Consider the following 372073-nt stretch of genomic DNA (forward strand, 5'->3'; position numbering starts at 1 on the left):
CTGAGGTGGAAGCGTGGTGACACGTGGAGCTGACAGATACTAATAGATCGAGGACTTAACCTATATTCTAATGTGAAGCATGAACATTGTTATCTAGTTTTGAGAGAACATTTTTTGAAATATCTCTTGATTTATTTGTAATACATAGTATAATATCTTTTGTCACTAAATTGTCTGGTGATGATGGCGAAGAGGTCACACCCGTTCCCATACCGAACACGGAAGTTAAGCTCTTCAGCGCCGATGGTAGTTGGGGGTTTCCCCCTGTGAGAGTAGGACATCGCCAGGCTTTCTTCATTCCGCAGTAGCTCAGTGGTAGAGCTATCGGCTGTTAACCGATCGGTCGTAGGTTCGAATCCTACCTGCGGAGCCAATTTGGAGAGCTGTCCGAGTGGCCGAAGGAGCACGATTGGAAATCGTGTAGGCGGTAACCCCGTCTCAAGGGTTCGAATCCCTTGCTCTCCGCCACAATTTACATAATAAAGGGCCCGTTGGTCAAGCGGTTAAGACACCGCCCTTTCACGGCGGTAACACGGGTTCGAATCCCGTACGGGTCACCATTTTTATAGAAATACATACCAGCATTTTATTCGGAGGATTAGCTCAGCTGGGAGAGCATCTGCCTTACAAGCAGAGGGTCGGCGGTTCGAGCCCGTCATCCTCCACCATATCTTTTATATCGTCGCGGGGTGGAGCAGTTCGGTAGCTCGTCGGGCTCATAACCCGAAGGTCGCAGGTTCAAATCCTGCCCCCGCAACCAAATTTCTCTTTATTGGTCCGGTAGTTCAGTTGGTTAGAATGCCTGCCTGTCACGCAGGAGGTCGCGGGTTCGAGTCCCGTCCGGACCGCCATTTTTTAAAAAGAATACTTGGCTCGGTAGCTCAGTTGGTAGAGCAACGGACTGAAAATCCGTGTGTCGGCGGTTCGATTCCGTCCCGAGCCACCACTATTTGCCGGTGTAGCTCAATTGGTAGAGCAACTGACTTGTAATCAGTAGGTTGGGGGTTCAAGTCCTCTTGCCGGCACTGTTTTTCAAATGTGGAGGGGTAGCGAAGTGGCTAAACGCGGCGGACTGTAAATCCGCTCCCTCCGGGTTCGGCGGTTCGAATCCGCCCCCCTCCACCATTTTTATTTTCATAGGGGCATAGTTTAACGGTAGAACAGAGGTCTCCAAAACCTCCGGTGTGGGTTCGATTCCTACTGCCCCTGCCAATTATATGATTCATAACATCTATGGCGGTTGTGGCGAAGTGGTTAACGCACCAGATTGTGGCTCTGGCACTCGTGGGTTCGATTCCCATCAATCGCCCCATTTTATTATTGGGCTATAGCCAAGCGGTAAGGCAACGGACTTTGACTCCGTCATGCGTTGGTTCGAATCCAGCTAGCCCAGTTGATATGCGGAAGTAGTTCAGTGGTAGAACACCACCTTGCCAAGGTGGGGGTCGCGGGTTCGAATCCCGTCTTCCGCTCCAATTATGGCGGCATAGCCAAGTGGTAAGGCAGAGGTCTGCAAAACCTTTATCCCCGGTTCAAATCCGGGTGTCGCCTTTTTTGAAAAGACTGCCGGGGTGGTGGAATTGGCAGACACACAGGACTTAAAATCCTGCGGTAGGTGACTACCGTGCCGGTTCAAGTCCGGCCCTCGGCACCATTTTTTATTTATTATAAGTTGCGCTCTTTAATGATCATGCCGGTGTGGCGGAATTGGCAGACGCGCACGACTCAAAATCGTGTTCCTCACGGAGTGCCGGTTCGACCCCGGCCACCGGTATCTAGTTTAAGATATTCTTTATTATCGTCAATTACAGAAGAATTAAGGAATATTAACGTTTAAAACGTCTTTCTACAAATTGTAGGAGGGCGTTTTTTATTTGTTGTTTAGCTGATTTTTCACACGGAAAAATTACTTCAAATCGTGTTCAAAGGAGATTGACTTTTACTTTATTGATGGTTACCTTATGATTAAACTAAAGGGGCAGGACAATTGAAGATGGATTGGATAAATTGTACATAAGAGGTGTTGTAATGATTACGGTTAAAAATGCTGAAAGTTATCTTAAAGATAGCATCGGTGAAGATACCGATGAGATAAATAAGGTTTGGGAAACATTTAAGGCTTTTTCAAAGGAGACCGTTGAGGGCGAAGAAGATAAAGAAATTTTATTTCAGTGTGGTGTCTATGATTTTACAGGAGAGGAACTATTTCATCTTGATTTTGTACGTCAGTTTACAATTTATGAAGAAGATGATTATTCTCATATGGAACAACTGCACTGTGAATTTTTATTTAAACCAACAAGCGAGTTAAAAAAGTTAAAGGTGGTAGAAGAATGGTCAATGGATTATGACGATATAGATCATTTTTTTCATCATATTGAGAGTATTCATGAATTTAAAATTCCTTTGACTTTAAAGCCGATTAAATCAGCAATATATCAAGAAGAACTTTAATTCTTATTTCATTAACGGCTGCTTTACTTTCAGAAGGTATACCTTGCCTTTTTGAAATCATTTATCACGGAGTGCCGGTTCGACCCCGGTCACCGGTATCTATTAAAAGTTTGGTTTTTACCATGAATCTAACGTTTCACCCTCGTGGTGAAACGTTTTTTTGTGGTTTAAATGAGTTATTTAGATGAAAATAGAATCCTATTAGAACAGAATGAGCATGTACTACTTTTAACAGAATAAACTTTAGATGATTTGCAACATTTGGTACGATACATTTAACCATATAAGGAATCAAAATGGAGTAGCGCATTCACATAAAACAGTGAATTACCTTTGTGTAACTAAATGAATATTTGTGGGTACATACACATCTTTAGCTTGCATCATCATTGTGACCCAGTTTGGGGGAGAATTTATGAAAAAACAAAATGACCATGAAGAGTTATTGACAGGTGGAAATGTCTCCAACGTATATCGTTCAGGAGATACGGTTCGCAGAGAGGTAAAGTCAGACAATATGAATATACAAAAGCTGCTAAAGCATTTAGAAAAAAAGAATTTCTCCTATGCTCCAACGTTTTTAGGGGTTGATGAAAAAGGTAGAGAGATCTTGTCCTTCATTGAAGGTGTAGCCGGTCATGATCCCTTAAAAGAATACATGTGCTCTCACAATGCTTTAAAAGAAATAGCGAGAATGCTTAGACTGTATCATGATGCTGTTAGTGATTTTCCCATTTCAGACGATTGGGAACGAATGGACAATACGCCTAACAACATAGAGGTTGTGTGCCATAATGATTTTGCGATGTACAATATTATTTTCAAAAATAAAAAGCCAGTGGGAATCATTGATTTTGATGTAGCTGCCCCTGGTCCAAGGCTTTGGGATATTGCATATACCCTTTATACATGTGTGCCTCTCAGTAGACTTTTTCGCACTGAAACAGGGGAGGTCGTGAATTATCATTCATTAGAGCATGCAGCCCATATAAAGTATAGAGTCAAACTGTTTTTTGAAGCTTATGGTGAGGACATAGCAGAAGATTATGTGGATATGGTGCTGCTGCGTTTAGAAGGTTTATGTCAATACATGAAGCGAAAAGCGAGTGAAGGGGATAGAGCTTTTCAAAAAATGATTCATGAGGGGCACTTTGAACATTATCAAAAAGACATACAATTCATTCATGAGCACAGAAAAGAATGGGTTTGAGGATGCCAAGGGTTTTATAAAAGAAAAAGGACAACTCATCTTTTTACTAGTTTCATGTGGATGTTACAATTGGTTATAATAGTTCAATAAAATGAATGTAAAGAGGCGGAGTTGTTATCTTGCAAACGAAGACGATATTACAGACTATTATTGAAGATGAGCGATCACATGATTATCCGCTTTTTAGACAGTACTGTGTCAGGAAAGAACAGGGTCTGCGTAAAGATGCGTTAAAGGTTCTTCAGTCTTTTGTTGAAGAGATGAATAAGAACGAATTTACAGCACGGCGTTCATTTGTTGCTTGGCTGTTTGATTACATTGAACGTTTTGAGGATGGTCATCATTTGCTTGTGTATCCATTGGTAAATGGGGTGATCCACCCTGTTCTTCAAGAGTGGGAAAATATTGATCCAATGGATGCCAGACCGTATCGATGGCAAGGCTTGTTTGTGCATCAGGAGGAAGGGCTGCCCTATTTATTGAAGGCATTAGAGATGGGAGGCAGCAAAGAGCAGCGAGTGATTGTCCAAATTTGCGAAACCTATTTCTCGGCTTTGTGGTATTCGTTCCATCATATACATGAAGATCTTTATTTAAGCACCTATGAGAAAGATCATGAGCGAATTCAAGGGATTCAAGATGTCATGAAACTGATCGAAGATAAAAAGGTTCAAACCAATGTTGAAAAACTAGCAGTCTACTATAACCAGCTTTTATCGGACTGGAAGGAATTTCAGCAGACGGAGACAAGAGGCTTTGTGAAATGGTGTGCGGATCGTAAGAAGCCCTATGAGTGGGTACAGACATTTTACTATCACTAATAGTTGTTTTTCATAAGAAAAAGGCAGGGGTCAACTCTGCCTTTTTTATTTATGCCATATTCTTTCTATTTCTACATGGCCTGGTTTAAAATATTTCAGGATGTAGACATCTGGATTGCTTAGTTGTTCCCACTCCTTGAATCCAATTGCAGAATCGGCGTGTTTTAGAAGCAGGCTCATAATATTGCCATGAGTGGCGAATAAAGTATGATCTCTTCCTAATTTTATTTGTTCATAGAGTGCCTCTACAATACGATTCATCGCTTCTTGGCTCGATTCTCCGCCTTCACAGGTCATATGCAAGTCCGAAAAACTGAGCTTTAGTTTTTCATACCAATCTTCCATTGGTTGACTGCTTAACCTACGTTCAGAGAGACGCTTGTCAATTTGTACCTTGATCTGTTTGACATGAGCAAGAGGCTCAGCGGTTTGGATCGCTCGTTTATAAGGACTTGAGATGATCTGATTGAGCTGAATGCCGGAAAAAAGCTGTGCGAGTTCATGCGATTGTGTGATGCCTTGAGGCGTTAAAGACGCATCCTCGGATTGTCCATCTGCTTGACAGTGTCTGACGAAATAATATGTCTTCATAGGGGGTACACCTTCCTCTAAGTATAAAAAAATCATCCAATATTGGATGAGGGTTCACGAAAGTTTAGGTTCTATTTGTTCGTGTCTGCTTCTTTGTATGGATCTATGAGTTTGGAGGTTAGGTCTAAGTTGAACAAAAAATCATCTATGGTGTCTGTGCCAAAGGGAAGGGTGGAAAAATTAATTGGGATGCTGTCTTCTTGCGTTTCTGAAGTAATCGGCTGTTTGTGCTGCTTTTTTCTCCAGTTCTTAAACAAGCGCATGTGAGGCCCCCTTTTCTATAAAAAGATGGATTTATACATAATATACGGGGAGAGTTGTCCGAGCGTCAATTGTTTTCTTCAAAAGGATTTATTACATTTGTACGGAAAGAGCCACAGCTAAGTGCGGATCTTTCCGTGTTTTGACATGGCACGGTGTATGGCTTGTTGTACCTTTCGTTCGCATCTGATGTTGTATGGCTTCTTATGGAGTTTACTCGTCTTAAATTGACCAATTACACGGCGGACTCCTTGATCATAAATGATCAGCTCTCTGCTCGTTTGATCATTTAATAACGCTTGAAACCAGCTGTATTTTTTTAGCTGTGTTGCATTCCGTGATATATCTTCTTCATCTACCTGTAGAAAAGGGATATACAGAGCAAGATTGAAGATGTCTAAAATGAATCCCATATCACTGGCCCCCTTCATATCGTTTATTACGTTTAGAAAGGGGAATGGTTCCTTTCAATTGGTTTTAAAAACAATCCCAGTGCATGAACCATTCTTTATTGTCTTTGTCGTAATAGAAATACATCGTGCCGTTATCACCAATCATGAACCGAGGTTTTTCTTCAGAGGCGATTTGCAGCATGAATTCTCCTGACATCTGGTGGGGAGGAGATTGGATGTAAGCTCCGTATCCACCGATTTTTGTGAACGAGTAGTTTGAGTAATGCTCGAAGAAATGATCTGTCGCTTCTTCACTTTCATTAACCTCTGATAAGTCAACGTATGACCAAGCTTCCTCCCAGCATGGATAATCCGGTTGTTCCCCTTCGAGCCACTCTATCTGAAAAGGTTTCATTCCTTTCACGTCTTCAGGGGTCTCAGCGATTTCTAATCCTTCCATTGATGAATATTCAATGAGTTTCCAGCCCTCACCGTTTTTGGCGATATCAATCGGAAGGGTTTTCTTGTTGATGAAAATTTGAATCATCTTACATTCATCAAAGCCGTTCATTCCCCCTGGTACTTCGGGTAAATACATTTGTAAAATGGGAATCATAGCTCCATCTTGATCTGCCGGCCACCCTTTATCACGTTGGATGAAAAAATGGCCAGCAAACCAGCTGTACTTAGATGGATCAGGACGAAATCCGCCTATTTTGGCTACAATAGGTGTTTTTCCTAGTTGATTTAATTCGTCAAAAGCTTTGATCTTCATTTATCCATCCCCCATTCTTTAGCCAGCAATGTGTGCATCTTGAAACGTTCCATTCATATTGCCAGAGACAATGATGACATGTCCCCAAAATAAATCTCCGTCATGATAGTAGGCTTCGAATTCTCCATTTGGATAAGCATGGAGGCTTTCAAGAGAGATGCGGCTGATAAATTGATCCGGTGTGATCTCTTCTGAATGTTCAGCGGAGTCGTCTTGTTCCTGCCAATCTTTTGCTAGTTCAATCAGCTGATTTGCTGCATATGACTTCATGGAGGCATCCCATGTTGTCTGCTCTTCTACGAGTTGTCTAGCCGTTTTCAGAGAGTCATTCATTTCTTCCTCTTCTTCAAGATTGAAGTAAAGAAGGCACTCCTCATTGCCCCACTTGATGGTTGTTTCAAATAAGTCTAGTCCTTTCACTAATTCAAAGGTACCCAGCTTGTCATCATGGTAAAAGATAGGTTGTTGAGCTTCTTCTAATATTTCTTGAAGTTCTTTATCTTCAGTATCTGTATCAACAAGTGAAACGAGCATAAATTCATCTTCACCTTTACGTACTTGAAGTGTGACGATAGATTCTTTATGTAATTGCGCTTGTTTTTCTCGTAATCCCTTTTCATCTGTTAACCAGCACAGTCTCACTTTTTCGGTTATGATACGGTCTTTTTCCTTCCATGCAATGAGCGGGATTGAAGCAGTCCAAAGAGTTTCTTTTCCCGCTTTTCCTGCGCCGACTCCAGAAGGTCCTGTAACAGCCATGATGTCTATCACTTCTTCTGAGAATCTTTGTTCAAATATGTTGATTTGTTTGTTTGATTTCATAGGATGTCCCCCAGCTTGATTTATTTGATGGAGCTATACCTTTATCACACCTTACATTGGCAGAGGAAATCAAGCTTTTTTTGTTTAAAACTGTTTTTTAGGTTTGTGGCAACAGAGAGGATACATGGATTGCTGGAGGTTGAGTCACAATAAAAAAGCAAATCGGTTCGGATTTTGTATAAATTTGGCTAAGTGAGTCGAAAAGCCTAGGTGATTCTTCCTTTTCTTTATAATTACTTTGACACGATTAGATGAAAAAAGTAAAGTAGTACTGAGTGATTTACAAAACCTTCATCATTCTCTGAAACATGAAGTGGCAGTAAATTTAATGTAAATGGATATTTTTCCTTTTATTTACTCGTATTTTTTTTGAAACTTATGATGCTTCTTATTCGTTATATTAAAGGAGCACATGTAACCTGCGGAGAAAAGAGCATCGGAATGCTTGGTGCAGAAGATTTACATTTGCAAAATCAATGTAAATTTTTTATGATTTCATTTATATCAGATCGAAAATAAGAAAGAAGAGGTTTTATGAAAAAAATATTTGCGAACAAATATAGCTTTTTTGTTTTGGCTGTCCTTTTATTTTGGGCAAAATCGTACACAGCCTACAAAATGGACTTTAATTTAGGAGTGAAGGGATCTTTTCAAGAGGGTCTTCTCTTATTAAATCCATTCAGTTCAGCCATCGTGTTTTTAGGACTTGCTCTCTTTTTGAAGGGGCGTAAATCGGCCATTGTTTTAATTGTCATTGATTTTATTATGACCGCACTTTTATATGCGAATGTAGCGTACTATCGTTTCTTTGATGATTTTTTAACATTCCCGACAATGAAACAAGCCGGTAATCTTGGGGGAGGTATGACTGGCGGTGTGTTAGCAAGTATTAAGCCGCATGACCTTTTGTACTTCCTTGATATCATCATTTTAATTGCCATTGTCATTTGGAGACCAGAAGTGAAGAAGTTCCAAATGAAAAAAACTTTCGCACTGCTGATTGTGGCTGCAGGTGTTGGACTGTTCTTCGTTAACCTACACTTAGCTGAAAAAGATCGTCCAGAATTATTGACGAGAACATTTGATCATAAGTATATTGTGAAATATTTAGGTGTTTATAACTATGCGATTTATGACGGCGTGCAAACTGCACAAAATGCAACGCAGGTAGCAAATGCGAGTAGTGATGATTTAACGGATGTCGTGAACTATACGACTTCTCACTATGCGAAACCAAATGCAGAATACTTTGGTCAAGCTAAAGGGAAAAACATCATCAAAATCCATTTAGAAAGCTTCCAGTCATTTTTAATTGACTACAAGTTAAATGGAGAAGAAGTGACGCCGTTTTTAAACAAACTAGCTCATGGAAAAGAAGATTTTACGTATTTTGATAACTTCTTCCACCAGACTGGTCAAGGGAAGACTTCTGATGCTGAGCTCATGATGGATAATAGTATGTTTGGCTTACCAGAGGGTGCAGCGTTTGTGACAAAAGGTGAAAATACCTTCCAATCACTTCCTGCCATCTTAGATCAAAAAGCAGGCTATACGAGTGCAGTGCTTCACGGGGATTATAAATCTTTCTGGAACCGTGACACGATTTATAAACATATGGGAATTGATCAATTCTTCGATGCATCTTATTACAACATGGATGAAGAAAACCTTGTAAACATGGGTCTGAAGGATAAACCATTCTTTAAAGAATCAATCCCAATGTTAGAATCAATGAAAAAGCCATTTTATGCACACTTAATGACATTGACCAACCATTATCCATTTAATTTAGATGAGAAAGATGCGACAATCGCTAAGGCAACAACTGGCGATAAAACAGTGGATAATTATTTCCAAACAGCGAGATACTTGGATGAGTCATTAGAACAATTCTTTAAGGACTTGAAAAAATCGGGTCTGTATAAAGACTCAGTGATTCTATTATATGGTGACCATAACGGTATTTCTGAAAACCATAACCGTGCAATGAGTGAGATTCAAGGGAAAGAAATTACGCCATATCAAAATGCACAAAATCAGCGTGTACCGCTCATGATTCGTATCCCTGGGAAACAAGGCGGCGTGAATCATACGTATGGCGGTGAAGTAGACGTGATGCCAACGCTTCTTCACTTACAAGGTATTGATTCAAATGAGTACGTGAATTTTGGAACAGATTTATTCTCTAAGAAGCATGATCAAACTGTTGCATTCCGTAACGGAAACTATGTGACACCAAAATATACCCTTGTAGATAATACGGTCTACGATACAAAAACGGGTAAAGTGGTGAAACAAAACAAAAAGACAGAAGCGATTAAAGCCCGTGTTGATAATCAGTTAAGCCTGTCAGATAAAGTACTGTACAGGGATCTTCTTCGATTCCATAAGCTATCTGATTTTAAACCAGTAAATCCATCTGATTATTTCTATGGTAAAACAAACAAAGAGACAGAAACGGATTCTTCTGCTAACTAACTGAGTTTTGGGCAAGCACAGAAAGGTGCTTGCCTTTTTCTCTCTTACAGCTTGATTTGTTGGCAAAATATGTTTATATTTAGGGAGAAACAAGCGTGGCGCTAGCGGTCAGCTGGCGATAACTCATTTTGTCCTAGGGGATTTCAGGAGGAGCTTATGACAACAAATACAAAAACACAAAAAAAGAAATCAGAATTATGGGGCTGGATCAAAGCCATCTTAATCGCATTTATTGCTGTTTTTATCATTCGTAACTTTTTATTCGCACCGTATATTGTGAAGGGGACTTCTATGGAACCGACACTGCATAATACAGAGCGGGTGTTTGTGAATAAAACAGTCGATTACTTCGGCGATTATAAACGCGGACAGATCATTGTTCTTGATGGGGAAGACCGCAGTACTCACTATGTGAAACGATTGATTGGTTTACCTGGTGATAAAATCGAAATGAAAAATGACCAGCTATATGTAAACGGTCAAAAAGTGGCGGAGCCTTATTTAACATCAAACAAAAAGAAAGCTGCCGCAGATGGCACCTTGCTGACACCTGATTTTGGTCCTCTTACAGTCCCTAAAGGAAAGTACTTTGTCATGGGTGACAATCGCCAAAAGTCAATGGACAGTCGCAATGGTTTAGGTCTTTTTACAAAGAGTGACATTCAAGGGACAACATCATTCGTGTTTTATCCCGTCCAAGATATTCGGTTAATCAATCACTAATCAATAAGAAAAAGCACACAGGCGTGTGCTTTTTTTTGTTTGGTTAAGACTGACTTTTTGAAATCGCCTGTTCTAGATCTGCCAGAATATCTTCAATCGCTTCAGTTCCAACAGATAAACGAATAAGTTCTGGTGTCACCCCTGTGGCTTTTTGCTCTGCTTCACTTAATTGCTGATGCGTTGTGCTGGCAGGGTGGATGATGAGTGACTTAGAGTCGCCTACGTTTGCAAGATGTGAGAAAAGCTGAACCGAATCAATGAGTTTTTTTCCTGCGTCTTTGCCACCTTTAATGCCGAATGTGAGGATGGCACCTTGTCCTTTTGGTAAATAAGTTTGAGCCAGCTCAAAGGATTCATGGCCTTCAAGACCTGGATAGCTGACCCATTCTACAAGAGGATGATCTTGTAAAAATTGAGCTGTCTTCAATGCATTTTCACTGTGGCGTTCAAGGCGAAGATGCAATGTTTCTAAGCCTTGCAAGAGTAAAAATGAGTTGAATGGTGATAAAGCCGCCCCTAGATCACGTAAGAGCTGTACACGTGCCTTTGTGATATAAGCCGCTTCGCCAATCGCTTCCGTATACGTCAGGCCATGATAGCTTGGGTCTGGTTCAGTCAGGCCTTTGAACTTATCGCTATCACTCCAAGGAAACTTGCCGCTGTCGACGATGACTCCGCCAATGGATGTGCCATGGCCGCCGATGAATTTCGTCGCTGAATGGACAACAATGTCTGCACCAAATTCAATCGGTCTTAACAAATAAGGGCTGGCAAGTGTGTTATCCACAATTAGAGGGATATGGTGCTTGTGTGCAATGGCTGATACGGCTTCAATATGTAAAATGTCGCCTTTTGGATTTCCGATGCTCTCTGCATACACTGCTTTTGTTTTATCTGTAATGGCTGCTTCAAGTTCTTCAAGGTTTGAGGAATCCACAAACTTTACTGTTATTCCAAGCTTTTTCAAGGTATGAGCAAATAAATTATATGTGCCGCCATACAGACTGCTGGAGGATACGATTTCGTCACCAGCTCCTGCAATGTTTAAAATGGAGTAAGTGGTCGCTGCTTGTCCTGAGGAGACAGCAAGTGCACCAATTCCACCTTCAAGCTCAGCGATCCGTTTTTCAAACACATCATTTGTCGGGTTCATAATACGTGAATAAATATTACCGGGTTCCTGAAGTCCGAATAAATTCGCCGCATGCTCACTATCTCTAAAACCGAAAGAGCTTGTTTGGTAAATAGGTACAGCTCTTGAATAGGTGGCTGAATCCAGTTCTTGACCTGCGTGTATTGCTTTTGTTTCTAAACGAAATTGAAGTTCTTCTGACATGTGTGTATCCTCCTTTTGTTAGATAAAACCAACTACTTTAATAAGAAATATTTAATAAGACTATAAATCTTGTTTACTGCCCGGTCAATCATTTTTTAGATAAATCTGAAAAAACAATAAATATAGTTGACATGTCGGAATAGTATGTATTAACATAAGCATACTGAAAATACCAACAAGAATCGCTGATCGGTCAACCGAAGGCTCGTTCACTCAGGCATGAGTGAAGGGCCTTTTTTTATTTTAATCAGGAGGGAAGCAGAAGATGGAGAAAAAGAAAAAACGAAAAAAATACAGAAAACATTTGGATATCACATTAGACATTTTGATTGAGCGGAACAAATATGAGATTTACAGCAATCAAGAACGAATAGAAGCGATTTACGATCGTATTGATGAAAAGCATACAAGGTCGAAATAACTATTTTATAAAATATAGTTGATTTATAGGAATAATATGATTTAGGATGGTGCTAACAACTCAATATGAATAGCTGATCGGACAACACGAAGGCTCTTATCTCTCTTTTGGGATAAGGGCCTTTCTGTGTATCTATCTGATGACAAGAGGAGTGAACTTGCATTGACTATTTCCGTTGATATTGTGGATAAGTCTTTTTGGAAAGACAAACAAACCATTCAAGTGCTTGAAAACGTAAGGTTCACCATCGTTCCTGGTGAATTCGTGACGGTGATTGGTCCGAGCGGTTGCGGGAAAAGTACATTGCTGAAGATGATTGGAGGGCTTGATACAGATTATGATGGGCAGATCGTGATAGGAGAAAGGCGTGTGACAGAACCAGGAATGAAACAGGGCTTTATTTTTCAAGAGCATCGCTTATTTCCATGGTTGACGGTCGAAGAAAATATCGCTGCCAATTTCAATTTAAAACAAGCAGCTGTTCGCCGCAAAGTGGATGAATTAATTGACATTGTTCGGTTAAAAGGTTTTGAACACGCCTATCCACATGAGCTTTCAGGCGGGATGTCACAACGTGTTGCTATTGCAAGAGCACTCCTGCGTGATCCGGAGATTTTATTGCTTGATGAACCTTTTGGTGCGCTAGATGCATTTACACGGAAACACTTACAGGATGTGCTGCTGGATATTTGGCAGGAGAAAAGAACAACGATGGTGCTTGTCACTCATGATATTGACGAATCCATTTATTTAGCCAATGAAATTGTGCTGTTACAAGCAAGACCCGGCCGAATTCATAAAATCCTTCCCGTGAACTTACCATTCCCGAGGAATAGAACGTCAACAGCTTTTCAGAGCTTAAGACAAAAGGTGCTTTCAGAATTTGAGAAAACAGATGAGCTGTTACTGACGAATGGCTCAGGAATTTAAGGAGGTCAAATCGAATGAAAAGGCAAAAAAGGATCGTTCTCTTTCTGGGTATCCTCCTTGTATTAGCTGGGTGTGGTCAAGCAGCGAATGGATCAGAAGACAAGCCGAAAGAGGTTCGGATTGGGATTCAGCAAAGTCTAAGCCCACTTCTTTTAGCAAAGGAAAAAGGGTGGTTTGAGCAATCATTTGAAAAAGAAGGTATGAAAGTCAAGTGGGTGGAGTTCCAAAGTGGTCCTCCCCAATTCGAAGGGCTCGCCGCCAATCAATTAGATTTTTCACAGGTTGGTAATTCACCTGTTATAGCTGGTCAGGCAGCAGGTATTGATTTTAAGGAAATTGGTTTATCTCAGGATGGGTTAAAGGCGAATGGGATTTTAGTGAATAAGAACAGTGAGATTCAAAAAGTAGAAGATTTAAAAGGGAAAAAAATCGCCGTTGCCAAAGGAAGCAGTGGTTTTGACTTTTTATACAAAGTATTAGATCAGGCAGGTTTATCTGCAAAGGATGTCCAGATCATTCAGCTTCAGCCGGATGAGGCAATATCTGCGTTTGAAAATGGGTCAGTTGATGCTTGGTCGATCTGGGAGCCGTTCTTATCACTTGAAACGATAGAAAAGGGAGCAAAGCTACTGGTTAATGGAGAAGCGACCGATTTATATTCACCTGGATTCACACTTGTCAGAACCAAGTTTGCCGATGAGTACCCTGAACTAGTGGTGCAATTTTTAAAAGTATATGACAAAGCGGTGAAATGGCAGAAAGATCATCAACAGGAAGCCATTACACTTTATGCTCGTTTGAAACAATTAGATCAGAAGGTGGTGACACAAGTATTAAACAATACAGAGCCGCTCAATGAGCCCATTTCTAAGAAAATCATAAACGCCCAGCAGCATACAGCTGATTTTCAATATCAAACAAAGGCGATACAGCGGAAGATTGATGTCAATCAGGTGGTAGATAATTCGTTTATTGAAAAAATGCTGAAAGAGGAGAAGAGTTGATGAAAGCTGCATCTAACCCAGCCCTTGTGACTAAAACCGAGCGAATGAAGAAAAAAAGGAGAAATGCTTCATCCTTCATCATATTAAAAGGACTTGTATTACCTGCTTTACTCATTGCAATTTGGCAGGGAGCTGCTGCTTCCCAAATCGTTTCTTCTACTGTACTACCTGCACCCACTGTCATTGCGGAATCTTTTCGTGAGTTGATTCGTTCCGGTGAGCTGTTTGACCATCTTTACATCAGTCTCTACAGAGCAATATGCGGGTTTTTACTTGGGGGAGGTTTAGGACTTGCGATGGGTCTGTGTGTCGGTTTTTCTAGGAAAACCGAGCAGTATGTAGATCCGACCTTGCAAATGCTGAGAACAGTTCCTCATTTAGCGGTGACTCCTTTATTTATTCTTTGGTTTGGTTTTGATGAATCAGCGAAAATTTTATTGATTGCACTTGGGGCTTTTTTTCCAATCTATATCAATACCTTTCTAGGAATTCGCAGTGTAGATAACAAGCTGTTCGATGTGGCTCGCGCTTTAGAGTTTAATCTGTATCAAAATATCACAAAGCTCATTTTACCTGCTGCCCTTCCTCATATTCTTCTGGGCGTGAGGCTTTCATTAGGCATTGCCTGGCTTGGTTTAGTGGTGGCTGAATTGATGGGGTCGAGTAGTGGAGTTGGCTACATGATTATGGATGCAAGACAATTCTCGCAAACGGATAAAGTGTTTGTAGGGATTATCATCTTTGCGGTAGTTGGTAAGATGACTGATTCATTTGTACGGCTGTTAGAAAAGCGACTGCTCAAATGGCGCACAAGTTATCAAGGTGAAAAATAACAGGAGGCGATATGATGAATATTCTATGGTTTATTCCAACGCATGGGGATGGGCGTTATTTAGGATCATCGAAAGGGGCAAGACAGGCAGACTATCCGTATTTTAAACAAATTGCTCAAGCTGCCGATCAGCTTGGGTACACAGGGGTCTTGCTGCCTACTGGTAGATCTTGTGAAGATCCATGGCTGACAGCGACCGCTTTAGCTGCAGAAACAACTCATTTAAAGTTTCTTGTGGCTCTTCGGCCAGGGTTGATGCAGCCGTCTGTTGCTGCTAGAATGACCTCCACATTTGATCGGCTTTCAGGCGGGAGACTGCTGATCAATGTTGTAGCGGGAGGAAGTAAAGAAGAACTTGAAGGAGACGGGCTATTCATTTCTCATGATGAACGCTATGAGGCAACAGAAGAATTTTTGACCATCTGGAAGCGGTTATTGAAAGGAGAGAATGTTCAGTTTCAAGGGAAGCATCTGCAAGCACAAAATGGACGTCTGCTATTTCCACCAGCTCAAACACCACATCCACCCGTTTTTTTTGGAGGATCATCAGAAGCAGGCATTCAAGCCGCTGCAAAACATACAGATGTTTATTTAACTTGGGGCGAGCCGCCTGCACAAGTAAAAGAGAAAATCGCACAAGTGAAAAAGCAGGCTGAAAAGGAAGGAAGAACGGTGAGGTTTGGTATTCGACTTCATGTGATCGTGAGAGAAACGGAAGATGAAGCTTGGCAGGCAGCGGAACATCTGATTCGTCATTTAGATCAAGAGACTATTGATGAGGCGCAAAAGACTTTACAAGGGATGGACTCAGTAGGGCAAAAACGAATGGTTGAATTACATCAAGGGAATAAAGAGAAGCTTGAAATTAGCCCTAATCTTTGGGCAGGCATTGGCTTAGTTAGAGGCGGGGCAGGAACAGCGCTCGTCGGGGACCCGCATACAGTAGCAGAACGTATAATAGAATATCAGTCTCTAGGTATTGATACATTTATCTTTTCTGGTTATCCGCATTTAGAAGAATCTTATTATTTAGCAGAACTTGTTTTCCCGCTTCTCCCATTTAAAAGAAATGGTGATGCAGGACCACACGTTCCTGCTGGTGAAATTATTGGGAACAATTACTTTCCTGATACAGCCTCTGCTGCAAGTTCCTCATAAATGAAAGCAAAGCAGTCATACTTGTGTCGGGCTGCTTTGCTTTTTTTATAGAAAGAGATGCAAGTAAAATGATATGTGCTGTGGAAGAAGGCAAGGGCTTTTTTCCCAACAGGATTTCTTGTATATACATATTTTAAGAGACAAGAGAAGAAGGAAAATATGCTCACTCTTTTGTCGGAATTATCAGTTAATATGTCGTATTTGATGTGTTAACGACATATAATTAGGACTTTTATATCTGATATATCGGGGGAATTCTTTCTATCTCAAAAAAATGAAAGATTAAATAGAAGAGATGAAGAAAATGAACTATTTGAAAAAAGGCAGAAAAAAGATGGGTTTATTGCCAATATATGGGTTTGTTGGTTCTTATGTTGTGGTGAAAAATAGTAAAAAAGGGAGAATTTATACAGTTGAACATGAACAATTGAATAAAAAGTCACATTTTACACGAAAATATGTTCGGTCAAAAATGGGATCTTCTGTTGATGTTTGGAGTGTGACGCCTATGATACGATCATCATAAGCTGGGAGGTGAAAAGTATGACTTATGCAGCGCCGCAAGTTGACTATTCCACTATGGAACCTGCTATTATGGACCAAGCTTGGTTCTTAGTATTTGTTGCTGTCCTTCTTGGATTGGGAGCAACAGTTGTTCTAGGAGCAGCAGTTTGGTGTTTAGCAAACGGCAAGGGTAGCTTTACAGGAGCCGTTCAGTGGGAAAGTGGCTTAAAAGTCCAAATTGAATGTAAGTAGCTATACTTAGGATTCATCTTTTTACTTCTTAGATAAGACACCAGGGCTAAACCGTCTGTGGCGGGCGGTTTAGCCTGATCTGTTTTTAAAGAATATGCAGACACTTGGAGGTTATATGTTTACGATCGAGAATTTAACCAAGACGTATAAAAATAACGTGACTGCTGTCAATGATTTTCATTTAAAAATTGCCCCTCATCAAATCGTTGCTGTGGCTGGACCAAATGGATCCGGTAAAACAACGATGATTAACTGTGTACTCGGCATCATTAAGCATACAGAAGGAACCATTCATATCAAGGACGTCACAAATGATGATCCATCCTTTAAAAAACAAGTCGCCTATGTTCCAGATGATCTGCTGCTCCCTGAAGCATTGACTGGTGCTGAATATTTAGATTTCGTTTCTTCTATGTATGAATGTAAAACAATTCAAAGAAGAAATCAACTAATTGAATTGTTTGATATGGAATCAGCTTTATCAAGACCGATTGAAACCTATTCCCATGGAATGAAAAAAAAGACACAGCTGATTGCTGCCTTTATGCTTGAGAGTCAATTAGTGATCATGGATGAGCCCTTTAGAGGACTTGATATTGAAGCGGTTATAAACACAAAGAAACTAATGAAACGTTATGCCGAGCACCATGGTGCAATCTTGCTTTCAACGCATGATATGCTTTCAGCGGAAGAGCTGTGCCACAAGATCGCCATTATTTCTAAAGGAAATAAAATGGATGAAGGGACGGTTTCAGCCTTAAAAGAAAAGTATCAATCAAGCACATTGGAACAGGTGTTTCTGAAAGCTTCAATGTTAAGTGATAGGGGTGCACATTTTGATGAAATCATTAATCATTTCTAAAATGATGCTTAAAATGTGGCAGCAGGAGATGTATAAGCTCTTTGATACTCAAACGAAGCGAATCATTGTGGTCTTATTCTTTTTGTTTGCAGTCACAATGGGAGCCATCATCGGATACAGTTTTACGGGTGTCTTTATGAAGGCTTTCTTAAATGGAGATGAACGTTCACTTGGGTTGTTGGTTGTGTCGATGGCAATCAATGCATCCATTTTTACAAGCTTGTTATTTGTGCTGATCAAAGTCAGAACACCTGAACAAGATCGTTTTTCTATGCAGCTCAGCTGGTTTCCGCTGTCTACCTTTCAAAAAAGTCTTGGTTACTTCATTCCGATGGTGACAGTCGTGACAGGGCTTGTTTTATTTTTCATCGGGATCTTGCTTTTACCTAATTTTATTGCACAAGGGATCGGTATTTTCTTTATTCTTACGTTCTTTTTGATGGTGCTGTTGCAATCGCTCTTTGTCTTAACACTGCTTCAGCTCATTTACAACGTGACTTATTTACTCGTACTAAAATTAAAATTACCGTTGCAAAAATTTGCAGCGATATTTGTTTTATTAGCGCTAGTTGTAGCGTATGGAATGACACATTTCGACATCAATCAAATACAGCAATCATATGTACAGTTTGATTATCATTTGATGTATTTTACAGCACCGTTTTTCTTAGCGGCACAAGGGATGTCTCCTGACGGGGTGAATTATGCGATGTTGATCCTCTTCATCCTATTATCTGCGGGAGGCGCATTTATTTCTCTTGCTTTAATGCCAATTATGGCTGAGAAAAAAGCGTTAACCTTTCTGCACAAACTGCCATTTTCATCTTCGAAAAAGTGGTCACTCATTGTAAAGGAAATAAAGTCACAAGTGAGAAATGAAGAAAATATTTTAAACTTTCTCATTCTCCTTATTGTCATTTTATTTGTCCGTTATCAGTTTGCCTTCCGCTTTGAAGGAGAAGCTTATTTTGTCTTATGTGCGCTAGCTGGGTTAACAGCTTTTAATTCATTCGGCAATGACAAACGTATGCTTGGGATGTATAAAACGTTTGGTCTAAGGCCGTGGGAAGTGGCACTTTATAAGTTCCTCGGGCTTTTGCTCGTTGGTGTGATCCAAATTGTTTTATTTATGATCACAACACTGACGCTCCCGGATCAGATATGGATCGTGTTGATTGGCGCTGCTGTCTTGTGTAATGCAACGGCTCTCTTTTATGTGGTGGGTATTTTATTGCCCCTTGATCGAAATAATCCATACACAGGCATTTTCTCGTTTGGAGCGCTTATTTTAATCATGATTCCGATTGTATTTATTGGAAACTATGTGCTAGGGGAATCGAGTCAAATGCTTCAGTGGCTGCTTGTGGCAGGATTTGAATGTCTGCTCATCTTTGCCATATATAAAGGTTTTTCATGGAGGTATTCACATGATTCAACTTCTTAACAATAAGCTAAAGATTGAGCGGGTGCCGGCACTTGCGCCATATGTGACTTTACAAAAAAGACATTTGACTGATACGCAGTACGGAAGTTCGCTTCCGATTAACGAAAGTGCATATCATATGTTAACGAAAGTGGATGGTCAAAGGACAGAGGCGAGTATTACGGCAGAGCTCGCCGATTTGTTTCAGGTCGATGAGTCTGTGATTGCCCGTGATTTTTATCAATTGATGATGGGGCTGAATCAGCATCACTTGCTGTCGATTCATTATCAATCGCCATATCGGACTGTCACAGCCTTCTGTCAATTTTTTAAGCAGTATCAAGTAAAGATGAAAGAGCGGTTTGACTGCACGGGTCATTCATTTCTTCACATATTGGGTACGGCTCTGCTGATGGTGACGCGCAAAATCATCTTTTTCTGGGTGCTTTTTATGATCATGGCGGGAATCGCCTTTTTATTTATTCCTGATCCATCGATTGCAGCCATTGCGATTTATTTTACGATTATTTATTTCGGATTAATTACTGGAACTGCCTTGCATGAGGCGGCGCATGGGTATGCACATCGGAAGTTCGCCGGCCGGGATGGCCCTCAAGGCTTTTTTGCGAGCGATATGATGTCTGTGAAATTTGTGAGGCCTGTTTTAGATCCGTTTCAGAAAAAACAGGTGTGGATTACACTGCTTGGTCCGCTTTTGCCGGGGCTCATTGGCGCAGCCGGAATCATTGTGACTGTTTTATTTCTAAAAGAAAATCCAATTTCGACAGGGTTTTTCATTTTTTCAATCACGTATTTTATTCAATTGCTCTACCTTCTTCCGTTTATGGGGGATGGTAAGTCTATTATGAAGCAGTTATTGCTTGGTGGAATGGGAGGACAACGATCATGAACGTTCAGGCAATGAAACAAGGTGCAATTGTTGGTAGTTTCCTAGGTTTCTTAGGTTTTCCGATGCTGACCATTGGTGTTCTGTTCTATCACTTATTTCAATCAAAAACAAATAATGAATTATTATTTAACAGTCTTGCTTTTGAGATGGAAGGTTCGTCAGCATTTACGTTCCAAATCAAACCAAACTTTTTTATTTATATGGTTGTCATTTTTGCTGTCAGTTTTCTCATTGTGGCATTCCTATCAGCCATGAAACAGAAAAAAGCGAAAGATTAGGAGAATTCTCCTAATCTTTTTTTGTATATTAATCCAAATTTTAGTATAATAAAAAATAAATGTATAAAAGGGGATATCAATGATTAAGAAATGGAGCATTCTTTTATTTACTGTTTTTCTATTAGCAGGATGCGGCGAGAAGGCTGCAGAAACAACAACGACAGAGAAAACGGTCTCAGAAAAACCTGCAACAGAGAAAAATAAGGAAACAGCAACTCACGATGAAGTAACTGTCGAACCTATGAAACTAACAAAAAATGAAAAAAGTCTTTTGGAAGCATTATCAGATAAGCCGTTTGAAGCGATGACAGTGAAAGGACTAAAAGGCAGTAATAAAAGTGTATCCTTGATCGGTATGCATTACAAAGATGGACAATTATTAAAAGAAGATACAAAAAAAATCACCATTGACCTTCATCAAAATGGCGTCGATAACAGTGTGAATTTTATCTATCAGCTAGAAGATGAAAAAGATGATCTGTTAAAAGTAACGTATAGCTTATGGAAAGATAAAGAGCAAAGCGAACTAACGAAACTCTCGACTAGCATGGATTTCAAACAGGACGTGGGAGGAAACACAACGATATCAGCTTCAGATCTTTTTCACATGTCTCCTGGAGAGAAAAAATTAATTTCTACTACCATCACAACTGGAATGAACCATGAGTTTTCTGGTTTAACAGGTTCTGAAAAGAATCTGAAAGAGGAATTAAAAGATGTAAAGCAGGCTTATTTGGTGTATTTGCAACTAGACAAATAACTATCGTAATATATATGGAGAATATGAAATTTTTTGACGAAAAATCTTCATATTCTCTTGACGAATTGTTAAGAAAGTTGTAACATAATAAAAGTCAACGCAATGACGTTGTCTCTAAAAGATTGATGCGGGTGTAGTTTAGTGGTAAAACCTCAGCCTTCCAAGCTGATGTCGTGAGTTCGATTCTCATCACCCGCTCCAATACATAATTTTGTTTATAACGCAGTATTTCGTTTCATAGATAAACGAAGTGTTGCGTTTTTTATTATGTCAGTATAATGTGAAAAGCACTGTGACCTACAGTGCTTTTTCAATGAGTTCATATTCACTTTCTCCACCATGTATTTGTATAAACATCTTCGTCAAGGATTGTATAAGTGCCTCACTCTTTTCCCGGGAAATAGATGGTGGGAAGAGAATGATTTGAAGAATGCTTTTTGTGTCTTGAGAAATTTGAGCTTTACTTGCTTGAGAAAATAACCCTTTAAGCTCTGCGCCATCCTGCCATTCAATATGACCAGTTTCATTTTTGGATAATGAAAGAGGCCCTTTCAATTGATCGGCATCTAATGTAAGGATAGGCAAGAAATATTTTAGTGAAAAAAATATCGACAAATCCTGTACGGAATTGGTCGAGTCAATAAATTGTTCTTTTTGAATATCAGCAAGAAGCGGAAGAAAGGGGATACCTTCTAGAAGGTTCGTCCATTCTTTGATCGCTGGTACTTCTTCCAAAGTTTGATCTTCATATTCAAAAAACAAAGATTCTTGAAACAGGCGCAGTCGGCCTTTTAACATTTGAGGGGATTTTCCTATCTCAATATGTGAATATTCAATCTGTCCAACATGGATAGACGGGCTTTTAGGTTGGGAGATTTCCATTTGTATCTTCACAGTGACTCACTCCAATCGGTCATGATACACTCGTATTATACTGAAAACAACTGAAGAAACAAAGAAAGGAGGTTTGCAAGGTGATTCATGTTGGACAATTAAAAGAAGAGTTAATTCAATATGCGAACGAAATTGGTGTCGATAAAATTCGATTTGCAAGTGCTGATACATTTGATTCATTAAAGGACCGCCTCATCTTACATGAATCGTTAGGGTATTTGTCCGGTTTTGAAGAGCCTGATATCGAAAAACGAACAAATCCTGCTTTGCTGCTTCCAAAAGCAAAATCAATTGTCGCCATTGCGCTCGCATATCCTTCTAAAATGAAAGATGCTCCCCGAAGTACAAAGGATGCAAGAAGAGGGATTTTTTGCAGGGCTTCATGGGGAACTGATTATCATGTTGTGCTGAAAAAAAAGCTCGACATGCTTGAAGAATTTTTGCGCAGTAAACACGAAGATATACGGACAAAATCAATGGTGGACACAGGTGAATTGTCTGACCGTGCTGTAGCCGAACGTGCTGGCATTGGCTTTAGTGCAAAGAACTGTATGATTATCACACCAGAGTTCGGATCTTATGTCTATTTGGCTGAGATGATCACAAATGTTCCATTTGAACCGGATGAGAAAATAGAAGACCAGTGCGGAACTTGTAATAAATGTGTGGATTCATGCCCAACGGGTGCTCTTGTGAATCCAGGCCAGCTCAATTCTCAAAGGTGTATTTCGTTTTTAACACAGACAAAAGGGTTTTTACCTGACGAATTTCGCTCGAAAATAGGGAATCGGTTGTATGGATGTGATACGTGCCAAACGGTCTGCCCAATTAATAAAGGGAAAGACTTTCATCTACATCCTGAAATGGAGCCGGACCCTGAAATTGCAAAGCCGCTCTTAAAGCCACTGCTGACAATCAGCAATCGTGAATTTAAAGAGAAGTATGGTCATGTTTCTGGATCATGGCGAGGGAAAAAGCCTATTCAGCGGAATGCCATTTTGGCACTTGCTCACTTTAAAGATACATCTGCTTTGCCGGATTTGGTTGACCTGATGCATAAAGATCCAAGACCGGTCATTCGAGGCACGGCTGCTTGGGCAATCGGTAAAATTGGCGATGGTCAGCAGCTTTCAGAACTGGAAAAAGCCCTTGAGCGGGAAAGTGATGAAGAAGCAAAACAAGAGATCATCAAAGGGATTGAATTGTTACAAACACCTTTAAATACTAAATAACCTCCCATTGAACATAGAATGAACCAAACAGAGATGTTAAAAAAAGTTTGGTGGTGTCTGTGTGAAACAATTATTAGAACAAACGTTAGAAGACAGACTGGCATATTTATTAAATGGCAGTACGATCAAACAGCCGCAGCTGATGTCTGATGTGGACGCTGTGGAGCGAAAGAAAGAGCTGTTTGCAAGAAGACAAGTTGAGATTGTCAAGGCGAAAGCAAAAGCAAAACTTCTCGATTCAGCTATTCAAGATGATGGAGCTCAGCAAGTACAATATCTCGCGCACCTCACTTATGTCTGTAAGGATATAGACGATTCTTTTTATTTAGAGGAACAGGTTGAGAAAAGAGAAGCGTTTCTTTATAACGACATGCTTGTGAAAGATCGGATGATGTTAGAAGAACGACAAAAGGAAGATCAGGTGGATGAGCGCTTCCAAAATGAAGACCAATTTGGAAGAGCTTTTCACTATGACCGGCGTGCAGCTGTTCAATATGCTGAAACGTATTGGAATAAACGAAATCCAGCCTATAAAAATTTCGAAGATAACTGTACGAATTTTATTTCACAATGTCTAAAAGCAGGGAATGCGCCAACGAGAGGATATCCGAACCGTGGATCTGGCTGGTGGGTTCGTCCACATACATGGAGCTACAGCTGGACGGTGGCACATTCGATGAAAAATTATTTAGCGAATTCCAAAGCGGGGTTGAGAGCGAAGAAGCTCAAGGAGCCGCAAGAGCTTCAAATAGGTGATGTGATTTGCTACGATTTTGAGGGTGACGGTAGGTATAATCATACAACCATTGTCGTTGATCATGATAAAGGCGGAATGCCTCTAGTGAATGCACAAACGTATGACAGCCGTATGCGTTACTGGTCGTATGAAGATTCAACGGCTTATACACCTAGTATTCGTTATACGTTTTTTCACATTTTGGACGATGCTCCAAAGGGTAGTTAATGGTATAATGTTGAGCGGAAAAGAAAATTAGAGGTGAACTTTTTTGGGACTTCATGTCGTTTTATATCAACCAGAAATTCCAGCTAATACTGGAAATATTGCGCGAACATGTGCAGCAACAAATACAACACTTCATCTGATTCGTCCGCTTGGTTTTTCGACAGATGATAAAATGCTGAAGCGTGCAGGACTCGATTATTGGAAATATGCCAATGTCGTCTATCATGATTCATTAGATGAATTGTTTGAGGCTCATCCGAAGGGGCAATTTTTCTATATCACTAAGTTTGGGCAAAAGCCGCATACAACGTTCGATTACTCGCAACTAGATGAAGACTACTTCTTCGTATTTGGCAGAGAGACAAGTGGATTGCCAAAAGATTTGATTGAACGGAATATGGATCGCTGTCTACGTTTACCAATGACAGAGCATGTTCGTTCACTGAATCTATCAAATACGGCAGCGATTCTTGTGTATGAGGCGCTTCGCCAGCAACAATACCGAGATTTGATATAAGAACATGATAAAAGCCGAGATCCCATCTCGCTTTCAGTGAATATGTAAGTGCTGAAAATATGAACGAAATGAAAAAGGATGTTCCGCTGATGGAACATCCTTTTTTTCATTTGCCAGGCTTGCCTTCGTAGCCAGCTGTGAAAATGGATACTAAAAACGTAATGATGACGCCCATCATAATGACCGTTCTCATATAAGCTCCCCCTTATCCCTTTGTTCCTTTGCTGCCGGTTTCATATGTTGCGAAGTTCGCCTTGAAAAGCAGGAGATGAAGATCATTTTTCTCCTGTTTTTCCTTTATTATGAAGGGTCTTGCGGATGGTTGTCAATTCAGTTTGCCAATTCGTCATTTTGAAGAACGAAAGCATGTAATAGGACGCCTCCGCATAGATTGTAAAACAGTATCTGATTTCTAGCTTCAATCTTGAAAGAGGAGGTTCATATGGATATTTTAAAGAAAATTGAACAGCACAGAGAAGAAGAGCAGCGACTGAAATGGGAAGGTACATTCAGCGAATATCTAGATATTATTAAAGAAAATCCACTTGTCGCTCAATCTGCTCATTCTCGCGTTTATCATATGATTAAGGACAGCGGGATTGAAGAGGAGAATGGGGTCAGAACCTACAAATTTTTTGATCAGGAGCTTTTTGGATTAGAGGAATCATTGGAAAGGCTAGTGGAAGAGTATTTTCACCCTGCGGCTAAACGTTTAGATGTCAGAAAGCGTATTTTATTGTTAATGGGTCCAGTCAGCGGCGGGAAATCGACGCTTGTCACAAGGCTGAAAAGAGGGCTGGAAGAGTATTCACTAACAGATCATGGCGCAGTCTATGCGATTAAAGGCTGCCCAATGCATGAAGATCCGCTTCATCTTATTCCGCAAAATCTGCGGGAGGATTTCTATAGAGAATACGGCATACGTGTGCAGGGGAATTTATCACCTTTGAACTTGATGAGGCTCGAAGAGGAATATGGCGGCCGCATTGAGGATGTGAGAGTGGAACGAATTTTTTTCTCAGAGGACAAACGGACCGGCATTGGTACCTTCAGCCCGTCTGATCCGAAATCTCAGGACATTGCCGACTTAACAGGAAGTATTGATTTTTCAACGATTGCTGAATTTGGTTCAGAGTCAGATCCGCGTGCGTACCGGTTTGATGGAGAGCTCAATAAAGCGAACCGTGGAATGATGGAATTTCAGGAGATGTTGAAGTGTGATGAGAAATTTCTATGGCATCTTCTTTCATTAACGCAGGAGGGAAATTTTAAGGCAGGGCGTTTTGCGTTGATTAGTGCGGATGAATTGATTGTTGCACATACGAATGAAACGGAGTACCGGTCATTTATTTCGAATAAAAAGAACGAGGCTTTACACTCAAGAATTATTGTGATGCCGATCCCTTATAATTTAAAGGTGACAGAGGAAGAACGTATTTATCATAAGATGATTTCAGAAAGTGATGTCTCAGATGTTCATATTGCACCGCATACGCTAAAGGTAGCTGCGATGTTCTCTATTTTGACAAGGCTGAAAGAGCCGAAGCGGTCTGATATCGATTTGGTGAAAAAAATGCGACTGTATGATGGGGAAAGTGTCGAAGGTTTCCAATCTGTTGATATTGATGAGATGAAAAAGGAATTTCATGACGAAGGAATGAGCGGAATTGACCCGAGATATGTCATTAACCGCATTTCATCCACCATTATTCGAAAGAACATGGAATCCATCAATGCACTGGATGTCCTCCGTTCCTTAAAAGAAGGACTGGATCAGCATCCATCGATCTCAAGTGAAGATCGGGAACGTTATTTGAATTTTATTTCTGTCGCACGAAAAGAGTATGACGATATGGCGAAGAAGGAAGTTCAAAAGGCATTTGTGTATTCCTATGAGGAGTCTGCGAAAACTCTCATGGATAATTACTTAGATAATGTTGAGGCGTACTGCAATAAAAACAAACTGCGTGATCCGTTAACAGGTGAAGAAATGAATCCTGACGAAAAGCTCATGCGTTCAATTGAGGAACAGATCGGCATTTCTGAAAACGCCAAAAAGGCATTCAGAGAAGAAATCCTTATTCGGATTTCAGCTTATGCGAGAAAGGGCAAACGCTTTGATTATAATTCTCACGAGAGATTACGAGAAGCCATTCAGAAGAAGCTCTTTGCCGATTTGAAAGATGTCGTGAAAATTACGACATCGACGAAAACGCCGGATGAGCAGCAGTTGAAAAAGGTCAATGAAGTAGTGGCGCGATTGATTGATGAGCATGGCTATAATTCTACAAGTGCAAATGAACTCTTAAAATATGTAGGCAGTCTTCTGAATCGTTAATAAATGAAGGAGGCATTATTGGCGCAAACCAGCACCGGTAATGTCTTTTTTAAAAATCGTCGTCATTTCGACGACGACCAGCATACGATAATGGAATCGATGGGTACAAGAATTGTCCAAAAAGGTGAGGAGGGGGATGGATGTCCCGGCAAGAAAAAAGTCAGTTTATTGTGTCTCAGGAAGACTGGTCCCTCCATCGAAAAGGCTTTGATGACCAGCAGCGTCATCAGAAAAAAGTCAAAGAGGCGATTAAAAACAATTTGCCGGATCTTGTCACAGAGGAAAGCATCATTATGTCTAATGGCAAAGATGTGGTCAAAATTCCGATCCGTTCTTTAGATGAATATAAAATTCGGTACAACTATGATAAGAATAAGCATGTAGGTCAAGGGGATGGAGACAGCCAAGTTGGCGATGTGGTCGCTCGGGATGGATCTGACAGTAAGCAAGGGCAGGGAAAAGGGCAAGGTGCTGGAGATCAAGCCGGTGATGATTATTACGAAGCAGAAGTCTCATTAATGGATTTAGAGGAAGCGCTGTTTCGTGAGCTGGAGCTACCAAATCTTAAACAAAAAGAACTTGATGATATTGTTGTCGAGGAAATTGAGTTTAATGATATTCGCAAAACGGGGTTAACCGGTAATATCCATAAAAAACGAACAATGCTGTCAGCATTTAAACGAAATGCCATGACAGGAAGCCCTTCCTTTTATCCCATTTATCCAGAGGATATTAAGTATAAGACGTGGAATGAAGTCACCAAACCAGAATCGAAAGCGGTTGTCCTAGCGATGATGGATACGAGCGGAAGTATGGGGCTTTGGGAAAAATATATGGCGAGAAGCTTTTTCTTTTGGATGACACGTTTCTTGCGGACAAAGTATGAGACAGTCGAGATCGAATTCATTGCCCACCATACAGAGGCGAAGGTCGTAGATGAGGAGCACTTCTTTTCTCGGGGAGAGAGCGGGGGAACCATTTGTTCTTCTGTCTATCGAAAGGCACTAGAGCTCATAGACGAACGATATCCTCCGTCACGATATAATATTTATCCTTTCCATTTTTCTGATGGTGACAATTTGACCTCTGATAATGCACGGTGCGTGAAGCTCGTTTCTGAAATTATGAAAAAAGCCAATTTATTTTGTTATGGTGAAGTGAATCAATATAATCGGCATTCTACGTTAATGTCAGCATATAAACATATTCAGGATGAGAAATTTAAGCATTATATTTTGAAGCAAAAATCAGACGTTTTTCTCGCATTAAAAAAATTTTTTCAGCAGGAAGAAGTTCTTTCTTAAAGAGAACATTCAAAAAAACCTTTCAGCATAAGGGCTGAAAGGTTTTTTGTGTGGAGAAGGAAGGGATCACCAGAAAAAAAGTAAAACTTTCTCTTTGACATTTCAATTTTCATTTATTAATATTTAATCTTGTTAAATATAAGTTTTTCAAAAAAAGATGCCGATCGTCTTTTCTTCTTTTTCTGCTTTTTGCTCATAAGTGAACAATAAGTATAAATGGGCTGCACACCATTTTCAGCAGAGTAGAAAAAGTGGAAACAGGCAGCTCTATGAGCTTGTTTCATAATCTGTCAGATGATGGGCATTCTAAGTTTGCTAAAGCAGATGACACTATATTTTTATACATGAAAGGAGAAACAAAACATGAACAGAGGGCGTTTATTGCTAACGAATATTATTGGCCTTATTGTGATTCTTGCCATTATTGCCGGAGGTGCTTATTACTACTACGAAAGCACAAACTTCGTAAAAACAGATGAAGCAAAAGTGACAGGTGACATGTACCAAATTACAGCGCCAGCAGCTGGACAAATCAAAGGCTGGGACATCAATGAAGGTGACGAAGTGCAAAAAGACAGCACAGTTGCAAAAGTTGAAGGAGAAGCAAAAACAAACATTAAAGCAGTGGCTGATGGCACATTAGTCAAAAAAGAAGTACAAAACAACCAACAAGTGCAGCCTGGGACAGTTCTTGGTGAAACGATTGACCTAAGCAAGCTTTACATTACAGCGAATATTAAAGAAACAGACATTAAGAACATTGAAAAAGGCGACAAAGTGGACATCGTTGTAGACGGCGATCCTGATACAACATTTGAAGGAACAGTTGAACAAATTGGTTATGCAACAAACTCAACATTCAATATGCTGCCAGCAACAAACTCAAGTGGTAACTACACGAAAGTGACACAAAAAGTAGCAGTGAAAATTTCAATTAAAAATCCATCTGACAAAGTACTTCCAGGTATGAATGCTTCTGTCAAAATTTCATCTTAATGATGACTGATATCAAAAAATGAAAGGAGGTTGTCTGAGATGGCAAATCAACCTGCAGCGACAAAACAGGGAGCAGGCTCCTTGTCTTTACTGATCATTTTAATGGCCGGTTTGTTCGTAGCGATTTTAAACCAAACGCTTTTGAACGTAGCCATGCCCCATTTAATGACTGAATTTAATGTGAGTGCGACGACAATTCAGTGGCTTACAACAGGCTACATGCTTGTCAACGGTGTGCTCATTCCGTTATCTGCGTTTTTAATCACGCGTTTTGGCCAGCGCAGCTTATTCCTCGTGGCGATGATTTCATTTACACTAGGGACCTTTATTTGCGGTATTGCGCCAAACTTTTCTACGATGCTGATTGGTCGTTTGATTCAGGCAGTCGGTGGCGGTATCTTACAGCCGCTCGTCATGACAACAATCCTTTTTATTTTCCCTCCAGAAAACAGAGGGAAAGGAATGGGGATTTTTGGTCTTGCGATGATGTTTGCGCCAGCTGTCGGACCAACGTTATCTGGTTATATTATTGAACACTATTCATGGCGTATTATGTTTTATGGACTTGTACCAATCGGTGCGATTGTCATTATCGCGGCTTTCTTTATGTTTAAAAATATTGTAGAGCCTAAAAAAATCAAGCTGGACACTCTTGGTGCGATTCTGTCGATCGTTGGTTTTGCTTCGCTTCTATACGGAGTGAGTGAAGCGGGAAGTGATGGTTGGACAGATCCAATCGTTTTATCTACGATTATCATTGGTGCGATTGCGATCATTCTCTTTATTTTCCAACAGCTAAAAGCGGATAATCCGATGCTTGATTTCCGCGTGTTTAAATACAGCATTTTCTCATTATCAAGTGTTATTAACATTATTATTACCGTTGCCTTATACACTGGGATGTTCTTACTTCCGATCTACTTGCAGAACCTCGTTGGGTTTACTGCACTGCAATCGGGGTTATTAATGCTTCCAGGGGCACTTGCGATGCTGATTATGTCCCCAATTTCAGGGATCTTGTTTGATAAATTTGGACCTCGTCCACTTGCCATTGTGGGGATGCTGATTACGGTTGTTACCACATACGAGTTTACAAGGCTAACGATTGATACATCTTATAGTCACATTGTGCTCATGTATGCAGTACGTGCCTTTGGTATGTCACTCTTAATGATGCCAGTCATGACTGCTGGGATGAACCAATTACCGCAGCATTTAAACAGTCATGGTACAGCGATGTCAAACACACTGAGACAAATCAGTGGTTCGATCGGTACGAGTTTGATCACGACGATTTATACAAATCGCACGACATTCCATTATTCCAATATGGCAGATCAAACGAATACGGCTGACCCGTTCTTTATGAATTCATTCCAGGCGGCTGTCTCTAATGTGATGCACCATATGGGCATGACAGCAGAAGCTGCTCAAAAATATGTGTCGACCCAGCTCTTTACGAAAGCACAAGTCGATTCCAATGTGATGGGCATCAATGATGCTTACATGTGGGTGACATTATTCTGTGCAGCTGGTGTGATTCTCAGCTTGTTCCTGCGAGATGTACGTAAGGATAAAAAGCGAAAAGAAAAGCAGGATAAGAAACAAGAAATGACATTGCTTCCAGCACCTAAGGAAGCAAACCAAGATGCAAGATAAGTGTGGAGGGACCGTACATGAAAATTTATGTCGTATACGATAGTGAAGGTGACCATACAAAAGCACTTGCAGAAGCGATTGCAGCTGGCGCAGGTGAAACAGAGCAAGCTGAAGTGTTCATTGATCATGTGAAAGATGCGGATATCCGCAAGCTTGATCAAATGGATGCAATCATTTGGGGCTGCCCTGGTCACTTTGGTACCATTAGTTCTGGATTAAAGACATGGATTGACCGTCTTGGGTATTTATGGGCAGAAGGAAAACTCATCGATAAAGTCGGTGCCGTTTTCTGTACCACTGCAACAACACACGGCGGATTAGAAATGACGATGCATAATTTGATTACGCCAATGTTCCATCAAGGGATGCTTGTGGTCGGCCTTCCTGGAAATGTTCCAGAAAATGCGTTATATGGCTCTTATTATGGAGCAGGTGTGACGTGCCCGATTGATTCTGATGAAGTGATTTCTTCAGAAGGCATTGAGCTGGGGAAAGCATTAGGAAGACGTGTAGCATCAGTCACTGCGTCATTTAAGCGATAAGGAGAGGGTTCTTTTGGCGACGATTATTGTAGCGTTAGTAGCTGCTGTTCTAGTCATTATCGGATTAGTAGCGTTCAATGTCAGACACGCTTCGGCCGAGAAGGAAGAGATCAAAGAAGATGTTTCGAATCATCCTGACGTGCCGCATAGCGAGCCAGAAGTTGCGGCGAGACCTGTAGAGCCTGAAGTGGAAGAAAAAGCGTCAGAGCCTTCTCAGACAGATGATGCTCCGTCAGGTGATGATTTCTATAGACAGGCGCTTCAAAAGTTTAAGCAGCCAGAACCACCTGTCAAAGAAGAAGAACCAGAGACGAAAATGAATGATGATATGTATCGTTCTGCTTTACAGAAACTAAAGCAGAAGGACAAATAAAAAGAGAACCTCTCGTCAGGTTCTCTTTTTTTATTGCACAAAAAAACCGCTGGCATAAAAGCCGAGCGGTTTTCCTTCACTCTATAAAGTGCTAAAAGAGCAGATGCTCTTAAATTACGCTTTGTTAACGTTAGCAGCTTGTGGTCCACGGTTACCTTCAACGATTTCGAAAGAAACTGATTGACCTTCTTCTAAAGTTTTGAAGCCTTCGCCTTGGATAGCAGAGAAGTGAACGAATACATCGTCTTGACCTTCTACTTCGATGAATCCGAAACCTTTTTCAGAGTTGAACCATTTTACTTTACCTTCTAACATGAAATTTCCTCCTAAAGCGATCTTAACGCTTAAATTCACTATTCTTGCTCTTACACAAACTTCAAAGACGAAAACTCTTTCAAAACTTTCTTCTTAAAGATGATACGAACAAAAATAATTACCTTTACTTTACCAGTGTTTGCGGGAAAAAACAACTGTTATACGAAAACTTTTTTAAAAATAATTAGCGCTAACAAATTGAGGAAAAAGCCTATGTTAAGTGTTCTCTTTTTCGTCCAGAAAAGCTCACTTTGTTTCTGCCTGACTGCTTCGCTTTATAGAGCTCCTGATCTGCAATAATCGGTAATTGTTTCATGTTTTCACTTGTTCCTGCATCATAAGCACAGCCAATTGACACCGTAATGTGAATCGATGTTCCGTTTTGTAAATAAATTGGCTGATCCGCCATTTTTTTTCGTAAACGTTCCGCAATTTGCCATGTTTTTTCAACGGAACAATTCGGTAAAAGCACAGCAAATTCTTCACCGCCGATCCGCCCAATATAATCAGAGCTTCTTGTGTTCTTAATCAGCCTTGTTCCGATTTCTTTTAAAACGATATCTCCCTCATGATGTCCATACTGATCATTGATGGTTTTGAAATAATCGATGTCTAGGTAAATCAAGGACATTTGATGGATAGGTTGCTTTAAGTTCAGCGAAAAAGCATCACTTAATATCTCATCGAATTTCCGTTTATTTAAAACACCAGTTAAAAAGTCATAATGAGCTTGGAATTTATACAAATTTAACATCTGATACGCTTTTGTTTGATGCTCAATGACATAAAAGTTAAATAAACCGGCAATATACGAGAACATCCAATAGGCAGTATGCAGTTCAAACGATCTTTCATTGACAATGATGATAAATAAAATCGTCGCAATGACGTTGCTCATGGTAATAGATAACAGCATTTTTACGACGTGATTGATATGACGCTCAGCAATTAAAAAGGAAGCTGTGGCGATAAATATCATGGAAAAAATATTAATGAAAGAAGCGACATTGGCTTCGATTAATAATCGGCCAATAATGATCACACAGGCTGCAATGAACGTTTGTGCAATGCCTCCATAAAATGCCGTTAAAATAAGGGGGATATGTCTTAAATCGATGATGGCTGGTCCTGCTTTAATAGAGAAAAACATTAAGAGGACACCGAGTAACCCAGAAATCATTCCTTTAAAAATTTGTCTGAGCAGGGTGTCTTCCTTTTTTAAAAAATTCTCTTTAAACACAAGCATCAATAAATAATGGAAAGTGACAAGAATTGTTAAATTAATAAAGAGGTCTCTTAGCAAAATAAAATCACCTTTTTAAAATTACTAAAATTTGTTGCAAAAGAAAAGGGGAAACAAGATAATTAATAAAAATTTCACTTATGAGGGGTTTAAAATGAGGAGAAAACAATTTCCAGATCGAACGGACTGGCTTTCTTTTTTTGAGACGTGGCCTGATGAAGGATTTGAACGAGATATGCCCATTGAATATCAAGATCTAACGTTTCGGTTTGAGAATGAGGAAGAGCGATTTGTGGTGACGATGTCTCTTGGAGTACAAGAATTTTCTTTGAAGGCTGTTCGAAAAAAGGACGCATCCGTTTTAGGAGTATATGCCTTTAAAACTGTGCGACATGTAGAAATAAAAAAGGATCGGCAGCATGAAAAAGAGCTGTTGATACTATTAGATGGTGTGGAACGGTTTGTTATCACGATCGAAATCACCTTCTTACCTTCCTTCTGCATCATGGTGAAAGAGCATTTTTCAGGAGAATGAACAGGAGCCTTTCTGAAAAAAGGCTCCTGTTTTAGTTATTTGTGCTCGATGTCATTGAGTACTTGCTGAATAGATTCATCATCCATTACATTCATGACACTTTCATCAATGTGAAGAGACTGGGCGTAAGACTCTCTCGGCGGCTGATGAGTTTGGTATGTTTTTGATGATGTTTGATGCTGATTTGTTTCATTTGGCTGGACAGCGGTGAATGCCTGCTTGATCATTTGTCCTACTTCAGCTGTGCCTTTTGAGTCTTTACGTGAATGCGAATGGGACTCATGGCGAGATGGCTCATCATGGTGTTGATCTTTGCCTTTCATCATTGAGGACAAATTCATTTGAGTCATGCTGCTTAGCCTTCTCCGTAATAGTGGTGAAAATAATGCAATGATGGCTGTTGATGCTGCGATCATTGCACCAGTACTCATACCTTTTCTCTTTTTAAACAAACGAATCCCTCCATTTGATCGTGATGATACTTCTTCATCATGTTTAGGATGACCAATCAAGGCTGATTTATGAATTCATTGTTGAAATAGAGGATGTGTGCATAAAAAGTCTGCTGGATGAAAAACCTATGAGCAAAAGGAGGGAATCAATTGATGAATAAGAAATGGATGCTATCTTTATTACTCGTTCCAACATTGATCACTGCTGGGTGTGGAATGAACAACCAGGGCGATGAACGAAGAGGAACAATGAAACGACAGTATGAAAATGTCACATATAAGAACGACAACATGAGACAGGATCAACCAAATGTGCAAACACCTCAGAAGGTGAAAGTGGCAGATAAGGCATCAGAGCTTGTTGCCAACATGTCTGAAGTGAAAACAGCGAACGTACTTGTCACAGGGAAAAATGCATTTGTTGCTGTCGTGCTTGAAGGCAATAAAAGCGGAGATGTAACAGACGATTTGAAAAAGAAAATTTCAGACAAAGTCAAATCGACGGATCAACAAATTGATAATGTGTATGTATCTGCTAATCCAGACTTTGTCGATCGTATGGCAGGGTACGGAAAACGTATTAGAAGTGGAGAACCAATTTCAGGATTCTTCGACGAGTTTACTGAAACGGTTCGACGTGTCTTCCCTGAATCAAAATAGCTACGACAAAAGCCGTATGTCATATGCGGCTTTTTTGTTTGGAACCGCACCTTGCGCACCTGACTGCATAAAGTAAAAAATATATCACCTCTTGTTGATCTTTGTTTTTTCATAGAAAGAGAAAGAGGTTGCAGGATGAATTCAGGTGGGGAGTAAATGAAAGCAAAACCGTCATTAATTCATAAAAAACTTGTAAGCGGAATGATTGCAGCAGGTTTGATTTTTTATGCGTTCACTGCGTACTTGATTTATGTAGCGTTCCAGCTGGCAGGGCAATATCTAGAGGAGCATTCTTCGCCTAAAACGGTCTTAACGGAAGGACTCAATAAGCAAGTCTATGAACATATTCGAATCTACTATGCAAAGGATGAGGGCGCCTTTGTCGATCTGACCATAGAAGCGCTGGAACAGGCAAAGAAGAGGACGATGTCAGTGTTTCAGTATGAAGCTGATAAACCGTTAGATATCATTTATTTTGATGATAAAGAAACGATTGAGCAATTTGCCGGCATCAAGCATATTACAGGTTTTTATTCTGATGTTGATCATATGATTGGATTATACCCAGATAAACGGGAAGAATTGTTGAAGAAAGAGACACTGCCTTTATACTTTTTCAACACGTTATTCATTCATGAGTATGCCCATTTTGTTTTCTATGAAAAGGTGCATGCATATAAGGTATCTCCAGTCGTCTTTCCCCTTTGGTTCCATGAAGGAACAGCAGAATGGACGGCCTATGATGTGCTGAACGCCACGTCTGAACGGTTTGACGTCATTCCTTTCAAATCTCTTTATTCTGATCAAGACTGGCAAGAATCTCGCACGACGTATGAGACAGATGTTTATTTACAAAGCTACTATATGATCTATGAGCTTGTGCAGCTTTATGGACGAGATGTCATACATGAGATCATGGAGGAAACGGCGAAAACTAGTCGTTTTGATAGAGGGTTTGAACAAGCGACAGGACAACGTCTCACAGATTTTGAAGAGCAATTTAAACTGAATTATCAAAGAAAAAACGGCTGACCTGTAAATAGGTCGGCCGTTGTTTTTATTTAATGAAGCGGTTTTTGCTGGTTGGCTTTGCTCGGCGGCATCTGCACTTGTCCCTGCATAGGGGCAAATGTAGATGTCATCGCCTGCATATCTTGAGCTGTAAGCTGCGGAACTTGATAATAGCTATGTTTGTTTTGATATAAGAAAATTTCATACGCCATTTCAATAAAGTTCGGGATTTGCGCTGCAAGCACACGTCGCACCACAGGGTTTGTGACCTCTAATGCAGTCATTGAGAGTAATCCAGCATGAGATTTCATAAGACCAAGCATATGCCCTGTAATTCCCGCATCTTTTACATCCTGTATTGATTGATTAGGCTTCTTAGGCTGAGATGGTTTTATTCCGTATGTCACCTGTGTCTGTTCTTTCATCATATAAGTAGATGTTTCTTCACTAGGCTTTTGACCAGTAGAAAAGCAATCTACCGTGACGTTGTACTGGGACAATACAAATTGATATTGTCGATCTAACATGTCGGATAATGCGGGATCTTGGATAAATTGCCGAAAGATCATGTATTGATCCAAAATATTAATGGTCCCTGCTAATACCTCATGTAAATCAAATAACTCATGCCCGCCATGATTGAATTGGGGCTGCTGGACATGTCCTTGAACGTTTGGTTGCTGATCGTTTTGCATAAAGAATCCTCCTTCTGTTTATACAGTCTGTTTTAATGTGAGGAAGTTTTCCTCCTTTCATGCAAAAACATTATTTACAATTAGAGGGTTTTCTTCCTTTTTGTCGAAAAAATGTATCAGACGAATGAACATGGGGGTACCAGATGCAGGACAAAATCATTAATCGTTTGATAGAAGACGAACATGTGCAGGCACCAGTGATTGGCATCGGTGTTTCGCCGTTTGAACAGCATCATCTTGAGGCTTTTTTTCAATCATTTCCGCATGAATTAAATGCCTCTTTTATTGTTGTGCAAAATCATGTGACAGGCGATTGTGTAACTGATTTGGAAGCACTTGTTTTACCGATTGGCTACCGGGCAAAGCCGATTAAGCATGGTGAGAAAGTCATGAAAAATACGATTTATGTTTGTCCGCAGCATGCAGCTGTGACATTGACAGAAGACAAACGGCTACACATAACAGAGCAGCATCCTACGAACAAGGCGTGTGCTGTAAATTCGTTGTTTCAGTCACTTGCCAATGTGCAAAAGGAAGAGGCCTATGCGATCTTTTTTCAAAAAGGCTATTGTGTAGGAAGTGGTTTGCTTCAAATCGTTGAGCAAGGCGGTACAGCCATATCGTGCAGTGAGACAAATAGTGGGTTTGATCGTATGTATCATCAAACATTTCAAGACCCTTCTGCACTTGCGTCATATATAGCCAACATCATCAACGTTCCGCATACAGATGTTGCAGACCCTGTTTTGATCAGAATCATTGAACGTCTTGAAATGCATAAAGGAATTGCATTTTCAACCTATGAGAAGCGCAGACTGCTCTCTGTCATTCAAAAAAGAATGAGGAGTGCGAACCAATCGATCTCCTTATTGTCCGAGTACGATCGTTTATTAGAGAGAGAACCAGATGAGCTTGATCGCCTGCATGTACAGCTTTTAAGCGGCACGACTTCCTTTTTTAGAGATATGGAAGCCTTTCGAGTATGTGAACATCACATCATTCCGTCGATCATTGATAATACATTGAAAAATGGGAAATCTCGATGCCGCATTTGGATTGCAGGATGTTCTACAGGTGAAGAAGCCTATTCTTTTGCGATGTTATTTTTAGAAGAAATGAAACGAAGACAAGTGTCCATTGAACTTCAAGTGTTTGCAACAGACATCAACCGGAAAGCCATCCAAAGTGCAAGCAAAGGTGTTTATTCGCTTGAGTCTATGGCACGGATGCCAGAAAAATGGAGGGCGCGATATTTCGAAAAAAAAGGTGACGCTTTTATTGTGAAGCAGTCGCTTAGAAAACATATTGTCTTTGCTCCTCACAATTTATTGATCGATTCACCTTTTATCCACCTCGATTTTATCAGTTGCCGAAATGTTCTGATGTACTTCCAGCCAGAAGTACAAAAACGAGTCTTATCTCGATTCCAATATGCACTAAAGGATCAAGGGATGTTGATATTAGGACCGAATGAAAAGGTACCCAATATCCCTCGTTTATTTCATTTGTTAAATGAAAAGTGGAACATTTACACCCACTCAAACGTTCCTAAATACAATGCAGGTCATACGGAGTTAAAAAAACGAGCTGTCCAATATATGAAAGAAGTAGAGCAGGAGTATGATGCATGTTTCATCATAGACGATTGCGAGAAAATTCTCGCGATATCAAACGGTGCCTATTCTTTCTTAGCGCATGCAGAAGTCTCAGATGAATTATGTGAATATGTAACCCCTGATTATATGAAAGAGATACTAAGTCAAAGCTTTCAAAAGGTGTGGACTGAAGAGACTGAGGTTGTCTTTCAACATGTCCTCATTTCGGAAAATGGAAGAAAGCAGTATGCAGATTTTACAGTGAAACATTTTGATCGCCGTTTTAAAGGAGTATACGTCATTCTCATTCGGAAGAGTGAGAGAGGAAAAAATCAAAAGAACGGCAGGGACAAAGGGATGTTAGAGCAGAATTCGGTTTATCAACAGCGAATTGTCGATTTAGAAAACGAGCTCAATGAGGTCAAACAAAAGGAGCAAGAAGCAAGGGCTCAATTAAAAGAAAAAAACAAGCAAATAGAAGTGCGCGAGAAAACAAACGAGCATTTTATTAATATCATTAACAACTTAAAGGTGACAAGAGAAGAACTGTACCGGCCGTCTGTGAAGCCAGAACTTGCCACGTTGTTTGTGGACCGGGAAATGAATATTCGCTATCACACTCCTACAGCTGCCTCTTTATTCACTTCAGCTCAAACCCGGCACCAGCAAACGTTTCAATCGATGGTGAAGAAGCTATCGAAGGAAATGCTCTATCATGATATTCAATCTGTCATTTCAGATAGGCGCGTGATCGAACGTGAAATTGAAACGAACGAAGGAGAACAATTCACGGTTCATTTGACGCCTTTCTATGATCAAGATCGCGAGGGAGCAGTGATGACCTGGATCAAAATGACCGAAATGACGAAATTGAAGCAGGCTCTTCATCTTGCGGTGACAGCACTTGATAACAGCCATATTCATATTGTGGTTGCAACAGGAGAAGGCGTTATTCAGTGTGTCAACCAGCGCTTTTGTCAGTTTGTACAACAGCATGAATATGACTTGATCGGAAAAGATATTTTTTCTGTCTATTATGCGTTGTGTCAATGTGATGATCTAGTGAAACAATGGGACGTGTGTTTAAGAGAGGGCAGCTGGACAGGTGAGTTGTATTTTCAGGACTTATCAGGGCGTGAGCGATGGGAAAGAGTCTCTTTACACCGAATCGATGACCCTGACAAAATGCAGTCTACTGTCATGCGGATTTCGGAGGATATTACAAGTCAAAAACAGTCTGAGAAAATGCTGATGAAGTCTGAAATGCTGTCAGCAGTTGGACAGCTTGCAGCTGGTATTGCCCATGAGATACGTAACCCACTTACGTCGTTAAAAGGCTTTTTACAGCTAATGATTCAAAGTAAAAAGTATCAGAAGGATTATGCCGATGTGATGATGTCAGAGTTTAATCGGCTTGAGTCTATTATTAACGAGTTCCTTGTGCTCTCTAGAAGCAAATCTGTTAAATTTGAACCGGTGAATGTGAACCTTCTCCTCGAAGAAGTCATTATGGTCGTTGAATCTCAGGCGGTCTTAAAAGGAGTGTCGATTCAAAAGAATTTGGCTCCCTCTCTGCCACATATTCAAGGCATTCCAAATGAACTGAAACAAGTGTTCCTTAACATTCTTAAAAATGGAATTGAAGCGATGGATGGAGTAACAGGTGTGATCCAAGTGACTTCATTATTGAAAAACGACCAAATGATGCTGATATTTGAAGACCAAGGAAAGGGCATACCAGAAGAGGAGATTGGGAAATTAGGTGAACCTTTTTACACAACGAAAGAAAAAGGCACGGGTCTTGGATTAATGATGACCATTAAGATTATTGAAAGTCATGGCGGTACCATTCGTTTTGAGAGCAAAAGCTTTGAAGGAACACGTGTGATTATTACGTTTCCAAGTAATTGAGATCAGTTTTACACGAAATCCATCCAGTCTCAATATTTGCTTTGTACACTAGAAGAGATGAAGTTCAAAGGGGAGAAATCTAATGAAACGTATACAATCCATTCGAATGGTCTGTTGTTTGATTTTGGTGATATTTAGTCTGCAATCTTTACTGCCTAGTATGATGACAGCTGAGGCGTTTAGTGTTTCTGAGAAGAAGGACACTTTGTGGAAACAAACAAAGCCGATGAACATAAAAAAAGCTCGCAAACTGATAGGAGAAACGGTGACGGTGAGCGGTATCGTAACAGCAGATCAATCCGCTATAGGGAATGGGAAACTATCAACATATATTCAAGACAAAACAGCTGGTCTCAATATTTATTCTGCGCAGCCTAAAAACTTCCCAGAACTAAAAGCTGGCATGAAGGTCACGGTGACAGGCAAGATCACGACTTATAAAGGGCTCATTGAAATTGTGCCAGATCAAGACCATCTGAAGATTGATGCTGTGAATCAACCATTGCCTTCGCCAAAAAAAGTTTCAGTGAAACAATTGGAAACGGATCAGGCAGGTAAATATGAAGGAAGATTAGTGAAGGTAAAAGGCTATGTAGAACAGGCGCCAGATCAGCCGGCTGGCGGTGGATACAATGTGGCCATCATCGATAAAAAATATCATAGCACAGTCCTTAGAGTCATGGTTGATACGGGTGCCATTGATCAAGTGAAGACCGGAAAATGGTATGAGTTTACTGGCGTTTTAAGCAGATACGATACGCTGCAAGTACTTCCAAGACACAAAACCGATGTCAAATTGCTGAAGCACCAGCCAAAGCCGCCAAAAATCAAAAAAGAATATGAGGCAACGGTAGATCGTGTTGTGGATGGAGATACCATTCATTTGAAGAAGCCTGTGCTCGGCACAACAAAGGTACGCTTCGTGAATATGGACACACCAGAAACCTACCACAAGCCAAAAAATGAATTAGATCAAAACCAGCTACGTTTTGGACAAAAAGCGACGGATTATTTAAAAACCCTTCTTTCAAGTGGTGATCGAGTCACATTAAAGATTGGCCCGGAAGCAAAGGATGGATATGGACGTCTTTTAGCTCAAGTCAAAACCAAAAAAGGGCTGAATACGAACCTAGAGCTTGTGAAAAAAGGATATGCCCCTACTTATTTCATTTGGCCTGTTGGAGATGAAAAAGAGTATCAGATGTTCCAGCAAGCAGTGAAAGATGCCAAGGAAAAAGGGCTTGGTATTTGGAATAAAGAAGATCCTCTGCTAGAACAGCCGTTTGAATTTAGAGCACGTGAGCAGAAAAAAGGGCTCACACGTTATGTGGGTGATTCATCTGCAAAAACCTACGTATCACCTGACAGCTGGAATGAGATCGATGTGGATAAACGTATCTTTTTTGCTTCTAAAGAAGAAGCAGAGCAGGCTGGATATCAGGCGTCAGAATCATCCAGTGAAGTCCCATTAACCATTTTAAGCATGAATGATTTGCATGGGAAAATTGATCAGCAATATGAGCTGGATGTAAAAGGTGATGGCAGTAAAGGAACGTATGGACGGATGGATTATGTGGCGGCTTATATGAAACAAAAGCAGGCTGCGCAAAAAAATACGATAACAGTTCATGCAGGAGATATGATAGGCGGAAGCTCGCCAATATCTTCTCTTTTACAAGATGAACCAACCGTTGAACTAATGGAGAACATCGGCTTTGATGTTGGGACTGTCGGCAACCATGAGTTTGATGAAGGTGTAGATGAATTATTGCGCATCTTAAAAGGTGGAGATCACCCGAAAGGCACAAAAGGATACGATGGGCAGAACTTCCCGCTTGTTTGTGCAAACTGCGAATACAAGGACACTGGCAAACCACTTTTACCGGCCTATGAAATCATGGATGTCGAAGGAATTCCTGTGGCTTTTATCGGGGTAGTGACAACATCAGCGGCAGGAATGGTCATGCCAGAAGGAATTAAAGATATTCAATTTACTGATGAAGTCAAAGCTGTCAATAAAGCAACGAAAGAATTAAAGCAAAAAGGGATTAAAGCGATCGCAGTTCTGGCTCATATGACCGCCTCTCAAAATGGTGATACCATTACTGGAGAAAGCGCAAGGCTCGCCAAAGAAGGTGATGACGAAATTGATGTCATTTTCGCTGGCCATAATCACGAAGTGGTCAATGGAGAAGTGAATGGAAAATTAATTGTCCAAGCCTTTGAATACGGAAAGGCAATTGGAGAAGTCAATGTCACACTTGACCGGAAAACAAAAGATATTGTCAAAAAGAGTGCAAACATCCAGTATGTAGACCAGGCTGGTATTGAAAAGGATCAGGAAGCAGCGGACATTTTAGCCCATTACGGAAAAGAAGTGGAGCCGATTATTAGTGAGGTTGTTGGAGAAGCTGGCGTCAAGATGGAAGGTGGCTATTCCAATGATGGTGATACACCACTTGGCAACCTCATTGCGGATGGCATGAGATATTCAATGAAAAGTGACTTTGCCATGATGAATGGCGGCGGTATCAGACAAAATCTCGAAAAAGGACCGATTACTTGGGGAGATCTCTTTAATATTCAGCCATTCGGAAATGTGTTAGTGAAGCTGGACATCAAGGGGAAAGATTTAGTTGATATCATTGAAGCTCAAATATCTCCTCAATTTGGACCGGATTATAGCATTTCAGGCTTTTCTTATTCGTACGATCCGTTAACATATAAAGTAGTCGACTTAAAACTGCCTGATGGTTCTTCCGTTGATTTCGATAAAACGTATACACTCACAGTGAACAACTTCATGGCGACTGCCACTGGAAGTAAGTATGCACCGATTGGGCGGCTAGGGAAAAATCCGGAAACAGGCCCAGAAGATTTAGAAGCAACGGTCGCTTTTGTAAAGAGCTTCGAGGGAGCTTCTATTGTGTATCAAAAAGAGGGCCGAATTCAACAAGTGAAACAAGAAGAAAAGGCAGCAGCAAGCTAAAGAATCATCAGCAAAGACAAAGGAGTTAACGCATGAAAAAATGGCTTGCAGTGATTGTTATGTCAGCGGGGATTGTGGTGCTTGGCTGGGGAATTTGGCAAATCGCTTCTACTCACTTACAAACAGCACATTCGTTAGAGGAAGCAAAGAAGGTCGTAGAAACTGATCAAGGGATGACAAAGGAAAAATTTTCACCTGAAATGGGGAAAGCCTCTGGCATCCTGACCATTCCGAAATTAAAAGCCGATTTGCCGATTGTTGAAGGGACAGATGCGGACGACCTTGCCAAAGGCGTCGGTCATTATAAAGGCAGTTATTACCCTGATCAAAATGGACAAATCGTTTTGTCGGGACACAGGGATACGGTCTTCCGCCGGACTGGTGAACTGGATATTGGGGATCAGCTGAAAATCACTGTACCGTATGGTGAGTTTGTTTATGAAATCACGCATACGAAAATTGTGGATCAGCATGATACATCCATTATTACCTTACAAAATAAAAAAGAAGAGCTTGTGTTAACCACATGCTATCCATTTCATTTTGTCGGCAACGCACCAGAGCGGTACATTATTTATGCGAAAAGAGCATCTGTCTAACGTCAAAAGAGCCTGTATGATCAGGCTCTTTTTTCTACATATTGTCCATTAATTCAGCCATATCAGGTGGGAGCGGTGCTTCTATCGTCAGCTTTTCACCTGTGAATGGATGGTTCATGTCTACTTGTTTGGCATGAAGGGCGCATCTGTGTATCAGGTCACGCTTCCCGCCATATAATGTATCGCCAGCTAAAGGATGCCCGAGACTGCTAAGATGGACCCGAATTTGATGCGTTCTGCCTGTTTCTAATCGCAGCTTAACGGCCGTCATCTGTAAACGTTTATTGAGATGGAAGACCTCATAATGAGTCTTGGCGCTTTGACCAGTAGGAGAAACCCTCCTTCTGACGGCATGGTGTTTATCACGTCCAATGGCTGCTTGGATCGTTCCTTTCTTTTTCTTAAACAGTCCTTGTGCGATGGCAAGATACGTTCTGTTAATTGCTTTTTTTGAAAGCATTTGATCGAGTACAGCATGTGCCAACCTGTGTTTGGCAAAAATGACGGTGCCACTTGTGTCTTGATCCAGCCTATGTATATGTCTGACCTGCTTTTCTTCTCCATTTGCTTGAAAATGGAAAGCGACTAGGTTCGCCAGCGTACCTGTTTGTCCTTTTTCATTTGGATGCGTCGGCCTTCCAGCAGGCTTTTGGACAATTAATAAATGCTCGTCTTCAAAGAGTACCTCTAATTCACCGTATTCTGGCGTTACATCACTTTCTTCCGTCTCAAATAAATCAATGAGAATCTGATCACCTGTACTCACTTTTGCAGCATGGTGGGCAGGTTTTTGATTGAGACGGACTTTTTGGTGCTCCATCCAAAAATGGATAATCGGTTTAGAGGCAGACACTTCGTCTTTTAAAAATTGACTTAAGGAAATGCCATTTTGCTGCTCACCTACTTTTAGGGAGAGCGTGTGTCCTTTTATGATCATGATATTCGTCCTCTCTTTGGGTATATATAGGAAACACTTACCTTAGCGAATGACTTTTTTTCTGTGCTATTCTGAATGGAGTAATAACGACAGAGAGGTAGATGCCACGTGAGATTAATGAAAGCTGCGACAGACCTTCAAGAGCAGGAAATTGAAGAAATATCAAAGGAAATTGAAGATCTTTTATCCCATTCTGTTAATGTAGAAGAGCAGGAAAAACAACCCCCGCTTACATTCATTGATGGTGTGTATAACGGGACAATGGATGATGCTTTTCGTATCTTATCAGGTCTTCAGCTATTACATACCATTATTTTAAAGCCGAAGCGTCATATCACAAAACGAGATCGTGAGTTATTTGAACTCAACCGTGAACAAGTTAATGCGTGCGGCTTTTCTTTCCCGTTTGATTTAGATGATTTTGCAGGCCGTCACCTTCAAAATGCGTAAAAGTTGGTGTGAACTTCCTTGTTAACTTACAAGGTCGTCGCACATACTATTTTTAAGGGAACGGAGAAACCTTCAAGATCTGTAATACCAATTCCGCTCTTTTTCAACAATGTCTATTCTCCACGAATCGGAGCGCTTGGATCTCTTGCAGAAAGAATCGAACATGACAGGAGCCTGACAAAACGATGCAGGCTCCTTTTATACATAATCATTTTAGCAGACATTCATCTTTGAAAGTCAATTTTATTCACGATATGATAGCAGTATGGAAGATATTTCAGACTTTCGGAAAAAAGGAGTGGCCTCTTTGGTAAAGGCGATTATATTTGATTTTGATGGATTAATTTTAGATACAGAAACACATGAATATGAGGTTCTGCAGGAAATGTTTGCGGAGCATGAATCGGAGCTGCCTCTGTCTGTATGGGGAAATGTGATTGGTACGCAGGCAGGTTTTAAGCCTTTTAAATATTTGGAAGAGCAGTTAGGGAAGACATTAGATCATGAGGCACTCACAGAAGACCGGCGTTCACGTTTTCAAAAGAGAATGAAGGACGAAGCAGCAAGACCTGGTGTAGAAGCTTATTTAGAAGCGGCAAAGGAGCTTGGAATTAAGATTGGACTTGCTTCCAGCTCAGATTATAAATGGGTGTCTGATCACCTGAAACAAATTCGACTTTTCGATTACTTTGAATGTATCCGCACGTCAGACGATGTGGAAGAAGTGAAGCCTCACCCAGAACTTTATTTGCAAACCGCACAATGCTTAGGCGTTGAGCCAAAGGATTGCGTGGCATTTGAAGACTCTGTGAATGGGTCAATCGCTGCCAAACGAGCGGGTATGAAATGTGTCATCGTGCCAAATAAAGTGACGAGCACACTGCAGTTTGAAGAATATGACGCGAGATTAGAATCCATGGCTGAAATCGAATTGCTCCAGCTATTCCATCAGCTTGAAAAAGAGGATCAGTAAGGGGGCAATACATCATGGCAGAAAAACTAGATTTAACGCGATTTGAAAAAAGAATGGTGATTCGAAATATTAGAGAAGAAGATATCGACCGAATCATTGCATTGCAAGAGGTATGCTTTCCAGGCATGGACCCTTGGAAAAAAGAGCACCTTGAAAGCCACCTTGAACATTTCCCAGAAGGCCAGTTCTGTGCGGAATTCGAGGGAGAAATTATTGGCTCATGTTCAAGTTTATTAATTAACTTTGATGAATACGATGATCGTCACACATGGCAGGACATCACAGATGATGGATATATCACAAACCATAATCCAGATGGGATGAATATGTACGGAATTGAAGTAATGGTCAGTCCTGAGTACCGCCGGATGAAAATCGGTCATCGTTTATATGAAGCAAGAAAAGACTTAGCGAGAAGATTAAATTTAAAAAGCATCATCATTGGCGGACGTATCCCGAATTATCATAAATATCAAGAGGAAATGACGCCTCGCCAATATGTAGAGCAAGTCATGCTGCACCAAATTTATGATCCTGTGCTATCTTTTCAGCTGTTAAATGAATTTAGCCTGATGCGGATCAATCCGAATTACTTGCCGGATGATAAAGCTTCCAGCACGTACGCAACGCTAATGGAATGGAACAATGTCGATTATCGCCCGCAGTCGAAAAGATATTATAAATCGGCGTTTCCGGTTCGAATTTGTGTCATTCAATATGCAATGAAGCAAATTCATTCCTTTGAGGAGTTTATGAATCAAGTGGAGTATTACGTGGATGTGGCATCAGATGCGTCAGCTGACTTTGCCGTTTTTCCGGAAATCTTTACAACGCAGCTTATGTCATATTTAGAAGAGAGATCACCAAGTCTAGCAGTGCAGCGGATCACAGAATATACCGAGGACTACATCAATTTGTTTACAGATCTCTCGGTCAAGTACAACATTAATATCATTGGTGGTTCTCATTTCGTTGAAGAGGAAGGGAAAATCTATAATATCGCCTATTTATTTAGACGTGATGGAACGATTGAAAAGCAATATAAGCTGCATATCACGCCGAATGAAAGAAAATGGTGGGGGATTTCAGCTGGTGACCAAGTCCGGGTATTTGATACGGACTGCGGTAAAATTGCGATCCAAATTTGCTACGATATTGAATTCCCTGAGCTTGCTCGAATTGCAGCTGACAAAGGAGCGAAAATTATTTTCACTCCATTCTGTACAGAAGACCGTCAAGGCTATTTACGAGTGCGTTACTGTGCGCAGGCGAGAGCGGTTGAAAATCAGATATATACGGTCATTTCTGGAACGGTCGGAAACCTTCCGCAAACAGAAAACATGGATGTCCAATATGCACAATCAGCCATCTTTGCACCATCTGATTTTGAATTCGCAAGAGATGGCATTGTAGGAGAATGCAACCCGAATATTGAAATGGTGGTTGTCGGTGATGTCGACTTAGAAATATTAAGAAGGCAGCGTCAAGATGGGACGGTTCGTCAGCTGAAAGACCGAAGAAGAGACGTGTACCATATTGAATATAAGAAATAACCAAAACAAGCGCCCCGCAGTTATGCGAGGCGCTTTTCTGTATGTTTACATTTTCTTTAATGCCACTGTAGCAAAATGGGCAATGCTTTTGGCAGCTAAAAATGGAACGTCTGATTTGATAAGAGATTGATAAATCGTTTTTTCTACTTGTTTCCATGTAAGATCAGACTCTTCTAAAAGATTTTTTAAATCAGGTCCTACATGCTGGTTGAAAAACTGTTCAAATTGTTCACGTTTTTCTTGTCCGGCAATCACTTCTAATTTTTGTAGCCATTTTTCTTGTTTTTGGAAAGATTGTTCAATGTTTTGTTTAATGGTGTCTGTTGTTGAAGGAAGCTGAAAATCACTTTCTGTTGTCACCTGCTTCGTTTGAATAGATGCAGCATCAGCTGTCTGTGTAATAGGTGAAGCGAATAAAAGGACAGTGGTGGAGAGCATCAAAGATTTTGCGATTGTTTTCATTAAGAAAACCTCCTAGTTCATTTAGTATTGTGCACGAGATTTATTATACATTTTTGTTAAAATAAGGTAATGAGACTTACCGCTTATTTTTTCATGCGACAAAGGGATGCCAAATGAAAAGACGAATATACTGAATGGAAATGATGTTTTACAAAGGGAGAGGGATATGGGGCGACAATCTAAACATTTGTATATCAATTTGCCGGTTAAGCATGTAAATGAGTCAAAGGCTTTCTTTGAACAGCTGGGTTTTGACTTTCAACAAGAACTGACGAATGAACATGCTGCTTGTTTTGTGATGAATGAGACGATTACCGTCATGCTGTTATCACTTAAGCATTTCCAATCCATTTCAGAGAAGGAATTGGTAGATGCCAGAAATGGCGCAGAGGTCATTATCTCTTTACAGGTCGAGACGAGGGAAGAGGTTGATGAGCTTGTCGAGCGTGCGATCGCAGCTGGTGGTTCACCGTTTAAGGAAAAACAAGACCATGATTTCATGTATGGCTGGAGCTTTCAGGATCGTGATGGTCATTTATGGGAAGTGTTTTATATGGATGAGGAGAGAAGCGACCTTTCATAAGGGTGCTTCTTTTTTATTGATGATCAGTGGTATGATAAGAGGGTAAAAAAAAGGAATTCATCTAGAGAAAAGTAGGTGCTACATGGAGTTTTTACTTGTCTTAATGCCAGTGTTCGGCATATTCCTTATAGGGTATATTGGGCAGAAGACAATTGGTTTTGATATACATACGCTCTCATCAATGTCTTTATATTTAATGTCACCATTTCTTGCGTTTGAAACCTTTTATCAAAATAAAGTATCGATGGACTATGTGTACTTATCAATATTTGTCGTAGGGCTTTGTCTTTCACTTGTTTTATGTGTCTTCATTTTATCTCGAATTTACGGGTATTCGAATGAAACGTATTGTGCCATGATTTTGTCATCAGCATTTATGAATAATGGAAATTATGGCACGCCTGTTGTCCTTCTTGTTTTTGGAGCAGCTGGTTTAGATATTGCGATTGTGCTAATGGTCCTTCAGCAGCTCGTCATGAGTACGATCGGCATGTATTATGCAGCAAAAGGTGGAGAGGACGCGGGAGACTTGAAGGTCGTTCTAAAAAAAGTGCTGCGTATGCCTGTTGCTTACGGGGCTCTTCTTGGTCTATTATTTCAGCTCATTGACCTTTCATTACCTAAAGAGCTTATGACAGGTGTTCAGCTGGTCGGGGATGCAGCGATACCAACGATTATGCTGATTTTAGGTATGCAGCTCGCAGTGATTTCTTTTAAACAAGTGGATTATCGTAATATTTCCTATGCGGTGCTGCTGAAGCTGTTTATCTCACCACTCATCGCATTCGGCTTTACGCTTATTTTACCGGTAGATGATTTGGTGAAACAAATTATGATTTTAGTTGCAGCGATGCCGACAGCGGCGAATACAACGCTGATGGCTGTGCAATTTCGAACGAAGCCTGAGTTTGTCTCAAGCACGACGTTTCTCAGTACGATTTTAAGTATTGTGACTTTACCTGTTTTATTATGGATTTTATCCATGCACCCTCTGGGATAGGGGACGGCAAACAAAGGGGGACTTATGAATGAATGTAGATGTTCGTTTTCAAGTAAGTGATGTGTTAAAAACGAAGCATTTTACACATGCGAAAGTGTTAGCGGGGGAAAAGGGATTGTTTCGGCAGGTAAAATGGGTACATGTACTTGAAGTGCCTGCTGTAGAGGATTTGTTAAACGGAGGCGAGCTGATCTTAACGACGGCCGCAGGCTTCCATGATCAATTGGAAGTCTTTCAGGCGTTTTTAAGACAGTTGATTGACTCAGGTGCGGCTGGCTTGTGTATTGAATTTGTACCGCTCCGGTTTGATGTGCCAGAAGAACTGATTATTTATGCAGAAGAACGTGATTTTCCGCTTATTTTGTTTACAAAAGAAGTGAAGTTCGTCAATATTACACAGCATCTCCATACGATGATGATTGAGCGTCAGTATCAGATGATGGCGGATTTAGAAACACTGTCGTCCAAGTTGAATGAGCTTTTATTGACTCCTCATCCGCAGATGGATATTTTGGATCAAGTGTATCAGCATGTGAGAGGGATACTACTGCTGATCCCTGTTCAAGGTGAGCCGATTATTTTATGTGATTCTTCCAAACAAACAGAAGAGCTGGTGATGAATTATTTGCAATATGCTTCATTACCAAAAGGATATGAAGTGACGCAAAAACAAGTCCTTGCACTCAAACAAACCTTTGCAGACCTCGTCCTCATTCATCAATCGAACACGCTCTCGGAATTTGAACTGCTTGTGATGGATAAAGGAGCGAATGCCCTTGCCCAGCAAACTTTAAGAGAGCTGTATACAGAAGAGCTGAAGAAGACAAAAGAGAATGAATGGCTGCAAAAATGGTTTCATGAAGAGCATACAGAAAGAGAAATCATAGAACACCTTGAGGAGACAGAAGGGCTGAAAAAACCGACCGGCTGTGTGGTGATGCTCTTTCAAAAAAACCACCAAATAGAAGAAATCGCAGGGAATCTTTATTTTCTTGTCTCTTGCCGTTCTATTTTTCAGCGTGCTGGTTTCTATTTGATTGTGTACGAGCATCAAGGACAAACCTTATTTATTTTATTGAATACAAGAAAAGTTGAGGACTGGAAAGAGCGTGCAGAAAAAGCGGCAAACGACATCACGCAATTATATGACCGTGAGAAGCCCGGCGAGGCAGTCATCAATTATGGAATCGGTTCATATTGTGAGCAATTTCAGTACATGAGAAAAAGTTTTCAAGCAGCGAAAGAAGTGTTGCATTTAAAGAAAGTGATGCCGCAGCGGGTAGAAAGCCCATTTTATCAAGATTTACATATGCTTCGATTGATGCCTGTCATGAAAGAAAGTGGGTTATTAGAATGCATGGTGAAAGAGTATTTGGAGCCGGTGATTCTATATGATAAACAAAATAGCGGCAGGCTCTATCAGACGCTGAATATCTTTTTACAGACAAACGGTTCTAAAAAAGAAACCGCAAGCCAGCTCTATATTGTGAGGCAGACGCTTTATCACAGATTGGATAAGCTTCATGCTTTACTTGGTGAGGATATGATGCAAGCGCCAAAACGTCAAGCGCTTGAATTTGCGATCCTTGCTTATGAATTTTTACAGGGGAATCGCCATTAACGGTATATGTTAGATTTGCCAAGGGATCAAGTAGAGTGTCTCATGGTTCTTTTCAATCAGTTGACGATCTGTCTAATGTAATGTGTCTGGCCCCTTTTTTATAATGAGAGTAACGACACGGGCGGTCTTGTTTCAGTTTCATATACCTCACTTTTTATCCATATAATGAATGGAGAGGTCATATGCAGGACCGGTTTAAGCTTCTTCGATGATGAAAACGGATACATGGGGGCGTGGGAAGATGAAAACACATAACGCACAAGATCTTCAGGCGAAAGATGATCAGTTCATTTGGCATCATATGAAAGGGACAAACAAAGAAAATGAAAGTATGGTGATTCATGAGGCAGAAGGCGCATGGGTGACAGATATTCATGGAAATCGCTATTTAGACGGGATGTCAGGACTATGGTGTGTAAATGCCGGATATGGACGTAAGGAGCTTGCAGAAGCGGCGTATAAGCAATTAAATACGATGCCTTACTACCCACTGACACAAAGCCATGTTCCAGCGATTCAGCTGGCTGAGAAGCTCAATGAATGGCTAGGCGGGGACTATGTGATCTTCTTTTCTAACAGTGGTTCTGAAGCGAATGAAGCGGCATTTAAGATTGCCAAACAATATCATGCGCAAAAGGGAGAGAGTACACGCACAAAATTTATTTCCCGATACCGATCGTATCATGGCAACACAGCAGCAGCTCTAGCCGCAACGGGTCAAGCGCAGCGTAAGTACAAATATGAACCGTTAGGGCAGGGGTTCATCCATGTCGCACCGCCTGATATGTACCGGCACCCTGAAGATCAAGAGAGCTTGGCAAGTGCTGATGCAATCGATCAAGCGATGACGTGGGAATTAAGTGAGACCATTGCTGGCGTCATCATGGAGCCGATGATTACAGGAGGCGGTATCTTAATGCCGCCAAAAGGATATTTGAAGAAGGTGAAAGAAATCTGTGAAGATCATGGGGCGCTCCTCATTGTGGATGAAGTGATATGCGGCTTTGGCCGGACAGGAAAGCGGTTTGGATTTATGCATGAGGAAGTGAAGCCAGATATCATCACCATGGCAAAAGGGATCACAAGTGGATATTTACCGCTATCTGCAACGTGCGTGAAACGAGACATTTATGAAGCGTATGCAGGAGAAGATACGTATGACAGGCTACGGCATGTGAATACATTTGGCGGTCACCCAGCTTCCTGTGCGGTGGCGCTTGCTAACCTAGAGATCATGGAAAACGAGCAATTAGTGGAGCGGTCACGTACGCTTGGCCAAGACATGCTCGAACGTTTGCAAGAGTTAAAAGAGCATCCATTTGTCGGTGATGTGAGAGGAAAAGGCCTGCTGTTTGGAATTGAGCTTGTGCAGGATCAGGCGTCAAAAAAGCCAGCTGATCCAAGTGTAGTCGGTCAATTGATTGCAGAATGTAAAAAGCGGGGATTGATCATCGGGAAAAATGGCGATACAGTGGCTGGCTATAATAACGTGGCACAGCTAGCACCACCGCTAAATATCACTGATGAAGACGCCTCATTCATTATTCATACTTTAAAAGAAAGCATGGCACAATTATAGCAGAGTTTTCTCTGCTTCAGATTGTTGACAAAGGGCTAAAATGAACTTGATTTTAGCCCTTTGTCTTCTTTTCAGCGTGATAGAAAACCTTTCCAGCCCTAGGAAGGGTGAGTACTGGCGCGGACCGAATTTGACATTCGTGAGCACCAGCACGCAGGAATTACAAAGAATGCGAGGGTTTGCCTACACGCTGTAGCAGAGAGGTTTCTCTGCTTTTTTCCATGCCCTGAAAGGATCAGGTTTTGATCGATCTGCTAGGCTGAATGGTCAATGGGCACACTAGGTGTATTGAAAAAAACATGCGATTCTATTACTGTAAGGAGAAGATAGAACCAATACACATTAGAAGGAGACGGCATATGAGTTTTCATGATCAACCCATTCTACCTGCTGTTCGCAATATGAAGCAATTTGAGGAATTTTTAAAAAGTCCATTTACATATGGGGTCTTACTAGATGTTCACTTAGGGCGGCTTAAGGGCATCATGAATGAGGCGAATGCGCATCATAAAAAAATGTTTGTCCATGTCGATCTCATTCACGGAATCAAACATGATGAGTACGGAACGGAATTTATTTGTCAGGAAATGAAACCAGCTGGCATTATTTCTACTAGGTCTTCTGTCATAGTAAAAGCCAAGCAGAAAAAGGTATATGCCATCCAGCGAATGTTTTTACTTGATACAAGTGCGATGGAAAAAAGCATGGAGTTTGTCGGAAAACATCGTCCAGATTTTATTGAAGTATTGCCGGGTGTCGTGCCAGATTTAATTACAGAAGTGCGCGAAAGAGCTGGAATACCAATATTTGCAGGAGGATTTATCCGAACAAAAGAAGATGTAGAACGGGCGCTTGCAGCAGGGGCGACAGCAGTCACCACATCGAATACAAAGCTTTGGAAAGCGTTCCAAAAATGAAAAAGATAAAATGTGAAAATTGATTGACAACGTTTTCATCCTCTGATACTATAGCACTAAGTTAATATCATGTGATGGAGAAACGGAGATCCACAACGACGCTTTACTAGGTGACAAATGACCCTGATGTAAAGTATGTTTGTTGTGGGTCTTTTTTTCTGTATCTTTTCTACACATTTATAGGGGATGGCAACTGAACCAGAGGAGGAATTTTTCATGACACCATTTTGGGGTGAAGTCGTTGGTACAATGCTTCTGATTATTTTTGGAGGCGGTGTGTGTGCGGCAGTCAGTTTAAAGAAATCGCTCGCTTATCAGTCCGGTTGGATTGTAATCGCTTTCGGATGGGGATTTGCAGTAGCGATTGCAGCTTATGCCACTGGAGGAATCAGCGGTGCACATTTAAACCCGGCGCTGACAATAGGTCTTGCATTAGAAGGAAGTTTTCCTTGGGCTGATGTTCCAATGTATATTGTCGGTCAAATGCTTGGCGCATTACTCGGAGCTATTATTGTCTTCTTACATTACTTACCACACTGGAAAGCGACAGACGATCCAGGTGCAAAACTAGGCGTATTCTCAACTGGTCCTGCGATTCCGCATACTTTTGCAAACGTGCTCAGTGAAGTCATTGGTACATTTGTATTGGTGGTAGGAATTTTAGCGATTGGTGCAAATAAATTTGCAGACGGAGTCAATCCGCTGATTGTTGGTTTCTTAATTGTCGCAATTGGTCTTTCATTAGGTGGTACAACTGGTTACGCAATTAACCCTGCACGTGATTTAGGTCCAAGAATCGCACATGCCATTCTGCCGATTCCAGGTAAAGGTCCATCAAATTGGAAATATGCTTGGGTTCCTGTTGTTGGTCCAATTTTGGGCGGTGCATTTGGCGGTGTTTTCTATAATGCAGCCTTTAAAGCGAACGTCACACCAGCCTTTTGGATTGTAAGCGTTATTTTAGTTGTGGTATTGTTAGGACTCTATGTTTCTACGAAAAACCAGACAAATGCTGTCAATGAAAGTATGTAAGGGGAGGAAAACACCATGGCAAAAGAAAAATATATTCTCGCATTAGATCAAGGGACAACAAGCTCAAGAGCAATCTTATTTGATCAAGAAGGTAAAATTGCACATACAGCTCAGAAGGAATTCAATCAATATTTTCCGAACCCAGGCTGGGTAGAACACAATGCAAATGAAATTTGGAGCTCTGTTCTATCAGTTATTTCAACTGCTTTAATCGAATCAGGAATTGAAGCAGATCAAATCGCCGGTATCGGAATTACGAACCAGCGTGAGACAGCTGTTGTTTGGGATAAACATACAGGCGCACCTGTTTACAATGCAATTGTTTGGCAGTCACGACAAACATCTGGTATATGTGATGAGCTAAAAGCGCAAGGGCACGATGAAACGTTTAGAAATAAAACGGGTCTACTCATTGATGCTTATTTCTCAGGCACTAAAGTGAAATGGATTTTAGACAATGTAGAAGGTGCTCGTGAGAAAGCAGAAAATGGTGACTTGCTGTTTGGCACAATTGATACATGGCTCATTTGGAAAATGACTGGCGGTCAATCACACGTGACAGATTATTCAAATGCATCAAGAACGTTAATGTTCAATATTTACGATCTGAAATGGGATGAAGAACTACTTGATATCTTAGGTGTTCCAGCTTCCATGCTGCCAGACGTCAAACCATCATCACACATTTATGGTGAAACAACAGACTATCACTTCTTCGGTAAAAATATTCCAATTGCAGGAGCGGCAGGAGATCAGCAGTCTGCGTTATTCGGTCAGGCTTGCTTTGAAGAAGGAATGGCGAAGAACACATATGGTACAGGATGTTTCATGTTGATGAATACAGGGGAAAAAGCAATTAAGTCGGATCATGGATTGTTAACGACGATTGCATGGGGCATTGACGGCAAAGTTGAATATGCTTTAGAAGGAAGTATTTTCGTTGCTGGCTCAGCGATCCAGTGGCTGCGTGATGGACTTAGAATGTTTAAAGACTCAAAAGACAGTGAAGCTTATGCTGAGCGCGTTGAGTCAACAGACGGCGTATATGTCGTACCAGCATTCGTTGGTTTAGGCACACCATATTGGGATAGTGATGTCCGAGGCGCTGTATTCGGTTTAACACGCGGTACTTCTAAAGAGCACTTTGTTCGTGCAACGTTAGAATCACTTGCTTATCAAACGAAAGATGTTTTAGATGCGATGGAAAAAGATTCAAACATCTCACTTAAAACATTGCGCGTCGATGGCGGGGCTGTAAAGAATGATTTCTTAATGGGCTTCCAAAGTGATTTGCTCGATGTACCAGTAGAACGTCCAGAAATTAATGAAACGACGGCACTCGGTGCGGCCTATCTTGCGGGAATAGCAGTTGGCTTCTGGAACGACCGTTCAGACATTGCAAAACAATGGAACCTTGACAAGCGCTTTGAACCTAAAATGGAAGAAGACAGCCGTGACTCGTTATACAGCGGGTGGAAAAAGGCTGTAAAAGCAGCTCAAGCTTTCAAATAAACAAAAAGTATGGTATACTTCAAGTAAGTTAATAGAACGGTTGGAGAACTGGAGAGACCGCAAGCACCGAAGTGTAGAAATACGCTTTGGGTGTTTGCGGTCTCTTTTTCTTTACCGTACAACATGGGAGGAACAAGAGATGACTTTTTCTAGCTTAGAAAGAGAACAAATGCTTCAGGACATGACAAAAAAACCATATGATGTGTTTATCATTGGTGGGGGTATTACTGGCGCTGGTACAGCACTTGATGCGGCTTCACGCGGAATGCGTGTCGGTCTTGCGGAAATGCAGGATTTCGCAGCGGGTACGTCTAGCCGCTCAACGAAACTAGTGCACGGTGGACTTCGTTATTTAAAACAATTTGAAGTGAAAATGGTCGCAGAGGTCGGTAAAGAGCGTGCCATCGTATACGAAAACGGTCCTCATGTGACAACGCCAGAATGGATGCTTCTTCCGATGCATAAAGGCGGGACATTCGGTAAGTTTTCAACTTCAATCGGACTTAGAGTATATGACTTTTTAGCTGGCGTTAAGCATAGTGAACGCAGAAGTATGCTAAGTGCGAAAGAAACACTTGCAAAAGAACCGCTTGTGAAAAAGGATGGCTTAAAAGGCGGGGGCTACTATGTTGAATACCGTACAGATGATGCACGTCTGACAATTGAAGTCATGAAAGAGGCTGTGAAATTCGGGGCAGAAGCGGTCAACTATGCGAAAGTAAAAGAATTTATTTATGATAAAGGCAAAGTTGTCGGTGTTGTCATTGAAGATGTCACAACACAGAAAACATACGATGTATATGCGAAAAAAATCGTCAATGCGACAGGTCCATGGGTCGATCAGCTAAGAGACAAGGACCACTCAAAAGAGGGGAAACATTTACAGCATACAAAAGGAATTCACTTAGTATTTGATCAATCTGTTTTCCCATTAAAACAAGCAATCTACTTTGACACACCTGATAAACGAATGGTCTTTGCGATTCCAAGAGAAGGAAAAACGTACGTGGGAACAACAGATACCGTTTACAAAAAACAGCTGGAACATCCGCGTATGACAAAAGCAGATCGTGATTACGTGATCAAAGCCATTCAATATATGTTCCCAGATCTTAACATTACAGAGAAAGACGTTGAATCTAACTGGGCTGGTCTTCGTCCACTCATTCATGAAGAAGGGAAAGATCCTTCAGAAATTTCTCGTAAAGATGAGGTATGGACATCATCTTCAGGCTTAATCACGATTGCCGGCGGTAAATTAACAGGTTACCGTAAAATGGCTGAACACATTGTGAATCTTGTATGTGATGGACTGAAAGAGGAAACTGGAAAAGATTTCGGACCATGTAAAACGAAACATATGCCAATTTCAGGTGGGCATGTAGGCGGTTCGAAAAATATGGCATCCTTTGTTCAAGCGAAAACGGCAGAAGGAGCATCCGTTGGTTTGACAGAACCGATTGCACAAAAATTAGCTGAGAAATATGGCTCAAACGTCAGCAATGTCTTCAAGCGTGTAGAGCAGCTTCAAGGGGAAGCAGACAAACGAAATATTCCCGCATATGTGTTGGCTGAACTTGTCTATGCGATCGAAGAAGAATTGGCTGTTACACCTGTTGATTTCTTCTTGAGAAGAACAGGTAGCCTATTATTTAATATCAATTGGGCAAAAACGTATGCACAGCCTGTTGTTGACTATATGGCAGATCGTTTTGGCTGGGATGAAGAGACAAAACAAAAACATCAAACTGAATTAGACCGACTATTCCATGAAGCAGTCGTACCGCTTGATGCTGAATAAGTAAAAAGCCGATCGTGTATCGGCTTTTTTTATTTTGTTCATCGTTTTTTCATATGTTCATGATATAACATGACATAAAGGATAATTCCATATAAAATAACAGTAGATATTAATTTATTGATGTTAAGAACTGGGAGGACGACCATGAGTTGGATTACGAATTATGAGCGTTGGATCAATGAGAAGCACCTGGATACTGAACTAAGGGAATGGCTGGAGGCACATCAAGATGATCATCAAGCGCTTGAAGACTGCTTCTACAAAAACCTTGAGTTTGGTACTGGAGGAATGCGCGGAGAAATTGGTGCTGGAACGAACCGAATGAATGTTTACACTGTTCGAAAAGCATCTGCTGGTCTTGCTGCGTATATTGCAGCACATGGAGAGGATGCAAAAAAAAGAGGCGTCGCCATTGCCTATGATTCACGCCATAAATCTCCTGAATTTGCGATGGAAGCGGCCAAAACACTTGCTTCGCATGGCATTCAAACATACGTATTTGACGAACTGCGTCCGACACCAGAACTCTCTTTTGCAGTTCGAGAACTGAATGCCTTTGCAGGGATTGTTGTGACAGCAAGTCACAATCCGCCAGAATATAATGGCTATAAAGTTTATGGAGAAGATGGAGGCCAAATGCCCCCATTTGAAGCAGATCAAGTCATTAAAGAAGTAGATGCCATCGAAAATGAATTAGCCATTTCAGTGGAATCAGAAGAAGTATTGAAGCAAAATGGTTTGATCCGCATGATTGGTGAAGAAATCGATCAAGCGTATATGGAAAAATTAAAAACCATTCGTGTGCACCCTGAGCTTGCAAAAGAAGTCGATGTCAAAGTGGTGTTTACCCCGCTTCATGGGACGGCGAATAAACCTGTCCGAAACGGACTTCAGGCCTTTGGTTATGAGCATGTGACGGTTGTACCTGAACAGGAAAAACCAGATCCGCAATTCTCGACGGTCACATCTCCAAATCCAGAGGAGCATGCCGCTTTTGAATACGCCATCAAGCTTGGCAAAAAGCAAAATGCTGATATGTTGATTGCGACAGATCCAGATGCAGATCGATTAGGTATCGCTGTGAAAAATCATGATGGTGAATTTACCGTTTTGACCGGCAACCAAACAGGCGCCTTACTACTTCATTATTTATTATCTGAAAAACAAAAACTAGGTCAGCTACCGCCTCGCCCCGTTGTGATGAAAACGATTGTGACAAGTGAGCTTGGGCGTGCTGTTGCCTCAGCATTTGGAGCTGACACGATTGATACGCTCACTGGCTTTAAATTTATCGGAGAAAAAATCAAGCAGTTTGAAGAAAGCGGAGAATACACGTTTCAATTTGGCTATGAAGAAAGCTACGGCTATTTGATCGGTGATTTTGCACGAGATAAAGATGCAGTTCAAGCGGCGCTATTAGCAGTTGAGGTCGCAGCCTTTTATAAGAAACAAGGCAAGTCATTATACGATGCGCTTGTTGATATTTTTAAGGAATTTGGATTTTATAGAGAAGGGTTAAAGTCATTAACCTTAAAGGGGAAAGTAGGAGCAGAGCAGATTTCTGCTATTCTTCATACCTTTAGATCAAACCCGCCAGCTTCTATCGCCGGTCAGCGCATTACGGTCATTGAGGATTATCAATCAAGTCAAAGGCACCTTGTGGCTGAAAAGAAAGAAGAAACGATTCATCTGCCGGCATCAAACGTCCTGAAATATTTCCTTGAAGATGGCTCATGGTTTTGTTTACGACCTTCTGGTACGGAGCCTAAAGTCAAATTTTATATTGCAGTCAAAGGCACATCGTTAACTGACAGCGAAGAAAAGCTGAAACACTTATCAGAAGAAGTCATGAAAGTCGTCTATGACATTGTGGAAGAAACAGCTAAATAAAACATCACAAAGCCATCATGTCATGCATGATGGCTTTTTCTCAGTCAAAAGGATGAGAAAAAATCATCCTTTTTGAGAAAGAGCCGCACAGATGCTCATGGTATAATCAACATATTGATCAGAGAGGCAGTAAAAGCCGGGGGTACACACGATGGGAGATTACCAAGAAAAAGTCAAAACATTAAAAACGTTAAAAGAAATTGCTGAAAAGCTAAATGAAGGGATGGAAATGAAGGAAACGCTTCATGAAGTGCTTCATATGCTTATGGAAGTGACAGGCTTTCAAACAGCATGGATTTATTTTATAGAAGAAGACGGATCGTATGAACTAATGGCAGAAGTATGCTTACCTGAAGCACTGGCAAAGGATCGAAAGCAATTGATGTGTCAAAACGATTGCTATTGCATCAACCGCTACACAAAAGGCTCACTGCAATCAGCGACCAATATCATCAATTGTAAACGGATTGAAACGGCGATTGAGCAAAAGCTTGGAGATACAGAAGGAATTACCCATCATGCAACCGTTCCTCTCCAAGCATGTAAGCGTACGTTTGGCTTATTAAATGTGGCGGCAAAAGGGAAGGTCACATTTACACAGGAGGAGCTGAATCTGCTTGAAAGTATTGCACTGCAAATTGGTACGGCTATTCAGCGTATGAAGCTTGTGCAAAATGAGCAGCAGCATGCACTGCTAGAAGAACGAAACCGGCTTGCGCAGGATTTACATGATTCTGTGAATCAAATGCTGTTTTCCGTGAGTTTGACTGCAAAGGCAGCGCGTCAAATGACAAGTGATCAAAAATTAGGTGAAATGATTGATTTTATTCAGCATTTATCACAAGATGCCCTCATTGAAATGCGCTCACTCATATGGCAGTTAAGACCAAAAGGACTTGAAAAAGGATTTACGACAGCGATTGAAGAGTATGCACAGCTTTTAGGTCTAAATTGTTCATTATCTTTATCAGGCTGTATGGAAATAGATCATTCAAAGCACGAGACCTTATTTCGCGTATGCCAAGAAGCTCTAAATAATTGCCAAAAGCATGCGGGTGTTGAGAAAGTAGAGGTCAAACTGGAGCAATCAGGAGATACGTTTGGTATGAAAATCATCGATCAGGGAAAAGGATTTCAGTACGATGAACAAATGAGTCTTCCTTCACTTGGCTTGAAAGGAATGGCTAAACGTATTCGAAAAGCAGGAGGTACATTTTGTATCAATTCTGAGCTAGGTAAGGGAACCACAATTCATGTGAAAGTCCCATTTTCTCAAGAAAGGAAGGGATTGTCATGAGGGTAGTCATTGCAGATGATCATCATATTGTCAGAAAAGGGCTGGTCTTTTTCTTGCAAACCCAGCCAGATGTAGACATCGTCGGTGAGGCATCCAATGGGGAAGAGGCACTGCAGGTAGTCAGGCAAACGAATCCTGATATTGTCTTGATGGACCTTTCTATGCCTGTGATGAATGGAATTGAGGCAACAAAGCAAATGACACTCGACATGCCGGAAGTCCGCATTGTCATCCTGACAAGCTATGCAGATAAGGACTATGTCATCCCTGCTATTCAAGCGGGAGCGAAGGCTTATCAGCTCAAAGATGTAGCACCTGAAAAGCTTCTCACGACAATGATTGAGGTGCAAAATGGTACGTATCAATTAGACGGTCATATTACGACGTTTCTCATTCAGCATCTAACTGAACCTAAAGAGCAGAAATGGACATTGATGAACGAACTGACCAATAGAGAACGTGATGTCTTATTTGAAATCGCAAAAGGGAAAAGTAACAAAGAAATCGCCTCGTCGCTTTTTATTTCTGAAAAGACTGTGAAAACTCACGTGTCTCATGTGTTATCAAAGTTAGAGCTGGCAGATCGAACTCAGGCCGCTCTATATGCGGTAGATTATCAAAAAAATCAGCCGAAAGAGCTGTTGTAAAAGAAGAGCATATACAGTCTATATGAATGGTGGACATTCCAAAAGACTTCATGAGTATTTCTCATGAAGTCTTTTCTTTTTTATGAAATGCGGTTAGTAAAAGGCTGAAAAGAAAACAAAGAGCTAAAATAAAGTTCATTCTAGCCCTATGTCAACAATCTGAAAGGCAGAAAATCAGCCTTTTCCTTTATGTGTACATCGGTTCAGCATATGCTTCAGCAACGGCAGCCTCTGAAGCATGGTCGATATACTGCAGGAGTCCATATAAACATTTTTCAACATCTGCATCGTTCCGGTTAAATTGATACGCATGTAAGAAATGCTCAATACGTTTCGAGAGCAAATCATCTTGCGTACGGACCATAAGAATAAGTAAATTATCCCATTGCGAGCGATGCGTATAATAAAGTGCCTTATCATAATCTGCCACATTCATTAAACCTTCTCCTTTCCCTTGAGAAGTCCTCATTAGTTTGCTCGGATCAGGTCGACTTTTTCAGGGGAAAAGTTGGTGTCTGCATAAACTGGGTACCGGGAATTATAGGCTGAATAAATGCTTGATGTATGAAAAAGAACCAACCAGCAAAACCTAAACAAAATAGACATGAAAGTGAGAATATTGATATTATGCACCCGAAATTATGGATGCTTTTTGCAGCAGGAATTGTTTTATTCGGCAGTCTCATGGTTCATCCATCTTTACAAGCAGCCGTGCAGCCGGCAGAGAATTGGGAAAGACTTGCGTATACTGCCTTGCAAGATGAATATGAAGGCGCCGCTTTAAACGATTATCATTACATTGGACGTACACAAGTGAATGAAGATCAAACAAAAGATGTGTTTCGCGTGACCGTGAAGGAAGGCTCCACACGATTTGCAGCACATGCAGAAATTTATTTTCATCCGGTGACGGGGCATTTGATTAGTATTAACGTATTTCGGCTATAAAAAAGCACCTCTTTTAAAAAAGAGGTGCTCCAGCGGTAGTCAAACCCTCGCATTCGGTGTCAGTCCGGCACTGGTGCTCACGAATGTCAAATTCGCTCTGCAAAAGTTGCTGTTCTTCCTAGACTGCAAAGGGTTTCGATCATGTTGAAAAGAAGATTTATTTCATGCTTCCTTGAAGATATGAGCGAATATCCACACCGAGTGAATCCGCTAAACGCTGTCCGTAATCTTCATCTGCACGATAGAAGTTACAGATCGCAAGTAATTTCGTTTTTTCATTTACGTCTTTCAAGTCAGCTGTCAAGTTTTTGATCAATGCTTGTTTCTCTTCTTCAGAGTAGCTTCGATATTTTTCTCCAGCTTGTTTGAAATCGTTTGGTTTTTCGATTTTTTGTCTCACCATACGGTCACCGTGAAGAACCGGTTCACTTTCTTTGTAGTGAGGGTTTTCTTTTGGCTGATCGTCATAACGGTTTGGTTCATAGTTAATATGACCGCTTGGACGAGTTGTTGTCATAAAGCCATCCTGTTGGTTATTGTGAACAGGCGCATAAGGACAGTTCACTGGGATGCGCATGTAGTTTGCACCTAGGCGGTGACGCTGCGTGTCAGGATAAGAGAACAGACGACCTTGAAGCAGTTTGTCTTCAGATGCTTCAATTCCTGGTACTAGGGCACTTGGCGTGAAAGCAGCTTGCTCTGTTTCAGCAAAGAAATTTTCTGGATTGCGGTTCAGTGTCATGCGGCCTACTTTTTGCAGTGGATAATCTTCCTCGCTCCACGTCTTCGTCGGATCACATGGATCATAATCTAGTTCATCATAATCACTGAGCGGCATAAGCTGAACGTAAAGATCCCATGCTGGATAATTTCCTTTTTCAATACGATCATACAAGTCTCTTGTCGCATGCTGGAAGTCGTTTGCTTGAATTTCTGCAGCTTCTTCCATCGATAAATTGCGAATGCCTTCTGATGGTCTCCAGTGGTATTTCACATATTTTGTTTCTCCGTATTTGTTTACCCATCTAAACGTATGAACACCAGAACCGCGCATTTCAGCGTAGTTCGCAGGAATACCTTCGTCAGAGAATAGCCATGTGAGCATGTGAGTGGATTCAGGTGTTAACGTCATAAAATCCCAATAACGGTCAGGATCTTGAATGTTGGTTACAGGATCTGGCTTGAGAGAGTGAACCATGTCAGGGAATTTGAGTGCATCACGAATGAAGAAGATCGGCAAGTTGTTCCCAACTAGATCATAGTTGCCTTCTTCTGTATAAAATTTGACAGCGAAACCACGAGGGTCACGTAATGTTTCAGGTGAACCTTTAGGGTGAATAACCGTTGAGAAACGGACAAAAACATCTGTTTGTTTTCCTTCTTCACTTAAGAAAGCTGCTCTTGTATGTTTCTCCATGCTATTTTCTACTTCAAACACACCATAAGCGCCAGCGCCTCTTGCATGAACAACACGCTCTGGAATACGTTCACGGTCAAAGTGTGCAAGTTTTTCAATCAAATGGTAATCATCAAGAAATGAAGGCCCTCTGTGACCAGCAGTTCTTGAGTTTTGATTATCGCCAACTGGCACGCCTTGATTCGTCGTCAAATTTTTATGATTAGAATTTGTCATTCTTTTTCTCCTCCTGTAAACAAAAATGGTTTCTAGCAATCTATATACCCTAATTATATTGAATCAAACATGATAGTCAATATTTATTTATAATAATTTTAAATAAATTATTATTACAAAGAGGTAAAGAAAAAGACGAAAGAAATAAATTCTTTCGCCTTAGAGCAGAAGCTCTCTTAGAGCATCTTTGTTTTGTGTTAAATCATTTAATGTGTATTGGTCAAGAACGCGTAAATAAGCAGTGAGTGCTTCATGAAGTACGTGCTTTAATGAACAAATCGGGGAGATAATACAGCTGTTTTTCTTCGGATCAAAGCATTCAACCATGACTAAATCATCCTCTGTATAGCGGACAACCTCACCAATATTAATGCTTTCTGGGCTTTTCCCCAGCCTAATCCCACCATTTCTTCCGCGGATCGTTTCTACATAACCACGTTTTCCTAGATGGTAAATGACCTTTGTCAGGTGATTTTTCGAAATGCCATAAATATCGGCAATTTGCTGAATATTTGACAGTTCATTGTTTTCTCTCGAAGCTAAATAAATGAGTACCCTTAATGAGAAATCTGTATAATTCGTAAGTTTCATTTGGACGACCTCTAAACCTAATAGAGTTTTGTATCATCGTAACACATTTTAGACAAAAACTGTTCGAGAAAGTACTAAATGTGACAACATTTAAAACATGTATTATAAATATTGCTTTTATACGTTGTCTTCCATTACGATAAAGATGTATTTAAAATACATCTTTTGAAAGAAGGAATAACGATGTTATCCACAGATCAAATGAATGCCATTAAACAATCAGCCCCTCTTCTAAAAGCTGAGGGAACAAAACTTGTGACAGTTTTTTATCAAAATATGATCAGACAGCATCCAGAGCTACTCAATCAGTTTAATAAAACAAATCTCATGAATGGAAGCCAGCCAGAGGCGCTTGCGGCAACACTCTATCAAGCTGCACTGCACATTGATCGCTTGGCAGACTTGCTACCTGCTGTGAAACAAATTGCCCATAAGCATGTCAGTGTCATGGTGAAAAAAGAGCAGTACCCAATCGTCGGATATCACCTTCTTGAAGCAATGAAAGAGGTATTTGGGTTATCAGAGGAAGATGACACATTGTTGGCTTGGAAGGCTGCATATGACATCATTGCGAATATATTCATCACCATTGAGGCAGAAATGATGGCTGAAAATGTGAAACAAACTGGTGGATGGGCAGATGTCAAACCGTTTATTCTGAAGAAAAAGAAACAAGAATCTCCATCACTCATTTCCTTTTATTTCGTACCAGAGGATGAATCTGAGCTACCAATGTATGAAGCTGGTCAATACATTACGGTGCAGGTAGATATGCCGGGTGAAGCCTATGTATGCAGCAGACAATACAGTTTATCAGATCAATATCACCCATCTTACTATCGCATCACCGTGAAACGAGATGGGCATGTCTCCACATTCCTGCATGATGAAATGAGAGAAGGCGATATTCTTCACGTGAGTATGCCGCAGGGAATGTTCTGCTTGCAAGATGACACAAAAGAACCCGTTTATTTGATTAGTGCCGGTTCTGGTGTCACACCAATGATTGGTTTAGTGAAAACAGCGTCGCATAACAATCAGCCATTCACGATGATTCATGCAGACAGATTAGAGGATGTAACCGCTTTTGAACAAGAGTTTGAACACGTTCTCACTTCATCTCCAGAGGGGCGTATTATCCTTTGTAACGAACAATTTGAAAAGAGTGGAAAGAGTGAGCTGGTTGAGAAGGTGGCTACGCGGATTGACCGACCTTTCCTTCAATCAGTCATTGGTGAAGGAAAAGGCCAATTTTATGTTTGCGGTTCTCCTGCATTTACTCAAGAGATGATCCTTATTCTAAAAGCGATGGACATCCCGGAAAAGAATATCCATTTTGAAGCGTTCGGCGGGCAGTCCATGAAAGAGATGGAAGTCGTCTAAACAACTGGCTGAACATCATGTTTTTTTAGGTACGCTCATATAGTAGGGATAAGTCCGATGAGGAGGGATGGTTTCCTTGAGCGTATCTGAAAAGCGTCTTTTACAACGAGCCATTGATGAAATTACAGAAATTGCAGAAGGATTTGGTCTGGATTTTTATCCGATGAGGTATGAAATTTGTCCCGCGGAGATTATTTATACATTCGGTGCATATGGCATGCCAACACGATATAGTCACTGGAGCTTTGGAAAGCAATTTCACAAAATGAAGCTTCATTATGATTTAGGATTAAGCAAAATTTATGAGCTGGTGATTAATTCAAATCCGTGCTATGCCTTTCTCCTTGATAACAATTCGCTTGTTCAAAATAAACTAATTGTGGCTCATGTCTTGGCACACTGCGATTTCTTTAAAAACAACTGCCGTTTCCAAAACACAAAACGAGATATGGTGGAAAGTATGTCAGCGGCAGCAGAGCGAATTAAAGAATATGAACATATCCACGGTACAAAAGAAGTCGAGTCCTTTTTAGATGCTGTATTGGCATTGCAGGAGCATATTGATCCGTCGCTTGTTCGTTCAAAATTAAGCTGGAATCTCGACGATGAAGATGAATATGAAGAGGACAAACCAAAACGTCAAACGCCATATGATGATTTGTGGGGAATGGATGAACCGAAAACACGTGAGAAAAAGAAAACGATCAAGCAATTCCCCCCAAAGCCAGAAAAAGATATTTTGCTCTTTATCGAGGCACACTCCCGGGAGCTAGAGCCTTGGCAGCGGGATGTGCTGACGATGCTGAGAGAGGAAATGCTCTATTTTTGGCCACAGCTAGAAACGAAAATCATGAATGAAGGCTGGGCATCGTATTGGCACCAGCGGATTATGCGTGAACTTGATTTAGATTCAAGTGAATCGATTGAATTTGCAAAATTAAATGCAGGTGTCGTGCAGCCATCTAAGACAGGAATCAATCCTTACTATTTAGGGCTGAAGATTTTTGAAGATATTGAAGAGCGCTACGATCATCCATGCGAGGAATTAAAAAAAGCAGGAGTGACGGAAGGGTCCGGTCGCAGCAAAATGTTTGAAGTGCGAGAAATTGAATCAGACATTTCTTTTATTCGAAATTACTTAACGAAAGACCTTGTGATGAGGGAAGATTTGTACTTGTTTCAAAAGCAGGGGAGAGACTATAAAGTCATTGATAAAGAATGGAAGGCAGTCCGTGATCAGCTAGTCAGCATGAGGGTCAATGGCGGCTTTCCGTATTTGACAGTCATTGATGGCGACTATTTAAAAAACAACGAACTCTATATTAAACATTGGTATGAAGGCATTGAGCTTGATCTCAAATACTTAGAAAAGGTGCTTCCATATTTGTATCAGCTATGGGGAAGAAGTGTGCACATCGAGTCAGTTCTTGAAGGAAAAGAAGTGATGTTTTCATACGATGGAAAAGGGGTTCATAGGAAGTATCTCACTTAATGATCAAAAAAAAGATGTCTACGACTAGACATCTTTTTTTGTGATTAGCACTTTATTGGTTTTTCAGCAGTTTGAAAATGTGTTTCGCTTGATCTGTATTTTCCATAAGCCCTTTTAGCTGTTCGCTTGTTGGTCCATAAGCATAAAAAGGTACTTCATCCCCTGTATGACCCGATGTGGTCCAGCCTGTATGAGACCTCGTATTGATGACCTTTTCGATGGCATCATCAATTTGAACAGGATCTTTTGTTTCAGCTGCCTTTTGAATAGAGGCGATTTCCTCTTTTGTGAAATCAAGGTCGATGTATTGTTTGAGCGCAGTCTCGACCGTCATACCCCCTACAATTTTGTTTGCAATGAAATCAGGTGTCTTTTTTGCTGCTTTGACAGGCTGATAATCCCAGCTTCCCGAGCCGTCTGCCCCGAAGGAAAGGCCGCCAGTTGAATGATCTGCTGTCGTGATGACTAATGTGTTTTTATCCTTTTTTGCGAAACGAATGGCTTCTTCAAATGCTTTTTCAAAATCCTTCATCTCACTCATCGCACTGACAATATCGTGGTCATGTCCAGCCCAGTCAATTTGACTGCCTTCAACCATGAGGAAAAATCCTTTTTTGTTTTTAGACAGCTGTTTGATGGCTGAGGATGTCATGTCTTGCAAGGAAGGGGTCATTTTATCACGATCAATTGCTTTATCGAGACCACCGTCAGCAAAAATGCCTAACAATTTTTGCTGTTTGTTTTTTTGTAAGTCAGCTTTATTGGTTACGTAACGATAGCCTGCTTTTTGAAATTCTTTCGTCAAATCACGATCTTTGCGGACAAAATCGATCAGTCCTCCGCCAAGCATGACATCGACTGTATGCTGTTTGCCAATTTTCTCATCGAAGAAATCATCAGCAATGGCTGCTGTGTTTTTTCTAGACACATCGTGGGCGGCATACGCAGCAGGTGTCGCATTGGTTAATTCAGATGTGACGACGAGACCAGTAGACTTTCCTTTGCGTTTTGCTTCTTCTAATACTGTTTTTAGTTTTTTGCCATTTTTGTTTACACCAATGGCGTTGTTGTATGTCTTTTGACCAGTTGCCATGGCTGTACCAGCTGCTGCTGAATCAGTAATGTTACTTTTAGAATCATCAGGGTATGTTTTATGCATGCCAGTGAGGTAAGGGTCAAACGCTGTTTGCTTGGAAAGATCACCGTTGTGTTTAAATGAGCGGTAAGTTGAAAGGTAAGGTGTTCCCATGCCATCTCCAATGAGCACGATCACATTTTGTACGTCATTTTTTGGTTTCTTTTTAGCCTCAGCTTTGTCAGCCTGTCCAAATTCAATTCCTGAAAAAATACCAATCGATAACACTGATGCGGCTGCGATTGCAGCTATTTTCGTTTTCGAGCTTTTCAACACACTCATTCATTTTGCCTCCTCATTGTTTATGTATCGCTCTCACGTTTACAATGGTAGAGCAGAAGTGTGGATTCCAAATGACAGCACCGTAAAGTTCACTTTAAAATTGTAAAGGTCCACTTTACATAGAATGAACCAAAAAGAGAAATGAATGTATGATTTATCTATGACAAGATGCATTTGTTTTGTCATGATTGTGTAATAAAAATGAAATAAAAAGAACCCTAAAAAAAAATAATTTTTGCCGAATTAATAAGCATAATGTCGTAGGAAGTCAAGACTATTTCTTCTGGTATTCGATCCTTATAATAGAAAGTAGATAAAAATTCGGATCACGATAGATACATACAGGAGGAACAAATGAAAAAACAATTGATCACAGCTGCAAGTGCAGTTCTACTTGGGACGACATTATTTGCCGGAGCTGCCTCAGCACAATCAGTAAAGGTTCAAAAAGGTGACTCTCTTTCTGTTCTAGCGAAAAAATACAAAACAACCGTGAGTAAGATTAAATCAGACAATAAACTGAAATCTAACACGATTTATGTTGGACAAACCTTAAAAGTGAATGGTACTTCTTCAAAAAAGGTAACGAAAACATCAAAAACAACAACAAAAGTAAAAGCGTCTTCAGCGACAGCCACTCATAAAGTTGTCAAAGGTGATACTTTATCTAAAATCGGCAAAAAATATGGAATGACAGTGAAAGAGCTGAAATCGTTAAATAAACTCAAAACAGATCTGATTAAAATTGGACAAAAGCTGAAAGTGAAAAAGACATCCAAAGTGAAACCAACACCTGTCAAAGAAAAAACAGTTGCTACTTCTTCTTTAAACACGTCTAAACTCGTAGCAGATGCGAAAGCACAAAACGGTACACCATATAAATGGGGTGGAACGACACCGAAAGGCTTTGATTGCAGTGGTTTTATGTGGTATATCATTAATAAACAAACAAAGATTTCAAGACAAACAACTGAAGGTTTTTGGGGATCAATGAAAAGCGTCTCAACACCTAAAGTTGGAGATTTTGTCTTCTTTACAACCTATAAATCTGGCCCATCTCACATGGGTGTCTACCTTGGGAACAACAAGTTTATCCATGCTGCTTCTGATGGTGTGACGATCAGCGATATGACTTCAAGCTATTGGAAGCCAATTTACCTTGGCGCAAAGACATTTGTAAACTAATAATGGATCTTAAGAGACTGCTTACTAGGCAGTCTCTTTTTTTGTATATCGTTTGCGCAGCTCAATCAGTCCTTTATCATAGCTCTCTATGAGTCTAAAGGCTTTTAAATAAGCAAAAGTGAAGACAAGTTATCAAAAGAATAATTTTATTTTCACTTTATAAAAATTATATCAAAAAAGTATAATTTTGTATGTTGTATAATAAATAGAAGAAGCCAAGCTATGATTTGAATAAAGATTGAAGAAAATCTACCCTGATGATTGACAAATATTTTGTTGATAAATAAGAATTTTCACTCTATTTTGAAAAAAAGTGTTTTCATTTTTTAATTTTCATATATAATAATTTTACGCCACTAATTTATTGCGCTAAATTAAATCTAAATATTCAGAAAATAAAGTGAATTACGAAGTGGTGGCGTCTTTAGACGGATACTAAGTTTTGGGAGTGATGGTATGAGCAATTCGTTGTTTAGAAAGAAGAGCATTTCAGAGCTAATTGCGGCAACACAAGGGGAAAAAGCGTTAAGAAAGGAATTAGGTTCATTTGACTTAACGATGCTTGGTATTGGTGCGATTATCGGTACAGGGATATTTGTTCTGACAGGTACAGGCGCCGTCACAGCAGGACCAGGACTTGTTTTATCATTTGTGATTGCAGGTCTTGCATGTTTATTTGCGGCATTGTCATATGCGGAATTCGCTTCCACAGTGCCAGTATCAGGATCTGTTTATACATTTACGTACGCATCTATGGGAGAATTTTTAGCGTTTATCATTGGCTGGGATTTGATATTAGAATATATGCTAGCCGCTAGTGCCGTTTCAGCAGGCTGGTCAGGCTACTTTGTGTCGTTTTTAAATGGGATAGGGATTCATATACCGGTTGAATTAACAGCAGCACCAGGTGGTTTAAAGGGTCAAGTGACATATTTTAATCTTCCTGCATTTATTATTTTAATGATCATCACCTTCTTGCTGTACTTCGGTATTAAAGAATCAAAACGAGTCAACAACATTATGGTCATTATGAAAATTGCGGTGATTCTGCTCTTTATTTTAGTCGCTGTGAAATATGTAAAACCTGAAAACTGGACACCATTCGTTCCTTTTGGAACTTCAGGCGTGTTAAGTGCAGCAGCTCTCGTATTCTTTGCATTTATCGGATTTGATGCAGTTGCTTCTGCGGCAGAGGAAACAAAAAATCCATCCCGCAACTTGCCAAGAGGAATCATCACTTCCTTATTGATTTGTACCATGTTGTATGTGGTAGTCAGTGCCATCATGACAGGCATTGTTCCATTTATGAACTTTGAGGGAGTATCCCATCCAGTGTCTCTTGTTTTACAAGTAGCCGGTCAAAATTGGGTGGCGGGTATTGTAGATGTTGGGGCGATTTTAGGGATGACCACGGTCATGCTTGTCATGCTGTACGGCCAAACACGTGTCATGTTTGCCATGTCTCGTGATGGCTTGGTACCAAAGGTTCTTTCAAAGGTTCATCCAAAACATAAAACACCTTATATCAATACTCTTTTCTTTGGAACATTGTCAGCATTAATGGGTGGATTCATTCCGCTTGATGAGCTGGCAAGTCTAGTGAACATCGGAACACTTTCAGCTTTCATTTTGATTTCAGTTGCTGTCATTGTCATGAGAAAAACACAGCCTGATTTACCGAGAGCATTCAGATGCCCCGCAGTGCCGCTCATTCCAATCTTGGCTATTCTATCTTGCGGACTGCTCATTTATAAGCTTGGCACCATCACATTTGTTCGTTTCTTAATCTGGCTTGCCATTGGGCTTGTTGTCTATTTCTTATATTCAAGAAAGCACTCCGAATTAAACAAAAAATAAGAGTGTACAGAAAAAGCCAGTATGACTGGCTCAGCGTGTAGACAAACCTTCGCATTCTTTGTCAGTTCTGCGCGCTGGTGCTCACGAATGTCAAATTCGCTCCGCTCCAGTACTCGTCCTTCATAGACTGCAAAGGTTTTCAGGTCACGCTGAAAAGAAGACAAAGGGCTAAAATAAACAACATTTTAGCCCTTTGTCAACAATCTGAAAGCCAGTCAAGTATGACTGGCTTTTTAGTATTAAAAACCTAATTGAAGATCGACATCAATGGAGACGATCGCATAGACACAAACGATGACAAAAATATTCAGAACGACGCCTAGGAAACCTGGTCCAGTGCGGCCTTTTTTAATGAACAGTTCAATCACACCGAATGGAACTGCGGCCATTGCAAAAGGAAGCATTTGAAACGAATAAAATGTCACATTGCTGATAATGGCGAGGTTCAGCATGAGCAGCGATAAAATAGCGGTGCCGACCGAAATCCAGCCAAACACATTATGCTCTTTAAAAATTCTTACCAATTCCATAATTCCACCTCGCTCACTTTGGCCGTTTTAATGCGTTTTGTCTTCACAAATTTCTCTATTTCTTTAGAAGGACCTGTGACAACAGAACCGTAAACCGTGACACCATTTTGATTGATATAGCGTATTCGGTTAGAGAGGTCAAGTTCAGGTCTGCCAGAGATCGTTTTTGCCCAGGATGGATGCTGGTTGACATAGGCGAGGGCATCTTTGAACTGATCAACCTCTGTTTTTGATGTGTGCTGAAGCTCTTTTAAAAATTCAGAGTCTTTCCCGGGAAAACCGATTGGACGCTGATTTCCACTTAATGAATCTTCTGTTTTGATCGCATTCCAAAGCACTTTCATATCATATTTTTTAGCAAATGAATACACGTCTTTCGGTGTGTATGCTTTGTCATAGGATACATACACTTCACTCACTGTTCCTTCAGGTAGCTTGTCTAGAGTAGTGAGTGTTTGTTTTTTAGATGTATCTGCCTGAGACGAAGGGTGCGTAAAGAAATCCTCCGTATTACGTGCGCTGTCGCCATAATAAGAGATCGTAGGCTGCTTTAATTTATCGAAAAACATTTCGATTTGTTCACTGCCGATGGCTTCTGTTTTATTGCCAATTTGTTTTTGTAGCTTAAGTTCTGTGTTCATACCAAACAGTTTGACCTGTCCTTTTAAATCCTTCATATCAATGGCGACATTCGGTTTTGTTAGGGCGACTGTTACAGCGGCCGTTTCCATAAAATGATTGCCTTTACTGTCTGCTCCGCCAACGCCGTAGTATAGATAACTACCTAGTGTACAAAGCGGTAAAATAATCAGTGTAGATATAACAGCAAGCACAGAAATACGTAAATAGGACTTTCTTTTTCCGTATTGTAAAATGGCTTTTTGTTTTTCAGGACTGATGGAGAAGTCTGTCCAATCTGAGTCATTCAGTTCTTGGCTTAAGCGTTTTTCATTTTCTTCGAGCTCTTCTTCAAACGCCATCATTTCTTCCTCGTTCATCTCGCCATTATTATATTGTTCCCATCGCTTATTAAACTCTTCATTCATCATTAACACCTCTGTTATATAGTGCTTTTAGGCGCTGCCTTGCACGAAATAAAACACTTTTAAAATTTGCTTCAGTAATATTCATGACCTTGGATGCTTCTTTGTAATTCAGTTCTTTTAAATAATACAATGTCAACGCTTCCTTGTAGTTATCTGGAAGCTGCTCCAAATACATGTTGAGAACTTCTTTTATTTCAATCTGTTCAGCAGGACTTTGTACAGACGTTTGTAAAAGGCCGCCAATGAGATCATCCGATATGGTCACTTCTTTTTTATGTTTCCTGACATAATCAATAAAAGCATTTCGTGCCACCTGAAATAACCAAGGTTTCACTTTGCTATGGTCGTAGGAATGAATATGTATATAAGCACGCATAAAGGTTTCCTGCAATAAGTCCTCTGCCAAATGTTTGTCTTTTGTCATGGAGAGCAGAAACCTGTAAACATCGTTCATATACATTTGATAAATTTCATCGATCGTCACTGATTTTTCTCCCCTCTATGTTATACACGCATAAGAAAGGCATAAAGTTGCACGAAACTTCTCATAGGCCGTACATTACTCATCTCTTTCACCGAATCAAAATCATTTCTCCTTATCATAGCGAAATTTGCATCATTTATAAAGTGTTTTCAATAGAACAAATCAGGAAAAAAACTCAAAAAACGACAATTTTGGACACATTTCTTCCTCTATTCTTTCCTAAAAACACATGCTTGAATACAGAAGGAGCGGTCATCTTAAGTGAAAAGATGATTTTAGTGAACCATCTCTATTTTATCAGCAGGAGAAAATTTTTAGTACCAGGTAATAAAAAATTTGTTATAATAGAAACAAATCCTTCATTCTTCAAACAAAGGAAGTGCACTATGTATAAATTTTCAGGCTATACCGTCAAAGCATTTTTTGCTCTCCGAGGCGGAATCAAAGTATATCAAAAAGAGAATCTGCCAACAGACCGGGGGTTTGTCATTTCTTGTACGCATGAGGGTTTTGTGGATGTTCTTGCATTAGGCGCAGGAATTCTTCCGTTTGAGATCCACTACATGGCGAAAAAAGAATTGTTTGCAAATAAATGGATCGGCGGATTTTTAAAGAAGATTCATGCTTTTCCAGTTGATCGAGAGAATCCTGGGCCAAGCAGTATTAAAACGCCCATTAAATTATTAAAAGAGGGGAAAATCGTTGGGATTTTTCCAAGCGGAACACGTACAACAGAAGATGTTCCTTTAAAAAGAGGGGCCGTTACGATTGCGCAGCTCGGCAAATCACCAATCGTTCCAGCAGCGTACAAAGGACCTTCTAATGCAAAAAGCCTTTTTAAGAAGGGGAAAATGCGCTTAATTATTGGTGAACCGATTGAGCTGTCTGAATTTGATCATCTGCCGCCAAAAGAAAGATTAGGTGCGATGACAGAAGTATTAAACACAAGAATTAAAGAACTTGAAGCTAAGTTAATCGAAAAGGGATAAAGAAAACGACCACTTGCTAAGGCAAGGGTCGTTTTTTTTCTTAAGAAGCGCCTTCTTCAGCTGCTTCTAATAGTTGTTCGTTTAGTTTTTTGACTTCGATGTATGCCACATGGTGTCCATCGACTTCATTAATGATAAATTCATAGCCTTGTTCACGAATCGCGTCATTTTTCTCGACTTCATATTTTTGTGTAAGGAACCAGCCGCCGATTGTGTCGACTTCTTCGTTATCAAGCTGAATACCTAGTAGCAGGTTGACTTGATCCACAAGAACCTTTCCATCAAAGATATAGTGGTCTTCTCCCAGTTTACGCACTTCGTTGATTTCATCAATATCGAATTCATCACGAATTTCACCGACGATTTCTTCAAGGATGTCTTCAACTGTCACAAGTCCTGCTGTACCGCCATATTCATCTGATAAAATGGCCATGTGTACACGCTCACGCTGCATTTTAAGCAGTAGATCATGAACAGGAACTGTTTCAATTACATGAATAATTGGGTTTACAAAATGTTCGATCGTATCACTTGTGGAACATTCACCACTAATACATGCAGTGAGTACTTCTTTAATATTCACAACACCGATGATGTTGTCTTTATCGCCATCTTCAATTGGATAACGTGTATATTTCTCGACCTTGGTCACTTTCAGCATTTCCTCAATCGTAATATCGTGCGGGAAGCTGACAACTTCGGTACGAGGAATCATAATTTCTTTCGCCAGACGGTCATCAAATTCAAAAATTTTATTCACATATTTGAATTCAGACTGGTTAATCTCGCCGCTCTTATAGCTCTCAGATAAAATAATCCGCAATTCTTCTTCAGAGTGCGCCATGTCATGCTCAGAAACTTGTTGAAGACCAAATGCTTTCGTTAATAAACGAGCAGATCCATTTAACACCCAAATGAACGGAAACATCACTTTATAAAATATCATAAGCGGTCTAGCAAATAGAAGGGACACTTGCTCAGCCTTTTGAATGGCGAGTGTTTTCGGTGCAAGCTCTCCAACCACGACGTGTAAAAACGTCATAATACTAAACGCAATAATAAAAGTGACAATATGACTGGCTGATTGAGGAATCGACAGCTCTACAAATAGTGGAGCAAGCATATGCGCAATCGTTTCTTCCCCTAACCAACCAATCCCAAGGGCGGTAATGGTAATACCGAGCTGACAGGCCGACAGATACTCATCAAGGTGAGTCGTGACATGCTTGACAGCAACTGCTGTTTTATTACCTTCTGCAATTAATTGATCAATTCTTGAGCTTCTTAAGCGAATGATCGCAAACTCCGATGCAACGAAAAACGCGGTTAAAGCTATAAGTAAAGCAACTATGAGTAAATTCACTATGTCCAATTAAGGCCTTCGTTCTGACTTTGAGAACGAAGGTAACACCTCCTGTTTAGTAAAAATTTTAACTTAACAGCAGTAAAAATGATTGGACAGCCGTCATTTTTTCAGGAGTAAGCTGCTCTTTTAGTTTTTCACGTTGTTCTGGCTGAAGCTGCTTACAACGTGCCAAAATGCGGTCCATATGCTCATTCATCCGATCGATATCAGAGGTTAAATGGACAAGTTCATCAGGATCTTCCTTTTGAGAAGGGAATTGTTCATCTAATCTGGATTTGATGTCAGAAAGAGCCAATCTCTGCTGTTTGCAAAGAACGATTAATTGTAATCGTTTTAAAGCATGTTCATCGTAATAACGATAATTAGAGCAAGATCTAACAGGCGCAAGCAACCCTAGATTCGTATAATAATCTACAGTTCGTTTCGTCACCTGTGCAATCTGTGCTAGTTCACCAATACGATACTTTTTCTCAGCCCCATCTGAACATCTCCTCCTAACCGTCACGTTATAGTTTATGAAAATAGTTTAATATAATTCGAGTCTGAAATACAAGATAATTGTTCAGATTTCCTGCCAATATGAAGAAACAAAGGGCATTTCCATCAATTTAGGTTGTCATCTCTAAAATACTGTAGCGATACAGGAATTTTCAGATTATTTATGGTAAGATAAAATGAATACCGTTTCATATATATGTAGAGAGACGGATTTTACGTGAACCGGAGGTGGTTAAGTGGGGCCCTCAAAGTAGTCTTATTTAATCAGTTAACCGTTTTGCAAAAGACAACATCATCAATCAGGAGGTGACTCCTTGTTCTTCTAAGAAAGAGCAAGGTTAAATGGACGATATTGTTAATCTGAGTATAGTCGGAGTTTTGATTGCTTTAACAGCTTTCTTTGTTGCATCTGAATTTGCCATTGTAAAGGTGAGAAGTTCAAGAATTAATCAGCTTGTTGCCGAAGGGTCCAAAAAGGCTATCATGGCGAAAAAGGTGACATCAAGGCTAGATGAATATTTGTCAGCCTGTCAGCTCGGTATTACAGTGACATCCCTTGGTTTAGGGTGGATCGGTAAACCGGCAGTAAAAGAACTTTTAGTTCGAGGTTTTGGTTTGACAAACATTCCTGATTCAGCAATCAGCCTGATCTCAGCAACACTTGCGTTCTCTATTATTACCTTTTTGCATGTAGTTGTTGGCGAGCTTGCACCAAAAACACTTGCCATACAAAAGGCAGAAAAAATGACGCTTTGGCTGTCAGGACCGCTGCATGCATTTTATATCCTTATGTACCCTTTCATTTATGTGTTGAACGGGTCAGCCCGTGTACTAACGAAAATGATGGGTATCGATATGGGGTCTGAAAAAGAACATTCCCATTCCGAAGAGGAATTAAAGATTTTATTATCTGAAAGCTTAAAAAATGGGGAAATCAACTCATCAGAGTATAATTATATGAACAAGATATTCGATTTTGATAATCGAATCGCAAGAGAAATTATGATACCGCGAAGAGAAATTTGTGCGATTCCAGAAGATATGCCGTTAGACGAAATACTGGCGATCATGACAAAGGAAAAGTACACACGCTTCCCCGTGTTTTCAGGGGATAAAGACCATGTCATTGGCATGCTCAACAAAAAGCAGCTCTTTGCAGATATTGTGTATCAAGGAGAAAAAGATCAACTGAAGCTTCAAGATTATATTTATCCAGTGATTGAAGTGATTGACACGATTCCAATTCAAGAGCTTCTCGTCAAAATGCAGCGCGATCGAATGCATATGGCGATTTTAACGGATGAATATGGCGGGACATCTGGACTTGTCACAACGGAGGATATTTTAGAAGAGATTGTTGGAGACATTCGAGATGAATTCGATGAAGATGAGCAGCCGGTCATTCAAAAGAGAGCGGAGCATCATTATATATTAGATGGAAAAGTGAGATTAGAGGAAGTTCAAGATTTGATCGAAATGTCATATCATGATGAAGAAATTGATACGATAGGCGGGCTAATCTTAAATGAGAACATTGATATCCGAGAAGGACAATCCATTTATCTTGATGATATTCGGATGAAGGTCTTGGAGATGGATGGACGCTATGTGAAAAAGATCGACCTGAAAAAAGGCGTCACATCATCAGAAAAAGAAAATACACGAACAGGGCTTGATATAAAAGAGCCACTGTTAGTAAATGAAATGACCTTGAGCGAAAAATAAGCTCAAGGTTTTTTTTAGGTATTTAGCCTCTTTTTTAAGAATGTATGTTCGTATATAATAAGAACAAACGTTCGTAAAAGGGGGATGGACATGCTCTGGTATGAAACAGCAAGTATCACGGAGAAAAAAACCTCAATGAAACGTATTGAGTTTCATTTAAAAAATTTCAAGAACTATCAAGCGGCCATTTTAAATATTGAAAGACAGCTTGAAAAGCGAAGTTCTCTCCAACATCATCATATGGCACGTCAAAAATTAGAAGAGCAGAAAAGTCAGTATGAACTGATTGTTGCTTGTATTGAAACGGCTTTAAAAGAATTGGATGAAATAGAGCAGCAGCTCATTGATTATAAGTATTTTCGAGATTGGCGCATGGCAAAATGTGCAATCGAAATCGGCTATAGTGAGAAGACACTATTTTTAATGAAGCGCCAGCTGATGGATCAACTGCTCATCAGCCTAGCTGCCATCACAGATATTTAAAACAGAAGTTGTCCTATTTGATAAAACGCCGCAAAAAGGCATAAAGAGCCGATAATTGTCACAAGTAAATAGGCAGCAAGCTTTCCTATTTGGCGCTGCATTAGCATCGTCGCAGATTCTACACTAAACGTAGAGAATGTGGTAAAGCCGCCAAAAAAACCGGTTCCTATGATCACTAGCAGTGGATGATTGGACGTTACAGCGCCTGTGAGAAAACCTAAACCGGCTGCACCTAATAAATTAATGAAAATAATACTGTACGGGAAAAGGGCATGGGATGGAGTTTTCTGGATTGTTTGGCTGATGAAGAAACGACATGCACTGCCGATCCCTCCAGCTACAGCTGTATAAAAAACAATCATTTATTTGCTTCCTTTCTGCTGCTTATTTTGATGAAAGAGCCGTTCTGCAAGGATCAGGCCAGCTAAAGCAGCGGCTACTCCAGCAATGACTGAGAGCAGGATGTACATCATACTTAAATTGAACTGCCCTGCCTGTAACAGAAGAACTGTCTCTTTAGAAAAGGTGGACATGGTCGTAAACCCGCCGCAAAACCCTGTTCCAATCAAAGCAGCAAGATATTTTTTCCCTTTCTGAAATAGAAAGTATCCTGTCGCAAAACCAAGAAGTAGGCTGCCGGAAATGTTTTCAATCATCGTTGCATAGGGGAATGTCTGGCTGATGACGGTTTGGCTTAGTTCATATCTGCAAAGTGTACCAATCAATCCACCGATAAAAACGGCGAAATAAGTTTTCATCTGCATCATTTCTCCTTTTGAAAAAATAGCGGGTTATCCGTTACCACACCATCAATTGGGTATTTTTTGATTCGATCCGCTGTTTTTTGATCTTTTACAGTCCATATGAATACTTCCATTCCGAATGAATGAATACGATCTATCCACCATTTATTGATCATCGTTTTCTTCATATTAAGACAATTTGCAAACGAGCTGTATGTCGTTAACTTTCGTTTCGTTAGTTTAAATGCATCAGGCTTTATAATCAAAGCTGTGCGAAGAGAAGGGGCGAACGCTTTGATTCTTTGCAGTGCATGAACATCAAAAGATTGAATGATGATATGACGAGAATAGGCAAACCGATTGATGATGCGGGCAACTGCCTTTTCGATTCCTATCTGCCGTTTTGGGTGTTTGATCTCGATCAATATCCCAATCCGCTGACTGTATCTTTCAAGAATTTCTTGTAATGTTGGAATTCGTTCATTCGTATACTGTTGGTCAAACCAGCTTCCTGCGTCCAATTTTTTCAACTGATCAAGTGTATAGCTTTTGACTAAACCGTTTCCGTTCGTCGTTCGATCAACGGTATCATCATGGATGACGACGACGTGCTGATCCATTGTCATTTGTACGTCTAATTCAATATAATCTGCTCCTTGCTCGACAGCTACATCAAACGCAGCGATTGTATTTTCTGGGGCTGCGCTTGATGACCCTCTATGTGCGATAATATACACTTGCTCCAGCTCCCTGACATAAGTTCTGGTCTTATCATATCAAATGCTTTGGTGGTTTTCCTTCTTTACTATATGGAGAAGAAGAGCGCCGTATTATCATGGAACCTCATGTACCGAAAAAGCTTGATGTATCATTTTGAAAAGTTTACAGGAATAGAGCAAGCTTTGATTGAGTAAACCTGAATTACATCAATTTTTCTTCGATCAATTTTGTCCAAATCGTCAGCGTTCGTCAAAATATTAGTGCTTTCGTCATGTTGACTGAAAATTCTGATGTTTTATAATGATGAAAAGGAGGCGAGATGATTGGGTAAAGGGAGAATTAGAGTGGAAGAACGTATTAAGGCCGAAACGGATGCTGAAATGTTTAAAGCGACTCTCCTTGATCAGGCTCAGAAGAAAAAGTAGTTTGCTGCCCGTCGATATGTCTCAAGCCAAAATTTCATAATTGAACATCATGCCTCGGGATAGGTCCCGAGGCTTTTTATATAGAGGTCAGACATTTAAGAGAGGACATAAACGAAGGTTATATTATAAACTAGAGAGGATTGTTTTAAAGGAGAGAGACAGAGATGTTTACACAAAAATGGATGGATACATATTTTACAGTCGATATTGCGATCCAAACAGGCATTAGCCTTTGTATTTTATTGCTTTTTTTATTACTTCGAAAAGTATTTACGAAATACTTGTTTCACCTGCTCTTTAAGCTGACAAACCGGTCTAAAACCGAAGTCATTAATCAAATTGTGGTGGCGTTTGAAAAACCTGCGAGGCTGTTTTTTGTGGCACTAGGTTTATATTTTGCGTTAAGACAAGCCCCATACTTTGAGCACCATATGGATGTCATTGTCAAATTGTATAGATCCTCTATTATTTTGATGCTGACGTGGGGACTTTGTAATCTAACCGCAGCTTCTTCCTTCTTATTTCAAAAAGTGAATTCAAAATTTGAATTAGAGATGGATGATATTTTAGCGCCATTTTTATCAAAGGTTCTTCGTTTTATTATTATTGCACTGAGTATTAGCGTCATTGCACAAGAGTTTAATTATGATGTGAACGGACTTGTGGCAGGGCTTGGTCTAGGTGGTCTTGCTTTTGCGCTCGCTGCGCAGGATACAGTGGCAAACTTTTTTGGAGGAATTGTGATTATTACAGAGAAGCCTTTTACAATGGGCGATTTTGTAGAGACTCCAAGTGTACTTGGAACTGTAGAGGACATTACCTTCCGAAGCACAAAATTTAGAACACCTGCTGAAGCGGTGGTGACCGTGCCAAATTCGACCCTTTCAAAGGAGCCGATCACAAATTGGACGAGAATGAATAAACGTCAAATTACGTTCTCCGTTCGCGTATCTTACAATACACCGAAAGAAAACATTGATAAGTGCATCAAACGTCTGAAGCAAATGCTTTATGAGCATGATGGTGTTCATAAGGAAACGATTATGGTGAATTTCGATGTGCTGGCAGACAGCTATTTAAACTTATTCTTTAACTTTTATACAAACACAACCGCTTGGTCTGAAAACCTGGATATTAAGCAGGATATTAACTATCGCATTATTGATATTTTCCATGAAGAAGGGGTAGAATTTGCTTTCCCTGGACAGACCATTTATATGAAACAAAAAGGTGAGAAACAGCTCGGTGAATAAAGGAGGAATGGTGGTTGGATCAAACAAAAGTGGCAGCGCTAAGAGAGAGATTATCAAAGGCCTCACATATTACAGTCCTTTCAGGTGCTGGGATGAGCACAGAATCGGGAATTCCCGATTTTAGATCAACGGGTGGACTATGGACAGAAGATACTTCTCGCATGGAGGCAATGAGCCGGTCTTACTTTTTATCACATCCTCATCAATTTTGGCCGAAATTCAAAGAATTGTTTCAAATGAAGATGAGTGGAGAGTACGAGCCAAACGCTGGACATGCTTTTTTAGCCAATTTAGAAAAGCAAGGAAAACGCGTGGATATTTTCACGCAAAATATCGATGGTCTGCATAAAAAAGCGGGAAGCCAGCATGTGTATGAACTGCATGGTTCCATTCAAACAGCTACATGTCCATCATGCGGGTCAACATACGAACTGCCTTATTTATTACAAGAAGAGGTACCGGTTTGTGAGCGGATTTCATCAGACGGCCGTGCGTGTGGGCGAGTGCTCAAAACAGATGTTGTCCTTTTTGGGGACATGGTGAAGCACTTTGACCAAGTGGAGAAATCGCTCCAAAAAACGGACATGCTGCTCGTTATGGGAACTTCCTTAGAAGTGGCACCAGCACGATATATTCCAGAAGATGCTGCTCATCATCCTTCCATCTTTAAGGTCATGATGAATTTAAGTGAAACGGAATTCGATCCGCTGTTTGATCTTGTCTTTCACGAACGAATTGGCGAGCTTGTGAATGCTTTATAAATCATAAAAAACCCGCATCCAATAGGTGCGGGTTTTCTTTATTGCTGTAGTGGCTTCATTGTTTCATCAAGGACTTCAAACGTGTAGCCCTTCGCCTTTAATTGTGTGATCAGACTGTTTAAGTATTTTGCGGTAGCTGGCTGATCATGCATTAAGATGATTTTTGGCTCTTTCGGGTACTTGGTTTCAAGCACTTGCAGCTGATTTAATACTTCTGGTACATATTTTGAGCTTTTATATTTCCAGTCAAGACTGTCAATGGTCCAGTCCCAGTATACAAAGCCTTTTTGTTTTAAACGTGTTTTTTGCTGGTCTGTTAAGTTTGGAGAACTGCCATAAGGTGTTCTCACAAGATGTGTATATTCACCAGTAACAGAAGCCAATATACGTTGATCTTCTTTCATCTCATTTACAGGAGAATCACTTTTTTGATAAAAGCGTTTCACATCATGTGTGATGCCATGAAGTCCTAGTTGATGACCTTCTTGATGAAGTCTTTTCACAGCTGCTGGGTGTTCTTTGATTTGCGGCCCGAGCATAAAGAATGTGGCCTTCACTTGCTGTGATTTTAGCACATCTAACAGCTGATTTGATGTAGCAGATGGGCCATCATCAAAGGTCAAAAAGATCGTTTGATCCGTTACATGTTTGTTTGGATTGATCTTAAAATGTGCATCTAATGTTTTTGGCGAATCATCTTTTGGTTTCAGACTTGTACTTGTGTCTCGAAATGGACTGCTCGCAGACACTTCATTCGGTTGATCTGCTGCCTGCATATTGGTTTTAGATATATCCCAAATGAAAAAAAGGATCAATGTCAGAATGACTAGACCAATTGCCTTTGAGAGCAGCATCGTGTTTGAAGGTGTCTGTTTTTTCGTAACCCGTTGCATTACAATCGCTCCAATAAATCAGTAGTTTGTGTCGAATCATGTAGTGGATTCTGTCTTTTTTCGCTGTTTTTTGTCGTGCTCATATGGAGTAAGTATACAGGAAAAAAGAGCCTATGAATATAGAAGATGCTAAAAAATTGGAATCTTTTTGGTTATGAATCTATATTTGTTACAATAGAAGGTTATCCAGTCAAATGGATATGAAATAATTCTGAATAATCATTGAAACGTTTACATTTATCCGCTAAGATAGCATCAGATTCAACCATTAAGCAAAGCGAAGGGGAGATTCCATATGAAAGTATTGTACAATGGGGATTTTATTGAAAAAAAAGATGCACATGTTGATATTGAAGACAGAGGCTATCAATTTGGCGACGGAGTCTATGAGGTCATCCGCGTATATAATGGGACTTTGTTTACATTAAAAGAGCATACTGAGCGTCTATTCAAGAGTGCAAAGGAAATCGGCATTCATCTGCAAGGTACAGTATCCGATATGGAAGAGAATTTGAAGAAGCTAGTCGCAGATAATCAAGTGATTGATGGCGGCGTGTATATTCAAGTCACGCGAGGCGTCGCACCTCGAAAACATCAATATGGTTCGCTTACCCCTCAAATTACGGCATATACATTTCAAGTGAAAAAGCCTATTCAAGAGCAGACAGCTGGTGTGAAAGCTCTATTGTCTGAAGATCTTCGCTGGTTAAGATGTGATATTAAAAGCTTAAACCTTTTATATAACGTCATGGAAAAGCAGAAAGCGTCTGAAGCAGGTGCGTTTGAAGCGATTTTAATAAGAGACGGCTTTGTGACAGAGGGGACGTCCTCGAATGTGTATGCCGTCATTGACGGTGTCATTCGTACACACCCAGCAAATAACCTGATTTTAAACGGTATTACACGTAGAAAGCTGCTAGAGGTTTGTCAGGAAGAAGGATGTCGTGTGGAAGAAACCCGCATGAGTAAAGACGAACTTTTGCATGCGCAGGAAATTTTCATCAGTTCAACGACAGCAGAAGTGATTCCAATTGTAGAGATAGATGGTCAGCCAGTTGGGGAAGGTGTTCCAGGAGAGATCACGAAGCGTGTACAGGAAGGGTTCCAGAAAAAAATTAAGCATGAAAGCGAAGCATCTATTTCTTCGTAAAAGGAAAAAGGCTGTAAACCAATGTTTACAGCCTTTTGTGATGACATTTATTTCACGATCAGTACAGGTATATCTGATTTGGACGATAACTTTTCACTCACACTGCCAAAGAGCATTTTTTTCAATCTGCTTTGGTCACGTGCTCCCATGACGATGAGGTCTGCTGAAATCTCTTCAGCGTATTCGATAATCGCTTCTGCAGGCTCCCCTTCAACAATTTCAATTGCAGCTTCAAACTGCTCTTCATTTAACAGCATTCTTGCTTCTGCAACGACCTCTTCTGTATGATCTTCAAAAATCAAGGGACTTTGCTGTTCATCATGAGGTACATACACAGGGGGTGTTTGAAGGTCTGCCATGCCGCCTCCGATATAAGCGCCGCCAGTCATTGGGCGAGGTGCATCAAACACCTGTCTGCTGGATTTCCCATCATGAGCGTAGGCAACGGTTAGCTTGGCATGCAACGTTTTGGCTAAAGCGATTGCCTTCTTTAATGCTTTCTTACTGTCTTCATGTCCATCAAACGCAACGACCATCCGATCAGCTTGAAACAATGTCCTCATTCCTTTCAAAAGGAGTCTATACGTTCATGGTATACCCGATATCTGAAAAAGATACACATAAAGGGTGTGAACTTTTTGTTAGAAAATTTCATTTATTGAAAAATATTTATTGACAAAATAGTGACAGCCACTATAAGATAAAAAAAGATTCAAGAGCCAAAAGGAGGAAATGTCATGTGCAACATCATTGGAAGAATGAAATCAAACTGCATGAATGGGTTGATTCACGTGACAATTACACCTTCATTGGTCATTGAAAAGGGACTCGTATGTTCCAATTGATCGGATGAATCAAGGCGTATGTTGCGTATTTGTCAACATGCGCCTTTTTATCATGTATAAAAGAGGCGTACCAGTCAGCTGGTTGCCTCTTTTTTTGTTGTATACATTTCGTATCTCGAAATAATGGAATGCATCAACAACTAAATGAAGAGGAGTGAAAGCATGTGAACATGCCAAAGGCAAGACAAATGACAAAAGCTCAAAAAACGAAACAAGGTGACAATCAGGAAAATATAGAAAGCGGCTAGCTTTAAAAGGAGAGACAAACATGTTTTCAGTATTTGTGAAATTAGGCTGGTTCTTTAAACAAGAGTGGAGGCGCTATACAATCGCCATTACGCTGCTGCTCATTGTGAATGTGCTTGAAATGCTGCCACCGAGGTATCTGGGTCAAGCAGTTGATGACATTCGGTCTGGTCAATTTACAACATCCAGTATTCTGTTTTACGTAACCATTTTTTGCTTACTTGGTGTCAGTGTCTATGCGCTCACCTATTTTTGGATGTATCAGTTATTTGGCGGCGCAAATGTCATGGAGCGTGTGATGCGCGGAAAATTAATGCGCCACTTACTTAAGATGACACCCACCTTTTATGAAAAGAAAAAAACCGGAAATCTAATGGCACTAGGTACAAATGATTTGAATGCTGTGGCTTTAACAACAGGATTTGGCGTTTTAACATTAGTCGATTCCACTGCTTACATGCTCATGATCTTTTTTACGATGGGGCTGACGATCAGCTGGAAATTAACTTTAATGGCCATTATTCCAATGCCACTGATGGCGATTTTGATAGCGTTTTATGGCAGTAAAATTCATGAACGCTTTACAGTCGCTCAAGATGCATTTGGTGATATGAATGATCGTGTATTAGAATCAGTTGCCGGCATTCGGGTGATTCGGTCTTTTGTACAGGAAAAACAAGATGTGAATCGCTTTCGAGAAATGACAGATGATGTTTTTCAAAAAAATATGAGAGTGGCGATCATTGATTCATTGTTTGAGCCGACGGTGAAATTGCTTGTGGGGATCAGTTATTTAATCGGTATCGGTTATGGCGCATATCTTGTGTTCCAAAGTGATTTAACCATTGGTGAGCTTGTCGCATTTAACGTCTATCTGGGGATGATGATCTGGCCAATGTTTGCCATTGGTGAATTGATTAATATCATGCAAAGAGGAAATGCCTCATTAGACCGGTTGAATCATACACTCAGTTATCAACCGGATGTAACTGACGCAGCCAAGCCAAAAAGATTACAAGAGCCTGGCGATATTCAATTTGAACATGTGACATTTAGGTATCCAACTTCCTCTAAAGATAATCTAACGGATGTCTCCTTTACTGTACGAAAAGGGCAAACGATTGGTATTACAGGAAAAACGGGAAGCGGAAAAACAACGATTGTCAAACAGCTTCTTCGTCAGTATCCGACAGGTGATGGAAAGATCTTGTTTTCAGGTGTTCCAATTGAGGACATTGAATTGGATCAACTGTTCCAATGGATTGGCTATGTTCCGCAAGATCATGTCCTTTTCTCAAAAAGTGTAGAAGAGAATATGCGTTTCGGTCATAGAGACGCGAGAGAAGCTGAATTAGCACAAGCGATTAAAGATGCTTACTTTGAAAAGGATTTACGCCTTTTACCAGAAGGCTTGGAAACCATGGTTGGAGAAAAGGGAGTGGCGCTGTCAGGAGGACAGAAGCAGCGGATTTCCATTGCACGTGCTTTATTAATTGATCCAGACATTTTGATTTTGGATGACTCGTTATCTGCAGTTGATGCAAAAACAGAAACGGCTATTTTAGAGAATTTAAGACAAAATCGTCATGGAAAAACGACATTTATTACAACCCACCGTCTATCAGCTGTAGAGCATGCGGATCTCATTCTTGTCATGGAAGAAGGACGTATTGTTCAAAAGGGAACCCATCAAGCGCTTATTCAGCAAGATGGATGGTATAAAGAGCAATTTCTGCGTCAGCAGCTGACAAATCAGCTGGAAGGAGGGGATGAGGAATGACAACAGGAAGAAGACTTCTTGCCTATGCACTCCTATATAAAAAAGTATTGTCTGTTGCTTTGATCTTTCTGATCATTGCAGTTGGTGCTGAGTTGACAGGACCTTTCATTGGGAAAAAAATGATTGATGATCATATTTTAGGTGTAGAAAAACCGTATGTTGAGGTGAATGAAAAAACAGATAAAACGGTTTATTACCAGGGAAATAACTATATAAGAAGTGACCGGCTACAGAATCAAAATGAAGCTGGAAAGCAAATCAATGTCGTGCAAGTCGGATTTGGGTACTATTTTGTGAATGAACCGATTCGATTTGACGGGAGCCGGACAATAAAAGGAGATCAGCTCACCATTGAAAATGGGAGCGAGCGTGAGACGTATCAGGTACAGCGTTTATCCAAAGAGGAAATCTTCGCTTTTTATCAGCCGGAAATCAGTGGTTTGGTACAGCTTGTTCTATTTTATTTTGGGATGCTCGTCATTGCGATTTTCTTTCAATATGGGCAGCACTATTTACTCCAGCGTATTGCAAATCGCATTATTCAAAAAATGCGAGTGGATGTATTTGAACATATCCAAACGCTTCCGATTCGGTATTTTGATAATTTACCGGCTGGAAAGGTTGTCGCGCGGATTACGAATGACACAGAAACCATTCGTGATTTATATGTAACAGTACTCGCTAATTTCGTCACAAGTGCCATTTACATGGTTGGAATTTATATCGCCATGTTCTTATTAAATGTGAAGCTGGCGCTTATTTGTTTAGTGGCTGTTCCGATTATTTTCCTATGGTCGATGACTTATCGAAAGTTTGCGTCGGTTTACAATCACCGCATTCGTTCCATCATTAGTGAAATTAATGCCAAGCTAAATGAAGCCATTCAAGGAATGACGATCATTCAGGCGTTTCGACATGAACAAGCAACGAAAGAAGAGTTTGATGAGCTGAATAACAATCACTTTCGATATCAGCGAAAGATGCTTCATTTAAATTCACTGCTTTCACATAACTTGGTGAATCTGCTTCGGAACTTAGCATATGTCGCACTCATTTGGTATTTTGGCGGCGCGTCCTTAAGTGCGACGGGCATTGTGTCGATTGGGGTGCTCTATGCATTTGTCGATTATTTAAATCGTTTGTTCCAGCCGATTACAGGCATTGTGAATCAATTCTCTAGATTAGAATTAGCCAGGGTTTCATCTGAACGGGTCTTTCGATTATTAGATGAGCCAGGTACTGAAGTGGAAGAACCAATTCAGAAGAAACTAGAGGGACACGTCCAATTTCAGGATGTTACCTTTGCGTATAATGAAGGGAAAAATGTATTAAAGAACATCACCTTTGAGGCGAAAAAAGGTCAGACGGTGGCACTCGTTGGACATACCGGTTCTGGGAAAAGTTCGATCATGAATTTGCTGCTACGTTTTTATGATATTCAGCATGGGGACATCCTCATTGATGGAGAAAGCATCTATGATCAGTCGCGCCAAACGCTGCGTAAGCAAATGGGCATTGTACTACAAGATCCTTATTTGTTCTCTGGAACGATTGCGTCCAATGTCAGTTTAGGAAATGAAGACATTAAAAGAGAAACGATTGAAACATCCTTAAAGCAAGTGGGCGCAGCAGAACTATTAAAGCATTTGCCTGAAGGTTTTGATGAACCAGTTGTTGAAAAGGGGAGTACTCTTTCCTCTGGGGAGCGTCAATTGATTTCATTTGCCCGTGCACTGGCATACGATCCAGCGATCTTAATTCTAGATGAAGCGACGGCTAACATCGATACAGAAACAGAAGCCATCATTCAACGGGCACTAGATGTCGTCAAAGAAGGACGAACCACTTTTGTCATTGCACACCGATTATCGACTATTAAGAAAGCTGACATGATTTTGGTGTTAGAAAAGGGTGAGATTGTCGAACGCGGCAGCCACGAAGAGCTCATGGAGCAAAGTGGACTGTATGCGCAAATGTACGAATTACAAAAGGGAGCTGTGACGAGCAGCTGATAGGATGAGTAGAAAAAGCCTCTTTCAATTTGAAAGAGGCTTTTTTCAGTGGTGAAACTCAAGTAACTTTAATATTAATAGGAAGGTATATTTTTGTAATTATGAATCAATATCACATATGTGAAATAAGATATGTAAAATGGTTAATTAATGAATTTTTATACATATTTTTTAGTTTTTTTATCCAAAAATATATGATTTTCTCTTATTTGTGATATTATATTCTTGTATCAAAAAACAGGAGGATTGAATATGAAGAGTAAAAAAAGGTTATTTAAGAACGTCATCTTGATTGCTGCAACAACATTAATTATTTCTGGATTTAGTGAAATTACATCATCTGCATCAGCAGCTGAACAAAAAGTACCAAAGAAACAAGTAGTCGAGACAAAAACTGATTTATCATCACAAATTCAATCATTTAAGACTGCTAATCAGGTTGGACAAGTTCATGCTTTAGGTAATATTGATTCTTCAGAATATGCTGCAAGGGTTACTCTTAATTTAAGCCAAGTTAGAAAAATGACATCTGCTCAGCGTAATATTTTTGATAAAGGATTTAATAAAAAAGATTACAGCAAGCTAAAAGATGCACTAGGCACAAGTGCGACTGTACTTGGATTGGTATTTGTAACTAGTACACCTGCAGGAGTAGTTGCGGGAGTGTCTGGTTTAATAACTACCTTAGCTCCTAGTGCTCGAGGTACTCTTAAGAATATGGTTTATAATGGATATTGGCAAATGGGGTATTTAGAAGACTTTTTAACTAAGAATAAAAAATACGATCTTATAGATGTTCAATTGCCTTTCATTGAGTACAAAGTAAAAGGAAAAAGAATTAGATTTGTTACAGGAAAAGGTGTAGTAAAAAGAGTTCATTCAAAATCAGGCTGGATTACTCTTTAATTGATTTTTTGAAATATTCAATTTAATTTATTTTTATACTCATATTAAAAAGTCGAGGTGATTTTCACCTCGACTTTTTGAATTTCTCTGGTTAAATTGGGTGTGTTTCCATCAATAAGCGATACCGACGCGTTGATGCACAAATTCTTTTGAGTTTAACTGCTGATACAAAAAGTGTGCGGTATCTTCAACTGAAATTTTCTGTCCATCTATAGGGAGAAAATTCTTTTCATAGCGATATGACCGTGTCACTTCTCCATCTGGTAAATAGGTTGGGCAAATGATTGTCCAATCTAGTTCCGTTGATTGAAGAATTTCAAATGCTTTGGCATGTTCTTTAGCAGCTCGGGAAGTGGTTCGCCTTGATTCATTTGTTTCAAAGCGGTAAAGCTCAGGCTGCTGCCTTGCTTTCAAAATCCCCGCAGTGCCAATTGTTATAATTCTTGATGTTCCTGTTTGCTTCATGGATTGTACGATATGCTCCATTGAAACAGATAAAGTATCATCACCATCTGTTGATAGACAGCTCACGACAATATCTGATCCTTTAATTGTTTCAAGAACATCCTCTTGATTTCTGGAATTGCCGGTGACTTGAAACATACCCGCAAGCATTTCTTCCCGGTTTGTCCGAATTAACGAACGAACCATGTAACGATCATCTTCTTTTACGAAACGAAGAAATGCTTGTCCTACACGTCCATGAGCACCGAAAAGAGCTATTTTCATCTGATCGATCCCTCCACTACATACTATAAGTGAAAAGAACTTAAAATGGTACAGTTTTATGTCATGCTTTTTTTATAAAGATGAAAGGACCGAATACTATGAGCATATTCACATAATAGAGAAAGACCGACAAATTGTAGAAGTTCAAAATTCACACCTGAAATAATGTCCATGAAGATCCGCTCCTTTCTAATACATCATATGAATTCAAAAGGAATCGGTGAGGGATAAAACCAAAAAAAGAAGACACCATAAGAGGTGCCTTCTATGATCCAGATATGAAATTAAGCTTTTGTTCCGCCAAGGTTTTGCTGAGCGTAAGATACAAGACGTTTCGTGATTTCTCCACCAACTGAACCGTTAGCACGAGCTGTTGTTTCTGCTCCAAGGTTTACACCAAACTCAGAAGCGATTTCGTATTTCATTTGATCGATTGCTTGCGCTGCTCCAGGAACTAGTAATTGATTTGAACTATTAGAATTTGCCATGATGTGAATCTCCTTTTTATATATGATTTTTTTGGTTGGGTTTGCTGGAATCGCACCAGCGAAATGACCAAGTCATTTGCCACTTGGCGAAACCCAATGCGGTAACTGCTTTGTACTAAATATTATGGTTCGCAACGAAAAAAACATACGGAAAAAGAACATGGTAAATGTTGTTTTCATATACAAAAAACCACCACCCAATGGTGATGGTTTGTGGAACGTCTTCTTATTCAGCTGAGCGAATGCGCAGCTCAGTCTCTGTATCAAAGAAGTGCGCTTTATTCATATCAATGGCAAGAGGGATCGTCTGACCTGCCTGAATATCTGTGCGAGAATCAACACGTGCAATAAACGTTTGACCAGCGAGAGAAGAATAAAGCATCGTTTCGGCTCCCATTAATTCAGCCACTTCTACGTTTGCTTCAATTTTTGTTCCTTCAGAAGCCTCTATAAACACAGGCTCATCATGGAAATCTTCTGGTCTGATGCCTAGAATCACATCTTTTCCGATATAGCCCTGACTGCGTAATACTTTCATTTTTCCTTCTGGTACACGAATGTGCGTATTCCCAATGGCAATGGCTCCGTCAGACAGTTTTCCTGTAAAAAAGTTCATCGCTGGAGAGCCAATAAATCCTCCTACAAAGACATTCTCTGGGTTTTCATACACATCCTTTGGTGCGCCAACCTGCTGAATAAAGCCATCTTTCATGACAACAAGCCGAGTAGCCATTGTCATAGCTTCTGTTTGATCGTGTGTGACATAGATGAATGTCGTCTGTAGCCGCTGATGAAGTTTAGAAATTTCGGCACGCATCTGAACTCGAAGTTTAGCATCTAAATTAGAGAGAGGTTCATCCAAAAGAAAGACTTTTGCATCTCGCACAATGGCCCTTCCAAGTGCAACACGCTGTCTTTGACCTCCAGACAATGCCTTAGGTTTTCGATCTAAGTATTGTTCAAGCCCTAATATTTTTGCAGCGTTTCGTACCCGCTCATCAATTTCTGCTTTAGGAAATTTTCGAAGCTTTAATCCAAAAGCCATATTATCGTACACATTCATATGAGGGTATAAGGCATAGTTTTGGAAAACCATCGCAATATCCCGATCTTTTGGTGCCACATCATTCATTCGCTTGCCGTCTAATAGAAAATCCCCTTGTGAAATTTCTTCAAGGCCTGCAATCATGCGGAGAGTTGTTGATTTTCCGCACCCAGATGGACCAACAAACACAATAAATTCTTTATCCTCAATATGTAGATTAAAGTTATCTACTGCTGTTACTTTGTTATCGTACACTTTATAAATTTGATTCAGCATCATTTCAGCCATAGGTGGTAGCCTCCCAGTCCTTTTTTGAAAGCGCTTTACTTATAAATGAAGTGTATAAAAAGGAAGGGTGTCTGTAAATGGACAACGTGCACAACATCTTATTTTCATTTTTAGGCAAGGTGCTCATGTTAGGATCATTTAAGAAAGATCGAGAAGATTCATCATGAAATAAGCAGCTGACGCTTCTTGAAAATGCCGTATATCTAGTCCTGTCCGTTCAATAAATTTATCAATCCGATACTGAAGGCTGTTTCGATGAACATATAACGCTTTTGCTGCCTGCGATGCATTTAAATTACACTGCATATAGGTCTTGAGAGTCCGGTAAACGTCCCGATCAAAGATTGTTTCTATAAAAGCATCTGAAATAGCGGCAGAAACCATGTCTGTATCATGGCGAATGAAAGCAGGTAGACATTGATAAAATGTTGCAACCCCTGACCTAAGTTTTCCTTGCTTCAGATGCCATAAAAAGAGCTGATGTTCATTTAATAATCTCATTTTTAAATTTCCATTCGGCAAATGCAGCTGTCCTTGCATGAAGACAACGTCTGTTAAAAAATCACTTGTGATGGCTTGAGACAAATCATGTAGCTGTTCAAGTTGACCATTTTCTGATGTAGCGTTTGTTTGAATGAGCATAGCTGTTTCAGTGCCTGTCCATATGAAATGAATATGTTCGAGGCTGCTGTTCACAGCCTCTTTTATTTGCTGCCTTTGTTCTGCTTGGTGATCCATTTTAAAAAAATGAACACGGACGGAGTGATCGATGGTGATTGATTTGTTTTCAAAGAGATAGCTGTACCATTTCTGTTCTTCTTCCGTTTCCTGCGTATGAGGTACATCAATTGGTGTGAGGAATGAATTGAGAAGAAGCGTTTCCCTTTCTGTTAGCTCCGTTTTGTTTACTCCGAATATTTCGCCTTCGTCTGTTTGATACCAGAGAGTTTGTTTATCATTTGTTGGTGAACTGATGATATGGTGTCCGTAAACAAGTTTTAGCTTTTCTAACATGGCGAGGCTCCTTAAACAGTTTAATCATACACATGGAATAGCATTAATTCGTGGATTTCTTCTTTTAAGGTTGGTTCAACTTCATGAGGCGGAAGCTGAGAGCCCCATTCAATATCACCCGTTTTGTGATAAATGCCTTCATAGTGTGAACCATTATGAAAAAAGGATATTTTCCAACCAGGTAATTGCGCTTTTTTAAAGAGAGGTTTCCATTGAAAATGAGAAATCATATCATCATTGCCTCCTTGCTTTTATTGATGAAACAATAAATACACACGACAATACGGAAACAACCTTGAACTTGGTTTTATTGTATCTCATCTGATGAAAAGAGCATAGGGAAAGCACAGATTTCAGAGACATGAAAAGAAATCATCAGTAGGCGTTTGCATGGTCTATAGGAGTAAGAGCCATTTGTGTTAGGTAAGATGCGTATTCAACGATTCTTTTCCCAATCAGCCATTCTGAGTTTTTCAATGGTGTATGTAGAAAAATCTCGCGGCCTGGACGAGAATTGGCTTCAAACATCCAGATAGCACCTAAGTGATCAATACCTAAGTCAAAACCAATTTCGCCAATCAGACCGGGCATTTTTTCATCTATCACACGACTAAGTGCGAGGGCAGTATCAGAGAGCTCTTGCAAAACCTTCAAACGTTTCTCTGCATCAGGAAAGATATCATACAGTGTTTTTACTGAACCACCATGCAGTTGATGGGTTGTGACAGTGTGATCTCCTGAAACTTTTCCAGCAGCGGCTGTAACAGTCCAATGACCATACTTATTTTTATTCGTATGAATTCTAAAATCCAGTGGTTGATTGTCTATTTGAAGAAGCTCAATGCCTTGTTGTGCAATCAAGTCGTGAATTGCACAATCTTCCCGCAGTTTTTTCACGAAATGATCTACGGAATGATATGAAGTGCATTTCCCTTTATTTGAGCAGACAGTGATCCCGTTTTCCGTCTTCTTTAACTGATAAATACCGTCTCCGTGACTGCCGTTTGTTGGTTTTAAATAAATGACATGATGCAGATGAAGGAGTGTTTCTATTGTATTTAAAGCATCAACAGGATCTAATCGTATGGAATGTGGTAAGAAAGAGCTTGTTTTTTCATCTGTTAATAGCTGTTCATGAATGTCCCATTTATTAAAAAAATAAGGGTTGAACCAAGGGATATCGTAGTCTTGAGTGAGTTTTCGTTTTGTTTCTTGAATGAATGCCGACTGAGCAGCCTTTCTATTAGGCAGCCGGTCATAAACAACGGATGGGAGGGGCATCTGCTTTTTTACCCAGCGCTCCTCTTGGTAAAGCAAACCGTCTACTATTCCTTTATCCCAATCGATCGAATGAGTACCAAAAAGATATGCAAAACCAGCATGCTGCCTGCAAGATTGCAGCAGTTTTATAAAATAGGAAGATCTTGCGCCTAAAGGTGCTGTATTTTGTTCGAATCCTGCAGTGAAAATGCCGATGAGAGGTCCTATATAGAGTGTATGTTGAACTAATATGACATCAGCTTTCGTTTTGTATGGAATGAGTAAAGTGCGATAAAGGTCTTCTGATAATAAAATCCTTTGTGATTGATGATGATAGGAAATGGTGAAATCATCTACTAAACAAGAACCTAAAGCAATAGATAAAATTGCCTCCTGCTCTTTAAACTGAGCAGGGAGATGTACTGTTTTTTCACTTGCTGAATGAGGAGCGATGATGTAGCGTTTTCTCTTCATAAGGAACCTCCTTTTCTTCAGCCATCATCGATTTGGCATGTTCAAGTATGGTCTGAATCAATTGATTCTCCCTCTCAGGGTAAGCTTTTAAAAAAGAGGATCGTCCTGGCTTTGATCTTACATTTGAGATGAAAAGTCTGCCTTCATTTGTATGAAGCAAGTCTATAGCGAATTCAATACACGGTGAGAAAGTTTTGTCTATAAACGCTGGAAGAGATGACTGAATGGAGGCAATATCATCTAACAACAGCTCCTTGATGTGTGGCTTTAATGAGTTTAAATAGTGATCAAAGGCTACCACATGAATGGAATTTTGTGTATTGCTTAAAAGGCTGTTTTCTACTGATGGTTTTGTATGAATCCCCATGCTATTCCATTGATTTTGTGAATTTTTTATAAGAAAAATCCTAATTTCATTGAATATAACGTCTTTTTGATCATTCGTGTTAAAAAATTGAAGGAAAGATCGGCCGATATACTTTTTGCACCAACGCTCAACCTCTTCTGAATGTGAAAAGGTGATGATTTGCTTAGCGTTTAGCTGCACAGTAATGAGTGATTTGTCTCTTAAAGAAATGAAGCAAGAGGGTGCTGCGTGCTGTTGAGAAAGCGGCTGTATTTTACAATATCCGCCCTTTCTGACCAAGTTGAGAAGGTCTGAAGGCTCTGTCAATAGAGAGCAGACTGGTAAGTATGGTTGTAAAGAAGGCAGGAGACGGAGCTGCTCGAATAGCCGCATTTTATTTGAAATTCCAGTATTCAAAAAAACGGTTTTTGGATACTTTTTTAACCAATTCATGATAGGTTTTGCTTTTTTAGATTGTGCGTCATGCTGATAAAGACAACGATCATAAATCAAGTCAGGAATCTGAAATTCTGACGCTTCAAATCCTTTGCCAGTCTTAAATTTTTGACCGTGAATGATATTTGAAGCAGGCTTTAAATCTAGAGGTGAAAAACGAACAACTTCTAAATCAAAAGAAGAGGCTGCTTTGGCAAGCTGAAGTGTGAATGCCTCTTCATGCTTCGGAGAAAGAGTGACAATGCCGAGCGTTGACGTCATGAAACAACACCTACTTTTCAAATTCTTTTTTTAACATCTGAAAAACACTTTTTGTTGATTTTACATAAACTTGGCGTTCCTATATCATTACGACAGATCGTTGTCTCATATGTCACATTGAATGCTTCATTTGCTTGGGCTCTTGACAACAACTATAATACGTATAGATAAAAACAATAAACTTCAGGTGTTGTTTGAAAGGTAGATGACGACTTTGGATATATTCACAACGTTTATCTTTATGATTGTGATAGGTGCAGTTATAGGGGCAGCAACAAACCATCTCGCAATTAAAATGCTCTTTCGTCCGTATAAGCCATATTATTTATTTGGGAAGCAGCTCCCATTTACACCAGGTCTTATTCCTAAAAGGAGAGATGAAGTAGCCAAGCAGGTTGGCGTCATGGTGATGGAGCATTTACTAACGCCAGAGGGTATTCAAAAACGATTTGAATCATCGGAGGCAAGGCAAGAGATATTGCAGACAGTGCACCGATATATTGATAAAGGTGCTGATATGGAAATGACGGTTTTCTCCATGTTAGAAAGATACGGTTTTTCACAGGCTGACGTTAAAGCTGACGCATGGCTTCATCAGTGGACTGATCATAAGCTCCACTCACTGCTTGAAAAGTATGATCAGCAAACGTTGTCTGAGCTGCTGCCACAGGATGTAGAAAATAAGCTTGCATCCAAAATTCCAGATGCCGCAGATTATATTTTAAAGAGAGGCATTCATTACTTTGAAAGTGATGAGGGAAAAGCAAGACTCGGTCATATGATAGATGATTTCTTAAAAGAACGAGGAATGCTTGGCAGTATGGTCCAAATGTTTTTAGGGAATTCAAGCTTAATTGATCGCGTACATCCTGAAATGATGAAGTTCTTAAAGAATGCAGAGACAAAAAGGTTTTTATCAGATTTACTTGTTCAAGAATGGGACAAGGTAAAGCAATTTTCTTTACATGAGCTTGATAAAAAATGGAATGTGAAAGAGCTTCTATTTAGTGTGAAAAAGCAATTGCTTTCACATTTTTCTACAAAGGTTCTGTTAGATAGACCAGTAGGAGTTTACATCAGTGCAGTAGCGGATGATCTTAAGACCAAGTTTGCTCCATCTCTCATTGATAAAGGGATTGAAGCCGCATCTAATGCGCTTGAGGGACTGCTCGCAAAGCTCCAATTTGAAGAAATTATTCGTGAACAAATTGAACTTTTCCCGCTTGAAAAAATGGAAGAGCTTGTGATCAGCATATCTAATAAGGAGCTGAAGATGATCACATTTTTAGGCGGTCTTTTAGGTGGATTGATCGGTGCTGTCCAAGCGATTTTTGTCACCTTATTCTAAGGCAAGATCGAGAAATTTCGATGAATTTATTGTATATATGTGAAACGAAAGCCATAGTTTGTTATAGTGGAGTGGTGTCCGCCGATCCATATCGGTGATAACGGATAGAAAGGAGACATAACATGTCTGTAAATCTTTATGATGTTGCATATGACCTTGAAAAAGCACTGCGTCATAGCGAAGAATATTCAGCGTTAAGAAATCTTTATGATGAGGTAAACGGGGATGAATCCTCTAAAAGAATGTTTGAGAACTTCCGTGACATTCAAGTAAACCTTCAACAAAAACAAATGACTGGTCAAGAGATTACACAAGAAGAAGTAGAGCAAGCGCAAAAAACGGTTGCACTTGTGCAGCAGCACGATAAAATCTCTCAGTTGATGGAAGCAGAACAACGCGTAAGTGTTCTCATCGGTGAATTAAATAAAATTATCATGAAGCCTCTTGAAGAGCTTTATGGAAATACAGAAGAAAATTAATTGAAAGGGCGATCATATTCGCCCTTTTTTTCATTCATATCGCCGCTTGTATATCTTTAAAAAAAGGGTTGTCGAAGCTCGTAAATTCTGCGATAATACTTATTGAAAGTGCTTTCAAAAAGCGCTATCGTGATGAATTGGGTGCGTTCCACTTTGGATTTACGACGATGAGTCAAATGAGAGAGAAGCGCTTCTGGGAGAAAAGCAAAGCATAAGGGGATATGATATAAGCAATGCTTTGGTGTGTGAAAGATGAGGGGATCATGGGGAGCTTCATCACGCCATTGTTACGCATCCAAACCATACATAAAAAAAAGCCTAGGGGTAGGCTTTTTTTATTTGCGATTGAGGCATAAAACAAGGGCTGCTTCAACTGCATGTTCTAAAGCGCTAAGCTAGGGCATATCCTCATCGTAAGTACAGTCATCAAGAAGGGGGATGCCTCAGTGTCAAAAAAGCTACTTGCACTCAATATAGATGGAACGTTACTTCGTTCCAATGGGAAAATCCATTCCGCTACAAAAGAAGCTGTGGAATATGTTAAGAAAAAAGGGGTTTACGTGACGATTGTCACCAACCGTCATTTTCGATCTGCACAAAAAATTGCCAAGGCGTTGAAAATACCGACTTCAACTCTTGTGACGCATAGTGGTGCATTTATCGCTGATAAGCTTGATGAGCCGCTCCATGTGAAGAAATTAACGGAAGAGAAAACATTTAATCTTGTGCAGATCCTTGAAAGCTTTGATTGTAATGTTCGCTTGTTACATGAAAAATTCTCAATCGGCAATCGGAAAAAAACACAGTCTCAATTGATGGGAAAAACGTTGATTCATCCGTCTGATCCCATTTTCTATCCCGTTCAATTTGTTGAATCATTAAGTGATATGCTCATGGATGAACCGGTTAGCACACCTGTCATTGAAGTGTATTCGACGGCAGCACTTCAGCCTGAAATCCACACAACCATTCAACAAGCATTCCCATCTGTTGATCTGATTAAGATCAGTGATGAGAAAATGAACATTGTATGCAAAGGGGTATCGAAAGAGGCAGGACTTTCTCTTTTAACCTCAGCATTAGGTTTTACATTAGAAGATACGGTCGTGATCGGTCACGGGACAGACGACATCCCGATGCTTGAGTTAGCTGGCTTAGGCGTTGCGATGGGGAATGCACCTCATTCGGTCAAACGTAAAGCCGATTGGGTGACACGTTCTCATGATGAACAGGGTGTTGCTTATATGATCAAAGAATACTTTAGAATGCAGCAAAGGGAAGGTTTTTTACATCAATTTGATATTAAACGATAATATAATGAAGGCCCTGTCTATTAAGAAATGGCAGGGCCTTCGTCTGTTCTCTTCATTGCTTTTCCTAGATGAATTTTGTAAAATGAAACAAGTTTGAAGATAAAGGTGATACGATGCGAATTTTAGTTAAAGGGCTGTCTGATGAACGATTTCATCGACCGCTTGTCAATATAGCCAATTTATTCGAGGAAGATAGTGAAGTGCTGTTTGATTCAGGTGAAGCAAACGCTGGCCTGGTCATGGTGTTTGATTGGAAAGAAACTGGCGGTATGGTGGAGGCTTCTGGCCATATTGCTGGATCAGATATGACGAGTCGTTTTACAAGAGAGATGCCAGAGGGCTTGAACGATAAAGAGCGCTGGAAGCAAATCAAAAACACTGTGCTGTCTGTTTATTTACATCTGCTTCAGGAATATACAGGAATGACGCAAAAATGGGGGATTCTTACGGGGATACGCCCTACGAAATTACTTCATAAGATGCTAAGAGAAGGCATGACAAAGGAAGAAGCACATGCTGCGTTAAAGCGCGATTACTTGATTCATGATGAAAAGATCCATTTGATGCAGGAGATTGTTGATCGTCAAATCAAAGCCATTCCAGATCTGTACGATCTACAGGAGGAAGTGAGTATTTATATCGGTATTCCTTTCTGTCCAACAAAATGTGCTTATTGCACGTTCCCTGCTTATGCCATTCAAGGACAAGCTGGAAGAGTGGGAACGTTTCTTTTTGGGCTGCATTATGAGATGCAAAAAATGGGCGAATGGTTAAAGGAACATGGGATTAAAGTGACGACTGTTTATTTTGGCGGAGGTACTCCAACGAGTATTACAGCAGAAGAAATGGATTTGCTGTATGAGGAGATGTATCGCTCTTTTCCAGATGTGAAACATATTCGGGAAGTCACTGTAGAAGCGGGACGACCTGATACGATTTCACCTGATAAGCTGGAAGTGCTCAACCGTTATCATATTGACCGGATTAGTATCAATCCGCAATCATATGAGAATGAAACATTGAAAGCGATTGGCCGGCACCATAGTGTGGAAGAAACGATTGAAAAGTATCATTTATCAAGGCAGTATGGCATGAATAATATTAACATGGACTTAATCATCGGGCTGCCAGGAGAAGGGCTAAAGGAATTCCAACATTCCTTGTACAAGACAGAAGAACTGAAGCCCGAATCTTTAACGGTGCATACACTTTCCTTTAAGAGAGCGTCTGAAATGACCCGCAATAAGGAAAAGTATCAAGTGGCAGACCGAGAAGAGATCACACGTATGATGGATGAAGCGGTTGCTTGGACAAAGGCACATGACTATCATCCGTACTATTTATACAGACAAAAAAACATTTTAGGGAATCTCGAAAATGTCGGGTATTCGTTAGATGGACAGGAAAGTTTGTATAATATTATCATCATGGAAGAGGTGCAGACGATCATTGGCATCGGATGCGGTGCTGCGAGTAAATTCATTGATCCGCGAACTGGAAAAATTACGCAATATGCCAATCCAAAAGATCCAAAGTCTTATAATGATCGTTATGAGCACTATACGGAAGAGAAGATTCAATTCCTTGAGTCATTATTTGTTTCTCACATGTAAACACTGCGGTGACGCAGTGTTTTTTTCATTTGTAAAAGGGTATATAGGGGGTAAAAAGATAAAGCAGGTGTACATATGATGGATGTGATCGGAATTGGGATTGGGCCAGCAAATTTAGGATTGGCCGCTTTATTAGAGGAGTATGAAGATGTGACATGCTGTTTTTTTGAACAGGAAACCGAATTTGCTTGGCATCCTGGTATGCTCATCAAAGGAACGGACTTACAAGTTTCCTTTCTAGCGGACCTTGTGACAATGGCTAATCCAAGGAGCAAGTATACATTTTTAAATTATTTACATGAATCAAACAGGCTTCACCGCTTTTATACATTTGAACAATTTGATATCCCCCGGAGAGAATTCAATGAGTATTTATCCTGGGTTGCAGGTGAATTAGATAGCTGTCAGTTCGGGATGAAGGTGGAAGAAGTGACCGACTGTGAAGACGGGTATCTTGTAAAAGTTCGGCGGTTGAAAGATGGGGCGCTTTCTGAATATCGTGCAAAGCATGTCGTCCTTGGTACTGGAAGCAAGCCGATGATTCCTGTCGATGTGCCAGAAGCTGCGTTGCCGCATGTGACCCATAGCAGCCGTTATATAGATCAACAAAAAGAACTTCATGAAGCTGAAAAGGTGGCGGTGATTGGTTCAGGTCAGAGTGCAGCTGAAATTTTCTTAGACCTGCTTCAGCATCAGAAGAAAGGACAGCAGCTTTCATGGTTTACACGTTCAAGTGAATTTAGAGAACTAGAGACAGCGGAGCTTGGTCAGGAGCTATTTACACCTAAGTATGTTGAATATTTTCATTCCCTTCCTTATGAAGAACGGATGAACACATTGCCTAGACTGGCAGGATTAAGGAATGGCATAGATGCATCGACGCTTTCTCGCATTTATCAGGAATTGTACCATCGATCCGTTTCAGGAGAAGAGCCATCTGTACTCATTCAGCCAATGATTGAGCTTGAAGCGATACATATGGAGGATGAGCAGCAGGTAGAGCTGCATTTGAAACAATGGCAGCTGAAGAAAGAAAAGAAAATCACAGTCGATCATGTTGTATTGGCTACAGGATATAAGCCTAATATTCCGGAATGGTTTAGCGCATATGAACCATTGATTGAATGGGAAAGCGATGAGCATTTTAAAGTGACAGACGACTTCAGGCTTGTGTTTAAAGACAAACGGTCTCATCATCTCTTTACATTCACGAACCTCGATCACTCTCATGGAACAGCGGCGACCAATTTAAAACTATCGATCTACCGCAATCAGAAAGTCATCCGAACCATTCGCGGGGATACGAAAGAACAAGTGAAGCAAGAAACAGCATTTCAGCAATTTGAATAGATATAAAAAAGGGCCCCTGCACAGGGCCCTTTTCAATTAAATGGTTGTTTCTCTTTTTACTTTTGGTTTTTCAGTTTTCCATTTGAAGATTTTGTTTAGGATTTGATAGATACGCTTTGATTCTTTCGTCACTAGCGGTCCTAAAATCGCAAGGATTAATACATATAATGCAGCAAATGGCTTCAATGTAGCGGCAAGCCCGCCTGCAATTCCAAGTTCGGCTACAATGATGGAAAACTCTCCTCTTGATACGATGGTTAATCCAATATTAGAAGAGGCTTTATGAGAGAAACCGGCTCTTCTTCCAGCAAACATCCCAGCGGTGAAGTTCCCGATCAAGGTGAGAATGACAGCACCGATCGCAAGCCAGAAGGCATCTCCTAATGTAAATGGATCAATACTTAGTCCAAAGCTGAAGAAGAACATGGCGCCAAAGAAATCTCTAAAAGGAACAACGAGATGTTCAATGCGGTCTGAGTGCTCTGTTTCTGAAAACACAAGACCGAGTAAGAGAGCGCCAATGGCCTCTGCGACATGAATCGTCTCTGAAAAACCAGCCACGAAGAACAAAGCGGCAAAAATGACAATGATAAATACTTCATTTGAACGGATATCGAATAGTTTGTTTAATAGTTTTGGCAGCTTACGTGCGATGATAAAGAAAATCATCATGTAACCAAAAGCGATTAAAATAGATAATAAGGCACCGCCAACGGACGTGGCATCTCCAAGGACAAGACCGGATACAACAGATAAATAGACGGCGAGAAAAATATCCTCAAACATAATAATCCCAAGAATTAACTCTGTTTCAGGGTTCGCTGTCCGTTTTAAATCGACAAGGACTTTGGCGACAATGGCGCTGGATGAAATGGTGATAACGCCTGCCATAATGAGAACTTCAAGGAATCCAAAGCCTGTGATAAACCCATAAAGCAATCCTAAGCTAAAGTTGATCAAAATATAAATAGATCCGCCGACTGCAATGGATTTACCCGATTTTATGAGTTTGCCGACAGAGAACTCAAGCCCAAGGTAGAATAGAAGGAACAGGACACCCATTCTACCAAAAAATGAAATAATCTCGGTGCTCTCGATAAACTTCAAATCAATGATCCCGATGGTTGGTGCATGCGGACCAACAATCATCCCGAGGACAATGAGAAAAGGAATGATAGAAAATTTAATTTTATTGGCGATTAAGCTGGCAATGGCGATGAGAATAAGCGCCGTTCCAACTTCAAAGACTAAATGATCCATTCATCACTCTCCCCCTCTAGAAAGAAAATCACGTATCAATCGCTTCAAGTGTTTTCTTTCGCCTGAAATGACCATCGTATCATTTGCTTGAATAATCGAATCGGCACCGGGGTTGAGTAATTTTTCATTTGTATGTTTAATGATCGCAATGACGGTAACTTCATAATTTTGTCTCACATCTAAATCGCCGAGTGTATGTCCAACCGCTTTTGCGTCTTTTTCTACCTTAAACCATTCAATGATCAAATCATTGAACGCCATTTCAATCGTTTCAAGTGCTTGCGGCTTATACACCATACCGCCAATAATGGCAGCAATTTGCCGGGCTTCAGCATCATCGAGAGAAATGGTGGACAGTACTTCATCTGGATCTTCATCGTCGAAACGATAAATCTCCCGTCTGCCATCATCATGAATCACAATCGTCATCTTTTCTCTATTTCTCGTTTCAATTTCAAATTTCTTTCCAATCCCAGGAAGATCATTTTCTTTAATGTTCATTTTATCCCTCCGAATATGATAGGTTTTGTTTTTCATATAGTGAGTACGGATGAAATAAAATGAATCAGTCGAGGTAATTTGATTGGTACATAATGGGGATTGCACACTTCATTTCTAAAAAACATAAATCAATAGATAACGCAGTGGCTGGTGCAAGCTTTACAAGAAAAGCTTTTGAAGCGCCTATTGATAACCTCTGTTTTAACAGAAGAGATGCGGCATGTTTTTTTGAGAATGGAGGTGTCTTCACAGCGTTGATTTCTTCATCATAAATCGATGGAGAAATCAGGCCTGGTGTGCTCGCTTCTGCTTGTGAAGCAAAAACGACATTTGAAAAGGGAGAAAACATGACGATGCAGCTAATCAATATACATATGGAACTTCTTATCAATCATCCTCCCCCTTTCAAATGATGTTTTATTTCTTATTTTACTATATAAAAATATATTTCTCGTTTCAACAATTATGCTTATTTTAGTATCAGTTGATCTTGAAATTTTTTATGTAGAGGAAAAGGAATTACTTGATGGAAATTGAAGTAAGTCATGAGCTTGAAAAGAAAGAGGGGGAATGGATGATGACATATATCAATTGTCAGGTAGACGGGGATATTTTTGAAATCGCTTTCAATAGACCTGAAGCGTATAATTCGTTTCATTTTGACATGTTTGCTGAATTGAAGGAAGCGTGTGATACAGCGAGTGAGAGCAGTGCGAAAATTGTTGTTCTTAAGGGGATGGGCAAAGGGTTTTCAGCAGGCGGAGATATTGGCATGATGCTAAAGCAAGATCGTGAAGAAGATTTTCATCGCGTGATGGATTTGATCGAGGGAATTACACTTTCTTTAGCCAGTATGAAAAAAGTGACGATTGCACTTGTCCACGGGGCAGCGGCTGGTCTTGCTTTTAGCTTTGCCCTTAGCTGTGACTATTTGTTTATGCATCAAGATGCTAAGCTTGCCATGAACTTTAATGGAATCGGGTTAATCCCAGATGGCGGAGGGCATTTTTTCCTCACCAAAAGAGTTAGTGAGCAAACCGCTAAACAATTGATTTGGAGCGGGCAAAAGCTGCCGGCTGAAGAAGCGCTCAAGCTTCGCCTTGCAGACGGCGTGTTTCAAGATGAGGTGGATACTTATCAGAAAGCGTGCGTCAAGCCATTTTTAAATATGCCGCTTCAAGCCTTTGTTGAAACAAAGATGATTTATTTTCAGCAGTCAGAATCACAGTTGTTAGCCGTTCTTCAAAAAGAGCGTGCTGCACAAGCTAGACTGAGACAAAGCCGTGATCATCAGGAGGGTGTTCAAGCGTTTTTGGAAAAAAGACGTCCTGTGTTTCATTAAATAGAAGAATGAATGGCCGGCGGATGCCGGCTTTTTTAACGTTCAAATAAAAGAAGTTTACCTGCATCATTTACGAGCCGGTGAGAATGCTTTGTGTATTGTTGTTCGATTAAACGATGACGTCCTAATTCTTTTGCTTTTTCATCACTATCTGTGGTGATTTTTTCGTTTAATAAGGTTTCACCTGACGAATCAAATACAGTCAAATAGTAGGTTTTCTCCATCTCTGATCTTCCCTTCCTTCTTGTTTTTTAATGAATTATACAAGGAGGAAGTTAAAACCTCTTTTTTCACCCCTAAAAATGTGTTTTTTTAGAATGAGAGCGATAGAACGTGCATTCGTAAAAACGGCGTGATAAAATATGGACAACTACAGTAACGTACAAGGAGATAGACGTTTGACGAAGCTCACTTTTATTCATGCCGCAGATCTTCATTTAGATAGTCCGTTTGCGGGAATGTCCAATATACCGAACCGAATTTTTAAGAGGTTGAAAGAAAGTACATTTCAAAGTGCCAAGAACATGTTTGAACTTGCAATTGATCGAGAAGTAGACTTTATGCTGCTGAGCGGAGATCTATTTGACGAATCGAATCGCAGCCTAAAAGCACAGCTTTTTTTAAGAAATCAGTTTCTACAGCTACAATCACACGGGATTGAAGTGTTTATTATTTATGGTAATCATGATCATTTAGGTGGTGAATGGACACCAATTGAGTGGCCAGAGAATGTTCACGTTTTTTTGAGCAGTACGCCAAGTGAGCAAGCCTTTTATAGAGAAGGTCAGCTTGTGGCAAGTATTTACGGGTTCAGCTACAAAGATCGAGCTGTCCATGAAAATATGACACCTTATTATGAAAAAACAACAGATGCCCCTTATCATATTGCAATGCTTCACGGCACATTAGCAGGTCAAGAAGGGCATGATGCGTATGCACCATTTCAGCTTCAGCAGCTTCTAGCGCGGGATTTTGATTATTGGGCGCTTGGACATATTCATAAGCGGGCTCTTCTGCATGAAGACCCAATGGTGATCTATCCTGGAAACGTGCAAGGAAGACATATAAAAGAAACAGGAGAGAAAGGCTGTTATGTCGTTTACCTATCTGAAGATGCTCAAAGAGCGGAGTTTATGGGCTGTTCAGATGTCATCTTTGAGACATTGACAATAGATATCACACATACCGCTCATATGACCGATCTTGTGATACTTGTGGACAAAAAGATGAGTGGACTGAAAGAGAGAGGTGTTCCTCATTTTGTGAAAATCGAACTAACTGGCGATGCTCCTGCTTATATGGAGCTCACGCAGCTTGAAGTGCTTGAGGAGCTGATGGCTGTTCTTCATGAACAGGAGGAAGATGAAGACTTGTTCGTTTGGGTGATGTCGATTGACTGCCGGACACATGAAGATGCCGTCTATCCAGAAGATTCTTTTTTGACAGAACTAACAGCAGAAATTGCCGAGTTTGATGCGTATGATGAGCTGCTTTCACCGATCAAGCGTCATCCAACCTATAGAAAGGCAGGAAGAGCTTTTACAAAAGAGGACGAGATCGATATTAAAGAAGAGGCACAAAGGCTGCTGGCAGAACAGCTGAAGCATTTATGAGAAAAGGAGAGGCATGATGAAAATACGTTCACTCCATATTGCGAATTTCGGGAAATTTTCCAATCAAACCTTCCACTTTTCTGATGACGGTTTTCAGTTGGTTTATGGCCTGAATGAATCGGGGAAAACGACATTGAAGGCGTTTATTGAATCGATGTTATTTGGTTTTTCCAAAAGCCATATGTATAAGCCAAAGCATGGCTCATTTTATGGCGGGTCTCTTACATGTTTAGATGATGAATTAGGTGTGATTCATATTGAAAGAACATCTGATCATGGCGGCCAAGCTCAGGTGTTGCTGCCAAATGGTGAAGTGAAAGATGAAGCGTTTCTACATGCGATGTTAAAGGGAACAGATCGCAGATTATACCAATCGATCTATTCTTTTGACGTGTTTGGTCTGCAAAATGTACAAGCATTAAATCAAGATCAAATAGGGGAATTTCTACTCTTTTCAAGTTTGTTTGGCTCAGATGCGGCATCCAAAATGGACAGCAGGCTGCTAAAACAGCAAGAGCAGCTTTTTAAACCGAATGGACGTAAGCCTGAATTAAATCAGCAGCTTGATCATGTAAAAGAGCTGTCAGGTAAGTTGAAACAGGCCAAATTGGTAGAAAGTCGTTATACCGAAAAGAAAAAAGAACAAGCTGAATTAACCGAGAAGGTAGAAATGCTTCAGCATGAAATGAGACAGACTGAAGAAGAGATTCAGCTTTTGACTGAACATATTCGACTTTATCCTATGATAGAAAACAAGATAGAGTTAAAAAAAGATTTGGCTAGTTATCCAGAACGAGTCAAACGGTTTAGACCGGAAACCGCGCATGAACTTGATAAATTAGAATCACACCTTCACCCAAAAAAGGCACAAGTGACGGCACTGAAACAAAAATTAGATCATTTGCAAACGTCGCTCACGCAAGTTCAGCCACTCTATGACAAGGATACGGTATTGGAGATGAAGCGAGTCATAGCTGAATCATCTGATGCTGAACTTGTGAAGAAACGCTTAGCAGAAGGGAAAACAGAGCAGAATTCTTTGAAACAAAAAATAGAAGAAGCATCAGCGAAGCTGAAGTGGCATCGTCCAATCAAGCTTGACCAGCTGGATGATTCACTTGACTTTGAGTGGGAATTAAAAGAGGCTGTGAGCCAATACGTTCGTTTAATGGATAGGAAAACGCAGCTCGATGACCGGTTTGATCATGCAAGACATGAGCTGGAAGAAGCGGAAACCGCTCTAAAAGGATTAAAGGAGCAGCCCGTTAAACAGCAAGATGCAGAAGATGTCAGGGGCACAAGGGCTACAGTGAAACAGAATCATTCCAGAGTGTGGTTATTCCCGCTGATGTTCGTGCTATGTGCTGTCATTCTCACGGTCTTATTCGTTTTAGCAGAGAGCTGGGTGACGTTACTGTTTGCAGGATTTTCCGTTTTTGTCTTGATCGCTATTTATCCAGTGCTTAAACAGACTCAGATGAAGGAAGCAAACGACAGTAACGCCTATCATTCCTTTCACGTTCAAACAGCTTCAGCTGAAACGCTAGTGAAGCAAAAGGAGCTTTTATACGAAAGAATGATACAGCAATATGAAGACTGGGAGCGGGAACTGGAACCTGTACAGCAACAAGTAGAAGATATGAGAAGGCAGCTAGGTTTGTCCTCAGAGCTCTCATTCCTTGTGGAAGCTTTCCATATCTTGAAACAATTAAAAGCGAATACAGTGGCATATGAGGCGCTTAACAAGGAAATAGAGATGCTCACACAGCAACAATCGACCTACGAGCAAAGAGTTTCAGCGCTCATGAGTCTCCTTCAAAGAAAAGAAGGGACCATTCAAGAGAATATCTCAGCCTTTCAAGAGATATTGAAAGATGAGGAAAAAAGAGAAAAAGAACGTCAGACATTGCACGTATCCATTCAACATGTAGAGCAGCAGCTGACAACATTAGAAGGAGAAGTTCAATATTATAAAAAACAAACGGACGAGCTTTTTCAAAAAGTAGAAGCAGCGTCAAAAGAAGATTATCATGTCCTGTCTCATCTATCCAAAGAATACCGGGAGCGACTGTACAATTTGCAGCAGCTGAACCAAGAGCTGCACAGAAGCGGTTATGTAGATGAGGAAGAGGTCATTGTCCGTAAAGGTTTGCGCACCCTTGAGGAGCAGTGTGCACAAGCAAAAAGACGTCTGAATGACATGCAAGAGAATGTGACGAATATGAAAAAGCGCTTGGCAGAATTAGCAGTAGAAATACGCCAAATAGAAGCATCAGGTACGGTGTCTGATTTGACTCATCAGCTTGCTGTAGAGCAGGAGCATGCAAAGCACCTAGCGAAAAAATGGGCGGCTATTCAGCTCGTTCGTTCCGTCATTCGAGAGAAACTCAATGAGCATAAAGAAACGAGGCTACCAGCACTCCTCCAAACAGCTTCCCGATTTATTCAGCCGTTAACGAATGATCGATATGAAGTGATTTTATTTTCTGCCGAAGATGACCGGCTGATTGTGAAACGGAGGGATGGACGCCTATTCCGCCCGGAGGAGCTTTCACAAGCAACATGTGAGCAGATTTATCTCTCGATTCGTTTTGCACTTGCTTTGTCCCACCAGCAAGATTGTCAGCTCCCATTTATGATGGATGACAGTTTCGTTCACTTTGATCATGTCCGTCTAGAAAGGGTACTGGAGCTGATGAATGAACTCACTCGTTTTGAAACACAGCTGTTTTATTTCACTTGTCATCATTATATGAAACAAGCAGCGGAAAACGGGCAGATTACGAGTTTAGCAGTGGAATGATTGACAAATTATGACTTATGTTATACTTATATGAGCAGAAACATGGAAGGAGCATTTATTGAATGGCTAAAGGGATCATGACCTATGACGTCGGCGAACAAGTTGACCTGCATTTATTAATTAAATCATCTACTAAAGGGATTGCGAGTAATGGCAAACCATTTTTAACGTTAATTCTTCAAGATCAAAGTGGAGATATAGAGGCGAAGCTATGGGATGCAAAGCAGAATGATGAACTCACATATGCCGCACAAACCATTGTGAAGGTAGTAGGTGATATTCATCATTATCGCGGAAGGAATCAGCTGAAGCTTAGGAATATACGTCCTGTTGCTGAAAACGAGCAAATCCGCATTGATGATTTTCTAGAAACAGCTCCTATTCCAAAGCACGATATGATGGATACCATCATGCAATATATTTTTGATATGAAAAACCCTAATATTCAGCGTGTCACAAGACATTTGCTGAAGAAATATGGACAGGAATTCGCTGATTACCCAGCAGCTACGAAAAACCATCACGAGTTTGTTTCGGGTCTTGCCTATCACGTGGTATCGATGCTTCATTTAGCGAAATCCATTGTTGATCTATACCCATCACTTGATCGAGATCTTTTATATTCAGGGATCATTCTACATGATTTAGGGAAAGTCAAAGAGCTTTCGGGTCCTGTCTCCACCACATATACAGTAGAAGGGAACTTAATTGGCCACATTTCTATTATGGTGACAGAAATTGCGAAAGCCGCAGAGGAGCTTGGCATTGATTCTGAGGAAATTCTGATTCTGCAGCATTTAGTGCTGAGTCATCATGGAAAAGGGGAGTGGGGCAGTCCTAAACCACCAATGGTGAAGGAAGCCGAAATTCTCCACTATATAGATAATTTAGATGCAAAAATGAACATGATGGATCGTGCGCTTGAGCATGTGAAGCCAGGAGAATATACAGAGCGTATTTTTGCACTAGAGAATCGTTCGTTTTATAAACCAACCTTTCACAATGAATCATCATGATAAAACGCCCGTTTGATGCGGGCGTTTTTTTTCATAACTTGTCTTCTTTTCGCATAAGCATGTAACACAAAGGAAGAGAGATTAGTCCTGAAAAAGGAGGGGAAGACAATGTTATTTTTTCCATGGTGGGTATATGCATGTATCATTGGCATTATTTTTTGTGCCTATAAATTAATGACGACAGCCAAAGAGGAGCAAGAGATTGATCAATCCTTTATTGAAAAAGAGGGAGAAATCTTTATCGAACGAATGGAGCAGGAGAGAGAGCGTAGACGTCAAGGACAGCAAATGAAACGATCACAGGAAACGGCGAAGCATGAGGACCATTCGATTGCATAATCAATAAGAATAAAAAAACCCCTCTACAAGTTCATGTAGAGGGGTTTTTCGTTCATTATTGGTTTGTTGTTTGTTGTGTGGTTTGCTCAGATTTTTCTTTGAATGTATTTTCAAGTTCTTTATCTTTTACTTTCACATCAGCATCTTTCACCAATTTGTTTAAGATCGTCTGAATTTCATTGTTATCTGCTTGTTTTTGATCAAGCAGTTCTTTTTTCAAGTCTGCTTTCATGTCATCGTATTTACCGCGTTCTTCGGTCTTTTTAATGATATGGTAACCAAATTGAGATTTTACTGGTTTGCTGATTTCATTTACTTTTAGTTTGAAGGCAGCTTTACTGAAGTTCTCATCCATTTGGCCATCTTTTGCGAACCAGCCTACATCGCCGCCTTGTGCTGCTGAAGCAGTGTCAGTTGAATATTCAGATACAAGGTCATCCCATTTTTCGCCTTTATCTAATTTCTTTTCTACTTCATCTGCTGTTTTCTTGTCAGCAACTAAAATGTGGCTTGCGCGGATTTTTCCTTTTAGGTCATCGTAATACGCTTTTACTTCTTTGTCAGTGATTTTGATGTTAGCTTTGGCAGCCTTTTGAGTCAGCAGCTCATATTTTACTTGATCTTTGATGTAATCTTTTCCGAATTCATCTTGAAGTTGTTTTAAACGATCTTCACCAAGTGTCTTTTTATATTCTTCCAATTTCTTATCAATTTCTTTATCTGATACTTTGTATTTGTCAGCAAGAACCTTTTGTTGAACAAGTAGGTTTAAAGCATCTCCACCTGCTTGTTTCTTAAGTGTTGTGTAAAGCTCTTCTTTTGTGACATCTCCTGATTTTGTTGTTGCAATCACTTCTTTGTCACCGCTACTGCATGCGCCAAGAGTTAAAACACTTACTGCTGTTACAGCTGCTAAAGCCATTTTTTTCATTCAAAAAACACTCCTAATCTTTCCAATTTATTTATCATTGCTTGTATCATAACATATTGTGACATGCTGTAAAAAGAAATGCAAATGGGAGGGCATTCGTCTAGTCAAATTTTTGCGACCAACATACACATATATTGATCACAAAAAGGAGGCTGAATTATATGGGAGCAGGATATTCTAATGGGTTTGCTTTATTGGTCGTGCTATTCATTTTGCTGATCATCGTTGGTGCAGCATATCTTTATTAATTAAATCGCTGTTACAGAAAGGAGCCGTCCTGCCATGCGTGCGGGCGGTTCTTTTTTAAAACGATGACAAGTGCCTAAACGTTTTGAAATTTTCTGCATACACTGAGCTTAGAACAGAGGAAGAACTGGCAGGAGGTGTTTTCACATGGGAGGAGAAGTCTTTGCTGGCGGTTTTGCACTAGTCGTCGTATTATTTATCTTATTGATCATTATCGGTGCATCTTGGATTTGCTAATAGATCATCATACACAAAAAGCTGCCATCAAACAGGCAGCTTTTGCTTTGATCTTAAATAGATATGGTAATTTCAACAAATGATGAGATCAGTAAGATCAGTATCGATACATTGATAAAGCGAAACACCTTATCTTGCCGTTCTTCAGGAATCTCTCTGACAAGGCATAATGTATTAGTAAGCCTGTTTATTGAATACACAATAAACGCGGCAAAGACGATGAAGTAAAATAAAACTATCGGAGATCCCCCCTCTCTATGCTATTCCCATACTACATTACCAAATTTTTTATGAAAAAGATAGAAGTTGGCTTTAAAAACCTCATGATGAGGAAGTTGGGTCAACTAAAATATCAAACTCGTCTTGGGCTTGATCAATGATGCATGATTTTGGCGCTTTGAGCAGTTTCCAAGCAAATAAAAAGTCAGGCAAACAATAGCCTGCATGAATACTTGCGATCATGATAAAATAGTGTGCGTACATTGGAAATGCCATTCCTAAAACAAAGTAAACAGGTGAGATGACACAAAACGGGCTGAGCAGTGAGAAAAGCATCACTCTCTTAGGCACGCGCTGCCAGCAATTTCGTTTAAATAACGTCATTTTTTTCTTATGTTTCATGACTGGGATCAAGTGAACCACGCGGTGGACAAGCAATGTCGCAAGTAAAAGCACGACAAAAAGTGGTGCATTGTGACTGCTGAGTCTCGTTTCAGGATGAGTCAGTTGAAAACATAAAAATGCCATAATGAAAAAAAATACAGTAAGACATATGGCTGAAATCATCATTCTCGTATAACCATAATCCTTTTCAAGATTAATGGTCTTCCAACAATTCATTTTTCATCCTTCCAATCTCAAAAAAACTAATTGAATATCTCAAGATAATTTACTCTTCCTGAGGATAAAAATCAATGGTTTTCAAGAAAAAAAATAAATTGTTACATTCATAAGGAATAAAGAGAGGAAACTTTGGGTTTTTCAAGAAAAAAAGACATAAGAGGGAGGTTCGTCTCTTTCGTCAATGAGTAATTTCGGCTAAAATAGAGTGACTAAGAGAAAGAGGGAACGTACATGAGTATTGAGGAACGAATGAGCCAGCTCGAATATTATATGGAACTGTTACTGACGGCGACAGATATGAGCCGTTATCCATATTATGCGCTATTGATCCGGCAGCGTGTATCGAAAGAAGAGGCAAAGGACATTGAGCGTATTTGTGTTGAGCTCTCAGATGAAATGGACAAGCAAAAAGCACAAGGCTACGTCATGTTCGACGATCTCCTTGCGCTGTTTGCGGGACAGTTAATTGAAAAGCTGGATGTTCATGAGACGATTTTTGCTTTGCATGATCAAGGGCTGTTTCAGCCGTTAATGAATGAATTTATAAAGATCATTAAACAATTTGATTTGCTTTAGCCGCTTTTTCCTCCGCTGAGTCTTCAAGTTCTTCAGGCTTTTTCGTGACTTTCCCACGTTCATTCAAAAAGTCCTTCTCAATGTTTGAAAACGATTTCTCAAAAATCTCCATGAAATCCTCACCATAAATGTTTCGGATAATACACATCATTTCTAAAATTTCAGGGAACTTTCCGTAAATGTCATGGAGCGGCTGTGCGCCTTTGACAATACCAGTTCGGGCCGGGTCGTAATCTTCGAGTAGTTTATGGAATGTCTCTTCGCCTTTTGGCGTTAGTTCAATATACGTATTGCGTTTATCGTTTAACTTTTTAGAAAATTTTAAAAATCCTCTTTCCTCTAATTTTTTAGAGAAGTTAAACGCCGTTGATACATGCATGACGCCAAACTTTGCAATTTCTGATATTGAAGCTCCTTTTAATTGATACGCAATCCACAAAATATGATGTTCATTGATATTTAGGTTATACGGTTTGATCCACTGCTGCCAGTCCTTTTCAATGGATTTCCAAAGAGCTTTGCTCAATTGGGCCATTCTTTGACTGAATAAAAGTGCTTCTTTTACATCGAAAGGCTGTTCCGAATGATTCATCCATTTCACCTACTTCTCTTTTTCTTGTAATTCTATTATGCCAATAAAATAAAGATTAATAAAGCTGAAAATTCAAGAATTTTTAAAAGTCATGAAAAACATTGACAAAATAACCTTTTTTCAACAAAAAAAGTGCGGGATACGCACCCCGCACACTTTTGTAAACGAATATTTTTTTGTGAGTATATTAGTTTTGTAAGGTTTTCTCCAGTTGTTTGAGCTTTTCCTCAATTTCCTGAATTTCCTTTTGTAAGTCCTGCTGATGAGGTTTGATTTCCTCGCGCCATTGCTGTATCGATGTTTGTAATTCAGTTCCGACCTCTTTAATGACTTCAGCACTTTCTTTTGCGGTTTCAACAATCTGCTCTTTTAAAGCTTGTCCATCTCTTTTTAATCTTGTCAGCGTATCTTCGAATTTGTCATAGCCGTCTTTCATCTTTCCGCGTACATCTCTGCCAGAAGAGGGAGTCGTCAGGAGCACTGCCGCACCTCCGAGGAGACCGCCTACAAATAATCCTGTTAATAAAGAACGTCCACTAGCCATTCCAATCACCTCTAGTCAAATTTTACACATTCGCATGTTCTCTCTGAGCTGACGATCAGCTTCATTGAACTTCCATACATAGCTTGCTTTATTTTAGCATACTTTTGAAGAAAAGGGAGGGGAGAAGGTTGTCTGTCTTTCTGTTCGTTTTTACGTGTATGTGTGTGATTTTCGCAGGTGGTTCTATTCATTATGTAAGGCAGCTTGGGTATGCAGGGTCTTATCCGCCAAAACATGTATTAAGACAAAAAGCAATTGTGTGTGCTGCAGGTGCAGGGATTTCGCTCTCCATTTTGCTGCTTACCCTTTTTCTTTTATAGAAGCATGAAAAAAAACTCTTCATCTAATGAAGAGGTTCCAGCATGTAGACAAACCCTCGCATTCGTTGTCAGTCCTGCGTGCAGGTGCTCACGAATGTCAAATTCGCTCCGCGCCAGTACTCGTCCTTCCTAGACTTCAAGGGCTTTCAATCATGCTGAAAAGAAGACAAAGGGCTAAAATAAAGAATCATTTTAGCCCTTTGTCAACAATATGAAAAAAACCTCTTCATCTAATGAAGAGGTTCAGTTATTCGTTAAGCGACTTCAATCATTCTTGCGCGCTTTAATATGGACTGAGCAATCGGGAAGACAAATACCATAGCTATCGTATTGATCACAGTTGCTGGCAGGACAACACCTACAAGAAGTGCTGGTAACGCAGCCGGCAGTCCAGTAATCAGTAAAGCGGCAGATAGGAAAATCACGCCCGATACGACGGTCCCAACAGCGGTGAGTACAGCGGTCAGAACGACTTTGTTCTTGATCTTCAGGCAAGATAAGAAAAGGGCTAAGAAGATAAAGGCTGTCACCGGTTTATCAATCATATTTGGAATTTGTCCGCCTGGAAAACCTGTTGTCAAAGCGGAAATGACCCCAGTAACTAGGGCGATCACAACGACATGCTGTACTTTCGGAAAAAGGATGATGCTTAAAAACATCATAACCAGCATCATATCAGGTTTCATTCCAAAAAAGATGGGCGGGAAAATCGTATGCAAAACAGCTCCCATTGCTGCAAGCAATGACATAATCACTAATTCTTTTGTTTTCATTTCTATGCTCTCCTCTGCTAAGCTCTTAGAACTCTCCAATAATATGGCTGATCATTTATTGCAAGAGTCATGACTTTATATTTCTCGTTATTATAACAAATTTATTTCACGATAGAAAAGCCTTTTTACTCATTTTCTTGCTGGAACTTTTTCATAAAGTCCGCAAGCTTTTGGCAGTCTTCTATAGAGACGGCGTTGTAAATCGAGGCTCTGCATCCGCCAACAGAACGGTGGCCGGCGAGTCCAACCATTTGTTCTTGTTTTGCTTTCTCCACAAAGGATGCAGTGAGTGCATCATCACGCAGGGTAAACGTGACATTCATATGTGAACGGCTGTCAGCACGTGCATGCCCTTTGTAAAAACCGCCACTTTGATCAATCGTATCATACAGAAGCGCTGCTTTTTGTTCATTGCGTTTTTCTGCTGCTTCTACACCGCCCGCCTGTTTCACATGCTCCAGGACAAGGGACAGCATATAAATCGCAAAAGTTGGTGGTGTGTGATAAAGAGAATTGGCTTTGGCATGTGTTGAATATTTTAAAATTTTAGGTGTGCCGCTTTTTTCTTTCTCTAATAAACGTTTGCGCGCGATCACAATCGTGATACCAGAAGGCCCTAGATTTTTTTGTGCCCCGGCATAAATGAAATCAAATGAAGACACGTCTATTTTTTTGCTGAGAATATCACTGGACATGTCGGCAATAAGCGGGAGTGACGTGTTCGGGAACGTTTTCCACTGAGTACCGAAAATGGTATTGTTCGATGTGATGTGCAAGTAAGCACCGTCATTTAAAACGGACGCATCTACATCTGGAATATACGAATAGTTGTCGTCTTCACTTGAGGCAAACACTGATGTTTCACCAAACCCTTTTGCTTCTGACAAGGCTTTCTCTGACCAAGCACCTGTTTGGATGAAATGAGCCGTTTCGCCTTCATGTAAGAAGTTCATCGGAATCATTGCAAATTGAAGACTTGCCCCGCCTTGTAAAAAGAGGACCTCATAATCTTCTGGAATGTCCATCAATTCTACCAAGAGTGCTTTCGCTTTATTGTGGACTTCTTCATACTCACCGCTGCGATGAGAAAGTTCCATCACAGACATCCCGGTTTGTTTAAAATCAACAAGTTCTTCCTGTGCTTTTTGAAGCACTTCTAGCGGCAGCGCCGCCGGACCAGCATTAAAATTCGTCGTTCGCTTCATCACAATCTCTCCCTATTTCTCGCGTTAATGGATCAAAAGATAAAACCATCCTATCACAAATTTGAAGCATTTGGACAAAAAATTTGAATCGTCCTAAATATCTTACGATTCAGAGGATAAGCTCAGAAAAGAGGCGAAAAAAAGAAAAACCTCATCAATTAAGATGAGGTAAGGCGCGTATGGATGGCAGAAGAAATGTCTTTTAAATCCTCTGATGTATATTGATCTTGGTGAGATTTCCATACGGCACCAAAGCCGTCGCCTTTGCCATAACGCGGAATAATATGCATATGGTAATGGAACACAGATTGTCCGGCTTTTTCACCGTTGTTGTTCAGAAGGTTTAAACCAATTGGTTCAAATTCTTGTTTGATGGCTCTAGCGATTTTTGGAATCGCTTGGAAGTAATGATTAGACACTTCTGGTGTCATGTCATAAATGTTTTCTTTATGTATTTTCGGGATTACAAGGGTATGTCCTTTTGTTACTTGGCTGATATCAAGAAAAGCCAATACATGCTCGTCTTCATATACTTTTGCACATGGAATGTCTCCATCAATGATCTTGCAAAAAATGCAGTCGCTCACGCCATGTCACTCCTCATTATTTTTCCTTTATCGTATCACAAAAAGAAGCAAAAAAGAAAACAGGACAAGCGAACTCCTTTGGTCGCTCATCCTGCTCCTGCAGAAGAAATGCTGATGCTTTCATTTGATATGCCTTTTGAATTCTTTATTTACTGAAATAAAGAATTCATATGCCTGCTATTTCTGCCGTAAACACCTCATTTGACGTTTTGGTTCGTCGTATACATATTTGTATAGGACACAAAAATCAAGAATCAGTGAAGCAAAACAGAAGCTAAGGTTTTTAGATGAAAAACCAACTTGTCATGCGGTTATTGCCTTTAACAAACACCTCATTTACGTATTGGTCATCAAGTTCATTTCTTCTACATACATTATGATGACCAGTATGCCGATGTTTTATTCATGAGTTGTCTATAGGTAAACATTTCAAATTGTCTTTCGTTTTTGGTACTATAAAGGAAAAAAGAAAGAAAGGAACGAACTGATGTCCCTTCTAACTGTAAAAGATGTAACGGGTGGATATACAAAGAATCCCGTTCTGAAAAATATTTCATTTGAATTAGAAAGAAACCAAATCGTTGGTCTCATTGGCTTAAACGGGGCGGGAAAAAGTACAACCATTCGTCATATTATTGGATTAATGAAACCTCATAAAGGGGTCATTGAGCTGAACGGACGAACCCTTCAAGAAGATCAAGAGGCGTATCGTTCACAATTTACGTTTATTCCAGAGACACCTGTCTTATATGAAGAATTAACGTTAAAAGAGCATTTAGAGCTGACAGCGATGGCTTACGGCCTTTCAAAAGAACAATTAGAAGAACGTCTGCCGTCTTTGCTGAAGGAATTCCGAATGGAGAAGCGATTGAAATGGTTCCCTGCTCATTTTTCTAAAGGGATGAAGCAGAAGGTGATGATTATGTGTGCATTTCTTGTGGAGCCAGAGTTGTATATTATCGATGAGCCGTTTTTAGGGCTTGATCCGCTTGCGATCAACGCACTATTAGAACGTATGAATGCGGCGAAACAAAATGGCGCAAGTGTTCTGATGTCAACGCATATTTTAGCCACAGCGGAACGTTATTGTGATTCCTTTATTATTTTGCATGAAGGGGAAATTAGAGCGAAAGGAACACTGACAGAACTAAGAGAGCAGTTCAACATGAGAGATGCGACACTCGATGATCTTTATTTGGAATTAACAAAGGAAGAAAGCTATGAGTAAAACAACGCAAACCATTTGGAAATCACGATTAGAAGAACACGTACAAGAAACAAGAAAATATTTAAAATATATGTTCAATGATCATCTTGTGATTGTGCTCATTTTTTTCCTTGCAGGCGGGGCGAGCTGGTACAGTAATTGGCTGAAGCATATTCCAGCTCACTTCCCATCCTATTGGGTCATGGCAGTTGTTTTCTCATTGGTACTGACTAGTTCTTACGTGCGAACGTTGATTAAAGAGGCAGATCTTGTGTTTATGCTTCCTTTGGAAGCTAAGATGGACCCTTATTTAAAACAAGCGTTTAACTTTAGCTTCATTTCTCAGTTATTTCCTTTGATTGCCGTGTCCATTATTGCACTTCCGCTATATTCGGCTGTCTCCTCAGGCGATCTGATGCTATATGTGCTCATTTTGGCGCAAATGATCTTAATAAAAGGTCTGAATACAGCGATTCAGTGGAGAATCACTTATTTTCAAGGGAAACATGTCAGATGGATTGATGCAGTGATTCGTTTTCTGCTCAATACAATGTTAATGTATACCGTTTTACAAGCAGCTTATGCCATTGCCATCGTTTTTTATCTTTTATATGCTGTCTATCTCATTTACTTAACAAATGCAGTAAAAAAACAGCCTTTTCAATGGGAATTGCATATTTCTGATGAGTTAAAACGAAAACAGCGTTTTTACCGCTTGGCAAACTTATTTACGGATGTCCCTCATTTAAAGAAACAAGTGAAAAGAAGGGCGTATATGGACTGGGTCTTGCAGTTTGTCCCTTATGAACAGCGTAAAGCTTTTTCTTATATGTATGTGAGGGCGTTTTTACGTTCAAATGACTATTTTGGTCTTGTGTTTAGGTTAACGGTCGTGTTTGTGCTCATCCTCTTGTATACAGGTGCAGCAGGCTGGGTGGGGGCATTACTTGTCTTGTTTACAGTCTTTATCACAGGTGTACAGCTTGTCCCGTTAACAAAGCACTTTGCTCATCTGTCGTTACAGGCACTTTATCCTGTGTCTCAGCAAGAAAAAGATCGAAGCTTTTTTGTTCTCGTACGAAATGTGCTCATCATCCAGTCAATTTTACTGAGCTCCGCCGTTTTCCCAGCAGGTGGATGGAAGGGAAGCGGACTTGCTCTTCTCATTTCATTGGTATTTGTGCTTGTCCTATTCAAGCCTTATGTACAAAGCAGATTAAAAAAGATGAGATAAGCGTTTTTTACAGCGAGCGTATGATGTCACCAAGGAGGGAACTGGAATGAATGCAGCTGAACGGGAACTGTATGAAGAGGCCATTTTTTTTCAAATGCGTTTTTTAAGAAAACCATCCAAGATCGAGCGGTTTTCAAAAGGCGTTCAGCAGCAAGTGAATCGCCGAATCCCTGCTCAATTTCATCAAGTCATCACAAGTGCGGTGAAAACAATGGTTGAATCCACAATATCAGGAAGCCATTTTACTTCATTTACAGTCATTGATGAACAATTGTCTCTTGTAGAGCGAAATGAGCTGGCAAAGGAAAAGGTGACATATTATCAAAAGGCCGCTGCGATTGAAGGAATTGGCACAGGTGCGGGTGGATTGTTTCTCGGAATGGCGGATTTCCCTCTCCTTTTGAGTATTAAAATGAAATGTCTTTATGAGCTTGCCTGTATATATGGATTTGATTTGTCTCAAAAAGAGGAAAGGCTCTTTTTGCTTTGTATTTTTCAACTCGCCTTTTCAAGCAGTGCACACCGTCAAAAAATGATGAAACTCATTGAAGAATGGGAAACAACCCGGGAAGAAATGGATTGGTATAGCTTTCAGCAGGAATATCGAGATTATATTGACCTTGTGAAGCTGTTTCAATTAATGCCTGTGGTCGGTGCCGCTGTTGGCGGGGTGGCAAATCATCAGCTGACAGGACAGCTTGGTGAAGTCGCACGCCATGTGTTTCACTTGCGTGTGTTGAAGGAATTGAAATAGAAAAGCCGCTGCCTAACAGCGGCTTTTTTCATTCATCGTAGGAAAGGACGGCATGAGCGAGTACCTTTGCTGCGACAGGCATTGCGTTTTCGTTAATATCAAATTTCGGATGGTGGTGTGGATATACATCTTGGCTGTTTTCTGGCATAGCGCCTGTGTAGAAGAAAGTACCAGGAACATGCTGAAGGTAGTAAGCAAAGTCTTCTCCGCCCATTTGGGTTTCGGCTTCTTTTACTTCTGTGACTCCTTCTGTCTGTTTGGCTATTTCTGCTATATATTCAGTTGGTGCAGGGTGATTTTTGACTGCAGGATAGCCTCTTACATATTCATAAGTATAAGAGGCATCGTGCATGTGGCAGACACCTTTCACCACCTGTTCAATTTCACGTTCAATGATATGGCGTGCACTCTCTTCAAAGGAACGTGCAGTACCTGTTAGCACGGCCGAATCTGCAATGACGTTAAAGGCATTTTCAGCGACAAATCCTCCTACAGATACCACCGCAGAATCAATCGGGTTGACTTTACGGGCCACGACCTGCTGAAGATTGGCTACAATTTGTGAACCGATGAGTACGGCATCTTTCGTCAGATGCGGCTGTGCGCCATGTCCGCCTTTCCCTTGCACTTGAATAGAGAAACGATCGGCGGCTGCCATAAAGTTCCCGCTTTTATAAAGAACAGTGCCGCATGGCTCTGAGGACCAAAGGTGGGTGCCGAAAATGACGTCAACACCGTCTAAACAGCCATCTTCAATCATTGGTTTCGCACCGCCGGGGGCATATTCTTCAGCGTGTTGATGAATGAGGACGATTTTTCCTTTTAATTGATCTCGGTGCTCATGTAAGATCTTCGCTAAGACGAGAAGTGTTGCTGTGTGGCCATCATGACCGCATGCGTGCATGACGCCAGGTTTTGTTGAACGGTAAGGTACATCCTTTTCATCATGAATGGGAAGTGCATCAAAATCAGCTCTCAGTGCAATGGTCGGTCCAGAGGAAGCTCCTTCAATAAAAGCGAGTACACCATGTCCACCTACATGTGTGCGTGTTGGGATATGTAATCTGTCATAATATTGAGCGATGTAAGCAGCTGTTTCCTCTTCCTGAAAAGAAAGTTCTGGATTCATATGGAGATGGCGTCTAATTTCAACCATTTCCTCATAATGTTCATCAAGACGTTCATTGATCCTTTTGTGTAAAGTGGATACTGTCATTGATCCGAAAACCTCCTTTATACTCTTTTACTGATTGTATGGTAATTGTTAGAATCTTTCAACAGAAGAGGATGTCGAGAATGACAGAAAAGGTCATTTTACATAAAAGTCGAAGGTTAAGTATGAAGCTTGCAAAAGGGGGAGTGGCATTGGGAAGCTGTCCAAATTGTTCAAAAGCATTTTCTTTCGTCGAAAAATTTCATTTATCGCATACGAGAATGATGCTTTGTCCAAGCTGCCGGCATCAAATCAAAGAAACGTTCGTTTCGAAAATGAGCTTTTTAATGATTTGTTTGATTCCACTGTTGGTACTACTTATTCAGATGAAAGGTGCTTCACCTATGTTCAAATGGCCCATCTTATTAGGATGGATCTTGCTGAATTTTTATGTGCTTCAGCCAATCATTCATCGGTACGAGCTTAGAGAAAAGCGTTGAAAGCCCAGTAGAAGGGCTTTTTTTCATGAAAAAAAGAAGTGCGAAGAGCAGCACTTCCCAGCGTGTAGACAAACCCTCGCATTCTTTGTCAGTCCTGCGTGCTGGTGCTCACGAATGTGAAATTCGCTCCGCGCCAGTACTCGTCCTTCCTATACTGCAAAGGTTTTCTATCACGCTGAAAAGAAGACAAAGGGCTAAAATAAACAACATTTTAGCCCTTTGTCAACAATCTAAGAAGTGCGAAGAGCAGCACTTCTTTAATGGTCTATGACGGCATGATAGGATGTCAGATAGGCAGGACGAGAGAAGATGGAGCCAGTATCCTCGTGCGGCTGAAAGAATGCTTCTGACTCTTGAAAGTCTTGAAATAAGTCTTCAGATTCCCAAAGGGTCAAAATTAAGTACACTTCTTCATCCTTTTTTGGTCTTAACACACGAAGCGCCTGAAAGCCGCGCTGGTGCTCTGATATGTTTGTTTTTTTCTGAAAGGTGGATTCAAAAAGTGCTCTGCTTTCGAGCTTTACAGGGATATGATTCAGCGTGACAAAGCCAGATTGGACGAGCTCACCTTTTGTATAAATCACATCATAGGAATGGGGTGCTTTAAAGACTGTCTCACCCTCCGTTTCATGAAAAAGAGCCGCTTGTTCCTTACCGACCGTATAAAGCAGATTTTCAAGATGATGTTTTTTTGCGATTTTTTGCAAAAAGTCTGCTGTTCCATATGTAATATAGAAATTCATCTAAACCGCCTCCTGCTTGATAGTATAACAAAAGAATGATATATAATTCTTTGGTAGTCAATCCATAAAACATATTATGAAGCAATACATCCCATACTATCCGTATAAAGGAATGAGGTGACCTAATTTGAAGAAAAAGAAGATAATCATTCCATTAGTCATTGCAGGAAGTACAATCGTGCTTTCATTTATTGGCTATCTGACCATTTTATTTTTAGGACATTATGTCATAGATGAGAAGAAGCTCGTTTTTCACGCTTCCTCGAAAATCATTGATCAGAATGGAAAAGAACTCACAAGCATGTATTCAGAAAATCGGGACCCTGTGTCATTAAAAGAGGTCCCAGATAAAGTGGCGAAAGCTTTTGTTGCTGTAGAGGACAAGCGCTTTTATGAGCACCACGGAATTGATGCACAATCGATTTCAAGGGCGGTTTATCGAGATATATTAGCAGGTGGAAAGGTAGAAGGCGGCAGTACCATCACCCAGCAGCTCGCCAAAAATATCTTTCTCACAAATGATAAAACGTTTCTTCGAAAAACAAAAGAAGTCATTATTGCGATCAATTTAGAAAGAGATTATTCAAAGGACAAGCTGCTTGAAATGTATTTGAATCAGCTTTACTTTGGTCATGGCGTCTATGGGATCCAAGCAGCGGCCAATTACTATTTTAGTAAAGATGTAAAAGATCTCACTGTCAGTGAAGGAGCTACACTTGCTGCCATGCCAAAGGCACCTTCAACGTATTCCCCTGTTCTACACCCAGATAAAAATAAACAAAGACGGGATACCATCCTGAATTTAATGAATGAACAAGGATATTTGTCTTCTACAGAAACAGTTGAAGCAAAAGGAAGAACACTTGGTATTCATTTAAAAAAGAAATCAGAAACCCCTTGGGTGGACAGTTATGTAGATCTCATGATTAAAGAAGCAGAATCACAGTATTCGATTTCGCATGAACAATTGCTTCAAGGCGGCTATACCATTACGGTACCAATCGATATGAATTTGCAAAAAGTTGCCTATGATGCGATGAAAAACAATCGTTATTTCCCGGGAAAAAGCGGGTCACCTGAAGGAAGCGCTGTGTTTATTGACAACGCATCTGGTGGTGTAAAAGCAGCAATAGGCGGACGAGAATATCAGGCAAGAGGCTATAACAGAGTCACAGCTGTTAGACAGCCTGGTTCTGTCTTTAAGCCGATCGCAGTATATGGTCCAGCGATTCAGGAGAAAAAATTCAGACCATATTCACTGCTTGAGGACAAGGAAAAAAGCTATGACGGCTATTCTCCAAAGAACTACGATGGACAGTACGAGGGCAGGGTCACGATGGTAGAGGCTCTCATGAAAAGTAAAAATACATCTGCCGTATGGACGTTAAGCCAGCTTGGCATCGATACGTCTAAATCCTATCTTGAGAAAATGGGGATGGATATTTCGGATAAAGGACTTGCCATAGCGCTTGGCGGTTTAGAAAAAGGGGTTTCTCCGTTGCAGATAGCTGGAGCATTTCATACATTTGCAAATGAAGGCGTCTATAAAAAGCCGTTCTTCATTCAAAAAATCACGAATGATGATGGAGAAACCGTTGAAAAAAATCGAAACAAAGAAGAACGAGTGTTTAGCGTACAAAATGCTTGGAATATGACAAGAATGCTTCAACAGGTCGTCAAAGGCGGAACCGCTCAGAGCGGATCATACGCTGGAGATTTGGCTGGTAAAACAGGCACAACTACGTATGCCGGTGTCAAAGGGGCAACGAAAGATGCTTGGTTTGCTGGCTACACGCCTAGTACAACAGGGGCAATCTGGATGGGGTATGACAAAACGGATAACAGTCATTATTTAACTGGCGGCAGTCAGTATCCAGTGCAGTTAATGAAAGATATTTTAACGACAGCCCAAATAACCAATGAAACATTCCAAAAACCAGAGGGAATTAAAGAACTTCAATCGCCAATCCATTTAGAAGGACTGTCAGGCTTTGAAGCACGTTATGCATTTAAAATCAAAGGGCTCTTTACATTGGAGCTGTCATGGGATGAACAGGAAGACAAACGCGTTGAATATCGTATTTATGAAAAGAGAAATGGAAGCGAGACCCTGATCGATTCTGTAACGGGAACAAACAGCTACACAATGCCGTATGCAAATGTGTTTTCAGATGCGCAGTATAAGGTTGTTCCATACAATACTCAAACACAAGAAGAAGGCGAAGGTAGTGCTTATATCAAGCCAGAGGCTTTTGGACGTTAATATTCGGCGATTTTTTGAACATTGAGCCGCTTTAGTATACCGAGCCTTGAAAAAGCGGTATAGTAAAAGCAGTGTTTGAGCCTTATACAAAGAGAGTGTGAGGCGAAAGGTGGAATGAAAGGTAATGGGAAAAACGAAGGCTTTTAATGACACGTTCTTAAAGGCGTGCAAAGGGGAAAAAACAGACCATGTACCGGTTTGGTATATGAGACAGGCAGGACGCTCGCAGCCTGAATATCGTGCCCTTAAAGAAAAATACGGGCTATTTGAAATTACGCATCAGCCAGAGCTATGTGCTTACGTAACAAGACTTCCTGTAGAACAATATGGTGTAGATGCCGCTATTTTATATAAAGATATTATGACGCCGCTTCCAGCTATTGGAGTGGATGTTGAAATTAAAAATGGAATTGGACCAGTGATTGACTCGCCTATTCGGACAAAGGCAGATATCCAGCGTCTTGGAGAGCTTCATCCTGAAGAAGACCTGCCGTATGTGCTTGATACGATCAAGTTGTTAACAGAGGAGCAGTTGAATGTTCCGCTGATTGGTTTCGCAGGCGCACCTTTTACGATGGCAAGCTATATGATCGAAGGCGGTCCATCTAAAAATTATCATAAAACAAAGGCGCTCATGTACAGTGAGCCAGAGACATGGATGCTTTTGATGAATAAATTAGCCGATATGACAATCACATACATACGCGCTCAGGTAAAAGCAGGCGTCCGAGCATTTCAAATCTTCGACTCTTGGGTTGGCGCTTTAAATGCAGCAGATTACCGGACCTTCATTAAGCCTGTCATGCAGCGTATTTTCACAGAGCTGAAGTCTGAAAACGTACCAATGATTATGTATGGTGTCGGTGCGAGCCATCTGGCGAAAGATTGGCATGACTTGCCGCTTGATGTCGTTGGACTGGATTGGCGTATGAGTATAGACGAAGCGCGAAAAGAAGGCTTAACAAAAACGTTACAAGGAAACCTTGATCCAACGATATTACTTTCTCCTTGGGAAGTGATTGAAGAAAGAGCAACAGCGATTTTAGATCAAGGGATGAAATCAGATCAATTCATCTTTAACTTAGGTCACGGGGTATTTCCTGATGTCTCACCAGACACGTTAAAGAAGCTGACAGATTTTATTCACGATTATTCAGCTAAACATAAAAAGACATCCATCTAAATGATTTCAAATGATCTGAAGGAGTGTTGGTTGTGGAGAAAAAGAAAATGGGGCTACTTGTCATGGCATATGGCACCCCATATAAAGAAGAAGACATTGAACGTTACTATACACATATTCGTAGAGGCAGAAAGCCAGAGCCGGAGATGCTGCAAGATTTAAAGGACCGCTACAAGGCAATTGGCGGCATTTCTCCTTTATCAAAAATTACAGAACAGCAGGCAAATGGCTTGTGTGAACATTTGAATGAGATCCAAGACGAGATTGAATTTCATGTATACATTGGGTTAAAACACATCGAGCCTTTCATTGAAGATGCGGTCGCTGATATGCACCGAGATGGCATCACAGAAGCGGTGAGTATTGTCCTAGCACCGCACTTCTCCACATTTAGTGTGAAATCGTATAACAAACGTGCACAAGATGAAGCAGAAAAGCTTGGCCATCTGAATATTACTTCTGTTGAAAGCTGGTACGATGAGCCGAAGTTTGTGGACTATTGGGTGAAACAAGTGAAAGAGACGTATGCATCCATGAGTCAGGAAGAAAGAGATTCAGCAGTGCTGATTGTGTCTGCACACAGTCTTCCTGAAAAAATTATTGCAGCAGGGGACCCATACCCTGATCAGCTTGCACAATCTGCAAAAATGATTGCTGAAGGTGCAGGAATTGAGCATTATGAAATTGGCTGGCAAAGTGAAGGCAATACGCCTGATCCGTGGCTCGGACCAGACGTACAGGATCTCACACGTGACCTATTTGAACAAAAAGGCTATAAAACATTTGTATACGTGCCTGTTGGATTTGTCGCTGATCACCTTGAAGTGTTATACGACAATGATTATGAATGTAAAGTCGTCACGGATGAAATTGGCGCAGCCTACTATCGTCCAGAAATGCCAAATGCGAAACCAGCATTTATTGATGCACTGGCAGCAGTCGTATTAAAGAAACTGAATGAAAGCAAGTAATCATATAAAAGAAGGCGATCCTATGCATGACAATCAAAAACACCTTGTCATCATTGGCGGTGGCATCACAGGTTTGGCCGCCGCCTTCTATTTGGAAAAGGAAATTGAAGAAAAAGGCCTTCCTATCCAAATATCTCTTATTGAAGCGAGTCCTAGGCTAGGTGGAAAAATTCAAACATTATATAAAGACGGTTATATCATTGAACGTGGACCCGATTCATTTTTAGAAAGAAAGGTCAGTGGACCCCAGCTGGCAAAAGATGTTGGCCTATCTGATCAGCTCGTCAATAATGAAACAGGGCAAGCGTATGTATTAGTCAATGAAACCCTTCATCCGATGCCAAAGGGGGCTGTCATGGGCATTCCAACTCAAATCAGTCCTTTCATTACAACTGGGCTTTTTTCAGTTGCCGGAAAAGCACGTGCAGCGATGGATTTCGTTTTGCCAAAAAGCAAACAGACAGAAGATCAATCTCTTGGGGAATTTTTTAGAAGACGTGTGGGTGATGAAGTGGTGGAGAATTTAATTGAACCGCTACTATCAGGCATTTATGCTGGTGACATTGATCGCCTGAGCTTAATGTCTACCTTCCCGCAGTTCTATCAAACAGAACAGAAGCATCGCAGTTTGATTCTTGGGATGAAAAAATCACAGCAGCATGCAAAAGCGCAACAAGTGACAGCGAAAAAGCAAGGACAGTTCCAGACAATCAATCAAGGGCTGCAAGCACTTGTTGAAGCGGTCGAAAGTAAACTCAAGCTGACGAAGATTTACAAAGGGACAAAAGTGACCCAGATCGAAAAAGCCGAGGGAGGCTATGGCGTTCAATTAGACAGCGGTCAAACGCTTTTTGCAGATTCTGCCATTGTGACAACTCCTCACCAATCGATCTATTCCATGTTTCCAAAAGAAGCAGGGCTTGAGTACTTGCATGACATGACATCGACTTCTGTTGCAACAGTTGCACTCGGATTTAAAGAAGAGGATGTTCACAATGAATATGATGGTACTGGTTTTGTCATCTCAAGAAATAGTGATTTCTCCATTACAGCATGTACGTGGACAAATAAGAAATGGCCTCACACTGCACCTAAAGGAAAAACATTGCTCCGTGCATACGTTGGGAAAGCTGGCGATGAATCAATTGTCGAACAGTCTGATCATCAAATCGTGAGCATCGTGCTGGAGGATTTGAAGAAAATCATGGATATTAAAGCAGATCCAGAGCTGACGACAGTGACTCGCTGGAAAACAAGCATGCCGCAATATCATGTGGGTCATCAAAAACAGATTTCGACGATGCGAGAAACGTTTAAGCAATCATATCCTGGTATTTATATCACGGGTGCTGCATTTGAAGGTGTTGGGATTCCTGATTGTATTGATCAAGGAAAAGCTGCCATCTCAGAAGCTGTATCTTATCTATTTTCATAAAAAATAAACTCCCTTTTCTGTCATGGAAAGGGAGTTTTTCATGTTCGTATGTTTAGAAAAGAGTGGTGAATAATAAAATTGAACAAAGTTGTTGCATCTGAGGAAAAAGATGTGGTATATTACTTTCTGTACTTAATGACCGAAACGTTCAAATAGTCATTTTGGGAGTGAGATCATGAGTGTTGATAGGAGACAAATGATTTTAGATGGAGCAACAAAGGCATTTACCCAGTTCGGGTATAAAGCCACGACAATGGACCTTGTAGCAAAGCTTGCCAACGTCGGAAAAGGAACGATTTATACTTTTTTCAAAAACAAAGAAGAGCTGTTCGATGAAATTTTCACATCACTGTTAATGGAGATGAGGAAAATTGCAGATGAAGCAATAGATGAGAAGAATAGTTTCTCAGAAAACCTTCATTTAGCACTCTTTGCAATATTAGAATTTCGAAAAAACCACCAGCTTACAATTAAAATCTTTCAGGAAAATGCGGAGCTTGGCACATCAGCAGTGAAAGAAATGATTGAAAAAATGGAGCAGATGATCATTCGCTATATTAAAACAAAAGTAAAAGAAGCGATTGAAAAAGGCGACATTAAGCCCTGTGATCCTGAATTGACGGCATTTGTGATGGTGAAACTATATATTGCACTTATTTTTGACTGGGAAAAGCGATATGAGCCTTTAACAAAAGAAGAGGTCGCTGAATCGCTCGAGCTTTATGTACTAAAAGGACTGTCTGCAACAACATAATTTTTTTTGAGTTCAAATGACCGAATTCTTAATTTAGTCATTCATCAATGGGAGGAAAACAGCAATGAATGTAATTCGGAATCAATGGAAAGACATTGTGACGAGCAAAAAACTACTGATCCCGATTTTAGCTGTCTTATTTATTCCACTAATTTATAGTGGTGTATTTTTAAAAGCTTACTGGGATCCATATGGTACAGTTGATCAATTACCTGTAGCGGTTGTCAACTTGGATGAAGGCAGTCATTATGACGGCAAAACCCTTCAAGTAGGCGATGATTTAGTGAAGGAATTGAAGAAGAACGATAGTTTTAAATGGCATTTTGTTGATAGTGAAGAAAAGGCCATCAAGGGGTTAAATAACGAGGACTATTATCTCGTCGTCGAGATTCCGAAAGATTTCTCGAAAAATGCGAGTACAGTACTAGACAAACATCCGAAAAAATCGAATCTGAAATATTATACGAATCCAGGCGCAAACTATGCTGCGTCTCAAATTGCGAATAACGCCATTATCAAATTAAAAGATTCGGTTTCAAAGGAAGTCACAGAAAATTATGCAGAGGTCATCTTTGATAACTTCAAAACGATTGCAAAAGGATTAGATCAAGCAAGCGATGGAGCGAAGAAAATTGATGACGGAACAAAAAGCGCAAAAGACGGTAGCCAAAAGTTAAAAGACAATCTGGCGAAATTGGCAGAAGGAACGTTAACGTATAGCGAAGGTGTTCATCAGTTTGCAGGAAAAATGGGTGAACTGAACACTGGAATTCAATCTCTTGATAGCGGTCTTGGTCAGCTCTTAACAGGCTATCAAACGATTGATCAGAAATTTGGTGAGCTTGGCACAGGAATTGATACATTGACCGAAGGGTTAAACACAAGCCGTGAAGGACATGAGCAACTTTCTTCTAAAATGCCGCAATTCACAGCAGGCATTGAGCAGCTGAACAATAAAGCACGGTCATTTTCAGAAAAAATCGCTGCTGTGGAGAAAGTATTGTCTTCACCTGAATTAGCGAATCTTGAAAAGATGGCGCCTAAGATTGATCAGGTGAAAAAAGATGCAAAAACGTTTAGTACCAAACTTGCTTCTTTAAAAGAAGCATTATCTAGTCGAGATGCAAAAGTAAAAAGTATTATTCAAAACAGCTCGATGACAGATGAAGAGAAAAAGGCGGCAATGGATCAACTAGACAGTCTTCCTACAATCGAACTGCCTGATTTGTCTGGGCTTGAGCAAAGCTTAGCGGCGCTGCAGGAACTGCCTGACGCAAGTGAAGTTCAGTCTGCGGTTGCATCTGCAAAAGCACAGCTACAGCAAGTCAAGCAGCTGCCAGAGAAAACAGAACAGCTGTATACATCGACAGTCGCCATACAAAATGCGATTGATCAAATGACATCCGGTACGAATAAATTGTATCAAGGTGCACTGAAGCTTCAAACGGGTCAAGGGAAATTACAAGATGGCCTGCAAACAGCAAATGGAAAGCTTGATACAGCGAAAAGTGGTGCGGATAAACTGGCAAATGGTTCAAGCCAGCTTAGTGCAGCATTGAATAAACTAGAAAGTGGATCAGCGAGTATCCAAAGCAACTCATCTAAACTGGCTGAAGGGTCAAAATCCCTTGATAAAGGATTAGGTGACTTAAAAAGTGGAACTGGAAAGCTTTCTGATAAGCTAAAAAGCGCTGCAGATGAAACAGGAGACATTGATGCGGGGCAGGACAATTACAATATGATTGCAAGCCCAGTCAAAACAGAGAATGATACAGCGAAAAAAATTGATAACTATGGAACAGGGCTCACACCATATATTTTATCAATGGGACTCTTTGTTGGAGCTCTAATGCTGACTGTTGTATTCCCAATGAAAGATCCTGCAGGACGCCCTAGAAATGCGTTTGAATGGTTTGTCAGCAAATATAGTGTGCTTCTCTTAGTCGGTATCTTGCAGGCAGTGATTGCAAGCACCATGCTCATCTTTGGACTTGGACTTGAGGTGGAAAGCCTCTGGCGCTTCTATCTCTTTGCGATCATCGTCAGTCTGACATTCCTAGCGATCATTCAGCTTCTTGCGACGACGATGGGGAATCCAGGACGCTTTATTGCCGTCATTATCTTGGTTCTTCAGCTTGCAGCAAGTGCGGGTACATTCCCGCTTGAGCTTGTACCAAAATTCTTCCAAGTTATTCACAGTCTGCTTCCAATGACGTATACCATCAACGGATTTAGAACGATCATTGCAAGCGGTGATAACAGTTATTTATGGCACCAAGCAGCGATTCTTGGAACAGTAGCCATCATCATGATGGCTGCAACAACAGCATACTTTGCTTGGAACATAAGAAAAATGAAACAAGAAGAAGCTTAATTGAAAAACCTTTCTCTTCCATGAGAAAGGTTTTTTTGATTAGAAATTAGACATCAGGAACCCGAAGCGATATATTTTAAGAAGGATGCTGAAAAAAGGCATGCTTGGAAAGAATTTCTTTTAGATGAAGGAGGATATGCCGAATGACAACGGAAGTAAATGAAACGGTTCAGCTTATTCAAAAGCTTGTGTCAATCCCAAGTCCATCAGGAAATACTGAGAAAGTGATTGGCTTTGTCGAACGTTTTTTACAAGATTTACATATTGAAACGAAGCGAAATCGAAAAGGCGGATTAATTGCCACCCTAAAAGGAACAGATGACAAGGAACACCGCATGCTGACAGCACATGTCGATACGCTCGGTGCGATGGTCAAAGAAATTAAATCAAATGGCCGGCTGCGTCTTGCACTCATTGGAGGCTTTCAATATAACTCGATAGAAGGCGAGTATTGTGAAATTGAAACAGTAATAGGCCGTACATACACAGGTACCATTCTGATGCATCAAACGTCCGTTCACGTATATGAGGATGCTGGAAAAGCGAAGCGAAATCAAGAAAATATGGAGATTCGCTTAGATGAGAAAGTGAAAAATGCAGACGATGTGCAAGCACTCGGCATTCAAGTAGGAGACTTTATCTCATTTGATCCTAGAGTGGAAGTGACGTCTTCAGGTTTTATTAAATCAAGACACCTTGATGATAAGGCAAGTGTGGCGTTGTTGCTGAGATTGATTCACCGCATTCAAACAGAGAACATCACATTGCCGCATACGACACATTTCTTAATTTCAAATAATGAAGAAATCGGATACGGTGGGAACTCGAATATCCCGGAAGAAACGGTGGAATATTTGGCCGTTGATATGGGAGCCATCGGTGACGGTCAATCAACCGATGAATACAGTGTGTCGATATGTGTGAAGGATTCTAGCGGTCCTTATCACTATGGTCTCCGCAAACATCTAGCAGCATTAGCTGAGGCAAATAAAATCGATTACCGCCTTGATATATACCCTTATTATGGCTCAGATGCGTCAGCAGCGATTCGAGCAGGGCATGATATCATTCATGGACTGATTGGACCTGGCATTGACTCTTCGCATGCCTTTGAAAGAACCCATGAAGACTCATTGATTCATACAGCCAATCTACTGTACCACTATGTTCAAAGCAAATTAATCACAGTATAAAAAAAGAACCCCCATCGCGGGGTTCTTTTTGATTAGCTTGAAAGTTGTGTTGGCTCAGGTACATCTTGTCCAGTCATCACGCGGTGTCCTTTTTCAGGGTCATATTGCCCTTCCCATTTAGACATCACGACAGCTGCAAGTGCATTACCAGTTAAGTTGACAACGGTTCTTGCCATATCCATGATACGATCAACACCTGCAATAAAGGCTAGACCTTCAGCAGGAACACCGATCGTTCCAAGTGTTGCAAGTAATACAACAAAGGATGTACCAGGAACGGCAGCCATTCCTTTTGATGTCACCATCAGTACAAGGATTAGTGTGAGCTGCTGTACGATTGTGAGGTCAATGCCATATACCTGCGCTAAGAAAAGCGCCGCAATGGCTTGATACAAGACGGAGCCGTCTAGATTAAACGTATAACCAATTGGGATAACAAAAGAAACAATTCCTTTTGGACACCCGATGCGCTCCATTTTATCCATAACTCTCGGTAAAACTGTTTCAGAGCTGGATGTACTAAAGGCGAGAAGCATTTCGTCTTTCATGTAAGCAAGAAATCTGAAAATATTGACGCCAATCATCTTTCCAATAATTCCGAATACAACGATAAGGAAGAGAGCGAGCGCAAAATAAACAAGACCTACGAGCTTACCTAATGAAACAAGAGATTCAAGACCAAATTTTGATACTGTCACACCAATGAGCGCGAACACACCAAATGGTGCAGCTTTCATCACAACATTGACGACATGGAACATCGCATGTGACACACCTTCAAAGAAGGCGAGCACTGGTTTGCCGCGTTCACCAATTGCTGAAACGCCAAGTGCGAATAATACAGTGAAGAAAATAATCGCAAGCAAATCACCTTCCGCCAATGATTGGAAGAAGTTCGTCGGAACGATATGAAGGAACGTATCAGCAACTGATTTACTGCTTTGTTCTTTTTCCGTTTCAACATACTGGCTAATATCCTGTTTTTCTGTATGTCCAAAGTCAACGCCTGCACCTGGTTGAACAAAGTTCGCAAGCACAAGACCAAGGATGATCGCAAACGTTGTGATAATTTCAAAATAAAGAATGGTTCTAAAACCAAGCTTCCCTACTTTTTTACCATCACCCGCACCTGCAACACCTAAAATTAAGCTAGATACGACAATCGGAATGACAATCATCTTAATGAGTCGTAAGAAGAAGTCTCCAATTGGTTTTAAATATGTCTCAACACCAGGGTTACCGAAAAAGATCGCACCAACCACGACACCGAGAATAAGACCGATTAGGATTTGAGTAGCTAATCCAAATTTTAATTTTTTCATAGATTTCCTCCCTAACATATTCATTAAAGGAATATTCCCATTATATTAAGTTTTAATATATGAATTAAAGTATAACTAAAATTAAAGAGGTTCGTCCACGATTAAATTATATTAAGAAAATACAAAATTATTTGAAAAAATGGACACTTCGAACCCCCTTCGTTGTTTTAAGTCAATAAAAAGTGCCTTCCGAACTAAAAGTCATCATATGAAAATACTAAAAAACCCTTTTGTACCAAGGGTTTTACCTTTTTACCTATTTTTCAGAAAAAATAAAAAGCACTTTTGACTCCAACTGACGAAGGAGGAAAAAAGTGCTTTTTTATTCTATTTATTTCCTTATTTGAGATAACTTACTTGTGAGCATTCCTCACATTCATTACCGTAACACTCGTGCTGTTCCATTAAATCATTTCCACATTTTGTGCATTTTTTTGAAGGCAAATTTCTAAAAAACTCAGTGATTTTTCCTAGCATTTGTCATCCTCCAATACGTTTTATTGCTATCATTGTATTATAACAGATTGATAATTGTCAATCTGTTTTGTAACAAGAGGCAAGAAGAATGCTTTTTTTATGAAAAATGGGTATATTGTAAGAAGGGGATTTTTTGAAAAGGAGGAAATATGACGATGAAATTAACCGTGATTGGCTGCTACGGAGGATTTCCAGCAGCTGGTGAAGCCACATCAGGTTATCTTTTTGAATCAGATGGTTTTCGTCTGCTTGTCGACTGCGGGAGCGGAGTTCTGTCAAAGCTTCAGCAATACATTGATATAGAAGAATTAGATGCTGTACTCCTTTCTCATTATCATCACGATCATATTGCAGATATCGGACCTCTTCAATATGCGAAGCTAGTGGGTTATCATTTAGGAAAAAGCAGTGGTCCGCTGACGATCTATGGACACACCGGGGATCAAGAAGCATTTCAGCGGCTTTCTGATGATGTACATACAAAGGCAAAACCTTATCAGCCGGAAGAGGGCATTCAAATCGGACCATTTCAAATTGATTTTTTGAAAACGGTTCATCCGGCAGAATGCTATGCGATGAAAATTCAGGCACATGAGGCTGTGGTGGTGTATACAGCCGACTCCAGCTATCAAGATGCATTTATCCCTTTTAGCAAGGATGCAGACTTACTTATTGCCGAAAGCAACTTTTACGCCGGACAAGACGGATCGGGTGCAGGACATATGAACAGCACTGAAGTAGGGAAGCTGGCAAGTGAAGCAAATGTTGGAGAGCTCATCATCACCCATCTGCCTCATTTCGGTCGGCATAAAGACCTAGTCAATGAAGCACAGGCGTTATATACTGGCAATATACAGCTTGCCCATTCAGGGCTTATATGGAACAAGGAAGGAAGATAGAGATGCTGTTTATCGATAACGAGCAACATTATGACCCAATGATTAATTTAGCCATTGAAGAGTATTGCTTAAAATATTTAGATCCAGAAGAAACGTATTTGCTGTTTTACATCAACCAGCCGTCCATTATTATTGGAAAGAACCAAAATACAATAGAAGAAATCAATACAAAATATGTGGAAGACAATGGCATCAAAGTCGTTCGCAGGTTATCTGGCGGTGGTGCAGTTTACCATGACAAAGGAAACTTGAACTTCAGTTTTATTACAAAAGACGATGGGGACAGCTTTCATAACTTTAAAAAATTCACCGAGCCAGTCATCAAAGCGCTTGAAAAGCTTGGCGTCAAAGCGGAATTAAGCGGCAGAAATGACATCATGGCAGATGGGCGTAAAATTTCGGGGAATGCTCAATTTGCTACACGAGGACGTATCTTCAGTCATGGCACCCTATTATTTGATTCAGAAATCGAACATGTTGTCTCGGCATTAAATGTGAAGAAAGAAAAGATCGAATCAAAAGGCATCAAATCCATTAGAAGCAGGGTTGCGAATATTAGTGAACTGATGGATCAAAAGATGACAACAGAAGAATTTAGAAAAATTCTTTTAAGCTATATTTTTGACACGAACGGAGACGTGCCTGAGTATAAGCTGACAGAAAAAGATTGGGAGAAGATTCATGAGATTTCTCGTGATCGATACCAAAAATGGGAATGGAACTACGGCCGTTCACCTAAGTTTAACTTGCAGCACTCTAAGCGTTTTCCAGCTGGATCGATTGATCTTCGATTAGAAGTGAAAAAAGGCATCATTCAAGACTGCAAAATTTTTGGTGACTTCTTCGGTGTAGGAGATATTGCTGATATTGAGAAACGACTCATTGGGCAGCAATATGATCGCAAAACCATTAGTGATGTATTAGAAGACATGGATATGCGCCATTATTTTGGTAACGTATCAAAAGAAGATTTTCTGGATTTGATTTATTAAGCAAGGACAAGCACGGCTAGAGATAGCGGTGCTTTTTCTAATGAAAGGGATGAAAGCGGTTTACATTTGATCTTGTGAATTTTTTCGATTGTCTATTATAATAGAAAGGAGGAATGTTTGGTCATAAAATGAATGGCTATTCATTCATTGATGAAGTATAAGGGGTGGGAGAATGGATTTGATCAAAAATCTTGAGCAGACTGCGATGACCAAGGGAGAGAACGTCGCACTGATCTTTGAAGGGAACAAGTGGACCTATCAAGAACTGATGACAAGTATCGAACGTTTTGCAGATGGTTTAGTGAGCGAAGGGTTTCAAGCGGGAGATCATATCGCGCTGATTTTAGGAAATTCACCGCATTTTGTGATTTCATTTTTTGGTGCATTAAAGGCAGGACTTGTTGTTGTACCTGTCAATCCAACATATACGCCAAGTGAAATCGGCTACATGCTGGTCACTGGTGATGTAAAAGGGATTGTTGCACCGGATCAGCTTCTGCCGATATACGAGCAGGTGTATGAACAGCTTCCAGCGATTGAACGAGTCATTATTTGTGCTCAAAATGAATCTGCGTGCAGGTCAAGTTTAAAAGAAGTATCTGATCGTCTTGTTTTCTTCGGAAAGCTTGTGTCTGGAGATGCACCAGAAGCTGAGCATCCTTCCATACAACCTGACGATACGGCCGTTATTTTATTTACATCTGGTACAACAGGAAAACCAAAAGGGGCAATGCTCACTCATGTTAACCTTTATTCAAATGCAAGAGACATTGCGGAGTACCTGTCAATTGATGAGAAGGACAAGGTGATTGCTGCTTTGCCGATGTTCCATGTGTTTTGTTTGACCGTTTGTATGAATGCCCCTTTGATGCATGGAGCGACCATCTATGTCCTGCCGCATTTCAGCCCATCAGAGCTTTTACGAATGATGGAGAAAGAAAAACCAACGCTATTTGTGGGTGTTCCAACCATGTATAACTATTTATACCGCCAGGACGGTCATGAGGAAGCGATGAAGTCGGTGAGGATTTGTATATCAGGCGGTGCGTCCATGCCTGTTGCTTTACTTCACGGTTTTGAAGAAAAGTTCGGTGTCACGGTGCTAGAGGGTTACGGATTATCAGAGGCTTCCCCAGTGACGGCATTCAATCCCCTTGATGGAAAAAGAAAACCAGGCTCGGTCGGCACTGATATTATGAATGTGAAAAATAAGATTGTGAATGAACTTGGAGAGGAAGTTGGACCAAACGAAGTCGGAGAACTCATCGCAAAAGGGCCAAACATTATGAAAGGCTATTATCAAATGCCAGAAGACACAGAGGCGGCCCTGAAAGACGGCTGGCTGTACACAGGAGATTTGGCGAGAAGAGATGAAGACGGATATATTTATATCGTCGATCGAAAAAAGGACATGATTCTCGTTGGCGGGTATAATGTCTATCCAAGAGAAGTAGAAGAAGTGCTTTATCAACATGAAGCTGTAGCAGAAGCCGTTGTCATCGGTGTGCCAGATCCAAACACAGGAGAGGCTGTTGTCTGTTACATTTCCCCTAAGAAACATGCTCACATCAATCAAGAAGACATCATCACCCATTGTTCACGCTATTTGGCGAAATATAAGCAGCCCCAAACGATCCATTTCATTGATAATATTCCAAAAAACACGACTGGTAAAATTTTAAGAAGAGCGCTAAAAGACAAGTACCAAGCAGAAACAAGTAAATAAAAAAAGAGTCTCTTCTTATGAAGAGGCTCCTTTTTGAATCGCTTCTTGTACCTGTTTTCGAAAGGAATTTGACTGTTTTTGATTTAATTCATAATAGGTGCCGTCTACTAAAAAAACAACTTGAGAGCGGTTGGTCCATAGCTGAAAAGAAGTGCCATTTGTCCGTCCAAACATGACCTTGGCGATATAATCTGGCTTTTTTACATTCTTTTTGAGATGGCTGCTTGTTTGTTTCCCTTTGTTTAATTGTTCAATTAGATCCTCAGTTGTATCTTTATCATCTATTTCATAAGAAATGGACTGGTTCGTCGGTGAAAGCAATAATTTCTCTGCTCGATTTTCATCGAAGATGTCACTTGTCCGGCTGAACACATAAAAGAAGGTAATCAGTAAAAGCCCAAAAATCACAATTCCTGCAAGGATTTTCTTCATGATGAACCTCCAACTCACTTTTTTATGGTTAGTTTCTCCGATTTTTGAACAGCATAATCATTTTTTTCACTCAAGCTTTTTCAGATAGGGCATGCTATGATGGAGCCACATGAGACAGGTTCTAAACAAAAGCGTGCGTGATTACAATAGAGAGAGAAATGGAAAGGAGGCTGACCAGTGCGAGTACGCAAATGGGTAGCTCTTGCAACGGTAGCATACATATTGTACGGTCTTTTTATTTATTCTTACTTATTTCTAATGGGGGATTCATCTGTCCCTGACAGTGTGAAAGGGACAAGTGCAGACCCGCATACATTTATGACAAGCCATGAGCTTTTGATCAGTGGAAATTACTCGAACATTCGTAACCTGTTGTACTTTATGACAATTCCTTTAGATTGGTATGTCTTTTTCCTTTTGCTCATTTCAGGGTTTTCAAGGAAATTAGCAGATTGGAGCTTGGCAGCAGCTCGTTTTCACCTTGTGAGCAAACTTGTGTATGTGTTTGTGCTGTCACTTTTGACGATGCTGATCACATTGCCGGTCAAGTGGGTGAGCTACCAGTTGTCCTTGTACTACGGTGTTTCAGCACAAAGCACAGCAAGTTGGCTAAAAGACCAAACGCTTGATTTTTGGATTCAATATCCACTGCTTGTTCTATGCGCGATTGTGTTCTTTTGGCTCATTCAAAAGAAAAGGAAATATTGGTGGCTGTATGCTTGGTGTTTAACCGTTCCAGTTACACTATTTCTCTTCTTTATACAGCCGGTCGTTATTGATCCACTCTACAATGATTTTTACCCATTGAAGGATCAAGCGCTTGAGAAAAAGATATTAACTCTTGCAGAGAAAGCACACATTCCAGCAGATCATGTATATGAAGTCAACATGTCAGAGAAAACAAACACGATGAATGCTTACGTCACAGGAATTGGTGAAAATAAGCGTATTGTTTTGTGGGATACGACACTTCAAAAGCTTAAAGACCGTGAAATCTTATTTATCATGGCGCATGAGATGGGACATTACGTGATGAAGCATGTGTATATCGGTTTAGCAGGATATTTAGTGTTGTCTCTGGTTGGATTTTTTGCCATTGACCGTCTTTATTTTTCCCTTTACCAAAAAGGCGCTTCTCCATTTCGTCTGAAGGCACCACATGACGTTGCTGCTCTTCCGCTTCTGTTGATCATTATATCTATGCTGTCATTTGCTGCTTCTCCTTTTACAAATGCTGTGTCAAGACATCAAGAACGTGCAGCTGATGAATATGCCGTGAATTTGACGAAAGATGGAGAGGCGGGGGTGACGTCATTTCAAAAGCTTGCAAAATCAGGGCTTTCCCAAGTCAATCCGCCACTTTTAGTGAAAATATTCCGCTATGGACACCCAACGATGATGGAGAGAATCATCGATATGGAAAAAGCCGCAAAAAAAGAGGAAACATCGAAAAAGCAATAAATAAAAAATCCGGCTCAGTTCGCCGGATTTTTTTGTCACACTTATTTTAGTTAGAAGCCGCTTGAACGTTAATTAATCCTTTTCCATAATAGAACGAATTACCAAGCGGTGTTGCCGTATTTTCTAAGCGCTGACGAACCTGAGACGTTGATAGATTCGGATACTTAGAAAGGATAAGCGCTGCTGCTCCTGCTACATGAGGAGATGCCATCGATGTTCCCGTATAAGATGTATATCCACTGCTTGGTACTGTACTTAAAATCGATGTACCAGGTGCAGAAACATCTAATTCAGGACCTGCGCTAGAAGACGAGTTTCTGACATTGTTGCTGTTCACGTTGGCAACAGCAATTGTAGAGTCGTATTTTGCAGGATAGCCAACGGTGCTAGTAGAGCCAGTTGAACCTGAATTCCCTGCTGCGGCAACGACAACTACTCCGCGGTTATTCGCTGTGTCTACAGCATTTTTAAGCGCTGTGGAGCCGTTTGGTCCGCCTAAGCTCATATTGATGACATCCATGTTATTGGCAACAGCCCATTCAATACCGCTGATAATCCAGCTGTATTGTCCATCGCCGTAACGATCTAATACTTTAACGGCATACAAGGAGGCGCTTGGCGCAACCCCAAGAACACCAATCGTGTTATCAAGGGCAGCAATGGTTCCGGCTACGTGAGTTCCGTGTGATTGAAAGTCTTGTGTGGCATTTGGCTCTGAAGGGACGAAGCTAGCACCGCCTGCAACATTTAAGTCAGGGTGTGCGGCGTGGATTCCAGTATCAAGGACAGCTACTTTGACGTTAGCACCTTTATAACCTTGAGCGTGTACGGCTGGAGCTTTGATTTGAGGGATACCATAAGGGACGGTTTGGGCATATGCTTCTGCTTTGTGGTCTTCTTCTACATAAGCAATGCTAGGGTCGTGTTCAAGTTTTTTTGCGGCTTGTTCAGACATCTTCACTTGTGCAGCATTAATGAGGCGGTATTGTTTTTCTAATTTCCCACCATTTTGTGTCACTGCTTGTTTCTTAGAGCTGTTTGTGGTGGCAGAAGCTTTAAAGCCAACGATATAGCTTTTTTCGCTTTCTGACTTTGAGGCAGTCTCGGCATTTGCTATCGAGCCTCCAAACCCTGCTGAAAACAGAAGAGGGACAGCCAATAAAACACTTGTCATCACATTTTTCTTTTTCACGCACATTCCACATCCCTTTTTCTTATTTCAGAATAATCATCCGTAGTCTATTAGAATGATCCGTTTGATTATTCTGTATTTTCAGTTTAATAGAGATAGGCAAATAAGAGTAGACCTGAATTTTTGTGGAAGTCCTAGCGAAAAATAGGGAATTAAGTCGCTTGGAATTGATGGTAAAATATGTTTATTTTATATTTCTAACGGTTTTCTATTAAAAAGGAATCGTGCTTTTTTTCTCATGATCCATTTGAGGATAAACATTCGATACCCGAAATGCCATAAAATAGGTAGAAAAGGCTATCATCTATTTCGAATTTCGATATAAAAAAATATTATTTTATCATTGTTTTTGACATGAAAAAGAACCTGTTATGAAAACAGGTTCTTTAAGAAGGAGCAGATTGTGTTAAGTGGTTGACCACGTTGTAATCGTTCACCTTCCATTGACCATCTGTCCATTCCACATAATTTAAGCAGGCATTCTCAAGTCTTGTATCCTTAATACCCATATGTTCGTCAGCTAGTGAGGTGAGTAAGGCATGGATGGCAGCACCATGTGCTACGATTAGTACCCGTTGATCTGGGTAGGTTGCTCTCACTTTTTCGATACCTTCTAGCATTCGATCTTGAAGTGCCGATAGTGGTTCCATATTTGGATACTGTTTATTTGGAAACAGTTTCTGACGTTCCTCAAATGACATGCCTTCAGCGTCGCCATAGTCACGTTCAATAAAATCGTCCATGATCACGAGCGGTGCATGTACATGCTGTAAAATCAAATGAGCTGTTTCTTTTGCCCTTGATAGCGGACTGGAAATGACAACATCCCAGTGGGCATCTTTTAAGTAAAGACCGGTTTGTTCCGCTTGCCATTTACCAGTGTCATTTAAAGGGATATCTGTTCGTCCTTGAATTCGTTTTGCTGCATTCCAATCGGTTTCTCCGTGTCTGACTAGGCAAATTGCTGTCAATCAAATCCCGCCTTTTCTATCTTTTCCTCTATTATACTAAAACTGAAGAAGAATGACTGGATCAGTGATTTGTCAGACTCGTTAAGGACTCGACCGAACTTGCCACTTGGGACACTGTTTGTTTGACTTCTTTCAATTCGTTTAGGAATGTTTGCAAATCTATTTCAATTTTTCCGTTTTGGTTTTTGCTTAAGTTCATGCTGCTGACGATATCATCGAATAGCGAGTTGATTTGGGTCATTTTTTCTTTACTGTCTGTCACAAGTAAATTCACATCAGCAATATGCTGTGACACAATGGCGATTTGTGAATTTGTGTTGTTGACGAGCTCAGATACAGTTGAAACCGTTTTCTTTGTATCCTCTGATAATTTGCGAACCTCGTTTGCAACGACAGCAAAGCCTTTGCCATGTTCACCTGCTCGAGCTGATTCGATTGAAGCGTTTAAAGATAGTAAATTCGTTTGCTCCGCAATACCTGTGACAATCCCAAAAATTTGTTCAATTTGTTTCGCAATTTCTTCTAAGCGTTTAATTTCTGTTTCAATCTTTGTCATACTGCCGTCAATTTGGTTCATTTGCGTCTGCTGAATTTCTAACTCTTTTTTACCGCCAATTGATTTCTCTTCAACTTGTGCTGAGATCTTTGTGCCAGCCTGTGACATATCCGCCATCTCATCAGATTTTGATACAAGTTTGTCCACTGCATTTGTTGTGTTTGAGAAGAGAGAAGCAAGTGAATTAGATGTTTCTGTAATTTTTGTATGAAGCTCTTTTTGCTGTAGTTCTGCTTCATCACGAACTTTAGAGTATTCATTTTGGAACGTATCTAGGACAAGCTGTTGCTCTAGATTTAAAATTTTCGTCGTCGCCTTCACTGCCGTCTGATATTCTTTGAAATCTTGGATATGCTGGGCAAATAAATCCATTATGGATAGCAATAGGTCTTGGAAGGCTGCCATATACCATTTAGGTTGAAGTCCAATTCTTAAATGAACTTGTGCAATTTTAATTCTTTTGGCCACATAAGATTCGTCAATCACACCGGCAAACATTTCACTAATATGAATGCGTAGTGTTTTCTTTAGACGCTCGACTGAGCTGTTATCTTGAATGATGTGCATCAAGGAAGACTCGACTTCTAGGTTTTTATAAAATTTATCGACGATATGTTCAATTTCATCTTGAACGATTGGATTCAGCTGTTTCAAGATAAAAAGGTCTTGCTGCGTCAAATCAATCATTTTAATTTGTTTGGCAATGTCCGTATTCTCCGGAAAATTGATTCGTTTTATCCCATCATCCTGCTGTGTGAAAAAAGCAGTGTTTTTCTTTTTACTCTCTTTTTTAAATAACAATGTGTTTGTCCCCCCATGATCATCAAAAATATCAGACTTTATGTTTTTTATCGGATAATATTGGATTTTTTAAAGGGGAAACAGTGAAATTTTACTGTTCTTTATATGACCTTTTTAGTGGTTTTTTCGCCGGACCTTCTACTACTTCTCCCGTAATGGAGAAACGAGACCCGTGACAAGGACAGTCCCACGTGCGGTCACTATTATTCCACGCGACTTCACAGCCTAAGTGAGTACAGGTTGTATCGACAAGAAAGATATCTCCGTCCTCTGACTTAAAAGCGCCACATTTTTTATGCTCATAAGACACAATCCCGCCTTCCCCCGGTTTTAAATCATCAATTGTTTGATCAGCTCGCTTTAATTTACCACTGATCAGCTTCGCTGCAACATTGGTGTTTTCTTTGATAAAGTCTTTTACGAATGCGTCTGACACGAGTCTTGATGGAGTAAAGAGGGATTCGTAAGGATTCGATTTTCCTTCGATCAAATCTCCGATCAGTGTCGCTGCTACGTGGCTTGTGGTCATGCCCCATTTTCTAAAGCCTGTTGCCACAAAAATATTCGAATGATGTGATGTCAGGCGGCCAATGTAAGGGATTTGATCCATTGTGACCATATCATGCGTGGACCAGCGGTAAAGGACTTCCGTTATACCAAGGGTGGCTTCACCAAACCTTTCTAGTGCTTCATAGTGTGCGGATTCATCTCCGCCTTGTCCGGTTTTATGGCCTTGTCCACAGATGAGCACGACATCTTCTCCATGGAATTTCGCCGTTCTTAATGAATGGGCAGGCTGATCAATTCCTAAGTACATGCCGTCAGGAAGCGGTTTTTTTGTTTTGGCTGCGACGACATAAGATTGCTCAGGATGGATTCGCGTGAAATACAGTCCTTTGCCATCGTAAAAAGGAAAGTGTGAGCATGAAATGATAGAGCGCCCCATCAGATGATGGCCACTTTTTGTGACGACAGCAGGGTGTTTTCCTTCTTTTACATCGACTGCCGTTGTCTGTTCAAATATGCGCACGCCTCGGTCAATGAGCTGATCGATCAGTGCATGAAGATAATGAAGAGGATGAAATTGTGCCTGCTGCGTCATGGCGAGGGATGCCTTTATGCCAGCATCAAACGGGAGCGCTGTTTTCCATTCGCGATCGATACCGAGCTGTTTGTACGCATCTAATTCCTTCTTTAACTTTTTGACGCCGTTTTCTTCTGTTGTATAAAGATAAGCATCTTTTACCTCAAGATGACAATCAATATCATACTCTTTCACACGTGCTTGGATGAGTTCCTTTGCTTTTTCATTTGCTTCTACATATAAACGGGCTTTCGGCATACCAATATGCTGAATCAGCTCATGATAGTACACATCATGCTGGGAGGTAATTTTCGCTGTTGTATGTCCGGTGGTTCCTTGCAATACTTGATCAGCATCTATGATGATGACATCCAGTCCGCGTTCTGTCATTTCAAATGCAGTAGCGATACCGGTAATACCGGCACCGACAATGATGACATCTGCTGTAAGATCTTCGCTGACAGTAGGAAAAGAGGGCTTCTCACTATCAGCTAGCCATAACGACTTTGCTTGCTCCGATCCTTTATGTTCTTGTTCCATGTTGTCGCCTCCAGTCACTTGTTGTGTATAATTTTTCCACGATGCTGAAAATCATACATTTTAGTGAAAACAAGAGCGAAATACATAAAAAAATGAGCAACACATAAAAATAAACGAGATAAAAAGGAAGGAGTGGACTGACGTGTCAACAAAGCAGCCAAAGAAAACGTTACCGCCTCAGCATCAGAACGAACGTCCAGGACTTGAATATAAAATGAACCCTAGACCTATCTTTGATCGAGAGGTGCAAGGCAAAAAGCTGACAGGGAAAACGGCGATTGTCACAGGTGGAGACAGCGGGATTGGACGAGCAGTATCTGTCTTATTTGCGAAAGAAGGAGCCAATGTAGCGATTGTTTATTTGAATGAACATCGTGATGCTGAAGAAACGAAGGACTATATTGAAAAGATGGGAGGCCGCGTCATTTTAATATCAGGTGATCTAGGGGATGAAGCTTTTTCAAACGAGGTCGTCAAACAAACAAAAGATGCTTTCGGTTCGATTGATATTTTGGTCAACAACGCAGGTGAACAGCATCCGCAAAAAAGCATTGAACAGATTACCTCTCACCAGCTTCTTCGGACATTTCAAACGAATATATTTGCCATGTTCTATTTAACAAAAGCGGTGCTCCCTCATTTAAAGAAAGGAAGCAGTATTATTAATACAGCATCGGTCACTGCTTATAAAGGTCATGAAACCTTAATTGATTATTCATCGACAAAAGGGGCGGTTGTAACGTTTACAAGATCATTATCTCTATCTCTGATCAAACAAGGGATTCGGGTAAATGGGGTAGCGCCTGGACCGATTTGGACACCGCTGATTCCATCCACATTTACGGAAAAGGAAGTGTCTGAATTTGGTGGAGATGTCCCAATGGAGCGGCCTGGTGAGCCAGTAGAGTTAGCGCCGAGTTATTTATTTTTAGCGAGCGAAGACTCTTCTTATATAAATGGACAAATGATTCATGTGAATGGCGGAACCATATTAAATGGATAAAAACAAAAAACTTGCGGTAAAGAGACAAGTTTCTGTCTCTCTGCCGCAAGTAAAATCATCATGATTGATGTAAGCAATGTTCTGCATATTGAGCTGACAGGTCATTAAAACGCTTTTCATCACGCTGATCTAGCGCCTTGTCAATCTCTTCTCTAAGGAAGGTTAAGCGCTGTTTATAAAGCGCCTCATCTAAAACCATTTGAATATAAATGTCTAAAATAGTAACGCCATTCTCTTCGGTTTTTTGGGTGTTGCGGGACTTCATGAGCTCAGCATACGTTTTTTTCTCTTTCATAAAGAATCCCCCCGATGCCTTTTTTATAGTATATGGATTGGCGGAGAAAAAATCAACAAAAATTTATAATTTTTAGACAATTTATTTTTGAGCCATATCGACACCCCTTGTCCAGTCGACAAGATACGATATATCTTTAAAAATGGCTTTTAGATAGATCGAATGTACTAAAAAATATGATAAAAAGATAATTTTAAATAAATATTGAAAAAATCCTGTCGTTTCTTATACGTTGGTGATAGATTAATAGTATCTAAAATAACCAAAAATTAACACAGGAGGAAATGAAGTGTCAGGAATTAGTGAAACACCATTAGATTCATACGTCATTAATCAAACAACAATGGCGGTCCTTCCGGTTGAAGAAGGAAAACGAGTATATTCAAAAGTGATCGAAAGAGAGACAAGCTTTTACGTTGAATTAAAGCCGCTGCAAATAATAGAACGCAGTTGCAGGTTCTTTGGCTCAAGCTATGCAGGCAGAAAAGCGGGAACATACGAAGTAACAGGAATATCTCATAAGCCTCCCATCGTGATTGACTCATCCAATCATCTGTATTTCTTCCCAACCTATTCATCCAACCGCCCTCAATGCGGATGGATCTCCCACAAATACATTCATATCTTTCAGGAATCATCCCTCGGAGACACGGTTGTTACTTTTACAAATGAGCAATCGGTCAAACTAGATGTCTCATATAAGTCATTTGAGAGTCAGGTACACCGAACAGCGTATCTCCGAACGAAATTTCAAGATCGACTTGATGGAGGTCTTCCTAAGAAACAAGAATTTATGCTGTATCCAAAGGAACAGCAGCTCAACCTTGTGTATGATTTTATCTTAAGAGAACTTCGTAATCGTTATTAGTGAGAGACCAGCGGCAGACAGCCGCTGGACTGCTTACTCATTGCCATCACTTTTTTGCAGAAAAAACCATTGATTATCGTATAAAAAAATATATAATTTATCTATATCGTATAATTTTTTATACAATGAAAGGGGTCATGGGGATGATGTATGAAGAGCTGGATACGCCGGCACTACTCATTGATAAAAGGGTGATGATGGAGAATGTAGCGGCGATGCAGCAATACGCAGACCGTCAGCATGTCAAATTGCGCCCTCATACGAAAACGCATAAAACGCCTGCACTTGCCAAGCTGCAGGAAGAGAAAGGTGCATCTGGCATTACGGTGGCGAAAGTAGGAGAGGCTGAAGTAATGGCAGCCCATGGGCTCAAGGATATTTTTATCGCCAATCAAATTGTAGGTGAGACTAAACTCAAGCGGATTCGCAAACTGGCAGAGTCGATACAGATTTCATTCGGTATAGATTGTGTTGAGCATGTGAAGCAGATTGAGCAAGTCTTTCGTGAATCAGAGAACAAAGCGGAGGTTTTAATTGAGATAGAGGTTGGAGAGGGGAGGTCTGGTGTCATTGAAGAACGTGATTTCTGCCACATATTAGAGGCGATTCAAACAAGTGATGCCGTTCATTTAAAGGGGATTTTTTCTCATGATGGTCATACGTATCAAGCCGAAAGTAAAGCACATTGCCATACATTATACAATGAGGCTGTAAATCGAACGCTCCGTTTTGCGCAGATTGCAGAAGAAGCTGGTATGCCGATAGAGGTCGTCAGTATTGGATCAACACCGCCATTTTTATTTCAATTTGATATTCCAGAAGGAGTCACAGAAATACGGCCAGGCACATACATCTTGATGGATGCTTCCCAGTCCAATGTAATCGGCACATATTCACATTGTGCAGCATCTGTGCTGACGACGGTCATTAGTAAACCGACAGAGCGCCGGGTGATTACAGATGTAGGGGCCAAGGGGCTTACGGCACAAACACGTACAAAAGGGCTGACCAAAACAGAGGGCTTAGGCAAAGTGAAAGAATATGATGATGTATTTGTTTCAAGCGTATTTGACGAGCATGCCATTATCTATCATGAAGGCTTTCGTCAAAGTGTACAGATCGGTGAGAAGGTGCAAGTTATTCCGAATCACATCTGTCCTGCTGTGAATCTTCATGAAAAAGCATATCTCATTCAAGATGGCGAAGTGGTAGAAGAGCTGGAGATTGCTTGTAAAGGAAAGCTGCAATAAATTGGTAGGATCATAAAAGGCGCCGAAAGGGGTCTTTTTTATTGGAGAAAAAATGGCGAAGATGAATTAGATTGAAACCAAATGTGCCTTTCTCGTCGTCTATTGACTGTATCATCATGAAATGGCAGGGAAATGTGAACCATTAGAAGGATTTTCATTCATTTCCGCATAAATCACAGAAGTGATACATGCGGTCTGTTACAATAAAAATAAGTCATTTCTTGCAAGGTGTTCGTATGAGGTAAAAGTTGATCATATTTGACCGATATGAACAAATGGGAAAGAGAAATGGGGGCCGTGTATGAAAAAACGATGGCATTTGATGCTGCTATTTACCGTGACAGTGACACTACTCACGGCCTGCAATCAAGCAGGTCAGCCGCCTTCAAAACAAAACACAAAAGAAGCTGCGTATGAACAATGGGTTCAGCGTTATATGGATGAGTTAAATGAAGCATATGAAAACATGACCGATCAATTTATTTCGGATGGACATGGAAAAATTCAAGTCAATGAAAAATTGACAAAAGCAACGAAAGCATTCGACCGTGTCATTCAAAAAGGGCTTACTCATCAAGAAGTGCCAGCTGTGTATCAAAAGGCAGACAAACAATTAAAGACAGGTCTTGCTTCATTTGAAAAAGGAATGAGCAAGGTAGAGCAGCTGTTGAAGCGTCCTGATCAAGAAAAGCTGTTTATGTCAGCCACTCAATATTTTCAAGATGGATTGCAAGAGACAGCCTCTTTCATTGAAGAAGTAGGAAACGTTCAGCAATCACAATGAAAAGCCTGGAAGAGAGACTTCCAGGCTTTTTTAGATGTGCAGTGTTTGCTTTAATCGGCGTACACCTTCTTGAATCATGGCTTCATCCGTACAGGCAAAACCAAGCAGCAACCCTTTCCTTTTGCTTTCATAACAATAGGGGCTTAATGGATAAATGCCGACACCTGCCGCTTTTGCGGCCTCAATCGTACCTTGTTCATCAAAGTCTGATGTTCCTTCCAAAAAGACGTGAAGGCCTGTATCGGTTCCATATAAACGGAAGTGTTTGTCAAAGTGATGTGTCAAAAGAGCATCCATCATCGCTGCCTGCCGTTTTTTATACATCTGTCTCATCCGCCTGACATATCGCGTAAACTCGCCTTCTCTGAAAAAAGAGGCAAGAGTGATTTGCTCCATGATCGGCAGCTGTCTTTGAATAAGTGATTGCAGTGCAGCGATTTCTTTGATGACTGCTTTGGAGCCGATGATGGCAGCAAGGCGGATGCCTGGTGCAAGCACCTTGGAAAAACTGACAATATAGATCACATGATCGGGTGCTTCTGAAAATAAAGAAGGAAGCGGTCCGCCATGATAACGATAATCCCCATCAAAATCATCTTCTAATATGTAAGATTGAGCCTTCGCAGCAAACTGCAGCAGCTCCCGTCTTCTATTGACGCTCATACAGACACCGGTTGGCCGCTGATGAGAGGGCGTTACAGCGATCAGCTTTGTACGTTCTGGCAATGTATTCACCATCATTCCTTCTTCATCGACTGGTGCGGGGTAAATAGTCATTTCGCGATGTAAAAAGGATAACCTAGCTCCAGGAAAACCAGGATCTTCAACAGCGACTGTATCTCCTTTTTTGAGCATGACTTGTGAAATCAAGTCAATGGCTTGCTGTGTGCCCCCTGTTAACACCATTTGGTCTTCTTCTATATCAATGCCGCGTTCAACCGATAAGTATTGGCGAATTTCTGAACGCACTTCCCATAATCCATGCGGAGAAGAATAGCCCCAATCCTTCATATTTAAGCGCTGTAGTGCTTTTAGAAGCGAGCGTTTCCATATGTTTTGAAAATGGTCGTCGATGGCTGGTTCTTGATGGCGGAAATCAATCTCAAGTGTGTCATGAAATTGATTGGCCGAGAGCCAGTGATCCATTTGTTTTTCAGCCTCGTCAAAGTGAGGTCTTGTCGGAAGTGCAAAAGGCGGTTCGTTTTGATGTGGGGGAGAAGCAGCATAGTGATTACTTGAAATGACCTTTGTCCCGCCTCTTCTAGAGGTGCTGACATAGCCTCTTGCTAGCAGTTCATCATAGGCAAGCTGTACGGTGGATCGAGATACGTTGAGCTCTTGTGCTAATACTCTTGTCGGAGTCAACTGATCATCAGGATTCAGTGTGTTTGTATGAATTTTTTGAATGATGCCATTGACGATTTGCTGCCAGAGCGGGGTAGAGCTGGAACGGTCTAAATGAATGTACACAGTGCACCTTCTTTCCTTTGTCATGTCATCATTGATGATGACATGGAATTATGGACTGGTCAATAGCTTCATTTTTGGATGTGGGAAGAAATCCAAATGATGTGTACACTGGTTCATATCATTTACACAGAGGAGAGAGTCCCATGATTCCTGCATCAAAAGAAGAAACAGCACAGCTATCCATGATTCCGTTTGTGTTCGTTTTATTTAGCCTTTTTATGATTACAACAGCAGTGAACCTGCAAGTCCCTCTTTATACGGAATATGCAGAGCAGGCAGGATACGGAAAGGCGTCAACAGCCCTTGTGTTTGCTGCGTATGTTTTCGGACTGATTCCAGTATTACTGTTACTTGGCGGCATGTCTGACCGGGCTGGACGAAAACCGATTTTATTGATCGCTCTTTGCTTTTCATTATGTGCCACCCTGCTCATGATCGTGCATCCGACCATACAAATGCTCTTTGTCGCCCGGCTGCTGCAAGGAGTGGGACTTGGGTTAAGTGTTGGCACATGTACTGCCTACTTGATTGCTTTATATCCAGAGAAATCGGGCTGGATCCCAACGTTTATCGCATTATACAGTTCAATTGGATTTGGTGGAGGTGCTCTTTTTACAGCGATTCTTTCTTTTGAGCAAGTGTCACTGACGCCTCTTAGCTATTGGATTGTGTTGGTCTTGATTATGTTGACGATTGTTGCTGTATTCTTTTTGGTGCCGCCTGTACAAGGGGATGCAAGTAAACCGCTAATGAACATGCCGAGGTTTCCAAAAGGGACAATGCCTGCGAACATAGCCATTGCTATCGCATGGTCTGTGTGCGGTCTTGTCATTTCGATTTTGCCAGCACAGCTTAAATTAAATGGCTATGAATTGTGGGTAGGCCCGGCGCTGTTTTTTATTAATATGGCAGGTGTTCTGATGCAGCCTTTTGTCCGAAAGATGAATAGCAGTGCAGCGCTTCGTATCGGTTTTATTTGTCTTCCGTGCGGATATGGCCTGCTGTTATTCGGTGCTAATAGCGGGTCCATTTTCCTTGTCCTTGCTGGAACTCTTTTAGCGGGCACAGCTTGCTATGGATTTACTTACTTAGGCGGTCTCCAGCTGATTGTTGAGAAAGGGAAGAAGGAAGCGGCTAGAGCCGTTGCTGGATATTACTTGTTTGCGTATCTAGGTCTTGGCATACCAAGTGTGTTCGTTGGTCTCTTTGCTGATATGTACGGTACTCAGACAGTGTTAACGCTCTTTTTCATGCTTGTGCTGGCTGCCTGTCTGATCTTGTTTAGTTTAAGTTTCAGAGAGAGGCAAAAGTGAAATGGATTCTTTCTCTTTCCTCTCCAATTCGTTTAAAATAAAGACAGAAGAGGGGGAGGGAAATGAAAAAAGTACAGCTAAATGGTGCGATGTGCAGATCACAAGAGGAGCTTCATGATCAACTAAAAACAGTGTTACAACTTCCTGATCATTACGGGAAAAATCTTGATGCCCTTTGGGACTGTTTAACAGGAGAAGTGAGTATGCCTGTAGAGCTCACGTGGATTCACTATCAAGCAAGCAAAGACGAGCTTGGTGATTATGCAGAGAATTTGCGGCAGTTATTTCAAGAGGCTGAAGAGGAACTGCAAGGGCAGTTTCAATTGTATATTGAAGCGTAAAAAAGCAGCTGATCCCAAAAGCTGTTTTTTTATGCAGTTTTCACCCTTTCTCATTCTACTATTGAATATTTCACTAAATATGATAATATATGAACTGCCGTTAATTGATAATGATAATCATTTGTGGCAGAGAGCTTGATAGAAAGTGTGAACCCTGTATGAAGTTGTACCAATTAAGTTTGTTGTTTGTGTGTTTGGCATGTGCGTCGCTGTTTGTCGGAGTACAGGACCTGTCTCTTTTACAGTTGTTTCATCTATCAGATGAACAAATGAACACCTTATTTTCAAGTCGCATCCCGCGGCTGATGAGTATTGTGCTTGCTGGCATGAGCCTGAGCTTATGCGGTTTTATCATGCAAAGCATGACGAGAAATAAATTTGTCTCTCCAACGACTGCAGGAACAATGGATTGGGCCAAGCTGGGTATTTTAACCGCTATGCTTGTTTTTACACAGGCAAGCCCGCTGATGAAAATGGCGATTGCGTTTTTATTTACGTTAGCTGGCAATCTATTATTCTTAAAAATTCTACGCCATATTAAGGTGAACGATACGATCTACGTACCGTTAGTCGGCTTAATGTTTGGCGGAATTGTTAGTTCAATTTCCACGTTTATAGCCTATAAATATGATTTGATCCAAAACGTATCCGCATGGCTGCAAGGGGATTTTTCTCTTATTGTTCAGGGGCGTTATGAACTGCTCTATGTGAGTGTTCCTCTATTGATCATCGCGTATTTATATGCTGACCGCTTTACAGTGGCTGGTATGGGTGAGAGCTTTGCCGTCAATTTAGGTTTAACGTATAAACGTGTCATGGCAGTTGGTTTGGTGATTGTTTCGATGATTACTTCTGTAACGATTTTGACTGTTGGCATGCTACCTTTCCTCGGCTTAATCATTCCGAATATTGTATCGATCTACCGAGGGGATCACTTGAAAAAGAGCCTTCCGCATACGGCTTTATTAGGGGCCATTTTTGTGCTCATATGTGACGTGCTCGGACGAGTGATCATTTATCCATATGAAATATCTGTCGGGCTTATGGTCGGCATTATTGGAAGTGCGATCTTCCTGTACATGTTATTAAGGAGGAAGCGCTATGCATAAGAAACGAACATTATTTCTCATTGCAGCCATTGCAGCCGTATTCATTGTCATCTTCGTCACCTTTCAAATGGGGTACTGGGAGTACACAGTGCCGAGCCGTTTAAAAAAGGTGCTTGCCATGACTTTGACAGGAGGCGCGATTGCCTTTTCCTCTGTTGTATTTCAAACATTGACCAACAACCGAATCTTAACGCCAAGCATTTTAGGGTTAGACGCGCTTTACTTGTTTTTGCAAACGGCGATTATTTATCTTTTTGGATCGACCAATTTGATGATCGCGAATAAGAACCTGAATTTCTTTCTCTGCGTTGGATTAATGATTCTGTTTTCTGTGCTGCTCTATACGGTCATGTTCAAGCGCAAAAACAAGCATATTTTCTTACTCCTGCTTGTCGGGATTGTGTTTGGAACATTGTTCAAAAGTCTTTCTTCCTTTATGGAAATGCTCATTGACCCGAATGAATACCAAGTCGTACAGGACAAGTCCTTTGCCAGCTTTAATCACATGAACACAGATATTTTACTCTTCGCTTCTCTTTTATTTGCGGCACTTTGTCTTTATATATGGACCTTCCGCGCGAAATTAGATGTCATGTCGTTAGGAAAGGAACAGGCTGTGAATCTCGGGATTGACTATGACAGGATCACAAAAAAGATGCTGATCGTCATTGCCGTCCTTGTTTCTATTGCGACGGCCCTCGTCGGCCCAATTACGTTTCTTGGCTTACTCGTTGTGAATGTGGCAAGAGAGCTGTTTCGTACATATCGGCACACGTACTTGCTATTAGGCTCGTTTTTCATTAGTGTCATTGCGCTTGTAGGCGGGGAATTTCTTGTGGAAAAGGTATTTACGTTTCAAACACCGCTTAGTGTGCTAATTGATTTAGTCGGCGGACTGTATTTTATTTATCTACTTTTAAAGGAGAGTCGTTCATGGTCGTGATGAAGGGAGTCAGTAAGACATATAACGGAAAAACAGTGCTTCACGAAACAACTGTCAGTGTAAAAAAAGGACAGCTGACCTCTCTCATTGGTCCAAATGGCGCAGGCAAAAGTACGCTTTTGTCCATCATGAGCCGCCTGATTCAACCTGATACTGGGGAAGCTTATTTAGAGGATAAACCTTATCGAACGTACTCTCCTCAGGATCTTGCGAAAAAAATGAGCATCTTGAAGCAGTCGAACCACATGAGTGTGCGTCTGACCGTTCGTGAGCTTGTCAGCTTTGGCCGCTTTCCTTACTCTCAAGGCCGCTTGACAAAAGAAGATGAGAACATGATTGATGTGTCGCTTCAATACATGAGACTCATCGAAATCCAGCATCAATATTTAGATGAACTAAGCGGCGGACAAAGGCAGAGAGCCTTTATTGCCATGGTGCTGGCTCAGGATACGGATTATATTTTCTTAGATGAGCCTTTAAATAATTTAGATATGAACCATTCAGTTGAAATGATGAAGCTGTTTCAGCAGCTCGTGAAAGATCTTGGAAAAACGATTGTTGTTGTTCTCCATGATATTAACTTTGCATCTGTCTATTCAGATCACATCGTCGCCTTAAAAGAGGGTCAGGTGATCAAAGAAGGAAGCGTTGATGAAGTGATTCAAACAGAAGCACTTGAACACATTTATGACATGCGCATACCGATCGAAGTCATTCGTGGTGAGCGTATTTGCTTATATTTTTCTTGAAAAAATGAAGAGGTGATCAATCATGAAAAAATGGATTTGGATGATAACAGTATTAACAGCGATTGCTGTCCTTGCTGCCTGTGGTAACCAAGGAAAAACAGCGGGAACGAATGAGGAAACCGTAACAGTAAAGGATATGTTGAATAAAGACGGTGTGAAGGTCAAGAAAAACCCGAAAAAAGTCGTCGTCTTTGATATGGGAAGTCTCGATACACTTGATAAGCTTGGTGTCAACGTGACAGCCTTACCAAAACAAGTGATTCCTCACTATTTATCTAAATATGAAAGTGACAAATATGAGAATGTCGGCGGCTTAAAAGAGCCAAACTTTGAGAAAATTGCAGAAATCAAGCCTGACTTGATCATTATTCAGCATCGTCAAGCAGATGCATTTGATGAATTTTCTAAAATTGCTCCGACGATTTATATGGATGTAGATAACGCTAACTATATGGAATCATTTAAAAAGAATGCTGAAACATTAGGAAAGATTTTTGATAAGGAAGACCAAGTCAAAAAAGAACTTTCTGCTATTGATCAAAAAGTAGATGCATTAAAGAAACAAGCAAAAGAGTTAAAGAAAAATGGTCTCGTCATCATGGCGAACGACAGCAAAATGACGGCATTTGGTCCTAAGTCAAGATATGGTCTGATCCATGATGTATTTGGCATCACACCAGCAGATCAAAAGCTAGAGCCATCTGATAAACATGGACAAAGCATTTCGTATGAATATATGGTCAAAACGAATCCAGATTACTTATTTGTCGTGGATCGCGGCGCGGCGATTGGAGAAGAAACGTCTGCGAAACAGCTTGTGGAAAATGATTATGTGAAATCAGTCAAAGCGGTTAAAAACAATCATGTGGTGTATCTAAACTCTGACATGTGGTATTTAGCAGGCGGTGGCCTTGAATCATTGAATGCGATGATTGATGAAGTGAAAAAAGGAATTGAACAAAAGTAATGGATGAAAAGCTGCTCCTATCGAGCAGCTTTTTATTGTGGATACATAAAAATATGTTGCATGCAGGAAACTTTCATCAAAATATGTTATAGTGGAACCTACATTGTGAGACTAAGATAGAGTGAGGGTTCGGAAAGGATGAAGGAGAAAACAAGATCAAAAAGAAGGCTAAGACCTTGGGTGAAAGTCGTGCTGTTTATCATGGCATTTGTCATGATCATGGCAGTATCTGTCACAGGATACGCATACTATAAAATTTCAAAAGCGTCGAATAAAGCGCAAGTATCTTTAGAAAGAGGAGAGACCTCGCAAAAGCGTGTGAAAGCTTTTGATCCAGGAAAGGATAGCTTTTCGGTGCTGCTCTTAGGGATTGACAGCCGTCCAGGTGAAACGGTAGACGAAGCAAGAAGTGATGCGGTCTTACTGGCGACGGTGAATCGAACAGACAAAACGATCAAGCTCCTAAGTATTCCTCGTGATTCTTATGTTGATATACCGGGGAGAGGATATGATAAAATTGCTCACGCCCATGCGTTTGGGAGTGCAGATTTATCAGTCAAAACGGTAGAGAATTTGTTAAACATCCCGGTAGACTATGTGATTGCAGGAAACTTTAAGGCGTTTCAAGACATTGTCGATGAGCTAAATGGAATTGACGTAACGATTGAAGATGAAGGTATTGCAAAACAAATGGAAAAGGATTCAAAAGGAAAAGTTCATGTGGAAACAGGCACGCATACGCTCAGTGGTGAAGAAGCATTAGCGTTTGTGAGAACGAGAAAGGCAGATAGTGATCTCATGCGCGGAAAGCGCCAAATGGAAGCACTTCAAGCCATCTTTGAAAAATCCAAATCCATTTCGTCCATACCGTCTTATGACAACATCATTGATACACTTGGAGATAACGTCTCCACCAATTTATCCATGAAACAGTTGATCGGTCTATTCCCTTTACTGAGTTCATTAAAATCAGTGGATACCATCCAGTTAAAAGGGCACGATTACCAGCCTGCGAATGTGTATTACTTTGAGTTAGATGGACCAGGATTAGAAGAAGTGAGACAAGAGCTGAGAAAACAGCTCGAATTATCATAATGGAGAAAGAGCCTGCCACTGTGGCAGGCTTTTTTTAATAATAGAGGGTTGCAGGCATCGTTGGGTACCACACACCATTTAAAGCAAGCGCCCAGCCATACACCTTTTGACCTGATTCAATCTTGTCCTTTACCGAAGTGAGCGCTTCGTATGAAGAGACTTGATAAGCCTGTCCGGTTTTTTTAGCGACAATGACCGATAGAATATTGTCATTGAATACACTTGGCTCTTCGTCCGTACTCGTCCAAGCAATTCGATTATAGTAATTCATGTTAAAAGGATTTTCGAGTGCTTTCACTTCAAACTTCACTCGTTTTCCAACGATAGAAACCGTTGTATAGGCTACACTTGTTATTTGTGCAGATGCTGCTGGGGCTTGTTTTCCTGTTTGCAGTGGTTCTAATGCTGACACTGTGCTTGGCACAAGTAATCCTGCTGCTAAGGTAAGTGCTGTTATTTTTTTGAACATGAGTTGGAACCTCCTAATTTTTGGTATAATAATCAATTCGCCAAAAAGTGAAGAGTTCCTTCTATAAATGTAAAATATAACCATATCATTTTCCTGAATGGAGAAAATAATGGGTGAGCATTTCCTCTACACGATGACGTATACGGGGATTAAAATATTTATGCTTTTCTTCATAGCCATTGATCAGAAATAAATATGTCGTAAATCCTTCATCGTGTTCAATTTGCTGTACGTTCATTTTTTCTTTACGTAACTGTTGTTTCAGTTGATAAAGGGCTTTTTGTGCTTCTTTTAATGAAGAGGTGACTAGCTGAATATATGGTTCATTTAGTTTGAATGTTTGATGTTTTTTAAGGTACGTCAAATCACGATTGAGGATGGAGATGACCATTGGAAGAAAGATGGCCTGTTCCATCATCTGAAGCTGTACGCTTGATAATCTCGTCATGTCCATGCCTGCTTTCTTTATTTATAGAACATTTGTTCTTATTTATTATATCGGATGAGTTAAAAAATCTCAAGGGGGGGCTGAGAGGGATTCATTTGTATATTTTTATGTTTTCCATGTAAAATGAAAGATAGACAAACCTTGAAGGAGTCAAACAAGTTGCCATTATTTCTTTCTATATTTACTCATGAAAATATCACATCATTTTTTGAAAGCTACAAGGCTTTTGGACCCATTGTGGCTATATTACTCCCTTTAATAGAAGCATTTCTACCGTTTTTACCTCTCGTGGCATTTGCGGTGGCCAATGCAAATGCTTTTGGGCTATGGGAAGGCTTTTTATTGACCTGGATTGGTGCAAGTGCAGGGTCTATCCTTGTCTTTTTACTGATCAGAAAATTTGGACAGATGAGGATGCTGAACTTTATTAGCAGACACCCTTCTATTCAAAAGCTAATGCTTTGGGTTGAAAAGCGGGGATTTGGTCCGTTGTTTATTTTACTCTGCTTTCCTTTCACACCTTCTGCTGCCGTTAATGTCGTAGCAGGTCTATCAAGAATCAGCGTCTGGCAGTTCTCATTAGCTGCTTTATCAGGGAAGTGTGTCATGCTCTTTATTATTAGTTTTATCGGCTATGACATTTCTGCTTTAGTAAAGAATCCGTTAAGAAGTGTTTTTGCGGTTCTAGTCATTGCTTTATTATGGTATGTTGGAAAGAGAGTAGAAAATAGGTTGAATATTCGGATGAGTCAGCGTGAGGACAAAGGAGGCTCTTAATGAAAAAGAAGCCATTGCTATGGTTCATGATTATTACATGCATCGTCTTGTTGTTCCAAGTAAAGAATTTCATGTTTGTCACGTACAAAGTAGAAGGAGTTAGTATGTACCCGACATTTACAGATGGAACAGAATTATTAATTAACAAGTTCTCGCCAAAACTCACGAAAATTAGCCGGTTCGACTATGTGTTATTTCATGGCCCTAAAAATCAAATCTTGATCAAACGGGTCATTGGGCTTCCAGGAGAAACAATCAAATATGAAGATGATCAACTGTTTGTTGATGGTGTAAAATGGAAAGAGCCGTATTTAAAAGAGCAGAAAAAACATAAAATGGGCAACGTCCTAACAGGTGATTTTCAGCTGAAAGCCATCACCGGTCGTCAGAACATACAAGACAATCATTACTTCGTGATCGGAGATAATCGAATACATAGCTTTGACAGCCGGCATTTTGGAACGATCTCAAAGGATCAAGTAGTCGGTGTAAAAAGGAATCATGATGAATAAAAAAGAGCCGCTCTGCTTATGCAAAGCGGCTCAGCGTGTAGACAAACCCTCGCATTCGTTGTCATGTCTGCTCTCCAGTGCTCACGAATGTCAAATTCGCTCCGCTCTGGTGCTCGACCTTCCTAGACTTCAAAGGTTTTCTATCACGCTGAAAAGAAGACAACGGGCTAAAATCAACATCATTTTAGCCCGTTGTCAGACAATCTGAAAGCCGCTCTGCTTATGCAAAGCGGCTCTTTCTATTTAGCGGCTTTATAATCAGTCTGTCTTTTTGCCCAGACATGATGTAAGAAACGAAAAAACGGTGGTAGCATGGCGATGACCAAAATAATTCTAACGACTTGTACAGCCACAACAAAGGTGGAATCCTCATGAAGTGTAACAGCTGTTGTTGCCATTTCTGCAATACCGCCAGGCGAAAAAGCAAGAATGGCCGTAATGACAGAAATACCTGTTATTTCTGCAATGGCAATTGAACTGAGAACGGTCGCGGCAATCAATCCGGCTGAGCTGACGACGGCCACAATCAAGGTATTTTTTAACCCGACAAACATTTGTTTATTCATTTTTGACCCGATGGTTGCCCCTAGAAATACCTGTGACGCAATGTTCGCTTGGGCTGGCCAATAAGGAATCAAATCATGACCTGTCAAGGCGCCTGCCCCTACTTGGAGAGCTGCCACACCTAACATACTGCCGATGAGCCAAGGGGCGGGAAAGTGAAGACGCACGGCTAGGCGTGACATCAGCCATGCCCCTAAAATGAGTGCAGCAGTCCAAGAAATGTTTGATATTGTGAAAACGCCTGATGAGAAGGCGCTGCCTTGGGCGACTACCACATCTGATTGGCTTTTTGTATTTAAATAAAATACCGTAAATGGAATGGTCAGTACGACCATTAACACACGTATCGTTTGTACGAGACTCACTACAGCTGTATTTGCTCCAACCTCTTGGGCGATGCCCGGCATAGCGGAAAGACCGCCGGGGGCAGTGCCGACAAAGCTGGTCAGCATATCTGTTTTACTCAGCTTCCATAAGACAAACCCGGAGAGCATGGCTAATAAAATAGAAAAGACGAGCATGAAACTCACGGGAAGCCAATTTTCAGCGAAAATGTGAAGGACTTTCATGTTCATTTTTTGTCCTAGTTCGATTCCGAGAATGAATTGACCAAGGAGTAGCCATCTGCTGTGAATACGTAAGGTATTCTTTCCTTTACGCTGAAACAGGGCGGGACGGCGCAGGGCAATAAATGCAGCTGTCATTAATGTGCCAATCATCCAGCCGATAGACATCCCTGTTAGAGACAAAAGGAATCCACCTAAACCGCTTACCGCAATCAAAATGAGATCGGTTCGAAGGCTGTTTCCTTGCTTCATCACGTATAAACCTTCTTCCTGTATATTTGTTCAGTAAGTGAAATGTTGTTATCTTCACTATAATACAAAAGTCTCTATAAATAAAATACGAATTTTTTTAGTATTTTCATAAGATTATCTTATGGTTAACTCTGTTAGAAAAAAGATTGTTTTTGATATAAATGACATATAATTTTTGTCAAAAACAAATACAATATACAACGATTTTCCCCTATTTTTGTTATCGGTTGACTATCATTTTCAATTACACTACAATGCTTAGTGTGAGGTGATGACATGAAAATTCCTTCTTTTAAATATAACGAAAAGGGATTGAACCGCTTTTTCGGTCCTTTAGAAGGAAGGATTATGGAGATCCTTTATCAAGGTGAGGATATGCCGATTAAAGAGGTACAGCAGAAGCTGTCAGATGAGAAGCCAATTAATTTCAACACGGTCATGACGGTACTCAATCGATTAACCGAAAAAGGAATTGTGGAAAAGAAAACAAAAGGGCGTTCATCTATCTATAACCCTGTTTTAACAAAAGAAGAATTTCTAAATGAGCAAACGAAATGGATTACTCAAGGACTGATGGATGATTTCGGCCCCCTTGCAGTCAATCATATGGTGGACGCAATTGAAAGTGCTGATCCTGAATTACTGAAGGTACTCGAAGCAAGGCTTGCATCCAAAAAAGAGGAGAAACGACATGATTAAAATGAAGTCGAGTCTGCTGTTTTTAGGCGGTATATTGATTGGCTTAGTGATCTTTTACCAGATGGGCTATTATGTACTCTCAAGCTTTTTTGGCTGGAATCAAGCATATAACCTGATCCATGTATGTCAATCTGTTCTCGAATTTTATGGATTCACTCCTTTAAAGTATTTTCTGGATGCGTTCGTCTTGTATACGCTTGGTTTTGCCGTTTTCTATATGACAAAGCAGGTCAGAAAGTATCTTCATTTCAAAAGAAATATGATGATGGCAGTCGATCAACATTCAACGCAAAGTCTATCAGACAAGTATAGAAATGAGATCATTGTGTTTCATTGCCATGAACCGCTTGCTTTCGCAATGGGGATGCTTCGGCCAAAAGTGTATCTCTCAACAGCGCTTATAGACATGCTGGATGAAGGAGAAATCGATGCTGTTGTCTATCACGAATTACATCACAAATACAGCTACGATCCTTTAAAGACTTTCACTTTCTCTATGCTCACGAAAGTGATTTGGTACATTCCTGTGTTAAAGCATATGAGACAAAGTTACTCCGTTTTTCGTGAGGTCATTGCAGATGACTATGCCATTCAGCAGACAGGGACTGAGCTAGGAGTAGGGCAAGCCCTTTTGAAACTCATTAAAAATAGAACCCAGTTTCAAAAACAAACGAAATTTGCCGTGTCCTTTGGAGATCGAGCATTGAATTTAAGAATCCAAAAAATCTTAAACCCAACATACAACATACCGTTCAATGTACCACTTATCCCAATTGTGACATCAACCATCCTCATGTTGGTCTTAATGATTATGCTCAACTTAAATTACTAATTTTTTTTACGAATGAACATTACATGATGTAGTGTAAAAATGGGAGGAAATCACTATATGAAAACAAATCAAGAAATAGGAACACTTTTTGTACGCGTCATCTTAGGCATTATTTTCTTTTTACATGGGCTTCAAGCATATCAAGGTGGACTAGGAGGCACTGCGGCATTTTTTGGTCAAATTGGTGTCCCAGAATTTATGGCCTATATTGTCAAAACAATTGAACTGGTTGGTGGAATTGCCCTGATTCTAGGTTTAGGCACACGTCTTTTCGCAGCTTTATTTGTGCCAATTATGGCTGTAGCCATTATCACAGTTGGTTTTGCAAGAGGGTTTGTGGGCGGTTATGAATTTGAACTTTCTTTAATGGTCATGGCGCTTTACTTGACACTTAGTGGCAGCAAGATGCTTTCGATTGATGGATTGTTAAAACAACAGCAACAAAGCAATGAAGCAAAATTTCATTAAATAACAAAAAACTCCTTCTGCAATTTGTAGCAGAGGAGTTTTTTTATGGTCAAAAGGTCGTTTTATCATTAAAAAAGGAAAAGCGAAGAGGCGTTTTGATGATGACAGCCCTTTATTTCACATATTGAATGAGCAAAAAAGCAATTTCATTTTTTGACGGAACATACGATCTCCTATTAAAATAGGGGTAACTAAGAAACATGGTGCGTTAAAAGATATAGAAACCAGACAGCATGCTGCTGTTCATCTTGAGCAATACGCTTCATTAATTCCTTTGTTCCTTGATCACGGACATAGTCTGATACCGTTAAGTAAAAATCGACTGTTTTTTGTTCGTCTTTAAAGGCAAATAAGAGACCTTCCCTAAATTGGTCTGGACAAGGCTCTGTTATGCTTGGTTTGTGGTTTTTACCAGTCAAAGAATAGTATAGCTTTGTAAATAGCTGATAATGTCTGACTTCATCCTGACGTATTTCTTGAATGATTTTTTTCGCTTCAGGATTTTTTGCTTTTTGTGCAAGTTTTTCATAGCATTGGATCGCAGAATATTCGCCATTGATGGCCTTTTCAAGGTCTGCAATGATCCTTGTGTTTTGGCGCATGTCATATGGCGAGTAGTCATAATAACCGTAATACATGATATTGCCAGCCTCCTTTTAGATCATGATGGTTTATGATATGAAAAGAGTCGGGAAAGGTGCCTATTTTCTTTTCAATCGGAGGAGAAAGGGAAGGTGATAGGAAAATAGCTATTTACCTTTATTTTCGCTAGAATATGAGTACATAAGAAAGGTGTTGTGGAACGTGGAGATTCAGTTTTTAGCAGGCAGATCGGGGAGTGGAAAAACGACTGCAATTCTAGAAGAAATCAAAGAACAACTGCGGCTTGATCCGCTGGGTCCGCCAATCATTTTTTTAGTCCCGGATCAAATGACATTTTTAATGGAATATGAGCTTGCAAAAACGTCTGAAGCTGGTGGAATGATTAGGGCCAAAGTCTTTAGTTTTACTCGGCTTGCCTGGTCTATATTACAGCAGACTGGCGGTGCGAACCGTCAATTTGTCACAAGCACAGGAATTCAAATGCTCTTAAGAAAAGTAATAGAAGAACAGAAAGACAAGTTTAAGGTATTCAAAAAGGCGAGTGATAAACCGGGATTTGTTGAGCAAATAGAAAAGACGATGGCTGAATTCAAAAGGTACTGTATGATGCCGGAGGATATTGAAAAAATCTCGGCATCCAGTATGCATTCAGAGTATACAGAAGAAAGACGTGCGGCGGAAAAATTGCATGATCTTCATGTTCTTTATCAGCAGATGGAGCAGCATCTGCAAGATGAGTATGTGCACTCAGAGGATTACTTGACACTTCTGGCTCAGCAAATTCCTTTATCAGAAGAATTGAGAGGGGCACACATTTATATAGATGGTTTTTATCAGTTTACCCCCCAGCAGCTTCTTGTCATTGAACAGCTTTTGCTACATGCAGAAAAAATAACAGCTGCATTCACAGTGGATCGTTCCTATCATGACACGCAGCCAAATGAACTTGATTTATTTCGCATGACAGGTAAGACATATTCCCAGCTTTATCAGTTGGCCAAAGAGTGCGGAGCGGCTATTTCTGAGAACATTTTGGAGAGAAATAAGCGGCATCTTCATACCCCAGATCTAGCTTATTTAGAAAATCAATATGAACAGAGACCTTTGCAGCCGTATCAAGAAGAAACGCCTCACCTTACCGTATCGAAAAGTGCAAATAAACGAGCTGAAATTGAGGGAGTAGCGAGAGATATTCTTGCTTTAGTAAGAGAGGAAGGTCTTAGGTTACGAGATATCTCAATCGTTGCAAGACATGTAGACGACTATAAAGATACGTTAAAAGAGGTGTTTCGAGATTACGATATTCCTTTCTTTATTGATGGAAATGAATCGATGCAGTATCATCCGCTCATTGAGTTCATTCGCTCGAGCCTCGATGTCATAAAAGGGAACTGGCGGTATGAGGCGGTGTTTCGCTGTGTGAAAACGGAGTTCTTATTTCCGCTTGAACTCGCTAAAAACAAAGCGAGAGAACAGGCGGATCAGCTTGAAAACTATTGTATTGCTTACGGTGTAAAAGGTGAACGCTGGACGAATGGTTCACGCTTTCATTATCGCCGCTTTCAATCATTAGATGAAGATTTTGGACAAACCGATCAAGAAATAGAAATGGAGCAAATGCTGAATGATGTAAAAGAATGGATTGTTCCGCCACTCTTTCAATTGCAAAAAAGATTGAAAAAAGCGCAAAAGCTAAGAGACATGGTGGAGGCAGTGTATGTCTTTCTAGAGGAAGCCCAAGTGCCAGAAAAGCTTGAAAAGGCAAGGCTTGAGGCAGAAGAAGCAGGCAGATTAGCTGAAGCGATGCAGCATGGGCAAGTGTGGGATGCTGTCGTTCAATTGATGGATGAATTTGTTGAAATGCTGGGCGAGGAGGAGCTCTCATTTCCATTATTTCAACAGATGATGGATACAGGACTGTCCTCTCTCAAGTTCGCTTTGATTCCCCCTTCACTTGATCAAGTGTTTATCGGAAGTATGGATTTATCCAGAATGTATCAAGTAAAGTGTACGTTTGTCATTGGAGTAAATGATGGAGTTATACCTGCACGGCCCTCTGATGAAAGTGTATTGTCTGAAGACGACCGGGAATGGTTAAAACGTGCAGGAGCAGAGCTGGCAGAGACAGGGAAGGAACGGCTGCTGGATGAACAATTTTTGATTTATCAAGCGCTGTCCAGTCCATCGCACTACCTGTATGTATCCTATTCAGCTTCAGATACGGAAGGGCGGTCTCTTTTGCCTTCGACCCTCATCAAGTATTGTGAGGAACTGATGCCAAACCATCAGCAAGCCCTCTATGTGTTAGATCCAGAGCAGTTGGATGATCAGGAGCAATTAAAATTTGTAACAAACGAGCATGTCTCGTTATCCTATACCGTTTCGCAGCTGCAACAATGGCTCAATCAATATCCGATCAGCGGCGTATGGTGGAGTGTATATAATCATTTGATGACCTCGTCCAACCGCGACGTATCAAATAAAATCATGTCCAGCTTGTTCTTTACAAATAGAGCGACACGTTTAAATCCGAATGTCACAAAAGAACTTTACGGTGACCATATTCAGGGCAGTGTTTCAAGAATGGAGAAATTCAATGCATGTGCATTTTCTCATTTTGCTTCCCACGGGTTAAAACTAAAAGATCGACAATTTTACAAATTAGAAGCACCTGATATCGGTCAGCTCTTTCACTCGGCTTTAAAACTGATTTCAGATACGCTTGTTGAACAAAAAAAGGATTGGAAAAACTTAACGAAGGAAGATTGTGTGACCTACTCAAGGCATGCAATCGAACAGCTGGCTCCACGTCTGCAAAAAGAAATTTTATTAAGCTCTAATCGGCATGCTTATATCAAAGAAAAGCTCCAAAAAATCCTCATCAGGGTGTCTTCTATATTAAGCGAACATGCAAAAGTGAGCGGATTCTCTCCGGTTGGACTTGAGTTAGGTTTTGGAGGTCAAGGACCTCTGCCGCCGTTTACTTTTCAATTAAAAAACGGCTGCACGATGGAGCTTGTTGGAAGGATTGACCGAGTGGATAAAGCAGAAGGATCAAAAGGACTTCTATTAAGAATTGTCGACTATAAGTCCAGTGAGAAGGGGCTTGATCTAGCAGAAGTTTACTACGGTTTAGCCTTGCAAATGCTCACTTATTTAGACCTGACCATTACGTATTCTAAAGAATGGCTTGGCATGGAAGCGACACCGGCAGGGATTTTATACTTCCATATTCATGACCCGCTGATTCAAGCGCCTATTCCGCTCGCAGAGGATGCAATTGAGCAGGAAATATTGAAGAAATTTAAAATGAAGGGTCTATTGCTCGAAGATGTGGAAGCAGTGAAGTTGATGGATCAAACACTCGAATCAGGAAGATCACAAGTCATCCAAGCTGGTTTGAAAAAGGATGGTTCTTTCCGATCTGACTCTGCGGTATTAAGTGAAGATCATTTTCACATTCTCACAAAACACGTTCGGCGAACCTTTGAAGAGGCAGGAGAAAGAATTACAAGCGGTGAGGTAGAAATAAACCCATATAACTTAAAGGATCAAACCCCTTGCCGCTTTTGCTCCTTTAAGTCTATTTGCCAATTTGATGAATCAATAGAAGATAATGAATTTAGGGTGCTCACCTCTGAGAAGGATGATGTCATGTTAGACCGGATCAAAAAAGAAGGGGATCAGTATGCAAATACCAAAACCGAATAACAGTACTTGGACAGATGACCAATGGAACGCCATCGTTTCAGAAGGACAAGATATTCTTGTTGCTGCGGCGGCAGGGTCAGGGAAAACAGCGGTCTTGGTTGAACGGCTCATTCGAAAAATGACTCGGCCGGAGCAGCCAGTTGATGTGGACAGGCTGCTCGTAGTGACTTTTACCAATGCTTCAGCAGCAGAAATGAAGCACCGGATCACTGAAGCACTTGAAAAAGAACTATCTAAAAACCCTGGTTCCCTTCATATGCGGAGACAGCTGTCACTTATGAATCGTGCCAATATTTCTACCTTGCACTCCTTTTGTTTGCAAGTTCTCCGTACCTTTTATTATGAGATTGACCTTGATCCAGGTTTTCGTTTGGCTGATCAAACAGAAGGAGAATTATTAGGAGATGAAGTGTTAGATGAACTGTTTGAGGATGAGTATAAGGCTGGAAAGCCGTCATTCTTTGAACTCGTTGATCGTTACACATCTGATCGGCATGATTTAGATCTTCAATGGCTTGTCAAAAGAATTTATGAGTTTTCTAGGTCACATCCAGCGCCCGAACAATGGATGCGGGCATTCCTTTCTCTTTATGATGTGGATACACAGACAAAGGTAGAAGAGTTACCCTTTTATCCATATATCAAAGAGGACCTTTCTCTCGTTTTAAGAAGCTGTCAGGAACTGCTGGAACAAGCGCTCACTTTATCAAAAGAGCCGGGCGGTCCAGCACCGAGAGCAGAGAATTTTATAGATGATTTAGAGCAAGTAAATGAATTAATAAGGCATCAAGATGATTTTGGAACACTTTATGAGCTTTTGCCAAACATCAATTTTAAAAGGTTAAAGACTTGCAAAGGGGATGACTATGACCCGGCTCTGTTAGAAAAAGCAACAGATGCACGCAATCAAGCCAAAAAACAATTAGAAAAGCTAAAAGATGAATACTTTATGCGCAGTCCCGATCAGCATTTAAAAAGCTTGGCTGAAATGAAGCCAGTTGTAGAAACACTTGTAGAGCTTGTGATTCAATATGGAGAGCGTTTCGAGAGAGCAAAACAAGAAAAATCAATCGTAGACTTTTCTGATCTAGAACATTATTGTTTGCGCATTTTAGCGAAGCAGGACGCAGAAGGAAATCTCATTGAAACAGAAGCGGCTAAATACTATCAACAGCAATTTGAAGAAGTACTCGTGGATGAATACCAGGATACAAACCTTGTCCAAGAAACGATTTTAAAGCTCGTGTCTAAAGGAAAACATCCTGCCGAAGGCAACCGCTTTATGGTTGGTGATGTGAAGCAGTCCATTTATCGCTTTAGACTTGCAGAGCCGATGCTCTTTTTAAATAAATATAAACAATTTAAAGCAGACAGCAATGAAACAGGTAAAAGAATTGATCTAAATAAAAACTTCCGTAGCCGGGCTGATGTTTTAGACAGTACCAACTTTCTGTTCAAACAGCTGATGGGAGAAACGGTTGGAGAAATTGAATATGATGAACAAGCTGAATTAAAGCTTGGAGCGAGTTATCCGCAAAGCGAAGACACGACGACAGAAATGCTTCTTGTTCATTTAGATCAGCACGACACAGAAAGCGATGAAGAACGAGAAGAGCTAGAGACGGTACAATTTGAGGCGAGAGTGATTGCAAAGAAAATAAAAGAATTGGTAGAACAGCCTTTTCAAGTGTACGATGCAAAACAGCAGCTGACCCGCAACTTGCAGTATCGAGACATTGTGATCTTGCTTCGATCAATGCCGTGGGCTCCGCAAATGATGGAAGAGTTGAAGAAGCAGGGAATCCCTGTTTATGCGAATCTTTCCTCAGGTTATTTCGAAGCTACAGAAGTATCTGTCATTCTTTCTTTGTTAAAAGTGATTGATAATCCATATCAAGATATTCCGCTCGCTGCTGTTTTAAGGTCACCTATTGTTTATTTAGACGAAAATGAGATGGCACTGATTAGAACCAGTGATAAAAAAGGCACTTATTATGATGCTGTGAAGGCATTTATGAGTGTGACACACTCTGATCATCCGACGTGCAGAAAGCTGGAGCGTTTCTTCCTTCAATTACGCAAATGGCGTGATTTTTCGATTCAGCATTCGGTAGCAGAACTGATTTGGGAAGTGTACCGAGATACACAATATCTAGATTATGTCGGCGGGATGCCAGGAGGTAAGCAAAGACAGGCAAACCTTCGGGCTTTATATGATCGAGCGAAACAGTATGAAAAGGCTGCATTTAGAGGACTGTTTCGATTTCTTCGATTTATTGAAAGAATGCAAGAGCGTGGAGATGATCTTGGAGCGGCAAAAACGTTCAGTGAAACAGAGGATGTTGTCCGCATGATGACCATTCATAGCAGTAAAGGACTCGAATTCCCTGTTGTGTTTACTGCAGGACTTGGCAGGAACTTTAATATGATGGATCTAAATCAGTCCTACTTGCTCGATAAAGAACTAGGTTTTGGCAGCAAATATATTCATCCTGAGCTGAGAATTAGTTATGCAACATTACCGCTGATCGCGATGAAAAAAAAGATGAGAAAAGAACTATTATCTGAAGAACTGAGGGTTCTATATGTGGCGCTCACAAGGGCGAAAGAAAAATTATTTTTAGTCGGTTCTGTCAAAAATCAAGTGAAAGCTTTAAGCAAGTGGCAAAATGCCGCAAACGGAGACGACTGGCTCCTCCCTGATTTTGAACGTTATCAAGCGAGAACATACTTAGATTTTATTGGCCCTGCTCTTATCCGTCATCAAGCGATGTCATCTCTTTTAGAAGAATCGAGAGAAGTCGTTCTCTCTCATCCATCATCATTTTCTATCACCTTTCATCAAGCGTCCGATCTTCTAAAAGAAGACATGTTACTTGAAAAACAAAAACAAGACGAAGTGGTACAAGCATTAATGGAAGGGGTGCCTGTTGAAGGATATGGCGATTACGAGGAGGAAGTAAAAGAAAGGCTTTCATGGCGATATCCATATTTAGCGGCCTCCCAAGTAGGGACAAAGCAGTCAGTTTCTGAGATCAAAAGAATGAAAGAAATACAGGATGAATACAGTGTGCCTTCTTCCGTTCGAAAAGCTCGTGCGACATTGTACGAACGACCGGCTTTTATGAAGAAAAAAACACTCACAGCCGCAGAACAAGGGACGGCCATGCATACAGTCATGCAGCATATCCCTCTTCCTTCAAATGAACCATATGATGAATCTCGTGTAGAAGAGCTGCTCCATTCTTTAAAAGAGAAAGACTTACTAACAGATGAACAAATCCAGTCCATCAATCGAGAAGGAATTGTGGCCTTCTTTTCTACTGCTATTGGTCAAAAACTGCGGAAAGCGGACTGGGTGAAACGAGAAGTATCGTTTAGTATGGTTTTACCGGTTAAAGAGGTATACAGCCATATTGATGCAGAAGGTGAACCTGTGCTCATTCAAGGAATGATTGATTGTTTATTTGAAGCAGATGGCAAGCTCTATTTACTTGATTATAAAACAGATCGAGTGACTGGCAGATTCTCAGGTGGCTTAGAGGAAGCTGAAGCGATGTTAAAAAAACGCTATGAAACGCAAATATCGTTGTATACAGCAGCGGTAGAGCGTTTAACAAACAGAACATTAGAGGAGAAAATCCTTTATTTCTTTGATGGAAATCTAGAAATTTCTTTATAGGTGGAATGAATGAGAGGTGAATCACATGAGGATTCTGCATACAGCGGATTGGCATCTAGGGAAAACCCTTGAAGGCCGAAGCAGGCTTGAGGAGCAAGCGGAGTTTTTAGATGAATTAAATCAAATCGTCAAGGATGAACACATTGATGTCATTGTGATGGCAGGCGATGCCTTTGATACAGTGAACCCTCCTGCTCGCGCAGAACAGCTTTTTTATGAAAGTCTGTCTGCATTATCTGATAAAGGAAAGCGTCAGGTGGTTGTGATCTCTGGCAACCATGATAACCCAGACCGTTTATCAGCCGCATCTCCTTTAACGAATGAGCAGGGGATTCATTTAATTGGATATCCGACAAATGATTTAATTCATGTCGATGTTCCTTCTGCAAGTGAACGTCTATCTATTGCCGCACTCGCTTACCCATCCGAAGCAAGGCTAAACGAGGTGCTGGCTGAAACATTTGAAGAGAAACTGCTCCGTGATCAGTACAATTTAAAAATACAACAAATGTTTCAACATTTAAGCAACCAATTTCAGGCGGATACGGTTAATATCGCAACAAGTCATATTTATGTGGCAGGTGGCAGTCAAACGGATTCGGAAAGGCCGATTGAAGTGGGAGGCGCATATACCGTTGCGGCCGAAAGTCTGCCTGAGGCGGCTTGTTATGTCGCACTGGGGCATTTGCATCGCCCCCAAACCATTAAACGTGCCAAAACGATTGCCCGCTATTCTGGCTCTCCACTTGCATACAGCTTTTCTGAAGCAGGCTACGCCAAATCAGTCACCATTGTGGATGCAAAACCGAATGAAACAGCAAGCTGGAAAGAAGTGTTTTTATCAAGCGGTAAACCACTTATGAAGTGGAAGGCGACTGAAGGGCTGAGCCAAGTACACAGTTGGCTGGATGAAAAGCGGGATCTTCAAGCCTGGATTGATTTAGAGATTCACTTAACAGATCAGCTGTCGATCGAACAAATTCATCAGCTTAGAAAACAGCATAGTGGATTTGTCCATATTAGACCAAAGTTTAAAGAGTTACAGCAAAAAGAAGAACAAAAACAAGTGGAAAAGCTCTCGATTGAAGAGCGGTTCGTGAAATTTTATGAGCGTCAGACAGGTGGAGGTCTACCTGATGAAAAAACCGTCAAGCTATTTTTAGAGCTTGCCAATGACATGCAAGAGGAGGAAGCGAATTGAAGCCGATCACGCTAACCATTAAAGGACTTCATAGCTTCAGAGAAGAGCAAACCATTGACTTTAGCTCCTTATGTGATGCAGGTGTGTTTGGTATTTTTGGACCGACTGGAAGCGGAAAATCGTCCATATTAGATGCCATGACACTAGCACTCTATGGCAAGGTCGAACGTGCACTCAATAATACGCATGGTATTTTGAACCAAGCTGAAGAAAAGCTGTCTGTCTCCTTTACGTTCGCTTTGCAAAGGGAACACCATATTTCTTATAAAGTGGAACGTGCCTTTAAAAGGGCAGATGAAATGAAGGTTAGAACGACGTTATGCCGATTGATTGAAATTGGTGATACGCAGACAGTTCTTGCAGATAAAGCAAGTGAGGTCAATCGTAAAATAGAAGAATTACTTGGTTTAACCATTGACGATTTTACGAGAGCGGTTGTTTTACCCCAAGGAAAGTTTGCGGAATTCCTTTCATTGAAAGGAGCCGACAGACGCCAAATGCTGCAGCGTTTGTTTAATTTGGAGAAATATGGTGATCAGCTCGTCAAACGTTTACGCGCAAAGGCTCAAAAACACTATGGTCAGAAAAACGAACTGCTGGCTGAACTGACTGGATTAGGAGAAGCTGGTCCAGAGGCATTAGCGAAAGCTAAAGAAGCAGCTGCGCAGGCGCAAGCTATTTTTCATGAGAAAAAACAAACGCGGGACGAAGCGTTCACTGCTTTTACAAAAGCGCAAGCCATCTGGCAGTATCAAAAGGAACAAGAAGCGTACGAGAAGGAACAACACAACCTCAATCTGCTGGCATCCACGATGGAAGAGAAAAAGAATCAACTTCACATTGCAGAGCAGGCAGAGACATTAAAGCCTTATGCGGATGCATTAACAAAGGCTGAAAAGCAGCTCTCTCAAGCATCAAAAGAGAAGCAGGAAGCAGAAAAACATTTACTTCATCAACGAACGATCTATGATCAAATGACGCAGGAGTATGAGCAAACGCGGCAAAAGAAAATGGAAAATGAGCCAGAGCTTCTTCAAAAGAAAGAGCAGCTGATTCAATTAAAAGAAATTGAACGAAAAAAAGAAACAGCTCTTCAGGAAAAGACCGTACTAGAGCAGCAAAACCATGAAAAAGCGCAGCAATTGACTCAAAAAAAAGCGGAAGCCGAAAACGTGCAATCTTTATTAGAGCGTGCGCTTGCGAAACAAACACAGTTGAAGCATGAGCTGGAACAATTACAAGTCTCTGTCAAAGAGCGGAAACTTGTACAAGACGCACTTCGTTTCAGTGAAAATGTTCAAAGAATGAATGTGAGCATTCAAAAGGAAGAACAAAAGATTGAGGAGCTAAGACAGCGTTCAGCACAGGCGACACAATCGTATGAAAAGCTTCAAAAACAGCAAAAAGATCATCATGAAAAAATAAATCAATCGTTTCAAGCGATAGAGCAATTGTATTTTTATGTATGTGAATTTGAACGAGGTCTTACAGAATGGAGTCATAAAGAGCAGGACAAAAAACAAGAAAAATTAAAACAGCGTGATGTTGTCAGATCGGCAGAATTAAGAAAAGAATTAGCGGCAGAGCTAGTAGACGGTGAACCATGTCCTGTTTGTGGATCGATTCATCATGATCCAAAGGCTGTGATAGACAATGTCCATGAAGAAACGGTTGCCCAAATTGATGAATGGATTGTAAAAATGGATAAAGAGCTCAAGCTGGCAGAGGAATATGCTAGAGACATGTTTGCTGCAAAGCAGCTGCTTGAAACGCATGCCAATCAATTAGTTAAACAGTTCTCCTTTTTATCTCAAAAAGCCCCCGATTCTGAAGTAGCTGCAGCAGTAGAAGCAGTACAGAATCCGCAGTCTTTGCACCAGCTGATTCAAGAATGGAAAGGCGTAAAACAAGATATTCAAGCAATCGAAAGCAAACGAGCTCGTTTAATGGACGTCACTTATGATCAAGCGGCAGAAATGAGCAAAGTCAAAGATCAACTGACATTTGAGCAGCAGCGCATACAAGAACTAGACATGCTGATCAAGGAGCTTCGATCTGAGCTTTCCGAACAACTGACGCAATTTGAACAGACCTTTCCTCACCTGACAATCAACCAAGTGCAGGAAATGCAGCAACAAATTGATGAAAAGGATCAACAAGCGGAAGGTTATCAAGAGCGTATTGAGAAGAGTATTTCTTTTCTAGAGGAAAAACAGCAGGCAAAAGAGCATCTGCAAACAGCCATATACGATCTAGAGAAGGAACTCGATAAGCTGGCGCATCAGCTGGGAAGCCAGCAACACCTGATCGATCAATATGAAACAGATTTACAGCGATATCCTTTAAAAGCCGCTTCTCTTTCTGATGAACTGGACGAAGTTCAACAATCTCTTGCTCATTTAAATGAAAAAGAACAGCAATCGTACGAGCAATTTAAGCATGCACAGCAATTATTTAGTGAGGCACAAAGCCATTTCTCAAGCAGTGAACGTCAGCTCCAAGAGGCGAAGCGGCGAAAACAAGAAGCTGAGAAAGCGTGGCAAAAAGAAACAGCATCTACTCCTTTTGCTCATCCTCAGGAGATAGCACCTGCTTTAATGGATCGATCTGTACGTCTTACAGTCAAACAGGAAATTGATGAATTTGAGGATAAAAGAAAGCAATGTGCAGCAAACTTAAAGCGAATTTCTGAACTGTTAAAAGGTGAGTCGCTGGATGAAGACGAGTGGACAGACATTCAACTAAAAAAAGAAGCGGCGGAAAAAGCGCTTGAAGAAGCGACAGCGCTGAGTGGATCTGCACAAGAGCATCTGCGAGTGATTGAAGCAAACCATCAGCGCTTTGCAAGCATTCATGAACGCCTTGAAGAACTGCAGCAAGAAATTGACCGGCTGGATAAGCTTCAAACTGTGTTTAAAGGGAATACATTTGTTGAGTTCCTAGCAGAAGAACAGCTAGAAAGTGTCAGCCGTGATGCTTCTCATCGTCTTGGGATTTTGACAAGACAAAGGTATGCCATTGAAGTCGATTCAGAGGGCGGTTTTGTGATGCGGGATGATGCCAATGGAGGTGTCAGACGTCCGGTATCCAGCTTGTCTGGGGGAGAAACTTTCCTGACGTCTTTAGCACTTGCCCTTGCTCTGTCTGCACAAATTCAGCTGAGAGGTGAGTTCCCGCTGCAATTCTTCTTCTTAGATGAAGGATTTGGTACGCTCGATCAAGACTTGTTAGATACGGTGATTACAGCATTAGAGAAGCTACAGTCTCAAAATTTGGCCGTTGGTGTGATTAGCCATGTGGAAGAATTAAAGATGAGACTGCCAAAGAAACTGATTGTCCACCCAGCAGATCCAAGAGGGAAAGGAACAACAGTCTCGATGGAATTAATGTAAAGTGAGGTGATCTCAGGATGGCAAAGCAAACGATTGGATTATGTGAGCTGTGCGGAAGACAAGAGGTCGTCCTTACGGAACATCACTTGACGCCAAGAGAAGAGGGAGGGGCCTTTCTACCGACTGCCTTCCTGTGTATCCCTTGCCATAAACAGGTACATGCTCTTTATACAAACCAGGAGCTTGCCGCACGTTTGAATACGCTGGATGCACTAAGACAAGATGAAAAGCTTGTTCCGTACATCAAATGGATTCGAAAGCAGCCGGCAAGCAAGCTGGTCAAAACAAAGAAATCAAGACAACGCAGAAAGAAATAAACATAAAAAAGCGCTCCTCTAAATGAAATGAGTGAAGAGGAGCCGCTTTATGCATTGCCTACCATATTCTGATCATTTAAGTCAGGATCCACATAGTTGGTGGCGCTAATGCCATTATTTAAAATCAAGAAATCTCCGGTATTCCCCGCTCCAGAGCCTAAAGCAGATTTTGAAGAACTTTTAGGCGAAAGATAAAATGAGTCACCGACGTTTACGACGCCCCCAGAAATCGAGTTAATGTAAATGGGTCCGACAATTGCTGGCATAATCGACATCCTTTATTCGAAGTCATATCACCATCATATGCGCAGGTAGGTCCAATTGTGAGTTTGGCGGCTGTTCGTCATTGTTGCTAAATAACTCTCGAATATGCTTCACTCGCGCAACGGCATTTATTCCGCAAGTAGAGCCAATTTGATAGATAGAGGAGGAAGAGACCCCTTCTACATGAATGGACGACACTTTAATGAGAGGCTTTTCATGATAAAAGGCCGTTCTAACCGCTCGTTCTGGCAGCATCAATGGGATCGGCTCATAATACACTTCAAATTCTTTTGCATCTAGGTTTTCAGCTTCATTTCCATAAAACAAACTAATGGTTCGCTGAACAGCTAACACCTTCACGTTCGGACATAGCTCTTGTGTATCACCAATTTGAACAACACTTGAAATCCCGACAGAATTCACCTTCGAGAACTTCACTTGAGATGTGCGCTTGATCATTATCGAGGGGCTAGAGGAACAAACGGTCCAATAATTAATGATTCTGGCGGTGTATCGAAAATCGATGACAGTTGTACGTGATCCGTGTCCCCGATAATAAATAGGGAAGAGGACGATACCCCAACTACTTTAATGCTTCCGGTTTCGATGTTGCGGTTGACGACTGTGAAATTCATCCGTTTTCCTCTCCTTTCGTTTCATTTGGAATATGGGCTAAAAAGTGCTCGATTGCCCGTTTGACATCATGTTTCACATATTCAGCAATTTGCTCGGAACGTTGAAGCGGGGTCATATCTTCCCTTTGTGGTAGCTGCCCCGCATAATATTTGATTCTGCTGTCTATTTGTTTTCGAATGTCCTCAATGATATGGTGTTTGTTGCTTTCATCAAGCGAGCCTTCGTATCGCTGCTCTAGTTCTTCAAGAAGCTGTGGAGCTTCTTCATTTAAGAATGCATCGACAAGCTGGCGTGTTTGATTGAAAGATTGATCAGCCATTTCTTGCTGCATCATTCCAATTCCCGGGGTTGTTGTTTGGCCCACTTCAAAATTTTGAACACTATTTGGATCAGATGGATTGAGGCCGATATTTAATGTGCCTTCCAGCCGCTCGATTTTCAGTTGATCAAATTGATAATCAATCCGTTCAATCGTTGTTGTCGGTTTATCTTTGATCATTTGCATTTCCTGCTGAAGCTCGTTAAGCCTTTTTTCAAGCATCATGATTTGCTGTGTTTGCTTTTGAATGATGCCATACAATTGTGAAGCGTTGTTTTGATAGTCATACATATGCATACACCTCCGGGGATTGCAGATGAACTTATGTTGTTGGTGACTGAAGCGGTACAAAAGGTGCTGTGCTTGCGCCTTGAGATTCTTGAATTCCTTGTGTGCCTGCTGCGGCAGGTGCTGACTCTACGTAGCTTCCAGTGTTATACAGATTGGAGAGTGCCTTGATTGATCCAGCACTTCCGATTTGCAGAACGGATGAGTTACTCACAGACTCCACACGTAAGTAATTAATTTGTATCGCTTGATTAATATAGAAGTTCAACGGATTCTCACTCCTTACAAGTTACCAACAAGCGGTTGATCAATGACATCACTATCATACGTATTTGTCACACTTTTATAGTTGCTAATGCGTAATTGATCACCAGTGTTAAAACTGCCTGCGCCGGCAAACGTTTTAACCTGACTATTTGGAGAAATGGTGATGCAGTCTCCAACATGAACGACTCCGCTCGTTCCGACGGCATTTACTTTAAAGGCTCCAACAATAGCCGGCATAGCGGTGCACATCCTTTAGAAAAATAGGGCACTTCGTTTTTGGGCGTTTCACCATAGCTTATGATGGGTCTTTTAATATGTGATTGTCTTTTTGAAGAACTTTGATGAGAGGAATGAAGTGTATGGTTTACCCTTTATTCGAGCATTCTTTAGAGGTGGTTTTGATGCCTTTATTTAAGAGTGTGTCAAGCTCTTGACTGCACCTGATGGTTTCTTCGGCATTCATTCCGAATTTTTTTGCGGTCTCAATTAAATGTAATCTTTTTTGTTCAATTTCATAATTGATCATAACGGACGCCAACTCTCACATTTTTTATCAAATAGAAGGATATGGTTAGTATACCCTATTTTTCTATAAAAAAAGCTCTTTCGTCAATATGAGAACTAAAGTGACAAAATTCGAAAGTGTCTTTACAGGCGCGATGTCTCTTTTTTAATCTCAGTTTGTAAATAACGTCGTCTTTTGTTGATATACTGTCGGATTAATTCTCGCTCTGAACGCAGCATGTCTTGTCGGTTTTTCGTATATGGATCATCTCCAATTCGCTGCTCAATCGAAGCATGCCATGTCTCAATGATGGGGAGAAGCCGTTTTTCTAAAAAATGTGTATCTAGTACGTGCTGGAAAAGGGCATAATAGTCTATTTTAAATGCAGGGATGTCTAGTAATCTAGCGGTTAATGTATTGAAACCGCTGACTGGAATATAATCAAACGCCATTTCTTCTCCGTGAATATCACGACCCCAAGTCGCATCATAATCCCAAGGCATTACTTGAAACCTTCCTTGATCATTCACATAAAGGGCATAGTTATGAACAAAGCCATCAAAATTTTGGGTACACACGACACCAATGAGCCAGCGGAAATATTGTGTCACATCAAGATACTGCTCAATCTTATTTGCAAACGTGTCGTCCCTTGCGGTGTTCAAAAAGTAAATAAATTCACTCAGCTGCTTGTCGTGTTCAGGAGTTCCCGTTTTTTTCTCATAACCGAGAAGAAGATGTTTTTTTGGCTTTTTATCAAATGAACTTAAAAGAGAGAAATTGGCGTCATCATCTACAGCATAATAAATGCCGCCACCATGCAGCTGTCGTTTTTGGAGGAACAGCTCATCTACAGATTCTATTTTTAAATATATGCCTTCTTTTCTTCCATTAATGGTCAGAAACACATGAGAAGCGGACGGGCTGAACACACCCATTTGTTCAAAGAAATAAAAAGACAGCCTGTTGCGAATGAAAGAAGGATCATTGTACTCTGCATTTAAGTGAAAAAGGGATTCGCCCTGTCTTTGCTTTGGTTTTCGATATTCAATTTGATAGGATTTTTTCTTGAGCTTTCGGATGTGTGATCCTCGGTATGAGGCATAAATATGTGACTTCGTTTGGCCGGTTTTCAGAATGGCCTCGACGGGTTCATCGTTCCATACGTCCTTTTTTAAATCCATGAGATCTTTTGGATGAATCCAGATATCCAGTTGTTTTAAAGGTTCTGTGTCCATGCGTTCATCACCCTCCTATATCTCCTCCACTATATGAAAATGAAGGAATGTCCTGTACCTGCTGGTAGGTATTCATGGAGTTTTCTAAGAAAGAGGCATTCGCCAAGAACACTTGTCTATCGAGTCTCGTAACATAAAGCAGAGAAGATAAACAGCTTTGTCTGTTTGTTTTGTCAGAGCACAGATTGGGAGGGGAATTGTTCGTGAGCACATTTGATCATTCGCATATTGAACATGCAGTTGATTCACTTCGAAGTGAGGGGCGTGATCATCACTTAGATCGTGAACCTGAATCGGGACATTCGCACAAATCATCTCGTTCTCGTCATTCAAATCGCCGTCACTGGTTCTTTGGTGGGGGAGGCTGCCGTAAGTCACATCGCAGCAAAAAAAGCCATAAAAGCTATCGCTCTAAAAAAAGTCGCTGCTCAAAGAAAAGTGTAAAGAGCGAGAAACCATGCAAAAGTAAAAAGTCGTATAAAAGCAAAAAGTCTTGCCGTAGCAAAAAGAGTGAACCAAAAAAATCATGCCGCAGCAAACACAGATCACATCATAAGAAAAGCTGCCGCAAATCACACCGCAGCCATCGATCTAAACGTTCTCATCACCATAAACGGAGTCACTCTTGCCGAAGATGCGGAAAGAAAAAACATCATTCCCGCCATCAAGGAAATGTTGATCGTAAATGGGATCAAGGGAATATGTGGGAGTATCGACGCTACCGCTAAATGTCAGGTCTTCATTTTTGAAACCCTTTTTAAAAGAGAGTATGATAAAAAAGGGTTTTTTTTATTTCGTAGAGAAATAAAAATGAGACATCATAATGTATTGAAATGAAGATTGTGAGGGGAAGACATGAAGTTTTTTACAGGTGAGATACATAACAGATTGTTTATCGGGGTCGTCATTGATGATGAATGGGTGATGGACGTCAAAAAGGCAGAAGCAAAACTATTTGAGCTAGAAACATTGCCAAACTCTTTATTTGAATGCATCAACATGGGGGACAAGTTTGTCGAACACGTCAAACAGCTTCTTGATTGGGCGGAGAAAAAAGAAGAAGACCGCGGCTCTTATGTCTATCCGCTTTCGGACGTGACACTCCATGCACCAATTCCAAAACCAACGAAAAACATCATGTGTGTTGGGAAAAACTATCAAGATCACGTCATGGAAATGGGAAGTGCGGCAGATATTCCTAAAGACGTGATGATCTTTACAAAGGCGCCTACCTCTGTTGTAGGGCATGAAGCGGACATTCTTCTCCATGAAGATGTGACAAGTGAATTGGATTACGAAGGGGAGCTTGCCATTGTCATTGGCAAAACAGGAAAGAATATTGCTCCAGAAGAGGTCCAAGATTACATTTTCGGTTACACCATTTTAAATGATATAACGGCAAGAGATTTGCAGAAAAAACACAAACAATTTTTCATAGGAAAAAGCTTAGATACAACTTGTCCAATGGGACCTTATATCGTTCACAAGTCAGTGATCGAGGATCATGGAGCACTCCATGTGGAAACAAAGGTAAACGGAGAGGTTCGTCAGTCTGCCAGTACGGAATTAATGATCTTCCCAATTGAAGACATTGTGTCAACTCTTTCAAAAGGGATGACGCTGGAAGCGGGAGACATCATTGCAACAGGTACACCTTCTGGAGTCGGCAAAGGTTTTGAACCGCCAAAATTTTTAGCCTCAGGCGATCAGGTTGAAGTAACAATTGAACCAATTGGGACGTTATCAAATCGCGTCAAATAAAGGCGTGTTGACACAGGATTGTCGCTTTGTGTTCGACTTATTTCGTGGTACGATGAGAAGGTAATTGTTCTGATAAAGGGGGAAATCACAAATGGGAACACATTTACATATTACAGCGTGGGTGCTAGGTATTATCTTATTTTTCGTTGCCTTTGCATTAGCAGGTAAAAACGATAAAGGCGCTAAAATTGTGCATATGATCGTACGCCTATTTTACTTGATTATTATTGCAACGGGTGTAGAGCTGTATGTTCGCACAGGAATGAAAATCCCGGGTTACGGGGGCGAGTATGTTGGAAAAATGATACTTGGTATTCTTGTGATTGGTTTCATGGAAATGGTCCTTGTACGCAAGAAAAAAGGAAAATCGGTGACGGGTGTATTCATTGGTTTTATCGTGGTTGCTATTGTGACCATTCTTCTCGGCTTACGTCTGCCGATCGGTTTCCATATCTTTTAAGATAAAAAGGGCATTGCTTATCAAAAGCAGTGCCCTTTTTATGTGAGATCAAACTGAGACATCAGCCGGTGACCGTCAGACGTCGTCCATTCCAATTGAACTTGATTTGTACCCGAATGATGGTTGCATTGAAGGGCAAGTGATTGCATGTCTCCTGAAAACTGAAAAAAAGACACGCGATGAGAAGGATGGAAGGAAGAGAAGACACAATCATAGACGGAAAAGCCAAGCTGTTCTACATGGTCAATGATCTGATAAAAGACGCTTTCTGGTACGAACATAAGCAAATCAAGCCACCCTTTAGAAAGAGACGCTGTATATTGAATGCGTTCACCGCCTTTTACCTCCATCAACTTCCCATTATCACAAAGAACGACAGACCCGAGCAATTCTCCTTTTGTCCATCGATCCTTTTCTTTCAAACAGATCATAGAACTTTGAAGGCTTTCAGGCATCATGATGTCTCCTTCTTCGTCTTCAATCAGACAATGACCGTTTTCCATCAGTAAGTACCCGTTACACCATTTTGGGTGGTTTTGCTGAAGATAGGTCATGCGGTTCTCCATTCGCAAAACCTCCTTTCCTCTTTCTTTTCTTACCAAATGAAGCTTGTCCTATACACAGGAAGAAAAAAGGACAAATCAACTATCAAGGAGACGATGCATAAACTAAGAAAGGCTAAATGAGAACACTTGATGAAAAACGGATGGGAGCTGATGATGATGTGTGGAATAACAGGCTGGGCAGACTTTAAAAAGCAGCTCATCCAACAGGATCATGTAATCAATCAAATGACAGATACATTATCTAAACGAGGGCCGGATGATACAAATACGTGGAAAAGTGAGCACGTTCTTTTCGGCCATAAACGGTTAGCCGTTGTCGATGTTGAAGGCGGAAAGCAGCCGATGACATATACCCATCAACACCATGATTATACGGTGGTATACAATGGAGAACTCTATAACACAGAGGATATACGAAAAGAATTATTCAAAAGGGGGCACCGCTTTCTTGGGCATTCTGATACAGAGGTTCTTCTTCACGCCTATACAGAATGGAAGGAAGAGTGTGTGACCCATTTTAATGGAATTTTTGCATTTGTCATTTGGGATAGTGAGCGTGAATTATTATTTGCAGCGAGAGACCGGCTCGGTGTCAAGCCATTTTTCTATACAGAACGTCATCATTCCTTTTTGTTTGGTTCAGAAATCAAAGCACTTCTGGCTCATCCTGAGATGAAAGCCAAAGTCGATCATGAAGGCTTATCAGAAATTTTTGGCCTAGGGCCGTCTAGAACACCAGGGCAAGGCGTATTTAAAGGGGTGAAAGAGCTGAGGCCGGCACATGCCCTAACCTTTTCAAAAGATGGTTTGCGTGTGTGGAGGTATTGGAATGTCAAAAGCAAGCAGCATACAGACTCGCTTGATGACACCGCTCAGCACGTGAAGGAACTCTTTACGGATGCCGTTACAAGACAGCTCGTCTCTGATGTGCCTGTATGTACGTTTTTATCGGGCGGAGTGGATTCTAGTGCCATTACGGCCATTGCCGCCAAGCACTTTGAGAAAATAGGGAAAGCCCCGCTGCATACGTATTCCGTTGATTACGACGGAAATGATCAATTCTTTGAAGCAAGTCAATTCCAGCCCAATGCTGACGGGCCGTGGATTGATCGAATGACCAAAGCGTTTCAAACGAATCATCACAGCTGTATCATCGGGCAAAAAGAGCTGGCTTCTTATTTGAAAGAAGCGGTTGAAGTGCGAGATTTGCCGGGGATGGCAGATATTGATTCTTCCTTACTATGGTTCTGCCGAGAAATTAAAAAGGATTTTGTTGTTGGTTTATCAGGTGAATGTGCAGATGAAATTTTTGGAGGTTACCCATGGTTTCACATGGCAAGCGAAACCAATGGATTTCCGTGGATGAGATCAACGGAAGCACGCATTCAGCTTCTTCAAGACTCATGGCAAAAGAAATTATCACTGAAGGAATATGCGCAAAGCAAATATGAAGAAACCGTGGCAGAAACCCCTCTTTTAGATGGAGAAACTGGAGTAGATAAAGCCCGAAGAGAACTTTTTTACTTAAATATGATTTGGTTTATGACAACACTGCTGGATCGAAAAGATCGTATGAGCATGGGGGCGAGCCTTGAGGTACGTGTACCATTCGCAGATCATCGTCTTGTTGAGTATGTATGGAATATTCCTTGGGAAATGAAAATGTATGGAAATCGGGAAAAAGGGGTTTTGAGGAAAGCATTAGAGGGAATTTTACCGAATGAAGTGCTTTATCGCAAGAAGAGCCCTTATCCGAAAACACATCATCCTGCTTATACTCAGGCGGTAAAAGAGATGTTAACAGATTGTCTCGCGCAAAAGGATTCTGTGCTTCATGAATTTTTAGATCCACATCAATTAAAACAGCTGATTGAAACGGAAGGGGCTTCTTTCCAGGTCCCTTGGTATGGTCAGTTAATGAAAGGCCCACAGCTCATTGCCCATTTGGCACAGATTCATCATTGGTTTGAAACATATCGAATTGATATAGAAGCATAACAAAGGGTCGGCTTTCTTGCACTTGTTGAAAGGAAGTCGGCTTTTTTGATACATAACATGAGACTTTTAGAGCACATCAAAAGTTGAACTAACAGTTTTAATTTGTATAATTAACTTAAAGTGAATTAATTTGGAGGAAAAAGGATAATGAAAATCATTGTGATCGGAGCAGGACCAGGGGGACTTGCAGCAGCTATGATGTTGCAAAGCAAAGGACATGATGTTCATATATATGAAAAACAGTCCTTTGTTGGCGGACGTAACTCTAAGTTTCAACTTGGTGATTTCACGTTTGATACAGGTCCTACTTTTCTCAGTATGATTCATATTGCAGAGGAACTATTCACCTTTGCCGGTAAAAATCTCTATGATTATATAGATGTGATTGAATTAAAAGAAATGTATAGATTAATCTTTCAAGATGAGAAGCTTGATATGATTCGAGATCGAGACGAAATGTACAAACGACTAGAAGCCTTTGCACCTGGTGAGGGCGAAGGGTATGTACGTTTTATGAATGACACAAAACGAAAAATGGACCGCCTAACGCCGATTCTACAAAGTAAAATGGATCGTTTCCATCATTATTTGCGTCCAAAAGTCATCAAAGCACTTCCTCAGCTCTCATTAAATAAAAGCTTATATGATGTGCTGTCGGATTATTTCTCAAATGAATCAGTGAAATATGCCTTTACATTCCAATCAAAATATTTAGGGATGTCACCTTGGGAATGTCCAGGAGCGTTCTCAATTCTTTCCTTTATGGAGCATGACACAGGCGTTTATCATCCGAAAGGCGGAGTGAATCAGCTGTCAGAAGCGATGGCAAAGGCAGCTGTTGAATCTGGGGCTACCCTTCATCTATCAACTGGAGTTGACAAGTTGCTGACGGAAGGCAGGAAAGTGAAGGGCATTCGCTTAGAAACCGGTGAAGAAATACAGGCAGATGAGGTCGTCGTAAATGGTGATTTTGCACACGTGATGACAAAGCTTGTAGAGCCGGGTCTTTTAAAGAAATATAGCGAGAAGAAACTGAAAAAGAAAAAATTCTCATGCTCCACCTTTATGCTGTACCTAGGTTTAGATACGATATATGATGAGCCGCATCATACCATCGTTTTTTCCGATGACTATGCGAAGTTCGTCAAAGAGATTACGAAAACCTTTGAGCTGCCGGATGATCCGTCCATTTATATTCAAAATGCAAGTGTGACAGATGATTCGCTTGCGCCAAAAGGCAAGTCCGCTCTTTATGTGTTAGCACCCGTTGCCAATAATCAAAGCGGTATTGACTGGGAAGCGCATCAAGAAGAATTTAGAGAGCTTGTGCTGGATACACTGGAGCGGAAAACGGGCTTTAAGAATATCAGGCAGCATATTGAAGTCGAGCGGATGATCACGCCGAAGCATTGGGAAGAAGAGCTGTATGTATATGAAGGAGCTACATTTAATCTTGGACATCAGTTGACGCAGATGATGGTACTCAGGCCGCATAATGAATTTGATGAGTTGAAACACTGCTGGCTCGTTGGTGGAGGAACCCACCCAGGCAGTGGATTGCCAACCATTTTAGAATCAGCCCGTATTACGACAAATGCGATTCTGTCAAAAGAGAAACATAAGCATAAAAGAGTGCCACATCAAGAAAAGGGGAGCGCCTCATGAAAAAACATATATTGATTGCTGGCGGCGGTATTGGCGGAATGATCTCAGCCCTCTATTTAAAAAAAGCTGGACATGATGTCACCCTTGTTGAAAAAAATGAACGGCTCGGCGGGAGACTTGCTTTTGTACGTGAGAAAGGATATAAAGTAGATGAAGGTCCGACCATTGTCCTACTTCCTGATATGTTAAGAGGCATTTTACATGACGTAGGCATTGATGAAACATCTCTTGATCTCTTGCAGCTCGATCCGCTGTATACGATCCACTATCAAGATGGAACTTCCTACACGAAATACTCTGATACACGGCGACAACTAGAAGAAATCAAACGTGTATTTCCAAAGGAAGAACAGGGATATTTAACATTTATGCAAGAAATGACGGATCGGTTTCAAGAAGGGCAGGAAGCTTTTCTAGAAAAATCATTTCATGAAAAACGAACCTTTTTTACAAAAGCGAACATGAAGATTTTAATGAAATTAAAAGCATATCGAACCGTTCAAAGTTCTCTCAAAAAATATTTTTCAGATGAGCGCCTCCGAGATGCATATGCACTTCAAACCCTCTATGTCGGAGGAAATCCGTATGAAGCATCCGCCATTTATTCGCTTGTTTCATATAGTGAGCACGCACACGGAATTTACTATTTAAAAGGCGGATATGCGAGTTTAGTAGATATATTGGAGAGACAGCTCTTAAAGACGGGTGTACACATAAGAAAAAGTGAAGAAGTCGCACAATTTGAGTTTGAGGGGAAACGTGTGGTCAAGGCAAAAATAAATGATGAGCACATAGCAGCTGATGCATTTGTGATGAACGGAGATTATCCAGCGGCGTTAAAACAGCTTGGTTTAGGTGAACAAGACCGGCGTAAATACGTTCCATCCTCCGGCTGCGTGATGGTGTATCTAGGGTTAAACAAAGTATACGATGAAGCACCTGTTCATCAATTTTTCATGGGAGAACACTTTGATCAGCATATGAGAGAGGTGTTCCAAACGAAAACGATACCTCAAGATCCATCATTTTATACGTTTAATCCATCGACCATCGATCCATCCCTTGCCCCAGAAGGCAGCAGTGTCCTATATATGCTCATTCCTGTTCCATCAGGAGATCACATCAACTGGGAACAAGAGACAGACTTTGTGGATAAAATGGTGGAGCGTCTTGAAAAAAGAGGCTTTCCACAGCTGCGAGAGGCGGTTGTCTGGCATAAGGTGAGAACACCGAATGATTCAATGCGAGAAGGATTGTTTGAAGGCGGCAGCTTTGGACTCGCTCCTAATTTGTTTCAATCAGGTGTGTTTCGCCCGCAAGTAAAGGTTGCAGATGTAGACAATCTATATGCGGTAGGTGCTTCCATCCATCCCGGCGGCGGGGTACCGATCGTGATGCAAAGTGCAAAGCTCATGGCTTCTGTACTGCTTAAAGATCTGAACAACAGAAAGGAAGTGAAGCTAAGTGGTTGATGTGCAAACAGCATTGAAAATATGTGAAGAGACCATTCAAACTCATTCAAAAACGTTTTATCGTGCCTTTTCCATGCTGCCTAAAAAGAAAAGACAGGCTGTTTGGGCTGTTTATTCCTTTTGTAGGAGAGCGGATGACATTGTAGATGAGTCTCCTTCACCAAAGGAAGAACTGACGTCTTTTCAGGAGGCATTTGATCGTTTCTTGCAAGGAAAAGTAGATCGTGATGATCCAATGTGGGTGGCGCTGGAGTATACATTTCAACAGTTTCGTATGGATGAAGCCCCATTCCGTGACCTGCTGCGAGGACAGGAGATGGATTTAGAGCAGCATCGATATGAAACGTTAGATGAACTGCTCATCTATTCCTATCATGTCGCAAGTACAGTTGGATTAATGCTGCTTCCGATCATTGCACCGCGTAAAAAAGAACAGCTAAAAGAAGCAGCGATTTCCCTTGGGATTGGCATGCAGTTGACCAATATTCTTCGAGACATTGGTGAGGATAAGGCGGAAAGGAACCGCATTTATTTGCCAAAACAAGTCATGGATCAATTTGGGTATACAGAGCAAGAATTACAAGAAGGGATCGTCAATCAAGCCTTCCAGCACGTATGGGAATATATTGCGTTTGAGGCAGAGGCATACTATGAGGAATTTTTTGACCATCTCCATGAATTCCCACTTTATTCAAGGATACCAGTGAAAGCAGCTGCTCACTTTTATAAGGCTATTCTAGATAAAACTAGAGAAAACGAATACCGCGTCTTTACGAAGCGGTCATATATTTCAACACAAGAAAAAGCACTTATTTTAGAAGATATTACGTAATGAAAAGAAGACAAAGGGGTAAAATAAAGTTCATTTTAGCCCTTTGACAACAATCTGAAAGGACTGCACCCGCAGTCCTTTTTATGTGGAAGTAAATCGATAATCCATCCACACCCTTGAACGCCACCGCCTATACATGAAGATACCTCTTACCCATTCATCCACGATAAAAGAAATCCAAACCCCGATCAGGCCCATCTCAAGTTGAATGCCTAATAAATAAGCGATCGGAAGGCCGATGCCCCACATTGAAATCATCGCCATATAGACAGGAAACTTCGCGTCACCAGCTGCCCGCAAGGAGTTGATGATGACCATATTAAAAGAACGTCCAGGCTCTAAAACAATCGTCAATATGAGGAGGAGGCTCGCGATTTGAATGATCTCACTGTTGCTAGTGAAAAAAGTAAGTAAATGCGTCGATGATAAAGATAAAGCAGTCGAAGAAAGAAGTGAGATGGCAATGGCCCAGTATAAGCTTTTCATGCATCTTCGATAGGCCGCATCAAACTCTTTCGCCCCGATCAGGCGCCCGATTAAGATTTGTGTTCCTTGGCTAATGGCGGCACCAAATAACATAATGAACATCATCAAATTCTGGGTATAGACTTTTGCTGCCAGTGCTTGCGTGCCCATAAATGTGATAAACAGCGTAATAATCATTTGAGAGCCATTATAAGAAAGCTGTTCTCCAGCAGAAGGAATGCCGATTTTTAGCAGTTTTTTTAAATGCGTTCGCTGGATGTAAAACATTCGCTTGAATGAAAACCGCAATCCAATGCGGTGTCGAACAATGAGGATCATGGCTGTTAGACCGATCAACCGTGCAAATGATGTGGAAAGAGCAACACCCATGACACCTAATACAGGGAAGCCAAATGGTCCAAAGATGACCAAATAATTACCAGCAACGTTTAACAGATTCATACCGATGGTGACATACATCGTATCTCTCGTGAATCCATAGCTTTTTAAAATAGCACTATAGGTCATAATGAGCGCCTGTATAAAAGACAGCAGGCCGACAATCTGTAAAAAGACGGTTGCATCTGGCATGAGCTCGCTTGATAATCCCATGATATGCAGGATGGGCACAGCTAACACAAACATAAGAAGACTGATCACAAAGCTAATGAGGAAGTTGGTGCCTAGTGATACATAGGCAACTAGGGTCGCTTCCTGCTTGCGGCCCGCTCCTAAAAGCTGCGCAATGACAATCGTCGTCCCAGTCGTAATGAAGCTGAACATCACAATCAATAGATTTAGTAGCTGATTGCTTACCCCTACTGCGGCAACACTATTGTCAGAATACTGGCTGAGCATCAGTGTATCTGCGCTGCCCATCAGCATATATAAAGAGATTTCGATAAAAATAGGCCAAGTTAATGCAAATAATGAAGGGTGGGATTTTTCACTTTTGGCTTGAACCTTTTGTATTGTCAGTGCTTGTGGTTTCATCACATCGCCTTCTTTCGTATAAATCCGATTTATAGTGTACCTTGCATCGACTATAATAAGAAGAGATGAAACCGAAACTTATTGGAGAAATCCGACTTCATAAGGGGATGAATATGGGTCCGTTTATTACATTTACTGTACCGCCATTTCCAGTCTATATTGCTTCAGGCAAAGGTGTATTCCATCCAGGAGAACGACATATCTCCAGAATTTTCACCGTATTTGATCTTCTTTATGTCACGAAAGGGGAACTATGGATCACAGAAGACGAGGTGCCTCATCACGTAAAAGAGGGAGAATATATCATCTTATCACCGGGACTTGCCCATGGTGGACATCTGCCATGCAAAGAAGAAACACTTTATGAGTGGCTGCATTTCTCAATTGATCCATTTGAGTTTACAGATCGGCCGAGAGAACACTGGTTTGACATGAAGCAAAATCAAGCCACTTTTGAAAAAGCAGCAAGCTATGAATTTCGTCTGCCCCGAAAAGGAAAAGTGAAAGGGGGAAGCGTGCTACAGAAGCATCTTTCAGCGATGCGCGCTTTAAATGATGATGCGTCTGAACTTCAGCTCAAAAAGCAGCTTCAATTTGAGGAAATGCTCATTCATTTACAAAAAGAAGCATTTCATATTCCAAGTGCAAAGGAGACTGTCGCTTCAGAAGTGGTTCACTATCTTGAACGTCATTTTACGCAAAAATTACAGATGGAGAAGCTGGCAGAGATTCTTCATTATCATCCTGATTACATGACAAGGTGCATGCAGACCGTGTACGGACTGACGCCGAGCCAGTACATCAATCGACTCAAAATTGAAAAAGCCAAAAGCCTGCTTGCTTCAACGAATGAAAAAATAGCCCTCATTGCAGAACATGTAGGCATTGATGACCCTACTTATTTTTCAAAGCTGTTTCGGCAAAATGAAGGCATGACGCCTATCGAGTATCGTCATCTTGCTAAAAGAACGACAAAGTAAAGGAACGTGAACAGATGAAAGGAAAAAAAGAAGAGATTGTGAGCATACGTCCATTAGACGAAACCGATTTAGAAGTGGTATGGCATTTAAGGTTTAAAGCACCAGACCAGGCCTATCGAAAGTGGAATGCACCGTATTTTATTGAACATGACATATCGCTTGCTGCATTTAAAAAACGCTATTTACAGGATGAATCTGTCCTGCCAAAACTATTTGGCATTGATGTAGGAGGTGAATTAAAGGGCACAGTTTCTTATTATTGGGAGAATGAACGCACACGTTGGCTGGAGTGTGGGATTCTTATTTATGACTCACGTTTTTGGAATGGGGGCGTTGGAACAAAGGCATTGCGTCTATGGATCGATGAACTCTTTTCACACATCGATATCCCACGCATCGGTCTGACCACCTGGTCTGGAAATGAACGCATGATGCGTTGCGCAGAGAAATGCGGGTTTATCCTTGAGGGAAGACTGCGTAAGGTTCGTTACTATCAAGGGGAGTATTATGATTCGATGCGGTATGGCATGCTGAGAGAAGAATGGCAAAGCCTTCCACACCATTCATTTGAATAGTTATTTTTAAGATTAGGAAAAAAGTATAGTAAGATTCAATAAATTGAAAAAGAAGGGTGGCGGATGAATGTGAAATGGATTACAGGTTGGTTTGTATCCATATTAGTCGCAATCTACCTATTCGTTGATGCACCAAAACACGGGAAAAATAAATGGTTATGGGCCATCTTAGGCCTTTTACTCGGGCTCTTCACACTTGGAATATATCTCATTCAAACAGGAAGAAAAGGGTTGGGCTGGACAGTACTGGTTGTGTCCGTTTTCATCTATGCGATTGCCATCCTCGTCTTTGTCTTGTACTTTCTCATGCTGGTCTTCGGGTACTCCAACGCAAATTAGAGAGTACGGCTGTACATACATCATAGGTGATTTTTTTTAGTTCAAGTTGCTACCGATTGATGGTTTGATGGCGCCATAGCATCATAAGGATAAAAGGTGGTGGGCTCGGGCAGGATGATCCTCATGTTTAACCATCTTATTTTATCTCATGTGGCTCACTGTTTTGATCAAGTAAGTCCTTCATAAAGAAGGGCTTTTTCTTTTATTTTTTGAGCAGGGACACCTGCAATGACAATCTGCTCTTCATGAAAGGAGCGATTCACTACAGCATTTGCTCCGATGGAAATATGATTCGCAATATAAATGTTTCCAAACAGTTTAGCGCCAGGGCCGATCCATACATGATCTCCGATGACGGGCACATCTTTTTCATGATGGTTTTGACCGATATTCACACCTTGATGAATATCACAAAACGCGCCGATTTTGGCATGCTTGTTTACAATCAACAGCCCAGTATGGTTGATTCTGAGCCCAGGTCCAAATACACCAATTGGGATATCAAAGCCAAGCTGCATGCCTTTCTTTTTATGTAAGTAACGATAAAACCATTTGCGTAACGTAGCACCGCTATTCGTATAGTACTCATATTTTCGTAAATATCTTTGATATTTCCAAATATCATCCCCAAGCCACTTTGGTCTTTTTCGATTGATGGCAAGTGCTTTCTGATCTTGTGCCAAGTAGTGGTGAAGGTCATGCTTCGTTAAAATCATCAGATCTCCCTCGATTCCCTTTCCTTTCAGAGAAATTATACCATCATAACCATTTATATCAAGATAAAATAACGTTCATTTTTTGTTTTACTACATTCATTTCATTCGGCCGTCCCGTATCAAACAAGGGAGCTACAACGCATAGAGCAAAAGAACCAGGAGAATTGATTTGTAATTTTTTTCAACATTTTTCATCATCAAACGTTATATCGCCTTATGGCTGTAGATGTTTGTAAAAAATACACGAAATTACTCGTTAAAAAGAGAATATAGCATTCATATGCTTTTAGAATCATCTTTTTGAATACAATTGACTTTCGTATCTTACATCCTCTAGGCTAGTAAATGAAAATGATAATCTTTATCAATTGGAGGAGTGTTTTATTATGTCCATCAAAACCGTTTCTAAAAATCAGCAATTTTTAGAGCAGCAAAGTCAAAGAGAATCTAATGCAAGGTCTTACCCGAGACGGTTCCCATTAGCCATGCAAAAAGCCGAAGGTATGATCGTGACAGATGCAGATGGTAGAGAATTTTATGACTGCCTAGCAGGTGCAGGAACACTTGCCCTTGGTCACAATCACCCGGTTGTTATAGATGCTATTGAACGTATGCTTCATGAAAAAAGACCGTTGCATACGCTGGACATCACTTCAGAGATTAAAGAAGAATTTGTGAATGAGATTTTTTCTCACTTGCCAGAGGAGTTTGCAAAAAGAGCGAAAATTCAATTTTGCGGACCAACTGGTGGTGATGCTATAGAAGCAGCAATTAAACTAGTCAAGACAGCGACGGGAAATCGTTCCATTCTATCATTCCACGGGGCATATCATGGTGCTACGCATGGCACGATGTCATTAAGCGGCAACTTATCGCCAAAGGAAAGAGTACAAGGATTAATGCCAGATGTTCACTTCCTGCCTTATCCATATGAATACCGCTGTCCATTTGGAATTGGCGGTAAAGATTCACATCGCATTTCCAGCTCTTATATTGAGCGTGTATTAAATGACCCTGAGAGTGGAATTCTCCCGCCAGCAGGCATGATCTTTGAAGCGGTGCAAGGGGAGGGCGGCTCCATCCCGGCATCAATTGAATGGATACAAGAAATGAGACGAATCACAAAAGAAAAAGGAATTCCACTTATTATTGACGAGGTTCAATCAGGCATCGGCCGAACTGGTAAGATGTTTGCCTTTGAACATGCTGGTATTGTGCCAGATGTCATTGTGTTATCAAAAGCAATTGGGGGAAGCCTTCCGCTATCAGTTGTGATTTATGACAAAGACTTAGATCAATGGAATCCAGGTGCACACATTGGCACGTTTAGAGGAAATCAAATGGCGATGGCAGCTGGAACTGCTACGCTTAAATTTATAAAAGAAACCAATCTGCTTGATCATGTAGAAGCGCTTGGTCAGCGTATGCAGGCCAATCTAAAAGACATTCAAAAACAAGTGCCTGCTCTCGGTGATGTGCGAGGAAGAGGATTAATGATTGGTGTTGAAGTTGTGAATCCAGATGAGAAACAGGATGTGGACGGCAGTTATCCAGCAAATCCAGAGCTAGCCAGTCTCATTCAAAAGAATTGTTTTGATAAAGGCTTAATTGTGGAGACAGGAGGCCGTTTTGGAAGTGTGATTCGATTCTTACCGCCTTTGATCATGACAGAAGAACAGCTTGAAAAAGTCATCACGATTTTTAAAGAGGCAGTTTACGATGCAGTCAACTAAACCATCTGTCGATTCATTATTTATTCAACAAAGCCAGCTTGGGAGGGAGTCCTTCCAAGCGGCTCTCTACGCATCCATCGACAGTTTACTGGCAGAGTGGCAAACAAGCAGAGGACCGTATAGCGGGATATTGCCTGGGAAATTAGCGACTCATGTCGAATCGTTATTCCAGATTCAACCGGCTGGTGAATCCATTGAGTCTGTTTTTCAAGATATAAAAAATCACCTTTTACCGCATTTGGTTGATGTGTCACATCCTAAATGCCTGGCACATTTGCATTGCCCACCTCTTATCCCTGCTCTGGCAGCAGAGGTGATCGTAAGTTCCTTTAACCAATCAATGGATTCCTTTGATCAAAGCGGCATTGCATCTTTGGTTGAGGAGGAAATCCTCAAGTGGTTATGTGAAAAGTTTTCTTATGGAGAACGAGCAGATGGGACCTTTACGAGCGGTGGAACCCAATCTAACTACATGGGACTGCTTTTAGCAAGAGATGCATTTTGCGAAAACACTTGGCAATGGAATGTACAGCAGAAAGGGTTGCCGAGCGAGGCAAACCGTATGCGGATTCTTTGCTCCAAGAATGCCCACTTCACTGTGAAAAAATCAGCATCTCAGCTAGGTTTAGGTGAACAGGCTGTTGTGTTAGTTGAGACAGACGAACATCATCGAATGGACCTGCATGATTTGCAGAAGAAGCTTATGGAGCTTAAGGAGCAGGATTTGCTTCCATTTGCAGTCGTGGCGACTTGCGGGACAACTGATTTTGGCAGTATTGATCCTGTACGTGACATATATGACATGGTGAAGCCTTTCGGTTTGTGGATTCATGCAGATGCTGCCTATGGAGGAGCGCTTGTATTAAGCAAAACGTTCCGAGGAAAATTAGATGGCATCGAGCTTGCTGATTCGATCACGATCGACTTTCATAAGCAATTTTATCAGCCGATCTCCTGCGGGACATTTCTACTAAAGGATAAAAGACATTTTGGTTTGATTGATTACCATGCAGATTATCTCAATCCAAAGGAAGATGAACTGGAAGGCATTCTGCATCTCGTGAATAAATCTGTTCAGACGACGCGCCGGTTTGATGCACTAAAACTCCTTCTCTCTCTGCGTATGATTGGAGAAGAAGGATTTGCAGGTATCATTGACCATACCATCCATTTTGCGAAAGATGTGGCTACGTTGATTGAGAAAAATGAGCATCTTGAGGTGATCAATCCTGATCCAGAAATCAATGCAGTCGTGTTTCGTTTTATAGATGATCATCAAGCAGAGGACATCAATAAAGTCATTCATCGCACACTTTTCCAAACAGGAACGGCTGTCGTAGCAAAAACAGTAGCCGATGGTCAAACATGCTTAAAATTCACTTTGTTAAATCCGAGAACGACTATTACACATATTGAGGAAATCCTTTCTGACATTGTTGATATCGGGATCGCTCATATTCAATCCGGGAGGGTACTACGTTGAGTCAATATAAACAAATGGCTGAAAATGCAACGATGCAAAGCTTTTTAAACTGTTTTTTACGTGAAACAGGAATTGATCGATCTGCAAAGAAAGAGACAAAAGCAGACGGCTCACTTGTATTTGTAGCAGCATTAGCAAAACAAGATCTTGAGCTTGTCATTCCGATTCGATATTTTTCGCCTGTAGGCCGTCATCTCTTTGATTTTCCTGTTCGCTTTCGCCCGCAAGGCAGTGAGCAACAGGGGACGATCGTCGATTATACAACACTTGTTGCTTTATGTTCAAAGGAACTTCTCATTGAATACGGCCGCACAGATGCAGAGGATGAGTTCATGCTTCGCATCATTTTAAGCTGCCGGAATATTGAACGATTCATCAGAGAGAGAGAAAGTGATCGGGCAGCTCTTTCTTCAGCTGATTTTGAATATATCGAAGCGGAGCAGTCACTCCTTCTTGGGCATTTAACGCATCCTACACCAAAAAGCAGACAAGGAATGACAGAAGAGGAGGAAGCTATTTATTCTCCTGAGCTGAAAGGCTCTTTCCAACTTCATTACTTTAAAGCACATCCGTCAATTGTGCTTCAGGATTCTTCAATTTCACAGTCTGCGGCAAGCCTCATGTTTGAGGAGCTCATGCGCCAGATGCCAGAAGAAAAAGAGAGACTGACGACGTTAACAGAAGGCGGTCAATATGTCCTGATTCCGATTCATCCGCTGCAAGTCCAAGTGGTGATGGAGAAAGCGTTCGTCAAGCGTTATATAGAGGACGGAAAGCTGGCGTATTTAGGGCCACTAGGGTCTGAATACACAGCGACATCTTCCTTTAGAACGGTCTATCAAAAAGACTCTGCGTACATGCTCAAATTCTCTGTCCCTGTAAAGATCACAAACTCTTTACGCGTTAACAAACAAAAGGAACTTGATCGTGGAGTTGAGATGTCTCGTATCTTAAAAACAGAATTAGGCGTTTCTTTATATGACAAATTTTCTGGATTCCGTGTGATTGAAGATCCTGCGTATCTATCTATTCAAGGGGATGAGGCGGAATCTGGCTTTGAAGTCGTCATTCGTCAAAATCCATTTTTGCATCATGAAAAAGGGGCAAGCTTAATTGCAGGGCTATGTCAGGATCATGCATACGGAGAAAAATCACGCCTTTCAGGCATTATCCATGAATTAGCAGACGCTGAAGGCAGATCAACAGAAGATGTCAGCCGTGATTGGTTCACACAATATTTATCGATTTCGTTAGAGCCGATGCTTTGGCTGTTTGAAACGTATGGTCTTGCCCTTGAAGCCCATCAGCAAAATGCTGTCGTACAGCTAAAGAATGGATATCCGCACACATTCTATTATCGTGACAATCAAGGCTACTATTATAGCGAATCGAAAAAGGATCAGCTTGCGAAGCTTGTTCAAAACTTAAGCGTCAGAAGTGAAACCATTTGTGCAGACGATGTAGCGGTTGAGAGACTGCGTTACTATTTCTTCTTTAATCATTTGTTTGGTCTTGTGAATGGTTTTGGTACAGAGGGGCTTGCAAAAGAAGAAGATTTATTAGCCCTGATTAGAGACACACTGCTTGCGCATGAAGAGACATATGGTGCATCTGAGCTGACGAACAGTCTTCTCCGGTCACAGGAGCTGCCTTCAAAAGCGAACTTACTCACGCGGTTTGAAGATATGGATGAGCTGACGGGTTCTTTAGAAACGCAATCCAGGTACACGTCTGTGTTGAATCCGCTCTTTTTACATAAGGAGGCGCTGATTGGATGAGGCATCGAATTGGGTTCATTCGCGCTGAATATGAACGGGACGTCCAGCTTGTCCACAAGTGGATGCAAGAAGAGTATGTCCACCCATTTTGGCATTTGAATATTCCATTTCCTGCTTTTGAAAAGCACTTTTATCAGGCCATTCATGATCCGCATCAAACCCTTTATTTAGGAACCATTGATGGCACGCCGATGAGCTATTTTGAAGCATACAATGTGAAAGGGGATATCATTGAATCGTACTATCAGCCTTCTCCGCATGATCAAGGCATTCACCTGTTAATTGGAGAGCCAGATTATGTAGGGAAAGGATTTGCGGCTCCGCTGCTTCAAGCCATGACAGCATTTCAGTTTGAGCAGAACAAACGAACAGAAAAAATCGTGGCTGAGCCAGATATTCGGAACGAAAAAATGATTCATGTCTTTGAAAAGTGTGGATTCGAACGTGTGAAACCAGTCACTTTACCAGATAAAACAGGTCTTTTAATGTTTTGTCATCGAGATCGATTTGAAAGGAAGTATAACCATGACGCGGTTCAACAAGCAAAATAATGTAGTGGATGTCATTGGGATTGGCATTGGACCATTTAACCTAGGGCTTGCTGCATTATCTGAAGAAGTAAACGAAATTGACGCTTTGTTTTTTGAAAGAAGTGAAGCGTTCCACTGGCATCCAGGTATGCTCATTGAAGGGACAACACTTCAAGTCCCCTTTTTAGCGGATCTTGTCAGTATGGCGGATGTGAAAAGCAAATATAGCTTTCTCAACTATTTGCAGGAACAAAACCGTTTGTATTCATTTTACTTTCTAGAAGACTTCCATATCCCGCGCAAGGAATATAGCCATTATTGCCGCTGGGTCGCGGATCAATTAGATTCTTGCCGATTTGGCATGAATGTCGAATCTGTCTCCATTGTTGAAAAAGCTGGAGAAAAACGATATGAAGTGCATGTCCGTCATGTGAAAGATCAAACGGTAGAGGTGTTTGAAAGTAAGCATCTTGTTTTAGGTATCGGCACACAGCCTGCGGTACCAGCACCTCTTCAGCCAGCTTTAGGGGATCGGGTGTTTCATTCTGCTGATTACTTGAAACGAAAGAAAGAAGGCTGTTTTAAAGGAAAATCCGTGACGGTCATCGGTTCTGGTCAAAGTGCGGCAGAAGTATTCTATGACATTTTATCAGACGATGAGGCGAAGGATATTCATTGGTTTACACGCTCTAAAGGGTTTTTCCCAATGGAATATTCAAATTTGGGTCTTGAGTATTTCTCTCCAGACTATATTGATTTCTTTTATGAGCTTCCGCAACCTAAAAAAGATGCGCTATTAAAGCAGCAAGATTTGCTGTATAAAGGCATCAGCTCAGCGATGATCCGAGATATTTATCACTTGCTTTATGAACGTTCTGCTTGCGGAGAGCAGCTGAACACCGTGTTGCAGGCGATGACGGAGGTCAATTTGATTGAGGAAACGAGGGACGGCTTATCGCTTTCATGCAATCAATGGGTCAAAGAGGAATCCTTTACGCATGAGACAGACATTGTCGTCTTGGCAACGGGCTATCAATCTGTATTACCGCCATTTATTGATCCGATTTCCCATCATATTCAGTGGGATCATCAAGGACGCTTCCAGGTTGAACGTGAATATCGATTGAAAACAAATACTTTAGGTGAAAATGATATTTTTGTACAAAATGCAGAGCTTCATACACATGGAGTAGGCGCACCAGATTTAGGGCTAGGGGCGTACCGAAACAGTGTCATTATCAATGAACTGGCTCGTCGACCTGTGTATCCACTTTATCAAAAGCATGTTTTCCAGACATTCGGTACACATAAACACGCAAATACATTTGAAGAAATCAAAGGGTAAGGAGGATGAACCGATGAGTGTACAAGATGAATTGAAAAAAGCGGTCAATCCTGCTGCTTGGAAAAAAGCAAACCAACGAATGGTGGCAAAAATGCTGTCCGAATATATGTATGAGGATATGCTTCATCCCGTTCAGCTAGATCATCAGGATGGCATCGCCCAATACGAATTAATCATTCACGAACAGAAGAAATATCGTTATCTCGCAAAACCTCGTTTGTTTGATAGTTTTGATACGATTGCTGAATCGATCGAGTGCTGTCAAGACGGAACATGGACAAAGGATGTTAGTGCCATTGTGTTTTTACTAGACATTCAGCCAATCATCCCAATGTCTTCTGAAACAACTGGCCATCTGATCAAAGAGCTTCACCATACCTTGTTAGCGGATGTTCATTTGCTGTCGAAAAAAGCACTTCGTGCAGATGAGTTAACGGATACAGATTACGCATGGATTGAAGGCGAGATGACGGGTCATCCTTGGATCGTCTATAACAAAGGGCGTATTGGATTCAGCTACGATGATTACTTAGCCTATGCACCTGAAAGGCAGGAATGTGTGCAGCTGTCTTGGATTGCTGTTCACCGAGAACTTGCGACATTCCATGCGGTCGATCATGAGAACTATGAGCACATCATTGCCAAAGAATTAGACGAAGTCACGATTCGTCAATTCCAACGTGTGTTAAAAGATGAAGGGCTGAATGCGGCTGATTATTATATGATGCCTGTTCATAAATGGCAGTGGACGCATATGATCATCCAGCATTTCCCCGAAGATTTAGCCATGCGCCGTATTGTGTATTTAGGAGAAGGGCTGGATCAATATATTCCACAGCAATCGATCAGAACCTTTACGAACATCTCAAATAAAGGCAAGCATCATATTAAACTGCCAATGAGTATTTTAAATACGCTAGTGTACCGGGGGCTCCCATCAGAACGTACGGTTATTGCGCCACGTATTACAGCGCATATTAAAGGAATTGCCGATCAAGACGCCTTTTTATCCGATGTATGCCGCGTGATTTTACCAGGTGAGAATGCGAGTATCAATGTTGATCATCCTTATTACAGCAAGCTACCTGGTGCGCCATATCAATACCTTGAAATGCTTGGGGTCATTTTTAGAGAAAGCATTTATACGTATTTAGATGAAGGGGAGAGCCCTGTTACGCTGGCGGCACTGACTTATGAGGATCATGAAGGCGAGCCTTATCTAAAGCAGCTCATTGAAAAATCGGGTCTGTCAGCAAAAGAATGGATGGCGTCATTCTTCCATGTTGTCATGCCGCCGCTTCTGCACTTTATGTATCAATATGGCACGGTGTTTTCACCGCACGGACAAAATACAATTCTTGTATTAAAAGATCACAAGCCGCATCGTTTGGCCATCAAAGATTTTGTTGATGATGTGAACATTAGTGATCAACCGCTGCCTGAATTGGCTTCATTAGAAGAAGATCTAAAGGAAGTGCTGCGTAGTGAGCCGCCTGAGGGTCTTGTACAATTTATTTTTACAGGCCTGTTTATTTGCAATCTTCGTTACGTGTCAAACGTGTTAGACAATCACAATCTGTTAGATGAAACGACGCTTTGGCGCTTGCTTGCAGAAGAAATTCAGCAGTATCAAAAGCAATTTCCACAGCTAAAAGATCGTTTTGCTTTATTTGATCTATTCCAGCCTCAGCTGACAAAGCTTTGCTTAAACCGTAATCGCATGATTGATTATGGCTATGGAGATGGAGATGACCGGCCGCATGCATCAGAGCATGGCAAGGTCACAAATGCACTCGCTCAAGTTCTCTCATCCGTAGGCGAAAAGTAAATAAGAAAAGCTGTAGACAACATCTGTCTACAGCTTTTTGATTTTTTAAGAAAATGCTTGTGAGGCCAGGAAATAGAGAAGCGCCGGATCGTTCTGCTTTTCGTTCCCGCGAATCATCATAAAATGTGCGACGTTTGTTTTCGTAAATCCTGCTTCTACAAGTGATGCATGCAGGCGTTCAGCTGTTTCTTCCTGCATATCTATACGAAAGGCGCCAGAATAAGACGTGAGAAGTGATTGAATGAGTGATAGCGCCGTTTGTTCATCGTTTGCTGCAAGCGGGCCAATCATTAGATTAGCTGGTGTTTCCACACCAAACGCGAAGCCGGTGATTTCGTGGTGTTCATCCTTTGCGATCAGTTTAAATGTTGCTCGCTCCATTCGTTTTATTAAGAAGTTTGATCGATTGGTCCCTGCGCCTTTTTCATCCAGTCTTTCAATAGACGGGAGGTGCGTTTCATCAGCGGGAAAAAGATGAATCTGATGTGACACGTGAAGCGCACTAGGATTTGTTTTTTGTGCTTTGTATGTATGAATATAACCGGCTGTCTGAAAGCCGATTTTTTCATAAACTGGCTGTCCTTGTACAGTAGCCGTTAAAACGACAGGGACACTTGGATCACTATGACGAAGCAGTGTGTCAATCATTTGACGGGCAAGACCGAGGCCTCGATGTGTCTCAGATACAATGACCGCTCCAATTGATGCCATTCTGTCATATTGAAAAAGTCCTGCGCATGAAATGACTTGTCCGTCAGTTGTTGTAAAACCGGTAAAATGTCCATTTGTTAAAAGAGATGTGAGCTCTTCCGCATTGTAATCAGGCCAGTCGACCTCTTTTGACAATGCGACAAGATCTGGGATGTCATCAAGTGTTAAAGATCGTTGAATAACGTTTGGCAATACACGCAACTCCTTCTTAGCTGATTTCTCTCTATGTATCGTACCATAAGAACGCATAAGAAAAAGGAAAAGGGGATACCTTTTCCTTCAGCGTGTAGACAAACCCTCGCATTCGGTGTCAGTCCTGCGCTTCGGTGCTCACGAATGTCAAATTCGCTCTGCGCCGATGCTCGTCCTTCCTAGAATGCAAAGGTTTTCTATCACGCTGAAAAGAAGACAAAGCGCTAAAATAAAGTTCATTTTAGCCCTTTGTCAACAATCTGAAGGAAAAGGGAGCACCTTTTCCTTTTGTATAGTTTAATAATTGAGGTCACGATTGTATTCATATTCAAAGGTGAGCTGTAAGTTCTTAATTGAGACAACGCCTACTTTGATTAACCGTCCACCGATCAATTGAGGAACCTCGGTTGCATTAAAAGAAACAAAAAAGCGGTCTTTTGCCGGCACTTGACTTGTTTTATAAGAAGAGATGTCAACTTTTTGACCGTTCCAAGGTACGTTCACTGTTCCGCCTTTTAAGGAAGAGACCGTGAATACATAATTATATGCATTTGTACTACCTTTTTCAGCTTCTAATGACAGGCCAGTGACAACGGCATCCTGTGGCAAGCTGCTTAAATCAAAAGAAGAATTGGGAGATCCGGCTTCATTGAAACTATTCAATGTGGCAGGTGATCCATATCGTTTGGTTGTGCCTTTTTCAATACTTTTATCAAAGACTATACGATACATGTTGTCCTCTTCATTTAATAATTGCTTTGGTTTGACGGCTAAGTAGTAGTCAGTGCTTGCGGCAATTTTCGGCATATGGATGATTTCATTTTGGTTGTTTGTTCGCACAGAGGAAGACACGAGTGACCCGCTCTGATTGTAAAGATAAAGATCGAAATCATTTCCAGCTTTCACATTGACGAGTTTGATAGAAAAGCGGCCATCTGCTCCATCAAATTTAGAGCTGGTGAACCGATAAAAATCAATGTCATTCATAGAAGAGATACTGCCTTCGTGATATAAATAGGTCTTGTTTAGATGAAGAGAGTGCTGTAAGAATTGAGCTTTGTCCATCGTATCATTGTTTGCATAATCACTGTCTGGATACAGATGCTCCAATTCTTCTGTATAATATGTTGTTTGTTTCGTAGAAGTTTCACTCGCTTGTGCAGGTGATTGGAAAAGAGGGCTAGCGATAAAGAGGCCTGTAAGCAATAAAACCCCGATTTTCTTTTTGAACATGACAAACATCTCCTTTTAAGTAAATGACTTTCATTTGTAATATCGGTAAATAAACGTAATTTTTCATATTTATGTCATTTTTAATGATAAAAAGAACCTCCTGGAATGGAGGTTCTTTGTTAATGAACGTTAAAATATCGAGCTTCAGGATGAGAAACGACAATGGCTGAAACGGATGCTTCGGGCTCCATCATAAACCCTTCTGTGAGATGAATCCCGATTTTTTCTGGCTGCAGCAGATGGAATAGTTTTTCTTGGTCTTCTAGATTAGGGCACGCTGGATAGCCAAAGGAATAGCGCTGACCTTGATATTTGGCTTGGAACCGTTTCTCCATCGTGAAATCGACTGGGTCTGGGAATCCCCATTTATCACGAATTACTTGATGCGTTCGTTCAGCCAAGCCTTCTGCAAGCTCAAGTGCTAAAGCTTGGACCGCATGCATTTTTAAATAGTCACCCTCTTGTTTAAATTGCTGCGCAACTTCTCGTATGCGGGCACCAGCCGTCACTGCAAATAAGGCGATATAATCTTTCTCGTTCTCTCCGCTTTTCCGCACATAATCAGAAATAGACCGGTACGGAAGTTTTTCCTGTCTTGGAAATTGGAATGTCTCAATGACGCGGTCAGGCGCTTCTGGATCATAGATATGCAGGTCATTCCCATTTGAATTGGCAGGGAAGAATTGATAGACGAATGCAGGTGCAAACCAGTTTTTCTCTCTGCCTTCTTGAAGAAGATCTGTGATCAGTTGTTTTAACTCCAATGCTTTTGGATGCTGTTCAGCCAAGAGCTTTTTGACCTTTCCTTTTAAACCGAGATGATGACCGATCAGCATTTGCTCATTGACATAGGGCATAATGTGGTGCAAATCAATATCCCGTACATAATGGCGTTTCGTATTTTCTGGCGTGAATATCGCTGCCTCCGGAAGTGTCGCGCGTTTTTCTAGTAATTCAATCACGGCTTTTGGCTGCGTTGTTTCTTTTTCCTTATGGAGTGTTTCTTGATCCTCTAAGGGTTTTGTTTGAAATTGAAGAGGGTTCGTTCTTAATTCATTCGCTAAAGACAGACCGTCCATTGCATCTTTGGCGTAAAGGACGGGGCCATCATATTGAGGCGAAATTTTCATCTTCGTAAACTTCCGTGAAAGCGCCGCGCCGCCCACCAAAATGGGAACAGAGATGTTTGCTTTTTGTAAATCTTGAGCGGTCAAGACCATTTGCTGTGCTGATTTGACAAGTAAACCTGATAGTCCAATCATATCTGGCTTTTCTTTTTGCACCGCTTCAATCAATGTTTGTGGGGTTACTTTGATTCCGAGATCGACGACGTGAAAGCCATTATTGCTCAAAATGATGTCGACCAGGTTTTTCCCTATATCATGGACATCGCCTTTGACGGTGGCGAGGATAATCTTCCCTTTGCCGCTTGCGTCCTTTTTCTCCATAAATTGCTCAAGGTATGAAACAGATGCTTTCATGACCTCAGCGGATTGGAGGACTTCAGCTACAATCAATTCGTTTTGATTAAAAAGCCGACCTACCTCTGACATTCCCTGCATTAATGGTCCATTGATGATATGAAGAGGTGATTCAAATTTCTCCAAAGCAAGGGCAAGGTCATCAATCAGGCCTTCTTTCGTCCCTTCGACGACATAGAGTGCCAGTCTTTCATCAAGCGATAAGGAGATCTTTGGTTTTTTCTCTGTTTTCTTTTTCCCGCGATAAAATTGGGTGAACTCAGCAAGGGTTTGATCATTTGTTTCATAAAGTAAAGTTTCAGCCAGCTTGATTTCTTCCTTTGGAATTGAAGCAAAGCGTTCAAGCTTTTCAGTATTCACGATCGCATAATCAAGCCCTGCTTTGACGCAGTGATACAAATAAACGGCATTCAATATTTCTCTGCCAACTGGCGGGAGTCCGAAAGACACGTTACTAATGCCTAAAATGGTGAGACATTCAGGCAGTGCTGCTTTGATTCGCTCAATGCCTTTAATCGTCTCTTCAGCAGCACCAATATACTGTTCGTCTCCAGTACCTACTGGAAAGACAAGCGGGTCAAAAATGATATCACTCGCAGGGATTCCATATTTTTTCGTGAGCAGGTCATGGGATCTTACGGCAATTTCAAGTTTTCGATCTGCTGTGACGGCCATCCCTGTTTCATCGATTGTTCCAACAACAAGTGCGCCGCCATATAGCTTGACAAGCGGAAGAATCTCTTCAAAGCGCTCTTCTCCATCCTCTAAATTAATAGAATTAATAATGGCTTTTCCTTGAGAATACATGAGTGCTTTTTCGATGACATGTTTATCGGTTGAATCAATGACAAAAGGAGCTTTCACTTTTTTCATGGCTTCTTTTAAAAAGCCTTCCATGTCTGCTATCTCATCACGATCAGGGTCTGCTAAACACACATCAATGACGTGAGCGCCATTTTTCACTTGAGCACGGGCAATTTCTGCTGCCTCTTCAAACTTTTGTTCTGCGATGAGCCGTTTGAATTTGCGTGAACCAATGACATTTGTGCGCTCACCAACAAAGAGGGGGCGCATCGCTTCTTCATAAATGAGGGGCTCGATTCCTGATACGGTATGCGGTGATGACTCATGCGACATGCTGCGGGGCTGAAGCGGACGTACTTCATCTGATAATGCCTTAATATGTGCAGGCGTTGTACCGCAGCAGCCGCCAACGATATTTAACCAGCCTTCTTTTGCAAAAGCGGCGATTTTTTTAGCAAGCGAAGCAGGGGATTCGTGATATTGTCCTTCTTCATCAGGGAGACCAGCGTTTGGATAGCAGCTGACAGCCGACTTTGAGATGGAGGAAAGTGTACGGATATGGTCTGTCATAAATTCTGGACCAGTTGCACAGTTTAGTCCGACGCTGATTGGTTTCATATGCTCAAGTGAGATATAAAAGGCTTCAATATCTTGACCGGCAAGGGTGGTGCCCATTGGTTCGATCGTCCCTGACACCATCAGTGGTAGCTCAATACCGGTTGCGTGAAAGGCTTCTTGAATGCCTTTAAATCCAGCTTTGACATTCAGCATGTCTTGACTCGTTTCTAAAAGAAGAGCATCACATTTCCCATCAATCAGGGCGCGGGCTTGTTCTTCATAATTTGCAACGAGCTCTTCAAACGTTGTGCCGCCTGTCACGGATAATGTTTTTGTAGTGGGCCCCATTGCGCCTACTACAAAGCGGGGCCATTCTGGTGTCGACAAACGGTCTGCTTCACGCTTTGCCAGCTGAGCTGCTTTTACGTTCAATTCATAGGCGAGATGGCCAAGTCCATATTCATCGAGAACGAGCTTCGTCGCACCGAATGTATTTGTTTCAATGAGGTCAGCACTTGCCTCTAGGTATTGCCGGTGAATCGTGGAGATAATGTGAGGGGCTGTGACGTTTAAATATTCGTTACAGCCCTCATACTCTTCTCCGCCGAAATCCTCTGCTGTGAGATCGGCGTTTTGAATCATTGTGCCCATTGCACCGTCAAGGACGAGGATGCGTTTTTTGAGCTGTTCAGTGATAGTTGGCATGGATGTTTGGCTCCTTTTCTTTCTGATGGATGTAAGTTGTCAGTTCTGCTGTTAAATCTGATCGAAGGAAAGGGGTAATTAAATAGATACCATTAAACAATTCGCAAGCTGTATCTAATAAAGAGCGGGCAATCGCTAACCCTTCTGTCCGCTGCTTTTCTTTATTTTCGCCTGCCTTGGCCATAATCTCACGAATCGAGTCAGACAATTTAATGCCGGGAATTTCATGATGAATAAACTCTGCGTTTCGGCTGCTTGTTAGCGGCATAATACCGATGTAAATCGGTTTATCCAAATGTCGGCTTTCTTCATGAATCTTCACAAGCTGTTCCTCAGAGTATACAGGTTGTGAAATAAAATAATCGGCACCGTATTCGATTTTCTTCTCGAGGCGTTTGACTGCTTTATCAATATGACGGACATTTGGATTAAACGCGCCAGCCACTGAAAAATTAGTCTTTTTCCCGAGCGGCTTCCCGGAGAAAGATAGTCCCTCGTTAAATTGTTTGATCAGACGGATCAAATCAAAGGAGGTTAAATCATACACAGATGTCGCACCTGGGAAGTCTCCAATTTTAGACGGATCGCCTGTGATGGCTAAAATATCGGTTAGTCCAAGTGTGTCCAGCCCCATTAAGTGGGATTGGAGTCCAATCAAATTGCGATCACGACATGTGATATGGACAAGTGAACGCATATCAAGCTGCTGTTTTAATAAAGCGCCGCATGCCACATTGCTAATACGCGGGGTAGCTAGAGAGTTATCGGCCAGTGTGAGGGCATCAATGCCTGCACTTTTTAATTCGTTCGCTGCGACGAGGAATTTTTCAAAGTTCAGCTTCTTCGGCGGGTCTAGCTCGACGATAATCGAACGTTTTTTCACAGCCAGCTCGTCAAGACCTGGTTCTGTCCGTTGATCTTGGATGGAAATGATTTCTTCTTTTAATATTTTCACTTCTTTTTCGGTGATAGGTGCTAAATCTTTGACCGCCTCAGCCATGGCGCTAATATGCTGAGGGGTTGTTCCGCAGCAGCCTCCAATGATTCGTGCGCCCTGATTTCTAAACTCAAGTGCACTTTTTCGGAAATAATCATTATCTGTATCATAGACGAGTCTGCCTTCTTCAAGGGAGGGGAGACTGCTGTTTGGATAGACAGATAAATGAGAATTTTCCAAAAGTGGAACACCTTCAAGTGCCTGAATCATATGATAAGGGCCCAGCCGGCAGTTAATGCCGACGACATCAGCGCCAAGTGAGGATAATTCAGATAAACCGTCTTTTAGCGGTGTCCCGTCCTGCAATACACCTTGCTCATGCATGGAGACGTTCATGACAATCGGAAGCGCTGTTTCTTTGCGAGCAATCTCAAGAACGGCTTTTGCTTCTTCAATATCGTAATATGTTTCAAGCAGTAATCCATCAGGCTCTTCATTTAAAAGGATATAGAGCTGTTCTCTAAAGCTCCGTTTAATCTCGTCTAAAGAGTAGGCATTTTTGTTAAATGTTCGAATGCCACCGATCGTTCCAAGGACATAAGCTGAGCCAGCGGCTGCTTTGGCAATTTGTACAGCTTTTGTGTTAATGCGTTTTGTTTCTTCTTCTAAACCGTAGCGGGATAGTTTAATATAATTCGCACCGTATGTGTTCGTTTGAATAATGTCCGCTCCAGCTTGCACATATGCCTCGTGCACTCTTTTGACTTCATCTTCTTTTGATAAATTTAATTCTTCAAAGCAACGGTCAATGCCATAAGAGTATAAAAGTGTTCCCATTGCTCCATCAGCAATCAGTACGCGATTTTGTAAGTCTTGTAATAGGCCCATTGGTTTCCTCCTTATTTCTATGTAACAAAAAAAGCCTTCTGATAAGAAGAAGACTTTTTGGCTGTATGGAAATTCTTCTTCTTATCTTCCAAGCAGTTGCTTGCTGGATTTAGCACCTTGGTCATAGAAAATAGATTTCTACTACACCGGTTGCTGAGGCTTCACAGGGCCAGTCCCTCTGCCTCTCTTGATAAGAAAGCGATATGAACATGTCAATGAATTGAACTTCCATCAACTGTATCGAAAAAATCGGAAATAATCAATGGAAAATTTGAAATTTATCGAAAATTTATAAATTGGACGTCAATCGGTAAATCTGCCTTGCGCATAAGCGCAATCACTTCTTGTAAATCATCTTTATTTTTTCCTGTCACACGCACTTGGTCATCTTGAAATTGCGACTTTACTTTTATACCAGATTGTTTGATCAAGGCATTGATCTTTTTGGCATTGTCCTTATCAATCCCGCTAATCAGCTTTGCACGCTGGCGAACGGTTCCACCTAGGGCATGTTCTGTTTTTCCGTAGTCAATGTTTTTAGTCGGTACGTTTCGTTTAATCAGTTTTGTCACAAGGACATCCTTTAGCTGCTCCAGCTTGAAGTCATCATCAGAAATGAGAACGAGTTCTTCTTTTTCTAGTGAAATATCACTTTTACTTCCTTTAAAATCATAACGGTTTTTAATTTCTTTCAGTGCTGCTTGAATGGCGTTTTGCACCTCTGGCAGCTCCACCTTCGATACAATATCAAATGAACTTTCTTTTGCCATCACATATGACCTCCAACTATAGATATTGCGTCTATTTTATCATGCCCATAGGGGAAGAAGAAACTTTATCGAAGAGAGTTCAGATGTATGCGGTATAATTCAAGTACAGTTTGTCCACTTTAGCTAACAGAACTAGAGATGTTCATGATGACAGAAGTATAGTAGAATAAAGTGAATCAAAAGATGAACGAACGCTCTTTTAAGGGCAGATAGGAAGGAAGAGAACATGAGACCAGGTGAGCAACTGACCTTGCAAATAGATAACGAGATGGAATACGGCTACTTTTTAACAGATGGCGAAGATTCTGTTCTCCTACATCGCAGTGAGATGACAGAGGATATTGGAGATCGTGATGAAGTAGAGGTCTACTTATATGTAGATCATGAAGAAAGACTGGCAGCGACGATGAAAATTCCTAAAATCAATGCACATACATACGACTGGGTAGAAGTTGTAGACGTTGTAGAAGATATGGGTGCTTTTGTCGATATAGGTTTGTCAAAGGATGCACTTGTTGCAACTGAACACCTCCCGCCTTTTGAGGAAGCGTGGCCGAAAAAAGGCGACAAACTATACTGTATGCTCAAAGTGACAAGTTACGGGAGAATGTTCGCAAAACCAGCCACTGAAGATGTGATCAGTGAATTATTTACTGAAGCGCCAGAAACGTTAATGAACAAAGAAATTACTGGAACAATCTATCGCTTAATTGCGACAGGTTCTTTTATGCTGACAGATACAGGCGTGCGTGGATTTATCCACCGCACGGAACGAAAGGAAGAGCCTAGATTGGGATCGACCGTGACAGGACGCGTCATTGCAGTGAAAGAGGACGGAACTGTAAACGTTTCTCTGCTTCCGAGAAAGCAGGATGCATTATCTGTCGATGCAGAAGAAATCTTAACTTACATGAGAACGAGAAACGGTGCAATGCCTTACGGGGATAAAAGTGATCCAGAAGATATCCGGGAAAGATTTCAAATGAGCAAAGCAGCCTTCAAACGAGCATTAGGTCATCTGATGAAAAATGATCTTGTTTACCAAAAAGAAGGATGGACATACGAGAAAAAGTGAGCATTTGCTCGCTTTTTTTATTTTTGTCATAAATAATGGTTTTTTTCAGTGAAAAAAGTCATGAAAAAAGCTGAAAATCCTTCACTTTATCATTGAAACAATGACTCTCAAATCCGATAAATAAGGGGTAAGGATGATAAAAGGAGTGTGTTTTTGGATGAAAGTGAAGATTTCATTACTTCTGATGGCAGCTATGATCATGGTACTCGCCTCATGCAGCAATCAGCAGGGAGGACCACCGGTATCAAATACGAAGCATATTGGTGTCATGCTGACGGATGATGGTCTTGGTGATCAATCATTTAACGATTCATCATTTAAGGGATTAGAAAAAGCACGTGATGAGCTTGGCATTGAATTCGATTATAGAGAAATTGCAGAAACCGATACATATGAAAAAGGGCTGACCGAGCTTGTGAAAGATGGAAATGACCTGATCATCGGTGTAGGTTTCAGTATGCAAGAAGACTTAGAAAAGGTAGCGAAAAAATATCCGAAAAAGCAATTTTTACTCATTGATGCTGTGTCTGAATTGAAAAATGTCACATCAGTGACTTTTAAAGAAGAGCAGGGCAGCTATTTAGCGGGAGCACTTGCTGCCATGACAACAAAAAGTGATGTCATTGGTTTTGTGGGCGGAGTCGATGCAGAGGTGATCCATCGATTTGAACAAGGCTATCAAAAAGGCGCAAAATTAGTGAATCCGAAAATCAAGGTCGTATCCACGTATGCTGGCACATTTAGTGATGCAGGCAAAGGCAGTAAAATAGCGAAAGACATGATCAAAAAGAAAGCAGATGTTTTATATGCCGCAGCCGGTTATACGGGTGTTGGTGTATTAAAAGAAGCGCAAACGCAAGGCAAATATGCAATCGGCGTGGACAGCGATCAGTATTATACAGCTGAAAAAGCCGTTATTTCGTCTATGGTCAAAAAAGTAGATGAAGTCGTCTATCAATTCAGCGAACAGCTCGTCAAAAGCAGCAAAATCAAAAGTGGACATATCGTTTATGACTTAAGTAATGACGGAATCGATATGGCAAGAATCCGGGTGCTCAAAGATGCTGAGAAATTGACCAAAAAATTAAATGGACTGAAGCAAACACTTCTGAAAGAAGAGGGGGCAGCATCATGAGCTTACGCATCAAAATTTTGCTCAACTCACTCATTTCACTTCTTTTAGCGGTTGGCGTAATTGCCTTTATTATTGTGAGCATGACAAAGATTCAGTCATCAAGCGAAACAGAAGTTCAAACCTTACTGAATGTACAAAAAACGAAGGCCAGCTTTGAAAGTGTCGAACAAGCCATGACCAATTATTCCATGACCCTTTCAGATGAACAGCTAGAGGTCGTTCAAAACGATATATCGACAGCGAAAAAACAGCTGCAAACGTTAAACAAAAACGCAGGAAATATGAACAAAGAAGCCCTAACACGGTTAAATTCAAAGTTTGACACATGGACGCAAGAAGCAAACAATGCCATTGGTGAAAAAAATGCCTCTGATGCCAGACGAGTGGCTGCCAGAATTGACGGTGTTTTAAACGACGTGCATACGATGAATAAAAGAGCACAAGAAGCGTATGAATACCATTTAGAGGAGGCGGCAGACAATGTGCAAAGGATCATTACAAGCGCATCTGTCGCAGCCCTCACGCTGATTGTCATCGCCGTCTTTTTAAATATTGGTTTAACGAGATCCATTGTGACACCAATCAAATCCCTTTCTTACCGGGCAAAACAGATTGCCGAAGGAAACCTCGCTGTAGAGCGGATGAACATCAAGCGTAAAGATGAAATCGGCGGATTAAATGAGTCGTTCAATCAAATGACGGATCAGCTGATTAGCTTGATTCAAGAAATCAGCCATGTATCAAGCCAAGTAGAATCATTTTCGATTCAGTTAGATGATGAAAACAAAAAGCTTATGGAATCAGCCAATCAAGTGTCTGTATCGACAGACGAAATGGCAAATGGTTCACAAGCGATTTCAGAAGACCTTCAGCATGGCGTTAGTTTGATTGAGAAAATGGATTCACATGGCCGTAAGAATTCCGAAAGATCACATACAGTCATTCGTAGTACAGAGGATGCCATTGAAGCGGTAGAAAGCGGAAAGCACACGTTAACAGAAACAAAAGCAGCCATTGAAAAAAATACACGTGCGACGAGACAAATTGAAGAGTCTGCAGGAGAATTCACTCAGTACGCAAGCGGAATCTCCGCAATGGCCAAAACGGTTTCTGATATTGCGGACCAGACAAACCTCCTCTCGCTCAATGCGGCGATTGAAGCGGCAAGAGCAGGAGAAGCTGGCAAAGGGTTTGCCGTCGTAGCGGACGAAATTCGTAAGCTGGCAGATGAATCGTCTCGTGCAACAAGACAAATTTTTGACATGGTGAGTCATATTGAAAAAGGCATTCAATCCATTAGCCAAACTGTACAAGAAGGGGTCAAGCTATCACTTCAGCAGCAAGATGCAATGGACAAAACCTCACACTCCTTTGAAGATATAGAAACAAAAGCACAACATATTAAGCAAGAAATGGCGGTCTTAAATGACCAAATTATTCAATCAACAGAGCTTGGCGGACAAGTGCTGCACTCGATTGAAAATATTAGTGCCGTTGTAGAAGAAACGGCAGCGGGCAGCGAAGAAATTTCTGCCTCGGCAAACGAACAACTGCAATCTTTCCATCAAATGAACAAACAAGTAGAAGAACTGATGAGTATGACGGCAAGGTTAAACGAAACCGTTCACCGATTTAAGTTATCATAAGAAAAGCACCCTTCCCGTGATGTTTCAGGGAAGGGTGCTTTTTATGATGGACTGCCTGTAAAGAAGATGGCAAGTGTGCTAGGGCCTGAGTGGGACCCGACAGCTGCGCCGATGACCTGGATGTCGATTTCTTTTGGATGAAATTCGGCTTCGATTAATTGTCTCATTTCTTCTGCAAGTGCAGGGTCATCTCCATGACTAATGCCAACAGTTTGGCTGGACCAGTCAGATCCGCGTTCTTTCATTAGCTCGATAATGCGTTTCAACAATTTTTTCCGGCCACGAATTTTTTCAAGGGGTATCAGTTTTCCATCCTCAACGTGTAAAATGGGTTTAATACTTAACAACCCGCCAACAAATGCGGACGCTTTACTGATTCTTCCGCCTCTTGCTAAATACGATAAATCGTCTACAGTAAAAATATGTTGTAAAGATTCACAAAAATGCTTTACAGACGTTTCAATTTCTTGTATTGTATTTCCGTCAATGGCAAGTGATTGAGCGTGTTTGACAGCTAGTCCATAACCAAGTGAAGCACATTTAGAATCAATGATCCGTAAATCGAAATCAGGGTATTCTTCCTTCACTTCGTTTGCCATCATCACAGCGGTTTGGTATGTACCTGAAAGCTCTGATGAAAAGGCAACATAAATAGCCGATGTATGGGTTTGTGCTGCAGAAACAAAGGCTTCCTTTATCCGGTTCGGTGAAGCTTGTGATGTTTTTGGACTTGCACCTTGTCTCATCGCATCAAATACTTGTTTTGGTTCAATGGTAATCAAATCCTCAAATTCCTGCTCGCCGAGTAACACACGCAGCGGAATGAGTGTCATGTTTTGTTCATCATAATAAGAAAGAGGCAGATCAGCAGCACTGTCTGCTATGATATGAACGGTCATCAAAATCCCTTCTTTCTAAAAAAATCAACCATATTTTACATCTTTTTAGCCTAACTATATCATAGAAAATCATCTTTTCGTGTTCAAATTCTAAATTTTAGGGAAAACCATAGAGAGAATGGTAAGTGGAGGAATGACAACATGTTCATTGGAGAAGCAAAAAAACTCATCGTCGTCGTCATTGGTGCCTTACTCAATGCGATTGGGCTGAATTTATTTTTAATCCCTGCTGACGTATATGCAAGTGGTTTTACGGGGGTAGCCCAGCTGTTATCCAGTTTAATCGATCAATATGCACCGTTTTATTTATCAACAGGGATCCTGTTATTTATTTTAAACATTCCGGTCGGCATTTTAGGCTGGATGAAGGTTGGTCGTTCCTTTACTTTGTATAGCATTATTAGTGTGGCACTGACAACGATTTTCCTCGGCATTTTACCAGAGACAAGTGTTTCTGAAGATATTTTATTAAATGCTGTATTTGGCGGAGTCATTTCTGCACTTGGCATTGGGATTACACTGAAATATGGGGCATCTACAGGCGGCCTTGACATTATTGCGATGATTTTAGCGAAATGGAAAGACAAACCAGTCGGCACGTATTTCTTCATTTTAAACGGAATTATCATTTTTACAGCAGGATTGTTACAAGGTTGGGAGAAAGCTTTATATACCCTTGTCACATTATATGTGACGACTAGGGTAATTGATGCCATCCATACGAGACATGAAAAGCTGACCGCCATGATTGTGACAAAGAAAGCAGATGAAATCAAAGAAGCCATTTATGGAAAAATGGTCAGAGGTATTACGACTGTTCCGGCCAAAGGGGCATTTACCAATGAACAAAAAGAAATGATGGTCATTGTCATTACAAGGTATGAGCTGTATGAACTTGAACAAATTATAAAGGAAGTCGATCCAAAAGCCTTTACAAATATTGTTCAAACAACCAATATTCTTGGATTTTTCAGACGAGATTAAAAGGTGGGTAGAAGATGAAAAAAGGGTTAGTGCTTTTTCTCGTTCTATTGGTTTTAACAGCTTGTGGACAACAAAAAAAGGATGAACCAGACAAGGAGGTATCCGGTCAAATGGGAGAAAAAACCGTTGTACTCACAGTAGACCCCGTCCAAAAAGGTTCTTCGGTTCAATTTCATATGTCACTAAAAAATGAATCAGATCGAGATATTGAATTCACGTTTAACACAAGCCAAAAATTCGAATTGAGTGTGTACGATGAAGATGGAAATGAAAAATACCGTTACTCGAAAGACCGTATGTTTACACAAGCTATCCAATCCTTTGTGCTGAAAGCAGATGAAACATATGACTTCCAAGATACGTGGTCAAGCGGTGTGGAGCCGGGAACGTATGAAGCGGTCGTTACATTTAAAGGAAAAGCAGAAGGGCTAAAGCAAATCACTGAGAAGAAAACGTTCCAAGTGAAATAAGAGAATAAGAAAAGCTGTCCAGAAAATGGACAGCTTTTTTACCGTTAAAGATCATCAAGCAGGTCTTGGAACGTATGCAGCTGGTTTCTTTCTGCATCTGTCGAATTAGCAAATGCAGATGATACGGCGTTTTTAGCTCGCTGAACTGCTTGTTGACGCTCTAAACCAGATGGAAATGAAGAAGTAAGGGCTTCCTCAGTAAATGATTTGGCTTGATCAAAAAGTTCGTTTCTCACAATGAACCTCCAGAAGCATCAGTCTTCATATTTCCCCTGTCCTCCGTAGCTTCTTCAAGTGTGGAACGATACGGAAAACGTGCGTCATGTAGACTGACTGAATCTTTACCTTGTTGTATAAAGCGTTTCGATTTGCTTCTTTTACCCATTCGGAATCCGCCCCTTTACACAAGCTGACAGGACAACCTGTCTAACGGTAGTATGCCCGCTTCGACCTGCTATGTATGAATGGAAAAATTAAAGCGAGAAGTAATTCGTTAGGAATTTTGCAATCCCATCTTGTTCATTCGTATCTGTCACTTCATTAGAGACGCGTTTCACTGCATCAATCCCGTTGCCCATTGCAACCCCGCATCCAGCAAATTCAAGCATCTCTAAATCATTGTCTTCATCTCCGAATGCCACAATCCGCTCCTGAGGCACACCGTAATAATCACTGATCTTTTGCAGTCCAACGGCTTTGTTCATACCTGTTTTAATGATTTCAATGACGTGCCACGGAGCAGCCCAGCGTCTGTGGTCAATCACTTCTGCATGAACATCTGTCAAATAGCTCCGAATCGCTCCGACGTCTTCTTCTTTTGCGTGAATTAAGACGCTTGTGACATTCTCTCCAAGATTGTTCCGAAGGTCTCCAACGGTCACTTTGTTTGCATTCATATTAAATATATCAATGAGCTTTTCATCATGATAATGGAAATACAAATCGTCTAGCACTTCAGCTAACACATTGTGTACTTTATATTCCTCACTAATATCCACAAGCTGTTTCACGACTTGAAGATCAAGTGATGTGTGAAATCTGCCCCATTTTTCATCAAGAGGATGATGGACAAACGCTCCATTAAAGTTCACAATCGGTGAATCGAGCTGCAATTGCTGATAATAAGGAGAGCTGGAACGAAATGGCCGGCCAGTTGAAATACAGACATGATGCCCGCTGTCTTTCACTTTTTGAATGACATCAAGTGTGTGTGCAGAAATCGTTTTATCGTCTTTTAATAACGTGCCATCCAGGTCAAGTGCGATTAGATAAGGTTTAGTCTCCATAAAATCTCCTTTGATCTGTAAGTAATAGGAGGCAGCTGGTGCGGGTGCCTCCACCTATAGTGTATCTTTATCACATCTTCGTTGTCTACATGTTAAAATAAACAAAGACGGGAATGATAAAGGAGGATTCATAGGCTGTGATCACCATTGATGAGCAAATGACACACGATATTCCATTTTTACATATCGTAAAAGCTGAAAATAAAGATAAACCGATGCCACTTGTATTTTTTATACATGGATTTACAAGTGCACGCGAGCACAACTTACACTTCGCCTTTCATTTGGCGGAAAAAGGCATGAGAGTCATTTTGCCTGACTGTGCTTATCATGGTGTAAGATCAGAAAACCTCAGCTTAGAGGAGCTGGCATCAAAGTTTTGGGAAATCGTCCTGAACGAAATACGTGAAATCGATATCTTAAAAACATATTTTCAAGAAAAACAATTGATTGAAGCCGATCTAATAGGTGTTGCAGGTACTTCCATGGGAGGCATCACGACCTTTGGTGCACTCGCAAAACATGATTGGATTAAAGCGGCAGTCAGCTTGATGGGCAGTCCGAAATATACGACATTCCTACAAGCACAAATTATGGACATGCGGCACAAAGGGTTGATGAAAGAGATTACAGATGAAGAGGTTCATCAGCAATTAGACGCGCTGCGTCCTTATGATTTAACGCTACAAACAGATCGATTAAACAAAAGACCGCTGTTATTCTGGCATGCAGAAAACGATCCAGTTGTCCCTTACAGACATGCAAAAGCTCTTTATGACGAGTTAGCAGAAACCCAATATAAAGAAGATCCGCACCTGATTCGTTTTATTACAGATGGACAGGCTGGCCATAAGGTCTCAAGACAAGCGATGTTTGAAACCATTGACTGGTTTGTGACACACCTGAAAAGCACAAACGTTTAGCCAAAAGGAAAAGTACGTTATACTAGTTGAAAAAGGAGTGGATATCATGGATGAAGCATTGAAAGAAAATATTTTAGGCGCCCTAGAACAGGTGATTGACCCTGAGTTAAACGTAGACATCGTCAACCTTGGACTTGTCTATGATGTCGATCTTGATGAGAATGGAAAAGCGGATATCACAATGACTTTAACATCAATGGGCTGTCCCCTTGCACCAGTTATCGTCGATGAAGTCAAAAAAGCATTAAGCGACTTGCCTGAAGTGAAAGAAACAGAAGTTCACATCGTATGGAATCCACCTTGGACACGTGACAAAATGTCAAGATACGCTAAAATTGCGCTTGGTATTCAATAAGTAAATACGACCTGGTATGAGTAGAACTCGTACCAGGTTTTTTTATGAAAAATTAAGGTAGAGGAGGAGTATGGCTTGATATAATGGATGTAATTTTATAGAACGGAGTACCTATAATGAAACGAAAGTGGATATGGATCGTCCTTTTGATGGGATATGGTGCTGCCTTTTTTGCATCAGTCTCTATACGTGAAGGTCAAGCACACAAAAGACAAGGACTTGAGGCGTTTACAGATGTGAGTCACCTCATGCCGGTCAAAATAAAAAAAGTCGTGCAAGGAAAAGAAATAGAATCTTTAAAAGAAGTATTAGAAGAAGCAAAAGAGAAGAATCTGCCCATTTCAATCGCCGGAAAGCAGCATAGTATGGGCGGCCACACGTATTATGAAAATGGCATTGTACTAGACATGACGAAATTTCGCCGAATCGTATCATTTAATGAAAAAAAGAAGACCATTCGGGTCCAGAGCGGCGCCACATGGGATGATATTCAAACATATGTGAACCCATATGGTCTTGCAGTAAAGGTGATGCAATCTCAAAACATCTTTACGATTGGTGGCTCGTTAAGTGCAAATGCACATGGACGTGACATTCGCTACGGCTCACTTATTGACACTGTGCGCTCTTTCACACTGTTAAAAGCAGATGGAGAGATCATCACAGTAAAGCCTAGCGATGATTTATTTACTGCCGTGATTGGAGGATACGGCTTATTCGGTGTCATTTTAGATGTTGAGCTTTCCTTAACAAAGGATGAATTATATAAAATGGAGACAACCTCTCTACACTTCGATGAATACACTGATTATTTTCAAAAGCATGTAAAGAACAATAAAGAAGTGCGCATGCATCTCGCAAGAATCTCTACAGCGAAAACAAATTTTTTGAAAGAGATGTATGTGACGAATTATTCACTTACTTCTGATCAACAGATCGATCCATACCGCGAGCTCAAAGAAGATCAAAGATCAGCTCGTCATCCCTTTAAAATTTATGCTCGGTCTTTCGAGAAGATTTGATATGGGGAAAGATTTGCTATGGAACTTGCAAAAGAAGTATTTTCAAAGTCAAAATGACCAGCTGATCACAAGAAATAACGTGATGCGGTCTGATTCTGCTTTTTTAGAATATGAAAATGAGTCAGATACCGATGTGCTTCAAGAATACTTTGTTCCAGTTGATCGTTTTCGTGCGTATATCGATGACATGAGAGGGTTTTTACAACAGGAAGAATTGAATTTAATGAACATCACGATCCGCTACGTACAAAAAAATGAAAAAGCGGATCTCTCATATGCGAAAGAAGATATGTTTGCACTTGTTTTGTTAGTGAATTATGGTTTTGAGAAAGAAGAGAAGGCAGAAGCAGAGCGGGTCATCCGGCAAATGACAGATATCACCTTGCGGCACCATGGAAGCTATTACTTACCATACATGCCTTATCAAACGAAAGCACAAATGAAACAAGCGTATCCAAAAACCGATCTATTCTTTCAAAAGAAAAAGCAAGCAGATCCAGATGGCAGATTTATCAACTACTTTTATGAAAGGTACAATACACAATGAATGCTAAAGCAATGAAATGGTTCGTCTATTCACAAAGTCTACTGTTTTTCGCCAGTAGTCTCATTTTCCCTTTTTATATTCTTTTTATTAAAAATGTTGGGTCGAGCTATTCTCAATTTGGTCTTGCTTATGGTCTGTTTGGTTTGAGCGGTGCGTTCATTCATTTATTATTAGGAAAACTTCCTGAAACGACCGACAGGCGTCTCTTTTTAATCATTCATTCGTTTGGTATGGCGTTTCTTCTTCTCCTTTTTCCACATATCACAGAAGTAGAGCAAGTTTATATGATTCAGATTGCCTTAGGTGTGCTAGGTGGTGTTCAGAAGCACGGAGAGAAACTGCTCGTCACCGAACTCACAAATGAGAAAAAGCGAATGAAAGAAGTTGGGCACTATCATTTTTGGACAGCGCTTTTTTCATCTATCGCCATCATGCTTGGCGGCCTGTTTGCTGATTTTTTCACCATTCATTTGATTTTTTATGCAAGTTCCCTATTATATTTATGCAGTGCGCTTTTGGTTCTCAATATGAAGAACAATAGATAAAATCCGCATGTCTCACGAAGATATGTGGATTTTTTTATGAAAAAAAATGAAAACAAATATTAAATATACAATTGAATTAATTTTTATACATGTTATAATGTTAAATAATTTCACAAAGATCAAGAGGGTGTATTGACGTTGAAAATAGGTATTATAGGTGCTACAGGGTACGGTGGTGCGGAATTAGTTCGTATCTTTAAGCAGCATCCACATGTGGAGGAATGTATATTGTATTCATCAAGTGGTGATGGGCAATTATACAGTCAATCTTATCCGCATCTGACAACGATTACTGACCAAACATTAAAAGCCATTGATCCGGCTGCCATTGTGCAAGAAACAGATGCTGTGTTTTTAGCGACACCAGCAGGCGTTTCAAGTGAACTCACACCGAAGCTCATGAATCAAGGGGTGCCAATTATTGATTTATCAGGTGACTTGCGCATTCAAGATGGGGCCGTTTATGAAGCGTGGTATAAACGAAGGGCAGCGGATGATGCATCGGTTCAACAAGCTGTATACGGATTATCTGAATTGAATCGTGATACCATTAAGCAAGCGGAAGTCATTGCAAACCCAGGCTGCTTTCCTACTGCAGTTCTTCTAGGTTTAGCACCGCTGATGAAACAGAATTTAATCGATGAATCTATGATCATAATAGATGCAAAAACCGGGGTGTCCGGTGCAGGACGATCAGCCTCACTTGGCACACATTTTTCAGAGCTGAACGATAACTTTAAAATTTATAAGGTGAATGAACATCAGCACACACCTGAAATAGAACAAGTACTTAGAGAATGGAACCCGCAAACGGCGAACATCACATTTTCAACACATCTTGTCCCGATGACAAGAGGGATTATGGCGACGATGTATACACAATTGAAAGCAGATGTCACAAAAGTAGAATTAATGAAACGGATGAAGGACTTTTATGAAGATTCCTATTTTGTAAGAGTGAGAGATCATGGGATATATCCGCAAACAAAAGAAGTATACGGCAGTAACTTCTGTGACATTGGTTTTCATTTAGATGAGCGAACAGGCAGACTGACGATTGTATCTGTCATAGATAATCTCATGAAAGGCGCAGCCGGCCAAGCGGTTCAAAACTTCAATATCATCAAAGGCTTACATGAAGAGGCGGGCCTCACAATGACACCTCTCTATCCATAAGAACAGGGGAGACAACAAACATGATCGAATTGAATGAAAAAAGTATTGTCAAAATAGACGGGGACGTATCATCACCAAAAGGTTTTGAAGCAAAGGGGATTCATATAGGATTACGCTATTCAAAAAAAGACCTTGGCTTGATCATCAGTGAAGTACCAGCAGCGAGTGCAGCGGTATACACTCAAAGTCACTTTCAAGCTGCGCCTCTTCAAGTCACACAAAAAAGCTTGAAAAAGACGGGCAAACTAAAAGGTGTCATTGTCAATAGTGCGATCGCCAACGCATGTACAGGTGAGCAGGGATTAAAAGATGCATACGACATGCAGGCAGCCTGTGCAGACATGTTAGGGACAGAGCCTGATTACATTGCTGTTTCTTCTACTGGTGTCATTGGAGAGTGTCTGGATATGGATAAAATCAAAACAGGCATCGCTCAGCTAAAAGAAGCAAAAGCAGGAAATGGCCACTTTGAAGAAGCGATTCTAACAACAGATACAGTCATTAAAAATACGACATACTCCTTGACGATAGACGGGAAAGAGATTCTCATTTCTGGTGCAGCAAAGGGCTCTGGTATGATTCATCCGAACATGGCAACAATGCTCGGGTTTGTCACAACCGATGCAAATGTCGAACAAGAAGCTTTGCAAAATGCTCTTCGTGACATTACAGATGTGACGTTTAATCAAATTACCGTCGATGGAGAAACATCAACTAACGATATGGTGCTTGTGATGGCAAATGGAATGGCAGAAAACCAGGCACTGAATGAAGAACATCCAGAATGGCCATTGTTTAAAGAAGGATTAAAACTAGCCTGCGAAGATCTAGCAAAAGAGATTGCAAGAGACGGAGAAGGCGCAACTAAATTAATCGAAGCGAAAGTTGTTGGTGCAAAAAACAACTTAGAAGCTGGTATTATTGCAAAAAAAATCGTAGGTTCAAGTCTTGTGAAAACAGCCGTATACGGTACGGACGCCAACTGGGGCCGGATTGTCGGAGCAATCGGTCATAGCGCAGCTTCTGTCACGCCAGAAGAGGTGGAAGTTTACTTAGGCGGGCAATGTCTGTTTAAACATAATGAACCCCAGTCTTTCTCAGAAGAGGAAGCAAAAGCGTATCTAGAGCAGGATGAGATTACGATTTTCATTCAAATGAATGAAGGAAATGGTGAAGCGGCCGCATGGGGCTGTGACCTTACCTATGATTATGTGAAAATTAACGCGAGCTATCGCACATAATGAAGGAGATAGACATGGATAAAACGATCGTGTTCAAGTGTGGAGGCAGTGTCATTCGAGAACTTTCCGATACCTTTTATGAAAATGTCCGCTCACTTCAAGCTGCTGGATTTAAACTGGCTATCGTACATGGCGGAGGTCCTGAAATCACGAGCATGCTGCAAAAATTAGAAGTGAAAACGGAATTTGTAGATGGACAGCGCAAAACAACAAAGCCGGTGTTAGAGGTAGCCGAAATGGTCCTTTCAGGAACGGTGAATAAATACTTTGTTTCAGAGCTGGCAAAGCATGATATATCATCTGTCGGTGTATCTGGTAAAGATGGACAGATGCTTGTCGCCGATTTTCTCGATCAAGATGTATATGGGTACGTTGGCGAAATCAAAGAAGTCAATCCAGAGATGGCAGAAGCACTAATGGAGAAACAATTCATTCCCGTCATTGCGCCGCTATCTATGACCGAAGAATACCAAACGTTAAATGTAAATGCTGATCTTGCAGCATCAGCAGTCGCAGGAGCTATGAAAGCTGATAAGCTCATGTTTGTCACAGATGTGGAAGGAATTTTAAAAAATGGTGAGCTGTTAGACGTTGTCACCGAACAAGAAGCTCTCAAGCTCATCGATGAAGGCATTATTTCCGGGGGAATGATTCCAAAAGTGCAATCTGCGCTAAGTGCTTTATCAGGAGATGTGGATGAAGTCATGATTGTAAATGGAAAAGGCAGTATTTTTACAGGAGATACCTTTAAAGGAACTCGAATTGTAAAACAAAAGGAGGCGGTCCTGTGAGTCATCTTTTTCAAACATACGGACGGTGGAATGTTGAAATTAAAGAGGCAGAAGGTTCTTGGGCAGTTGATACAACTGGGAAAAAATATTTAGACTTTATACAAGGCATTGCGGTCACGAATTTAGGTCACAATCATCCAAAGGTCAATCAAGCCATCAAGAAGCAGCTTGACGAGGTCTGGCACGTATCAAATCTATTTGAAAATGGACTGCAAGAAAAAGCAGCGGAAAAGCTGGCAGCCAACAGTTCAGGAGATCTCGTATTTTTCTGCAACAGCGGGGCTGAAGCGAATGAAGGGGCTATCAAATTGGCCCGAAAAGCAACAGGTAAAACAAATATTGTGACGTTTTTGCACTCTTTCCATGGGCGCACGTATGCTGGTATGGCTGCCACAGGTCAAGATAAAATCAAAACTGGTTTTGGACCGATGCTGGAAGGCTTTCATTATGTACCGTTTAATGACCCTGAAGCGATTACAGCGTGTGAAATCGATGATGTCGCAGCTGTCATGCTGGAAGTGGTGCAAGGTGAAGGTGGAGTGAATCCAGCTACAGCTGAATTTCTAGAAGCCGTTCAAACGTTTTGCAAAAAACATCAAGCGCTGCTGATTGTAGATGAAATCCAAACGGGTATTGGGCGAACAGGGACAGCATTTGCCTATGAGCAATCGGGACTTGATCCTGATATTATTTCAGCCGCAAAAGGTTTAGGAAATGGATTTCCAGTCGGTGCAGTGATAGGGAAAAAAGCTTTAGGGGATGCATTTTCTCCAGGCTCTCATGGCACAACATTTGGTGGCAATATGCTCGCTATGTCAGCTGTGAACGCAACTCTTGATGTAATATTCAAAGAAGACTTTCTTTCAGAAGTGAAAGAAAAGGGTGCGTACCTTTTAAAGAGACTGCAAGAAGTCAAACAGCTGAACATCGTGAAAGAAGTACGGGGCAAAGGATTAATGGCAGGAATTGAGTGTCATCAGCCAGTAGGTGATTACATCACAGCCCTTCGAGAGCAAGGTTTGCTGGTGCTTCCAGCTGGTCCGAATGTCATTCGTTTATTACCTCCACTGAATGTCAAAAAAGTTGAATTGGATCAAGCAATAGAAGCGGTCATTCAAGTGTTAGCAAATGAAACAGTAAAGGTCTAAATTTTTTTACACCAGAACGCATAAACATGCATTTATATTATTAATTATTCAATATGGGGTGACACAAGCATGAAAGGTTATTTAAATTTAGAAGATGGAGCCTCTTTTGAAGGAGATCTGACAGGAGAAGCTGGCATGACAGGTGAAGTGGTCTTTTTTACAGGGATGACAGGTTATCAAGAGGTGCTCACAGATCCTTCTTATAAAGGACAAATCATTGTCTTCACATATCCGCTCATCGGAAATTACGGCATCAATCATGAAGATTTTGAGAGCAAAAAACCACAAGTAAAAGCGGTCGTTGTCTATGAGGCGGCTGACCATTTTTCTCATCACCTTGCAGCCGTAAGCTTAAAAGATTATTTACAGAAGTGGAATATTCCGCTTCTTACACATACAGATACTCGCGCAGTCGTGCAGAACATTCGAGCAAATGGAACGATGAATGCAGTGCTTAGTTTAGACGAAAATGAAACGCCACCTGCAATGAAGCAAGACAATGTGGTTGAGCAGGTCACAGAAGATGAAGTATACACACAAGGCAGCGGCGAGGATCATGTAGCGCTCATTGATTTTGGCTTTAAAAAATCAATTGCGGACTCACTCGAAGCGCGCGGCTGTAAAGTCACAGTGATTCCGTACAAACAAATGGAAAAGGTATTTGATATCAAGCCAGATGCGATCCTTTTGTCAAATGGACCTGGAGATCCAAAAACAATGAAGCCATATTTAAAAACCATTCATGACATCATGATGACCTTCCCGACACTAGGCATTTGCTTAGGTCATCAATTAATTGCTCTTGCGCTTGGCGGGGATACGTATAAGCTTCCTTTTGGCCACCGCGGGGCGAATCATCCTGTACAAGATACAGAATCAAAACGTGTCTTTATGACAAGCCAAAATCATAGCTATGTGGTCAATGAAAAAAGCATGAATGACAAAGAAGTGGACGTCAAATTCCTCCACGTGAATGACGGATCTGTTGAAGGATTCATTCATAAAGAGAAGCTGATTATGTCCGTTCAATTTCATCCAGAAGCACACCCAGGCCCTGCAGAAAGTGAATGGGTATTCGATGATTTTATTGAGAAAGTGAAACAAGCAAGGAGAGAAGTCGCACATGCCTAAAGATCAAAGCATACAAACCATTCTAGTCATCGGGTCTGGTCCAATCATCATTGGTCAGGCAGCAGAATTTGATTACTCAGGAACACAAGGTTGTATGGCCTTAAAAGAAGAAGGCTACAACGTCATTTTAGTGAATAACAACCCAGCAACCATTATGACAGACGAGTCATTTGCTGATGAAATTTATTTTGAACCGCTTTCAGTTGATTCAGTGACAAGAATCATTGAAAAAGAGAAACCAGATGGTCTTTTAGCCAATCTTGGCGGACAGACGGCTTTAAACCTTGCTGTCGAGCTGGAAAAAGCCGGTGTGCTGAAAAAGCATGGGGTAAAACTGCTCGGAACGTCAGTTGAAACAATTGAAAACGGTGAAGATCGTGAGAAATTCCGTGCTCTCATGAAGCATTTGAATGAACCTGTACCAGAAAGTGAAATTGTGGATAATGCGAAAGACGCCCTTCAATTTGCAAAAGAAGTGGGCTTTCCCGTCATTCTTCGACCAGCCTACACACTTGGTGGTAAAGGGGGAGGCATCGCTTTAACTGAAGAGGCTTTTAAACCGCTGATTGAAGGTGCTCTTCTAGCGAGTCCGATTCATCAGTGCTTAGTTGAAAAAAGCATTGCTGGCTTTAAAGAAGTCGAGTATGAGGTCATGAGAGATCGTCAAAATACGTGTATCACTGTATGTAACATGGAAAATATCGATCCAGTTGGTGTGCATACAGGTGACTCGATTGTCGTTGCACCGTCACAGACATTAACGGATCAGGATTATCAAATGCTCCGCTCAGCAAGCTTAAAAATTATTTCAGCGCTTGATGTCGTTGGCGGCTGTAATATCCAGTTCGCTCTTGATCCACTTAGCAAAGAATACTTTGTCATTGAGGTCAACCCTCGGGTCAGCCGGTCTTCTGCTCTTGCATCGAAAGCAACAGGCTATCCGATTGCCAAAATGGCGGCAAAACTTGCGGTCGGTTATACACTAGATGAATTGAAAAATCCGCTTACAGGAACAACGTATGCTAGCTTTGAGCCGGCACTCGATTATGTCGTGGTGAAATTCCCGCGCTGGCCGTTCGATAAATTTAAACAGGCAGACCGGAAATTAGGCACAAAAATGAAGGCGACTGGTGAAGTCATGGCGATTGACCGTAATTTAGAATCTGCCATTCAAAAAGCCGTCGCATCACTTGAAATCAAAACAAAGGGCTTCCACTTGCCTGAACTGAAAGAACATACGACTGAACAGTTATTTGAATTAATCAAAACACCGGACGATCGCCGTTTCTTCGCAGTCATGGAGCTTCTTTTCAGACAAGAAACCGTTGAAACGATTCATGAAACGACGAAGATTGATCTGTTTTTCTTACATGTTTTCAAGAATATGATCACACTCGAACAAGAATTGAAGAACCATCAGGGGACGCTATCCAAAGACACCTTAAGAAAGGTAAAAGAAAAAGGTTTCCTTGATGAAACAATCGCTTCTCTGACGGATCGCAGTGAACAAGATATCAGACAGCTTCGCCAAGAGTATGGCATTTCCGCTTCATTTAAAATTGTCGATACATGTGCGGCTGAATTCGATGCAAAAACGAATTACTTCTATTCTACGTACTTTGGCAAAAGTGATGGAGAGCATCAAGAGAAAACAAAGCAGCGTGCACTCATCATTGGCTCCGGTCCGATTCGAATTGGGCAGGGAGTCGAGTTTGATTATAGTGCCGTTCACGGCGTTCTTACTTTACAAAAGCTTGGATTTGAAACCATCATGATGAACAATAATCCAGAAACGGTTAGTACCGATTATGAGATTGCAGATCGTTTATACTTTGAGCCGATCACGTTAGAACATATTTTAAACGTAGTTGAAGCGGAGCAAATTGATTTTGTCATCGTTCAATTTGGCGGGCAGACAGCAATCAATGTGGCGGAAGGTTTAGAAAAAGCCGGCGTTACCTTGTTAGGCACGTCCTTTGACACACTAGATGCATTAGAAGATCGCGATTTATTCTATCAGCTTCTTGATGAACTGAATCTTCCTCATGCAAAAGGAGATACAGCTCATTCAAAAGAAGAAGCACTGGGGCATGCTACAAGCATCGGGTACCCTGTTCTTATTCGTCCATCATATGTCATTGGTGGAATGGGAATGATCGTTGTTCATACAGAAGCTCAATTGGCAGAACTACTTGATCAGCCAGATCATTTACCTTATCCGATCTTAATTGATGAGTATGTCACTGGAAAAGAAGTGGAAGTGGATCTCATTTCAGACGGACAAACGACATTCATTCCAACCATTGTTGAGCATATTGAAAAAGCGGGCGTACACTCAGGTGACAGCTTTGCCATCTTACCAAGTGTCTCTATTAGTGAAGACATCAAAGAGCAGGTGTATAACGCTTCTGAACAAATCGCAAAGAAATTAGCTTTTAAAGGCATTATGAATATTCAATTTGTGATAAAAGGGAACCAGGCGCTCGTATTAGAGGTGAATCCTCGGGCAAGCCGGACTGTTCCAGTTGTAAGTAAAGTCATGGGTGTTGACATGATCCCAATGGCGACTCAGCTGTTAGCTGGTGCAACGCTTGAAGAATTGAAACCGGAAACGAAGAATAAGGGGGGCACAGCTGTTAAATTCCCAGTCTTCTCCTCACATGCCATTCAAGATATCGATTTAAAGCTGACACCTGAAATGAAAGCGACGGGTGAAGGAATGTGTGTTGGAAAGAACGTCGAAAGCGCGTTGAAAAAAGTGTTTGCACCGATCTGGAAACAGAAAGGAAGCCTCTTTATACAAGGCAGTGAATTATTCGTAGATGAAGCAAAACGAGCAGGCTTTGACGTCTGGACTGGCAGCTTTGAATCGTGGCTGCAACAAGACGATAAATCGCTTCACATTCATTTAGGTGATGATGAAGAGGCAAAAGAACAGCGTGTAAAAGCACTTACACATGGTGTTCAAGTTCTAACCGAATATGAAACAGCGCAAGCGTTCCTGCAAGGAAAAGATGGAGATGTATCACCAGTATCTCTCCACGAATTATATAAAAAGGAAGTGACGGCATGAGCCAAGTCGACGTGCAACCGGCATTATACGGAAAAGACTTTTTATCGTTAAAAGACTTTTCGATCAATGACATTGCGTACTTAATTGAAAAAGCAGAAGAAATGAAACAACATCCATATCAAGATTTATTCAAAGGAAAAACATTAGCGATGATCTTTGAAAAATCTTCAACTAGAACCCGTGTCTCGTTTGAAGCGGGCATGACGCAGCTAGGCGGACATGCGCTCTTCCTCAGCTCAAATGATCTGCAAATTGGCAGAGGAGAAACGATTGGTGATACAGCGCAGGTGCTGTCTGGGTATGTAGATGGCATTATGATTCGAACCTTTGAACATGAGAAGGTAGAAGAACTTGCAAAATACGCCACTATTCCAGTGATCAACGGACTAACGGACTACTCTCATCCATGTCAGGCACTGGCTGATTTACTGACGATTAAAGAAGCAAAAGGCACACTAAAAGGTGTGAAAGTGGCGTACATCGGTGATGGGAATAATGTGGCTCATTCCTTAATGGTCGGCTGCGCGCAGTTAGGCTGTGACATTGCCGTTGCATCACCAAAAGGCTATGAACCTCTTCAAGAGGTGACAGACACTGCCCGGGCGTTTGCAAAACAATCAGGCGCAGAAGTCATCGTCACAACAGATGCAGTAGCTGCTGTTCAGGATGCAGATGTCATTTATTCAGACGTATTTACAAGCATGGGGCAGGAAGCTGAAACAGAGAAACGTCTAGCTGAATTTAAAGAATATCAAGTCAATGAGGAACTCATGCAACATGCAGCAGCAGATTATATCTTCCTTCATTGTCTGCCGGCACATCGCGGAGAAGAAGTGACGGCTGATATCATTGATGGACCACACTCTAAAGTATTCCAGCAAGCAGAAAATCGCCTGCATGTGCAAAAAGCGTTAATCAAAGAGCTCATGTATCAACAACCTAAATAAATCACAAGTGTCCCTGTCTCGACTGATCAGGGACTTTTTACATATTGGATTGGAGAGGCAATGGACGGGACATAATAACATCAATCGAGAAAGGAGGATGAAAATGGGTCAACAGCATCAGTTTAAATCTGGTAATAAGGCACCTAATAATGGTGTTTATATCGAAATCGGTGAGACCGGTAGTATGGTGAAAGATCCTTTAAAGATAAAGCTTAAAGCAGGAGACGTCTTTCCGGATAACTCGAACCATAACCGCGTTTGGACTTATCAAAGAAAGCCGTAAGCAATTGACTAAGAGTCCATATGAATAAGTCTTTAGAGGCATGTGTCATGCCTCTTTTTTCTTTATAATAAAAAACAATTAAGTTCCAATTTTCAAATAAATAGTATGAAAAAAAGAAAGATTAAGGTAAAATATGTAAAAATAGTATAAGGTTGAAAGGATTTGTGTGATGGAAAAGATGAATCTCAGTGAAAGTGTTTGGAATAAACGCTTCACCTCATTGTTCATATCAAGACTCATAAAAAATACAGGAGAAAGTTTTGCTTTTACATCCGTTCTTTGGTTATTGATTTTAAGAGGGGATGGAGCGCTCGGTACCGGACTTCTTCTAGCAGTGACAGTTCTTCCTTCATCATTGTTGGCCCCAATACTAGGACCTCTTATGAAAAGACATCATTTATCTAAATGGATGTTTTCTTCAGATGTCATTCGAGCAACCATTGTACTCATTATTCCACTACTGCATTTTTCGCACATATTGCCTCTATGGTTATTGATCTCATTAATGGTTATTCAATCGGCAACAGGTGCAGCATATAACCCGGCTTCTGTGGCCATCCTGCCGCAGATTGTTCCAAAGCATCTCATTCAAAAAGCAAATGCGATCCTGCAATCATCTTTTGAAATTGTCGCACTTGCTGCGGTGATGGTCGCTGGTCTTTTGGTTAAATTAATTGGACCTGCAGATACGCTCCTGATCACCACTGCTTTATTCATCATATCGGGCATGTTTATTATTGGCGTTAAACTGAAGAAGTCTGACGAAGAAAAAGCAGCAGGCATTAAACAAGCAAAGAATACATATCTGTATAACTTAAAAAGAGGCTTTCTAGTCGTTAAAAATCATCATATTTTATTTGCACTGACCCTTTATTGTATTTTAATGAATGTCGCCGCAGCTCCGTGGCAGGCATTATCCGCTGTATATGTAGCAGAAGCGCTGCAAAGTGATTCAATGGTGTATTCCATTTTAAGAGGTGTCGCCGCAGTCGGTGCGTTTATGATGGGCTTTGCACTGGCGAAGGTGAAAATCAAAAGGTTTGGCTTGTTCTTTATTGTCGCAGGCATGATTGAAGGAGCTGCATTCTTTATCACTGGAATGAGTACATGGCTTCCAGTCGTTCTTCTAGCTTCCTTTATTTTTGGTGCAGCCGTCAGTGCAATCAATGTCCCAGAGATGGTCATTATTCAAACGTCTGTTGACCAAGAAGATCAGCCGCAAGTATATGCCGTGATCAATGCGTCATCAAATGTCTTTCTCCCGCTTGCAGCCGTCATATCGGGCGTCCTGGCAGAACGCTTTGGAGCAGGACCTGTCATTGCGGGGGGTGGTGTGCTTGAAATTTTATCGGGCATCGCGATCTTCCTGTTCACAGGGCTTGCGAAAAGCCATTTGTCAGCAGACAAACAGAAGTCCGAAACGGTTGAGGTGTAACTCAAAAACCCCCTGTAATTGACGGCAGGGGGTTTTAGCGTGCGCTCTCAACTTCTGGTCATCATTCTGAAAAAAAGAAAAAGAGCTAACCTCAAATCATTAGCTCTTTTTCAGCAATATTAAGAATGTTCTGTTGAACTTTCTGTTTCTTTCATTGGACTTACTTCAGCAAAGATGAATAAAATAACCGTAAACACTATGGCAAGAATGGAAGTTAACGTAAAATCATAAGCAGCTCCATTCATAGATGCAACGATGTAACCAGCCATATGTGTCAGCAGAAAAGTCCAAATGAGGGTGATAATGTAATGCATTATTCCACCGTCCTTTATGTAACAATCTATTGACTATCATACCATAGATACGAGTTCAGAGAAAAGACTGTTTTCCGCCTTTATGTGACCATTTTGAGACCTTCTACTATAAAAATAAAAAGAATTCTTCTGTCTTTAGGGGATTTCCTTATTCCTACAAGAGTTGTTGTTCATATCATAGAAAGCAGAATCACTGAAAGGAGGCTGGCCATATGGGTGTAAGCGAACGTTTTTTCCAGCTTGGTTCCCAGTGGAACGTCATTCACCTTCCTCAAAAACCAAATGGCTTTGGCATTCTAATCCTCGGTGACCGAAATCACTTTGTGCAGGAAAATACATCATTCTGGCTTCAGCATTACGGAAGAAACCAGCTTTTAACTGCTTTAAAGGATGAAGGATATACATTGTTTAATAGTCATCTTCATGGGAATCACTGGGGATGTGAAGATGCTGTTTTTAGTGCGAAACAGCTTGTTCATCACACATTAAAACAAGAAATATTAAACCGGGAAATTCATGTGCTGGCAGAGGGAATGGGCGCACTTGTCGCCATGAGTCTTGCCGAAGAAATGCCAGAAGTGCTAAGGTCTATAGCCATGATGAATCCATGTTTACACCTGCAAGCACAAAGAGAAAGAGAAAAGGAACACAAATTCTTCTACAAACAGTTCATGAAAGAACTCGCACAGAGCTATGGGTGCTCTGCAAAGGAAGCTGAAACGTATCCACTTCCTTCTTGCCCCGTTCATTCAGCTCATGTACCGATTCATATATGGCAGAGACTAAACGGCGCACCGTATGCCTATGAACTACACGCAAAGCCTTTTATTGATCAGCATATGATGAATCCAGACCATTGTCAGATGGACCTTACCTTGCATATGTTTGATCATCCAAGAAGAATCTTTCAGTCCATTCACAAGTTTTATAAATCGCATGAAAGAGAATTGTAATGAATAGGATGATAACAGCCCTTCATGGAAAGGGCTCTTCTTTTTATTCGATATGCTAAAAAAGGGGACATGAACATGGAAACAGGACTGATCATAGGTGCAGATGAATTTTTTGGCCTGACACTTTGTGAATATATGATGAAAGAGGGCATACAAGTGGATATCACATATCCTAAGGAGCAGTCAGAGGAGCAAAAAATGTTATTAGAAGAGCGGATGATGTGGCTCGGCCGCAATGATCTTGTCCGCGTTATTGATGATCAAGATAGGAAAGAGGCATATGACCTGATCTTTTTTCAATCAGATGATTCAATGAACAGAGAGACAGACTTCGAAGCGAAGCATGGCATATACCACTTGTTTTACGAAGAACCCGAAAGCCATTCGCATGAACAAAGCGTTCCGGTTGTTATCCTTCCACGCATGTTTGGTCCGTGGACACTCCATGAAGAGAGACGAATAAAGGATGATCACACATTTTTTGTAGAAGATGTCGCAAAGGAGCTTTTAAAGTGGGCACGCACCGATCAAAGGCAGGAAATGATCCATCAATTAAAGGTAGAAAGACAAACAGATGACAAACAAGCAGAAGAAATCATAGCAGAATGGAAAAGACAAAACTCAACATTTTTCGACAAAAAGCAAGAATGATCTTCCATCTTATCTTTTTTCAGTATAAAATAAACCTATATTTAACATACAGGTTCATGCCTGCGTGTTGCAAAGGGAGTTGAACATGGCATGAAGTACCAGCGGCTTGTCATGATCTTTTCGTTCCTTCTTCTTATGCTATCTGCCTGCTCGCAGGCGCCGTTAAAAGGACATATTGAGAAGGTGGGTTTACTCGTCCCCGATACGATTAATGATCAAGTTTGGGGAACGAAAGGTTATAAAGGCTTATTAAATATCCAATCAACATTTGGTGTAGATGTTTATTATAAGGAAGGGATGGTCGACAAGGAGAAAATCGTTGATGCCATTGAAGAATTTCATAAAAAAGGAGTCAATTTGATTATTGGCCATGGCAATGAATACAGCGAAATTTTCAACTTGATCAGTGAAGATTATCCGAAAACACAATTTATCACGGTCAATGGAGGCAAGCCTCAAGCTGATAATGTCACAAACGTCACGTTTAAAGGAGAAGCAATGGGCTTTTTCGGAGGCATGACAGCAGCACATATGTCCAAAACAAAAAAGATTGGTATTCTGGCTACATATGATTGGCAAAGTGAAGTAGACGGTTTTATCAAAGGTGCAAAATATCAGGACGAACATGTGCAAGTCCTAGCGGAATTTGTCGAAAACTGGGATGATGCTGACAAAGCGGTGAACCTCTATCAAAAATTGAAAAAACAAGGTGTAGATGTTGTGTATCCAGCAGGTGATGGTTATAATATCCCTGTCATTGAACAAATCAAAAACGACAATTTATCTGCGATCGGATATGTCACTGATCAATCCAACCTTGGAAGCCATACGGTGTTAACTAGCACAGTCCAGCATGTCGATAAAGCGTACAGTATCATTGCGAAGAAGTTTAATGAAGGCAAGCTAAACGAACAAGGTGAGTACTCCTTTGACTTTAAAGAAGGAGTGATCGAAATGGGGAAATTTAGCTCAACCATAGACCGCGCTTTTGTGAAAGACATTGAGAAGGATATTGCGAATTACAAAAAAACAGGCAAATTGCCAAATGAAAAGTGAGGACGTTGAACATGCAGCACGAAAAATCGATGGAGTTTTTACAAATTGCGATGAAGTATTTTCCACAAGCAAAAGAAGAATTAGATAAAGCAGGAATTCAGCTTGATCCACAAGCACTTCAGCCGCTTCTCTCTTTGTTTACATCTGTCATGCAAGAGGCATATGAGCTTGGAAAAGCAGATGCAGCATCAGAAAAAGCCACAGAATAGTGGCTTTTTTTTATGATAATTTTTTCTTAAAGGCACTGATCATAGGGCCGACATCTTTAAACACAGGCTTCAGCTCATCGATGGAGTTCATAATGTTTCCAATTTGATTCATGACATGCATGTAGTCAATGGAGTCATCACTTGAAGAAGTCTCTGCACGCTCCTCCTTTTTTTCTGTCTTGCTTTTCTCCTTTTCAAGCGGCTGACCAAACATCATTGCTGAGAAAATATCCTTTTGCGCCATATCACATGTTCCTTTCTACTATTGGTATATCATTAATCTATGAAAAAAGTGAGAGGAAAGGTTAGACGTTTGTATTGCCAAGGAGAAAAAAATAAGGTAAAATTAGTACCAGATACTAATATAAGATCACAATATCACATGCTCGTATGAGTAAAAGGAGTCTTATTCAATGAATGCTGGAATTATTGGCCTTGGCCGCTATATACCTGAAAAAGTATTAACAAATCGTGATTTAGAAAAAATGGTTGAAACTTCTGACGAGTGGATTCGTACTAGAACAGGTATAGAAGAAAGAAGAATTGCATCTGATGATGTCAATACATCTCATATGGCGCTTGCTGCTGCAAAAAAAGCATTAGCTGACGCAGATGTGGCTGCAGAAGATATTGATATGATTCTTGTAGCGACAGTTACGCCAGATCAAGCATTTCCGACAGTCGCTTGTATGATTCAAGAGCAGCTCGGTGCACATAAAGCATGTGCAATGGATATTAGCGCTGCATGCGCTGGCTTTATGTATGGGCTTGTTACTGGAAAACAATTTATCGAATCTGGCACTTACAAACATGTGCTTGTCGTTGGTGTAGAAAAGCTTTCTCGCATTACCGACTGGGATGACCGCAACACAGCTGTTTTGTTTGGAGATGGAGCAGGTGCTGCTGTACTAGGAACAGTCAGCGAAGGCAAGGGAATTCTATCATTTGAGCTTGGAGCCGATGGAAGAGGCGGGAAGCACTTGTACTTAGATGAAAAAGATCATACAATCATGAATGGAAGAGAAGTATTTAAATTTGCTGTGAGACAAATGGGCGAGTCAAGCGTAAACGTGATTGAAAAAGCTGGACTATCAAAAGAAGACGTAGACTTCTTGATTCCGCATCAAGCAAACATTCGCATTATGGAAGCAGCACGCGAACGCTTAGAGCTGCCAGTTGAAAAAATGTCGAAAACAGTCCATAAATATGGAAACACATCAGCAGCATCCATTCCAATTTCACTATGTGAAGAAATCGAAGCCGGAAAAATTCATGACGGCGATGTGATTGTAATGGTTGGTTTTGGTGGAGGATTAACGTGGGGCGCAATCGCTATGCGATGGGGCCGATAAAAGAGTGGGGTGCACAAATTAATGGATAAGAAACGAGTAGTTGTTACAGGATTAGGTGCTTTGACACCTCTTGGCAACGATGTAGAGACAACATGGAAAAATGCTGTAGCAGGTGTATCAGGTGTTGGCCCGATCACACGTGTTGATTCAAGTGAATATACAGCAAAAGTAGCTGCAGAACTAAAAGATTTTAACATCGAAGATTACATGGAGAAAAAAGAAGCGAGAAAGATGGCACGCTTCACACAATATGCAGTCGTTGCTGCTCAAAAGGCTTTAGATGATTCACGCCTTGAAATTACAGATGAAAACGCACCTCGTGTTGGGGTATGGGTTGGATCTGGTATTGGCGGACTTGAAACATTCGAAGAGCAATTCGAAGTGTATTCGAATAAAGGAGCAAGACGCGTAAGCCCGTTCTTCGTTCCAATGATGATTCCAGATATGGCAACAGGCCAAATTTCAATTGCTCTTGGCGCAAAAGGGGTTAACTCTTGTACAGTAACAGCATGTGCAACAGGAACAAACTCCATTGGTGATGCCTTTAAAGTCATTCAGCGCGGAGATGCAGATGCGATGATTACAGGTGGAACAGAAGCACCGTTAACGAAAATGTCGTTTGCTGGCTTCTGTGCAAACAAAGCCCTTTCGACAAATCCTGATCCAGATACAGCAAGTCGTCCATTTGATAAAAACCGTGACGGATTTGTCATGGGTGAGGGAGCGGGAATTGTTGTTCTTGAAGAATTAGAGCATGCGTTAAAACGTGGTGCGACCATTTATGCAGAAATCGTTGGCTACGGCTCAACTGGAGATGCATACCATATCACAGCACCTGCTCCAAACGGAGAAGGCGGCGTACGTGCAATGAAAGAAGCCATTCGTGATGCAGGTTTAACAGTGGAAGAAATTGATTATATCAATGCCCACGGAACAAGCACACCGTATAATGATAAGTTTGAAACAATGGCGATTAAAGAAGTGTTTGGAGAGCATGCGAATCAGCTTGCGATCAGCTCGACAAAATCAATGACAGGTCATTTACTTGGCGCAGCAGGCGGAGTAGAAGCGATTTTCTCTGTTCTGGCGATTAAAGACAGTGTCATTCCGCCAACGATTAACCTTGAAACACCAGATGAAGAATGTGATCTTGATTATGTAGCAAATGAAGCACGTTCAAAAGAAGTACAAGTTGCGTTGAGCAACTCACTTGGTTTTGGCGGGCACAATGCGACAATTATCTTCAAAAAATACGAAGCGTAATATGTCTTAAGAAGGCGGCGATCTATAAACAGATCGCCGCCTTTTTGCATATGATGAAAATGGAGGTGTTCAGCGGTATGGGTCTGATCAATACACAATATCTCATTGAGCAATCATCATCATTTCAGGAGCTGGCGGCACGTTTTGTCCCTTATTTTAAAGGTGCGGATAAAAAAGAAGGATCATCTATTCTCGCCCATTTACAACATCATGGGATGGTTCGATCATGGAACGCCTGCCAGGAAATGATCGACAAGCTCAAAGAAAAAGGGTATTTCCAGCTTGTGATGAAAGAATACAAAGCGCTGCAAAAAAAGTGGGGAGGTCCTGATGTCCCTGTCTTTATTTTGCCTGTTAATGAGAGCAGCAAAGAGATCAGAGAACAATTTTACTTTCAATCCGGCATGGCATTTGATGACAAAATCTTTCTTTTTTTATCCCCGCATACACCGAAGGAGCGAATCGGTACGTTGCTGACGCATGAATATCACCATGTATGCAGGTTGCATTTTCTCACGAAAGAAGAAAAAGATTTTACATTCCTTGATACAATCATGATGGAGGGGCTCGCTGAATATGCTGTGTATCATAGATATGGAGAAAGCTATACAGCAAAGTGGACGACTTTATATGACGAATCGCAGCTGCAGCGCATGTACAAGAAATGGGTATCCAGTCACCTTTATCAGAAAGTGCAGGACGACGAAAGGCTGATACAGAATCTCCTTTATGGAAAAGGGAACTACCCCAAAATGCTTGGCTATGCCACTGGATTTTATATCGTGAAAAAGTATTTCGATGAGCACCGAATCAGCGAGGAGTCTATGATTGCGGAGCCAGCGGAAACGTTTTTAAAGGTGATAGAATCGTAAAGACAAACATTCACAAAAAAAGTGACATATTACAATTTTACTAAATACTTCTTGATTTCGTCATGCTGATGTAATAATATACAAATATAAATTTTGATAATTCTTTTTATTCTAAAAAGACGGAATTTTCCGATTCGGTTCATTTGATCTATGGAGAAAGGGGCGAATGCATGAGCACACTGCTTGAAGTGCAAAACTTAAAAACCTATTTTTTTCGAAAAAAGGAACCAATACCTGCTGTTGATGGCGTTGATTTTAGTATCAAAAAAGGGGAAACAGTCGCATTAGTCGGTGAGTCTGGGTCTGGTAAAAGTATTACGTCTTTATCCATCATGGGTCTGATTAATGGGACTGGTGGGAAGATTATGGATGGTTCCATTAAGCTTGATGGAAAAGACCTTGTTACATATAGTGAAAAGGAATTGTGCAATATTCGTGGTAATGATGTATCCATGATCTTTCAGGAACCCATGACCTCACTTAATCCCGTCTTAACCATCGGGGAACAAATAACAGAAATCCTCATTTACCACAAAAAACTTTCAAAAAAAGAAGCGACCAAAAAAGCGATTGACTTGCTAAAGCTTGTAGGCTTTTCCAGGCCAGAACAAATCATCAAAGATTACCCGCACCGTTTATCCGGCGGTATGCGTCAACGAGTCATGATCGCCATTGCGCTAAGCTGTGATCCGAAGCTCCTCATTGCGGATGAGCCGACTACTGCGCTCGATGTGACCATACAAGCCCAGGTGCTGACCTTAATGAAAGATTTATGTTCGACCTTTGGTACATCTATACTTCTCATTACGCACGATTTAGGTGTTGTGTCGGAAGTAGCAGACCGCGTCATTGTCATGTACTGCGGACAGGTTGTTGAAAATGGAACCGTTGAAGAGTTGTTTGATCAGCCGCTTCACCCATACACAGAAGGACTGCTTGAATCCATTCCAGTCATTGACGGAGACATTCAGCCATTAACGGCGATAAAAGGAAATGTCCCTGCGCCAGATCAGCTTCCCGCAGGATGCCGTTTTGCGCCAAGATGCCCGAAAGTAATGGAACACTGCATAGGTGAATTGCCCAAACTGACAACCTTTGAAAATGGTAGAAGCGTCAGGTGTTTCTTATATGAGGAGGCAAGCCAAACATGACACTTGCTGAAAATCAACCATACATGACAGATCGATCTGAGAAAGAAACCATCCTGGAATTAAAAAATATACGAAAACACTTTCCGATTAAAGCTGGCGTGCTGCAAAAGAAAGTAGGAGCAGTCAAAGCGGTTGACGGCATCGACTTAAACATTTATAAAGGTGAAACGTTAGGCATCGTTGGAGAGTCTGGATGCGGTAAATCCACATTAGGACGGACGATGATTCGTTTATATGAACCAACAGAAGGACAAATTCTATTTAAAGGGCAAGATATTTCTCATGTATCTGAATCAAAACTAAGACAATCAACAAGGAAAAACATCCAAATGGTTTTTCAAGATCCCTTTGCATCACTCAACCCTAGAAAAACACTTCGAAGTATCATCAAAGAACCCTACAAAACACATCACTTATATTCCTTAAAAGAAAGAAATGAAAAAGTAGAACAGCTTTTATCCAAAGTCGGCCTTCACCCAAGTTTTGCGAATCGATACCCGCACGAATTCTCCGGCGGACAAAGGCAACGGATCGGTATCGCTCGTGCACTTGCCATGAATCCTGAAATGATCATAGCAGATGAGCCTGTTTCAGCGCTTGACGTCTCCATTCAGGCGCAGGTCATCAATTTGATGGAAGAGCTTCAAGAAGAGTTTGACCTCACGTATCTATTCATCTCTCACGATCTCAGTGTGGTCCGCCACATTAGTGATCGAGTGGGCGTCATGTATCTTGGCAAAATGATGGAACTGGCGGATAAGCATAGCCTGTACGATGATCCGCTTCATCCGTATACACAGGCGCTTTTATCTTCCGTTCCAGTCACCCGTAAAAAAGGTCAGGTGAAAAGGGAACGGATTATGCTGCAAGGGGATTTACCAAGCCCTGCTAATCCGCCAAAAGGCTGTGTGTTTCATACAAGATGTCCGCATGCGAAAGAAGTCTGTAAAGAAAAAGTACCACAATTTCAAGAATTAAAAACGAACCACTTTGTGGCCTGCCACCTCTACGACGCTTGATCACGCTTGTATGATCTCATCTTTGAGAGGGGGGATAAAACGGGCTTCTGTCATCATTTTTTAAAAAAGATAGGGGGAATTGTCTATGAAAGATAGAAAGAGAAAGTCCATTTTGGTCAGTTTGCTGCTGATCTTTACATTGATCCTTGCTGCTTGTTCTGGTGGAAATAAAACGTCTGGAGACAGTGAAAAGAAATCCACAGGTAAACCTGTACAAGGCGGCGATCTTGTCATTGGTTCGATTGCAGAGCCTTCATTATTTAACTCACTTTACTCAACAGACGTAGCAAGTTCTGATATTGAAGAAAGAATCTATAGCTTTTTACTACAAACAGATGGAAAGCTTAACCCACAGCTGGCGTTGGCAGAAGATATTAAAGAAACCGATGACGGCAAACAGTTTGATGTGACCATTAGAAAAGGCGTGAAGTTTCATGATGGAGAAGAACTGACTGCTGATGATGTTGTGTTTACATACAGCATTCCGATCAATAAGGATTACAATGGTGAGCGTGGATCAGGCTTTGAAGTATTAGAGTCTGTCAAAAAAACAGGGGACTATTCGGTCGAATTTAAGCTGAATAAAAAAGACCCATATTTTTATAATGTCACGCTAGGAAGCTATGGCATTTTACCAAAGCATATTTTAGGTGATGTCCCTATAAAGGATCTTGGCGAAAATGAATTTAACCGAAAAAATCCAATCGGCTCCGGCCCATTTAAATTTGCCGAGTGGAAAGAAGGGGACTATGTCAAACTAGAAGCTTTTGATGATTATTGGGATGGACGCCCATACCTTGATACAGTCACCATTAAAACGATTCCTGATCAAAATGCAGCCATGGCTCAGCTATCCGCAGGTGATATTGATTTCTTTGCAGTACCTGGAGCAGAACTGCAAACAGCTGAAAAAGTTAGTAACATCAAAATCGAATCTGATCTAGGGCTTAATTATTCATATATTGGCTGGAATCAGAAAAACGAATTGTTCAAAAGTAAAAAAGTCCGTCAAGCGCTTACCCATGCCATTGATCGTCAAACGATTGTCGATCAAGTGTTAGATGGAGACGGGAAAGTAGCCAACATCCCAGAAAGCCCGCTGTCATGGAACTACCCTAAAAATGAAAATGTCCCAGTATTTGAATTTGATCAAGAAAAAGCGAAAAAGATGCTGAAGGAAGAAGGCTGGGAGGATACAGATGGAGATGGTTATCTTGATAAGGACGGTAAGAAGTTCTCCTTCGTCTTGAAGACGAACCAAGGAAACAAAGTCCGTGAAGATATTGCTGTCGTTGTCCAGCAGCAGCTCAAAGAAATTGGCATTGAAGCAAAACCGCAAATTGTAGAATTTAGTGCATTAATCGAACAAACAACCCCGCCAAAATGGGATTATGATGCGTTATTACTCGGCTGGAGCTTAGCGACATTCCCTGACCAATACAGCATTTTCCATTCAAGTCAGTCTGAAAAAGGCTTAAATAACATTTGGTATAAAAATGAAGAAGTCGATAAACTGCTAGTTGATGCCAAAAACTTGAGTGATCGTAAAGAGTATTCAAAGGCGTATGAAAAAATTTATGAGCTGATTGCAGAAGACCAGCCGTATACGTTCCTTTATTATGCCAACTCACATCGTGCGATGCCATCTAATCTACAAGGCTACTCTTACCACCCAAAAGATGAATATTACAAAATCGAAAAATGGTGGATTGAACAGTAGTCTGCTAGTGAAGAAGGGGAGGGGTCTCCCCTTTTTTCATCATAGTATGGCCATCCGATGAAAAAGGAGTTGTGCATATGGTTACATATATCATTAGAAGGACACTTCTTTCCATCCCAATTTTGTTTGGTATTACGATTTTGTCCTTTGCGATTATGAAAGCAGCACCAGGCGATCCGATGTCACTCATGATGGACCCGACCATTAGTGCCGCAGACCGGGAAGCCTTTATTGATAAGTACGGCTTGAACGATCCTGAATATGTGCAATATATGAAATGGCTCGGCAATATGCTTCAAGGTGACTTTGGCACATCCATTGTAAAAAAAGGAACGCCCGTGGCTGATTTGATTTTTGCCCGGCTGCCTAATACTCTCATCCTCATGATCTTTTCTACATTAGTTGCCCTGATTATTGCCATCCCATTTGGTGTTCTTTCAGCAAAACGTCCGTATACAAAACTTGACTATGGTATTACGGTTACATCATTTATCGGACTGGCTATTCCGAATTTCTGGTTTGGTTTGATCCTTATAATGGTGTTATCAGTGAATTTAGGATGGTTTCCGACCGGGGGTGTCTCTACCTTAAATGCAGATTTTAATCTATTTGACCGGCTTCATCATATTATTTTACCGGCCTTTGTTTTAGCAACGGCTGATATGGCCGGCCTTACACGTTATACAAGGTCAAGTATGCTCGATGTGATGCGGCAGGATTACATTCGCACGGCGCGAGCGAAAGGTTTTAGAGAGAACAAAGTCATCTTCAAACATGGATTGAGAAACGGTCTGATGCCTGTTATTACGATCTTTGGACTCATGATTCCATCCTTTATTGGCGGCGCAGTCGTGGTGGAACAAATCTTCACATGGCCAGGGCTTGGGAAACTGTTTATCGATTCTGCTTTTTCAAGAGATTATCCCGTCATTATGGCGATGACTGTTATCTCTGCTGTGCTCGTGGTCGTTGGAAACTTAATAGCGGATATTCTCTATGCGATCGTTGATCCGCGTATTGAATATTAGAAGGGAGCTGAGGCACAATTGGCACAACCTAATATGGGAACACCTCCTGTTGATCTCAAATTAAAAGAAGGCCTTCCGCCAAAACCAGAGACGATGCTTCGTTTATTTTGCGAGAAATTTTTCAAAAATAAATTGGCGGTTGCCGGCTCCGCTATTTTATTGGTCATTATCTTTTCGGCTATTTTCGCCCCGTTGATCGCACCTTACGCACCGGAACAGCAAGACTTATTGAAACGGCTACAGCCTCCAAGTGCAGAGCATTTTATGGGAACCGACAAGTTTGGCCGAGATATTTTTTCAAGGGTGCTATACGGAGCGAGGGTGTCTCTATTAGTTGGCTTTGTCTCAGTAGTCGGAGCCATCACCATTGGTACCGTCATTGGGGCGGTAGCGGGATACTTTAAAGGCTTTGTCGATTCTGTGCTCATGAGAATGGTGGATGTGGTATTGTCTATTCCAGATATTTTTCTCTTGATCACGCTAGTGACAATTTTTAAACCGGGTATTGATAAATTGATTTTAATCTTTGCGCTGACTGGCTGGACAACAACCGCCAGGCTGATCCGCAGTGAATTCTTGTCACTTCGCACAAGAGAATTCGTACTCGCAGCAAGAACGATCGGAACGAAAAACCATGTCATCATCTTTTCGCATATTTTACCGAACTGTATCGGCCCTATTATTGTGTCTGCTACATTAAAAGTCGGTTCTGTTATTTTAGCTGAGTCGACACTTAGCTATCTAGGGTTCGGCATCCAGCCTCCAACGGCGAGCTGGGGAAACATGCTTCAAGATGCACAAAATTTCTCCATTATGGTGCAAGCATGGTGGTATCCACTGTTCCCAGGTTTACTGATTCTACTTACCGTTTTATGCTTTAACTTCTTAGGTGATGGACTGAGAGATGCCCTTGATCCTAAAAAGCTAAAATAAGGTTCTGCTTATAGAAAATCGTGAAAGGACTCTGCGAGACGTTCTTCTTTTCCCAGGAAATAAAGCCGTCCTTCCGTCAGGGAGAAGTTTTAATAAAGTTGGAATAATTTCTCTATCCCTTGCCCATACTGTGGACAACAGTTTTTAAAAAGTGAGGGATTGGTTATGTTATTTCTTCATGACGTATGGGTGAATTGGTTTGAAGGGGAAGAGAATGGCTATAATGTGTGCCACTTTCATGAGTGGCGCAAGGAGGACAGCGTGGAGCTGTTAGATCAAGTACCTTTACTCAAGGTGCAGAGTCCTTTGTTTGATTACATAGAGAATGATCTATCAGAGCTGCCGAAGACGCTGCTAGAGTCTGTATTTGAGAAATCATATATTCGAAAAAATCATGAACGCCGTAAATTAGAGTATTGCTTTGTGGTCACGGACGGGATTAGAATCATTGCTGTGGATACGATTGGTTATTCCATCCCTGTGAGAAAGAGCCGATTGATTCCAAGACAGGAGCAATTGGTGTATGAAATGGTGAAAGATGTGAAGGCAGAGGAGTATGAATTCACAACAGATAGCCTTGAATCGACGAAAGAATATCACATCCTATCATTACCACCGCAGCATATCAGCGGATTAACGAGAAAAGAAAGACAGCTGAAGCAGCTGATGTTTATGGCGTTAGATCAACTAAAGGGGCTTCAAAACCGGGCAGAAATTGCCTATTGGTATACAGAATGGAATCCGCGCATGTACAACCAGATCAAACGAATGTCTTTCGAGGAAATTTGGAACATGCTTTATAACGAAACCATTGATGGATGGTCAGAAAACCATTTAGCCTTTTGTGAAAAAATGATTAAAGGACAGCCATTTTTTGAAAAACTTTGGGAAATGGAAAACGAATCGAAAGTCAATTAGAAAAAGCTTGCAGCTGAATATGCTGCAAGCTTGTTTTATTTGCGTTTCCGGCCAAGACCCATCGCATTCTCCATTTTTTTCAGCATTTTGTTTGCCGTACGGTTCGCTTTTTCAGCACCTTCATCTAAAATGCGGTCAAGCTCTTCTGATTCAATGAGTTCATAATAGCGATCTTGAATCGGTTTTAATGCATCCACAACAACGTTCGCAAGATCTCCCTTAAATTCACCATAACCTTTGCCTTCGTATTTTTGTTCAAGCTCTGCAATCGATACGTTCCCTAATACAGAATAAATCGTCAGCAAGTTGGCAATTCCAGGTTTGTTTTCTTTGTCATATTTGACGATGCCTTCTGAATCAGTCACAGCACTTTTGATTTTCTTTTCAAGCTGCTTTGGCTCATCTAATAAGGTAATGAAGGATTTTTGGTTCGGATCAGATTTGCTCATCTTTTTCGTTGGGTCAGTTAAAGACATAATCCGAGCGCCTTCTTTTGGAATTTTGACTTCAGGTACAGTGAAGATGTCATTGTACTTTCGGTTAAAGCGTTCAGCAAGCGTTCTCGTTAATTCAAGATGCTGCTTTTGATCTTCTCCTACAGGAACTAAGTCCGTACCGTATAACAAAATATCGCCAGCCATTAATGGCGGATACGTTAATAGTCCTGAAACGACTGCTTCCTTACCAGCAGATTTGTCCTTAAATTGAGTCATTCTTTCTAATTCCCCAATATAAGCGACACATTGCAGCATCCATCCTGCCTGGGCGTGGGCAGGTACCTCTGATTGGATAAACAATGTTGCCTTCTCTGGATCAAGCCCCACTGCCAAATAAAGAGCGGCTAAGCTTCTAATATTTTGTCGAAGGGCTAAACGATCCTGACTCACCGTAATGGCATGCTGATCGACCACACAAAAGTAGCCGTTGTAATCATGCTGAAGATCGACAAATTGCTTCATCGCTCCAATGTAGTTCCCCAATGTCACAGAACCGCTAGGCTGAATGCCTGAGAAAATCGTCTTTTTTGTCATACTAAAACCTCTTTTCTTCAATATAAAAAGGCCCACCCATCACTTTTCAACAGAAAAGGGACGAATGAACCGTGGTACCACCCTTGTTATTTCAATCCGAAATCACTCAAGACGTTGATATCGGAGACTGCTCCGTCTAAGCCTACTGACTCTGTCAAGTGTTCGGTTAGCTGCTCCAAAGCCCATTCCATACATGCCATTATCTGCTTGCACCAACCGCAGACTCTCTGTAAATGGTGAATATATGTACTCTTCTTTTTCATCGCAAAAATGTAATTTCATTCATTATAAATAAGCAAAAATCAAAAGTCAAAACCTACATATAATAAATCAAGAGCAATATTAACATTTCAATGAGTAAACTCAAACCTAATGTTCTTAAGGTTGAAAAGTTACTTTGAAAAGATGATGATAAATGTTTGTTTAAACTGTCATCAACATGGTCCTTTTGCTTATTTAAAGAATCAAACACCTTTCGGAAGCTGTAAGATATTTGATCAAAAAATCCACTTTTTAAAGTGATGAACGATAACCACACTAGCAAAGTGCCAGAAGCTAAATAAAATGTGATGTTAATCATGCTTAAGAAAGATATGTGCCCATAAAAGAGGAAGCTTAAAATGAAAACAAGGCCATTAGAACTAAGTAAAAGAATAAAAAATCTAATAACAATCACTCCTGCGCATTAAAACTTTACTGTACTAAAATAGCAATAAAAACATTTAATTCAAGACTTTCACTATATAAGAAAAACGAAACAAGGAACGAAGCTGTTGTTTTAATCAATTTCTTGATATCAGTTTACAATGAATCATGAAGATTGCCAATTGTATAGACAGGATTACCTCTGATTAGGTATTTAAGATCACAAAATCTCAGAAAAATAACCAAATTATTTCAATTTTTTAATAAAAATATTAAAAAACAGTGGAAATATGAAAATTTTCTTAAAAAAATGAATGCACAATTACTTATTTGCTAGTATAATAGTTCCTGTAGTTCATTTATGAAGGGGAGGTCAACAACTAGATGAAAAAGTCTAAATTTTCACTGCTTTTAGTTTTTTTATTGGTGCTGACTATTTTTGTATCTGCATGTTCAGGTAAACAAAGTAGCGACAAGGGCACTGCATCCAAAGATTCAAAACAAGAGGCTACAATTTTAGAATCACAGGAAATGCCTGCAATGGATACAATCCAAGCGAGTGATACAATCAGTTTTACGACTATGAATAACGTGTTTGAAGGTTTGTATCGTTTCAACGATAAAGAAGAATTAGTGCCTGGTATGGCTGATGGGGAACCAGTTGCTAACAAAGATAAAACAGTTTACAACATCAAAATTAAAGATGCAAAATGGTCTAATGGTGACCCAGTTAAAGCTCAAGACTTCGTATATGCATGGCAACGTGCTTTAGATCCAGAACAAAAGTCTGAGTATGGCCCATATATGATGGTTGGTAAAATTAAGAATGCTGATAAAGTATACAACAAAAAAGCAAAGCCTGAGGAACTAGGAATTAAAGCTGTAAGCGATAAAGAACTGCAAATTACACTTGAAAAACCAATTCCTTACTTCCAATCTCTGCTTTCATTCCCAACATTCTACCCAGTGAATGAAAAGTTCGTTAAAGAACAAGGTGACAAATATGCGAAGACTGCAAAGAACCTTGTATACAACGGACCATTTGAACTTTCTTCTTGGGATGGCCCACAAGCAACTACTTGGGAATACAAAAAGAATGAAGAATATTGGGACAAAAAGAACGTCTCTATGACAAAACTTACTTTTAAAGTATCTAAAGATCCACAAGCAGCTGTTAACGCATTTGAAGCGGGAGAAGCTGATATTACACCTAAATTATCAACACCTGCCATCATCTCTCAATACGAAGGTGATAAGCGGATGAAAAGATTACTAGAACCTACTGTGTTCTGGTTGAAAATGAACCAAGGAAATAAATCTTTAAAGAATGAAAACGTTCGTCGCGCAATTGCAACGGCAATTGATAAAGAAGCGTTTGTAAATGATGTGTTGCAGAATGGTTCAGTTGCTGCATACTATCAAATTCCAAAAGATTTCGTACATGATGAAAGCGGAAAAGACTTCCGTGATGGAATGCCTAAATACTTAGAAACTAATAAAGATGAAGCGAAAAAGCTTTTTGAAAAAGGGTTGAAAGAATTAGGAACGTCTAAAGTAACGCTTAATTACTTAGGTGATGATTCTGAGACAGCTAAAACAATCGGTGCTTTCATTAAAGATCAGCTCGAGAAAACTTTACCTGGCTTAGATATCAATATTCAAAGTGTTCCTTTCGCTACTCGTATTGATCGTGATAAGAAAGAGGATTACGATCTTCAGATGGCTGGATGGGGTCCAGATTACCTTGATCCGATCACGTTCTCTGACTTGTTCATCACAGGTGGCGGAAACAACCACATGGGTTACTCAGATAAAAAATATGATCAGTTGTTAAAAGATGCATCTGGCAAATTAGCTGCAAAACCTGAAGAACGCTGGAAAGCTTTACAAGAAGCTGAAAAAGTATTATTACAAGATGACGCAGCACTTTCACCAATTTATCAGAGAGCAACTAACTATCTGATTAATAACAAAGTAAAAGGATTTGTCATTCACAAAGTTGGACCTGAATTCAGCTACAAATGGATGAAAATTGAAGGATAATTAACAATCTTATAGAAAAGAGAGTGTATTCTCTGAATATACTCTCTTTTTCACTGAGAGAAATATGTCGAAATATACAGAAAAGTCAGTTTTATCAGGAGGTGCAAGTATGCTGAAATACTTAATTAGACGGGTTGCCTACATGGTTGTTACCCTCTTCATCATTGTTTCAATCACTTTTTTCTTAATGAAACTTATTCCGGGTTCTCCTTTTGTTAATGCGCAAAAGTTGTCAGAAGCTCAACAAGCTGTACTTAATGCAAAATATGGACTAGATCAGCCAATTCCTGTTCAATATTTTCATTACATGATTAATACATTCACTGGGGATTTAGGTGTTTCATTCCAATTCAACAATACCTCCGTAACAGAACTTCTTTCATATCGAGTAGGACCATCTGCTGTCCTAGGCCTTCAAGCGATTATTTTAGGAACGATTGTTGGTATCTTTTTGGGAGTAGTTGGAGCTTTAAGACAGAACACATGGGTGGATTACTCTGCTACTTTCTTGGCAGTTATCGGTAAATCAATTCCGAGTTTTGTATTCGCTGGATTACTTCAGTACTATATTGCGGTGAAATTGGGGTTATTACCAACTCAATTTTGGAATGGGTTTGAATATACAATTTTACCTACTATAGCGTTAGCAATGTTCCCTATCTCCATTTGTGCTCGTTTTATGAGAACAGAAATGGTTGAAGTACTTGAGACAGATTACATTTTACTTGCAAAAGCAAAAGGAGCAGGCTATTTTGAGATCGCATTTAAACATGCAATGAGAAATGCTTTAATACCTGTTGTCACAGTACTTGGTCCATTGACTGTTAGTTTAATGACGGGATCACTAGTAATAGAAAAAATCTTCTCAATTCCTGGAATTGGTGAGCAGTTTGTTAAAGCCATTACAGTAAACGACTACCCAGTCATCATGGGTACAACTATCTTATTTGCCGTTCTTTTTGTAGTGGTTGTATTTATTGTCGATATTCTATATGGAATTATCGATCCTAGAATTCGTGTAGCGGGAGGTAACAAATAATGAAACAGCAAGAAGAAAATATTGATAAAAGTCTGTTTGAACCCGCTGGTGTTGATACATTATCTGCTGAAAAAATTGAAAAACCAAGTCTAAATTATTGGCAAGATGCATGGCTTAGAATTAAAAAGAATAAAGCCGCTGTTGTTAGTATGGTGATTTTATTTTTAATTGTATTCATGGCGCTCGTTGGACCATTAATTAGTGGCAAAGACTTTAGTACTCAAACAACGTCTGAAGCGAACTTACCGCCGCGAATCCAAGGGTTAGAGCATGTTAGTTTCTTACCTTTTACTGGTGAAAGAACATTAAAAAATGGTGATGTGGTCAATCCATATGAACAAAAAGGGATTGAACATTACTACTGGTTCGGTACCGATAATCTTGGGAGAGATCTATTTACACGTGTGTGGAAAGGAACTCAAATCTCACTGCTTATTGCTGTTGTTGCAGCTGTGATCGATTTAATTATTGGTGTTGCCTACGGCGCTATTTCTGGTTATTTCGGTGGGAAAATTGATAATGCGATGCAGCGTATTTTGGAAGTTCTAATGGGGATTCCAAACTTAATCGTTGTCATATTAATGATTCTCGTCTTAAAACCAGGGATTATTCCAATTATTATTGCACTAAGTATTACCGGGTGGATCAGTATGGCTAGGGTCGTGCGTGCTCAAGTCATGAAGCTGAAAGAACAGGAATATGTACTAGCCGCTAGAACTTTGGGATTAAGTAACTTTAAAATTATCTTTAAGCACATGTTGCCAAACTTAACAGGTGTGATGATTATTAATACAATGTTCACTATTCCTAGTGCGATCTTCTTTGAAGCTTTCTTAAGCTTTATTGGATTAGGTCTGCAAGAGCCGCAAGCTTCACTAGGGACATTAATTGAAGATGGGTTTAAATCAATGATCGCTTTCCCATATCAGATGGTTTATCCAGCAATTATCATTAGTGTTATCATGATCGTCTTTAACCTTGTTGCCGACGGTGTGAGAGATGCACTTGATCCAAAAATGAAAGATTAGTACGGGGCGGTGATGTTGATGAATAAACAAGAAACGATTTTAAAAGTAAATGACTTAAATATTTCATTCCACACATTTGCTGGCGAAGTTAAGGCAATTCGAGGTGTGAATTTTGAATTGAAAAAAGGTGAGACGCTTGCCATTGTTGGAGAATCAGGCTCTGGTAAATCGGTAACTTCTAAATCAATCATGGGTCTGCTTCCTAAATCTAACTCCGAAGTGAAAAAAGGAGAGATTTTGTTTCAAGGTAAAAACCTAACAAAACTTTCTGACAAACAGATGCAGAAAATAAGAGGGAAAGATATTGCCATGGTCTTTCAAGATCCAATGACATCTTTGAATCCGACTATGACAATTGGTAAGCAAATTATAGAACCCATCTTAAAACATCAAAATGCAAGTAAAGAAGAAGCTAAAAAAAGAGCACTTGAGCTTTTGAGTCTTGTAGGTATTCCGAAACCGGAACAGAGGTTCAAGCAATACCCTCATCAATTTTCTGGTGGGATGCGACAAAGGGTTGTCGTTGCAATAGCTCTTGCTTGTAATCCGAAAATTTTAATTGCAGATGAGCCAACTACTGCTTTAGATGTAACCATTCAAGCCCAAATCTTAGAACTGATGAAAGATCTTCAAAAGAAGATTGAAACATCTATCATCTTTATCACACATGATTTAGGGGTCGTTGCGAATGTAGCAGATCGTGTAGCGGTAATGTATGGTGGTCAAATTGTTGAAATTGGCACCGTAGATGAGATCTTCTATAACCCAAAACATCCATATACTTGGGGATTACTGAGCTCTATGCCAAGTCTTGATGCAAAAGAGGAGAAATTGTTTGCCATTCCAGGCACGCCGCCTGATTTGTTGAATCCTCCAAAAGGAGACCCATTTGCGGCTAGAAATCAATTTGCAATGAAAATTGATTTTGAACAGCAGCCGCCTTTATATCAAGTATCAGAAACTCATTTTGCAGCTACATGGCTTTTACATCCTAACGCACCAAAAGTAGAACCTCCTGAATCAATTAAGCAAAGAATGCGACAATTTAATGCGCAAAAAGGGGGGGATCACATTGAGTGAAAAAGATGTTATTTTACAAGTGAAAAATCTTAAGCAATATTTTAATGTGGGTAAACCTAATGAAGTAAAAGCTGTTGATGATGTCAGCTTTGACATTTATAGAGGTGAAACATTGGGCCTTGTAGGTGAATCTGGTTGCGGGAAATCCACTACTGGTAGAACCATCATTCGTCTATACAATGCAACAGGTGGCGAAGTTATTTTTAACGGGCAGAATGTGCATGATAAAAAATCAACAACAGATCTTAAACAATTTAACCGAAAAATGCAAATGATCTTTCAGGATCCATATGCCTCCCTCAATCCACGAATGAAAGTTGTGGATATTATTGCAGAGGGTATCGATATTCATGGTCTTGCAAAATCAGCACAAGCACGTAAAGAGCGTGTATATCAATTGCTTGAAACGGTTGGTTTGAATAAAGAGCATGCGAATAGATATCCGCATGAATTTTCAGGCGGTCAAAGGCAGCGTATTGGGATTGCTCGTGCGTTAGCTGTTGAGCCGGATTTCATCATTGCCGATGAGCCAATCTCTGCACTAGATGTGTCGATCCAAGCGCAGGTCGTCAACTTAATGAAAGAACTGCAAGAAGAAAAGGGCTTAACGTATTTATTCATTGCCCATGACCTTTCCATGGTGAAATATATCAGCGATCGTATCGGTGTGATGTATTTTGGGAAATTGGTTGAGCTGGCACCAGCGAATGAATTATATGAAAACCCGCTTCATCCATATACAAAATCATTACTATCTGCGATTCCGCTTCCAGATCCTGATTATGAGCGTAACCGCAAACGGATTAAATACGATCCATCTGTTCATAAAGGAACAAATACGGAATTTCGTGAAGTTAAGCCAGGTCACTTTGTCAGCTGTACTGAGGAAGAATTCAAAGAGATCAAAGCAAAACAATAAGAACAGAGAAGAAGCACTGCGATATCAGTGCTTCTTTTTTTATTTTACAAAAAAACAAGTTGATGGTAATTTTTATGTAAAATGAGTAAGCCAGGAGGAAATCAAATGTTGTTATGGAAGACGTTTCGCTATTCATGTCTTCACTTTTTTATCGTCACGATGCTTTTTTCAATATCTTTTTTAACGGAACCAAACGGAGGAAAGTGGATGATCGCATTTTTAGTGCTCATTTGCATCATTTCATTTTCGGTTGAATTTGCTGTGTATCGGCGCACCAATAAACAGAAGGAAGAAGTCCGGCGTATGAAGTACCTTTATTTCATCATGTTTCAGGTCGCAATGACACTTCTTTTGTTTGCTTGCTTTCAAATGCTCATGAATCGTTCGATATAAAACTTTTTTTGCTTTCTCTTGAAAAAAAGTGAAACCACCAATGGCATTGCTGCGTCTTACTAGTACAGGCGTTTAAATAGCAGGAAATCGGGAATAGATAAGGAAGTGGTTCTTAACTACATCATAAGGAGCGGATCCATGAATTGGTATGAAAAGCTCAGTGAATACTTCCCGATAGAAGAAATGAAGTCAAAAGAGCATATGGAAGCTTTATTAAAGGAAAGAAGTGATATTTATCATAAAGAAGAAGGGCCTCATCATGTGATGATGTACGCTGAATTTGATTCTTTCATCTTTATTGATTATTTATTTGTTTCCAAGGATGCAAGAGGTGAAGGCCTCGGCTCAAAGCTCATTCATAAGCTGAAGGAAAAAAGAAAACCGATCTTGCTTGAGGTCGAGCCTGTAGATGAAGATGATGCAGATACTGCAAAACGCCTAAAGTTTTATCAGAGAGAGCACTTCAAGCATGCTGAATCAATTGGTTATAAACGCAGGTCACTTGCAACAAATGAAGTGAACCGCATGGAAATTCTTTATTGGTCGCCTCGTACAGATAATGAGGAAGAAATGATGGAGGCCATGAGAAAGACGTACGAAGGAATCCATACGTATAAAGACGAAGAATGGTATGGACAATCGTATGAGGATGTTGATGATGTGCTGAAGCTCGTTGAAAATAGAAAACAAAAAAATATTTTCGATCATCTCGACTAAATGAGAATGTTCAGACTTCAAACATCTGCACAAAAAGAATGAAATTGTCTAGTTTTTGTCACAAAAATTGCAAGAAAATCTGTTCACACTTACTTTTTTATAGTATAATCACTATAAAGATTACTTATTTAGAACAATTTTAATTTAAGAATACAGATCAATATTCATTCTACAAATTGAGGAGTGAAGATTTATGGTAACATTATACACATCACCAAGCTGTACATCATGTAGAAAAGCAAGAGCGTGGTTAGAAGAGCACAATATTCCATACCAAGAGAGAAATATCTTTTCTGAGCCTCTTTCAATCGATGAAATCAAAGAGATTCTTCGTATGACGGAAGATGGTACAGATGAAATTATCTCAACACGTTCTAAAGTATTCCAAAAACTAAATGTAAATGTTGAGACAATGCCGCTTCAACAATTGTATAAACTAATCAATGAGCATCCTGGTCTTCTAAGACGTCCAATTATTTTGGATGAAAAAAGACTGCAAGTTGGGTACAACGAAGATGAAATTAGACGTTTCCTTCCTAGAACGGTTCGTACATTCCAACTTCGAGAAGCTCAGCGACTTGCTAACTAATAGAGAACAAGAAAAGCTGCCGATCATTTGGCAGCTTTTTTTATTTATTTTCAGCCGTTTGTTCGTAAAAGAGACTGGCTAAAATAACGGTTGCGACGGTTAAAAAGGGAAGCAACAATTCAAGTGTTGTATGCTGCGCCATAAATTCATTCAGTTTTACATCACGGACAATCATTTCTCCGCCAGTAAAAGCTAAAAGGGCACTCCCTCCGTATAAAAGAATCGGAAACTTGGTTAGTGCTGCATGAATCAGCTTACTCCCCCAAATAATAATCGGGACTGAAATCATTAAGCCAAAGGCAGTGAGCACCATGTTCCCTTTAGCTGCCCCTGCAACAGCGATCACATTATCAAGTGACATAAAAAGATCTGCAATCACGATGGTCTGAACAGCACGCCAAAGGGAGCCGCTGCTTTTAATCCGAATGGATTCTTTCTTTTGTTCAATTAACAAATTGTATCCTATATAAAGGAGAAAGAGACCGCCGATAAATTGCAAATAGGGGATGGTCAATAAATAAACGGCAGCACCAGTCATGGTGATTCTCATCAGCACTGCCAAAAGTGTGCCGATCCATATGGCTTTGTTTCGTTTTTCATTTGATAAGCTTCGACTGGCCATCGCAATGATTAATGCATTATCTCCGCCTAATATGAGGTCTATGCCAATAATCATCAGTAAGGATACGATCCACTCTGTTTCCATCCAGTTCACCTCATTTCACTAAAATAGCTCGTACAACCAATATATGAAGACAATTCAAATATATGTTTCTGCAAGTTTTCTCTGCAAAAAATGCGTTTTTATTTCTTTTATTCATGTTTTATCATAAAATAGACAGTACACAGCAATACCTCATTTCTTTAAATGGTTAACATGTAGACGGAACGGGTAAAGTGTAGTAAAGTACTATTAATTGGGAGCTTGTATGTCCCTTCAACATCTTATATAGAAGGGAAGGTTGGCAAAATGGAAATCGAAAGAATAAATGAACATACAGTCAAATTTTATATTTCCTACGGTGATATTGAAGATCGCGGTTTTGACCGTGAAGAGATTTGGTATAATCGTGAGCGCAGTGAAGAGCTGTTCTGGGAAGTGATGGACGAAGTGCACGAAGAAGAAGAATTTGCAGTAGAGGGACCACTTTGGATTCAAGTACAGGCACTTGATAAAGGTCTTGAAATTGTCGTGACAAAAGCCCAACTTTCTAAAGATGGACAAAAGCTCGAATTGCCGATTCCAGAAGATAAAAAAGATCAAACAGATGAAGAAAGTTTAGATGCTCTGCTTGATGATTTTCATAAAGAAGAGCAAGATCAAGAAGATCATAATGAGAAGGACAAAAAACTTCAACTTCAGTTCGTATTAAAAATGGATGACTTTGAAGATTTGATTGCACTTTCTCAATTAAATATGCAGGATTTTACGACAAGTTTATATTCGTTTGAAAACCGTTATTATCTATATGTTGACTTCCACGAGGATTTGTCAGATGAGCAGGTGGAGAATAAGCTTAGTATTCTGCTTGAATATGCTCATGAATCAGTGGTCAGCATCTACAGACTGCAAGAATACGGTCAGCTGATTGTCAAAGAGAATGCGCTTGAAACGATTCAACAGCACTTCTCGTAACAACCAAAAGTCGATTTCTATAGAGGAATCGACTTTTTTATCTGAATGAAAAAGTAAACAAAGTGATCGGCAAGGAGAAAATGAAATGAGAAATGTAGTCAAAGTTCTATTTTTTCTTATCATTACAATAGGTGCTTATTTGATTATCCAAATTTTTGCCGGTGATCTAGCGGTAAGTGTATTAAGTTCCGTCAGTGTTCTATTCACTTTATCGATTATCTTCATCGGGTTTGTCATTTTCTTAGAAAACAGAAACCCCTCTCAAACGATTACGTGGCTTGTGCTGCTTGGGAGCTTTCCGCTTTTCGGGTTTTTGTTTTATATTTTCTTTGGACGCAATATTAAAAAGCGCAGACTTTTTGAAAAGAAAGCGGTACTAGACGAACAGCTTGTCCAGGAAGATGAACGTATCCACAGAGAAGCGATTGAAAAAATGACTCATATGGGTGACCATCAGCAGCTCTTATTTAAACTGGCCCACAGACTTGGACATACCCCTATTACGTATCGCACATCCTCTAAAGTTCTGACCAATGGAGAAGAAACGTTCTCTCATATTTTTGAAGAAATCAAAAAAGCAACACATCACATTCACCTAGAATATTATATTCTCCGTCATGATGATCTGGGACAAGAATTAAAGGACATTTTAATCGAGAAAGCAAAAAGTGGTGTGATTGTCCGCTTTTTATATGACGATGTAGGCAGCCTAAAACTTTCCCGTCAATATATTGCTGACTTAGAAAAGGCTGGCGTGCAGATCGTTCCGTTTTTACCAGTGAGACTGCCCTTATTAAATAATAAAATCAATTTCCGAAATCACCGGAAAATCGTGGTGATTGATGGAGAAGTAGGATTTGTCGGCGGACTTAACATTGGGGACGAATATATGGGCAGAAGCAGACAATATGGATTTTGGCGTGATACGCACCTGATGATTAAAGGTGAGGCCGTTCGTGATTTGCAGCAGATTTTTATGCAGGATTGGTATTACATGACCAATGAAAGATGCTCGGGTGTGGATTATTTTAAAGATTTCAGTCATATGGAGAGTCGAGCAGAAGGCGTACAAATGATTGCTGGTGGTCCTGATAAACAGTGGGAAGTCATTAAAAATCTCTTTTTCTCCATGATTATCTCCGCCAAAAAATCAATTTGGATTGCTTCACCTTATTTTGTACCTGATGATGATATTTTGTCCGCACTGAAAATTGCAGCTTTGAGCGGAGTCGATGTACGAATCATTGCACCGAAAAATCCAGATAAACGCATTGTATTTCATGCGTCCCGTTCATACTTCCCCGAACTTTTAGAAGCAGGTGCGAAGGTATATGAATACGATCAAGGCTTTATGCATAGTAAGTTTATCATTGTGGATAGTGAGCTAGCATCAATTGGTACAGCAAATATGGATATGAGAAGTTTTCATCTGAACTTTGAAGTGAATGCTTTCCTCTATAAAACAAAAAGCACAGAGAAGCTGGTCAACGACTTCTTAGGTGATTTAGAGCAGTCGCATGAAATTGTTCCAGAAGAATTTGCGAAGAGACCTTTGAGGGTGAGGCTGTTTGAATCAACAGCAAGATTATTATCACCGCTTTTATAAAAATTGTCTTTTCCCCCTTTTTAAAAGGGGGATTTTTTATTTTACTAAGGGAAAGTAGGTTGAAATCGTGTTTTGGTACGATAAAAATTCATTTTCGATATTCGCTTCCTGATGAGAGAAAAAGCTATAATACGGTCATCAAAGAGCAAGGGGCGAAATATATGAATGCAGCGATCATGGAGAATGGCAAGCTGATTCGCATCACACAACATCTGACTAAAAGGCGGCTAGAGCATGTAAGAGCTACGTGCAAATTTTACTGTCCTGAATGTAGGCAGGAGGTTCTATTAAAGCTAGGTGAGCATCGTGTCCATCATTTTGCACATAAACAGCTCTCGGCATGTCCATTAGCGTCCACCGGTGAAACAGCTTATCATCAGGCAGGGAAAATGGCTCTTAAGGATTGGCTCACGCAGCTTGGATATGAGCCGTTACTAGAGAAATATGTTTCAAACATTCAGCAGCGCCCTGATGTGACCGTCGCTATAGAAAATAAAAGCTATGCCATTGAATTTCAATGTGCAAATATTTCGTGGAAAGAGCTACATAAACGAACGGAAGGTCTCCGTGCTGCGGGGCTCTATCCTATATGGGTCATGGGGGCGAATCGTTTAAAACGAATGGCTGGCCAGCTCTTTTCATTCTCCTCCATTCATTGGGGAATTTTAAGGCAGTCAAAGAATAGGAGACTCATTTTTTATTGTCCGATCCAAAATAGATTCATCCACCTGGATCAACTTCTCGTGTTTCAGCCAACGAAAATATGTGCCTCAATGACCGTTAGACCGCCTTCAGCTTATCGCCAACTACCAGCACTCTTATCTGTTTCCTCGAGCAATCATCAATTGTATAAAGAGTGGCTCAAGTGTATTCGGCAATTTAGGGAGCGGCCACCCCGCATTTTAGCAAATGAAAGCAAGCGTTTAAGAACCATTTTTTATGAGCATCATCAAACAGCATGGCCATTTCTACCGACAGAATTATTTATCCCCCTGACAGAAGCATATATCTTTTCAAGCCCTGTTTATGTGTGGCAAGGATGTCTTTATGATTGGATGGTTAGAAAGGGAAAAGAACAAGTGACCATTCATCTTCTTTTAAAAGAAATTGAGCGATGTGTCCAGAATAAAGAAGTGAAGCTCCGATATACCAATGTCACAATAGAAGAAATCAAAGGGGTGATCATTTCATATGTACGGGCGCTTGTGAATCTAGGGTTTTTATACATGACGAAAGAGGGTAATTATCAAGTAACGTCGAATCAAAAGCCTATACGAACAGCAGATGAAGCGATAAAACGAGATGCTTTCTTATTTCATTAGCATGTTTCATGCCCACTTTGATCATGATAAGAAAAAGGTGGTGCTGCTATTGAATAGAAAGAAACGCTTTTTTATCATTTTTTTAGTTTGTTTGGTATTTATTTCTGCATATGATTTGACAAATATAGTTCAAAACAAAGAAGATAAATACAACACCAATTTCTTTCACTTTCCGAAAGGTTGGTTCAACACAACTCATGCAAGGGGGATTCATATGACTTCACAAAATAACAACAATCATTTACCAGACAGAAGCGAAGTAAAAGAAGAAAACAAATGGCGCCTTGAAGATATTTTTGAAAGTGTCGATTCATGGAATAAGGAATTCGAAGCTGTAAAAAAAGAAATTTCGAAGCTCGCCCAATTTAAAGGCAAGTTGGCCCATTCTGCTGATGTCTTGTATGAAGCCCTAACATTTCAGGATCAACTTTCTGAAAAGCTTGGCAAGCTTTATACATATGCGCACATGAAATACGATGAAGATACAACAAATTCATCATTTCAGGCTTTAAATGATAAAGCATCCAATTTATTTACACAGCTGTCTAGTACATCTGCCTATATTGTTCCGGAAATTTTATCTATTCAAGAAGATAAGCTGCAACAATTTATTTTGGAAAAAGAAGAATTAAAACTTTATTCTCACGCTCTCGAAGAAATCAACAAAGAGCGTCCGCATATTTTAAGTGAGGAGCAAGAAGCTTTATTAGCTGAAGCCTCTGAACCTTTATCAACATCATCCACTACGTTTAGTATGTTTAATAATGCAGATATTTCGTTCCCTTCTGTTAAGGATGAAAATGGAGAAGAAAAGAAAATTACTCATGGCAACTTCATTACCTTTTTAAACAGTGATGATCGTGAAGTGAGAAAGAATGCTTTTAAAGCCGTTTATAAAACGTATGATCAGTATAAGAATACTTTGGCGTCTACACTCAGCGGCTCGATTAAAAAGGATAATTTTTATGCGAAAGTACGTCATTACAAATCGGCAAGAGAAGCAGCGTTATCACGAAATAGTATTCCTGAAGAAGTGTATGACAATCTAATTGATACAGTTCATCAATATTTACCGTTATTACATCGCTACATTGAATTGCGTAAAAAGGTATTAAAGCTTGATGAAGTGCACAATTATGACTTGTATACACCATTAGTAAAAGATGCTGGCATGAAGCTGACCTATGATGAAGCAAAGGATTATATGCTGAAAGGGTTAGCGCCATTAGGAGAAGAATATGTTTCGGTATTAAAAGAGGGACTCGAAAATCGCTGGGTAGACGTTTATGAGAATAAAGGGAAACGAAGCGGCGCGTATTCTTCTGGAAGCTATGGCACGAACCCTTATATCTTAATGAACTGGCAAAATAATATTGATAATTTATTTACGCTGGCTCATGAATTTGGTCACTCTGTTCATAGCTACTATACAAGAAAGCATCAGCCATATCCGTACGGAAACTACAGCATTTTTGTAGCGGAAGTAGCTTCTACAACAAATGAAGCATTACTAGGCGAATACTTACTCAATCATTTAGAGGACAAAAAGCAGCGCTTGTATGTGCTCAATCACTTGTTAGAAGGATTTAGAGGGACGGTATTCAGACAAACGATGTTTGCAGAGTTCGAGCACCTGATTCATGTGAAAGCGCAAGAAGGGGAGGCATTAACGCCAGAGTTCATGACGAACCTGTATTACGACCTGAATAAGAAGTATTTTGGCGACGGTATGGTTGTGGATAAGGAAATCGGATTAGAATGGACGCGAATTCCGCATTTCTATTACAACTATTATGTGTATCAATATGCGACAGGCTATAGTGCGGCTCAGGCATTAAGTAAACAAATTTTAGAAGAAGGGAAACCTGCAGTGGAGCGCTATACAGACTTCCTTAAAGCAGGAAGCTCTGACTATCCAATCAACGTGCTGAAAAAAGCTGGTGTAGATATGGCATCAAAAGAACCAATTGAGGCAGCATGTCAATTGTTTGAAGAAAAATTAAAGGAAATGGAAGAGCTCATCTCAAAGACTAGTGAGTAACGAGAAGACTTCTGTCAGATGTGTGAGTGCAAACTCACCTTTTGGCAGGAGTTTTTTCTTGCAATAAAAAAGACCAGATTGTTGACAAAGGGCTAAAATGAACTTGATTTTAGCCCTTTGACTTCTTTTTAGCGTGATAGAAAACCTTTGCACGCAGGACTGACATCGAATGCGAGGGTTTGCCTACACGCTAGACCTCGTCTATATGAACGAGGTTTGTACATTCAATAATTACGCTTTAAAACCTTTGAAGGTGTTTCGGTGATTCATTCGATAGAGTGTAAAGAGAATGGAAGCGAATAGGAGTGGAGATGTCAGGTAAAGAGGCAGCATCTTCATTAAGCCTAATATATTTAAACAGAAACATAAGCCAATGGCAACAAGTCCAATGGTTGTGCTGCGCATGCAGATCCCCCCATTTTTTTGTTACTTTCACTATATGAAAGTGACAGTCCTCTTATGTTTTGTGACAAAAATATGAACATATAGTATATCGGTTGTCATAAGTCGACAAAATTTGATATACTACAGATGTGAAATTAATCACATACAAACATTACCCCTTTGTTTGACCGTGAAAAATTTCTCCCATCCCCTTTGTTGTCGTTAAGACATAGTGAAACCGCGCTTATCCCGGCGCGGTTTCTTCGTACTTATAAATAGAACAAGTGTTCTTTTGGAGGTAAAGAAAAAAACATGGGTCAGCACCCATGTTCATTTTCACAGCGGTAAACGTCAAGATCTGAATGATTGTCTCCTTCTGTATAACGCCAAAACATTTCTTGATGTACTTGTACACGTTCTACCTTTTTAGCAAATGCGAGCTTTTTCATCTCGCGTTCAACTTCTTCAAGGGTCAGGTCATATACAACGGCAATTTCTTTTGCTGATGCAAATTGAAAGTAAGCGATAAACCATTCAATTGGCGGTCGTTCTGAAGGTGTTGGTTTTTCGCCAATCATTTCAAAGAGAATTTCCTCGTAAATATCATAAGAATATGCACCTGAAATCTTTAATCCTTCTTCACCATTGATCGTATTAAAAAAGGCGAAAGTGGGAAGCTCAGACACATCCATTTCAGCTGCGATTTTCATATCACATTGGAGCGCTTTGACAGCACTTTGAGAATGGATATCTCGCTGGAACTCTTCAATGTCCAGTCCAGCCGTTTTTGCATTTTCTAGCAAGACTTGTTCACTGGTGACGTCCTGCTGATGGCAAAAAAGCGATTCTTGAATGAGTCGTAAAAATTTCATTCCGCATTTTCTGCCCTGAAGTTCAGCTGCTTTTAATGCAAGAGAGGCGAGATAAGGTGATGTCACAATTTGTTCAGACAGCATTTGTTCTTTTTTGGTCTGAGTTTTCGTGGCAAATTTCCCCCACGCTTCGGTTAGTAAATGTTTTTTTCGTTTCCGGTTCAAAGCATTAATACTAGAACTTGTAACCGTTCGTAAAGTGAAGAAACGGCCATATTTCATTTTCAACTTTTTAATTGATGGCTCTAATAACCAGCAGTCCGGGCTGAGAGGATCAATGAATACATAGATTTCAATCGGCTTTTGAGGATGTCCGTGACAATGTGAGAAATATTGCTCATGCGGATTGCAGCTCAAGATCGTCCGTCCTTTTCAGGTATTTGGTTGACCATGTGACGAGCCGTCAAAGACAGTCGCTCAAATAAAAAGTCACGAATATCGCCGGTTAGTCCTACTTGATCCATTGCATCCTCCATGCATTCAAGCCATGCGTCCGCCCGCTCCTCAGTAATCGGAAAAGGGAGATGTCTCGCCCGTAGTATTGGGTGACCATGCTCCTCAGTATAAAGCGGCGGTCCGCCTAAATATTGAGTTAAGAACTGTTTTTGTTTTCTTGCTGTTTCTTTTAAGTCATCCGGGAAAATAGGATGAAGCAAAGGATGACACTTTACATTTTCATAAAAAGTATCAACAAGTTGCGATAGAAGTTCCTCTCCAACCGCTTCGTAAGGTGCGTTAAACGATTGTACCATGTTGACTACTCCTTTAACTCGTAGCTAATAGGATGGCTCACCCTATTGCGAATTTCATGTATTTCAAAAGTGATATTCAGTTTGTTCTATTTTGTTGTTTCTATTCTTGTATACTTATTTTAACAACCTCTACTCAATTCCACAAACAAACCGCTTTGGTCCTTTGGGAATAGTGAGGGAGACAGGTTTCGTGTTCAATTGACCATATCATAACACATTCAGTCAAAAAAGGGTGAAAAGCGACATACAAAAAACCGAAGAGGTTATTCTCTTCGGTTTAGGCGAAATATTGAGCTGTGATTTTCTTTACATAATTTTGTGTTTCTTTAAATGGAGGAATGCCTCCGTACTTATCTACATTCCCTGAGCCTGCGTTATAAGCGGCTAAGGCAAGTGAGACATTTCCATTATATTTTTGCAGCATTTGTTTTAAATACTTCGTTCCGCCTTCAATGTTTTGGGCTGCATCAAAGGCATTGTTCACGCCAAGTGATTTAGCAGTAGACGGCATAAGCTGCATCAGTCCAAGTGCACCTGCATGGCTGACAGCATTCGTGCGATAACCGGATTCTTGCTTGATCACTGCGTGGATCAGTTTTTCTGGAACTCCGTGCTTTTGAGCCATTTGTGAGACGATCTGATTAATCTCTTTTGATGAAGAGCCTGAAACAGCTTTTTGAAGCGGTGGTGTGTAGCTGTTATTTAAGACGTTTCCAATACCATTTGCGGTATTCAATTGGCTGTCATTTGCATAAAGAGACTGAGATTGAAGCTGTTCACTGCCCGCTATCGCAGATAAATATGGGTTCATTCGTGCATATTGCGTGTTCGGAGACGTTGATGGGTCCGATCCCATGAAAGCAGAAATGGAAAGCGGGAGACGAGATAATTCTGATCCGCCTAAAAAATCTTGCAACAGCGACTGGAATGAAGTCTCAGCGCTTGATTCTTGTCCAGCTGTGAGTTGTGTTTGTCCATTATCAGATTGTAACGTTTTGAGTGCTTGAAGCTGCATAAAGGATTGAAGTTGATTGACGTTCATCATGTTCCTCCTTCAAGGAATTCATCTATTCTTTTGTTTTCATTTTTTCTTCATAAAAGCGTACGACTTTGTTTTTCGTGTGTCTTGGTGGGATCTGAAATTGCTGAAGCAATGCTGTAAAAGCGGCTTGTCCAATGTCTAAATCGCTCACTTCAAATTCAAGTTCATAGTCCTCTACTGTTAAATATCGGCTGTGATCCAAAACAATTAAGCCTTCTTTGATCATTTTTTCTGCTCTTGACGTTTCCAGTGAACCAAAATACACGATTTGATCCTTTTGGATGTGAAGGTGTACTAATCTGTCTGCCACTTCACCTTCTGGCAGGTGGAAATGTTCAAGACTTGCGGGAGGATCGATCGTTTGGTGAGTTTCCAAAAGGCCGATCTCATGCGGTTCCTTTAATGTGAGGACCCACTGCCCGCCTTTTTCTCTCATTCGTAATGCAGCGAATTTGGATTTTATATCAAATTGAGGTGTATCAAAATAATAGTTGGTTTGAGTGTGGAAGTCCTCGTCCTTTAATTGAAAATATTCTTTTAACTGTTCGAATTCTTCTTTCATTAATAATTGTTTTAGTTCTATCTCAATTTCCTGTGCCATTTTGACATCAACCTTTCATTTAGAGGAAATATGATTATTGTACATGAAAAGCGTCTTTTTTTCTTATTTATTCCTTAAAAAGAGACGTATATAGATGCTAAATGAGGCAAAATGAACAACGAAATGGAGAAATCAAATTTTCTCAAAAAGTTCGGTTTATCAATATTGAACTTGATATGATAAAATAAAGCTGTACTTTGTTGTAAAGGAGATCATGATGCAAAACAGAATTGAAATCACAGAAGCAACTTTAAAAGAAGACAGGCTGATCTTGACGGTCCAGTCAGATGAGCAAATTCAAAAAGCAAAAGCATCAGGACAAATGCTTGTTGATTCTGATCACTTTGCGTTCGTTTACATACTTGAGACTGAGGAGTCTTTTACGTATCTTATTTTAGGAGAACATACATGGGCTCCATTAAAAGAAGCAATGAATCGTGAAATCCCTGTCTATTTGGCGGCGGAAGAGCAAACGCTAGAACTCATTCAACTTCATCAGGAATTAAACTATTTAATCGACAATATTAAAGACAATGCCAATTACGGAGATATGGAAGAGAAAGTGAAGAGCACATTCCTCTGAAATAATTAGGTATTTGGAATTGGGGGAAGTTTCATGGACAAAAAACAATGGGATCAATTCCTCGCACCATATAAGCAAGCAGTCGAAGAATTAAAAGTGAAACTAAAAGGCATTCGAAAACTGTATGAATTTGAGGATGACCATTCACCAGTAGAATTTGTCACTGGCCGAGTGAAACCCGTTGCCAGCATATTGGAAAAGGCAAAGCGTAAAAACATCCCGATGCATGAGATTGAAACGATGCAGGATATTGCAGGGCTTCGCATTATGTGCCAATTTGTAGAAGATATACAAGTCGTCAAGAAAATGCTTCAGTCACGAAAAGATTTCGTGGTTGTAGATAAACGCGACTACATTGCAGAACATAAAGAAAGCGGATACCGCTCGTACCACCTTGTTGTGTTATATCCGCTGCAAACGATCAATGGAGAGAAGCAGCTCCTCGTCGAAATCCAAATCCGTACATTAGCCATGAACTTTTGGGCGACCATCGAGCATTCTCTGAATTATAAATATAGCGGGAATATCCCGGAGAAGGTCAAGCAGCGCCTTCAAAGAGCTTCTGAGGCAGCATCTCTTCTTGATGATGAGATGTCTGAAATCAGAGGGGAAATTCAAGAAGCGCAAGTGGCATTTTCCCGGAAAAAGAAAAACGATAGCTGAGCCTAAGCTTGATCAAATATGATGCTGCTTTCTCGTCGCAGCAAGGTGGAAAAGGAGAAGAATTCATGAAATTTGCAGTTTCTTCGAAAGGGAATTCTGTATCTGACACACTCAAAAATAAAATACAGACCTACTTATTGGATTTTGGAATGGAATTAAATGAAGAGGAACCCGATCTCGTCATTACAGTTGGCGGAGACGGAACCCTTTTATACGCTTTTCACCGGTATAGCAACCGTCTGAACGAAACCGCTTTTGTCGGCGTACATACAGGCCATCTTGGTTTTTATGCGGACTGGGTACCGAGTGAAATAGAAAAGCTTGTGTTAGCCATTGCCAAAACGCCTTATCATATTGTGGAATATCCGATTCTTGAAGTCATTGTCAGGTACAACGATGGCGGCCGGGAAGAAAAATATTTAGCAATGAATGAATGTACGATTAAAAGTATGGAAGGTACACTTGTGGCAGATGTTGAGATTAGGGGTCAGCTTTTTGAAACATTCAGAGGAGATGGTCTTTGTTTGTCTACACCATCTGGCAGTACAGCCTATAATAAGGCACTTGGCGGGGCTATTATTCACCCATCCATTAGGGCGATCCAGCTGGCAGAAATGGCTTCAATCAACAACAGAGTGTTTAGAACGGTCGGTTCGCCGCTCATTTTGCCGGACCACCATACGTGTGTGATCAAACCGATTAATGATGTGGATTTTCAGGTGACGATAGATCATTTGTCGCTGCTGCATAAAGATGTGAAATCCATTCAATGCCGAGTGGCAGACGAGAATGTCCGGTTTGCCCGATTTAGACCATTTCCATTTTGGAAAAGGGTGCAAGATTCCTTTATCGGCAAAGGAGAATAAGAAAGAGGTTGTTCTCGCTGGAATACTTTAAGATAAACAAAACCATATCAGCCAAAGAAGAAGGCAGGCTGTTGAAGGACTACTTAATCGATCTTGGCATTTCAAAACGAATGCTGACAGATATTAAATTTGATGGCGGTGACCTTCTGATTAATGGAGAGCATGTGACCGTGAGATATGAGCTGCGCGAGGGAGACAGGCTCACCATTTTATTTCCCGAGGAAAAAGTGAGTGAAGGGCTAAAACCTGCGGCCATTCCGCTTGATATTTTATTTGAGGACGAGCACGTGCTTGTGCTGAATAAAAAGCCATATATCCCATCGATTCCTTCTCGAGAGCACCCTGAGCATAGTATTGCAAATGGGTTGCTTCACCATTATGCTAAGCAGTCCGTTCGACTGACTGTCCACTTGGTGAACCGTCTTGATCGTGATACTTCTGGTGTCATGTTAGTCGCTAAACATCGCTTTGCACACAGCCTTTTATCAAAGGCGCAGAAAAAAGGGGAAGTCAAGCGAACGTATAGAGCCATGACACATGGCATGATCACGCAAAAAGAAGGAACAATTAGAGCAAAAATTGCTCGAAAAGGGGACAGCATTATTGAACGAATGGTGGATGAATCTGGTCAGGAAGCCGTAACACATTATACGGTGCTGGCGGTACATACTCATTTAGATATGTCTGATGTGTCCCTCACCCTTGAAACGGGAAGAACTCATCAAATTCGTGTTCACATGCAATTCCTTGGTCATCCGCTTGTTGGAGATACGCTATATGGTGGAACAAGCGAGAGAATAGGCAGGCAGGCACTTCATAGTGAAACCCTTGTTTTTCCGCATCCGATAACAGGGGAGTCCATGACCTTTTCGGCTCCTTTGCCGGATGATATGACATTATTGCTTCAGTAAACAAGTAAACCCGGTCACCTGTCATGGTGGACCGGGTTTTTTATTGCGTGAAATGCTGAAATCTTGAATCGTCATATGGCATAGATGAAGGAACAGATACTGTCTCAAGCTCTGGATATCTAAGGGCAGAGAGCTTGTGACCAAAGACGCAGCCTGTATCAATGTTAACCGTTCTACCGATAAATCTTGGTTCTTTTACGGGTGTATGCCCGTAGACAATCCATGGTTTTCCGTGATATTCCTTTGCCCAGTCCTTCCTGACAGGACGACCGTCTGGCCATGTTTCTCCGGTGACTGCTCCAAATAATAGATAAGACCTCATCTGTTTGTTCGGTTTTTTGCCAATATCCTTTTCCTTCATTGCTGCGTGTGCAATGATCAGTTCATTCGGAATCAGTACATCATAAAGCGGTGCCTTTTCAAATAAATGTTTAAATTCACGTGATAAAATGGTTTGTTCATCATGCGGCAGTTTTTTGATTTCGTTCACCGTTGTTTCAATGCCGTGCAGTAATTTTACGGGATTTCCTTTCAAATAGCGATACAGCTTAAAACAATGGTTGCCAGGCACATAGCGGATGGCGCCCTTAGAATAGGCGTGTATGACAAATTGCATCACGGCAACTGATCGAGGGCCGCGGTCTGTTAAATCACCAACAAGGGCTAGTGTTCTCTTATCAGGGTGGACAGGTAGTCCATGTTTGAGTTCGTATCCTAGTTTGTGTATGAGGTTAAGCAGCTCTTCGTAGCAGCCGTGGATATCGCCGATGATATCGAATTTCATAAAGGTTCCTCCTGATTTTTTCATCCATTTATCGGATATAAAGAAGTTTGAATTTTAGAAAATATAACGAATGGCTTTCATTTCATTTGGGCAATTGTTAGAATCAATGCTTTAACGTAAAACTTAAAAATTAAACATGAATGTTAGGAGGCTTTAGCCAATGGAGCATACATCTGTTTCATCACTCGTTGTCGTTATTATTGTAGCCTTTTTCACCCCCATTTTATTGCACCGATTTAAGCTGACCATCCCGGTCGTTGTCGCTGAAATCATCATGGGGCTCATCATTGGAAAAAGCGGTCTTCAACTAGTTGTTGAACACGACGCATGGCTAGATACGTTATCCATGCTAGGTTTTATTTTTCTTATGTTTTTAAGTGGACTTGAAATAGATTTTTCTTCTTTTGAATCAAAGAAGAAAGCGCGAGAACTACCAAATGGTTTAAAAGAACCGAATACATTTAAAACAGCGACCATTATTTTTGTTGGCGTATTTTGTATGTCCTTTATCCTGTCTTATGCGTTTGTTCTTGCAGGATTTATTCAAAATGCCTTTTTAATGACGCTTATTATTTCCACCATCTCATTGGGTGTGGTAGTTCCTACCTTAAAAGAGGAAAAGTTGATGCAGACGAATATTGGTCAAATCATTTTGCTTGTAGCCGTCATTGCTGATTTGGTGACAATGATTTTACTTGCTGTGTTTTCCTCCATTTATGGCGATGGAACAGGGAACATGTGGTTGCTCTTATTATTATTTGCGGCAGGTATTCTTCTTTATTTATTTGGCCGGGTATTTAAGACAAAGTCCATTTTTCAGTCCATGTCAAAAGGAACGGTGCAAATTGGGACAAGAGCCATCTTTACTCTCATTATAGTCTTAGTTGCCTTATCTGAATCACTCGGTGCTGAAAATATTCTTGGGGCTTTTTTAGCAGGTGTGCTGGTGTCTCTTCTTTCGCCTAATAAAGAACTCGTACAGCAGCTGGACTCGTTTGGCTATGGATTTTTAATTCCGATCTTTTTTGTGATGGTCGGTGTGGACCTGAATATATGGTCACTCTTTAAAGATCCAACCATCATGATCATGATTCCGCTGCTGTTTATCGCATTATTGCTTAGTAAACTCGTTCCGATTCTTTATTTAAAAAAATGGTATGACATGAAAAAAGTCATCGGTTCTGGTTTTTTATTAACCTCGACGTTATCCCTTGTCATTGCTGCTGCAACGATTGGTGAGCGGCTTGGTGTCATTGATCATAAAATGTCAGGAGCTCTTATTCTAGTCGCTGTGCTCACGAGTATTTTAACGCCTGTTTGGTTTAAGGCGTTATTTAAACAAGAACGTGAAACCAATCATAAAAAGCGTGTGACGTTTATAGGGGCGAATCAGCTGACGTTACCTGTGACGCTTGATTTGCATCAGGATGAATATGACATCCGTATTTTACACGTCTTTCAGGAAAATAAAGAAGCCTTGCTTGCTGACTCCATCTTTGAAGTTGAAGCGATTGAACAATATGACGATGATACGCTCAGGCAGGCTGGCATCGGGCAAGAGGATGTGCTTGTTGTGGCTACAGGCAGTGAAACGAAAAATAAGGAAATTGCTTTATTTGCAAAAGAAGAAGGGTCTAAACAAGTCATTGCAAGTGTCAACAAAGCGGAAGCCGAGCTGACTTTAAAGGAAGCAGGGATCGATACCTTTTCTAACTTCTTATCATCTAAAACGGTGCTGAGGGCATTGATTGAAGCACCTGATGCGATTCGCTTGTTAACAAATGAGGATTCTTCTTTGTATCAAATTCAAATGAACAATCATCGGTATCATAACGTCATGCTGCGGGAATTTCCTTTTACCGGCGATTTGGTGTTTGTCCGTATTTTTAGAGGAATTGACAGCTTAGTACCGCATGGGGATACGACGCTTAGAAGCGGTGACCGCGTGCTTGTGTCTGGCTCCCGGGAGTATGTGGCAGGACTTAGAGCCCAATTAGAGTTGCAATGAACCCTTGACCGATGAACAAATCCTGATTAAGATAGAGGTACAACAATATATGTTTGATCCACTAGGGGAGTCCTTTAAAAGGGCTGAGATAAAAGTGTAGACTTTTAGACCCTCATTACCTGAACAGGTTCATACCTGCGTAGGGAAGTGGTGCGGTGTTTGACTATGCTTTTTACAAATTCCAAACCACTTTCCACGCGGAAAGTGGTTTTTTTATATGGAAAAACAGGAGGAGAGGAACATGACATTTTCGAACGAATGTAAAGAAGCAGCAGCTAGATGGTGGAATGGGAGCTTTACACACCCTTTTGTGCAAGGGATTGGTGATGGCACACTTTCACTCGATCGTTTCACTTATTATGTGATGCAGGATTCGTACTATTTAACTCATTTTGCAAAAGTACAGTCGTATGGAGCCGCTATTAGTGAGGACTTACATACGACAGGCAGAATGGCATATCATGCGCAGGGTACGTATGAAGCAGAGCTATCACTGCATAGAAAGTTCACAGAACTGCTCCAGATCTCTGATGAAGCGCTGGCAAACTTTAAACCTTCTCCAACTGCTTATGCATATACCTCGCATATGTACCGATCTGTGAAAAGCGGTCGTTTTGAAGAAATTTTAGCCGCATTATTGCCGTGCTACTGGCTTTATTATGAGGTAGGAGAAAAACTGAAACAAACAACACCTGACCATCCGATTTATCAAGAATGGATTTTGACATATGGCGGGGATTGGTTTAAAGAGCTTGTTTTTGAACAGGTGAACCGTTTTGATGAACTTGCAGAAAAAGCGCCAGAACATGTGCGGGCTAATATGAAAGAAAATTTCGTGATTTCGAGCTATTACGAATACCATTTCTGGGAGATGGCGTATGAAAAAGAAATGTGGCAGACAGCATGCTTAGATGGGGTTGGTGCAAATGGAACTCCACGCAGTGACAAATGATACGCTTCCTATCAGGGAGCTCATCAAGCAAATAAAAGACATTGCGTCTGAAGTAGACTTTATTCATATTCGTGAACGATCGAAGGCAGCAGGTGAGCTGGTTCACCTTGTGAAACAACTTCTAGCAGAAGGTGTTCCGAAAGAAAAGCTGATTATCAATGACCGAGTTGACGTTGCGCTGCTGACCAATATTCACCGGGTTCATCTTCCTGGACACAGCTTTTCGCCAAAGGAATTAAGACAAAAATTTCCTCACCTCCATGCGGGGGTATCGGTTCATTCGATAGAAGAAGCCAGAGCAGCAGAGAAGAACGGGGCAGAGTATGTCATGTTTGGACATGTGTATGATACCGCATGCAAACCCGGACTACAGGCGAGAGGCATAAAGGTTGTGGAGGAAATGACTTCTACGCTGTCCATTCCAGTCGTTGTCATTGGTGGAATCACACCAGAACGACTGCCAGAATTGATGCATGTTGATTTAAAGGGAATAGCCGTCATGTCGGGAATTTTTGCTCATCCTCAGCCGCGCAAAATGGCGCAAACATTTTCTAAAAAGCGAAAGGAGAATCCTTATGAACAAGCATTATGATGTTGCAATCATTGGTGGTGGAATCATAGGGATGTCGATCGCTTATCACCTTGCAAAAGCAGGAAAGCAGATTGTCTTATTTGAGGCAAATGAGATCGGGAAGCAAACGACGAGTGCGGCTGCTGGCATGCTGGGTGCACATGCTGAAGGAGAAGGTGATAAAGATATTTTCTTTCAAGTAGGCAGACAAAGTCAGGCTTTATATGAAAAATTAACGGTCGACCTTCAGCATGAATCGGGCATTGATATTCGGACATCAGTGGGCGGGATTATGAAGGTGGCTTTTACAGAACAAGAAAAGCGTGCGCTTTGCCGGATGCAGCATTTGCCCACATTTGAATGGCTGGAAGCAAGCAGCGTAAAAGAACGTATGCCTCAAATAGCAGATGACATTGTAGGAGCAGGCTTGATAGCAGATGATGTACATGTCGAGCCATATGCGGTATGCAGGGCTTTTTGGCAGGCGGCTGTTCGGCAAGGAGCGGATGTGAAGGAGTTTACCCCCGTTATTGATGTAAAGAGGGGAAAAGAAACATTGACAGTCAGTACAGCTAAAGGCATCTTCACATGTGATCATCTGACTGTAGCAAGTGGTGTATGGTCAGGCCGTTTTTTAGAAGAACTGGGTTTATCACATTCTCTCTATCCCGTAAAAGGAGAATGCGTGTCTGTTTGGAATAACGGTCCAGCGCTTGCACACACCATCTATCATGATCATTGTTATATCGTTCAAAGGGATAGCGGTAAGCTAGTGATTGGTGCAACGATGAAGCCGAATGACTGGCAGGCCATTCCGACACTTGGCGGTATTGAAGCAGTTATTCACAAAGCATCTCAGCTCATGCCTTCTATTCGAGAGATGCCGATTGATCAATGCTGGGCAGGTCTACGGCCAGCGACAAGCGACCGGCACCCCTATATCGGAAAACATCCGGAAGACGAGCGTATTCTTTTTGCAACGGGACATTACCGAAATGGCATTTTACTTGCGCCGATTACGGGGGAAATCATTCGCGGCTTGATAGTAGGCGAGTCTGTGAATAAGGAATGGCTTCATGCGTTTCGTATTGGGCGAAAGGAGGCATTGTTCGTATGAAAATTCAATTGAATGGAAGAATGGTTGATTTCGATAAGGAAAATGGCACGATTTTTGATCTGCTATCAGCCTATCAACTTGAAAACCGAGTGGTGATCGTTGAAAAAAATCAAGAAATTATAGATAAAGAAGCCTTTCAACAGGTAAAAATTCAACCAAATGACACGATTGAAATCGTTCACTTTGTAGGAGGAGGATGACAACATGCTGCATATTGGCGGAAAAACATTCACATCTAGATTATTACTTGGTACAGGGAAGTACCCATCATTTGAAATTCAAAAAGAAGCTGTGAACGTATCAGAAGCTGAAATTTTGACCTTTGCTGTGCGAAGAATGAACATATTTGAACCATCACAGCCCAATTTTTTAGAGCAGCTCGATTTATCAGCCTATACATTGCTGCCAAATACTGCCGGGGCAAGTACAGCGGAAGAAGCGGTGCGGATTGCTCGTTTAGCGAAAGCTTCTGGACTGTGTGACATGATCAAAGTAGAAGTCATTGGCTGCTCAAGGTCTCTTCTGCCAGATCCAGTCGAAACGTTAAAAGCATCTGAAATGTTATTAGAAGAAGGTTTTATCGTGCTGCCATATACGTCAGATGATGTGGTGTTGGCAAGGAAATTAGAAGAACTTGGTGTCCATGCCATTATGCCAGGTGCTTCTCCAATCGGTTCAGGTCAAGGGCTTTTAAACCCTCTGAATCTATCGTTTATTATCGAACAGGCAAAGGTGCCAGTTATTATTGATGCGGGTGTAGGTTCTCCGAAGGATGCTGCTTATGCGATGGAATTGGGCGCTGATGCTGTATTACTGAATACAGCCGTGTCTGGCGCAAAGGACCCTGTGAAAATGGCTAAAGCGATGAAGCTGGCGATTGAATCTGGAAGACTCGGGTTCGAGGCAGGCCGTATTCCATTCAAAAACTATGGAACAGCCAGCAGTCCGCAGGAAGGAATGCCAGCATTTTGAGCACACGTTATTCACGCCAAGAGCTTTTTAGGCCTATTGGAGAGGAAGGACAAAAACGGCTACATGCCTCAAAGGCCGTCATTATTGGGGCTGGGGCACTTGGAACAGCGAGTGCTGAAATGCTCGTTCGTGCCGGCGTAGGATCTGTCACCATTTTGGATAGAGATTATATTGAATGGAGCAATCTGCAGCGTCAGCAGCTATACACAGAACAAGATGTTCTTGATCGGCTGCCAAAGGCTGTGGCTGCTGAGAAAAGACTCAAGCAGGTGAACAGTGATGTTCATGTGAGAGGAATCGTCATTGACGTGACCGCTCAAAATATTGATGAGTACGTCAGCGGGGCATCCATCATCGTGGATGCAGCGGATAATTTTGAGGTGAGAATGATTGCGAACGATGCGGCCGTCAAACATCAAATTCCGTTCCTTTACGGGGCCTGTGTAGCAAGCTATGGTATTCAATTCACAGTGATTCCTGGTGAAACACCATGTTTACACTGCCTGCTTGAGCATTTGCCTGCACAAGGCATGACATGTGATACAGCAGGAATTATTAGTCCAGTAGTGCAGCAGGTTGCGGCCTATCAAGTGGCGGATGCACTGAAGCTTTTAACAGGACACCACATCACACCGGTATTAAGATCGTTTGATTTATGGACAAACGAGCGATCTGATATTCGATCCGTTACGTCTTTAAAAAAGAAACAATGTCCAAGCTGCGGTCTTAAGACATATCCATTTCTCTCATATGATCAAAGAGCAAAAGCAGATGTATTATGTGGACGAAATACCGTACAAATTCGCAGTGCACTAGGGGCACCCCCTGCGCTGCATGAAGTAGCCCGTCAGCTAAAGAAAGCAGGAATGGATGTGTTGGAAAATCCTTATTTGCTTTCGTGTCAGAAGGATGAGTACAAGCTTGTTTTATTCAAAGATGGCAGAGCGCTTGTACATGGGACAAATGATATTGCGAAAGCGAGAACGATTTATCATCAATGGATTGGCTAATGAGAGGGTGAGATGACATGACGATTAAAAAAGCATTAACCATCGCAGGTACTGATTCTGGTGGTGGAGCAGGTATTCAAGCAGATTTGAAAACCTTTCAGGAGCTTGGTGTGTACGGAATGTCCGCCATTACGGCCATTACAGCGCAAAACACACTTGGCGTTCACGGTATTTATCCTCTGTCTATCGAGGCGCTCGAAAGTCAAATTGATGCAGTAGCAGAAGACTTGTTGCCAGATGCCGCTAAAACAGGGATGCTGTGGAGTGCCGACATGATCAGTGTCGTTGCTGAAAAGACGAAGCAATATGACTTGAAACTAATTGTCGATCCAGTCATGATTGCCAAAGGCGGCGCTTCTTTATTAAATGAAGATGCGGTCTCTGCTATGAAAACACAGTTACTGCCTGTCAGTTATGCAGTCACACCGAATCTCCCTGAGGCAGAAGTGCTGATAGGCATGCGCATTCAGACAAAAGACGATCGCCATAGAGCAGCAGAACGACTTTATGAGCTTGGCACGTCCTATGTTGTGATCAAAGGAGGTCATAGTCCTTCAGACGGCCTCATTACAGACCTTTTGTACGATGGAAAAAGCTTTTTTGAACTCACGAACGAACATATTGATACACCACATACACACGGAACAGGCTGTACATTTGCAGCGGCATTAACGGCAGAAATAGCAAAAGGTCGTTCCATGAAGGAAGCCTTTGAAACGGCAGAAACCTTTGTCCATGAGGCGATCAAATTTCCTCTGAATATTGGTGCTGGGCACGGACCGACTAACCACTTTGCTTATCAGCAAAACAGAGTCAAAGCATAAAAAGAAGACTGTCTTCACTTGTGAGGACGGTCTTTTTTCTGAAATAAAAACTTTCTTTCAACGGAAATTGTCAATATCTCATGATATGTGATAAGATTATGATCAGGTACTAATACTATGTCTTGAAAAAATAGGAGGCTTTAATACATATGAACTTTTCTTTAGAAGGCCGTAATATTGTGGTGATGGGTGTTGCCAATAAACGAAGCATCGCTTGGGGAATCGCTCGTTCACTTCACGAAGCAGGAGCTCGTTTGATTTTTACTTATGTTGGAGATCGTCTGGCAGAATCAGTGAAAGAGCTAGCAAGCACGCTAGAGCGTGATGATTCCATTATTCTTCCTTGTGATGTGACAAGTGATGAAGAAATCGAAAAATGTTTTGCAGCGATTAAAGAAAAAGTACAAGTCATCCATGGTGTTGCACATGCGATTGCATTTGCGAACAAAGAAGAGCTTGTCGGTGAATATTTGAACACGAACCGTGAAGGTTTCCTTTTAGCGCACAACATTAGTGCCTATTCACTAACAGCTGTAGCAAAAGCAGCACGTCCGCTCATGACAGAAGGCGGAAGCATTGTCACACTTACTTACCTAGGCGGAGAGCGCGTTGTCTCTAACTACAATGTCATGGGTGTAGCAAAAGCAGCCCTTGAAGCAAGTGTGAAATACTTAGCAGCTGATCTTGGAGCGGAAGGCATCCGTGTGAACAGCATTTCTGCTGGACCAATTCGTACGTTATCTGCAAAAGGAATCAGCGGCTTTAATACGATCCTGAAGGATATTGAAGAGCGTGCACCGCTTCGCCGTACAACGACTCCTGAAGAAGTTGGCGATACAGCACTATTCTTATTCAGTGATTTATCGCGCGGCATGACAGGTGAGAATCTTCATGTTGATTCTGGCTTCCATATCATTGCCCGCTAAACGAATAATTGATTTGCAGCATACCAATCACTGGTATGCTGTTTTTTATTTTTCTTCTGATTTGGGGTGTCCTCTCATATATATAAGGAATGAATCATTCGGGAGGGATCAGTATGTCAAATAAAGGTGATGAGAATCAAAAGCCGCTTATGTATATTGTTCAGCCGAGCTATGATGAATCAGCGCCGGCCATGCAAAATATTGTGAGAAAGCGAAAGAAGTCAGAAAAACCTTCAGAAACCAATAAAAGCGCCAAAGAGGATGCAATCGACGAGAGCGTGCAAGAACCTGTATCACAGGAAGTAAAGCAGAAAAAAGAAGAGCCGCCTGCACTACAGCAAGAGCGGGAGATCAATCAAGAAAAAGATGATTCACAAAATCGAGAGCCAGTACAAGAACAAGAAAAACAGCCAGAAGGCGTATTTCATGAAACAAAAGAAGAACCAAGAAGAAAACGAGTGAAGAAGCCGTTAAGCCAAATGAATATCGAGGAGAAAGTCGATTTTCTTACAAGTCTGCCGCATAATATGCCGAGAGCGCTTTGCCTCATTGAAGCCGATGGAAAAACATATAGAGGAATCATCATGGAGAAAAAAGACAATATGGTTGTCATCCGCACGGCAGGCGGCGGTAATCCAGTGGAATTAGCGATTGGTGATATTTCTTCTATTCATCCACTTGGTTTTTAATGAACATAAAAAAAGTCCCATAATGGGACTTTTTTTGTTAGCAGCTACGGTTGATGAGTCTTGGATTTAAGCACTCGATTGCGCAGAAGCAGTCAAGGTCTACTTCAATGCAATATTTTGATTTTTCTAAACGGAACACATCACATACGGAATCTTTATCTGTAAAATCTAAAATATGACGATCTTTGTCAAATGCAATAAGCAAGCTGAGTGTTGCGCAGTGATCAGAGATGTGTTCGACTCTGAAAAATGCAGTGCTGAAGCAAGGGCCAGCATCTACTTCTCCGACGTTTCCGAATGCGACGAATGGTTTTGATTTTGAGGTAAATAGAACAAATGGGACAGTGTCACCTAATGAATGTGATGGAGAAAGGAGATTGCTGTAACAGCTGGTCGGGCAATCCTCTTCGACGGCATTTTGTAAGTCGTTTATGTTTTCAACAGCCTCTGCTACACAGTTCCATGAATGTTTGCGGCTCATATTCAACCCTCCTATACAAGGAAATTTGTTTGAGTGTTTGAGCACTGTCATCATCATCTATAAGCTTTATTACGTGTCTCGCCGGTTGATGCATCTAATGTCAATCAATGCGGAAGCGGCCGCCTTTTGCTGACTGCTCCGCATGATTGGTTGTCATTCGTGAGGAAGGGGATGCTTTGACTTATGACAAGATAGATGAGCGGGCGATTGGTTTAGCCGTGGTGATGATGCTTTTTATCTTTTGCCGGCATGACTCTGTCGACAAGTTCTGGATTTAAACATTGGATCGCGCAGAAACAGTTCAAATCAACTTCGATACAAAAGTCCGCTTTTTCTAAACCAAAGAAGTCAGGATCGCAAGGGTGACAAACGCTTAGCGTATGTCCGTGTACATCAACAGGTCTTAATACAGATAATGTGGCACAGCAGTCATGCAATTTTTCAACCCGGAAGAAAATGGATTCGAAGCATTGGCAATCGTCAACAAATCCTCCAATGTTTCCGAAAGTAGAGAACAATCCGCCCTTTTTATCAAAAAGTAAAAACGGAATCGTATCTTTTCCAGAAACTGTCGGGCTTAATAAATTACTGTAGCAGCTCGTAGGACATTTATCTTCTACAGCTTCCTGCTCTGCTAAAATCTTATCAACCGCATCGCATACACAGTTTTCATCATGTCGGCCATGGTGTTTTCCGCAGCTCATGGATTTCAGCTCCTTTAACAAGGTATTTGACTTTAGTCCTTAACAACATATGTATGCGCCCTCTAGTTGGTGTGGGTAAATGACTATTTATCTTTGTTGTATTTTTAGAAAAAGGAAAAGCAGAGCTTTTCGCTCTGCTTTTGTACATTAGAGGATACCAATTGCAACGATCGTCGCAACAAGTGTCTGTGTAAGCGTTTGGATGGCAATAGAGATGTCCGCATCGATTGTAGAGACTGTAACGTTTCTAGAGTTTTCGATAACAAGTTTCTGGCGATTTGTTTGTTTATGGCTAGCTGCTTGTAAGAGATCTTGCGTGACGCGGTCAGCTAGGTCACCATCAGCGATTGAGATGTTTGTAATGGTGATGATCGCTGTTTGAACAGCTGCTTGGATAGATGCTGCAACCTGTGCATCAACAGAAGAGACGTTAATGTCACAAGAATCTCTAACGATAATGACTTCCTCAGATGTCTGCTTTGTCACACTCACTTGATCAAAGTCTTGTAAAACATCTTCATCATCATAATAGTTGCCGTCACAGACTGCTTTTCTTTCGTAGTTATGATGGTAATCGCCGTGGTGTGTACAGTTACGATCTAGAGCGACCCAAGAGTATGGTTTAGAATCCATTTCTTTTCCTCCTTCCGTTTACTTTATTAAATGCTGGAATGATTGGTTTTGTCTCGGGCATTTATCCTAGCAGGCAACCCATTTTTATTTAATCGTTATTTTGCTGCGCTTGACGGCGCTGCTGGATACGATCTCGAAGTGAATTTCGTTTAGGGCGCACTTGTGGTTCAGGCTCGACCTCTTCTGCATGTTTTGCTGCCTCTGCCTGACGCTTTTTCTCCTGCTGCTGCTGTACGAAATCATCTGCTTTCTTTTGTAAATCCTGAACCAGCTTCAAAATCATCTTTCTTTGATCTTCTGAAAGGTTTGCTTTCTGATCATCTGTGACATTATTTTTGTTTAAAATATCACTCACAAGAAGGCTTGTTAATGGATCAACATCAGTGTTGATTTGAAACTCCTTTTTTTCGTTCTCTTCAGCCACGATTATTTCACCTCTTTCATACATGATGTTAGAAAAAGAAAGGGTCAAAGAATGCCGGCTTCAACTAAAAGTACATTCAGTGTTTGAGTGAGAATTTGGACGGAGTTCATAATGGATGCATCAGATAATGTAATCGTGACGTTATAACAATTGATGATTTGAATCACTGTTTTCTTTTGAACTGTCACTTGTTGTGCAGCTAAAAGCTGTTCTGTGATGTCTGCAGCCAATTCATCATCTGGTACAAGAATTTGAATTAAAAGAGTAATGATTGTCGTTACGGTCGCTTGAAGGGAGAGTGCGGCTGTTACATCTGTTTTATGAATCGTGACATTTTCGGAATCCTTGATCTCGATGAAATCATCATAATTGCTGATTAATTCGTTTAACAGTTGTGTGTATAATAAATCAGCACTTTCTTCAATAGACAATACTTTCACTCCTTTCTTATCTATACATTATTTAATGCAGCAGAGGCTCAAGGTGGAATCGGAAAGCATGAAAAAGTACAACCCAATTTTATTTACACCCGATTCATCATGGCGGTCTTTCTTTTTGCATATATAAAGAAAGGACGGAAAAAGAAGAATGAAGGAGGTGGAGGTTCCATGAGCGGCGCTTTGTCATTTGCTATATTTGCCCTCGCATCCTTTAGGCTGACGAGATTGATCGTGTTTGATACGATTACAGCCCCCTTTCGCCGTCTATTTCATGAAGAGCAAGAAGAGGTAAACGAACAAGGTGAAGTCGAGACCTATATCGTCATTAAGGGGAAGGGACTGCGATCTTGGATAGGAGAGCTGTTAAGTTGTTATTGGTGTACGGGTATGTGGTGCACTGCTGCTTTACTTGCGATATACATATTTTTTCCTGTCATCAGCATGTGGCTTAATTTACTATTAGCGATTGCCGCCGCAGCAGGCTTGATTGAAGCAGTCGTGTCGAAGCTTGTGAAATAAACAGGCATTCTGATCAGACACGCTTAAAGAAAATGCATATACTAACATGGAATAGGAAAGGAAGGGTTGCGATGAAACCAACTGAAACACCGTCACATATGCTTCAAGGGTATCCAGCGCAGTCAAATCAACAATCTGTATATACGAAGAAAATCAAGAAGACTGGCTGCGGCTGCGGGAAGAAAAAGAAACCTCAATAGGAAAAACAAAAGCCGGATTTATCCGGTTTTTTTGTTGCCCTTTTTTTGGGTGATGCATATGTAAGAGAGAAGGGGTGACCAGAATGGATGCATTCGAACAATTAATCGGTTCCTTGTTCACTAAACCCCATGATGGGAAAGAGCAAGCGCACGAAAAATCTGAAATGGATCTAGCGAATAAAGCGAAGGATCTTGAAGAGCACTTAAAAGCATTTGGCGAGAAAATGGATACTTTTGCGAAAGAAACAGAAGCATTCATGATCCGTCATGGAGAGGCAGATTACGTCTTTAAACAGCAGAAATAAAAATTCCGCACTTTTTTATGTGATCGTCCAAACCATTTCATGTATTTTTCATATTTTGTAAGGGAGAAGAGGAGGTGCTTAAATATGAGTTGTTACGGTTACGGTGGCGGTTATTGCGGAGGTTATGGTGGCGGCTACGGCGGCGGTTATGGTTCAACTTTTGTTCTTGTCGTCGTGCTTTTCATCCTTCTAATCATCGTTGGTGCTTCTTTCTTTAACTAAACAGTAAGAAGGTGAGGGAAGCAATAGGGAAGCCTTTTGCTTTCCTTTCTCTTTGCTAACAAGGCAGCAGGATAGGCACATATCTCGCCTATTTTCATATAGTAAGGTGATTACTCCACAAAGAGGAGGCAAAGGAATGGATAATAAATTCTTTAAAAGCGTGGAAAATAAAACAGGTGTAAATATGAATGATGTCTTTAAGCTTGCAGGTTCTTTGCAAAACGCGAACTTTAAAGATGAGAATACCGTTCGAGGTGTCATTAAAAAAGTGGCGCAGCTTGCAAACAAACGTGTACCTAAAGAAATGGAAGACAAAATCGTTCAATCGATTACAAGTGGAAAAGAAAAGCTTGATTTTAATACAATCGCTAAAATGATGAACAACAAAAAATAAACAACAGGCTCTCCATTTAAAGGGGGGCCTGTTGTTTTTGTGTGAATAATTCACGATTTTTCTTTAAAAGAGGGTACAAAAAGCGGGAGCGGTGAGCCATTTTTCCTCTTCTATATGATGGAACGGATAGATAAAGGGATAGTTCTGCTCTCGTCATGGCAACGTATAATAAGCGCCGCTCCTCTTCAATGGCTTCTTCATCACCGTTTCTCAGCTCATCAAGTGCAAAGTCATGAGGGAGCGCCCCATCAACCACGCTCGTGATGTACACTGTTTGGAATTCTAGTCCCTTCGCACGGTGGATCGTCATGAGCTGAACGCCTGGTTCATCTGATTTTTCCTTTTCAGCAGATTTCATATGTTCGGCATGAGCGAGGAAGGCTTCAATTGTTTCAAAACGTTTCGCCGCTGTTTTCACATCTCGTACATCATCTGTTCCTTTTTCAAGCACATTCGTATCATTCACACGTTTTTTTAAATAATCACCAAGTCCCATCCTTTGTTCAATAAACGCTACAGCTTCAGATGGCTTTAACGATTTTAACGTTCGAAACAGGGGAACGATCGATTGTAGTTTTTTACGCTGAAACGGCTGAATGTCTGTTAGCTTTCCAAGTGCCTCTACCATAGAACAATCTTCCGTAATGGTCAGCGCCTTCATGGTATTCAGTGTTTGCTGCTTTAAAAAGAAAACGGGCAGCAGCAGCTTCATTGCGGCGACATCATCTGCATCCTGACTGAGCGAAAGAAAAGCGAGCAGCACCCGAACAATTCTTCTGCTATAAAAGGCTTTTACGCCAGCATCGGTTTGATACGGAATCGCCGATTGATGAAGACGTTCATAAATCGCTCGGCCTCCTGTATTCGTTCTAAACAGCACGCAAAAGTCATTCGGTTTTGCACCGTTTTTAATTTTCTCCTGAATATCTGCTACGATCATGGTCGCTTCCTCTTCCTCGTCATATGGATAAAAAAGAGTCGGCGGAATTTTCTCCACGCGAACGGCTTTTAACGTTTTCTCGTAACGATGCTGGTTCTTCTTAATAATGGCGTCAGCACTTGCGACAATCGTATGATGAGAGCGGTAATTTGCATGTAAATGGACGATCTCGGCCGAAGGATAGTCCTGTTTGAAGTCAAGAATAAAAGCAGGATTGCTTCCTCTAAATGCATAGATGGCTTGATCATCATCGCCTACACAAAATAGCTGCTCGGATTCTCCAGCTAAAAGCTGGATTAATTGATATTGTACGGGATTAATATCTTGAAATTCATCTACTAAAATATACTTGAATCGTTCTTGATATTGTTTGAGCAATTCAGGCTGCTTATTCAGCATGTGTAAACAGGCAATCGCCATGTCATCAAAGTCAAATTGTTGATTTTCACGCTTTTGCTGTTCGTATGACTGATAGATTGTCCACATTTGCTTTTCTTTTTCATCTTTCAGCTCAGGAAGTTCGTCTGGCAAAAAAGCATTTTTCCAATAGCCGATTGATTGCAGCACTTGATCGGTTGGATAGTCTTTTTCATCAAGTCCTTCATGCATGATTGCTTTTCGAATATACTGCTCTTTTTGCCAGTCGAATTTGATCAAATGCTGTCCGTTCCATTTGCCCCGATCATCGTGAAGCAACATTTTATAAAATAGACTGTGGAATGTGCCTGTCACAACTTGGCTCGCCTGTGAAGGATGAAGCTGATACTGCATACGCAGTCTTTCTTTCATTTCACTGCTTGCTTTTGTGGTGAAGGTCACGAGCAGGATATGGTGAGCAGGGATTTGATGGTGCGACATCAGATAAGCAGCTCTTGCTGTCAGTACCCTTGTTTTCCCGCTGCCGGCGCCAGCTAGCACAAGCATCGGACCGTCTTTGTGTGTGACTGCTTGAAGCTGCGGTGCGCTAAAGGTGATGTGTGGAAAGAGGTCAATGGTATGCACTTCTTCATTCTTTTCTAAATGAAAGGTTTCGCCAAATTGAATGGATCGTGGTTCCTGCCAGTCATCCGATTCTTCTGTTTGTGAGATGATCTGTTTGCCGGTTGGAAAGCGAAAGCCGCCAAGTTCTTTGTAGGATGCCTCTTCCTCTCGTTCAGCCGGTTTCTTTTCCTCTTGTTGTTCTCTTTTTTCGCAAATCTCTTGCTGAGATATTTGCTTATGGATAAAGGCAGGTTCTTCATGTATATTTAATCTGAAAAAGACGGATTCTCCGCAATATGGGCAAGATAAATGCCCTTTTTTCCCCTCATCATGGAGGAATTGATAGTGTTCTCTCGAATATGTATGTAATGAGATCGTTCGATCATGTCGTCGTGCGCATTTCAAAGCTAGTCCTCCAATAGTCAATCAATGTTAAAAAGAAACACATCTAATCATATCAAATGAGGCGTGTTTCAAACAGTCATAATTAGGGAATAGTAGAGTAGAAGAGAAGCAAAGGAGGCGTTCTTGATGGGATATATAGCCCCGATTCAGCCGGATCTGTATTTTCAATATATCAATCGTCCTGCTCCTCAGGATAAAGAAGACTATGCGAAAGTGACGAAGGTCACCCGCACCTTTCATGACAAGGTATACAGAGAGCTGGAGAAAAAAGAGGACTTAGTGACAGAAGCGGAAACGAAAGTACAGCAAAAAAAGCGGGAGCGCTTTGTACGAGATATGTTTATGGAAGAAGGTAAGGGCGTTCATATCAATACTTACGTCTAAATGACTGCGCTTTCTTCCTGAGCGAACGAGATGGAATCAATAAAAAGCCAGGGCATCCATGATGCCCTGGCTTTTTATTGTCGTTAAACGGATAGTGTTTTTGTCATTTTGACATGTGTAATTCCTGCTTCTTCAAACGGTTCTGAAACGGCTTTGTAGCCTTTCTTTTCGTAGAAAGGAAGAGCTTGGACTTGTGCATGCATGACAGCTTCTTTCGCTCCGTTTGCCATCGCTTCAGACTCAAGTGCTTCTAAAAGCTGGTGGCCAAGACCGAAAGAGCGCGCCTCTTTTAATACACAAATTCGTTCAAGCTTTGCCTTATGACCTTCAATTATGCGCAGTCTAGCAGCAGCTTGTGGTTTGTTGTCATCATTATAAATGACAAAGTGAATGGCTTCGTCCTCAAGTTCATCAATTTCAATCTCTAACGGGACTTCTTGTTCTTTTACGAAAACTTCTTTTCGAACATAATAAGCATCTTCTCGTTGTGTTTGTTCTTTTACGATGACTGTATTCAAATGTCTTTAACCCTCTTCTCCTAAGATAAATGTTTCATAAACGGTCCAAGAACCGTTCTCTAATTGATATAAAAGATGGAAGCGGTCAACCGTTTCCTCGTGGTCAATTTTTCTCAGCTTCAATGTGCCTAGAACGTCTGAATGCTCATCGTCTGATAACTTTTGAGCCACTGTCACATGCGGAACAAATGCATATTCAGGTGTACCAGCAAGCGGATCAGTGTACAACTTCTCATTGAGAGCCATTAATTCTTCGTTCGGTTCTACTTTCATATAAATCACGTTGTTTACAGGAGCGAATGAACTGAATTTTTTAATACGTAACGTAATAGGAGAAGCATTTTTTGCGTACTCTCGCAAGGTGGAGACGACCTCAGCTGCTTCTAGATCCGTTAATTCAAAAGGTGTTCTTAATGTTAAATGAGGTGGTATGAGTGCATAGTTCGGATCATAACGTTTCCGATAAGAGTTCGCAATGTCTTGCAATTTTTTTGATGGAAATAAAACAACTCCGTATTTCATCATGTTCCCTCCTGATTAAGAAAGTATTTATTATTTTTTATTATAACAAAATTCAGTTGATTAACGAATATGGGAGCATTCTTTTTAACGAAGGTGAAATGAGCGGCTGCCAAAACGTCCATTTATGATCGCCTTCGAATGTCTCAAATAAATAATCCGCACCGGACTTCTCCAAAAGGATCTTTAATTCTTCGTTCGGCTGAATAAAGTCAAGCACTTGCCCATCTGTCGTTTTCACAGCTGTTTCTTCTAACCCGATTTGATGGATAATGGCATAGTGAGCAAGGGATGATGACTGTTTGACTGCTTGCAGAACCGACTCATCCACGTAAGGAGACTGCAAAATCAGTCCACCAAATAACGAAGGATAATCAATGGCTGTCATAAGTGAGATCGTAGCACCTAATGAATCACCAATAAATGTACGACCTGATCCAACTTGATACGTTGGGTAGTGTTCATCAATATACGGAACTAGTTCATTTGCCAAAAAGCGTTTATACGCCTCGAACTTTGGTCCGTCTGGATGATACGTATTTCGCCTTTCAGTCACATTTTCATATGGGACACCAATGATAATCGAGCGTTCCATTTCTTTGTTTTGCATTAATTCTTCCGCCTGTCTGCCTATTTTACCTAGACGGAAATAATCATGACCATCCTGTGCAATGATGACATGATATGTATAAAGGGGGGAGTAATTGACTGGCAAATAAATCAAAATGGTCATATCTGCCCCAAGTTCTTTTGACTGTAAGGTTTCTTCTTGAATGATGCCTGTTTTCTTCACCATAATCCATTCCTCCAGCTAACCAAATTCATCATAAGTGAAACGTTTCCATTCATTGTAACACGAAAAACAGCGTTGTTCCTATATGCTAACATGCAATCAAATTGGCTGACATCCAATCTGCTGCAAAATACAGAAAATTTTAATTAATCGTTACATTTCCCCTTGAAAAATGAGGTTTAATGCGTTACAGTATTAAGAATTAGAACAGACAGACAACACATTCTTATCGTGAGAGGTGGAGGGACTGGCCCTTTGAAACCTCAGCAACCGGTATGCATCACTTCATGTGATGTACCAAGGTGCTAAATCCAGCAAGCAGCTTTTTTGCTTGGAAGATAAGAGGAAGCGATTAAACCCCTTCTTCTTATGAAGAAGGGGTTTTTCTGTTTTGAAATTAGATTTTTACTTAGGATGGTGTCAAATGACAGAACATGTGGAAACGAAGTTAGCGCAAATTGGAAACCGCAGCGAAGAGGCGACTGGAACTGTCAGTCCTCCCGTTTATCTTTCAACAGCTTACAGACATAGAGGCATTGGGGAATCAACAGGATTTGATTATATTCGGACGAAAAACCCAACAAGGCAGCTTGTAGAAGATGCGATTGCTTCACTCGAAGAAGGAACGGCCGGTTTTGCCTTCAGTTCGGGAATGGCTGCCATCCAAACGATCATGGCGCTGTTTGAGAGCGGGGATGAACTCATTGTTTCATCAGATTTATATGGCGGTACATACCGTCTATTTGAAAACGAATGGAAAAAGTACGGACTGCGCTTTGTTTATGATGATTTTTCAGATGAAGACTGTTTACGCTCTAAAATGACGCCAAATACAAAAGCCGTCTTTATTGAAACGCCAACAAACCCACTCATGCAGGAAGCGGATATTCAAAAGGTTGCGAAAATCGCAAAAGATCACGGTGCATTGGTCATTGTGGATAACACCTTTTATACGCCCGTCTTGCAAAAACCGATTACACTCGGAGCAGACATTGTCATTCATAGTGCAACCAAATATTTAGGCGGACATAACGATGTTCTTGCCGGACTTGTCGTCACAAAAGGGGAGCAGCTATCGGAAGACATGTTCCAGCATCAAAACGCCATCGGAGCGGTTTTATCTCCATTTGACTCATGGCTTTTAATGAGAGGAATGAAAACATTGGCGCTGAGAATGCGCCAGCACGAAGCAAATGCGAAGGAATTAGCTGACTTTCTAAAGCAGCAGCCGGAAATTCAAGATGTCCTTTACCCAGGAAAGGGAGGCATGCTGTCATTCCGAGTAGCCAAAGAGGACTGGGTCAATCCATTTTTGAAGCAGCTGAAAACGATTTGTTTTGCTGAAAGCCTTGGCGGAGTCGAAAGCTTCATCACGTATCCTGCAACGCAAACCCATATGGACATCCCAGAAGAGATTCGTATTGCAAACGGTGTGTGTAACAAATTGCTCCGTTTCTCAGTCGGGATTGAGCATGTGGAGGACCTAAAAGCAGATCTAAAACAGGCACTATCAAATGTGAAAGAGGAGGTACACACGAAATGACCACACACGATTGGACACTAGAAACACAACTCGTTCATAATGCGTTTAAAACAGACCGTTCAACAGGTGCAGTCAGTGTGCCGATTCAACATGCATCGACGTTTCACCAAAGCAGCTTCGATGACTTTGGTCAATATGACTACTCCAGATCAGGCACCCCTACACGTCAGGCATTGGAGGATACCATTGCAGCGCTAGAAGGAGGAACGAGAGGGCTTGCCTTTGCGTCAGGTATGGCAGCCATTTCAACCGCTTTTCTTCTATTATCAAAAGGAGATCATGTCCTTGTCACAAGAGATGTGTACGGCGGGACTTTCCGAATGATCACCCAAGTTCTTTCAAGATTTGGGATTGAGCATACCTTTGTGGACATGACCAATTTGAATGAAGTGAAACAAGGCATTCAATCAAATACAAAAGTCATTTACATGGAAACACCGTCAAACCCTACACTCGGTATTACGGATATTGAAGGTGTCGTACAGATTGCGAAAGAGCATGACTGTCTGACTTTCTTAGATAATACGTTTTTAACGCCTGCGCTTCAGCGTCCGCTGGACCTTGGTGTTGACGTTGTGCTGCACAGCGCAACGAAATTTTTAAGCGGCCACAGTGATGTACTGTCAGGCTTAGCCGTGGTGAAAGATGAGAAGCTAGGAGACGAACTTTATTCGCTGCAAAACTCCTTCGGGGCGGTACTTGGCGTACAGGATTGCTGGCTTGTGCTTAGAGGATTAAAGACCCTTCAAGTCAGATTAGAAAAAGCCAGTCAAACCGCATTAGAACTGGCTTCATTCCTCAAAGAACATCCTGCGGTCAAAAAAGTATATTACCCGGGATTAGATGATCACCCAGGGGCAGACATTCAGCGGAAACAGGCGAGCGGTGCAGGTGCTGTTCTTTCATTTGAACTAGAAAACCAAGCGGCTGTCAAAGAATTGGTCGATGGCGTCACATTACCTGTATTCGCCGTCAGCCTCGGAGCAGTCGAATCCATTCTTTCCTATCCGGCTAAAATGTCCCATGCCGCTATGCCAAAAGAAGAAAGAGAAAAAAGAGGCATTACGGATGGTTTACTTCGATTAAGTGTGGGCGTAGAAAACGGAGAAGACCTCAAAAGGGACTTCAAACAAGCACTAGATCAACTAAAGCCAGCTCTTGTGAACCAATCATAAAAGTTAGTGAAAAGCCGGTGCGTATACCGGCTTTTCACCTTTTTTGAACAAAACCATTGACGACTGATCATGATGATTATATAATAGAGACTGTCAGTAACAGAAACCCCAGAACTGATACATAACCCGATTCCGTAGCTCAGCTGGGAGAGCGCTACCTTGACAGGGTAGAGGTCGCTGGTTCGAGCCCAGTCGGAATCATCGTTTAAACCCTTGCCTAGCAAGGGTTTTTTGTTTTTCTGACAACGAATACTTGTTCTGTTTCTTTTGGTTGGGGACGAATTGGGGACGAACTTTATCCACCAGATTGTTTCTCAGTATTTTTAGGATCAAAATGATTAAAGTGTTCTGCGGTGTTAAATTCTAATTTGTTTGTGACATGACCATAAATATCTGAGGTTGTTTTAGCACTAGCATGTCCGGCTCTTTTCTGAATAGCATTAATGCTCTCACCTGCCTCTATAAGGAGAGCGACCATTGTATGTCTTAAATCATGTAGCCGAATGTTTTTTAATTTGTGTTTGTTTTTGATTTTTGACCATTTGGAAGTAGGGGTTGTGTAATGGAAAGGCTCACCAAAACCATTATGAAATAAATATTGGTGATCATCTCCTTGCCATAAGTCACCAACTAATAGTTTTTCTTTTTTCCACATGATATGGTACTGCTTTAATTCATCCATATACCAGTTAGGCATCTTTACAAAACGTTTAGAACTTCTTGTTTTAGGTTCTTTAACATAGGGTTTGCCATCAACTGTCTTAGAAATTGAACGATTAATATGAAAGCCTCCGAGATCCCAATCAACATCTAAATGCCATTCAAGTGCAAGACCTTCACCGCGTCTTAGACCGCCGATCATAGCAGCTAAAAAATAAAGTCTCCATTTAATATCAACTTCTTGATACAAAATTTTTATACATTCAGCAGCTTCGTCAGATTCAAAATAGTTCATTTCTTGCTTTTCATGTTCTGGTTGAGGAAGTCCTTTCATAGGATCAACTTTAATGATCTTCCATTCTTCAGTACCCGTTTTAAAAACAACTTGTAAAATTTTAAAAATGTCTTGGATAGTGGCTCCACTTAAACCTCCTAGTTTTCCATCCTTTCGTGCGCCATCTTTTTTTAAACTGTCTAAAAAATCTACAATATGAAGGCTTTTTATTTGTTCCATTTTTTTATTGCCAAAGACAGGGAGAATATGATTTTTTAAATGTCTCCAATATACATCGGAAGTAGTGAGAGAGTATGGTTTTCCGCTCTTTTGATAAAGCTTCTTCTCTTTCCACTTAGCTATAAAAGATTCAAATGTTAATTTTTCAGGTTCTATGTATTCTTCAGAAGAAACTTCGATTTTAAATTGATAGAGCTGATCTGAGAGATACTCTTGCAATCTTCTTTTCGTCTTTAATAGTTTAGTATCTTCTATGCGAATGGTTTTTGTTTTTTTCTTTCTTTTTCCGTTTACATCGTAACCAGTTTCAACAACTAATCTAAAAGAATTGCTTCCTCTTTTTTCAATGCTAGCCATATAAATCACTCCTACTATGAGAAATCTACAACAAATAATTTAGAGTCTTTTTCCTTTTTGAATAACTAAAACATTGAAGCTTACATATTAGTAAAAAGCATATTCAAGCATTGTTTTGTTTTGAATCTGATTGTAATAGTTTGGAAAGGTAATCAGATTACGATAGAACATTTCCAGTCTATGATGCGCAAAGTCAAATGAAACTCCAAAACGTCTTGATATAAAGGGCACAGCTTCATATATGGAGTTGGGCATATCTATTTTATTCAAAATGAAACTTGGAACTGCAAAATGATACATGAATGCATTTGCTTGATTTTCTTGCATTTGTTTAAAGAGATAATGTGTATTATTCTGTGCCCCAGTGTGTTTTAAAATGTGGCAAAGTTCATGACAAAAATCTTCTCTTTGTTGAAATGAGTCTTTCCTTTTGTCTATGACAATAACTTTCTTATTTAGGATACTAATCGCCTTTGATTCTGCTGATTTATAAATAAGAGAAATATCAAAGTGTCTGGCCACTGCTTCAATATTTAATGGGTTCATATCATCTAAAGGTAATTTGCTATAAATATCTTTCACTTCTATTTCTAATGCGGAATACATGTATTTCAAGAAAAATACCCCCTAGTTAAAGAATGTATGTTCGTATTTTATTTTAAAAAAATAAATACTCGAATTGAGTATCTATTTAAAATTTGACTTTAACCTTTTTCTCATCAGTAACAGTAGTTCCATTACCAACGGAGCTGTCAAAAACAAAAGTGATTTCTTTTATGTCTTTAGGATCACTTTCAAAAGGTATACCTTGAGTTATATCCTTTTTTGCTCCTGAATAAAGTTCCCATTCTCCAGAGTCAAGTAGTTGGTTTTCTTTAGCGTTAACTTGTTCTTTTGTGTTCAAGATAACATGTGATATTTGTGGCCATAGTAAATCAATTTTCCCCTTGTTCTCTGCTGAAAAAGATATTTGTATGTAATTAACGGGGTTTTTAAGTTTCAATTTAAGCCCCTGTTGATACGATTCGAGAAGATCATCTGAAATATTAGATATACTCAAAATTTTTACGTCCTTGATATTTATTGACAATGGATCAAGGTCAGTGGTTTCATCAACAACTTTAATATTTTTTAATTCATATATTTCGTTGTCCTCACCTTTATTCTTTTGACCAACTTTTGTCAAAGGACCATCGACGTATTCTCCTTGCTTTGGAGTCTCCTGTTTTTTCTCTGTGTCTTTTTCATCAGTACCAGCAGTATCGTTATTACCGCATGCACCAAGGAAGACTAAACAAAAAATCAGTAGAAATAACAATCTTCCTTTTTTCATTTAATTAGATCCCCCTGTTTTTATAACTCCGAATTTAATCTTTTTTACCAAAACCTTTTTTAAGGATTAATTCTAATAATTCACGAGCTTCTTCTTCGGTAATTTCTCCATCTCGAGAAGCGATTAATGTTTCCGGATCATTTAATATTCGACTTGTTTGTTCATCAATACTGTTTCTACCTTTGAGAAGAAAATCAATCGAGACATCTAAAATGTTCGATATAGCTATTAACGTATTATGGTCTGGCTCTCTTTTCCCTAATTCATAGGCTGTATATGCTGGTCTGGAAATACCAAGTTTATCCGCCATATATTGTTGCGTTAGTTTTTTTTCTTTTCTAATTTTTTTCAAATTATCTGGAAACATTTTATCACCTACCCTTTAATAAATACATTCTAACGTAACGTTTAGTTACATATAAGTGTATGTAACAAAAAGAAACTTTTTTTCTCAAAGGGGTTGATTTTGTAACACAATGATACTATTATAAGAGTAACGAAACGTTACTTTTTTATAAAAGGGGTGTTACAATGCGTGACTGGTTGAAATTAGCTAGGGAAAGTAAATCTCTAGTACAACAGGATGTAGCAAATCTTGTCGGTATTGAGAGACCTTACTACACAATGATAGAGACTGGGAGTAGAAAGCCCAGTGTTAAAATCGCAAAAAAATTAGCAGAAGTATTAGAAATCGATTGGACTTTGTTCTTTGATGACAATGCTTAAATTCAATAAGGAGGTTGTTAAATTGCCAACAAAAACAACTATGACTGTTCAAGAAACGGCTGATTTCCTTGGGGTACATCACGACACTGTTTACACAATGGTTCGTGAAAGACAAATACCGTTCTTCCGAGTAAGAAAAAGAATTTTCTTTAAACGAGAAGTTCTTGAAGAATGGCAATTAGCACAAATGGAATCTAATTTTCAGCCAGTTGAATGATTAATAATTTACCACCTTAGAATACAGCGGGTTTTTAGGTTTTTCTGTTCCAATTCGCAACATGTTCTATATAGGAACATTAAGGGGGTGAGGAAGTTGAGGTTGGGGGTAGTGCTCCGACAAGCAAGGAAAAGAGCTGGGATGTCTCAAGAGAAGTTGGCTGAATTGTTAAGTCGCTCAAGGAGCTGCATATCAAAATTTGAGAACGATCAAAAGATGCTTGATGTTCCTACATATGTACGGTGGATGGAAGCGACAAATGCAAAAGAAGCCATGATCGCAACCTTATGTGGTGTCGATCCACTTGCGGTCACGCAGCAAATTACAGCCATTATGGCTTTGTTTGGAGGATGAAGATGAGAAAAGCGATTTTCAAGAGTATTGATCATGAAGGGATAACAGCTGAAATGATCTGTATTGAACAACTACAAAAAAGATTAATGAAAGCATTAGAGAGTGCTGATACAAATACGGCATTGGCAGTTCACAAAGATATTGCAAAATCATTAAACCAAATTCAGCGTTACGAAAGCCAAGCTAAGGTTCATTTATTAAAACAGGCTGCGAGGATTACAAAAATCAAATATCCCAAATCACTAAAAAATAGATTGAGAGGATTGATCTAGATGAAATATTTGTTCACAGCAAGTCGCTTAATGAAGGCGAAAGATATCGTGAAACAATGTCAGATGCGTCATACAGAGGAAGGGCTCATTTTATTAGCCGCTCTGGAATTACAGATCAGAACGGAAATAGAAAACAGAAAAAAGCAGCAAGCTCCGACACTTACTGCTTAAATCATTTCAAACCATGAATAACAAAATGATCGATCTCATTATAGCGTTATTTAGAGATCACGACAAGGCTTATTCTTGTCGTCCGGCTTGCGAATGGGACAGTGCACACCTACCCCCTCAAATCATGCTCCATCCGCAGTCGGACGATGCGAATAAGCATCAAATAATGTGTTAAGGAGGAAAGAAGTCTTGAGAACTAAACCAGTTATTAAACCTTTCAGTGAGAGACAGTCTGATCAGTTCTATCTATCACAAGTGAATGGATCAATTGTGATGACTAACAAAGGTAAGCCAATGTTCCAATTTCCAGATAAACAAGCCTTTGAGAAATTTCAAAAACTAAAGGCAGATGCGATCCGCTCAAAATTAGAGATTTCTTGATGCTTACACCAAACAGAAAAGGAGGGAAGAAGATGAATATTGAGCATCCGATCATCACAGAGATTAATAGATACGGCTATCCAAAAGATGTGGTGAGGCAAGAAGAGCACTTTGGAATTGATTTTTATGGTTCAGAAATTTTGCTAGAAGATGACTATGTTGAGGATAAAAATTCGGGTGAATTGATCTTGCGAGAAAATCTAGAACGATATCTTGCAGAGGAGCTTGATTTTGAATTTAAAACAGCAAAATAAAAGAGCTCACTCCCACAAGTGAACTCATCTTAATAACCAGACACAGAATAAGGTGTCAACCACTATTATAAGCAGGTTGGCACCTAAATTCAATGGGGGTTTCTTATATGAATGGATTGTCAAATGTTGATTACTCAAACTATATGGCAGGTTCTCAGCAATCAACAGGAACTTCAGTAACAACAGAAGCTATGGTTAGTCGGCAGGCACAAGAAGTACAAGCAGCTATGGTCATAGCAAAGAAGTTTCCAAGAGACGTTTATGCTGCTTTTGAACGAATCAAGAAAGCATGTGAGCGTAGGCTATTAGCTGAGAATGCTGTCTATGAATATCCAAGAGGTGGCACAAAGGTATCAGGTCCTTCTATTCGTCTGGCTGAAGCTCTGGCACAGAATTGGGGGAACATTGATTACGGAATCATGGAACTTGAACAAAAAGCAGGAGAATCTTCTGTTATGGCTTATGCATGGGATCTTGAAACCAATACTCGCCAGACCAAAATATTTACGGTGAAGCATGAACGGAAAGCAAAAGGATCAATTACAAAGCTTAATGATCCAAGAGATATTTATGAACTGGTTGCAAACCAAGGTGCACGTCGGGTTCGTGCGTGTATTCTCGGAGTGATACCAGGAGACATTGTTGATGCCGCAGTTGATATGTGTCAAAGAACGCTGATTAGTGGTCATAAAGAGCCTTTAGAAGACCGTTTAAGAAAAGCATTAACAACGTTTAAAGCTGATTTTGGTGTTACGAAGGAAATGGTCGAGGAATATGTCGGTAGCAAATTGGATGCCTTTACTGAGCAAGATTATCTCAAAATAGGACGCATCTATACTTCACTTCGTGATGGAATGGCAAAGAAAGAGGATTATTTCAACGTCAAGTCTTCAGGTGCTACTAATGCTACAAAATCCAAAATTGAAGAAGAATTTCTAAAGCAGCAGGAACAAAAAGAAAGTGCTGAAAAGGCTGGTGAGCCAGCAGATGATAATTCCGACAATCAACAAGGAGAATTATTACTCTAACGAGATCGACCAAGCTTATATGTCAAATTCTCAATATAAGAGTTTCTTAGAGTGTGAGGCGGCTACAATGGCAAAACTCAACGGTGAATGGCAGCCGCCGTCCTCTGAGGCTCTTCTATTCGGACAATACGTTCATGCTTGGCTTGAAGGAGAGCAGGCATTTGATGAATTTAAGATGAACACACCTGCTCTATTTACACAAAAGGGCCAATTATATAAACAGTATCAATTGGCTGATCTCATGATTGAAGCTATACAGAATGACGATTTATGCCTGTTTGTTCTTCAAGGAGATAAAGAAGTGATCATTACAGCTAAGTTGTTCGGAGTGCCCTGGAAAGGAAAACTCGATGTGTACAACCCAGCAGGTGGACGCTTTGCTGATCTTAAAACGACTCGCTCTCTTAGAGAAAGAATATGGGATCAAGAGCTTGGCTATTGTTCATTTGTAGAAGCCTATGGATATATTGCTCAAATGGCCCTCTATGCGGAAATAGAAAGACAGGAAGCAGGACGTAGTGAATGGTTAGAGCCTTTGATTGTGGCCATATCAAAAGAAGATCCACCAGATAAAGCAGTTATCAATATTGATGAGTCAAGAATGGAAATTGAGTTAGAAGATATAGAAAAAAACATGGAGCGGATCGTTCAGGTTAAGCATGGCGGAGAAAGACCGAGAAGATGTGAAAAGTGTAAGTATTGTCGTTCTACAAATCGTCTAAACCACATTATTCATTTTTCTGAACTGGTGAACAGCTAATGAGGGAGAAGCTAATCATTAAAGTTCCTATTCCGTTTGTGTACCTGTCTTTATCTAAATCAAGTCGTAATCAAGCTGCGTTATTTAGAGCGTATGTAAAGGGTTATATCCAAAGAAATGAGCCAGGTCTTACTTTTATTAGGATCAGTGGAATGTACGCTCTATGTGAGGTTAAAAGGCCTTAAATAACGATGTTGGGGAGGAGGAAGTTATTTGTCTACTGGATGGGTAAAACTGCATCGGAAAATATTAGAACACGAATTATGGAATGACGTAACTACCTTTAGACTGTTCACTTTATTAGTTATGAGAGCAAGTCATCAAGATGGCTTCAAAATGAATGGAGTTGTTTTAAATAAGGGCCAGTACATAAGATCGTACTCAAAACTATGTGAGGACCTCGCTTATAAAGAAGGAAGAGGGCTAAAAAAGCTGTCTAAAAGTACAATTATGCGTTCAATTAAGAAACTCGTTACGAACAACATCATCACTGTTAGCGAAACGGAACTAGGAACACTATTCACCATTGTGAAATACGAGTCATATCAAGAGTTTTCGAGTGATCACGAAACAGAACCCAGAACGGAAGAAGAACCTATCGCAGAACGAAGACGGAACGAAAGCGGTACGAAGTCGGAACTATATCAAGAATTAAAGAATTTAAGAATTAAAGAAGAAGAGGAAGAAGAAAAGAGAGCCTCAGTAGAAAATGATTTAACTCCTTTCCAGCAGATCGAAGCAAAGTACTTATCACGAAAAGGTGGGCTGATGTTAACGCCAAAAGATTCAGCTGCCATTGAAAGGATTCTCAAGGAACGAATCCCACTTGAAGACATATTGGTGTGGATCGACGAGGTATTTGATCAATATCAACCAAAGCATAGAGCAGACAGTATTAAATCATTTGCATACCTGGAATCAGCGATTCTTGATCGTTGGTATGCACAGCAGCACCAACCTCAGCCTCTTAAAAACAATGTTTCTGAATTTAAACCAAAGCAGCATAGACAAAGTAATTTAGACGCTCTAGCTCAATACGCAAAAGAAAATGGGATTAAATTTGGAGGAGGTTGATGGACATGAATCAAGAACAAGCAATGTCTATCCTAACAAGAATTGCAGCTGCCTATCCAAGGTTTGAACTCACTACAGACACCATCGGAAAAGAAAGAATTAAACTCTGGCTTGACCACTTAAAGGATCAACCCTATGAACAGGTTTTGAAAAAGATTGACCAGCACATTGCTGAAAAGAGGTTCCCACCTGCTATCGCAGAAATCAAAATCAAACAACCAGAGCAAAATGAATTCTTAGCGAAACAGAAAGCGTGGGAACAAAATGCAAAATTTGCGAAACGTAGAGGCTGAACAGTTTTTATTAGGTTGTATCATCCTTGAGGGTGATCTGATTAAGGAAACGGCACTAGAGCCCAGACATTTTGCTGAAGAGCGGCATAAGAGGATTTTCGAAGCGATGAGGGAAGTGGACAAGCTAGGTAAGCCTGTTGAATTGGCCAATATCGCTGCATCTATGGGAGACCTTTTAAATTCAATTGGAGGCTTTGAATACTTAACCAATCTTGCAAGTACTGTTCCCTCAAAACATGCTTTCGAGACCTATGAAACATTAATTTACGAGGCTTTTAGACTCAGAGATTTACAAAGTGCTGCTTTAGCTTTTGCTAATGCCCCATGCGATGAGGGGATCACTGAGCTTTATCAAAAAACCATTGAGGTGCAAGAAGTTGGAGTTAAAGCCACTCGGACGAAAATGGATGTTCTGACGGAGATATTCATGAGCATGGAAGAAGATCAAGGAGATCTTACAGGAGTTGACACTGGTCTTGCGGATCTGAATGCTATGACAGGTGGTTGGCAAAAAAGCGATTTGATTATCGTGGCTGCTCGTCCATCCATGGGAAAGACTGCTTTTGCTCTTAACTTAGGATGTAACAACGCGCTAAAGGGTGGAGTAACTGATATTTTCTCGCTCGAAATGTCAGATACACAGTTAACTCATCGAATGTTAAGCAGCCTTGGGAGAATTGAAGGCACGAAGTGGAGAAATCCAAAAAAGTACTTTAGCGATCAAGATTATGATAGAGCTAACAAAGCCATGGGTGAATACGAAAAATTAGATATCTATATTCATGATCAGCCTACCCAAACAGTCGCAGATATCCGGTCCCAAATCCGTAAAACTAAAAAGGATCACCCTGATCAAAATCATTTAGTGGTCATTGACTACCTTCAACTCATTACCCCAATCGGTAAATTTGAGAGCAAAAACTATGAGGTTGGTGCCATCACCAAAGAGCTGAAGAATATGGCGAGAAGCTTTAATGTCCCAATCATTTTACTATCACAGCTCTCACGTGGAGTGGAACAGAGGCAAGATAAGCGTCCAATGATGTCTGATCTGCGTGATTCAGGAAGCATTGAACAAGACGCTGATATCGTTACGTTCCTCTATCGTGATGATTATTACAACAAAGATAGTGAACAGAAAAACATAGTTGAAATCATCTTTGCTAAACAGCGAAATGGTGAAGTTGGGACAATAAATGCTGCTTTTATGAAAGAGTACGGAAGGTTTGTAAACTTGTCGCGGCAAATGGAAGCCGCTTTATGATACGGAGGATGAATATGTCAAATATTAATAGCAAACAGCGTCGTGAGTACCTTTTAAGCGAATTAACTCGTATTGGATATTTAGCTAGTTTGGACAAGAACCCCGAAAATTTATCACTCTATGAACTTGAAATGCTTGTCATTTCTCTCAAGAGTCAACGTGGCAGCAGGGTGTTAACATATAACGCTAGGATGGAGGCATCTGAATGAAGATAGCATTCACCATCTACGGAGAGCCAGTTGCACAGGGGCGTCCAAGAGCTACTCACATGAATGGAATGACGAGATTATACGATCCCAAGAAGTCACGAGACTTTAAGCAATACGTGAAGTTGGCAGCAAGTGATCACCGTCCTGATCAACTTCTTACAGGTCCTCTGGAGTTGAGGGTTAAAGTTTACAAATCTACTTTAAAAAGTTTCAGCAAGAAAAAGGCTGCAGAAGCTGAAAGAGGCGAGTTGAGACCAGCCAAAAAGCCAGATGTTGATAACTACATCAAAGGGATAAAAGATGGCCTGAATAAAGTCATTTGGCAGGATGATAGCCAGATTGTTGATTTACATGTAAGCAAATTCTATAGCAGCTCACCGAGAATCGAAGTCGAAGTCTCAACTCTCACACCAACCCATGAGGAGGAACAAATATGTCTTTTGTAAATTTTGATGGATCAGTCAAGAAAGTAAATCACAAGCCTAAGGGTGTTACAGAATTGGTCCTTGAAATCTCAACGAAGGATCTAGGAAACAGCATTCAAAATCTTGCTGAAATGATTGATAACGATGTGCGTGTTGAAATTGAGAGCGATGTTGTCCGCTATAACGTGCAGATCAATGCTCACACTGAGCGACCTATCGTAAATTATCAAGTAGACCAGAGCGGCGTGGTTCACATTGCTGAGCCAGAACCAGAACAGTTAGAGGCTGAATTGGGCTTACCTGCAGAAAAACCACAAATTGAAGAAAAACCTATGGAAATTAAACGCGAAGTGGTGGATCAATTCATCCAAGAAGGTATGGCACCAGAGCAAGAAGGTTTCCCAGAGAATATGGCTGACATTGTGAAACGGCGAATTGAGGGTGAATCATACCGCAAATTGGCTTCAGAGCTTGAGATGTCATCCGGCGCAATAGTTGATCTGATCAATGACTACCGAGCTGCAGTGGCTCCACTCGCTGAAAAATGGTGGGATTGGAAAGAGGATCAAGCCAACGAAGCTGTGCCGATGCAAAAAAATGAAGAAGCAGCTGATGTAGATTTAGATTCCTCTCAAAGTGTGAAAGACGATTCTGACGGGAATGATCAAAAAGAAGAGGAAGACGGGGCTGCCTAAGATGGCACGCAAACAATCAAAACGGTGGTTCCTACTTTATCGCTTTAGAGGATGGACATCGTGTTCATCTCTATGAACTGCTTAGTCGGATCAGGAAAAGGTGGAGGATTATCAGATGAAAAACAAATTCTTAGAAGGAGACTGGATTAAAGCATCTAAGAAAGGAAAAAGAGAACAACTTAATAAAGCAGGTTATGTACTTAAAGTAGCCGAGGATGACATTTTAGTAAGGTTCCTTAGTGGTAATACCTTGGTTGTTCCAAAGTCTTGGGCTGAAAATTTGGATGAGGCGCTTACTGAAGATGATTTAAAGGTGCTGATTGACCTGTCTTTAGATTTAAGGGACGAACACCTCTTTAGATTGTGTGTACGTGATTTGCAAGATCTTCAGGGCAAATAAAAAGAACCAAAGCACAAGGCCCCAGTTCTATTGAATCTGCACAATTCATTATAACATGGGAGGCCTTGTGCATGAATAATCCTTACAAGATTACGGACTCAAATATCTCCATTGATAGCTTTATGACCAAAGGTGAAGTGAAAGTCATTATTTTAGATGGCCATTCCAATAATGTAGTGTTGGTCGAAACGCCGAATTATGGTAAAACCGAGATTATGACACGTGGTGGTAGATTAATCAATTTAAATTGCAGCAGTACTTATAAAATGTAATCGAAGCATCTTTTTTGTTTAGAACGTGTTTAGTATTAAGATGTTAGTATATAATGTATTTAATGAGTCATGAGAGAGCGAGGCTTTTATTATGAAAATTGAAATTAAAAATCTTGGTCAAGTTAAAAATGCCTTAATTGAAGAAGGTTCTGATTTAACGGTAATCGTAGGTGATAACGGTTCTGGCAAGACACTTTTTTTAGAGGCTAAAACGTTTATATTACAATCTTATGCTAATCTCTCCGCAACAATTCAGAGAGATTTAACTGAACAATATAAGAATGATTTGGAGTTTATAGCAGATTGGAAAAAGGTGAAAAAATTTATAATCCAGCACAATAATTATAACCATGATCCTTCAATGGATAGACCTTCTTTAGTTCTTCCTATTAAATGTAGCATTAATGAAGCTGTGAAAAAGGAGATAAATACATATATTAAAACAAAGTTTGAATCTTTACAGCAGAATATAGTTAGAGAACTCAACAAAGAAATACTTATGGTTGATGAATCTAATGTCAGCTTTAAATTTTTTGGAATACCTCATATACCAGAAGTGTTAGATATTAAATGCGTAATATATCCTGGAGAAGGTGAATTTTTTATTCTTGAGATGTCTATAAATGGAAATTTCAGTAATACCACTGTTTTTTCCATTGGTAATCCAACTCAATTAGATGAAAATACTGATTTGAATCTTATAAAAGAAGAGAAGCAAGATGATTATATCGAAGATATATTACACTCAATTACAGATATGATTTTCAGAGGCTTTTTTAAAGATCTAAGACTTAAAAGTAATATATTATATTTACCATCGGAACGAAATCTCTTTATGGATGATGCACTTACAAAAACAATTAAAGAAAGTTATAATAGTAGGCACTCATTTTCTAGAACGAATACTAAAGTTCGATATAGTGAACATATGTTTAATATCTCATATCTAAAATATAAGGACAGATTAGCTAGATTAACTCCCTTACTCCAGGCAGATTCGGTTGATCGTCACCTAGCAGAAATGTTTGGTGGTGAAATTAATTTTGATGAGGAAGGTGATATTAAAAGTATAAAGAAAAGTAATCATGAGATTATAAAACGTGAATTATTTTCAACTAAGCAGAATAGATTAATCCCTTATCTACTTATAAAAAGCCATAGGTTAGTGGGTAGCTATAGGAATGTAATTATCGAAGAACCAGAGTCACACTTATCTCTAAAAAGTATACGAGAATTAATTGCTTATTTAGAATATCTTATTCGAAGAGGAGTAAAAATCACCATTACAACTCATAGTGATGTATTCTTTTCGCACTTAAACAATCTAATACTGGAGAATAAACAGCTTGATACAAAAGTCTATGAATTGAAGTGCAGTGATGATGTTTCATATCTTGAGGAAAAAGAGATAACAGATCAAGGTTATGAAATAGATTTATTCACTCAAGAATTAGAAGATTTATTTGAAAAAACATTAAAAATACAAGATAAAAATGAACATGAGGAAGAATGAGGAGAATCTATGGTTTCTGCATTGGCTTTAATAAGAGATAATGATATTAAAAAGATAGATAATTCATGCAATGTATTTGAAAATCTAGATAAAAAAAATGTCCTAATGAATTTAGATATTATAAAGAGTTCTAATTTGAAGCTATACAAAGCATTTTGTTATCAAAAATCAAAAAATAAAGAATCGAGTAGGCTAGAGTTCTTTCACATAAAACAATTTCCTGATGGAATTTATTTTAGTGAAGATAATGGAAATTATCATTGTTATATCATTGAATTGAAATATATAGGATCGAATGATTTAGATAAATTGACTAAACAGTTGTTTTCTGGGTATATCCACTGTAAAACTTTGCTGTCTGTTTTGGAAATTGATCTAAACAAAGTTTCGTATTCATTTCATGTTGTTTATGTCAAAGAAAATCGTAAACAAGATGAATTTAATGAAAAAACTAATTCTATAAAATTTATACCAGGTAAAAGTATTAATTCTAGTCCAACTTATAATAATTGGCTAAAAAATAAATTAGTTTATACTACTAAGCAATATAAGAAAAATATGGATATAAAGAAAATATGTTTAAGCAATACTGAGCTAGACGGTGAGACTACTAAATATTCTAACAGTCTTATAATCTAACTAACTTTAATTAACTTCGAACCTTATGCCTGAATATATCTTTAGGAGGTTGATAAACATAGTAGCAGAGCAATTGTGTTTACTGCCAAAGATCGATGAGAAGCAAGTCCGAAATGCTCTAATTAAGGAGCTGAAAGTCTATAGGGCTTTGAAGGTTAAGGAAGAAAACAGGAAAGAACAGGAAGCAAACGGCGCAACAGGTCTTTTTCCTTCTCTCAGGAACCAGGAAGTTTTAAATGAACTGAAGGTCCGACAGATTGAAAGAGCGCTAGAAAACAGCCTAGATGAAATTGAGCAAGACATCATCCGGATGAAATACCTGACATCACGTGCGGTTAAGGATTTGGAGGTGTGTGAAGAACTGGGTCTGAAGAAAGACCGCTATTACAAATTGAAAAAGCAAGCGACGTTTAACCTTTCAACAGCACTCGGAATCATATGAGTGCTGTTTTTGTATCTTTATTCCTATTTAATGACAAGCATCACGTTGGTAAAATTGACCTTGTCAATGAATAGGAGGGAGTGACTTCTTCTGGGGAAGATACTTGATGCTAAAGCACTAACCAGTGCCATGGACGCAAGGGCGAAACATTATCAGGAACTCCGCGAACAAATGATTGATTTAAAAAAGGCACTACAAGGCGTGGCAAACCTCGGTGATGATTTCACTGGAAAAGGTGCGGATAACATTAAAAGTTTCTACAAAGAGCTCGCCGGAAATGTAGATATGTTTATCAGCTTCATCGATAAGCAGAAAGCCTTTCATGATGGTGTATCTGGTACGCTTGATGATACGAGCTTTGGCGGGGACACCTTTGTAGAAGAACACTTTTTAGACAACGCTGTACATATGGGAATCAAAAATTCCAAAAGCATTGTGAAGGATCAAAAAAATGCGCTTAAAACAATTTTTGAAGATATCGATGACCTCATTTCACTGGAGGTATTCGATAGCCAAACCTTTGATGAAAAAATAGAAGATGCGGAAGATGAACGAAAGAAGACATTAAAAGACTTAATAGAACTTGATCAAAATCTAAAAGATGAATATGCTTTGTCAGAGACGGAGCAACAAGCTACAATGGCTTTGTACGCAGAAATGATGAATGCGACAAATGACGGAAAATCCATTTCACCTATGAATTTTGACAAAAAAGCATTTCAAGATAGTGAAATCTACAAGGCAAAAAGTGATATTGAGAAGCAAACTGCTGAATATCTCAATATCAAAAAAGAACAAGAAGAAGCCCGCGAGATTGCAAAGGAACAAGAAGCGCTCGCCAACCGTTCTTGGTATGAAAAAGCCCTTGATTATGGGGGAAACATTGTCAATGAACTAACCGGTGTGAATGATGCAAAACGTGCAGCTACGGGCGTCGATCCAATCACAGGAGAAGAGCTCACGGCAGGCCAACGAGTCGCTGCAGGTGGCATGGCAGCAGCTGGTTATATCCCTATCGTTGGCTGGGCAGGACGCATTTTTAAAGGCGGGAAAGCCGTCTATAAAACCACCCAAGCTACATCAGCCGCAGTTAGAGCAGTCGACATTTATAAGACGTCACAAAAGTCCTTTGATGCCTTAAAAACATCGCAAAAAGGTTTATACGGCATCACTGCAACCAATGGCTTCAGCGAAGCGATCACAGGACGGGACATGTTTGGAAATAAGATTTCGAAGGAACAGCAGGAAGCAAGTATGAATGCGGCACTTGCAATGCTTTTACCGTTTGGTATGAAAGGGCCTATAAAGAAAACTCCAGGAGTTATCCAAAAGTCAAATAAACAAATTAGTGAAAGCTATGATGAAATAAAGAGATTCAGGGAAAAAGCGGGATTAAAACCTTATGCTATTGATTCTGGTGATACGGTAGCAGCAGTTAAAGTTAATGACAGGACATTTTTTGGAGTGAATTCTACTATCACTAAGGAGTCCCAACAAGCAACAAGAGAGCTAAGACAAAAGTGGTTAAAAGAAGTACAATGGGTTCCACCTAAAAAGAGTTCCCCTAAACATTTAGGGCATGCTCAGTCATTGACACATGCAGAATCTCATTCATTAATTAGAGCTTTTGAAAAGGAAGGGCAATTACCGCAAAAAGTAACTATGTTTGTAGATAGGAAGACTTGCAATATTTGTAGAGGGGAAATGCCAGCCTTGCTAAAAAGGTTGGGGGTTGATGAATTAGAAGTTTATAGTGGTGGATTAGAAAAGCCTTTAGTTATCAAAGCAACTAAATAAGGAGGAAATTTCGTGATTGTATATAACGGACCAGTTGAAGAACCAGTTGAAAACCCAGGAGAAGAATTTATTAAAAATATATTCTTTGAAAAAGAAGCGGATTATTGGAAACAAGGAAGTGGAGATTCTTGTTTTGAGGTAGAGGGAGAAGATGAATGGCTTATTTTCTTTTATGATGAGCCATATGGATTCTTTATCATGAGACATCCAGATTATTTAGTTCCTTTGAAAAAGGATGTTGAAATAGAAACAATAGAGCATTTGGTTGGTGGAGAACCAATGAAGGTACCATCATGCAGTTATGTAAGTCGAGAAGAAGCATATAGAATTGTTCAACACTTTTTAAGTACAAAAACTATGCCTGATTTTGTTGAATGGGTTGATTTATATGACATTGATTTTGAACATGATTTTTAAAACTAGAGTGTCCATCTTTATGGGCACTTTTTTATTTACATTGCAGAGAAAGAGCCGAGAAAAAGCCGACAAAAAGGGGGATAAACTGGGGACCTTTTTTCATGCGTGGGTCATCGTATGATAGAGACAAGCAAAACGAACGTGAATATTTTGTCCAGAAGGAAGAACCTGCGGACGCTGATCATTGAGCACTCTAAGTGCCTTGATTGGTGTCCGCTTTTTTTATTGGGAGACGCGCCTTTCCCTTATCAATGGCGTATCTGGATACGGAACAAAGGTGTTGAGGAATGTGGCCATACGAGAGGGACATTCTGAGCCTGGATAGCAGCTGGTCTGCGGCAGCCGTATCGAGGACAGTTTTTCATTTTACTTGATGAATGACTGTACTTGGCATCCTCTCGGAGTGTAGTCATCATTGCAAAATCTATTTAAGCGAATAGCGTAAGGTGGTGCTTATTCGGCAAGGAGAGTATGAACATGAAGATCAGAGATTCTTTATCCGTAGAAACAACGAAGCAATTAAAGCGCATTGCTCCTGGTTCTAATCGAAAGAAGAAGAGCAATGCTGATCCGATAACAAAGCGAGATTGGGAAGAAATCATGGGAACGAGACGCGAAACGTATCAACGACAAGGCGGCCGTATCCGGAGGAAACGATAACCTAATGGGAACAGTCGTCTTTTGGGTGTATGGCTGCACGTGCTTTGGTGAGGGATAGGAGCGCAAAAATAAAAAAGGGAGATGATGAGCATGGCATCAAAATTTGGTGTATCTGCTAATCCAAAAAAAGCGAACCATACTTTAGGAAAGGACAAGGTTGTGGTTGTTGCGATTCAGAATCACAATGATTACATTTGTGGGCCAAACCTTATTCCTCAACGAAAAGTAGAAGGGAAATGGGTCACAATCAAGACGAATTCACCTAACCCGTTGAACCCAGCAGAGAAACAGTACGATGAATTCAGCATCAAGGAATCACTTGATAACAAGAAAGGTACTTATCGATTTAGAGTTGATGTAGAACGTTACGACAAACATGGCAACCATGTTGCAACTGTTGGTACATTTTATACATCTGAATTTTACGTTAGATAAACGTACTATCTTGTTCTAAATATTAAATAATCACCTCCGATATAAATTTAGAGGTGATTATTTAATCAAACAAAAAATTGGCTTTGATTTGATAATAGCCCTGAAATCGTATTTGCAATAAGTTGAAATTCATACATAATTAGGACTGATAAATAATGCTGAACGATTGGGTGAGGGCTCAAGAATTAAAACGGTATTATTGGTTTAAATAAGATTTTAAGGAGATTAAAATGCTATATTATTTCACAGCCAGTGATAAAGCAGCACAAAAACATTTTTATGATACTATCCAAAATCCTTATCATATTAAACCCTTTTTGAATTTAATTGATGTGGATGTTGCAGAGAAACTAAAAGACCACGAGTTAGCAGAGCATGTTCATATGTGGGGTTCAACACCTGGAACAAGTAATATAAAGCGTTGGAGTAAGTTAAAAGAAGGTGATAAAGTTTTAGCTTATTCTAAGGGTATTTTCTATTATTATGGTACGATCTTTGCAAAAACTCGGAATTCAACATTGGCAGAGAAAGTATGGGGTAAAGACAAACATAATCAGACATATGAATATATTTATTTTATTAAAGGTCTTAAGTCAGTAAATTTTGAAACGAAAAAATTTGCTCGATTTTTTGGTTATAAGCAGAATTTTACTCCACAAGGATTCAGTAATATTAGAGAAGATTTGCTTAATATAAAATTAAATAAATATCACGATTTAGATGAATTGATTAATGACCTTAATAGCAACTTTTTACTTCCAGAAGAGGATGAACTGGTTGACAGTTATCAGGAAGCTTTAGATTCTAATTATTCTGATGTTATAGTTGAACCAGAAGATACTCCACATTCAAGAAAAAAACCTCAAAAAGTAAATGGAAAGCAAGTTTGGCCTAGAAATTCAAAGTTTGCTAAAGCAGCAATAAAAAAAGCTGATTTCAAATGTGAAATTGATAACTCTCATCAGACCTTCTTGTCTGAAACGAGCAAAGAACCATTTATGGAAGCACATCATTTAGTTCCAATGCATATGCAACATGAATTTGAAGTTAGCTTAGATAGAACATGTAACATTGTTTCTTTATGCCCGACCTGTCATAGGAGAATTCATCATGCTAATTCGAAAGATAAAAAATTGCTCTTAGAGCATTTATTTAACTCAAGACAAGGTGAATTAAAGTTAGTTGGTATAAATATTGAACTTGAATATCTACTTAACTCTTATAACATCATTAGTTAGGGATAATATAAAAGAAGCTTTACTTAAGTCAGCAGCTGTTGAAAGGCAGGACGGGAATGAATAAATTTCTCGTGTCACCACAAATTAATATAAATTCACTTTCTGTCGATAAAAAGGCGGGGGTGATAATATGACAAAGGAAAGTGGTTTTTACATTCCAGGTGATGAGTATTATGATTTGCTTAAGGTTTTAGAATACTCATTGGATAAATCAAAAAGTCCCGGATGGAAAGATAGTTTAGAAAAACTTCTGAATGAACTGAAGGCCAATTTAGGAAATAACCTTGAGCCGTGGCAAGTGATATGGATCACCAAAGCGTTACTTGAATATGTTCCTAAAGAAATAACAACAGAAGAAAATTAGTGATGGCATCCTGCGGGGTGCTTTTTTTGTTCACTGTAAACTGAAGAATGTGGTCAATCAAGAGAGTTTTGTTCGACAAATTTTGCAATTTATTCTAAAGTTCTTTTTCCGGTCGATATAATTATAGGGTGAATAATTATGTTTTCAAAATATGGAGACCACAAATATTTTAAAAAATACATAAAGAAAAGATATGGAAAGATAAGAGGGCTTACTCTAGCAAAAAGAGAAGAAAAAATTAAGCAAATAGTTTTTGATCACAGTAAGTTGGAAATTAACCGGATGCTAAGAGCAGCGCAGAATAGCATCGATGAAAACAATACTCATCAGCCATTTTTTCTCGTACCATTTACTATAATAACCTCAATGATTACGTTAATATCGACAGTATTCATAAACTTTACAAACAATACTATTAATAACTTTAGTCAAGTATCCATTAAATTATTTGAAAAGAAGATTGAAAAAGGAGTAAAATCTGAAGACGTTAATGAGATTATTGAAAGTTTGAGTTTGTATAGCCCTTATCAAGTTAATATCACAATATTAATGGGACTTTTTTATATATTACTAGCGGTCTTTTTTATTTATTTCATTGCACGAGCACGGGCTTACTCTTATCGTTATAATGTAAAGGCTCTAATGGAAGATTGTTTAGATGTTTATGATGAAGTAAAAGCAAAACAAATATTAGAAATTAAATAAGAGAAAAATAATTCAAACTCAAACTTAATTGAGCAGCTCGGAGGTGGGTGATATGTAATGGCTAGACCGCGTGATCCAAGAAGAGATGAAGCTTTTCGTCTTTGGAAAGAGAGCGATGGAGCCCGCTTGCTTAAAGACATTGCAGATGAGTTGGGTGTGACAAGCAGCACAGTCCGTAAATGGAAAGCGAACGATAAATGGGAAGATAAATTCAAAGGGAGCGCTCCTAAATTAAATAGGAGCGCTCCTTTACGTTCCGGCGCACCTAAAGGGAACAAAAACGCCAAAGGAAACAAAGGTGGTAAAGCGCCAACTGGTAACCAAAATGCTAAAGGTAATAGGGGCGGCGCAGCTCCAAAAGGAAATAAAAATTCTTTACGCACGGGTGAATATGAATCAATCATGTTCGATTATATGGACGACACAGAAAAGGAGCTCTTTGAGCAGATTGAGACCGATCCGCTCTATCAAATTGAATTGACCATACGTGAGCTTAGTATTCGAGAGCGGCGCATGATGCATAGAATTATGAAGTATGAAAATGGTTTAACTGATAATCAAAGACGTGTACTACAGCAACTTAGGAAAACAAAAGACGTTGCACCATCCACTAGTGAGAATGGTGTTGTCAAATACGTTCCGATTATCAATGAACGTCTTGTAGTCACTGAGGTGGAAGAAACTCAATTACCTGTGATTGACCGCATCCTTGAAATAGAGGAAGCATTGACGCGAGTAACAGACAAGCGTCTTAAAGCCATTAGGCAGAAACACGACATTATGAAAACTATGTCAGAGCATGAATTGAGGCTTCGTGGTCTCGATCTTGCAAACCGAACGAGAGAGGCAGAGCTGGAGCGGATCACCGCACGTCCTGTTGATGATTCGGTTCAAATTACTATAAAGAGAGCAAAGAAAAAAGGTGATGGCTGATGCAACTGATGGAGAAGGAAGTCAATCCACACTTTGAAGATTTTCTCTTTGACTGGGATCAGAAGTTTCAGTTCCTAGTGGGTGGTTACGGTTCATCTAAAAGCTATCACATTGCCCTGAAACTCATCTTAAAGTTGCTCGATGAAAAGAGAACAGCCCTTGTGATTCGTGAAGTCTATGACACGCACAGGGATTCAACATTTTCGCTGTTTGAAGAGATCGTGAATGATCTAGGAGTCGATCATGTCATTCAATGCCGGACATCACCGCTCATGCTTAAATTCCATAACGGCAGCCGGATCATTTTCAAAGGTTTGGACAAGCCAGCCAAGCTGAAGTCGATCAACAACATCTCGATCATTTGGATTGAGGAATGTTCTGAGGTTAAGTATGAGGGGTTCAAGGAGCTACTTGGTCGTTTGCGTCACCCGACTTTTGATTTGCACATGATCCTATCAACGAACCCTGTCGGTCAGGATAATTGGACGTACAGACATTTCTTTAAGGATGATCAGAACAACCGCTTCACCCTTGATGACGAGACACTATACAAGGAACGTACTATCGTTATCAACGATACGTACTATCATCATTCTACAGCTGAAGATAATCTTTTCCTTCCGGTTAGTTATATTAAGCAGCTGGACGAGCTAAAAGAATACGATCCCGACCTTTATCGCATAGCCCGAAAAGGTCATTTTGGCATTAACGGAATTCGTGTTCTTCCTCAATTCGAGGTGCAGCCGCATGAAGATGTCATGCTGGCCATCTCAAATATCAATCGGCCTTTGCTTAGAGCGGGAATGGACTTTGGTTTCGTAGAGTCATATAACGCTTTGATTCGACTGGCCGTCGATCACGAAAAGAAATATCTATACATCTATTGGGAGTATTATCAAAAAGGCACAACCGATGATGAAACTGTACAAGAGCTCATAGAATTTGCCAAAACAAAAGAGCTGATCAAAGCGGATGCAGCTGAACCGAAAACCATCGCATACTTCAGGAAGATGGGTTACAACATGGTGGCTGCACGTAAGTTTCAGGGATCACGCTTGCAGTACACAAAGAAGATCAAGCGGTTCAAGAAAATCATATGTTCCGATTCATGTAAAAACACGATCTATGAGCTTCAGCCGCTCACATACAAGACAGACAAGAACGGTAACATCATAGAAGACGAGTTTAAGATTGATCCTCATACCTTATCGGCCATCTGGTATGCGCTTGATGACTATGAGGTCACCGATCTGAAAGAGAAACCAAAAGAGCGGACACGCCCGAACAGAGAAAGGAGGTCACGCTGATGAAAACGGTCAGAGCAACAGTGATGAAAGCCAATGTGTCTGCAACCACTAAGCAGATTTATGAGGATGGATTTAATTATGAGGCTGATGGCGTTATTGAGCCGCCATACAATATCAAGGAGCTCAAACAAATAGCCGAGTATTCTACCATTCTTCAACAATGTATAGATGCATATAAAACAAATATTCTAGGTTTCGGCTTGGGAATTGAATACGTTTTTGACTTCAATGCGGAGAATGCACTAGAAGGAAAGAAAGCCACTGCTGAAAAAGAATGGACGAGGCTTGAGGAGCTTGTGCGATACATGAACTATGATGAATCAGCCGAAGTGGTTCTAGGGTATGTGATAGAAGATCGGGAGCGGACAGGGAATGGCTTTCTTGAAGTTTTACGTAATGGCACAGGGCAACCAGCAGGGATTGAATATTTAGATGCTCAACACATGCGAATATGTAAGACAGGTGATCCTGTCGAGATCGACTTTAAATATACCGATCATGGTCAAGTCAAATCTCTCAAAAGAATGAAGCGGTTCAGAAAGTATGTTCAGCAGATAAACACTAAAAAAGTATTCTTCAAGGAGTACGGCGATCCAAGAACATTGAACGCTGCTACGGGAGAATACAGTGAAGACACCCCTTCTAATCTTGTGGCAAGCGAAGTCATTCACTTCAAGATCGGCAGCGGTACATATGGTGTTCCTCGTTGGATTGGAAACATCGTCAATATGTATGGAGCGCGCAAAGCTGAAGAGCTGAACTATCTGTACTTTAAACAAGGGCGGCATGTGCCGGCTGCAATTACTGTAGAGAATGGAATGCTTTCTGAATCCTCGTATGAACAACTGCAGGAATACATGAACGGCATCGAGGGCTCAGACAATGCACATAAATTCCTGTTACTCGAAGTGGAAGGGATTCCGAAGAAGGATGAGCTATCGAACGATGAAGAGCCGGCTAATGTGAAGGTGGATATAAAATCACTGGCCGAGATTCTCCAGGAGGATGCGCTGTTCCTTGAATATGATGAGAAAACGAGAAACAAGATCCGTTCCTCATTTCGTCTGCCGCCGATCTACACAGGCGAATCACAGGATTATAACAAGGCCACAGCTGACACCGCTCGTAAGACAACTGAAGAACAGGTATTTCAGCCGGAAAGAATGATCATCACTGGCAAGCTCAATACACTCTTTCTTCCTGATCTTGATCTCTGGCATGTGCGGCTTATATTAAATGGTCCAGACTTTCGTGATCCGCTCGAAATTGCAAAGGTCCTTACGCCATTTATTCAAGCAGGAGCGGTTTCACCGAATGACCTGCGTGATCTAGCTGGTCGTATTCTTGGGAAAACATTAGAAGAATGGCCAGAGGAAGAATATCATCGACCAATTGAAGCGAAGCCAAAGGCATCAACTAGCTTGCTTGATACGGTTTTTCAGAAGTCTGCGGGTTCTCAAGAAGATCTGATCCATCTCTTAAAAGATGTTAGGGATGAACTAGAGGAGATTCGCAAATGAGCAAGATCGATCAGCTGATAAAAAACATCAATACCTTTGTAAAGAAAGCCGAGCAAGATGAGGTCAAAGAACTTGAAGCAGCTGTAGCAGATTTCCCTGAGCTGAAGGATGTTCCCTCTTTGGTGGAAGAGTACGAGAAAACTATCGCTAGATTGTTCAGATTGCAACGCAGGACGTTTTTGAATGAACTGAATGGTTTTATATCCAAGGACGATTCGGAGACGTTAGAATCAATTCTAGCGTTCTTTCAAAATGACTTGTTTGCAGCTGATGAATTTGCGGAGCTGTTCGGAAAAGAAACGGCCATATTCTTGACTTTGACTGTCACGCAGCTGGCTGAGAAGATCATGCATTCCATCGATGCAGATATTCCTTTCAAGGTCTTATCTGAAAGAACCACAGAGTGGATTGAATCATGGTCGCAGGAGTTGGCGCAGCTGATGCAGCTGAATACTCATACAGCCATTGAGCAAACCTTGAAAGAGGGTATAAAAGAAGGCCGCTCTATCCAGGAGATTGAACTGCAGTTGAAGGATCTTCCTGAATTCAGCCGGAAGCGTGCACGTGTGACAGCTGTAACTGAAGTGTTAACTGCATCATCTGTCGCTCAACATGAATCGTATGTACAATCCCCGGCTGTAACGGGGAAGAAGTGGAAGCACAGTGGCGGAAAAAAGAATCAATCAAGGGATAGTCATGTGCAACTAGACGGGATGATTATTCCTCTCGATGAAGAATTCGAGATACCAGGCAGCGGAGAGCGGTGCATGTTTCCGAGAGATACACAGCTTACGCCAAAAGAGCGAGTAAATTGTCATTGTGCGGTTGGTCCTGTGGTTGATCCTGTTATTCTAGGATTGTCAGCTGAGGAAAAAGAAAAAATTAGAAGTCAGCCCTTGTAAAAACTTTTTTTCAAGAAAATTCTAGTATATAAATAATTCCTCAATGCAAATTAAGGTTGTATTCAACTTTAAGGAGGATTATTTATGAACAAACTTGAAATTTCTCTGTCTCAAACAACTCTTGATTCATTTATAAAAAGGAATCTAGAGAATTTCAAACAAGAGACTACTTTAAGTGAAGTTATTATTGAACGGTCAGGGGTTAAAGTAATTGGAAATGTGCATATCGAAAAAATAAAAATAAACAATCTTAGTCTAAACGAGCCAAACCTTATTGATTTGAATAATGTTGAGGTTCAATTCAGATTGTTAAATATAGTAATTGAAGTTGACATTGAAAGAATACATGATGAGCTTAAAATAGGGGGAGTAAGAGTATTTAGTTGGGATTTCTTTGGTGCAAACCCTGACATCAGGTTAACTATTGGGCTTGAAGACTTTGTTCAGCCTAATTTTTCTGCAAGCATGAAATGTTTTGTGAATAATAGGGATATTATAGTGGGGTTAAATAATTTTGATCTTCATAGCTTAAATCTACCTAATGATATTGCATCTAGGATACAGAACAATGTTATTGATGAAATGAAGAATTACATTAAAGATAAAATTCCTGGAAAATGGGAAGACAAAATAATAGACATTATTGGCGATTTGGCGAGATATTTACCAATAAGCAACTTGGGTGATTGGATATTGCAACAGATTTCAAATAGTAAGGTCTTAGAAAAATTAATAGAAAAAGCAGTAAGAGATCAAGTGAAAGATGAAGTTGTTTATTCTGTTCCTCCTGCAATCGAATTGGGATCAGGTAATAAAAAAGTGTCAATTGTTTTTGATGAAACTCAACCGTTCAATGTAGAAGTAAAGGAACAACAACTTATTTCAACAGTTAATTTTAAAGATCTTTAAATAAGAGCTTGAAAGGGGGTGAAAATATGCCACGCGAATTGATAAATGCAAAAATCACACACGTTTCATACGTGGACAGGGCTGCTAATCAAAAGCAGTTCTTTTTTATGAAGTCAGAAAAAGAAAATGACTTTGAAAAACAAATCAAAGTCATTGTCAAAGCTGATGATGCACAGCGTCTTGTGTACGGTATTGTATACGAACCAAACGTTGCCGATGCACATGGGGATTACATGACACCAGAAGAGATCGAAAAAGCGGCTCACGGATTCTTGAAAGACGCACGTGAGATCGACAAGCAGCATGATTTCCAAGGCGGTGTCGGGGAAGTCGTTGAATCGTACATTGCTCCGTCTGATTTTGAAATGGGCGATGAAGTTATCAAGAAAGGATCGTGGGTCCTTGTGACAAAAGCATCTGATGAAATCTGGGAACAGATTCAAAAGGGTGAGATCACCGGATACTCAATGGCCGGAACAGCGGATATAGGAAAACAAGAGGATCACAAGCCAGCTTCTGATGAGAAGGGGCTTTTTTCTTTGCTCAAAAACTTCTTTTTATCAAAAGGAGAAGTGAAGAACAGGTACGACAAAGGACGCATGCATCGTGAGTTTTGGGCGGCACAAGATGCCTTGAATTCTGTTTTATTTAAATGGGGTTCTTACGATGATGATGGTCTGGAGACTGATCCTGAAAAGGTTAGGGCAGCACTACAAGACTTTGTGGAAATCACACAAGAGATTCTGCTTACTGATGACTTGGCTGGGATCCAAACTGATCCACCTGAAGAAATCATAAAAGCTGGCCGAAAGTTTTCAGCTGCTAACTTGAATGAGCTAAAAAATGCAAGAGCCGCTATCGATAATCTGTTAAGTCAAGCGGAAGAGAAGGAGGAAGAAGAAGTGAACAAAGAAGATCTGCAAAAAATGCTAGAGGATACAATTGCACCGGTCGTAAAGCGTCTGGATGACCTTGAAAAAGGTGAAGACGAGCAGCAACCTGATCCGCAAGAAAATCAGCCGGATGAAGCTGTAGCAAAAGAAATGGCCGCAGCTGTAGAAAAGGCATTGGCTCCAGTTGTTGAAAGAGTCGAAGCCCTTGAAAAAGCACGTCCGCAAGGTAATGGAGTAGAGGATGCACAACAACAAGACGTACAAAAATCAGAAGCGTTATGGAACGGCTTGCTTTAAGCCGAGAAAAAGGAGGAACTAGAGTGAGAAATCAAGAGGTAATTAACAAAGCGGAAGTAACGCTTGCTACTTTAAAGACAGGCGGTCTCATGAATCCAACCCAATCTAGCACATTTATTCGTATGGTGCAAAATGCACCAACACTGCTACAAGATGCACGTGTCATTCCAATGGATAGCGATGCACAAAAAATCGAGAAAATTGGTTTTGGTCAGCGCATTCTACGTGCTGGTCAGGAAGGTGTAGGTTTAACTAATGAACAAAAGTCTGCGCCAACAACAAGCACTGTGGAGCTGAATGCAAAAGAAGTCATCGCTGAAGTAAATATCACATATGACACACTTGAAAACAACATCGAGGGTGATAATTTACAGAACACCATCATGCAAATGCTCGCTGAGCGTGCAGCCGTTGATATTGAAGAATTGATTTTGAATGGTGATACGAAATCTAGTGATGCATATCTAGCGCAACTTGATGGTATTCGTAAGCAAGCAACATCCCATATCGTAGATGTAGCTGGCGAACCACTTACACGCCAAGTATTCAAACAAGGATACAAAGCTGTTCCATCTAAATATTTGCGTATTCCACAAGAGTTCCGTTTTTACACATCGCCAGGACAAGAAGTCGAGTGGAAAGACAAAGTAGCGGATCGTCAAACGAATCTAGGGGATGCAGCTGTACAAGGTGGGCTTTCTTCTGCATTCGGTGTGCCGGTCAAAGGTATTGCAAACATGCAGTCATATGAAATGGGAGAGGACGGAACAGATGTTTCAGACATCTTATTGACTCATCCGAAAAACATTATCCTTGGCTTCTCTCGTAACATCCGCATTGAAGTTGATAAGGACATCCGCAGACGTAAATTCATCATTGTGTTGACTGCTAAGCTCGACAGCAAATTTGAGGAAGAAGATGCTGTTGCTAAGATCGTCAAGGTCAAGGAGTGATCAACATGTATACAGCGGTTTTGATCAAAGGAAAGACATACGCTGTGAAGGGGCATGTCTTTCATTTAAATCAGGAGAAAGAGATTGAGAAAAAGGTATTTCAATATCTCGATGGCAATGAGTTCTTTGATTGCCAAGAAGTGAAAACTTCTGTTGATGATCCAAAAACGGATGAGCCGGAGAAAGAGGAAGAAGAACCGGTACAAGAAGCAAAAACCTACACTGAAACTGAATTGAAGGATATGAAGAAAGATGGACAAGAAGCCGTTATTGTTGATCTTGGCGGCGATCCGTCTGAGTTCAAAAATGAAGGTGAAAGAATTGCCTTCATCCTTGAAAACCAAGAGCAACAAGAAAAAACAGGAGAGTAAGGCCGATGCTGATCTCTCCTGAAGAAGTTAGGGCGTATACCGTATTCGAGAGCGTGAAAAACCGCTCGGATGAATTATTGAAAAGTGACATCATTGAGGCTGAAGCTGAGGTATTTAAGATCGCAGGTCATGATTTCACAAGTGAAAAATATCAGCCGCTTCCTGAAAAGGCAAAGATCGCATTGATTAAAATGGCGCAGTTCTTCGCACTGATCAACGGCGATGAATCAATTATCAAAGGGTACAAGTCAGAAAAGATTGGTGACTATTCATACACCTTGGCAGATGGTAACGCCGTTTCAAAGCCAGATGTGTATAACCTGTTGATAGATTTCATTGAACCAGGGGAACCGCCAGAAGATCCAGGCAACGTCAAATTAAGGTTGAGATCGCTATGAGCTATCAATCATTATTAACTGATCGATGCGATATATATCACCTGCAGGAAGAACAAGCAGCTGGCAATCACTATGGAATACCTGTCCAAGATGCGCAGCCGGTCTTTTCATATTCTGATGAGCCTGACCAAGTTGATCAAGCATGTTATTTTACGGAGAAAAACCAATCCATCACACAGCAGGAGCCAAACGCAACCATTCACCAATCGTACCTTGTTCATTTTCCTAGTAATGCTGATGTCCGAATAAATGACAAAGTAGTATGGGAAGGCATTACTTTGAAACTGCAAAAGCCTAGGAGGATTAAAAACCATCATATTGAGGTTATAGCGATGAGGAGTGAAAGCCTATGAGGATTGATGGTCTTGATCAGTTCATAGAGGATTTAGATTGGGCGATTGGTGGTGGATTACGTGCCGAATATGAAGAATGGCTTGAAGCGATGGGGTATCAGTTTCTTGACATTGTTCAAGATGAAATTATTCGCACAAAAACGGTTGATGCTAGGCGTCTTCTGAATTCATTTCAAAAGGGAGATCGTGAGAACGTTTTTTCTATGGATCAAGGCGGTCTAACCCTAGATGTAGGGACCAACTTGGAATATGCATCTTACACAAACGATGGCCACTTTACGATTGATCCTAGTAAAAATCAGGACAGACGATGGGTTCCTGGTAGATGGGTTGGGGACAGATTTGAATATGACCCAAATGCCGAAACAGGGATGCTCCTGAAATTTCAATGGGTTGAGGGCAGCGGATATTGGGATAATGCAATAGCCATCTTTGAACAGATGTTTGAACGATCATTGGACCGCAAGCTGCAGCAATGGATCGATGAACGATTTGGACGGTGATTAGATGAATCAAGAAGTCGGCGCCATCATGAATTATTGTTACAAGCAGTTTCCGGTGAAGGTTTACGAAAAGAAAATTCCTGAACAATTTCAGGTCCCATCCATGTACTTTCCAGCAGCATGGGTCAATACAAGGAACGATACTGTGTCAACTTTCCTCAAAACATATACGCTGCATGTTAAAGTGTTTCACAAGGACTCTGGACAGGCTCATGATGCAGCTGAATCGATTGTAGATGCCTTATCAGCGGATCGGAATATCATTCAGATGGTCAGTGAAGAAGGTGAACCGCTTGATGATTATGTCCGCATTAAGAGAGCAGAAACTAGGAATGGTGATCAAGGCGTGGCAACGATTGTCCTCACATGGGATAGTGCCTATTGGTACAACCGAGACGAGCAGCCAAGCCTTGATGACATAAATTTTTCAGATGGGGTGATAAAAAGTGGCCAAGAATAAAAATGAATCACAGGTTAAAGAAGAGAAAGCCGCACCAGTTATTCCGAAGGAACCTGGCTTTTCATTTGAAGCCTTGAAAGAGCACAGCAAGGAATTGTTTGGCGTAAAGCCTGAAATCCTTGAGGGTGCTCTTTTTTATATCAAAGATCAACCAATTACAAAAACAGAAGCAAAGAAGCAGATTGATGCTTTTTTGTCTAAGGAGGTTTAAGCATGAATGGAGGTACTTTTACACCAGGTACAGAGAAAAAGCGTTCTGGTATCTACTTCAATTTCAAAACCACAGCACAGCAGCGAATTACTTTAGGCGATCGCGGCACCGTTGCGCTTCCAATCACAATGAGTTGGGGAGAGCCTAAGACGTTCATCTCTATCTCAGGCATCGAGGACTTAAATAAAAAAGTCGGATTAAACATCGATGACAAATCACTGCTTCTTTTCCGAGAAGCGAAGAAAAAAGCACAAACGGTTCTTTTGTATCGTTTGAATGAGGGGGAACCTGCAAAGGCTCAGATCAGCGAGAATTTCAATGTGCTTGCCAATTATGGCGGACAGAAAGGTAATGAGGTGACAATCCAAGTCACTGAAAACGTATTGGACAGCTCCAAGCGTGATGTGGTGACTTACGTTGGTACAGACATTGTTGATAAGCAGGTTGTCACTGATGTCAAAGAGCTGAAGCAAAATAAATACGTTCAATTTTCAGGTGAAGGTGAAGTGACAATCACAGCTGGCGTAACACTAAGCGGTGGAAAAAACGGTGTGCCAAGCGTGGCAGATTACACAGCATTCCTTGAAGCAGCTGAAACAGAATACTTTGATGTGATCGCTCTGCCTAATAACACTAGCGAGCAATTAAAAGCGACATTTGTGGCTTTCATCAAACGGTTGCGTGATGATCAAGGACGCAAGGTGCAAGGGGTTTTAGCAAACTATTCGGCTGATCATGAAGGAATTATCAATGTCACAAGTGGTGTTTTGCTTGAAGATGGCACAGAGATCACGCCAGCCAAAGCAACAGCATGGGTGGCCGGAGCATCTGCAGGAGCAAACTTCAATCAGTCGTTAACCTTTGTTGAATATGAAGGGGCTGTTGATACGTTAGAGCGTCTTGATAATGATCAAGTGGAATACCGCTTATCACAAGGCGAATTCTTGTTCACGTTTGATGCGAGAGATCGCACAGTGAGCGTTGAGAAGGACATTAACTCCTTAACGACTTATACAACCGAGAAGAACAAGACATTCGCTAAAAACAAGATCATTCGTGTGCTCGATGCGATCAATAATGATCTCACACGTGAATTGAAGGATTTAATTAAATTACGCAAAGCAAATGGCAATGACATTCCGGCATCTGATGACGGGTTGCAGCTGGTGAAAACACTCATCACGCAATATCTCACGCAGCTCCAAGATGGATCTGGAATCACTGGCTTTGATTCTGAAACGGATATCACGATCAGCTTGAATGAAGATCGTGACGGTTTCTTGATTGATCTAGCTGTTCAACCAGTTGATGCAGCTGAAAAATTCTATTTCAATGTAGAGGTGAAATAAGATGGCTTTTAAAGCGCAGAATACCATTTCAGGTAAGGAAGGACGCTTATTCCTCGATGGTGAGGAATTGGCGTTTATTAAAACATTTGAAGCGAACGTGGAGAAAAACAAATCAGAGGTCAATGTCATGGGCCGTCGTATGACCGGTCACAAGACAACCGGTGCGAATGGTACTGGCACAGCGACTTTCTATAAAGTCACATCACGTTTCGTTCAGCTCATGCTGAACTATGTAAAGAAAGGACAAGATCCATACTTCACTATTCAAGCTGTACTGGATGACAAATCATCTGGCCGCGGCACAGAGCGTGTCACATTGTTTGATGTGAACTTTGATTCAGCTAAAATTGCTGGACTAGATGTCGATTCAGAGGCACTTGAAGAAGAGGTTCCTTTCACGTTTGAGGACTTTGATCTTCCTGAGAAGCTGAAAGATTCCTTTTAAAATTTAATCACCATAGAAAATGTAACAAAAGAACTGACTAGTGAGTGTTTTTAAATAAGGTATTTTCACTTTTTTGTACAAATATGATATACTTTTGATAAATGGGATAAATGGGATACATGGGATAATAGTGAACCCACCATTCACCATTCGAGAAAAAACATGTTTACATGCAAAGTGATTTGCATACAATAAAAAGAAGCCAGGATGCGTCAACATCCCGGCAATGTACAATGAGGCCCTTCAAGGGGCTGGCTTATCAATTAGATAGTTTTAAGGATAGACTTTCCCTTCAACCGTCCAAAGCTCAAGGGGAGTCTATTTTTTGTTTATATACGTCAACAAAGCAAGGATAAACATCCCGAATAAAAGCATTAGGGAAATCGCTTGGAACGTTGACATGAGCATCACCCCCTTCCTATCGGGGATGAGCCAGACACCCTTGAGCAAGCCGTTCAATTGTACGTTCTCAATTATACATGAAAAGATTGGAAAGCACATTCAAAAAATGGATGTGCTTTTTTGCATTCAAAAAAACAAATCAAAGGGAGTTTTTAAACATGAGCGAAAAACAAACAAACAACGTATATGATCTTTCATTCTTTATGCCAGGACAAACAGCTGAAACAGAAGAAATCAAATCAATCATTTCAAAGCGCTTTGTTGATAAAAAGGGTGAAGTGATTCCATTCGTATTCAAAGCCATCACAACTGAACGTATTGATGAACTGGAGAAAGAAAACACAACTTACAAGAATGTAAAAGGTCGTGGACGTGTGAAAGACTTAGATTCTCAACGTTTTTACGCACGTATTGCGGTTGAATCAACTATTTATCCTGACTTTAAGTCAAAAGAATTGCGCGAAGCATACAACACCCAAGATCCAGTCGAAGTGGCAAAACGTGTCCTATCTGTCGGCGGAGAATATGCGAACTGGTTAAACAAAGCCATTGAGGTTAACGGTTTTGAAGATGAAATTGAGGACCTTGAAACTGAAGCAAAAAACTAATAAAAGACGGGAACAAAGAGGCTGTGTATCTGTATTACTGCATGCATGAGCTTCATTACTCCCCGTCTGAACTCTTAGAGGTCTATGAAGCGCCAAGGCGTTTCAAGGGCTTTTTGTTTGGGTTAATAGCACATAAATTAGAAGTGCTTGAAAAGGAATCGAAGAAAGGAGGATAAGACATGGCTCGTTTAACAGCACGGTTTGATTTACAAGACCGGATCACGCGTAAATTGCGTTTGATCAGAGGGGACTTAGAACGACTTGATAGATTGCGCCGCAGATCAGAGCGGCCAATTACTTTAAGAATCAGGGACAATGCCACAATTGCATTAAGACGTGTGCAGCGGTTTGTTTTGCGTGATCTTGCTCGAACTTATCAGCTGACGCTTGATGTAAATGATCTGGCCACAAAAGCACTACGAAAGTTCAATGGCTTTGTGCAGCGCAAGATGCCGCGTACTCATAGCGTGTTGATGCGTATTAAAGATCAGGCAACACCAGGGCTTGTCAGGCTGCGTCGTTATATCAACCGTAACTTTGGTAAAGTAGAACGGTTTGCCATAACGGTTCATGATCGTGCGACCGCAGGGATCAAACGTATTGCATCATATGCAGCGCGTCAGCTTGGTCGAGGATACAGCTATACCATTAGAGCCATTGATATGGTCCGACGTACAGTCAGCCGTATAGCGTCTTATACACGGAATACGTTAGGTACTGAATACAGGGTGGCGATCAATGCGATCGATCGTTTCACCGCTCCAGTACGTGGAGCTGTCTCATTTGCAAATACCCATTTAGGACGGACTTACACAACCACAATTAAGGTCCTTGATCTTATCACAAAGCCATTGAGAGGGATCGTATCAGCTGTCACCAGTACACTTGGATTGCTTGGAGTCGGTGCCGGTGCAACAGGTGGTATTGTCGTGCCGCTCAAAATGGTAGCGGATCGACAGAATATGACCACTGCGTTTGAAACTTTGCTCGGAAGCAGGGGTAAAGCAGATGCACGACTGGATGAACTGACAGCATTTGCTGGTCAAACGCCATTTACTCGTGATGAGATTTATGAGTCAAGTCGAGTTCTTCAGGTGTTTACGGGCAATGCCCTTTCTACGACTGAAGGTATGAAGCTAGTCGGGGACGTTGCCGCAGGTGTTCAACGGCCGTTCTCAGAAGTTGCGCTATGGATGGGGCGTTTATATGACGGCATTAAATCGGGGCGTCCTATCGGTGACGCAACGGCAGCGCTTCAGGAAATGGGGGCTATCTCTGGTGATGCCAGGGGTAAACTCGAAAAACTTGCAAAGAGCGGAAAAGACATCAAGCAAACATGGCCGGAAGTTACGAAGGAATTTGGCAAATACAACGACATGATGATCAAAATGTCCGATAACTTGGCCAACTTATTCCTAGGTGTTAAATCATTTATCAATAACAGCATCCTTATGCCTTGGGGTAAAGGACTAGCAGCTGCGTTCCAACCTGCACTAGAAGCATTTAGAACGTGGCGCGGGGAATATTCCTTCGTGCTGACTGATCTATCAAACAAAGCTGAAAAGGCGGGTAAGAAATTTGCTAACAGCTTCCTTGATCCGACAAAGAGTGTTTTCGGATTCATTGGTGATCAATTTAAAATTCTGTTTCCTGGTGAGAAGTTAACCAAAAAGCAGACACAAGAACTCAAAGTGAAATTTAAGGACAACCCTAAGCTGAAGAAGCACTTTGAACAACTAGAAAAATACAGAAAAATGGACTTTGAAACTCGGTGGAAGCTAGTTCTTGATAATACGAAAGACGTTTTTGGCCAATGGTGGGAAAAGACAGGAAAGCCTGGTCTTTTCAAAATGGCCGAGAATGTCGGGAAGACTTACGGCGGCATCATAAACGGTGTTATCAACGGTCTACTTGGTATTGATGACAAATCAACTGAGGACAGTTTTACTGATGCAGGAGCAAAGGCAGGAAAGATATTCATTGAATCGTTTCTTGAAGCTCTTGATCCTGCGCAATTGGGTATTCGTATCGCCAAAAAGATTGGCGAGATCAACTGGAATGCTCTTACTGGAGAAGGATCAATTGCTGGTGCTTTGATTGCCAATGCATTTGCACTCGCATTCCTCGGAAAAGTGGCCACGTTATTAAAGCCGCTCAAATCCATTCTTTCTGGCGCTTTTGCTGCCTACAAATGGGGCAAAGGTTTAAGAGGAGGAATGGGAGCAGGAACGAGCGGTGGTGTAATTGGAGGTTCTGGAGGAGCCGGGCGACCGCCAAGGAACCAACGACCTCCTGAATATCGTCAGCCTTGGATCAATAGAGGGGAGCCGGTACGTCCAACAACGCCAAACCAAGGGCGTGGCGGTGGATTCTTAGGAAATCTCGGTAAAGGTGCAAAGAGTATTGGAAAACGCATTCCTATTCTCGGTACACTAATTGCCGCAACAGAGTTAATCGGTATGAACAATGATAATAAAGGCGAGAAGATCGGTGGGTTCACAGGAAATCTAGGTGGCGGTATTGGTGGAGCCGCAATCGGAACAATGATCGCACCTGGTATCGGAACAGCTATCGGTGGAATCTTAGGAAGCATCTTTGGCGGTGATCTTGGCAAATGGATTGGAAAGATGTTCGATAACGGTACCATCAAGAAAAAATGGGATGAGATCGTCAAATGGTCAGAGGATGCAATCAAGTGGATTAAAGATACATGGAAAGATATTTCAACTTGGTTCAATGACAACGTTGCTGAACCAATTGGTGGTTTTTTTGAAAAAGCATGGACAAAAATTAAAACTACTTGGGAGAAAGTCTCTAACTGGTTCATGGAAAAAGTATTCATACCTATTTATAACTTTGTTGTACCAATCATCAACTTTGTGGTTGGTGTTTTCACCGTTGCTTGGAACATTATTAAAACCATATGGGGTGTTGCATCAACTTGGTTTATGGAAAAAGTGTGGAAACCATATGGTCAATATGCAGTAGAAGCCATTGGATGGGTATGGAATAAACTTGTTGATACATGGAATTGGATCAAAGAGACATGGGGAGTATTGTCTGAATGGTTTAATGAATATGTGTGGACACCATTTAAGACATATGCCATTCCAGCAATCATGTTTATCTGGAATCTATTCAAAGGTACATGGAACTGGATTAAAACAACATGGGTGATACTTGCAACTTGGTTTGATGAGTATGTATGGCAACCGTTTAAAACTTACGCTTTGCCAGCCATTATCTTTATATGGAATTTGTTTAAAAATACGTGGAACTGGATTAAAACCACTTGGATTATACTTGCCAAATGGTTTGATGAATACGTGTGGCAACCATATAAAAAATATGCAGAACCAGCGATTTCCTTTGTGTGGGAGAAATTCCAAGATGCCTGGAGAATTATCAAAGGTATCTGGAAGACAGTGAGTGGATGGTTTGAAGAGAAAGTATTTAATCCATTAAAAAAGCATGCTGAGAACTTAAAAAAGACATGGCAAGGAATCTTTGGAGTTGTAGGAAATGTAGTCGGTAAAATTAAAGAAATCAACGGAAATGTATTTAAATTTTTTGAAAAAACAGGTGAAGAAAAGACAGGGTATAAAAAAATCCCTACTAAGGGGAAAAAGCCAGATCAGAAAGCCACCGGTGGTTATATCACAAAGCCAACACTTTCATGGATAGGCGAAGCGGGGAAAGAGTTTGTCATCCCGACTGAAAACAATAAAGGTCGAGGAAAGATGCTACTTGCTCAGGCTGCTTCACATCTTGGAATGTCCGTAGTGCCAAACGGTTCATCACCTACCTCTCCAGCAAGCTCATCATCTCCTATGAGACCGGCAGCTGCTTCATCAGTTTCCACTTCTGCAAATGGATCAGTATCAATTGGAGACGCAGGCAACGCATCAAAATACGGGGAACAGTTTAGCACTGATTTTGAAAAAGGGTTAAACAGCAAAGTCGTTTCGCTTGAACAGTGGAAACAAGCCAATATCAAGCAACCATTTACTCAAATTCAGACATCGACTCCGCAGTACGGAGCTCAAACTGTCACCGGCTTTGCTGCAGGTCAAAACATGACACCAACTGGCACAGGTCAATTCTTAGATCAAAATGTAAGACAACCTTTCTTATCCGCTCGCCAAGAGTCACCTACATGGGGAGCTGGACTAATTGACGCATTTAATAGCGGTATGAGGTCAAAAGGAAGCGAAGTGACACAAGCAGCCAAGGACATGGCCAAGAAAGTGGAACAAGCTTTCCGCGAAGAATTAGACATTCATTCTCCTTCACGCGTCATGATGAGTCTTGGAAAATTCGCATCGATCGGTGTCGTCAAAGGTCTTGATTCAGTTGACGTGAAGAAATTCGCAGAGAATCAAGCCGGTTCCTTAATCGCTGCGTTTAGCGGAATGGGTGCATCTAACCTGAGTGTTCAACAATGGCTCATGGCTGCTCTAATGGCAACCGGCACATCAATGAGCTGGCTACCTGGTTTGATGACGATCGCGCAGAATGAGTCACGTGGAAACCCGAAAGCGATCAACCTATGGGATTCAAACGCCAAGAGAGGAACGCCGTCTAAAGGATTGATGCAGACCATTGATCCGACCTTTAATTCTAACAAGGCAAGCGGCATGAATGACATCTGGAATCCGATCCATAATGCTGCAGCTGCTATCAATTACATCAAAGGCAGATATGGAAGTGTCTATAATACGCCTGGTCTTAGAAGTATCAGAAACGGTGGACCATATAAGGGTTATGCAAACGGTGGTCTAATAACGCAAGAACAAATCGCTAGAGTCGGTGAAGGAAACAAGCGTGAATGGATCATTCCTGAAGAGCGTGGCATACGTGGTCGCTACTTGTTGGCTCAAGCTGCACAGGCTTTAGGAATGGACGTATACGATCCGGCCACCGCTACATCTTCTGAACTTTCACAAGGGCAGGTGCAAACAGTAACAGCTGGCACAGCAAATGCACCGTCTGCTTCAGGTGGATCAAAACAGATCATCATTAATTTTAATGGTGAGCAGCATTATCATAATGGCCAAGACGCAGAAGGGCTTGCAGAGAAGATCAAACAGATGTTGATTGATGAGTTAGAGAATGAAATCAACACAGGAACGAAGGGAGTCGTGATTGATGGCTAAATCAAAATATCAATTATGGATTTCGCAAGGGAAGGACAAATTACGATTCCCTGTTCTTCCTGAGAAATTGGAACTCAATAACAACGTACAAAATGAATCTATAAAAGTTGCAAAATTTGGCGAGCTCACATTCTTGGATGTACCAGGGGCTCGCCAAATTTCATTTACAGCCTTTTTTCCCAAGAAGTATACACCGATTGCTGAATATAAAAGTATTCCTTCACCAGAGAATGCGATCGCCAAAATAGAGCGATTCATGAAATCAAAAAAACCTGTACGCTTTATTGTCACAGGGACCAAAATCAATATGCAATGCAGCATAGAAAGCTTTAACCACAATGAAGGTACGTATGATGTCGGGGATCGTGAATTCACGCTGCAGTTAAAAGAATACAAAACCGCATCACCTAGAAAAATCAAACGGAAAGCCAAAAAGAGCAACAAAAAACGCAGCTCAAAAGGTGCACCAAAAGTGTACACCGTTAAAAAGGGTGATACCTTGTGGGATATTTCTGGCCGTTTCTATGGTGATAGCACAAAATGGCGGCGCATTTGGAATGCGAATAAAGCCGCGATGATCAAAAGAAGTAGACGCAATATTAGACAACCAGGGCATTGGATTTTCCCTGGTCAAAAATTAAAAATACCACAATAGGGGGGCTGACATTGATTGAGCTTTTTGCCATCAGAAGCGGGACCATGTACGAGCTTGTGACAGAAAGTGTGACACTTCGGGGGCAAAGGTATCAGGCCCCTCGCTCAATACAAGCAACTATCGTGACTAAACAGGGTTCACAAAAATATTACAGCATCAAAGAGGGTGACACGGTTTTTTTCAAGTGGAAAGGAAAAGAGCTTTTCAGAGGAACAGTGTTTGCAAGAACGCCGAAGGACGAAAAACTCACTTTTACTGCTTACGACATGCTTCAGTATTTGGTGAAGAACCAGGATGTCTATGTCTTTGCAAATAAGAGAGCTGATCAGATAATGAAACGGCTTGGTCAAGATTTTCAGATCCCGATGACGTCAATCGCTAACACTGGCCATGTCATTAAATCACTTGTATTCAAAAACGATACAAGCCTATATGACATCATCTTGCAGGCTCTCAGGGAAACAAAAAAGCAAACAGGACGTAACTATCAAATCTATTCTGCTAAAGGAAAGATGGGGCTGAGAGCGTGGCCTGATCCGTCCGAAGTATGGGTCATTGAATCAGGCGTGAATCTCATTGATTATCAGTATAGCACCTCGATTGAGGAAACAGCCACACGTGTAAAGATGAGAGCGACACATGTGGAAAAAATTAAGGTGCTGAAGAAGGAAAAAAAGAAATCAAAGTCTACAGACAAAGAGAAAGATAAGAAAACGGCCAAACCAACAAAGCCGAAAACTGTTACGCAAAAGAAAGAGATTGAGATGCTGGCTGTGGCGAATGATAGTGCTGCTAGAAGTAAATACGGCATCCTTCAGCACGTTGAAAGAGTGTCAGGAGAGATCAACCAAGCACAGCTGCAAAAGAGAGCAGATGTCCGACTGGCTCAAAAGAAAGGCGTAAAAAAAGAGCTGAAAAGCATTCAAGCTCTAGGTATTCCTGGATTACAAAGCGGTATGCCAGTACGCATTATCATTCCTGATATCGGCATTAAAAAAACGTACTGGATCGATCAAGACAGCCATGAATTTAAAGGAACCAAACACACCATGACGATCGATGTCGTTGAAAAGAATACAATCCCAACGGGGAATCAGTCATGAAACTAAGCGAGGCAATTAAGCGATTGGCTGTCGATGCTGTGGATGCACAATCGCCAATGGAATTGATACTCGGTGATGTTGTGTCTGTTTCTCCTCTTAGTGTTAGGCTCAACGAAAATGACAAACTCATCATTCCTGAAGAACTCTTTATCTGGCCAGCCCGATTAGATGAGGGGGAAGATGATGAGCTAGAAGAAGGCGATAGTGTCATGGTCCTTGCGATGACAGGCGGTCAGATGTTTTATATCTTAGATAAAGTAGTAGGAGGTGGTTCATGATGGCACTCTCTCCAGAAGAAGAAATTGAGGATTTGGATGAGGAAGAAGAGGATATTGTTGAACCTTCGACCACCTATCGCATTGACTTCACATCTGGCCGTCTAACCAATGAAAAGATTAATGGTCTCGATGCCATTCGCCAATTCGTCTATATGGCCCTAAGAACTGAACGATATTCGCATGTTGTTTATAGCCATGACGTAGGATGCGAAGTGCAGGAAGCTGTTTCTGATGAAGAATCAACGGACGAATACAAAGAGATGGAGATTCCGCGGTTGATAGAAGAGGCTCTTTTAGTTGATGAAAGAATTGAAAGTGTGCAAGATTTTGAGATCACTAAAGAGGGGGCAGCCTTTAAGGTGATATTTGAAGTGGTGACAGATGAGGGAACCTTGGAGATCGAGGAGGTGATTGGCGAAGATGTTTGAAGAACAGTCATATGAAGCCATCATGGAGCGAATGCTGGAACGAATACCTGATGAAATAGATAAGAGAGAAAACAGCGTTATATGGAATGCGTTGGCTCCTGCAGCTGCGGAACTTGCTCAATCTTATATATGGCTAGATCAGGTATTCGATCTTGTCTTTGCAGATACAGCGCAGGGAGAATTTTTAGATAGACGAGCTGCTGAAGTGGGGATCACTCGTAAAGCGGCCACAAGTGCTGTATGGTCCGTTGAAGTCTCGCCTGAAGGTATTAGAATACCAACGGGATCAAGATTCTATATCGATAATCTGTACTTTCAATATCAAGACGGCACGCTGAAGTGTGAAACAACTGGTGCTGTAGGCAATGGGAATTTTGCAGAACTGCCGCTTCTATCACTTGATAACATACCAGGGCTGGAGTCTGTCATATTTGAAGAATTGAAGATACCAGGGCAAGAGGAAGAAGACGATGAAGCTCTTTATGAACGGTACTTGATGAGGGCAAGACGTGAAGCTGTCAGTGCCAACAAAGCTCACTATAAAAAGTGGGCTGAAGAAGTAGAAGGAGTTGGCAGGGCAAAGGTTTTTCCTCTTTGGAACGGAGAAGGAACGGTCAAAATTGTCATCACAGATGGTAATTTTGATGTTGCGACGGATCTGCTCGTCAATAAAGTGCAAGAGTACATTGATCCGGTTCCAGGAGAAGGGGAAGGCCAAGCACCAATCGGGGCTACTGCCACCGTTGAAAGCGCCAAGTGGAAAGATGTTGAGGTGTCCGTATCGGTGGAGCTTAAAATGGACTATTCACTTGAAGATGCTCAACAAGAAATAGAGGAGAAGATCAAGGCTCTCCTAAAATCACTTGCTTTCGAGGAAAATGTGATCAGAATGTCAGCGATCAATGACATTTTATATCATGCGGATAGTGTATCGGACTATTCGAATGTCTTGGTCAACGGTGAAGCCAAAAACTTGCCCCTCCAAGACATTGAAATCCCGCGTCTAGGGCAGGTGATCGTCAATGAGCAAATATGATGATATGAAAGCCTATCTACCTTCCTATCTAACGGAAATCACTGAATTTGATGAATTAATGAAATCAGAAGCTCCTGAAATGGAAAGGCTAGACGATTCTATTTTTGATATGACTGATCAGCTTTTTCCGATCACTGCCACGTGGGGGCTTAATAGATGGGAAAGGATGCTGAAGGTGCAGCGTGAGTCAGGTGACTCGATTGAATTGCGAAGGGCACGTATTTTGAATCTCATGTCCAACATTCCACCGATCACATACGCATCTTTAGAAAGGGCTGTGAATCGCTTTCTGAAGAATCCTAGCGCAGTGGTTCGTCTAACAACTGGCCGCTATCATTTTTCCCTTCGTGTTAATTTGGATGACCTGCAAAACACCAGGTATATTGTAGAAACGTTTGAAAACTTGAAGCCAGCTCATTTGGCTTACAAATTCACAAGCGTTCATCACACAGACGTTAACGAAATAAAAGATTATCATAACCGGCTCACACTGCGCAGCAGAGTGGGCTTTTTTGATCACATCCCGATTCTGTTAAATGGAGAGTTTTTACTTAATGGCACTTTTTATTTGAGTGGATCGCGCAATTCAACTGACATTCCTGTTCGATTTAGGCAGTCTTTAAAATTGGCCATGAAACTAAAAAAAGAAATGAAAGTTTCTGGCCGTACAAGATATGTCATGGTAGGAGCCATAAACGAAACGGATCAACAAGCAGCTCTTACACTTCGATCTCGTTTCAAACACGTAAATAAAGAAAAAAGGAAAGTAACATTCCGCATGGCTGCTCATGTATCAAATGAGCAAAGCGGAAGTGTAATCATTAAGCAGAAATATTGGACGCTTGATGGCTCAGTACCGCTAGACGGTTCAAAATATCTAGCTGCCACGTCTAAACAAATAGATTTATAAAGGAGGATCATTATGGCTGATCAATTAACCGTTACAACGCTTTATGCTCGCCAACAAATGGCGAAGGCTAGAGCGGAGGGAACGAAGCTCACGAAAGTGGTCAAGATGGCTTTTGGGAATGGTGGGACGAAAGATGGCAAGCCAATCTCTCTGGATGGAACAGAACAAGAGTTAAAGAGTGAACTTGTTCAAAAAGAAATTGATTCGTTTACTTTCATGGAGCCAGCAAAAATCCGCTATACCTGCACGATCGCCGAAGGAGAACTTGCAGGAGAAGTAATCAATGAATTGGCTCTAGTTGATGAAGATGGAAAGTTTACGGCGATCCGCACCATGACAGACAAGCAAAAAGACGGTGACATTGAATTCATCTTTGAGATTGATGATATTTACTAGGAAAGGAGTGCTCATCGATGGATATTAAATCTCCTAAAGTGTTTGAAACAAGTGACAAGGCTCATGCGGATCTGTTCAATGACATGGTTAAAGTGTTGCTTGAAAATGATACTGGACTGTTAGATCAACTTGGTGGCCATATTGGCGATACTAAGCCGCATGCATCTGAATCGGAAAAAAAGAAATGGGATGAATCGCAGATATATAAGATCACAGCTGATGACGGCAAATACTTGATTTCTGTTCCTGCTGACAAAAATATTTTTGATGCGATCAAGGACAAGGGAACCTGTACTTTTATCGCTTCTCCAGGTGTAGAAGATTCCCCTGCACCCAGCAATGCCTATTTGAGAGGTATTCAGACGGTGGGCCAAAACAACATCGGAACCGGTTTTGCGGTAGACACGTCAGGTAATGCCTATTACTTCTACTATAATTCTAGCCATATATCTATCACTTGGACGCAGCTACCGTCAGTTGCTGAAAGGAATAAATGGAATAATGGTCAGTTATATAGACTCACACCAGACGACGGTAGAGTGGCAAGACTGCCAAACGGTACTGATATATTCACCTTACCGACAGGTCCATACATGGGAGCTCAATTATTAAATCTTCCTGTAGATAATGATCAGAGCTTTTATTACATTGAGGTTTTAGAAACATCCCATATATCAAACGGTGAAATTCTCAAAAAGATAACTGCAACAAGATCGTTTGATAATAAAACTTGGATCGGTACTTTTCATACAAAAGGTTTTATAGGATGGGAGAGGATTATAACTAGTGGAGATGCAAAACTCGACTGGAAGTTTCCGACTATCAGAAATGGATGGAAAACATATAAGTCTGAGGTCAATAATGACTATCGGGTTCGCGTTGCAAAGGATGCGATGGGAATTGTTCATGTTACAGGAGCCATCGCAGGTGGGACACTTGGGGATGTACCTGCCTTTACGTTACCAGAAGGATGTGAGCCGCCTTTCCCACTCTATAATGTTGGGATCGCTTCTAGTACCGGTGGTTTTAAAGGACCTCAATATAGTAGGCAGTATATTGCAACAGATGGCCGATTTTGTATACAAGATACCACGAGTAATAAAGACTTCATCGTGGTGAATTGCATGTTTAAAGCAAAGGGGTGAACCGTATGAAACCTATATACGCCTATGATGAAAATTTTAAGTATATACCTGGTGGGGATAAAGAAATACCCGATGACGCTGAAATTCCAGAGGGGTTTACAGATGTACAACCTCAAGAAGGGTTATATATAGCTGAATACAATCCCACAAGTAAGACATGGAGTGAGTCAGCAACCCAGGAGTACATTGATAGCTTACAAATAGAGCAACCACCGGATGATATAGATTTATTAAAACAGCAAAATGCGGTCTTAACTAAACAATTGACTGAACTGACAAAGGAAGCAGCTGCAGCTAAATTACGTGAAGCACAAATGGCAAAACAATTGGCTCAACTCATGACTGAGATACAGGAGTTGAAGGGTGGTGAAAAATCATGATATATCCAACAGTTGCGGATATAAAGCAATTTTGGGACTGGCAGTGTTACGGTCCTGAAGACATTGCCTTTTATGTAGAAATCGGTTGGATTAACAAAGAAGATTATCAAGAAATAACGGGAGAACAGTACGAAGCCTAAAAGGGCTTTTTATTTTGCCTTCTTTAAGGGGGTGGACAAAGTGAGGTAGGTGAGTATGGTGGAAATGGATTTGGCTCAATATCTGATGACACAAGGACCCTTTGCGGTTCTTTTTTGTTGGGTTTTGTTTTACGTATTAAACACAACAAAGGAACGAGAAAACAAGCTCAATGAACAAATCGAAGCGCAAAATGAAGTGTTAGCAAAGTTTAGTGAGAAGTACGACGTAGTAATCGACAAGCTCGATAAAATTGAACGGAATTTAAAATAATAGGAGGAAACAATTATGAAAAACTTCGACAAAGGCACTGTGATCCGTACAGTGCTTCTTTTTATGGCATTAATCAACCAAACTTTAATTCTATTTGGCAAGCCAATCTTGCCGATCAGTGAGGACCAAGTCACTTCGTTGGCTGAGACATTGTACCTTGCCTTCTCAATGGTCTTTACGTTAGTAACAACTCTTGTCGCATGGTTCAAAAACAACTATGTGACAAGTCGAGGGAAAGCCCAAAAAGAAGCGCTGCAACAAAAAGGATTAACGAAGTAAGGAGCTGCCATGAGGTGGCTCTTTTTATGTTTAATAGACCAAAAAGGAGACGATGAACGTGGTAAAAATCATTAAAGATTATATTCCGAAAAGCAACAAGAACCGTCCTGGCAACTACATGAAGCCTTTATATATTACGGTCCACAATACTGCTAATACTAAAAAAGGAGCAGACGCAGCTAATCACGCTAGTTTTGTTAAGCGATCTAGCACGGGGGTAAGCTGGCACTTTACTGTGGATGAAAATTGTATCTATCAGCATTTGCCGCTAAACGAAAACGGTTGGCATGCGGGAGATGGTCGGGGAACCGGCAATATGAGATCAATTGGTATCGAAATTTGTGAGAATGCTGATGGGGACTTTGAAAAGACAGTTGAGAACGCCCAATGGCTAATTCGTCAGCTGATGACTGAGCAAGGCATTCCATTGGCCAACGTTGTGCCACATAAGAGATGGAGCGGAAAAAATTGCCCTCGAAAGCTGCTTAATCGCTGGGACAGCTTCAAAGCGGGTATTGCAATCGCTCATACGAGTAAAAAGGCAACAGCAAAGCCTGTGAAAGCAACACCTGTCAAAAATACACCATCCAAGCCAATAGCGAGTAAGCCTAAAAAATCGTTTAACTTGCCATCTGGCATCATTAAAGTAACAAAGCCTTTGACAAAGGGCGCTGGAGTAAAAGCATTGCAGGAAGCCCTGGCTGCTGTATATTTCTACCCTGACAAAGGTGCAAAAAATCATGGGATTGATGGCTACTATGGACCAAAAACTGCTAATGCGGTCAAGCGGTTCCAGATTATGCATGGACTTGTTGCTGATGGTATTTATGGGCCTAAAACTAGAGTGAAACTTAAATCATTATTAAAATAAGGACGAGCTCATCCGTTTGGATGAGCTCTATGTTAATTCTTTTATTTTGAGCTTGAAAATATTATAAAGTCTTTTTCCAAGAAGATAATTTAATTCTTGTTTACGTCTATAGAAAGAATTCTCTAGAATGCCGGGATAAACAATGATTAGCAATTCAATCATACTACTTAGGATATTTTTAATGTTAATAATAACAGTCTTTAAAACTTGTAGAGTGAAATCATCATTTTGAATCGTTTCACAAAAATATTTATGAATATTATTGTGAGCTTTTATATTGCTATGAACTACTAAACAACATTTTCCATACTCTCCAGATAGATAATCGAAAAGCTGCTTAGTTCTAACATCCGTAGCGAATTGCGTTGTATTTTCTCTAAACAATTCATTAATTCCAGTCTCATCCGAATTACCGAGCTTCAGCATACATCTATGAAAATTCTCTAAAAGCGATCTAAGAACAAAATTGTAATATCTTATAGAATTGCTACTAGATAATGAGTGCATTAAAGAAAGTAAATCATGAAAAAATGAACTTCTATAATGATTTGATGGTAAGTGATCAATAACTGTTTTTGAAACAATTATTAATTTTGAGATTGATACCAATTCTGGTTGTTGGGGGAGGGGCTTTTTTGAACACACCAGGGCTAAAAAATTATTTATTTCAGCTTTTAATTCAGGTATTGCTTGAGAATTTATAGTTAATTCCATATCAAAGTCCTTCTAACCATTTCTTCATTTTTTCATTAGCAGTGTTTCTTTTTGAAGATTTAACTTTATCCGATTCCTCATCGGATTTAAAGTAATCCAGGATTTTTAATTTAATTTTATGTATTTCTTCTTCATTTAATTTTACGAGTGTTCTTGATACTCTAGCTGCAATTAAAGTTCGTGATTTCATAACGTAAGGGAGAAACTGTAAATCGAACACTTTAACAAGAAAATTTTTAAGGTCTTCGTTTTTTTTGAAAATTTCTTTTGAATAAATTAGAGCTATGCTTATTCCTAAGACTTCTATAGAATCAACGGATTCATATAAAAGCCTGTTGAGGTATTTATCCATTTGTAATTGAGAGCTCATTCAGTCTCTCTCCCCTCTATTTTCGTAAGAAATTCAATACATATGTTTTTAATGTCATCTTCAGACTTCTTATAACGAGATGCAATATTACCTTGATATCCAACAGTTAGATCATTTACCAGATGTGTAAAGGAATCAAAAAGATCAATTTCTTTAACAATATCGGAAGACTCAAAGGTTTCTCTTAGTTTCTGAACTTTTTGCCTGTTCATATTATCTACCATAGTGTATACAATTCCGAGCGGATGAAGGTTTAAGTCTTCATCGAATTTAAGTCGGTCGATAACCTGTTTTAATAATTTTATTCCTAATATAGAGTACCGGTCTATTCTGTTAGGGACAATATAAAAATCTGAAGCCTTAAGAGCGGCATCTGTGTAAAATGAAATTGTCGGTGGGCAATCTATAAAAATATAGTCATACTCTTCTTTTAAAGCAAAATCTTTAATGAATTTTTTAATTCGCCTAGATTTTGATCCATCATTTTGATTATCATCAAATATCAAGTCAATATTACCACAAATAAGGTGGATGTTTGGATAGTCATTGCTGCTTATTATAATTTCAGATGGTTCAGGGAAAGCAAGTTTGTGACTTATTGTTTCTTGTGTTTGAAAAAGCTTTCTAATAGATTTATTATGTCTGTATTCATTCATGTATTCATCTTCGAGATTTAATAAATCTAATAAAGTTTGAGTGGTGTTAAACTGCGGATCAACATCGATAAATAAGATTTTTTTATCCATATAATTAGCTAAATACTCTCCCATACCTATGCAGAGGGTTGTTTTACCTACTCCACCTTTCATATTGATGAAGGAAATCACTTTACCCATTTTACTCATGATTGATACCCCATTTTTTGTATTTTTTAATTACTTATATCACATATAGAATGTCGAATACTTGAAAATAATGTCGAATAATATTAAAAAATGTATTTTATTTGATCTGAATATATTATTTGGTAATTTATGCGGGCTATAAAAACAGCATTAAAAATCTTAAAATTACCTTAAATATCCTATAAAGTATTTATTTGAATTTGAAGAGACACTATACTAAAGTTTCTTCAAATTACATAAATAGGAGGATTATTAGGTGAAAATCACTAACAAGTTTTTGAGTTTGCTATTAATATTTTCATTGTTTGTAGGTGCTGCAGGTTTTATTCCCCAAGTTAATGCAGTGGGTCAAGACGAAGATGAAGCATATCTAGAAGATAATAGCGTACTGATTGAGGAAGATAATGAATCAGATGCGTATGAAGAGCTTGAAGAACTTATGATGGACGAAGACTCTGTGGAGATTTCTAGTTCAAATAAAAGTCCAGTAATAACAACGTTCATGAATAAAGATATGGGAGGAGGAAACGGCTATCCTGCCGGTGGAGGAGGCATAGGTATAGGTAAAGTTAGACCAACTCCAAAACCTAAACCAACTCCAAGATCTAAGCTTCCTGCTAAAGGTTTTAAATCTGGTGCAGCAGGTGAAAAATTCCTAAATGATTATGTAGGTGGAATTGGGCATAAGGTTTATAAAAATGTTCGAGTATATGATCATAAAAAAGGAAAATGGGTAAAAGAAAAAAGAATTGTGGACGCTTATGTTCCAAAGACGAGAGTGGCACATGAATCAAAAGTTGGTTACACAAGCCTATCGAATTTTGTTAGAAAACAGATTGATAAAGATGCAGCTTTAAGAAAGGCTGGTCAAGTGGATGGAGTGAAGTGGCACTTTTTTAAAAGTGCTAAAACTGGTAAAATAGGAGCGACTAAAAATTTAAGAGAATATTTAAAGAAAAAGAAAGTTCCTTATCAATATCATGACTAATGTTTTGGAGGCTATTAAATGGATTACCCTCTAATGGAACCACCTTTCGAAGTGGGATCACACGAATTACTTTCTAAAAAAAAGGCGCAAATTCTTTTTGATTGGTTTATTGATGAAATACCCCAAAGGATATCTGTTTTAGAAGAATTTACGAATGGCGAAGTGGATTTTAATTATACACCGGAATCTTTAATTGAGGTATATAGCTGGTACTTATCTCAAATTGAAATATATGAGTTATCAGAAGAAGATATTGGTAGAGAACTGGAAAGTTTAAGTCAATATCCTGACTTTATTTATCAAGATGAAAAAGAACGATTACTAGCTAATCCTGTTGAAATTGGAAAAGTTGATTATGCGATAGCAATGGATATCGGTATATATTATGGGGAAACCATTAGGAGAAACTATCCGCAAGTGAAGTGGACGTACTTTACTAAGCCTAAATCACATCCCTTTTTAAATAAGCCAGTATTATATTTTAATGATGCTGATGATGACATGATATCTTATGAAAGAGAACCAATTGATATGATGTTTGTTCTTAATCAAAGAATAAAAAGAGGAGAGATTACAGATCACAGTCTGTATGAACTTTATCAATACGATGTGAATGAAATTCTGGGCATCTTTGAGGATCCTGAAGATTAAGATAAAGGGGCAACTTCTGACTTGGAAGTTGCTCTTTTTAGTGTATCAGACATTTGGATACAGAAAGGATGGTTAATTGATATTAAAACCGCCATTCTCTTTTCTCTTTATCCCATTTCAATTCTTCTTTTCCCAGAAGTTTTTTGACTGCTTGCCTAACAGTCTTTTCGTCTTTACCTGTTTTTCTTTTCAGATCATCAATTGTTGGATTCTTACGGAAGCGACTCATATTATAAATAATTCGATAAATCTTTCTCTCGAGATCAGACATATAATCACCACCAAAAACAGTTTGTTAGAATATATGTTCGTAAATAAGTTTTGTTAAATGACACTAGGAGGAAATAAACTTTGAAATCTTTTTGGGAAATAGACGATGAAGGTTACTATACGTTAAAAAAGATCACTGCAGAAGAAGTAGCTAAGGCTGAAGATAAACTTGGGGTCACTTTGCCAGATACATATAAAAAGCTCATATTAGAACAGAATGGTGGTTATACAGTTCATAATGCTTTTCCAACGACTCACTCTAATTCATGGGTTGAGGATCACATTCAATTTAATCACCTGCTGGGAATTGCTGAAGATGAAGGTATTATGGATAGTGCCTATTTGATAAAAGAGTGGGAGCTGCCAGAAGGGCTTGTTTTGATTAACGGGGATGGCCATACTTGGGTAGCAATGGATTATAGAAAAACGAAAGAGAATCCTGCAATTCATTATTTTGATGTTGAGATGGAAGAAGACTTTAAATTAGCAGATTCCTTTGATGAATTCATTCAGGGGCTTTATACAGTTAAGTACACTGTTGATGAGGAAGCAGAAGCAGCAGAGGGTGAATATGAACTTTCTGAAGTTCATTTAAGCAAAGAAGAACTTGAAGCCATATTTGAATTGGACGTCCTTGATGAAGGTAATCTGTATAAAATTCAGTATTACCCGATGGTTGATTTGAAAGAAATTGAATGGTTTTTTAAAAAGATGCAATATCACATTGAAAATACAAAAGATGAAGATGCGCTTTATCAAGTAGCTGATACGATTCTCTGCATTTTCTTATTAAATCAAAATATGCCGATCAACGAAAAAATTAGTGAGATTCTTCATCAAATAGCTAAATTTTTAGAAAAGAATGATGACCCACTGCTAGTGAATCTAGGAGAAAATATTGCGATTGGAACAGAACTTCTATCTTAATAGAGCGATTCTAAGTTTTCCTTTCTAGAGAAATTATCGGGAATGGCTAAAGAAGCAGTTGCTAAATTTAAATAAAGAGTGGCTCTTTAAAGCTACTCTTTAATTTCTTCTTCTTTGTTATCCAGGAAGGGTGTAATATAATCAACATAGAAATATTCTCTGTGCTCTTTTCCGTAAATATCAATTAAGCTTACTCCGAATTTAACTCCTCTCTTTCCATTAAGAGGATTAAAGTACTTAACATCATTATTAAAAAGAAACTCACTATTCGAATCTCTTGTTATCAAAAGTGTTAATTTTAAAGGAACAATAGATCCTGCGGATAAATCAAACGCACTATGTTCTGCGGTTACTCCATTAATATTTATTTTAGTTATATCAAAAAGACTAAAGTGATCAGATTCGTAGAAAATAAATACAGACTGGATAGCTGTAGGTGCTTTCCCTATATTGAAAACATTTATAGAAATAGTCGTTTCGATATGATCTGCATATGAGCGGTTCTCACATTGTTCTTTCCCCCACTTGTCTAGTTTGAAGTATACATGCAAATTAGGCTGGCTAACTCCTATTTTAATTTTTGCTTTATTTTGTATTGCTTCTTTGAACCAGGCTAGTAAAAACCCAAGTAAAACGCCTAATATTGGAAGGAATACCTTTATATCTTCCATATGTAAAATCCCCCTTTATAAATATCCTTATATTTATCGGCATCCATAAGGAATCTTTAATCACAGAGGGGCTGAGTTTTTCGATGGGAACAAATGTTTGATTAACTGTTTTGTTTTCGTTATAATAAGAATAAGATTGACCCTTCATGAACCTGGCTGACATTCAGTCAGGTCTTTTTTATATCTACTTGTGAACTCGTTTTCTTTTATATAGGGACAGTCAATGCTGCGTAATCTTGCAGGAGGTGATTTGAGATGGAAGTCAAAATCATTGAAGGCCCAAATGTTGATAAGCGTCTTAATGATTGTTACCACTATTTGATTAAGTGGTGGAGAAAGGAGTTGAAACGTGATAATAATTTACACGAGGGAATTTCTCAAGGTGTAACCAATAAAAGGGCAGAGGATGAACAGCACGATGAAAGCAAAAGCTGAACTACAAAGTTATGTGTAGATAAAGGTTTCTCATTAGATAAATTAAATTAAAAACAGACCTTTAAGGGTCTGTTTTTTATGGGGACGGATTGGGGACGAACCCTTTCAGTTTTCTTCAGAAATGCACATTTTTTATCAGAAAGGCTCATCATAGAACCTTATTAAATCAGTCTTTTTCAGGGAAGGTCTGTTTGCTTCGGATGAGGTCATTCACCTTGACAGGGTAGAGGTCGCTGGTTCGAGCCCAGTCGGAATCATCGTTGAAACCCTTGCCTAGCAAGGGTTTTTTTGTTTTTATCTTTCCACATAAAACAAAGATTTCGACTTGTGGGGCCATTCTTTCAAAAAAAGTTATGAAATTGATCAAATGGTCTATTAATATTTAAATTAATTTGCGGTTTCGCTACGAGCTGTTTTAAACACATCGAATTTATCAGCTGCATCTTTATCAACTTTTTCTGTTACATGACTATATGTGTCAGAAAGAACTTTAAGGCTTTCATGACCACTTCTTTTTTGGATGGCTTTCATTTGAGCACCAGCTTCAATAAGAAGAGTAACCATTGTATGCCTTAGATCATGAAGTCTTATTTCTTTTATCTCAGCTTTTTTTCTAAACTTATCCCATCGAGCGGTTGGAGTTGTATAGTAAAATGGTTTTCCGCTGCCGTTGTGGAATAAAAATTCAAATGTACCGCCTTCCCAATCTTCACCAACTTTCATTTTTTCTTTCCTCCACCACAAATAATATTTCTGTAAATCTTCCATATACCATTCAGGCATTGAAACGAAACGACTTTTTTTGTTTTTAGTGGCTTTTATATACGCTTCTCCATTTTTAGTCTTGGACAAACTGCGGCTTATATTCTATCCTCCTTTATCCCAATCAACGTCTTTCCATTCTAAAGCCAGACCCTCACCTCTTCTTGTACCGGCAATTAACGTTGTTAAAAAGTAGAAATGCACAAAGCAGCTTCTTCTGAATCAAAAAATCCCATCTCTTTTTTTCGATTTTTGGTGGTTTTAGTCCTTTCATAGGGTTCTCAGGAAGGATACAACGAATGTTCTACAATGTCCAATCAGGTATTTATATGGATCCAGATGAATTTGAAAGTTTTAACGACATACTCGGGTTAGCACGTTATAAAGTGATGCAGTTCACAGGATTGAAGGATTGTAACGGCGTTGAGATTTATGAGGGGGATTTCGTAAAAATCATCTCAGCCTACAATGGACAAGAGATCATAGCAACAGTTAGATATGAAAATTCTCTTGCGTCATTTGTGTTTGAAACAGGAGAAGATCAAGGGTATTCGAGAATTGATGCAAGTTTTAAAGGGATCGAAGTCATCGGGAACATCTATCAAAATTCTGATCTATTGGAGGAAACACAATGAACGAAAACAACCTGATCATTACAAAAGTGATTGAAAAACTACATCGCCAGCAGGAAAAAGGCCTGCAAAAGTACGGGGTTGAGGTTGAAACCTCATCCCACGACTTAAAAGGATGGTTGCGACATGCGCAGGAAGAAGCAATTGATTTTGCGACATACCTTGAAACGGCCATTCAGTTGCTGGAAGAACAGGTTAATAGTAAAGACGAGGAAATGAAGTTTTATGAGGTAAACGAGCCGTATTACGCACTGATCAAAGCGAAAAACGATGAAAATGCTATGACAATCTATACTGATGTTGTCGCTGATGATGATGGCGGATTATCAGAAGAAATAACCGAAGTTACAGAAGCATATGCAACAATCATATACAGCCGAGTAAATGGAGAGGACAACAATGTGATCCCGGTCAAAGAAGTGCTTGAGCATTTAACAAGTGAAGAAGAAATGGTGCTGATTATTGATGGCAGCTTGATATAAATAAAAAAGAGAGAGTTTTCCCTCTTTTAAAAGTAATATTCACGTCAATGTCGAGTACCAGCAACGCTCATATGCGCCATACCAAATACCTGAGTAAGTTTGCGCACCTTTTAGATACCAATTATAGGTGCCGTCGTTATAAATTGCTGGTATTGCATTTCTTGAAGAGTATGGACCAAATATTTCAGAAGTACAATGCTTCCATGTTTCGTTAGGAGTAGCAGCGTCTGCTTGTGCAGTAAAAAAAGCAGATGAAGAAAATAGCAAAGCGAGTGATAGAACTGAACTTGCAATTACTTTTCTGATTTGCATGATTGATGCTCCTTTTCATTTGGGATAATAGTTTTACAAGTTTAATAATACTATATATTCAAAAATAAACCATATGAAAATTTATTTAACTTATATGGGAATAAATATCGGGGGTTGTGAAATGAAAAAACTACTAATCACACTAACTATTATTATTGCGGCGGTGCTTTATGCGCCGTCTGTTGCGGCAGTAACAAGCGAATATAAAACAATTGGAGGGCATACAGTCAGCGTGTCGACGGATGCCAATTCATACACGCCGAGAGCCAAAAGTATTGATGTCACGGCACGTAAAACGGGAAATGAGACAGTATACTACCGCTTGACGTTACAAAAGAAGGTGAGCGGCTAATGGAAAGATCAACGGTTTAGTCTCGTTGGATCGTTTAAGACCGCCACGCCTGCAAAAGAGTTTCACACAGTCAATCACACTGCTGGCACGCACCGTACGTAAACGAGCAGGGAATTTTGATTATACGTTCTATTACACTTATAACCCGCCAAAACGTAAGCAAAATTGGGTTAACAAGAAGTATGAAACGTCATTCCCTGCTGGGAACACGTATATTCATCATTCAACATACCTAGACAACCCTCATCTATCAAAAGCGTTTATTAATGAGGCTGAGGAAATAAAAGCCAAAAATGATAAGAAATATAGATGGGAATATCTTGGGGAGGCAATCGGAACTGGCGTTGTTCCATTCGATAACCTTCAAATCAAGAAAGGCATCATAACTGATGATATGGTCCGCTCCTTTGACAATATACGTCAAGGCGTTGACTTTGGTTATGGTCCAGATCCGCTTGCTTTCGTCAGGTGGCACTATGATAAGAAGCGAAGCAAAATATATGCACTTGCTGAATTATATGATCACAAGGTTTCAAATAGAGAGCTGGCGAAGTGGATTAAATCAATAGGCTATGAAAGCAATGAGATTACAGCCGATAGCGCTGAGCCAAAAAGTATAGACGAGCTTAAAAAGGAACACGGCATTAGAAGGGTTTCAGGAGCAAAGAAAGGCCCTGACTCGGTTCAATATGGCGAGGAATGGCTTGGTGATTTAGATGAAATAGTCATTGATCCATTGAGAACATTGATTATCAAACAGATAAAGACGGCAACCTTAAACCACGCCTTGAGGATAAGATTAATTAATTTGTCTTATTGGTCAATATCATCAACAACTACTTTGTAATCTTCAATCTATTCCAATTTCTTTTTTCTTTCATTCACTATAAACACCTCCATGTTCAAGTATTTCTAAAGAGAGGTGCCTATATGTAATTGATGGCAATAAAAAAGACCTTCAAACCAAGGCCATTAATTGAATTTCTTTTTTAATCCATCCATCATATCTGCATCATAAAAAGATTGTAAAAGCTCGTCCACATTAATTTTTTTATCCTTCTTGCTTAGAAATTGATTGATAATCTCTTCATATTCTTCTCTAGTATTTCCTTCAATATCTGAAAGGTTTAATTCTTCACCAAAGTGTCTAATGAACGCTGTCCTTGTTATATCATATGCCTTTTTGTTTTCTTCTTCACAGGTGCAAAATGCTCCTGAGAGAGTAATGAGGAATTGAACGTCTTCATCGTCTAAACCATTTGATTTTTGAAACTGAATGAATTGATTTTGTGACATATATATGTACCATCCTTTTATCTAAAGTATGAGTAAATCAGCAGTGAGAACAATGTATTCAACAACAAGTCCGATTGTATCAGCTACACCTGAGTCTATATGTTTTTTAAGCTCTGCAGAAACAACTTTTCGAGCCCTACTTGCTGCATTTTTTGGAGTATCAATAATTTTTTCTAATTCTTTAATGATCTTGTTTGCATTTTTGACAGTACCATTTACAGCTTCCTTTCCAAAACGTTGCTGTAAAACCCATTTTGCCCAGTCGTTATTCACTAAGCCTTTAATTACTTTGATTGCTGCCTTAATAGCCGCACCCTTAGGGCCATTTGTAGTAGCAAGTGGATCATTGTTAGCATTCTCGATAGCTTTAAATACTTGAAGCAAGTCTTCTTGTTTTTCTAATGGTATATCTCTTAAAGCAAGTTGTTTTTGTAGCTCAGTAGGATTGAAAGTTACTGCCAAATCTTCTTTCTGTTCGATCTTTTCTGCTGCATATGTAGCTGTTGTTGGAATGAAAACAGCTGCTGATATGAGAACTAGCAACATCTTAACAAAAAACTTTTTCATTTGAATACTTCCTTTCTAATCATTTTTCAATAGTGAGGATATCACAGAAAGGAATTAATTTTACATAAATTAGAATAAATGGGCTTTAAATCACATGCTGTTTGTCTTTGTTTAATTCGATGTGTTACTCATTTCTTACATCTTGAAAAGGACATATTTAAGCATGAAAAAACCATCTACACATCAATGTAAGTGGCTACTTGTCTATCTAATTTTTTATTTATTTGATTGAATTCATTCTTTACATCATCAATGAATTCAATAATATTGTATTCAATTTCTTTTTAGATGTAAGGTTAATAGATGAGTTACTATTTGTAACAATCATGAGCACATTAGGGCTATTCCTACTGCTCATGATTGTCATTTCTAGCTGATTAGAAAAGTGTTGGCGCACTATCTAATCTGATGGATTGGTACGCGCCCGTGATACCAGCCCATTCTAACTTAATTTAGTTTGTATTCAATAGGTCGTGCATTTTACGAGGCAAGTAAAGTTTACCTCACCTAACTAAATAGGATTAGTCTATACTCCTAGATCAAGGTGTTGTCTTTAGTGATGCCATTTTTAAGGATAAGACTGTCGTGGAATGTGCTAACACTTTAAACTTAAAAGGATAGTGACTCAGCCGATGCGATAAATGAGGATAGGATACCACTGTGCTTCACTATTTGCACATGTATCTGAAAGGCGAAAGCTGCCATTAAGTGCTGTACGAAGGATGGGTGTATCGTTTCTGACGATGCAGGCCAAGCCACAAGTATCAAAACGCAAAATTGCGTTCAGAGAAACTGTTAGGGACACTTGACACAGTAGGCTTGTTTGGGGAATAACCAACGGCAAATAGGGTGACACATACGGATACCATAAGCTTGATACACTATCAAGATGATCAGTCGCCTGTCTGAGTTTGTTTATTTTTTTTACAAGCAAATTCAGGCAGACAACTTGTCCAGCCGTTGTCCATTGCTTTCAACCTATCAAGCCAAAAAGCAAACGACAAGTCAAGACCAATAGTGAAAGAAAAAGCCTAGTATCTCTACTTATTCGAAAGGTAAATATTGTGATATTATGGAATTACTATGAGAAAAGGGGATTTGTAAATGACTACGGTGTTAGAGCAAAAAATAAACAATTTCACATGTGCTGTTAAGAAAGCTATTCAAGATGAAAATTGGTACGCTGCACTTGCGATAGCTTTAACCTTACCTGATATATGCGGTAAGCTTCAAAATCCTAGCTTAGGATCAACAAAAAGGTATATTGGTTTCTTTAATGATTTTCTTAAGCCTAAATATGTTCATAAAATAGGTGCTTTACAGAGGGAACATGAGTTTTTAAATGGAAATGATATGTATGCTCTAAGGTGTTCATTTTTGCATTCAGGAACTATAGAGATTTCAAATCAACGGATACAAGAAGTTTTAAACAAATTTGTTTTTTTGGCGCCTGATAAGGTTAATGGTCACATTGTTCATATGCATCAACTGGATAAAACACTACAATTGCAAATTGATATGTTCTGCTTAGAGGTAATTGATGGAGTTGAAATATGGATAAAGTCTTTTAAAAATGATGAAGAGATACAATCACGAGCAGATTCAATGATCGATATCATCGACTCTTCCAATGGGGTTAGTATTTAGTGATAATTGTTACTAATTATTACCCAGCTACAAAGAGCAAAATGATAAAATAGTAATGATTAGTATTAAGTGATTATATTAACTTTTGTAAGCAAAGGATGATTATATGAGCACCGAAAAAGAATCAAAAAGTGCGTCATGGGTTAACGACATAATTAAGATGAGTCCAAAATATCTTATTGCATTTATGCTATTTTCTGGAGTGAGTTTGCTTTTAGGTAATAGTCAACTAGGAATAAGTCTGGGTTTGAAAGAATCAATCGATGAATATAAAGTTTATTTAGGTATTGTTTTTTTAGCGTCGAGTTGTTTCTTAATATCTCATTTTATTTATTGGTTATACTCCATTTTGAAATTTAAAATAGAAAACAAAGTACGCAACAAAGAAATGATTAATAGACTTAATAATTTAAATGACTATGAAAAACGAATATTGAGAACCTTTGTATTATATAATGAAAGATCGATTCAACTAGAAATTAATGATGGTACTGTTGCTGAGCTTGAACTTTTGAGAATTCTTTTTAGAAGTGCAAATATTAGCAGTGGTGGAATGATTTTTCCTTATAACTTAAATCCTGTAGCAAGGGATTATTTAACAAAGAATCAAAACCTTCTATCTGATCCAATAGAGCGTACTTTCTAGAAAGGGGGTTGTCAGTAAATGCTCAAATCAAAGTTAGTTGTTTGGACTTTTATCGTTGTGACTGGATTCTATATGCTGGTGAGTATATGGAACATTGCTGTATTTCCAGATAAAACATGGACAGATTACGCAGGACAGATTTTGATTGTAGTTTTTGGAAGTATGGTGAATGGTTTAATCGCTGCATTCTTTATGTACGCAGCAGCTATGTTAGTGAAATATATTAATGGTGATAAAGCTTAAAACAGGTTATAAAAAAGTAATAAAAAAGGTAACATTTTTTTCGGTTTTAAAAAATACGAAGGAACACCAGAGGATCTCAGTGATACTCACAGGATGTCATATACCTACCTTGACAGGGGAGAGGTCGCTGGTTCGAGCCCAGTCGGAATCATCGTTGAAACCCTTGCCTAGCAAGGGTTTTTTGTTTTTTTCTTTTGGTTGGGGGCGAATTGGGGACGAACTTTATCCACCAGATTGTTTCTCAGTATTTTTAGAATCAAAAAATCCCTTTTCCATACCGATCACACACTTTTAATAGTATCAGCATATCCAGTTTAAGAGGTTACTTACAAAATATTTAGAACTTTTTAGTAAGAATCCTCAGAAATGTAATACGGTTTTAAGTATTTTCATTTATAATTCTCTATTTGTCTATACTTTTCATATCGCTGTTGTATAAGCTCTTCCGAGGATAATCGTATCAATTTTTTAAGAGATGATTCGATTGCAGATTCAATCAATTTTGCCTGTGATTTTATATCATTTTGTGCTCCACCCTTAATTTCAGGAATAATTTCATCAATAATTCCTAAATGCTTTAAATCTTTTGCTGAAATTTTCATGTGTTTAGCAGCTTCTGGAGCATACTTAGCATCCTTCCATAGGATAGAGGCTGCTCCTTCTGGCGAAATGACTGAGTACCATGAATACTCTAACATATGGATATGGTTACCGACACTAATACCAAGAGCTCCACCACTTGATGCCTCTCCAATTACAATACAAACAATTGGCACTTTAAGTGTAGCCATTTCCAATAGATTTCGAGCTATCGCTTCAGAAATTCCACGTTCTTCAGACCCTTTGCCTGGATAGGCGCCAATTGTATCAATAAATGTAATAATAGGGCGATTAAATTTATCAGCTTGTTTCATCAGTCTTAGCGCTTTTCTATAACCTTCTGGATGTGCCATTCCAAAATTTCTTTCTATATTTTCCTTTGTACTTCTCCCTCTTTGATGACCAATAACCGTAACGGGCATCCCTTTAAATTTTGCAATACCACCTATCATTGCTTGATCATCACCATATAATCGATCACCATGAAGTTCGAAAAAGTTTGTAAACAATAAAGGTATATAATCCAATGTCGTGGGCCGGTTACGTAGCCTTGCAATTTGAACTCGTTGAAAAGGTGTAAGATTAGAATAAATTTCATCTTGCATTTTATTTAAACGTTTTTCTAATTCTTGAATTTCTGATGATAAATCTACATTATGTTCTTTCATCATTTTCTTTAATTCATCAAATTTCTCTTTTAGTTCAATAATAGGACGTTCAAAATCCAAACTCATTTTATCCTCCAAAGGGTATGATTTACCTCACTCTAATCAAAAGACTTAGAAATAGAATCAATAAATAATTCAAAACCATCCACAACTATTTTTTGTTCTGATTCTGATAAATTACTGAGGATACGTTGATAAAATGTAAGGGATTGTTCTCTTAAGCGATTCACAGTAATGTGGCCTTTTTCTGTGAGGTGCAGAAAAAGTTCTCTTCTGTTTTTTTCATTTACTTCACGATAAACAAGTCCCTTTTTTACTAACTTATCTACCAATCTACTTACAGTTGAAGTCTCTAATCTAAGTTTATTGGATAGTTGCCAAACAGTTAATTTTTCCATCTCTAGTTCCTCTAACGCCATCATTTGAGAGGTTGGTAGAGGTTTTTCAAATGGTCCATTGGGCAAATTTTGAGATTCAAAAACCCCAGTTATTATAATCATTTTCTTAATATCTGATCTTAGTTTTAAGGCATCTTCTCTTTTCAAAAAAGGTCACTCTCCTAAAATTCATGTATTATACATCAATTGTATTATACATGAATTTGTTTTTTTCACAAGTTTAACGTAAGCCAATATGACAACATAGACAAGAGATTTCTTCTTGTTAAAATGGTTTAAGTGGATTGATCCATAGTCGATCCACCTGATTGATAGATGCATCAGGATCTTACCCTAAGTAATTGCTGTTTACTATTTTCAACAAAAATAGGCAAGTATGAAAAATAAAGAGAGGGGGAGAAAAATATGAAGTCATTTTTACTAATTGGACAATCTAATATGGCGGGTCGAGGCTTTAAGCATGAAGTGCCACCAATTTATAATGAAAGAATCATGATGTTGCGAAATGGTAGATGGCAAATGATGACTGAGCCCATCCATTTTGATAGACCGGTAGCTGGCGTAGGACTAGCGGCTTCTTTTGCGGAGGCTTGGTGTAAAGAGCATGAGAGAGAGAAGATTGGTCTTATTCCATGTGCCGAAGGTGGCAGTTCCATTGATGAGTGGTCACGAGATGGGGCATTATTTCGTCATGCAATAAATGAAGCTACATTTGCAAAGGAAGATAGCGAATTGGCCGGGATATTATGGCATCAAGGAGAAAGTGACAGCCAAGATGGGAAATACAAAGAATACAATGAAAAAATACGAAGATTATTTCATGAACTGAGAACGGAATTATCTGTCCCTAACATTCCGCTTGTGATAGGTGGTTTGGGCGATTTCTTAGGAAAGACAGCATTTGGCGCAGGATGTGTGGAATATCAACTGATCAATGAGGAACTACAAAAATATGCACATGATCATGAAAATTGTTATTATGTTACTGCGAAAGGTCTTATACCTAACCCGGATGGAATTCACTTCAATGCGATGTCCCAGAGAATATTTGGTATAAGATACTATGAAGCATGTCGAAAAAAAGAACATTTACATGGACCATTACCAAATGAACATGAGTTAGTGAATGAATGTCATAATAGAATGAATACTTCAGCGGAGAAAACATATATAGCACTAGAAAAATTCACGTTGGGCAAGATGACTTATGAAGAGTTGCTGGAGGCTTTAACGTAGGCAAAGCTCCTCATAGTAGTCTTTGAATAAACAGAAACATGATATATCTTGTGAAAGGATGATTGTGGTGGTAAAAACAGATAAAGTTTCCTCCTGAATACAAGCAATTACATTCAGGAGGAGATAAAAAATGTTTAAACAAATAGATGAAAATTATCCGAGAAAAGAGCACTTTCATCATTATATGACGTTAACCCGATGCACATATAGTCTGGTGATCGATCTAGACATCACAAAATTGTATGCAATATTAAAAGAAAAAAGGCTAAAAGTATATCCTGTGCAAATTTATTTGTTAGCAAGAGCTGTGCAAAAAATACCGGAATTTCGGATGGATCAAGTGAACGATGCACTTGGTTACTGGGAGATTCTCCATCCTAGTTATACGATTTTAAATAAAGAAACAAAGACATTTTCAAGTATTTGGACGCCTTATGATGAAAACTTTGCTCAGTTTTATAAAAGCTGTGTAGCGGACATGGACACTTACAGCAAAAGCAGCAACCTATTTCCGAAACCTCATATGCCAGAAAACATGTTCAATATTTCAAGCCTGCCGTGGATTGATTTTACTTCTTTTAACCTTAATGTATCTACAGATGAAGCTTATTTACTGCCTATATTTACCTTAGGTAAATTTAAGGTGGAAGAAGGAAAAATCATCTTGCCAGTCGCCATTCAAGTACATCATGCTGTTTGTGACGGTTATCATGCCGGTCAATATGTGGAATATTTGAGGTGGCTTATTGAACATTGTGAAGAGTGGTTAAATGATTCAATGCAAATTACCTGAAGACAAAAGGTATGCTCATGGAAATCTAGAAGATGAAGGCAGACTGAAATGAGTCTGTCTTTTTGTTTTGTGATGAGAATGAAAATGTTCCAAAGGTTTACTAAGGCTATATTTGTTCTTTTTGCGGTTTCTTTTCGGTGCTTTGTAAATTCTTGTATGTGATAATAAATGTCATATAAGGGAGTTCAGTGGAAGGGGGATAAGGGATGGAGAAAGTTCTTTCTTCACATGTAGGTGTGAAAATCAATGAATGGTATAAAATGATTCGACAATTCAGTGTACCAGATGCAGAGATATTGAAAGCTGAGGTCGAACGAGAAATTGAACGAATGGAAGAGGATCAAGATCTGCTCATTTATTATCAATTGATGTGTTTTCGCCATCAGCTTATGCTCGATTATATTAAACCTTCAGAAAAACGATCTCCTTCTGTTTCTGAATTGGTTGATAAAATTGAGAATTCTAATCATCAACTTTCCGGTATGTTGCAATATTACAATGCTTTTTTTAGAGGAATGCATGAATTTAGTAAGAAAGAATATGTACAGGCTATTCAATATTACAAGATCGCTGAAAGGCAGCTTGCACTGGTTGTCGATGATATTGAGCAAGCGGAGTTTCACTTCAAGGTGGCTGAGGCCTACTATATTATGAAGCAAACGCATGTGTCTATGCATCACATCATAAAGGCGCTAGATATTTATAAAGAACATGAGCAGTATAAAGTTCGCCAAATTCAAAGTCTAATTGTCATTGCAGGAAATTATGATGATTTCATGAGATATGAAAAGTCGTTGCAACATTTAAAGACTGCTTATTCAATTGCTGTGGGCGCAAACGATCAACGTTTAGTAGCAAAAACATTATTAAATATTGGTAATACATATGATAGGCAATCAAAGTATACAGAGGCAATAAAGCATTATAAAGAAGTGTTAGATGTCATTTCTTCGGAAAATAGTGACATAAAGCCAATCACTCTATTTAGTTTATGTTGGTCGCTGTACAAGTCTAATCAAAGTGATGAAGCGGATCTGCTCGTTGAAGATGGACTTATATATTCCTTAAAGGTAAATGATTCGCTAAGTGTCTTGTTATTTAAAGCATTAAAAGCTATTTATATGGATACTAATGAACAAGCTTTGAAAGAAGTGTTTGATATTTTTGAAGAAAAGAAACTACATGTCTATGTGGAAGCATTTGCTCAAAGTGTCGGGTTATTTTATGAAAAAAAAGGGGACTTTGAAAAAGCTGCCGAATATTACAGAAAGGCTCTTAAGGCTCAAAATGATATTCAAAAAGGAGAGTGTCTGTATGATTATTAAAAAATTACTAATCATTGTATCCATTGTATTGTTAAGTGTTTCAACAGCAGAAACTTTAAAAATCATTGAAACGAAATCAATTCGGAATACAACAATGGAGGAACAAAAATCAAATCGAAACATGACTATGATTGATCGAAATACAACTTCTGAAAACGTATAGACAAGATTAAAACAGACTTTAAGAGTCTGTTTTTTTATACAGTAGAATGAGTAAATGAACAGTTGGTCAATGTTATACTTATCTCAAATAGATACGAGGAGGCATCCACTTTGTAATCATTCTGGGAGAAAGAAGAAGAGAGTCCTTTTACGTTAGAAAAGATAGATGAGGCACAAATTCGTGAAGCAGAGGGAACGCTTGGTGTCACTTTACCTGATACATACAAAAAACTCATTTTAGAATGGAATGGTGGTTTTACAGTTCGTAATGCTTTTCCAACCGATCGGCCGAATTCATGGGCAGAGGATCATGTTCAATTCGACCATCTAAGAGGAATCGCCAATGATGATGGAATTATGAATAGCGCTCAGTTAAGTGATGAATTGGAGCTGCCCGAGGGACTTGTTTTCATCAGCGGGGAAGAAGATACATGGATCGCCATGGATTACCGAGAAACGAAGGAACATCCTCCTATTCACTATTTCGATTTAGAGATGGAGGTAGATTATAAGCTGGCAGATAGTTTCGATGAATTTGTTGAGCGGTTATATACAGCTGACGACGCCATGGTTGAAGTAATAGAGATTGAGAAGGAAGCTTCGGATTTATATATCAGTAAAGAAGAGCTTGAACACATTTTTGAGAGAGGAGACCTTCGTCAGCAGAATCTCTTCAAAATGGCACATTATCCGATGGAAGACATTGAAGAGATCGCATGGTTTTTCTTGCGCATGAAACAGTGCATCAAACAGATAAAAGATCAACATGTCTTGTATGAAACAGCTACTGCTATTCACTCCAACCTTCTGTTAAACCCAGATATGCCAAGGAATGACCGTATCAATAAAGAGCTGCAAGAAATTGCTGAAATTCTAGAAAATAGTGGAGATCCGAATACCGCCTTTTTGGGAGAGGACATTCATCCAGTGAAAAAACGATAGTGAAAGAAAAAAGCCCCTAAAAAGGGCTTTTTTTAATCTAATTCATGAAAAAACTGTTTGAGTTGATCAATGAAAACGGATTTGGATTTTCCTTTTTTATAAATGAACTCGATATTGATGTTGAAATGAATGGATGGATCGATTGAAATTTGTTTTAATGTTCCTTGTTCTACTTCATTTCTAACACAATGATGAGGAAGAAACGATAGTCCCATTCCTTGTAGCACTAAATTTTTTGCAGTTTCCATATGATCAACCTCAATGGAAATGTTCGGTGTGATGTTGTTTTTTTGAAATAATCGGTGGAGCATCAACCAATCAAATGACCCATAGTCAAAGAAAATAAAAGGTTGTTCTTCTAGTTCATTCATATTGATGTTGCCTAGGCTGGCAAGCGGGTGATGAGTTGGGACGAACAGCCCGATTGGATCGCTGAAAATCGGGATTGATTCAATTTGAGGATGTGTTTCAGTCCTGACAATGCCAAAGTCTACTTGGTTGTTAATCACTTTTTGGACAACATCCTTTGAATGTCCTGTTACAATTTTCACTTTCAGATTTTCGTATTTTTCTTTTAGGGCGGGCAATATGTTAGGCAATAGATTATTGGAAATAGAGGATGCGCATCCAATCGTCAATTCATAAGGGAGCATCGTTTGTTTGAGACTATGCTTTGCTTCTTGATAAGAATGGAGAATCTTTTTGGCATGCGGGTAAAACTGTTCACCTTTTTCCGTCAGAGATAGTTTATTTCTCTGTCTATCAAATAATTTCAGGTCTAATTCTTTTTCTAACGATTGAATACGTGCCGATACAGAAGGCTGGGTTAAATACAATGCTTCTGCAGCTTTATTGATACTGCCTAGCTGGCATACATAAATAAACGCTTCTATATTCTCAATATTCATGTTATCCCCTTATATGACGTTCTTTAAATGTTTAGTTTTTCAAGCTCATACACTAATTTTACAGCTTCTTTCGCCAAAATGACAGTAGGGTCAATCACTTTCACAGCTTTGGTTGACCTTAGAACTAAAGGAATTTCTGTACAGCCGGCAATGATGGCTTCTGCTCCTTGATTGATTAAAATTTCTGCAGCTAACGCCAGTTCACTTTCGCCTTTACTCAATTTCCCTGCTTTCACGGCATAAATCCCATTCATCACACTTTTCTGAAGATTTTCACTAGGAGTCATGACATCAATCTTGTGATGGGCACAAGCTTTTTGATAGAGCTGGGTTTTTAATGTGCCATCAGTACATAGTAAGCCCACAGACGTATAGTGATGTTTGTTCAGGTGCTTTGCGGTTTCTAATGGCATATTCATGATAGGGATATGAGTGGATTGTTGTACGTTTTCTAAAAAGAAGTGAGCGGTATTGCATGCAATCAGAATAAAGTCCGCTCCTGCGCGTTCTAATCTTTTAGCTGATGCAATCATATATTCTGTAGGATCTTCGCCTTTCCCAAATATGGCATTGGTTCTATCAGGAATTTGAGGATCATTATCAGCAATTACATGGAGATGATCCTGATCTTTAATAGCTGGTGTATGAGAGATAATTTTTTTCATCAGATCAATCGTCGCTAAAGGGCCCATACCACCCATAATACCAATTGTTGTAGACATGCATATCACCACATTTCATTTTTTTCTATTATAAAAAAAGAAAGGAGGGTGAGTGTTATAGAAAAGTTCTATTTGTATATAGAAGGTTGATCAAAAGCACCTTTTATTTTCTTCTTTATCTGTTTTGAGGTATGAGTTGCAATCTAATTAAAAAACATTAGAATAAAGAAAAATTGATAAAGGAGCAGCCATATGAATTTCAATTTGAATGAAGCTTTAGATATGTTGAGTCGAACTCCTCGTACATTAGAAAGTCTTTTGTCAGGTTTATCGAAGGATTGGCTTCACAGTCGTGAAGGGGAGGGAACGTGGAATCCCGTTGAAGTCATTGAACATTTGATTGAAGCAGAGAAATTCAACTGGATTCCCCGATTAAATGTCATTCTTGCTGATGGAGAGAATACCCCATTTCCTGCATTTGACCGCTACTCCCATTTGAATCAAACTGAAAGACAGATAGAACAAGCACTAGCGGAGCTTCATCATGTGCGGATGGAGAATGTGGCATACATTCAGCGTATGACACATTCAAGTCTTGATCTAGAGAAAAAGGGCGTCCATCCAGAATTCGGCGTCGTGCAAGTGAGCGAATTACTTTCTGCGTGGGTTGTCCATGATTTCACCCATATTTCCCAAATTGTTCGGGTCATGGCGGAACGATATCGAACCGATGTAGGACCTTGGAGCGCTTATTTAGGGATTTTGAATAGGAAATAAATGATTAATGACGCTTCGCGGCCCATTCGGATTGAAGAATCGCATATTGATACTCATCGACCCAATGTCCTTTTGACATATAATTTTGTAGCAAATGTCCTTCGCGTCTCATGTCTAAACGTTCCAGCACTCGAATAGATTTTTCGTTTCGTACATCTGTAAAGGCAATGATTTTATGCTTGTTCAGTGTAGTGAAAATATATTCGATCATTGAATTCAAGGCTTCATGAATATAGCCCTTTCCTTGAAATTCAGGCGCGAGTGTAAATCCTAGTTCAACGATTCTAGGCTCGCTGCCGAGTGTATGAATGGCGCAATCTCCTATCAACTGATTGGATTCAGATAAGGCAATCGCGTATTGAAACCACGTCCCTGGTTGATTAGGTTGTTGCGTCATTTGGTGTTGTACAAATGATTCAGCGTCTTCGTACGTGTAGTTTTCCCAGGATTGAAATGTGGCAATAGAGGGATTTGATCGGTATTGATAAAATGCTTCAATATCCTGCTGATCAAACTGACGAATCACGACCCGGTTTGTTCTTGTAAATATGCTGTTTGCATTCTTCATGTGTTACCCTCACTTTTTAGTTTGTTCTTGATTTGAAAAAGTCTATTAGCCATTCAGATAGCTGTTTTTGCGCTTTGGTCACAAATCGATCGGCATAATACGTTAATTCAAGATGCCGAACAGGAGCAGGGGCAGAAATAGGAATAGAGACAATATTAGGCCATGCTGAATGTTGCTTTAACAGCCCTCTTGGCTGGATGGTGGCGCCGATCCCGGCTTCAACCAGCTGCAATAATGAAGTGGCAGACCCAACATCCATGACCGTGTCCAATTCAAAACCGTGTTCTTTACATACGTCATCGACCAAATCTCTTCCTAGATAGCCTTTTGGATACATGACCAGTGCATGCTTTGTCAGCTCTTTTAGCGTCACTTCACGCCTTTTTGCCAGTTCACTGTCTGAATGAACAAACAATTCGTAGGGCTCATCGCCAAGTGGAATTTGAATCAGTCGTTTATCCGCAGGCCCGCGCAGCCCAATTCCGATATCGACTTTATGTGAGAGCACCTCGTCACGAACAAAGATGGTCGAAAAAGCCTTTAGGTTGATCTCTGGATACAGCGTTTTAAATTCTACAAAAAGCGGAACAAGCTGAAAGTCAAGATCAGAGGGAAGGACGGCAAGCCGAACGGTACCCCGCTGTTCAGATAACAGTTCTTTCATAGCATTTTTGGCATCTCGTTCAGCCTGAAGCATTTTTATGCCATATTGATAAAGAAGCGTACCAGCTTCGGTAGCAACGACTTTTTTGCCGATTCGATCAAAGAGCGGCATCCCAACTTCTGCTTCAAGCAGCTGAATCTGTTGGCTTAATGTAGGCTGTGATATACCTAGTTGCTCTGCAGCCTTTGTGAAATGTAAATGATCGAATACAGCCATAAAATAGGTAATGTGACGAGTATCCATATGCCATCCTTTCATTAATGATAGTATTTTCCTATCATCATAATACGAATTATTGTATTGATCAATGAATGAAGCGGATTTATACTCATAGTAACCTCAACAAGATGAGAGAGGAAGAAGAGTATTGATAAAAAAAGTATTTTATTTAGCTGCTTTATTTTTAGCTGCCTTAAACTTGCGCCCAATCATTACATCCGTAGCTTCTATGATGAGCATGATTCAATCAGACCTTGGCGTTAGTGCACTCACGGCAAGTCTTTTAACCACTTTGCCGGTCTTGTGCATGGGAGTGTTTGCCCCTGTAGCAACGAAACTAAGCCGCCGGTTTGGATTAGAGAGAACTCTTTTTTTCTCGATTTTTCTTATCACAATTGCGACTGGACTGCGTGGTACAAGTCAAACGGTTACCATCCTTCTCATGACTGCTTTTGCAGGAGGAGTTGGAATTAGTTTTGCCGGACCATTGTTGTCTAGTTTTATTAAAAAGTATTTTCCGAAAAGTCCTGGGATTGTCAGTGTGTACTCTATATCGATGACAGTTGGCGCTGCACTTGCTTCGGGCTTGACCATTCCGATTTACCTTCGCAGTGAGCATAACCTTCCACTTGCGTTAGCCTGCTGGGCGGTTTTAGGCGTTATTGCACTGATTTTATGGCTCGGTCTAGCTCGTAAAAACCAACAAGCAGATCATGCAGACGTGCCGCTGAGATTACCGCTACGAAACAAAAAAGCTATTCAATTTACTTTGTTCTTTGGCTTTATGTCTAGCATGTTCTATTCGTTAACAGCGTGGATTTCACCCATTGCGCTTGATTTTGGGAATAGTCCGCAGTATGCCGCCATGCTGCTTACGATATTTACGCTCATTCAGATTCCGGTGGCATTACTTGTTCCAGCAATCGTTAATCGTCTAGGAAAGCCGAAATTATTTCTGATCTTATGCAGTTTGTCAGAGCTGATTGGCCTCATATTCCTTCTACTGCCAATGCCGATCCTGCCAGCTGTTATTTTTCTAGGGATTGGAGCAGGTGGATTATTTCCTTTGGCGCTTATGTTGCCTATTATTGAAACGCGTACGCCAGAAGAAGCCGGTACATGGTCAGCGATGTCACAGATGGGCGGGTATATCATGGGAGGATTTGGTCCATTTTTAATCGGTTTGATTTTCGATATCAGCGGACATTTTCAAGCTGCTATTGTCGCAATGCTCGCCATCGTGATGCTGATGATTGGCGTGCAGTTATCGATGAAGTTAGGGAAAAAACGTGATGAGGTATCCAATTAAAGATCAATATACCGCTGCTTTTATATCATGACTCAATTGAAATCGCCATAGCCTATTCCTAAGTAGGCTATGGCGATTATTTTACTCAATTTTTAAAAGATGCACCTGAATGAATTATCGTGCCAGATTTTTTTCAACTTTACGAGTGGCCATTTCTGCAGCCTCCATGATCATTTCACCTAATGTTGGGTGAGGATGAATCGTCATGGCTAAATCTTCTACTGTAGCACCAATTTCAATAGAGAGAGAAAGTTCTGATATAAGAGTAGATGCCTCTGCACCTACGATCTGTGCTCCTAAAATAAGGCCAGATTCAGCATGGGCCACAATCTTCACAAATCCTTCTGGTTCTTTTAATGCCAGTGCTCGACCATTAATAGAGAACATTGTTTTTCCAATAACAGTCGGAATTGATCTTTGTTTGCAATCCGTTTCGCTCAGTCCAACACTCGTCAATTCTGGGCTGGAAAACACAACAAGTGGGATCGCTTTATAATCGATCATCGAAGGTTTCCCGGCGATTGCCTCTGCTGCCACCTTCGCTTCATAGGAAGCTTTATGAGCCAGAGCAGGACCCTCGGTGATATCACCAATTGCATAAATGTGCGGAATGGAAGTTCTGCATTGTTCATCAATTTTAACTAGTCCGTTAGGGGTAATGGACAAACCGATAGAATGGAGACCTAATGTTCCATCTGTATTCGGTTTTCTTCCGACTGTAATCAGTGCATAATCTGCTTTCAACGTGTAACTTTCTTTCTGTTTCTCATAATGAAGATCAATTCCGCTCATATGTTGCTCGGCACCTATGACGTTTGCTCCTGTAATCACGGTGATGTCATCTTCTTTCAATTGTCGAACAACAGGAGAGACAAGTTCACTTTCAAAACCAGGCAATACTTGATTGCCGCCTTCTAGAATGGTGACTTTTGATCCAAACCTTGCAAACATCTGTCCGAGTTCAACACCAATATATCCACCCCCAACTACGACAAGGCTTTTAGGGATTTCGGGAAGGGATAGTGCTTCAGTGGAAGACAATATACGACCTCCGAAAGGGAGTGATTTAATTTCAATTGGACGAGAGCCGGTTGCTAATATAAGGTGTTTGAAGTTGATTCGTTTTTCAACTTTTTCGGCATGTTGAATCACCGCTGTATGCTGATCGAACAAGCTTGCATCGCCTTCCAAAATGGTAACTCCCGCTGACTTTAACAAAAATTGGACACCTCCAGCTTGTTTTTCCACAACAGCTTTTTTGAACGCTTGAGCTTCATTGAAAGAGCCGCCATCTTGAAAACCACCCCATTGTGTGCGGAGTTTGAACCGCTCTGCTTCTGCTATTAGCGCTTTAGAAGGGATACAGCCTACATGGGTGCATACGCCACCTAACTGATCACGTTCTACTATCGCTGTCTTCATGCCGAGATGAGCTGAACGTAACGCCGCCACGTAGCCTCCCGGACCTGATCCAATCACTAATGTATCTACTGTTTCTAAATGAATCATTTCTTGCACCTCCAATTTCAAAATATGATGATCATAATATATTATAATCATCATATTTTGGCGAAGTCAATCCCATTTGAGTGAGGAAAGATGGATTTCAGTCAATTGACACATGATAATATGATGAATATAATATTTTAATAAATACACTTAGATGAGTTAAAAGGAAGGAGGGAGAAAGAGGTTGCCTTATCCGAAAGGTCATAAGTCAAAAGTGAGAGAGCAGATCATCGCTAGTGCTGCACGAGCATTTCGAACAAATGGCGTCCGTAGTATCAGTTTGCCATACATTATGAAAGGGGCAGGTCTAACTCATGGAGGGTTTTACGCTCACTTTAAGAACAAGGATCAGTTGGTAATAGAGACTTTTCATTTTGCTATTACTGATACGATCAAGCTGCTGCAAAGTGTTGCAGATAAGAAAGTAGATCAGCCTCGAATTCAGACTATCATTGACTTTTATTTAAGTTCCGTTCACCGTGATCAGACGGAGATCGGCTGTATATTGCCTGCACTGGCAGGGGAGATTGCTCAATTATCGCAAGAGGTACGTAAAGCCTATACAGATGAATTGAAACGGTTTATGGCGTTTATAGCTGATACGGGAAACATAGATCTCTCTGCCAGTTACGCACTAGTAAGCAGCATGATTGGTACAATTGCTCTTGCACGAGCTGTCAATGATTCGCAGTTCAGTGATCAATTGTTAATGGCAGGTAGAACACAGGCAAAACACATTTTAAATTCAAATTAAAAAACATAGGGGATGTTGCGATGTTGATTAGAGAAGCAAGCATAGAAGATTATCCACAATTAAGACAAATCTATTTAGAATCCCGACGTCAGAGCTTTCACTGGCTCAATACAGAAGAAATCAAACTGCAAGATTTTGATCAAGATACGAAAGAAGAGCAAATTTTCTTAGCTGAGGAGAACAATAAAATCCTTGGATTCATCTCATTATATGTACCAGATCGTTTTATTCATCTCTTGTTTGTACATCCAGAAGCTGTTGGTCAAGGGGCTGGCGATCTGTTGCTGAAACATGCGATCAAAGTGCTCGGAACACCAGTCACCCTCAAATGTGTATCCGAAAATCACAAAGCTTTGTCTTTTTATCAAAAAAGAGGATGGAAGGCTGTTGTAGAGGAAGGGGAACCTGGGGCGAAGTACTGGGTGCTTATTTATGAATAGAAGTCATGTTATCTATCATTCACACGGCCCTTTATAGGGCTTTTTTGCGGTTTATTTTCGGTGTCGAATGATTCATAAAATGATAATATATGTCATTATAGGGAAAATAGAGGAAGGGGTAAGAGCTGATGGAGAAAGTGCTTTCTTCTCACGTCGGTTTGAAAATCAATGAATGGTATTATCATATTCAACGATTTAATGTACCGGACGCCGAAGCATATAAAGAAGAAATCAAATCAATGATTGATCATATGGAAGAGAATCAAGATTTATTATTGTATTTCTCACTCATGGAGTTCAGACATAAATTAATGCTAGATTACTTGAATCCTTTAGAAAATGGGAAAGAACGAGCGAACTTCAGGGAACTTGCAGTGAAGATAAAAAAAGATCAAGAGAAATTAACAGGATTGCTTGAGTATTACTTTAATTTTTTCTATGGGATGTATGAATTTGAAAACTACGAATACCTCAATGCGATTACCTTCTATAAGCGAGCAGAAAAAAAGCTGTCTCTTGTCAGCGACGATATTGAACGTGCCGAGTTCAATTACAAGATGGCGGAAATCTATTACCACATGAAACAAACCCACATGTCCATGCACCATATCGCACAGGCGATAGAATGTTACCGAGAAAAAGATACATACACAGTCAGAGAAATCCAGTGTTCTTTTGTCATTGGATTAAACTATATTGATATGGGCTGCCCCGAAAAAGCCATTCCACATTTTGAACGTGCGCTTGAACAAGCTGCAGATCACTCAACAAAAAGACTAAAAGGGTCAGCGCTCTATAATTTAGGGTTGAGTTATTTCCATCATGGTGACCTAGCACAAGCAATTGTTCACTTTAATGACTCGATTCGAGCATTTAAAGAGCAGGGGTACGAGCATTTAAATCGAATTTTAGACCCTCTCGTTATGTTATCAAAATCCTATTTTAAAAAGAACGCACAGGATCTAGGTACGTATGCATTACATAACGGTATAGAACTATCTGAAAAGCTGAAAGATCATGTGTTGTTACATATCTTTACGTTTTTAAAATCACTATACGTTGACAACAATTTTGAACAACTAGAAAAAATTTCAGAATGGTTAGAGATGAAGTCCATGTATCCTGACCTTGAAGACTTAGCAAAAGATGCTGCAAAATATTATAATGAGATGGGAGATAAAGACAATGCGATGCATTTCTATGAAAAAATTCTTTATTTCCAAACTCAAGTAAAGCGGGGGGACTGTCAGTATGAAATTTAAAACGTTATCAGTAGTATGCGCAGTGATCAGTGTCATCAGTATTGTTAGCTATTTTACATCTGAAGTGACAGCAAGTCATGATGAAGCTAGGAGAGGTCATACGGCAAGTATCGGTTATACTGCTTAAATAAAAAGCCCCTTAAGGGCTTTTTATTTTAAGACGGTATATATGCTATGAATAAAGAATATTTTTCCCATAGAAAAGATATTGAGGAGGAAGTAAAATGACAATGTTAAAATCCAAATTATTTCGAAGGATTTTCATTATATTCTTTGCTTTAACCTTTATGATTAGCCTGTTTAATATGGCTGTATTTCCAGGGACGCCAGTGTCTTATTATGTTGGTCTGATTTGTAAGATGTTGTTAATCAGTTTGTTAAATGGTATGTTTTTCGGAATAATAATCTATTTGATTGTCAGTTTTCTTAAAGCCATTTCTTCAAAGGAAAACCAATAACAAGTGAGCGGCTAAAATCCGTTCTTTTTTTATGATTAAAAATTGGACATCTTATGAATGAGAATATGAGATTCAATTATTTTTAATATCCTAATGCATTATATTTTAAAGGGTGTTACCGTTGGATGTAAGGAATGATTGGCCAATCTTCCAATAAGAGTTGGAGGGTAATCATGAATTACAAAATTGAAATGTTAACGAATATGAAAATGGTGTATATGAGAAATATAGGACCGTATGGTAGTAAAGAGAATGTGGAGATGATGAAGAAATTTAAAAAATGGATCAACGAACATCAATTCAATGATGAATTAAAGAAGCATGGAATATACGGTGTCCCTCAAGATGATCCTGCAAGAACTTTACCTGAAAATTGCAGATATGACCTCATGTTCATGACAAATAGAGATTTCTCCAAAGATCAACTTGTTCAGACTGGTCATGTTGAAGGAGGAAAGTATGCTGTGTTTACGATGACACATACAGCCGAAAAAGTGAATTTGTTTTGGAGACAATTACCTCAAATGATCCAACACAATCAATTGAACATACGCCATGCACCTATTATGGAGAGATATAGAGAAGATGAAGGCGAAGATAAGGTGTGTGAATTCTTACTGCCTATCTTTTAAACATTTTATCTAACTTCAATGAAAACAGACCTCTTGTGGTCTGTTTTCATGAATGTAAAATCTACACGTTTAAATAATTTAGGACTCGTTTCTTTAAATAACGATATTGAGCCTTATTCGTATCTTGAAATGCTTCTTCCCGATTTGAAGGTACATCCAAATAAAAGATTTCTTCTGAAGCACTTAATCCAGATGCTATACTATGGCTAAACCAATATGACAATAAAAGGTCATGTCAGGAGGAGCATGGTGTGATATTCATCATAGGAATTGTAATCGCTTTTATTGTTGCTATTTTAGGCTTTACTGTTTTCGTAGATGTAGGTAATGGGTTGGGAACAGCTTTTAGCATTATTGGGGGAATGGTCATTTTATTCATAGCGGGAAGGCTGCAAAGACAAAAAGAAAAGAATGATCCAAACATCTTATTAGATAAGATGATGATGCTCTTTCACGAAGACGGGTTTCAGTCCTCAACATACATCTTTTCGCAAAATGTTGATAAAGGATTTGCGATTGATGACGAGCGAAAGAAAATGCGCTTTATTACATATCAACCTGGCAGCTCATCTCAGAAATTCAGGTTTGAAGTCACTGAACTTTCCTTGCAAGAGTTGAAACAAGTTGACGTGTTAGAAGATGGTAAACCCATTGAACATTCTACTGAGAGTGATAATAATGAAGAGATTTCTACACTTCAATTAAGATTAACGATGAATGATCAAGAAGCATCAACGATTACGATCACCTTCCTGCAATTTGATGTGCCAGTTCGTAAGAGCACCGCTGAATATTTGATTGAACGAGAAAATTTGGAGGAAATTTATCATCAAATTGATTCAATGATGAAACCTGTATATTAACTAAATTCCTGTTCATAAAGAAGAAATCACATTTTGATGTGGTTTCTTTTTTTATCTCAATCAAGTCAAAGCCAGTCCAGTCATTGTAGTTGAATGTTTTTCACAAAAATGAATAAAGATAGACTAGACACGAAAACGAACATTGATATTGAAATGACTCATGTGATGAGGAGGAAGCATACATGCAAAAGCTTTGCAGGGAAGTCTGGATTGAAGTCAATCTTGATGCGATTAAAAGAAATATCGAAGCCATTCAAGCGCATATTCCAAGAAAAAGTAAGATCATGGCTGTCGTGAAGGCGAATGCTTATGGACACGGTTCAGTGGAGGTAGCGCGGCAGGCACTAGAAAGCGGTGCGACAGAACTTGCAGTTGCTAGCTTAGAGGAAGGCATTGTGCTGCGAAGAGCAAAAATTGAAGCGCCGATTTTGGTTCTTGGATTTACACCGCTCGACTGTGTGAAAAGGGCCGCAGCCTGGAGAATTGATCTATCTGGCCTTCGTGAAGATTGGATTGCTCAAGCAAATGAGATCTTAGCGGAAGAAGAAAGCCAGCGCCGGCTTGGGATTCATGTCAATGTTGACACAGGGATGGGGCGATTAGGTGTACGGACAAAGGAAGAGCTGTTAGCGGTGGTGAAGGCGCTTGAAAAGAGTGAAAACCTGAGGTGGGATGGAATATTTACGCATTTCTCCACTGCGGATGAGCCTGATCCTGATTTTACGTTGCTTCAGCATAGCATCTTCATTGATTTTCTTCGGTTTTTGAAAGAAGAAGGGATCAAACTGCCGACCGTACATATGAACAATACAGCTGCTTCGATTGCGTTTCCTGAATTTAGCGCCGATATGATCCGGCTTGGTATCGGACTTTATGGATTGTATCCCTCGCAATATATTCAAAGCTTAGACGCTGTTCAGCTAGAGCCCGCTCTCAGTTTAAAAGCAAGAATTGCGTTCGTGAAGAAAATGGTGACAAAACCAAGAACCGTCAGCTATGGGGCAACCTATGTGGCAAAGCCTGACGAAGTCATTGCGACCATACCGATTGGCTATGCAGATGGGTACTCACGTGCTTTATCCAATCGAGGGTTTATGCTTTTCCGCGGAAAACGAATGCCGATTGCTGGCCGAGTCACAATGGATATGACGATGATCAGCTTAGGAGAGATGAAAGCAAAGCAAGGCGAGGAAGTCGTCATTTATGGCCGTCAAAAGGGCGGAGAAATTTCTGTTGATGAAATTGCTGAAATGCTCAATACGATTAACTATGAAGTCATTGCAACATTAAGCCGCCGTGTTCCAAGGTTTTATCGTCGAGGCGGGAAGGTTATTAAAATATCGACACCTGTGATGTATGTGTAAAGGTAAGGAGAGCATGAAATTGCAAAAATCCCCCTTTATATGGAAAGGGGGATTTTGAGTTTCATGTCTCATTACGACTTAAGCTCGATACTCTTTATCTAAAATTAGAATTGGTTTAATCGTAGATCCGTTTTTAGAATCTTCAAAAGCTTGTTCAATCTCTTCTAATTCGTAGAATTTTGCTAGTTTCTCAACTGGGAATTGTCCATTTTTAAAGAACTTGACTAGTTTAGGAATGAATAGTTGAGGAACGGCATCTCCTTCTATCACACCTTTTAACGTGAGCGCATTGAGCATGAGATCATTGGTCACATTAAACGTTAAATCGCGTTTTCCTACTGCTACTGTTGCACAAGTTCCTTTGACACGCAGGCAGTGAAGGGCAGCTAGTGTGACTTCTGGTACTCCAGTTGTTTCAAATGAGTAATGTGCCCCTTTTCCTTCTGTGATTTCCTTGATTTTTTCAGTTGGATTCTCATGTTTACTGTTGATGACATGTGTTGCACCTAATTCTTTTGCTAACTCAAGGCGGCTATCATGGATATCAACGGCAATAATCGGATCACAGCCTGCAATTTTTGCTGCCATTAACCCACTTAAACCAACAGCGCCTGTACCGAACACAACAAAGCTTGTACCTGGAGCTGGAGCAAGTGAATTTAAGACAGTACCGCTCCCAGTCATTAAGCCGCAGCCAAATGGTCCTAAATAACGTAAATCAGTTTCTTTGTCTACTTTCACCACATTTTTCTCATCAACCGTTGCATATGTACCAAATGACGATTGACCAAAAAATTGTGATACATCTTGATGATCATGTGTATGGATAGGCGTTTCATTATGTTTATTACGACCAGAAAAATTCAGTGGAATCATGTTTTCACATCCACCAGCGTTCCCGTCAAGACAATTATGGCAATGACCGCAATAAGCGAAACCTAGTACAACGTGGTCTCCTTCTTGAACGGTTGTGACATTAGAACCTGCTTTCACGACAATACCAGAGCCTTCATGTCCTAATAAAGCAGGACGTGGGACAGGAAGCGTGCCATCTAATACAGTGGCATCCGTATGACAAACGCCAGATGCAACAATTTTAACAAGCACTTCATCTGCTTTTGGATCATCTAGTAATAGTGTTTGTTTCTCGAAATCTTTTTCATTTGTTGTGACCATCGCTTGAATTTCCATATCATGTGCCCTCACTTTTTATATAGTATGATATTCTAAAGAAGTTAGATCAAATGTCACAAAAAATTCATTTCTTTATGACTAAGTTGATTGTAGGACGAAAGATTTTCCGTTTCAATCAGCAAAAAATCTTTTTTGTATAGGTTTTCAACACAAATGAAATTATTTATCTCTAATCAACATTTTTTAAAAAGTGTCTAAAGGAGGGGCCCATGATCAAAAAAGAGGATCGCCGTGTTGAGCGAACAAAAGAAACACTTCGTCAAACATTCAAAATACTAGTAAAAGAAAAAGGATATTCGCACGTAAAAGTGAAGGATATTGTGGAAAAGGCAAACTATAATCGGACGACGTTTTATGTGCATTATGAAAGTAAAGATGAATTAGCAGCAGATGTTATTCACCGGGAAATGGTCGATTTCGAATATGAATTTTGTAAGCCGACTCGTGAAAATCCACTGTTGGATTTAACTCGCATGAAACCAGAGGGCACTGATGTATTTCAATATATCGTTGAAAATCGCGACTATTATGATTTATTAGTGATGGAAGACCGAATTCCCCACATACAAGAACAATTGCTTAAGAAAATACAATATATTTTCCAAAATAGAATGTCGTTTGTGAGTGATCAGTATGCAGAAATCAACGACAGTTATTTTGTCCAGTATCGCTCATACGGCATTTTCGGTTTTATAATTGAATGGATCAGAAATGACTACAATGCATCTCCCTCAGAAATGGCACGCCGCATTATCAATTTATTATATATTCAATCCTCACTCATGATTCAGCTGAAAGATGAAGAAGCGATTATGAAAAGGTAATGTCAGATAAATTTGATATATGTAGAAAGATATTAATAGAAATAAGTGCATCCTGAATTTATGATGGGGCACAATGATAAAAATTAAATTTTATTCCAAATATGTCGATAAAAGGAGGGATATTTAAGATATGGGGGAAATAAATGATGAAAAAAGGATTATTTTTAGTGCTTTTGACCATTTTTATGATGGTCACAATTCATCCGTTAAATGCTCATGCAGCTGAGACAAATGGTTGGACGAAGCGAGCGGACTTACCGGAAGAGAGACTTCATTCTAGTTCTGTAGTAGTAGATGGGAAAATTTTTGTTTTTGGGGGAAGCAGTCAAAAATCACATAGTAATAAAAATACCTACATGTATGATCCTTACAAAAATGAGTGGAGCTCAAAAGCTGATATGCCAAGAGAAAGAACAGATAGTGCGGCAGTGGCGATAGGGAAAAAAATATATGTCATTGGAGGAGCATATCAAGATAGCACAAAAACAATTGATATTTATGATGTAGAATCCGATACATGGTTCGAAACACCAATTAATATACCAAACCTAGCTGTGACAAAAGGTGATATAAGCGCGAGTGTTGTAAATGATAAGATTTATATTCTTGCAACGAATAAAAGTCCTTATCAAGAACATAATTTTTATAGTTATGATACAAAAACGGATACATGGCAACAATTGAAAATGTTTCCTCAGCAATTTACTGGTATGTCTATGTCAGAAGTTATTAACAACAAAATTTATGTCACAGGTGGAGAAAGAACAGTTAGTAATGCCAAGAATGCCCAAGTGTATGAATATAACATTGAAACAAACCAATGGGTACAAACGAAATCAAAGTTGAAGTTTTATCAACTAGGGGCAGCGTTTACAACATATCAGGGAAAATTGTTTATGGTAGGCGGTCAGTATGACGATGACAGATCCAGCCCAATATCACCATATTCACAATATTATGATGTCGATTCTAATTCTGTGAAAAAAAGTATAAGTGAATTGCCTGAAGCTAGAGTGGGATCAAGTGCTGTAACTCTTGGCGGTACGATATATATCATAGGTGGGAGGAACTTTAAAGAATATTATCATTCCAAATCGGTTAAAAACGACTTCAAATCAGTAATTTCTATCTCAATAAATGGCTTACAAATTGTTGAAGATGAAACAAAGCCAGATGATGGGTCAACCGAAGAGCCAAAAGATCAGGACGGGACA

General features: G+C 40.3%; 397 protein-coding genes, 18 tRNA genes, 1 rRNA gene, 3 pseudogenes, 3 riboswitches and 1 other annotated feature. Of the genes and pseudogenes, 296 read left to right on the plus strand and 123 right to left on the minus strand.

Features of this window, described 5'->3' with window-relative positions; genetic code table 11:
• Positions 1-173: 173 nt before the first annotated feature.
• The 20 genes from rrf to KVT11_RS00100 all read left to right on the plus strand — a co-directional run bounded on the left by rrf (position 174) and on the right by KVT11_RS00100 (position 4485).
• Positions 174-289: ribosomal RNA gene (rrf, locus tag KVT11_RS00005) — 5S ribosomal RNA — on the plus strand.
• A 9-nt stretch (positions 290-298) separates the two neighbouring features.
• Positions 299-373, plus strand: a tRNA-Asn gene (locus KVT11_RS00010).
• Between the two features lie 4 nt (positions 374-377).
• Positions 378-468, plus strand: a tRNA-Ser gene (locus tag KVT11_RS00015).
• A gap of 17 nt (positions 469-485) precedes the next feature.
• Positions 486-560, plus strand: a tRNA-Glu gene (locus KVT11_RS00020).
• Positions 561-592: 32 nt separating this feature from the next.
• A tRNA-Val gene (locus KVT11_RS00025) sits at positions 593-668 on the plus strand.
• 15 nt (positions 669-683) lie between these two features.
• Positions 684-760, plus strand: a tRNA-Met gene (locus KVT11_RS00030).
• A 14-nt stretch (positions 761-774) separates the two neighbouring features.
• Positions 775-851, plus strand: a tRNA-Asp gene (locus KVT11_RS00035).
• Between the two features lie 19 nt (positions 852-870).
• Positions 871-946: transfer RNA gene (locus KVT11_RS00040), tRNA-Phe, on the plus strand.
• 6 nt (positions 947-952) lie between these two features.
• A tRNA-Thr gene (locus tag KVT11_RS00045) sits at positions 953-1025 on the plus strand.
• A gap of 15 nt (positions 1026-1040) precedes the next feature.
• Positions 1041-1125, plus strand: a tRNA-Tyr gene (locus tag KVT11_RS00050).
• A 13-nt stretch (positions 1126-1138) separates the two neighbouring features.
• Positions 1139-1212, plus strand: a tRNA-Trp gene (locus tag KVT11_RS00055).
• A gap of 24 nt (positions 1213-1236) precedes the next feature.
• Positions 1237-1312: transfer RNA gene (locus KVT11_RS00060), tRNA-His, on the plus strand.
• 9 nt (positions 1313-1321) lie between these two features.
• Positions 1322-1393: transfer RNA gene (locus KVT11_RS00065), tRNA-Gln, on the plus strand.
• Between the two features lie 7 nt (positions 1394-1400).
• Positions 1401-1475, plus strand: a tRNA-Gly gene (locus KVT11_RS00070).
• Between the two features lie 5 nt (positions 1476-1480).
• Positions 1481-1551 (plus strand) — tRNA-Cys (locus KVT11_RS00075).
• 14 nt (positions 1552-1565) lie between these two features.
• Positions 1566-1654 (plus strand) — tRNA-Leu (locus KVT11_RS00080).
• Positions 1655-1692: 38 nt separating this feature from the next.
• Positions 1693-1774: transfer RNA gene (locus KVT11_RS00085), tRNA-Leu, on the plus strand.
• A gap of 254 nt (positions 1775-2028) precedes the next feature.
• The gene (locus tag KVT11_RS00090; RefSeq protein WP_017360396.1) at positions 2029-2454 is read left to right on the plus strand and encodes a hypothetical protein; all 426 of its coding nucleotides are present in this window, start codon (positions 2029-2031) and stop codon (positions 2452-2454) included.
• A gap of 415 nt (positions 2455-2869) precedes the next feature.
• Positions 2870-3664: a phosphotransferase gene (locus tag KVT11_RS00095; RefSeq protein ID WP_017360395.1), complete on the plus strand. Its 795-nt coding sequence runs from the start codon at positions 2870-2872 to the stop codon at positions 3662-3664.
• A 119-nt stretch (positions 3665-3783) separates the two neighbouring features.
• Positions 3784-4485, plus strand: a complete 702-nt coding sequence (locus KVT11_RS00100; RefSeq protein WP_017360394.1) for a hypothetical protein — start codon at positions 3784-3786, stop codon at positions 4483-4485.
• Between the two features lie 45 nt (positions 4486-4530).
• Here the strand turns inward: KVT11_RS00100 and KVT11_RS00105 are convergent, their stop codons facing one another.
• From KVT11_RS00105 to KVT11_RS00125, 5 genes are all read right to left on the minus strand, one after another.
• Complete coding sequence (locus KVT11_RS00105) at positions 4531-5076, minus strand: histidine phosphatase family protein (RefSeq protein ID WP_017360393.1); 546 nt, start codon at positions 5074-5076, stop codon at positions 4531-4533.
• Positions 5077-5147: 71 nt separating this feature from the next.
• On the minus strand, positions 5148-5339 hold the full coding sequence (locus KVT11_RS00110) for a hypothetical protein (protein WP_017360392.1): 192 nt from the start codon (positions 5337-5339) through the stop codon (positions 5148-5150).
• 117 nt (positions 5340-5456) lie between these two features.
• On the minus strand, positions 5457-5750 hold the full coding sequence (locus KVT11_RS00115) for a hypothetical protein (RefSeq protein WP_017360391.1): 294 nt from the start codon (positions 5748-5750) through the stop codon (positions 5457-5459).
• Between the two features lie 64 nt (positions 5751-5814).
• A complete protein-coding gene (locus tag KVT11_RS00120) occupies positions 5815-6504 on the minus strand; it encodes a DUF1963 domain-containing protein (protein ID WP_007497003.1) in 690 nt (229 codons plus the stop codon).
• Between the two features lie 18 nt (positions 6505-6522).
• Complete coding sequence (locus tag KVT11_RS00125; RefSeq protein ID WP_210552340.1) at positions 6523-7326, minus strand: DUF2262 domain-containing protein; 804 nt, start codon at positions 7324-7326, stop codon at positions 6523-6525.
• Positions 7327-7860: 534 nt separating this feature from the next.
• On the opposite strand from KVT11_RS00125, the gene ltaS reads away from it, so the two are divergent.
• Both ltaS and lepB (KVT11_RS00135) read left to right on the plus strand, forming a co-directional pair.
• Positions 7861-9804, plus strand: coding sequence for a lipoteichoic acid synthase (gene ltaS / locus KVT11_RS00130; RefSeq protein WP_108611614.1), 1944 nt, complete (start codon positions 7861-7863; stop codon positions 9802-9804).
• 156 nt (positions 9805-9960) lie between these two features.
• Positions 9961-10527, plus strand: a complete 567-nt coding sequence (lepB, locus tag KVT11_RS00135) for a signal peptidase I (RefSeq protein WP_035703366.1) — start codon at positions 9961-9963, stop codon at positions 10525-10527.
• Between the two features lie 43 nt (positions 10528-10570).
• On the opposite strand, the gene KVT11_RS00140 is transcribed toward lepB (KVT11_RS00135), so the two are convergent.
• A complete protein-coding gene (locus tag KVT11_RS00140) occupies positions 10571-11863 on the minus strand; it encodes a homocysteine synthase (RefSeq protein WP_008349114.1) in 1293 nt (430 codons plus the stop codon).
• A gap of 265 nt (positions 11864-12128) precedes the next feature.
• Between KVT11_RS00140 and KVT11_RS00145 the strand changes: the two genes are divergently transcribed.
• The 13 genes from KVT11_RS00145 to KVT11_RS00205 all read left to right on the plus strand — a co-directional run bounded on the left by KVT11_RS00145 (position 12129) and on the right by KVT11_RS00205 (position 21398).
• Complete coding sequence (locus tag KVT11_RS00145) at positions 12129-12284, plus strand: FbpB family small basic protein (RefSeq protein ID WP_019743964.1); 156 nt, start codon at positions 12129-12131, stop codon at positions 12282-12284.
• A 162-nt stretch (positions 12285-12446) separates the two neighbouring features.
• Entirely contained in the window at positions 12447-13214 is a 768-nt protein-coding gene (locus KVT11_RS00150) for an ABC transporter ATP-binding protein (protein WP_046527433.1), read from the plus strand.
• 14 nt (positions 13215-13228) lie between these two features.
• On the plus strand, positions 13229-14218 hold the full coding sequence (locus KVT11_RS00155) for an aliphatic sulfonate ABC transporter substrate-binding protein (RefSeq protein ID WP_035392610.1): 990 nt from the start codon (positions 13229-13231) through the stop codon (positions 14216-14218).
• A gap of 44 nt (positions 14219-14262) precedes the next feature.
• A complete protein-coding gene (locus KVT11_RS00160) occupies positions 14263-15051 on the plus strand; it encodes an ABC transporter permease (protein WP_246877079.1) in 789 nt (262 codons plus the stop codon).
• A 14-nt stretch (positions 15052-15065) separates the two neighbouring features.
• The gene (gene ssuD, locus KVT11_RS00165; protein WP_035392606.1) at positions 15066-16208 is read left to right on the plus strand and encodes an FMNH2-dependent alkanesulfonate monooxygenase; all 1143 of its coding nucleotides are present in this window, start codon (positions 15066-15068) and stop codon (positions 16206-16208) included.
• A 304-nt stretch (positions 16209-16512) separates the two neighbouring features.
• Positions 16513-16734: a hypothetical protein gene (locus KVT11_RS00170; protein WP_148780306.1), complete on the plus strand. Its 222-nt coding sequence runs from the start codon at positions 16513-16515 to the stop codon at positions 16732-16734.
• Between the two features lie 17 nt (positions 16735-16751).
• Positions 16752-16964, plus strand: a complete 213-nt coding sequence (locus KVT11_RS00175; protein ID WP_003211695.1) for a hypothetical protein — start codon at positions 16752-16754, stop codon at positions 16962-16964.
• Positions 16965-17079: 115 nt separating this feature from the next.
• Entirely contained in the window at positions 17080-17826 is a 747-nt protein-coding gene (locus KVT11_RS00180; RefSeq protein WP_008349096.1) for an ABC transporter ATP-binding protein, read from the plus strand.
• Positions 17804-19270 (plus strand): hypothetical protein, encoded by a 1467-nt coding sequence (locus tag KVT11_RS00185; RefSeq protein ID WP_116306629.1) that lies wholly within the window; start codon positions 17804-17806, stop codon positions 19268-19270. Before KVT11_RS00180 ends, KVT11_RS00185 begins: the two co-directional genes overlap by 23 nt.
• Positions 19254-20159 carry a PqqD family protein gene (locus KVT11_RS00190; RefSeq protein WP_008349091.1) on the plus strand — a complete coding sequence of 302 codons (906 nt, stop codon included), beginning with the start codon at positions 19254-19256 and terminating at the stop codon, positions 20157-20159. The genes KVT11_RS00185 and KVT11_RS00190 overlap by 17 nt, the downstream gene beginning before the upstream one ends.
• Positions 20156-20437 carry a hypothetical protein gene (locus tag KVT11_RS00195; protein ID WP_008349089.1) on the plus strand — a complete coding sequence of 94 codons (282 nt, stop codon included), beginning with the start codon at positions 20156-20158 and terminating at the stop codon, positions 20435-20437. Before KVT11_RS00190 ends, KVT11_RS00195 begins: the two co-directional genes overlap by 4 nt.
• A gap of 79 nt (positions 20438-20516) precedes the next feature.
• A complete protein-coding gene (locus KVT11_RS00200) occupies positions 20517-21197 on the plus strand; it encodes a hypothetical protein (protein WP_008349087.1) in 681 nt (226 codons plus the stop codon).
• Between the two features lie 127 nt (positions 21198-21324).
• Positions 21325-21398: transfer RNA gene (locus tag KVT11_RS00205), tRNA-Gly, on the plus strand.
• Between the two features lie 96 nt (positions 21399-21494).
• Here the strand turns inward: KVT11_RS00205 and KVT11_RS00210 are convergent.
• A complete protein-coding gene (locus tag KVT11_RS00210) occupies positions 21495-22091 on the minus strand; it encodes a hypothetical protein (RefSeq protein ID WP_116306631.1) in 597 nt (198 codons plus the stop codon).
• A gap of 83 nt (positions 22092-22174) precedes the next feature.
• On the opposite strand from KVT11_RS00210, the gene queG reads away from it, so the two are divergent.
• The 9 genes from queG (at position 22175) to KVT11_RS00255 (ending at position 32016) form a co-directional block, all read left to right on the plus strand.
• A complete protein-coding gene (gene queG, locus KVT11_RS00215; protein ID WP_026050065.1) occupies positions 22175-23323 on the plus strand; it encodes a tRNA epoxyqueuosine(34) reductase QueG in 1149 nt (382 codons plus the stop codon).
• 61 nt (positions 23324-23384) lie between these two features.
• Positions 23385-24287 (plus strand): amidase domain-containing protein, encoded by a 903-nt coding sequence (locus KVT11_RS00220; protein ID WP_017366902.1) that lies wholly within the window; start codon positions 23385-23387, stop codon positions 24285-24287.
• Positions 24288-24330: 43 nt separating this feature from the next.
• Positions 24331-24804, plus strand: coding sequence for a tRNA (uridine(34)/cytosine(34)/5-carboxymethylaminomethyluridine(34)-2'-O)-methyltransferase TrmL (trmL, locus tag KVT11_RS00225; protein WP_003211950.1), 474 nt, complete (start codon positions 24331-24333; stop codon positions 24802-24804).
• Between the two features lie 442 nt (positions 24805-25246).
• Positions 25247-27142 carry a PrkA family serine protein kinase gene (locus KVT11_RS00230; RefSeq protein WP_017360374.1) on the plus strand — a complete coding sequence of 632 codons (1896 nt, stop codon included), beginning with the start codon at positions 25247-25249 and terminating at the stop codon, positions 27140-27142.
• Between the two features lie 140 nt (positions 27143-27282).
• On the plus strand, positions 27283-28446 hold the full coding sequence (yhbH, locus tag KVT11_RS00235) for a sporulation protein YhbH (RefSeq protein WP_007497035.1): 1164 nt from the start codon (positions 27283-27285) through the stop codon (positions 28444-28446).
• A gap of 363 nt (positions 28447-28809) precedes the next feature.
• The gene (locus tag KVT11_RS00240; protein WP_007497037.1) at positions 28810-29442 is read left to right on the plus strand and encodes a biotin/lipoyl-containing protein; all 633 of its coding nucleotides are present in this window, start codon (positions 28810-28812) and stop codon (positions 29440-29442) included.
• Between the two features lie 39 nt (positions 29443-29481).
• Entirely contained in the window at positions 29482-31101 is a 1620-nt protein-coding gene (locus KVT11_RS00245; RefSeq protein WP_041507548.1) for a DHA2 family efflux MFS transporter permease subunit, read from the plus strand.
• A gap of 17 nt (positions 31102-31118) precedes the next feature.
• Positions 31119-31643, plus strand: a complete 525-nt coding sequence (locus tag KVT11_RS00250; RefSeq protein ID WP_007497041.1) for a flavodoxin family protein — start codon at positions 31119-31121, stop codon at positions 31641-31643.
• A 13-nt stretch (positions 31644-31656) separates the two neighbouring features.
• Complete coding sequence (locus KVT11_RS00255; protein ID WP_017360371.1) at positions 31657-32016, plus strand: hypothetical protein; 360 nt, start codon at positions 31657-31659, stop codon at positions 32014-32016.
• A gap of 114 nt (positions 32017-32130) precedes the next feature.
• On the opposite strand, the gene cspB is transcribed toward KVT11_RS00255, so the two are convergent.
• Positions 32131-32331, minus strand: coding sequence for a cold shock-like protein CspB (cspB, locus tag KVT11_RS00260; protein WP_008349061.1), 201 nt, complete (start codon positions 32329-32331; stop codon positions 32131-32133).
• A gap of 211 nt (positions 32332-32542) precedes the next feature.
• Entirely contained in the window at positions 32543-33634 is a 1092-nt protein-coding gene (locus KVT11_RS00265; protein WP_048003248.1) for a GGDEF domain-containing protein, read from the minus strand.
• Positions 33635-33728: 94 nt separating this feature from the next.
• Here KVT11_RS00265 and KVT11_RS00270 point away from each other — a divergent pair, with 94 nt between their 5' ends.
• Entirely contained in the window at positions 33729-34109 is a 381-nt protein-coding gene (locus KVT11_RS00270) for a hypothetical protein (protein ID WP_008349057.1), read from the plus strand.
• 35 nt (positions 34110-34144) lie between these two features.
• On the opposite strand, the gene KVT11_RS00275 is transcribed toward KVT11_RS00270, so the two are convergent.
• Positions 34145-34561 (minus strand): hypothetical protein, encoded by a 417-nt coding sequence (locus tag KVT11_RS00275; protein WP_046343040.1) that lies wholly within the window; start codon positions 34559-34561, stop codon positions 34145-34147.
• Positions 34562-34714: 153 nt separating this feature from the next.
• Here KVT11_RS00275 and KVT11_RS00280 point away from each other — a divergent pair, with 153 nt between their 5' ends.
• Positions 34715-35221 (plus strand): YhcN/YlaJ family sporulation lipoprotein, encoded by a 507-nt coding sequence (locus tag KVT11_RS00280; RefSeq protein WP_008349054.1) that lies wholly within the window; start codon positions 34715-34717, stop codon positions 35219-35221.
• A 156-nt stretch (positions 35222-35377) separates the two neighbouring features.
• Entirely contained in the window at positions 35378-36253 is an 876-nt protein-coding gene (locus KVT11_RS00285) for a hypothetical protein (RefSeq protein ID WP_048003247.1), read from the plus strand.
• 29 nt (positions 36254-36282) lie between these two features.
• On the opposite strand, the gene KVT11_RS00290 is transcribed toward KVT11_RS00285, so the two are convergent.
• On the minus strand, positions 36283-36927 hold the full coding sequence (locus KVT11_RS00290; protein WP_017366909.1) for a spore coat protein: 645 nt from the start codon (positions 36925-36927) through the stop codon (positions 36283-36285).
• 143 nt (positions 36928-37070) lie between these two features.
• On the opposite strand from KVT11_RS00290, the gene KVT11_RS00295 reads away from it, so the two are divergent.
• The 3 genes from KVT11_RS00295 (at position 37071) to KVT11_RS00305 (ending at position 44021) form a co-directional block, all read left to right on the plus strand.
• The gene (locus KVT11_RS00295; protein WP_116306633.1) at positions 37071-40433 is read left to right on the plus strand and encodes a CheR family methyltransferase; all 3363 of its coding nucleotides are present in this window, start codon (positions 37071-37073) and stop codon (positions 40431-40433) included.
• A gap of 82 nt (positions 40434-40515) precedes the next feature.
• The gene (locus KVT11_RS00300; protein WP_116306635.1) at positions 40516-43422 is read left to right on the plus strand and encodes a 5'-nucleotidase C-terminal domain-containing protein; all 2907 of its coding nucleotides are present in this window, start codon (positions 40516-40518) and stop codon (positions 43420-43422) included.
• Positions 43423-43454: 32 nt separating this feature from the next.
• Positions 43455-44021 carry a class D sortase gene (locus KVT11_RS00305; protein WP_025207002.1) on the plus strand — a complete coding sequence of 189 codons (567 nt, stop codon included), beginning with the start codon at positions 43455-43457 and terminating at the stop codon, positions 44019-44021.
• A gap of 34 nt (positions 44022-44055) precedes the next feature.
• On the opposite strand, the gene KVT11_RS00310 is transcribed toward KVT11_RS00305, so the two are convergent.
• Positions 44056-44958 (minus strand): RluA family pseudouridine synthase, encoded by a 903-nt coding sequence (locus KVT11_RS00310; RefSeq protein WP_116306637.1) that lies wholly within the window; start codon positions 44956-44958, stop codon positions 44056-44058.
• Positions 44959-45066: 108 nt separating this feature from the next.
• Here KVT11_RS00310 and KVT11_RS00315 point away from each other — a divergent pair, with 108 nt between their 5' ends.
• From KVT11_RS00315 to KVT11_RS00325, 3 genes are all read left to right on the plus strand, one after another.
• Positions 45067-45408 (plus strand): DUF5365 family protein, encoded by a 342-nt coding sequence (locus tag KVT11_RS00315; RefSeq protein WP_113747685.1) that lies wholly within the window; start codon positions 45067-45069, stop codon positions 45406-45408.
• Between the two features lie 307 nt (positions 45409-45715).
• A complete protein-coding gene (locus tag KVT11_RS00320; RefSeq protein WP_116306639.1) occupies positions 45716-46381 on the plus strand; it encodes an HAD family hydrolase in 666 nt (221 codons plus the stop codon).
• Between the two features lie 14 nt (positions 46382-46395).
• Entirely contained in the window at positions 46396-47934 is a 1539-nt protein-coding gene (locus KVT11_RS00325) for a bifunctional GNAT family N-acetyltransferase/carbon-nitrogen hydrolase family protein (RefSeq protein ID WP_007497061.1), read from the plus strand.
• A gap of 45 nt (positions 47935-47979) precedes the next feature.
• On the opposite strand, the gene KVT11_RS00330 is transcribed toward KVT11_RS00325, so the two are convergent.
• Positions 47980-48396, minus strand: coding sequence for a hypothetical protein (locus KVT11_RS00330; RefSeq protein ID WP_079919664.1), 417 nt, complete (start codon positions 48394-48396; stop codon positions 47980-47982).
• 166 nt (positions 48397-48562) lie between these two features.
• Between KVT11_RS00330 and KVT11_RS00335 the strand changes: the two genes are divergently transcribed.
• The 11 genes from KVT11_RS00335 (at position 48563) to KVT11_RS00385 (ending at position 62275) form a co-directional block, all read left to right on the plus strand.
• Positions 48563-48979, plus strand: a complete 417-nt coding sequence (locus KVT11_RS00335; protein ID WP_008349030.1) for a VOC family protein — start codon at positions 48563-48565, stop codon at positions 48977-48979.
• Positions 48980-49061: 82 nt separating this feature from the next.
• The gene (locus tag KVT11_RS00340) at positions 49062-49979 is read left to right on the plus strand and encodes an AEC family transporter (protein ID WP_007497064.1); all 918 of its coding nucleotides are present in this window, start codon (positions 49062-49064) and stop codon (positions 49977-49979) included.
• A 28-nt stretch (positions 49980-50007) separates the two neighbouring features.
• Entirely contained in the window at positions 50008-51600 is a 1593-nt protein-coding gene (locus KVT11_RS00345; RefSeq protein WP_116306641.1) for a PucR family transcriptional regulator, read from the plus strand.
• Positions 51601-51841: 241 nt separating this feature from the next.
• The gene (locus KVT11_RS00350; protein ID WP_025207009.1) at positions 51842-53179 is read left to right on the plus strand and encodes an aspartate aminotransferase family protein; all 1338 of its coding nucleotides are present in this window, start codon (positions 51842-51844) and stop codon (positions 53177-53179) included.
• A 359-nt stretch (positions 53180-53538) separates the two neighbouring features.
• On the plus strand, positions 53539-54096 hold the full coding sequence (locus tag KVT11_RS00355) for a glycerol-3-phosphate responsive antiterminator (protein WP_008349014.1): 558 nt from the start codon (positions 53539-53541) through the stop codon (positions 54094-54096).
• Positions 54097-54312: 216 nt separating this feature from the next.
• Positions 54313-55128 carry an MIP/aquaporin family protein gene (locus KVT11_RS00360; protein ID WP_008349011.1) on the plus strand — a complete coding sequence of 272 codons (816 nt, stop codon included), beginning with the start codon at positions 54313-54315 and terminating at the stop codon, positions 55126-55128.
• 15 nt (positions 55129-55143) lie between these two features.
• Positions 55144-56640 (plus strand): glycerol kinase GlpK, encoded by a 1497-nt coding sequence (gene glpK, locus KVT11_RS00365; protein WP_007497075.1) that lies wholly within the window; start codon positions 55144-55146, stop codon positions 56638-56640.
• 139 nt (positions 56641-56779) lie between these two features.
• A complete protein-coding gene (gene glpD, locus KVT11_RS00370) occupies positions 56780-58441 on the plus strand; it encodes a glycerol-3-phosphate dehydrogenase (protein WP_116306643.1) in 1662 nt (553 codons plus the stop codon).
• Positions 58442-58585: 144 nt separating this feature from the next.
• Positions 58586-60331: a phospho-sugar mutase gene (locus KVT11_RS00375; protein WP_008349007.1), complete on the plus strand. Its 1746-nt coding sequence runs from the start codon at positions 58586-58588 to the stop codon at positions 60329-60331.
• A gap of 151 nt (positions 60332-60482) precedes the next feature.
• A complete protein-coding gene (locus KVT11_RS00380; protein WP_035703415.1) occupies positions 60483-61628 on the plus strand; it encodes a GAF domain-containing sensor histidine kinase in 1146 nt (381 codons plus the stop codon).
• A complete protein-coding gene (locus KVT11_RS00385; protein WP_035703416.1) occupies positions 61625-62275 on the plus strand; it encodes a response regulator in 651 nt (216 codons plus the stop codon). Before KVT11_RS00380 ends, KVT11_RS00385 begins: the two co-directional genes overlap by 4 nt.
• 187 nt (positions 62276-62462) lie before the next feature.
• On the opposite strand, the gene KVT11_RS00390 is transcribed toward KVT11_RS00385, so the two are convergent.
• Complete coding sequence (locus KVT11_RS00390; protein ID WP_008349000.1) at positions 62463-62711, minus strand: YhdB family protein; 249 nt, start codon at positions 62709-62711, stop codon at positions 62463-62465.
• Between the two features lie 128 nt (positions 62712-62839).
• On the opposite strand from KVT11_RS00390, the gene KVT11_RS00395 reads away from it, so the two are divergent.
• Entirely contained in the window at positions 62840-63223 is a 384-nt protein-coding gene (locus KVT11_RS00395) for a YqzG/YhdC family protein (RefSeq protein ID WP_035703419.1), read from the plus strand.
• Positions 63224-63380: 157 nt separating this feature from the next.
• Here the strand turns inward: KVT11_RS00395 and KVT11_RS00400 are convergent, their stop codons facing one another.
• Both KVT11_RS00400 and KVT11_RS00405 read right to left on the minus strand, forming a co-directional pair.
• Positions 63381-64856 (minus strand): catalase, encoded by a 1476-nt coding sequence (locus KVT11_RS00400; protein ID WP_041091807.1) that lies wholly within the window; start codon positions 64854-64856, stop codon positions 63381-63383.
• Between the two features lie 159 nt (positions 64857-65015).
• Positions 65016-65447, minus strand: coding sequence for an Rrf2 family transcriptional regulator (locus KVT11_RS00405; RefSeq protein WP_041507532.1), 432 nt, complete (start codon positions 65445-65447; stop codon positions 65016-65018).
• Positions 65448-65630: 183 nt separating this feature from the next.
• Between KVT11_RS00405 and KVT11_RS00410 the strand changes: the two genes are divergently transcribed.
• Both KVT11_RS00410 and KVT11_RS00415 read left to right on the plus strand, forming a co-directional pair.
• Complete coding sequence (locus KVT11_RS00410; protein ID WP_116306647.1) at positions 65631-66830, plus strand: globin domain-containing protein; 1200 nt, start codon at positions 65631-65633, stop codon at positions 66828-66830.
• 67 nt (positions 66831-66897) lie between these two features.
• The gene (locus tag KVT11_RS00415) at positions 66898-68322 is read left to right on the plus strand and encodes a SpoVR family protein (protein ID WP_411231008.1); all 1425 of its coding nucleotides are present in this window, start codon (positions 66898-66900) and stop codon (positions 68320-68322) included.
• 52 nt (positions 68323-68374) lie between these two features.
• Here the strand turns inward: KVT11_RS00415 and KVT11_RS00420 are convergent, their stop codons facing one another.
• Positions 68375-69739: an alkaline phosphatase gene (locus tag KVT11_RS00420; RefSeq protein WP_017366922.1), complete on the minus strand. Its 1365-nt coding sequence runs from the start codon at positions 69737-69739 to the stop codon at positions 68375-68377.
• A 354-nt stretch (positions 69740-70093) separates the two neighbouring features.
• Here KVT11_RS00420 and KVT11_RS00425 point away from each other — a divergent pair, with 354 nt between their 5' ends.
• Positions 70094-70924: a C40 family peptidase gene (locus KVT11_RS00425; protein WP_008348987.1), complete on the plus strand. Its 831-nt coding sequence runs from the start codon at positions 70094-70096 to the stop codon at positions 70922-70924.
• 456 nt (positions 70925-71380) lie between these two features.
• A complete protein-coding gene (bcaP, locus tag KVT11_RS00430) occupies positions 71381-72781 on the plus strand; it encodes a branched-chain amino acid transporter BcaP (RefSeq protein WP_024719963.1) in 1401 nt (466 codons plus the stop codon).
• 239 nt (positions 72782-73020) lie between these two features.
• Here the strand turns inward: bcaP and KVT11_RS00435 are convergent, their stop codons facing one another.
• Genes KVT11_RS00435 through KVT11_RS00445 form a run of 3 tightly spaced genes read right to left on the minus strand, consistent with a single transcriptional unit; the run spans position 73021 to position 74841 of the window.
• Positions 73021-73311 carry a hypothetical protein gene (locus tag KVT11_RS00435; protein WP_008348984.1) on the minus strand — a complete coding sequence of 97 codons (291 nt, stop codon included), beginning with the start codon at positions 73309-73311 and terminating at the stop codon, positions 73021-73023.
• A complete protein-coding gene (locus KVT11_RS00440) occupies positions 73299-74357 on the minus strand; it encodes an anti-sigma factor (RefSeq protein ID WP_024719964.1) in 1059 nt (352 codons plus the stop codon). Before KVT11_RS00440 ends, KVT11_RS00435 begins: the two co-directional genes overlap by 13 nt.
• Complete coding sequence (locus tag KVT11_RS00445; RefSeq protein ID WP_008348979.1) at positions 74350-74841, minus strand: sigma-70 family RNA polymerase sigma factor; 492 nt, start codon at positions 74839-74841, stop codon at positions 74350-74352. Before KVT11_RS00445 ends, KVT11_RS00440 begins: the two co-directional genes overlap by 8 nt.
• A 386-nt stretch (positions 74842-75227) precedes the next feature.
• Between KVT11_RS00445 and KVT11_RS00450 the strand changes: the two genes are divergently transcribed.
• A complete protein-coding gene (locus KVT11_RS00450) occupies positions 75228-75830 on the plus strand; it encodes a lysophospholipid acyltransferase family protein (protein WP_210552344.1) in 603 nt (200 codons plus the stop codon).
• Between the two features lie 40 nt (positions 75831-75870).
• On the opposite strand, the gene KVT11_RS00455 is transcribed toward KVT11_RS00450, so the two are convergent.
• Both KVT11_RS00455 and KVT11_RS00460 read right to left on the minus strand, forming a co-directional pair.
• Positions 75871-77202, minus strand: a complete 1332-nt coding sequence (locus tag KVT11_RS00455) for a hemolysin family protein (protein WP_007497105.1) — start codon at positions 77200-77202, stop codon at positions 75871-75873.
• A 58-nt stretch (positions 77203-77260) separates the two neighbouring features.
• Complete coding sequence (locus tag KVT11_RS00460; protein ID WP_008348973.1) at positions 77261-77701, minus strand: MerR family transcriptional regulator; 441 nt, start codon at positions 77699-77701, stop codon at positions 77261-77263.
• A 335-nt stretch (positions 77702-78036) separates the two neighbouring features.
• On the opposite strand from KVT11_RS00460, the gene KVT11_RS00465 reads away from it, so the two are divergent.
• Together KVT11_RS00465 and KVT11_RS00470 are read left to right on the plus strand one after the other, a co-directional pair.
• On the plus strand, positions 78037-79419 hold the full coding sequence (locus KVT11_RS00465) for a hemolysin family protein (protein ID WP_017360343.1): 1383 nt from the start codon (positions 78037-78039) through the stop codon (positions 79417-79419).
• 90 nt (positions 79420-79509) lie between these two features.
• Positions 79510-79902, plus strand: coding sequence for a hypothetical protein (locus tag KVT11_RS00470; protein ID WP_017360342.1), 393 nt, complete (start codon positions 79510-79512; stop codon positions 79900-79902).
• Here the strand turns inward: KVT11_RS00470 and KVT11_RS00475 are convergent.
• From KVT11_RS00475 to KVT11_RS00485, 3 genes are read right to left on the minus strand one after another with little or no spacing between them, the layout of a single operon-like run.
• Positions 79899-80264, minus strand: a complete 366-nt coding sequence (locus KVT11_RS00475; RefSeq protein ID WP_017360341.1) for a CrcB family protein — start codon at positions 80262-80264, stop codon at positions 79899-79901. The genes KVT11_RS00470 and KVT11_RS00475 overlap by 4 nt on opposite strands.
• Complete coding sequence (gene crcB / locus KVT11_RS00480) at positions 80265-80666, minus strand: fluoride efflux transporter CrcB (protein ID WP_017360340.1); 402 nt, start codon at positions 80664-80666, stop codon at positions 80265-80267.
• Positions 80666-81382 (minus strand): glycerophosphodiester phosphodiesterase, encoded by a 717-nt coding sequence (locus KVT11_RS00485; protein ID WP_017360339.1) that lies wholly within the window; start codon positions 81380-81382, stop codon positions 80666-80668. Before KVT11_RS00485 ends, crcB begins: the two co-directional genes overlap by 1 nt.
• A gap of 306 nt (positions 81383-81688) precedes the next feature.
• On the opposite strand from KVT11_RS00485, the gene KVT11_RS00490 reads away from it, so the two are divergent.
• The 3 genes from KVT11_RS00490 (at position 81689) to KVT11_RS00500 (ending at position 83804) form a co-directional block, all read left to right on the plus strand.
• Positions 81689-81790: a YhdX family protein gene (locus KVT11_RS00490; protein ID WP_017360338.1), complete on the plus strand. Its 102-nt coding sequence runs from the start codon at positions 81689-81691 to the stop codon at positions 81788-81790.
• Positions 81791-81954: 164 nt separating this feature from the next.
• Positions 81955-83043, plus strand: coding sequence for a mechanosensitive ion channel family protein (locus tag KVT11_RS00495; protein ID WP_116306651.1), 1089 nt, complete (start codon positions 81955-81957; stop codon positions 83041-83043).
• Positions 83044-83072: 29 nt separating this feature from the next.
• Entirely contained in the window at positions 83073-83804 is a 732-nt protein-coding gene (locus tag KVT11_RS00500) for an NAD-dependent protein deacylase (protein WP_039962803.1), read from the plus strand.
• A 38-nt stretch (positions 83805-83842) separates the two neighbouring features.
• Here KVT11_RS00500 and KVT11_RS00505 read toward each other — a convergent pair whose 3' ends face one another.
• Positions 83843-84697 (minus strand): polysaccharide deacetylase family protein, encoded by an 855-nt coding sequence (locus KVT11_RS00505; RefSeq protein WP_017360335.1) that lies wholly within the window; start codon positions 84695-84697, stop codon positions 83843-83845.
• A gap of 295 nt (positions 84698-84992) precedes the next feature.
• Between KVT11_RS00505 and dat the strand changes: the two genes are divergently transcribed.
• Positions 84993-85847 (plus strand): D-amino-acid transaminase, encoded by an 855-nt coding sequence (gene dat, locus KVT11_RS00510; RefSeq protein WP_057079755.1) that lies wholly within the window; start codon positions 84993-84995, stop codon positions 85845-85847.
• A gap of 47 nt (positions 85848-85894) precedes the next feature.
• On the opposite strand, the gene KVT11_RS00515 is transcribed toward dat, so the two are convergent.
• Positions 85895-86401 carry a universal stress protein gene (locus KVT11_RS00515; protein ID WP_017366927.1) on the minus strand — a complete coding sequence of 169 codons (507 nt, stop codon included), beginning with the start codon at positions 86399-86401 and terminating at the stop codon, positions 85895-85897.
• A gap of 559 nt (positions 86402-86960) precedes the next feature.
• Between KVT11_RS00515 and bmrC the strand changes: the two genes are divergently transcribed.
• The 3 genes from bmrC (at position 86961) to KVT11_RS00530 (ending at position 91636) form a co-directional block, all read left to right on the plus strand.
• Positions 86961-88718 carry a multidrug ABC transporter ATP-binding protein BmrC gene (bmrC, locus tag KVT11_RS00520; RefSeq protein WP_116306656.1) on the plus strand — a complete coding sequence of 586 codons (1758 nt, stop codon included), beginning with the start codon at positions 86961-86963 and terminating at the stop codon, positions 88716-88718.
• Positions 88715-90730, plus strand: coding sequence for an ABC transporter ATP-binding protein (locus tag KVT11_RS00525; protein WP_060832207.1), 2016 nt, complete (start codon positions 88715-88717; stop codon positions 90728-90730). The genes bmrC and KVT11_RS00525 overlap by 4 nt, the downstream gene beginning before the upstream one ends.
• A gap of 252 nt (positions 90731-90982) precedes the next feature.
• Positions 90983-91636: a hypothetical protein gene (locus KVT11_RS00530; protein ID WP_035392539.1), complete on the plus strand. Its 654-nt coding sequence runs from the start codon at positions 90983-90985 to the stop codon at positions 91634-91636.
• Between the two features lie 111 nt (positions 91637-91747).
• On the opposite strand, the gene KVT11_RS00535 is transcribed toward KVT11_RS00530, so the two are convergent.
• The 7 genes from KVT11_RS00535 to KVT11_RS00565 form a co-directional block, all read right to left on the minus strand.
• Entirely contained in the window at positions 91748-92365 is a 618-nt protein-coding gene (locus KVT11_RS00535; RefSeq protein ID WP_116306658.1) for an NAD(P)-dependent oxidoreductase, read from the minus strand.
• 284 nt (positions 92366-92649) lie between these two features.
• Positions 92650-92853: an alpha/beta-type small acid-soluble spore protein gene (locus KVT11_RS00540; RefSeq protein WP_008348940.1), complete on the minus strand. Its 204-nt coding sequence runs from the start codon at positions 92851-92853 to the stop codon at positions 92650-92652.
• A 226-nt stretch (positions 92854-93079) separates the two neighbouring features.
• Entirely contained in the window at positions 93080-94186 is a 1107-nt protein-coding gene (locus KVT11_RS00545; protein WP_024719977.1) for an ABC transporter ATP-binding protein, read from the minus strand.
• A 138-nt stretch (positions 94187-94324) separates the two neighbouring features.
• Positions 94325-95200, minus strand: a complete 876-nt coding sequence (locus KVT11_RS00550; RefSeq protein WP_116306660.1) for a helix-turn-helix domain-containing protein — start codon at positions 95198-95200, stop codon at positions 94325-94327.
• Positions 95201-95220: 20 nt separating this feature from the next.
• Positions 95221-95430: a YheE family protein gene (locus KVT11_RS00555; RefSeq protein ID WP_008348933.1), complete on the minus strand. Its 210-nt coding sequence runs from the start codon at positions 95428-95430 to the stop codon at positions 95221-95223.
• 145 nt (positions 95431-95575) lie between these two features.
• Positions 95576-96934, minus strand: coding sequence for a YheC/YheD family endospore coat-associated protein (locus KVT11_RS00560; RefSeq protein WP_050827101.1), 1359 nt, complete (start codon positions 96932-96934; stop codon positions 95576-95578).
• Positions 96891-97997: a YheC/YheD family protein gene (locus KVT11_RS00565; RefSeq protein WP_035392532.1), complete on the minus strand. Its 1107-nt coding sequence runs from the start codon at positions 97995-97997 to the stop codon at positions 96891-96893. Before KVT11_RS00565 ends, KVT11_RS00560 begins: the two co-directional genes overlap by 44 nt.
• Before the next feature lie 214 nt (positions 97998-98211).
• Between KVT11_RS00565 and KVT11_RS00570 the strand changes: the two genes are divergently transcribed.
• The 5 genes from KVT11_RS00570 to KVT11_RS00590 all read left to right on the plus strand — a co-directional run bounded on the left by KVT11_RS00570 (position 98212) and on the right by KVT11_RS00590 (position 104100).
• The gene (locus KVT11_RS00570; RefSeq protein WP_017360325.1) at positions 98212-99345 is read left to right on the plus strand and encodes a DUF445 domain-containing protein; all 1134 of its coding nucleotides are present in this window, start codon (positions 98212-98214) and stop codon (positions 99343-99345) included.
• 122 nt (positions 99346-99467) lie between these two features.
• Positions 99468-99824, plus strand: a complete 357-nt coding sequence (locus KVT11_RS00575; RefSeq protein ID WP_008348927.1) for a YlbF/YmcA family competence regulator — start codon at positions 99468-99470, stop codon at positions 99822-99824.
• Between the two features lie 446 nt (positions 99825-100270).
• Positions 100271-101137 (plus strand): Cof-type HAD-IIB family hydrolase, encoded by an 867-nt coding sequence (locus KVT11_RS00580; RefSeq protein WP_008348923.1) that lies wholly within the window; start codon positions 100271-100273, stop codon positions 101135-101137.
• 113 nt (positions 101138-101250) lie between these two features.
• On the plus strand, positions 101251-102750 hold the full coding sequence (locus KVT11_RS00585) for a coproporphyrinogen III oxidase (protein WP_210552345.1): 1500 nt from the start codon (positions 101251-101253) through the stop codon (positions 102748-102750).
• Positions 102751-102825: 75 nt separating this feature from the next.
• Positions 102826-104100 (plus strand): lysine N(6)-hydroxylase/L-ornithine N(5)-oxygenase family protein, encoded by a 1275-nt coding sequence (locus KVT11_RS00590; RefSeq protein WP_210552346.1) that lies wholly within the window; start codon positions 102826-102828, stop codon positions 104098-104100.
• A gap of 36 nt (positions 104101-104136) precedes the next feature.
• Here KVT11_RS00590 and KVT11_RS00595 read toward each other — a convergent pair whose 3' ends face one another.
• The 3 genes from KVT11_RS00595 to KVT11_RS00605 form a co-directional block, all read right to left on the minus strand.
• The gene (locus tag KVT11_RS00595) at positions 104137-105360 is read right to left on the minus strand and encodes a cation:proton antiporter (RefSeq protein ID WP_007497140.1); all 1224 of its coding nucleotides are present in this window, start codon (positions 105358-105360) and stop codon (positions 104137-104139) included.
• A gap of 3 nt (positions 105361-105363) precedes the next feature.
• A complete protein-coding gene (locus tag KVT11_RS00600) occupies positions 105364-105861 on the minus strand; it encodes a cation:proton antiporter regulatory subunit (RefSeq protein ID WP_017366937.1) in 498 nt (165 codons plus the stop codon).
• 64 nt (positions 105862-105925) lie between these two features.
• Entirely contained in the window at positions 105926-106252 is a 327-nt protein-coding gene (locus KVT11_RS00605) for a potassium:proton antiporter (RefSeq protein ID WP_223255612.1), read from the minus strand.
• 135 nt (positions 106253-106387) lie between these two features.
• On the opposite strand from KVT11_RS00605, the gene KVT11_RS00610 reads away from it, so the two are divergent.
• On the plus strand, positions 106388-107203 hold the full coding sequence (locus KVT11_RS00610) for an enoyl-CoA hydratase (protein ID WP_210552347.1): 816 nt from the start codon (positions 106388-106390) through the stop codon (positions 107201-107203).
• A gap of 35 nt (positions 107204-107238) precedes the next feature.
• On the opposite strand, the gene KVT11_RS00615 is transcribed toward KVT11_RS00610, so the two are convergent.
• The gene (locus KVT11_RS00615) at positions 107239-107427 is read right to left on the minus strand and encodes a YhzD family protein (RefSeq protein ID WP_024719988.1); all 189 of its coding nucleotides are present in this window, start codon (positions 107425-107427) and stop codon (positions 107239-107241) included.
• Positions 107428-107601: 174 nt separating this feature from the next.
• Here KVT11_RS00615 and KVT11_RS00620 point away from each other — a divergent pair, with 174 nt between their 5' ends.
• The 4 genes from KVT11_RS00620 to KVT11_RS00635 all read left to right on the plus strand — a co-directional run bounded on the left by KVT11_RS00620 (position 107602) and on the right by KVT11_RS00635 (position 112974).
• Positions 107602-108816 (plus strand): metallophosphoesterase family protein, encoded by a 1215-nt coding sequence (locus KVT11_RS00620; protein ID WP_210552348.1) that lies wholly within the window; start codon positions 107602-107604, stop codon positions 108814-108816.
• Positions 108817-108832: 16 nt separating this feature from the next.
• The gene (locus KVT11_RS00625; RefSeq protein WP_210552349.1) at positions 108833-111619 is read left to right on the plus strand and encodes an ATP-binding protein; all 2787 of its coding nucleotides are present in this window, start codon (positions 108833-108835) and stop codon (positions 111617-111619) included.
• Positions 111620-111681: 62 nt separating this feature from the next.
• Positions 111682-112635, plus strand: a complete 954-nt coding sequence (yhaM, locus tag KVT11_RS00630; protein ID WP_007497151.1) for a 3'-5' exoribonuclease YhaM — start codon at positions 111682-111684, stop codon at positions 112633-112635.
• 108 nt (positions 112636-112743) lie between these two features.
• A complete protein-coding gene (locus KVT11_RS00635; protein WP_017360318.1) occupies positions 112744-112974 on the plus strand; it encodes a sporulation YhaL family protein in 231 nt (76 codons plus the stop codon).
• Positions 112975-113029: 55 nt separating this feature from the next.
• On the opposite strand, the gene KVT11_RS00640 is transcribed toward KVT11_RS00635, so the two are convergent.
• On the minus strand, positions 113030-113905 hold the full coding sequence (locus KVT11_RS00640; RefSeq protein WP_007497153.1) for a peptidylprolyl isomerase: 876 nt from the start codon (positions 113903-113905) through the stop codon (positions 113030-113032).
• Between the two features lie 161 nt (positions 113906-114066).
• Between KVT11_RS00640 and KVT11_RS00645 the strand changes: the two genes are divergently transcribed.
• Positions 114067-114153, plus strand: a complete 87-nt coding sequence (locus KVT11_RS00645) for a YjcZ family sporulation protein (protein WP_008361129.1) — start codon at positions 114067-114069, stop codon at positions 114151-114153.
• Between the two features lie 145 nt (positions 114154-114298).
• Positions 114299-114388: a YjcZ family sporulation protein gene (locus KVT11_RS00650; RefSeq protein WP_017360317.1), complete on the plus strand. Its 90-nt coding sequence runs from the start codon at positions 114299-114301 to the stop codon at positions 114386-114388.
• A gap of 53 nt (positions 114389-114441) precedes the next feature.
• On the opposite strand, the gene KVT11_RS20955 is transcribed toward KVT11_RS00650, so the two are convergent.
• Both KVT11_RS20955 and KVT11_RS00655 read right to left on the minus strand, forming a co-directional pair.
• Entirely contained in the window at positions 114442-114627 is a 186-nt protein-coding gene (locus KVT11_RS20955; RefSeq protein WP_072368131.1) for a hypothetical protein, read from the minus strand.
• Between the two features lie 82 nt (positions 114628-114709).
• The gene (locus tag KVT11_RS00655; protein ID WP_007497155.1) at positions 114710-115228 is read right to left on the minus strand and encodes a DUF3267 domain-containing protein; all 519 of its coding nucleotides are present in this window, start codon (positions 115226-115228) and stop codon (positions 114710-114712) included.
• Between the two features lie 234 nt (positions 115229-115462).
• On the opposite strand from KVT11_RS00655, the gene KVT11_RS00660 reads away from it, so the two are divergent.
• The gene (locus KVT11_RS00660) at positions 115463-115807 is read left to right on the plus strand and encodes a YhaI family protein (RefSeq protein WP_048002577.1); all 345 of its coding nucleotides are present in this window, start codon (positions 115463-115465) and stop codon (positions 115805-115807) included.
• On the opposite strand, the gene KVT11_RS00665 is transcribed toward KVT11_RS00660, so the two are convergent.
• Both KVT11_RS00665 and KVT11_RS00670 read right to left on the minus strand, forming a co-directional pair.
• The gene (locus tag KVT11_RS00665; protein ID WP_008348891.1) at positions 115785-116399 is read right to left on the minus strand and encodes an HTH-type transcriptional regulator Hpr; all 615 of its coding nucleotides are present in this window, start codon (positions 116397-116399) and stop codon (positions 115785-115787) included. The genes KVT11_RS00660 and KVT11_RS00665 overlap by 23 nt on opposite strands.
• A 187-nt stretch (positions 116400-116586) precedes the next feature.
• Positions 116587-116943 carry a YtxH domain-containing protein gene (locus tag KVT11_RS00670; RefSeq protein WP_007497160.1) on the minus strand — a complete coding sequence of 119 codons (357 nt, stop codon included), beginning with the start codon at positions 116941-116943 and terminating at the stop codon, positions 116587-116589.
• A 128-nt stretch (positions 116944-117071) separates the two neighbouring features.
• Between KVT11_RS00670 and yhzF the strand changes: the two genes are divergently transcribed.
• Entirely contained in the window at positions 117072-117263 is a 192-nt protein-coding gene (yhzF, locus tag KVT11_RS00675; protein WP_008348888.1) for a membrane protein YhzF, read from the plus strand.
• Positions 117264-117517: 254 nt separating this feature from the next.
• On the opposite strand, the gene KVT11_RS00680 is transcribed toward yhzF, so the two are convergent.
• The 3 genes from KVT11_RS00680 to KVT11_RS00690 all read right to left on the minus strand — a co-directional run bounded on the left by KVT11_RS00680 (position 117518) and on the right by KVT11_RS00690 (position 119828).
• Complete coding sequence (locus tag KVT11_RS00680; protein WP_017360314.1) at positions 117518-118036, minus strand: tryptophan transporter; 519 nt, start codon at positions 118034-118036, stop codon at positions 117518-117520.
• 125 nt (positions 118037-118161) lie between these two features.
• Positions 118162-119241, minus strand: a complete 1080-nt coding sequence (gene serC, locus KVT11_RS00685; RefSeq protein ID WP_007497164.1) for a 3-phosphoserine/phosphohydroxythreonine transaminase — start codon at positions 119239-119241, stop codon at positions 118162-118164.
• A 158-nt stretch (positions 119242-119399) separates the two neighbouring features.
• The gene (locus KVT11_RS00690) at positions 119400-119828 is read right to left on the minus strand and encodes an HIT family protein (RefSeq protein WP_008348883.1); all 429 of its coding nucleotides are present in this window, start codon (positions 119826-119828) and stop codon (positions 119400-119402) included.
• Between the two features lie 487 nt (positions 119829-120315).
• Between KVT11_RS00690 and KVT11_RS00695 the strand changes: the two genes are divergently transcribed.
• From KVT11_RS00695 to KVT11_RS00705, 3 genes are read left to right on the plus strand one after another with little or no spacing between them, the layout of a single operon-like run.
• Positions 120316-121056, plus strand: a complete 741-nt coding sequence (locus KVT11_RS00695; RefSeq protein ID WP_008348877.1) for an ABC transporter ATP-binding protein — start codon at positions 120316-120318, stop codon at positions 121054-121056.
• Positions 121049-122269, plus strand: a complete 1221-nt coding sequence (locus KVT11_RS00700; RefSeq protein ID WP_017360312.1) for an ABC transporter permease — start codon at positions 121049-121051, stop codon at positions 122267-122269. The genes KVT11_RS00695 and KVT11_RS00700 overlap by 8 nt, the downstream gene beginning before the upstream one ends.
• A gap of 46 nt (positions 122270-122315) precedes the next feature.
• Positions 122316-123023: an EcsC family protein gene (locus KVT11_RS00705; protein WP_138825485.1), complete on the plus strand. Its 708-nt coding sequence runs from the start codon at positions 122316-122318 to the stop codon at positions 123021-123023.
• A 28-nt stretch (positions 123024-123051) separates the two neighbouring features.
• Here the strand turns inward: KVT11_RS00705 and KVT11_RS00710 are convergent, their stop codons facing one another.
• Positions 123052-124239 (minus strand): M20 family metallopeptidase, encoded by a 1188-nt coding sequence (locus tag KVT11_RS00710; protein ID WP_165378807.1) that lies wholly within the window; start codon positions 124237-124239, stop codon positions 123052-123054.
• Positions 124240-124319: 80 nt separating this feature from the next.
• On the opposite strand from KVT11_RS00710, the gene KVT11_RS00715 reads away from it, so the two are divergent.
• Positions 124320-124676, plus strand: a complete 357-nt coding sequence (locus KVT11_RS00715) for a hypothetical protein (RefSeq protein ID WP_125589133.1) — start codon at positions 124320-124322, stop codon at positions 124674-124676.
• A gap of 257 nt (positions 124677-124933) precedes the next feature.
• Here KVT11_RS00715 and KVT11_RS00720 read toward each other — a convergent pair whose 3' ends face one another.
• On the minus strand, positions 124934-125419 hold the full coding sequence (locus KVT11_RS00720; RefSeq protein ID WP_125589131.1) for an antibiotic biosynthesis monooxygenase family protein: 486 nt from the start codon (positions 125417-125419) through the stop codon (positions 124934-124936).
• A 127-nt stretch (positions 125420-125546) separates the two neighbouring features.
• Here KVT11_RS00720 and KVT11_RS00725 point away from each other — a divergent pair, with 127 nt between their 5' ends.
• From KVT11_RS00725 to KVT11_RS00755, 7 genes are all read left to right on the plus strand, one after another.
• Positions 125547-127682: a transglycosylase domain-containing protein gene (locus KVT11_RS00725; protein ID WP_065460077.1), complete on the plus strand. Its 2136-nt coding sequence runs from the start codon at positions 125547-125549 to the stop codon at positions 127680-127682.
• 124 nt (positions 127683-127806) lie between these two features.
• Positions 127807-128865 (plus strand): uroporphyrinogen decarboxylase, encoded by a 1059-nt coding sequence (gene hemE / locus KVT11_RS00730; protein ID WP_008348864.1) that lies wholly within the window; start codon positions 127807-127809, stop codon positions 128863-128865.
• Between the two features lie 32 nt (positions 128866-128897).
• Entirely contained in the window at positions 128898-129836 is a 939-nt protein-coding gene (gene hemH / locus KVT11_RS00735) for a ferrochelatase (protein ID WP_017366949.1), read from the plus strand.
• A 22-nt stretch (positions 129837-129858) separates the two neighbouring features.
• Entirely contained in the window at positions 129859-131271 is a 1413-nt protein-coding gene (hemY, locus tag KVT11_RS00740; protein WP_008348859.1) for a protoporphyrinogen oxidase, read from the plus strand.
• A 175-nt stretch (positions 131272-131446) separates the two neighbouring features.
• Positions 131447-132025, plus strand: coding sequence for a TetR/AcrR family transcriptional regulator (locus KVT11_RS00745; protein WP_007497184.1), 579 nt, complete (start codon positions 131447-131449; stop codon positions 132023-132025).
• A 64-nt stretch (positions 132026-132089) separates the two neighbouring features.
• Complete coding sequence (locus KVT11_RS00750) at positions 132090-134399, plus strand: YhgE/Pip domain-containing protein (protein WP_057079742.1); 2310 nt, start codon at positions 132090-132092, stop codon at positions 134397-134399.
• 143 nt (positions 134400-134542) lie between these two features.
• Entirely contained in the window at positions 134543-135592 is a 1050-nt protein-coding gene (locus tag KVT11_RS00755; protein WP_116306665.1) for a M42 family metallopeptidase, read from the plus strand.
• Between the two features lie 32 nt (positions 135593-135624).
• On the opposite strand, the gene KVT11_RS00760 is transcribed toward KVT11_RS00755, so the two are convergent.
• Both KVT11_RS00760 and yhfH read right to left on the minus strand, forming a co-directional pair.
• Positions 135625-136914: a glutamate/proton symporter GltT gene (locus KVT11_RS00760; RefSeq protein ID WP_008348850.1), complete on the minus strand. Its 1290-nt coding sequence runs from the start codon at positions 136912-136914 to the stop codon at positions 135625-135627.
• A gap of 339 nt (positions 136915-137253) precedes the next feature.
• Entirely contained in the window at positions 137254-137391 is a 138-nt protein-coding gene (gene yhfH / locus KVT11_RS00765; protein WP_008359029.1) for a protein YhfH, read from the minus strand.
• 155 nt (positions 137392-137546) lie between these two features.
• Between yhfH and KVT11_RS00770 the strand changes: the two genes are divergently transcribed.
• The 3 genes from KVT11_RS00770 to KVT11_RS00780 all read left to right on the plus strand — a co-directional run bounded on the left by KVT11_RS00770 (position 137547) and on the right by KVT11_RS00780 (position 141008).
• Positions 137547-138290, plus strand: coding sequence for an MBL fold metallo-hydrolase (locus KVT11_RS00770; RefSeq protein ID WP_189337185.1), 744 nt, complete (start codon positions 137547-137549; stop codon positions 138288-138290).
• 2 nt (positions 138291-138292) lie between these two features.
• On the plus strand, positions 138293-139282 hold the full coding sequence (gene lplA / locus KVT11_RS00775; RefSeq protein WP_035392513.1) for a lipoate--protein ligase: 990 nt from the start codon (positions 138293-138295) through the stop codon (positions 139280-139282).
• A gap of 172 nt (positions 139283-139454) precedes the next feature.
• Positions 139455-141008, plus strand: coding sequence for a fatty acid--CoA ligase family protein (locus tag KVT11_RS00780; RefSeq protein WP_060780940.1), 1554 nt, complete (start codon positions 139455-139457; stop codon positions 141006-141008).
• Between the two features lie 15 nt (positions 141009-141023).
• Here KVT11_RS00780 and KVT11_RS00785 read toward each other — a convergent pair whose 3' ends face one another.
• Positions 141024-141440 carry a YhfM domain-containing protein gene (locus KVT11_RS00785; RefSeq protein WP_007497192.1) on the minus strand — a complete coding sequence of 139 codons (417 nt, stop codon included), beginning with the start codon at positions 141438-141440 and terminating at the stop codon, positions 141024-141026.
• A gap of 177 nt (positions 141441-141617) precedes the next feature.
• On the opposite strand from KVT11_RS00785, the gene KVT11_RS00790 reads away from it, so the two are divergent.
• On the plus strand, positions 141618-142901 hold the full coding sequence (locus tag KVT11_RS00790) for a M48 family metallopeptidase (protein WP_116306669.1): 1284 nt from the start codon (positions 141618-141620) through the stop codon (positions 142899-142901).
• A 46-nt stretch (positions 142902-142947) separates the two neighbouring features.
• On the opposite strand, the gene KVT11_RS00795 is transcribed toward KVT11_RS00790, so the two are convergent.
• The 4 genes from KVT11_RS00795 to KVT11_RS00810 all read right to left on the minus strand — a co-directional run bounded on the left by KVT11_RS00795 (position 142948) and on the right by KVT11_RS00810 (position 148045).
• Positions 142948-144093: a serine alkaline protease SapB gene (locus KVT11_RS00795; RefSeq protein WP_026050071.1), complete on the minus strand. Its 1146-nt coding sequence runs from the start codon at positions 144091-144093 to the stop codon at positions 142948-142950.
• 386 nt (positions 144094-144479) lie between these two features.
• On the minus strand, positions 144480-145064 hold the full coding sequence (locus KVT11_RS00800) for a histidine phosphatase family protein (RefSeq protein WP_017360298.1): 585 nt from the start codon (positions 145062-145064) through the stop codon (positions 144480-144482).
• 61 nt (positions 145065-145125) lie between these two features.
• On the minus strand, positions 145126-146487 hold the full coding sequence (locus KVT11_RS00805) for a globin-coupled sensor protein (RefSeq protein WP_370539267.1): 1362 nt from the start codon (positions 146485-146487) through the stop codon (positions 145126-145128).
• A gap of 25 nt (positions 146488-146512) precedes the next feature.
• Positions 146513-148045, minus strand: a complete 1533-nt coding sequence (locus KVT11_RS00810) for an FAD-dependent oxidoreductase (protein WP_217608967.1) — start codon at positions 148043-148045, stop codon at positions 146513-146515.
• 142 nt (positions 148046-148187) lie between these two features.
• On the opposite strand from KVT11_RS00810, the gene KVT11_RS00815 reads away from it, so the two are divergent.
• Positions 148188-149048, plus strand: coding sequence for an SDR family oxidoreductase (locus KVT11_RS00815; RefSeq protein WP_039962782.1), 861 nt, complete (start codon positions 148188-148190; stop codon positions 149046-149048).
• Between the two features lie 58 nt (positions 149049-149106).
• Here KVT11_RS00815 and KVT11_RS00820 read toward each other — a convergent pair whose 3' ends face one another.
• The gene (locus KVT11_RS00820) at positions 149107-149343 is read right to left on the minus strand and encodes an IDEAL domain-containing protein (protein WP_008348804.1); all 237 of its coding nucleotides are present in this window, start codon (positions 149341-149343) and stop codon (positions 149107-149109) included.
• 289 nt (positions 149344-149632) lie between these two features.
• Here KVT11_RS00820 and KVT11_RS00825 point away from each other — a divergent pair, with 289 nt between their 5' ends.
• The 3 genes from KVT11_RS00825 to KVT11_RS00835 all read left to right on the plus strand — a co-directional run bounded on the left by KVT11_RS00825 (position 149633) and on the right by KVT11_RS00835 (position 152245).
• Positions 149633-150211, plus strand: coding sequence for a competence protein ComK (locus KVT11_RS00825; RefSeq protein WP_017366958.1), 579 nt, complete (start codon positions 149633-149635; stop codon positions 150209-150211).
• 143 nt (positions 150212-150354) lie between these two features.
• A complete protein-coding gene (locus tag KVT11_RS00830) occupies positions 150355-151461 on the plus strand; it encodes an alanine racemase (protein ID WP_148780262.1) in 1107 nt (368 codons plus the stop codon).
• Between the two features lie 301 nt (positions 151462-151762).
• On the plus strand, positions 151763-152245 hold the full coding sequence (locus KVT11_RS00835) for a hypothetical protein (protein ID WP_046343108.1): 483 nt from the start codon (positions 151763-151765) through the stop codon (positions 152243-152245).
• Positions 152246-152275: 30 nt separating this feature from the next.
• On the opposite strand, the gene pdxR is transcribed toward KVT11_RS00835, so the two are convergent.
• Entirely contained in the window at positions 152276-153715 is a 1440-nt protein-coding gene (gene pdxR, locus KVT11_RS00840; RefSeq protein ID WP_181566834.1) for a MocR-like pyridoxine biosynthesis transcription factor PdxR, read from the minus strand.
• 143 nt (positions 153716-153858) lie between these two features.
• Here pdxR and KVT11_RS00845 point away from each other — a divergent pair, with 143 nt between their 5' ends.
• The 7 genes from KVT11_RS00845 to KVT11_RS00875 all read left to right on the plus strand — a co-directional run bounded on the left by KVT11_RS00845 (position 153859) and on the right by KVT11_RS00875 (position 160232).
• Entirely contained in the window at positions 153859-155028 is a 1170-nt protein-coding gene (locus tag KVT11_RS00845) for an MFS transporter (protein WP_217608968.1), read from the plus strand.
• A gap of 62 nt (positions 155029-155090) precedes the next feature.
• A complete protein-coding gene (locus KVT11_RS00850) occupies positions 155091-155369 on the plus strand; it encodes a barstar family protein (RefSeq protein ID WP_039963454.1) in 279 nt (92 codons plus the stop codon).
• A gap of 158 nt (positions 155370-155527) precedes the next feature.
• Positions 155528-156478 (plus strand): ABC transporter permease, encoded by a 951-nt coding sequence (locus KVT11_RS00855; protein ID WP_017366964.1) that lies wholly within the window; start codon positions 155528-155530, stop codon positions 156476-156478.
• Positions 156471-157421, plus strand: coding sequence for an iron chelate uptake ABC transporter family permease subunit (locus KVT11_RS00860; RefSeq protein ID WP_057079733.1), 951 nt, complete (start codon positions 156471-156473; stop codon positions 157419-157421). Before KVT11_RS00855 ends, KVT11_RS00860 begins: the two co-directional genes overlap by 8 nt.
• Positions 157412-158170 (plus strand): iron ABC transporter ATP-binding protein, encoded by a 759-nt coding sequence (locus KVT11_RS00865; RefSeq protein ID WP_217608969.1) that lies wholly within the window; start codon positions 157412-157414, stop codon positions 158168-158170. The genes KVT11_RS00860 and KVT11_RS00865 overlap by 10 nt, the downstream gene beginning before the upstream one ends.
• Positions 158171-158192: 22 nt before the next feature.
• Complete coding sequence (locus tag KVT11_RS00870; RefSeq protein WP_008348640.1) at positions 158193-159137, plus strand: siderophore ABC transporter substrate-binding protein; 945 nt, start codon at positions 158193-158195, stop codon at positions 159135-159137.
• Positions 159138-159275: 138 nt separating this feature from the next.
• On the plus strand, positions 159276-160232 hold the full coding sequence (locus KVT11_RS00875; protein WP_017360226.1) for an LCP family protein: 957 nt from the start codon (positions 159276-159278) through the stop codon (positions 160230-160232).
• A gap of 34 nt (positions 160233-160266) precedes the next feature.
• Here the strand turns inward: KVT11_RS00875 and KVT11_RS00880 are convergent, their stop codons facing one another.
• Positions 160267-160701 (minus strand): hypothetical protein, encoded by a 435-nt coding sequence (locus KVT11_RS00880; RefSeq protein WP_017360225.1) that lies wholly within the window; start codon positions 160699-160701, stop codon positions 160267-160269.
• A gap of 85 nt (positions 160702-160786) precedes the next feature.
• A complete protein-coding gene (locus KVT11_RS00885) occupies positions 160787-161149 on the minus strand; it encodes a YhjD family protein (RefSeq protein WP_017360224.1) in 363 nt (120 codons plus the stop codon).
• Positions 161150-161308: 159 nt separating this feature from the next.
• Here KVT11_RS00885 and KVT11_RS00890 point away from each other — a divergent pair, with 159 nt between their 5' ends.
• Together KVT11_RS00890 and lepB (KVT11_RS00895) are read left to right on the plus strand one after the other, a co-directional pair.
• On the plus strand, positions 161309-161926 hold the full coding sequence (locus KVT11_RS00890) for a TVP38/TMEM64 family protein (protein WP_017366969.1): 618 nt from the start codon (positions 161309-161311) through the stop codon (positions 161924-161926).
• Positions 161926-162438 (plus strand): signal peptidase I, encoded by a 513-nt coding sequence (gene lepB, locus KVT11_RS00895; RefSeq protein WP_129548219.1) that lies wholly within the window; start codon positions 161926-161928, stop codon positions 162436-162438. Before KVT11_RS00890 ends, lepB (KVT11_RS00895) begins: the two co-directional genes overlap by 1 nt.
• A gap of 239 nt (positions 162439-162677) precedes the next feature.
• Here lepB (KVT11_RS00895) and KVT11_RS00900 read toward each other — a convergent pair whose 3' ends face one another.
• On the minus strand, positions 162678-163820 hold the full coding sequence (locus KVT11_RS00900; RefSeq protein WP_007499137.1) for an AbrB family transcriptional regulator: 1143 nt from the start codon (positions 163818-163820) through the stop codon (positions 162678-162680).
• 276 nt (positions 163821-164096) lie between these two features.
• Between KVT11_RS00900 and KVT11_RS00905 the strand changes: the two genes are divergently transcribed.
• From KVT11_RS00905 to KVT11_RS00915, 3 genes are read left to right on the plus strand one after another with little or no spacing between them, the layout of a single operon-like run.
• Positions 164097-164519 (plus strand): BlaI/MecI/CopY family transcriptional regulator, encoded by a 423-nt coding sequence (locus tag KVT11_RS00905; RefSeq protein ID WP_007499135.1) that lies wholly within the window; start codon positions 164097-164099, stop codon positions 164517-164519.
• Positions 164512-165351, plus strand: coding sequence for a M56 family metallopeptidase (locus KVT11_RS00910; RefSeq protein ID WP_017360221.1), 840 nt, complete (start codon positions 164512-164514; stop codon positions 165349-165351). Before KVT11_RS00905 ends, KVT11_RS00910 begins: the two co-directional genes overlap by 8 nt.
• Positions 165352-165408: 57 nt before the next feature.
• A complete protein-coding gene (locus tag KVT11_RS00915; RefSeq protein ID WP_008348626.1) occupies positions 165409-165819 on the plus strand; it encodes a DoxX family protein in 411 nt (136 codons plus the stop codon).
• A 191-nt stretch (positions 165820-166010) separates the two neighbouring features.
• On the opposite strand, the gene KVT11_RS00920 is transcribed toward KVT11_RS00915, so the two are convergent.
• Complete coding sequence (locus tag KVT11_RS00920) at positions 166011-166457, minus strand: ferritin-like domain-containing protein (protein ID WP_007499129.1); 447 nt, start codon at positions 166455-166457, stop codon at positions 166011-166013.
• 166 nt (positions 166458-166623) lie between these two features.
• On the opposite strand from KVT11_RS00920, the gene addB reads away from it, so the two are divergent.
• From addB to KVT11_RS00945, 5 genes are read left to right on the plus strand one after another with little or no spacing between them, the layout of a single operon-like run.
• The gene (gene addB / locus KVT11_RS00925) at positions 166624-170133 is read left to right on the plus strand and encodes a helicase-exonuclease AddAB subunit AddB (protein ID WP_210552350.1); all 3510 of its coding nucleotides are present in this window, start codon (positions 166624-166626) and stop codon (positions 170131-170133) included.
• Positions 170111-173815 carry a helicase-exonuclease AddAB subunit AddA gene (addA, locus tag KVT11_RS00930; RefSeq protein WP_210552351.1) on the plus strand — a complete coding sequence of 1235 codons (3705 nt, stop codon included), beginning with the start codon at positions 170111-170113 and terminating at the stop codon, positions 173813-173815. The genes addB and addA overlap by 23 nt, the downstream gene beginning before the upstream one ends.
• A 25-nt stretch (positions 173816-173840) precedes the next feature.
• Complete coding sequence (gene sbcD / locus KVT11_RS00935; RefSeq protein ID WP_007499123.1) at positions 173841-175016, plus strand: exonuclease subunit SbcD; 1176 nt, start codon at positions 173841-173843, stop codon at positions 175014-175016.
• Positions 175013-178408: an exonuclease subunit SbcC gene (sbcC, locus tag KVT11_RS00940; RefSeq protein WP_210552352.1), complete on the plus strand. Its 3396-nt coding sequence runs from the start codon at positions 175013-175015 to the stop codon at positions 178406-178408. The genes sbcD and sbcC overlap by 4 nt, the downstream gene beginning before the upstream one ends.
• Before the next feature lie 17 nt (positions 178409-178425).
• Positions 178426-178725 (plus strand): hypothetical protein, encoded by a 300-nt coding sequence (locus tag KVT11_RS00945; protein ID WP_017360217.1) that lies wholly within the window; start codon positions 178426-178428, stop codon positions 178723-178725.
• Positions 178726-178772: 47 nt separating this feature from the next.
• On the opposite strand, the gene KVT11_RS00950 is transcribed toward KVT11_RS00945, so the two are convergent.
• The 8 genes from KVT11_RS00950 to KVT11_RS00985 form a co-directional block, all read right to left on the minus strand.
• On the minus strand, positions 178773-178991 hold the full coding sequence (locus KVT11_RS00950) for a spore germination protein (RefSeq protein ID WP_003211468.1): 219 nt from the start codon (positions 178989-178991) through the stop codon (positions 178773-178775).
• Between the two features lie 22 nt (positions 178992-179013).
• A complete protein-coding gene (locus KVT11_RS00955; protein WP_025207112.1) occupies positions 179014-179448 on the minus strand; it encodes a spore germination protein GerPE in 435 nt (144 codons plus the stop codon).
• Positions 179448-179624, minus strand: coding sequence for a germination protein GerPD (locus KVT11_RS00960; protein ID WP_003210893.1), 177 nt, complete (start codon positions 179622-179624; stop codon positions 179448-179450). The genes KVT11_RS00955 and KVT11_RS00960 overlap by 1 nt, the downstream gene beginning before the upstream one ends.
• Positions 179621-180235: a spore germination protein GerPC gene (locus KVT11_RS00965; protein ID WP_017366979.1), complete on the minus strand. Its 615-nt coding sequence runs from the start codon at positions 180233-180235 to the stop codon at positions 179621-179623. Before KVT11_RS00965 ends, KVT11_RS00960 begins: the two co-directional genes overlap by 4 nt.
• 31 nt (positions 180236-180266) lie before the next feature.
• Positions 180267-180500, minus strand: a complete 234-nt coding sequence (locus tag KVT11_RS00970) for a spore germination protein GerPB (protein WP_017366980.1) — start codon at positions 180498-180500, stop codon at positions 180267-180269.
• 14 nt (positions 180501-180514) lie between these two features.
• On the minus strand, positions 180515-180736 hold the full coding sequence (locus KVT11_RS00975; protein ID WP_003211745.1) for a spore germination protein: 222 nt from the start codon (positions 180734-180736) through the stop codon (positions 180515-180517).
• A gap of 127 nt (positions 180737-180863) precedes the next feature.
• Positions 180864-181025, minus strand: a complete 162-nt coding sequence (locus KVT11_RS00980; protein WP_008348605.1) for an aspartyl-phosphate phosphatase Spo0E family protein — start codon at positions 181023-181025, stop codon at positions 180864-180866.
• Positions 181026-181147: 122 nt separating this feature from the next.
• Positions 181148-182242, minus strand: a complete 1095-nt coding sequence (locus KVT11_RS00985; protein WP_217608970.1) for a CotH kinase family protein — start codon at positions 182240-182242, stop codon at positions 181148-181150.
• A gap of 203 nt (positions 182243-182445) precedes the next feature.
• On the opposite strand from KVT11_RS00985, the pseudogene KVT11_RS21510 reads away from it, so the two are divergent.
• The 4 genes and pseudogenes from KVT11_RS21510 to KVT11_RS01000 form a co-directional block, all read left to right on the plus strand.
• Positions 182446-182496, plus strand: a pseudogene (locus tag KVT11_RS21510) (hypothetical protein); the annotation flags it as partial.
• Between the two features lie 256 nt (positions 182497-182752).
• Positions 182753-183079, plus strand: a complete 327-nt coding sequence (locus tag KVT11_RS00990; protein WP_017360211.1) for a hypothetical protein — start codon at positions 182753-182755, stop codon at positions 183077-183079.
• An 18-nt stretch (positions 183080-183097) separates the two neighbouring features.
• Positions 183098-184003 (plus strand): fumarylacetoacetate hydrolase family protein, encoded by a 906-nt coding sequence (locus KVT11_RS00995; RefSeq protein ID WP_048001710.1) that lies wholly within the window; start codon positions 183098-183100, stop codon positions 184001-184003.
• A gap of 91 nt (positions 184004-184094) precedes the next feature.
• Positions 184095-184463, plus strand: a complete 369-nt coding sequence (locus tag KVT11_RS01000; RefSeq protein ID WP_007499115.1) for a YisL family protein — start codon at positions 184095-184097, stop codon at positions 184461-184463.
• Positions 184464-184501: 38 nt separating this feature from the next.
• Here KVT11_RS01000 and KVT11_RS01005 read toward each other — a convergent pair whose 3' ends face one another.
• Positions 184502-185029, minus strand: a complete 528-nt coding sequence (locus tag KVT11_RS01005) for a DUF2777 family protein (RefSeq protein WP_144626461.1) — start codon at positions 185027-185029, stop codon at positions 184502-184504.
• Positions 185030-185185: 156 nt separating this feature from the next.
• Between KVT11_RS01005 and asnB the strand changes: the two genes are divergently transcribed.
• From asnB to KVT11_RS01025, 4 genes are all read left to right on the plus strand, one after another.
• Positions 185186-187027: an asparagine synthase (glutamine-hydrolyzing) gene (gene asnB / locus KVT11_RS01010; RefSeq protein WP_024720029.1), complete on the plus strand. Its 1842-nt coding sequence runs from the start codon at positions 185186-185188 to the stop codon at positions 187025-187027.
• Positions 187028-187174: 147 nt separating this feature from the next.
• The gene (locus KVT11_RS01015; protein WP_116306687.1) at positions 187175-188692 is read left to right on the plus strand and encodes a phytoene desaturase family protein; all 1518 of its coding nucleotides are present in this window, start codon (positions 187175-187177) and stop codon (positions 188690-188692) included.
• Positions 188689-190164, plus strand: coding sequence for a phytoene desaturase family protein (locus KVT11_RS01020; protein WP_046526629.1), 1476 nt, complete (start codon positions 188689-188691; stop codon positions 190162-190164). Before KVT11_RS01015 ends, KVT11_RS01020 begins: the two co-directional genes overlap by 4 nt.
• Positions 190157-190996 carry a phytoene/squalene synthase family protein gene (locus KVT11_RS01025; protein ID WP_008348588.1) on the plus strand — a complete coding sequence of 280 codons (840 nt, stop codon included), beginning with the start codon at positions 190157-190159 and terminating at the stop codon, positions 190994-190996. Before KVT11_RS01020 ends, KVT11_RS01025 begins: the two co-directional genes overlap by 8 nt.
• 81 nt (positions 190997-191077) lie before the next feature.
• Here KVT11_RS01025 and KVT11_RS01030 read toward each other — a convergent pair whose 3' ends face one another.
• Complete coding sequence (locus tag KVT11_RS01030) at positions 191078-192454, minus strand: MATE family efflux transporter (protein ID WP_116306689.1); 1377 nt, start codon at positions 192452-192454, stop codon at positions 191078-191080.
• Positions 192455-192567: 113 nt separating this feature from the next.
• Here KVT11_RS01030 and KVT11_RS01035 point away from each other — a divergent pair, with 113 nt between their 5' ends.
• From KVT11_RS01035 to KVT11_RS01045, 3 genes are all read left to right on the plus strand, one after another.
• The gene (locus KVT11_RS01035; RefSeq protein WP_116306691.1) at positions 192568-193434 is read left to right on the plus strand and encodes an AraC family transcriptional regulator; all 867 of its coding nucleotides are present in this window, start codon (positions 192568-192570) and stop codon (positions 193432-193434) included.
• 14 nt (positions 193435-193448) lie between these two features.
• Positions 193449-194009 carry a GNAT family N-acetyltransferase gene (locus tag KVT11_RS01040; RefSeq protein ID WP_017360203.1) on the plus strand — a complete coding sequence of 187 codons (561 nt, stop codon included), beginning with the start codon at positions 193449-193451 and terminating at the stop codon, positions 194007-194009.
• A gap of 63 nt (positions 194010-194072) precedes the next feature.
• On the plus strand, positions 194073-194348 hold the full coding sequence (locus KVT11_RS01045; protein ID WP_017360202.1) for a hypothetical protein: 276 nt from the start codon (positions 194073-194075) through the stop codon (positions 194346-194348).
• Between the two features lie 167 nt (positions 194349-194515).
• On the opposite strand, the gene KVT11_RS01050 is transcribed toward KVT11_RS01045, so the two are convergent.
• Complete coding sequence (locus KVT11_RS01050; protein WP_025207122.1) at positions 194516-195064, minus strand: serine O-acetyltransferase; 549 nt, start codon at positions 195062-195064, stop codon at positions 194516-194518.
• Positions 195065-195450: 386 nt separating this feature from the next.
• On the opposite strand from KVT11_RS01050, the gene KVT11_RS01055 reads away from it, so the two are divergent.
• The 6 genes from KVT11_RS01055 to KVT11_RS01080 are packed head-to-tail and all read left to right on the plus strand — an operon-like array spanning position 195451 to position 203761.
• Positions 195451-196797 carry an aspartate aminotransferase family protein gene (locus KVT11_RS01055; RefSeq protein ID WP_025207123.1) on the plus strand — a complete coding sequence of 449 codons (1347 nt, stop codon included), beginning with the start codon at positions 195451-195453 and terminating at the stop codon, positions 196795-196797.
• Entirely contained in the window at positions 196784-198280 is a 1497-nt protein-coding gene (locus tag KVT11_RS01060; RefSeq protein WP_116306693.1) for a pyridoxal phosphate-dependent decarboxylase family protein, read from the plus strand. The genes KVT11_RS01055 and KVT11_RS01060 overlap by 14 nt, the downstream gene beginning before the upstream one ends.
• Positions 198277-200058: an IucA/IucC family protein gene (locus KVT11_RS01065; protein WP_076821912.1), complete on the plus strand. Its 1782-nt coding sequence runs from the start codon at positions 198277-198279 to the stop codon at positions 200056-200058. Before KVT11_RS01060 ends, KVT11_RS01065 begins: the two co-directional genes overlap by 4 nt.
• A complete protein-coding gene (locus tag KVT11_RS01070; RefSeq protein WP_008348567.1) occupies positions 200055-200609 on the plus strand; it encodes a GNAT family N-acetyltransferase in 555 nt (184 codons plus the stop codon). The genes KVT11_RS01065 and KVT11_RS01070 overlap by 4 nt, the downstream gene beginning before the upstream one ends.
• Entirely contained in the window at positions 200584-201933 is a 1350-nt protein-coding gene (locus tag KVT11_RS01075; protein WP_025207126.1) for a lysine N(6)-hydroxylase/L-ornithine N(5)-oxygenase family protein, read from the plus strand. Before KVT11_RS01070 ends, KVT11_RS01075 begins: the two co-directional genes overlap by 26 nt.
• 13 nt (positions 201934-201946) lie before the next feature.
• A complete protein-coding gene (locus tag KVT11_RS01080; RefSeq protein ID WP_048002557.1) occupies positions 201947-203761 on the plus strand; it encodes an IucA/IucC family protein in 1815 nt (604 codons plus the stop codon).
• Positions 203762-203806: 45 nt separating this feature from the next.
• Here the strand turns inward: KVT11_RS01080 and KVT11_RS01085 are convergent, their stop codons facing one another.
• From KVT11_RS01085 to KVT11_RS01105, 5 genes are all read right to left on the minus strand, one after another.
• On the minus strand, positions 203807-204664 hold the full coding sequence (locus tag KVT11_RS01085; protein WP_017360194.1) for a GNAT family N-acetyltransferase: 858 nt from the start codon (positions 204662-204664) through the stop codon (positions 203807-203809).
• A 297-nt stretch (positions 204665-204961) separates the two neighbouring features.
• Positions 204962-205897, minus strand: a complete 936-nt coding sequence (locus tag KVT11_RS01090; protein ID WP_017360193.1) for a hypothetical protein — start codon at positions 205895-205897, stop codon at positions 204962-204964.
• A 119-nt stretch (positions 205898-206016) separates the two neighbouring features.
• Entirely contained in the window at positions 206017-209445 is a 3429-nt protein-coding gene (metH, locus tag KVT11_RS01095; protein ID WP_217608971.1) for a methionine synthase, read from the minus strand.
• Positions 209429-211270, minus strand: coding sequence for a bifunctional homocysteine S-methyltransferase/methylenetetrahydrofolate reductase (locus tag KVT11_RS01100; RefSeq protein ID WP_046527338.1), 1842 nt, complete (start codon positions 211268-211270; stop codon positions 209429-209431). The genes metH and KVT11_RS01100 overlap by 17 nt, the downstream gene beginning before the upstream one ends.
• A 78-nt stretch (positions 211271-211348) precedes the next feature.
• Positions 211349-211467: riboswitch (SAM riboswitch) on the minus strand.
• 81 nt (positions 211468-211548) lie between these two features.
• Complete coding sequence (locus KVT11_RS01105) at positions 211549-212040, minus strand: YajQ family cyclic di-GMP-binding protein (protein WP_007499076.1); 492 nt, start codon at positions 212038-212040, stop codon at positions 211549-211551.
• Positions 212041-212266: 226 nt separating this feature from the next.
• Here KVT11_RS01105 and KVT11_RS01110 point away from each other — a divergent pair, with 226 nt between their 5' ends.
• The 3 genes from KVT11_RS01110 (at position 212267) to KVT11_RS01120 (ending at position 215896) form a co-directional block, all read left to right on the plus strand.
• Positions 212267-213115 carry a CvfB family protein gene (locus KVT11_RS01110; RefSeq protein WP_017360190.1) on the plus strand — a complete coding sequence of 283 codons (849 nt, stop codon included), beginning with the start codon at positions 212267-212269 and terminating at the stop codon, positions 213113-213115.
• Between the two features lie 157 nt (positions 213116-213272).
• Positions 213273-214250: a BMP family lipoprotein gene (locus KVT11_RS01115; protein ID WP_035392456.1), complete on the plus strand. Its 978-nt coding sequence runs from the start codon at positions 213273-213275 to the stop codon at positions 214248-214250.
• Positions 214247-215896, plus strand: a complete 1650-nt coding sequence (locus tag KVT11_RS01120; protein ID WP_116306700.1) for a methyl-accepting chemotaxis protein — start codon at positions 214247-214249, stop codon at positions 215894-215896. Before KVT11_RS01115 ends, KVT11_RS01120 begins: the two co-directional genes overlap by 4 nt.
• A 41-nt stretch (positions 215897-215937) precedes the next feature.
• Here the strand turns inward: KVT11_RS01120 and KVT11_RS01125 are convergent, their stop codons facing one another.
• Complete coding sequence (locus tag KVT11_RS01125) at positions 215938-216795, minus strand: DegV family protein (RefSeq protein ID WP_008348544.1); 858 nt, start codon at positions 216793-216795, stop codon at positions 215938-215940.
• A gap of 141 nt (positions 216796-216936) precedes the next feature.
• Between KVT11_RS01125 and KVT11_RS01130 the strand changes: the two genes are divergently transcribed.
• Both KVT11_RS01130 and KVT11_RS01135 read left to right on the plus strand, forming a co-directional pair.
• Positions 216937-217779: a YitT family protein gene (locus KVT11_RS01130; protein ID WP_025207135.1), complete on the plus strand. Its 843-nt coding sequence runs from the start codon at positions 216937-216939 to the stop codon at positions 217777-217779.
• A gap of 14 nt (positions 217780-217793) precedes the next feature.
• Complete coding sequence (locus KVT11_RS01135) at positions 217794-218249, plus strand: BsuPI-related putative proteinase inhibitor (protein WP_017360187.1); 456 nt, start codon at positions 217794-217796, stop codon at positions 218247-218249.
• 44 nt (positions 218250-218293) lie between these two features.
• On the opposite strand, the gene KVT11_RS01140 is transcribed toward KVT11_RS01135, so the two are convergent.
• The 3 genes from KVT11_RS01140 to KVT11_RS01150 form a co-directional block, all read right to left on the minus strand.
• Complete coding sequence (locus tag KVT11_RS01140; protein WP_008348541.1) at positions 218294-218485, minus strand: DUF3813 domain-containing protein; 192 nt, start codon at positions 218483-218485, stop codon at positions 218294-218296.
• A complete protein-coding gene (locus KVT11_RS01145) occupies positions 218482-218634 on the minus strand; it encodes a hypothetical protein (protein WP_025207136.1) in 153 nt (50 codons plus the stop codon). Before KVT11_RS01145 ends, KVT11_RS01140 begins: the two co-directional genes overlap by 4 nt.
• 88 nt (positions 218635-218722) lie before the next feature.
• Complete coding sequence (locus KVT11_RS01150; RefSeq protein ID WP_008348537.1) at positions 218723-219535, minus strand: Cof-type HAD-IIB family hydrolase; 813 nt, start codon at positions 219533-219535, stop codon at positions 218723-218725.
• A gap of 137 nt (positions 219536-219672) precedes the next feature.
• Here KVT11_RS01150 and KVT11_RS01155 point away from each other — a divergent pair, with 137 nt between their 5' ends.
• The 13 genes and pseudogenes from KVT11_RS01155 (at position 219673) to KVT11_RS01215 (ending at position 234152) form a co-directional block, all read left to right on the plus strand.
• A complete protein-coding gene (locus KVT11_RS01155; protein ID WP_041507472.1) occupies positions 219673-220458 on the plus strand; it encodes an alpha/beta fold hydrolase in 786 nt (261 codons plus the stop codon).
• A gap of 46 nt (positions 220459-220504) precedes the next feature.
• Positions 220505-220813, plus strand: coding sequence for a metal-sulfur cluster assembly factor (locus KVT11_RS01160; RefSeq protein WP_003211530.1), 309 nt, complete (start codon positions 220505-220507; stop codon positions 220811-220813).
• 116 nt (positions 220814-220929) lie between these two features.
• A pseudogene (locus KVT11_RS01165) lies at positions 220930-222382 on the plus strand (FAD-binding oxidoreductase).
• Positions 222379-222927, plus strand: coding sequence for an MFS transporter (locus KVT11_RS01170; protein WP_048001695.1), 549 nt, complete (start codon positions 222379-222381; stop codon positions 222925-222927). Before KVT11_RS01165 ends, KVT11_RS01170 begins: the two are co-directional and overlap by 4 nt.
• 138 nt (positions 222928-223065) lie before the next feature.
• Positions 223066-224103 (plus strand): N-acetyl-gamma-glutamyl-phosphate reductase, encoded by a 1038-nt coding sequence (gene argC, locus KVT11_RS01175; RefSeq protein ID WP_048001745.1) that lies wholly within the window; start codon positions 223066-223068, stop codon positions 224101-224103.
• 20 nt (positions 224104-224123) lie between these two features.
• Positions 224124-225344, plus strand: coding sequence for a bifunctional ornithine acetyltransferase/N-acetylglutamate synthase (argJ, locus tag KVT11_RS01180; RefSeq protein WP_007499060.1), 1221 nt, complete (start codon positions 224124-224126; stop codon positions 225342-225344).
• 14 nt (positions 225345-225358) lie between these two features.
• Complete coding sequence (argB, locus tag KVT11_RS01185; RefSeq protein ID WP_099496434.1) at positions 225359-226135, plus strand: acetylglutamate kinase; 777 nt, start codon at positions 225359-225361, stop codon at positions 226133-226135.
• The gene (locus tag KVT11_RS01190) at positions 226132-227283 is read left to right on the plus strand and encodes an acetylornithine transaminase (protein ID WP_017367004.1); all 1152 of its coding nucleotides are present in this window, start codon (positions 226132-226134) and stop codon (positions 227281-227283) included. The genes argB and KVT11_RS01190 overlap by 4 nt, the downstream gene beginning before the upstream one ends.
• Before the next feature lie 69 nt (positions 227284-227352).
• Positions 227353-228414, plus strand: coding sequence for a carbamoyl phosphate synthase small subunit (locus KVT11_RS01195; RefSeq protein ID WP_017367005.1), 1062 nt, complete (start codon positions 227353-227355; stop codon positions 228412-228414).
• Positions 228407-231487, plus strand: a complete 3081-nt coding sequence (locus tag KVT11_RS01200) for a carbamoyl-phosphate synthase (glutamine-hydrolyzing) large subunit (protein WP_217608972.1) — start codon at positions 228407-228409, stop codon at positions 231485-231487. Before KVT11_RS01195 ends, KVT11_RS01200 begins: the two co-directional genes overlap by 8 nt.
• A complete protein-coding gene (gene argF, locus KVT11_RS01205) occupies positions 231484-232434 on the plus strand; it encodes an ornithine carbamoyltransferase (RefSeq protein ID WP_217608973.1) in 951 nt (316 codons plus the stop codon). The genes KVT11_RS01200 and argF overlap by 4 nt, the downstream gene beginning before the upstream one ends.
• Positions 232435-232537: 103 nt before the next feature.
• Positions 232538-232717 (plus strand): YjzC family protein, encoded by a 180-nt coding sequence (locus KVT11_RS01210; protein WP_008348517.1) that lies wholly within the window; start codon positions 232538-232540, stop codon positions 232715-232717.
• A gap of 169 nt (positions 232718-232886) precedes the next feature.
• Positions 232887-234152: an MFS transporter gene (locus KVT11_RS01215; protein ID WP_060832237.1), complete on the plus strand. Its 1266-nt coding sequence runs from the start codon at positions 232887-232889 to the stop codon at positions 234150-234152.
• Positions 234153-234271: 119 nt separating this feature from the next.
• Here KVT11_RS01215 and KVT11_RS01220 read toward each other — a convergent pair whose 3' ends face one another.
• Entirely contained in the window at positions 234272-234466 is a 195-nt protein-coding gene (locus KVT11_RS01220) for a YjzD family protein (RefSeq protein ID WP_008348514.1), read from the minus strand.
• A gap of 212 nt (positions 234467-234678) precedes the next feature.
• Between KVT11_RS01220 and KVT11_RS01225 the strand changes: the two genes are divergently transcribed.
• The 4 genes from KVT11_RS01225 (at position 234679) to KVT11_RS01240 (ending at position 237335) form a co-directional block, all read left to right on the plus strand.
• Entirely contained in the window at positions 234679-235419 is a 741-nt protein-coding gene (locus KVT11_RS01225) for a hypothetical protein (protein WP_007499048.1), read from the plus strand.
• A 75-nt stretch (positions 235420-235494) separates the two neighbouring features.
• Positions 235495-236070: a nad binding enzyme gene (locus KVT11_RS01230; RefSeq protein WP_116306710.1), complete on the plus strand. Its 576-nt coding sequence runs from the start codon at positions 235495-235497 to the stop codon at positions 236068-236070.
• Positions 236071-236160: 90 nt separating this feature from the next.
• Entirely contained in the window at positions 236161-237126 is a 966-nt protein-coding gene (locus tag KVT11_RS01235; protein WP_008348509.1) for a BMP family ABC transporter substrate-binding protein, read from the plus strand.
• Positions 237127-237137: 11 nt separating this feature from the next.
• A complete protein-coding gene (locus KVT11_RS01240; protein ID WP_008348507.1) occupies positions 237138-237335 on the plus strand; it encodes a ComZ family protein in 198 nt (65 codons plus the stop codon).
• Between the two features lie 10 nt (positions 237336-237345).
• Here KVT11_RS01240 and KVT11_RS01245 read toward each other — a convergent pair whose 3' ends face one another.
• Positions 237346-237579, minus strand: coding sequence for a hypothetical protein (locus KVT11_RS01245; RefSeq protein ID WP_008348506.1), 234 nt, complete (start codon positions 237577-237579; stop codon positions 237346-237348).
• 169 nt (positions 237580-237748) lie between these two features.
• Between KVT11_RS01245 and KVT11_RS01250 the strand changes: the two genes are divergently transcribed.
• The 9 genes from KVT11_RS01250 (at position 237749) to KVT11_RS01290 (ending at position 247591) form a co-directional block, all read left to right on the plus strand.
• On the plus strand, positions 237749-238687 hold the full coding sequence (locus tag KVT11_RS01250) for a beta-ketoacyl-ACP synthase III (RefSeq protein WP_024720058.1): 939 nt from the start codon (positions 237749-237751) through the stop codon (positions 238685-238687).
• A 21-nt stretch (positions 238688-238708) separates the two neighbouring features.
• Positions 238709-239950, plus strand: coding sequence for a beta-ketoacyl-ACP synthase II (gene fabF, locus KVT11_RS01255; protein WP_007499040.1), 1242 nt, complete (start codon positions 238709-238711; stop codon positions 239948-239950).
• Between the two features lie 77 nt (positions 239951-240027).
• Positions 240028-240822, plus strand: coding sequence for a DUF2268 domain-containing putative Zn-dependent protease (locus KVT11_RS01260; protein ID WP_039963423.1), 795 nt, complete (start codon positions 240028-240030; stop codon positions 240820-240822).
• A gap of 170 nt (positions 240823-240992) precedes the next feature.
• Positions 240993-241973 carry an ABC transporter ATP-binding protein gene (locus KVT11_RS01265; protein ID WP_046527013.1) on the plus strand — a complete coding sequence of 327 codons (981 nt, stop codon included), beginning with the start codon at positions 240993-240995 and terminating at the stop codon, positions 241971-241973.
• Between the two features lie 23 nt (positions 241974-241996).
• Positions 241997-242992 carry an ABC transporter ATP-binding protein gene (locus tag KVT11_RS01270; RefSeq protein WP_029575386.1) on the plus strand — a complete coding sequence of 332 codons (996 nt, stop codon included), beginning with the start codon at positions 241997-241999 and terminating at the stop codon, positions 242990-242992.
• 85 nt (positions 242993-243077) lie between these two features.
• The gene (locus KVT11_RS01275) at positions 243078-244712 is read left to right on the plus strand and encodes a peptide-binding protein (RefSeq protein ID WP_217608974.1); all 1635 of its coding nucleotides are present in this window, start codon (positions 243078-243080) and stop codon (positions 244710-244712) included.
• Between the two features lie 77 nt (positions 244713-244789).
• Complete coding sequence (locus KVT11_RS01280; protein ID WP_007499031.1) at positions 244790-245740, plus strand: ABC transporter permease; 951 nt, start codon at positions 244790-244792, stop codon at positions 245738-245740.
• A 33-nt stretch (positions 245741-245773) separates the two neighbouring features.
• Positions 245774-246673: an oligopeptide ABC transporter permease gene (opp4C, locus tag KVT11_RS01285; protein ID WP_210552462.1), complete on the plus strand. Its 900-nt coding sequence runs from the start codon at positions 245774-245776 to the stop codon at positions 246671-246673.
• A gap of 165 nt (positions 246674-246838) precedes the next feature.
• Positions 246839-247591 (plus strand): YjbA family protein, encoded by a 753-nt coding sequence (locus tag KVT11_RS01290; protein ID WP_008348490.1) that lies wholly within the window; start codon positions 246839-246841, stop codon positions 247589-247591.
• Positions 247592-247626: 35 nt separating this feature from the next.
• Here the strand turns inward: KVT11_RS01290 and trpS are convergent, their stop codons facing one another.
• Both trpS and KVT11_RS01300 read right to left on the minus strand, forming a co-directional pair.
• On the minus strand, positions 247627-248622 hold the full coding sequence (gene trpS / locus KVT11_RS01295) for a tryptophan--tRNA ligase (protein ID WP_035700292.1): 996 nt from the start codon (positions 248620-248622) through the stop codon (positions 247627-247629).
• Positions 248623-248675: 53 nt separating this feature from the next.
• Positions 248676-248894, minus strand: a binding site (T-box leader).
• A gap of 44 nt (positions 248895-248938) precedes the next feature.
• Positions 248939-249202 (minus strand): DUF3899 domain-containing protein, encoded by a 264-nt coding sequence (locus tag KVT11_RS01300; protein ID WP_223255625.1) that lies wholly within the window; start codon positions 249200-249202, stop codon positions 248939-248941.
• 449 nt (positions 249203-249651) lie between these two features.
• On the opposite strand from KVT11_RS01300, the gene KVT11_RS01305 reads away from it, so the two are divergent.
• The 8 genes from KVT11_RS01305 (at position 249652) to spxA (ending at position 257075) form a co-directional block, all read left to right on the plus strand.
• Positions 249652-251310 carry a peptide ABC transporter substrate-binding protein gene (locus tag KVT11_RS01305; protein ID WP_035392439.1) on the plus strand — a complete coding sequence of 553 codons (1659 nt, stop codon included), beginning with the start codon at positions 249652-249654 and terminating at the stop codon, positions 251308-251310.
• A gap of 109 nt (positions 251311-251419) precedes the next feature.
• Positions 251420-252349, plus strand: coding sequence for an oligopeptide ABC transporter permease (gene opp3b, locus KVT11_RS01310; protein WP_035392438.1), 930 nt, complete (start codon positions 251420-251422; stop codon positions 252347-252349).
• A complete protein-coding gene (gene opp3C, locus KVT11_RS01315) occupies positions 252349-253377 on the plus strand; it encodes an oligopeptide ABC transporter permease (protein WP_035392435.1) in 1029 nt (342 codons plus the stop codon). The genes opp3b and opp3C overlap by 1 nt, the downstream gene beginning before the upstream one ends.
• Positions 253378-253395: 18 nt before the next feature.
• Positions 253396-254457: an ABC transporter ATP-binding protein gene (locus KVT11_RS01320; protein WP_035392433.1), complete on the plus strand. Its 1062-nt coding sequence runs from the start codon at positions 253396-253398 to the stop codon at positions 254455-254457.
• Positions 254426-255376, plus strand: a complete 951-nt coding sequence (locus KVT11_RS01325) for an ABC transporter ATP-binding protein (RefSeq protein ID WP_373467165.1) — start codon at positions 254426-254428, stop codon at positions 255374-255376. Before KVT11_RS01320 ends, KVT11_RS01325 begins: the two co-directional genes overlap by 32 nt.
• 105 nt (positions 255377-255481) lie before the next feature.
• Entirely contained in the window at positions 255482-255769 is a 288-nt protein-coding gene (locus KVT11_RS01330; protein WP_116306716.1) for a hypothetical protein, read from the plus strand.
• Between the two features lie 138 nt (positions 255770-255907).
• On the plus strand, positions 255908-256486 hold the full coding sequence (locus tag KVT11_RS01335) for a GNAT family N-acetyltransferase (RefSeq protein WP_007499012.1): 579 nt from the start codon (positions 255908-255910) through the stop codon (positions 256484-256486).
• A 193-nt stretch (positions 256487-256679) separates the two neighbouring features.
• Positions 256680-257075 carry a transcriptional regulator SpxA gene (gene spxA / locus KVT11_RS01340; RefSeq protein ID WP_003211421.1) on the plus strand — a complete coding sequence of 132 codons (396 nt, stop codon included), beginning with the start codon at positions 256680-256682 and terminating at the stop codon, positions 257073-257075.
• 40 nt (positions 257076-257115) lie between these two features.
• Here spxA and KVT11_RS01345 read toward each other — a convergent pair whose 3' ends face one another.
• Positions 257116-257781: a TerC family protein gene (locus KVT11_RS01345; protein ID WP_007499010.1), complete on the minus strand. Its 666-nt coding sequence runs from the start codon at positions 257779-257781 to the stop codon at positions 257116-257118.
• A gap of 264 nt (positions 257782-258045) precedes the next feature.
• Here KVT11_RS01345 and mecA point away from each other — a divergent pair, with 264 nt between their 5' ends.
• From mecA to pepF, 4 genes are all read left to right on the plus strand, one after another.
• Complete coding sequence (gene mecA, locus KVT11_RS01350) at positions 258046-258711, plus strand: adaptor protein MecA (RefSeq protein WP_008348474.1); 666 nt, start codon at positions 258046-258048, stop codon at positions 258709-258711.
• 85 nt (positions 258712-258796) lie between these two features.
• Positions 258797-260317 carry a cardiolipin synthase gene (gene cls, locus KVT11_RS01355; protein ID WP_008348473.1) on the plus strand — a complete coding sequence of 507 codons (1521 nt, stop codon included), beginning with the start codon at positions 258797-258799 and terminating at the stop codon, positions 260315-260317.
• A 59-nt stretch (positions 260318-260376) separates the two neighbouring features.
• Positions 260377-261639, plus strand: a complete 1263-nt coding sequence (locus KVT11_RS01360; protein ID WP_217608975.1) for a competence protein CoiA — start codon at positions 260377-260379, stop codon at positions 261637-261639.
• A gap of 214 nt (positions 261640-261853) precedes the next feature.
• On the plus strand, positions 261854-263680 hold the full coding sequence (pepF, locus tag KVT11_RS01365; protein ID WP_282598426.1) for an oligoendopeptidase F: 1827 nt from the start codon (positions 261854-261856) through the stop codon (positions 263678-263680).
• Between the two features lie 231 nt (positions 263681-263911).
• Here pepF and KVT11_RS01370 read toward each other — a convergent pair whose 3' ends face one another.
• From KVT11_RS01370 to KVT11_RS01390, 5 genes are all read right to left on the minus strand, one after another.
• Positions 263912-264085, minus strand: coding sequence for a hypothetical protein (locus tag KVT11_RS01370; protein WP_189337188.1), 174 nt, complete (start codon positions 264083-264085; stop codon positions 263912-263914).
• A gap of 296 nt (positions 264086-264381) precedes the next feature.
• On the minus strand, positions 264382-265293 hold the full coding sequence (locus tag KVT11_RS01375; protein WP_007499002.1) for a ClpXP adapter SpxH family protein: 912 nt from the start codon (positions 265291-265293) through the stop codon (positions 264382-264384).
• Positions 265290-265688 carry a globin domain-containing protein gene (locus KVT11_RS01380; protein ID WP_210552355.1) on the minus strand — a complete coding sequence of 133 codons (399 nt, stop codon included), beginning with the start codon at positions 265686-265688 and terminating at the stop codon, positions 265290-265292. Before KVT11_RS01380 ends, KVT11_RS01375 begins: the two co-directional genes overlap by 4 nt.
• Before the next feature lie 277 nt (positions 265689-265965).
• Positions 265966-266730 (minus strand): lytic transglycosylase domain-containing protein, encoded by a 765-nt coding sequence (locus tag KVT11_RS01385; RefSeq protein WP_008348461.1) that lies wholly within the window; start codon positions 266728-266730, stop codon positions 265966-265968.
• A 25-nt stretch (positions 266731-266755) separates the two neighbouring features.
• The gene (locus KVT11_RS01390) at positions 266756-267331 is read right to left on the minus strand and encodes a CYTH domain-containing protein (RefSeq protein WP_007498999.1); all 576 of its coding nucleotides are present in this window, start codon (positions 267329-267331) and stop codon (positions 266756-266758) included.
• Between the two features lie 217 nt (positions 267332-267548).
• On the opposite strand from KVT11_RS01390, the gene KVT11_RS01395 reads away from it, so the two are divergent.
• The 4 genes from KVT11_RS01395 to KVT11_RS01410 all read left to right on the plus strand — a co-directional run bounded on the left by KVT11_RS01395 (position 267549) and on the right by KVT11_RS01410 (position 270354).
• Positions 267549-267914: a UPF0738 family protein gene (locus KVT11_RS01395; RefSeq protein ID WP_008348459.1), complete on the plus strand. Its 366-nt coding sequence runs from the start codon at positions 267549-267551 to the stop codon at positions 267912-267914.
• A gap of 33 nt (positions 267915-267947) precedes the next feature.
• Positions 267948-268577: a GTP diphosphokinase gene (gene yjbM, locus KVT11_RS01400; protein ID WP_008348457.1), complete on the plus strand. Its 630-nt coding sequence runs from the start codon at positions 267948-267950 to the stop codon at positions 268575-268577.
• Between the two features lie 65 nt (positions 268578-268642).
• A complete protein-coding gene (locus KVT11_RS01405; RefSeq protein WP_008355343.1) occupies positions 268643-269443 on the plus strand; it encodes an NAD kinase in 801 nt (266 codons plus the stop codon).
• A 17-nt stretch (positions 269444-269460) separates the two neighbouring features.
• The gene (locus KVT11_RS01410; protein WP_057079819.1) at positions 269461-270354 is read left to right on the plus strand and encodes an RluA family pseudouridine synthase; all 894 of its coding nucleotides are present in this window, start codon (positions 269461-269463) and stop codon (positions 270352-270354) included.
• A 40-nt stretch (positions 270355-270394) separates the two neighbouring features.
• On the opposite strand, the gene prpE is transcribed toward KVT11_RS01410, so the two are convergent.
• Positions 270395-271138 (minus strand): bis(5'-nucleosyl)-tetraphosphatase PrpE, encoded by a 744-nt coding sequence (prpE, locus tag KVT11_RS01415; RefSeq protein ID WP_210552357.1) that lies wholly within the window; start codon positions 271136-271138, stop codon positions 270395-270397.
• Positions 271139-271298: 160 nt separating this feature from the next.
• On the opposite strand from prpE, the gene KVT11_RS01420 reads away from it, so the two are divergent.
• The 10 genes from KVT11_RS01420 to KVT11_RS01465 all read left to right on the plus strand — a co-directional run bounded on the left by KVT11_RS01420 (position 271299) and on the right by KVT11_RS01465 (position 280207).
• Positions 271299-273146: a monovalent cation:proton antiporter family protein gene (locus KVT11_RS01420; protein ID WP_046527497.1), complete on the plus strand. Its 1848-nt coding sequence runs from the start codon at positions 271299-271301 to the stop codon at positions 273144-273146.
• 53 nt (positions 273147-273199) lie between these two features.
• Positions 273200-273309: riboswitch (TPP riboswitch) on the plus strand.
• 78 nt (positions 273310-273387) lie between these two features.
• Positions 273388-274098: a thiaminase II gene (tenA, locus tag KVT11_RS01425; protein ID WP_144626050.1), complete on the plus strand. Its 711-nt coding sequence runs from the start codon at positions 273388-273390 to the stop codon at positions 274096-274098.
• Positions 274073-274690 (plus strand): thiazole tautomerase TenI, encoded by a 618-nt coding sequence (gene tenI / locus KVT11_RS01430; protein ID WP_017359665.1) that lies wholly within the window; start codon positions 274073-274075, stop codon positions 274688-274690. The genes tenA and tenI overlap by 26 nt, the downstream gene beginning before the upstream one ends.
• Positions 274674-275786 (plus strand): glycine oxidase ThiO, encoded by a 1113-nt coding sequence (thiO, locus tag KVT11_RS01435; protein ID WP_210552358.1) that lies wholly within the window; start codon positions 274674-274676, stop codon positions 275784-275786. Before tenI ends, thiO begins: the two co-directional genes overlap by 17 nt.
• Entirely contained in the window at positions 275783-275986 is a 204-nt protein-coding gene (thiS, locus tag KVT11_RS01440) for a sulfur carrier protein ThiS (RefSeq protein WP_017367025.1), read from the plus strand. The genes thiO and thiS overlap by 4 nt, the downstream gene beginning before the upstream one ends.
• A 4-nt stretch (positions 275987-275990) precedes the next feature.
• Positions 275991-276758: a thiazole synthase gene (locus tag KVT11_RS01445; protein ID WP_210552359.1), complete on the plus strand. Its 768-nt coding sequence runs from the start codon at positions 275991-275993 to the stop codon at positions 276756-276758.
• On the plus strand, positions 276755-277768 hold the full coding sequence (locus KVT11_RS01450) for a thiazole biosynthesis adenylyltransferase ThiF (protein WP_024720132.1): 1014 nt from the start codon (positions 276755-276757) through the stop codon (positions 277766-277768). The genes KVT11_RS01445 and KVT11_RS01450 overlap by 4 nt, the downstream gene beginning before the upstream one ends.
• A 17-nt stretch (positions 277769-277785) precedes the next feature.
• Positions 277786-278592, plus strand: a complete 807-nt coding sequence (thiD, locus tag KVT11_RS01455; protein ID WP_017359661.1) for a bifunctional hydroxymethylpyrimidine kinase/phosphomethylpyrimidine kinase — start codon at positions 277786-277788, stop codon at positions 278590-278592.
• 149 nt (positions 278593-278741) lie between these two features.
• Positions 278742-279518, plus strand: a complete 777-nt coding sequence (gene fabI, locus KVT11_RS01460) for an enoyl-ACP reductase FabI (protein ID WP_017359660.1) — start codon at positions 278742-278744, stop codon at positions 279516-279518.
• A gap of 113 nt (positions 279519-279631) precedes the next feature.
• A complete protein-coding gene (locus KVT11_RS01465; RefSeq protein WP_210552360.1) occupies positions 279632-280207 on the plus strand; it encodes a CotO family spore coat protein in 576 nt (191 codons plus the stop codon).
• Positions 280208-280244: 37 nt separating this feature from the next.
• Here the strand turns inward: KVT11_RS01465 and KVT11_RS01470 are convergent, their stop codons facing one another.
• The 5 genes from KVT11_RS01470 to KVT11_RS01490 all read right to left on the minus strand — a co-directional run bounded on the left by KVT11_RS01470 (position 280245) and on the right by KVT11_RS01490 (position 282880).
• Complete coding sequence (locus KVT11_RS01470; protein ID WP_008348434.1) at positions 280245-280688, minus strand: CotY/CotZ family spore coat protein; 444 nt, start codon at positions 280686-280688, stop codon at positions 280245-280247.
• A gap of 212 nt (positions 280689-280900) precedes the next feature.
• Positions 280901-281392, minus strand: coding sequence for a CotY/CotZ family spore coat protein (locus KVT11_RS01475; RefSeq protein ID WP_025207165.1), 492 nt, complete (start codon positions 281390-281392; stop codon positions 280901-280903).
• A gap of 147 nt (positions 281393-281539) precedes the next feature.
• Positions 281540-282025, minus strand: coding sequence for a spore coat protein (locus KVT11_RS01480; RefSeq protein ID WP_008355374.1), 486 nt, complete (start codon positions 282023-282025; stop codon positions 281540-281542).
• A gap of 88 nt (positions 282026-282113) precedes the next feature.
• Positions 282114-282449, minus strand: coding sequence for a hypothetical protein (locus KVT11_RS01485; protein ID WP_008348429.1), 336 nt, complete (start codon positions 282447-282449; stop codon positions 282114-282116).
• 44 nt (positions 282450-282493) lie between these two features.
• Entirely contained in the window at positions 282494-282880 is a 387-nt protein-coding gene (locus tag KVT11_RS01490) for a spore coat protein (protein ID WP_007498962.1), read from the minus strand.
• 177 nt (positions 282881-283057) lie between these two features.
• Here KVT11_RS01490 and KVT11_RS01495 point away from each other — a divergent pair, with 177 nt between their 5' ends.
• The 5 genes from KVT11_RS01495 to spoVIF all read left to right on the plus strand — a co-directional run bounded on the left by KVT11_RS01495 (position 283058) and on the right by spoVIF (position 284529).
• The gene (locus KVT11_RS01495; protein WP_019743061.1) at positions 283058-283408 is read left to right on the plus strand and encodes a DUF1360 domain-containing protein; all 351 of its coding nucleotides are present in this window, start codon (positions 283058-283060) and stop codon (positions 283406-283408) included.
• A gap of 71 nt (positions 283409-283479) precedes the next feature.
• Positions 283480-283608 (plus strand): hypothetical protein, encoded by a 129-nt coding sequence (locus KVT11_RS21235; protein ID WP_008348422.1) that lies wholly within the window; start codon positions 283480-283482, stop codon positions 283606-283608.
• Positions 283609-283691: 83 nt separating this feature from the next.
• On the plus strand, positions 283692-283913 hold the full coding sequence (locus tag KVT11_RS01500; RefSeq protein WP_210552361.1) for a hypothetical protein: 222 nt from the start codon (positions 283692-283694) through the stop codon (positions 283911-283913).
• Positions 283914-283997: 84 nt separating this feature from the next.
• Positions 283998-284135, plus strand: a complete 138-nt coding sequence (locus KVT11_RS01505; protein ID WP_008348419.1) for a YjcZ family sporulation protein — start codon at positions 283998-284000, stop codon at positions 284133-284135.
• A gap of 136 nt (positions 284136-284271) precedes the next feature.
• On the plus strand, positions 284272-284529 hold the full coding sequence (spoVIF, locus tag KVT11_RS01510) for a sporulation-specific transcription regulator SpoVIF (RefSeq protein WP_008348417.1): 258 nt from the start codon (positions 284272-284274) through the stop codon (positions 284527-284529).
• A 16-nt stretch (positions 284530-284545) separates the two neighbouring features.
• Here the strand turns inward: spoVIF and KVT11_RS01515 are convergent, their stop codons facing one another.
• Entirely contained in the window at positions 284546-286855 is a 2310-nt protein-coding gene (locus KVT11_RS01515) for an ATP-dependent helicase (RefSeq protein ID WP_210552362.1), read from the minus strand.
• A 126-nt stretch (positions 286856-286981) separates the two neighbouring features.
• On the opposite strand from KVT11_RS01515, the gene KVT11_RS01520 reads away from it, so the two are divergent.
• Entirely contained in the window at positions 286982-287239 is a 258-nt protein-coding gene (locus KVT11_RS01520) for a hypothetical protein (RefSeq protein ID WP_008348414.1), read from the plus strand.
• A gap of 83 nt (positions 287240-287322) precedes the next feature.
• Here the strand turns inward: KVT11_RS01520 and KVT11_RS01525 are convergent, their stop codons facing one another.
• Genes KVT11_RS01525 through KVT11_RS01535 form a run of 3 tightly spaced genes read right to left on the minus strand, consistent with a single transcriptional unit; the run spans position 287323 to position 289072 of the window.
• The gene (locus tag KVT11_RS01525; RefSeq protein WP_008348412.1) at positions 287323-287757 is read right to left on the minus strand and encodes a GNAT family N-acetyltransferase; all 435 of its coding nucleotides are present in this window, start codon (positions 287755-287757) and stop codon (positions 287323-287325) included.
• A 6-nt stretch (positions 287758-287763) separates the two neighbouring features.
• Positions 287764-288279, minus strand: coding sequence for a YjcG family protein (locus tag KVT11_RS01530; RefSeq protein WP_017359656.1), 516 nt, complete (start codon positions 288277-288279; stop codon positions 287764-287766).
• Positions 288280-288331: 52 nt separating this feature from the next.
• Positions 288332-289072: an esterase family protein gene (locus tag KVT11_RS01535; RefSeq protein ID WP_035700344.1), complete on the minus strand. Its 741-nt coding sequence runs from the start codon at positions 289070-289072 to the stop codon at positions 288332-288334.
• A gap of 220 nt (positions 289073-289292) precedes the next feature.
• Positions 289293-289414: riboswitch (SAM riboswitch) on the plus strand.
• A 79-nt stretch (positions 289415-289493) separates the two neighbouring features.
• Between KVT11_RS01535 and KVT11_RS01540 the strand changes: the two genes are divergently transcribed.
• The 3 genes from KVT11_RS01540 (at position 289494) to KVT11_RS01550 (ending at position 291988) form a co-directional block, all read left to right on the plus strand.
• Positions 289494-290612 (plus strand): methionine biosynthesis PLP-dependent protein, encoded by a 1119-nt coding sequence (locus tag KVT11_RS01540; protein WP_065460172.1) that lies wholly within the window; start codon positions 289494-289496, stop codon positions 290610-290612.
• Positions 290609-291787 (plus strand): cystathionine beta-lyase, encoded by a 1179-nt coding sequence (gene metC / locus KVT11_RS01545; RefSeq protein ID WP_017359653.1) that lies wholly within the window; start codon positions 290609-290611, stop codon positions 291785-291787. Before KVT11_RS01540 ends, metC begins: the two co-directional genes overlap by 4 nt.
• Before the next feature lie 128 nt (positions 291788-291915).
• Positions 291916-291988: transfer RNA gene (locus tag KVT11_RS01550), tRNA-Val, on the plus strand.
• Positions 291989-292082: 94 nt separating this feature from the next.
• Here the strand turns inward: KVT11_RS01550 and KVT11_RS01555 are convergent.
• From KVT11_RS01555 to KVT11_RS01570, 4 genes are all read right to left on the minus strand, one after another.
• On the minus strand, positions 292083-293318 hold the full coding sequence (locus KVT11_RS01555; protein ID WP_210552363.1) for a tyrosine-type recombinase/integrase: 1236 nt from the start codon (positions 293316-293318) through the stop codon (positions 292083-292085).
• Between the two features lie 87 nt (positions 293319-293405).
• Positions 293406-293924, minus strand: coding sequence for an ImmA/IrrE family metallo-endopeptidase (locus tag KVT11_RS01560; protein WP_246877080.1), 519 nt, complete (start codon positions 293922-293924; stop codon positions 293406-293408).
• Between the two features lie 85 nt (positions 293925-294009).
• The gene (locus tag KVT11_RS01565; RefSeq protein WP_157292820.1) at positions 294010-294651 is read right to left on the minus strand and encodes a hypothetical protein; all 642 of its coding nucleotides are present in this window, start codon (positions 294649-294651) and stop codon (positions 294010-294012) included.
• A 34-nt stretch (positions 294652-294685) separates the two neighbouring features.
• On the minus strand, positions 294686-295018 hold the full coding sequence (locus KVT11_RS01570) for a helix-turn-helix domain-containing protein (RefSeq protein ID WP_144525743.1): 333 nt from the start codon (positions 295016-295018) through the stop codon (positions 294686-294688).
• A 164-nt stretch (positions 295019-295182) separates the two neighbouring features.
• Between KVT11_RS01570 and KVT11_RS01575 the strand changes: the two genes are divergently transcribed.
• The 42 genes from KVT11_RS01575 (at position 295183) to KVT11_RS01785 (ending at position 323460) form a co-directional block, all read left to right on the plus strand.
• Positions 295183-295377, plus strand: coding sequence for a helix-turn-helix transcriptional regulator (locus KVT11_RS01575; protein WP_144525742.1), 195 nt, complete (start codon positions 295183-295185; stop codon positions 295375-295377).
• A gap of 22 nt (positions 295378-295399) precedes the next feature.
• Entirely contained in the window at positions 295400-295594 is a 195-nt protein-coding gene (locus KVT11_RS01580; RefSeq protein ID WP_157292816.1) for a helix-turn-helix domain-containing protein, read from the plus strand.
• 111 nt (positions 295595-295705) lie between these two features.
• The gene (locus tag KVT11_RS01585; protein ID WP_223251388.1) at positions 295706-295948 is read left to right on the plus strand and encodes a helix-turn-helix domain-containing protein; all 243 of its coding nucleotides are present in this window, start codon (positions 295706-295708) and stop codon (positions 295946-295948) included.
• 2 nt (positions 295949-295950) lie between these two features.
• Positions 295951-296220 carry a hypothetical protein gene (locus KVT11_RS01590; protein ID WP_144498803.1) on the plus strand — a complete coding sequence of 90 codons (270 nt, stop codon included), beginning with the start codon at positions 295951-295953 and terminating at the stop codon, positions 296218-296220.
• Positions 296221-296391, plus strand: a complete 171-nt coding sequence (locus tag KVT11_RS01595; protein ID WP_155267116.1) for a hypothetical protein — start codon at positions 296221-296223, stop codon at positions 296389-296391. It begins immediately after the preceding gene.
• Positions 296392-296580: 189 nt separating this feature from the next.
• Positions 296581-296772: a hypothetical protein gene (locus tag KVT11_RS01600; protein WP_096881245.1), complete on the plus strand. Its 192-nt coding sequence runs from the start codon at positions 296581-296583 to the stop codon at positions 296770-296772.
• Positions 296773-296804: 32 nt separating this feature from the next.
• Positions 296805-297026, plus strand: a complete 222-nt coding sequence (locus KVT11_RS01605) for a YqaI family protein (protein WP_061419716.1) — start codon at positions 296805-296807, stop codon at positions 297024-297026.
• Positions 297027-297133: 107 nt separating this feature from the next.
• On the plus strand, positions 297134-298054 hold the full coding sequence (locus tag KVT11_RS01610) for a hypothetical protein (RefSeq protein ID WP_210552365.1): 921 nt from the start codon (positions 297134-297136) through the stop codon (positions 298052-298054).
• Positions 298014-298814: a PD-(D/E)XK nuclease-like domain-containing protein gene (locus KVT11_RS01615; protein ID WP_210552366.1), complete on the plus strand. Its 801-nt coding sequence runs from the start codon at positions 298014-298016 to the stop codon at positions 298812-298814. Before KVT11_RS01610 ends, KVT11_RS01615 begins: the two co-directional genes overlap by 41 nt.
• A gap of 213 nt (positions 298815-299027) precedes the next feature.
• Positions 299028-299888, plus strand: coding sequence for a hypothetical protein (locus tag KVT11_RS01620; RefSeq protein WP_210552367.1), 861 nt, complete (start codon positions 299028-299030; stop codon positions 299886-299888).
• 5 nt (positions 299889-299893) lie between these two features.
• The gene (locus KVT11_RS01625; RefSeq protein ID WP_073979814.1) at positions 299894-300181 is read left to right on the plus strand and encodes a replicative helicase loader/inhibitor; all 288 of its coding nucleotides are present in this window, start codon (positions 299894-299896) and stop codon (positions 300179-300181) included.
• The gene (gene dnaB, locus KVT11_RS01630; RefSeq protein WP_210552368.1) at positions 300153-301445 is read left to right on the plus strand and encodes a replicative DNA helicase; all 1293 of its coding nucleotides are present in this window, start codon (positions 300153-300155) and stop codon (positions 301443-301445) included. Before KVT11_RS01625 ends, dnaB begins: the two co-directional genes overlap by 29 nt.
• 14 nt (positions 301446-301459) lie before the next feature.
• Positions 301460-301654, plus strand: coding sequence for a hypothetical protein (locus KVT11_RS01635; RefSeq protein WP_106048440.1), 195 nt, complete (start codon positions 301460-301462; stop codon positions 301652-301654).
• Positions 301651-302100, plus strand: coding sequence for a RusA family crossover junction endodeoxyribonuclease (locus KVT11_RS01640; protein WP_157292808.1), 450 nt, complete (start codon positions 301651-301653; stop codon positions 302098-302100). Before KVT11_RS01635 ends, KVT11_RS01640 begins: the two co-directional genes overlap by 4 nt.
• Entirely contained in the window at positions 302088-302774 is a 687-nt protein-coding gene (locus KVT11_RS01645; RefSeq protein WP_087976844.1) for a hypothetical protein, read from the plus strand. Before KVT11_RS01640 ends, KVT11_RS01645 begins: the two co-directional genes overlap by 13 nt.
• A 115-nt stretch (positions 302775-302889) precedes the next feature.
• Positions 302890-303174 carry a hypothetical protein gene (locus tag KVT11_RS01650; RefSeq protein ID WP_210552369.1) on the plus strand — a complete coding sequence of 95 codons (285 nt, stop codon included), beginning with the start codon at positions 302890-302892 and terminating at the stop codon, positions 303172-303174.
• A 71-nt stretch (positions 303175-303245) separates the two neighbouring features.
• Positions 303246-303446 carry an XtrA/YqaO family protein gene (locus KVT11_RS01655; protein ID WP_210552370.1) on the plus strand — a complete coding sequence of 67 codons (201 nt, stop codon included), beginning with the start codon at positions 303246-303248 and terminating at the stop codon, positions 303444-303446.
• A gap of 91 nt (positions 303447-303537) precedes the next feature.
• The gene (locus KVT11_RS01660; protein ID WP_210552371.1) at positions 303538-304959 is read left to right on the plus strand and encodes an AAA family ATPase; all 1422 of its coding nucleotides are present in this window, start codon (positions 303538-303540) and stop codon (positions 304957-304959) included.
• 9 nt (positions 304960-304968) lie between these two features.
• Positions 304969-305598, plus strand: coding sequence for a hypothetical protein (locus tag KVT11_RS01665; RefSeq protein ID WP_210552372.1), 630 nt, complete (start codon positions 304969-304971; stop codon positions 305596-305598).
• A 58-nt stretch (positions 305599-305656) separates the two neighbouring features.
• Positions 305657-306040 (plus strand): ArpU family phage packaging/lysis transcriptional regulator, encoded by a 384-nt coding sequence (locus KVT11_RS01670; RefSeq protein ID WP_210552463.1) that lies wholly within the window; start codon positions 305657-305659, stop codon positions 306038-306040.
• Between the two features lie 90 nt (positions 306041-306130).
• Positions 306131-307837 carry a ribonuclease YeeF family protein gene (locus tag KVT11_RS01675; RefSeq protein WP_282598428.1) on the plus strand — a complete coding sequence of 569 codons (1707 nt, stop codon included), beginning with the start codon at positions 306131-306133 and terminating at the stop codon, positions 307835-307837.
• A gap of 12 nt (positions 307838-307849) precedes the next feature.
• A complete protein-coding gene (locus KVT11_RS01680; protein ID WP_101677344.1) occupies positions 307850-308254 on the plus strand; it encodes a hypothetical protein in 405 nt (134 codons plus the stop codon).
• Between the two features lie 477 nt (positions 308255-308731).
• Positions 308732-308914, plus strand: coding sequence for a hypothetical protein (locus tag KVT11_RS01685; RefSeq protein ID WP_106039761.1), 183 nt, complete (start codon positions 308732-308734; stop codon positions 308912-308914).
• A 90-nt stretch (positions 308915-309004) separates the two neighbouring features.
• On the plus strand, positions 309005-309349 hold the full coding sequence (locus KVT11_RS01690; protein WP_210552374.1) for a structural protein: 345 nt from the start codon (positions 309005-309007) through the stop codon (positions 309347-309349).
• A 230-nt stretch (positions 309350-309579) separates the two neighbouring features.
• On the plus strand, positions 309580-310587 hold the full coding sequence (locus KVT11_RS20960) for a hypothetical protein (RefSeq protein WP_246877073.1): 1008 nt from the start codon (positions 309580-309582) through the stop codon (positions 310585-310587).
• Positions 310588-310717: 130 nt separating this feature from the next.
• A complete protein-coding gene (locus tag KVT11_RS01705; RefSeq protein WP_210552375.1) occupies positions 310718-310951 on the plus strand; it encodes a hypothetical protein in 234 nt (77 codons plus the stop codon).
• 138 nt (positions 310952-311089) lie between these two features.
• Positions 311090-311656 carry a hypothetical protein gene (locus tag KVT11_RS01710; protein WP_210552376.1) on the plus strand — a complete coding sequence of 189 codons (567 nt, stop codon included), beginning with the start codon at positions 311090-311092 and terminating at the stop codon, positions 311654-311656.
• Positions 311657-311713: 57 nt separating this feature from the next.
• A complete protein-coding gene (terS, locus tag KVT11_RS01715) occupies positions 311714-312589 on the plus strand; it encodes a phage terminase small subunit (protein ID WP_210552377.1) in 876 nt (291 codons plus the stop codon).
• Positions 312590-312597: 8 nt separating this feature from the next.
• On the plus strand, positions 312598-313896 hold the full coding sequence (locus KVT11_RS01720) for a PBSX family phage terminase large subunit (protein WP_210552464.1): 1299 nt from the start codon (positions 312598-312600) through the stop codon (positions 313894-313896).
• On the plus strand, positions 313896-315416 hold the full coding sequence (locus tag KVT11_RS01725) for a phage portal protein (RefSeq protein WP_210552378.1): 1521 nt from the start codon (positions 313896-313898) through the stop codon (positions 315414-315416). The genes KVT11_RS01720 and KVT11_RS01725 overlap by 1 nt, the downstream gene beginning before the upstream one ends.
• Positions 315413-316318 carry a phage minor head protein gene (locus KVT11_RS01730; RefSeq protein ID WP_046343247.1) on the plus strand — a complete coding sequence of 302 codons (906 nt, stop codon included), beginning with the start codon at positions 315413-315415 and terminating at the stop codon, positions 316316-316318. The genes KVT11_RS01725 and KVT11_RS01730 overlap by 4 nt, the downstream gene beginning before the upstream one ends.
• A gap of 84 nt (positions 316319-316402) precedes the next feature.
• Complete coding sequence (locus KVT11_RS01735; protein ID WP_046343248.1) at positions 316403-317227, plus strand: hypothetical protein; 825 nt, start codon at positions 316403-316405, stop codon at positions 317225-317227.
• A 26-nt stretch (positions 317228-317253) separates the two neighbouring features.
• Positions 317254-318417 (plus strand): XkdF-like putative serine protease domain-containing protein, encoded by a 1164-nt coding sequence (locus tag KVT11_RS01740; protein ID WP_046343249.1) that lies wholly within the window; start codon positions 317254-317256, stop codon positions 318415-318417.
• A gap of 23 nt (positions 318418-318440) precedes the next feature.
• Positions 318441-319370, plus strand: a complete 930-nt coding sequence (locus tag KVT11_RS01745; protein ID WP_046343250.1) for a phage major capsid protein — start codon at positions 318441-318443, stop codon at positions 319368-319370.
• Between the two features lie 5 nt (positions 319371-319375).
• Positions 319376-319741: a YqbF domain-containing protein gene (locus KVT11_RS01750; RefSeq protein WP_046343251.1), complete on the plus strand. Its 366-nt coding sequence runs from the start codon at positions 319376-319378 to the stop codon at positions 319739-319741.
• Positions 319742-319746: 5 nt separating this feature from the next.
• Positions 319747-320139 carry a protein YqbG gene (gene yqbG, locus KVT11_RS01755; RefSeq protein ID WP_046343252.1) on the plus strand — a complete coding sequence of 131 codons (393 nt, stop codon included), beginning with the start codon at positions 319747-319749 and terminating at the stop codon, positions 320137-320139.
• Positions 320136-320492: a DUF3599 family protein gene (locus KVT11_RS01760; protein ID WP_046343253.1), complete on the plus strand. Its 357-nt coding sequence runs from the start codon at positions 320136-320138 to the stop codon at positions 320490-320492. Before yqbG ends, KVT11_RS01760 begins: the two co-directional genes overlap by 4 nt.
• Positions 320489-320995, plus strand: coding sequence for an HK97 gp10 family phage protein (locus KVT11_RS01765; RefSeq protein ID WP_046343254.1), 507 nt, complete (start codon positions 320489-320491; stop codon positions 320993-320995). Before KVT11_RS01760 ends, KVT11_RS01765 begins: the two co-directional genes overlap by 4 nt.
• Positions 320996-320999: 4 nt before the next feature.
• Complete coding sequence (locus KVT11_RS01770) at positions 321000-321455, plus strand: hypothetical protein (protein WP_046343255.1); 456 nt, start codon at positions 321000-321002, stop codon at positions 321453-321455.
• A gap of 40 nt (positions 321456-321495) precedes the next feature.
• Positions 321496-321666 carry a YqzN/YkzM domain-containing protein gene (locus tag KVT11_RS20965; RefSeq protein WP_225310411.1) on the plus strand — a complete coding sequence of 57 codons (171 nt, stop codon included), beginning with the start codon at positions 321496-321498 and terminating at the stop codon, positions 321664-321666.
• Between the two features lie 2 nt (positions 321667-321668).
• Complete coding sequence (locus KVT11_RS01780; RefSeq protein ID WP_210552379.1) at positions 321669-323015, plus strand: phage tail sheath family protein; 1347 nt, start codon at positions 321669-321671, stop codon at positions 323013-323015.
• Between the two features lies 1 nt (position 323016).
• On the plus strand, positions 323017-323460 hold the full coding sequence (locus tag KVT11_RS01785) for a phage tail tube protein (protein WP_034282378.1): 444 nt from the start codon (positions 323017-323019) through the stop codon (positions 323458-323460).
• 318 nt (positions 323461-323778) lie between these two features.
• Here KVT11_RS01785 and KVT11_RS21345 read toward each other — a convergent pair whose 3' ends face one another.
• A complete protein-coding gene (locus tag KVT11_RS21345; RefSeq protein ID WP_082136068.1) occupies positions 323779-323961 on the minus strand; it encodes a putative holin-like toxin in 183 nt (60 codons plus the stop codon).
• 59 nt (positions 323962-324020) lie between these two features.
• Between KVT11_RS21345 and KVT11_RS01795 the strand changes: the two genes are divergently transcribed.
• From KVT11_RS01795 to KVT11_RS01865, 16 genes are read left to right on the plus strand one after another with little or no spacing between them, the layout of a single operon-like run.
• Positions 324021-324470, plus strand: coding sequence for a phage tail assembly chaperone (locus KVT11_RS01795; protein ID WP_096881278.1), 450 nt, complete (start codon positions 324021-324023; stop codon positions 324468-324470).
• 23 nt (positions 324471-324493) lie between these two features.
• A complete protein-coding gene (locus tag KVT11_RS20975) occupies positions 324494-324646 on the plus strand; it encodes a hypothetical protein (protein ID WP_008361258.1) in 153 nt (50 codons plus the stop codon).
• Between the two features lie 3 nt (positions 324647-324649).
• On the plus strand, positions 324650-329626 hold the full coding sequence (locus KVT11_RS01800; protein ID WP_210552380.1) for a transglycosylase SLT domain-containing protein: 4977 nt from the start codon (positions 324650-324652) through the stop codon (positions 329624-329626).
• Positions 329619-330281: a LysM peptidoglycan-binding domain-containing protein gene (locus KVT11_RS01805; protein ID WP_210552381.1), complete on the plus strand. Its 663-nt coding sequence runs from the start codon at positions 329619-329621 to the stop codon at positions 330279-330281. The genes KVT11_RS01800 and KVT11_RS01805 overlap by 8 nt, the downstream gene beginning before the upstream one ends.
• Before the next feature lie 11 nt (positions 330282-330292).
• Entirely contained in the window at positions 330293-331384 is a 1092-nt protein-coding gene (locus KVT11_RS01810; RefSeq protein WP_210552382.1) for an XkdQ/YqbQ family protein, read from the plus strand.
• Entirely contained in the window at positions 331381-331662 is a 282-nt protein-coding gene (locus KVT11_RS01815; protein ID WP_034282372.1) for a DUF2577 family protein, read from the plus strand. Before KVT11_RS01810 ends, KVT11_RS01815 begins: the two co-directional genes overlap by 4 nt.
• The gene (locus tag KVT11_RS01820; protein WP_217608987.1) at positions 331662-332090 is read left to right on the plus strand and encodes a DUF2634 domain-containing protein; all 429 of its coding nucleotides are present in this window, start codon (positions 331662-331664) and stop codon (positions 332088-332090) included. The genes KVT11_RS01815 and KVT11_RS01820 overlap by 1 nt, the downstream gene beginning before the upstream one ends.
• Positions 332083-333126, plus strand: coding sequence for a baseplate J/gp47 family protein (locus KVT11_RS01825; RefSeq protein WP_210552383.1), 1044 nt, complete (start codon positions 332083-332085; stop codon positions 333124-333126). The genes KVT11_RS01820 and KVT11_RS01825 overlap by 8 nt, the downstream gene beginning before the upstream one ends.
• Positions 333113-334036 (plus strand): YmfQ family protein, encoded by a 924-nt coding sequence (locus tag KVT11_RS01830; protein ID WP_210552384.1) that lies wholly within the window; start codon positions 333113-333115, stop codon positions 334034-334036. The genes KVT11_RS01825 and KVT11_RS01830 overlap by 14 nt, the downstream gene beginning before the upstream one ends.
• Positions 334037-334048: 12 nt before the next feature.
• A complete protein-coding gene (locus KVT11_RS01835) occupies positions 334049-334432 on the plus strand; it encodes a phage tail-collar fiber domain-containing protein (protein WP_144470994.1) in 384 nt (127 codons plus the stop codon).
• A gap of 17 nt (positions 334433-334449) precedes the next feature.
• Positions 334450-335577, plus strand: coding sequence for a hypothetical protein (locus KVT11_RS01840; RefSeq protein ID WP_210552385.1), 1128 nt, complete (start codon positions 334450-334452; stop codon positions 335575-335577).
• A 5-nt stretch (positions 335578-335582) separates the two neighbouring features.
• Positions 335583-335957: a hypothetical protein gene (locus KVT11_RS01845; protein WP_210552386.1), complete on the plus strand. Its 375-nt coding sequence runs from the start codon at positions 335583-335585 to the stop codon at positions 335955-335957.
• Positions 335954-336097 carry an XkdX family protein gene (locus KVT11_RS01850; protein ID WP_186299636.1) on the plus strand — a complete coding sequence of 48 codons (144 nt, stop codon included), beginning with the start codon at positions 335954-335956 and terminating at the stop codon, positions 336095-336097. Before KVT11_RS01845 ends, KVT11_RS01850 begins: the two co-directional genes overlap by 4 nt.
• 58 nt (positions 336098-336155) lie before the next feature.
• Entirely contained in the window at positions 336156-336368 is a 213-nt protein-coding gene (locus tag KVT11_RS01855; protein ID WP_025092921.1) for a BhlA/UviB family holin-like peptide, read from the plus strand.
• Between the two features lie 15 nt (positions 336369-336383).
• Positions 336384-336647 carry a phage holin gene (locus KVT11_RS01860; protein WP_046343279.1) on the plus strand — a complete coding sequence of 88 codons (264 nt, stop codon included), beginning with the start codon at positions 336384-336386 and terminating at the stop codon, positions 336645-336647.
• Positions 336648-336705: 58 nt separating this feature from the next.
• A complete protein-coding gene (locus KVT11_RS01865) occupies positions 336706-337518 on the plus strand; it encodes a peptidoglycan recognition protein family protein (protein WP_046343281.1) in 813 nt (270 codons plus the stop codon).
• 27 nt (positions 337519-337545) lie between these two features.
• On the opposite strand, the gene KVT11_RS01870 is transcribed toward KVT11_RS01865, so the two are convergent.
• The 3 genes from KVT11_RS01870 to KVT11_RS01880 are packed head-to-tail and all read right to left on the minus strand — an operon-like array spanning position 337546 to position 339447.
• Positions 337546-338232, minus strand: a complete 687-nt coding sequence (locus KVT11_RS01870) for a hypothetical protein (RefSeq protein ID WP_046343284.1) — start codon at positions 338230-338232, stop codon at positions 337546-337548.
• A 1-nt stretch (position 338233) separates the two neighbouring features.
• Complete coding sequence (locus KVT11_RS01875) at positions 338234-338602, minus strand: hypothetical protein (RefSeq protein WP_052730106.1); 369 nt, start codon at positions 338600-338602, stop codon at positions 338234-338236.
• Complete coding sequence (locus KVT11_RS01880) at positions 338599-339447, minus strand: ParA family protein (RefSeq protein ID WP_046343286.1); 849 nt, start codon at positions 339445-339447, stop codon at positions 338599-338601. The genes KVT11_RS01875 and KVT11_RS01880 overlap by 4 nt, the downstream gene beginning before the upstream one ends.
• A gap of 256 nt (positions 339448-339703) precedes the next feature.
• On the opposite strand from KVT11_RS01880, the gene KVT11_RS01885 reads away from it, so the two are divergent.
• Positions 339704-340435: a hypothetical protein gene (locus KVT11_RS01885; RefSeq protein ID WP_046343288.1), complete on the plus strand. Its 732-nt coding sequence runs from the start codon at positions 339704-339706 to the stop codon at positions 340433-340435.
• An 18-nt stretch (positions 340436-340453) separates the two neighbouring features.
• On the plus strand, positions 340454-341086 hold the full coding sequence (locus KVT11_RS01890; protein ID WP_046343290.1) for a hypothetical protein: 633 nt from the start codon (positions 340454-340456) through the stop codon (positions 341084-341086).
• An 82-nt stretch (positions 341087-341168) separates the two neighbouring features.
• Here KVT11_RS01890 and KVT11_RS01895 read toward each other — a convergent pair whose 3' ends face one another.
• Positions 341169-341357, minus strand: a complete 189-nt coding sequence (locus tag KVT11_RS01895; RefSeq protein ID WP_046343292.1) for a BlaI/MecI/CopY family transcriptional regulator — start codon at positions 341355-341357, stop codon at positions 341169-341171.
• Positions 341358-341437: 80 nt separating this feature from the next.
• Between KVT11_RS01895 and KVT11_RS01900 the strand changes: the two genes are divergently transcribed.
• Positions 341438-342283, plus strand: a complete 846-nt coding sequence (locus KVT11_RS01900; protein ID WP_210552387.1) for an SMI1/KNR4 family protein — start codon at positions 341438-341440, stop codon at positions 342281-342283.
• A gap of 92 nt (positions 342284-342375) precedes the next feature.
• Here KVT11_RS01900 and KVT11_RS01905 read toward each other — a convergent pair whose 3' ends face one another.
• A complete protein-coding gene (locus KVT11_RS01905) occupies positions 342376-342954 on the minus strand; it encodes a hypothetical protein (RefSeq protein ID WP_025092930.1) in 579 nt (192 codons plus the stop codon).
• A 255-nt stretch (positions 342955-343209) separates the two neighbouring features.
• Between KVT11_RS01905 and KVT11_RS01910 the strand changes: the two genes are divergently transcribed.
• On the plus strand, positions 343210-343389 hold the full coding sequence (locus KVT11_RS01910; protein WP_046343297.1) for a hypothetical protein: 180 nt from the start codon (positions 343210-343212) through the stop codon (positions 343387-343389).
• Between the two features lie 387 nt (positions 343390-343776).
• Here the strand turns inward: KVT11_RS01910 and KVT11_RS01915 are convergent, their stop codons facing one another.
• Complete coding sequence (locus KVT11_RS01915) at positions 343777-344241, minus strand: tyrosine-type recombinase/integrase (RefSeq protein WP_057079688.1); 465 nt, start codon at positions 344239-344241, stop codon at positions 343777-343779.
• Positions 344242-344450: 209 nt separating this feature from the next.
• Here KVT11_RS01915 and KVT11_RS01920 point away from each other — a divergent pair, with 209 nt between their 5' ends.
• Positions 344451-344786 carry a YopX family protein gene (locus KVT11_RS01920; RefSeq protein WP_052463391.1) on the plus strand — a complete coding sequence of 112 codons (336 nt, stop codon included), beginning with the start codon at positions 344451-344453 and terminating at the stop codon, positions 344784-344786.
• Positions 344783-345265, plus strand: a complete 483-nt coding sequence (locus KVT11_RS20980) for a hypothetical protein (protein WP_164071264.1) — start codon at positions 344783-344785, stop codon at positions 345263-345265. Before KVT11_RS01920 ends, KVT11_RS20980 begins: the two co-directional genes overlap by 4 nt.
• Positions 345266-345304: 39 nt before the next feature.
• On the opposite strand, the gene KVT11_RS01935 is transcribed toward KVT11_RS20980, so the two are convergent.
• Positions 345305-345577, minus strand: a complete 273-nt coding sequence (locus KVT11_RS01935) for a hypothetical protein (RefSeq protein ID WP_041092020.1) — start codon at positions 345575-345577, stop codon at positions 345305-345307.
• A gap of 121 nt (positions 345578-345698) precedes the next feature.
• Here KVT11_RS01935 and KVT11_RS01940 point away from each other — a divergent pair, with 121 nt between their 5' ends.
• Both KVT11_RS01940 and KVT11_RS01945 read left to right on the plus strand, forming a co-directional pair.
• Positions 345699-345929, plus strand: a complete 231-nt coding sequence (locus KVT11_RS01940) for a hypothetical protein (RefSeq protein ID WP_230677050.1) — start codon at positions 345699-345701, stop codon at positions 345927-345929.
• 121 nt (positions 345930-346050) lie between these two features.
• A pseudogene (locus KVT11_RS01945) lies at positions 346051-346733 on the plus strand (PBSX family phage terminase large subunit); the annotation flags it as partial.
• Between the two features lie 168 nt (positions 346734-346901).
• Here KVT11_RS01945 and KVT11_RS01950 read toward each other — a convergent pair.
• Together KVT11_RS01950 and KVT11_RS01955 are read right to left on the minus strand one after the other, a co-directional pair.
• Entirely contained in the window at positions 346902-347225 is a 324-nt protein-coding gene (locus KVT11_RS01950) for a hypothetical protein (RefSeq protein WP_008348386.1), read from the minus strand.
• A gap of 21 nt (positions 347226-347246) precedes the next feature.
• Positions 347247-347792: a hypothetical protein gene (locus KVT11_RS01955; protein WP_048003224.1), complete on the minus strand. Its 546-nt coding sequence runs from the start codon at positions 347790-347792 to the stop codon at positions 347247-347249.
• Between the two features lie 1104 nt (positions 347793-348896).
• Between KVT11_RS01955 and KVT11_RS01960 the strand changes: the two genes are divergently transcribed.
• The 3 genes from KVT11_RS01960 (at position 348897) to KVT11_RS01970 (ending at position 350328) form a co-directional block, all read left to right on the plus strand.
• A complete protein-coding gene (locus tag KVT11_RS01960) occupies positions 348897-349439 on the plus strand; it encodes a hypothetical protein (protein ID WP_052746859.1) in 543 nt (180 codons plus the stop codon).
• Positions 349440-349545: 106 nt separating this feature from the next.
• The gene (locus KVT11_RS01965) at positions 349546-350085 is read left to right on the plus strand and encodes a superinfection exclusion B family protein (protein WP_048003225.1); all 540 of its coding nucleotides are present in this window, start codon (positions 349546-349548) and stop codon (positions 350083-350085) included.
• Between the two features lie 18 nt (positions 350086-350103).
• Positions 350104-350328: a hypothetical protein gene (locus tag KVT11_RS01970; RefSeq protein WP_017359644.1), complete on the plus strand. Its 225-nt coding sequence runs from the start codon at positions 350104-350106 to the stop codon at positions 350326-350328.
• Positions 350329-350717: 389 nt separating this feature from the next.
• Here KVT11_RS01970 and KVT11_RS01975 read toward each other — a convergent pair whose 3' ends face one another.
• A complete protein-coding gene (locus KVT11_RS01975; protein ID WP_017359642.1) occupies positions 350718-351662 on the minus strand; it encodes an acetyl-CoA carboxylase carboxyltransferase subunit alpha in 945 nt (314 codons plus the stop codon).
• A 32-nt stretch (positions 351663-351694) separates the two neighbouring features.
• Entirely contained in the window at positions 351695-352141 is a 447-nt protein-coding gene (locus tag KVT11_RS01980) for a MarR family winged helix-turn-helix transcriptional regulator (RefSeq protein WP_046527485.1), read from the minus strand.
• A 258-nt stretch (positions 352142-352399) separates the two neighbouring features.
• Here KVT11_RS01980 and KVT11_RS01985 point away from each other — a divergent pair, with 258 nt between their 5' ends.
• The 5 genes from KVT11_RS01985 (at position 352400) to KVT11_RS02005 (ending at position 356452) form a co-directional block, all read left to right on the plus strand.
• Positions 352400-353230 carry a sialate O-acetylesterase gene (locus KVT11_RS01985; protein ID WP_046527484.1) on the plus strand — a complete coding sequence of 277 codons (831 nt, stop codon included), beginning with the start codon at positions 352400-352402 and terminating at the stop codon, positions 353228-353230.
• Between the two features lie 130 nt (positions 353231-353360).
• Complete coding sequence (gene catA, locus KVT11_RS01990) at positions 353361-354023, plus strand: type A chloramphenicol O-acetyltransferase (RefSeq protein WP_210552388.1); 663 nt, start codon at positions 353361-353363, stop codon at positions 354021-354023.
• Between the two features lie 206 nt (positions 354024-354229).
• Positions 354230-355348, plus strand: a complete 1119-nt coding sequence (locus tag KVT11_RS01995; RefSeq protein ID WP_210552389.1) for a response regulator aspartate phosphatase — start codon at positions 354230-354232, stop codon at positions 355346-355348.
• Positions 355338-355511, plus strand: a complete 174-nt coding sequence (locus tag KVT11_RS02000; RefSeq protein ID WP_046343310.1) for a hypothetical protein — start codon at positions 355338-355340, stop codon at positions 355509-355511. Before KVT11_RS01995 ends, KVT11_RS02000 begins: the two co-directional genes overlap by 11 nt.
• Positions 355512-355672: 161 nt before the next feature.
• On the plus strand, positions 355673-356452 hold the full coding sequence (locus KVT11_RS02005; protein WP_210552466.1) for an SMI1/KNR4 family protein: 780 nt from the start codon (positions 355673-355675) through the stop codon (positions 356450-356452).
• A 32-nt stretch (positions 356453-356484) separates the two neighbouring features.
• Here the strand turns inward: KVT11_RS02005 and KVT11_RS02010 are convergent, their stop codons facing one another.
• A complete protein-coding gene (locus tag KVT11_RS02010; RefSeq protein WP_210552390.1) occupies positions 356485-357360 on the minus strand; it encodes a LysR family transcriptional regulator in 876 nt (291 codons plus the stop codon).
• 23 nt (positions 357361-357383) lie between these two features.
• Entirely contained in the window at positions 357384-358082 is a 699-nt protein-coding gene (gene cuyB, locus KVT11_RS02015; protein ID WP_035392360.1) for a cysteate racemase, read from the minus strand.
• Between the two features lie 192 nt (positions 358083-358274).
• Between cuyB and KVT11_RS02020 the strand changes: the two genes are divergently transcribed.
• The gene (locus KVT11_RS02020) at positions 358275-358799 is read left to right on the plus strand and encodes a DinB family protein (protein ID WP_047945579.1); all 525 of its coding nucleotides are present in this window, start codon (positions 358275-358277) and stop codon (positions 358797-358799) included.
• Between the two features lie 4 nt (positions 358800-358803).
• Here the strand turns inward: KVT11_RS02020 and KVT11_RS02025 are convergent, their stop codons facing one another.
• Together KVT11_RS02025 and KVT11_RS02030 are read right to left on the minus strand one after the other, a co-directional pair.
• Positions 358804-359367, minus strand: coding sequence for a GNAT family N-acetyltransferase (locus tag KVT11_RS02025; RefSeq protein WP_210552391.1), 564 nt, complete (start codon positions 359365-359367; stop codon positions 358804-358806).
• Positions 359368-359383: 16 nt separating this feature from the next.
• Positions 359384-360289: a LysR family transcriptional regulator gene (locus tag KVT11_RS02030; protein ID WP_050827178.1), complete on the minus strand. Its 906-nt coding sequence runs from the start codon at positions 360287-360289 to the stop codon at positions 359384-359386.
• A 109-nt stretch (positions 360290-360398) separates the two neighbouring features.
• Between KVT11_RS02030 and KVT11_RS02035 the strand changes: the two genes are divergently transcribed.
• Positions 360399-361559 carry an MFS transporter gene (locus tag KVT11_RS02035; protein ID WP_017359616.1) on the plus strand — a complete coding sequence of 387 codons (1161 nt, stop codon included), beginning with the start codon at positions 360399-360401 and terminating at the stop codon, positions 361557-361559.
• A gap of 114 nt (positions 361560-361673) precedes the next feature.
• On the opposite strand, the gene lpdA is transcribed toward KVT11_RS02035, so the two are convergent.
• Positions 361674-363068: a dihydrolipoyl dehydrogenase gene (lpdA, locus tag KVT11_RS02040; RefSeq protein ID WP_210552392.1), complete on the minus strand. Its 1395-nt coding sequence runs from the start codon at positions 363066-363068 to the stop codon at positions 361674-361676.
• A 184-nt stretch (positions 363069-363252) separates the two neighbouring features.
• Between lpdA and KVT11_RS02045 the strand changes: the two genes are divergently transcribed.
• From KVT11_RS02045 to alr, 6 genes are all read left to right on the plus strand, one after another.
• Positions 363253-363822, plus strand: a complete 570-nt coding sequence (locus KVT11_RS02045) for a TetR/AcrR family transcriptional regulator (RefSeq protein WP_210552393.1) — start codon at positions 363253-363255, stop codon at positions 363820-363822.
• 20 nt (positions 363823-363842) lie between these two features.
• A complete protein-coding gene (locus KVT11_RS02050) occupies positions 363843-364262 on the plus strand; it encodes a GNAT family N-acetyltransferase (RefSeq protein WP_148780214.1) in 420 nt (139 codons plus the stop codon).
• A gap of 128 nt (positions 364263-364390) precedes the next feature.
• A complete protein-coding gene (locus KVT11_RS02055; protein WP_210552394.1) occupies positions 364391-365524 on the plus strand; it encodes a response regulator aspartate phosphatase in 1134 nt (377 codons plus the stop codon).
• 631 nt (positions 365525-366155) lie between these two features.
• On the plus strand, positions 366156-366614 hold the full coding sequence (locus tag KVT11_RS02060; RefSeq protein WP_146269993.1) for a GyrI-like domain-containing protein: 459 nt from the start codon (positions 366156-366158) through the stop codon (positions 366612-366614).
• 251 nt (positions 366615-366865) lie between these two features.
• Positions 366866-367477 (plus strand): hypothetical protein, encoded by a 612-nt coding sequence (locus KVT11_RS02065; protein WP_210552395.1) that lies wholly within the window; start codon positions 366866-366868, stop codon positions 367475-367477.
• A gap of 182 nt (positions 367478-367659) precedes the next feature.
• On the plus strand, positions 367660-368841 hold the full coding sequence (gene alr, locus KVT11_RS02070) for an alanine racemase (RefSeq protein WP_210552396.1): 1182 nt from the start codon (positions 367660-367662) through the stop codon (positions 368839-368841).
• Positions 368842-368919: 78 nt separating this feature from the next.
• Here alr and KVT11_RS02075 read toward each other — a convergent pair whose 3' ends face one another.
• On the minus strand, positions 368920-370032 hold the full coding sequence (locus tag KVT11_RS02075; protein WP_065460212.1) for an NAD(P)-dependent alcohol dehydrogenase: 1113 nt from the start codon (positions 370030-370032) through the stop codon (positions 368920-368922).
• A 212-nt stretch (positions 370033-370244) separates the two neighbouring features.
• Between KVT11_RS02075 and KVT11_RS02080 the strand changes: the two genes are divergently transcribed.
• Positions 370245-370859, plus strand: a complete 615-nt coding sequence (locus KVT11_RS02080; protein ID WP_058213846.1) for a TetR/AcrR family transcriptional regulator — start codon at positions 370245-370247, stop codon at positions 370857-370859.
• Between the two features lie 143 nt (positions 370860-371002).
• On the plus strand, positions 371003-372073 hold a 1071-nt coding region (locus tag KVT11_RS02085; RefSeq protein ID WP_217608976.1), incomplete at its 3' end, for a Kelch repeat-containing protein.

Source organism: Bacillus sp. GbtcB10, from assembly GCF_019091365.1.
Lineage (GTDB): Bacteria > Bacillota > Bacilli > Bacillales > Bacillaceae > Bacillus > Bacillus altitudinis.

Excerpts from the sequence above, each read along its gene's own strand:
- KVT11_RS00090 (WP_017360396.1), top strand. The coding sequence starts at position 2,029 with ATGATTACGGTTAAAAATGCTGAAAGTTATCTTAAAGATAGCATCGGT.
- KVT11_RS00095 (WP_017360395.1), top strand. The coding sequence starts at position 2,870 with ATGAAAAAACAAAATGACCATGAAGAGTTATTGACAGGTGGAAATGTC.
- KVT11_RS00105 (WP_017360393.1), bottom strand. The coding sequence starts at position 5,076 with ATGAAGACATATTATTTCGTCAGACACTGTCAAGCAGATGGACAATCC.
- KVT11_RS00110 (WP_017360392.1), bottom strand. The coding sequence starts at position 5,339 with ATGCGCTTGTTTAAGAACTGGAGAAAAAAGCAGCACAAACAGCCGATT.
- KVT11_RS00115 (WP_017360391.1), bottom strand. The coding sequence starts at position 5,750 with ATGGGATTCATTTTAGACATCTTCAATCTTGCTCTGTATATCCCTTTT.
- KVT11_RS00120 (WP_007497003.1), bottom strand. The coding sequence starts at position 6,504 with ATGAAGATCAAAGCTTTTGACGAATTAAATCAACTAGGAAAAACACCT.
- KVT11_RS00125 (WP_210552340.1), bottom strand. The coding sequence starts at position 7,326 with ATGAAATCAAACAAACAAATCAACATATTTGAACAAAGATTCTCAGAA.
- ltaS (WP_108611614.1), top strand. The coding sequence starts at position 7,861 with ATGAAAAAAATATTTGCGAACAAATATAGCTTTTTTGTTTTGGCTGTC.
- lepB (WP_035703366.1), top strand. The coding sequence starts at position 9,961 with ATGACAACAAATACAAAAACACAAAAAAAGAAATCAGAATTATGGGGC.
- KVT11_RS00140 (WP_008349114.1), bottom strand. The coding sequence starts at position 11,863 with ATGTCAGAAGAACTTCAATTTCGTTTAGAAACAAAAGCAATACACGCA.
- KVT11_RS00145 (WP_019743964.1), top strand. The coding sequence starts at position 12,129 with ATGGAGAAAAAGAAAAAACGAAAAAAATACAGAAAACATTTGGATATC.
- KVT11_RS00155 (WP_035392610.1), top strand. The coding sequence starts at position 13,229 with ATGAAAAGGCAAAAAAGGATCGTTCTCTTTCTGGGTATCCTCCTTGTA.
- KVT11_RS00160 (WP_246877079.1), top strand. The coding sequence starts at position 14,263 with ATGAAGAAAAAAAGGAGAAATGCTTCATCCTTCATCATATTAAAAGGA.
- ssuD (WP_035392606.1), top strand. The coding sequence starts at position 15,066 with ATGAATATTCTATGGTTTATTCCAACGCATGGGGATGGGCGTTATTTA.
- KVT11_RS00170 (WP_148780306.1), top strand. The coding sequence starts at position 16,513 with ATGAACTATTTGAAAAAAGGCAGAAAAAAGATGGGTTTATTGCCAATA.
- KVT11_RS00175 (WP_003211695.1), top strand. The coding sequence starts at position 16,752 with ATGACTTATGCAGCGCCGCAAGTTGACTATTCCACTATGGAACCTGCT.
- KVT11_RS00180 (WP_008349096.1), top strand. The coding sequence starts at position 17,080 with ATGTTTACGATCGAGAATTTAACCAAGACGTATAAAAATAACGTGACT.
- KVT11_RS00185 (WP_116306629.1), top strand. The coding sequence starts at position 17,804 with ATGAAATCATTAATCATTTCTAAAATGATGCTTAAAATGTGGCAGCAG.
- KVT11_RS00190 (WP_008349091.1), top strand. The coding sequence starts at position 19,254 with ATGATTCAACTTCTTAACAATAAGCTAAAGATTGAGCGGGTGCCGGCA.
- KVT11_RS00195 (WP_008349089.1), top strand. The coding sequence starts at position 20,156 with ATGAACGTTCAGGCAATGAAACAAGGTGCAATTGTTGGTAGTTTCCTA.
- KVT11_RS00200 (WP_008349087.1), top strand. The coding sequence starts at position 20,517 with ATGATTAAGAAATGGAGCATTCTTTTATTTACTGTTTTTCTATTAGCA.
- KVT11_RS00230 (WP_017360374.1), top strand. The coding sequence starts at position 25,247 with ATGGATATTTTAAAGAAAATTGAACAGCACAGAGAAGAAGAGCAGCGA.
- yhbH (WP_007497035.1), top strand. The coding sequence starts at position 27,283 with ATGTCCCGGCAAGAAAAAAGTCAGTTTATTGTGTCTCAGGAAGACTGG.
- KVT11_RS00240 (WP_007497037.1), top strand. The coding sequence starts at position 28,810 with ATGAACAGAGGGCGTTTATTGCTAACGAATATTATTGGCCTTATTGTG.
- KVT11_RS00245 (WP_041507548.1), top strand. The coding sequence starts at position 29,482 with ATGGCAAATCAACCTGCAGCGACAAAACAGGGAGCAGGCTCCTTGTCT.
- KVT11_RS00250 (WP_007497041.1), top strand. The coding sequence starts at position 31,119 with ATGAAAATTTATGTCGTATACGATAGTGAAGGTGACCATACAAAAGCA.
- cspB (WP_008349061.1), bottom strand. The coding sequence starts at position 32,331 with ATGTTAGAAGGTAAAGTAAAATGGTTCAACTCTGAAAAAGGTTTCGGA.
- KVT11_RS00270 (WP_008349057.1), top strand. The coding sequence starts at position 33,729 with ATGAGGAGAAAACAATTTCCAGATCGAACGGACTGGCTTTCTTTTTTT.
- KVT11_RS00280 (WP_008349054.1), top strand. The coding sequence starts at position 34,715 with ATGAATAAGAAATGGATGCTATCTTTATTACTCGTTCCAACATTGATC.
- KVT11_RS00285 (WP_048003247.1), top strand. The coding sequence starts at position 35,378 with ATGAAAGCAAAACCGTCATTAATTCATAAAAAACTTGTAAGCGGAATG.
- KVT11_RS00290 (WP_017366909.1), bottom strand. The coding sequence starts at position 36,927 with ATGCAAAACGATCAGCAACCAAACGTTCAAGGACATGTCCAGCAGCCC.
- KVT11_RS00295 (WP_116306633.1), top strand. The coding sequence starts at position 37,071 with ATGCAGGACAAAATCATTAATCGTTTGATAGAAGACGAACATGTGCAG.
- KVT11_RS00300 (WP_116306635.1), top strand. The coding sequence starts at position 40,516 with ATGAAACGTATACAATCCATTCGAATGGTCTGTTGTTTGATTTTGGTG.
- KVT11_RS00305 (WP_025207002.1), top strand. The coding sequence starts at position 43,455 with ATGAAAAAATGGCTTGCAGTGATTGTTATGTCAGCGGGGATTGTGGTG.
- KVT11_RS00310 (WP_116306637.1), bottom strand. The coding sequence starts at position 44,958 with ATGATCATAAAAGGACACACGCTCTCCCTAAAAGTAGGTGAGCAGCAA.
- KVT11_RS00325 (WP_007497061.1), top strand. The coding sequence starts at position 46,396 with ATGGCAGAAAAACTAGATTTAACGCGATTTGAAAAAAGAATGGTGATT.
- KVT11_RS00330 (WP_079919664.1), bottom strand. The coding sequence starts at position 48,396 with ATGAAAACAATCGCAAAATCTTTGATGCTCTCCACCACTGTCCTTTTA.
- KVT11_RS00335 (WP_008349030.1), top strand. The coding sequence starts at position 48,563 with ATGGGGCGACAATCTAAACATTTGTATATCAATTTGCCGGTTAAGCAT.
- KVT11_RS00340 (WP_007497064.1), top strand. The coding sequence starts at position 49,062 with ATGGAGTTTTTACTTGTCTTAATGCCAGTGTTCGGCATATTCCTTATA.
- KVT11_RS00345 (WP_116306641.1), top strand. The coding sequence starts at position 50,008 with ATGAATGTAGATGTTCGTTTTCAAGTAAGTGATGTGTTAAAAACGAAG.
- KVT11_RS00350 (WP_025207009.1), top strand. The coding sequence starts at position 51,842 with ATGAAAACACATAACGCACAAGATCTTCAGGCGAAAGATGATCAGTTC.
- KVT11_RS00355 (WP_008349014.1), top strand. The coding sequence starts at position 53,539 with ATGAGTTTTCATGATCAACCCATTCTACCTGCTGTTCGCAATATGAAG.
- KVT11_RS00360 (WP_008349011.1), top strand. The coding sequence starts at position 54,313 with ATGACACCATTTTGGGGTGAAGTCGTTGGTACAATGCTTCTGATTATT.
- glpK (WP_007497075.1), top strand. The coding sequence starts at position 55,144 with ATGGCAAAAGAAAAATATATTCTCGCATTAGATCAAGGGACAACAAGC.
- glpD (WP_116306643.1), top strand. The coding sequence starts at position 56,780 with ATGACTTTTTCTAGCTTAGAAAGAGAACAAATGCTTCAGGACATGACA.
- KVT11_RS00375 (WP_008349007.1), top strand. The coding sequence starts at position 58,586 with ATGAGTTGGATTACGAATTATGAGCGTTGGATCAATGAGAAGCACCTG.
- KVT11_RS00380 (WP_035703415.1), top strand. The coding sequence starts at position 60,483 with ATGGGAGATTACCAAGAAAAAGTCAAAACATTAAAAACGTTAAAAGAA.
- KVT11_RS00385 (WP_035703416.1), top strand. The coding sequence starts at position 61,625 with ATGAGGGTAGTCATTGCAGATGATCATCATATTGTCAGAAAAGGGCTG.
- KVT11_RS00390 (WP_008349000.1), bottom strand. The coding sequence starts at position 62,711 with ATGAATGTGGCAGATTATGATAAGGCACTTTATTATACGCATCGCTCG.
- KVT11_RS00395 (WP_035703419.1), top strand. The coding sequence starts at position 62,840 with ATGAAAAAGAACCAACCAGCAAAACCTAAACAAAATAGACATGAAAGT.
- KVT11_RS00400 (WP_041091807.1), bottom strand. The coding sequence starts at position 64,856 with ATGACAAATTCTAATCATAAAAATTTGACGACGAATCAAGGCGTGCCA.
- KVT11_RS00405 (WP_041507532.1), bottom strand. The coding sequence starts at position 65,447 with ATGAAACTTACGAATTATACAGATTTCTCATTAAGGGTACTCATTTAT.
- KVT11_RS00410 (WP_116306647.1), top strand. The coding sequence starts at position 65,631 with ATGTTATCCACAGATCAAATGAATGCCATTAAACAATCAGCCCCTCTT.
- KVT11_RS00415 (WP_411231008.1), top strand. The coding sequence starts at position 66,898 with ATGGTTTCCTTGAGCGTATCTGAAAAGCGTCTTTTACAACGAGCCATT.
- KVT11_RS00420 (WP_017366922.1), bottom strand. The coding sequence starts at position 69,739 with ATGAGTGTGTTGAAAAGCTCGAAAACGAAAATAGCTGCAATCGCAGCC.
- KVT11_RS00425 (WP_008348987.1), top strand. The coding sequence starts at position 70,094 with ATGAAAAAACAATTGATCACAGCTGCAAGTGCAGTTCTACTTGGGACG.
- bcaP (WP_024719963.1), top strand. The coding sequence starts at position 71,381 with ATGAGCAATTCGTTGTTTAGAAAGAAGAGCATTTCAGAGCTAATTGCG.
- KVT11_RS00435 (WP_008348984.1), bottom strand. The coding sequence starts at position 73,311 with ATGGAATTGGTAAGAATTTTTAAAGAGCATAATGTGTTTGGCTGGATT.
- KVT11_RS00440 (WP_024719964.1), bottom strand. The coding sequence starts at position 74,357 with ATGAATGAAGAGTTTAATAAGCGATGGGAACAATATAATAATGGCGAG.
- KVT11_RS00450 (WP_210552344.1), top strand. The coding sequence starts at position 75,228 with ATGTATAAATTTTCAGGCTATACCGTCAAAGCATTTTTTGCTCTCCGA.
- KVT11_RS00465 (WP_017360343.1), top strand. The coding sequence starts at position 78,037 with ATGGACGATATTGTTAATCTGAGTATAGTCGGAGTTTTGATTGCTTTA.
- KVT11_RS00470 (WP_017360342.1), top strand. The coding sequence starts at position 79,510 with ATGCTCTGGTATGAAACAGCAAGTATCACGGAGAAAAAAACCTCAATG.
- KVT11_RS00475 (WP_017360341.1), bottom strand. The coding sequence starts at position 80,264 with ATGATTGTTTTTTATACAGCTGTAGCTGGAGGGATCGGCAGTGCATGT.
- crcB (WP_017360340.1), bottom strand. The coding sequence starts at position 80,666 with ATGCAGATGAAAACTTATTTCGCCGTTTTTATCGGTGGATTGATTGGT.
- KVT11_RS00495 (WP_116306651.1), top strand. The coding sequence starts at position 81,955 with ATGTTTACACAAAAATGGATGGATACATATTTTACAGTCGATATTGCG.
- KVT11_RS00505 (WP_017360335.1), bottom strand. The coding sequence starts at position 84,697 with ATGCAACGGGTTACGAAAAAACAGACACCTTCAAACACGATGCTGCTC.
- dat (WP_057079755.1), top strand. The coding sequence starts at position 84,993 with ATGAAAGTATTGTACAATGGGGATTTTATTGAAAAAAAAGATGCACAT.
- bmrC (WP_116306656.1), top strand. The coding sequence starts at position 86,961 with ATGTTTTCAGTATTTGTGAAATTAGGCTGGTTCTTTAAACAAGAGTGG.
- KVT11_RS00525 (WP_060832207.1), top strand. The coding sequence starts at position 88,715 with ATGACAACAGGAAGAAGACTTCTTGCCTATGCACTCCTATATAAAAAA.
- KVT11_RS00530 (WP_035392539.1), top strand. The coding sequence starts at position 90,983 with ATGAAGAGTAAAAAAAGGTTATTTAAGAACGTCATCTTGATTGCTGCA.
- KVT11_RS00535 (WP_116306658.1), bottom strand. The coding sequence starts at position 92,365 with ATGAAAATAGCTCTTTTCGGTGCTCATGGACGTGTAGGACAAGCATTT.
- KVT11_RS00540 (WP_008348940.1), bottom strand. The coding sequence starts at position 92,853 with ATGGCAAATTCTAATAGTTCAAATCAATTACTAGTTCCTGGAGCAGCG.
- KVT11_RS00545 (WP_024719977.1), bottom strand. The coding sequence starts at position 94,186 with ATGGCTGAAATGATGCTGAATCAAATTTATAAAGTGTACGATAACAAA.
- KVT11_RS00550 (WP_116306660.1), bottom strand. The coding sequence starts at position 95,200 with ATGTTAGAAAAGCTAAAACTTGTTTACGGACACCATATCATCAGTTCA.
- KVT11_RS00555 (WP_008348933.1), bottom strand. The coding sequence starts at position 95,430 with ATGATTTCTCATTTTCAATGGAAACCTCTCTTTAAAAAAGCGCAATTA.
- KVT11_RS00560 (WP_050827101.1), bottom strand. The coding sequence starts at position 96,934 with ATGAAGAGAAAACGCTACATCATCGCTCCTCATTCAGCAAGTGAAAAA.
- KVT11_RS00565 (WP_035392532.1), bottom strand. The coding sequence starts at position 97,997 with ATGACGTCAACGCTCGGCATTGTCACTCTTTCTCCGAAGCATGAAGAG.
- KVT11_RS00575 (WP_008348927.1), top strand. The coding sequence starts at position 99,468 with ATGTCTGTAAATCTTTATGATGTTGCATATGACCTTGAAAAAGCACTG.
- KVT11_RS00585 (WP_210552345.1), top strand. The coding sequence starts at position 101,251 with ATGCGAATTTTAGTTAAAGGGCTGTCTGATGAACGATTTCATCGACCG.
- KVT11_RS00590 (WP_210552346.1), top strand. The coding sequence starts at position 102,826 with ATGATGGATGTGATCGGAATTGGGATTGGGCCAGCAAATTTAGGATTG.
- KVT11_RS00595 (WP_007497140.1), bottom strand. The coding sequence starts at position 105,360 with ATGGATCATTTAGTCTTTGAAGTTGGAACGGCGCTTATTCTCATCGCC.
- KVT11_RS00600 (WP_017366937.1), bottom strand. The coding sequence starts at position 105,861 with ATGAACATTAAAGAAAATGATCTTCCTGGGATTGGAAAGAAATTTGAA.
- KVT11_RS00610 (WP_210552347.1), top strand. The coding sequence starts at position 106,388 with ATGGAAATTGAAGTAAGTCATGAGCTTGAAAAGAAAGAGGGGGAATGG.
- KVT11_RS00615 (WP_024719988.1), bottom strand. The coding sequence starts at position 107,427 with ATGGAGAAAACCTACTATTTGACTGTATTTGATTCGTCAGGTGAAACC.
- KVT11_RS00625 (WP_210552349.1), top strand. The coding sequence starts at position 108,833 with ATGAAAATACGTTCACTCCATATTGCGAATTTCGGGAAATTTTCCAAT.
- yhaM (WP_007497151.1), top strand. The coding sequence starts at position 111,682 with ATGGCTAAAGGGATCATGACCTATGACGTCGGCGAACAAGTTGACCTG.
- KVT11_RS00635 (WP_017360318.1), top strand. The coding sequence starts at position 112,744 with ATGTTATTTTTTCCATGGTGGGTATATGCATGTATCATTGGCATTATT.
- KVT11_RS00640 (WP_007497153.1), bottom strand. The coding sequence starts at position 113,905 with ATGAAAAAAATGGCTTTAGCAGCTGTAACAGCAGTAAGTGTTTTAACT.
- KVT11_RS00645 (WP_008361129.1), top strand. The coding sequence starts at position 114,067 with ATGGGAGCAGGATATTCTAATGGGTTTGCTTTATTGGTCGTGCTATTC.
- KVT11_RS00650 (WP_017360317.1), top strand. The coding sequence starts at position 114,299 with ATGGGAGGAGAAGTCTTTGCTGGCGGTTTTGCACTAGTCGTCGTATTA.
- KVT11_RS00655 (WP_007497155.1), bottom strand. The coding sequence starts at position 115,228 with ATGAATTGTTGGAAGACCATTAATCTTGAAAAGGATTATGGTTATACG.
- KVT11_RS00660 (WP_048002577.1), top strand. The coding sequence starts at position 115,463 with ATGAGTATTGAGGAACGAATGAGCCAGCTCGAATATTATATGGAACTG.
- KVT11_RS00665 (WP_008348891.1), bottom strand. The coding sequence starts at position 116,399 with ATGAATCATTCGGAACAGCCTTTCGATGTAAAAGAAGCACTTTTATTC.
- KVT11_RS00670 (WP_007497160.1), bottom strand. The coding sequence starts at position 116,943 with ATGGCTAGTGGACGTTCTTTATTAACAGGATTATTTGTAGGCGGTCTC.
- KVT11_RS00680 (WP_017360314.1), bottom strand. The coding sequence starts at position 118,036 with ATGAAAACAAAAGAATTAGTGATTATGTCATTGCTTGCAGCAATGGGA.
- serC (WP_007497164.1), bottom strand. The coding sequence starts at position 119,241 with ATGAAGCGAACGACGAATTTTAATGCTGGTCCGGCGGCGCTGCCGCTA.
- KVT11_RS00695 (WP_008348877.1), top strand. The coding sequence starts at position 120,316 with ATGTCCCTTCTAACTGTAAAAGATGTAACGGGTGGATATACAAAGAAT.
- KVT11_RS00700 (WP_017360312.1), top strand. The coding sequence starts at position 121,049 with ATGAGTAAAACAACGCAAACCATTTGGAAATCACGATTAGAAGAACAC.
- KVT11_RS00705 (WP_138825485.1), top strand. The coding sequence starts at position 122,316 with ATGAATGCAGCTGAACGGGAACTGTATGAAGAGGCCATTTTTTTTCAA.
- KVT11_RS00710 (WP_165378807.1), bottom strand. The coding sequence starts at position 124,239 with ATGACAGTATCCACTTTACACAAAAGGATCAATGAACGTCTTGATGAA.
- KVT11_RS00715 (WP_125589133.1), top strand. The coding sequence starts at position 124,320 with ATGACAGAAAAGGTCATTTTACATAAAAGTCGAAGGTTAAGTATGAAG.
- KVT11_RS00720 (WP_125589131.1), bottom strand. The coding sequence starts at position 125,419 with ATGAATTTCTATATTACATATGGAACAGCAGACTTTTTGCAAAAAATC.
- hemE (WP_008348864.1), top strand. The coding sequence starts at position 127,807 with ATGGGAAAAACGAAGGCTTTTAATGACACGTTCTTAAAGGCGTGCAAA.
- hemY (WP_008348859.1), top strand. The coding sequence starts at position 129,859 with ATGCATGACAATCAAAAACACCTTGTCATCATTGGCGGTGGCATCACA.
- KVT11_RS00745 (WP_007497184.1), top strand. The coding sequence starts at position 131,447 with ATGAGTGTTGATAGGAGACAAATGATTTTAGATGGAGCAACAAAGGCA.
- KVT11_RS00750 (WP_057079742.1), top strand. The coding sequence starts at position 132,090 with ATGAATGTAATTCGGAATCAATGGAAAGACATTGTGACGAGCAAAAAA.
- KVT11_RS00755 (WP_116306665.1), top strand. The coding sequence starts at position 134,543 with ATGACAACGGAAGTAAATGAAACGGTTCAGCTTATTCAAAAGCTTGTG.
- KVT11_RS00760 (WP_008348850.1), bottom strand. The coding sequence starts at position 136,914 with ATGAAAAAATTAAAATTTGGATTAGCTACTCAAATCCTAATCGGTCTT.
- yhfH (WP_008359029.1), bottom strand. The coding sequence starts at position 137,391 with ATGCTAGGAAAAATCACTGAGTTTTTTAGAAATTTGCCTTCAAAAAAA.
- KVT11_RS00770 (WP_189337185.1), top strand. The coding sequence starts at position 137,547 with ATGAAATTAACCGTGATTGGCTGCTACGGAGGATTTCCAGCAGCTGGT.
- lplA (WP_035392513.1), top strand. The coding sequence starts at position 138,293 with ATGCTGTTTATCGATAACGAGCAACATTATGACCCAATGATTAATTTA.
- KVT11_RS00780 (WP_060780940.1), top strand. The coding sequence starts at position 139,455 with ATGGATTTGATCAAAAATCTTGAGCAGACTGCGATGACCAAGGGAGAG.
- KVT11_RS00785 (WP_007497192.1), bottom strand. The coding sequence starts at position 141,440 with ATGAAGAAAATCCTTGCAGGAATTGTGATTTTTGGGCTTTTACTGATT.
- KVT11_RS00810 (WP_217608967.1), bottom strand. The coding sequence starts at position 148,045 with ATGGAACAAGAACATAAAGGATCGGAGCAAGCAAAGTCGTTATGGCTA.
- KVT11_RS00820 (WP_008348804.1), bottom strand. The coding sequence starts at position 149,343 with ATGAAAGAGAAAAAAACGTATGCTGAGCTCATGAAGTCCCGCAACACC.
- KVT11_RS00830 (WP_148780262.1), top strand. The coding sequence starts at position 150,355 with ATGATGTATGAAGAGCTGGATACGCCGGCACTACTCATTGATAAAAGG.
- KVT11_RS00835 (WP_046343108.1), top strand. The coding sequence starts at position 151,763 with ATGAAAAAACGATGGCATTTGATGCTGCTATTTACCGTGACAGTGACA.
- KVT11_RS00845 (WP_217608968.1), top strand. The coding sequence starts at position 153,859 with ATGATTCCTGCATCAAAAGAAGAAACAGCACAGCTATCCATGATTCCG.
- KVT11_RS00850 (WP_039963454.1), top strand. The coding sequence starts at position 155,091 with ATGAAAAAAGTACAGCTAAATGGTGCGATGTGCAGATCACAAGAGGAG.
- KVT11_RS00855 (WP_017366964.1), top strand. The coding sequence starts at position 155,528 with ATGAAGTTGTACCAATTAAGTTTGTTGTTTGTGTGTTTGGCATGTGCG.
- KVT11_RS00860 (WP_057079733.1), top strand. The coding sequence starts at position 156,471 with ATGCATAAGAAACGAACATTATTTCTCATTGCAGCCATTGCAGCCGTA.
- KVT11_RS00865 (WP_217608969.1), top strand. The coding sequence starts at position 157,412 with ATGGTCGTGATGAAGGGAGTCAGTAAGACATATAACGGAAAAACAGTG.
- KVT11_RS00870 (WP_008348640.1), top strand. The coding sequence starts at position 158,193 with ATGAAAAAATGGATTTGGATGATAACAGTATTAACAGCGATTGCTGTC.
- KVT11_RS00875 (WP_017360226.1), top strand. The coding sequence starts at position 159,276 with ATGAAGGAGAAAACAAGATCAAAAAGAAGGCTAAGACCTTGGGTGAAA.
- KVT11_RS00880 (WP_017360225.1), bottom strand. The coding sequence starts at position 160,701 with ATGTTCAAAAAAATAACAGCACTTACCTTAGCAGCAGGATTACTTGTG.
- KVT11_RS00885 (WP_017360224.1), bottom strand. The coding sequence starts at position 161,149 with ATGACGAGATTATCAAGCGTACAGCTTCAGATGATGGAACAGGCCATC.
- lepB (WP_129548219.1), top strand. The coding sequence starts at position 161,926 with ATGAAAAAGAAGCCATTGCTATGGTTCATGATTATTACATGCATCGTC.
- KVT11_RS00900 (WP_007499137.1), bottom strand. The coding sequence starts at position 163,820 with ATGAAGCAAGGAAACAGCCTTCGAACCGATCTCATTTTGATTGCGGTA.
- KVT11_RS00905 (WP_007499135.1), top strand. The coding sequence starts at position 164,097 with ATGAAAATTCCTTCTTTTAAATATAACGAAAAGGGATTGAACCGCTTT.
- KVT11_RS00910 (WP_017360221.1), top strand. The coding sequence starts at position 164,512 with ATGATTAAAATGAAGTCGAGTCTGCTGTTTTTAGGCGGTATATTGATT.
- KVT11_RS00915 (WP_008348626.1), top strand. The coding sequence starts at position 165,409 with ATGAAAACAAATCAAGAAATAGGAACACTTTTTGTACGCGTCATCTTA.
- KVT11_RS00920 (WP_007499129.1), bottom strand. The coding sequence starts at position 166,457 with ATGTATTACGGTTATTATGACTACTCGCCATATGACATGCGCCAAAAC.
- addA (WP_210552351.1), top strand. The coding sequence starts at position 170,111 with ATGCAAATACCAAAACCGAATAACAGTACTTGGACAGATGACCAATGG.
- sbcD (WP_007499123.1), top strand. The coding sequence starts at position 173,841 with ATGAGGATTCTGCATACAGCGGATTGGCATCTAGGGAAAACCCTTGAA.
- KVT11_RS00945 (WP_017360217.1), top strand. The coding sequence starts at position 178,426 with ATGGCAAAGCAAACGATTGGATTATGTGAGCTGTGCGGAAGACAAGAG.
- KVT11_RS00950 (WP_003211468.1), bottom strand. The coding sequence starts at position 178,991 with ATGCCAGCAATTGTCGGACCCATTTACATTAACTCGATTTCTGGGGGC.
- KVT11_RS00955 (WP_025207112.1), bottom strand. The coding sequence starts at position 179,448 with ATGATCAAGCGCACATCTCAAGTGAAGTTCTCGAAGGTGAATTCTGTC.
- KVT11_RS00960 (WP_003210893.1), bottom strand. The coding sequence starts at position 179,624 with ATGAATTTCACAGTCGTCAACCGCAACATCGAAACCGGAAGCATTAAA.
- KVT11_RS00965 (WP_017366979.1), bottom strand. The coding sequence starts at position 180,235 with ATGTATGACTATCAAAACAACGCTTCACAATTGTATGGCATCATTCAA.
- KVT11_RS00975 (WP_003211745.1), bottom strand. The coding sequence starts at position 180,736 with ATGCCGGCTATTGTTGGAGCCTTTAAAGTAAATGCCGTCGGAACGAGC.
- KVT11_RS00980 (WP_008348605.1), bottom strand. The coding sequence starts at position 181,025 with ATGATCAATTATGAAATTGAACAAAAAAGATTACATTTAATTGAGACC.
- KVT11_RS00985 (WP_217608970.1), bottom strand. The coding sequence starts at position 182,242 with ATGGACACAGAACCTTTAAAACAACTGGATATCTGGATTCATCCAAAA.
- KVT11_RS00995 (WP_048001710.1), top strand. The coding sequence starts at position 183,098 with ATGAAGTTTTTTACAGGTGAGATACATAACAGATTGTTTATCGGGGTC.
- KVT11_RS01000 (WP_007499115.1), top strand. The coding sequence starts at position 184,095 with ATGGGAACACATTTACATATTACAGCGTGGGTGCTAGGTATTATCTTA.
- KVT11_RS01005 (WP_144626461.1), bottom strand. The coding sequence starts at position 185,029 with ATGGAGAACCGCATGACCTATCTTCAGCAAAACCACCCAAAATGGTGT.
- asnB (WP_024720029.1), top strand. The coding sequence starts at position 185,186 with ATGTGTGGAATAACAGGCTGGGCAGACTTTAAAAAGCAGCTCATCCAA.
- KVT11_RS01015 (WP_116306687.1), top strand. The coding sequence starts at position 187,175 with ATGAAAATCATTGTGATCGGAGCAGGACCAGGGGGACTTGCAGCAGCT.
- KVT11_RS01020 (WP_046526629.1), top strand. The coding sequence starts at position 188,689 with ATGAAAAAACATATATTGATTGCTGGCGGCGGTATTGGCGGAATGATC.
- KVT11_RS01030 (WP_116306689.1), bottom strand. The coding sequence starts at position 192,454 with ATGAAACCACAAGCACTGACAATACAAAAGGTTCAAGCCAAAAGTGAA.
- KVT11_RS01035 (WP_116306691.1), top strand. The coding sequence starts at position 192,568 with ATGGGTCCGTTTATTACATTTACTGTACCGCCATTTCCAGTCTATATT.
- KVT11_RS01040 (WP_017360203.1), top strand. The coding sequence starts at position 193,449 with ATGAAAGGAAAAAAAGAAGAGATTGTGAGCATACGTCCATTAGACGAA.
- KVT11_RS01045 (WP_017360202.1), top strand. The coding sequence starts at position 194,073 with ATGAATGTGAAATGGATTACAGGTTGGTTTGTATCCATATTAGTCGCA.
- KVT11_RS01050 (WP_025207122.1), bottom strand. The coding sequence starts at position 195,064 with ATGATTTTAACGAAGCATGACCTTCACCACTACTTGGCACAAGATCAG.
- KVT11_RS01055 (WP_025207123.1), top strand. The coding sequence starts at position 195,451 with ATGTCCATCAAAACCGTTTCTAAAAATCAGCAATTTTTAGAGCAGCAA.
- KVT11_RS01060 (WP_116306693.1), top strand. The coding sequence starts at position 196,784 with ATGCAGTCAACTAAACCATCTGTCGATTCATTATTTATTCAACAAAGC.
- KVT11_RS01070 (WP_008348567.1), top strand. The coding sequence starts at position 200,055 with ATGAGGCATCGAATTGGGTTCATTCGCGCTGAATATGAACGGGACGTC.
- KVT11_RS01075 (WP_025207126.1), top strand. The coding sequence starts at position 200,584 with ATGACGCGGTTCAACAAGCAAAATAATGTAGTGGATGTCATTGGGATT.
- KVT11_RS01080 (WP_048002557.1), top strand. The coding sequence starts at position 201,947 with ATGAGTGTACAAGATGAATTGAAAAAAGCGGTCAATCCTGCTGCTTGG.
- KVT11_RS01090 (WP_017360193.1), bottom strand. The coding sequence starts at position 205,897 with ATGTTCAAAAAGAAAATCGGGGTTTTATTGCTTACAGGCCTCTTTATC.
- metH (WP_217608971.1), bottom strand. The coding sequence starts at position 209,445 with ATGCCAACTATCACTGAACAGCTCAAAAAACGCATCCTCGTCCTTGAC.
- KVT11_RS01100 (WP_046527338.1), bottom strand. The coding sequence starts at position 211,270 with ATGGGCCTATTACAAGACTTACAAAATCGCGTACTGATTGCTGATGGA.
- KVT11_RS01105 (WP_007499076.1), bottom strand. The coding sequence starts at position 212,040 with ATGGCAAAAGAAAGTTCATTTGATATTGTATCGAAGGTGGAGCTGCCA.
- KVT11_RS01110 (WP_017360190.1), top strand. The coding sequence starts at position 212,267 with ATGAGACCAGGTGAGCAACTGACCTTGCAAATAGATAACGAGATGGAA.
- KVT11_RS01115 (WP_035392456.1), top strand. The coding sequence starts at position 213,273 with ATGAAAGTGAAGATTTCATTACTTCTGATGGCAGCTATGATCATGGTA.
- KVT11_RS01120 (WP_116306700.1), top strand. The coding sequence starts at position 214,247 with ATGAGCTTACGCATCAAAATTTTGCTCAACTCACTCATTTCACTTCTT.
- KVT11_RS01125 (WP_008348544.1), bottom strand. The coding sequence starts at position 216,795 with ATGACCGTTCATATCATAGCAGACAGTGCTGCTGATCTGCCTCTTTCT.
- KVT11_RS01130 (WP_025207135.1), top strand. The coding sequence starts at position 216,937 with ATGTTCATTGGAGAAGCAAAAAAACTCATCGTCGTCGTCATTGGTGCC.
- KVT11_RS01135 (WP_017360187.1), top strand. The coding sequence starts at position 217,794 with ATGAAAAAAGGGTTAGTGCTTTTTCTCGTTCTATTGGTTTTAACAGCT.
- KVT11_RS01145 (WP_025207136.1), bottom strand. The coding sequence starts at position 218,634 with ATGGGTAAAAGAAGCAAATCGAAACGCTTTATACAACAAGGTAAAGAT.
- KVT11_RS01150 (WP_008348537.1), bottom strand. The coding sequence starts at position 219,535 with ATGGAGACTAAACCTTATCTAATCGCACTTGACCTGGATGGCACGTTA.
- KVT11_RS01160 (WP_003211530.1), top strand. The coding sequence starts at position 220,505 with ATGGATGAAGCATTGAAAGAAAATATTTTAGGCGCCCTAGAACAGGTG.
- KVT11_RS01170 (WP_048001695.1), top strand. The coding sequence starts at position 222,379 with ATGAATGCTAAAGCAATGAAATGGTTCGTCTATTCACAAAGTCTACTG.
- argJ (WP_007499060.1), top strand. The coding sequence starts at position 224,124 with ATGATCGAATTGAATGAAAAAAGTATTGTCAAAATAGACGGGGACGTA.
- argB (WP_099496434.1), top strand. The coding sequence starts at position 225,359 with ATGGATAAAACGATCGTGTTCAAGTGTGGAGGCAGTGTCATTCGAGAA.
- KVT11_RS01195 (WP_017367005.1), top strand. The coding sequence starts at position 227,353 with ATGAAAGGTTATTTAAATTTAGAAGATGGAGCCTCTTTTGAAGGAGAT.
- KVT11_RS01200 (WP_217608972.1), top strand. The coding sequence starts at position 228,407 with ATGCCTAAAGATCAAAGCATACAAACCATTCTAGTCATCGGGTCTGGT.
- argF (WP_217608973.1), top strand. The coding sequence starts at position 231,484 with ATGAGCCAAGTCGACGTGCAACCGGCATTATACGGAAAAGACTTTTTA.
- KVT11_RS01210 (WP_008348517.1), top strand. The coding sequence starts at position 232,538 with ATGGGTCAACAGCATCAGTTTAAATCTGGTAATAAGGCACCTAATAAT.
- KVT11_RS01215 (WP_060832237.1), top strand. The coding sequence starts at position 232,887 with ATGGAAAAGATGAATCTCAGTGAAAGTGTTTGGAATAAACGCTTCACC.
- KVT11_RS01220 (WP_008348514.1), bottom strand. The coding sequence starts at position 234,466 with ATGCATTACATTATCACCCTCATTTGGACTTTTCTGCTGACACATATG.
- KVT11_RS01225 (WP_007499048.1), top strand. The coding sequence starts at position 234,679 with ATGGGTGTAAGCGAACGTTTTTTCCAGCTTGGTTCCCAGTGGAACGTC.
- KVT11_RS01230 (WP_116306710.1), top strand. The coding sequence starts at position 235,495 with ATGGAAACAGGACTGATCATAGGTGCAGATGAATTTTTTGGCCTGACA.
- KVT11_RS01235 (WP_008348509.1), top strand. The coding sequence starts at position 236,161 with ATGAAGTACCAGCGGCTTGTCATGATCTTTTCGTTCCTTCTTCTTATG.
- KVT11_RS01240 (WP_008348507.1), top strand. The coding sequence starts at position 237,138 with ATGCAGCACGAAAAATCGATGGAGTTTTTACAAATTGCGATGAAGTAT.
- KVT11_RS01245 (WP_008348506.1), bottom strand. The coding sequence starts at position 237,579 with ATGGCGCAAAAGGATATTTTCTCAGCAATGATGTTTGGTCAGCCGCTT.
- KVT11_RS01250 (WP_024720058.1), top strand. The coding sequence starts at position 237,749 with ATGAATGCTGGAATTATTGGCCTTGGCCGCTATATACCTGAAAAAGTA.
- fabF (WP_007499040.1), top strand. The coding sequence starts at position 238,709 with ATGGATAAGAAACGAGTAGTTGTTACAGGATTAGGTGCTTTGACACCT.
- KVT11_RS01260 (WP_039963423.1), top strand. The coding sequence starts at position 240,028 with ATGGGTCTGATCAATACACAATATCTCATTGAGCAATCATCATCATTT.
- KVT11_RS01265 (WP_046527013.1), top strand. The coding sequence starts at position 240,993 with ATGAGCACACTGCTTGAAGTGCAAAACTTAAAAACCTATTTTTTTCGA.
- KVT11_RS01270 (WP_029575386.1), top strand. The coding sequence starts at position 241,997 with ATGACAGATCGATCTGAGAAAGAAACCATCCTGGAATTAAAAAATATA.
- KVT11_RS01275 (WP_217608974.1), top strand. The coding sequence starts at position 243,078 with ATGAAAGATAGAAAGAGAAAGTCCATTTTGGTCAGTTTGCTGCTGATC.
- KVT11_RS01280 (WP_007499031.1), top strand. The coding sequence starts at position 244,790 with ATGGTTACATATATCATTAGAAGGACACTTCTTTCCATCCCAATTTTG.
- opp4C (WP_210552462.1), top strand. The coding sequence starts at position 245,774 with ATGGGAACACCTCCTGTTGATCTCAAATTAAAAGAAGGCCTTCCGCCA.
- KVT11_RS01290 (WP_008348490.1), top strand. The coding sequence starts at position 246,839 with ATGTTATTTCTTCATGACGTATGGGTGAATTGGTTTGAAGGGGAAGAG.
- trpS (WP_035700292.1), bottom strand. The coding sequence starts at position 248,622 with ATGACAAAAAAGACGATTTTCTCAGGCATTCAGCCTAGCGGTTCTGTG.
- KVT11_RS01300 (WP_223255625.1), bottom strand. The coding sequence starts at position 249,202 with ATGATTAACATCACATTTTATTTAGCTTCTGGCACTTTGCTAGTGTGG.
- KVT11_RS01305 (WP_035392439.1), top strand. The coding sequence starts at position 249,652 with ATGAAAAAGTCTAAATTTTCACTGCTTTTAGTTTTTTTATTGGTGCTG.
- opp3b (WP_035392438.1), top strand. The coding sequence starts at position 251,420 with ATGCTGAAATACTTAATTAGACGGGTTGCCTACATGGTTGTTACCCTC.
- opp3C (WP_035392435.1), top strand. The coding sequence starts at position 252,349 with ATGAAACAGCAAGAAGAAAATATTGATAAAAGTCTGTTTGAACCCGCT.
- KVT11_RS01320 (WP_035392433.1), top strand. The coding sequence starts at position 253,396 with ATGAATAAACAAGAAACGATTTTAAAAGTAAATGACTTAAATATTTCA.
- KVT11_RS01325 (WP_373467165.1), top strand. The coding sequence starts at position 254,426 with ATGCGCAAAAAGGGGGGGATCACATTGAGTGAAAAAGATGTTATTTTA.
- KVT11_RS01330 (WP_116306716.1), top strand. The coding sequence starts at position 255,482 with ATGTTGTTATGGAAGACGTTTCGCTATTCATGTCTTCACTTTTTTATC.
- KVT11_RS01335 (WP_007499012.1), top strand. The coding sequence starts at position 255,908 with ATGAATTGGTATGAAAAGCTCAGTGAATACTTCCCGATAGAAGAAATG.
- spxA (WP_003211421.1), top strand. The coding sequence starts at position 256,680 with ATGGTAACATTATACACATCACCAAGCTGTACATCATGTAGAAAAGCA.
- KVT11_RS01345 (WP_007499010.1), bottom strand. The coding sequence starts at position 257,781 with ATGGAAACAGAGTGGATCGTATCCTTACTGATGATTATTGGCATAGAC.
- mecA (WP_008348474.1), top strand. The coding sequence starts at position 258,046 with ATGGAAATCGAAAGAATAAATGAACATACAGTCAAATTTTATATTTCC.
- cls (WP_008348473.1), top strand. The coding sequence starts at position 258,797 with ATGAGAAATGTAGTCAAAGTTCTATTTTTTCTTATCATTACAATAGGT.
- pepF (WP_282598426.1), top strand. The coding sequence starts at position 261,854 with ATGACTTCACAAAATAACAACAATCATTTACCAGACAGAAGCGAAGTA.
- KVT11_RS01370 (WP_189337188.1), bottom strand. The coding sequence starts at position 264,085 with ATGCGCAGCACAACCATTGGACTTGTTGCCATTGGCTTATGTTTCTGT.
- KVT11_RS01380 (WP_210552355.1), bottom strand. The coding sequence starts at position 265,688 with ATGGTACAATCGTTTAACGCACCTTACGAAGCGGTTGGAGAGGAACTT.
- KVT11_RS01385 (WP_008348461.1), bottom strand. The coding sequence starts at position 266,730 with ATGAACGTCAATCAACTTCAATCCTTTATGCAGCTTCAAGCACTCAAA.
- KVT11_RS01390 (WP_007498999.1), bottom strand. The coding sequence starts at position 267,331 with ATGGCACAGGAAATTGAGATAGAACTAAAACAATTATTAATGAAAGAA.
- KVT11_RS01395 (WP_008348459.1), top strand. The coding sequence starts at position 267,549 with ATGCAAAACAGAATTGAAATCACAGAAGCAACTTTAAAAGAAGACAGG.
- yjbM (WP_008348457.1), top strand. The coding sequence starts at position 267,948 with ATGGACAAAAAACAATGGGATCAATTCCTCGCACCATATAAGCAAGCA.
- KVT11_RS01405 (WP_008355343.1), top strand. The coding sequence starts at position 268,643 with ATGAAATTTGCAGTTTCTTCGAAAGGGAATTCTGTATCTGACACACTC.
- prpE (WP_210552357.1), bottom strand. The coding sequence starts at position 271,138 with ATGAAATTCGATATCATCGGCGATATCCACGGCTGCTACGAAGAGCTG.
- KVT11_RS01420 (WP_046527497.1), top strand. The coding sequence starts at position 271,299 with ATGGAGCATACATCTGTTTCATCACTCGTTGTCGTTATTATTGTAGCC.
- tenA (WP_144626050.1), top strand. The coding sequence starts at position 273,388 with ATGACATTTTCGAACGAATGTAAAGAAGCAGCAGCTAGATGGTGGAAT.
- tenI (WP_017359665.1), top strand. The coding sequence starts at position 274,073 with ATGGAACTCCACGCAGTGACAAATGATACGCTTCCTATCAGGGAGCTC.
- thiO (WP_210552358.1), top strand. The coding sequence starts at position 274,674 with ATGAACAAGCATTATGATGTTGCAATCATTGGTGGTGGAATCATAGGG.
- thiS (WP_017367025.1), top strand. The coding sequence starts at position 275,783 with ATGAAAATTCAATTGAATGGAAGAATGGTTGATTTCGATAAGGAAAAT.
- KVT11_RS01445 (WP_210552359.1), top strand. The coding sequence starts at position 275,991 with ATGCTGCATATTGGCGGAAAAACATTCACATCTAGATTATTACTTGGT.
- thiD (WP_017359661.1), top strand. The coding sequence starts at position 277,786 with ATGACGATTAAAAAAGCATTAACCATCGCAGGTACTGATTCTGGTGGT.
- fabI (WP_017359660.1), top strand. The coding sequence starts at position 278,742 with ATGAACTTTTCTTTAGAAGGCCGTAATATTGTGGTGATGGGTGTTGCC.
- KVT11_RS01465 (WP_210552360.1), top strand. The coding sequence starts at position 279,632 with ATGTCAAATAAAGGTGATGAGAATCAAAAGCCGCTTATGTATATTGTT.
- KVT11_RS01470 (WP_008348434.1), bottom strand. The coding sequence starts at position 280,688 with ATGAGCCGCAAACATTCATGGAACTGTGTAGCAGAGGCTGTTGAAAAC.
- KVT11_RS01475 (WP_025207165.1), bottom strand. The coding sequence starts at position 281,392 with ATGAGCTGCGGAAAACACCATGGCCGACATGATGAAAACTGTGTATGC.
- KVT11_RS01480 (WP_008355374.1), bottom strand. The coding sequence starts at position 282,025 with ATGGATTCTAAACCATACTCTTGGGTCGCTCTAGATCGTAACTGTACA.
- KVT11_RS01495 (WP_019743061.1), top strand. The coding sequence starts at position 283,058 with ATGAGCGGCGCTTTGTCATTTGCTATATTTGCCCTCGCATCCTTTAGG.
- KVT11_RS21235 (WP_008348422.1), top strand. The coding sequence starts at position 283,480 with ATGAAACCAACTGAAACACCGTCACATATGCTTCAAGGGTATCCAGCG.
- KVT11_RS01500 (WP_210552361.1), top strand. The coding sequence starts at position 283,692 with ATGGATGCATTCGAACAATTAATCGGTTCCTTGTTCACTAAACCCCAT.
- KVT11_RS01505 (WP_008348419.1), top strand. The coding sequence starts at position 283,998 with ATGAGTTGTTACGGTTACGGTGGCGGTTATTGCGGAGGTTATGGTGGC.
- spoVIF (WP_008348417.1), top strand. The coding sequence starts at position 284,272 with ATGGATAATAAATTCTTTAAAAGCGTGGAAAATAAAACAGGTGTAAAT.
- KVT11_RS01520 (WP_008348414.1), top strand. The coding sequence starts at position 286,982 with ATGGGATATATAGCCCCGATTCAGCCGGATCTGTATTTTCAATATATC.
- KVT11_RS01530 (WP_017359656.1), bottom strand. The coding sequence starts at position 288,279 with ATGAAATACGGAGTTGTTTTATTTCCATCAAAAAAATTGCAAGACATT.
- KVT11_RS01535 (WP_035700344.1), bottom strand. The coding sequence starts at position 289,072 with ATGGTGAAGAAAACAGGCATCATTCAAGAAGAAACCTTACAGTCAAAA.
- KVT11_RS01540 (WP_065460172.1), top strand. The coding sequence starts at position 289,494 with ATGACAGAACATGTGGAAACGAAGTTAGCGCAAATTGGAAACCGCAGC.
- metC (WP_017359653.1), top strand. The coding sequence starts at position 290,609 with ATGACCACACACGATTGGACACTAGAAACACAACTCGTTCATAATGCG.
- KVT11_RS01555 (WP_210552363.1), bottom strand. The coding sequence starts at position 293,318 with ATGGCTAGCATTGAAAAAAGAGGAAGCAATTCTTTTAGATTAGTTGTT.
- KVT11_RS01560 (WP_246877080.1), bottom strand. The coding sequence starts at position 293,924 with ATGTATTCCGCATTAGAAATAGAAGTGAAAGATATTTATAGCAAATTA.
- KVT11_RS01565 (WP_157292820.1), bottom strand. The coding sequence starts at position 294,651 with ATGAAAAAAGGAAGATTGTTATTTCTACTGATTTTTTGTTTAGTCTTC.
- KVT11_RS01570 (WP_144525743.1), bottom strand. The coding sequence starts at position 295,018 with ATGTTTCCAGATAATTTGAAAAAAATTAGAAAAGAAAAAAAACTAACG.
- KVT11_RS01575 (WP_144525742.1), top strand. The coding sequence starts at position 295,183 with ATGCGTGACTGGTTGAAATTAGCTAGGGAAAGTAAATCTCTAGTACAA.
- KVT11_RS01590 (WP_144498803.1), top strand. The coding sequence starts at position 295,951 with ATGAGAAAAGCGATTTTCAAGAGTATTGATCATGAAGGGATAACAGCT.
- KVT11_RS01595 (WP_155267116.1), top strand. The coding sequence starts at position 296,221 with ATGAAATATTTGTTCACAGCAAGTCGCTTAATGAAGGCGAAAGATATC.
- KVT11_RS01605 (WP_061419716.1), top strand. The coding sequence starts at position 296,805 with ATGAATATTGAGCATCCGATCATCACAGAGATTAATAGATACGGCTAT.
- KVT11_RS01610 (WP_210552365.1), top strand. The coding sequence starts at position 297,134 with ATGAATGGATTGTCAAATGTTGATTACTCAAACTATATGGCAGGTTCT.
- KVT11_RS01615 (WP_210552366.1), top strand. The coding sequence starts at position 298,014 with ATGATAATTCCGACAATCAACAAGGAGAATTATTACTCTAACGAGATC.
- KVT11_RS01625 (WP_073979814.1), top strand. The coding sequence starts at position 299,894 with ATGAATCAAGAACAAGCAATGTCTATCCTAACAAGAATTGCAGCTGCC.
- dnaB (WP_210552368.1), top strand. The coding sequence starts at position 300,153 with ATGCAAAATTTGCGAAACGTAGAGGCTGAACAGTTTTTATTAGGTTGT.
- KVT11_RS01635 (WP_106048440.1), top strand. The coding sequence starts at position 301,460 with ATGTCAAATATTAATAGCAAACAGCGTCGTGAGTACCTTTTAAGCGAA.
- KVT11_RS01640 (WP_157292808.1), top strand. The coding sequence starts at position 301,651 with ATGAAGATAGCATTCACCATCTACGGAGAGCCAGTTGCACAGGGGCGT.
- KVT11_RS01645 (WP_087976844.1), top strand. The coding sequence starts at position 302,088 with ATGTCTTTTGTAAATTTTGATGGATCAGTCAAGAAAGTAAATCACAAG.
- KVT11_RS01650 (WP_210552369.1), top strand. The coding sequence starts at position 302,890 with ATGAAAAACAAATTCTTAGAAGGAGACTGGATTAAAGCATCTAAGAAA.
- KVT11_RS01655 (WP_210552370.1), top strand. The coding sequence starts at position 303,246 with ATGAATAATCCTTACAAGATTACGGACTCAAATATCTCCATTGATAGC.
- KVT11_RS01660 (WP_210552371.1), top strand. The coding sequence starts at position 303,538 with ATGAAAATTGAAATTAAAAATCTTGGTCAAGTTAAAAATGCCTTAATT.
- KVT11_RS01665 (WP_210552372.1), top strand. The coding sequence starts at position 304,969 with ATGGTTTCTGCATTGGCTTTAATAAGAGATAATGATATTAAAAAGATA.
- KVT11_RS01685 (WP_106039761.1), top strand. The coding sequence starts at position 308,732 with ATGAAGATCAGAGATTCTTTATCCGTAGAAACAACGAAGCAATTAAAG.
- KVT11_RS01690 (WP_210552374.1), top strand. The coding sequence starts at position 309,005 with ATGGCATCAAAATTTGGTGTATCTGCTAATCCAAAAAAAGCGAACCAT.
- KVT11_RS20960 (WP_246877073.1), top strand. The coding sequence starts at position 309,580 with ATGCTATATTATTTCACAGCCAGTGATAAAGCAGCACAAAAACATTTT.
- KVT11_RS01705 (WP_210552375.1), top strand. The coding sequence starts at position 310,718 with ATGACAAAGGAAAGTGGTTTTTACATTCCAGGTGATGAGTATTATGAT.
- KVT11_RS01710 (WP_210552376.1), top strand. The coding sequence starts at position 311,090 with ATGTTTTCAAAATATGGAGACCACAAATATTTTAAAAAATACATAAAG.
- terS (WP_210552377.1), top strand. The coding sequence starts at position 311,714 with ATGGCTAGACCGCGTGATCCAAGAAGAGATGAAGCTTTTCGTCTTTGG.
- KVT11_RS01720 (WP_210552464.1), top strand. The coding sequence starts at position 312,598 with ATGGAGAAGGAAGTCAATCCACACTTTGAAGATTTTCTCTTTGACTGG.
- KVT11_RS01725 (WP_210552378.1), top strand. The coding sequence starts at position 313,896 with ATGAAAACGGTCAGAGCAACAGTGATGAAAGCCAATGTGTCTGCAACC.
- KVT11_RS01730 (WP_046343247.1), top strand. The coding sequence starts at position 315,413 with ATGAGCAAGATCGATCAGCTGATAAAAAACATCAATACCTTTGTAAAG.
- KVT11_RS01735 (WP_046343248.1), top strand. The coding sequence starts at position 316,403 with ATGAACAAACTTGAAATTTCTCTGTCTCAAACAACTCTTGATTCATTT.
- KVT11_RS01740 (WP_046343249.1), top strand. The coding sequence starts at position 317,254 with ATGCCACGCGAATTGATAAATGCAAAAATCACACACGTTTCATACGTG.
- KVT11_RS01750 (WP_046343251.1), top strand. The coding sequence starts at position 319,376 with ATGTATACAGCGGTTTTGATCAAAGGAAAGACATACGCTGTGAAGGGG.
- yqbG (WP_046343252.1), top strand. The coding sequence starts at position 319,747 with ATGCTGATCTCTCCTGAAGAAGTTAGGGCGTATACCGTATTCGAGAGC.
- KVT11_RS01760 (WP_046343253.1), top strand. The coding sequence starts at position 320,136 with ATGAGCTATCAATCATTATTAACTGATCGATGCGATATATATCACCTG.
- KVT11_RS01765 (WP_046343254.1), top strand. The coding sequence starts at position 320,489 with ATGAGGATTGATGGTCTTGATCAGTTCATAGAGGATTTAGATTGGGCG.
- KVT11_RS01770 (WP_046343255.1), top strand. The coding sequence starts at position 321,000 with ATGAATCAAGAAGTCGGCGCCATCATGAATTATTGTTACAAGCAGTTT.
- KVT11_RS01780 (WP_210552379.1), top strand. The coding sequence starts at position 321,669 with ATGAATGGAGGTACTTTTACACCAGGTACAGAGAAAAAGCGTTCTGGT.
- KVT11_RS01785 (WP_034282378.1), top strand. The coding sequence starts at position 323,017 with ATGGCTTTTAAAGCGCAGAATACCATTTCAGGTAAGGAAGGACGCTTA.
- KVT11_RS21345 (WP_082136068.1), bottom strand. The coding sequence starts at position 323,961 with ATGTGCTTTCCAATCTTTTCATGTATAATTGAGAACGTACAATTGAAC.
- KVT11_RS01795 (WP_096881278.1), top strand. The coding sequence starts at position 324,021 with ATGAGCGAAAAACAAACAAACAACGTATATGATCTTTCATTCTTTATG.
- KVT11_RS01800 (WP_210552380.1), top strand. The coding sequence starts at position 324,650 with ATGGCTCGTTTAACAGCACGGTTTGATTTACAAGACCGGATCACGCGT.
- KVT11_RS01805 (WP_210552381.1), top strand. The coding sequence starts at position 329,619 with ATGGCTAAATCAAAATATCAATTATGGATTTCGCAAGGGAAGGACAAA.
- KVT11_RS01815 (WP_034282372.1), top strand. The coding sequence starts at position 331,381 with ATGAAACTAAGCGAGGCAATTAAGCGATTGGCTGTCGATGCTGTGGAT.
- KVT11_RS01820 (WP_217608987.1), top strand. The coding sequence starts at position 331,662 with ATGGCACTCTCTCCAGAAGAAGAAATTGAGGATTTGGATGAGGAAGAA.
- KVT11_RS01825 (WP_210552383.1), top strand. The coding sequence starts at position 332,083 with ATGTTTGAAGAACAGTCATATGAAGCCATCATGGAGCGAATGCTGGAA.
- KVT11_RS01830 (WP_210552384.1), top strand. The coding sequence starts at position 333,113 with ATGAGCAAATATGATGATATGAAAGCCTATCTACCTTCCTATCTAACG.
- KVT11_RS01835 (WP_144470994.1), top strand. The coding sequence starts at position 334,049 with ATGGCTGATCAATTAACCGTTACAACGCTTTATGCTCGCCAACAAATG.
- KVT11_RS01840 (WP_210552385.1), top strand. The coding sequence starts at position 334,450 with ATGGATATTAAATCTCCTAAAGTGTTTGAAACAAGTGACAAGGCTCAT.
- KVT11_RS01845 (WP_210552386.1), top strand. The coding sequence starts at position 335,583 with ATGAAACCTATATACGCCTATGATGAAAATTTTAAGTATATACCTGGT.
- KVT11_RS01850 (WP_186299636.1), top strand. The coding sequence starts at position 335,954 with ATGATATATCCAACAGTTGCGGATATAAAGCAATTTTGGGACTGGCAG.
- KVT11_RS01860 (WP_046343279.1), top strand. The coding sequence starts at position 336,384 with ATGAAAAACTTCGACAAAGGCACTGTGATCCGTACAGTGCTTCTTTTT.
- KVT11_RS01870 (WP_046343284.1), bottom strand. The coding sequence starts at position 338,232 with ATGGAATTAACTATAAATTCTCAAGCAATACCTGAATTAAAAGCTGAA.
- KVT11_RS01875 (WP_052730106.1), bottom strand. The coding sequence starts at position 338,602 with ATGAGCTCTCAATTACAAATGGATAAATACCTCAACAGGCTTTTATAT.
- KVT11_RS01880 (WP_046343286.1), bottom strand. The coding sequence starts at position 339,447 with ATGAGTAAAATGGGTAAAGTGATTTCCTTCATCAATATGAAAGGTGGA.
- KVT11_RS01890 (WP_046343290.1), top strand. The coding sequence starts at position 340,454 with ATGGATTACCCTCTAATGGAACCACCTTTCGAAGTGGGATCACACGAA.
- KVT11_RS01895 (WP_046343292.1), bottom strand. The coding sequence starts at position 341,357 with ATGTCTGATCTCGAGAGAAAGATTTATCGAATTATTTATAATATGAGT.
- KVT11_RS01905 (WP_025092930.1), bottom strand. The coding sequence starts at position 342,954 with ATGGAAGATATAAAGGTATTCCTTCCAATATTAGGCGTTTTACTTGGG.
- KVT11_RS01910 (WP_046343297.1), top strand. The coding sequence starts at position 343,210 with ATGGAAGTCAAAATCATTGAAGGCCCAAATGTTGATAAGCGTCTTAAT.
- KVT11_RS01920 (WP_052463391.1), top strand. The coding sequence starts at position 344,451 with ATGTTCTACAATGTCCAATCAGGTATTTATATGGATCCAGATGAATTT.
- KVT11_RS20980 (WP_164071264.1), top strand. The coding sequence starts at position 344,783 with ATGAACGAAAACAACCTGATCATTACAAAAGTGATTGAAAAACTACAT.
- KVT11_RS01935 (WP_041092020.1), bottom strand. The coding sequence starts at position 345,577 with ATGCAAATCAGAAAAGTAATTGCAAGTTCAGTTCTATCACTCGCTTTG.
- KVT11_RS01940 (WP_230677050.1), top strand. The coding sequence starts at position 345,699 with ATGAAAAAACTACTAATCACACTAACTATTATTATTGCGGCGGTGCTT.
- KVT11_RS01950 (WP_008348386.1), bottom strand. The coding sequence starts at position 347,225 with ATGTCACAAAATCAATTCATTCAGTTTCAAAAATCAAATGGTTTAGAC.
- KVT11_RS01955 (WP_048003224.1), bottom strand. The coding sequence starts at position 347,792 with ATGAAAAAGTTTTTTGTTAAGATGTTGCTAGTTCTCATATCAGCAGCT.
- KVT11_RS01960 (WP_052746859.1), top strand. The coding sequence starts at position 348,897 with ATGACTACGGTGTTAGAGCAAAAAATAAACAATTTCACATGTGCTGTT.
- KVT11_RS01965 (WP_048003225.1), top strand. The coding sequence starts at position 349,546 with ATGAGCACCGAAAAAGAATCAAAAAGTGCGTCATGGGTTAACGACATA.
- KVT11_RS01970 (WP_017359644.1), top strand. The coding sequence starts at position 350,104 with ATGCTCAAATCAAAGTTAGTTGTTTGGACTTTTATCGTTGTGACTGGA.
- KVT11_RS01975 (WP_017359642.1), bottom strand. The coding sequence starts at position 351,662 with ATGAGTTTGGATTTTGAACGTCCTATTATTGAACTAAAAGAGAAATTT.
- KVT11_RS01985 (WP_046527484.1), top strand. The coding sequence starts at position 352,400 with ATGAAGTCATTTTTACTAATTGGACAATCTAATATGGCGGGTCGAGGC.
- catA (WP_210552388.1), top strand. The coding sequence starts at position 353,361 with ATGTTTAAACAAATAGATGAAAATTATCCGAGAAAAGAGCACTTTCAT.
- KVT11_RS01995 (WP_210552389.1), top strand. The coding sequence starts at position 354,230 with ATGGAGAAAGTTCTTTCTTCACATGTAGGTGTGAAAATCAATGAATGG.
- KVT11_RS02000 (WP_046343310.1), top strand. The coding sequence starts at position 355,338 with ATGATTATTAAAAAATTACTAATCATTGTATCCATTGTATTGTTAAGT.
- KVT11_RS02010 (WP_210552390.1), bottom strand. The coding sequence starts at position 357,360 with ATGAATATTGAGAATATAGAAGCGTTTATTTATGTATGCCAGCTAGGC.
- cuyB (WP_035392360.1), bottom strand. The coding sequence starts at position 358,082 with ATGTCTACAACAATTGGTATTATGGGTGGTATGGGCCCTTTAGCGACG.
- KVT11_RS02020 (WP_047945579.1), top strand. The coding sequence starts at position 358,275 with ATGAATTTCAATTTGAATGAAGCTTTAGATATGTTGAGTCGAACTCCT.
- KVT11_RS02025 (WP_210552391.1), bottom strand. The coding sequence starts at position 359,367 with ATGAAGAATGCAAACAGCATATTTACAAGAACAAACCGGGTCGTGATT.
- KVT11_RS02030 (WP_050827178.1), bottom strand. The coding sequence starts at position 360,289 with ATGAAAGGATGGCATATGGATACTCGTCACATTACCTATTTTATGGCT.
- lpdA (WP_210552392.1), bottom strand. The coding sequence starts at position 363,068 with ATGATTCATTTAGAAACAGTAGATACATTAGTGATTGGATCAGGTCCG.
- KVT11_RS02050 (WP_148780214.1), top strand. The coding sequence starts at position 363,843 with ATGTTGATTAGAGAAGCAAGCATAGAAGATTATCCACAATTAAGACAA.
- KVT11_RS02055 (WP_210552394.1), top strand. The coding sequence starts at position 364,391 with ATGGAGAAAGTGCTTTCTTCTCACGTCGGTTTGAAAATCAATGAATGG.
- KVT11_RS02060 (WP_146269993.1), top strand. The coding sequence starts at position 366,156 with ATGAATTACAAAATTGAAATGTTAACGAATATGAAAATGGTGTATATG.
- alr (WP_210552396.1), top strand. The coding sequence starts at position 367,660 with ATGCAAAAGCTTTGCAGGGAAGTCTGGATTGAAGTCAATCTTGATGCG.
- KVT11_RS02075 (WP_065460212.1), bottom strand. The coding sequence starts at position 370,032 with ATGGAAATTCAAGCGATGGTCACAACAAATGAAAAAGATTTCGAGAAA.
- KVT11_RS02080 (WP_058213846.1), top strand. The coding sequence starts at position 370,245 with ATGATCAAAAAAGAGGATCGCCGTGTTGAGCGAACAAAAGAAACACTT.